Source organism: Bacteroides fragilis NCTC 9343 (assembly GCF_000025985.1).
Taxonomy (GTDB): Bacteria; Bacteroidota; Bacteroidia; order Bacteroidales; family Bacteroidaceae; genus Bacteroides; species Bacteroides fragilis.
This window is the reverse complement of sequence record NC_003228.3, coordinates 4728820-5190192: the sequence shown is the minus strand read 5'-3', so window position 1 is coordinate 5190192 and position 461373 is coordinate 4728820. Positions and strand designations below refer to the sequence as shown.

The 461373-nt window shown below is 43.7% G+C and carries 312 protein-coding genes, 8 tRNA genes, 3 rRNA genes and 15 pseudogenes; 175 read left to right on the top strand and 163 right to left on the bottom strand.

Translation table 11 applies throughout. The annotated features are described in order from the left end of the window. Window positions 1-144 precede the first annotated feature (144 nt). On the bottom strand, window positions 145-1530 hold the full coding sequence (locus BF9343_RS21255) for a DUF4932 domain-containing protein (RefSeq protein WP_008657805.1): 1386 nt from the start codon (window positions 1528-1530) through the stop codon (window positions 145-147). Between the two features lie 172 nt (window positions 1531-1702). On the opposite strand from BF9343_RS21255, the gene BF9343_RS21250 reads away from it, so the two are divergent. Both BF9343_RS21250 and cysK read left to right on the top strand, forming a co-directional pair. Continuing rightward, the gene (locus tag BF9343_RS21250) at window positions 1703-2515 is read left to right on the top strand and encodes an alpha/beta hydrolase (protein ID WP_005783535.1); all 813 of its coding nucleotides are present in this window, start codon (window positions 1703-1705) and stop codon (window positions 2513-2515) included. A gap of 147 nt (window positions 2516-2662) precedes the next feature. Beyond that, a complete protein-coding gene (gene cysK, locus BF9343_RS21245; protein ID WP_005783534.1) occupies window positions 2663-3610 on the top strand; it encodes a cysteine synthase A in 948 nt (315 codons plus the stop codon). A gap of 97 nt (window positions 3611-3707) precedes the next feature. On the opposite strand, the gene BF9343_RS21240 is transcribed toward cysK, so the two are convergent. The 4 genes from BF9343_RS21240 to rnr form a co-directional block, all read right to left on the bottom strand. Beyond that, complete coding sequence (locus BF9343_RS21240) at window positions 3708-4181, bottom strand: pyridoxamine 5'-phosphate oxidase family protein (protein WP_005802053.1); 474 nt, start codon at window positions 4179-4181, stop codon at window positions 3708-3710. Window positions 4182-4349: 168 nt separating this feature from the next. After that, complete coding sequence (locus tag BF9343_RS21235) at window positions 4350-4958, bottom strand: hypothetical protein (RefSeq protein WP_010993823.1); 609 nt, start codon at window positions 4956-4958, stop codon at window positions 4350-4352. A gap of 5 nt (window positions 4959-4963) precedes the next feature. Continuing rightward, a complete protein-coding gene (locus tag BF9343_RS21230) occupies window positions 4964-5449 on the bottom strand; it encodes an RNA polymerase sigma factor (protein ID WP_005783529.1) in 486 nt (161 codons plus the stop codon). Window positions 5450-6149: 700 nt separating this feature from the next. Beyond that, window positions 6150-8294: a ribonuclease R gene (rnr, locus tag BF9343_RS21220; protein WP_005783524.1), complete on the bottom strand. Its 2145-nt coding sequence runs from the start codon at window positions 8292-8294 to the stop codon at window positions 6150-6152. A 103-nt stretch (window positions 8295-8397) separates the two neighbouring features. Here rnr and BF9343_RS21215 point away from each other — a divergent pair, with 103 nt between their 5' ends. The 3 genes from BF9343_RS21215 to BF9343_RS21205 are packed head-to-tail and all read left to right on the top strand — an operon-like array spanning window position 8398 to window position 11282. Further along, complete coding sequence (locus BF9343_RS21215; protein ID WP_005783522.1) at window positions 8398-9297, top strand: cation diffusion facilitator family transporter; 900 nt, start codon at window positions 8398-8400, stop codon at window positions 9295-9297. 21 nt (window positions 9298-9318) lie between these two features. Then, window positions 9319-10326 carry an NAD-dependent epimerase/dehydratase family protein gene (locus BF9343_RS21210; RefSeq protein WP_005783520.1) on the top strand — a complete coding sequence of 336 codons (1008 nt, stop codon included), beginning with the start codon at window positions 9319-9321 and terminating at the stop codon, window positions 10324-10326. Continuing rightward, window positions 10317-11282: a phosphatase PAP2 family protein gene (locus BF9343_RS21205; RefSeq protein WP_005783517.1), complete on the top strand. Its 966-nt coding sequence runs from the start codon at window positions 10317-10319 to the stop codon at window positions 11280-11282. Before BF9343_RS21210 ends, BF9343_RS21205 begins: the two co-directional genes overlap by 10 nt. 150 nt (window positions 11283-11432) lie before the next feature. Here BF9343_RS21205 and dusB read toward each other — a convergent pair whose 3' ends face one another. Continuing rightward, complete coding sequence (gene dusB, locus BF9343_RS21200; protein WP_005797153.1) at window positions 11433-12407, bottom strand: tRNA dihydrouridine synthase DusB; 975 nt, start codon at window positions 12405-12407, stop codon at window positions 11433-11435. A 94-nt stretch (window positions 12408-12501) separates the two neighbouring features. Between dusB and BF9343_RS21195 the strand changes: the two genes are divergently transcribed. The 11 genes from BF9343_RS21195 to BF9343_RS21145 all read left to right on the top strand — a co-directional run bounded on the left by BF9343_RS21195 (window position 12502) and on the right by BF9343_RS21145 (window position 25381). Continuing rightward, window positions 12502-12960, top strand: a complete 459-nt coding sequence (locus BF9343_RS21195) for a DUF2059 domain-containing protein (protein WP_005783513.1) — start codon at window positions 12502-12504, stop codon at window positions 12958-12960. 61 nt (window positions 12961-13021) lie between these two features. Beyond that, a complete protein-coding gene (locus BF9343_RS21190; protein ID WP_005797156.1) occupies window positions 13022-14263 on the top strand; it encodes a peptidase U32 family protein in 1242 nt (413 codons plus the stop codon). A 1-nt stretch (window position 14264) separates the two neighbouring features. Beyond that, window positions 14265-14669, top strand: a complete 405-nt coding sequence (locus BF9343_RS21185; protein WP_005783508.1) for an acyl-CoA thioesterase — start codon at window positions 14265-14267, stop codon at window positions 14667-14669. After that, window positions 14666-15787, top strand: coding sequence for a DNA-processing protein DprA (gene dprA / locus BF9343_RS21180; RefSeq protein WP_009291284.1), 1122 nt, complete (start codon window positions 14666-14668; stop codon window positions 15785-15787). The genes BF9343_RS21185 and dprA overlap by 4 nt, the downstream gene beginning before the upstream one ends. Before the next feature lie 551 nt (window positions 15788-16338). Then, window positions 16339-17358 (top strand): DUF3575 domain-containing protein, encoded by a 1020-nt coding sequence (locus BF9343_RS21175; protein ID WP_005783505.1) that lies wholly within the window; start codon window positions 16339-16341, stop codon window positions 17356-17358. 6 nt (window positions 17359-17364) lie between these two features. Beyond that, entirely contained in the window at window positions 17365-18330 is a 966-nt protein-coding gene (locus BF9343_RS21170; protein ID WP_010993820.1) for a DUF5119 domain-containing protein, read from the top strand. Between the two features lie 55 nt (window positions 18331-18385). Further along, window positions 18386-19396: a fimbrillin family protein gene (locus BF9343_RS21165; RefSeq protein WP_010993819.1), complete on the top strand. Its 1011-nt coding sequence runs from the start codon at window positions 18386-18388 to the stop codon at window positions 19394-19396. A 222-nt stretch (window positions 19397-19618) separates the two neighbouring features. After that, the gene (locus tag BF9343_RS21160) at window positions 19619-20464 is read left to right on the top strand and encodes a helix-turn-helix domain-containing protein (RefSeq protein ID WP_005797165.1); all 846 of its coding nucleotides are present in this window, start codon (window positions 19619-19621) and stop codon (window positions 20462-20464) included. 132 nt (window positions 20465-20596) lie between these two features. Then, window positions 20597-23014 (top strand): TonB-dependent receptor, encoded by a 2418-nt coding sequence (locus BF9343_RS21155; protein ID WP_010993818.1) that lies wholly within the window; start codon window positions 20597-20599, stop codon window positions 23012-23014. Between the two features lie 9 nt (window positions 23015-23023). Continuing rightward, window positions 23024-24244 carry a DUF4374 domain-containing protein gene (locus tag BF9343_RS21150; protein ID WP_010993817.1) on the top strand — a complete coding sequence of 407 codons (1221 nt, stop codon included), beginning with the start codon at window positions 23024-23026 and terminating at the stop codon, window positions 24242-24244. A 6-nt stretch (window positions 24245-24250) separates the two neighbouring features. Next, entirely contained in the window at window positions 24251-25381 is a 1131-nt protein-coding gene (locus BF9343_RS21145; protein WP_005783493.1) for a PepSY-associated TM helix domain-containing protein, read from the top strand. A gap of 80 nt (window positions 25382-25461) precedes the next feature. Here BF9343_RS21145 and BF9343_RS21140 read toward each other — a convergent pair whose 3' ends face one another. From BF9343_RS21140 to BF9343_RS21125, 4 genes are all read right to left on the bottom strand, one after another. Continuing rightward, window positions 25462-26217, bottom strand: a complete 756-nt coding sequence (locus BF9343_RS21140; protein WP_005783491.1) for a succinate dehydrogenase/fumarate reductase iron-sulfur subunit — start codon at window positions 26215-26217, stop codon at window positions 25462-25464. Between the two features lie 29 nt (window positions 26218-26246). After that, entirely contained in the window at window positions 26247-28190 is a 1944-nt protein-coding gene (locus tag BF9343_RS21135; protein ID WP_005783490.1) for a fumarate reductase/succinate dehydrogenase flavoprotein subunit, read from the bottom strand. Window positions 28191-28227: 37 nt separating this feature from the next. Beyond that, window positions 28228-28920 carry a succinate dehydrogenase/fumarate reductase cytochrome b subunit gene (locus BF9343_RS21130; RefSeq protein WP_005783488.1) on the bottom strand — a complete coding sequence of 231 codons (693 nt, stop codon included), beginning with the start codon at window positions 28918-28920 and terminating at the stop codon, window positions 28228-28230. 686 nt (window positions 28921-29606) lie between these two features. Then, window positions 29607-30482 (bottom strand): helix-turn-helix transcriptional regulator, encoded by an 876-nt coding sequence (locus BF9343_RS21125; protein WP_005783483.1) that lies wholly within the window; start codon window positions 30480-30482, stop codon window positions 29607-29609. Window positions 30483-30597: 115 nt separating this feature from the next. Here BF9343_RS21125 and BF9343_RS21120 point away from each other — a divergent pair, with 115 nt between their 5' ends. Next, complete coding sequence (locus BF9343_RS21120) at window positions 30598-31221, top strand: phosphatase PAP2 family protein (protein ID WP_005783481.1); 624 nt, start codon at window positions 30598-30600, stop codon at window positions 31219-31221. An 83-nt stretch (window positions 31222-31304) separates the two neighbouring features. Here BF9343_RS21120 and BF9343_RS21115 read toward each other — a convergent pair whose 3' ends face one another. From BF9343_RS21115 to BF9343_RS21095, 5 genes are all read right to left on the bottom strand, one after another. Next, on the bottom strand, window positions 31305-32927 hold the full coding sequence (locus BF9343_RS21115) for a S41 family peptidase (protein ID WP_005797168.1): 1623 nt from the start codon (window positions 32925-32927) through the stop codon (window positions 31305-31307). A 15-nt stretch (window positions 32928-32942) separates the two neighbouring features. Beyond that, window positions 32943-33395, bottom strand: a complete 453-nt coding sequence (gene coaD / locus BF9343_RS21110) for a pantetheine-phosphate adenylyltransferase (protein WP_005783477.1) — start codon at window positions 33393-33395, stop codon at window positions 32943-32945. Between the two features lie 2 nt (window positions 33396-33397). Continuing rightward, on the bottom strand, window positions 33398-35269 hold the full coding sequence (locus BF9343_RS21105) for a DNA topoisomerase IV subunit B (RefSeq protein WP_005783474.1): 1872 nt from the start codon (window positions 35267-35269) through the stop codon (window positions 33398-33400). Between the two features lie 5 nt (window positions 35270-35274). Then, window positions 35275-36411 (bottom strand): hypothetical protein, encoded by a 1137-nt coding sequence (locus BF9343_RS21100; RefSeq protein ID WP_005783472.1) that lies wholly within the window; start codon window positions 36409-36411, stop codon window positions 35275-35277. Window positions 36412-36499: 88 nt separating this feature from the next. After that, window positions 36500-37456: a calcium/sodium antiporter gene (locus BF9343_RS21095; protein WP_005783471.1), complete on the bottom strand. Its 957-nt coding sequence runs from the start codon at window positions 37454-37456 to the stop codon at window positions 36500-36502. 126 nt (window positions 37457-37582) lie between these two features. Here BF9343_RS21095 and BF9343_RS21090 point away from each other — a divergent pair, with 126 nt between their 5' ends. Continuing rightward, window positions 37583-39391, top strand: coding sequence for a mechanosensitive ion channel family protein (locus tag BF9343_RS21090; RefSeq protein WP_011203738.1), 1809 nt, complete (start codon window positions 37583-37585; stop codon window positions 39389-39391). Window positions 39392-39462: 71 nt separating this feature from the next. On the opposite strand, the gene BF9343_RS21085 is transcribed toward BF9343_RS21090, so the two are convergent. Beyond that, a complete protein-coding gene (locus BF9343_RS21085; RefSeq protein ID WP_005797170.1) occupies window positions 39463-40395 on the bottom strand; it encodes a metallophosphoesterase in 933 nt (310 codons plus the stop codon). 144 nt (window positions 40396-40539) lie between these two features. Beyond that, entirely contained in the window at window positions 40540-43302 is a 2763-nt protein-coding gene (locus BF9343_RS21080) for a TonB-dependent receptor (RefSeq protein ID WP_010993814.1), read from the bottom strand. Window positions 43303-43531: 229 nt separating this feature from the next. Here BF9343_RS21080 and BF9343_RS21075 point away from each other — a divergent pair, with 229 nt between their 5' ends. The 7 genes from BF9343_RS21075 to BF9343_RS21045 all read left to right on the top strand — a co-directional run bounded on the left by BF9343_RS21075 (window position 43532) and on the right by BF9343_RS21045 (window position 56838). Beyond that, window positions 43532-45178 carry a glycoside hydrolase family 32 protein gene (locus BF9343_RS21075; protein WP_010993813.1) on the top strand — a complete coding sequence of 549 codons (1647 nt, stop codon included), beginning with the start codon at window positions 43532-43534 and terminating at the stop codon, window positions 45176-45178. 163 nt (window positions 45179-45341) lie between these two features. Then, window positions 45342-48095 (top strand): hybrid sensor histidine kinase/response regulator transcription factor, encoded by a 2754-nt coding sequence (locus tag BF9343_RS21070; protein WP_010993812.1) that lies wholly within the window; start codon window positions 45342-45344, stop codon window positions 48093-48095. A gap of 269 nt (window positions 48096-48364) precedes the next feature. Further along, window positions 48365-49738 carry a sugar porter family MFS transporter gene (locus BF9343_RS21065; RefSeq protein ID WP_005783452.1) on the top strand — a complete coding sequence of 458 codons (1374 nt, stop codon included), beginning with the start codon at window positions 48365-48367 and terminating at the stop codon, window positions 49736-49738. A gap of 23 nt (window positions 49739-49761) precedes the next feature. Beyond that, complete coding sequence (locus BF9343_RS21060) at window positions 49762-51414, top strand: glycoside hydrolase family 172 protein (RefSeq protein ID WP_041926289.1); 1653 nt, start codon at window positions 49762-49764, stop codon at window positions 51412-51414. A gap of 51 nt (window positions 51415-51465) precedes the next feature. Further along, on the top strand, window positions 51466-54657 hold the full coding sequence (locus BF9343_RS21055) for a SusC/RagA family TonB-linked outer membrane protein (RefSeq protein ID WP_041926288.1): 3192 nt from the start codon (window positions 51466-51468) through the stop codon (window positions 54655-54657). A gap of 11 nt (window positions 54658-54668) precedes the next feature. Next, window positions 54669-56414 carry a RagB/SusD family nutrient uptake outer membrane protein gene (locus BF9343_RS21050; RefSeq protein WP_010993809.1) on the top strand — a complete coding sequence of 582 codons (1746 nt, stop codon included), beginning with the start codon at window positions 54669-54671 and terminating at the stop codon, window positions 56412-56414. 16 nt (window positions 56415-56430) lie between these two features. Then, entirely contained in the window at window positions 56431-56838 is a 408-nt protein-coding gene (locus tag BF9343_RS21045; protein WP_005783445.1) for a DUF4945 domain-containing protein, read from the top strand. Window positions 56839-56883: 45 nt separating this feature from the next. Here the strand turns inward: BF9343_RS21045 and BF9343_RS21040 are convergent, their stop codons facing one another. After that, the gene (locus tag BF9343_RS21040; protein ID WP_010993808.1) at window positions 56884-58083 is read right to left on the bottom strand and encodes a THUMP-like domain-containing protein; all 1200 of its coding nucleotides are present in this window, start codon (window positions 58081-58083) and stop codon (window positions 56884-56886) included. An 8-nt stretch (window positions 58084-58091) separates the two neighbouring features. Further along, entirely contained in the window at window positions 58092-58883 is a 792-nt protein-coding gene (locus BF9343_RS21035; protein ID WP_005814072.1) for a M15 family metallopeptidase, read from the bottom strand. Window positions 58884-60241: 1358 nt separating this feature from the next. On the opposite strand from BF9343_RS21035, the gene BF9343_RS21020 reads away from it, so the two are divergent. The 10 genes from BF9343_RS21020 to BF9343_RS20975 all read left to right on the top strand — a co-directional run bounded on the left by BF9343_RS21020 (window position 60242) and on the right by BF9343_RS20975 (window position 72750). Next, window positions 60242-61770: ribosomal RNA gene (locus BF9343_RS21020) — 16S ribosomal RNA — on the top strand. Between the two features lie 154 nt (window positions 61771-61924). Then, window positions 61925-62001, top strand: a tRNA-Ile gene (locus BF9343_RS21015). Window positions 62002-62029: 28 nt separating this feature from the next. Next, window positions 62030-62103, top strand: a tRNA-Ala gene (locus BF9343_RS21010). 150 nt (window positions 62104-62253) lie between these two features. Next, window positions 62254-65140 (top strand): 23S ribosomal RNA (locus BF9343_RS21005). Window positions 65141-65230: 90 nt separating this feature from the next. After that, window positions 65231-65341 (top strand): 5S ribosomal RNA (rrf, locus tag BF9343_RS21000). The 16S, 23S and 5S rRNA genes sit together here with 2 tRNA genes alongside, the layout of an rRNA operon. 210 nt (window positions 65342-65551) lie before the next feature. Further along, a complete protein-coding gene (locus BF9343_RS20995) occupies window positions 65552-66595 on the top strand; it encodes an efflux RND transporter periplasmic adaptor subunit (RefSeq protein WP_005797182.1) in 1044 nt (347 codons plus the stop codon). After that, complete coding sequence (locus BF9343_RS20990; protein ID WP_010993804.1) at window positions 66592-69624, top strand: efflux RND transporter permease subunit; 3033 nt, start codon at window positions 66592-66594, stop codon at window positions 69622-69624. Before BF9343_RS20995 ends, BF9343_RS20990 begins: the two co-directional genes overlap by 4 nt. Before the next feature lie 2 nt (window positions 69625-69626). Then, entirely contained in the window at window positions 69627-70916 is a 1290-nt protein-coding gene (locus BF9343_RS20985; RefSeq protein ID WP_041926346.1) for a TolC family protein, read from the top strand. 42 nt (window positions 70917-70958) lie between these two features. Continuing rightward, a complete protein-coding gene (locus BF9343_RS20980; RefSeq protein WP_005791903.1) occupies window positions 70959-71984 on the top strand; it encodes a sensor histidine kinase in 1026 nt (341 codons plus the stop codon). Then, window positions 71977-72750, top strand: a complete 774-nt coding sequence (locus BF9343_RS20975; protein WP_005797186.1) for a LytR/AlgR family response regulator transcription factor — start codon at window positions 71977-71979, stop codon at window positions 72748-72750. Before BF9343_RS20980 ends, BF9343_RS20975 begins: the two co-directional genes overlap by 8 nt. Before the next feature lie 67 nt (window positions 72751-72817). Here BF9343_RS20975 and BF9343_RS20970 read toward each other — a convergent pair. The 5 genes from BF9343_RS20970 to BF9343_RS20950 form a co-directional block, all read right to left on the bottom strand. Beyond that, window positions 72818-72891: transfer RNA gene (locus BF9343_RS20970), tRNA-Ile, on the bottom strand. Window positions 72892-72987: 96 nt separating this feature from the next. Further along, the gene (locus BF9343_RS20965; RefSeq protein ID WP_005791909.1) at window positions 72988-73299 is read right to left on the bottom strand and encodes a DUF4491 family protein; all 312 of its coding nucleotides are present in this window, start codon (window positions 73297-73299) and stop codon (window positions 72988-72990) included. 3 nt (window positions 73300-73302) lie between these two features. Beyond that, a complete protein-coding gene (locus BF9343_RS20960; protein WP_010993802.1) occupies window positions 73303-73767 on the bottom strand; it encodes an Lrp/AsnC family transcriptional regulator in 465 nt (154 codons plus the stop codon). A gap of 192 nt (window positions 73768-73959) precedes the next feature. Continuing rightward, entirely contained in the window at window positions 73960-74823 is an 864-nt protein-coding gene (locus tag BF9343_RS20955; protein ID WP_005791913.1) for an FKBP-type peptidyl-prolyl cis-trans isomerase, read from the bottom strand. Between the two features lie 20 nt (window positions 74824-74843). After that, window positions 74844-75428: an FKBP-type peptidyl-prolyl cis-trans isomerase gene (locus BF9343_RS20950; protein WP_005791914.1), complete on the bottom strand. Its 585-nt coding sequence runs from the start codon at window positions 75426-75428 to the stop codon at window positions 74844-74846. A gap of 466 nt (window positions 75429-75894) precedes the next feature. On the opposite strand from BF9343_RS20950, the gene BF9343_RS20945 reads away from it, so the two are divergent. Continuing rightward, window positions 75895-76605, top strand: coding sequence for an SIR2 family NAD-dependent protein deacylase (locus BF9343_RS20945; protein ID WP_005791915.1), 711 nt, complete (start codon window positions 75895-75897; stop codon window positions 76603-76605). Here BF9343_RS20945 and BF9343_RS20940 read toward each other — a convergent pair. Continuing rightward, entirely contained in the window at window positions 76539-77312 is a 774-nt protein-coding gene (locus BF9343_RS20940; RefSeq protein ID WP_010993801.1) for a glycosyltransferase family 2 protein, read from the bottom strand. The two genes, BF9343_RS20945 and BF9343_RS20940, sit on opposite strands and share 67 nt — an antisense overlap. After that, on the bottom strand, window positions 77305-78570 hold the full coding sequence (locus tag BF9343_RS20935; RefSeq protein ID WP_005797195.1) for a glycosyltransferase family 4 protein: 1266 nt from the start codon (window positions 78568-78570) through the stop codon (window positions 77305-77307). The genes BF9343_RS20940 and BF9343_RS20935 overlap by 8 nt, the downstream gene beginning before the upstream one ends. Before the next feature lie 104 nt (window positions 78571-78674). Between BF9343_RS20935 and wecC the strand changes: the two genes are divergently transcribed. Continuing rightward, entirely contained in the window at window positions 78675-79877 is a 1203-nt protein-coding gene (gene wecC / locus BF9343_RS20930) for a UDP-N-acetyl-D-mannosamine dehydrogenase (RefSeq protein ID WP_005791918.1), read from the top strand. A 54-nt stretch (window positions 79878-79931) separates the two neighbouring features. Further along, a complete protein-coding gene (gene wecB / locus BF9343_RS20925) occupies window positions 79932-81062 on the top strand; it encodes a non-hydrolyzing UDP-N-acetylglucosamine 2-epimerase (RefSeq protein ID WP_005797197.1) in 1131 nt (376 codons plus the stop codon). A 51-nt stretch (window positions 81063-81113) separates the two neighbouring features. On the opposite strand, the gene BF9343_RS20920 is transcribed toward wecB, so the two are convergent. The 8 genes from BF9343_RS20920 to BF9343_RS20885 form a co-directional block, all read right to left on the bottom strand. Then, window positions 81114-81761: a hypothetical protein gene (locus BF9343_RS20920; protein WP_005791920.1), complete on the bottom strand. Its 648-nt coding sequence runs from the start codon at window positions 81759-81761 to the stop codon at window positions 81114-81116. Between the two features lie 68 nt (window positions 81762-81829). Further along, window positions 81830-83029, bottom strand: a complete 1200-nt coding sequence (locus tag BF9343_RS20915; protein ID WP_010993800.1) for a glycosyltransferase family 4 protein — start codon at window positions 83027-83029, stop codon at window positions 81830-81832. After that, complete coding sequence (locus tag BF9343_RS20910) at window positions 83029-84039, bottom strand: glycosyltransferase (protein WP_009293109.1); 1011 nt, start codon at window positions 84037-84039, stop codon at window positions 83029-83031. The genes BF9343_RS20915 and BF9343_RS20910 overlap by 1 nt, the downstream gene beginning before the upstream one ends. Before the next feature lie 9 nt (window positions 84040-84048). Further along, a complete protein-coding gene (locus tag BF9343_RS20905) occupies window positions 84049-85236 on the bottom strand; it encodes a glycosyltransferase (RefSeq protein ID WP_008661647.1) in 1188 nt (395 codons plus the stop codon). A gap of 3 nt (window positions 85237-85239) precedes the next feature. Further along, entirely contained in the window at window positions 85240-86685 is a 1446-nt protein-coding gene (locus BF9343_RS20900; RefSeq protein WP_005814097.1) for a lipopolysaccharide biosynthesis protein, read from the bottom strand. A 90-nt stretch (window positions 86686-86775) separates the two neighbouring features. Beyond that, on the bottom strand, window positions 86776-88815 hold the full coding sequence (metG, locus tag BF9343_RS20895; RefSeq protein ID WP_010993799.1) for a methionine--tRNA ligase: 2040 nt from the start codon (window positions 88813-88815) through the stop codon (window positions 86776-86778). 163 nt (window positions 88816-88978) lie between these two features. Further along, complete coding sequence (locus tag BF9343_RS20890) at window positions 88979-90067, bottom strand: BF3164 family lipoprotein (protein ID WP_005791926.1); 1089 nt, start codon at window positions 90065-90067, stop codon at window positions 88979-88981. Between the two features lie 16 nt (window positions 90068-90083). Further along, on the bottom strand, window positions 90084-90437 hold the full coding sequence (locus BF9343_RS20885) for an NVEALA domain-containing protein (protein ID WP_005797207.1): 354 nt from the start codon (window positions 90435-90437) through the stop codon (window positions 90084-90086). 75 nt (window positions 90438-90512) lie between these two features. Here BF9343_RS20885 and BF9343_RS20880 point away from each other — a divergent pair, with 75 nt between their 5' ends. Next, a complete protein-coding gene (locus BF9343_RS20880) occupies window positions 90513-91448 on the top strand; it encodes a DUF1573 domain-containing protein (RefSeq protein ID WP_010993798.1) in 936 nt (311 codons plus the stop codon). Window positions 91449-91745: 297 nt separating this feature from the next. Here the strand turns inward: BF9343_RS20880 and BF9343_RS23475 are convergent, their stop codons facing one another. Further along, on the bottom strand, window positions 91746-91907 hold the full coding sequence (locus BF9343_RS23475; RefSeq protein ID WP_164088342.1) for a hypothetical protein: 162 nt from the start codon (window positions 91905-91907) through the stop codon (window positions 91746-91748). A 472-nt stretch (window positions 91908-92379) separates the two neighbouring features. Between BF9343_RS23475 and BF9343_RS20865 the strand changes: the two genes are divergently transcribed. The 6 genes from BF9343_RS20865 to BF9343_RS20840 all read left to right on the top strand — a co-directional run bounded on the left by BF9343_RS20865 (window position 92380) and on the right by BF9343_RS20840 (window position 103964). Next, entirely contained in the window at window positions 92380-93774 is a 1395-nt protein-coding gene (locus tag BF9343_RS20865; RefSeq protein WP_009293105.1) for a hypothetical protein, read from the top strand. 189 nt (window positions 93775-93963) lie between these two features. Next, window positions 93964-96024: an acetate--CoA ligase family protein gene (locus BF9343_RS20860; RefSeq protein WP_010993797.1), complete on the top strand. Its 2061-nt coding sequence runs from the start codon at window positions 93964-93966 to the stop codon at window positions 96022-96024. Between the two features lie 99 nt (window positions 96025-96123). After that, window positions 96124-96612, top strand: a complete 489-nt coding sequence (locus tag BF9343_RS20855) for a radical SAM-associated putative lipoprotein (protein ID WP_005797215.1) — start codon at window positions 96124-96126, stop codon at window positions 96610-96612. Beyond that, complete coding sequence (locus BF9343_RS20850) at window positions 96602-97687, top strand: TIGR04133 family radical SAM/SPASM protein (RefSeq protein WP_005803875.1); 1086 nt, start codon at window positions 96602-96604, stop codon at window positions 97685-97687. The genes BF9343_RS20855 and BF9343_RS20850 overlap by 11 nt, the downstream gene beginning before the upstream one ends. 101 nt (window positions 97688-97788) lie before the next feature. Further along, a complete protein-coding gene (locus BF9343_RS20845; RefSeq protein ID WP_010993796.1) occupies window positions 97789-101778 on the top strand; it encodes a hybrid sensor histidine kinase/response regulator transcription factor in 3990 nt (1329 codons plus the stop codon). 152 nt (window positions 101779-101930) lie between these two features. Continuing rightward, window positions 101931-103964 carry a hypothetical protein gene (locus BF9343_RS20840; RefSeq protein ID WP_005791934.1) on the top strand — a complete coding sequence of 678 codons (2034 nt, stop codon included), beginning with the start codon at window positions 101931-101933 and terminating at the stop codon, window positions 103962-103964. A 115-nt stretch (window positions 103965-104079) separates the two neighbouring features. Here the strand turns inward: BF9343_RS20840 and BF9343_RS20835 are convergent, their stop codons facing one another. The 6 genes from BF9343_RS20835 to xerD all read right to left on the bottom strand — a co-directional run bounded on the left by BF9343_RS20835 (window position 104080) and on the right by xerD (window position 112764). Next, the gene (locus tag BF9343_RS20835; protein WP_005791935.1) at window positions 104080-105279 is read right to left on the bottom strand and encodes a 6-bladed beta-propeller; all 1200 of its coding nucleotides are present in this window, start codon (window positions 105277-105279) and stop codon (window positions 104080-104082) included. Window positions 105280-105452: 173 nt separating this feature from the next. Beyond that, window positions 105453-107135: a hypothetical protein gene (locus BF9343_RS20830; protein ID WP_010993794.1), complete on the bottom strand. Its 1683-nt coding sequence runs from the start codon at window positions 107133-107135 to the stop codon at window positions 105453-105455. Window positions 107136-107154: 19 nt separating this feature from the next. Beyond that, window positions 107155-108693, bottom strand: a complete 1539-nt coding sequence (locus BF9343_RS20825; protein ID WP_010993793.1) for a YifB family Mg chelatase-like AAA ATPase — start codon at window positions 108691-108693, stop codon at window positions 107155-107157. A gap of 33 nt (window positions 108694-108726) precedes the next feature. Continuing rightward, complete coding sequence (locus BF9343_RS20820) at window positions 108727-109797, bottom strand: TlpA disulfide reductase family protein (RefSeq protein WP_010993792.1); 1071 nt, start codon at window positions 109795-109797, stop codon at window positions 108727-108729. A gap of 111 nt (window positions 109798-109908) precedes the next feature. Further along, complete coding sequence (locus tag BF9343_RS20815) at window positions 109909-111600, bottom strand: tetratricopeptide repeat protein (RefSeq protein WP_005791939.1); 1692 nt, start codon at window positions 111598-111600, stop codon at window positions 109909-109911. Between the two features lie 210 nt (window positions 111601-111810). Further along, the gene (xerD, locus tag BF9343_RS20810) at window positions 111811-112764 is read right to left on the bottom strand and encodes a site-specific tyrosine recombinase XerD (RefSeq protein ID WP_005791940.1); all 954 of its coding nucleotides are present in this window, start codon (window positions 112762-112764) and stop codon (window positions 111811-111813) included. Window positions 112765-112837: 73 nt separating this feature from the next. Here xerD and aroQ point away from each other — a divergent pair, with 73 nt between their 5' ends. The 5 genes from aroQ to BF9343_RS20785 all read left to right on the top strand — a co-directional run bounded on the left by aroQ (window position 112838) and on the right by BF9343_RS20785 (window position 117277). Continuing rightward, window positions 112838-113257 carry a type II 3-dehydroquinate dehydratase gene (aroQ, locus tag BF9343_RS20805; protein WP_008770069.1) on the top strand — a complete coding sequence of 140 codons (420 nt, stop codon included), beginning with the start codon at window positions 112838-112840 and terminating at the stop codon, window positions 113255-113257. Window positions 113258-113284: 27 nt separating this feature from the next. Continuing rightward, window positions 113285-114742, top strand: a complete 1458-nt coding sequence (pyk, locus tag BF9343_RS20800; RefSeq protein ID WP_005791942.1) for a pyruvate kinase — start codon at window positions 113285-113287, stop codon at window positions 114740-114742. An 8-nt stretch (window positions 114743-114750) separates the two neighbouring features. Beyond that, entirely contained in the window at window positions 114751-115389 is a 639-nt protein-coding gene (locus BF9343_RS20795) for an O-methyltransferase (protein ID WP_010993791.1), read from the top strand. Window positions 115390-115709: 320 nt separating this feature from the next. After that, window positions 115710-116042 carry a 30S ribosome-binding factor RbfA gene (rbfA, locus tag BF9343_RS20790; RefSeq protein WP_005791944.1) on the top strand — a complete coding sequence of 111 codons (333 nt, stop codon included), beginning with the start codon at window positions 115710-115712 and terminating at the stop codon, window positions 116040-116042. Next, the gene (locus tag BF9343_RS20785; protein WP_010993789.1) at window positions 116039-117277 is read left to right on the top strand and encodes an FtsX-like permease family protein; all 1239 of its coding nucleotides are present in this window, start codon (window positions 116039-116041) and stop codon (window positions 117275-117277) included. Before rbfA ends, BF9343_RS20785 begins: the two co-directional genes overlap by 4 nt. Window positions 117278-117520: 243 nt before the next feature. Here BF9343_RS20785 and BF9343_RS20780 read toward each other — a convergent pair whose 3' ends face one another. Then, window positions 117521-118072 (bottom strand): RNA polymerase sigma-70 factor, encoded by a 552-nt coding sequence (locus BF9343_RS20780; protein ID WP_005791946.1) that lies wholly within the window; start codon window positions 118070-118072, stop codon window positions 117521-117523. 129 nt (window positions 118073-118201) lie between these two features. Here BF9343_RS20780 and BF9343_RS20775 point away from each other — a divergent pair, with 129 nt between their 5' ends. The 4 genes and pseudogenes from BF9343_RS20775 to BF9343_RS20760 all read left to right on the top strand — a co-directional run bounded on the left by BF9343_RS20775 (window position 118202) and on the right by BF9343_RS20760 (window position 126412). Then, window positions 118202-119182 (top strand): FecR family protein, encoded by a 981-nt coding sequence (locus BF9343_RS20775; protein ID WP_005791947.1) that lies wholly within the window; start codon window positions 118202-118204, stop codon window positions 119180-119182. Between the two features lie 48 nt (window positions 119183-119230). Then, window positions 119231-122743, top strand: a pseudogene (locus BF9343_RS20770) (SusC/RagA family TonB-linked outer membrane protein). A gap of 21 nt (window positions 122744-122764) precedes the next feature. After that, window positions 122765-124714, top strand: coding sequence for a RagB/SusD family nutrient uptake outer membrane protein (locus BF9343_RS20765; protein WP_005791949.1), 1950 nt, complete (start codon window positions 122765-122767; stop codon window positions 124712-124714). Between the two features lie 156 nt (window positions 124715-124870). Continuing rightward, window positions 124871-126412, top strand: a complete 1542-nt coding sequence (locus tag BF9343_RS20760) for an arylsulfatase (RefSeq protein WP_010993787.1) — start codon at window positions 124871-124873, stop codon at window positions 126410-126412. 929 nt (window positions 126413-127341) lie between these two features. On the opposite strand, the gene BF9343_RS20750 is transcribed toward BF9343_RS20760, so the two are convergent. Both BF9343_RS20750 and ahcY read right to left on the bottom strand, forming a co-directional pair. Beyond that, window positions 127342-129840 carry a YfhO family protein gene (locus tag BF9343_RS20750; protein WP_005797373.1) on the bottom strand — a complete coding sequence of 833 codons (2499 nt, stop codon included), beginning with the start codon at window positions 129838-129840 and terminating at the stop codon, window positions 127342-127344. A gap of 121 nt (window positions 129841-129961) precedes the next feature. Then, window positions 129962-131380, bottom strand: a complete 1419-nt coding sequence (ahcY, locus tag BF9343_RS20745) for an adenosylhomocysteinase (protein WP_005781763.1) — start codon at window positions 131378-131380, stop codon at window positions 129962-129964. A gap of 186 nt (window positions 131381-131566) precedes the next feature. Between ahcY and BF9343_RS20740 the strand changes: the two genes are divergently transcribed. After that, the gene (locus BF9343_RS20740) at window positions 131567-133135 is read left to right on the top strand and encodes a sensor histidine kinase (RefSeq protein ID WP_005791952.1); all 1569 of its coding nucleotides are present in this window, start codon (window positions 131567-131569) and stop codon (window positions 133133-133135) included. A 55-nt stretch (window positions 133136-133190) separates the two neighbouring features. Here the strand turns inward: BF9343_RS20740 and BF9343_RS20735 are convergent, their stop codons facing one another. From BF9343_RS20735 to rpsO, 3 genes are all read right to left on the bottom strand, one after another. After that, a complete protein-coding gene (locus BF9343_RS20735) occupies window positions 133191-134840 on the bottom strand; it encodes an AMP-binding protein (protein ID WP_010993785.1) in 1650 nt (549 codons plus the stop codon). A 36-nt stretch (window positions 134841-134876) separates the two neighbouring features. Next, a complete protein-coding gene (locus BF9343_RS20730; protein WP_005781772.1) occupies window positions 134877-135452 on the bottom strand; it encodes a helix-turn-helix domain-containing protein in 576 nt (191 codons plus the stop codon). A 158-nt stretch (window positions 135453-135610) separates the two neighbouring features. Further along, the gene (gene rpsO / locus BF9343_RS20725; protein ID WP_005791955.1) at window positions 135611-135880 is read right to left on the bottom strand and encodes a 30S ribosomal protein S15; all 270 of its coding nucleotides are present in this window, start codon (window positions 135878-135880) and stop codon (window positions 135611-135613) included. A 155-nt stretch (window positions 135881-136035) separates the two neighbouring features. On the opposite strand from rpsO, the gene typA reads away from it, so the two are divergent. Continuing rightward, complete coding sequence (gene typA / locus BF9343_RS20720; protein ID WP_010993784.1) at window positions 136036-137835, top strand: translational GTPase TypA; 1800 nt, start codon at window positions 136036-136038, stop codon at window positions 137833-137835. Window positions 137836-138066: 231 nt separating this feature from the next. Here typA and BF9343_RS20715 read toward each other — a convergent pair whose 3' ends face one another. The 4 genes from BF9343_RS20715 to BF9343_RS20700 form a co-directional block, all read right to left on the bottom strand. Further along, window positions 138067-140094: a RagB/SusD family nutrient uptake outer membrane protein gene (locus BF9343_RS20715; protein WP_005797378.1), complete on the bottom strand. Its 2028-nt coding sequence runs from the start codon at window positions 140092-140094 to the stop codon at window positions 138067-138069. Window positions 140095-140108: 14 nt separating this feature from the next. Then, window positions 140109-143369, bottom strand: a complete 3261-nt coding sequence (locus tag BF9343_RS20710) for a SusC/RagA family TonB-linked outer membrane protein (RefSeq protein WP_005791958.1) — start codon at window positions 143367-143369, stop codon at window positions 140109-140111. A 1080-nt stretch (window positions 143370-144449) separates the two neighbouring features. Further along, window positions 144450-146939, bottom strand: a complete 2490-nt coding sequence (locus BF9343_RS20705) for a glycoside hydrolase family 95 protein (protein ID WP_005791960.1) — start codon at window positions 146937-146939, stop codon at window positions 144450-144452. A gap of 89 nt (window positions 146940-147028) precedes the next feature. Further along, window positions 147029-150076 (bottom strand): glycoside hydrolase domain-containing protein, encoded by a 3048-nt coding sequence (locus tag BF9343_RS20700; protein WP_010993783.1) that lies wholly within the window; start codon window positions 150074-150076, stop codon window positions 147029-147031. A 37-nt stretch (window positions 150077-150113) separates the two neighbouring features. On the opposite strand from BF9343_RS20700, the gene BF9343_RS20695 reads away from it, so the two are divergent. Next, window positions 150114-150419, top strand: coding sequence for a hypothetical protein (locus tag BF9343_RS20695; protein ID WP_010993782.1), 306 nt, complete (start codon window positions 150114-150116; stop codon window positions 150417-150419). 301 nt (window positions 150420-150720) lie between these two features. Here the strand turns inward: BF9343_RS20695 and BF9343_RS20690 are convergent, their stop codons facing one another. The 8 genes from BF9343_RS20690 to pckA form a co-directional block, all read right to left on the bottom strand. Continuing rightward, window positions 150721-151848 carry an acyltransferase family protein gene (locus tag BF9343_RS20690; protein WP_005797382.1) on the bottom strand — a complete coding sequence of 376 codons (1128 nt, stop codon included), beginning with the start codon at window positions 151846-151848 and terminating at the stop codon, window positions 150721-150723. 12 nt (window positions 151849-151860) lie between these two features. Further along, complete coding sequence (locus tag BF9343_RS20685; RefSeq protein ID WP_010993781.1) at window positions 151861-153678, bottom strand: right-handed parallel beta-helix repeat-containing protein; 1818 nt, start codon at window positions 153676-153678, stop codon at window positions 151861-151863. 228 nt (window positions 153679-153906) lie between these two features. Beyond that, the gene (locus tag BF9343_RS20680) at window positions 153907-154386 is read right to left on the bottom strand and encodes a DUF5018-related domain-containing protein (protein ID WP_005791963.1); all 480 of its coding nucleotides are present in this window, start codon (window positions 154384-154386) and stop codon (window positions 153907-153909) included. A gap of 42 nt (window positions 154387-154428) precedes the next feature. Then, on the bottom strand, window positions 154429-156282 hold the full coding sequence (locus BF9343_RS20675; RefSeq protein WP_041926286.1) for a RagB/SusD family nutrient uptake outer membrane protein: 1854 nt from the start codon (window positions 156280-156282) through the stop codon (window positions 154429-154431). 29 nt (window positions 156283-156311) lie between these two features. Next, window positions 156312-159467 carry a SusC/RagA family TonB-linked outer membrane protein gene (locus BF9343_RS20670; RefSeq protein ID WP_041926285.1) on the bottom strand — a complete coding sequence of 1052 codons (3156 nt, stop codon included), beginning with the start codon at window positions 159465-159467 and terminating at the stop codon, window positions 156312-156314. A 1057-nt stretch (window positions 159468-160524) separates the two neighbouring features. Next, the gene (locus BF9343_RS20665) at window positions 160525-162525 is read right to left on the bottom strand and encodes a RagB/SusD family nutrient uptake outer membrane protein (RefSeq protein WP_005797392.1); all 2001 of its coding nucleotides are present in this window, start codon (window positions 162523-162525) and stop codon (window positions 160525-160527) included. A 12-nt stretch (window positions 162526-162537) separates the two neighbouring features. Continuing rightward, the gene (locus BF9343_RS20660; RefSeq protein WP_041926284.1) at window positions 162538-165816 is read right to left on the bottom strand and encodes a SusC/RagA family TonB-linked outer membrane protein; all 3279 of its coding nucleotides are present in this window, start codon (window positions 165814-165816) and stop codon (window positions 162538-162540) included. A gap of 1218 nt (window positions 165817-167034) precedes the next feature. Further along, window positions 167035-168642, bottom strand: a complete 1608-nt coding sequence (gene pckA / locus BF9343_RS20655) for a phosphoenolpyruvate carboxykinase (ATP) (protein ID WP_005791971.1) — start codon at window positions 168640-168642, stop codon at window positions 167035-167037. A gap of 264 nt (window positions 168643-168906) precedes the next feature. Between pckA and upp the strand changes: the two genes are divergently transcribed. The 3 genes from upp (at window position 168907) to BF9343_RS20640 (ending at window position 172601) form a co-directional block, all read left to right on the top strand. After that, on the top strand, window positions 168907-169560 hold the full coding sequence (gene upp / locus BF9343_RS20650) for a uracil phosphoribosyltransferase (RefSeq protein WP_005791972.1): 654 nt from the start codon (window positions 168907-168909) through the stop codon (window positions 169558-169560). Between the two features lie 233 nt (window positions 169561-169793). Beyond that, window positions 169794-170555 carry a glycerophosphodiester phosphodiesterase family protein gene (locus BF9343_RS20645; RefSeq protein ID WP_005797396.1) on the top strand — a complete coding sequence of 254 codons (762 nt, stop codon included), beginning with the start codon at window positions 169794-169796 and terminating at the stop codon, window positions 170553-170555. A 465-nt stretch (window positions 170556-171020) separates the two neighbouring features. Beyond that, the gene (locus tag BF9343_RS20640; RefSeq protein WP_172579059.1) at window positions 171021-172601 is read left to right on the top strand and encodes a hypothetical protein; all 1581 of its coding nucleotides are present in this window, start codon (window positions 171021-171023) and stop codon (window positions 172599-172601) included. 238 nt (window positions 172602-172839) lie between these two features. Here BF9343_RS20640 and BF9343_RS20635 read toward each other — a convergent pair whose 3' ends face one another. Both BF9343_RS20635 and BF9343_RS20630 read right to left on the bottom strand, forming a co-directional pair. After that, window positions 172840-173850: a 2-oxoacid:ferredoxin oxidoreductase subunit beta gene (locus BF9343_RS20635; protein ID WP_005791975.1), complete on the bottom strand. Its 1011-nt coding sequence runs from the start codon at window positions 173848-173850 to the stop codon at window positions 172840-172842. A gap of 3 nt (window positions 173851-173853) precedes the next feature. Continuing rightward, window positions 173854-175704, bottom strand: coding sequence for a 2-oxoacid:acceptor oxidoreductase subunit alpha (locus BF9343_RS20630; protein ID WP_010993775.1), 1851 nt, complete (start codon window positions 175702-175704; stop codon window positions 173854-173856). Between the two features lie 506 nt (window positions 175705-176210). Between BF9343_RS20630 and BF9343_RS20625 the strand changes: the two genes are divergently transcribed. After that, window positions 176211-176282, top strand: a tRNA-Arg gene (locus BF9343_RS20625). Between the two features lie 385 nt (window positions 176283-176667). Continuing rightward, window positions 176668-177909: a site-specific integrase gene (locus BF9343_RS20620; protein ID WP_005791977.1), complete on the top strand. Its 1242-nt coding sequence runs from the start codon at window positions 176668-176670 to the stop codon at window positions 177907-177909. A gap of 246 nt (window positions 177910-178155) precedes the next feature. On the opposite strand, the gene BF9343_RS20615 is transcribed toward BF9343_RS20620, so the two are convergent. Next, window positions 178156-179043 (bottom strand): helix-turn-helix domain-containing protein, encoded by an 888-nt coding sequence (locus BF9343_RS20615; protein ID WP_010993774.1) that lies wholly within the window; start codon window positions 179041-179043, stop codon window positions 178156-178158. Between the two features lie 381 nt (window positions 179044-179424). Between BF9343_RS20615 and BF9343_RS20610 the strand changes: the two genes are divergently transcribed. The 7 genes from BF9343_RS20610 to BF9343_RS20580 all read left to right on the top strand — a co-directional run bounded on the left by BF9343_RS20610 (window position 179425) and on the right by BF9343_RS20580 (window position 192247). Beyond that, on the top strand, window positions 179425-179985 hold the full coding sequence (locus tag BF9343_RS20610) for a DUF3575 domain-containing protein (RefSeq protein WP_005791170.1): 561 nt from the start codon (window positions 179425-179427) through the stop codon (window positions 179983-179985). A gap of 33 nt (window positions 179986-180018) precedes the next feature. Then, window positions 180019-181734, top strand: a complete 1716-nt coding sequence (locus tag BF9343_RS20605) for a hypothetical protein (RefSeq protein ID WP_010993773.1) — start codon at window positions 180019-180021, stop codon at window positions 181732-181734. A gap of 79 nt (window positions 181735-181813) precedes the next feature. Next, window positions 181814-182887, top strand: a complete 1074-nt coding sequence (locus BF9343_RS20600; protein ID WP_010993772.1) for a hypothetical protein — start codon at window positions 181814-181816, stop codon at window positions 182885-182887. Window positions 182888-182969: 82 nt separating this feature from the next. Continuing rightward, entirely contained in the window at window positions 182970-183953 is a 984-nt protein-coding gene (locus BF9343_RS20595; protein ID WP_010993771.1) for a FimB/Mfa2 family fimbrial subunit, read from the top strand. Window positions 183954-184224: 271 nt separating this feature from the next. Further along, window positions 184225-187356, top strand: a complete 3132-nt coding sequence (locus tag BF9343_RS20590; protein WP_010993770.1) for a hypothetical protein — start codon at window positions 184225-184227, stop codon at window positions 187354-187356. 36 nt (window positions 187357-187392) lie between these two features. Further along, window positions 187393-191916: a hypothetical protein gene (locus BF9343_RS20585; protein ID WP_010993769.1), complete on the top strand. Its 4524-nt coding sequence runs from the start codon at window positions 187393-187395 to the stop codon at window positions 191914-191916. Window positions 191917-191956: 40 nt separating this feature from the next. Further along, window positions 191957-192247, top strand: coding sequence for an HU family DNA-binding protein (locus BF9343_RS20580; RefSeq protein ID WP_005791180.1), 291 nt, complete (start codon window positions 191957-191959; stop codon window positions 192245-192247). 300 nt (window positions 192248-192547) lie between these two features. Here the strand turns inward: BF9343_RS20580 and secDF are convergent, their stop codons facing one another. The 4 genes from secDF to BF9343_RS20555 all read right to left on the bottom strand — a co-directional run bounded on the left by secDF (window position 192548) and on the right by BF9343_RS20555 (window position 199038). Further along, window positions 192548-195571 carry a protein translocase subunit SecDF gene (gene secDF / locus BF9343_RS20575; protein ID WP_005791181.1) on the bottom strand — a complete coding sequence of 1008 codons (3024 nt, stop codon included), beginning with the start codon at window positions 195569-195571 and terminating at the stop codon, window positions 192548-192550. Between the two features lie 811 nt (window positions 195572-196382). Further along, the gene (locus BF9343_RS20565; RefSeq protein ID WP_005791183.1) at window positions 196383-197480 is read right to left on the bottom strand and encodes an endonuclease/exonuclease/phosphatase family protein; all 1098 of its coding nucleotides are present in this window, start codon (window positions 197478-197480) and stop codon (window positions 196383-196385) included. A gap of 3 nt (window positions 197481-197483) precedes the next feature. Continuing rightward, window positions 197484-198383 carry a rhomboid family protein gene (locus BF9343_RS20560; protein ID WP_005791185.1) on the bottom strand — a complete coding sequence of 300 codons (900 nt, stop codon included), beginning with the start codon at window positions 198381-198383 and terminating at the stop codon, window positions 197484-197486. Further along, the gene (locus BF9343_RS20555) at window positions 198364-199038 is read right to left on the bottom strand and encodes a rhomboid family intramembrane serine protease (RefSeq protein ID WP_005791187.1); all 675 of its coding nucleotides are present in this window, start codon (window positions 199036-199038) and stop codon (window positions 198364-198366) included. The genes BF9343_RS20560 and BF9343_RS20555 overlap by 20 nt, the downstream gene beginning before the upstream one ends. A 247-nt stretch (window positions 199039-199285) precedes the next feature. Between BF9343_RS20555 and BF9343_RS20550 the strand changes: the two genes are divergently transcribed. Together BF9343_RS20550 and argS are read left to right on the top strand one after the other, a co-directional pair. After that, complete coding sequence (locus BF9343_RS20550) at window positions 199286-199558, top strand: HU family DNA-binding protein (RefSeq protein WP_005791188.1); 273 nt, start codon at window positions 199286-199288, stop codon at window positions 199556-199558. A gap of 87 nt (window positions 199559-199645) precedes the next feature. Continuing rightward, window positions 199646-201439 carry an arginine--tRNA ligase gene (gene argS, locus BF9343_RS20545; protein WP_010993767.1) on the top strand — a complete coding sequence of 598 codons (1794 nt, stop codon included), beginning with the start codon at window positions 199646-199648 and terminating at the stop codon, window positions 201437-201439. A gap of 185 nt (window positions 201440-201624) precedes the next feature. Here the strand turns inward: argS and BF9343_RS20540 are convergent, their stop codons facing one another. The 6 genes from BF9343_RS20540 to BF9343_RS24130 all read right to left on the bottom strand — a co-directional run bounded on the left by BF9343_RS20540 (window position 201625) and on the right by BF9343_RS24130 (window position 210857). Continuing rightward, window positions 201625-202608, bottom strand: coding sequence for a DUF4842 domain-containing protein (locus BF9343_RS20540; protein ID WP_010993766.1), 984 nt, complete (start codon window positions 202606-202608; stop codon window positions 201625-201627). A gap of 171 nt (window positions 202609-202779) precedes the next feature. Next, a complete protein-coding gene (topA, locus tag BF9343_RS20535; RefSeq protein ID WP_010993765.1) occupies window positions 202780-205125 on the bottom strand; it encodes a type I DNA topoisomerase in 2346 nt (781 codons plus the stop codon). 278 nt (window positions 205126-205403) lie between these two features. Next, window positions 205404-207107: a TonB-dependent receptor gene (locus tag BF9343_RS20530; protein WP_010993764.1), complete on the bottom strand. Its 1704-nt coding sequence runs from the start codon at window positions 207105-207107 to the stop codon at window positions 205404-205406. Between the two features lie 6 nt (window positions 207108-207113). Continuing rightward, entirely contained in the window at window positions 207114-210122 is a 3009-nt protein-coding gene (locus BF9343_RS20525; protein ID WP_005791196.1) for a tetratricopeptide repeat protein, read from the bottom strand. Between the two features lie 39 nt (window positions 210123-210161). After that, complete coding sequence (locus BF9343_RS20520; protein ID WP_005791198.1) at window positions 210162-210683, bottom strand: NUDIX domain-containing protein; 522 nt, start codon at window positions 210681-210683, stop codon at window positions 210162-210164. Window positions 210684-210731: 48 nt separating this feature from the next. Next, entirely contained in the window at window positions 210732-210857 is a 126-nt protein-coding gene (locus BF9343_RS24130; RefSeq protein ID WP_005791201.1) for a hypothetical protein, read from the bottom strand. 25 nt (window positions 210858-210882) lie between these two features. On the opposite strand from BF9343_RS24130, the gene BF9343_RS20515 reads away from it, so the two are divergent. The 11 genes from BF9343_RS20515 to BF9343_RS20465 all read left to right on the top strand — a co-directional run bounded on the left by BF9343_RS20515 (window position 210883) and on the right by BF9343_RS20465 (window position 224559). Further along, on the top strand, window positions 210883-212541 hold the full coding sequence (locus BF9343_RS20515; protein ID WP_008661581.1) for a 6-bladed beta-propeller: 1659 nt from the start codon (window positions 210883-210885) through the stop codon (window positions 212539-212541). 884 nt (window positions 212542-213425) lie between these two features. Continuing rightward, window positions 213426-214568 (top strand): DUF4221 family protein, encoded by a 1143-nt coding sequence (locus BF9343_RS20510; protein WP_005803933.1) that lies wholly within the window; start codon window positions 213426-213428, stop codon window positions 214566-214568. Between the two features lie 167 nt (window positions 214569-214735). Further along, window positions 214736-215923 carry a DUF4934 domain-containing protein gene (locus tag BF9343_RS20505; protein ID WP_010993762.1) on the top strand — a complete coding sequence of 396 codons (1188 nt, stop codon included), beginning with the start codon at window positions 214736-214738 and terminating at the stop codon, window positions 215921-215923. A 356-nt stretch (window positions 215924-216279) separates the two neighbouring features. Next, window positions 216280-216639 (top strand): LytTR family DNA-binding domain-containing protein, encoded by a 360-nt coding sequence (locus BF9343_RS20500; protein WP_005791209.1) that lies wholly within the window; start codon window positions 216280-216282, stop codon window positions 216637-216639. 170 nt (window positions 216640-216809) lie between these two features. Then, complete coding sequence (locus BF9343_RS20495) at window positions 216810-218120, top strand: 6-bladed beta-propeller (RefSeq protein WP_041926283.1); 1311 nt, start codon at window positions 216810-216812, stop codon at window positions 218118-218120. A 53-nt stretch (window positions 218121-218173) separates the two neighbouring features. After that, window positions 218174-219475: a 6-bladed beta-propeller gene (locus BF9343_RS20490; RefSeq protein WP_010993760.1), complete on the top strand. Its 1302-nt coding sequence runs from the start codon at window positions 218174-218176 to the stop codon at window positions 219473-219475. Between the two features lie 66 nt (window positions 219476-219541). Further along, on the top strand, window positions 219542-220822 hold the full coding sequence (locus BF9343_RS20485) for a 6-bladed beta-propeller (protein WP_010993759.1): 1281 nt from the start codon (window positions 219542-219544) through the stop codon (window positions 220820-220822). Window positions 220823-220901: 79 nt separating this feature from the next. Beyond that, entirely contained in the window at window positions 220902-222152 is a 1251-nt protein-coding gene (locus tag BF9343_RS20480) for a 6-bladed beta-propeller (protein WP_032528278.1), read from the top strand. 57 nt (window positions 222153-222209) lie between these two features. Beyond that, window positions 222210-222581 carry a hypothetical protein gene (locus BF9343_RS24085; protein WP_010993757.1) on the top strand — a complete coding sequence of 124 codons (372 nt, stop codon included), beginning with the start codon at window positions 222210-222212 and terminating at the stop codon, window positions 222579-222581. After that, entirely contained in the window at window positions 222493-223422 is a 930-nt protein-coding gene (locus BF9343_RS20470; protein WP_224223195.1) for a hypothetical protein, read from the top strand. The genes BF9343_RS24085 and BF9343_RS20470 overlap by 89 nt, the downstream gene beginning before the upstream one ends. Window positions 223423-223443: 21 nt before the next feature. Next, window positions 223444-224559: a 6-bladed beta-propeller gene (locus BF9343_RS20465; protein ID WP_005791219.1), complete on the top strand. Its 1116-nt coding sequence runs from the start codon at window positions 223444-223446 to the stop codon at window positions 224557-224559. Window positions 224560-224619: 60 nt separating this feature from the next. Here BF9343_RS20465 and BF9343_RS20460 read toward each other — a convergent pair whose 3' ends face one another. Further along, the gene (locus BF9343_RS20460) at window positions 224620-225969 is read right to left on the bottom strand and encodes a glycosyltransferase family 8 protein (protein WP_010993755.1); all 1350 of its coding nucleotides are present in this window, start codon (window positions 225967-225969) and stop codon (window positions 224620-224622) included. 229 nt (window positions 225970-226198) lie between these two features. Here BF9343_RS20460 and BF9343_RS20455 point away from each other — a divergent pair, with 229 nt between their 5' ends. The 12 genes from BF9343_RS20455 to BF9343_RS20400 all read left to right on the top strand — a co-directional run bounded on the left by BF9343_RS20455 (window position 226199) and on the right by BF9343_RS20400 (window position 239761). Further along, window positions 226199-227431 carry a TIGR04157 family glycosyltransferase gene (locus BF9343_RS20455; protein ID WP_025814616.1) on the top strand — a complete coding sequence of 411 codons (1233 nt, stop codon included), beginning with the start codon at window positions 226199-226201 and terminating at the stop codon, window positions 227429-227431. 48 nt (window positions 227432-227479) lie between these two features. Next, window positions 227480-227716: a TIGR04149 family rSAM-modified RiPP gene (locus BF9343_RS20450; RefSeq protein WP_008770117.1), complete on the top strand. Its 237-nt coding sequence runs from the start codon at window positions 227480-227482 to the stop codon at window positions 227714-227716. Window positions 227717-227826: 110 nt separating this feature from the next. Next, a complete protein-coding gene (locus BF9343_RS20445) occupies window positions 227827-229107 on the top strand; it encodes a 6-bladed beta-propeller (RefSeq protein WP_008770119.1) in 1281 nt (426 codons plus the stop codon). A 6-nt stretch (window positions 229108-229113) separates the two neighbouring features. Further along, on the top strand, window positions 229114-230598 hold the full coding sequence (locus BF9343_RS20440) for a radical SAM peptide maturase (protein WP_008770120.1): 1485 nt from the start codon (window positions 229114-229116) through the stop codon (window positions 230596-230598). Next, entirely contained in the window at window positions 230598-231845 is a 1248-nt protein-coding gene (locus BF9343_RS20435) for a TIGR04150 pseudo-rSAM protein (RefSeq protein WP_008770121.1), read from the top strand. The genes BF9343_RS20440 and BF9343_RS20435 overlap by 1 nt, the downstream gene beginning before the upstream one ends. A gap of 113 nt (window positions 231846-231958) precedes the next feature. Further along, window positions 231959-233764: an aminotransferase class I/II-fold pyridoxal phosphate-dependent enzyme gene (locus BF9343_RS20430; RefSeq protein ID WP_010993752.1), complete on the top strand. Its 1806-nt coding sequence runs from the start codon at window positions 231959-231961 to the stop codon at window positions 233762-233764. After that, window positions 233761-234387 carry a LicD family protein gene (locus BF9343_RS20425; RefSeq protein ID WP_010993751.1) on the top strand — a complete coding sequence of 209 codons (627 nt, stop codon included), beginning with the start codon at window positions 233761-233763 and terminating at the stop codon, window positions 234385-234387. The genes BF9343_RS20430 and BF9343_RS20425 overlap by 4 nt, the downstream gene beginning before the upstream one ends. Before the next feature lie 31 nt (window positions 234388-234418). Then, window positions 234419-235021 (top strand): hypothetical protein, encoded by a 603-nt coding sequence (locus BF9343_RS20420; RefSeq protein ID WP_005822342.1) that lies wholly within the window; start codon window positions 234419-234421, stop codon window positions 235019-235021. Further along, complete coding sequence (locus BF9343_RS20415) at window positions 235012-235773, top strand: galactosyltransferase-related protein (RefSeq protein ID WP_010993750.1); 762 nt, start codon at window positions 235012-235014, stop codon at window positions 235771-235773. The genes BF9343_RS20420 and BF9343_RS20415 overlap by 10 nt, the downstream gene beginning before the upstream one ends. A 138-nt stretch (window positions 235774-235911) precedes the next feature. After that, window positions 235912-237102 carry a 6-bladed beta-propeller gene (locus BF9343_RS20410; protein ID WP_041926282.1) on the top strand — a complete coding sequence of 397 codons (1191 nt, stop codon included), beginning with the start codon at window positions 235912-235914 and terminating at the stop codon, window positions 237100-237102. A gap of 8 nt (window positions 237103-237110) precedes the next feature. Beyond that, a complete protein-coding gene (locus tag BF9343_RS20405) occupies window positions 237111-238244 on the top strand; it encodes a 6-bladed beta-propeller (protein WP_005797455.1) in 1134 nt (377 codons plus the stop codon). Window positions 238245-238270: 26 nt separating this feature from the next. After that, the gene (locus tag BF9343_RS20400; protein WP_008770125.1) at window positions 238271-239761 is read left to right on the top strand and encodes a putative Ig domain-containing protein; all 1491 of its coding nucleotides are present in this window, start codon (window positions 238271-238273) and stop codon (window positions 239759-239761) included. Between the two features lie 83 nt (window positions 239762-239844). Here the strand turns inward: BF9343_RS20400 and BF9343_RS20395 are convergent, their stop codons facing one another. Further along, a complete protein-coding gene (locus BF9343_RS20395; protein ID WP_005797459.1) occupies window positions 239845-240549 on the bottom strand; it encodes a hypothetical protein in 705 nt (234 codons plus the stop codon). A gap of 123 nt (window positions 240550-240672) precedes the next feature. On the opposite strand from BF9343_RS20395, the gene BF9343_RS20390 reads away from it, so the two are divergent. Then, on the top strand, window positions 240673-241479 hold the full coding sequence (locus BF9343_RS20390) for an inositol monophosphatase family protein (RefSeq protein ID WP_005791250.1): 807 nt from the start codon (window positions 240673-240675) through the stop codon (window positions 241477-241479). Between the two features lie 34 nt (window positions 241480-241513). Then, window positions 241514-242206: a ComF family protein gene (locus BF9343_RS20385; RefSeq protein WP_005803971.1), complete on the top strand. Its 693-nt coding sequence runs from the start codon at window positions 241514-241516 to the stop codon at window positions 242204-242206. A 46-nt stretch (window positions 242207-242252) separates the two neighbouring features. Here BF9343_RS20385 and BF9343_RS20380 read toward each other — a convergent pair whose 3' ends face one another. The 7 genes from BF9343_RS20380 to BF9343_RS20350 form a co-directional block, all read right to left on the bottom strand. Beyond that, on the bottom strand, window positions 242253-242534 hold the full coding sequence (locus BF9343_RS20380) for a putative quinol monooxygenase (protein ID WP_005791253.1): 282 nt from the start codon (window positions 242532-242534) through the stop codon (window positions 242253-242255). A gap of 107 nt (window positions 242535-242641) precedes the next feature. Further along, the gene (locus tag BF9343_RS20375) at window positions 242642-244717 is read right to left on the bottom strand and encodes a glycoside hydrolase family 127 protein (protein WP_010993747.1); all 2076 of its coding nucleotides are present in this window, start codon (window positions 244715-244717) and stop codon (window positions 242642-242644) included. Next, on the bottom strand, window positions 244714-245844 hold the full coding sequence (locus tag BF9343_RS20370) for an aldose epimerase family protein (RefSeq protein ID WP_010993746.1): 1131 nt from the start codon (window positions 245842-245844) through the stop codon (window positions 244714-244716). Before BF9343_RS20370 ends, BF9343_RS20375 begins: the two co-directional genes overlap by 4 nt. 35 nt (window positions 245845-245879) lie before the next feature. Beyond that, window positions 245880-247199 (bottom strand): sugar porter family MFS transporter, encoded by a 1320-nt coding sequence (locus BF9343_RS20365; RefSeq protein WP_005797467.1) that lies wholly within the window; start codon window positions 247197-247199, stop codon window positions 245880-245882. Window positions 247200-247211: 12 nt separating this feature from the next. Next, the gene (locus BF9343_RS20360) at window positions 247212-249281 is read right to left on the bottom strand and encodes a pyruvate formate lyase family protein (RefSeq protein ID WP_010993745.1); all 2070 of its coding nucleotides are present in this window, start codon (window positions 249279-249281) and stop codon (window positions 247212-247214) included. After that, a complete protein-coding gene (locus BF9343_RS20355; RefSeq protein WP_005797469.1) occupies window positions 249278-250063 on the bottom strand; it encodes a glycyl-radical enzyme activating protein in 786 nt (261 codons plus the stop codon). The genes BF9343_RS20360 and BF9343_RS20355 overlap by 4 nt, the downstream gene beginning before the upstream one ends. Before the next feature lie 198 nt (window positions 250064-250261). Beyond that, entirely contained in the window at window positions 250262-254290 is a 4029-nt protein-coding gene (locus tag BF9343_RS20350; RefSeq protein WP_010993744.1) for a two-component regulator propeller domain-containing protein, read from the bottom strand. 319 nt (window positions 254291-254609) lie between these two features. Here BF9343_RS20350 and BF9343_RS20345 point away from each other — a divergent pair, with 319 nt between their 5' ends. The 5 genes from BF9343_RS20345 to BF9343_RS20325 all read left to right on the top strand — a co-directional run bounded on the left by BF9343_RS20345 (window position 254610) and on the right by BF9343_RS20325 (window position 266461). Next, complete coding sequence (locus tag BF9343_RS20345; protein WP_010993743.1) at window positions 254610-257780, top strand: SusC/RagA family TonB-linked outer membrane protein; 3171 nt, start codon at window positions 254610-254612, stop codon at window positions 257778-257780. 12 nt (window positions 257781-257792) lie between these two features. Beyond that, window positions 257793-259772 (top strand): RagB/SusD family nutrient uptake outer membrane protein, encoded by a 1980-nt coding sequence (locus BF9343_RS20340; RefSeq protein ID WP_010993742.1) that lies wholly within the window; start codon window positions 257793-257795, stop codon window positions 259770-259772. 18 nt (window positions 259773-259790) lie between these two features. Continuing rightward, entirely contained in the window at window positions 259791-261098 is a 1308-nt protein-coding gene (locus BF9343_RS20335; RefSeq protein WP_005791272.1) for a DUF5017 domain-containing protein, read from the top strand. A gap of 151 nt (window positions 261099-261249) precedes the next feature. Next, window positions 261250-263997, top strand: a complete 2748-nt coding sequence (locus tag BF9343_RS20330; RefSeq protein WP_005797475.1) for a DUF5695 domain-containing protein — start codon at window positions 261250-261252, stop codon at window positions 263995-263997. 1 nt (window position 263998) lies between these two features. Beyond that, window positions 263999-266461, top strand: a complete 2463-nt coding sequence (locus BF9343_RS20325) for a glycoside hydrolase family 127 protein (RefSeq protein ID WP_005797477.1) — start codon at window positions 263999-264001, stop codon at window positions 266459-266461. 116 nt (window positions 266462-266577) lie between these two features. Here the strand turns inward: BF9343_RS20325 and BF9343_RS20320 are convergent. After that, window positions 266578-266651: transfer RNA gene (locus tag BF9343_RS20320), tRNA-Asn, on the bottom strand. 29 nt (window positions 266652-266680) lie between these two features. Then, window positions 266681-266754: transfer RNA gene (locus BF9343_RS20315), tRNA-Asn, on the bottom strand. 82 nt (window positions 266755-266836) lie between these two features. Here BF9343_RS20315 and BF9343_RS20310 point away from each other — a divergent pair. From BF9343_RS20310 to BF9343_RS20270, 9 genes are all read left to right on the top strand, one after another. Beyond that, a complete protein-coding gene (locus BF9343_RS20310; protein ID WP_005791279.1) occupies window positions 266837-267826 on the top strand; it encodes an adenosine kinase in 990 nt (329 codons plus the stop codon). A 44-nt stretch (window positions 267827-267870) separates the two neighbouring features. After that, entirely contained in the window at window positions 267871-269553 is a 1683-nt protein-coding gene (locus BF9343_RS20305; RefSeq protein ID WP_010993740.1) for a S41 family peptidase, read from the top strand. Between the two features lie 174 nt (window positions 269554-269727). Next, the gene (locus tag BF9343_RS20300; RefSeq protein ID WP_010993739.1) at window positions 269728-272571 is read left to right on the top strand and encodes a hypothetical protein; all 2844 of its coding nucleotides are present in this window, start codon (window positions 269728-269730) and stop codon (window positions 272569-272571) included. Between the two features lie 177 nt (window positions 272572-272748). Next, on the top strand, window positions 272749-275043 hold the full coding sequence (gene bglX, locus BF9343_RS20295) for a beta-glucosidase BglX (protein ID WP_010993738.1): 2295 nt from the start codon (window positions 272749-272751) through the stop codon (window positions 275041-275043). Between the two features lie 746 nt (window positions 275044-275789). Further along, window positions 275790-278786: a SusC/RagA family TonB-linked outer membrane protein gene (locus tag BF9343_RS20290; protein WP_010993737.1), complete on the top strand. Its 2997-nt coding sequence runs from the start codon at window positions 275790-275792 to the stop codon at window positions 278784-278786. 139 nt (window positions 278787-278925) lie between these two features. After that, the gene (locus BF9343_RS20285) at window positions 278926-280413 is read left to right on the top strand and encodes a RagB/SusD family nutrient uptake outer membrane protein (RefSeq protein WP_063936101.1); all 1488 of its coding nucleotides are present in this window, start codon (window positions 278926-278928) and stop codon (window positions 280411-280413) included. Window positions 280414-280646: 233 nt separating this feature from the next. Beyond that, window positions 280647-281939, top strand: a complete 1293-nt coding sequence (locus BF9343_RS20280) for a glucoamylase family protein (RefSeq protein ID WP_005791295.1) — start codon at window positions 280647-280649, stop codon at window positions 281937-281939. Between the two features lie 21 nt (window positions 281940-281960). After that, window positions 281961-283682, top strand: a complete 1722-nt coding sequence (locus BF9343_RS20275) for a family 43 glycosylhydrolase (RefSeq protein ID WP_010993735.1) — start codon at window positions 281961-281963, stop codon at window positions 283680-283682. Between the two features lie 12 nt (window positions 283683-283694). Further along, complete coding sequence (locus BF9343_RS20270) at window positions 283695-284468, top strand: carboxylesterase family protein (protein ID WP_010993734.1); 774 nt, start codon at window positions 283695-283697, stop codon at window positions 284466-284468. A gap of 192 nt (window positions 284469-284660) precedes the next feature. Here BF9343_RS20270 and BF9343_RS20265 read toward each other — a convergent pair whose 3' ends face one another. The 5 genes from BF9343_RS20265 to rpoN all read right to left on the bottom strand — a co-directional run bounded on the left by BF9343_RS20265 (window position 284661) and on the right by rpoN (window position 289837). Beyond that, window positions 284661-286541, bottom strand: a complete 1881-nt coding sequence (locus BF9343_RS20265) for a 4-hydroxy-3-methylbut-2-en-1-yl diphosphate synthase (RefSeq protein ID WP_010993733.1) — start codon at window positions 286539-286541, stop codon at window positions 284661-284663. 4 nt (window positions 286542-286545) lie between these two features. Next, complete coding sequence (gene purE, locus BF9343_RS20260) at window positions 286546-287052, bottom strand: 5-(carboxyamino)imidazole ribonucleotide mutase (protein WP_005797496.1); 507 nt, start codon at window positions 287050-287052, stop codon at window positions 286546-286548. Window positions 287053-287243: 191 nt separating this feature from the next. Then, window positions 287244-287624, bottom strand: a complete 381-nt coding sequence (gene gcvH / locus BF9343_RS20255) for a glycine cleavage system protein GcvH (protein WP_005791306.1) — start codon at window positions 287622-287624, stop codon at window positions 287244-287246. A 30-nt stretch (window positions 287625-287654) separates the two neighbouring features. After that, a complete protein-coding gene (locus BF9343_RS20250; protein ID WP_005791307.1) occupies window positions 287655-288335 on the bottom strand; it encodes a phosphatase PAP2 family protein in 681 nt (226 codons plus the stop codon). Between the two features lie 23 nt (window positions 288336-288358). Continuing rightward, entirely contained in the window at window positions 288359-289837 is a 1479-nt protein-coding gene (rpoN, locus tag BF9343_RS20245) for an RNA polymerase factor sigma-54 (protein WP_005791309.1), read from the bottom strand. A 264-nt stretch (window positions 289838-290101) separates the two neighbouring features. Here rpoN and BF9343_RS20235 point away from each other — a divergent pair, with 264 nt between their 5' ends. From BF9343_RS20235 to BF9343_RS20215, 5 genes are all read left to right on the top strand, one after another. Continuing rightward, window positions 290102-291475: an aminopeptidase P family protein gene (locus BF9343_RS20235; protein ID WP_010993732.1), complete on the top strand. Its 1374-nt coding sequence runs from the start codon at window positions 290102-290104 to the stop codon at window positions 291473-291475. A gap of 583 nt (window positions 291476-292058) precedes the next feature. Beyond that, a complete protein-coding gene (locus tag BF9343_RS20230; protein WP_005791311.1) occupies window positions 292059-292520 on the top strand; it encodes an HU family DNA-binding protein in 462 nt (153 codons plus the stop codon). A gap of 409 nt (window positions 292521-292929) precedes the next feature. Continuing rightward, window positions 292930-294867: a DUF3857 domain-containing protein gene (locus BF9343_RS20225; RefSeq protein ID WP_010993731.1), complete on the top strand. Its 1938-nt coding sequence runs from the start codon at window positions 292930-292932 to the stop codon at window positions 294865-294867. 17 nt (window positions 294868-294884) lie between these two features. Next, window positions 294885-296471 (top strand): DUF3857 domain-containing protein, encoded by a 1587-nt coding sequence (locus BF9343_RS20220; protein ID WP_010993730.1) that lies wholly within the window; start codon window positions 294885-294887, stop codon window positions 296469-296471. A 390-nt stretch (window positions 296472-296861) separates the two neighbouring features. Beyond that, window positions 296862-298688 (top strand): endonuclease/exonuclease/phosphatase family protein, encoded by a 1827-nt coding sequence (locus BF9343_RS20215; protein WP_010993729.1) that lies wholly within the window; start codon window positions 296862-296864, stop codon window positions 298686-298688. Window positions 298689-298914: 226 nt separating this feature from the next. On the opposite strand, the gene BF9343_RS20210 is transcribed toward BF9343_RS20215, so the two are convergent. Both BF9343_RS20210 and BF9343_RS20205 read right to left on the bottom strand, forming a co-directional pair. Next, entirely contained in the window at window positions 298915-300468 is a 1554-nt protein-coding gene (locus tag BF9343_RS20210) for a sensor histidine kinase (RefSeq protein WP_005814235.1), read from the bottom strand. Window positions 300469-300705: 237 nt separating this feature from the next. Next, a complete protein-coding gene (locus tag BF9343_RS20205) occupies window positions 300706-302379 on the bottom strand; it encodes a nucleoside kinase (RefSeq protein WP_005791317.1) in 1674 nt (557 codons plus the stop codon). 83 nt (window positions 302380-302462) lie between these two features. Between BF9343_RS20205 and BF9343_RS20200 the strand changes: the two genes are divergently transcribed. Further along, window positions 302463-304160 carry a Na/Pi cotransporter family protein gene (locus tag BF9343_RS20200; RefSeq protein ID WP_005791319.1) on the top strand — a complete coding sequence of 566 codons (1698 nt, stop codon included), beginning with the start codon at window positions 302463-302465 and terminating at the stop codon, window positions 304158-304160. 77 nt (window positions 304161-304237) lie between these two features. Here BF9343_RS20200 and rd read toward each other — a convergent pair whose 3' ends face one another. Then, on the bottom strand, window positions 304238-304399 hold the full coding sequence (gene rd, locus BF9343_RS20195; RefSeq protein ID WP_005804009.1) for a rubredoxin: 162 nt from the start codon (window positions 304397-304399) through the stop codon (window positions 304238-304240). Between the two features lie 134 nt (window positions 304400-304533). Here rd and BF9343_RS20190 point away from each other — a divergent pair, with 134 nt between their 5' ends. The 8 genes from BF9343_RS20190 (at window position 304534) to BF9343_RS20160 (ending at window position 313289) form a co-directional block, all read left to right on the top strand. Then, window positions 304534-306207 carry a hybrid sensor histidine kinase/response regulator gene (locus tag BF9343_RS20190; protein ID WP_010993727.1) on the top strand — a complete coding sequence of 558 codons (1674 nt, stop codon included), beginning with the start codon at window positions 304534-304536 and terminating at the stop codon, window positions 306205-306207. A 63-nt stretch (window positions 306208-306270) separates the two neighbouring features. Further along, complete coding sequence (locus tag BF9343_RS20185; RefSeq protein WP_005814238.1) at window positions 306271-308955, top strand: calcium-translocating P-type ATPase, PMCA-type; 2685 nt, start codon at window positions 306271-306273, stop codon at window positions 308953-308955. Window positions 308956-309072: 117 nt separating this feature from the next. Beyond that, window positions 309073-309696 (top strand): HAD family hydrolase, encoded by a 624-nt coding sequence (locus tag BF9343_RS20180; RefSeq protein WP_005791331.1) that lies wholly within the window; start codon window positions 309073-309075, stop codon window positions 309694-309696. A 19-nt stretch (window positions 309697-309715) separates the two neighbouring features. Further along, window positions 309716-310657, top strand: a complete 942-nt coding sequence (locus tag BF9343_RS20175; RefSeq protein ID WP_005791333.1) for a bifunctional riboflavin kinase/FAD synthetase — start codon at window positions 309716-309718, stop codon at window positions 310655-310657. Window positions 310658-311403: 746 nt separating this feature from the next. Then, a complete protein-coding gene (locus BF9343_RS24125; protein ID WP_256128196.1) occupies window positions 311404-311532 on the top strand; it encodes a hypothetical protein in 129 nt (42 codons plus the stop codon). Between the two features lie 38 nt (window positions 311533-311570). Beyond that, window positions 311571-312359 carry a CPBP family intramembrane glutamic endopeptidase gene (locus tag BF9343_RS20170; RefSeq protein ID WP_005797512.1) on the top strand — a complete coding sequence of 263 codons (789 nt, stop codon included), beginning with the start codon at window positions 311571-311573 and terminating at the stop codon, window positions 312357-312359. Window positions 312360-312394: 35 nt separating this feature from the next. Further along, complete coding sequence (locus tag BF9343_RS20165) at window positions 312395-313033, top strand: DUF2975 domain-containing protein (RefSeq protein WP_005791337.1); 639 nt, start codon at window positions 312395-312397, stop codon at window positions 313031-313033. A 28-nt stretch (window positions 313034-313061) separates the two neighbouring features. Then, window positions 313062-313289, top strand: a complete 228-nt coding sequence (locus tag BF9343_RS20160; RefSeq protein ID WP_005791339.1) for a helix-turn-helix domain-containing protein — start codon at window positions 313062-313064, stop codon at window positions 313287-313289. 127 nt (window positions 313290-313416) lie between these two features. On the opposite strand, the gene BF9343_RS20155 is transcribed toward BF9343_RS20160, so the two are convergent. The 4 genes from BF9343_RS20155 to BF9343_RS20140 all read right to left on the bottom strand — a co-directional run bounded on the left by BF9343_RS20155 (window position 313417) and on the right by BF9343_RS20140 (window position 316689). Continuing rightward, window positions 313417-313845 (bottom strand): SufE family protein, encoded by a 429-nt coding sequence (locus BF9343_RS20155; protein ID WP_005791341.1) that lies wholly within the window; start codon window positions 313843-313845, stop codon window positions 313417-313419. 9 nt (window positions 313846-313854) lie between these two features. Continuing rightward, window positions 313855-314859, bottom strand: coding sequence for a M20 family metallopeptidase (locus tag BF9343_RS20150; protein ID WP_005797516.1), 1005 nt, complete (start codon window positions 314857-314859; stop codon window positions 313855-313857). 56 nt (window positions 314860-314915) lie between these two features. Then, window positions 314916-315830 carry a S66 peptidase family protein gene (locus BF9343_RS20145; protein ID WP_005791345.1) on the bottom strand — a complete coding sequence of 305 codons (915 nt, stop codon included), beginning with the start codon at window positions 315828-315830 and terminating at the stop codon, window positions 314916-314918. 64 nt (window positions 315831-315894) lie between these two features. After that, window positions 315895-316689 (bottom strand): glycoside hydrolase family 16 protein, encoded by a 795-nt coding sequence (locus BF9343_RS20140; RefSeq protein ID WP_010993725.1) that lies wholly within the window; start codon window positions 316687-316689, stop codon window positions 315895-315897. Between the two features lie 182 nt (window positions 316690-316871). Between BF9343_RS20140 and BF9343_RS20135 the strand changes: the two genes are divergently transcribed. Both BF9343_RS20135 and buk read left to right on the top strand, forming a co-directional pair. Next, window positions 316872-317813 carry a phosphate acyltransferase gene (locus tag BF9343_RS20135; RefSeq protein WP_005791349.1) on the top strand — a complete coding sequence of 314 codons (942 nt, stop codon included), beginning with the start codon at window positions 316872-316874 and terminating at the stop codon, window positions 317811-317813. A gap of 22 nt (window positions 317814-317835) precedes the next feature. Further along, a complete protein-coding gene (buk, locus tag BF9343_RS20130) occupies window positions 317836-318951 on the top strand; it encodes a butyrate kinase (RefSeq protein ID WP_010993724.1) in 1116 nt (371 codons plus the stop codon). Between the two features lie 110 nt (window positions 318952-319061). Here the strand turns inward: buk and BF9343_RS20125 are convergent, their stop codons facing one another. From BF9343_RS20125 to pnp, 8 genes are all read right to left on the bottom strand, one after another. Next, window positions 319062-319820 (bottom strand): DNA-binding domain-containing protein, encoded by a 759-nt coding sequence (locus BF9343_RS20125; protein ID WP_005791353.1) that lies wholly within the window; start codon window positions 319818-319820, stop codon window positions 319062-319064. A gap of 25 nt (window positions 319821-319845) precedes the next feature. After that, window positions 319846-321450, bottom strand: a complete 1605-nt coding sequence (locus tag BF9343_RS20120) for a fimbrillin family protein (RefSeq protein WP_010993723.1) — start codon at window positions 321448-321450, stop codon at window positions 319846-319848. Window positions 321451-322168: 718 nt separating this feature from the next. Further along, window positions 322169-323788 (bottom strand): hypothetical protein, encoded by a 1620-nt coding sequence (locus tag BF9343_RS20115; RefSeq protein ID WP_010993722.1) that lies wholly within the window; start codon window positions 323786-323788, stop codon window positions 322169-322171. A 501-nt stretch (window positions 323789-324289) separates the two neighbouring features. Next, on the bottom strand, window positions 324290-325906 hold the full coding sequence (locus BF9343_RS20110) for a SusD/RagB family nutrient-binding outer membrane lipoprotein (protein ID WP_010993721.1): 1617 nt from the start codon (window positions 325904-325906) through the stop codon (window positions 324290-324292). 12 nt (window positions 325907-325918) lie between these two features. Next, a complete protein-coding gene (locus BF9343_RS20105) occupies window positions 325919-329239 on the bottom strand; it encodes a TonB-dependent receptor (RefSeq protein WP_077687820.1) in 3321 nt (1106 codons plus the stop codon). Window positions 329240-329498: 259 nt separating this feature from the next. Continuing rightward, the gene (locus BF9343_RS20100) at window positions 329499-330431 is read right to left on the bottom strand and encodes a FecR family protein (protein WP_005791368.1); all 933 of its coding nucleotides are present in this window, start codon (window positions 330429-330431) and stop codon (window positions 329499-329501) included. Window positions 330432-330531: 100 nt separating this feature from the next. After that, window positions 330532-331092, bottom strand: a complete 561-nt coding sequence (locus BF9343_RS20095; protein WP_005791370.1) for an RNA polymerase sigma-70 factor — start codon at window positions 331090-331092, stop codon at window positions 330532-330534. Window positions 331093-331255: 163 nt separating this feature from the next. Then, a complete protein-coding gene (gene pnp, locus BF9343_RS20090; protein ID WP_005791373.1) occupies window positions 331256-333382 on the bottom strand; it encodes a polyribonucleotide nucleotidyltransferase in 2127 nt (708 codons plus the stop codon). Window positions 333383-333578: 196 nt separating this feature from the next. Here pnp and BF9343_RS20085 point away from each other — a divergent pair, with 196 nt between their 5' ends. The 3 genes from BF9343_RS20085 (at window position 333579) to BF9343_RS20075 (ending at window position 335830) form a co-directional block, all read left to right on the top strand. Continuing rightward, a complete protein-coding gene (locus tag BF9343_RS20085; RefSeq protein WP_005791376.1) occupies window positions 333579-334730 on the top strand; it encodes a TlpA disulfide reductase family protein in 1152 nt (383 codons plus the stop codon). Between the two features lie 180 nt (window positions 334731-334910). Beyond that, window positions 334911-335375 carry a transcription elongation factor GreA gene (gene greA / locus BF9343_RS20080; RefSeq protein ID WP_005791379.1) on the top strand — a complete coding sequence of 155 codons (465 nt, stop codon included), beginning with the start codon at window positions 334911-334913 and terminating at the stop codon, window positions 335373-335375. Window positions 335376-335425: 50 nt separating this feature from the next. After that, window positions 335426-335830: an HIT family protein gene (locus BF9343_RS20075; RefSeq protein ID WP_005791382.1), complete on the top strand. Its 405-nt coding sequence runs from the start codon at window positions 335426-335428 to the stop codon at window positions 335828-335830. 169 nt (window positions 335831-335999) lie between these two features. Here the strand turns inward: BF9343_RS20075 and BF9343_RS20070 are convergent, their stop codons facing one another. Next, on the bottom strand, window positions 336000-337082 hold the full coding sequence (locus BF9343_RS20070) for a mannose-1-phosphate guanylyltransferase (protein WP_005791384.1): 1083 nt from the start codon (window positions 337080-337082) through the stop codon (window positions 336000-336002). Window positions 337083-337238: 156 nt separating this feature from the next. Between BF9343_RS20070 and BF9343_RS20065 the strand changes: the two genes are divergently transcribed. Then, window positions 337239-337322: transfer RNA gene (locus BF9343_RS20065), tRNA-Leu, on the top strand. Between the two features lie 731 nt (window positions 337323-338053). Here BF9343_RS20065 and BF9343_RS20060 read toward each other — a convergent pair. Continuing rightward, window positions 338054-338644, bottom strand: coding sequence for an ORF6N domain-containing protein (locus BF9343_RS20060; RefSeq protein WP_005791429.1), 591 nt, complete (start codon window positions 338642-338644; stop codon window positions 338054-338056). A 269-nt stretch (window positions 338645-338913) separates the two neighbouring features. Further along, window positions 338914-340142 (bottom strand): annotated as a pseudogene (locus tag BF9343_RS24080) (tyrosine-type recombinase/integrase). A gap of 412 nt (window positions 340143-340554) precedes the next feature. On the opposite strand from BF9343_RS24080, the pseudogene BF9343_RS23370 reads away from it, so the two are divergent. Further along, window positions 340555-341363: pseudogene (locus BF9343_RS23370) on the top strand (Fic family protein). A gap of 102 nt (window positions 341364-341465) precedes the next feature. Here BF9343_RS23370 and BF9343_RS20030 read toward each other — a convergent pair. The 5 genes and pseudogenes from BF9343_RS20030 to BF9343_RS23360 form a co-directional block, all read right to left on the bottom strand. Further along, complete coding sequence (locus tag BF9343_RS20030; RefSeq protein ID WP_010993718.1) at window positions 341466-341996, bottom strand: GNAT family N-acetyltransferase; 531 nt, start codon at window positions 341994-341996, stop codon at window positions 341466-341468. Between the two features lie 48 nt (window positions 341997-342044). Next, on the bottom strand, window positions 342045-342500 hold the full coding sequence (locus tag BF9343_RS20025; protein ID WP_041926278.1) for a hypothetical protein: 456 nt from the start codon (window positions 342498-342500) through the stop codon (window positions 342045-342047). Between the two features lie 4 nt (window positions 342501-342504). Further along, entirely contained in the window at window positions 342505-343719 is a 1215-nt protein-coding gene (locus BF9343_RS20020; protein WP_041926345.1) for a hypothetical protein, read from the bottom strand. 631 nt (window positions 343720-344350) lie between these two features. Beyond that, window positions 344351-344634 (bottom strand): annotated as a pseudogene (locus tag BF9343_RS24280) (DUF6043 family protein). A gap of 52 nt (window positions 344635-344686) precedes the next feature. Continuing rightward, window positions 344687-344890, bottom strand: a pseudogene (locus tag BF9343_RS23360) (recombinase); the annotation flags it as partial. Between the two features lie 140 nt (window positions 344891-345030). On the opposite strand from BF9343_RS23360, the gene BF9343_RS20005 reads away from it, so the two are divergent. Continuing rightward, entirely contained in the window at window positions 345031-345516 is a 486-nt protein-coding gene (locus BF9343_RS20005; RefSeq protein ID WP_010993713.1) for a flavodoxin, read from the top strand. A gap of 20 nt (window positions 345517-345536) precedes the next feature. Continuing rightward, window positions 345537-347297: a 1-deoxy-D-xylulose-5-phosphate synthase gene (locus BF9343_RS20000; protein ID WP_010993712.1), complete on the top strand. Its 1761-nt coding sequence runs from the start codon at window positions 345537-345539 to the stop codon at window positions 347295-347297. Window positions 347298-347469: 172 nt separating this feature from the next. Here the strand turns inward: BF9343_RS20000 and BF9343_RS19995 are convergent, their stop codons facing one another. Next, a complete protein-coding gene (locus BF9343_RS19995) occupies window positions 347470-348366 on the bottom strand; it encodes a helix-turn-helix domain-containing protein (protein ID WP_010993711.1) in 897 nt (298 codons plus the stop codon). A gap of 370 nt (window positions 348367-348736) precedes the next feature. Between BF9343_RS19995 and BF9343_RS19990 the strand changes: the two genes are divergently transcribed. Next, complete coding sequence (locus BF9343_RS19990; protein WP_010993710.1) at window positions 348737-349090, top strand: cupin domain-containing protein; 354 nt, start codon at window positions 348737-348739, stop codon at window positions 349088-349090. A gap of 343 nt (window positions 349091-349433) precedes the next feature. Beyond that, window positions 349434-349952, top strand: coding sequence for a methylated-DNA--[protein]-cysteine S-methyltransferase (locus BF9343_RS19985; RefSeq protein WP_010993709.1), 519 nt, complete (start codon window positions 349434-349436; stop codon window positions 349950-349952). 56 nt (window positions 349953-350008) lie between these two features. Here BF9343_RS19985 and BF9343_RS19980 read toward each other — a convergent pair whose 3' ends face one another. Next, window positions 350009-350845 carry a response regulator transcription factor gene (locus BF9343_RS19980; RefSeq protein ID WP_005814290.1) on the bottom strand — a complete coding sequence of 279 codons (837 nt, stop codon included), beginning with the start codon at window positions 350843-350845 and terminating at the stop codon, window positions 350009-350011. An 8-nt stretch (window positions 350846-350853) separates the two neighbouring features. On the opposite strand from BF9343_RS19980, the gene BF9343_RS19975 reads away from it, so the two are divergent. Together BF9343_RS19975 and BF9343_RS19970 are read left to right on the top strand one after the other, a co-directional pair. Continuing rightward, window positions 350854-351441 (top strand): sugar O-acetyltransferase, encoded by a 588-nt coding sequence (locus BF9343_RS19975; RefSeq protein ID WP_005791446.1) that lies wholly within the window; start codon window positions 350854-350856, stop codon window positions 351439-351441. Between the two features lie 24 nt (window positions 351442-351465). Further along, a complete protein-coding gene (locus tag BF9343_RS19970) occupies window positions 351466-352116 on the top strand; it encodes a DUF1349 domain-containing protein (RefSeq protein WP_010993708.1) in 651 nt (216 codons plus the stop codon). A gap of 91 nt (window positions 352117-352207) precedes the next feature. On the opposite strand, the gene BF9343_RS19965 is transcribed toward BF9343_RS19970, so the two are convergent. The 7 genes and pseudogenes from BF9343_RS19965 to BF9343_RS19935 form a co-directional block, all read right to left on the bottom strand. Then, window positions 352208-352720 carry an ECF transporter S component gene (locus BF9343_RS19965; protein WP_005782103.1) on the bottom strand — a complete coding sequence of 171 codons (513 nt, stop codon included), beginning with the start codon at window positions 352718-352720 and terminating at the stop codon, window positions 352208-352210. Window positions 352721-352736: 16 nt separating this feature from the next. Beyond that, window positions 352737-355037 carry a TonB-dependent receptor domain-containing protein gene (locus BF9343_RS19960; protein ID WP_041926277.1) on the bottom strand — a complete coding sequence of 767 codons (2301 nt, stop codon included), beginning with the start codon at window positions 355035-355037 and terminating at the stop codon, window positions 352737-352739. Further along, on the bottom strand, window positions 355034-356416 hold the full coding sequence (locus BF9343_RS19955) for an aldo/keto reductase (protein ID WP_009293026.1): 1383 nt from the start codon (window positions 356414-356416) through the stop codon (window positions 355034-355036). Before BF9343_RS19955 ends, BF9343_RS19960 begins: the two co-directional genes overlap by 4 nt. Window positions 356417-356438: 22 nt before the next feature. After that, a complete protein-coding gene (locus BF9343_RS19950; RefSeq protein WP_010993706.1) occupies window positions 356439-357944 on the bottom strand; it encodes a 4Fe-4S binding protein in 1506 nt (501 codons plus the stop codon). Between the two features lie 23 nt (window positions 357945-357967). Further along, window positions 357968-358723 carry a LytR/AlgR family response regulator transcription factor gene (locus tag BF9343_RS19945; RefSeq protein WP_005804068.1) on the bottom strand — a complete coding sequence of 252 codons (756 nt, stop codon included), beginning with the start codon at window positions 358721-358723 and terminating at the stop codon, window positions 357968-357970. 8 nt (window positions 358724-358731) lie between these two features. After that, window positions 358732-359755: pseudogene (locus BF9343_RS19940) on the bottom strand (sensor histidine kinase). Between the two features lie 271 nt (window positions 359756-360026). Further along, window positions 360027-360584, bottom strand: coding sequence for an NUDIX hydrolase (locus tag BF9343_RS19935; RefSeq protein ID WP_010993701.1), 558 nt, complete (start codon window positions 360582-360584; stop codon window positions 360027-360029). A gap of 676 nt (window positions 360585-361260) precedes the next feature. Here BF9343_RS19935 and BF9343_RS19930 point away from each other — a divergent pair. The 8 genes from BF9343_RS19930 to BF9343_RS19895 all read left to right on the top strand — a co-directional run bounded on the left by BF9343_RS19930 (window position 361261) and on the right by BF9343_RS19895 (window position 374188). After that, window positions 361261-362469 carry a hypothetical protein gene (locus BF9343_RS19930; RefSeq protein WP_010993700.1) on the top strand — a complete coding sequence of 403 codons (1209 nt, stop codon included), beginning with the start codon at window positions 361261-361263 and terminating at the stop codon, window positions 362467-362469. Window positions 362470-362485: 16 nt separating this feature from the next. Next, the gene (locus tag BF9343_RS19925) at window positions 362486-363499 is read left to right on the top strand and encodes a hypothetical protein (protein ID WP_005804070.1); all 1014 of its coding nucleotides are present in this window, start codon (window positions 362486-362488) and stop codon (window positions 363497-363499) included. A gap of 32 nt (window positions 363500-363531) precedes the next feature. Further along, on the top strand, window positions 363532-364512 hold the full coding sequence (locus BF9343_RS19920; protein WP_005804072.1) for a L,D-transpeptidase Cds6 family protein: 981 nt from the start codon (window positions 363532-363534) through the stop codon (window positions 364510-364512). A 36-nt stretch (window positions 364513-364548) separates the two neighbouring features. After that, a complete protein-coding gene (locus tag BF9343_RS19915; protein WP_041926276.1) occupies window positions 364549-367164 on the top strand; it encodes a fibronectin type III domain-containing protein in 2616 nt (871 codons plus the stop codon). A gap of 5 nt (window positions 367165-367169) precedes the next feature. Beyond that, complete coding sequence (locus BF9343_RS19910) at window positions 367170-369323, top strand: leucine-rich repeat domain-containing protein (protein ID WP_010993698.1); 2154 nt, start codon at window positions 367170-367172, stop codon at window positions 369321-369323. A 21-nt stretch (window positions 369324-369344) separates the two neighbouring features. Then, on the top strand, window positions 369345-370208 hold the full coding sequence (locus tag BF9343_RS19905; protein ID WP_224223196.1) for a hypothetical protein: 864 nt from the start codon (window positions 369345-369347) through the stop codon (window positions 370206-370208). Between the two features lie 24 nt (window positions 370209-370232). Continuing rightward, a complete protein-coding gene (locus BF9343_RS19900) occupies window positions 370233-371396 on the top strand; it encodes a transglutaminase domain-containing protein (protein ID WP_005804079.1) in 1164 nt (387 codons plus the stop codon). A 257-nt stretch (window positions 371397-371653) separates the two neighbouring features. Continuing rightward, on the top strand, window positions 371654-374188 hold the full coding sequence (locus tag BF9343_RS19895) for an alpha/beta fold hydrolase (RefSeq protein ID WP_010993696.1): 2535 nt from the start codon (window positions 371654-371656) through the stop codon (window positions 374186-374188). A gap of 38 nt (window positions 374189-374226) precedes the next feature. Here the strand turns inward: BF9343_RS19895 and BF9343_RS19890 are convergent, their stop codons facing one another. Next, window positions 374227-374442 carry a hypothetical protein gene (locus BF9343_RS19890; RefSeq protein WP_224223211.1) on the bottom strand — a complete coding sequence of 72 codons (216 nt, stop codon included), beginning with the start codon at window positions 374440-374442 and terminating at the stop codon, window positions 374227-374229. 242 nt (window positions 374443-374684) lie between these two features. On the opposite strand from BF9343_RS19890, the gene BF9343_RS19885 reads away from it, so the two are divergent. Next, window positions 374685-375356 (top strand): DUF3874 domain-containing protein, encoded by a 672-nt coding sequence (locus BF9343_RS19885; protein WP_010993695.1) that lies wholly within the window; start codon window positions 374685-374687, stop codon window positions 375354-375356. A 218-nt stretch (window positions 375357-375574) separates the two neighbouring features. Here BF9343_RS19885 and BF9343_RS19880 read toward each other — a convergent pair whose 3' ends face one another. Then, window positions 375575-377713 (bottom strand): glycoside hydrolase family 172 protein, encoded by a 2139-nt coding sequence (locus BF9343_RS19880; protein ID WP_010993694.1) that lies wholly within the window; start codon window positions 377711-377713, stop codon window positions 375575-375577. Between the two features lie 175 nt (window positions 377714-377888). Here BF9343_RS19880 and BF9343_RS19875 point away from each other — a divergent pair, with 175 nt between their 5' ends. The 4 genes from BF9343_RS19875 (at window position 377889) to BF9343_RS19860 (ending at window position 383355) form a co-directional block, all read left to right on the top strand. Next, window positions 377889-378821 (top strand): Tsr26 family tyrosine-type DNA invertase, encoded by a 933-nt coding sequence (locus BF9343_RS19875; RefSeq protein WP_005797599.1) that lies wholly within the window; start codon window positions 377889-377891, stop codon window positions 378819-378821. Window positions 378822-379266: 445 nt separating this feature from the next. After that, window positions 379267-381690, top strand: a complete 2424-nt coding sequence (locus BF9343_RS19870; protein WP_010993693.1) for a coiled-coil domain-containing protein — start codon at window positions 379267-379269, stop codon at window positions 381688-381690. Window positions 381691-381714: 24 nt separating this feature from the next. Next, window positions 381715-382689, top strand: coding sequence for a BT1926 family outer membrane beta-barrel protein (locus BF9343_RS19865; RefSeq protein WP_008661453.1), 975 nt, complete (start codon window positions 381715-381717; stop codon window positions 382687-382689). A 90-nt stretch (window positions 382690-382779) separates the two neighbouring features. Further along, on the top strand, window positions 382780-383355 hold the full coding sequence (locus BF9343_RS19860) for a DUF4369 domain-containing protein (protein ID WP_010993692.1): 576 nt from the start codon (window positions 382780-382782) through the stop codon (window positions 383353-383355). Between the two features lie 198 nt (window positions 383356-383553). Here the strand turns inward: BF9343_RS19860 and BF9343_RS19855 are convergent, their stop codons facing one another. Continuing rightward, window positions 383554-384513: a FimB/Mfa2 family fimbrial subunit gene (locus tag BF9343_RS19855; RefSeq protein WP_041926275.1), complete on the bottom strand. Its 960-nt coding sequence runs from the start codon at window positions 384511-384513 to the stop codon at window positions 383554-383556. A gap of 102 nt (window positions 384514-384615) precedes the next feature. Here BF9343_RS19855 and BF9343_RS19850 point away from each other — a divergent pair, with 102 nt between their 5' ends. The 13 genes and pseudogenes from BF9343_RS19850 (at window position 384616) to istB (BF9343_RS19790) (ending at window position 397340) form a co-directional block, all read left to right on the top strand. Next, window positions 384616-385245, top strand: coding sequence for a hypothetical protein (locus BF9343_RS19850; protein WP_008770196.1), 630 nt, complete (start codon window positions 384616-384618; stop codon window positions 385243-385245). A gap of 48 nt (window positions 385246-385293) precedes the next feature. Beyond that, window positions 385294-385857: a cob(I)yrinic acid a,c-diamide adenosyltransferase gene (locus BF9343_RS19845; RefSeq protein WP_005791480.1), complete on the top strand. Its 564-nt coding sequence runs from the start codon at window positions 385294-385296 to the stop codon at window positions 385855-385857. Window positions 385858-385927: 70 nt separating this feature from the next. Beyond that, window positions 385928-386149 (top strand): DUF2795 domain-containing protein, encoded by a 222-nt coding sequence (locus tag BF9343_RS19840; protein ID WP_002558131.1) that lies wholly within the window; start codon window positions 385928-385930, stop codon window positions 386147-386149. Between the two features lie 200 nt (window positions 386150-386349). After that, window positions 386350-387708, top strand: coding sequence for a tyrosine-type recombinase/integrase (locus tag BF9343_RS19835; protein ID WP_005822203.1), 1359 nt, complete (start codon window positions 386350-386352; stop codon window positions 387706-387708). A 61-nt stretch (window positions 387709-387769) separates the two neighbouring features. Further along, window positions 387770-388438 (top strand): hypothetical protein, encoded by a 669-nt coding sequence (locus tag BF9343_RS19830; RefSeq protein ID WP_005811504.1) that lies wholly within the window; start codon window positions 387770-387772, stop codon window positions 388436-388438. 232 nt (window positions 388439-388670) lie between these two features. Continuing rightward, window positions 388671-389003, top strand: coding sequence for a MerR family transcriptional regulator (locus tag BF9343_RS19825; RefSeq protein ID WP_010993690.1), 333 nt, complete (start codon window positions 388671-388673; stop codon window positions 389001-389003). Then, entirely contained in the window at window positions 388996-390495 is a 1500-nt protein-coding gene (locus BF9343_RS19820) for a DUF3987 domain-containing protein (protein WP_011203629.1), read from the top strand. The genes BF9343_RS19825 and BF9343_RS19820 overlap by 8 nt, the downstream gene beginning before the upstream one ends. Then, window positions 390488-391516: a DUF6371 domain-containing protein gene (locus BF9343_RS19815; RefSeq protein WP_005822199.1), complete on the top strand. Its 1029-nt coding sequence runs from the start codon at window positions 390488-390490 to the stop codon at window positions 391514-391516. Before BF9343_RS19820 ends, BF9343_RS19815 begins: the two co-directional genes overlap by 8 nt. A 150-nt stretch (window positions 391517-391666) precedes the next feature. Beyond that, entirely contained in the window at window positions 391667-393208 is a 1542-nt protein-coding gene (mobV, locus tag BF9343_RS19810; RefSeq protein WP_005822197.1) for a MobV family relaxase, read from the top strand. Between the two features lie 131 nt (window positions 393209-393339). Further along, the gene (locus BF9343_RS19805; protein ID WP_005811493.1) at window positions 393340-394614 is read left to right on the top strand and encodes an ATP-binding protein; all 1275 of its coding nucleotides are present in this window, start codon (window positions 393340-393342) and stop codon (window positions 394612-394614) included. Beyond that, window positions 394599-394877 (top strand): hypothetical protein, encoded by a 279-nt coding sequence (locus tag BF9343_RS19800; RefSeq protein ID WP_011203627.1) that lies wholly within the window; start codon window positions 394599-394601, stop codon window positions 394875-394877. Before BF9343_RS19805 ends, BF9343_RS19800 begins: the two co-directional genes overlap by 16 nt. Before the next feature lie 108 nt (window positions 394878-394985). Then, window positions 394986-396573 (top strand): annotated as a pseudogene (istA, locus tag BF9343_RS24235) (IS21 family transposase). Window positions 396574-396584: 11 nt separating this feature from the next. Further along, window positions 396585-397340, top strand: coding sequence for an IS21-like element helper ATPase IstB (gene istB / locus BF9343_RS19790; RefSeq protein WP_005811485.1), 756 nt, complete (start codon window positions 396585-396587; stop codon window positions 397338-397340). Window positions 397341-397435: 95 nt separating this feature from the next. Here istB (BF9343_RS19790) and BF9343_RS19785 read toward each other — a convergent pair whose 3' ends face one another. The 22 genes and pseudogenes from BF9343_RS19785 to BF9343_RS19685 all read right to left on the bottom strand — a co-directional run bounded on the left by BF9343_RS19785 (window position 397436) and on the right by BF9343_RS19685 (window position 428087). After that, a complete protein-coding gene (locus tag BF9343_RS19785; RefSeq protein ID WP_224223197.1) occupies window positions 397436-397633 on the bottom strand; it encodes a hypothetical protein in 198 nt (65 codons plus the stop codon). Window positions 397634-397670: 37 nt separating this feature from the next. After that, on the bottom strand, window positions 397671-398042 hold the full coding sequence (locus tag BF9343_RS19780; protein WP_005811481.1) for a DUF4373 domain-containing protein: 372 nt from the start codon (window positions 398040-398042) through the stop codon (window positions 397671-397673). 84 nt (window positions 398043-398126) lie between these two features. Next, window positions 398127-398501, bottom strand: a complete 375-nt coding sequence (locus BF9343_RS19775) for a hypothetical protein (protein WP_005811479.1) — start codon at window positions 398499-398501, stop codon at window positions 398127-398129. A gap of 355 nt (window positions 398502-398856) precedes the next feature. Next, a pseudogene (locus BF9343_RS19770) lies at window positions 398857-399220 on the bottom strand (helix-turn-helix domain-containing protein); the annotation flags it as partial. A gap of 120 nt (window positions 399221-399340) precedes the next feature. After that, window positions 399341-399538, bottom strand: a complete 198-nt coding sequence (locus BF9343_RS19765; protein ID WP_008775183.1) for a reverse transcriptase domain-containing protein — start codon at window positions 399536-399538, stop codon at window positions 399341-399343. Beyond that, on the bottom strand, window positions 399516-399866 hold the full coding sequence (locus BF9343_RS19760) for a reverse transcriptase N-terminal domain-containing protein (RefSeq protein WP_004308130.1): 351 nt from the start codon (window positions 399864-399866) through the stop codon (window positions 399516-399518). The genes BF9343_RS19765 and BF9343_RS19760 overlap by 23 nt, the downstream gene beginning before the upstream one ends. 849 nt (window positions 399867-400715) lie before the next feature. Further along, window positions 400716-401771, bottom strand: a complete 1056-nt coding sequence (locus BF9343_RS19755; RefSeq protein WP_005811475.1) for a YncE family protein — start codon at window positions 401769-401771, stop codon at window positions 400716-400718. Further along, a complete protein-coding gene (locus BF9343_RS19750) occupies window positions 401768-403081 on the bottom strand; it encodes a hypothetical protein (protein WP_005811473.1) in 1314 nt (437 codons plus the stop codon). Before BF9343_RS19750 ends, BF9343_RS19755 begins: the two co-directional genes overlap by 4 nt. An 837-nt stretch (window positions 403082-403918) precedes the next feature. Next, window positions 403919-405523 carry a RagB/SusD family nutrient uptake outer membrane protein gene (locus BF9343_RS19745; RefSeq protein ID WP_032602045.1) on the bottom strand — a complete coding sequence of 535 codons (1605 nt, stop codon included), beginning with the start codon at window positions 405521-405523 and terminating at the stop codon, window positions 403919-403921. A gap of 19 nt (window positions 405524-405542) precedes the next feature. Beyond that, window positions 405543-408539, bottom strand: a complete 2997-nt coding sequence (locus tag BF9343_RS19740; protein WP_010993683.1) for a SusC/RagA family TonB-linked outer membrane protein — start codon at window positions 408537-408539, stop codon at window positions 405543-405545. Between the two features lie 225 nt (window positions 408540-408764). Continuing rightward, window positions 408765-410639 carry a beta-galactosidase gene (locus BF9343_RS19735; protein ID WP_005811467.1) on the bottom strand — a complete coding sequence of 625 codons (1875 nt, stop codon included), beginning with the start codon at window positions 410637-410639 and terminating at the stop codon, window positions 408765-408767. A 516-nt stretch (window positions 410640-411155) separates the two neighbouring features. Next, window positions 411156-411695: pseudogene (locus tag BF9343_RS23315) on the bottom strand (beta-galactosidase); the annotation flags it as partial. Between the two features lie 87 nt (window positions 411696-411782). Continuing rightward, window positions 411783-412643: a glycoside hydrolase family 16 protein gene (locus BF9343_RS19730; RefSeq protein ID WP_005822185.1), complete on the bottom strand. Its 861-nt coding sequence runs from the start codon at window positions 412641-412643 to the stop codon at window positions 411783-411785. A gap of 30 nt (window positions 412644-412673) precedes the next feature. Continuing rightward, window positions 412674-415034, bottom strand: a complete 2361-nt coding sequence (locus BF9343_RS19725) for a family 20 glycosylhydrolase (RefSeq protein ID WP_005822184.1) — start codon at window positions 415032-415034, stop codon at window positions 412674-412676. A 256-nt stretch (window positions 415035-415290) separates the two neighbouring features. After that, complete coding sequence (locus BF9343_RS19720) at window positions 415291-416124, bottom strand: glycoside hydrolase family 16 protein (protein WP_010993681.1); 834 nt, start codon at window positions 416122-416124, stop codon at window positions 415291-415293. A gap of 87 nt (window positions 416125-416211) precedes the next feature. After that, window positions 416212-417828, bottom strand: coding sequence for a RagB/SusD family nutrient uptake outer membrane protein (locus tag BF9343_RS19715; RefSeq protein WP_010993680.1), 1617 nt, complete (start codon window positions 417826-417828; stop codon window positions 416212-416214). Between the two features lie 14 nt (window positions 417829-417842). Then, the gene (locus tag BF9343_RS19710) at window positions 417843-421088 is read right to left on the bottom strand and encodes a SusC/RagA family TonB-linked outer membrane protein (RefSeq protein WP_005822182.1); all 3246 of its coding nucleotides are present in this window, start codon (window positions 421086-421088) and stop codon (window positions 417843-417845) included. Window positions 421089-421355: 267 nt separating this feature from the next. Continuing rightward, window positions 421356-422495, bottom strand: a complete 1140-nt coding sequence (locus tag BF9343_RS19705) for a cyclically-permuted mutarotase family protein (protein ID WP_005811457.1) — start codon at window positions 422493-422495, stop codon at window positions 421356-421358. A 96-nt stretch (window positions 422496-422591) separates the two neighbouring features. Next, on the bottom strand, window positions 422592-423830 hold the full coding sequence (locus BF9343_RS19700) for an MFS transporter (RefSeq protein ID WP_005822181.1): 1239 nt from the start codon (window positions 423828-423830) through the stop codon (window positions 422592-422594). A gap of 9 nt (window positions 423831-423839) precedes the next feature. Continuing rightward, window positions 423840-424604, bottom strand: a pseudogene (locus tag BF9343_RS19695) (AGE family epimerase/isomerase); the annotation flags it as partial. Window positions 424605-424638: 34 nt separating this feature from the next. Then, on the bottom strand, window positions 424639-426270 hold the full coding sequence (locus tag BF9343_RS19690; protein ID WP_010993678.1) for an IS1182-like element ISBf5 family transposase: 1632 nt from the start codon (window positions 426268-426270) through the stop codon (window positions 424639-424641). Between the two features lie 182 nt (window positions 426271-426452). Next, window positions 426453-428087, bottom strand: a complete 1635-nt coding sequence (locus BF9343_RS19685; RefSeq protein ID WP_005822175.1) for a sialidase family protein — start codon at window positions 428085-428087, stop codon at window positions 426453-426455. A gap of 230 nt (window positions 428088-428317) precedes the next feature. Between BF9343_RS19685 and istA (BF9343_RS19680) the strand changes: the two genes are divergently transcribed. The 3 genes from istA (BF9343_RS19680) to BF9343_RS19670 all read left to right on the top strand — a co-directional run bounded on the left by istA (BF9343_RS19680) (window position 428318) and on the right by BF9343_RS19670 (window position 434763). Further along, window positions 428318-429877 (top strand): IS21-like element ISBf2 family transposase, encoded by a 1560-nt coding sequence (gene istA / locus BF9343_RS19680; RefSeq protein ID WP_011203618.1) that lies wholly within the window; start codon window positions 428318-428320, stop codon window positions 429875-429877. Next, window positions 429846-430637, top strand: a complete 792-nt coding sequence (gene istB, locus BF9343_RS19675) for an IS21-like element ISBf2 family helper ATPase IstB (protein WP_010993677.1) — start codon at window positions 429846-429848, stop codon at window positions 430635-430637. Before istA (BF9343_RS19680) ends, istB (BF9343_RS19675) begins: the two co-directional genes overlap by 32 nt. 202 nt (window positions 430638-430839) lie before the next feature. Beyond that, window positions 430840-434763, top strand: coding sequence for a two-component regulator propeller domain-containing protein (locus tag BF9343_RS19670; RefSeq protein ID WP_010993676.1), 3924 nt, complete (start codon window positions 430840-430842; stop codon window positions 434761-434763). A 6-nt stretch (window positions 434764-434769) separates the two neighbouring features. Here the strand turns inward: BF9343_RS19670 and BF9343_RS23310 are convergent. The 10 genes and pseudogenes from BF9343_RS23310 to BF9343_RS24275 all read right to left on the bottom strand — a co-directional run. Next, window positions 434770-435363: pseudogene (locus BF9343_RS23310) on the bottom strand (AAA family ATPase); the annotation flags it as partial. 6 nt (window positions 435364-435369) lie between these two features. After that, window positions 435370-435743, bottom strand: a pseudogene (locus BF9343_RS19660) (helix-turn-helix domain-containing protein). Between the two features lie 182 nt (window positions 435744-435925). After that, window positions 435926-436590: pseudogene (locus BF9343_RS24065) on the bottom strand (transposase). Between the two features lie 6 nt (window positions 436591-436596). Next, window positions 436597-436776 (bottom strand): membrane protein, encoded by a 180-nt coding sequence (locus BF9343_RS19650; RefSeq protein WP_005811434.1) that lies wholly within the window; start codon window positions 436774-436776, stop codon window positions 436597-436599. A 224-nt stretch (window positions 436777-437000) separates the two neighbouring features. Beyond that, window positions 437001-437111 (bottom strand): annotated as a pseudogene (locus tag BF9343_RS23305) (site-specific integrase); the annotation flags it as partial. Between the two features lie 83 nt (window positions 437112-437194). Further along, window positions 437195-438070 carry an HsdM family class I SAM-dependent methyltransferase gene (locus BF9343_RS19645; protein ID WP_224223199.1) on the bottom strand — a complete coding sequence of 292 codons (876 nt, stop codon included), beginning with the start codon at window positions 438068-438070 and terminating at the stop codon, window positions 437195-437197. 6 nt (window positions 438071-438076) lie between these two features. Beyond that, on the bottom strand, window positions 438077-438334 hold the full coding sequence (locus tag BF9343_RS19640; protein WP_005811423.1) for a restriction endonuclease subunit M: 258 nt from the start codon (window positions 438332-438334) through the stop codon (window positions 438077-438079). A gap of 4 nt (window positions 438335-438338) precedes the next feature. Beyond that, on the bottom strand, window positions 438339-438758 hold the full coding sequence (locus BF9343_RS24060) for a hypothetical protein (RefSeq protein ID WP_005811422.1): 420 nt from the start codon (window positions 438756-438758) through the stop codon (window positions 438339-438341). Beyond that, entirely contained in the window at window positions 438740-439102 is a 363-nt protein-coding gene (locus tag BF9343_RS24055; protein ID WP_005811421.1) for a hypothetical protein, read from the bottom strand. The genes BF9343_RS24060 and BF9343_RS24055 overlap by 19 nt, the downstream gene beginning before the upstream one ends. 7 nt (window positions 439103-439109) lie before the next feature. Then, entirely contained in the window at window positions 439110-439178 is a 69-nt protein-coding gene (locus BF9343_RS24275; protein ID WP_394363654.1) for a hypothetical protein, read from the bottom strand. A gap of 270 nt (window positions 439179-439448) precedes the next feature. Between BF9343_RS24275 and BF9343_RS19625 the strand changes: the two genes are divergently transcribed. Continuing rightward, on the top strand, window positions 439449-440447 hold the full coding sequence (locus tag BF9343_RS19625; protein WP_005822162.1) for an IS110 family RNA-guided transposase: 999 nt from the start codon (window positions 439449-439451) through the stop codon (window positions 440445-440447). 20 nt (window positions 440448-440467) lie between these two features. Here the strand turns inward: BF9343_RS19625 and BF9343_RS24050 are convergent. From BF9343_RS24050 to BF9343_RS19605, 4 genes and pseudogenes are all read right to left on the bottom strand, one after another. After that, a pseudogene (locus BF9343_RS24050) lies at window positions 440468-440569 on the bottom strand (XRE family transcriptional regulator); the annotation flags it as partial. Between the two features lie 393 nt (window positions 440570-440962). Further along, window positions 440963-442150, bottom strand: a complete 1188-nt coding sequence (locus tag BF9343_RS19615) for a porin (protein WP_005814336.1) — start codon at window positions 442148-442150, stop codon at window positions 440963-440965. A gap of 32 nt (window positions 442151-442182) precedes the next feature. Further along, a complete protein-coding gene (ansB, locus tag BF9343_RS19610; RefSeq protein WP_005791484.1) occupies window positions 442183-443241 on the bottom strand; it encodes an L-asparaginase 2 in 1059 nt (352 codons plus the stop codon). Window positions 443242-443286: 45 nt separating this feature from the next. Further along, complete coding sequence (locus BF9343_RS19605) at window positions 443287-444597, bottom strand: anaerobic C4-dicarboxylate transporter family protein (RefSeq protein ID WP_005791486.1); 1311 nt, start codon at window positions 444595-444597, stop codon at window positions 443287-443289. Between the two features lie 319 nt (window positions 444598-444916). Here BF9343_RS19605 and aspA point away from each other — a divergent pair, with 319 nt between their 5' ends. Then, on the top strand, window positions 444917-446350 hold the full coding sequence (gene aspA, locus BF9343_RS19600; protein WP_005791488.1) for an aspartate ammonia-lyase: 1434 nt from the start codon (window positions 444917-444919) through the stop codon (window positions 446348-446350). Window positions 446351-446496: 146 nt separating this feature from the next. Continuing rightward, window positions 446497-447657, top strand: coding sequence for a 6-bladed beta-propeller (locus BF9343_RS19595; protein WP_005797612.1), 1161 nt, complete (start codon window positions 446497-446499; stop codon window positions 447655-447657). A 184-nt stretch (window positions 447658-447841) separates the two neighbouring features. Here the strand turns inward: BF9343_RS19595 and BF9343_RS23820 are convergent. Continuing rightward, a tRNA-Ser gene (locus BF9343_RS23820) sits at window positions 447842-447929 on the bottom strand. A 385-nt stretch (window positions 447930-448314) separates the two neighbouring features. On the opposite strand from BF9343_RS23820, the gene BF9343_RS19590 reads away from it, so the two are divergent. From BF9343_RS19590 to BF9343_RS19575, 4 genes are all read left to right on the top strand, one after another. Continuing rightward, window positions 448315-448893 (top strand): porin family protein, encoded by a 579-nt coding sequence (locus BF9343_RS19590; RefSeq protein WP_005791491.1) that lies wholly within the window; start codon window positions 448315-448317, stop codon window positions 448891-448893. A gap of 74 nt (window positions 448894-448967) precedes the next feature. Beyond that, window positions 448968-451427 (top strand): replication restart helicase PriA, encoded by a 2460-nt coding sequence (gene priA / locus BF9343_RS19585; protein WP_008770202.1) that lies wholly within the window; start codon window positions 448968-448970, stop codon window positions 451425-451427. A 41-nt stretch (window positions 451428-451468) separates the two neighbouring features. After that, window positions 451469-453268 (top strand): DUF4091 domain-containing protein, encoded by a 1800-nt coding sequence (locus BF9343_RS19580; protein WP_010993672.1) that lies wholly within the window; start codon window positions 451469-451471, stop codon window positions 453266-453268. Between the two features lie 114 nt (window positions 453269-453382). After that, window positions 453383-453856, top strand: coding sequence for a low molecular weight protein-tyrosine-phosphatase (locus tag BF9343_RS19575; RefSeq protein WP_005791496.1), 474 nt, complete (start codon window positions 453383-453385; stop codon window positions 453854-453856). Here BF9343_RS19575 and BF9343_RS19570 read toward each other — a convergent pair. Next, window positions 453831-455888: an HD family phosphohydrolase gene (locus BF9343_RS19570; protein ID WP_005791499.1), complete on the bottom strand. Its 2058-nt coding sequence runs from the start codon at window positions 455886-455888 to the stop codon at window positions 453831-453833. The genes BF9343_RS19575 and BF9343_RS19570 overlap by 26 nt on opposite strands. A gap of 94 nt (window positions 455889-455982) precedes the next feature. Between BF9343_RS19570 and gltX the strand changes: the two genes are divergently transcribed. Then, the gene (gene gltX, locus BF9343_RS19565) at window positions 455983-457500 is read left to right on the top strand and encodes a glutamate--tRNA ligase (protein WP_005791502.1); all 1518 of its coding nucleotides are present in this window, start codon (window positions 455983-455985) and stop codon (window positions 457498-457500) included. A 12-nt stretch (window positions 457501-457512) separates the two neighbouring features. Then, complete coding sequence (locus tag BF9343_RS19560; RefSeq protein ID WP_008661421.1) at window positions 457513-458733, top strand: 3-deoxy-D-manno-octulosonic acid transferase; 1221 nt, start codon at window positions 457513-457515, stop codon at window positions 458731-458733. Window positions 458734-458921: 188 nt separating this feature from the next. Here the strand turns inward: BF9343_RS19560 and BF9343_RS19555 are convergent, their stop codons facing one another. Both BF9343_RS19555 and BF9343_RS19550 read right to left on the bottom strand, forming a co-directional pair. Then, window positions 458922-459434 carry a gamma carbonic anhydrase family protein gene (locus BF9343_RS19555; RefSeq protein ID WP_005791506.1) on the bottom strand — a complete coding sequence of 171 codons (513 nt, stop codon included), beginning with the start codon at window positions 459432-459434 and terminating at the stop codon, window positions 458922-458924. Window positions 459435-459528: 94 nt separating this feature from the next. Continuing rightward, window positions 459529-461307 (bottom strand): aminopeptidase P family protein, encoded by a 1779-nt coding sequence (locus tag BF9343_RS19550; protein ID WP_010993671.1) that lies wholly within the window; start codon window positions 461305-461307, stop codon window positions 459529-459531. Between the last annotated feature and the right edge of the window lie 66 nt (window positions 461308-461373).

Genomic DNA, 461373 nt, shown 5'->3' with positions numbered 1-461373 from the left:
AAAGAGCAATTACTCTGATAATATTCCGTTTTGGGGTGCAAAGATAATCAATTTTAGGCTAATGCAGTCATCTGCTTTCTCTTTTTGTCCAAAACGGGGTTGCCTTTTACTACCTGGATCACAGACAATGAGAGAGAATTTGTGTCACTCTGCCGTCTTGAAAGAAATTTCGTAGGGTTTTATGGCATCTCCTTCCGGAGTGCGGAAAGAGAGTCCTAAAAGAGTGATTCCATACTCTTTCCCGGGTAACAATTCTACTCCGATAATCACGGTACGGTTGTCATTGGCGTAGTTGACATTTATAATTTTAGGCATTGCTTCCATTCCGAGGTGACCATAATTGAAAGAGTGTCCGCGGCCCACCAAAGGACGGTCGAAGTGGACAGTAATAGTTTTGATGTCGCTCCGAACGGTTGTATCGCCGTTGGTAAATTCGTCGATCGAAACTACTTTGGGACGGATAGAATCATAGTTTGCGGTATATTGGGCAAAGCCTGTATAAGCTTCTGCCAGCCGCGGCATATAGCTGTTGAGGGTCGGGTATGTCGTGCGGTCAGAGGAATACTTCTCGAGTTCATCGACCAGCTTGCTTATCCAGACAAAGCCACGTGTTTTTTGTATGACGGTTTCTTTGGTGATTTCGACAGCCGGGAAGTTATGGTCTTTCATGTATTTTATGACTGCCGCGCGTACCATTGCTTCGGTAAGGACAATAGACCATTGTCCATAGGCTTGGCGCGCCATCTGTTCGCCAACCGCAGCATAAATCTGTTCTCCGCTTGTGCGGAACATTTCCGGGTCGAAGTTTATGAATGAATGGTTGAATTCGTGGATTAAGATCGGCAAGATTAATTCAGGCGGATAAACAACCATTCCTACGGAATCGGTAACCCATGCTCCCATGACTGAAAAGACATTGTGTACGTTTTCCTTGTCAGTGACACTCGGTCCGTAATTTCCCGGGCCATTGGACATTGAAAGTATAATGTGAAACCGGTCGTTGGACTTCTGCCCGTAGAAATCATTATACCATTGGGTATCTATGCTTTTGTAAATAGGCATAAAACGACTTACAGCCTCTTGATATAAGTTCTCGTTCGAGTGATAAAAGGCATCGAAACGACTGTCTTTGACAAACTTCTTTAGCAGTTTTATGAATGGGCCTACTTGATTCCGATTCCAGCGAGAGTCCAGTGAACCATAATCTGCGGGCAGATTGAACTGGTTATCGAGATTGATGGCCATACTCATCACTGCATCGTATGAAACACCGTCAGTCTTGACCAACGAGCGTGCGAATGATATAAGTTCGTGGTTTTTATAGGGAGAAAAATGCGATTCGATGCGGTCTGTGTAGAGTTTGAAATCGTTTCTGTTATACTCCGGATTACCCGTTAAACGGAAAATAATGCTAAGTAGTTCGACTCTTTTATCTACTGTCGGCCGGATGAGCATACTGTCAGTTTGTGCCTTTACTTGTTGCGCTGCACAGATTAGCAGCGTAAACATGATGAGGGTGATCTTTCTCATATTAAAATAAGTGTTTGGAGGTTATGATATTGACAAAGGTAATTAAATTGGGATTAATACAGTTATTTCTCTATACTTTTTTGATATTGAGTATATAAAGGAACGCATTATTTTTCAAACAATGTCGTTATTGTAGTATATTTGCCCAAGTAATTCACAAACACTTAATAGCATGAGAAAGTATTTATCATTCATTCTCCTGTTGATTGGCTTGACCTTACAGGCACAGGAGACGTACAAAACAGTAAAAGACATTTCGTATATTCCTGCGGGGGAAACGGACGGTTACCGTAAAGAGCGTTGCAAACTCGATGTTTACTATCCGGTCGGGAAGAAAGGCTTTCCGACGATCGTCTGGTTTCATGGCGGTGGATTGGAGGGAGGAGGAAAGCATGTTCCCGAGATGTTTATGAATCAGGGATTTGCAGTCGTCGCTGTCAATTACCGCCTGAGTCCTAAAGCTCAGAATCCGGCTTATACAGAGGATGCTGCCGCTGCCGTGGCCTGGGCTTATAAACATATAGAAGAGTATGGAGGCTCACCGAGACGTGTTTTCGTTACCGGTCATTCGGCAGGAGGCTATTTGACTTTAATGGTGGGACTGGATAAGTCTTATCTTCAGGAATACGGGGTAGATGCCGATAGCATAGCTGCTTATCTTCCTATCAGCGGACAGACTGTGACACACTTCACGATACGTAAGGAACGCTCGTTGCCCGAGGGTATTCCGGTGATCGACCAATATGCTCCTTGCAACAAGGCCCGTAAAGATACACCGCCTTTTGTACTGATTACCGGCGACCGGAATCTTGAGATGGCCGACCGCTATGAAGAGAATGCCTTATTGGCTTCGGTACTAAAGAATATCGGTAATAAGAAGGTATCGCTATACGAATTGCAGGGGTTCGATCATGGGCAGGTATACGTCCCCGGCTGTTGCCTGGTAGCGAATTATATTCGTAATTTTATTGCGGACGGAAGGTAACCTGACGGTCCGGTTGATGTTTTTAAGGGGGAGGCTTCTCCCTCATTCGTAGTATGAATTTACCATACTTATGGTATTGAGAATGAACTAAATCTGCACTACCTTTGTCATATTATTAATAAACAGATATATACTAAATAGACAGATATGGGAAAGATAGCAAAGAAACTGACAGATTTAGTGGGTAACACCCCGTTACTGGAACTGAGTAATTACAATGCAAGTAATGGGCTGAAGGCTCGTGTAGTGGCAAAACTGGAATATTTCAACCCGGCGGGGAGCGTGAAAGACCGTATCTCTCTGGCTATGGTTGAAGATGCCGAAGCGAAAGGGACGTTGAAGTCCGGCGCTACTATTATTGAGCCGACCAGTGGAAATACAGGTGTCGGCCTGGCATTTGTGGCAGCTGCCAAAGGTTACAAACTGATATTGACCATGCCCGATACGATGAGCATGGAACGCAGGAATCTGCTGAAAGCACTGGGAGCGGAGCTTGTGCTTACTCCGGGAGCGAACGGAATGAAAGGAGCCATCGCCAAGGCCGAGGAACTGAGGGCTGCCACTCCCGGATCTGTTATCCTGCAACAGTTCGAAAATCCGGCTAACCCTGCAGTCCATGTCCGTACTACGGGTCAGGAGATCTGGAGAGATACCGATGGAAAAGTGGATATCTTTGTAGCCGGAGTGGGAACGGGAGGTACTGTAAGTGGGGTAGGAGCTGCTTTAAAGGAGCATAATCCTGCCGTACGAATCGTTGCCGTAGAGCCTGTCGATTCGCCGGTGCTGTCCGGTGGAGCTCCCGGTCCGCACAAGATACAGGGGATTGGTGCCGGGTTTATTCCTAAAACTTATCATGCAGCCGTAGTAGACGAGATCAGGCAGGTGGGAAATGACGATGCCATCCGCACCAGTCGTGAGTTGGCTGCTAAAGAAGGACTTTTGGTCGGCATTTCTTCGGGAGCAGCAGTATATGCGGCTACAGAGCTGGCAAAACTGCCGGAAAATGAAGGAAAGCTGATCGTTGTATTGCTGCCGGATACGGGAGAACGCTATCTGTCGACTATCTTGTATGCGTTTGAAGAGTATCCGCTTTGATTATTCTCATTACAGATTACGCTGATTGACACAGACTGACCGATTGCTTATCTGTCGGCTGAAAATTCTGTGTAAATCGGTGTAATCTGTGGTGAATTCATTTTGTATGCGGCACTGCGTACTCCTTTGCCGTAACGCTGTCAATCGGAATCTCCCAGATTTTTACGTTCTTGACTGCCGGATCGGAATACACAAATTCCCGGCTACTGTAATGGCGCATCAGTATATTGAGTGCCTCGCGCTTCTCTTCCGGATCTTCAATGAAGTTCACACGTCCTCTGCAAATCACACTCTTGGCCCGCATCCGGTAACTGCATGCCACTTTGGGATGCTGAAATACCAATTCGTGGTCTACACTGAAGGTAATGCAAACACGGTTGTTTCTTGTCAGCATATCGATGCTGCTGCCCGTGGGACCGGAATGCAGATAGATCACCCCGTCCTGATAACCGAAGTTCATGGGAATTACGTACGGATTTCCTTCCAGGTCAGTGATACCTACAAAGCAAATGTCACAGCGGGAGATAATTTCTTCTACTTGCTCTTTGTTTTCAATGATTACTGTCTTCATAACTATATTCTCTTGATAGAACTACAAAGATGGAAATTTATTTTAGATATCCGTGCAGCAACAGGGCATTTACAGGCATTGTTTTTTTGTTTGTTCTGATTTTCGGGATGAATGCGAATCTCCCGGTGCCTGTTGTGATTGGTGACGACAGAATGGTAACCCCCCGTTTCATCTCCCTTCCTGATCTTCAATCTCAAATTGTCTGTACAGTTCTTTCAGCTCTTGCAGGGTTTTCCGGTAATTCCGTTTCAGAGAGCGTTTGATGATCAGAAGGTAAATGCACATGCCGAGCGGAATAACAATGACGTTCAGTATGCCGGGGACGACGTTCGTTGCCATCAGGTAAAACACGTAGAAGCCGATTGCCGAAAGGAAGGAACATGTGTATACAATCCAGTCATATTTGGTATTGAACCTGATGCTTTTCTCAATCTCTTTGATACGGTATTCCAACCATTCCTTTACGGGCATTCCATGGGTATACTTCCGCATCTTGTATGCGGAGCGTTCCCAGAGGAAATAAGAGACGGACAACACGGCCAAAGCGCCCATATCCAAATACATTCTTGTTGCGTTTTGCTCTTTTACGAACTGTGATACGATGAGGAAAACGGCCACGGCAATGATAACGAGCCGGAAAACAGTTCCGGGATACACTGTCTTGATTGATTTTCTGGCAGAGTTGACGACCATTTCATTCAGTCTCTCTTCCGGATACGGTTTGATGGTTCTTTCTATTCCCGCTTTCCAGGTTTCTTTAATGTCATTTGTTTCCATTACGTTTACTTTTTAAATTGTTTTTGTAGCTGACCTTTCAGTCTGTGAATCTTTACGCCGACGGCGGAACTGCTTATCCCCACTATTCCGGCTATCTCTTCGTAACTATAGTCTTCCATATAAAGCAGCATGATGGATTTGTCTATTTCATTCAGCTTTTGCAGGGCATTGACAAGTCTTTGCCAGTTTTCGTCCTGTTCCTGTTGTTCCCAGGGGTCAACAGGCTCTCCATCCGGCGGCGAGTCACGAAATTCGATGCGGCTGTCCTTTCTTACTTTCGAGATGGAGGTGTTGATTGCCACCGTATAAATCCACGAAGCAGGTTTCTCTTTATTCTGCAACGCCGGGAAAGACCGCCAGAGCTGGTAGACTGTTTCCTGAAAATTGTCCTCCCTGTCGGCTTCCGACCTGAAATATATCCGGTTTACTTTGTGGATAATTCCCTGGTAGGCCGTCAGTAGTTTTAGAAATTCATTCTTGTTCGACTTCATTTGGTTTAATCTTTACTTTATAGTCGGCTGAAAGATGCTTTTATTACAAGGACTATGAAAAAAGGAAGTGTTCTACAGAATTAAGGTATGTATCGGTAAAAGGTGTTTGACCGGGCAGAGCTGTTGCATCAGACTAATTGATGTATTTTGCCTTCATTTCATTTCAAAAAGGTGCTGAATGGCTGTTTCTGCTTACATGTACTTTCTTTTTTAGGGAGCAGATAGGAAGCCAAAGAGCCCGGAGGCGGACTTTTTGGATTCGATAAGCGCTCTTTTCGGATCGGAAAGCCGGGCTTTTCGGGTCGGAGTCCCTTGTTTCCGGCAAAAAGAAGGAGGTGTTTTCCGAAAACGCTTACTTCTTTCGGGTGAAATGCTTACTTCTTTTTCGAAAAGACAAGGAGCTTTGGTTTCATGTTCTTTCTTTATCCCGGTTCTGAAGTAGGATAAGGCTATATGCTCCTCCCGTTGCTCTTGAATGAAGAAGGCTTTCGGAAAGATAAAATACCTTCATATACTCTTTCTTCCTTCCATTTTGTTCTTGTTTTTCCTGTTTCTGCTTTCGGTTAGGTTGCTTCTTTTTCGATTGGGATAATAAAAAGAAAATCGCTAACCCGTAGGGAAAGCGATTTTTCTTTGTGCCCATACTCTTGGCCGTAAATAAGCCGATCTGAGCAAATACGATTATCATTTTGACAGAATGTTACTCTACCAGTGCGAAGTCCAGTTGTTTCTTTTCCAGGTTGGCGCGTGCCACTTTGACGGTGATTGCGTCTCCCAGGCTGTAGATACGGTTTTTACGACGACCGCGCAGGCAGTAGTTCTTTTCGTCGAATTCGTAGTAATCATCGTCCAGGTCACGGATAGGTATCATTCCCTCACACTTGTTTTCGTTCAGTTCCACGTACAGTCCCCATTCTGTTACGCCGGAGATTACTCCGTCGTAGGTCTGTCCCAGCCGTTCGCTCATGAACTCCACCTGTTTGTATTTGATGGAAGCGCGTTCGGCATTGGCTGCAATCTGCTCCATGTTCGAGCTGTGGTCGCACAGGTCTTCGTATTTCGTTTCCGACACGCTGCGTCCGCCATCCATATATCTGGTCACCAACCGGTGCACCATCATGTCCGGAAAACGCCGGATAGGAGAGGTGAAGTGGGTATAATAGTCGAAAGCCAGTCCGTAGTGTCCGATGTTGTGTGTAGAGTAGCGCGCTTTCTGCATGGCCCGGATAGATACGGTTTCAATCAGGTTCTCTTCCTTCTTTCCTTGTATGTCGTCCAGCAGATGATTGATCGATTTAGATACATCCGTCTTGGTTCCGCTTGTGCGGAGTCTGTAACCAAAGCGTGCGATGAACTGAGCCAGATTGTCCAGTTTCTCCGGATCCGGAAGATCGTGGATACGGTAAGGCAGCACTTTGGGCTTTTTACCTTTGGGAGCTTTTCCTATCTTTTCCGCTACGGTACGGTTGGCAAGCAACATAAACTCTTCTACCAGCTTATTGGCGTCTTTGGATTCCTTAAAGTAGACGCTGATGGGTTTCCCTTTTTCGTCGATCTCGAATTTCACTTCGTAGCGGTCGAAGTTGATGGCTCCTGCCGTAAAGCGCTTTTCACGCAGAGCCTTGGCTATGGTGTCAAGCATCAGTATTTCGTCTTTGAAGTCGCCTTCTTTGGTTTCGATGATTTGTTGCGCCTCTTCGTAAGTGAAGCGGCGGTCCGATTCGATGACCGTGTGTACAATGCGTGAGTCTCTCACTTCCCCTTTTTCCGTAATATCGAATATGGCAGAAAAAGCAAGTTTCTCTTCATTGGGGCGGAGCGAACAGATGAAGTTGCACAGGCGTTCGGGCAGCATCGGTATGGTGCGGTCTACCAGATAGACGGAAGTTGCACGCTTTTCGGCTTCCTTGTCGATGATGCTTCCCTCTTTCACATAGTGAGTCACATCGGCAATGTGTACGCCGACTTCCCAAAGCCCATCTTTCAGCGGGCGGATGGAAAGGGCATCGTCAAAGTCTTTGGCATCTTTCGGGTCGATGGTGAAAGTGGTTACTTTCCGGAAATCTTCGCGGCGGGCTATTTCTTCGGCGGAAATTTCCGCCGGAATCTTATCCGCGGCTTTCTCTACCGATTGCGGATAGACGTATGGCAATCCGAATTCGGCCAGGATGGCGTGCATCTCGGTAGTGTTATCTCCGGCTTTGCCGAGAATATCGAGCACCTGCCCGATCGGGTTTTTGGCTTTATCCGGCCATTCTGTTACTTTTACCACTGCTTTGTCACCGGTCTTTCCGCCCTTCAGCTTATCTTTGGGGATGAAGATGTCGTTGGCAAGCGTGCGGTTCTCCGTTACGAGGAAGGCATACGATTTCTCTACTTCCAGTGTGCCGACAAAGGTATCGTTGGCACGCTGCAATATTTCAATCACTTCCCCTTCGGCTTCGCACCCGCGGCGTTTGGCATAGAAGGCGATGCGCACTTTATCATTATTCATCGCATGGGCGGAGTTACGCTCTGCGACGAATATCGGATCTCCGCCTCCTTCGGGGATGAAGGAGTTCTTTCCATTGCTTTTGCGCTGGAAGGTTCCGGTCATCTCTATGCCGTGATTGTTAAGCTTATATTTGTTTTTATCTACTTCGGTTATGTAGTCATCAGCCAGGAGATCGGACAGGATATCCATGCAAAGCATTTTTAGCGGATGAGTGGTTAACTTCAGTTCCGAGAAAATATATTTCAGGCTGATCACCTCATCTTGTTTGGCATGGAAGAAATCGAGAACCGCCTTCGACAGTTCTTTCTTCTTCATTCTTTTGCCGGCTTTTTTTTCTTTCTTTTTAGCCATAATTGGTTCGTTTTATATCAATCAGTACAAAGTAAGCGATTAAATATTAATAATTCAAGATTTTCATGTACATTTGCCCCTCACATTATGAATAATCTAACAAATGGAAAGTGAAAAGTCTTCCAGGGAGAAGGGAATTTATAAAGTAACGATCGTGGGAAGTATCGTGAACTTCCTTTTGCTCGTTTTTAAATTCTTTGCCGGAATTGCCGGGCATAGTGCGGCTATGCTGGCCGATGCTGTCCACTCACTATCCGATTTCATCACCGATATTGTTGTCATTGTCTTTGTCCGCATTGCCGGGAAACCGGAGGATAAAGGTCACGATTACGGCCATGGCAAATACGAAACCTTGGCTACGGCCATCATCGGGTTGTTACTTCTGTGTGTCGGTTTCGGTATCTTTTGGAATGGGGCTTCGTCCATTTATACTTTTTTGCGGGGCGGACAGTTGGAGTCTCCCGGTGTAGTGGCATTGGTGGCGGCACTGGTGTCGATCGTTTCAAAGGAGATACTTTATCAGTATACAGTGATTCAGGGCAAGAAGTTGAACTCCCAGGCTGTGATAGCCAATGCCTGGCATCACCGGAGTGATGCATTGTCGTCTATCGGGACGGCCATCGGTATCGGCGGTGCCATCCTGTTGGGAGATCATTGGCGGGTGCTCGATCCGGTTGCTGCGGTGGTAGTCAGTTTCTTTATCATGAAGGTGTCTGTACGGTTGCTGATTCCGTGTGTGGACGAACTGCTTGAAAAGTCGTTGCCGGAAGATGTGGAGAAAGAGATTGAGCAGACTGTACTCTCTTTCCCGGGAGTGAGCCAGCCCCACCATTTGCGTACCCGCAGAATCGGCAATTATTATGCCATCGAATTGCATGTCCGTATGGATGGGAAGATAACTCTGGAAGAGGCACATAGTACGGCAACTGCCATTGAAAACAAGCTGAAAGAGATGTTTGGGAAAGGAACCCATGTAGGCATTCATGTGGAACCGACGAAATAATTATCATTTGACCAGAATTTTATGGAGAGTATTCTAATTACCGGAGCGAGCGGATTTATCGGCAGTTTCATTGTTCAGGAAGCATTGAAGCGCAGATTCGGCGTCTGGGCGGGGATTCGTGCATCCAGCAGTAAGAAATACCTGAAAGAACGTAAGATCCACTTTCTTGAATTGGACTTTGCACATCCCAATGAACTGCGGGCGCAACTGTCCGGGCATAAGGGGACATATAATAAGTTCGATTATATCGTCCATTGTGCCGGCGTGACCAAATGTGCGGACAAAAGCGACTTTGACCGTGTCAACTATTTGCAGACCAAATACTTTGTCGACACGTTGCGTGAGCTCAATATGATTCCCAAGCAGTTCATCTACATCAGTACCCTGAGCGTATTCGGTCCGATACGCGAAAAGGACTATTCACCCATTAGTGAAGAAGATACTCCGGCTCCGAATACGGCTTACGGATTAAGCAAGCTGAAAGCAGAGCTCTACATTCAGAGCATACCCGGTTTTCCGTATGTCATCTATCGTCCGACGGGGGTATACGGTCCCCGGGAAGCAGACTATTTCCTGATGGCAAAATCCATCCGGCAGCATACGGACTTCTCCGTAGGGTATAAGCGGCAAGATCTGACATTTGTATATGTGAAAGATATTGTACAGGCCATTTTCCTGGGAATCGAGAAGGAGGTTTCCCGCCGCGCTTACTTTCTGTCTGACGGGAAGGTATATAAAAGTCGGGCTTTCTCCGACCTGATTCAAAAAGAATTGGGTGATCCGTTTGTTATTCACATCAAATGTCCGTTAATTGTGCTAAAAGTCGTATCTTTGCTCGCCGAATTTATAGCGACCCGTTCGGGAAAGAGCAGCACGTTGAATTCGGACAAATATAAAATAATGAAACAAAGGAATTGGCAATGCGACATAACTCCGGCTGTGAAAGAACTGGGATATGCTCCTGAGTACGACTTGGAAAAAGGAGTGAAAGAAACAATTGCCTGGTATAAGAATGAAGGATGGCTTTAGATTTATTTAAACGTGTAGAAAGCCGTAAGGGCTTGTTTGCTGTTGAGAAGATAACATTGATATACAATCTGTTAACTTCTATCTTGATTTTATTCATGTTTCAACGAATGGATCATCCGCTCCACATGTTGTGGGATAGGGCGGTGATTGCGGCAATGACTTTTTTGCTGATGTATCTCTATCGGCTGGCTCCGTGTAAGTTTTCTGCTTTTGTACGTATCGCCATCCAGATGAGCCTTTTATCCTACTGGTATCCGGATACTTTCGAGTTCAACCGCGTCTTCCCCAATCTGGATCATTTGTTTGCTACGGCCGAGCAGTGGATGTTCGGCGGACAGCCTGCCGTATGGTTCTGTCATGCATTTCCGCAGATGTGGGTGAGCGAGCCGTTCAACATGGGCTATTTCGCTTATTATCCTATGATTCTGGTTGTGACGTTGTTCTATTTCATCTATCGGTTCGACCTGTTTGAGAAGATGTCTTTTGTACTGGTCACCTGCTTTTTCATCTACTACCTTATTTATATATTCGTTCCGGTTGCCGGCCCTCAGTTCTATTTCCCTGCCATCGGCATGGATTCGGTTTCGCAGGGCGTCTTTCCTTCCATTGGCGATTATTTCAATCACAATCAGGAGTTGCTTCCCGGACCCGGTTATCAGCATGGATTCTTTTACAGCCTGGTGGAGGGCTCACAGCAAGTAGGAGAACGTCCGACTGCCGCTTTTCCCAGTTCGCATGTGGGCGTGTCGACCATTCTGATGATTATGGCATGGCGTGCCAGCAAGAAACTGTTTGCCTGCCTGATGCCGTTCTATCTGTTGCTTTGTGGAGCTACTGTTTACATTCAGGCACACTATCTGATTGATGCGATCGCAGGATTTGTTTCTGCTTTCGTGTTGTATGTATTGGTGACGAAGATGTTCAAGAAGTGGTTCGCAGTGCCGATGTTCAAGTGATGGGGTGGACTTACCACAGAGTAACACAGAGTCTCACAGAGAATAAATAAACTTTATTAAAATAAAGTTCGTACACATATACTAAAATAAATCTACATTAACTCTCATATTAACTATCGATTTGTCCACTCTACTCTGTGGAACTCTGTGCTACTCTGTGGTGAGTCCGTCGAATATCCGGAAGAGTTCTTCTACCGATTCGGTGCGTAGCATGGCAATGCGTGTCTCACGGAAATTGGGGATTCCTTTAAATAGGGGAGTTGCTGCCAGATGACGGCGGATATGGATGATCCCTCTGCGTTCGTCCAGTCGGGCTACACTGTTCAGCACCTCTTCGCGCAACACATCGAGGTACCACTCGAATGATTCCCGCGGAAGTTCTTCTCCGGTTTCCAGATAATGCTTCACTTCGCGGAATATCCAGGGACGGCCGATACTGCCGCGTCCTATCATAATCGCATCTACACCATATCGCTCAAAGCACTCTTTGGCACCAGCGGCCGTAGTCACATCACCGTTTCCTATAATAGGTATGTGCATACGTGGGTTATTCTTGACTTCTCCTATCAGGGTCCAGTCTGCCTCGCCTGTATACATCTGCGCACGGGTACGTCCGTGAATGGCCAGTGCCGCAATGCCGCAATCCTGCAGTTGCTCTGCCAGGTCCACTATTATTTTATGATCGGCATCCCATCCCAGTCGGGTTTTCACGGTGACAGGTATTTTGACTGCATCTACCACGGCACGGGTTATTTCCAGCATCTTGGGGATATTCTGCAACATGCCGGCTCCGGCCCCTTTCCCTGCTACTTTCTTTACCGGGCAACCGAAGTTGATATCCAATATATCCGGTTGTGCTTCTTCTACAATCCGGGCGGCACCCACCATGGCTTCCGTGTCTTTACCGTATATTTGAATGGCGACGGGGCGTTCTTCATCGCAGATGGTCAGTTTTTGAGTGGTTTTATTGACGGAACGTATCAAAGCATCACTCGAGACGAACTCGGTGTATACCATATCGGCTCCAAACTTTTTGCACATCAGGCGAAAAGCGGGGTCAGTGACATCCTCCATCGGAGCCAGAAATACAGGGCGTTCGCCCAGGTCTATGTGGCCTATTTTCATCTTTTTACGATTTTCTATTCATTATTTGGCTGCAAAAGTACGGAAAAAACCCCTACCTTTGCACCTCATTCATTTATTTAACTGGATAGAAATTATGAAAAAAAGACTATTTTCCATTGCTCTGTGCCTGACTTTTATCTTGTCTGCCACTTCCGTCTCGGCCCAGGATGCTGCCTACAGAGAGGCATTAAGCAAAATGCTTGAGGCTTCGGGTGCCATGACTACAGTGAAGTCGATGGTTCCGCAAATGATCGGGATGATGAAACATACTTATTCGAATGTTCCGGATGAATTCTGGAAGAACTTCGAGGAGCAATTATCGGAGAAAGCAAACACCCAGTTTCTGGATATATACGTGTCTATCTATCACAGATACCTGACGATAAGCGACCTGAAGAAGATCACTGCATTTTATGAATCGCCGGTAGGCAAGAAGCTGGCCGAGTCCACTCCTGTGATGACTGCGGAAGCCATGGAAGCGGGCCAACAGATCGGTATGGGAATTGCCAAGGAGATAATGGCAAACCTCAAAGAAAAAGGATATGTTCAGTAAGTAGTTACGACTCCGTAACTTATAATTTGTGACTATGTATAAGATAAACGATTTTGAAATAATGGCTCCGGTTGGCTCACGCGAATCGCTCGCGGCAGCTATCCAGGCAGGAGCCGATTCTATTTATTTTGGTATTGAGAACCTGAACATGCGTGCACGTTCGGCCAATACATTTACCATCGAAGATTTACGCGAGATAGCCCGGACCTGTGATGAACATGGAATGAAGAGTTATCTGACAGTGAATACCATCATTTACGATAAGGATATCGAATTGATGCGTACCATTGTCGATGCGGCCAAGGAAGCGGGCATTTCGGCCGTGATTGCGGCTGACGTGGCAGTGATGAGCTATGCCAACAAGATTGGGCAAGAAGTACATCTGTCTACTCAATTGAATATTTCGAATGCGGAAGCCCTGAAGTTCTATGCGCAATTTGCCGATGTAGTGGTGTTGGCTCGTGAACTGAATCTGGAGCAGGTGGCGGAGATCTACCGGCAGATTCAGGAGGAGCATATCTGCGGTCCGAGTGGTGAGCTCATTCGTATCGAGATGTTCTGCCACGGTGCGCTTTGCATGGCTGTTTCGGGTAAATGCTATCTGTCATTGCACGAGATGAATCATTCGGCCAACCGGGGAGCTTGCATGCAAATCTGTCGTCGTGCTTACACCGTCCGTGACAAAGATACCGATGTAGAGCTTGAGGTTGACAATCAGTATATCATGTCGCCGAAAGACTTGAAGACCATTCACTTCATGAACAAAATGATAGATGCCGGGGTACGTGTGTTCAAGATTGAGGGCCGAGCCCGCGGTCCCGAATACGTACGTACTGTCGTCGAATGTTATAAGCAGGCCATCCGGGCATATCTGGATGATTCGTTTACCGACGAGAAGATTGCGGCATGGGATGAGCGCCTGAAGACTGTATTCAACCGGGGATTCTGGGATGGCTATTATTTGGGACAGCGTTTGGGCGAATGGACCAAGAACTACGGGTCGGCAGCCACTGAGCGTAAGATATATGTGGGTAAAGGCATCAAATACTTCTCTAACATTGGTGTGGCCGAATTCTTGGTTGAAGCGGCAGAGGTAAGTGTGGGTGATAAACTGTTGATTACCGGACCTACTACCGGAGCTGTGTTTGCTACGCTTGACGAAGCTCGTGTAGATCTGAAACCGGTGGAGACTGTGAAAAAGGGAGAACACTTCTCAATGAAACTGGACAAGATACGTCCGAGTGATAAGTTATATAAATTGGTTTCGACCGAAGAACTGAAAAAATTTAAAGGGCTTGAATAAAATGGAAAAGTATATCTATGAACTTACTTTAAAGGTACGCGACTATGAGTGCGACCTGCAAGGCATTGTGAATAATGCGAATTACCAACATTATCTGGAGCATACCCGTCACGAGTTTCTTTCATCGGTAGGCGTAAGCTTTGCAAAACTGCATGAAGAGGGAGTCGATCCGGTGGTAGCCCGCATCAATATGGCTTTCAAAACCCCGTTGAAGAGTGGCGATGAATTCGTTTCCAAATTGTATATGAAGAAAGAAGGCATCAAATATGTATTCTATCAGGATATCTTTCGGAAAAGCGATGATAAAGTAGTCGTTAAGTCGACCGTAGAGACCGTATGTGTCGTTAATGGACGCTTGAGCGACAGTGAGTTATTCGATCAGATCTTCGCACCCTATCTGCAATGAGTACGGACGAAGAGCGGATATACAGCATTGCTCTGACACAAATACCGGGTGTGGGGCATATAGGTGCCAAGCGCCTGGTAGACGGTATGGGAAGTGCTACCGATGTATTTCGCTACCGTACCGAGCTGCCCGACCGTTTGCCCGGAGTGAACCGGGCGGTAGTCGCGGCATTAGACTCCCCGCAGGCCTTGAAGCGTGCCGAGCAAGAATATGAGTTTGCCCGGAATAACCGCATCTCTTGTTTTACACTGGCAGATGAAGATTATCCTTCCCGCTTACGGGAGTGTGACGATGCTCCTGTCGTGCTGTTCTTTAAAGGGAAGGCCAATCTCAATGCCTTACACATTATTAATATGGTGGGGACCCGTAATGCGACAGACTACGGGAAGCACATTTGTGTCAGCTTCCTGCAAGAGTTGCAGATGCTGTGTCCGGATGTGCTTGTAGTCAGTGGATTGGCTTATGGAATCGATATCAATGCCCACCGCTCAGCACTGTCTGTCGAACTTCCTACTGTGGGGGTATTGGCTCACGGGCTGGATCGCATCTATCCGTCCCTTCACCGTAAGACAGCTATCGACATGCTTCGGCAAGGCGGATTGCTGACAGAATTTCTTTCCGGAACGAATCCGGACAAACACAACTTCATAAGTCGGAATCGCATTGTTGCCGGTATAAGTGATGCTACTATTGTGGTGGAGTCTGCCGCTAAAGGCGGTTCGCTGATTACAGCGGATATTGCCGGAAGCTATCATCGCGATTGTTTTGCTTTTCCCGGGCGGGTCACGGACGAATATTCAAAGGGATGCAACCAGTTGATACAAGATAACAAAGCGGTTTTGCTGGAGTCTGCATCGGACTTTGTGAAAACAATGGGCTGGGACAGCGATTTGAAAAGTGTCAAGCCGGAAACCGTACAGCGAAACCTCTTTCCGGATCTGTCTGCCGAGGAACTGAGAATTGTCGATATTCTCGGAAAGCTGGGCGATCTGCAAATAAACGCATTGATGGTTCAGGCCGATATTCCCATTAATAAGATCAGTGCTATTCTGTTTGAACTTGAAATGAAAGGCGTTATTCGGGTTCTGGCAGGAGGAGTTTACCAGTTACTCAGATAAAAAAGGCAAAAAAAAAGGAGTCACGCCTGACTCCAACCTTTTGTTAACCTTAAATCTAATACTATGAAAAAAATCACTGTACAAATGTAGGTTTCTCTTATCTATTATCCAAATATTCTTCTTAATATTGGCTCTCTTTGAGTTTCTTTTACTGTTTTTTACTGTTCTCTTTTACAAGTGGGCTAAACATCGGCAATAGCTCTTTTGCTTTTAACCTCCCTTCACTTTCCTCGAAAAGCTTTCTTCATTAGGTTCCCACTCTTCATAGTCTGACATGGGGATGTCGGGAGGTTTAACATGGGGGTGTCGGACGGTCTGACACCCCCATGTCGGACAACGTATGTCGTAGAGACAGATCTATTTTCTTGCCGGGATAAGTAAGTCAGGTGGTAAGTAAGAAGATTTAAGCAACGGCAGTACCCACTTTTAGAGGCCGGCATTGGCCGGAAAGCTACCCAAGTGCGGGGGTGCTTCACCGCCAAACTTGCAAATTCCTTTCAATCGTTTCACAGAAGCATTCAGAGCTTGTATTTAGCTTTGATTAAATTATTATGTATCGATTTGAACTTCTATATTTGTATTGCACAAACAGACAAATTATGGAAAACCGTATCTGCATACTGACCCTTTTTGTTTTTCTCTTTCTGCTTTCGGGAGAAAGCCGGGCCATGGTAGCAATGCCGGATGCCTGGACCAGAATGATGATTGGTGTAAACCAGAAGGATTGGTCGCTGTTACGTGAAAGAGTGCAGGCTGACCTCCACGTTCCGGATCGTGAGGATGTGCTGATGTTGATCGATTATCACCGCGATGACCGGATGAAATGTGAGAATTTATTACGCAGGTTGAACGGTGGAGAAGCATACCGCTATATTATGAATAAAATCTTACCGCTTTTATATGTATACAGAGAACATTCACCTGTACCCATACCGGATGATAAAGCTGCCGGTGTGTTTTTGAGTACGGTGAATGTATTGCCCCGAGTGAAATTCGTACATCCTCAGCCGGTGGTCCCGGAAGAGGGAAAAATAGAAACACCAGTAATAATAGAACAGAGAACAGTGCTTGCACTGAAAAACAACCTGCTATACGACCTGGCATTGGCACCGAATATAGAGGTGGAAATACCATTGAACAGACGCTGGTCGGTCAATGCCGAGTATAAATGTCCGTGGTGGCTCAATAGTAGCCGGGAGTTTTGCTATCAATTGCTTTCGGGAGGCGTTGAAGGTCGTTGCTGGTTGGGCAACCGGAAGCGGAGGAATCGCTTGGCGGGACATTTCATTGGAGCTTATGCCGAAGGGGGAATTTATGATTTCCAGTTTAAAGGAGACGGCTATCAAGGAAGATATTATGCAGCTTCAGGGCTGACTTATGGATATGCAAAGCAGATTGCACGGCATCTCTCGTTTGAATTCAGCCTGGGCATAGGTTATCTGACTACGGAGTACAAGAAGTACACTCCTTATGAGGGAGACTTGGTTTGGAAAAGTAGTGCACGCTATAACTTCATAGGCCCCACCAAGGCAAAAGTATCTTTGGTGTGGCTTATAACAGCAAGGAGATGATAATGAATGAAAGATATAACAAGGTTGCTTTGCATGGTTCTCCTCTCGTTTCTGGTGGTGACGGGATGCAGCCGGCGGGATATTCTGGACGATTATCCGGTGAGTGGTGTGGAAGTGCGGCTGGATTGGAGCGGAGTGACGGAGAAGTTGCCGGAAGGAGTTCGGATTATTTTCTATCCGAAAGACGAAAAAGGTAGAAAGATAGATACGTATTTGTCGGTAACAGGTGGGGAAGTAAAAGTTCCTTCGGGACACTACGCTGTTGTTATTTACAATTACGATACTGAAACGGTCTTAATTCGTGGAGAGGAATCTTATGAAACCATTCAGGCTTATACCAATTTTTGTAAGTTGGGTATTGCAGGTACAGAAAAGATGGTTTGGGGACCGGATCCGCTTTATGTGGTAAATATAGATGATTTGGATATACAGAATAGTGAAGAGACATTGATTCTGAAGCTGAAACCAAAATTGGTGATAAGAACTTACTCCTTTAGTATCAAAGTGCAGGGATTAAGTAATGTTTCAAACGTGATAGGGAGTATTGGTGGGATGGCAGATCATTATTTTTTAGGAAAAGCTTATGCTATGTGCGATGACTATCCGATTAATATTGACCTGAATGTGAAAGCCGGGAAGATAGAAGGGGTATTTACCACTTTTGGATTACCGGAAGCTATTATTACCCGTTTAGAAATAAAACTTCCGGTGATGATGAACCTGATGATTATTAAGGTGGACAATTCGGTACAGGAGGTTAAGATTAATATAACGGAAGCTGTACAAGAACCTACCGGCGGTGGTGAAGGAGGAGAAGGAGAGGAAACAAAACCGCCGGCATTGGTTGAAGTTGAAATAGAAGATGAAATAAAAGTAGATGATGTGGAAACTCCTCCAAGTGGAGGTGGTGGCATTGGTGGTGATGTAGGAGATTGGGACGACGAAACGAATGTAGAGTTGCCTGTTGGATAAGAAAAAAGAAATACATACAAATAAAAATATTAATAACTTAAAAAAACATACTATTATGAAGAAGATTTTATTCGCAGCAGTCGCTGCAATGGCAATTACGGGTTGCTCACAGAATGAAGAGATTGAAAAGGCTGTACAGCCGGTGGAAATTAGTTTCAATACGGCAGTAAGTAAGACAACAAGAGCTACGACTTTAGTGAACTCAGCTTTTACAAAGTTTACGGCGTATGCCTATTCTACTACTGGGGCATTTGCTGATGCTACAAAAGTTAATGCGCTGATATCTGGCGCTGAGTTTACTAAAGGAGAAAACTCCGCATGGGGCAGTGGTAACTCTGTATTCTATTGGCCGGCAACAGATCAAGTAAGTTTCTTTGCTTTTTCACCTAACACTACGAAACAGCTTTCTTGGGGAGCAGCTGTTGCTAACACAGCGCCTACACTGACCTATACTGTGGAAGGGACCGTGGAAAAGCAGGAAGATTTGGTGGTAGCAGAAGCGATGAATAAGCAAAAAGCTACGAGTGGTTCCACAGAAGCGGTTGCTTTAAATTTTAAACACGCGTTGACGAAGGTTGGTTTTAAAATAAAAGGAGAAGGAAGTGGTGTTACTTACACTTTAAATAAAATAGTTATTAATGCCAAGAACAAAGGTGTGTATACTTATGGAGCTACTTCTACTACTAATGAGACAACATTAGGTACATGGACTATTCCTAGCGATGCTACAGCAACAGCATATACTGTCGAACCTACTGAGGCACTTTCTATTACAGGAGCAGATAACGGTGGCACTGCGAACGAGACTTTGGTTGAAGCAGATTACACAGCCATGCTTATTCCTCAAAATTTAACTGGCGTTACATTCGAAATTTACTACAAAGCTGAGGCTGGTGGTGCGATATTGTGTGATAAAACAACTACTCCGGAAGAAATTACATTTACCGATGGAACTTGGACTGCCGGACAAAGTGTTGCTTACGTATTGACGTTAAAAGGCGTTGAGAAGATGTCTATTACCGGTTCAGTTGCTGATAGCTGGGATTTCACTGAGACTCCTAAGTAGTATTCGATACTGTCCATCATTTTGTGTAAATAGAAAACTTTAGGATTCAAGTATAAAACTTGAATCCTGTTTTCAAATATGGGACTATCCATAATATTATAATAAATGATGCATTTGATAGCCCTGCTCAAGTAGGGCTATTTTTTTATTCCTTCTTTTATTGTCTTTCTAAATAATTCTCTTACATTTGTCGTAAACATACAAACAAACACACCCGTATATATGCCCAGCTCCGTTTGTGGAGATCCCATGATGTGTCAGAACTGCAAAAAGTCAGTTCCTAATGCCATTTTCCATGTTTACCATAGACGTGGTTTCCATTATCCTGCACAAAAATGTGAGGAGAATTTCATTTTGTTTCTTATCAAGGGAGAAATGCTGGTGAATAGTCGGGAGTATGCCGGAACAATGCTTAAAGCCGGAGAATTTATGCTTCAGCCCATCAGTTCGAAAATAGAAATGCTGGCCATGACCGATGTGGAATGTATCTATTATCAGTTTAATCAACCTGAATTGTTTTGTGATATCCGGTATAATCGTATCATGAAGGAGACTGATCCTCCGTTAATTCCCTCACCCTTACCCATTATTCCCGAACTTCAACATTTTCTTGAGTCTGCACGTACTTATCTGAGCGAAAAGAAGATTTGTCGGGATCTCTTATCATTAAAGCGGAAAGAGCTTGCTTTCATACTCGGTTATTTTTATTCGGATTATGACCTGGCTTCCTTGGTACATCCTCTCTCAAAATATGCTTCTTCGTTTGAGTGCTTTGTATATCAGAACTATAAGAAGGTGAAGACTGTTGAAGAGTTTGCTAAACTTGGAGGATATAGCCAGACTACATTCAGGAGGATTTTCGATAATGTTTTTCATGAGCCGGTGTATGAGTGGATGCTTAGCCGCCGCAAAGAGGAGATCATTTACGAACTTCAGAATACAGAGGCTACCATCTCTGAAATCTGTTATAAATTCGGGTTCGAATCTTTACCGCATTTCTCAAACTTCTGTAAAAAGTCATTTGGTACCTCGCCACGCAGCATTCGATTGAAGCGTTCATCCGAATGAGACAGGCCTCTGGAAGAGAGATTGTTTTATCATTGTATTTAGGTATCGGAGTTTCGGTGAATACCTAAATATGGTGATTGTCGTCCGGTGTCGATATACGTACCTTTGCGGACTAATTAAACAGAGTGATTAATGAACCACAAAGTGTTGTACAGAGTAGCTTTATTCTGTCTTTTTTCTATGCTGTCAGCCGTTCTTATGCATGCCGGCGAACAGCAACAACAAAGTAAAGGTATAGTGACAGGTCGAATCGTCGACCAACAGAAGCAACCTTACTATCCGGTTGCAGTTGCCATTGAAGGTGTTTATATTGGCGGATATACCAACGAGAATGGAGTTTATCATATCAATGATGTGCCGGCGGGCAGTCAGACGATAGTTGTATCGGGCATAGGAGTGAAAACTAAAAAGGTGCCGATACATGTGACTGCCGGAAAAGTGAACCGGATTCCGGACATAGAGATCGATACCCAGGCGGAAGAGCTGGAAGAAGTACAGGTGATTGGAAAATCTGAAGCTCGCCGGCAGCAGGAGCAGGCGTATGCCATATCGGTACTCGACATCAAGAAAGCGTATAATAGCGCTGCACCTCTCAACAAATTATTGAACAATGTGTCGAGTGTCCGTATCCGTGAGGAAGGTGGTATGGGGTCTAACTATAATTTCAGCCTGAACGGATTTTCGGGCAATCAGGTGAAATTCTTTTTGGACGGAATACCGATGGATAATTTCGGATCGTCTTTTAACCTCGCTAATATCTCGGCTAACATGGCTGAGCGTGTAGAGGTATATAAAGGGGTATTACCTGTAAATCTGGGTGCCGATGCCTTGGGAGGAGCGGTGAATATCGTCAGCCGTAGAGATGCCAATTATCTGGATGCGACCTATTCTTTTGGCTCTTTCAATACTCATAAAGTCTCGGTGAATGGAGCCTATACCCATCTGAAAACAGGTTTCACGGTGCGTGCCAATGCTTTCTATAACTATTCCGACAATGATTATAAAGTGTTTGTGCCCATCATCGATCTGGCTACCAATAAGAAGATAAACGAGCGGTGGGTAAGGCGCTTTAATGATGCCTACCGGTCAGGAGGTATCCGCCTGGAGACGGGAATAACCAATAAGCCTTATGCCGACTATCTGCTTGCAGGCATTATTCTTTCGAAGAATGATAAAGATGTACAGACTGGTGCTACGATGGATGCCGTTTACGGTGGCGTAAAAATGAAGAGTGAATCTGTGATCCCTTCTATTCGTTATAAGAAAGACGATCTGTTTCTTGACGGACTTTCGCTGTCACTTTACGGAACGTATAATTCTGTAAATACTTTCAATGTGGATACCATCGCCCGCCGTTACAACTGGTTGGGAGAATCCGTTCCGTCTACTTCTGCAGGAGAAGGGTATTATACGGATTCCAAGATAAAGAACCGCGAATGGTTAGGAAACGGAAACATCAGTTACGTGATCGACGGTCACCAATCATTGATACTGAACCATGTGGTTTCTGCTATGCGGAGAACCATGAATGATAAAGTACGGCCGGATGATGAAAACAACAATGTACCTCAGCAACTGACTAAGAATATCACAGGCTTGGGATGGCAGATCCGCTATGATCGTTGGAATGCCAATGTATTCGGAAAGATGTATAAGTTGTACAGTTCTACCTATAAGCGGTTGGATGAATATACAGAGAATGCCCGTTGGGAAAAAGTGCGGGATCATAAAACCAATTTCGGATACGGTGCGGCGGCTACTTATTATATCTTACCCTCTTTGCAGGCTAAGTTCTCTTACGAGCATGCCTATCGTTTGCCGGAAAGTATCGAAATGTTTGGGGACGGGTTGATTCAGCAGCGGAATCCGGATTTAAAACCGGAAAGCAGCCGGAATTTGAATCTGGGGTTGAGCTTCATTCAAACTTTCGGGGCCCATCAACTTTCGGCTGATGGAAACTTCATTTATCGTTATACGACAGACTTTATCCTGAAAGGGGTCAGCCTGACCAGTAATCCGACCACCGGTTACGAGAATCTGGGTAAGGTGTTGACAAAGGGTGTTGAGGCTGCTGTCAGATATAACTATAAAGATCTGTTCCATACGGGAGCCGGTTTTACTTATCAGGACATTACCGACCGGCAGCGATATGAGAAGACGAAGGACAGCTTTGTCGGCGAAGGTATCACAGAGAATATTACCTATAAAGAGCGTTTGCCGAACATCCCTTATTTGTTTGCTAATGCCGATGCAGGGGTTCGTTTTCACGATTTGATTTGGAGAAACTCTGTGCTGACGTTTGACTATAATCTTAATTATATTCATTCGTATTATCTTTCGTTCCCGGGCTTGGGTGCAAAAAGCTCTAAAAAAGTAATCCCCGAACAGTTCTCACACGATCTGGCATTGGGGTATTCAATGGACAACGGAAAGTATAGTGTGGTTGTGGAGTGTACCAATCTGACCAATCAAAAGCTGTATGATAACTACCGCTTGCAGAAACCCGGGCGTGCCTTTAATGTGAAACTGAGATATTTCTTTAGTAAATAAAAAAGTCTGATGATTACAATGTATCGAATTTATATGTATCTCCTTGCTGCCTGCCTTTTATTGGGTGTCACGGCATGTGAAGAAGAAGGATTGGGAAATGAGGAAACTCCTTTTGCTCCCTATGTACTCAGCCTGGGTATCAATTCCAATGGGACTACCACTTATTATGTGGTTACTGCACCCGAATTGATGTCCGGAACAATCAACGCGGTGGCCAAAGGTATCGAGCAAAACGGATATCGTGATTATGAACAGGCCGGACAAACGGTGTTCAGTATTGGCGGACTGGGACTGACCAGTGCAACCGGAATTGTACGTGATGCAAACGGCTATCTGACGGAGCGTGGAGACTTTGTCTTTAACAGTTCGCTGAATGCGTTTACACAAATGGACGGGCAGAACATGATCGGCCTTGAACTTCCGGCTAATAAGGAGAGTGGGGATCAAATGACCTTATATACCGTAAATATCAGTGATGTTTCTATCACTTCTCAGGTCAAAGCTCCGGTATTTCCGCTGAATCAACTCGAATGGCCGAGTATCACGGGTATGTGTTATAGTGAAGGTAATGTGTACGTTACTTATTTTCCGATGAACCCTTCCACTTTTGAGACTTTATATACCGATACTACTTTTGTTGCGGTATACTCTTATCCGGATATGCAGTTTAAGACATTGATGAAAGATACGCGTACCGGTCCTGCCGGTTCGTGGAATGCATTTAACGGTATTTTTAAGGTAGAGTCCGGCGATATGTACATCATGTCTAATTCTGCCATTGCCAACGGATTCTCACAAAGTACCAAGAATGCTGCTTTCCTTCGTATCCCTAAAGGTGAGACGCATTTTGATGACTACTATTTTGACTTTGAGACGGTTTCGGGAGGATTGAAACCTGCCCATATCAAATATATCGGTAATGGTCTGGTATTTGCCGAGGTCAGCACCATCAGTCCGCAGACATCCGCCGACCGTTGGGGAGATAAGAGTTTGAAATGCTGCATTATCGATCTTAATAATAAAACGGTACGTGACATTAAAGAGATTCCGGTGCATAACGGAGATGGCGGACGGCGTTTTGCCGCTCTGGTAGACGGAGGTTATGTTTATCGTCCGGTCACTGCTTCAGAGGGTACTTACATTTATCAGGTAGATCCTCAGGCGGCTACTGCGGTCAGGGGAGCTAAAGTTTCAACCACGTTTGTCGGCGGTTTCTTCCGTCTGGATTGATAGGAGATGAATAAGACTTTTCGGAAGGCTTGTGCGAAACTTCATTTATGGCTTGGATTGCTTTCGGGTATTGTGGTATTCATAGTCTGCATCACCGGCTGCATGTATGCATTTAAAGACGAAATTACCGATGCCACACAACCTTGGCGCTTTGTAGCTCCATTGGAGAAAGAGTTTTTGCCGCCTTCCCGCTTACTTGCGATAGCGGATTCTGTCATGGGAGGAGCTTCGGCCACAGCCATCACTTACGGTGAAAGATCGGATGCGGCCTGGGTGGACTACTATCAGCCGGAAGCAGGGATGAGTACTGTTTTTATCAATCCGTATAGCGGACAGGTATTGAAGTCGGTAGTGAATCATAACGGTGATTTCGATTTCTTCCGGTTGGTGCTTAGCGGGCATCGCACTTTATGGCTCCCCAGGGAGATCGGGAGTCCGATTGTTGGTTACAGTGTATTGATTTTCCTCATCACCCTGATAACGGGAGTGATACTTTGGTGGCCCAGAAGCTGGACACGCAAGGCACTTGTGCAACGGTTGACTCTGAAACGCCCCTTTACCTTTTCAAGGCTTAACTTCGACCTGCATAATGTTGCGGGTTTTTATGCTGCATTGGTGCTGGCCGTATTATGTTTTACCGGATTGATATTTAGCCTGAATTGGTTTAGCAGAGGCGTGTACAGCATCACTTCGGGTGGTGAAGAGTTGAAGCCCTACGTTTTACCGGTATCCGATACATTGCAGGTTGTCAATCGTGTGACAAACCCTTTGGACAGACTTTATACTCAGCTACGCCTTGAAGAACCTGCTGCCAAGACCTTTTATTTTGCTTTACCCGGACAAGCCGATGGTGTTTACCGGGTCAGTGTTGTACATAAAAGAGGGTCTTACTACCGTACCGATAATTTGTTTTTTGACCGGTATACACTGGTTTCTTTGAAAGGAGCCGGTCCTTATGCCGGTAAATATACCGAGGCCTCTCCCGCCGATAAGTTCCGTCGTATGAATCTGGAGATTCATGACGGGCGCATCTGGGGGCTTCCCGGTAAAATTATAATGTTCCTTGCGAGCCTGACGGGTGCTTCACTTCCTGTGACCGGCTTTATCATCTGGTATCGTAAGCGCCGTAAGAGATAACACTGCTCTCCATATACAAAAATTCCCCACCGATACCGGTGGGGAATTTTCCTACTTATTAATCAAATGCTAAGTTGTGCTTAGTCTTTCAGTTTTGCGATGATGAAATCGCGGTTCAAACGAGCGATGTTGCTGATTGAAATGTTCTTCGGACACTCTGCTTCACAAGCACGTGTGTTTGTACAGTTACCGAATCCCAGTTCGTCCATCTTAGAAAGCATAGCTTTTGCACGGCGTGCTGCTTCTACCTTTCCTTGTGGAAGGAGGTTCAGCTGGCTGACCTTAGCTGATACGAACAACATGGCAGAACCATTCTTACAAGCAGCTACACAAGCACCGCAACCGATACATGCAGCGGCATCCATAGCCTCGTCGGCGATATCCTTAGAGATAAGGATAGCGTTGGCATCCTGAGGAGCACCTGTGTTTACGCTTACGTAACCACCGGCCTGCATGATCTTGTCATAAGCCGAACGGTCAACCATCAAGTCACGGATTACCGGGAAACCGGCAGAACGCCAAGGTTCAACTGTGATGGTGTCTCCATCTTTGAAGCGACGCATATACATCTGGCAGGTAGTAGCACCTGTCGCAGGTCCGTGCGGGTGTCCGTTGATGTAAAGAGAACACATACCGCAGATACCTTCGCGGCAGTCATGGTCGAATACGATAGGTTCGCCACCGTCATTAATAATCTGTTCGTTCAGGATATCCAGCATTTCGAGGAACGACGTATCGCCCGGGATATCTTTCATTTGATATGTTTCAAAAGCACCTTTTGCTTTCGGGCCTTTCTGGCGCCATACCTTCAGTGTGAATGATATATTTTTATCCATTTTTGTTTTCCTTTAATTGATTAGCCGAATTATGACTTGTAGTTACGAGTCTGAACTTTTACGAACTGGTAGTTCAAATCTTCTTTGATCAACTCCGGTTCTGAATTTTCACCGGTGTATTTCCAGCAAGCTACGTATGAGAAGTTCTTATCGTCACGTAACGCTTCACCTTCCGGGGTCTGGTATTCGGTACGGAAGTGTCCACCGCAAGATTCTTCACGGTTCAAACCGTCGCGAGCCATCAGCATACCTACTTCAATGAAGTCGATCAGACGAAGTGCTTTTTCCAGTTCTACGTTCAGTTCGTTTACATCACCCGGGATGCGAACGTTGGTCCAGAAATCTTTCTTCACCTCTTCAATGCCTGTCAGGGCTTTCTGCAGAGATTCTTTTGTACGGGCCATACCTACGAAGTCCCACATGATGTGACCCAGTTTCTTGTGGATAGAGTCAACAGAGTGTTTTCCGTTTACGGCTTTGATCTTCTGGATCTTATCTTTCACTTCCTTTTCGGCTGCAGCAAATTCCGGCAGGTCGGTAGAGAAGCGCGGAACCTGAATCTGATCGGCCAGGTAGTTCTGGATAGTGTAAGGCAATACGAAGTATCCGTCAGCCAGACCCTGCATCAATGCAGATGCACCCAAGCGGTTAGCACCGTGGTCGGAGAAGTTGGCTTCACCGATAGCGAACAGACCCGGGATAGAAGTCATCAATTCATAATCAACCCAGATACCACCCATGGTGTAGTGGATAGCGGGGAATATCATCATCGGAGTCTTGTACGGGTTCTCGTCAGTGATTTCTTCGTACATGTCGAAGAGGTTACCATAACGGGCACGAACCACGTCCTCACCCAGACGATCGATAGCATATTTGAAATCGAGGAAGACGGCCAAACCGGTATTGTTCACACCGAAACCGGCATCACAACGTTCTTTGGCTGCACGTGAAGCAACGTCACGCGGAACAAGGTTACCGAATGCCGGGTAACGGCGTTCCAGATAGAAGTCACGGTCTTCATCAGGAATTTCGGTCGGCTTTTTAGTGCCTGCCTGCAATGCTTTGGCATCTTCAATCTTCTTCGGAACCCAGATGCGACCGTCGTTACGAAGTGATTCAGACATCAATGTCAGCTTAGACTGCTTGTCACCGTGTACGGGGATACAAGTCGGGTGAATCTGAGCGAAACAAGGATTGGCAAAATAAGCACCTTTCTTATAGCACTGGATGGCAACTGAACCGTTGGAACCCATAGCGTTGGTAGAAAGGAAGAATGCGTTTCCGTAACCACCTGTACCGATAACTACAGCGTGAGCAGCGAAACGTTCGATTTCACCAGTTACGAGGTTACGGGCAATGATACCGCGCGCACGTCCTTCAATTACAACGAGGTCGAGCATTTCGTAACGAGTGTAAAGTTTAACAGTACCTTTTTGTACCTGACGGCTCAATGCTGAATAAGCGCCCAGCAACAGCTGCTGTCCGGTCTGGCCGCGGGCATAGAACGTACGGGATACCTGTGCACCACCGAATGAACGGTTGTCAAGTGTGCCACCGTAATCGCGTGCGAAAGGTACACCCTGTGCTACGCATTGGTCGATGATAGCGTTTGATACCTCAGCCAGACGGTAAACGTTGGCTTCGCGTGCACGGTAGTCACCGCCTTTGATTGTATCGTAGAAAAGACGGTAAACCGAGTCACCATCATTTTGATAGTTTTTAGCTGCGTTGATACCACCCTGTGCTGCAATAGAGTGAGCACGGCGGGGTGAATCCTGAATACAGAAATTGAATACTCTGAAACCCATTTCGCCCAGAGAAGCGGCAGCAGATGCTCCGGCAAGTCCGGTACCTACAACGATAATGTCAAGGCGACGTTTGTTGGCAGGGTTAACAAGTTTTTGATGAGCCTTATAGTTACTCCATTTTTCGGCGAGCTGGCCTTCAGGAATTTTTGAATCTATCTTAGTCATAATGCTATTTACAATTTAATCATTTACAATTTACAATTTAGCAAGCACCGCATGCCAACGATTTAACGAAGAATACGACTACTACCAGAGCAAAGCATACAACAACGATGGTTGAATAGATGTTGGAGATGCATTTCCAGCGGTTGATCCAAATCTTGTTGTTCCAGCCCAAAGATTGCATAGAGCTCCAGAAACCATGAGTCAGGTGGAACCAAAGGGCGCCCAGCCAAACGAGGTACAGCACTACATATACAGGGTTAGAGAAAGTGTTCATGATGTGATAAACACCATCAGCAGCATAAGTTGTGTCTGCTACTCCTCCCATGTTGTGCACCAATTCAGGTAACTGCATTTTAGCCCAGAAGTTAAAGAGGTGAAGGCCCAAACCTAAGATAACGATGATACCCAGCACCAGCATGTTTTGTGATGCCCATTCCACGGTTTTAGGTTTGTCAACTACGGCGTAACGTTCGCTACCACGTGCTGCGCGATTCTGTATTGTCAGCCAGAAAGCGTAGATAATGTGAATCACGAAGAGGGCAGCCAGGCCCAGCGTAGCTACCAACGCATACCAGTTTGCTCCCAGGAACTCACAAACCAAGTTGTAACCCTCAGCCGAGATGATCGCAACAAGGTTCATCGCCATGTGAAACGTTAGAAACAGGACAAGGGCGATACCGGTAACGCTCATCACCACTTTCCTTCCTACAGATGAATTACTTAACCACATAAATGATTGATTTTAAATTATTTAATTGTTAGAACTATAATTTCTGTTTTACGAGCCTTCTTTCTCATTGTGCAAAAGTACACGAAATACATTGATTAACCAAAGAATTAAAGAAATAATTCTTTAATCCTGAATGTCCGGAGAGGATGGGGTAAACGGGACGATCGGTTGGGGGTATAAAGGATTTGTCGTGAATCTGTTAGAATAGTAAAATCTTTGTCTTTAAGAAGTTAGCTTTTGGAGTCGTTATCATGCTTATATTTAATTGGTCGTTTTCCGAGGTTTCCTCTAATTCTCTTTTCTGTGCATGAATTAAGAAGAAAACAAGTCAAATGGACATCATTTATAATACTTTGTAAATAAGAGTATTACCGTACCTTCTGATATGTTTATGTGAGCCTTGCTATCTGGGCTCATGGGCACAGATATGCAGGAGGAGATAAAGAAAAGACCATTTTCACTAAAGATAGCAAGAAAAATAAAATACTCTAAGTGATATAAATAGATAGAGATATAGTTATATACATTTGGATATCAGCATGATGTGTTGTATCCCAGCTCTTGTTCGGAGGGTGGAAGATGGAAGATTGAAATCCATTTACGTGGGAGAAGTATCCGACTGATCCGAAGAATGAGAAGGGGATTCGGATGAAGCTTTGTCCGTTATCGGGTAAAAAGAGCGGTTTCTATTCTGTTTTTAAAGCAGTAATTTTTTCACCTCTGGCTGCACGTGTACGAAGGGCACGTGGAGAGTCTCCAAAGGAAGCTTTGCAGAAATGTGCAAAATGTGATAAAGAGTCGAATCCGTAACGATTACTGATCTCGGTGATCCGTTGTTTGGTATGCTGGAGGTCTTCCAGGATGCCTTCTCTTTTCTTGCTCAGAATCCATTCGTATACAGGTACGCCATACATGTTCTTGAATAAACGGCGAAAAGTGGTAGTGGTATAGCCTCCCAGGTGTGCAAACTCCTCTACGTTTTTCACCTTTTCGTAATTCTGCATGACGAAATATTGGAAACTTTCCGTATAGCTGCTGATGGGATAGAAAAACTTGCTCAACTGGGGTATCGGGTAATAACAGATGATCAGATACATCAGTTCCTGACATTTCAGATCGATGAATGCGCCGCAAGGCATCTGTTCATCGAGGTAATCACAAATATCTTTCATGAAGTTGGTTATGCGTTGTGTCATAACCAATGGTGTATAAGTTAGCGGAGCTTCTGATTGTTGCAGGATCTCATGATAGCGCTGTTCACAGATCAGGGGTGGTTCGTTGAACCAGTACACTACATAATTTACGTCTGTCAGTGCCAGTAATTCTAATTTGGAGCCGATGGACTGGAGAATAAATTGTCCTTCACGTAATGTGGTGCCGGGATACTCTTCACTGTTGACCAGTAATTCTCCTTGTAGTATAAACAGGATACAATTTTGTGTGCATTTGTCGGGCGGAAAATGTTGTCCTTTGGGAAACTTCCGGTGAACAAGTATGCCTTCTGTAGCTTTGGGACATTGCGCACAATCTGTCTGTCTATTACATTGAGTTTCTCTGGCCATGAATTAAAGTTAGGTGTCAGGGTAAATAATACTTAGGGAACAAAGATAGGTTTTTTTTGCGAAAACTCTGTCTTTTTAATCTATCTTTGCTGCAAAATAGTAAATTAGTAGAAAAATGAAGAAATTTGTGCTTATTTGTTTTTGTGTGCTTTCTTCGGTAGGGGGATATGCTCAGAACTGGGATATCAATACGTTACATAAAATAAACAGTCTTGATAGTAAGTTTGCGAGGAATTATAGCAAAGCCTTTTCTAAATCGGCACCTTATATTGCGGTAGGTGTACCGGTGGCGATGGCTGTATATGCAGGTATCGATAAAGATAAAGAGTTGCTGAAAGATGCCATTTACATCGGTACGAGTGTGGCCGAGGCAGTCGTGATTACGTATGGTATGAAATATGCTTTTGACCGTGAGCGTCCCTACGACCGTTATCCGGATCGGGTAGATGCACGTAGTCATGAATCGAGTCCTTCGTTTCCTTCCGGTCATACGGCAGCAGCCTTTTCACTGGCTACTTCTTTGAGTATCCGCTATCCTAAATGGTATGTGATAGCTCCATCTGCTTTCTGGGCATGTTCTGTGGGATTCTCAAGAATGAATGAAGGAGTACATTACCCGTCGGATGTAGCAGCAGGAGCTGTGATAGGGGCCGGTTGTGCGGTAGCCAATATTTATGTGAATCGCTGGCTTAACAAGTGGTTGTTCGGTGAGAAGAAGAAGGTTACAATAAGTTATTGACGACATACGGTGAATGACGAACAGGCTGCAGGAAGCATGGTCTGTTCGTCATTCACCGTATATCGTTTTCCGTTATAGAAACGTTATTTCAATATCTTTTCGTACTCTTTGTCATTTAAGATTTCCAGTGCCCGCTCCACACTCTTATTGGTGGCATTCATTACTTGGAAATATTCATTCATATCCCATAAGTCACGGGCTATCAAAGCTTTCAGCTGCGCTTTAATCAGTGGCAGGGCTTTGTTGTACTGCTCTTCGTTGAATTCAATCTTTTCTTTATCGGCAGCTTCTCTCAGGTAGTTCAATAGCTGGTCGTCGATTTCAAACTTTTCATTGAATTTCTCGAATGTCTTATATTTATCCAATAAAGCCTTTCGGTTCTTTTCAATGAAGTTCATTGTGGTTTTAATGACTACCCCTTTGGCTACCAGGTTACGGTGATAGTCGGTATATAGCGTTGTGTCTACCGGAACGAAGTAGTCCGGCATGATACCTCCTCCACCATAAACCGTACGTCCCAGTTTTTTAGTCTGGCATTTCAGTGAATCCGGGAAGTGGATGCTGTCTGCACTGACCATTTCGCCATGATTATACCGGTCGATCAGATCCTGGTTGTATTTTTCGATGCTGCTTTCACTGCTTTTTCCTTTTCCCGGTTTTTCGTTGATGCTGCTGTCATAAGGCTTTTGTATGCAACGTCCTGCAGGTGTATAGTAGCGGGCAATGGTCAGGCGGATCATAGAACCGTCCGGAAGGTCGATCGGGCGTTGAACCAGTCCTTTACCGAAAGAACGGCGTCCTACCACCACTCCTCTGTCCCAATCCTGAATGGCACCTGTCACAATCTCACTTGCCGAAGCCGAATATTCGTCTACCAATACCACCAGACGTCCGTTACGGAAGTTTCCGTTACCTTTGGCAAAAAACTCACTGCGTTGTGCAGAACGTCCTTCTGTGTAGACAATCAGTTCTTTTTGTCCCAGGAACTCGTTTGCCAGATCGATGGCGGCATTCAGATAACCACCTCCGTTGCCTTGCAGGTCCAGAATCAGGTCTTTCATCCCTTTTTTCTGTAACTCTTTCAGGGCTTTTAGAAACTCTTCGGCGGTAGTTGCTCCAAAACGGTTGATACGGATGTATCCTATTTTAGGCTGAATCATATAAGCGGCATCCAGGCTGAGGATTGGAATTTTATCTCGTTTTACATTAAATAAAAGCGGTTCTTTCACACCTCTGCGGATAATGGTCAGGTTTACTTTCGAATCTTTGGGGCCCCGCAGGCGTCCCATGATTTCTTCTGTTCCCATTTTTACGCCTGCTATGGCTGTGTCATTCACCGCGATGATACGGTCTCCTGCCAGGATACCTACCTTTTCGGACGGGCCATTACTCACCGGTTGTACGATGAGCAGCGTATCTTCGATCATCTGAAACTGTACACCTATCCCTTCGAAATTGCCTTGGAGCGGTTCATTCATTTTCTTCACCTCTTCGGCATCCGAATAGGTGGAATGAGGGTCGAGCTGTGCCAGCATTTCTATGATGGCCGATTCAACCAGTTTGTTTTCATTGACCGTATCTACATATAAATTAGAGATGGCGAACTCTGCCAGTTGTAATTTTCGCATGGCGGGTGAGCCAAAGTTCTGTGCCTGTAGTCCCAAAACGGAACACAAACCGATAAGCAGGTATATTATTCTTTTCATGATCACATGGGTTTATTACATTTCCATCCCTTTGGGAATGAACATACTGATATCCTTATTATAGCCAAGCAGTTCGCGGACGATGGTAGAGCTGACACAGGTCAATTCCGGTTCGGTAAATAACAGAATGGTTTCAATGCCGGCCAGTTTCCGGTTGATATCGGCAATTGTTTCTTCGTATTCGAAGTCTTTCACGGTACGGATACCGCGAACGATGAATTGGGCATCTACCTGACGGGCAAAGTCGATCGTCAGGCAATCGTAAGATTCGACCTTGATCCGGGGTTCGTCTTTATAGAACTTACGAATCATTTCCACACGTTTCTCGATCGGAAAGTATGTATTCTTGTTTTCGTTGATACCGATACCGATGACCACTTCGTCCATGAATGTCAGGGTGCGTTGAACTACGGAGTAGTGTCCGATGGTAAACGGGTCGAACGTTCCCGGAAAGATAGCTCTTCTCATGTTTATGCGATGTCTTCTTCTATAACCAGATTATCAATAATAAAGTTTTGCCGTTCCATTGTATTCTTACCCATATAAAATTCGAGTAGTTCTTTTACCGTGTCTGTTTTGCGCAGCGATACTTGTTCGAGACGCATATCTTTGCCGATAAAGTGTCTGAATTCGTCGGGCGAGATTTCCCCCAAACCTTTAAAACGGGTGATTTCCGGATTCGGGCTAAGCTCTTTAATAGCATTTACACGCTCTTCTTCGGTATAACAATAAAGCGTTTTCTTTTTATTGCGTACGCGGAAGAGAGGAGTTTGGAGTATATATACATGTCCTTTCTTTATCAGATCGGGGAAGAACTGAAGGAAGAAAGTAATCAGCAACAAGCGGATGTGCATACCATCCACATCGGCATCGGTAGCCACGATCACTTTGTTGTAGCGTAAGCCTTCGATACCGTCTTCTATATTCAATGCAGCTTGCAGCAGATTGAATTCTTCGTTCTCGTAAACTACTTTTTTGGTCAGGCCGAAAGAGTTGAGAGGCTTACCGCGGAGGCTGAATACGGCTTGTGTGTTCACATCCCGGCTTTTGGTGATAGAGCCGCTTGCCGAGTCACCTTCGGTGATGAAGATGCACGATTCCTCTTCCAGCCCTTTGCCTTTCACATCGTTCAGGTGGACGCGGCAATCACGCAGCTTCCGGTTGTGCAGGTTGGCTTTCTTGGCGCGTTCACGTGCCAGTTTGGTCACTCCGGCAATAGCTTTGCGTTCTTTTTCCGAATCCTGTATCTTTTGCAACATGATTTCGGCTACATCGGCATGCTTGTGGAGGAAATTGTCTACCTCCTGTTTTATGAAGTCACCCACGAACTTATTTACTGTGATGCCTCCCGGCGACATATTGGTAGAGCCGAGTTTGATTTTGGTCTGGCTTTCAAACATAGGTTCTTCCACGTTGACAGCAATGGCGGCTACCAGTCCGTTACGGATGTCAGTATAGTCTTGATTCTTGTTATAGAACTCTTTGATGGTGCGGGCGATGTGTTCTTTGAAAGCACTTTGATGGGTACCTCCTTGAGTGGTATGCTGACCGTTTACAAATGAGTAGTACTCCTCTCCGTACTGTCCGGTATGGGTAAAGGCTATCTCGATATCTTCGCCCTTCAGATGTACGATGGGGTAGAGGCCGGTAGCTGTCATGTTATCATTCAGCAAATCTACCAGGCCATTGCGCGAAAGGATCCGTTGCCCATTATAGATAATTGCCAGCCCGGTGTTCAGGTATGTGTAATTGCGCAGCATCGTCTCGATAAATTCGGGACGGAAACTATAATTCAGGAATAAAGTTTCATCCGGTTCGAAGAAGATGTAAGTACCGTTTTCTTCTTCCGTATCTTCTGTGTGGTCTGTCACCAACTCTCCTTTGGTAAAGGTGGCGCAACGCACTTTACCATCCCGGTAACTACGTACTTCAAAGTTTGAGCTCAAAGCATTGACAGCTTTCACGCCGACACCGTTCAGTCCGACACTTTTCTTGAAAGCCTTGCTGTCATACTTACCACCGGTGTTCAGCACACTGACTGCCTCTATTAGTTTTCCCTGTGGGATACCGCGGCCGTAGTCGCGTACACTGACACGAAGATTCTCTTCCACTCTGATTTCGATCTTCTTGCCGGATTGCATTTTGAACTCGTCGATACTGTTGTCAATAACTTCTTTCAGAAGGACATATATTCCGTCTTCGGGATGCGAACCGTCGCCCAGCTTACCGATGTACATACCCGGACGGGTGCGCACATGTTCCATGTCGCTCAGGTGGCGAATGTTGTCGTCTGTATATTCTACAGGGTTGTTGTCTACAGGTATCAGTTCGTTCTCTTCCATTGTTTTTAGTCTATCTTCTTAGTAAACGCACGACGACGTTTATGTTGTTCGGTTTTAAAGTATTCCCATTGTGCCTGAACCTTTCCGTTCATTTCCAGTTCGGGGTTGCTTTCTGCAAAGATAAAACCTAATTTTTGATAAACCGGAATTAAATCGGAAAATAACAAAGCGTTAACACCTTTGTTTTGGTACTCCGGTTTCACGGCTACAAGCAGCAGGTCAAGCATTTTGGCGCGTCGTTTCATGAACAATGCCTTTAGCAGATAATACCATCCGAGGGGCAAAAGGCGTCCATGCGATTTCTGTAACGCTTCCGAAAGTGAAGGCATTGAAATGCCTACGGCAATTAACTTGTCTTCCGCATCTGTGATCAGGGTTACCATTCGCAAGTCGACAATCGGAAGGTACATTTTAACATATTGGTCAATTTGCCGTTGCGAAAGCGGAGAGTATCCGTACAGCGGACTATAAGCTTCGTTCATCAACTCAAAGATGGCTTGTCCGTAATCGGCTGCAATCTTTCTGGATGAGGTATATTTCTTTATCTTGAGGTTATATTTACGCTGAATAAGATCGGATATGCGCTGGTGCTTCTCAGGGATGGCGTCAGGAATATAAATTTTGTATTCCACCCAGTCAGCATCTTTCTCAAATCCCAGTTTCTCCATGTGTTGCGGATAGTAGGGATGATTGTAGATGGTTGCCATGGTGCTGAGTTGGTCGAATCCTTCGATCAGCATACCTTCTGCGTCGAAGTCGGTAAATCCAAGAGGGCCCTGAATGTTCTCCATCCCTTTGGATTTACCCCATTCTTCTACGGTTTGCAGAAGTCTGGAAGATACTTCAAGGTCGTCGATGAAGTCGATCCAACCGAAACGGACATCTTTTTTGTTCCAGGTGGCGTTGGCACGGTGATTGATAATACCTGCGATGCGCCCTACGATTTTTCCGTCTTTATAAGCCAGAAAGTACTCGGCCTCACAGAACTCGAATGCCGCATTTTTCTTCTTATTGAATGTATTCAGCATGTCGTCGTAGAGGTCAGGTACGGAATAAGGATTCTCTTTGTATAATTCGTAATTAAAACGAATGAATTTTTTAAGTTCTCTTTTTGTCGATACCTTTTTAATTGTAATGGCCATAGCTTGTATTTATGATGAGGGGGCAAAGATACGTGATAATCTTTAAATTACCACGTACGAAAACTAAAAACTATGTGTCTCGATGTTATCAAATCTGATAGATCAGATAGGTGGTGTAGGCTATATAGCATAACACCAGAATACTTCCTTCGATCCGTGTGATGGTGCGTTTGGCAAAAAATAATCCGAAAAACCAGAGCAAAATGCCCGAACCGACCAAGGTGAAAAGGTCGAAGTTATTGATGCCTGTCAGCCGCAAGGGAGTGATGGAAGCACTGCATCCCAATACAAAGAAGATGTTGAACAGATTACTGCCGATCACATTACCGATGGCTATTTCCGGATTCTTTTTCAAGGCAGCCACTATCGATGTAGCAAGTTCCGGTAGGGAGGTACCTCCGGCTACCAGTGTGAGTCCGATAACAGATTCGCTGACGCCAAGGTGCCGTGCGATGTTGCTTGCTCCCTCTACAAACCATTGTCCCCCGAAAATAAGTCCGGCCAATCCGCCCAGAATGAAAAGTACGGATTTCCACATCGGGAGGCTTTTGATTTCCTCTTCCGGTTGAGTATTGTTTGTGGGTGAGGCTATGGCAAATGTGTAGCCCAGGAAGATGGTGAAGAAACAGAGCAGAATCAGTCCGTCCGAGATGCTTAGTATGTTGCTGGAAGCTTTATTCAGAAAAACGTCATTGGCGCATATCAGCAGGACGATGGAGGAGAGAATGCATAGCGGAATCTCTTTCCGCAAAGTATTCCGGGTAATTACGATAGGAGCAAATAGAGCGGTGCACCCGACGATCATCAATGTATTGAAGATATTACTTCCCACTACGTTACCTACGGCGATGTCCGCGCTACCTTTCAGGGCGGACGATACGCTAACGGTCAGTTCCGGGGCGGAAGTTCCGAAAGCTACGATAGTCAGGCCGATTACGATGGAAGGAATACGGAATCGCTTGGCTACGGACGCAGCACCATCTGTCAGGCAGTTGGCACCTATCAAAATGAGGAGTAATCCTCCAATAAGCAGTAATATATCCATGTCTATACCTTTAAATTACGGATTCGGGTGCAAATATAATGATTTCGATCTATGCTATGTCAAAAACAATCTGTATGTTTGGCACGTTTATCCATTCCGGTGACAATTACTTTATGAGTTTTTGATATGAAAAAGAACAGATTATTCGGCCTTTTGTTGTTTCTGTTGGTGACCAACAATATGTGCGCACAGTTGGGAAAGGCGGTTCGTGAGATATTGACGGGTGATAGTGTGGCTACCCGGACCGCAGTCCGGAACGATTCGGATTCCGTACGGATGGCAGATATGAAGAAAGAGCTGGAGGAGGCGCGTCTGAGCGAAGCCAATATGCGTATGGAAATGGAGCAGATGAGGCTGAAAGCTTTTGCTGCCGACTCTGTGAAATTAGCTCAGCAAAGGGCACGTATCGACTCACTTCGCCAGTTTACGCCGGGAGTACCGGTAGTGGTCGAAGGCGATACATTGTTTTATTTGTATACCAAGCGTGGGGGATATACCCCTTTGCAGCGGGCCGAAATGATCGATGCGGCCATCATGCAGTTGGGTAAACGGTTTACCCTGCATCCCGATTCTGTCTATATCGAGAGCAGCGATATCGTAACCGATCTGATGTACGGCAATAAAGTCATTGCTTCGTTTACCGACCAGGACGGACTATGGGAAGGACGTTCGCGCGAGCAGTTGGCAACGGATAAGCGGAAGATTGTAGTACAGAAACTGAAAGAGTTGAAGGAGGAGCATAGCTTGTGGCAACTGGGTAAGCGTATTCTGTATTTTGTCCTGGTATTGGCAGGGCAGTATCTGTTGTTTTGGCTTACAGGCTGGCTGTTCCGTAAACTGAAAGTACGTATCCAAAAGCTGAAGGATACCAGGCTGAAGCCGATCTCCATTCAGAATTACGAGTTATTGGATACGCAGCGGCAGGTCAACCTGTTGATCTTCCTTTCCAATTTGCTGCGCTACGTAATCATGCTTCTCCAATTGTTGATTACCGTTCCCCTTTTGTTCGCTATCTTCCCACAGACCAAGGGGCTGGCCTATCAGATATTTTCGTATATCTGGAACCCGATCAAGAACATACTGGTAGGTATAGTCGATTATATTCCCAATTTGTTTGCCATTCTTATCATCTGTTTTGCCGTTAAGTATCTGGTGCGCTTGGTTCACTACTTGTCCCGTGAGGTAGAGGCGGGGCGGCTCAAGTTCGGTGGCTTCTATCCCGACTGGGCAATGCCTACTTATCATATCATCCGTTTTCTGCTTTATGCTTTTATGATTGCGATGATCTATCCTTATTTGCCGGGGGCTAAGAATGGAGTATTCCAGGGGATATCTGTTTTTGTCGGTCTGATCATTTCTTTAGGATCCAGCACGGTAATCGGTAATGTGATTGCGGGGCTGGTCATTACTTATATGCGTCCTTTTAAACTGGGCGACCGGATCCAGCTGAATGATACTACCGGGAATGTAATCGAGAAAACGCCTTTGGTGACCCGGATCAAGACACCGAAGAATGAGGTGGTAACCATTCCGAACTCGTTTATCATGTCATCCCATACAGTGAACTATAGCGCTTCGGCCCGCGAATACGGTCTGATTATTCACTCGGAAGTGACCATCGGATATGATGTTCCCTGGCGTCAGGTTCATCAGCTATTGATAGAGGCTGCCTTGAATACTCCCGGGGTGATTGACGATCCGCGTCCTTTTGTGCTTGAAACTTCGTTGAGTGACTGGTATCCGGTTTATCAAATCAATGCTTATATCCGTGAGGCGGATAAATTGGCTCAGATATATTCGGACCTGCATCAGAATATTCAGGATCGCTTTAATGAAGCGGGCATCGAAATCATGTCGCCTCACTATATGGCTATGCGTGACGGCAATGAGTCTACGATTCCCAAAGATGATTTGAGGCCCAAGACTGATAAATAATAAACAGAGCCGGCTCTTTCGTCACGAAGAAGCCGGCTCTTTCAAAATTGTGCATTTTTCAAGAGAGTGATTTATTTTTTCCGGGTTACCGTATAAAGTATATTCCCTTTTTTATCGATCATCCGCAGGTTCAGTTCCTGTTTATCAATGGAGCAGACTGAGAAGCCAGGTTCGGGGCTGCAGAACTGAGTTCCCTCAATCGGTTTCACCTTGCGTGCCAGTGATCCGGCAGAGTTTACGATATAGTCGATGTCGCTTCCCGGTACGCGGATGTGTTGGAAGTTGTGGATATGTCCGCAAATGTACATATCTACTTTATGCTTTCTCAGAATAGGATCGAGGCGGCTCTGTAAGTCGCTGCGTTCGCTCTGGTCTTTCGGGGTTTCGGCATAGATCGGATGATGCCCGGCAACGATCACCCAGTCTTCTTTGGCAACAGTCAGCACCGAGTCCAGCCAGGCCAACTGTCCGTTCATATCCTGATGACATGCATCGGGATAGGTTGCGCTTTCGTTACGGTATTTATCGATCAAAGGAGCAGTATCTATCCAGACGATGCGGACGGTGGCTCCTTTTTCTTCGAATGTCTTGGTGTAGTAACGGGCAGGCATGGTCCAGCGGCGGCTCACTCCGCTGTAGTCCAGTACAGCTTGTGTGTTGCCCCGGTATTCGTGGTTTCCCAGTACGGGATACCAGTCGATCATGAGTTCCGGGTGACTGTAAATCAGTTCAAAGTTGGTCATCCAGAGCGGGTCGTTCACGCTGCGTACTCCTTCGAAATGATGGACATCTCCGGCAGCCAGCACAAATTCCGGTCCTATTTCCTCACCCATAGTTCCCATTAATTCGGCAATCGGCTTTTGATCGTAGTAGCCGTTACGTCCCAGGTCGTTAGCAATGTAGAAGTTAAACTTCTTGTCAAACATAGAGTAATCCTTGAGCTGGGCCGAAGCGGTTGCGACAATGGAGATAAACAGTAGTATCAGTAAGTTTTTTAATTTCATAAATATGAATTTTTATATTGATTATTGATGAATTGAATACGTTTTTTCGTCAGTGATGCGAGAAGACGGTTTTGATCTCAGACCCACGGTGCAGCGTTTTCTGATCGGCGGTGCACCGTGGGTTCAACCTCCTCTGATAGCCGGTTAAAAGTTGATCTTAAATCCGGCATTAATCTTTACACCGTAGTATTCAGCCTGCATGGTGCGGTCCTGAGTCCCCTGATAATAGCGGAGGGGTTGGTTCAGCAGGTTGTTTGCTTCGGCATAGAGGGTGTAGTGTTTCGCAAAAGTGTAACTGGCGTTTACGTCCAGATAGTTCACGCGGTCGTAATAGCGGTCGTGAAAGGTGTCTTCACCCATTTCATCGATGAAGGCCGATGCAAAGTTGTAGCTCAGGCGGAGGTTCAGTCCATTTTTCTCAAAATAGAGCGATGCATTGGCTGTATGCTTCGGAGAACCCGGCAGGCTCAGATCCTTTTCATTTTCGCGTCCTTCGAAGTTGAAGTCTTCCACACGGGAGTGAGTGAAGGTGTAAGTGCCATAAAAACCGATACATTTCAGGGCAGGAGCGATAAATCCGAAATCACGCTGGTAAGAGAGTTCCATACCTATCAGATTGGCATTACCCGCATTCTTGGGCTGGATAAAGCGGTTGTATAGGTTGCCGTTGTATTCGTAGTTTGTAGACACTTGGTTGACAATGAAATCGTCTATTTTCTTATAGAATACTCCTGCGCTGACCAGACCGATACTTTTGAAATAATAATCCGCACTCAGGTCGAAGTTATAAGAAAGAGTAGGTTTCAGGCCGGGATTACCCACTGTCACTTCGTTATCCGAACGTTTGATGTTGACACTGGGTACCAGGGCAGAATACTTCGGACGTGACAATGTCTGAGTAAACGAACCGCGTACTTTGAAATCCTCGTTTACATTCCATTTCATGAGGAGTGACGGGAGGAAGTTGATGTAACTGTTCGTTTCTCGGGCAGTCTTCGAGGTTTGGTCTGTTTCGTCGTCATACGTGCGTCCGGTATAGCTGAGGCTGGTGTTTTCGATGCGGAGCCCGGTCATCAGTTCTACGTTGTCCGTGAGCTTCTGGTCGAAACGGATGTAGCCCGAACTTACGGTTTCACGTGCTTCGAAGTTACCGGCTAACTCTTCCTGCACCTGTTCTTTGTCAAAGAGGGAGGGATTGTTCAGGTCCAGTGAACCTACATATTGTTTGTCGGCGTAAATGCCTGCCTGATATTTATGGTCCGGCATGAAGTTTTTGTTGGTTTGATCTACCGTGTTCTGCAGGCTGTTGGTCATGAATGCCTCTTCATCTTTCGGAGTGTATTCATAAAAGTCTACCTCTTTATCTTTGGTTTTGCGTACCACCTTGGCACCGAATTTCAGTTTGTTTCCGTTCCGGAAGGGGAGTTTGAAGTTCATGGAGAATTTCAGGTCTTTTTCCTTGATGTCTTCCTGTTGTTCGGTGAGTTCCTTCAGGCCGAAATCTTTGTTCAGTGTCATTGTAGAACCGGACTTTGGTGTAGCCAGCGGTTCGCGTTCGTTGCTCAGATCCATGTCGAATTGCTGTTTCTTCAGTTGGAAATCAATGTAACGTTCGTTCGGACGCTCCTCTGTTGCTTTGGCGTAACTGGCATTCCAATCCATAGACACCGGTCCGAACAGATGCTCGCCTCCCAATGTGAAGTCCATCGTGCGTTGGCGTTCCAGGCGGGCGTTGCGATTGTCCGGCGTACCGGCTTTAGTCTGTACGCGTACAGTTGCTTTTCCCTCTTCATCCATATCTTTCAGAGTAGTGCGGTATCGGTTCTCCCAGTCGTTCCGGTTATTGAAAATTCCTTTAAACATCAATTTGTGGTTTTCGCTGATATCCCAGTCCAAGGCTGCCGAATAGCTTTGGCGTTCACGGGTTACATAGTACCGGCGTATTTGGTAGTCGTTGATATATACGTTTCCTTTGTCGTCTTTCTCCCAAAGAAACTCGGTATCGTAGGAACCCGATGGGGCATTCTGATAGGAAGCCGATAACATGACCCCCAGTTTGTCGTTAAAGAAACGGTCGCCATAAGTCAGTCCCAGATTCAACTGTGCTTTCTCGCTGATCCAGTTGTAGCCCGAACCGGCAGTAGCTGTCAGCGTCCGTTTATAGGGTGAATTCTTGGTGACCAGATTGATAGATCCGCCGATGGCATCGGCATCCATATCCGAAGTTACCACTTTACTGACTTCGATGGTCTGAATCATATCGGCCGGAATCAGGTCAAGTTGTACGTTGCGTGTATCCCCTTCGGCCGAAGGAATGCGGTTGCCGTTGATGGTGACCGAACTGAGGTCCGCCGATGTACCGCGTACCTGTCCGAAACGGGCTTCACCCTGATCATACTGTACATTGATACCCGAAATACGTTTCAGTGCATCTCCGATGTTTGAATCCGGAAACTTGCCTACCTGGTCGGCAGAAACTACATTTTTGATGCCCAGACTGCTCTTTTGTGAGTTGATGGCACGGCGCTGTCCCTGAAAGGCACCGCCTATTACAATTTCCTGCAATTCGACTCCTTCGTTCAGTATGACATCTCTTTCGAGTGTCTTGCCTTCGGGAATGGTTATTTTCATTTCTACGGGGGCATATCCCACATAAGTTACTTTTACCGTATAAGTCCCCGGGTTGAGGTTGGCGAAGGTATAGAAACCGTTTACGTCACTGATAACTCCTGTCTTCAGGTTCTCGATGTAGATCGAGGCACCCGGTAGTGTTTGTTTGGAAGTGTCGATGATACGTCCCCGGATCGTACCTTGTTTTACTACGTTTGCTTTTTCGTCGGCGTAGAGATGACCGCCCATGACTGATAATAAAAGAATGGATGATACTAGCTTCAGAACTCGTTTCATGTTTTTTAGTATGCGTTAATAATTTGATGCAAAAGTAGAGGAGTAAGATTTCGTGCCCTTTACGATCGTTTGAACGCTGAGTGACAAACTCGTTACATCCATGTTACCGTAAAGTCCCCCCTTGAAGTAACTTGCGTGATACGTTTTGTACGCTGAGTGATAGCATATCCCTGAAAAAATCCGTAAACTTGCACTCAGGTTTTCCATTATTAACTAACAAAATAAAACTATGCATTTGACTACAAAATTATTTTTTACCGCAACGCTGCTTGCCGGTAACCTGTTTGCTTCATTTGCCGGCGACGTTACGCTGAAGATAACGAAGAAGTATATCAACCTTCCTGTTTCCCACCAAGTGGACCGGAAGAAAATGACATTCGAGGTAAAAGGTACTCCGGAACGTAACTTCGTAATCCGTCTGGCTGACGAGAAACCCGACTACTGGGTATTCTGCGATGTCTCTTCCTGGAAAGGAAAGACACTTCGCATCAGCTATGAAGGGGAGTCTGCCGGATTGGAGAAAATCTATCAGGACGATGTGATTGCGGGGCAAGATAGCTTGTATGCAGAAAAAAACCGTCCGCAATTTCATTTCACCACTCGCCGGGGATGGATCAACGACCCTAACGGACTGGTTTTTTACGAAGGTGAATACCATCTTTTCTATCAGCACAACCCTTATGAACGGGAATGGGAAAATATGCATTGGGGACATGCCGTGAGCCGTGATCTGGTACATTGGGAGGAACTGCCGGATGCTCTGCATCCCGATGAGCTGGGAACTATTTTTTCCGGTTCGGCCGTGATCGATTATGATAATACCGCCGGATTCAATAAGAAAAACGAACCGGCATTGGTAGCTGCCTATACAGTGGATAATCCGGAGAAACAGCGGCAGTGTATCGCTTACAGTCTCGATAAAGGACGTACGTTTACCAAGTATGAAGGTAACCCGGTGATAGACTCGAAAGCGAAATGGAACAGTAAGGATACACGCGACCCGAAGGTCTTCTGGTATGCTCCCGGCAAACATTGGGTGATGGTACTTAATGAACGGGACGGACACTCGATTTATAATTCTGCCGACCTGAAGAATTGGGAATATAAGAGTCATGTAACCGGATTCTGGGAATGCCCGGAATTGTTTGAATTACCGGTAGATGGCGATAAGAATCACACTAAATGGGTGATGTACGGAGCTTCCGGTACCTATATGCTGGGCTCATTCGATGGACAGACGTTTACCCCGGAAGCCGGCAAATACTATTATTATACCGGAAGCATGTATGCTGCCCAGACTTATAGTAACATACCTGCCGGTGACGGACGTCGCATACAAATAGGATGGGGACGAATCTCACATGACGGTATGCCGTTCAATGGAATGATGTTGCTGCCCAACGAACTGACACTCCGCACTACCTCAAAGGGAGTTCGTCTGTTTAGTGTGCCTGTCAGAGAGACCGAGCAACTGTTCCAGCCTGTAGGAAACTGGACTTCACTTAGCTCTGATGCGGCCAATCAACGCTTACAGGCGTTCTCCGGTAAGGATTGTTTGCGGATCAGAACAACTATCAAACTGTCACATGCTACCAGTGCCGGACTGAATCTTTACGGTCAGCCTCTGGTGGACTATGACATGAACTCCAACCTGATCAATGGAGTGTTCTACTCACCTGACGACCGCACCAGCATGGAATTGACAGCCGACATCTACATTGATCGCACTTCCATCGAAGTCTTTATTGACGGGGGAGCCTATTCGTATTCGATGAAGCGCAGTCCGCGTGAGGGCAATCGTGAAGGGCTCCATTTCTGGGGTAACAACATAGAAGTTAAGAACCTGGAAGTGTTCTCGGTAAAGTCTATCTGGTAAAGTCGACGGATAGAAAGGGGAAGATGTAGGCAGAGGCGTGTCATCGTTCACCACAGAGTGGCACAGAGTCCCGATACACCTTGTCGTTCATTTTTTCCGGAAAAGGCGTCCTGTTTCTTTGCTTCAGGACGTCTTATATATGTATTATTAAGGAAAATGCAACATGAAAAACACAAATCTATTCCGACTGGCCTTTCTGCTTTTTGCAGGTTTATCTATATTCTTGTCCTCTTGCCAACCCAAAGAGGAAGGAGACAAAAAGTACGTCATTGGTTTTTCTCAGTGTACCTCCGATTCCTGGCGCGAAGCCGTATTGCTCGAAATGCAGATTGAGGCCTCCAATTACCGCAACGTAGAGTTGGTGGTATATAATGCTATGGACAACAGCAGCAGACAGGTATCTCAGATTCGGAAATTGATTTCCCAGAACGTGGATGTACTCATCATTTCGCCTAACGAGGCTGTTCCCATTACCGATGTGGCTGTAGAAGCTTATCGGAAAGGTATTCCTACCATTATTCACGACCGTAAGATACAATCGGATGAATATACGGTCTCTATCGGTGCCAATAATTACAACATTGGTTCTGCCATTGGTGAATACATTAACGGACAATTGCCCCCCAACTCCAAAATACTCGAGATATGGGGACTGGAAGGTTCGTCGCCTGCTATGGAGCGTCATGATGGATTTATCGATCATCTTCGTAGTGATAAGAATTTTCAGGTGACTCAGGTTTTTGGAAAATGGCATTATAACAGTGCTTATGACGCTGTCAACAGGTTAGCTACTTTTGCCGACATCGATCTGGTCTATGCCCACAACGACGTGATGGCGCTTGCTGCCCGGGACGTCATCATGAAGCGTGATTCCGTGTCCGGCAAACGTATCCGGTTTATAGGTATCGACGGGGTATATGGTGACGGTGCCGGATTGCAAGCCGTAGCCGATGAGAAGTTGGAAGCCTCGTTCCAGTACCCTACCGGAGGTGCTATTTCCATTCAGGTGGCCATGCAGATTATTAATGGAGAAAAGGTGAAGAAAAACTATGTATTGAACACTGCCATTATCAATCGGGGGAATGCGAAGACCATTTTGGCACAGTCCGAACAACTCAACCACTACCAGAAAAGAATCAACCGGCAGAAGCAGGAAGAAGATAATTTATTGTCTCGTTTCAAGTTCCTGCGCAACTCTACTATCCTGATTTTGGCATTGATGTTGCTCATTATCCCTTTGCTGGGATATGTAATGTACATGAACCTCCGGGTTAAAAATAAGAATAAAGAACTGCATGATAAAAATCAGCTTGTAGAAGCTCAAAAAGAAGAACTGGCTGTCAAGAATAGCCAGATTGAGAATATCTCCAACCAGAAACTACAATTTTTTACCAATATCTCCCATGAAATCCGTACTCCTCTTACACTGATACTTGGACCGGTCAATAAATTGATAAAGAACTCCAAGCTCGATCCTTCTATTCAAGAAGACGTGGCTTTGATGAAACGGAATGTAGACCGGCTCTACAGGATTGTCAACCAGATACTCGATTTCCGAAGAATCGACAACGATAAGATGAAATTGATTTTGCGTCAGGTAGATTTGATCGGGATGGTAAGGGAAGTTTTCGACTACTTTACCGGTATTGCCGAAGAGAAGCAGATTCATTACCGGTTCTCTACCAATATTGACGAACTGAACATTTACATAGATGTCAATAAGATAGAGCAGGTGTTGGTAAATATCATTTCGAATGCCTTTAAATATTCGGATAGTGGGGGAGATATTTCTGTCCGGATTACCGGTGAAGCGGAAACTGTCCTGCTGGAAGTGGAGGATCACGGGCGGGGAATTTCAAAAGAGAGTATGGAACACCTGTTTGAACGCTTCTATACCGGTAATAAGACTTTCGGTACAGTAGGCTTTGGCATTGGACTCAATCTTTCAAAAGAGTATGTCGACCTGCATGACGGTGAAATCCGTGCAGAGAGTCAACCGGGAGAGTATACTTTATTCAGCGTCCGGCTTTATAAAGATATCGCTCACTATACACACGAGTATATACTGGAAGAGACCGATCGCTTCAATCTCAGTTATCACGATATGGAGGTGGATACGACGGTGGTCAACGAAATGCTTTCTAAAACCTATGATTACCATGTCCTGGTCGTGGAAGACGATCCCGATGTACGATATAGCTTACGGAAAGAGCTGTCCGCCAATTTTCAGGTAGAAGTGGCAGGTAATGGTAATGAAGCATTGGACTTGTTGGGACAGGGTGATGCTTTTCACTTGATTCTGAGCGATGTATTAATGCCCGGTATGAATGGGTTCCAGTTGGTTAACCGGGTGAAGAACGATCTTGCTTTCAGCCATATCCCCATCATACTGCTGACAGCCTTGTCCGAAGACAGCCAGCGCATCTACGGCATTGCCGAAGGAGCGGATGAATACATTCCGAAGCCATTTAATATTGATTTCCTGAAAATACGTATCATCAACATTATAGCGGAACGGCAGAAGATGAAGGAAATTTATATGAAGAACCTTCAGGCCGGTACGATGGACAATGTGGAGGTATGCAAACTGATGAAGGTGGACGAGTTGTTCAGGGATAAGCTGCTGAGTATTGTCGATACACAATACGAAAACTCCGATTTCAGTATTGAGGACTTGAGCGAGCATCTGGGATTGTCGAGGGTACACCTTTATAGGAAGATGAAAACACTGTTCGGTGTTTCTCCTACCGACTATTTGCGGAATTACCGACTTAACAAAGCAATGCTTTTACTCAAAAGCCGGAAATACAATATCAGTGAGGTGGCCTATATGACCGGTTTCACCTCGCCTGCTTATTTCACTAAATGTTTCCGTACGCTTTATAAAGTTACTCCATCGGAGGCGATGACAACCTGAAATACAGTAACTGGTCCGTGTTATTAATAATGTCTTGGGTTAATCTGTGTCATTTGCGATGAAAAGATTCTAGTGAAGAACTCTTTATCACAACGGTTACCTTTCTCGTTACATCTTCAGGTAACCGTATTGATAGCTTTTCACTATTTCTGCCAGATGTTACTATCTTTATATCGTTTGTTTCCTGTGTTATACCTCTTCCGGACTATTCTGGCTAACATTGCATCAACAATCACACATCGTATAACTACTATAAATTTAGATTCGAAATGAACAGAGAGAACAAACCTTTATTCCTATATACTTTTATCACCGTTTTTGGTGGATTGATTGTAGGGTTAAATATGGCAGGTATTTCCGGAGCCGTTCCTTTTTTACAGGAACAATTTATGTTGGATGATATGGCTTTGGGATTGGTGGTAAGTATTCTGACCGTAGGTTGCCTTTGCGGTGCTTTGCTGGGAGGAGGTTTTAGCGACCGTTATGGCAGACAGAAAGTCATGTTCTCGTCAGCTGTCTTTTTTATTGTTTCTTCTTTGGGCTGCGCATTATCCGGTAATTTGGTTTCACTGCTGGTTTTTCGCCTGATATGCGGGCTGGGTATCGGAGTGATCTCTGCCGTAGCACCTATTTATATATCTGAAATATCTCCTGCCCGGCTGAGGGGAACACTGGTTTCCTACAATCAGTTGGCTATTGTGATAGGAATTCTAATTGCTTACATTGTAGATTATATATTGCTGGACTATGAGCGGAACTGGCGCCTGATGTTGGGATTCCCGTTCTTCTTTAGTGTGGCCTATCTGTTGTTATTGGGTATATTGCCTGAGAGCCCACGTTGGCTTTCGGCTCGTGGAAAAGCAGGTAGAGCCAGGCAGGTGGCCAGTAAACTGAACCTGGAAGCCGGTGAGATGACCGTGTCCGACACAAACACACAAGAAGGTAGAGATAGGATAAAGGTAACTGAATTGTTTAAGGGTAACTTGGCTAAAGTGGTTTTCATAGGTTCTATACTGGCCGCCTTACAGCAAATCACGGGTATTAACGTCATCATCAATTATGCACCTTCCATCTTCGAGATGACAGGTGTTGCCGGGGATATTGCCCTTGTGCAATCTATCCTGGTGGGAGTGGTGAATCTGCTGTTTACCCTGATTGCTGTGTGGCTGGTCGATAAAGTAGGGCGTAAGATTCTGCTTCTTTGCGGAAGTCTGGGGATGGGCATCTCATTGCTGTACCTGGTTTACACTTTCGTAGTTCCGGCAGCCAATGGTATCGGTGCCTTAATAGCCGTGTTATGCTATATCGGATTCTTTGCCGCTTCACTGGCACCTTTGATGTGGGTGGTGACTTCCGAGATTTACCCTTCTCGTATTCGTGGAACAGCTATGTCACTCTCCACCGGAATCAGCTGGTTATGTACTTTTCTCACCGTTCAGTTTTTCCCCTGGATACTGAATAACTTGGGCGGATCGGTTGCTTTCGGAATCTTTGCCATTTTCAGCATTGCTGCATTCGCATTCATTTTGTTTTGTGTGCCCGAGACCAAGGGCAAGTCACTGGAGGCAATAGAAAAAGAGCTGGGAGTGGATAAAGAGGCTGAGGAGAATGTGAAAGAAGAACATGCTTTCTCGAAAATATAATAAACACAAAATTGGATATAAGTATGAAACAAAGTAAAAGAAATCTATGGTGGTCCGTCTGTGCAGGACTCTTGTTCTGCTCGTGGGGATGTAGTTCCCAGGTGTCGGATAAGCCGGTAACGCTGGAAACGTTGTTGGACGAAATGGTATCGGTGGAGGAACAGGCGCTGTATCCGGTTCCCTCTTATACCTGTCGTCAGGAAAGTAGCTACGACCGTGCATCAGTATCACCCGATTCTGCCGGTTGGTTTGCCAATAGTGACGGGTTTGGAATCAAACGGGTAGATACGGTGGCAGGCCGCATTGAGAAAGTGATGTTCGACGAAGTCGGACCTGGAGCGATCACTCGTATCTGGATTACTACCATTGACAAGCGGGGTACATGGCGGTTTTATTTTGATGGTTCTGATCAACCGGGCTGGATCATTCCGGCTTATGACCTGATGCGGATCAATGTACCCGGATTGGGAAAGGGAATGTTACAGGCACACACCAGCTATACGCCCGAAGGTAAAGGAGGAAATACCTTGTTCCTGCCTATCCCTTATGCCCGTGGGTGTAAAGTGACATTCGAAGACGAGCCGGGAGTGAATCCGACTCCCAAGTATTATCACATCAACTTCCGTAAATATCCCGAAGGCACACAGGTAGAGACTTTTTCTAAGGAGGTAGTGGAGAGAGCGGCACAGAAGATTGCCGAAGTAGACAACCGTCTTCTTCAGCCGGTAGCCGGCCGTAAAGGTGAGATCCTCCGGGAGGAGAAGAGTATTCTTCCTTCCGATTCATTGGTCATCCCTCTGCCTGCAGGCGAAAATGCGGTATACGAAGTGAAGTTCAATATTCGTATCGATAATCCTGAACAATATGCCCAGTTGATGCGGGAATTGGTGTTCAGTGCCGGGTTTGACGGAAAGCAGACCGTATGGGTACCGTTGAGTGACTTCTCCGGAGGTGGTATGGGTGCCCCCAAGGTAGATAGCTGGTATCTGACATCCGATGGAAAAGGAAATATCTCCAGTCGTTGGTTGATGCCTTATCAAAAAGATGGTGTGCTGAAAGTGCTTAACCTCTCTTCCCGGTCGGTTGCTGCTACAATGGAGGTGAATGTAGCTCCATTAAAGTGGAATAAAGATCGTTCGTTGTATTTCTATGCTTCATGGAGACAGGAAAATGGTATCTATATCCACGATAAACCTGAAGAGGCCGACCAATGTGTAGAATGGAACTTTGCTACCCTGAAAGGTAGAGGTGTCTACAAAGGCGATTTACTTTCACTTTATAATCATGCCCCGTTGTGGTATGGTGAAGGTGATGAAAAGATTTGGGTGGACGACGATACTTTCCCATCACATTTCGGTACAGGCACAGAAGATTACTACAATAGTTCATGGGCACCGGTAGTGCCTTTCTATACTCCATTTGGAGGAGCCCCGAGAGCCGATTTGGAAAGCTCTCACGGTTATAATGCTTTCTATCGCACCCGCCATCTGGATGGTATTCCTTTCAATAAGAGCTTTAAGTTCGATATTGAAATGCTGGGATGGAAACGAGGTGAGGCCGATTATGCCACTACTATTTATTGGTATGGCGATCCGGAGGCACAGGTATTTGGAACTTCAGGTATTGAAGAAGCCCGCCGGCAGTTGCTGCCTGCTGTTGAGGCTTCGGCAGACTGAAAAACATATGATAGTATTATTTAAATTTTTAATTAAATCTAATTGGTGAATATGAAACATGAAAGACCTTGCCTTGTGGCCTCCGGAAGTGACTGGCTGCAAGAAGTGTTGAGAAGGCTTTTGGTCTGGGTGGTTGTCTTGTCCTCGGGGACATTGATGGCATACGCGGGCAATCTGGATATCAGCCAGACGAAAGTCATTACGGGTACGGTGACCGAAAAGGAAACAGGTGATCCGTTAATTGGAGTAAACGTTTCGGTAAAAGGTACTTCGAAGGGTACGATTACAAATTTGAATGGCCAGTATTCGGTCGATGTGAATTCCGATAAAGATATTCTGGTATTCTCGTTTATCGGAAAGGCTACACAGGAGAAAGCAGTGAAAGGATTGAGTCAGATTGATGTGGTGATGGCCGATGATGCCACGATGTTGGGCGAAGTAGTGATCCAGACCGGTTATATGACACAGCGTAAAGCTGATCTTACCGGTTCGGTTGCTATGGCCAACACTTCGGATTTGGCTCAGAATCCTTCGACTAATGCATTGAAGTCTTTACAGGGAAAATTGCCGGGTGTATTTATTACTACAGATGGTAGCCCTGGGGGAAATGCTTCGATACAGATTCGCGGACTTACGTCACTGAATGCGCAGCCTAACCCGCTGATCGTACTTGACGGATTGGCAGGAGACTATAACCTGCGTGATATCAACCCAGCGAATATTGAATCGATTCAGGTGCTGAAAGATGCGGCTTCGGCCAGTATTTATGGTTCGAGAGCTGCCGGTGGTGTGATTATCATCGAAACAAAGAAGGGTAAAAAGGGTGAATCGAAGATTAGTTACGAAGGTCGTGTACAGTTCTCTAAATGGGTTAATAAACCCGACCTGTTGAATACCGATGAGTATGGACGTGCCATCTGGCAAGCGTATGCAAACGACGATAAACTTGGTGAAATCAAGCAAAGTGTCCGTTTCTTCGATTATGACTGGAGTTATGACAGCAACGGTTATCCGGTACTTAATTCCGTGAAACCGGTGGAATGGCTGAATACAGCTCAGACTATGCGCTCAGCCGATACTAACTGGATCGATGAAATATCTCGTACCGGAGTATCGCAGAACCATCAGATTTCAGTATCGAGTGGTACTGATAAATCACGTACTTTCTTCAACCTGGGTTATGAAAACACAGAAGGTATTCAGATTGAAACTTTCTGGAAAAAATATTCGGCTCGTTTGAACTCGGAGTATGACTTATTGAATGGTCGTTTGAAAGTAGGTGAAAACCTGGAGTTGAACTATATGAATTATCGTGAAGCCAACCATACACAGCTTGCTGCAAATGAACCCCCTATCATTCCTGTATATACCGAAACCGGTGGTTGGGGTGGTGCTTCTCTCGATGTGGGTATGGATGACTATCGTAATCCGGTGAAGGACCTTATTCTGGGGAAAGACAATGTCAATAAGTTCCTGAAGGTAATTGGTAATACGTATGCCGATTTGATGATTATCAAAGGTTTGAACCTGAGAACATCATTCGGTGTAGATTATCGTGGTTCATATTATCGTGCAGTCGATAAAAAATGGAGTGAAGCAGACGGTTCGGGCCGTGATGAAAAGTTCAACTATGTCCGCAACGATCAGACTCATTTCCTGGAATACCAGTGGACCAACCAGATCAACTATAACGGGCAATTCGGAAAACACTCGATAGGAGCTGTAGTCGGAATGGAATTTACGAAAGCTGAAAGTGAAGCATTCTATGCACGTAAAGACGGTTTGACTCTGGAAGACAGAGACTATGCTTTTTTAAGTTCGGCTACTGGTGACAAGATTACAGAGGCTACCGGTTCGGGTGATGCTTATGCTCTGTTGTCATACTTCGGTAAGTTCAACTATTCGTATGCTTCCAAATATCTGGCATCGGCAACATTACGTTATGATGGTTCTTCCAAGTTCGGTGCTGATAACCGTTGGGCAGTCTTCCCGGCATTTTCTTTGGGATGGAGAATTAAGAATGAACCGTTCCTTGAGAATGTAGATTTTCTTTCGGACCTGAAGCTGAGATTCAGTTGGGGACGTAATGGTAACTCGGCCATTCATAGCGGATACCTGCAAAGTAGTTATGTAGCCGATTATAACGGAACTTCTTATGCTATGAACGGACAGGAAAGCGGTTCTCTACAGTCTGGTTTCCGTAAATATCTCACCGGTAATTCGACATTGAAATGGGAAACTGTAACACAGACCAACTACGGTATCGATTTTGGTTTCTTCAACCAGAGCCTGGTCGGAACAATCGATTACTTTTATAAGAAGACAACCGATATGCTTTATTTGCCCCCTTATATCGGTGCATTCGGTGAAGGTGGAGATACTTATGTGAATGGTCCGAGTATGGAAAACCGTGGAGTTGAAATCTTGCTGACATACCGGAACAGTCTTCCATCGGGATTTAATTATAGCATTACGGGAAACATCGCGACTTTCAAGAATAAGATTACTGAATTGCCGGACAATGTGAGAAGTGTATATGGTGGAAACGGTATGTTGGATGATATCATCGGACGCCCCCGTAACTCTATATACGGATACGTGGCAGACGGAATCTTCAAGACACAGGAAGAGGTGGACAATTCACCGCAGCAGGCAGGAAAAGGTTTGGGACGCATTCGCTATAAAGACCTTGACGGAGACGGACGTATCACTCAGGACTACGACCGTACATGGATTGGTGTCAGTGACCCGGACTTTACTTATGGTTTGAATCTTCAGGCTTCGTATAAGAATGTAGACTTAGCTCTCTTCTTCCAGGGTGTGCATGGCGGAGATGTTTGGGATTCATGGATTGAATACAGTGACTTCTGGAACATTCAGGATGTGAATAATACCAACCACTTGAAAGGTGTATTTAATGCTTGGTCTCCTCAGAATCCGGACTCTAACATTCCGGCTCTGTCTACTCGTAACACCAATGATGAAAAGCGTACGTCTACGTATTTCCTCAAAGACGGTTCGTACTTGAAGTTGAGAACGATAGAGCTGGGATACACTTTCCCGGAAAGTATGGTGAAGAAAGCAATGATCAGCCGCTTGCGTGCCTATGTTTCGGCTAACAATGTATTCACTATCAAGAAATGGTGGGATAGCAATCGTTTCTCAGGTCCCGATCCTGAAATCCGCGACTTTGGCTATGTCATTCCATTTACCGCTACAGTCGGAGTTAATATAACCTTTTAAATAGAAATAGTATGAAAACCTTTTATAGTTTATTTCTGTCATCAGCCCTTTTGCTTTCCTTATTGGTGACGAGCTGTGCCGACCAATTGAATATTAACCCTAAAGGGGTGCTGGCTGATGATTTATTATTAGGAAAGCCCGAACATATTGATGATTTTGTGACTCCGTGCTATTCGCTGATTCCTTATCTGCCCTGGTCGGAAGCTCATGCATGGTGGATGCATGGTTCTATCCGATCGGATGATGCTTACAAAGGCGGATCGGGTGTAAGTGACCAGTCGGCCTGGCACGATATGGAAGTTTTCTCTTCTGTAACTGCCAATGTAGGGAACAATGACGGACCTTGGTTCAAAGGATATGTAGCGATATCCAGATACAACCTAGCACTCTATGCCTTGTCTAAAGTTACTGATGAAAACTATCCGTTGAAAGGTGTACGTACCGGTGAGGTGAAATTCTTGCGCGGAGCTACCTATTTCTTTATGAAGACTCTGTGGAGATACATTCCTTGGGTGGATGAAGAGAACGGAAGAACGGTGGAAGATGTGACTAATATTTCGAACCGCCCCAATGGTACTGATGATACATATTTGTGGGAACACATTGTTGCCGATTTGGAAGAGGCTGTCAGACTGTTGCCTGAAAAACAAGAGGAGATAGGTCGTATCAACAAGAATGCCGCACGTGCAATGGCTGCCAAAGCTTTATTGTTCATGGCGTACAAGCAGGATGCAAGACATCAGGTAGTCGAAGTGGATAAGAAGATTCTGGAACGTGCCTTGGTTTATATCAACGAGATCACTGATCAAGAAGGTGGAAACGTAGGCTTGTGTGAAGATTTTGCCGAAAATTTCTTGCCGGAATATGATAATGCTACCAAAGAAGCAATTTGGGAAATCCAGTATTCTATCAACGACGGAACATCAAGCGGAGGAAATACAAACAATGGTGCAGAATTGAATGCTCCTTCCTGGGAACCTTATTTCCCATGTTGTGACTTCCATAAGATGAGCTTTAATATGGCAAATGCCTTCAGAACCGGTACAGACGGATTGCCTTTGTTCGATACGTTTAACGATGCGGAAATGAAAGGAAGATACAAAGAGTATTTCGATGAAAATAGCTTTGACCCTCGTTTGAGTCATACGGCGGCTATCCCGGGATATCCTTATAAATATAATCCGGATTTGCTGTACGAGGAAAAGGCTTCCAGAAGCCCTGGTGATTATGGTTATTTGAAATCTGTTAAAGAGTTGGTTCCTGCCGGTTGCGATTGTATCATTGTAAACCGTAATTCGATGAATGTGAAGCAAATTCGTTATGCTGAAGTCTTGTTGTGGAAAGCTGAGATCCTGATTCAGTTGGATCGTCACAAAGAAGCTCGTCCTATCATTAATAAGCTGCGCGAACGTGCTAATAACAGTAGAATTCGCTTGTTGATGGCAGATGGTACTCCTTACATGAATTATAAGGTCAGCTTGTATACCGATGAGGCTGCTTGGACCAAAGACTATGCATGGAAAGCATTGATGTTTGAGAATCGTCTTGAAACAGCATGTGAGGGAAGACGCTTCTTCGATCTGCAAAGATGGGGAATCCTGGAGCCTACGATGAATGCTTACTTCCAAAAAGAGAAAACCCGTTTCTCTTGGATGAATAATGCTGTCTTTGTTGCGGGAAGAGATGAATATAAACCTATTCCTCAGCAACAGATGAACTGGGCGAAAGGAAATTATATACAGAATCCGGGTTACTAATAAAAAACAGACGATTATGAAAAGAATATTATACTTTTTTTCTGTGATGCTTTGTATACTTGCCGTCACAGGTTGCCAGGATCGCGATATCATTGATTTTAAAGATGGAGTTTCCTTACCTCCGGTGACCGATTTGAAATCGTCACTGACACCTGATAATGATGCGGTGTTGGAGTGGAAACTACCTTCAGCGATTCCGGAAGAGATACAACGTCCTTTATCCGTTTATGTTCAGGTTTACAAAGGGGCGGTGCTGGAGCATCAGATTTCTTTGGAAGGTGAACCTACTTCGTGGGAATATACACTGAAAGAACCTGAATCCAAATATAGGATTGTGGTTAAGGTCCAGGGGATGTTGAAAGAAAAGCCCTATGGACAATCAGATGAAATATATTCGTTGGGACAAACAGTTTCTATAAATTGATTGAGAGAAAGAGGCAGCGTCGGGACGACGTTGCCTCTCCTCATTTTATGCTTTCTCACACCGGATGATGATTTTTCTTTCATCGTTCAAAGTAGTAGCAAACAGATAGATATCACCTCCGTCGGTTAGTTTCAGTCGTTTCCGTAATTCGGCTACGGATTGTGGAAAATTGCGGGTGGTGATATTCGCTTTATCTAATCCGTTTAAAATATTTTTTAATTCTTTCTTGTTGAGGCTCGAGTAACCGGTTATCCGGAAGATGCGTCCCGGAAACTTTTCTATTCGTTCGTTTGAGGTGTAGAGATGGCTGTTGGCGTGAAGTTTACTCAGATGAAACGAAGAAGCGATGCTGCGGAAAGCACCGGCTTTGAGAATAGAGGCATTGGGTTCATACAGGTAAGTTCCTATTTCGTGGGTGTATGAACACTCGGTGGCTTGTTCTGATTCGCGGGTGAAAACAAAACGTTGTATTTCCTGGTTTGCAAAATTGATGCAGACGATGGGCTGAGACATTGCAGATGGAATCTCCGGAGAATCATCACCGGGCCGGAGTAGTAACAGAAGCTCCTTGCACTCGTTGTTGACTGAGACGATATGGGCTTCGGATACGTGCTGCATATCTCGTATAGCCAAGGAAAGATCGAGCATGGGTGAAAGTTTAATCATTACCTGCTTACCCTTTTCGAGTAGTAACTTTTCCAATGTGGCTACGTTGGGTTCACAGTCGGATATGGCTACTATTTTTCCACCATGTTCATTGCGGCGTGCCGGGTCCAGGAAAATACAGTCTACAGCCGGCATCTGTTGTAGATATTCCACTCCGTCGCCATTTTGTACCCGAATATGTTTCAGCCCCAGTAATGGGAAATTGTGCATGGCAAGTTCACAAAGTTCCTCCTGGCGTTCTATGTAGGTGACTGTTTTGAACTGAGTAGCGAGAAAGGCACAATCAATGCCGAATCCGCCGGTCAGATCGACTAACCCTTCTCCATGTACCAGTGAAGCTTTGTAGAGTGCGGTAACTTCCGATGAACATTGCTCTAATGATAGATGGCGCGGATATAAAAGTCCTTCTGTTGCATGCCAACTTGGTATTTTAGAAACGGTAGCTTGCCATCCGGCTATCTGAACGATAGCCAGAGACATGTCCACTTGAGGATATCTCTTTGCTTGTAATGCCAGGGAGTGTACATCGTCATTGCGATGCTCCCGGATAAACAAGATGGTTTCCGGAGAAAGATACATATCTTACTTTAGTTTATGAGTTTGTACTTCTGTTTGGCTTCGTCTCGGCTGCATAGGTTAAAGTGCCACCATTCACTGGGAAGTGCACGAAATCCTGCACTTTTCATAACTTGTCTTAGTAGAATTCGGTTTTCTCGTTCTTGTTGCGTTATTTTTCCTTCTCTTACTAATTTTGCTTCATTTGTTATGTGTGATGCTGCATCCATATAGTCCACTTCTGTCCCCATGGGTAACGGATGTCCTAGTGAATCGGCTATGCTGATATCTACTGCCAATCCATAATTATGCAGACCTCCTCCTCGTGAGGGGTTAGATACATACATATACTTGGAGGTCCCTTTTACCACATCCCACATTTTTTTCTGTACGGACATCGGGCGTGCTGCATCATAAATTATCAGGCGGTAGCTGGGATATTGGGCTTTAAGTAACAGATGTGCTTCTAAAAGAGCTTTAGCTGCGTCCGGGTGAAGATATGCTTCTTTCAAATCAGTATAAAGAAGTTGACCGGTAAAATTGTCCGGAGTGGCGTACATGAGCCGGATAATGAATGTAGAATCAAGTTCGGCGATATTCATCAGACCGATGGAATCCAGATAAAAGGCGGTTTGGCTTTTACTTGTAATTGGTTGCGGTTCCACTGGAGTTACGAGGACAATGGAATCTTTAAATGCAGGGTGGGGCTGTGCTTCCTTATATTGACAGGAAGTAGTAAAAGACAGGAGTAGGATGAAAGCGGTTAAAAGTCCGAGTCGCATATAATTTCTTTTCTGAATATGAATGCAAAAGTATAAAAACATAAGCGCATATTTTATAAGTTATGAGAGATTTTCATTTTGAAGCTTCTGTTAAGGAGGTGTCCAAGCCACTTTAGAATGGTGTGTAGCTTGAATATGACTTTGGGTGGAACTGAATATTGGTGGCTTTCAAAAAGGGATCGGGACTCTCCATCTAGCTACACAAAATGGTGGACAGTGCCTCCTAAGGTTAGTTTTTAAGCAATGTCCTTTGGTCTTTAACAGTAAACTCCTCTTGCTTTCACTCCCAACCTTGCTTTTAAAAATCTCCTGCCCCCATGCTTGTCCTAATCGCAACTATCCCTTTCCATCCGCCACTTATCCCTTTTCCCAGAAAATACCCCCTTTTTCTCTATTTCCTTCATTCTCAATCCTTTTTCTCCTTTTGTTTTTCCTCTTCCTATAACTTGATTTAACCCTCTGTTAAATCAAGCCTTTTGTTTCCAAATAACAAGTCTTTTCGATGCAAAAGTTTTGTTCTTTCCGCCCCTGAAATAAATATCTTCCCAACCGCATTAACAATGTTAACGCGGTCTTCCGTTCAATTTTTGTTTGATTCCTGTCTGATTCCCGTTCAATTCCCGCCAAGGTCCCACCGAGTTTTTTGCTTAAACCCCGTCGTATTTTCTGTTTACCTCCCGTTAAATTCGCTATTTTCTCCTCAATTTCCTCCCGCAAACACTTCTCCTTCTCCCTTTCGCATCCAATCTTCTTTTCCCTCTCCCCTATAAATTTCCCCTATATAATATAATAATGTGTCCCTTTTCTTCCCCGGCCTTTCCCTTTTCCATAATCAATTATCAGAACCTTCCTCTCCCTCAGCCCTTTACGTTTTTATTCAATTTTTTTTCAAAAAAATCCCCTTTTATATTTGTCTCTTATCTCCTAATGCCTTACTTTTGCATCCGCTTTCCAAGAGACGGACAGCATTTAATTTTGACATGTTGCAACGGCGTAGGACGTGCCTTACAGAATAACAAAAATAATTTTCTTTTTATTTGGATCATTATTATAAAAGTCGTTATCTTTGCAGTCCGATTCGCAGAGCGAGGGCCTTTGGCTGTCTTTTCTTTCCCTTTCGCACAGAGAGGCTTGGAAATAAAAGGCGGGCATTGAAAAAAAACTTCCCAAAACATTTGGCAGTTTAAAATAAACCCCTTACCTTTGCACCCGCTTTTGAAACGAAGCAGAATTTAAAAAGAAGAGTTCTTTGAAACATTGATAAACAATACAAGTAGTACAAGTCAAATTTAGAACCGTCAATACTTATTATATAGGTATATAAAAATGACCGTCAATAAATTTTCGACATCCTGAACAGAGCTAATATCATCCCTTATGGGATATATAACAATACTTTTACAATGAAGAGTTTGATCCTGGCTCAGGATGAACGCTAGCTACAGGCTTAACACATGCAAGTCGAGGGGCATCAGGAAGAAAGCTTGCTTTCTTTGCTGGCGACCGGCGCACGGGTGAGTAACACGTATCCAACCTGCCCTTTACTCGGGGATAGCCTTTCGAAAGAAAGATTAATACCCGATAGCATAATGATTCCGCATGGTTTCATTATTAAAGGATTCCGGTAAAGGATGGGGATGCGTTCCATTAGGTTGTTGGTGAGGTAACGGCTCACCAAGCCTTCGATGGATAGGGGTTCTGAGAGGAAGGTCCCCCACATTGGAACTGAGACACGGTCCAAACTCCTACGGGAGGCAGCAGTGAGGAATATTGGTCAATGGGCGCTAGCCTGAACCAGCCAAGTAGCGTGAAGGATGAAGGCTCTATGGGTCGTAAACTTCTTTTATATAAGAATAAAGTGCAGTATGTATACTGTTTTGTATGTATTATATGAATAAGGATCGGCTAACTCCGTGCCAGCAGCCGCGGTAATACGGAGGATCCGAGCGTTATCCGGATTTATTGGGTTTAAAGGGAGCGTAGGTGGACTGGTAAGTCAGTTGTGAAAGTTTGCGGCTCAACCGTAAAATTGCAGTTGATACTGTCAGTCTTGAGTACAGTAGAGGTGGGCGGAATTCGTGGTGTAGCGGTGAAATGCTTAGATATCACGAAGAACTCCGATTGCGAAGGCAGCTCACTGGACTGCAACTGACACTGATGCTCGAAAGTGTGGGTATCAAACAGGATTAGATACCCTGGTAGTCCACACAGTAAACGATGAATACTCGCTGTTTGCGATATACAGTAAGCGGCCAAGCGAAAGCATTAAGTATTCCACCTGGGGAGTACGCCGGCAACGGTGAAACTCAAAGGAATTGACGGGGGCCCGCACAAGCGGAGGAACATGTGGTTTAATTCGATGATACGCGAGGAACCTTACCCGGGCTTAAATTGCAGTGGAATGATGTGGAAACATGTCAGTGAGCAATCACCGCTGTGAAGGTGCTGCATGGTTGTCGTCAGCTCGTGCCGTGAGGTGTCGGCTTAAGTGCCATAACGAGCGCAACCCTTATCTTTAGTTACTAACAGGTTATGCTGAGGACTCTAGAGAGACTGCCGTCGTAAGATGTGAGGAAGGTGGGGATGACGTCAAATCAGCACGGCCCTTACGTCCGGGGCTACACACGTGTTACAATGGGGGGTACAGAAGGCAGCTAGCGGGTGACCGTATGCTAATCCCAAAATCCTCTCTCAGTTCGGATCGAAGTCTGCAACCCGACTTCGTGAAGCTGGATTCGCTAGTAATCGCGCATCAGCCACGGCGCGGTGAATACGTTCCCGGGCCTTGTACACACCGCCCGTCAAGCCATGGGAGCCGGGGGTACCTGAAGTACGTAACCGCAAGGATCGTCCTAGGGTAAAACTGGTGACTGGGGCTAAGTCGTAACAAGGTAGCCGTACCGGAAGGTGCGGCTGGAACACCTCCTTTCTGGAGCGATGTTGAAAACGACGTTCATTGGTTCTAAATTGTACTACTGGTACTTGTTTATTTATAGAATATAGATCAACCATCTATAGCAATATAGATAGAGATAAACAAGAGAAAAACAGAAGCCGAGTCTAAAACAGGACACGGTTGAACTAGTCCTATAGCTCAGTTGGTTAGAGCGCTACACTGATAATGTAGAGGTCGGCAGTTCAACTCTGCCTGGGACTACCAACAGATAGATATTTTATCTTGTATGATTGGGGGATTAGCTCAGCTGGCTAGAGCATCTGCCTTGCACGCAGAGGGTCAACGGTTCGAATCCGTTATTCTCCACTCCGATACCGCGACCTAACAGGCTTGCGTGTAATCAAACGATCTTTGACATGATGTACAGAAAAAAGTAAATTTAGTAAGAGCTAAAAGTATATATCGAACCATTTGGTTCAGATCCTTTTTAAGAAAAGGAGATGAATCTGGCGATAAAAGAAAGTAAATAAGGGCGCATGGCGGATGCCTTGGCTCTCGGAGGCGATGAAGGACGTGATAAGCTGCGATAAGCTTCGGGTAGGTGCAAATGACCTTTGATCCGAAGATTTCCGAATGGGACAACCCGGCATTCTGAAGGAATGTCATCCAACTTGGTTGGAGGCTAACGCAGGGAACTGAAACATCTTAGTACCTGCAGGAAAAGAAAATAAATAATGATTCCCCTAGTAGTGGCGAGCGAACGGGGATTAGCCCAAACCACCCATGTTACGGCATGTGTGGGGTTGTAGGACCACGCTCTCGCAAGACAGTTATTGAGAAGAAACGACTGGAAAGTCGTGCCATAGACGGTGATAGCCCGGTATTCTAAGGTAACCGAAGCGTAGTGGTATCCTGAGTAGCGCGGAGCACGAGGAATTCTGCGTGAACCAGCCGGGACCATCCGGTAAGGCTAAATACTCCCGAGAGACCGATAGCGAACCAGTACTGTGAAGGAAAGGTGAAAAGCACTTCGAATAGAAGAGTGAAATAGTCCCTGAAACCATGCGCCTACAAGCGGTCGGAGCAGCTTAAGCTGTGACGGCGTGCCTTTTGCATAATGAACCTACGAGTTACTTTTTCCGGCAAGGTTAAGCATCTTGAGATGTGGATCCGAAGCGAAAGCGAGTCTGAACAGGGCGGATAGTCGGAAGGAGTAGACGCGAAACCAAGTGATCTACCCTTGGGCAGGTTGAAGGTTAGGTAACACTAACTGGAGGACCGAACCGATAAGCGTTGAAAAGCTTCCGGATGACCTGAGGGTGGGGGTGAAAGGCTAATCAAACTTGGAGATAGCTCGTACTCCCCGAAATGCATTTAGGTGCAGCCTTGAGAGTTACTAATGTGAGGTAGAGCGACTGATAAGATGCGAGGGCTTCACCGCCTATCAAGTCTTGATAAACTCCGAATGCGCATTAGTTCTATCTCAGGAGTGAGGGCATGGGTGCTAAGGTCCATGTCCTAAAGGAGAAGAATCCAGACCATCAGCTAAGGTCCCCAAATAAACACTAAGTTGAACTAACGAAGTCAGATTGCTAAGACAGCTAGGATGTTGGCTTGGAAGCAGCCATTCATTTAAAGAGTGCGTAACAGCTCACTAGTCGAGGAGTTTGGCGTGGATAATAATCGGGCATAAGTGTTTTACCGAAGCTATGGGATACGTAAGTATCGGTAGGGGAGCATTCCACTCAGCGTTGAAGGCGAAGCGTGAGCTTTACTGGAGCGTGTGGAAAAGCAAATGTAGGTATAAGTAACGATAAAGGGGGTGAGAAACCCCCTCGCCGCAAGACTAAGGTTTCCTGATCAACGCTAATCGGATCAGGGTTAGTCGGGTCCTAAGGCTCAGCCGAACGGTGAGGCCGATGGCAGAACAGGTTAATATTCCTGTACTACCTATAAGAGTGATGTGGAGACGGAGGAGTGACAACGCCGCGGACTGACGGAATAGTCCGTTAAAGGGTGTAGATGTTGATTATCCCAGGCAAATCCGGGATAAGAGTCGAACCTGACAGTATACCAATTTCCCCGGAAAACGGTAATAGTGCGTGTAAACATACTCCCAAGAAAATCCGCTAAACTTAATCTTATAGGTACCCGTACCGTAAACGGACACACGTAGTCGGGTTGAATATACTCAGGCGCTTGAGTGAATCACGGTTAAGGAACTAGGCAAATTGACCCTGTAACTTCGGGATAAAGGGTCCCTACCCGGTGACGGGAGGGCGCAGAGAATAGGTCCAGGCAACTGTTTAACAAAAACACAGGGCTGTGCAAAATTGAAAGATCACGTATACAGCCTGACACCTGCCCGGTGCTGGAAGGTTAAGAGGAGATGTCATCGCAAGAGAAGCATTGAATTGAAGCCCCAGTAAACGGCGGCCGTAACTATAACGGTCCTAAGGTAGCGAAATTCCTTGTCGGGTAAGTTCCGACCTGCACGAATGGTGTAATGATCTGGACACTGTCTCAACCGTGAGCTCAGTGAAATTGTAGTATCGGTGAAGATGCCGATTACCCGCGATGGGACGAAAAGACCCCGTGAACCTTTACTATAGCTTAACATTGAATTTGGGTAATTGATGTGTAGGATAGGCCGGAGACTTTGAAGCAGGCACGCCAGTGTTTGTGGAGTCGCTGTTGAAATACGGCCCTTTGGTTATTTGAGTTCTAACTCGCTGATGCGAGGACACTGTTTGGTGGGTAGTTTGACTGGGGTGGTCGCCTCCAAAAGCGTAACGGAGGCTTCTAAAGGTGCCCTCACGCCGATTGGTAACCGGCGGTAGAGTGTAATGGCATAAGGGCGCTTGACTGGGAGACTTACAAGTCGATCAGGTAGGAAACTAGAGCATAGTGATCCGGTGTTTCCGTATGGAAGGGACATCGCTCAAAGGATAAAAGGTACTCCGGGGATAACAGGCTGATCCCTCCCAAGAGCTCATATCGACGGAGGGGTTTGGCACCTCGATGTCGGCTCGTCACATCCTGGGGCTGGAGAAGGTCCCAAGGGTTGGGCTGTTCGCCCATTAAAGTGGCACGCGAGCTGGGTTCAGAACGTCGTGAGACAGTTCGGTCTCTATCTATCGTGGGCGTATGAAATTTGCGTGGCTCTGACACTAGTACGAGAGGACCGTGTTGGACTGACCTCTGGTTTACCGGTTGTGCCGCCAGGTGCATTGCCGGGTATCTAAGTCGGGATTGGATAAGTGCTGAAAGCATCTAAGTACGAAGCCAGCCACAAGATTAGATTTCTTTCAGGGTCGTTGTAGACTACAACGTTGATAGGACGCAGGTGTACAGGTGGTAACATCACAGCCGAGCGTTACTAATTGCCCGATGACTTTCTTTTATCCGCCTTCAATGGTTTATATATCCGTTTAGCTTCACTATTTATATAATAGACCGCTGAATTTACTTTTGTACATTATGTCTACCTTATTCAGGTGACTATAGCATCAGGGTTCCACCTCTTCCCATTCCGAACAGAGAAGTTAAGCCTGATCACGCCGATGGTACTGCGTAACAGTGGGAGAGTAGGTAGTCGCCGTTTTTTTCAGATGGTTCATCCCCTTCGGTCGAAAGATCGGAGGGGATGACTTGTTTTATACCATACCCTGTTTAACAAGGATTCCTGACCACCTCTTTCTTGGTTCATCCGGTATATTCCAGATTCAACCTTCAGTTTTCCGGCTTCAGTATCTTTACTCCCCTATTGAATTATCCGATTATCTATTTTTGTCGAAAATTTAAAAGATAAGATATGAAGATAAGTGTATTATTAGCTGCTCTCCTGTTGCTATTTTCTTGCACGGATAAAGACAGTAAGCAGAGTCAGGACTTAATTGTCAAGACAGCACAAGCAGTTTCGGCCTCTGGGATCAAGACAACGGAGTTCCCGTTTATCGCACAACCTTTTCGTACCTCTGAGCTATCGTTTCGTGTCGGAGGCCCTATTGATCGTTTGGATGTATATGCCGGTAACCATTACAAACAAGGCAGTATTATTGCTGAAATAGACCCGCGTGATTTCCATATTCGCAAAGAACGGGCTGAAGCCATCTATCACCAAGCTAAAGCTGAATTTGAACGGATAGAGAAGCTGTATGAGAAGAATAATGTTTCGGCGAGTACATATGAAAAGACTAAGGCGGATTATACTACTGCCAAAACTGCTTTCGATACGGCTTCCAATGAACTGGGAGACACTCGTCTGACAGCTCCTTTTGATGGTTATGTGGGAGAAGTTTATATAGAAAAATACCAGGATGTGAAGCCGGCTCAGCCTGTTATATCCTTTATTGACATAAATCGGTTGAAGATAGAGATTTATGTTACTCAGAATATTGCGTTTGCCTCACACCCCACAGATAGTGTCCGGATCTATTTTGATGCCCAGCCCGATAAGTATTATAAGGCACAGATTGTGGAAGTATCGAAGGGGACAACCCGCAATAATCTTTCTTATTTACTAACGGCTGTTTTACCTAATAAAGAAGGGAAATTATTGGCGGGTATGTCGGGAAAAGCAATCTTTGATGCTCCCGGAACAACGGATCTGACAGGTGTTTCCATTCCCCAAACGGCATTATGTTATCGTCCCTCGGAAGGTGAATATGTGTGGGTTATTGATACGAATACCCGACAAGTGAATCGACGGACAGTGAAAAAAGGAAATCTGCTTCCCGGTGGCTATGTTACCATAACCGAAGGATTGAGGGCCAGTGAAACGGTAGCTACGAGCGGACTTCGTTTTTTATCGGATGGTATGAAAGTGGAAATCTCTACTAAGACAAACTCATTATGAAGCTGGTGAAGTATTTTTTGCAGAAAAGAGCCGTCACTATTTTATTATTGGTGTTGGTGCTGGCAGGAGGTCTGTTTTCTTATTTTAAAATGGGAAAGCTGGAGGATGCTCCCTTTACTATCAAACAAGCATTGGTACTGACTTCCTACCCGGGGGCTTCTCCCGCAGAGGTGCAGTCGCAAGTAACTGATATCTTAGAGGAAGCCATACAGTCGCTAGGAGAACTTTATTATCTGAAAACCGAGAATCGTGCCGGACTTTCTAAGATCACGGTTTATGTGAAAAAAGAGATTCGTGCTGAAGAGATGCAGCAATTATGGGATAAATTACGTCGGAAAGTAAATGATGTACAAGATAAATTGCCTGCCGGGGCCGGAACTTCTATCGTAAATGATGACTTTGGAGATGTACTCGGTGTATTTTACGGACTGACCGGTGATGGGCATACATATAGGGAACTGGAAGACCAGGCTAAATTTATAAAGAATGAATTACTAAAAGTTAAGGATGTAGCGAAAATTGAGATTTATGGTGTACAAACACCGACAATCGATGTCTTGATCAGTCCTTCTGTTATGGCACAAAGTGGAGTTACGACTGCGGATATTATGCGAGCTTTCGAAGCCCAGAATAAAATGGTCGATGCCGGTGGTATTGATGCCGGCACCAATCGCATCCGTATAGAATCTACCGGCAATTTCTATTCGCTGGATGATATTCGTGATCTGACCATTGTTTCGCGTACCGGAGAGCATTTCCGTCTGGCCGATATTGCACAGATAGAGGAAGGATATCAGACTCCTCCGGCTAATCAAATGCGCATAAATGGTAGTCCGGCAGTTGGGATCGCCATTTCTACCGTACCTACAGGAAATGTAGTGGATATGGCTGAAAATGTTAAAATGCGTATCGGTGAATTGTCACAATCGATGCCTGATGGCTACGAACTGATTTCTATCTACGATCAGGGCTATGAATCGGCGGTAGCAAATCAGGGATTTATCCTGAACCTGATCATATCAGTTATTACTGTTGTTGCGATTCTGCTGTTCTTTATCGGATTCAAAAATGGGCTCTTGATAGGTAGCGGGCTGGTGTTCTCCATTTTTGCTACTCTAATTGTTATGATGGCATGTGATATTGCCCTTCAACGGATGTCGCTTGCTGCAATTATCATTGCTATGGGAATGTTGGTTGACAACGCCATTGTCGTGTCCGATTCTGCTCTGATTAACATGGAACGGGGAATGCGTAAACGGGTTGCTATCATGCGTGCATGTTCGTCTACTGCTTTACCTTTATTGGCGGCAACGGTTATTGCTATTCTCACGTTCCTTCCGATTTACTATTCACCCCATATCACAGGTGAGCTGTTGTCCTCACTGGTGGTAGTGATCGGTGTTTCGTTAATGTTCAGTTGGGTATTTGCGTTAACGCAGACTCCGTTCTTCATTCAGGAGTTTGTAAGACGTCCCCGTCCTGAAGAGCTGAAAGCATCTCTGTTTGATGGAAAATATTATCATCTTTTCAGGAAATCATTGCGTTGGGTACTTCGGCATCGCACGATGACTATAGCTTCGTTGGTTGTTCTGTTGTTGCTTTCGGCATGGAGTTTCAAATTTATTCCGAAGGTTTTTGTGCCCGCTCTGGATAAGCAATACTTTACTGTCGATATGTGGCTGCCTGAGGGAACAACAATCGGGGAGACGGACCGGATAGCCGGTGAAATATCCGATTATATCCGTACTCATGAAGAGACCGAAATGGTTTCGTCTTATATCGGCCGTACTCCGCCTCGCTATTATCTTTCAAATATATCTTTCGGTCCTCAATCCAACTATGCCCAGTTGCTAGTGAAATGTAAAAGTTCCAAAGAGTCGCGGGCACTGAATGCTCTGTTGCAGGATTCCATTCGTTTGAAATATCCGGAACCGCTGATTAAGGTGAATAAGTTCGAATTAAGCCCGCTGACGGAAGCCATGATAGAAGCCCGCTTTCTGGGGCCCGATCCGGCTGTTCTAGACTCTTTGGCAGGTGAGGCGATCGAGATTATGCGTCGTAACCCAAAAGTCGCAGATGCACGCAATGAATGGGGAAATATGTCGATGGTGATGCGCCCGGTTTATGATCCCGTGAAGGCAGGTGCTCTCGGTATAACCAAATCACAGATGATGGAGTCTGTGAAATCGATCAGCGACGGAACCAGGGTAGGTGTTTATCGCGATGATGAGAAAAAGGTTCCTGTACTATTGAAGTCGGAAGGAGCTGACATTACGGATGCTCGTTCTTTAGGTAATTTCTCTGTATGGAACGGTGAGCATTCGGCACCTTTGTCGCAAGTGACCGAACGAATCGAGACGACATGGGAGTGGCCTCAGATGCGTACTTATAACCGTCAACTGTCTATGGCTGCCATGTGTGGAGTAAAATCCGGGTATACCATGGCAGAAGTGCATGGGGAAATTCGTAAAGAGATTGAAGCGATGAAGGTGCCCGAAGGTTATACTTTCTTTTGGGACTCACAATACAAAGATCAGAGAGAGGCGATGGAGGCAATCGGTAAATTCTTTCCTCTGGCTTTTCTGGTACTGGTCGTTATTCTGGTTGCCTTGTTTGGTAACTTTCGCGATCCGGTCATTATTCTATGTGTTCTTCCGCTGTCCATTATCGGAGTGGCTGTCGGTATGCTCTTGACGGGATTTGATTTCGGATTCTTCCCGATTGCCGGTTGGTTGGGATTATTGGGTATGGTTATTAAGAATGTGATTGTACTGTTGGACGAAATAGATGTGCAACGCCGGGAAGGAGTCGTTCCTTATACGGCCGTGATCGAATCTACGGTTTCAAGAACCCGTCCGGTACTGATGGCAGCCACAACCACCATACTGGGGATGGTCCCCTTACTGTTTGACATAGCATTTGGCGGGATGGCGGCTACTATCATTTTCGGGTTGACATTCGCTACCTTGCTGACTTTGTTTGTTACTCCGGCATTATATGCAATATTTTATAAGATAAAAGAGAAATGATGATGAAGAAAATAAATAGATGGCTTATCTTTTTGCTGTGTGTGCCGACAGTTGCTTTTGCTCAGCAAAATAGTTTGCTGCAAAAGTACAGGTCGATGGCTTTAGATTATAACCATGACTTGAAAGCTGCGGACAAAAATATAGCTGCAAGTATCGAATTGGAGAAAGCGGCACAGAAGGATCTACGTCCTAAACTGTCGGGAGAGGCGAATTTTCAGTATACCGGTAATCCTCTTCAATTGAATATCGACTTGCTTTCGATGCAGACTCCGTTGGCTTTTGAAGGAAGAAATATGAAATACGGTGCTTCCCTTTCTTTGTTACAACCGGTTTATACAGGTGGGCGGTTATTGGAAAGTATCCGGATGGCTAAACATCAGCAAAGTCTGGCAATACATCAGGCAGATTATTTCCGTTCCGCAGTATCCTATCAGACGGATATGCAATATTGGAACACCGTTGCGCGTGCAGAAATAGTCCGTGTAACTACGGAATATCGCAATTCGGTTGCCAGCTTCTCCCAAACCATACGGGAGCGTGTGGAAGCAGGATTGGTTGATCCGCAGGACTTGCTGATGGCGGAGGTAAAACTGAATGAAGCGGAATACCAACTGTTGCAAGCAAAAAGAAATCTGGAAACAGGACGTATGGCACTAAATTCTCTGATTGGCGTGGAACTTCATGCTCCGACTGAAATAGAAGATACGATTTCTGCCGTTAGGGCGGATAAAGATCTGTGGGGTGAGGGTGAAATAGATCGTCCGGAACTTAAGATGGCCTATGCCCGGATTAAAATAGCAGAAAGTTCGAAAAAATTAACGGATGCTAAGTATAAGCCACAGTTTTATATAGGTGTAGATGGAAGCTATTCTGCTCCCGGTTATGATTTCCGTTCCGATTTGGATCCCAATTATGCCATTTATGCCAAAGTATCCGTTCCCTTGTTTGAGTGGGGAAAAAGACGTGATGAAAAGCGAGCCTCTTCTTTCAAAGTAGGAATGGCTACTGATTATTTGAATCAGGTCACCGACCAGGTGAAACTGGAAGTGGAGACAGCCCGTGTTTCATTGTCGCAGACTATGGAACAGGTGCGCCTCACCGAAGGCTCACTGAGTAAAGCCTTCGAAAATGAGCGTATGGCATTGGAGCGGTATACTGAAGGGAAGGCCTCTGTAATAGAGGTGATTGAGGCCCAAACGTACCGGCAAGCTTCCCAACTGAACCATGTACAGGCAAAAGTCTCGGCACAAGGGGCTTATTCGGAATTGATCAGAGCTTTGAATAAATATTAAATAGTTTATGATAATTACCCGAAATATGATAGCTTTGTTCGCATGAAATGGAATGTCCTGTTATATGGTCTGTTATTCTCGGGATTAGGTATCTTTTCCTATCTCCTGCTTGTCAACTATACGGAGCTGACTCCTAAAGTAGCGGATGTTCTCTATTCAAAGGGAGCATTCGTCTTCTTTATTACCGCTTTCAATGTGCTTGGTTATTCTACGCTTCGGATCAGTTCGTGGATAAACACTCAGTATGCACTCAATATCCGCCATCGTTGGAAGATAATAGTTATTTATGTTGCCGTTATCTTGTTATTCCTGTTGTTGAACTATAGCCTGCTGATTGCTGCTAAGCTATTGGCAGGCATTGACAACCTATTTACTTTCTCCAATGGAGGCTGGCGTATCCTGATCGTGGTATGGCTCGTAGAGCTTGTCATTGTGGGCTTATTATTGGCAAATCGTTCTATTCAGAATAACCTGAAACTGCAACAGGAGGCCGCAAAACTACAAACAGAGAACGACACTGCACGTTATGCGGCTTTACAAAGTCAACTGAATCCCCATTTTCTGTTTAATAGTCTCAATACACTGATTGCTGAAATAGAATATAACCCGGGTAATGCTGTTCATTTCACCAAGCATTTGTCCAGTGTATACCGTTATGTTTTGCAATGTCAGGATAAAACATTGGTAACGTTGACGGAAGAACTGGAATTCCTGCAATCTTATCTCTTTCTGCATAAAGTTCGTTTGGGAGATTGCATTAGTTGTAACTGTTGTATAGCTTCCGGCTATACTAGTTGTATGCTGCCTCCGCTGACTTTGCAGTTACTGGCAGAGAATGTCATCAATCATAATTCTATTACTCTCAGCAAGCCTATGAAGATAGATATTCGGTTAGAGGAAGGATATCTTGTGGTGAGTAACCCCATACAGCCTAAAAAAAGTCATGAATCGCCGGGTGTAGGGCTGAAGAACCTGTCCAATCGTTGCCAGTTGATGCTCGGCAAAGAGATAATTGTCCACAACGATGAAAAAGTATTTATCGTAAAAGTACCTTTACTGTATGAATAAAATAAATGTAGCCATTATAGAAGATGAAATTCCGGCAGCCCGTTTGCTACATTCCATGGTATCCGGACTTCGCCCTCAATGGGAGCTTACTCTGATACCGGGGAGTGTAGACGAAGCCGTTGCCTGGTTTGACGAGCATCCGCATCCCGATCTGATCTTTCTCGATATACATCTGGCAGATGGCAATGCTTTTGACTTCCTCTCTGCCGCACACCCTTCTTCCGTCATAATTTTCACTACGGCGTATGATCAGTACGCCATTCGTGCATTTACGGTCAATAGTATCGATTACATACTTAAGCCGATAGACGAAAAACGCCTGTCGGATGCAATCACTAAATATGAGAGCTTGCTGACCAATGCTGTTCCCAGACCGGAAGATTACTTAGGCACTCTGCTTGAGGCACTTCAATACAAAGAGAAACGTTACCGTACCCGTTTTCTTATTTCCGGAGTAGATCGTTTCTGGTCGTTACAAGTGGCAGATATTGCCTATTTTTATTCCGAGAACAAAGTAACGTTTGCTGTTACCCGCAAAGGTCAGGAACACATTCTAGATTTGTCTTTAAACAAACTGATGGAACAACTCGATCCGGAGCGTTTCTTTCGCGCCAACCGCCAGGTTCTTGTCTGCATTGATGCCATTGACCATGCCGAGCCTTTCTTTAACGGAAAGATAGTGGTAACTGTGCGCCCTCCTTATAAACAGAAAATTACGATAAGCGAGGAGAAACTTTCAGCTTTTAAACTATGGCTGAATCATTGAAAAAAATGTTTGGAGTATATATAAAACGAAATCGACTATAAATCATTTGATCTATAGTCGATTTCAGTGGGCCAACTAGGGCTTGAACCTAGGACCTCCAGATTATGAGTCTGTTGCTCTAACCAACTGAGCTATAAGCCCGATGTATCCTTTCTATCGGATGCGGGGACAAAATTAATGCTTTCTGATGAATTATGCAAGCATTTTAGTCAAAAAACTGACTCTTTCCCGTATGTCTCAGAACTTGTATGTTCGTTTAGGATTCTTAGGAAACCAACCTTTTTTCACCCTCTCTTCTTGCTCAAAGACTTCTTTGATGGTCCAGAAAGAAGAGAAAGCGAATACGCCCAATAAAGACGAAACGAGTATATTGTCTGTGCTCAACGAAGCAGCTACTCCCGCGATACCTAATATCAGGAAAATCCACCAGCATTTTGTTCCCCAGTAATATTCAGCTTTTACCACAACGGGGTGGAATAAGCCGATAATCAGGAACGTGCAAATACCAATGAGCAACCCTGACAGGTGATATTCATTCAACCACTCCATCGGCTACTTATCTGCGTGAATAGGAATTTCTTTCTTGATGCTTTGCTCCAGAGAAATCAGGGTTTCGGTGGCGGTTACTCCCGGTATCTCTTGCATTTTGTTGTTCAGTAGGTCCATCAAGTGTTCGTTGTCGCGTGCATATACTTTGGTCAGCATGGTGTAAGGGCCGGTTGTGAAGTGGCACTCTACGATCTCGGGAATTTTCTGTAATTCGGCCACTACAGCTTTATACATAGATCCTTTTTCCAGTTTGATACCGACATAAGTACAGGTACGATATCCCAGAGATTTCGGGTTTACGTGATAACCAGAGCCTACAATGACTCCCAGATCGATCAGTCTCTGCACGCGTTGATGGATGGCCGCACGTGAAACGCCGCATTCTGCTGCCACGTCTTTAAAAGGGATACGGGCGTTCTGAGAAATAATCTCCAGAATCTGCCTGTCAAGGTTGTCTATTTTTTCCATAATAATAAATGTAAATTCCAATTGTTATCAAATAGTAAGCAAATATAGAGATTTATTTTAATTTCTCTATATAAAAGTCAGAAAAAACAGAAAAATCGTATACTTTCTATTTTTATTATCCGGATAAAAAAGATGCCGGACGATTACGTCCGGCATCTCTCCTGTTCTTTTTAAATAAGGCCTGTTAATTTCTTATTTCTCAATATCCAGCAATTCTATTTCGAATATCAATGTAGAGAACGGTTTGATCTGTCCCATGTCTCTTGAGCCATAAGCCAGTTCCTGCGGGATATAAAGTTCCCATTTTGAACCGACAGGCATCATTTTCAGGGCTTCAGTCCAACCTTTGATAACTCCGCCGACGTTAGTCACGAACGGTTCCTTACGTTCGTAAGTGCTTTCGAATTCTGTTCCGTCGATCAGTTTACCTCTGTAGTTTACTTTCACTTTGCAAGTATCGTTAGGAATTTCACCTTTACCTTCAGTGATCACCTTGTACTGTAATCCGCTTGCAGTGGTTTTTACTCCTTCTTTAGTTTTATTCTCAGCAAGGAACTTCTCACCGGCAGCTTTGTTATCAGCATATTTCTTTTCGGCAGCTTTTCCTTTGATGCTTTCCATCATTTTCTGAATCAATACCTGAGCTTCTTCGGGACGCATCTTCATATCTTTATTGAGTACGCCTGCAAATACGCCTGCAAGAATATCGCCCTTGTTAACAGTCATAGTTGAATCATCAGCAAATAACTGGTGGTTCATGCCTTTGATAGCCTGAGGACCTGCCATTTGTGATCCGATCTGGAGACCGAGTACATAAGCTTCGTCTTTTTTGCTTGTTTTATTGGCAGCGTCGTTTACGCCTTTCAAAAATTCGGCAATATATGCTGTATCCATGCGTTGTGCCAAGAAATCTTTCAGCCCCTGAGTCTGGCTGATGCCAATAGCGTATGACAATGAATCTACATCTGTTTTCAGAGTGGCTTTAGGAGCCTGAGCTGTGCATGAAGCCAAGCCTGTTGCCATGGCTACAGCAGCCAAAATACTTACTTTTTTCATTTTGCTTTACGATTTTATTTTTATAATACTTCGATTAATTCTACTTCGAACACGAGTGTGCTGTGAGGAGGGATCATTTCACCGGCTCCCTGTGCGCCGTAAGCCAGTTCAGAAGGGATAAAAAGTTTCCATTTTGAACCTTCCGGCATCAGTTGCAAAGCCTCTACCCATCCCGGGATTACTTGGTTTACACCGAATACGGCAGGCTGTCCACGTTTGATAGAACTGTCGAACAGGGTTCCGTCAATCAGGGTACCTTCGTAGTGGCATTTTACCTGGTCGGTAGCCTGTGCTTTCTTGCCTGTACCTTCAGTGATTACTTCGTATTGTAGTCCACTTGGCAGGGTAACAACGTTCGGTCTTTTTTTGTTTTCTTCGAGGAATGCTTTTCCTTGTTCGATGTTGGCTGCATTCATTTTGGTTTCCAGCTCTTCGAAATACTTGTTTACGATTTCTCGAGCCTCCTGATGGCTGATGGCTGTCTGATTTCCTTCGAGCACATCTTTTATAGCTTGAGCAAAGTCATCTACTGCGATGCCTTTAGCACCCATTCCTAACAAATTCTGGCCGATTCCGAGACCAATTGCATAACTAAATTTATCCATATATTTTTTTGTTGGAGACTGAATGTTCTATTTCACTTTCAGTCAGTTGCAAATTAACAAGCGGCAAAAGTAAGTGTTTTATTTGAATGATTTTACTTTTTGGTTTTAAAAATTCTTATTATCGACTAACTTCGTTACTGTGATAGATAAGGTTCCTTAAAAGCATCGTTTGTATTTCTTTCTGTCTTTTTTCGCTTTTTCCGTGAAGAGAGAACGATTGACATCCCCTGTTTGGACGTTAAATCTCTCCGTGTCAGTATGTCATACCGCCTCATTGTGTGTTAACGTATGATATCTGGCTGTAGAGCCAAGGACGGAAAGTGATGAAAGGTAGGTTAAGGGATGATGGAATGTTGGACGATATATTCGTTTATTCAAGGATTTTGGTTAAATTTGTAAGGCCTTCTTTCACGTTTCTTTTGAGAGGTGGGGAGTGAGGCCGGTTTACTTAAAAATAAAAGCTAGTATGAAAAATCTGGTTGTATTGTCAGGCGCCGGAATGAGCGCTGAGAGTGGCATCAGTACCTTTCGTGATGCAGGAGGATTGTGGGATCGTTATCCGGTAGAACAAGTAGCCACTCCCGAAGGTTATGCACGCGACCCCGAACTGGTGACCCATTTCTATAATGAACGCCGCAAGCAGTTGCTGGAAGTGGAACCGAATCGCGGGCATGAACTGCTGGCCGAACTGGAGAAAGATTTCCAGGTAACGATTGTGACCCAAAACATTGACAACTTGCACGAACGGGCCGGTAGCAGTCATATTATTCATTTGCATGGAGAGCTGACAAAGGTCTGCTCAAGCCGCGACCCAAACAATCCGCATTACATTAAAGAACTGAAACCCGAAGAATTTGAAGTGAAGATAGGTGACCTTGCCGGAGATGGTTCGCAACTCCGCCCGTTTATTGTCTGGTTCGGTGAGTCCGTACCGGAGATAGAGACGGCTATCGATTGGGTGGAGAAAGCTGATGTTTTTGTTATCATCGGTACGTCTATGAATGTGTATCCGGCGGCGGGGCTGCTTAACTACGTTCCCCGAAACGCGGAAATCTATCTGATTGATCCGAAGCCGGTGGATGTACATAGCTCCCGTCCGATACATGTCATTCAGAAGGGTGCATCGGAAGGAGTAGCTGAGTTGCGGGAGAAACTTCTTACCACAAACCATGCGTGATGTGCGAGGGTACTTAGCAGGCCATAGTGGCGGGTCATGATGCGGAATCGTTCCAAAAGCGATGCCTTATGATTTTGTGTCGTCATGCCTTCTGCCAGATAATCAATCAGGATAAGGTGAGTATTGTGAAAAGTACGTGCTTTTTTCATGATGTGGATACACCAATCGAAATCCGCCGAGAAACGATATTGCAGATCATAAGGCTCGATAAGTGTATGGCGGGGGAAAAAAGCCTGATGGCACACAAGCATTCCCTGCTTGAAACTTTTCCAGTTCAGTGTCTCCGGTGCCGATAACCGACGCATACGGAGGAAATGCCTCTCGGCATCCACTAAGGCTGTTTCGCCATACAGTATGTCGGGCAACTCATTTCCATTGATGGAGTGAACCATCTTTTGCAAAGTGTCGTCTTCGTGGAAACTGTCTCCGGCATTCAGAAAGCAGAGATAGTCGCCCGTTGCCAGGGCGATTCCTTTGTTCATTGCGTCATAAAGTCCTTTGTCCGGTTCGCTCACCAATTGGTTGATGCGGTTGCGGTATCGGTTGACAATCTCTAAAGTCCCGTCTTTCGATGCACCGTCGATGATGATATACTCTACATGATGATAGGTCTGCGAAATTACGCTTTGCACAGTATCTTCCAATACCTTTTCGGCATTGTAGGTCACTGTGATCACGGAGAATTTGGGACTGGGATGGCTATGCATATCTTCCTGTTATTTTATTGTAGACATCAATGTATCTTTTGGCAATAATGCCTTCCGAGTAGTTGGCGATTACTTTTCGGTTGGCCTGTTCCGAGAGAGACGGATAATCCGGGTCGGTCAGTGCCCAATAGATGCCGTTGGCAAAATCTTCGGATGATTTGTATTGTGCCACATACCCGTTGTGCAGATGGTCTATCATTTCCGGGATGCCGCCGACATTGAAGCCGATACAAGGCACTCCGCATGCCATAGCTTCCATGATGGTATTGGGCAGGTTCTCTTCCAGTGAGGGAGTAACGAAAAGGTCGACCGCATTGTAAACATCTACCAGTTCATGCTCGTTACTCACGTAGTTGAGTGGATATACTTTAAAAGGAAGCAACGGCTTGAGTTGTTCCGATTGCTTGCCAAAAACGACTACACTTAGAGAATCTTTCAGTTCAGGATGCTTCTCAGCCAGTAATTTACACGATTCAATCAGATAATCGATGCCTTTCCGTTTATCCGTGATTTTGGCCGAACCGAAAAGAATCAGTTTTCCGTTTTGGGGTAAATGGCATTTGCTACGTGCCTCTTTCTTGTTTCTGGGTTTAAATAGATTGGTGTTAATGGGGTTAGGTATACTGATTACCGTTTCTCCTGTCAGCAAAGCACTCTTTTCAGCTTGTCCCTTCAGCCATTGGCTACAAGTGACGAAGGTAATGGGTGCTTCTTTGTAGAGTTGTTGTTTTTTACGGAAGATACGGTTGGACAGATCTTTCTTACTTCCCCCTCCATACAGGTATGGACAGTGGTTACACTCCTGATGGTAGTTGGTACACTCACGGGCGTGATGGCAGATGCCTGTACAGGGCCACATATCGTGCATGGTCCACACTACCGGTTTACCGGATTTCAGAATCTTCCGGATATCGTTCAGTGACAACATTCCTTGATTCACCCAATGCAGGTGGATGACATCTGCCTGCTGAAACTCCGGCAGGCTTGTAATGTCTGTGCCTGTATTGGCTATATCGACTGCGAAAAGATTGTTCTTCTTAAAGCGGTTGGCTTTCCAGATGACAATGCGTTCCCACACAAACCTCCATACTTGCCACCAGTTACGTTGCAGACCTACTACGCTGATCTGGTCGGTTTGCTTGTCGCGCACCAACATTTTGGCTTTGATACCGTTGTTTTTCAACGATTCCATCAAGCGGCTTGCTGCGACGGCCGCTCCGCCCAAACGTTCGGAAGTATTGATTATTAAAACTCTCATTCGATCGAAATGTTTTGGCAAAAGTAGTGGTTTTCGGTGAGAAACCGTACAAAGTCACATATTATTTGTACTTTTGCGGCACTTATAGATAAGGAGATATACGTATGAAAAAGGTTGTTTTTTTAGGATTAGGCTATATCGGACTTCCTACTGCTGCCGTGGCCGCCGGACATGGTTATGAAGTTGTAGGTGTGGATGTTAATCCTTCGGTAGTAGAAACCATCAATCAGGGTAAAATACATATTGTGGAGCCGGAACTGGATCAGATTGTAAAAGAGGTGGTGCGAACAGGTAATCTCCGTGCCGTTTCGAAACCTGAGCAGGCAGATGCTTTTTTTGTGGTAGTACCTACCCCTTTCAAACAAAACCACCGTGCAGATATCACCTATGTGGAATCGGCTACCCGCTCCGTAATTCCTTATCTGAGAGAAGGAAACCTGTTTGTTATCGAGTCCACTTCACCGGTATTTACGACCGAACGTATGGCTGAAGTCATTTATAAAGAGCGCCCGGAACTGAAAGACAAAATATACATAGCCTATTGTCCCGAACGTGTATTGCCGGGTAATACGCTTTATGAACTAGTTCATAACGATCGGGTGATCGGTGGCGTCAATCCCGAGTCGACCGCTAAAGCCATAGAGTTTTATTCTGCCTTTGTACAGGGTAAACTCCACCCGACGAATGCTCGTACGGCAGAAATGTGTAAGTTGACCGAGAACTCTTCGCGCGACTCTCAGATTGCGTTTGCCAACGAATTGTCCATGATTTGTGACAAAGCGGGTATCAACGTCTGGGAACTGATAGAATTGGCTAACAAACATCCGCGTGTGAACATCCTGCAACCCGGCTGCGGAGTGGGAGGACACTGTATAGCCGTAGATCCCTGGTTTATTGTTTCGGACTATCCCGAACAGGCACAAATCATCAAACGTGCCCGTGAGACGAACGATTATAAAGCTGATTGGTGTGCCAACAAAGTAATGGAAGCTTGTCAGCAATTTGTCGAGAAGAACGATCGTGAACCGGTAGTGGCTTGCATGGGACTTGCCTTTAAACCCAATATTGATGATTTGCGTGAATCTCCTGCTAAATATATTGCTTCCCGCATTGTATCTGAGTCGCGTGCAGAGGTGCTGATTGTAGAACCCAATGTCGCTTCACATGCCAGTTTCCATCTGACTGACTATCGGGAGGCTTATCAGAAAGCGGATATCGTGGTATGGCTGGTACGTCACACTCCGTTTGTGGAGTTGCCCCGTGAAGAAAGTAAATTGGAGTTGGACTTCTGCGGAGTAAGAAAGTAGAAAGAGAACTGGCATATCGTCTTAATGAACCATCGTAAATAGTCTGATCGTATAATGAAAAAGATATTACTTGTTTTCGGTACCCGTCCTGAGGCCATTAAGATGGCCCCGTTGGTGAAAGCCTTGCAAAGAGATACTGAACACTTTGAAACGAAAGTGTGTGTGACGGCACAACATCGTCAGATGTTGGACCAGGTACTTGAAGTGTTCGACATCATTCCTGACTACGATCTGAATATTATGGCACCCAACCAGGACTTGTACGACATCACCACTAAAGTTCTTCTGGGCCTGCGCGATGTGCTGAAAGATTTCTGTCCGGATACGGTGCTGGTACACGGAGATACCACTACGTCGATGGCCGCTTCACTGGCTGCATTCTATCGGCAGGTTGCCGTGGGACATGTTGAGGCCGGTTTGCGTACCTATGATATGCTGTCTCCCTGGCCGGAAGAGATGAATCGTCAGGTGACCGACCGTATTTGTACCTACTATTTTGCTCCTACCGGGAAATCGAAACAGAATCTGTTACAGGAAAACATCGATGCAAAGAAGATATTTGTTACCGGTAATACGGTTATCGATGCTTTGTTGATGGCTGTTGACATTATTTCGAAGAAGCCGGGAATCAAAGAAAAGTTGCATCAGGAACTTCGTGACAAAGGTTACGAAGTGGGACAACGTGAATATATTCTGGTTACCGGGCATCGTCGTGAGAACTTTGGGGAAGGATTTTTACATATTTGTAAAGCGATTAGAGAATTAGCCGCGTTGCATCCCGAGATGGATATTGTATATCCGGTACATCTGAACCCGAATGTACAGAAACCCGTATACGAACTTCTGTCAGGAGTAGACAATGTATATCTTATTTCGCCGTTGGATTATCTGCCGTTTATTTACGCTATGCAGCACTCCACTTTGCTGCTGACCGATAGCGGTGGAGTACAAGAGGAGGCTCCTTCACTTGGCAAGCCGGTGTTGGTGATGCGAAATACCACGGAACGTCCGGAAGCAGTAGAGGCGGGAACTGTAAAACTGGTGGGGACGGATGCTGAGGCGATTGTCAGTAATGTGACTGAGCTGCTCCGTAATAAGGAGTTATACCGTCGTATGTCCGAAACACATAATCCTTATGGTGACGGGCATGCTTGTGAACGCATCCTGTCGGTATTAACCCGTTAAAGCTCACATGATTCGTTTATAGGCTGTACGGGCAAGAGGAAGAGGGGAAGTTTATTCCCCTTTCAGTTCCGTGCTGTTGTCCTTGTAGGCAGCAAATCCTTTGATTCTTACTCGTTCTTTCTTTTCCATATCCGGCATTCCGTTACCCAATTGTTTCAGGTTTTCTTTAATAGTATTGTGGGTAGTGAAAAAACTGTCCAGCAGGTCGGTGAAACTTTTTTCCGGCTCCTCTTCTTCGGGAGCGAAGAGCATATGGCATTTACTGTGGATACCAAATGTTTTTTCATCCTCGTCCAGCGCATAGACAGTGGTCACTAATGAGTTCATATTGACTGCATTGATAATTTCTTTCAGATAGGGTAATGCCTGATTGTCGATACTGATGGACGCCCACCAAGGATTCCATACAATGATTAACCGGAGACCGTCTTCGGCTGCGACAAGGAAATCGTCTCCCTGATACTTGAAGCTGATATGATTTTCTTCATTCACTTCCGGTTGGCAACCGAGCTGTTGAAGGATGCTCATGATCAGTGCGGAGGTAGTCATTTCCTCTGTCACTTCTTCCGTTTCGGCAGAGGCAGTGTCACCCGATGGCTTCGCACGTTTGTTCCGCTCGTGCAGGATACGTGATATCAGGAATACAATTGGCCATAACGCCAATGCGATGACTGCGATGAGAATGGTAAGATCGGTCATAGTAGTAGAGCTATTAAATGATTAATGTCTGCCTAAAGATAATCATTCTTTTTGGTCGTACTCCATTTTTACTGCATAAAAGTTCGGAAAGCTTGCAAATAACGTTTGCTGACCGTTTCAATGTTGATTTTCTCGCGGATGATTCGTTCTGACTCACGTCCCATAGAGGCACAACGTTCGGGAGAGGCAAACAGTTTGTTGAGCTTGTCGCTCAAGCTGTCGGCATTGCCTTCTTTGAAGAAAAGTCCGTTCACTCCGTCCGTTACCAGGTCACGTTCGGTGCTGTCGCATACCGAACAAACCACGGGCAGTCCGTAGGTCATGGCATCATTGATGGATAATCCTCCCATGCCCGCGAGTACATAGACAGTCGATTCATTCATATAGGCTCCCAGTTCTTTGGGACTGTATACTGCACCGATGAATCGAACCTGTTCTGTCAGATTCAGGTCGGCTGCCTGTTTTTTCAGGTTATCCAGCTCCGGTCCATCGCCTACCACTACCAGTTCCGCGTCCGGATGACTGGCAATAACCTTTGTAAATGCATCGATCAGCAGATCCACCCTTTTCCATTTCACTAATCGGCCGATGTGTAGCGCTCTTTTGGAGGAAGGAGGAAGAAGCGGGGGCGAGGTGAGTACGGCTTCTTTCTCCTTCAGTAAGGCATCTGTGTCCGTAGAGTTGTAAGTGACATGTATTTGCTCCTGCTTCACTCCATAGGAAGGAAGAATATCGTATGCAGCGGTCGAGTAATTCAGCGTTCCGGTAATGCGTGCGTAGCAGTATTTACGTATTTTCGCTGTCAGCCATTGTTTAAGATAAAAGCCGGTTCCGGTACTGACCAGCCGCATGTTTTCATCATACATCGGGTTTTCATGGAAATATTCTTTTATTTTCCCGTAGGGAGGGGTCTGGAAGGGAATTTCACGGATAACCAACCGTGTCCGGCACTCTTTCATAGCCTTTCTCAATCGGGGTTGAAAGAACACTTGCAGGAAATAGGGCCATCCCATTATCAGAATATCCGGTTTCTCTTCACGTACTATTTCCGGTAGGGAGGGATAGGCGCTTTTTCCGTAGAATGCTTTCTTCTCAATGGCGGTGAGGTGCCTGTATGTTCCTCCCTTTACCATTTTTACACCTTTACCGATAGTGGCATTTCCTTTTTGAGGAGTGATAACGGTGATTTCCACTCCTTTGTTATGAAGTTTGTTGAGCATGGCATTCAGATAATGGGGCATGCCGCCGAATGTATAGAGTACTTTCATTACTGTATTATTTTCTGAAGTAAATTTTGAAACTTTTTGCCGAATTCGTTCCAGCTATGTACATTGAGGAACCGGTTGTAACCGGCTATATCTGTTGCTTCGTTTGCCTTGTCAACGAGTTCCTGTATATCATCGAACGTATGGAAAGTATATACATTAAGCAAGGGTTCGGCGGCGTAGTCCCTGAAAGAGCCTACAGCCGGTCCGATGACTTTGGCTCCGAATGAGAGAGAGTCCATCAGTATGCCGGAACTTAAGATAGACTCGGCAGCATAAGGTACCAGTACGAAACGTGATCTGCGGATCTCTTGTTTTAGCTCTTCGAAAGGAATACTACGGTCCTCTATGCTGATCATCTCATTACTTTCTTTGCGTAGTTCTTCCAGGAGTTCCTGCGAACTGCATTTCCCGATGATTTTAGTCTTCAGTTTTAATGAATGCTGAGTAGCAAAACGTACGAATTCCGGTACCCCTTTGTATCGGGAGATATTTCCCCAGATCAGCAGGTCGGTTTCCGGTGGTTGGGGGATGTATTCTTCTATCCGGTTTTTAGTAGGGTGATGCAAGAATACCGTTTTGGCTACAGCCTTCGGATATTGATCCTGAACCACTTTGATACCTTCTGTAGCATGTGTCACTATCAAATCGGCTTTGCGGAGGAGCAGATGTATCAATAACTTTTTCGACCATCGGTGTTTCATCACATGGGGCTGCTTATTGTGCAAGAACCAGATGATCTTCTTATGGTGGCATTTAATTTTGAAAAGAAGCCAGATAGCAGCAAGAGTCTGCAACATTCCATATTTGTAGTCGGGTACATTCTCCGGCCAATGAAAGATATAAGCATCGCTATCTGCTTTTCTTGGGATGAGGCTGAATAACGGATTCTTGTGCGGGGGATTGGCAATTGTGATTCCGTTCTGTTGCAGTGCATGGATGAAGTCGCTGATATACGGATTAACGCGTATATCACCTTTGTTGATAGAGTATGGATATATCGTGACCTTCATTGTGTTCTCCTATTTAATTAATCCATGTTTACGGAAAGTTTCCATCCACAGTGGTCCTACCTGTTCTATGTCATATCTGTTTTTCCGCTTTTGAGCTTTGTAGGCTATCCGGCAGCGGAGTGTGTCATTTTGTGCCAACCGTAGAATGGTTTCTGCATATTGTTCATAATTGTTGTCGGGAATAATGAATCCGTCTATGCCGTCATCTATCATGTCATAGATCGCATTGAAAGAATCGAATCCGATAGGAATCACCCCCAGTGACATTGCTTCTGTAAATACGGTGGGTAGTCCTTCTATGACGGAAGTCAGACAAAGAATCCGGGCACGGTCTATATAGGGGATCGACATCTGATGGCCGGTCAGGCAGACCCGCTTCAATTTTTTCTCGGCAATAATTTGCCGGCACGTGCCGAATTGGGGACCATCTCCTACAAGGGTGAGTTTCCAGTCCGGCAGTTTATCCTGAACCATACCCCATATCTTTAGTAATTTGGGTAATGCCTTTTCGGTTGCCATTCTGCCAACAAAGATGATTTCTTTGTCCTTCTCCTCAATCGGGATGTTACTATGCACAGGTTTTATGGCATTAGGGATGGCAGATAACTTCCATGCGTCTTTTTTGCCTATAAGTTTCTTGAATTCGGGTATATAAGCGGGTGACAGCAGTACCACTTCGTCGAGCGTGTCGTATGCCGAACGGTTTTGATGGCTGACCACTTTTTTTAATAAGCTGATGTAGAGTTGTGGTAGCATCCACTGAAAAAGTTTCTTGGGTCCATGCACGTCTTTGAACCGGAGTGTAGATAACTCGTATTGTTTTAACTGTGTCGTATGGCTGGGACAGTTGTGGATCATCGTGCATATTTTGATTCCGGGATTTCTTTTTTTGATTTCGAGGTAATATTTGCGTGTATCTCCGGTGATGACATGGGAGTAATCGAGAATCACGTCTATCTGTTTGTCGATAATGAAGCGACAGATTGCTTCGATGTTGCGGGGTGTATAGAATTGAGAATAATGATCGGGCAACAGGAGGCCGTTCTCAAATTCGCTGTCAGCCAGTTCCAGGTACGAAAAGTAAAGCTTACTGTCCACTCCGTGTGCAGTCAGCCATTCGGTCAGTTGCGCATAGAACCAATAAAAGCTATTGGCACGATGAGGAAATGCTTTGGTTTGTTGGATCAGGATGTTCATGACTTATTTCAAGAGTTTTTTCCGGATAAATTGTACACTTTCAAAAAAGATCACCGATTTGCCGATCCACATGATGAACACATAAAGGCTTACGGCTATTCCTATTTTAAGAATCAGCAATACATATAGGTTATGGAAGCCGATCGTGAGGAAATAGCTGGTTCCTATGACTCCTCCGGAGATCAGTAGGTACGGAGTGATATCTTTCATGACTTCCCATAGGGTGATGTGAATCTGCTTGTTTACGAAATAATGCCATATCAGCAGCCAACCGATGTTGATAACCGTATAAATCACGGCCATGACGAGTATGCCTTGTGAGATAGTACAAAGAAGCATTGTGAGTTGAACCAGGCTCTGTGCAATGGTATTCCACATAAAAAGATTCGACTTTCCTTTACTGATCAGGAGATTGGAGTACATATAAGTAATGGGGACAAATGCTCCCCAGATGCAAAGAATCTGCATGATGGGTACACATGCCTGCCATTTGGCGGTGACGGCAATTACGATGAACTCGTTGGCTATCAATGCCAGTCCGAACATGGCCGGGAAAGAGATAAAGGCGGTGAAGCGCAACATCTTCCGAAATATATTTTTCTGTCGCATGGCGTCGGAAGAGGTTTCGACCAGGACAGGCTGAGATACTCCGTTGATCATGTTACTGATCAGTGAGAAGCCCATATTGGTCCATTTATTGGCCTGAGTATAGTAACCTACATCCTGACTGGTATAAAAGCGCCCCAGCAGAACAGAAAATATGTTATCATTGATGTAATGAAATACATTGGTGATAAGCAGTTTACTGCTGAACGGAAGCATCTCCCTGATAGGTTTGAAATTGAACGAAAAAGTAGGACGCCACGGAGAAAAGTACCATAACAGCGCATTAGCGATGAAAATATAGGTGATTTGCTGTACGGCCAGCCCCCAGAAAGCCATTCCATTGTATGCCATGACAATTCCTATGGTGCCTGAACACAATAGTGCGGTAATGGTTGCTTTCGCTTTTTCTTTCACCATTAGTTTTTTAAATAATACCGCATTATGGGCAGTTCCGCAACTTGAAATCAGAAAACCCAGGAAAAGGAAGCGGGATAGAGGAATAAGCTGTGGAGTCTTATAGAATGCTGCGATAAACGGGGCACAAAAAAAGAGCAGCAGGTAAAGCGATGCACCCATTAGAAAACTGAACCAGAACACCGCATTGTAGTCTTCATGACGGAACGTCTGTTTATTGGCCAGAGCGGCCGTAAATCCGCTCTCTTGTATAGAGTTGGCTACGGCGGTAAATATAGCCAGCATACCAATCATACCGTAGTCTGTCGAATCCAGCATACGGGTGATGATAATTCCGAACAGCAGGTTCAGTAATTGCTGGATGCCATTGCTGAATCCACCCCAGAATAATCCTTTGGCTGTTTTTTCTTTTAGCGACTGTTCTGCCATATTATATTTCCGCTCCCGACCGTTAGTAAAAATAAAGGGTGTATCCGGTCTCCTTTCATAGAGTCCTGAATACACCCTTACTTTAGTTATTTATTTCACTTCACTTCCCGGCTTCACTTCCCGTCCGGGCATAACAACGGCCAGGCTGCCGTCATTATTTTCGGCACTCAGGATCATACCTTCGCTGACGATACCTTTCAGCTTTCGTGGAGCCAGATTGGCGATGAAGCAAACTTGCTTGCCTACTAGCTCTTCCGGTTTGTAATGTTGTGCAATGCCGCTGACGATGGTGCGTGTTTCCAGTCCGTCGTCTATTTTAAACTGCAATAATTTGTCGGCCTTAGGCACTTTCTGACATTCGAGAACAGTACCTACGCGAATATCGAGTTTCATGAAGTCGTCAAATTCGATATTGGCGCGGATCGGTTTGGCTTTGTAATTAGCCTCTTCGTTTGCTTTCTTTGTATCGAGCAACTTTTGTACTTGTGCTTCAATTGTGGCATCTTCTATCTTTTCGAACAATAATTCCGGCTTATTCAGTTGATGTCCGGCAGGAAGCAGGTCGTTCCGTCCCAGTTCTGCCCAGTCGAAGCTATCCATGTTCAGCATCTGGCGTAAGCGTTCCGAACTGAACGGAAGAAATGGTTCGAAAGCGATAGCCAGGTTGGCTACCAGTTGCAGAGATATATTCAGGATAGTACCTACACGTTCCATATCCGTCTTTGCCAGTTTCCAGGGTTCTGTATCGGCCAGGTATTTGTTTCCGATACGAGCCAGATTCATGGCTTCTTTCTGTGCATCACGGAACTTGAATACATTGAGCAGCTTTTCTACTTCGGCTTTAACATCGGAGAATTCTTTCAGTGTCTCTTTGTCATAATCTATAAGTTCGCCCGCAGCGGGTACTTTACCTTCGAAGTACTTCTGTGTCAATACCATCGCACGGTTCACAAAGTTACCGTAGACCGCTACCAATTCGTTGTTATTGCGTGCCTGGAAGTCTTTCCAGGTAAAGTCGTTGTCCTTGGTTTCGGGTGCATTGGCTGTCAATACATAACGCAATACGTCCTGTTTCCCGGGGAAGTCTTCCAGATACTCGTGTAACCACACTGCCCAGTTGCGTGAAGTGGATATTTTGTCTCCTTCCAGATTCAGAAATTCGTTGCTCGGTACATTATCCGGCAAGATATAGCTGCCTTCAGCTTTCAGCATAGCCGGAAATACGATGCAGTGAAATACGATATTATCTTTTCCGATAAAGTGAACCAAACGGGTTTCGGGATCTTTCCACCAGGTTTCCCATGAATCGGGAAGCAGTTCTTTTGTATTGGATATGTAACCGATTGGTGCATCGAACCATACGTAGAGAACTTTACCTTCAGCACCCTCTACCGGAACAGGAATCCCCCAGTCGAGGTCACGGCTGACCGCACGCGGCTGCAAACCCATATCGAGCCAGCTTTTGCACTGTCCGTACACGTTCGGACGCCATTCTTTGTGTTCTTCCAATATCCACTGGCGCAGCCATGTTTCATGTTTGTCAAGTGGCAGATACCAATGTTTGGTTTCTTTCATGACCGGTTTGCTTCCGCTGATGGCACTTTTCGGATTAATCAGGTCAGTGGGCGACAGTGAAGTTCCGCACTTTTCGCATTGGTCACCATAGGCACCTTCCGAATGACAGTGAGGACATTCACCGGTGATGTAGCGGTCGGCCAGAAACTGGTGTGCTTCTTCATCATAATATTGTTCCGAAGTTTTTTCGATAAACTCTCCTTTTTCGTATAGCTTCTTGAAGAAGTCTGAAGCCAGTTCGTGGTGTGTTTTGGACGATGTACGGCTGTATACGTCAAACGAGATACCGAATTCTTCGAATGATTTCTTAATCAGGAAGTGATAGCGGTCTACTACATCCTGCGGAGTGATACCTTCCTTTTTGGCACGGATGGTGATGGGTACCCCATGTTCGTCGGAGCCTCCGATGAAAAGTACATCTTCTTTTTTCAGTCGCAGATAGCGGACATAGATGTCTGCCGGTACATATACACCGGCCAAATGGCCGATATGGACGGGGCCGTTCGCATACGGCAGTGCCGATGTGACGGTAGTTCTTTTAAAGTTCTTTTCCATTGATATATTGCGTGTATTTATTGTTATCTACTTGGGAACGTGCAAAGATAACGACTTTCTGAGGAATTCTTTATAAATAAGATGGATGATTTGAATAATAACCCCATACTCTTCGTTGAATTCAATGCAGAGTATGGGGCTGTTATATGAAGAAGAAAAGCCGTTAGGGAAGCTGGTCCAGTAGTTCTTTGATGTTGTATCGAACAAGCATGTCATCTGCAGTTACAGCATACATGGTTTGGTTTCTTTCGTCTATGCTGAAAGAGGAAACCCATTTGTCCAGATGGGCTTTACATAGATAATTGCCTTTCCAGTCAAAGATATCCAGGCGAGAGCGGAATGTTGAAGGGTCTTCCCCCTCTATTGCCATGGCCCAGATATATGCATTATTGCAGTGTACTTTGGTATAATAAGGTTTGGGAGTGCCTTCTATTACCTGTTCCCAATTTAATTTATTTCCATCAGTGAATAGGTTATTAATTTCCTCCTTTTCAATATTTACTATACTTATCATATTGAGGAATCTGTATGCAATGACCATCTTCTTGCAATCATTGCTGATTGCAATATCTTTTTGGAAAGCTTGATCTCTTCCGTGATGTTCTAGCAACTCCTTGGGGAAATTGGAGGCGTAGAAACTGCGCAGGATGCTGTCGTTTTTGTAATCGTAAACTTCAAAAAAATCATTTTGATTGTCTTGTGGACGCATTATGATACTCCTGTTTATGAGAAATATGGAATCTCCTAAAAGATATGAAACGCTGGACTGTTGAAAACTATTCTTTCCTTTGGGAGCATTATAGGTATATTTGTTATCATAAATAGCCTTATTTTCTATCAAAGACTTGGATATATTTAATAAACCTGTGAATTTTTGATAGGATCTCATTACAAGTTGTATCTGCCCGTCCTTGTTAAACCATTGTGTAAAAGCACTAGGGAGTATAACTTCATCCGGTCCGTTTCCTATTTTCTGAAAACTTCCAAGAAATTGCAGATGGGGAAGGTTGTATACATGCAGCATATTCTCCTCTTTATTTAGAGCTAATATTAGAAATGTATCGGTGACAATAATATCGCCTATGCCGATTGGGTCAATGGATAAAGGTTCGTGATTAAAAGATAATGTCTGTTGTGCATCCGTTGCAATTGTTTCTATTGTTCTAGCTTTTTCTGGTTTGGATGATTGGCTACAGGAGGTGATGTACAGACACAATGTAAAGGAAATAACGGTTAGAAGTGCTTTTCTCATAATGTTTGTTTTAAGGTTAATGTTCTATGCATATTAGACAAGTGCCTTTTACATAGCCAAATGTTGGCTTTTTATTATTTATTACGCCGCAAGATGTCATTCCTGCTTGTCCACTCGAACCATTGCACTCATAATGTGGTTCATTATCATGTTCCTCTGAGAAACTATAGTAACACGTTTGTTCTATCCATCTAATACATGCCCCTTCTTCACCGGCGGCTATTGCTTCCAGATTTTGTAACTGTACATTGGTTAAAACCGGTTGCTTATGATTCCAGGCGTACAATGCTGTGCATGCTATAATTATAGTTACTACAGCTTTGGATAAAGTTTGTTTCATACTATTTTTATTAAAGGTTATTATTTGCAAATATAGTTTATATTTACTTCTTATTTTAAAAAAAAACAGTGTTAATATACGTGTTTATTAAAAATTTTATCTGTTTTGGGCTTGTGTGGCTATTTTTTTGTATATTTAGCCTCGGGTTTCGTGGTTTGTGTAAAATGCTTGTTGCTTATGAGGGCTATATTTATTTTTGTATGTATCCTGCTTTTTGTATCTTGTCAAAACTCTGATAAATCTCGGATTGCTCATATGATTGATGAGTGGGATGGAAAGGAAATTATTTATCCTGATGATCTGGTATTTACTACTATGGGAGAAGATACGGTAAAATGGTTTCTTAAAGATAGCCGATATACAATAGTGACTTATGCCGATTCCATTGGTTGTATGGGGTGTAAACTTAAGTTGCCCGTTTGGAAAGACTTTATTTCTTACCTTGATTCTGTATCGGATCATACGGTAAAAGTTATATTTATTCTTCATCCTCGAGATAAAAAAGAGATGGTTCATCTTTTGGAATATAATGATTTTTCGTATCCTGTGTGTCTTGATATAAAAGGCTCTTTCGATAAAATAAATAAAATCCCATCCAATTTGGCTTTTCAAACTTTTCTACTTGATAATAGAAATAAAGTGATTGCTATCGGAAACCCGATTCATAATCCTAATGTGAGGACTCTGTATTTAAACTTGATTTTATCTGATAGTATATGTAAAAGTCGAGATTTGATTCAGACGAAAATAAGCTTACCCGAAACGATTGATATGGGAGTCTTCGATTGGAGTGAAGAAAAAGAAGCAATGTTGATTATAAAAAATCTTGGAGTGGTTTCCTTGACGGTTGAAAATATAGTTACTTCTTGTGGCTGTACTTCGGTAGAATATAGTCGGAGGCCTGTCTCCCTGAAAGATAGCTTGGTGATTAAAATAAAGTATAAAGCTGAATCTCCGGGATATTTTAATAAAGATATTGCTATTTATTGTAATGTCCCGTCATCTCCTGTTTATGTGAAATTATCAGGGAAAGCTCAATAACTCTAAAGGAACATCCTGGTTATGTAATATCTTTGGTATAAGAATATTAGGTGATATTATATGTTCTTTACCTCGTCCCGCATACCTGGGCTCATCAGCCTGCATATACGGGACGAGATACAGAACAGACCGTTTCCGCTAAAGATAGTAAGGAAGATGAAATGCTTTCAAGGACATAAATGGATAAGAAAGCAATCCTATCTTGCTGCTTTTCAGATTTCTATTCCCGATTTACCTTCTAAAACAGAGGGTGGAAGGTCGAAATGCGTTTTTGGGGTTCTTCTTCAAATTTGGTGATCAATTCTTTATTTCTTTATTTTCAAGTTGATAATTGTCCTTTTTGCTTGCTTTAATAAGAAAAAAACAGACATCGGATGAATAAGATAACTCAAGTTTCGGAAGTGAGTTTACACCGTCTGAACCGGTATCTTCATCCTTATACCTTTCTTCAATTAACATTGTTAATGTCCTTTGCAGGTTGTCAGGTTCTTGTGCGCAGATAACAAGTCTTTTGCATTTAAAGAACTTTTTATTCACATCCAAAGAACAAGTTTTAACTCTGTGTTAAAGCAAAGCTTTTAAGGACAGAAGTCTTGTTTTTTTAAGATCTTGATTTTCAAATGGTTTAGTCTAAGATTCGCTTCTTTACCTCACGGATGGACTCTTCGGGCGAAAGCCGGGATACTTGCTTTTTTGTCAACTATAAAAGAGGGCTTACATTTCCGAAAACTGAATTAGATTCCATGAGTAAAAGAAAACTTACCACCAAATTTGAAGAAGAACCGTTTTTTGTATGGAAGCACAAAAACGATGATGCCAATTTTTCTGCCAGGATAAAAAAGGCTGTATTTTCTCCGGATAATTGCAAAAAACGATATATCTTTGGAAGAGATCATTTTATTAACCTTAAAAGACTAAAGACTGATTCCTGATGAAGCATTTTACCGGCATATTATTTTTACTTCTTCTCTGTTTCTCTTGCACCCCGGTACATGATGCGCCATTGGAGCAGGCTCTCACATTGGCGGGAGACAATCGGAAGGAACTTCAACAAGTATTAGGGCATTACGAAGGCGATTCGTTGAAACATAAAGCTGCCTGCTTTTTGATTGAAAATATGATTGGTAAAGGAACTATCCGTTATTTGCTTCGGGAGAGTGATAGTTGTTATATACAACAAGAACCCGAGCCGGACTTAACGTGTATAACAGCCGACTATTTGATAGAAAACATAGATCTGGCTTTTGAAGTCTGGCAAAAGTATCCTTGGTGCAAACAATTATCTTTTAGAGAGTTTTGTCGGAATATATTGCCTTATCGGTTAAAACAGGAGCCTTTGGACCGATGGCGTTCTTACTATTATACACGTTATAAAATGACGGTCGACTCGTTGGCACGAGCAGGGGCTACCATGAGAGAGATTGTTTTCTTCTTTAACTCACAGCATGGAAAGAAATATCTTCATGATGCTGCCAAAATACCGGGGGACTTCTCTATCGAGTTGATAGAAAAGCTGGGAGGGGGCACCTGTGATCATCTGGCGTTGAATGCTGTACAGTTGATGCGTGCTGTCGGTATCCCCCTGAATCTTGATATTCTTCCATACCATGGCAAAGTGAATGGAGGACATGCTTATAACAGCTTTACCGATGAAAATGGAAAATTTTTCTATTTTTCTCCTTATGAGCGCGAACCGGAACGGAATCAATGGATTGCTCCTTTGGTACAGCGTGTCTGCTATGAACGTCAGCCAGAGCCGAAAATAGGGCGTAACCGTTGGAATACACAATTGGTCAATCGTTTACTGAAAGAGGTAACTGACGAATATTATTTGTCCGATAGTGTCCGGTTACCTGTACATACATCGGATACGGTGGCTTATATAGCTACTTTTAACCGTGGAGCTTTCAAAGTAGTGTCGCAGGGAAGAGTAGAAAGCAACAGTGTGCTGCACCGTGTGTTACCTTACGGATTACTTTATTTTCAGATGGCGGATAAGAAAGGAAAGTTGGTTCCGACAGGGAATCCGTTTGTGATGACTCCGGATAGCATTCACTTCATTACTCCGATCCGGCAGACCACTGTGCTGAATGGTATTCTTACGTATGATGTAAAGCGGGTTTTAGAGTTGGGTTATGAAGCATATACTTTGTATTATTGGAAAGACGGCTGGCAACCGGTTAAAGAAGTGACTTCTAAAGATTCTCGTACGCTCGACTTTGGAGAGGTACCTGTCCGGTCTTTGTTTCTTGTATGTGGAAATACTTATATGGGCCGTATGCAGCGTCCTTTCTTGTTGGAGGATGGAAAGCCGGTGTATTATTGACAGATGAGGCTTTTGCTAATATCTGTTTTTTATGAGATATATAAGGATAGTAGTGGAAAAAACAGTCATTTCCTGATAATATTGCCAGTTCGGAGATCTTCTTGCTTTGTATCTTTTAGGTGAGATTTGTTTGTCGGTTGTTTCTAAAACAATATATTTGTGAATGAATAATCGTATAATATGCAATCTATGATTACAACTCAGTTACTCTGTCCCCAGAGTATTGTCGTAGTGGGGGCTTCGAACAATACACATAAGCCGGGCGGCGCTATTCTGAAGAATCTGATTAACGGTGGTTATCAGGGAGAACTTCGGGCTGTCAATCCCAAAGAAACAGAAGTGCAGGGAGTGCCTTCCTTTGCCGATGCAAAGGAGTTACCCGATACAGATCTTGCTATTCTTGCTATTCCTGCAGTTCTTTGTCCGGAGGTGGTGGAAACACTGGCCGCAGAGAAGCAGACGCGGGCTTTCATAATTCTTTCGGCCGGATTTGGAGAAGAAACGCAGGAAGGCGCTTTATTGGAAGAGCGCATTCTTGAAACTGTTAATAAATATGGAGCGTCATTAATTGGCCCGAATTGCATCGGATTAATGAATACCTGGCATCACAGTGTGTTTACGCAACCCATTCCCAATCTGAATCCACATGGAGTAGATCTAATTTCCAGTTCCGGCGCTACTGCGGTGTTTATTCTTGAATCGGCAGTGACAAAAGGACTTCAGTTTAATTCTGTGTGGTCGGTGGGTAATGCTAAGCAAATAGGTGTAGAAGATGTATTGCAATATATGGACGAAAATTTTGATGTCCGGAAAGACTCCAAGATCAAGTTGATTTATATAGAAAGCATCAAGAATCCGGATCGTCTGCTGTTCCATGCCTCTTCATTGATTCGTAAGGGTTGTAAAATCGCGGCTATTAAAGCAGGGAGTTCGGAGAGCGGAAGTCGCGCTGCATCATCTCATACGGGAGCTATAGCCAGTTCTGATTCAGCTGTGGAAGCTTTGTTTCGTAAAGCCGGTATAGTGCGATGCTATTCGCGGGGTGAATTGACAACCGTCGGTTGTATTTTTACTTTGCCTGAGTTAAAAGGAAAGAATTTCGCTATTGTCACTCATGCTGGTGGACCGGGGGTGATGCTGACTGATGCTCTTTCGAAAGGTGGACTCAATGTACCTAAACTGGAGGGTCCGGTCGCTGAAGAGTTGAAGAGCAAGCTTTTTCCCGGGGCTTCCGTAGGCAATCCGATTGATATTTTGGCAACCGGAACCCCCGAGCACTTAAGTATTGCCATTGATTATTGTGAAGAAAAGTTCGAAAACATAGATGCGATTCTCGCCATATTCGGCACACCGGGATTAGTGACTATGTTTGAGACTTATGAGGTATTGCATCAAAAGATGCTGACTTGTAAAAAGCCACTTTTCCCGGTTCTTCCTTCTGTGCGTACGGCCGGTGAAGAGGTTGCCTTTTTTTTAGAGAAAGGTCATGTCAACTTTGCTGATGAAGTGATGTTGGGAACTGCTTTGTCACGTATCATAAATGCTCCAAAACCTGCTGTTCCGGAAATTGAACTTTTTGGTGTAGATGTACCCCGCATTCGTAGGATTATTGATTCTATTCCGCAGAACGGCTATATCGAACCCCATTATGTTCAGGCGTTGCTTCATTCTGCCGGTATTCCGGTAGTCGAAGAATTTGTATCGGGTAATAAAGACGAAGTACTTGCTTTCGCGCGACGCTGTGGATTTCCGGTGGTGGCCAAGGTTGTGGGGCCGGTTCATAAATCGGATGTAGGAGGAGTGGTACTCAATATTAAAGGTGAACAGCATTTGGCGTTTGAGTTTGACCGCATGATGCAGATACCTGAGGCACGTGCTATCATGGTGCAGCCTATGCTGAAGGGAACGGAGTTGTTTATCGGGGCTAAATATGAAGAAAAGTTCGGGCACGTGGTGCTCTGTGGACTGGGTGGCATCTTTGTGGAAGTTTTGAAAGATGTTTCGTCCGGTTTGGCTCCTTTATCTTATGAAGAGGCTTATTCGATGATTCATTCCCTCAGGGCCTATAAAATAATACAGGGAACTCGTGGGCAAAAAGGAGTAAACGAGGATAAATTTGCAGAAATTATTGTACGCTTATCCACACTGCTTCGTTTTGCGACAGAAATCAAAGAAATGGATATAAATCCGTTGCTGGCAACAGAAAAGGAGGTTGTTGCCGTTGATGCCCGTATTCGCATAGAAAAATAAACATTACTTTCGGAATAAAAAAGAAGGATATCAGATGCAGTATTACACTTACTTCTGCGTTTATTAAAATGAGATGGACTTTAAACGCGAATTCTATATATGAAAAAGAAAAACGAACAATGGCTACGATACAGTAATCGGGCGCTTTCAGGATTACTTATGTTGTTTGGATTTGTGTCTTGTGACAATGGAGGTGGAGATATACCTGTAGAATATGGGATGCCTTCTGCTAAATATCGGGTGAAGGGCAAAGTGATTGATGCGGATACGCAGGAACCTGTACCGGGTATAGAAGTGGTCACCGGAGCTGTGCATACGGGCGATGGCAAAGAATGGCTCAGTTATCCGGATACGTTGATCACTGATAAAGATGGAGCTTTTGCTACTGAAAGGACGGAGTTTCCATCTAAAAAATATCGTTTTATCGTTCGCGATGTGGATGGTGATGCCAATGGTACTTATTCTAAGGATAGTGTCGAGGTAGAAGCCGGTGGATTTACAGGTGGCAGCCATTGGTACCGTGGAGAAACAAGTATTGATAAAACAATTGAAATCAAGAAGGAGACAGCAAAAGACAATGAAAAATAATTCTGGACGATTGTCACTTCGCAAACGCCTGGGGTTGGAAATAGCCTTAAAGATAAGAAATAACCTCAGGGAATTGCATCCGTTGCGTCAACTTTTCTGGGAATGTACATTACAGTGTAACTTGGCTTGTAAGCATTGTGGCAGTGATTGTCGAAAAATGTCGGAGCAGAAGGATATGCCTGCAGCGGATTTTCTTCAAGTCGTAGATTCGATTACGCCGCACGTCAATCCTAATGAGGTTAATATCATCATAACCGGAGGTGAACCGCTGATGCGGGATGATCTTGAAGAGGTGGGGATGGCTCTTTATCGCAAAGGTTATCCATGGGGGATTGTGTCCAATGGGTTGTATTTGACCCGCGAACGGCTCGATAGTCTGATGGCTGCCGGCCTGCATGCTGTTACGATCAGTCTGGATGGATTTGCGGAGGAACATAACTGGTTGCGCGGCAATCCGGATAGTTATGAAAAAGCGTTGGAAGCTATCAAGATGTTAGTGCATGAACCGGAACTGACATGGGATGTCGTGACTTGTGTCAATCGGAAAAACTACTCTTATCTGGAAGAGCTGAAAGCCTATCTGTACACTATAGGAGTACGTAATTGGCGTATTTTTACTATTTTTCCGGTAGGGCGTGCAGCCAATCATCCGGAATTCCAGCTAACAGACGAGGAGTTTACCGGAGTCCTGGAATTCATTAAGAAGGTACGGAAAGAGGGGCGTGTCCACTTGAGTTATGGTTGTGAAGGTTTTCTCGGTAAATATGAAAGTGAAGTACGTGATCATTTTTATTCCTGTAATGCAGGTATCAGTGTAGCTTCTGTTTTGGCAGATGGTTCGATCTCGTCGTGTCCCAGCATTCGCAGTAATTTCCATCAGGGCAATATTTATGAAGATGATTTTATGGAAGTGTGGGAAAAACGTTTTCAGGTATTTCGTAATCGTGAGTGGGCCCGTAAGGGAGAGTGTGCTGATTGTAGCTTTTTCCGTTATTGTGAGGGCAATGGTATGCATTTGCACAATGACAATGGAGACCTCTTGTTTTGTCATCAGAAAAGGATTGTAGAACTTTAAGAGACTATTTAGGACTATTTTTTCATAGATTGGGATAATTATTCTATTTTTCGGACTCCATTTGGCCTATATTTGTAGAGTTGTAATCCTTTCACTCCATCATGAAGAATACATTCTGCGTTTTAGCCTGTTTTTTCATTACAATCTTTTGCCAGGCGCAATCGGTTGAAGAACATTATTATTTTAAGAACCTGAGTATCCGAAACGGTTTGTCACAGAATACGGTTAATGCGATTCTGCAGGATCGGAAGAGGTTCATGTGGCTTGGTACCAAAGATGGCTTGAACAGGTATGATGGATTGTCTTTTCGTAAGTTTAAGCATGATGCTGCTAATCCACGTAGCATTGGAAACAGTTTTATCACTTCGCTTTACGAAGATTTCAATGGTAACATTTGGGTCGGTACTGATGCAGGAGTATATATTTACTATCCTGAGAAGGAGGCTTTTGAGGAATTCGATTGCCAGAGCTTGGAGAAGACAAGGATAGAACGTTCTGTTTCAATGATTGCAGGGGATAAGCAAGGCAGGGTTTGGATAGCTGTGGAGGCTCAGGGAATGTTCTGTTACGATACTCGTCAAAAACTACTTCGCAATTATCCGTTAAGTGAGATTTCTTCCAATATCAAATGTTTTACTTTCGATAGCGGTGGAACTCTTTGGCTCGGATTTTATGGTGATGGTCTTTATTACTCCAAAGATAATCTGGCAACTGTGCATCCTTATGGATCGCCAGAAGATGGTAAAAGAGAATTTGAAGGAGGAGTAATCACCAAAATAGTTCAAGGAAACTATAATTGTTTGTATATTGGTTCTGTGAAGGAAGGTGTGAGTGAGTTGAATCTGACTTCGGGGCAAGTGCGTAACCTGTTGGCTATCGATGAGAGTGGTGAATCTATTTTTTGTCGTGATCTGCTGCCATATTCTGATAATGAATTGTGGATAGGGACTGAGTCCGGGATTTATATTTATAATTTGCGTACAGCGCAATTCATTCATTTACGTGCTTCTCTTTATGACTCTTATTCTTTGTCAGACAATGCTATCTATGCTTTATATAAAGATCGTGAAGAAGGGCTCTGGATCGGTTCTTATTTCGGAGGAGTGGATTATTATCCCAGACAATATACCTATTTTGCAAAATATTATCCTAAGAATATAGCAAATAGTCTGCATGGTAAGCGGGTACGTGAATTCTGTCGGGCGGATGACGGTACTTTGTGGATAGGAACGGAAGACGGCGGATTAAATCACTTTAATCCGAAAACGAAAGAATTCCACTTTTTTGAGCCAAGTGCCGGATTTACTAATATCCATGGTTTGTGCATGGATGGCAGTCATTTGTGGGTGGGAACATTCTCTAAAGGACTTCGGGTGATTGATACACGGACGGGAGTGGTTCTGAGGACGTATACGGAAGGTCATACTCCACATTCGTTGAACGATAATAGCATTTTCTCTATTTGTCGGACTTCTGCCGGAGAAATTTATCTGGGTACACTGTTTGGTTTACTGCGTTACAACCGTACTCAGGATAGTTTTGACTGCATTCCGGAGTTGAATGGTAAGTTTGTTTATGATATTAAAGAAGATTCTTATGGAAATCTTTGGTTGGCAACTTATGCCAATGGAGCTTATTGTTATGACGTAAGTGCACGAAGATGGAAAAACTATGTATTTGATGCCGAGGATGAAAGGAGTCTGCCATATGATAAAGTGCTGAGTGTTTTTGAGGACTCGTATCGCCAGATATGGCTAACTACACAAGGTGGGGGATTTTGTCTATTTCATCCTGATACGGAAACATTTACACGCTATGGGCTGAAAGATGGACTTCCCAATGATGTGGTTTACCAGATTGTGGAAGATGATGATCGTTTTTTGTGGCTTACTACAAATAATGGGTTGGTCCGTTTTGATCCCAAAACCATGGAAATGAAAGTATTCTCTACTGCTAATGGCTTACCGACCAACCAGTTTAATTACCGTTCGGGATTTAAAGATGAGGCTGGTAACATTTATTTGGGTAGTATTAACGGATTTGTAGCATTTGATCCCCGAACTTTCGCTGAAAACAGGCAGGTGCCGGCAGTAGCTATTACTGATTTCTTGCTGTTTAATAAAGAGGTGCCGGTTGGAGAAACCGATTCACCCTTGAAGAGCAGTATTACGTTTTCTGACAAAGTGGTACTCACTGCCGATCAAAATTCTTTTTCTTTTCGTATCGCTGCTCTAAGTTATCAGGCTCCAAGGATGAATAAACTGATGTATAAGCTTGAGGGCTTTGACGAAGGCTGGTTGACAATAGGAGAAAGCCCTTTGGTGACTTATTCCAATTTAGGCTATGGCGATTATGTGTTTAAAGTAAAGGCCTCTAATAGTGACGGAGTGTGGAATGAACAGGAGACTTCACTTCATCTTTCTATTCTTCCTCCATTCTACTTGTCCGGATGGGCATATTGTTTCTATGTATTATTTTTCATGGGGTGTCTGGTCTGTGTCATCTTCTACTTTAAAAGACGGAATTATCGGAAGCAACATCGCCAAATGGAAATGCTTGAACAAGAGAAAGAACGGGAAGTCTATCATGCTAAGATTGATTTCTTTACCAACGTTGCTCACGAAATACGAACTCCGCTGACCCTGATTAAAGGTCCTTTGGAAAATATTATCCTGAAAAAGGAAGTGGATTCGGAAACGAAAGAGGATTTGTATATCATGAAGCAGAATACGGAGCGTTTGTTGAATCTTACCAATCAGTTGTTGGATTTTCGAAAGACAGAAACACGGGGATTCCGGTTGAACTTTACTGAATGTGACGTTGTTGCAGTGCTTCGTGAAACCTATCTCCGTTTTACTTCTTTGGCCAAGCAAAAAGGATTGGATTTTATATTAGAACTTCCACAGGAGTGCTTTATGGCGGATGTCAATCAGGAAGCTTTGACAAAAATAATCAGTAACTTGCTGAATAATGGAGTGAAATATGCCTCTACTTATCTCCGGATTTCTTTGGAAACAGACGAAAAAGTATTTCACATACGAACTTTTAATGATGGGGAGATGATTCCTGATACAATGAAAGAGGAGATTTTTAAACCTTTCGTACGGTTGGATAAAGAAGATGAAGTAACTACCGGAACAGGTATCGGGTTGGCCCTATCACGTTCTTTGGCAGAATTACATCAAGGTAGTCTGATGATGGAAAAGGGTGAAGAGGTGAATTGCTTTTGCTTGACCTTGCCGGTGAATCAAGATTCTACAATTACTCTCTCGGCTGAAAACGTATCACAGGTTGAGGAGAACTCTTGTGGATGGGAACAGGAAGAAACCGATACGAAAGAAAAGAAACCGATGATTCTAGTGGTAGAAGATAATCCGGATATGTTAGCTTTTATCAGGAAGCAACTTACAACGGAGTATTCGGTTCTAACTGCTATGAATGGAATTGAAGCACTTGCTGTTTTAGATAATCATTATGTTAATCTGGTGGTGAGTGATGTAATGATGCCTCAGATGGATGGTTTTGAACTGTGTAAAACTATTAAGTCAGATTTGAGTTATAGTCATATTCCCGTTGTACTGCTAACTGCCAAGACTAATATTCAATCGAAAATCGAAGGATTGGAACTGGGGGCTGATGCTTATATTGAAAAGCCTTTCTCTGTGGAATATCTGCTCGCAAATATTTCCAGCCTGATTCATAATCGTGAAAAGTTACGTCAGACTTTTGCGAAGTCACCCTTTGTGGCAGCCAATACGATGGCTTTGACCAAAGCCGATGAAGAGTTTATATGGAAGTTGAATGATATTATTCAGGCTAATCTGCATAATCCGGAGTTCAGCATGGAAGATATGGCAGATGCATTGAAGATGAGTCGATCCAGCTTCTATCGAAAAATTAAAGGTGTATTGGACTTAAGCCCGAATGAGTACCTCCGTTTGGAACGCTTAAAGCAAGCGGCACAATTGCTGAAAGAGGGCAAGAGTCGCGTCAATGAAATTTGTTATACAGTGGGATTTAATTCGCCTTCTTATTTCTCTAAATGTTTCTTGAAACAATTCGGGGTACTTCCAAAGGACTTTATAGGGTAATGCTAAAAAAAGGTCGGATATTGTTATGAATCTATGTGTTTAGGACATTTTTGTCATTAATTGGGTTATTTGTTTTATAAAAGAACTGCCGGTTAGGGTAACTTTGTCATCATCATTCGACAAATAGAAATTACTAAAATGAAAAGACCCTTATGAAAATGATTTTAAAGACAATGGTGTGTCTGGCAGTAGCTTTTTCCGGAACTGCAGGGGCAGCTAATTATTCTCCGGAAAAGTCACAAGCTTCTTTGGCACTTAAAGTCCCGGGGAATCCGGCTGTGGAATATCCGCTTACTCTCAGTAAACTATCGGATAGTTATTTCGATTATGAGTGGAAAGCAAAAGAGAAAATACCGGTAACTATCTTTCAGCAGATATCAACTGTGGATGATAAACAGCAGGTAACGGTGGTTCTGACGGCTATGGAAGATGTGTACTTCAATTTTGAAGAGCGAATCAGAACGGATTTTCGTCATGATGATTGCCAGTTTTATTTGCCAGGTTTCTGGTATCGTCGTAATTTACGTTCACCTAAAGAGGCTCCATCGTTTCATACTTCCGATAGCTGGGTAGTGCGTGAAGATAGATTGAGCACGCCTTTGACCGGTATTTTTGATGAAAAACAAAAGAAATACATGACTGTGGTCCGCCGGGCAGAATATATTCAGGACGCTTTGAGTACTCATAAGGAAGGTGAGGTGATTCTTTCGGGAACTACTTCACTCGGTTTCACCGGATTTGAAAATCTGGATGGAACGGCTGCTTTGGCATTTGGTTTTCCGTATAAAGAGGCTCCAAAAACCTATATTCGTAAACTTACACTTGCACCTTCAGTCACTGCTTTCCAACTATTAAAGAAAGGAGAGAGTATTTCACTAACCTGGGAAATTCATGAAGGAAAAGGGGAGGATTTTGCCGAGTTTGTAAGTCATACTTGGGAATATTGCTATGATACTTTTCAACCGAAACCTGTGGAAACGGATTATACTCCTGATTATACTAAAGAGATTCTTAGCCATTTTTTTATTGAGAGTTTTGTAGGTGATCGTCCTCTGAACTATAATTCAGGGGTACATATGCGTACTGATGATTGCCAAAATACAGGTTCGGCAGAGGTTGGTTTTGTGGGACGAGTTTTGCTGAACGCATTTAATGCCTGGGAATATGGCTGGAAGAATAATCGGGCTGATTTAAAAGAGAATGCAGCGAAAGTCTTTGATACTTATTTGGTGAATGGGTTTTCTCCTGCAGGTTTTTTCAAAGAGTTCGTTGACTACCGTACCGGTTATGAGGAGACGGTATTTAGCATTCGGCGTCAGTCCGAAGGTATTTATGCTATATTTCATTATCTGGATTTTGAGAAAAGAAACGGACGTAAACATCCTGAGTGGGAAGCGAAGGTACGTAAAATGCTTGATGTATTCCTGCAGTTGCAAAATCCGGAAGGAAGTTTTCCCCGTAAATTTAAGGATGATCTTTCTATTGTAGATAAGAGTGGCGGAAGTACACCATCGGCTACTCTGCCTTTAGTGATGGGGTATAAATATTTCAAGGATAAACGTTATCTGGAAAGTGCTAAACGGACCGCCGAATATCTGGAGAAAGAATTAATCTCTAAATCGGATTATTTTTCGTCTACTCTTGATGCAAACTGTGAGGATAAAGAGGCCTCTTTATATGCGGCTACAGCTACTTATTATTTAGCTTTGGTAAGTCAGGGCAAAGAACGTGAACACTATACGGGATTGACAAAAAAAGCAGCTTATTTTGCTTTGTCATGGTATTATTTGTGGGATGTACCTTTTGCGCCCGGACAGATGTTGGGAGATATTGGGCTCAAGACGCGCGGATGGGGCAATGTATCTGTGGAAAACAATCACATCGATGTGTTTATCTTTGAATTTGCTTCTATACTAAATTGGCTTTCCAAAGAGTATAGCGAACCTCGTTTCTCACAGTTTGCCGAAGTAATCAGTACTTCAATGCGTCAGTTACTCCCTTATGAAGGGCATCTGTGTGGAGTGGCTAAGTGCGGATATTATCCTGAGGTAGTGCAACATACCAATTGGGATTATGGCAAAAACGGGAAAGGATATTATAATGATATATTTGCTCCGGGTTGGACAGTAGCTTCTTTATGGGAACTATTTTCACCGGGACGTGCAGAACAGTTTTTTCGGAAATAAAGAGTAATAAGTGAAACAATCAGAGGCCGGTAACGTTCTATTAGGAATATTACCGGTCTTCTGTATCTAAAAATAAAAATTCTTCTATAGGGAGATTTTTCTATAAACCATCTTGTTATTGTTTCAGTTTGGCGAACATTACAATATTATTGTCATTGTCATTTAACGTCTTGATCAAGTTCTGTACCTTTTTCTTTTTATCTGCGGTCAGTCCTTTTTTGTTTACTTCTTTCTCTAGTATCTCTTTCAATGCCATAGGCTCCATATTAGTGACATAATATCCATTGTTGAACGAAGGATAGATCGTCTGACTCGGGGTACTGATAAAATCGTTGTAAAGCCGCACATAATTGCCATGCAATGTTTTTTTGTCAACCATGTAATAAGCCGGTTTAGAGCCGGAGAATGTACTTTCGTCTATTTGTATTGGGAAAGAGACATCACCGATGAAATATTTAGGGATTTCATAATATGCATGCCAGGGGATTTTATCATTTGAAGGATACTTGACGGTGAAACGTCCTTCCAGTTTGTTGCTGGCGGCATTATAATGGTAGAGGGTATCTACACTTGGTTGTGGCATGATTTTCATTAACATCACATCGTAGGCAGCTGTGTTATTCCCCATTGACACTTCGTTACTGAAGTCTTGTGGCATGGCAAGGCTTCCCGGTGCTACAAAGTTTTTACGTTTACCCTTTAAATCTTGTGTCCAGACTACTGCCGGCCATTTAGGGAATGGCAGGACTGTGACTGTGACTTCTGACTTAGCTGTGTTTACCCGGAATTTTCCTTTAGGAACTCTCAGGCACAGGGGGATAGGATCCAATGCATTACCTTTCAAGTCGAATACCAATATCTTGCTGCTTTGCCAGGGTAGGATATAGATGCGATTATTGGCTTCGTCCAGTTGTTCGGCATAAGTGTTTAGATATTCATTCGGGCCTTGTCCATAAGATCCGATATTGGTGATAAATTTACCTGTCCGGTCGAATAGTTTATAAGGAGTTTGTTTGTTATTGCTCACTAAAATATATTTTTCTCCGACGGTTGTTCGTATCCAGCCGCCAATAAGTGCTTCGTCCCGATTGTCTAATTTTACAATCTGTAATTCTTCTGTTAACTGGCTCAATGGGAAGTTTACAGTATCTTTTAGTGCCTTCAGATCGCAACTGATTAGCGGACCGTTAGGGGTATTTGTTAGTTTGGCAACAGTAGGCGATTTGATAAATGGGTCGTTTTCACCGGTTGTAAAAGCAAAAGCAGGCAATAGACAACAGATTGCCAAACTGTGATAGATCATTCTTGTTTTCATAAGCATAAATAATTAGATGAATAATCAAACGCGTTTTGTAACAGCAAAATTAGATATTAAGGTAAGAGAAGGCAAAAAAACAGGCGGACAAGAATGATTGTATGAATATAGTTTAAATTGTTGTTTTATAAATGGTTATGTAAATATAGCCTCTTCGGATAGGCGGACAAATACTATCCGAAGTTTTGAAGAATGGCATCCAGGCTGAGAGTTTCGTCAGAAATATGCATCTTTTCTGTTTTAATTCGGTATTTGCGTTTGGTTATGGCCGCTTTGCTGACGCAATAGATATCCGATAGATCTTGTATGTTCACGTTAATCTTTACCAGGCAACAAAAGCAGATATCTTTTTCATTGAGTTGCGGATAATCTTCTTGCAGACGATCAACAAAATTATTAAATGCGTCATTTACCGCTTGCTTCACTTCACACCATTCTGCATCGCTTACAGTAATTTTCTTCCTATTCGGATTGTCATCTGTAGAGTTCTCGATGTGGAGAGAAGGAAGTTTCTGAAAGAAAGAAATATGACGGAACAAAGCTTCACGCATCTCGCTTTCTTTGTTGCGCATGATGATCTCTTTTTCGCGCAGTGCACTTAATTCGGCTTCTTTATGTAATAGTTCATTTTCATGTTGTAGCCGACGAGCTTCCTCTCCGGCCTGTTCTGCTTGTAGCCTTCGTTCCGATACTAGTCTTTTTTTCTTTTCCTGATGATAGAAAAAGAGTATTAGTAGAGCTATAAGTAATAAAATAACTGCTATTCCCATCATCCACAGCTCTTTTTCTTGTTGGGTAAGGCGTAGTTGATAGAGTTCGTTCTGGAGCTTTACTTCATTATATTTTCTGGTGGTTTCTTTTGCTTTGAGGTTTGATGTGAGGTCTTTATATAGTATATCTTCTGTTTTAGCCAGATAATATGCCTGTTCCGGTTGCTGGGTCGCATTTGTCAGCTGGTATAAACGTGAGGTAGCCTCAATGGCGATATAGGGTGAAGTTGAGGTAGCTGCCTGTTTATAATAATATCCGGCCGAGTCCAATTGATGCAGGGACTGGAATATTTGGCCTCGGATCAATTGGTAGTAAGGTATATCATAGCGATTGCGACGATACAGGCGGAGGTTTTGCACAGATTCCAGTGCCTTGTCGAAGTCTTGCTGTCCTAGATAATAGTTTACGATGTCTTCGGCTATGGTGTAAGTTAGATAATGATATTCTTTGGAAGGAGCAAACCATTCCAACATTTTGTAATACCCTTCTATGACTTCATCGGTCTTTCCCATTTTTCTTAATATTTCCAATTGGGTCCGATGATCATAAAATAAAGAAAGAGTGTCATTAGAAGGGTTATTCAGGGCCAACACCTTATTAGCCAATTTTAGTGCTTCTGGATACTTTTTTTGATTGAAATAGGTGAATTTTTGTATGTTATAGTAATATCTTTGTTGGGTGGGAGTCATATACTTTGTTTTGTCCCGAAGCTCCCGGGCAGAATGTAAAATAGAATCCGGCTGATCTTTATAGAAGAAACTATTGGCCTGTTCCAGTTGGGCTTGCAACCATTGGGCAGTATCTCCAACATGTAGGAAAAGTGGGATACAGACTTTTAATAGTGAATCTTTGGGCTTTTGGGTTTTCCACAATGTGGCTTTATACAATTGAAAGCAGTATTCTGCCCGTTGTTTGTCACTCAGGTGATTGGGGGACTGTATTTGTTGAAGATAAAATAGCATACTGTCTGTAGAAATACCTTCCATTTCTACAGACTTCTTGAGTAAAGTCTGAGTTGAATCTTTACATCCGGTCACACAAGATAGTAAAGCTAAACAGAGTATAATAAGAAAGCTCTTTTTCATAATGCTTTTATTCTTGACGTTACCCGGCCCAATTTTCCCGATCTAAATTCCGATAACTGATTGCCTCTGCCAAATGGCTGGGTTGTATTTGTTCGCTTTCTTCCAAATCAGCTATTGTGCGGGATACTTTTAAGATACGATCATAGGCACGGGCTGAAAGATTCAGGCGTTCCATGGCATTCTTTAGCAGTAATAGCCCTTTCGTGTCAGGTTGTGCAAAAGAAGAAAGTTGCTTGCTGGTCATCTGGGCATTACAATAAGTTCCCGGATAGCCGGAAAATCTTTCTTCCTGTTTCTGGCGGGCTTTGATTACCCTTTGGCGAATGGTAGCGCTGGATTCTCCTTGTTGCCGGTCTGAAATCTTTTCAAATGGTACGGGAACTATTTCAATTTGGATATCTATTCGGTCCAGCAGGGGGCCGGATATTTTATTCAGGTATTTTTGTACTTGTCCCGGATTGCAGACACATGGTTTTGTCGGGTGATTGTAGTAGCCACAAGGGCACGGATTCATGGAGGCTACCAACATGAAGCTGGCCGGATAGTCAATAGTGTTTTTCACTCGTGAAATGGTTATACGCCGGTCTTCAAGGGGTTGACGCAATACTTCAAGCACGCTACGATTAAATTCCGGGAGTTCATCCAGGAAGAGTACCCCGTTATGTGCCAGGCTGATCTCTCCCGGTTGTGGGAAACTGCCTCCTCCTACCATCGCTACTTGTGAGATGGTGTGATGCGGGTCCCTGAAAGGCCGCTGAGATATCAGAGAGGAATTGCGTCCTAATTTACCAGCGACCGAATGTATTTTGGTTGTTTCAAGGCTTTCTCCTAAGGATAAGGGGGGAAGTATGGAAGGTAATCTTTTGGCCATCATTGATTTACCACTTCCGGGGGCTCCTACCATAATTAAATTGTGTCCTCCTGCCGCCGCTACCTCAAGTGCCCGTTTAACGTTCTCTTGGCCTTTTACATCTGCAAAATCGTATTCAAAATCACTCTGACACGCATAAAATTCTTCACGGGTATTGACTATGGTTGGTGTCAGTTCACGTTTACCATTGATGAACTCAATTACTTCCTGTATATTATTTACTCCATATACTGACAGATTATTGACTACCGCCGCTTCCCGTGCATTTTGTGAAGGTACGATTAATCCGTCAAATCCCTCTTCGCGTGCTTTGATGGCTATAGGTAAGGCTCCTTTGATGGGTTGGATAGTTCCGTCAAGACTTAATTCACCCATCATCATGTAACGTGATAGCTTCTGGCATGAGATTGTTTCGCCAGCTGCAAGCATGCCAATGGCCAAGGGGAGATCATAGGATGAACCCTCTTTGCGAATATCTGCCGGAGCCATATTAATGACTATATTGCTGGTTGGCATTTTGTAGCCGGTCACTTGTAAGGCAGACAGAATACGCTGATGGCTTTCTTTAACGGCTGAATCAGGAAGACCTACCATGTAGAACATGCATCCTCGTGAACTGTTGACTTCTATTGTAATGAGGGTTGCTTCAATGCCTTGTACAGCCGCTCCGAATACTTTTATTAGCACGTGTTTTCAATGATTTTAGGTTAGTAACTCGGTTTAGCGGATAGATTTCCCTGTTTTTTTCTCTTCCGTTTTTAGTAATTCTTTCAGCTTACCGGTAAGCGCTTCTCCCTGGATATCTCTTGCTAGAATTTTGCCGGTGGGAGAGAGCAGTATATTAGTAGGAAGCGTCAGTATGGCATATTGTTTGGCTGTTTCCGAACTAAGTCCTGTAAAATCACATACTTGATCCCAGCTCAAAGTATCCTTCTTAATGGCTGTTTCCCATGCTTCTCTATCTATGTCGAGTGATATTCCCAACATTGCGAAATTTTTGTTTTTCTTATATTCCTTATTCAGTCTTTTTAATTCTGCATTGGCTTCAGGTTGCGGATCACACCATGAAGCCCAGAAATTAAGCAGGAGATATCTATTTCTGAATCTCTCGGCAGAACGTGATAATTTCTCGCCTTTTTCATTGGGTAAACTAAAGTAAGGAGCAGATTTCCCGACAGTCACTTTTTCCAATTGATCGATGTAGTCGCTGATATTCTCGATATACGGGCGGTCGAGGAGTGCACCTGTCATAGCCTCAGTTATTTCTTTAATTTTGATATAGTCCGGTTGCGGAGTCTGTACAAAGTATTTATCCAGCAGATAAACACTTGCCAATGAAGAGTTGTGTTGGCGGATAAATGTTTCGGCCTTCTCCTGCATCATTTTGTCTGATGCACTGCCTAAGCCTCTTTGTTCTTTCATAAAAAGGCTCAAACTCGTATTTGGTTCATTGCCATTTATGTCCAGATAGCTGAGATCATCAATATTTCCTTTGATCGTAATTTGATTTCCTTTATCCAAAAAAACAGGATACTCTACATGACCGTTTATCAGGAGTACGGCTGTAGTCAGTGTGTCAATTACTGTAGAATCGATATTGAGGTTGTAGCTGAACTTGCCTTTCTCTGCATAAATCGTATCTATACGATCGTACAAAGCATCTGTCCCATACAGGTAGAGTGTGTCATTAGTCAATCCCTTGATCTCGCCTTCCAGACTGATCCTGGAACTGTTGTTTTTGCATGCAAGTAAGCAAAATATGGTAATAAATAGAAGCCCTATCTTTCTCATTCTTCATTCTTTTTTGCGAAAGTAAGGGTTTTGTGGATAAAAAAAAAGAATTGTCCGTCATTTGTGTGACGGACAACTCTCTTTTTTATGTTTTGCTCAATGAAGTCTCGCTTATTTTACGATGCTCATGAAATCTGCATTCGTATAATATTTAGCGAACTCAAGATCTGTAGCAGCTTTCTTAGCCAGAGCCGGGTTTTTAGCTACAGCACTCTTCAAGCTGCTTGTCAGCATAGAAGTGTTGTTAGTTCTTGCACCCAGAACAGCCATCAGGTAGTCTGTGTAAGCATCCGGAGTTGCGATACCGGCCAATGTGTTTTTAGCTTTGTTGTAGTCCTTAGCAAGGATCTGTGCCAAAGCAGCACTGTTTGTTTTAGTATCACCAAATGCGTTAACTGCTCTTTCGTATTGTCCCTGAGCTACGTACAGGTTACCCAGTGTTTCGTTCAGTTCTTTTGCACCGGCAGCCTTGCCTAAGTAAGATTCAGCAGCAGCTTTGTCACCTTTAGCAAGAGCGATCAGACCTAAGTTCATGTTTACTTCAGGTGCAGATTTAATGCTTTCTGCTTTCTTCACGTATGATTGAGCTTTGTCCAGATCACCTGCCTGATAAGCCAGTTTACCCAAGTTGTTGAATGCACGATAGTCATTCGGGAACTGCTGAGAAGCTTTAGTATAGATGTCAGCTTTCTTAGCCGGGTCGTTAGTCAGTGTAGCAGCGTACAGAATTTCCTCTACGTTCAACTGTTTCGGATCTGTTGCAGCCAGATTAGCGATTTCTTCGTCAGACTTACCGATGATTTCATAGTTCAAAGTCAAACGAGAACGACGCAACTGCGGCAAGATTTCGTCAGCCAAAGTTTTGTAAACAGAAGAGATGTTCTTAATTTCAGTTTCTCTTTGTTCAGGATCCTGATACATAGACAAAACGCGAAGGATCAATTCTTTATCCTGAATGTTTGATTTAGAAACCAGTTCTTGGAAACCTTCCCAGTCCTGTGCAGTATATTTAGCATCAACCGGAACTTCAATTTTAGCTTTCTTCAGGTCTTTGTTGATCAGTTTGGTTGTGTTACCTTCACGGTTTTCAGCCAACCCTGTATTCAACTTCACACCACCATCGGGAGAAGCGTAAGCAGAAATTTCGATATTGCTGATCTTCTTGTTTTCAGCATCGTTTACATTAGCAACTTCTTTGTTGAATTCCTTAGCAGTCTTCAATTCGCTTGAGCGGATGTTAGCCTGTTGGATAAGGAACATAATGTTAGCGTTGTGTGCTTCTTTGATGATACGTTGGAAAGCGTCGTCACCCAAAGCCGGATTAGCACTGCTCAAAGTGTTGTTAATCAATTCAGAAGTAGAGATCACACCGTCTGCGATTTTTACAGCAGGGATAGCGATTGTTTTCTTTCCGACTTTTGCGTTGAACTCAAGGTAAAGTTCAGATTTTGCCATTTCAGGAACGTAGTCGAATGTAGTTTTCATCGTGTAATTACCACCCATCTTGTAAGAGATAGTCTGGTCGTTACCTTCTACCTTTTCACCCTGGAATACGGCAGGCTGTCCTTTAACTTGTCCACCCTCCCATTTCAGAACCGGAGTTACTTCAACAACTGCGTTCTTTTTGAAATACTTTTCAGGGAACTTTCCGTTGATAGTCACAGGAACTTTACCACCTACAGCTTCCAGTACCTGAGGAGTCGTAGTGAAGTAATCAGATGACAGTGCACCCATTTTGTTGCTACATGATGACAATGCAACAACCAATGCCATAAGTAAAGGCAAATACAACTTCTTGATCATTTTAGGTATAAATTAAATGTTTGTAATTGAAATTTTGTCTATTCAATATGCATCTGTGGATTGCCCATAAATGCCACGCAAAGATATTAATTCTTATACATTTAGGCAAATACACTCTTAATTTTATTATAATTTAATGAAAACTATCGTGTTTACGGGTTGTTTAGCACTATTTTCCTTCTTAAACAACACCAAATCAGCCTCTATTGTTTACCGAAACGGCTTTTTTTCTTGTCGGTATTTGATGTTGCGTGGATGATGTTCTATGATTTCACTTCGCAACATATTGCGGTCGATGTGGGTGTAGATTTCGGTAGTCGAAATAGACTCATGCCCCAACATGCATTGGATAGCCCGCAGATTGGCGCCTCCTTCAAGTAAGTGTGTCGCAAAGGAGTGGCGGAATGTGTGCGGACTGATATTTTTGGTAATTCCCGCCATATCGGCCAGCTCTTTGATGAGATGAAAGATCATGATTCGTGATAAATGGGTACCTCGCCTGCTTAAAAACAGATAATCTTCATGATCTTTTTTTATATTGATCCGATTTCGATCCAAGAAATAAAGCTTTATTTCCTGGATCGCTTTGGGAGAGATAGGGACTAATCGTTGCTTGCTGCCCTTTCCTTCTACTTTAATGAAACCTTCGTCAAAGTACAAGTCTGATAGTTTTAGTCCGGTTAACTCGGAAACCCGTAATCCACAGCTGTAAAGCGTTTCCAGGATTGCCCGATTTCGTTGCCCTTCGTTCTTACTCAGGTCTATTGTCGAAATAATCCGGTCTATTTCTTCTACAGTCAGTACTTCCGGAAGTTTAAATCCGATTTTGGGACCTTCCAGCAATTCGCTGGGATCGGCTTCTATATAATCAGCTATAATCAAAAAGTGGAAAAAGGATTTAATACCTGAAATGATACGTGCCTGTGAACGGGCGTGGATACCAATATCATGTAATCCGGCAGCAAAGCGTTGAAGATCTGTCAGGCTGACTTCAAGTATCTCCACGCCTTCGGCTGATAGAAAACTTAGTAACTTCTCCAGGTCTGTCAAGTAAGCCTCCAGTGTGTTTTTGGATAAGGACTTTTCCAGTTTCAGATACTGTTGGTACTTTTTGATAATCAGCCCTTGCTCATCCTTCTTTTTTGTTTTTTCCTCTAATTTCATTTCTTTTTTCTACCTTTGCACCTTGAAATATTGTTCTCGAAGACAAAGGTATTAAAAATAGCAGGATTGTGTTATGAGGATACAAATTATTAATGGTCCCAATATTAATCTTTTGGGCAAGCGTGAACCTTCTATATATGGAAGCGTTACATTTGAAGAGTATTTGGCTGAACTTCGTAAAAAATATCCCGATGTGGAATTGGGCTATTTCCAGTCGAATGTTGAAGGGGAAATCATAGATATTATTCAGCAAACCGGATTCGATGTGGATGGGATCATATTGAACGCAGGAGCTTATACACACACTTCCATTGCTTTGCAGGACGCTATCCGCTCCGTAACCTCTCCTGTAGTTGAAGTTCATATATCCAATGTTCATGCCCGTGAGCAGTTCCGCCATGTATCTATGATTGCTTGTGCTTGTAAAGGTGTTATTTGTGGATTTGGATTGAACTCATATCGTCTGGCACTCGAAGCTTTATTAGATAAATAGGTATAAATATAAATAGGTAGATAGATTATGTTGCTGAAACAGACTAAAATCGTAGCTTCCATCTCAGACAGACGTTGCGATGTAGATTTTATAAAAGAGTTGTTTGATGCAGGGATGAATGTGGTTCGTATGAACACAGCCCACGCCAGTCGTGAAGGTTTTGAGGCGTTGATTGCCAATGTGCGTGCCGTATCCAATCGCATTGCCATCCTTATGGATACCAAGGGACCGGAAGTGCGTACCACTGCCAATGCGGACCCCATACTTTATCAGATCGGTGAGAAAGTTAAAATCGTAGGAGATCCCGATCGTGAGACTACCCGTGAATGCATTGCCGTTTCATATCCGAATTTTGTGCATGACCTGAATGTAGGGGGGACTATTTTGATAGATGATGGTGACCTTGAATTGCGAGTTATTGATAAAACAACCGAATACTTACTTTGTGAAGTCCAGAACGAGGCAACTTTGGGGAGCCGTAAGAGTGTAAACGTTCCGGGTGTTCGTATCAATCTCCCCTCTTTAACCGAGAAAGATCGTAATAACATCCTTTATGCCATAGAGAAAGATATCGATTTCATTGCTCATTCTTTTGTGCGTAACCGCCAGGATGTGCTTGATATCCGTGGAATACTGGACGCTCACAATAGTGATATCCGCATTATTGCCAAGATCGAAAATCAGGAAGGTGTCGATAACATTGATGAGATCCTGGAAGTTGCCGATGGAGTAATGGTAGCTCGTGGTGACTTGGGTATTGAAGTACCGCAGGAACGTATTCCGGGAATTCAGCGTATGTTGATACGCAAATGTATCCTTGCCAAAAAACCGGTAATCGTGGCAACACAAATGTTGCATACGATGATTAATAATCCACGTCCGACTCGTGCGGAAGTAACCGATATTGCCAATGCAATCTATTATCGTACAGACGCTTTGATGTTGAGTGGTGAGACTGCCTATGGCAAATATCCTGTAGAGGCCGTGAAAACGATGACTAAGATTGCTGCACAGGCTGAGAAGGACAAGTTGGAGGAGAATGACATTCGCATTCCTTTGGACGAAAACAGTAATGATGTCACAGCTTTCCTTGCTAAACAAGCTGTAAAAGCAACTACTAAGCTAAAGATACGTGCCATCATTACGGATAGCTATCAGGGGCGTACTGCACGCAATTTAGCAGCTTTCCGTGGTAAATATCCGGTACTTGCAATTTGTTATAAGGAGAAGACTATGCGTCACCTTGCACTTTCTTATGGTGTGGAAGCGATTTATATGCCTGAACTTGCCAACGGGCAGGAGTACTATTTTGCAGCTCTGCGCCGTTTGTTGAAAGAAGGACGTTTGCATCCAACTGATATGGTGGGTTATCTGAGTAGCGGTAAAGCCGGAACGCAGACTTCTTTCCTCGAAATCAATGTCGTGGAAGATGCTTTGAAGCATGCCGGTGATAGTGTGTTGCCTAATAGCAACCGTTATTTATAAGAGACGAGATGAAAGAGACCGATCTTTTAGACGAATATATCTTGCAGCATATCGATGAGGAAGGTGAATACCTGAAATCTCTTTATCGGGATACGCATGTTAAACTCCTGCGTCCTCGTATGGCTTCCGGTCATCTGCAGGGACGTATGTTGAAGATGTTTGTTCGTATGATACGGCCTCGCCAAATATTGGAAATAGGGACTTATAGTGGCTATTCCGCTCTTTGTCTGGCCGAGGGGCTTGAGGAGGGCGGAATGCTTCACACATTCGAGATTAATGATGAACAAGAAGACTTTACCCGTCCCTGGCTCGAAAACTCAGCTTATGCTGATAAAATTAAATTTTATATTGGGGATGCTCTCCGGTTAATACCTGCATTGGGCATTACGTTTGATCTTGCTTTTGTGGATGGTGACAAACGTAAGTATATTGATTATTATGAAATGACTCTTGCACATCTTTCTGTAGGAGGTTATATCATAGCTGATAACACTTTGTGGGATGGTCATGTGCTTGAAGAACCACATAGCAATGATCACCAGACGATCGGAATCAAGGCTTTCAATGAGTTGGTGGCACATGATGAACGGGTAGAAAAAGTAATTCTGCCTTTACGTGACGGGTTGACTATAATTCGTAAAAAGTAGAATGATTTTTCGTTGTTTGGGCTGTGATAAGTGATTGTAATAGCTGGCTGTCCATCTTCTTGTATTCGTTGATAATTGCTTTAAATCTTTTCTGTAGAGTCGGTTTATTTCAGACCGACATTTTATTTCAAAAGTGTATGTTTTCTTGTAACGTCTGCTTATGTGCTTTCCGTGAAGATCGTTTTTTGAATAATAATTCAATAATGAAAATTAAAAATAACATATTATTGGCCTATCAAACGATATATTTCTATAACTTTGTGTTCTATTGTAACAAGTACTAATTGCTTGTTTGATAAAATAATTACGTAGAAAAATTTATGGAAACAACGAGACAAAACAAGATATCACGTCTGTTACAGAAAGAACTCAGTGAGATTTTCCTGTTGCAGACTAAAGCTATGCCCGGTGTACTGGTATCAGTAAGTGCTGTACGTATCAGTCCCGACATGAGTATAGCTCGTGTATATCTTAGTATCTTCCCTTCTGAAAAGAGTGAAGAAATGGTAAAGAATATCAATAATAATATGAAGTCCATTCGTTTCGAACTCGGTACTCGTGTTCGTCATCAGTTACGTATCATTCCTGAATTGAAGTTTTTCGTGGATGATTCGTTGGACTACATTGAAAAGATAGATGCTTTGTTGAAGTGAACCTCCCCTTCTACATAGCCCGGCGATATCTTTTCTCAAAGAAAAAGCACAATGCCATCAATATCATTTCTGCTATTTCTGTGTGTGGAGTGGCATTGGCTACGATGGCGATGGTGTGTACACTTTCCGTATTCAACGGTTTTCAGGATACAGTGGCCGATCTGTTTACTGTATTTGATCCGGAACTGAAAGTGACGATTGCCGAAGGGAAAGTTTTTGATGCACAGGCCCCTCGTATTCAAGCTATCCGGCAGATGCCGGAAGTAGATGTGCTGACTGAAACACTTGAAGAGAATGCGATGGTACAATATAAGGACCGCCAGACGATGGCCGTCATAAAGGGAGTACAAAACAATTTTGAGCAGTTGACTGCGATAGATAGTATCCTTTATGGTGCAGGTGAGTTTTTGCTGAATGATTCTATTGTTGATTACGGGGTGATGGGAATAGAGCTTGTCTCTACATTGGGGACTGGAATCAGATTTGTTGATCCGTTGCAGATATATATTCCTAAAAGGAGCGGAAAGGTTAATATGGCGAATCCGGCTGCTTCCTTTAATATGGATTATTTGTATTCGCCCGGTGTTGTGTTTGTGGTCAATCAGCAGAAATATGACGGACAGTATATTCTTACTTCGTTGGATTTTGCCCGACGTTTGCTTGACTATACTACCGAAGTGTCTGCAATAGAACTAAAGTTAAAACCCGGCTCTGATCTTTCCTTCGTCAAAGCAAAGATTAAGAAAGAACTGGGAGATGATTTTGTTATTCGTAACCGCTACGAACAACAGGAAGATGTATTTCGTATCATGGAGATAGAGAAACTGGTTTCATATTTGTTTCTCACTTTTATCTTAGTGATTGCCTGTTTTAATGTGATAGGTTCGTTGTCGATGCTTATTCTGGATAAAAAGGAAGATGTGGATACGCTTCGCAAGCTTGGAGCTAATGATCGGTTGGTTTCGCGTATTTTCCTTTTTGAAGGATGTATGATTTCCTTTTATGGAGCCATAATCGGAATTGTACTCGGATTGCTGTTGTGCTGGGTTCAGATGACGTACGGGATTATTTCATTGGGTGGAGGTAGTGCTGCAGGAAATTTTGTAGTTGATGCTTATCCGGTCAGTGTACATTTGTGGGATGTCATCGTGATATTTATTACCGTTTTTGCTGTCGGATTCTTGTCCGTCTGGTATCCGGTAAGGTATCTAAGTAAACGTTTACTAAAAATGTAGAGAACATTTTTATCGGCATAATTGTTCTATTAGTCGATTTCCATTTCTTATTTTTATAGAAATGTTTATTTTTGATTTATTAATGAAAATCATCATGTTTATATATAGTGTTAATAGTATCTCTGTGAAGAGAGAATTGTTATGTAAGTGTAATACCTCTCTATGAAAGAAAGTTTCGTTTTTCATAAAAAACTGATGATCGGCGCTGTTCTGTCCCAACGGGGAAGAGCAGCGCTACTTCATTTATAATGAAAGGAACAGTAAATAGAGTTTGATGTTTTTTCGTAGAAACTTTAGGGCATCGGAGATGTGGTGTTCCACTGTTCTTTCTGATATTTGTAGTCTTTCTGCAATTTCGCGATAAGAAAGTTCCTCATCCCTGCTTAAACGAAACACTTCCTGCTGCCGGGGAGGCAGCATTGAGATCAGTGCTGAGATATGTGTGCGCAGATTGGCTGCGTCCAATTCTTCTTCTATATCGTATGATTCTTCGACAGCTTCTATCACTGATAGTTGGTAGAAGGGTTCATTCAGATTCTTACGGGAACGGTTGAAAACAAGGTTGCGCATCGTGATAAATAAGTATCCGGCAAAATTTTGTTCTTCATCCAAAGCTTCCCGATTCTCCCAAATTTTAATAAAAACTTCTTGAACGATTTCTTCCACATCGACCGCAGAGGTGATGTAAAGTCGCGTAAAATTGTAAACCTTAGCCCAATAAGAGCGATAGAGGAATGCAAAGGCGGCTTTATCATTGCAGGTCTTTAGTTTAATAATTGCTTCTTTTTCGTTCATTAAGCGTTACGTTTGAATTACAAATATAGCATACTCAATTTATAAAACAGAAAAAAAGCCGAAAACATATAGGGGGGAATTTTATAAATAGTGTATTTATGGATAGATTTATAAATATAGCTTGGATTTTTGGAAAGAAATATAAAGAATATGAAGATTTCTAATAAATATGATAGGCTTGTCCGCAAATTGATTGCAGGTGAGTCTTCTTCGGAAGAAATGGAAGAGCTGGCACATTGGAATGTTGTGGAGACGAAAATGAAAAAACAATTCGATGCGGCAAAAAATATAGTGGAAAATGGTGCTATTGAAAGAAGGATCTGGGATAAGATTGACTCCAGATGCCAGGCTCCTGTTGAGCGTAGTCAGAAACTTCAACTCAGATATTGGAGGGTTGCACTAGCCGCATGTATTACGGCTTTATTGATTATCGGAGGTGGTATTTTCTTTTTTGATAAAGGGCATACAGCTTCACAGCGTATAATTGAGTATACTGAAGTTGTTTCTTCAAATAGCCGGTTGTATGTACTTCCCGACAGTTCAAAAGTCTGGATGCAGGCTGGGAGCCGTCTTCGTTTTTCACAGGATTTTATGAGTAACCGGGAAGTATGGCTGGAGGGAGTGTCTACTTTTGAAGTAACTAAGCGTAAAGGACATAATTTTAAAGTATATATCGATCAGGCATTTGTCGAAGTCAAAGGAACGGTCTTTCGTGTGCAGTCTACCTGTCAGGATGGTGCGGAGGTGACTCTTTTTAGTGGAAAGGTTGACTTCAATGTGAAGGCTTCACAGAGAAAAGTTGAAATGAAACCTTTGCAGCAGATTGTTTTTCATCCCGAGAAAGATGAAGTGATATTAAAGAACATAGGTAATATCAGTTGGGATGAAGGGCGTTATAAGTTTGTCGACATGCGTATGGATGATTTAATAGAAGCTATTCATGATATTTACCACATTCCGGTAGAACTCGATAGGAAAGTAGCTCGCAATGACTTGTTCACGGGTTATATGCGCTATGATGACCCTGCCTCTAAAGTCATCGAAAAGATTTGTATTAATATGAATTTGAAATTTAAAAAAGAAACACAGAAAATCATTATTTATAAATAATCGCTTTTATCAATCACTAATTAATCGTATAATCAAAAAATGAAAGACATGAGACTATGTTTTAGCGTCTGTAACAGGCGTTTTCTGACAGGCGTAATTATGTTTATGCTCCTGTATCCTATGTCCGTTTTTGCCGTGCAAGGACAGATAACCGTGCAGGGAAAAGCAATGAGCATTAAACAGGCTATTCAAGTTATTGAGAAGAACAGTAAATATACGTTCTTCTACAAGGCGGCCGATTTGAGCAATGCAAAGATCCGTGACATCCATTGTGAAGGTTCCATAGAGGAAGTGCTGAATGTTTTGTTTAAAGATAGCGGTATCAGCTATGTTATCAAAGACAATGAGGTTATTCTGAAGAGTACCCCGGTAGTGGTTGCAACGCCACAACAGAGTAATAAGATCGTTGTGAAAGGCAATATCAGGGATACTTTGGGTGAATCGGTCATTGGAGCTACCATTATGGAGAAAAATAATGCTCAAAATGGTTCTATCAGTGATATAAATGGAGATTTCTCCTTGTCGGTAAGTCCGGGTGCTGTTATTGTTATCTCTTACATTGGTTATGTAACGCAAGAATTGAAAGCCATAGCGGGGGCCCCTCTGAAAGTAGTACTGAAGGATGATTCCCGTACTTTGGATGAAGTGGTGGTAGTTGGTTTCGGTTCACAAAAGAAAGCGAACCTGACGGGGGCCGTTTCATCTATTAAAATGGACGAAATTATTGGCGATCGTCCCATAATGACGGCTTCTGATGCATTGCAAGGTACAGTTCCGGGACTGCTGGTTTCTAATAGTGGAAATGCTCCGGGTAGCGGAAAGTCATTCCAGTTGCGTGGTGCCTATTCGGTGGGTATCAAGAATAGCGACGGATCTTATGGTGCCAATGTCGCTCCCCTTATCTTGATTGATAACGTAGAGGGGAGTCTCGATATGTTGAATCCGGAAGATATTGAGACCGTAACTGTATTGAAAGATGCCGCTTCGGCAGCTATTTATGGTGCACGTGCAGCCGGCGGTGTTGTCTTAGTGACTACCAAGCGTCCGAAAGAAGCTACGGCCTTTCGTCTGAATTATAACAATAATTTTGGTTTTGCTACTGCAACCAATCTGCCTAAACAGGCATCTTTGATGGATTATCTGTAGGCTTATCAGGACGGGGGATATTCTGATGCTTATTGGTCGTATGGTTCACCCAGCGTTTCAAAGTGGAAAGAATACCTCACACAGTATAGGCAGGATCCTTCATCTATCAAAACTGTAGGTGACGGTATTTTCGCAGATACGGATGGAGCTTTGTATTATTTGAATGAGCATGATCCCTATAAGAATTTTATGGAGACCAGCTTCCAGATGAACCACAATCTTTCTGTATCCGGTGGTACGGATAAATTGCGTTATCGTATGTCGGCGGGATATGTATCGACGGACGGTGTGCTGATCACCGATAAAGACACCTATGAGCGCTTGAACATCAATTCCTATATTTCTGCTGATATAACCAAATGGTTTACCCAGGAGTTGACTATGAGTTATGCACGTACCAATCAGTCGCAACCTAATTCCGGTTTGGGAAGTATGTTTGGCAGTAATCAGGTTTCTTATCAGCCGGAAGGTAATATGCCTTCGGATGTTTGTTCTACAATTTCTCAGGATTTGCCTTTCAACACACCGCGCAACCAGGTATTGTTAGCAAATAAATGGAAAAAGTCGTATGATAATCCGCGTGTTTTCGTGAAATCTATTCTGAAACCGTTCAAAGGTTTTGAGGCAGTATTCGAGTATACATTTGACAAGAACATGTATGATTATAATTTCTATACCGGAAAAACTCAGTATACAGATATTCAGGGAGGTAATAACATCTGGAATGCAGCAAAAGATTATTTGCAGAAAGAGAAGCAATTTACCGACTACAATGCTTTCAATATTTACGGAACATACAAATTCGATCTCAACAAAGATCATCATTTCAGTGTAATGGCCGGTTTCAACCAGGAGTCCAAGTATACAGAAGGTGTAAATGTATTGTCTTATAATCAGGCTGTTGTTGAAGTACCGGCATTGGGTTCGGGTACAGGTGACCTAAAAGCGACAGACAGTTATAATGAATACTCTGTTCGAGGAGGATTTTTCCGGGTCAATTACAACTATATGGATAAGTATTTGCTGGAAGTGAACGGTCGTTACGATGGTTCATCCAAGTTCCCGAAAGATTCCCGTTTTGGTTTCTTCCCATCTGTATCTTTGGGTTGGAACGTAGCTCAGGAAAAGTTTATGGAAGTTACGCGCAATTATATTGATGGTCTGAAGATTCGTGCATCTTACGGTGTGATCGGTAACCAAAATGTAGTGAACTATGCATACTTCCCAACTATGAGCGTTAGCAATAAATACAACGGTTGGCTGTCTGGAGGTGATTATGTAACTGCTATCAACTCTTTACCGAATCTGGTAAGTACAAGCTTTACTTGGGAAAAAGTGGCCACTACGGATATCGGACTCGACTTGAATATGTTCGGTAATCGTATGAATGTTGTGTTCGACTGGTATCAGCGTGATACAAAAGGAATGTTGGCTCCGGGTATGCAGCTTCCTGCTGTGGTAGGTGCAAGTTCTCCTTTCCAGAATACAGCCGATATGCGTACTCGTGGTTGGGAACTGGCAGTGAACTGGAGAGACCGTATCGGTAAGTTCAACTATCGTGTCGGATTCAATCTTTCTGATAGCTATTCTGAAATTACTAAGTACGACGACAATGCTGCTTCTAAGCTGCTGAGTAATTTTTATCCGGGACAGAGACTGGGAGAAATCTGGGGATATGAAGTGGACGGATTCTATACGGTAGATGATTTTGTAGATACTAATAGTTGGAAACTTAAAGATGGAGTGGCCTCTATTAAAGGTGTCAGTCCACGTCCCGGTGACTTGAAGTTCAAAAATCTCCGTGATGATGACAAAAGTACAAATCAGATTGATAGCGGAGACGGTACATTAGATAATCCCGGCGACCAGAAAGTAATAGGCAATAGCTTGCCTAAATATCTGTATGGTATTACTCTCGGTGCTAATTATAAGGGTTTCGACTTGAATATTATGATGCAGGGAACCGGCCAGCGTGATGCATGGATTGCCAATAACCTGGTATTCCCGATGTATATTTATTCAGTAAACGATATCAAATACCAACCGCTGTTTGATGGTTTGACTGACTATTGGAGGCCGGTAGATGCAGCCAATGGAGATTACACTGCCGTAAATCCGAATGCCAAATATCCGCGTATGTATGGACAAAATCCTACAGTCGGCTCCAATTACGGACGTAAGACAGATAAATATTTATCTAATGCCGCTTACTTCCGCATCAAGAACGTTACTTTGTCGTATACCGTTCCTAAAACATGGATATCCCGAATCGGCTTAAATCAGTTAAAGGGTTTTGTCAGTGTAGAAAATCTGGCAACTTTCTCTTCATTACCTTCAGGTATCGATCCCGAAACTCTGAGCTGGAACTATCCGGCATTCCGTACCGTTTCGTTTGGTATCAACTTTACATTATAAACGCATAATCAAGAATTAAAAATGAAAAAGATATATCTATCATTGGCTATTTTAGCCGGAATCGGACTGGCCGGATGTAATGACAGCTTTCTGGAGCATGCGCCTGTCACCAGTCTGACAGAAAATAATGCTTTTAGATCTTATGATAACTTTAAGTCGTTTGCATGGCCTTGTTATGAGATATTCAAGGATAATAATATAGCCAATACCATTAACGGAACCGGACAAGGTTCCTGCTATGCAGGTGATATGAATGCCGGATACTTGGAAAGCCGTGCCAATGAGTCGGGCAATGACTATGCTTTCGGAAGAGTTCAGAGTGTAGCTTCGGGCAATGGTTGGGGCTTTTCCGGCACATTCCGTCGTGCCAATATTTTGCTTGCTAACATCGATAAGTCGGAAATGACCGATGCCGAAAAGGACCATTGGCGTGCAGTAGGGTATTTTTTCCATTCATACTGGTACATGGAGCTTATCAATCGTTTTGGGGCGGTGCCTTGGGTTAATACGGCCCTTAACGAAAATTCTCCTGAGGCTTACGGTCCCCGTGTTGACCGCGAAATTGTGGCCGATTCCGTATTGAACCGTTTGAAATGGGCTGAAGCGAATATTGGAGATTTTGAGAAGCAAGATGGTGCAAATACCATTAATCGCGATTGTATTCGTGCGGCTATCTCACGATTTGCGTTGCGTGAAGCCACTTGGCGCAAATATCACGGAATAGACGGAGCTCAGAAGTTCTTTGACGAATGTATTCGGGTGTCCCGTCTGTTGATGAATGATTACCCTACTCTTTATTACGGAACAGACGGTCAGCCCGCAGCCGGATATGGAGAGATGTGGACAACAGAAGATTTGGGCAAAGTGCCGGGTGTCATCTTGTATATGGAGTTTGTTCAAGACATCAAGATGGCCAATTTTAGTGCATTGGAACATATGGATAGCCACAATGTAGAGATGAATCAGCATACTGTTGACCTTTATCTGTGTAAAGATGGCAAGCCGATTGCTACTTCTGCAAATTATCATGGAGATAAAACTCCCTATGCTACTTTCCGTGACCGTGATCCGCGTTTATATCACGTAGTAATGCCACCGTATAAAGTGAAAGCAAAGGTGAAGACGAAAGAAGATCCCAGAACATGGGATTATACCGATGATCCGGCAGATCGTGAATATATCGATATTATGGGTCCTAACGAATCCTGTGATAATCCCGGTATTGGTATGAAACGCCTTCCCGGACAGAACTGGAGTGCTTCATTGGTACCTTCTTCACCAAACTTTATGGGGGGTATCGGAGCTACAGGTTTTGTGAGAAGCCGCTCGGGATATTATTTCTGGAAGAATTGGAGCAACTGGGAAACGAACCGTAACGGAGGTGTCACTCTGAACACATCGGATAAGCCTATCTTTAAGATCGAAGAGGTTTTATTGAATTATGCCGAAGCCATGTGTGAGACCGGACAGTTCACTCAGGCAGTGGCCGACGAATCTATTAATAAGTTGCGTAGACGCGCCGGTGTGGCCGATATGAAGGTTGCCGATATTGATGATAGTTTTGATCCGAACCGTGGACGCTATTATCCGAAAGGAAATGAACAAGGTGTTCTGGTAGATCCTGTTTTATGGGAAGTGCGCCGTGAACGTATTGTCGAGCTAATGGGTGAAGGCTTCGGATTCTACGATATCCGCCGTTGGAGAATGGCGCCCTGGTTCCTTAACCGCCAGTTTAAAGGAATGTGGATGACGAAAGATAAGTTCAGACATGGTGCCCAGTTCTTATTGAATGAAACGACCGGTGGACCGGACCCTGCCGACGGAGCCATGACAGAAGGATATATTTATTTACAACCGGACCCTATCAAAGCAGGTGAAGGCTGGCAGGAGAGATATTATCTTTATGAGGTTCCTACTCAAGAAATTATCTTGAATCCGGCACTTGCACCTAACAATCCGGGGTGGGAATAATTGAAACGGAATAGCAATGAACCTGTTTCACCACAGATAACACAGATTTTCACAGAACTTCTAATCTTGTTATCAATAAAATAAATTATTAATCTGTGAAAATCTGTGTTATCTGTGGTGAAGTTAAAACCAAATGAACTCGAAACAAACCCAAGAATGAATCAAAAAATTATTTATAGTAGTGCATTACTTGTCGGATTAGGCAGTCCGCAAGCATTTGCCCATAAAGAAAAGGCCCATACCCCTCAAAAACCGAATATCATCTTTATTATGTGTGATGATATGGGGTATGGAGATCTGGGTTGCTATGGACAGCCATACATCAGCACCCCTAATATTGACAACATGGCCCGTGAAGGCATGCGCTTTACGCAAGCCTATGCCGGAAGTCCGGTGAGTGCACCTTCGCGCGCATCGTTGATGACCGGACAACATACCGGACATTGCGAAGTGCGTGGTAATAAAGAGTATTGGACTCAGGCGTCTACAGTGATGTATGGCGATAATAAAGAATTTTCAGTTGTCGGACAACATCCCTATGATCCGGAACATGTCATTCTGCCCGAAATAATGAAAGATAACGGATATACAACCGGTATGTTTGGTAAATGGGCGGGGGGATACGAAGGCTCGGCGTCCACTCCGGATAAAAGAGGAATCGATGAATATTACGGATATATCTGTCAATTTCAGGCACATCTCTATTATCCCAATTTTCTGAATCGTTATAGTCCGTCGTTGGGTGATACAGGTGTTGTACGTGTTGTGATGGAAGAGAATATCAAATATCCGATGTACGGTCCAGATTATCATAAACGTACTCAATACTCAGCTGATCTGATTCATCAGAAAGCGATGGAATGGATCGAGAAACAGGATGGTGAACAACCTTTCTTCGGAATCTTTACCTATACCTTGCCGCATGCAGAGTTAGTGCAACCGGAAGACTCTATTTTGAATCATTATAAGACACAGTTTGCTGATGACAAAGCTTTTGGTGGTCAAAAAGGATCCAGATATAACGCCATTACCCATGTGCATGCACAGTTTGCGGGTATGATCACCCGTTTGGACTATTATGTGGGCGAAGTTCTGAAGAAGTTGGAAGAGAAAGGATTTGATGAGAATACGATTGTCATCTTTACCAGTGATAATGGGCCCCATGAGGAAGGCGGAGCCGATCCTACTTTCTTCGGGCGTGACGGAAAGTTACGTGGCTTGAAGCGCCAGTGTTACGAGGGAGGTATCCGTGTTCCGTTTATTGTCCGTTGGCCCGGTCAGGTTGCTGCCGGAACAGTGAATGATCATCAATGTGCTTTCTACGATGTCATGCCTACCTTGTGTGATTTGACAGGCGTGAAGAACTTCACGAAAAAATATGTGAATAAGAAAAAGGAAGCGGATTATTTTGATGGTATCTCTTTTGCTCCGACCATACTGGGTAAAAAGAACCAGAAAAAACATGATTTTCTCTATTGGGAGTTTAATGAAACGAACCAGATCGGTGTACGTATGGGAGACTGGAAAATGGTTGTCAAGAAAGGTACTCCTTTCCTTTATAATCTGGCGACAGATATCCATGAAGATCATAATGTAGCTGCCGAAAATCCTGATATTGTGAAGAAAATGGTTGGGATTATTCATCAGCAACATACGGAAAATCCAAATTTCAAGGTAACATTACCTGCTACTATGTAAGAAGATTCTTAGTGATAGATCAAGCGCTGTCTTTTACCCTCTATTCAGAGGAAGGATAGCGCTTTTTATTTGATAGCTTAGAGCGCTGTTCGGTATCAAAATGTTTGCTGTTTTATTTTTCTGCTGGCATCTGCTTTGGCGAAATGTTGCGAAATAGAAGAGGAATCATCAGATATTTCTTTTCAGATCACTTGTTACCGGGAAATTATGTGAGAGGTATCGGAAGGAAGTTAACTTCCTGTCGGCAAATAACTAACTTCCTGCCGACAGAGAATTAATTTCCTGAGAGTAGGAAGTTAACTTCTTATGAATAAGAAGTCTGTATTCTGATGAAAGCATCGGTTTTCCTTCTCGAAACATCCCTTAATTTAGGGAAAAAGAACTGCTTTTTCTTCTAGAACAGAGTTTGGAGGACTCTTTTTAAAAGTGTTATTCCGAATGTTTATGAGATTTCCAGGTTTCTTCCTAAGAGTAAATGCCCTTGGTATCTTGTCTTTATGGTAGCATTTCACTGTATTTTCCGACTCTCTGACTTCCTGGAAAAGGGTATTCCTGCGTTTTTTACTCTCTTCTTGTTTCCAGGGCACAAAGAATTGATTCTGAGGAATCTCAAAATACATTTTGACAGAATGCTAAAAGAAGATTTCCTGTGTAATGTTGGTTTTGATGTATAACCTCCATCCGGAACATCCAATTATCATATACTTTTGCTTGAAGATTATTGTGAACTTCCTTTGTCTATTATAATCCTTGTCGTTATTATATTAAAACAATAAAGAGGGATGTGTCAAAACTCGTATTCACCATAGATTACACTGATTTACACAGATAAATATCATTGGTTATCAGTGTATTAAAAACGTTTTTGTGTAAATCCGTGTAATCTGTGGTGAGTTATGAAACACCCTCTTTCATCATTTAATTAATGATTATTTGCTGTTTTCACTATATTTTTTTCGATAGATCCATATCAGGATTATTACTCCTACCAGCAATAACGCCATCGCTCCGTATGCAATACCTTCTGTAATATGCAGGCTTTGCGGATCAAAACGCATTTCGATGGTGTGTTTACCTGCCGGGACATTCATAGCACGTAAAATGTAGTCTGCACGGGCAATATCGGCGGGCTTGCCATCAATGGTTGCCGTCCACCCCGGATAATATATTTCGGAGAAAACCACTATACCGTCTTGGGGTGAGGAAGTCTCGTATACTAATTGGTTAGGTTCATAACTGGTCAAACGAATCGTAGACAGTGAGTCTTTGTACCCCTCGTTCACTCCTTTCAGTGCCTCTTTAAACTTAGAGTCTACTATAGCGGTTTGTTGCAGGTCGACTTGCCCGATGGCATCGATTTCTTCGTTTGCATTGTTCACGTATTGTATTTTATCTATGAACCATGCATTTCCGAAAGTATATGGGTTCTCAATGGGGACTGTTTGACCTTGCTGTCCGGCAGGGAATATAAAGTATTTCGTATTCAGCATATTCAATACAGGAAACTTAGCAGCGTTTACGCTATCCATTTGTCCACCGGCTGTAGCTACTTCCTGATAGGCTGCCTGCATTTCTTTAGCGATGTGATGGTCTATCATTTCCTGATAACGGCGAAGCTTTGCAGCATGATAACCGCCTACGCTCTTGTGCCAATAAGAGGTATTGTTTTCTTCAAATGTATTGCCCGCAAAGTTCAGTACACGATAATCCAGTGATGGGTCTTGCAGGATTAGTTCATCTGTCTGTGTTTTCCGGAATGTAGCAGTCTGCTCTGATTTCGGGATAAACTGTTCGTCGTACAGATAACGTTTATTTACGCTCCACATGTCTCCCAGGCATAATAGAGCAATAGCGGCAACAGTCCAGGTTGCTTTCAGCTTTTTGGCGTTATAGGCCAGTAAAAGCAGGGTGCCGATGGTGACGATAAAGAAACTTCGCCAAGCATCAGAGGTGAAAAGGTGTACACGCATTTCCTCAAGATTGGCAATAATGGGCGATAGTTGGTCGGCAGGCAGGGCATTTTGCAGAGCTGCCATTTCGTTACCTGGAATATAGGTAGGAAAGAACAGACGGGGAGCAATGGCAAAGAGCAGTGCCAATCCCCCGGTTAATCCGAAACTGATATAGATGTATTTCAGTTTCTCTTTCAATAATTCCGGCTTGGTGAGTATTTCCTTCAGGGTAAGGATGGCGAGCAAAGGAATAGTAAACTCGGCAATTACCAAAATAGAGGATACAGCCCGGAACTTATTGTACATTGGGATATAATCGATGAAAAAGTCTGTCAGTCCCATGAAGTTTTTACCCCATGAAAGTAGGATAGAGAAGATGGTAGCTCCCAGTAGTGCCCATTTCATAGGACCTTTTACAATGAAACATCCCAAAATGAAAAGCATTAGTACGAATGCGCCTACATAGACCGGACCACTTGTCATCGGCTGATCGCCAAAATATTGAGTTAGCTGTGAGTAGAGGCTGCTATACATCGGATTAGCCTTTTCCATTGCTTTCTCACTTCGTGACAGCGGTACGGAAGCACCTCCTTTGACATTGGGGACCAGCAGGGAGAATGTTTCACCGATACCATAACTCCATTGAGTGATGTAATCGCGGTTGAGGCCGCTGCTAGTCTGTTTGGCGGCAGCTCCTTCATATTTCAGTTCACTTTTACCACGCATCGTTTCTTTACTATATTCGTAAGTGTGGTATAGGTTTGAGAGGTTGATGGATACTCCAATCAGTCCTGCAACAATCAGCACGCCGGTAGCTTTGAAGAATTGGGGGAGTTCTTTTTTTCGCCAGGCGTCTTCGAAGAATGCGCCTACCATGAAAAGAATAACAAACAAGAAATAATAAGTCATCTGCACATGGTTGGACAATATCTGCATAGCCATGAATAAAGCGGTGATAATACCTCCTAACAGATATTTCTTTCGGTAAGCAAGTACTATACCTGCTATCGTAGGTGGAATATAGGCTAAAGTAATAAATTTCCAGATATGTCCGGCAGCTATCAGAATGAAGAAATAGGACGAAAATCCCCAAATGATTCCTCCTAACCCTGCGAGCCATGCCGGTATGCCGAATGCCCTTAGCAGGATATAGAACCCGAGCATCATGATAAATGTGAGCCATACGTAGTTCGGAAGAAAAAGGTGATATACTTTCTGTACAAATGTCAGCGGCTCGGTAGAGTCGTAACTCGGGGACATCTGGTAGGTAGGCATACCTCCGAAGAGTGCATTGGTCCAGCGGGTACGTTCACCTGTTCTCTCATAATATTCTTTGGCTTCTTGTCCGGCTCCGGCTCCGGCCACGGTGTCGTGCTGGAAGAGAATCCGGTCTTCGGTGATAGCAGGGAAGAAATAGATGAAAGAGATAACTATAAATGCCAGAATGGCAATCAGGTCAGGAAGAAATTTTTTCATTTACGATTAGACGATTTACAATTTACAATTGAAGTTTGACTTAGGATTAGACGATTTACTATCCTGAAGTGAGAAAAAGTAATTTCAGTCGTTATTCGTAAATCGTCCAATCGTAACTTTTTTAATATCTGTAATGATCCGCTTTGTAAGGACCGTCAACAGACACACCGATGTAGGCAGCCTGCTCCGGAGTCAACTTGGTCAGCTTCACACCAATTTTTTCAAGGTGTAGGCGGGCTACTTCTTCATCCAGATGTTTAGGTAAACGATATACATTGATATCGTATTTCTTGTTGAACAACTCGATTTGGGCCAATGTCTGATTGGTAAATGAATTACTCATTACGAATGACGGGTGGCCTGTGGCACATCCCAGGTTTACCAACCGACCGTCTGCCAACAGAATGATACTGTGACCGTCAGGGAAATAATAGCGGTCTACCTGTGGCTTGATATTGACACGTTTGATACCCGGATAATGTTTCAGTGCATCTACCTGGATTTCATTGTCAAAATGGCCGATGTTGCAAACGATAGCCTGATCTTTCATTTGTTCCATGTGATCGATACGGATGATATCGATATTACCGGTAGTAGTAACAAAGATGTTACCTTCTTTGCAGGCGTCTTCCATTGTTACTACTTCAAAACCTTCCATGGCAGCCTGCAGTGCACAGATAGGATCGACCTCTGTAACCAGCACCCGGGCTCCGTAGGAACGCATAGAGTGTGAACAGCCTTTACCTACATCGCCATAACCGCATACCACAACTACTTTGCCGGCAATCATTACGTCTGTGGCACGTTTGATGCCGTCTGCCAATGATTCGCGGCAACCATACAGGTTGTCGAATTTGGATTTGGTAACCGAGTCGTTTACGTTGAAGGCAGGGAACAACAACTTGCCTTCTTCCTGCATCTGGTATAGGCGATGCACGCCGGTCGTTGTCTCTTCCGAAACTCCGCGCACTTCAGCCGCTACCCGGTGCCAGCGTTCTTTGTCTTCTGCCAGCACTTTTTTCAGTATAGCATTCAATTCTATTTCGTCTTCGGCATGTACTTCTTTGTCCAATACAGCAGCATTGTTTTCTGCTTCGTAACCTACATGGATCATCATAGTGGCATCCCCGCCATCGTCGACAATCACTGTCGGTCCTTTGCCTCCCTCAAAGTTCAGGGCCTGCAAGGTACACCACCAATAGTCTGCCAATGTTTCTCCTTTCCAGGCAAATACGGCAACACCTGAAGCTGCGATAGCTGCTGCAGCATGATCTTGAGTTGAATATATATTGCAAGAGCACCAACGCACTTCAGCTCCCAGGGCTACCAGTGTTTCGATCAGGACGGCAGTCTGGATAGTCATGTGCAGTGATCCCATGATACGGGCACCTTTCAATGGTTTGGATTCTCCATATTTTTCGCGAAGAGCCATAAGGCCGGGCATCTCTTTTTCTGCCAAGTCGATTTCCTTGCGACCGAAGTCGGCAAGCGTGATGTCTGCCACTTTGTAGGGCAGGGTAGAGAATAATTCTGTGGACATAAATGTAAATTGTTTAAAATATAAAGTGGTGCAAAGATAGAACATTCTGAGTAGTAGGGCAAAAGCTATCGACTTTTTTAATCAATAATAACTTCGATTTGTAGGATATTTTTTGGATATATGTATTATATTTGCAAGTAATGTGATGCTATATACAACAAAACAGATTTAAATAGACTCAAATCCATGGGACATTACGAGCATAAAACGAAAGAGGAACTACTGGAAATTGTATGTAAATTGGAAAAGAAGGTGGAAGGCCTCTCTTCCGAACTCGACTCTCTGAAAAAAGGGCGATTCCGTGAACGGTACAGTACTCGGATTTTAGATGCATTGCCTGATATGCTGACTGTTTTTGACCATAATGCGAACATTGTGGAGTTGGCTTCATCTCCTACAACAAATCATGTGGAAGGTACCACCTCCGATAGTATTATTAATTCAAATGTAAAAGATATTGTTCCCGAAGAAGCGTATGAAAGTGTTCGTCACAACATGGATAAAGTCATCCATACCGGTAAGAGTTCGACAGCTGAACATTCATTAATGCTGGACGGGGTACTCCATCATTATGAAAATCGTATTTTTCCGCTGGATGATCAGTATTTGTTATGTATGTGTCGCGATGTCTCGCAGGAGACTGAGATGGCTAAGATCAATGAGACCCAGCGAAGTGAGATTGTACGTCTCAATTCGTTGATGAATGACATTTTGAACAATATTCCCGTCTATTTATTTGTGAAGGATACCGGAAATGATTTTCGTTATCTTTATTGGAATAAAGCTTTTGCCGAGCATTCCGGAATCTCTGTCCAGAGGGCTGTCGGTAGTACGGATGCAGATATATTCCCGGACAAGAAAGATGCCGAACATTTCCGGGAAGACGATTTGAAGGTGATGAAGTTGGGACGTATTGAATATCTGGAGAATTATACAACTATGAGCGGTGAGGTCCGTACGGTCACTACAATGAAAACAGTTGTCCCTTCGGGAGGTCAGCATCCTTATATTATCGGAGTATCGTGGGATGTAACCGAAATCAAGAAGACGGAAAAGGAGCTTATAGCTGCCCGGATTAAGGCAGAAGAGGCCGACCGGATGAAATCTTCGTTTTTGGCTAATATGAGCCACGAAATCCGTACTCCTCTGAATGCGATTGTAGGTTTTTCCAAACTGATTATTGAAGCGGACAATGAGTGTGAAAAGCGACAGTATGCCGATATTGTGGAACACAACTCGACTGTTCTGTTGAATCTCTTTAATGATATTCTTGATCTTTCGGCACTTGAAGCCGGTTCCTTGGAGCTTTCTTATCACCCGGTGAGGCTGAAAGATATCTGTTTACAGTTATATGAATTGCATGTGAAATCGGTTAAGCCGGAAGTTCGGCTTGTGCTGGACGAGGTAGATTCGCAACTTTGCATACAAGGAGACTGGGAACGTATTTCTCAGGTTTTGGTTAATCTGATTACCAATGCCATTAAATTTACTTCTGTCGGAGAAATTCATTTTGGATTTCAGAAGAAGGCGGATATGGTACAGTTTTACATGTCTGATACGGGGAAAGGTATTCCGGCAGAAAGGGTGGCCACCATCTTTCAGCGTTTCGGAAAAATAGATGATTTTGTGCAAGGGACAGGATTGGGACTGACTATCTGCCGGATGCTTGTCGAAAAGATGGGCGGGCGTATCTGGGTACGTTCCAAACAGGGAGAAGGAACTGTTTTCTATTTTACTCTGCCTATGGCAAAATAGTGACAGTGATAAGTGATTAGCGTCAGACGCTAATCACTTATCATGCATATCTGCTTTATATAATCTGGATACCTTGCTCCTCACAGAGCTTCAGTCCTAAATCCTTCAGTTTGAATTTTTGTATCTTACCGCTCCCGGTCATGGGAAATTCGTCAATGAAGAAAATGTATTTAGGGATTTTGTAGCGGGAGATTTTATTCCGGCAGAAGTCTTGTACGTCCGAAGCCTGCATGGTTACTCCTTCGTGCAAAATGATGAAAGCCCCTACTGCCTCTCCATATTTTTTAGATGGGATGCCCGATACCTGTACGTCCTTCACTCCGTCGAGCTTATAGAGGAATTCCTCTATCTCACGGGGATAGATATTCTCTCCACCACGGATGATCATATCTTTGATACGTCCTGTGATACGATAATTCCCATCTTCGTCCTTGATTCCCAAGTCTCCTGAGTGTAGGAAATTGTTTTTGTCTATCACTTCAGCCGTAGCTTGTGGATTCTTGTAATATCCTTTCATGGTGTTATATCCCCGGTTGCACATTTCCCCCTGTACGCCGACCGGGCATTCTTCACCAGTTTCAGGATCGAGCACTTTTACCTCCGTAAATTCAAAGTCACGCCCTACGGTGTTACAACGTACGTCAAACGGATCGTCAATGCGTGTAGCAGTCATTCCGGGGGCTGCTTCTGTCAGTCCGTATACACTGGTAACCTTCATATACATTTTCTCTTCCACTTGCTTCATCAATTCTACCGGGCAGAGTGAGCCGGCCATGATACCGGTGCGGAGGCTCGACATATCGAACATATCGAACATCGGATGGTTCAGTTCGGCAATAAACATAGTGGGTACTCCATAAAGTGCTGTACATCTCTCTTTATGGATAGAGGCTAATACGATCAGCGGGTCAAAACGTTCCACCATCACTTGAGTACAACCATGAGTCAGACAGTTCATGGTGGCCAGCACTACACCGAAGCAGTGGAACAATGGAACACAACAGCAGAGTTTATCATTGCCCGTGAATTTCATGTGTTCTCCGGTCAGGAAACCATTATTGCTGATATTGTAATGTGTCAGCATAACCCCTTTGGGAAATCCGGTTGTTCCTGATGTATATTGCATGTTTACCACATCGTGGCAATCGACCTGCGACTTGAGTTCGTTGAGCTCGGTGTCTTCTATGTTATCGCCTAGCAACAGGATCTCCTGTGTGTTGTACATTCCGCGATGTTTCTCCTGTCCTACGTAGATTACGTTCTTCATATAAGGAAAACGCTCGCTTTTCAGATGTCCTCGTTCGCAGGTTTTCAGTTCCGGAAGCATGGTGTAGGTCATCTGTACAAAGTCGCTGTCTTTTTCGCCGTTGACAATGCAGAGCGTATGCATATCCGAGTTCTCGCACAAGTATTCCAGTTCGGCTTGTTTATAGTTGGTGTTTACCGTTACGTAGACTGCACCTATCTTTGCGCAGGCATATAATAAGGTAAGCCAGTCCGGTACGTTTGCTGCCCAGATTCCGACGTGGGTACCTCTTTCCACTCCGATGGCAATCAATCCTTTCGCCATATCGTCTACCCGCTTGTTGAATTGCTTCCAGGTGAAGCGCAAGTTGCGGTCGGAGTATACAATATATTCTTTGTCCGGTGTTGTTTCGGCCCAATGTTCAAGCCATTGTCCGAGTGTTCTTTCGTATAGTTGCATGTTTTTAGTAATGTGTAGAGCGATCATTGCTGATCATTAAATAGGTGTATAGATTACTGCCAGGATTTTAGCGGCTTGTCCTTCATAAGCATGAACGTGATGGGGGACGATGGAATCATAGTAGATACTGTCACCTTCTTCGAGCAGGTAAGTGCTTTTTCCGTAACTGATTTCCATGACACCTTCCATGACCATGATGAATTCTTCTCCTTCGTGAGAAGAAAGTACAAAATCACTGTCTTGTGTAGGGGCTACATCGATGATGAACGGCTCCATATGGCGGTCGGCTTTTGACTTGGACAGTGAATGATACTGCATGTGTTTGCGCGAATGGATGGCGTTGTTTGAGAAGCTGATCGTGTCTGTAGCTTCCATCTTGCGTGAGACTACCGGACCTGTTTCGTCCTGGTCGTCGAGGAAAGTGCCCAGACGTACGCCCAATACGCGGGCTATTTTGATAAGTGGAGCCAATGAAGGCAAGTCAATATTGTTTTCGATACGTTCTATTTGTTCAATGGCCAATCCTGAGCGTTCGGCAAGTTCTTCTATTGAGATTCCTTTGTTCTCACGGAGTGATTTAATTTTTTCTCCTACGATTTTGCTTGTATCCATAATGTTGAATGTATTTTCCCGGTAAAAGGTTATAATTTAATTCGTTTTGCTGCAAAATTAATGAAATTTTATATCCAAGCAAGGGAGAAAGATAAAAAATAAAAGCCGTTTCCTCCATAGAGAGGAAACGGCTTTTAAATTTTGTTCGCAGTAAGTGATTACTTACGCAAGCCGAGCTCTTTGATGATATCACGATATCTGGTGATATCTTTTGCTTTCAGGTAGTCGAGCAAAGCACGACGTTTACCTACCAACATAGTCAAAGCTCTTTCTGTACTATAATCTTTTCTGTTGAGCTTCATGTGCTCAGTCAGGTGAGTAATACGGTATGAAAACAAAGCTATCTGGGCCTCAGCTGAGCCAGTATCAGTGTTAGACTTTCCGTACTTACTGAAGATTTCTTGCTTTTTAGCAGCGTCTAAATACATAATTAATAAAATTATTGATCTATAAAATGTTTCTTTGAGCGTGCAAAGATAGGCATTATCTTTTATCCCACAATGAATTGCAGGAAATATTTTCTATAGTATCCCTTTTTTCTAATCCAATTTTTGTACCTTTGTCGCCAAATAATAGGTATTATATGCAAAATATTCGAAACATTGCAATTATTGCCCATGTTGACCATGGGAAAACGACTCTCGTCGATAAAATGCTTTTAGCCGGAAACTTGTTTCGCGGCAACCAAACAAGCGGAGAATTAATTCTGGATAACAACGACTTGGAGCGTGAACGAGGGATAACGATCCTCTCTAAAAACGTTTCTATCAATTACAACGGAACTAAGATTAATATTATTGATACTCCGGGACACAGCGACTTCGGTGGCGAAGTAGAGCGTGTGCTCAACATGGCCGACGGATGCATTCTGTTGGTTGATGCTTTTGAAGGCCCGATGCCGCAAACGCGCTTTGTGCTGCAGAAAGCTTTGGAAATCGGATTGAAACCGATTGTTGTTATTAATAAGGTAGACAAACCGAACTGTCGTCCGGACGAAGTACACGAGATGGTCTTCGACCTGATGTTCAGCCTGGATGCTACCGAAGAGCAACTTGATTTTCCGACAATCTATGGTTCGGCCAAGAATAACTGGATGAGTACGGACTGGAAAGAGCAGACGGACAGTATTGTGCCTTTGCTGGATTGTATTGTAGAGAACATTCCTGCTCCGGAGCAATTGGAGGGTACTCCTCAGATGCTGATCACTTCACTTGACTATTCTTCATATACAGGCCGTATTGCTGTAGGGCGTGTTCATCGTGGTACACTGAAAGAAGGCATGAACGTGTCTTTGGCTAAGCGTGACGGCAGCATTGTGAAATCTAAGATTAAAGAGGTTCATGTATTCGAAGGGCTGGGTCGTGTGAAGACGACTGAGGTCTCTTCGGGAGATATTTGCGCTTTGGTAGGTATTGACGGATTCGAGATCGGAGATACGATCTGTGATTATGAAACTCCGGAAGCATTGCCACCTATTGCTATCGATGAACCGACTATGAGTATGCTGTTTGCCATCAACGACTCTCCGTTCTATGGTAAAGATGGTAAATTTGTAACTTCACGTCATATCCATGATCGCCTGACCAAGGAATTGGATAAGAATCTGGCTTTGCGCGTACGTAAGAGCGAAGAAGACGGTAAATGGGTTGTATCAGGCCGTGGTGTGCTTCACCTTTCTGTCTTGATCGAAACCATGCGTCGCGAAGGTTACGAGTTACAGGTCGGACAGCCGCAAGTAATCTATAAAGAAATAGATGGAGTAAAATGTGAACCGATTGAGGAGCTTACGATTAACGTACCTGAAGAATATTCAAGTAAGATCATCGATATGGTAACCCGCCGTAAAGGTGAGATGACTATGATGGAGAATACCGGTGAACGCATCAACCTTGAATTTGATATGCCTTCGCGTGGTATCATCGGTCTTCGTACGAATGTTCTGACGGCTTCGGCAGGTGAGGCTATCATGGCACACCGCTTTAAGGAATATCAGCCGTTCAAAGGAGACATAGAACGTCGTACCAATGGTTCGATTATCGCTATGGAGAGTGGTACTGCATTTGCTTATGCTATCGACAAATTGCAGGATCGTGGTAAATTCTTTATTTTCCCTCAGGAAGAGGTGTATGCAGGTCAGGTAGTGGGTGAGCATGCTCACGAAAAAGATTTGGTTGTAAATGTGACTAAGTCGAAGAAGTTGACTAATATGCGTGCTTCCGGTTCTGACGAGAAAGCCCGTTTGATTCCTCCTGTACAGTTCTCTCTTGAAGAGGCCTTGGAATACATTAAGGAAGACGAATATGTAGAAGTTACTCCGAAAGCAATGCGTATGCGTAAGGTTATTCTGGATGAAACTGAACGTAAACGCGCCAATAAGAGCTAATATTTGCGGATATCTATCTAACGAAAGGCTGTGTAATTTGGCACAGCCTTTTCTGTTTATATATGCTTTTTTTTCCTATATAATAATATAAAAAAGGACATCCTCACGGATGCCCTTTTCCCAATTTTCCTTTTTCAAATTTGTGTAGCTGCTATAAATCTCTTACCACAACAACTTTATTATATACTAAAAATCAATACTTTTTATATTTTAGTTCCTATTGGAAAACTATTATTCGATAGCAGGTTCGCTTGTTTTGCTTGGCCAGTATGGATTCTGGTAAAGCACAGAATTGTTGACTGAACGGTCCGGAGACAAAAGCTCCATTTGCCGTATCGGCACCGGATACAAGTAGTATGCCTTAGCGAATGTATAACCGTCAAATACAGCGTTGTTTGCTTTGACGATTGAGTACGGACGTACATATTTACCCAATTCTTTGGCTGACATATTGGCCGTTGAGCTACCGTCTGATACAATTTTGTATTTGGGCTCGCCTTTGTCATTCTTCATTGCCACATAGTCATCATAAGCTTCATCCCAGAAGTTGAATCCTTCCGGAATATATTTGGTTGTGAGCAACTGATCCATAGCTCTCCAACGCATCAGGTCGTCCCAACGCATACCCTCGCCGATGAATTCGCAACGACGTTCGCGGCGGATATTGAATAAAGTTGCGTCTACCAATGTAGAACCGGAGTATTTTGCCCAGTCTACTTCCTTGCTCATATCCGTATTGCGGATGGTCTTTTCGTAGTCTGTGTCCACTCCGCCACGTTTGCGGATAGCGGTCCAGTATTGGGCTGCTTTTCCGTCGACCTTACCGTTTCTCAGGTAATATGCCTCCAGATAGTTAAGGTAAGCTTCCACACCACGATAGATGATGCATCCTGTGGTCGACTGGTCGGAACCGGAGATGATCTGGTCTTTCTTATAAGTCAGGCATTTGCGGATGCGATATCCCGTCAAGTCTCTGACTTCCTGCAATTCAAAGAGAGCAGGTTCGCCGAACTCGGGCATAGTGCCGTCACCATCGGCTCTCGGAGCCTGTTTGTCTTTCTCACCGAATAAGAAAAGTTGCAGGCGCTGGTCACGTCCTTCCTTTTCTTCCTGAATTCTGCTGTCACCTTTAAATCCGCTGTTGCTGGCATACCAGGGCAATCCGTTCTCCATCAGGAAAGTCTGTACATAGCTTCTCAACATTCCATTGTTTCCACCTGAATAAATATAGTTGGGAGCACCGTGGCTGATGTTGATACTTCCCGAACGAAGATAATCTTTCCAGAAAAGAACTTCGGAATAACCACTCATGTCTTCGGCAGAGAACATTTCAAAGTAAGGATTCCAACCGGAATATTCGCTGTCGCTGAGCGGATTGAATACCCCTGTGTTTTCAGTCAGTGTGATAGCGTCCGCTACTTGTGAGGCTGCATCCATACACTGGTCGAGGAAGAAGTTGATTTCGGCTGTTACATCAAGTGAGAAATTCGGATGTACGCTCTTTCCCGGCCATGTTTCGTCACCCGGCACGCGGCCTGTTCCCTGATGATATTTCTCAAATGTAGCTTCGTATAATGCCACACGTGATTTGATCAGCAATGCACATTGCTTGTTCAGGCGATTGTTGTTCATGAAGCCTTGGTTTTTCATTAACCCGATGGCTTTGTCGAGATCTTCGAGAATGAAGCGGGCCACTTTATTGCGTGGCTGACGTACACTCTTTTCAATCAGTATCGCTTCATCATCCGGAAGTACCTCAGTGATGATAGGATAATCTCCGTATTTACGTAGCTGGTTGTAATATATCAAGGCACGCATGAAATACATTTCACCGATGTAGTGTTTGAGATCATCTTCTGCCCCCGAAATTTTTCCGGCTTCATATTTAGGCAGCACCTGTTCGAAAAAGTAGTTGCAATAACGGGCCAGTGACAATCCGTTGGACCAGTTGTCATTGTTTGAAGGTACTTTCCAGATTCCTTTTTCATAGTAGGTAGAGTTATAACCACCCACTACCATGTTGTCTGTACCGCCATCATTGTTTACCGTACCGGCATTCCATCCGCTATGTGTTGAGAACATAGAGTTGTATTTTGAAATGGTATATGCTGCCAGGTGGTCTGCAGTCTGGAAATACTCTTGCGGGGTGACCTGATCCAGCGGCTCTCTGTCCAGAAAGTCGTTGCACGAAGTCAGAGCTATGGATGCTCCCGCTACGAGGCAAGCCTGCGCCACGATATATTTCATTTTAATTTTCATAATCTTGGTGTTTTTTAGAAGTTAACATTTAAACCGACTGAAATGACTCTCTGCAACGGATACAGTTTACCGTTGTTCGCATCATATGTACTTCCGATTGCTTCCGGGTCGAAGATGCCTGTGATATCAGAGAAAGTAAGCAGGTTGTCTCCGGATACATAGACACGTACAGACGACATACCTGCTTTTTCTGTCCATGTTTTAGGCAAAGTATAGCCTATCTGGATATTTTTCAGACGGCAATAAGCTGCATTCTGCAAATAACGGCTCTGTACATTCGTATTCTTACCGCCGTTTCTTGCTACACGTGGGTAGTAAGCATTGGTGTTTGCTCCCAGAGGGTCACCTTCCGGACGCCAGAAGTCCCAATGTTCCTTGAAGCCGGCAGCCTGCCATTGTCCAAGACCGGTTGATCCCCAGAAGTACGGGCCCTGCAGCCAATAGTCACGTTTACCGATGCCCTGGAAGAATGCGCGGAAGTCGATTCCTTTCCAGCTTGCATCGATAGTCAGACCGTAGTTAAAGCGCGGTGTACTGTTACCCAAGATAACGCGGTCACCTGTATCTCCCAGCTTATTGCTTCCTGTGCTGATCTTGCCATCACCGTCGAGGTCGGCATACATGATGTCGCCTGCTCCCCATTTACTACCCAAGGCCGATTGGTCTACTTTTGCCAGATGGGCGTCCATTTCTTCCTGGCTTTGTGCGATACCGATTGTCTTGTATCCCCAGATATTATTGAGTTTCTGGCCTTTGTAATAAGTACCGATGTTGTAGTCTTCATTCGGATATTTCAGGATTTTCTGCTGAGAATCAGACAGAACGAATTTCACGCCATAAGAGAAATCCCGGATACGGTCTCTCCAACCCAGTTCAAGTTCAAAACCGTAGGACTTCATATCCGCATTATTGATCTTTGGCACTCCTGTACCCAGAGATGCTGCTAATTCGGGAGCCGGACCGATCATATCGTAAGTATAACGAACGAAGTAGTCGAACGAACCGGTCAAGCGGTTGTTAAACAATCCCCAGTCCAAACCGACATCCCATGTTTCGATGGTTTCCCATGTTTTCTTCATGCTGACAATGCCCGGATTGTTGGCATAGTTGGGTAATGCTCCGTTCAGCAACCAACCATAGTTGGAGCCTGTCGGCATAGTCTGATAGAAAGGATACCATGCGTCTTTGGTATCTGTATTACCTAATTGTCCCCAAGAAGCGCGGAGTTTCAATGTACCGATACTGCATTTTTCGGCGATTCTTTCAAAGAATGGTTCTTGTGCAACGTTCCATCCGGCAGAGAATGAAGGGAAGAATCCCCAGCGTTTGTCACCTATAAAACGTGACGAACCGTCGTAACGTCCGTTAGCTTCCACCATGTATCGGTCTTTATAATTGTAGTTGATACGTCCGAAGAAACCGGCTACGGCATTGTGGGCATATCCTCCCCATGCTTTCGGGTCTTCGGTGGCTGTGTTGATGGTAGGCACCGAACTTGAAATCAGTGTGCTCTTTTGAGCCTGGACATAACGGGTTTTATAAAGCTCACTGTTGAAACCGGCCATAACTTTGAAGTAGTGTCCGCTGTCAAACTGTTTAAAGTAGTCCGAGTAGATGTTGGTCGTGTAGTAGTTTTCTTTATATGAATACTCGTTTACCTGAGAGAGGCCGAGTGCGCCGCCGTTCCATGAAATCAGGTACGGTTCGTTATCTGCGTTGTATGCATATACCGGCAATACATCCCAATGTTCGTTCGTGTTCGTTGTGCGTAAACTACCTTCCACATTGATTCTCCAGTTTTTGATGGGTTCGAAAATGAACTGTAGCTGTTGCGTGTTCAGGTCTTTCTGATTGATCTGTTTTCCACCGTTTTCCAACTGTTCGATTTCCATGCCGTCTACCGGATGTCCGTTCGGGTCGTAAGCCGGGTTGGTCGGCCAGCGACGGGCGATGTTATGGAAGAAGAGACCTGTCAGATAGGACGGACGGTCAAAGTCTTCGCGTGTCCATTTGGTTGAGTAAGTGACAGTGAACCAGTCAGCAATCTGGCTTGTGATTTTACCGTTCATCGTATAGCGTTGGAAATTATCGCTACCATGGCGAAGCAGACCGTTCTGATCGAGGAAGCTTCCGCTGATGGTATACTGCGTTTTCTCCGAACCTCCACTGATGCTCAGGCTGTGCTCTTGTGACGGAACCCAGTCATTATAGAATTCTTTGAACCAGTCGGTGTTGGCATTAGCACCGCCATAAGCCTGCCATTTACGGGTTTGTTCGTTCATGGTCATTGTCTCTTTCAGGGTTCCGGCTTGGTAGGCAAGAATACGGTCGAGCGCTTCTTGGCTGAATGGGCCTGAGTCACCGGCATTTTCGGCTGCACGGTTAAAGTAGAGTGCGAATTGATAAGAGTCCATCATTTCCGGAACACAAAGCGCATCGGAGAAACGTACGTTACCGTTATAGCTGACTTTTGCTTTGCCGCTCTTACCACTCTTGGTTGTAACGAGGATTACACCGAATGCGGCACGGGCACCATAGATAGAAGCAGAGGCTGCATCCTTCAGTACGGATACATTTTCGATGTCGTTCGGGTTAACCGAGTTCAGGTCACCTTCGATGCCATCGATCAAAATAAGGGGAGAAGATCCGGAGCCGTCGCCAATGGTACCGGCACCACGGATATTGATACTCATTGAGCTATCCAGTGCACCGCCGGAGTTACCTACCGAGAGGTTCAGACCCGGTACTACACCCTGCAATGCCTGTGATACATTTTGTACCGGACGGGCTTCGAGTACTTCGGAGTTTACCATACCGACAGCACCGGTTACGTTCACCTTCTTTTGTGAACCATAACCCACGATAACAACTTCATCCAGTACCTCGGCGTCTTCTTTCATCGTAATGTGGAGAGCTGTACCTTCTGCTTTGACTGTAACGGTTTTATAGCCAATGTAGGAGATCTCGAGTGTAGCACCTTTGGGTGCATCGATAGAGAATTTTCCCTCCAGGTCAGTGATGGTACCCATAGTGGCATTGTCTTTCACTTTGACGGATACGCCGATCATGGCTTCTCCGTTCTGGTCCAGTACCGTACCTGTTGTTTTCACTTTCTGCTGCTGTACGGAGGCGATTTCGTGTTTTTCGTAAGTATCGGCTGCCGCTTGCTGAGGTGTAGCACACCATAGCATGATAGAAGCAGCGATTGCCATTTTCAGGCGATTTGTTTCTCGAAACCGGATTAGGTTCGGAAACAGGTTAGTTTTTTCTGTCATACACTAAATTGTTCGGTTAAACATTAATTTGATAGTTTGTTTTAGGATTCCGGATTTTATTTTGTTTCCGGAATAAGGTTTGTAAAGGATTCGTTTTTTCTACTTCATAAGCATAATTATTAGAGGTTACTGTATGTATGTCATTCTTTTCTTGCTCCTTTCTGAACCATGCTGATTTGTTTATTAAATTTGTTTGTCCAAAGGTGATTAAGTTCTCACGGAACTTGGAAAAAAGTGATAAATCGGCTTTTATATAACTTCGAACCTTCTGATTCGTCCTTTTTCTTTATTATTTCACCTGTACGGGTAGTCGTATTGGTCCGGGAAGCTGATTATGTTAAATGATACAGGAACTACTAAGTCCCGCTGATTAACCTTTTGCAAATAGAGAGAGGCTTATTTTTCTACCACCTTCCTCTGAGGCGGCACGTTTTATTCATTATCTGCTGCTTTTTAATAAAATAGTGGTGCAAAGAGCAGTGATAAAGAAAATTATTATTATAAATTCTTGCATATTATTAAAAGTTATCGCATCTTTGCCGAGAGATATTGTGATTTTATAAACACAAGTTAGCCTAAGTTAACAAAAAAGTATTAATACAAGAACAGGCCAAAGGTTAAGACACATTTGCAGAAACACTTGAATAACGATAAGTTCCGTGAGAACTATACCCCACTTTTATTCCACTCATAATATATAGGTGAGCATTATTTAATATTAATAATGAGCACCTCTTTCCTGAGAAGAATTTTTTGTCTTTTTGTTTTGAGGCTTTACATTAAGGTTTTGTCTTTTCGTTCCGGTTTTCTATCCGGTTCTGTTTAATAGTGTTTATATTTAGGAATGTTGGAGTTGAGAAATACCAAAATGTTAAATAGGATACTTTTTGGATTTTACAATAAAGATAGTAGAACGTTAGTAGTAAGATCCGGATGGCAGTAACATTAGGTTTGGATATCTCTGTATGATGAATATACTTCTCCAGATGGAGTGAACTCTGTGTAATAAAGCAAAAATATCCCCGGAAAAAATACTTTTCTTCCGGGGATATTTTTATTTGATAGAATTATAATAAAGTATTATTTGATAACCAGTCGGTCTGCATCTAAAGCCAATTTATAAACTTTTCCTTTACTTGTTTTGAAAGAGAGAGTTTTATCTCCGTATCTCACCGTACAAGGTTCGCCTGCTTTTGAGAAGATGGTTGCTTCTGCAAGCTGTCCGTTTTTCCATGACAAGTCTACCTCAAAGTTCCCTTTGGCGCAGATTCCACTGATGCTTCCGTCTTTCCAGGCATCCGGAAGTGCGGGCAATAGTTGGATGAAGCCCATGTGACTTTGCAGCAGCATCTCTGTGATACCGGCGGTACCTCCAAAGTTTCCGTCGATCTGGAAAGGCGGGTGAGTATCCCACAGATTGTCCAGTGTACCGTTTTTCAGCAGATTACCGAAAAGTTTGTAGGCGTGGTTACCGTCTTGCAGACGTGCCCATTGGTTAAGTTTCCATCCCATACTCCATCCGGTTGCTCCGTCGCCGCGATGCTCAAGTACCACTCTGGCAGCTTTGGCAAGGTCGGGTGTGGTGATGGGTGAGAGCGTATGTCCCGGGTGCAGTCCGAAGAGGTGGTTGACGTGGCGGTGCTCGTCTTTCGGGTCATCGATGTCTTTCGACCATTCCATCAGCTGACCGTAGCGGCCCACTTTGTAGGGAGCCAGATGTGTCAGCACTTCTTGCCATTGTTTACGTTCCTTGCTGTCCACTCCGAGTACTTTGCTTGCTTCAATGGCATCCTGCAGAATTTCGCGGATTACGGCGTGAACGAAAGTGGTTCCTTCGTCAATCGGTCCGTGTTCGGGTGAGGTAGACGGAGCTGCGGTGTAAGTTCCATCCGGTTTGCGCCATAAAAAGTCTGTGGCAAACTGGGCGCTGCTTTTGATCAGGTCGTATCCGGTCTCTTTCAGGAATTTCTTGTCGCGGGTGTAATCATAATACTCCCAGACATGCGTTGCCAACCAGGGGCCTGCCATTGGATTGAAGTTCCAGGCCATTTCTTCACTTTCAAGCGGCGTGGTGAATCCAAAGATATTGGCTGAGATCGATGCTGTCCATCCTCTTGTTCCGAAGTAAGCCTGCGCTGTTTTCTGTCCCGGTTTTACCAGCGTACGGATAAAGTCGATCAGCGGCAATGTACATTCGTAGAGGTTGGTCGAGCAAGCCGGCCAGTAGTTCATCTGTATGTTGATGTTGTTATGGTAGTCCACTCTCCACGGACCGTCTACGTTGTTGTGCCAGATGCCTTGCAGGTTGGCAGGCATGTTACCCGGTCTTGAGCTGGCTATGAGCAGATAACGTCCGAACTGATAATAGAGTTCTTCCAGATAAAAGTCCGGTTGTCCTTTCCGGTAGTTTTGCAAGCGTTTGCCGGTGGGCAGGTTGGCGCTTTGTGCGTCCGGGTTCAGTTGTAGTTTTACCCGGTTGAACAGAGCGGCGTAGTCGTCGTAATGCTGTTTGAAGAGTACATCATATCCCATGGCTACGGCATTGTCCATCCATTGACGGGTGGTTTCGGCAGGATTTACTCCCACATATGCTTTAGGGTCTTTGAAGTCCGGGTCGAAATTGATCTTATAATCGGTATCCGCAGTGACAAGGAATACTACTTCGTCAGCGTCTTTTACGGTGATTTTTCCATTTGCGTTCGATAGTGTTCCGCCTTTGGCAATGGCATGAATGCGCACTACATATTGCATGCCGTTATTGTCGAGGTGGGCAGTGTATGCGAGGCCGTTGGCACCGTCTGCCGACATGCTTCCTGTCGATACCGGATTGGGGGAGTAACTGAAAGTAAGGTTCTGCTTGCCCGGCCGGTCGGCTTTGAAGCGGATTGCCATCACGTTGGCAGGATAGGAAATGAAGTAATCGCGTTCGTAGGCTACATCATCTTTCTTGAATTGTACAACGGCCAATGCCGAATCCAAAGAGAGAATACGTTTATAGTCACTCATGTTCACTGTACTGAGTCCGGTTTCTATATAAAACTCTCCCATTGTGGTGAAGTTACCAAAACGGAAAGGTTTTTCTCGGTTCGACTCATAAGGTACTTCGCTGTTAAAGTTCTTGCGTGTCAGCATTTCGGCCTTTTTCTGGTCTCCGTCGGTAAAGGCCTGGCGTATTTCTTTCAGTACATGTGCCGACTGTTTGTTTACATTCCAGTAGGCATCGGCTCCTCTCGAAGTATTAGGTCCTCCTCTCCAGAGAGTTTTCTCGTTAAAGGTGATGCGTTCCGCTTCTATCGAGCCCATGATGTTGGCTCCGATGCTTCCGTTTCCAATGGGCAATGATTGCGACTCCCAGTTGGCATCGGGGTTCCGGGCAGTGTCTCCTGCACTCTCCGGTTTGCTTTCTCCTTTCCAGAGATCGGGGCGGCTGCCATACCAGATGGCTCTGCCTTGTAGTGTATTCGGTGTGTCGAACCAGATGGAGAGCCCTTGCGTGTAGTCGGTGGCATGGACATGCGCCGCCGGCAAGGCAAACAGGGCGGTGAGGAGAAGTGAATAAAGTTTCTTCATGTTTGGGTGTTATTAGAGTTAGTATTGGTTTGTCATAGTCTGCACAAAGATAAAGAAAAACCTTGAATCTTGTGCAGACTACGTGACGTTTACTCGGAGGTAAGATAAATTATCCAACCTTTCCGGGGGGCTGTCACTATCGGTGTGTCTACATTCCATTCATGCGCCTGTTGCATGTCCGGTATTTCGGGTGCTGTCAGCTTTGCCTTTTGTGGGTTCAGGCCGATCTGTTTCCAGTCTATATTCAGTTTTACGGTTTTCACTTCATCCGAATAATTACCTAAAGACAGCAGTACTTTCTCCGGTTTGCGATAGACAGTGACTTTGACAGCTTCGTCCGATGTGCTTACAGCCGGATGTTCTTCCCAGAACCCGAGCATGGTGGCTTCCGCAATGCCGAATGAATCCCATATCTTCCATACCTGGCGCGGATCGCAGTTGACTCCTTCGGTGTACCATGGATAACGGACGGTCATTCCATATTGCATCCCCAACCATGCGTTCCCACCTCTGTACAGCATGTCGCCACTCAGTCCGAAAGGAATGCCCGATGACTCGACCAGCCAGTTGGCCGGTGTCATTTTATCATAAAGGAAGCTTTCGCCGAACCACAGCTTATCTACATACGGGAAAAACTCCGTATATTGATTGGCGGGTCCCCTTGAGAATCCCGTATTCGAGTGTAAATCGATGAGGCATCCCGGCTTAACGCTTTCCATAGCCCGGCGCATTCGTTTCAGGATACGGCGGTCGAAGGAAACGTCGTCCAGATAGATACCGTCGATGTCCATGTTCTGCACCATCCAGCGCAATCCTTCTATATAATAGTTGTACCATCGGGAGTCTCCTTCGGCTGTCAGGATAGATGCATCGGCAGTGATACCCTGCTTGTCAGCATTGTCAAAGTGTTCGTACCATTGCGGTGTGTAGTTCGTCACGAAGTGCTCGCGGCACCATGGGAATCCCCCGCCGTTTCCGCCTCTCAGGATTTCGTTTCCCAGGCTGCGGATGGCCCATATCTCGGCGGTGGCATTACTCAGTTCGCGCAGCGTATAGTATATCTTTATTTTACATCCCCGGGCATGCCACTCTTTGGTGAACTCTTTCATTTTGTCTACCGTCAGGAAGGGGTAGTTGATAAACGGATTGTAGTCATTGCCTTGATGGACATTGATGATGCGTACTCCTGCTTCGATGTCGGCTTGTGAAGGTGTGGGTTTGGGGCCATTGTGGTAATAGCGGTCTGTAAACTGGCTTTTCATATCCAGCATTTTCACCGGAGTGATGATCATGGCAAAATCAAATGTAATGGAACTGCCCGCTTCGAGCATGCGCTCTCCGCTGTATGCCACAGCTTTCACTCCGTCTGCCTCTTTCCGTATGGCGAATCCGCCTTTACCCCCGTTGAACCAGCTTTCCGGATAGGCCGGACGGTACAGATTCAATAGCGGACCGCTGTAGGTGCTTCCCCTGAATTCGCAGTGGATACCTGCATGCTCGTTCCCGATCCAGAAACTGTCGAACGGCCACAGCCATTGTTGCTCTTTGGAGGTGGGGATGGACACTCCGAAGTTGTTCACCGTTTTCTCGGGGGCATCCCATTTACCGTCATACTGTTGAGGAGTAGGTTGCCCCGGAAGCCCCATGCCCAGAAAATAAGTTCCTATTTCATTCCTGACCGGCAATACCAGACGGACGTCTTTCACCTGTATCTGCTTTTTTGGGGTGATGGTATATATGTAGTTTATCCATCCGTCGAACTCCATGATTGCTTTGCAGCTGACTGTCATATCTTCGTCTTCGGCTTTCCAGTTGCCTGCTACATGGCCTTCTGTCCGCTCCGTCAGTTCGGGGACAGCTTTCAGGCTTTTCACTCCACCGGCGGTTTGGATGACAAACTCTATGGGACTGCTCAGCACGTCGTTGTTCCATGAACGGATTTGTGCGGGCAGTCCTGTGCCTTCGTCTATCGTTATGCTACGCCCGAGACAACCGATACGGTTCTCGTTCACAGTCATGGCTGTGTAGGGTGCGGTAGGTGTATCGGCTATGCCCAATGTCGAGTTAAGCCATCTCAGGCGGCTGCATCTCCATAATTCACTGTCACCTCTGTCGGGCAATGCCTTTCCCGCAATCCGTATACTCAAGGGGATCGAGCTTTGTGCTCCGTCGGCATCGCTGAGGGTGATGGTGCCTGTATAGATACCTTCCTTCTGCCCGTCGGGTATATCTATTCCGAACCAGAGAGCCTGTACCTCTCCTTTGGGGACGTTTACTTCTTTTTTGAACGCTTTTCCGTAAGGATCGGTACCTTCGACATTAAAACAGGTAATGGCTGTTGCCGGTATTATTTCCCGGCCGCACTTCAGGGAAGAAGCCCGGTAAGCAATCTTGTCTGCTTGGTTCACGGCTGCCCAAAGCCCGATCTGGAAAGTATAGTATTCATTGGGGGCTGCTTCTCCCCGAAACAGTTTTCCCTGTTTGTCTGCCAGCCATTTGGTGGGGAGGTTGCTGCGCATCCGGATGGGGAACCTGCGATCTTCGGCAAAGAGGTAGAGGGAGGCTTTGTGCCGGTTGATGTAGTTCTCTTTCTCCCGGGCCGTTGCGGCAACTTCCATCGGGTAAAAACTGTCGAAAGCCTGCCGCGACTCTACTCTGACCACTTTGGCCCGAGTGCTTTTCAGGGTTGACACGCCTTGAGCCTGCCAAGCTGCATCCGGTTCGTTTTCTTTCGGAAGGTATCCGCCACTGTAGAATCCGTATCCCTTTTGCACTTGGTAGGGGAGGTAGTAGAAGTAGTAAGTGCCTTTTTGTTCCACTGGACCGAACTGCAAACGGCAGTGTTCGTCGTTCACCTCTATCCGGCGGATATTCCGGATGGTATCTCCCGTTGCAGCGTGGATGATAAGAAATCGTCTGTGTCCTGCATCTTTGTCCGGACGCCGCCATTGGAAGTCGAGGTTCGCGATTTGTGCCGGCTTTTCTATTTGCAGTACCGCCCGATGATTTCCGAAAGATTCCTCCCAGGGTTCGGAAGGAACACCGTACGGATAGTTTTGTGGCTTTTGGGCTGCGACCGACCCTGTGCCTCCTACTGTAAGCAGCAGGCATGTGAGTGATAGTACATGTAGTCTCATACTTATAAAAAATATCTGTTAAACGTTCTATTTTATTATGCGTGTTCCCCTTCCCGGGATCTCCCGTGAGCAAAGTGTCACTTTGATTATCGGACCTCCTCAGAATCGTTTCTTTCGGACCGACTGGCAGTCCGGGCGAAAAAAACGCGCCCTGCGTGTAAAGTCCGATATCACATTTCCCATCTTTGAGCTTGTTTGCTTTTACTTTGAAGGTGGAATGACGGTTCTGCCGGTAAATGGCTCCTTTCCCGGTCTCCTTCCTGCTTTTCTGTCAGTGTACAACGCTTTGTCTGCAATGGTCAACGGGAGGAAAAATTCTTCCGCCAAGACCCGTTTCGGATAGCAATAGGAGATATTCCGGACAACAATAGGAGATATTTCCGGAACATAAGGACATTTTAGGAAAATGCTTACTTCTTTCCGGGTAAATGCTTACTCCTTTCGGAGTAAATACTTACTTCTTTTTCCGAAAAGCAAGGCTCTTTTACCCCCGGAGCCCGACTTTTCACTGCCGAAAGCTGCCGTTCGGCTCTTTTTTCTCCTGAAGCATCCGAAATGAATAGGAGCTCTGTTAGCGAAAAGTGCTATTCGGTTTCTTTTTGCGCTATGATTCTGCAGATGGCTGACACTTCCAATCTTTCCACTCAGATCTTCAGGAATATCTTCTGCCTGTACATGATCCGTAAGATAAGGAATACAATCAGATAGTTGGCAAAGCTTAACCACACCTGATAATAACCACCTAGGTATTGCTCCAGTCCGTAACTGACGGATGCTGCTATGCAACGGAAGTTAATGACCTCTCCCAAGATATAAGCCGTAATGGAGTTCATGCCGTATATTTTCAACCAGTTCAGCCCGCGGCTGTGTCCTTTGTAGTCTATCCGGTAGTAGAATGCACCCATCAGCAGGAAGCAAAGTCCGCCGGAAAAAAGCGTCATGCTGCTTGTCCACAACCGTTTGATGATGGGCATTTGCAGGCTCCATATCAGCGAGAAGGCTATCAGGGATATGCCGATTATCAGCAAGGTCTGTACCACTTTCCGGCGATTATCCTTGCCTGCTTTCATTATCTTTCCGGCAAAAGCTCCCAGCATCACGGTAGCCCCGAAAGTGAGGCTGCTCCAGATCCAGGTGTAGTTGTAGTGAGCAGAGAAGCTCCAACTGCCGTCTTCATTCCAGAACACTCCGTCGCGGAAATGCCCCAGTACCAGCCTGTCCACCTTCTCGGCAAAGTTTCCTTCCGGAGTGAAGTCGCCCAGGAAGGTCATCGGTATCCAGTAGATCAGTAATAGCAGGGCTGTGACGATCAGCTGCCAGCGGAAGTTGCAATGCAACTGTATGATGGCGGCAATCAGATAGCCTGTGGCAATGGCTTGAAGGGTGTTGGAGTATAAATACAGATGTTTCGGGTCGAGGCCCAGCAGATTGCCCTGTACAATCATTCCGAAGATGAACAGAAGGATGAAGCGTTTGATGATTTTGCGGTAAACGGGTCCTTTGTCCGGATTGTCTTTAAACTTGGAGAACGAGAACGGCATGGAGGCTCCTGTCATGAAGAGGAAAAGAGGCATTACCAGATCCCAGAAACGGAACCCCTCCCATACTTCATGATCGAACTGGAAAAGAATACTGTTCAGCCATGGGAGGTTGAGCTGATGTGCCAATGTCCACAATACCGGCTGGAAGAAGACCAACAGGAAAAGGTCGAAACCGCGCAGGATGTCCAGTGAGGCCAGGCGGGGAGCAGGGGTTGATGAAGGCTTTTTCATAAGCGTAAGGGATTATTTGATCGTTGTTTTCAGGTCTTTTCTTTTCATATTCTCTGTTTTTATACTCTGCCGGGGAGTCTCTCCTTCGAATACGGTGCCTTCTATCACTGCCTTCTTGCAGCCGTTCAGATAGAAAACGTACGGATTGCCGGATACGGCAGGAAAAGTTTCCGTGCGGACGATGGTGTTGTTCCTGAACAAGAGTCCTGCCGTACTCTTGGCGTAGAGCACCGGGTAGTCGAATGTTCTGAACGTGTTATCCTCTATGCGGATGTTCTGGTGTACCGGGCGTTCGGCATCGATGATTTTGTTGGAAGGATGTATGGCGATCACAGCATGGCCGGGGCCTCCATTATAGGCACAGTCTATAAAGGTATTGCCTTTGATCAATACATCTTTGACCGGTCCCGATTCGTACCAGCCTTCGGCGTCGGCCTCAATCAGTATGGCGCTCATGCCCGTCTTGTAATACGTATTGTTCTCTATCACCACCTTTCTTGGAGTGGTGACCAGAGTTCCTCTTGTACTGGTTCGTGTGAAGTAGCAGTTACGTATTTCCACTTCGGGGGTACAGGTCATGTTCTCTACGCAATCGTGATTGAGCTCCAGGCTTGTCGGAATGTCCCGGTCGAAACGTACTTCCACTATTCTGTCCGATATTCGCCTTACGTCCCTGACCGTTGCCGAGGCAAAGCGTTCCATGGTGGCTGCCCGGACAAAGGCGACGGTATCTCCCTTGAAGTAAGCGTTGAATCCATAGCTCTGTCCGTGCATGAAGCGTAACTTCAGGGTTTGCGCATCTATTTTCTCAAGGGCGCGCAGGTTGGTTCCGTGCACATTGACCGGATCGTCTTGTGCTCCGGCAAAATAACAACTGTCTATGATTACTTTTCCTTTACATCCCGAAAAGTGCATCATATCCGCTGAGGCTGCCAATAACCTGCCGCTATCGGGGCGGGGAGCACACTTGACTCTGTCCATCGTTATGTTTTCGGTATACTGGCTGACGATGCCCAACCCGTGCATGTAGTGCATCTGTAGCCTGCTCAGCGTGATGTTTTTGCTTTCAAGAATGAAAAGCCCCACCTGGTCGCGGATAATATCGCGGACGGTCAGTGTGTTTCCTGCTTTGGGCATAAATTCCGCCGGGGTATTGAAGCGGACGATGCCCGGAGCAATCTCTCTGGCATCGGATGCCGACAGTGTATTCCACCCCTGGCTGTAGGTGAAAGATTCCGTATCCGGGTCGTACTCGATGCAGTGATTCCTGTTGGAACGCCATCCCTCGCCATACAGCCGGATCTTTCCGTTCACAATCTCATAACGCGTATCGCGGTGCAGGGTTACTTCAGTTTCTCCTCCGGTCACTTTCCGGTATTGAATCTCAGATCCTGCAGGACGTTCAAAGTCGATGTGCAGGTTGTTTATTCTCACCCCGTTGCAATGTTCCAGGGCGATGGTCGTCATTTTCCCATGATACATCAGGGTGGCTCCGTTTCCTTCGATGGTCAGGTCATCGATTTCATGGAGCATCAGTCCCACGGTCTTTACTTTTGAGGGACATTCCTGTTCGGTGGATGTATTCGATATGTAGTATTCTTTGCGGATGGCTCCTTCGGGCCAGATGTCATAGCGGCCTTCGGGCAGCGATAGCACTTTGGCTCCCGTGCGTTTACATTCGTCGATGGCAGCCTGTATTTGTGTAACACAGTTCTCGTACGAGTAGGGGACTGCTCCGAAGTCGGTGACGTAGACAGTATCTTTCTGCTGTGCATGGGCGGCAGCGTAAAATAAAAAGCAGGCGGGTAGGATGTGCAGATACTTTTTCATGGTATGTAGTCTCTTGCTTTAAATGTATTATTGAATAAGATGAATTGGGTATCCAAAGGTATATGATTTTTTTGTATTAGTGGATCACTTGAGGCTAAATAGAAGCCGCCGGGTTACTATTTATTTCCATAAATATGTTTACCCGACGGCTTCAGAGAACATCTGATAATTAAGCAATACTTACCTATTGAATCTGTGACTTCTACGAGTCATAATCGAGTGGGGGACTTATTTATTCAGAGTAACTTTCACTGTCCAGATTTTCTTTGTACCGTCGGCAGCCATTACGCTGTATTTATGCTCCCGGGTCCAATCGGCAGGAACACCGAATTTGGGTGAACCGTCCAATGGGGTGACGCGGGCGGCGGTAGATACATTGACGTAAACCACGAGGTTACTCAATGACACTTTAGCGCGTTCGGCCTCTGTGAATTTGCCCCCTGCGGCAGGAATTGTAAATACGGCAGTGGCTACACCGTGCTCCGAGTCGATATTGTTTGTACGGTCCAGCTCTTTTTCGGCTACAATGTTTTCTCCCGTGATGGCATCCTTATCACCGGAGTAGAAGCGGTGATAAGCACCTACTTTGGTTATTTCCGCCTCTTCGTAGGCGGGCAGATCTTCTTTACTGCAAGAACTGATGATGGGAACACACATCAGCAGCAGTAACATAAACCATTTAGTATCTGATAATTTGATTCTCTTCATATTATTTTCTTCTTAATTTATTTAATGAATGAACTGTTAGGTTTACCATCCCGGGTTCTGGTCGCTGTCATTGATGGCGGAGTTGGCATTGATGATGCTTTGTGTGATCGGGAACAGGTAGCGTTTCTTGGAGAATGTACGGTCGGCATTGGTATATCCTACAGTACCTACAAACATGCGATGTCTGTCTTGGCTGATCTCAACAAAGGTGGCCGGTGAACTCAATTCCGGAATGATGTCTCCTGCGGGTTTCCCGTGATTGGCTTCGCCGCCGTACATGCCCCAGCGTAACAGACTCCAGTAGTAATCGCCTTCCAGAGCCAGATCTACGTGACGTTCAATCTTATAATCGTGCCATGCGTCGGCCAGTGAAGTGGCGATGGAAGGAGGCAGATTGCCGTGAGTGGTACGTGTCCGGTTGAATGTGGCTACCGCACTGCTCACTTTGGAGGCATCGTATTGGGCAAGTCCGAGTAAGGCTTCGGCCTTATTCAACAATGCACGTCCATAGCGGAAGATGACATAATGGTAGTCGGTCGGATTGTTCCAGAAGATGCGTTCGGCATTGACATAGATATATTTGCGCCAGATGTAGTTCGTTATGGGGATGTATCCGTTGCCCGGTGTCTTACCGTCTACGGCTGTCCTATGCAGGTTTCCGCCCTTATGAAGAGTGATCAGCTCATTGTAGAACATGCACGAATCATACTGGATGGAGTGATAGAAGCGTTGGTCACGGTTCTTGTACATAAAGTCATTGATCTGCACGTCCGGAGCGTTGCTGTTTGTCTGATATGCCAGGCTGTTGTCATCCAGCTCCTTGGCATCTACAGCCATGTCGGCTACGTCGGCATTGGATAATGGTGTCGTGTTGTTCACGAACTGGGTCGACTCATTCCATTTCACTCCTTGGTTGGTAATCTGGTCTATTACTAAATAATCGTCCACCAGATTCTGGGAAGGTGAGTGTTGCAGCCAGCATTCAAACACCAGGTCCTGATTGAAGAACGGACGTCCTCCGTAGTCTTCCAGGCGTTTGTTGCTCTGGTTGGGAAGCATCTCCTGCATAAGTGTACCTGCACCGTTGGTGTTATCCTTGCTGTAATATTGTGCCAGAATGATTTCGGGAGATGTCCTGGCACCATCCTGGTTGAACATACTGCCGTAATTGCTGTCCAGTGTGTATCCTTGTATACCGTCTACTGCAGCTACGGCCTGTTCGAAGAGTGACTTCTTGCGGGTGTCGTCTGTGCTGTAGGCAGCAGCTGTCAGGCATACTTCTGATTTCAGCGCACGGGCTGCATTGGCATTGATACGCCCTTGCAGGGAGGTTTCGGGCAGTCCTGCGATGGCATCATCTATATCTTTCAGGATCAGGTCGTACGTTTTGTCGATAGATTCTGTGAGCGGTAAGTTGAATTCATCCGTTTCAGCCAATACATGGTCTACCCAGATCACACGTCCGCAATGCTTGGCAATATAATAATAGGTCATTGCACGCAGCATCTTTCCTTCGGCTACCAATGCTTTTTTATCTGCATCGGACAAACCTGTAGATGCTTGCGATTTTTCGATGATCAGGTTACATCGGCGGATGGTGCCGAACTGGTTGAATCCCCATGACCAGTCACGGTTCATAAGATCTCTGGCTTCATTCGGGCAGTTCTGGCGCATGACCGAATTCAAGGTCCATTGCTCCTCCGTGCGGATATCGTGATAGAAGGGGAGGACATTGTTGTAGGTTTGCAATACAAAAGCGTCCGCTGTCGATTTTAGGCTCCAGACGAGGTCTTCCGAATAAGATTCCATAGGCTTCGTATCCAGGAAGTGTTCACAGCTCTGGAGTGTCAGTGCTGCGCAAAAGAGCGCAGGAGTGATGTATTTTATGAATTTCATATATTGTCTTCTTTTTAAGTTCATACTATTTAGAATCCTACGTTGACACTGATGGAGTATACTCTTGAAACCGGATAGGTGTAGAGGTTGCCGTCGCCGATTTCCGGGTCGATGTCGAACTTATTCGCTTTGCTGAAAGTCAGTAAGTTATAACCATTCAGAGAAACGTTGCATTTATTCATCCATGCCACTCTTTTGAGTAGTTTATGTTTGAAGTCGTAGCCGATGGATAATGTCTTCAGGCGAAGATAGCCTGTGTTGATCAGCCAGAAGTCTGAGCTGCCGTAGTTGTTACTGCCGTTGTAGCTTGCCGTACTTCTCAAACGTGGATAGCGGGCTCCCGTATTATTCGGAGTCCATACGTCGGTCTGGAAGTCATAGATAACAGGAGGATAACCGCTGCCGCTTTGGCTTCCCTGAATCATACCGCCCATATAAAGGTCGGCCGGAGTAGCTCCCTGCCACAGCATGTTCATGAACCAGCCTTTGTAGTTCAAGTCGGCACTGAAGCCGTATTGGCCGCGGGGCATACTGTTTTTGCCGATGCGGTGCTGGTCGGAACCGTCAATGATACCGTCGCCGTTGAAGTCATTGTATTTCAGGTCGCCTGCACCTAAGTTGACGGAACTCTGACGTTTGGGTGAGTTCATGATGTCTTCCTGATTCTGATAATAACCCAGGCAGTCGTATCCGATACCCCAATATCCTTTGGCTTGTGTAGTACGTTTGTATGGGTTCTTGGTATCGGTTTCCGCTTCGTTCGGATTGATGTTCCAGTATTGGTCGAAGTAGGTGAAATTGCCCGAAAGTGTGTATTCAAAATCACCTCTTTTCTCTTTCCATTGCAGGATGAACTCGGCACCTTGGCGGATGAACTCGCCATTTGACTTTACTTGGGGTAATGCGATGCCCAACGGGTCGGTATAAGCTACTGCCGACGGAGAGGTCAGATAACCTTTGGTGCTCTTGCGGAAATAGTCTACAGAACCCGAAAGACGGTTGTTGAGCGATCCGAAATCGAATCCGATGTTAAAGTCGCAGGTAGTATACCAGGTAATGTCTTTGCTGACCAAGGCACCTTCGGAAAATCCCGGATACCAACTTCCGTTAAGCAGGTAGCCACGGTCGTTCAGTCCGTATGATTGCAGGTAAGCATAGCGTCTGATGGCGTCTGAACCGATCTCGCCATAAGAAGCTCTTACCTTGAATTGGTCGAAAATATGACGGTCTTTTAATGTCTGCCAGAAACTTTCTTCCGAAATGACCCATGCAAGAGAGCCGGCATAGAATGTTCCCCAGCGTTTACCTCGCGGGAAATTGTCGCTACCGTCGTAACGGAGGCTGGCTTCGGCCACATATTTGCTGGCATAGTCATATCTCAGTCGGGCTACTACACCGGCACGCGCTTCTTCACCTTCCGAAGAACTGTTTTTGGCTGTAGATACAGGACCTGCACCGATCTGGTCTACGTCCAGCAAATATTCTTCGCGGGATAACGAGGCATCGTCTTTAAAGAGTTTATAGGCTTCGATACCGGCTGTGGCGCTGATTGTGTGTACCTGATTGAAAGTACGGTCATAATTGGCAAAGCCTTGTACGGTGTATGATGACCAGTTTGAATAAGACTTGCTCAGTGAAGGTTTACCGGGATCGTTGGGGTTGCCATCCCAATCGTATGCTAAAGGTGATTTTTTCCAACTTTTTGACTTGTCGTTGTTGATACGGTAGTTACCCAGTGCTTTCAATCGTAGGCCCGGTACATAAGGTACGCTCCACTCCAGTGCGAGGTTTGCTATGGCACTGAGGTTTTCGTTTTTAGTGTATCCGGCGTCGGGGGAGATCTCCATCAATGGGTTATCCGGTGTGTTGAATATTTGTCCGTTCGGATTGTATGCTATTTCCCAGGGGGCTTTATTCTGGATGTGTCCCCAGGTGTGATAATAGCTGTCTCCCGATTTGGCATTAGGCGATCTTAAGTCCGTTTTGTAAGCTTCGATGCTGGAAGTTACTTTCAAACCTATTTCTTTGAAATCTGCTACGATATTTGTGCGGAAGTTGTAGCGTTTGAAACTGTTTACATCGAACTTATAGAGTGACTTCTGATCGTAGAACCCCAAAGAGGTATATGCTTTTATCTTTTCGCTACCACCGGTGACAGTCAGGGTATGTTGCATTTCCGGTGCGAAGTTCTTCAAACAGAGTTTTTGCCAGTCCGTATTAGGATATCTGCGTGGATCTGATCCGTTGCGGAACAGTTCCAGTTCATCGTCCGTATAGGCCGGTGCCAATCCGTCATTGGTCATACTCATGTTCTTGTAGAAGGCTGCATCGTGGGCATCCAGCTTATTGGGCATATTGGCAGGTTGGCTCCAGTTATAGTTAAAGTTATAATTGACGCTCATTTTCCCTGCTTTGCCTTGCTTGGTTACTATCATTACGATACCGTTGGCAGCACGTGCTCCGTAAACGGCGGTAGAAGCGGCGTCCTTCAGGATTGTGATCTGATCGATGTCTTCAGCATTCAGATTGCGGAAATCCCGCTCTTCGGAAATCACATCGTCTATTACATAAAGCGGAGTGCCCCCTCCACGGATAGAGACACTGGAAAAGTTATTCAGACCGCCTCCGCTGGTTGTGACCAACAGACCGGGAGCACGTCCTGCCAGGCTTTGGGTGATGTTTGCCGTCGGTGCTTTGATAATGTCTTCTGTATTGACACTGGCAATGGCGGCGGTTGTTTTACGTTTAGAAGTCGTACCGTAACCTACTACGATGACTTCATCCAGCGTTTTAGTGTCTTCTTCCATCGTGATGCGTAAATCTTTGGATTTTCCGACAGCGACTTCTAAGGGCTTGTATCCGATGTAGCTGATTTCGAGTACGGCCTTGTTGGGGACATTCGGTATCATAAACTCTCCTTCCATATTGGTGATGGTACCGATAGTGCTTCCTTGTACTTTTACCGAGGCACCGATGATGGCCTCTCCGCTCTCATCGACTATTTTACCTGTTATTTTCTCTGTTTTACTCTGCTGTGTGGCTGTGACAGCATTTTTTTCATAACTGTCTGCTACGGCAATTTGTGATGTCGTGCAGAATAGCAGGAGACTGATACCTGCTATCTTCAAAAAGTTGATTTCTCGAAGGCATGTGTGCTTCGGAAATTGGCAAGTTCTTTTTGTCATACATTAAATTATTCGGTTAAACATAAAATGTGATTTGGAGGATATAGATCAGACTGTCTAATCTACATCGGTTTGAGGGGATTTTTTCAGGTTCTCATAGGCATTAGCTTTTGGTTTATAATATTAAGTCTGTTCAATAACCTTGCTGAACTATGCTGATTGCTATCTGGAAAAAATAGAGCTACATGAGATAGGTTCTTTCAGTACTTTTACCATCTGTATTAGATTGATTATTAATGGTGTACTAAACGGAGTGTAAAACGGTGAAGATGCTTGGTCGAATATTTTAATGCTTCTGAGTGGGAGGTATAATACCTATTTTCTACCTTTTACTTATATATGCATCTGAAATATAGTTGATTATTGTTTATGGGAAGAGTTGTGAACGCTATCCGCATGTTTCTTCTGCCATCTCAGTGCTAACCGGATAAATAAAAATCTTAATTCTATTAAATCTTTATTATATAAATTATGTTGGTATAAAAAAATATAGTAAAAAGTTGCGGGGATATTAACTTCTTATTATCTTTGACCCCATAATAAATACTAATAATTGCAAATGCAATGGTTAACTGGTCCTAAGAGCTATCTGTTGTCTTTTCGTATAATTCCTAAGTACTGAAAGAACTTGGAAAAAATCACAAGCTATTTTGCTAATAATTTGAAAAGGCACGGAAACACAATCGGATTCCCCCATACCCTCTCCAAGGAAGAAATATAAAAATAGAAATATTAGATTGATGGAGTCACCGGTCATGCACTTGAATGTAACTGAAAGTGGAGATGGACGGTGTGACTTTATAGTGTTTCCGATACACCATATTTTACCATCCCATTCTTGTCTCTGATAAAAGCTATAATAAGGAATAACCCAAATGGCACTTAATACCATTTAAAAACAACTTACCCAAGAATACGCTGAACTGCGTAAACTTGGGTAAGATTTTTTAGCTTAGTGAGACCTTAGGATTCGATTTCCTTTTACAGGCCTCACGTAGTAGCGATAAATCGCTTATTGAAAATAACCTATTGAAAAATGTTAGGTTTTTCTTTATCCTTAATTCGGTAATTCCAATGCTGAAGCACCATCCTCAATAGGCCATCCCGGATTCTGATAAATAGGTGAGTTGTTCACATCACCATCAGGAGATGAAAGCATGAAATCACTGAATACGATTGGATACAAGTAGCAAGCCGGTGTCCATGTATATCCATTATACATTGTATTGTTTTTTTCTGTCATTCTGTAAGGGCACAAGTTATTGCCGCTTGCAGCCTGACTTGAAACATTTGCTTGATCACCGGTTGTAATCAACCGACTTTCACCTTTATCGTCTTTATAAAGTTCAGCAGCACCGCCTCCCCACAGGTTGAATCCTTCGATAACATAATTCTTCACTTGGTCGAGCGCACGCCAACGTTTCAAATCCCACATTCGCATGCCATCTGCAATGAACTCACATCTACGTTCACGACGGATATTATACAATGTTTTATCTACCGGCTGACCAGCTGAATAAATAGCCCAGTCATCTTCTTTAGTATAATCAGTAGCAGCAATTGTTTTGTTGAAATCCGGATCTACACCTGCACGTGTACGAATTGCTTTCCAGTAACTTTCTGCGGTAGCATCCAGGTTGCTGTTCTTTTCGTAACAAGCTTCCATGTAATTCAACATAGCTTCTACACCACGGAATACAACACAGCCGTAATCAGACAAGAAGTGAGTATCACCACCGCTTCCCTGAGCTATTTCGTATGACATGGCTTTACGGATGTGGTAACCGGTTACGTTTCTTCCTTCCGGTAATTCCAGGATCTTAGGTACGTTCCATGTCGTCGGATCACTCTCTACCGGCTCTTGTTTCATTTGCAGTCTATCCAACTCCGAAGCCGAGAACAGTCTCAAACGGTAGTCTCTGTTCTGAAACTCTTTATAGATATGGTCATCTCCTTGATATTGGCTGTTCGAAGCATACCATGGCAAACCGTTCTCCATCAGGAACGTCTTGACATATCCCTTTGTAAAACCATAATTACCACCTCCACGAGAAGTGTAATAAGTAGCATTGTGGTTTACACTGAGTGCTTTATCATAAGCTTTCCAGAATACAACTTCTGACAGATCTTCCAGATTTTTAGAATTATACATTTCAAAGAACGGATTCCATCCCGAAGCTGAAGAGGTAGGATTCACCTCTTTACTGTTCACAGTCAATGTGATCTGATCTCCTACTTCTTTGGCAGCAGCCATGGCTTCTGTTAAGAAGAAGTCAATTTCTTGATTGACGTTAATGGTAAAGTCCTTCAAGTAATCTTTTTGTTTTCCCGGCCACGTATCGTCACCCGGCACACGTCCGGTACCTCTATGATATTTCAACCAGGTAGCTTCAGATAAAGCAACTCTTGACTTCACCAGTAATGCTGCGTTACGTGTCAGGCGATTTTTTCCACCTACGGGGCTGTTAGTCATCAGTTCGGCAGCCTTATCCAGGTCGCTAAGGATGAAACGTGCCACTTCGTTGCGTGGGCGACGCTTACTTGCTTCGATAAGATCTTCTTTCTTATCAGATAATACCTTAGTGAGGATAGGGAAGTCTCCAAGATTCTGTAGCTTGCTGAAATACTCCCATGCTCTGAGGAAATATATCTCGCCGATATATTGTTTAATGTTCTTTTCAACACCTTCGATTTCTCCTGCTTCCCAACGCGGGATCACGATTTCCAGGAAATAGTTCAGGTTACGGATAGTGCCGAATCCCCATGCGTCATAAGTACCTACACGCCACTGTCCCGGTTCCCAATAAGTCGTATTGGGTGATGCAGTAGCTTGATTGTCAGTGCCATTGTCTGATACGATCGGACCTCCATTATATCCACTATGAATATTGAAACTGTATGCATTGATAGCATAGGCAGCCAATTGACTTTCATTCTTAAGATATGTATCCGGAGTAACCGAATCCAACGGCTCTCTGTCCAGAAAATCTTCGCAAGAGGTCAGTAAAGACGCTCCGGCCAACAGAGATAGAGTTATATATTTGAATGTTATTTTCATAAAAAGTATCAATTAAAAGTTTACGTTAAGACCAACAGACCACACTCTTGCCAAAGGATATGCTTTTCCTGCATCACCGGTGCTACCCAGTACTTCAGGGTCGAATACCCTCATCTTTGTACCTGTCCATAAGTTATCTCCCGAAACATATACACGAAGTGAATTTACAGCAAATTTCTTTGTGATAGTGCTTGGTAAAGTATAACCCAGTTGTAAGTTCTTCAAACGAATATAAGCACCGTTCTGTACGTAACGTGACTGTGTCAGAGTATTCTTTCCACCTTCACTGCTGCCACCGCCAAAGATGACTCTCGGATAATAGGCATCTACATTCGGTCCAAATACACTTTCTGTATCTTCCGGACGGAAATAATCCATGTGGTCTTTGAAAGCAGCAGCCTGCCACATTCCTTGTCCGTTAGCTCCCCAGAAATACGGTCCTCCGACAACAACATCACGCTTGCCTACTCCTTGGAAGAAAGCACTGAAATCGAAACCTTTCCAGGATGCATCTAGTGTCAAACCATATTTAAATCGTAATTGAGTATTGGCTACCACCTTTAAGTCGCCGAGATCATTCAAAGTACCGTCTCCCGAAGAAATTTTACCATCTCCGTTCAGGTCTTTGTACATGATGTCACCGGCAGCCCACTTACTACCTAGCTGGCTTTGTCCTCCATTGGGTAATGAAGCCAGGTGTGCTTCCATTTCCGCATCTGTCTTGGCAATACCTACTGTCTCATATCCCCAAACCAGACCATCCATTCTTCCTGCATACCACTGGTTTCTATTCAGTTCTTCGTTCGGATAGCGTGTTACCTTTCTCTGGTCATCGGAAAGAACGAATTTCACTCCATAATTAAAATCTTTAATACGGTCTCTCCAAGAAACTTCCACTTCAAAACCCCATGCTTTCATATCCGCATTGTTTACCTTAGGAACCGTAGCACCCAGTGTTGCCGGTAATTGTGGAGCCGGACCAATCATATCAAGTGTATTACGAACGAAATAGTCAAATGAACCCGTCAAACGATTGTTGAGTAAACCGAAGTCAAAACCGATATTCCATGAACGAACGGTTTCCCATGTCATTTCAGCACTCACAATGCCCGGTGCAGAAGCTGTATTCGGTTTCTTTCCATTGATCAGCCAACCGCTGTTTTCAACACCTGTAGGCATTGTCTGATAGAAAGGATAGAAAGCAGTTGTGTTACAGTTACCCAATTCACCCCATGAACCTCTGATCTTGAAATTATTCACAATGTGTTCCAGATCTCTCCAGAAGGGTTCGCGAGAAACATTCCAACCGGCAGAGAATGATGGGAAGAAGCCCCAACGTTTGTCTCCGATGAAACGGGAAGATCCGTCATAGCGACCATTGATTTCCAACAAATAACGTTCTTTATAGTTATAGTTGATACGACCGAAGAAACCGGCATTTGCCCAGTGGGAGTAACCACCATTTGCTTTCTGTTCAGTAGTACCGGTATTCAATGTCGGAACATCCGGAGTGATCAACTCATCACGCTGTCCTGATAAGTTTGTCCGTTTATACAATTCGGCATTAAAACCTCCCATCACTTTAAAGTAATGATCACCGATCTGCTTGAAATAATCAGTATACAGGTTTAGAGAATAATTGTTGTCTTTCCAATAACTTTGGTTGACACGTGACATTCCCGGAGTATATCCGTCGAACCATGCCATGGCAACAGGGCTTCCCTCGCCATCGTGATAATATACAGGCAATACTTCCCACTGATTCTGATTATTGACAATCTTCATGTTACCCTCAGCATGGATCAACCAGTCTTTCAAAGGCTCAACAACCAACTGAATCTGTTGATAGAATTGATCTTTTTGAGTCACATCACGTCCACCTTCTTCCATCTGAATAATTTCACTATGATCCAGATAATATCCATTGGCGTCTTTTACCGGATTGGTCGGCCAGCGGCGAGCGATATTGTGGTAGAAATTACTCGTCAGGTAAGAGGGACGGTCATAATCCTCACGAATAAATTTGGTGTTATACATTAACTTCACATATTTAGAAAGTGTTGCGTTGATTTTACCTGAAAGGTTATAATGAGTCAGGCGGTCATCTCCATGGCGAGTCAGTCCCTTATCGCCCATGTAACCGGCTGAAACCATATAAGTCACTTTATCTGTACCTCCATTCACTGATATGTTGTGCTCATTGGATACGATGCTGTGATACTGTTCTTTAAACCAGTCTGTATTGGCCCATGCACCGGCATATTTCTTCCACTCACCGTCTTGCCAGGAAATTCCGGCAGCATCCGGTCCTGTTAAGGTTCCCTGCTGGAATGCCAGAATCTTATCCATTACATCCTGAGTGAACTTGATATTACCGTTCTGGTTGATACCGGCCTCGTTCCAATAGTTGGCAAAACTCCATGAGTCCATCATTTCCGGCATCGACATAGGAGATTTGAAACGGACATTAGTGCTATAATTAACGCTTGTGCGGCCTGCTTTACCACTCTTGGTAGTGATCAGGATAACACCAAACGGGGCACGTGAACCATAGATAGAAGATGCGGCAGCATCTTTCAATACAGAAATATTTTCGATATCGTTAGGATTAATACTGTTCATATCTCCTTCCATACCATCGATAAGGATTAAAGGAGAAGAACTGGATCCGTCACCGATCGTACCCGCACCACGGATACTGATATTCATTCCTGCATCCAATGCGCCACCGGCAGTAGGAACTGTCAAGTTCAAACCCGGAACCACACCTTGCAAAGCCTGTGATACGTTAGAGACCGGACGTGACTCAATTACCTTAGAGTCTACCATACTTACAGCGCCGGTTACGTTCACTTTTTTCTGTGAACCATAGCCCACGATAACAACTTCATCCAATACTTCGGCATCCTCTTGCATCGTAATGTTGAGAGCTGTACCTTCTGCTTTGACTGTAACGGTTTTATAACCAATGTAGGAGATTTCGAGTGTAGCGCCTTTAGGGGTGTCGATAGAGAACTTTCCTTCCAGGTCAGTAATGGCACCCATGGTAGCATTGTCTTTTACTTTGACGGATACACCGATCATGGCTTCTCCGTTCTGGTCCACTACCGTACCTGTCGTTTTCACTTTCTGCTGTTGTACGGAGGCGATTTCGTGTTTTTCGTAAGTATCGGCTGCCGCTTGCTGAGGTGTAGCACACCATAGCATAATAGAAGCAGCGATTGCCATTTTCAGGCGATTTGTTTCTCGAAACCGGATTAGGCTCGGAAACAGGTTAGTTTTTTCTGTCATACACTAAATTGTTCGGTTAAACATTCGTTTGTTAATTCTTTCAAGATTTGATTGTACAGATGGAAATGTGTTCCTCCGTATCATTTAGTTTTTTGTGTCTTTACTTTGTCATAGGCATTTCTTAAAAATTATATTTTAGTTATTTAAAGGGGGCATTTGGATTATTTTGTCATGTTTTATAATAGTGTATATATATTTCGTTTATTTGCAATATAGGTATAAATGCTATCTCAGTTCTAACTGAACTTGGATAGAAGGAATATATATGGTTGATTATCACACGAAATGTGATATGAAAAGATAGATATGCGTAAATATGCAATAGACAAATGGTTAGTTTTACGGAAAATATTACAGAAAAAAGTAATAATATAAGCGAATAATCAATTCAAAGTTTCTACCCAAAAAGATTTATTCTTTCATTTTTTTACAAGGGACACTCTATATATCAAAAATAAAATAGTAAATGTGAACCTATATTTTTTAATATTTTATTAATATCTCTTGCTTCTTATTAAAATTCGTTTTATTTTTGTCCCATATAAGGATTTAGAGGCGAATCTGTATTCCATCGGTAGTAGATGGAATTTTGAGAAAACTGATTTAGAACAAACAATATATAGGACAAAGAATAAGTCCAGTTAGAACTTAGCCGACTTTTCCGTTGAAATGTTTATCACTACTTTTATTATATCGTTTATCAGGTTGTTGATTTTGCCAATGGGCTGATTGTATTCTGGGAAATTAAATAATTCCATTCTTTACGCAAATTTCATTCTTTGTATGATTTATTTCGTCTCCGTACCGGGGAATTATATCGTTCGGTTGATATTTTCTTTTGATCTCGAAGCGAGAGGTACTTATCAGAATGATAATTATGTCTTTGAAGAGCAAATGGATGATATCTTTCAGGAATAGGGCTCTTTTCTATCTGTCATATTGAAAATCAGCAAGATGAAGAATGTACATTGGGTTGTTGAAATACTTGTTTTAACATGGTCTTAAAATAAGTGTTTTGATGACAGATAACAAATCTTTTAGGCGCAAAAGACTTGTTGTTTGCATATAGGAAGAAAGTGATATGCAAGCGGCATTAACAATGTTAATTGAGAAGAGATTTTTTAGTCGGTAGGTTCTTGTGCGGTACAGGACAAAAAAAGAAAGGCGACCCTTTGCAGAGTCGCCTTTCGATTATTTAAAGTTGTTAACTTTGTCTGATTAGAGTTTCGGACCAGCAGCAACCAACTTCTTACCAGCTTCGTTTCCAGTGAACTTAGCGAAGTTCTTGATAAAGCGACCGGCAAGGTCTTTTGCTTTTTCATTCCACTGTGCAGGATCAGCGTAAGTATCACGAGGATCAAGGATCTTCGGATCAACACCCGGAAGTTCTGTAGGAACAACAAAGTCGAAGAAAGGAATAACCTTAGTAGGAGCTTTGTCGATAGAACCGTCAAGGATAGCGTCGATGATACCACGAGTATCTTTGATAGAAATACGTTTACCGCTTCCGTTCCATCCAGTGTTAACCAAGTATGCTTTAGCACCGGTCATTTCCATCTTCTTAACCAATTCTTCTGCATATTTAGTTGGGTGCAATGATAAGAATGCAGCACCGAAGCAAGCAGAGAATGTCGGAGTCGGTTCAGTGATACCACGTTCTGTACCAGCCAATTTAGCTGTAAATCCAGACAGGAAGTAGTACTGAGCTTGTTCCGGGTTCAAGATAGATACCGGAGGCAATACACCGAAGGCATCAGCTGACAAGAAGATAACTTGTTTAGCGTGAGGACCTTTAGACACCGGTTTAACGATGTTTTCGATGTGGTAGATAGGATAAGAAACACGAGTGTTTTCTGTTACTGATTTGTCAGCGAAATTGATTTTGCCATCAGCAGCTACTGTTACGTTCTCCAACAGAGCGTCACGTTTGATAGCGTTGAAGATATCCGGTTCGCTTTCTTTATCCAGGTTGATAACCTTAGCGTAGCAACCACCTTCGTAGTTGAATACACCTTCGTTGTCCCATCCGTGTTCGTCGTCACCGATCAATTTACGTTTCGGGTCAGTAGACAAAGTAGTCTTACCTGTACCAGACAAACCGAAGAAGATAGCAGAGCTAGTTCCTTCCATATCTGTGTTAGCAGAGCAGTGCATAGAAGCGATACCACGAAGCGGGTTCATGTAGTTCATGATTGAGAACATACCTTTCTTCATTTCACCACCGTACCAAGTATTCAGGATAACTTGTTCTTTAGTCTTCAGGTTGAAAACTGTAGCAGTTTCTGAGTTCAGACCCAGTTCTTTGTAGTTATCAACTTTTGCTTTAGAAGCGTTGAAGCATACGAAATCAGGTTCTCCGTAGTTAGCAAGTTCTTCAGCTGTCGGGCGGATGAACATGTTAGTTACGAAGTGTGCCTGCCAAGCTACTTCCATGATGAAACGTACTTTCATGCGAGTACCTTCGTTAGCACCACAGAAAGTATCAACAACGAACAGGCGTTTGTTAGAAAGTTCTTTAACGGCTTTAGCTTTCAGGTCAGCCCAAGCTTCTTCTGAACAAGGTTTGTTGTCGTTCTTGTATTCTTCAGAAGTCCACCATACTGAATTTTCAGAAGCTTCATTCTTAACGAAGAATTTATCTTTAGGAGAACGGCCTGTGTAAACGCCAGTCATTACGTTTACAGCACCCAATTCTGTTACTTGACCTTTTTCAAAGCCTTCCAGACCTGGTTTTGTTTCTTCAGCGAACAAAACATCGTAAGACGGGTTGTGCAGGATTTCAGTTACACCTGTAATACCGTACTTGCTTAAATCTAAATTTGCCATTTTCTTTTGAATTAATTAAAATTGGTATATTGTTTATTATCTCTTTCTGGCGTTCCGAATGGAATGTTTTTAAACATCCCCTTGTAAATCGACTACAAAAGTAATGCTTTCTTTGGAAACAAAGAATATATTAGAGAAATTTTTCTTTAATAGAAACCGTTTTATGTTTACGTAACAATATCTGCAAACTGAACGTTGCAAATTGAAAGATTATCACTTACTTTGCACCGTATAAAACCTGAATATTAAAACGCAGTTGAAAAGATGAAGATTATTAATTTAAGTGAGACAGACTCAATATTGAATCAGTATGTATCAGAGATAAGGAACGTTGAGGTTCAGAACGACCGTTTGCGTTTTCGTCGCAACATTGAACGTATCGGCGAGGTAATGGCTTATGAAATGAGCAAGACGTTTGCTTATTCGGTGAAGGAGATACAAACTCCATTGGGGATAGCACCTGTCAGAACACCGGACAATCCATTGGTTATTAGTACGATTCTTCGTGCCGGGTTACCTTTCCACCAAGGATTCCTGAGCTATTTCGATTATGCCGAGAACGCTTTTGTTTCTGCTTATCGTAAGTACAAGGATACGTTGAAATTCGACATACATATTGAATACATCGCTTCACCGCGTATCGACGGGAAAACTCTTATCATTACAGATCCGATGCTTGCCACCGGCGGAAGTATGGAACTGAGTTATCAGGCCATGTTGACGAAGGGACATCCGTCTGAAATTCATGTTGCTTCGATTATTGCCAGCCAAAGGGCTGTCGATCATATAGCCAGTATTCTGCCGGAGGATAAAACTACAATCTGGTGTGCAGCTATCGATCCTGAGATAAATGAACACTCTTATATTGTTCCCGGATTGGGTGATGCGGGTGATCTTGCTTTTGGCGAGAAAGAATAAACCGGTCAGATAACTGATTGTAAGACAACCTGTCTTTTTGCTCCCGGAATGTGGATTGGGGAGAAAAAAGGCAGGTTGTTTTTTATAAAATGCTTTCTGAAGGTAAACAAGCAAGGAGAGATTTGTGTATCTTTGCCGCTACTATTATAAAACATTGATAGAGTATAGTCAGAGTGGAAAAAAGATTTTCTAAGATATTTTCAATAGTCGTTTATGCATTCTTAGCTTTATGGATGGGAGCATGTAAGAGTGAACCTATCCGCTTGCCGGAACTGAGCGGACACCGGGGAGCGGACTGTATTGCTCCGGAGAATACGCTGGCTTCGGCGGATTCATGTATAAAGTATAAGATTGACTTCATGGAATGTGATATTTGTATCAGTAAGGACAGCGTATTCTATTTATTGCATGATTCTACCTTGGATCGTACGACGAATGGAACCGGGCTGATTAGAGAGTGGCTTTCGGCAGACATCGATACATTGGATGCAGGTTCATGGTTTGGCGAAAAGTTCAGCGGACAGTGTGTTCCCCGGTTGGACGTTTTATTGCGGAAGGCTAAACAGAACGGTCTGAAGCTGACGCTCGATTATCGTACGGGAGACTTTGGACAGTTGCTGGATCTGGTTCGCAGGGAAGGAATGTTAGAGAATTGTACATTTACTTTCTGGTCGGACAAGGAGGCAAAAGCTTTTCGCCAAGTGGCTCCTGAAATTCGGACATTACAGGCGTATGTAGGAGGTGGTGCCGAACTTGATAAGGTTATAGCTGAAATAAATCCCAATATTGCGGTTATTCGGATCGATTCACTGGATAAGCTCCTGGTGGAACGGTGCCATAAGAAAGGATTGAAGGTGCTTGCATTGGCACTGGGTACTGACGATGTAGAAGAGTCTGACCGGAAAGCTATTGAACTCGGGGTGGATGTGCTGGCCACGGACAGACCGGAGCTGTTTGTAAAGAAATACAGACCAGAGCATACATGGACAAAATGATCCGGGTATTCCGGCATATACAGAATAGAAACAATGCGCTTCCCTTCTCTGATAATTGAAAAGGCGTCTTACTCTTTTGCGCATATCATTGGGGGACTTGTCGTATTCATAAAGACCGAATGTGGAGTTATCTTGGATTTTGACCGTACTCCTTTTTTACAGGATGCTATCATGCGGAATCGGATTTTTCCGCCTCGATAAAGTGAGGCGTTTACTACAAAGCAGATCGGGCACCACCTTATATATCAACAACTTTATCCTAAGGCGGATAAGAATCATATCAAAGTTTGAAGAGAATCCGGATACTTTCTAAAATATAGATTAGCAGAAATATATTTCCCTGTTTATTTGTGTATCTTTGCTTCACTAACTTGTTACCTCAGTGAGACACTTTCTTTTTTGTTAATATGGTATGGGCGTTATATTTAAAGACAGAAAAATATCATGAATAATAAAAGAAAAAATATGAGTATATATATAACAGTCCTGTTATGGGTTTTGATTCCATTATTGATAATTAACGGGCTTATTTTCTTAACTAGTGATATGCTCAGTGTTTTTGTCGGGGGGATGTTATCCTTAAAGTTGCTATGTTATAGCCTTTTCTTTTCATATAGTTTCTTGCTTGGATATAAGGCACAAACAGGAGGTGGTATTATTATTCTTGTACTTTTGCTGATTTTAGGGTTTTTTTTATGGCAATCATTTATTAGTTGGGTTGAACCCGGGACGTTGTGGCGGGAAGCAGTGGGTGCCATTATATTCTTGGGAGTAATTCTTTCTGTCGGGATTTTATGCCGCTATGGCATTAAAGCCGGTGGACTTCTTCGTTTAAGTTCGATTTTGGCATTTGCCATCGTAGCGTTTGTTTATATTACAGTCTGTTTGTCGACAGTATGTGGCGCTTATTCTCCTATACCTGAAGAACTCTTCTGGAAAGATGCGTATCCGGAGAAGGGGAAAAATGGTACTGTCTTTTTTCATCATTCGAAACTGCATATAAATCCCTTCGATTCGAGAGTAATAGGTGTTTTTCGTTTCAATGATAAAAAAGAGTATGTCGGTTATAGTGCCAGCATGTATGAGAGTCATGAAATAGTCAATTCGGGATTTAAAGTGGATGACACGATAAAAGCTTCAACATGTGACTTTATACATAGTAGTTATGAGCCATTATTGAGTAACTTTATGTCCGATTGCCAAGATGCACTCTATATGAAAGAAGGAGATTATTGCGTGTTTCTATATACTGAAAAAGGAGCGCTGTACAGAAAAGAGTTTGATTATCATCGAAATGGGATTGTGAAACAAGCACGTACTTATACGTATGACCGGAAAACCGGATTTCATATTGAAAGAGAGAAAACAATAGAATTTGACGAATTAGGTTTCTGCGATAAATCAGGCAGGGTAAGATGGAATATAAAAGATTTCCATCAAACAGATACAGTGATAGATATGGAATCTCGTTATGGGCAGGCATACGATCCGGCGGCAAGAAATAGAAAATACGCTTTACCCCAACAACTCATAATAGACTCTTTTGTTACTGTTGAAAGTAAGACTGCTTCTCCCGATTCATTGAGAAAATATAGTAGCCTGGATTTTCCGCTGGATGAATACTATAAATTAGGCGGTGTGAATGGGCATGCAATATCGGTATATGTAAATACGGACGAATATAAATGGCGTAAGATATATTTGTCTGATTTTACTCAGTTAGGGAACGTGGAGCAAATGTATTCTTTTATAGATGCTTTGGAATTGAGTTGTTTGGATACCGGGATGTGGGTGAGAATTGGCGAGCAATCAATGGTTGTGGGTGAAGACGATGAATGTTGCAGCTTTGTACTGAAAGAAATTGTCAAAGGTGACAAGGCTCTGGCATTGTATTTCTTTGATGACTATGCGGTTACGGCAGATTCGAGATTCTGCTTTTATTTTAATCCCTCTATTCATAAAGACATGGAGATACAGAAAAGAGCCGGGGCGGCTTGGAATGAAATGAAAAAGATCTTTATGGAATATAAAGAAAAAGAGAATTAACTCTCTATTCTTCAATTGTAATCGCTTTTTCTGTCAATGTTGTAATGTGTTCATTTTCCTAATCCCAACGTAGCAAGATCATTCAGACAGGGGGCATCTGAGAAAATTTTTTGTCGAAGTTATTGTTAATTGCCGGTCATTTTCCGCGATACGGATTAGAGCCGAATTAAAAAAGAAAGGAGTGTCACAAACGTTATATGACACTCCTTCTTACTTTATAGGGATTAACAGGGGGATTTTATTTTACTTCCCATGTTTCATTGGTCATCAGCAATTCCTGGAAGTTATGATACTTCTTTTTGGCTTTCACTTCATCAATCTGCTCGGCGACTGCATCGTTATAGGTAGGAGCTTCCACATCACGGATCACACCGAGTGCGATTGGGAAATCCGGTCCTTCCATTAATGCCAGTTTCAGTTGCAACGTATTATCCATGCTGTGAGCATTGTGGATAAGAATGTCTTTTTCTGTCACGCCGTTCTCACCTAATTTTACCACTTTTAAACCGAAACCTTCCTGCATCAGGCCGAACTCTTTGTTTTCGCCGAATAACATCGGTTTGCCGTGTTCCAGATAGATTGCGTTTTTAGAACGTCCTTCTTTCGTTGCGACCGATTCGTGTGTGCCGTCATTAAAGATGACGCAGTTTTGCAGAACTTCCACAACCGATGCTCCTTTATGGTTGGCTGCAGCTTTCAATACTTCGACAGAAGCCGGTCCGTCTACCGCAACACAACGTGCGAAGAAACGGCCACGCGCGCCGAAACAGAGTTCTGCCGGGTGGAATGGATCTTCTACAGTGCCGTAAGGAGATGATTTGCTGACGAATCCGCGGTCGGAAGTCGGGGAATACTGACCTTTGGTCAACCCGTAGATGCGGTTGTTCAATAAGATCATATTCAAGTCGATGTTACGGCGTACCGCATGGATGAAATGATTACCGCCAATGGCCAGACCATCACCGTCACCGGAGATTTGCCAGATGGTTAAATCCGGATTAGCTACCTTGGCACCTGTCGCAACAGCGGCGGCACGCCCGTGGATGGTGTGGAAGCCGTATGTGTTGACATAATAAGGTAGGCGGGAAGAACAGCCGATACCGGAGATCACGGCAATGTTGTGCGGAGCTACTCCCAGTTCGGCCATAGCCTTGTGCAAGGAGTTCAGGAAAGCATGGTCACCGCATCCCGGACACCAGCGAGGCTGACCTGATTTATAATCTTTTGCTGTATATACTGTTTCGCTCATCTCTTATTCCTCCAATAATTTAGTGAATGCTTCTACAAGTTCTCTCGTAACGAACGGCTGGCCTTTTACCTGGTTGAACTGGCTGATATTCAGTCCGGGTACTTTCATGCGCAGATATCCTGCGAATTGTCCCAAGTTCTGTTCGGCTACTACAATCTTTTTATACTTTTTCAGTATTTCGGCTGTGTTCTTAGGCAGCGGGTTGATGTACTGGAAGTGAGCGAGTGCCACTTTCTTTCCATTTTTGCGCATATGCTCTACAGCCGAATAAAGATGGCCGTAAGTACCACCCCAGCCTACTACCAGCAGGTCGGCATCAGCATCGCCTTGTACTTCCTGTTCAGGAATACTGTCAGCTATCTTGTCGACTTTGGCCTGACGCAGAAGTGTCATTTTCTGGTGATTTTCCGGTTCTGTGGAAATAACGCCTGTTTCACTGCTCTTCTCGAGCCCACCGATGCGATGCATGAATCCTTCGGTCCCGGGAACGGCCCAATAGCGTACGCCGGTCTTTTCGTTACGTTGGAACGGGGTCCATGTGCCAATCATATCCGGTGTTACATACGGCGGATTTATAGCCGGGTACTCATCCATGTTGGGTAGTTTCCATGCGGCAGAACCGTTTGCGATAAAGGCATCGGTCAGCAGTACTACCGGAGTCATGTGTTCAAGAGCTATTTTAGCAGCCATATAAGCAGCATCAAAACAGTTGGTGGGTGAAGTAGCTGCAATGACAGGCATCGGACTTTCACCGTTACGTCCATAAAGGGCTTGCAACAGGTCTGTTTGTTCCGACTTGGTCGGCATACCGGTAGAAGGGCCTCCACGCTGTACGTTGACCACAACCAGTGGTAATTCGGCAATGACAGCCAGGTTCATGGCTTCACTTTTCAGGCAGACACCCGGTCCTGAAGTAGTCGTTACAGCCAGATCGCCTGCAAATGCTGCACCTACAGCCGAAGCGCATCCGGCGATTTCATCTTCACATTGAACGGTTTTCACGCCCAGCGATTTATGTTTGGCGAGCTCGTGCAGGATATCGGTAGCCGGAGTGATGGGGTAAGATCCCAGATAAAGTTCCAATCCCGCTTTTTCGGCAGCGGCGATCAAACCGTATGAAGTGGCTTTGTTACCATTAATATCGGTATAGAGTCCTGCGGCTTTCGGCGTTTTACTTTCAATCTTGTAAGTGGAAGTAGAGGCATGTGTGTTGGCTCCATAGTTGTAGCCGTCATTTAGCACTTTGATGTTGGCAGCGGCAATTTCCGGTTTTTTTGCGAATTTCTCGTTCAGCATTTTTTCGGCAGCAGACAGGTTGCGGTTGAATAACCAGCATACTAAACCGAGAGCGAACATGTTTTTGCAACGCAACATGGCTTTGTTGTCCAGCCCTGAATTTTTGAGGCTTTCTTTACACATCGACGAGATGGGGACTTCAAGCACTTGCTGTGTGATTCCCATTTCTTCGAAAGGATTGCCTGTCTTGAACTGTGCTTTTTCCAAGTCTTTTTCTCCGAAAGAGTCGGAATCTGTGATGACCAGCCCCTGCGGTTTGCAGAATTTAATTTGTGTTTTCAGTGCGGCGGGATTCATAGCTACCAATACGTGGCAATGATCACCCGGAGTGAATATCTTACTTGCACCGACGTGTACCTGAAAACCTGATACGCCCGTCAGTGACCCTTGCGGAGCACGGATATCTGCCGGATAATCGGGAAATGTACAGATGTCATTTCCAACCGTAGCCGACACGTTCGAGAAGATGTTGCCGGCCAACTGCATACCGTCGCCGGAATCGCCGGAGAAGCGGACAACCACTTCTTCCAATTCTTTAACCATCATTTCGTCTGCCATAATTCTATTTATATATTTAAATTTAGGATTAACATGAACCGGTGTTAGTGTGTTCTTTGAATATTAACCACCAGCGTGTCTTTTTTGTTTGTCACTTTCCTGTATATGTGGCAGGCAAAGTTCGCAAAGTTAAGTGACTTAACAAAATCTTTTCTGATTTATCTGTGGGGCTTTGTTAAAAGAGAACTGTTTTATTGCAATTTTGTTCTCTGGAGTAAGCAAATTGTCTACATTTTGTTCAGATATGGGCTCTGACTACAACAGTTTGATATCTCTGTTTAGATCGTTTTTTGACTTATTGCTTTCTAATTCGTTTAATAGATAGATATCTGTCTGTATTTTATTTGAATTTTCTTTCACTTTTGGCGTCTCTTGCCCTATTCTACTATCTCTCTTCTATCTTATGGATTAAATGAATGTGTTTGCTTCTTCTTCTTTTATAAATCTGTTCTTTCGGGTTTGCCAAATCAGGAGAATACGCTATCTTTGCAGCCGATATCTATCATGGCCCTGTAGTTCAACGGATAGAATAGATGTTTCCTAAACATTAGATAGGGGTTCGATTCTCCTCGGGGCTACAATGATAGAAACGCAGTTAATCAATAGCGATTAACTGCGTTTTTTGTTTGGATCCACTTTCCTTTTTGTGATGACGGACTGGATGTGATTTATACCTTATTATATATATAGCCGATTTATATTGATGTGTGTCGTGTTCTACAATACAAGGGTATTCTCAGTTTGGAGATTTCTCAACTTTTCAAATGATAATAAGGATGATACATATCATTCCTTAGATTCGATACCCGATTATGATATGCTATTTATTCATTTTATGTTAATTCAGTTCTTATCTATAATTCTAATTCATCTATTTTCTTTTTTATTTGTTATAGGGACGTTGAGAATTTCTATTTTTGCATTTTATATTTAATATAATGAATCTATAAATAATAATTTATTTTGGAGAAGAAAATTGGAAAGTTAAGTATCAGGGTGTTGTTGAATACCCATCGTAGAAATGATTGTGAGATTTATCCTCTGATTATCCGTGTGGTTTATCACAGGCGTAAAAGTGAGTATTCTCTTGGGTGGAAGATTCATACTTCTAATTTCTCTGCAGATCGTGAGCGTGTTGTCTATTCATCAACCGGTAATCTTAAGCGCAAGGATCTGGGACTTATCAATGATGCCATTTCTCAGGAGCGTGAACGATTGCTGAAGATTTTTGCTTTTCTTCAACAGAATATGCCGGGGTTCAGCTTATCTCAGTTGATGGATAAGTATCGTATGGAGCGCAATTTGCGTTATGTCGATGCTTTTATTGTGCGTGAGATAGAGAGGCTTCGGCAGGAGGGGCGTTCTGGTACTGCCGGCCTGTACCTTAGCGGATTGTACTCTTTACGACGTTTTTTGCGTGGTCAGAAGATTACGTTTCGCGAGTTGACTTATTGTTTTCTTACGGATTATATTCATTTTCTACGTATGCGCGGTATCTCTGAAAATACTGTGAATATGTATATTCGCAATCTCCGCGCTGTCTATAACAAAGCCCAAAAGCAGGGGATAAATATGGGTTGTGAGTCTCCCTTCCGGGAGCTTAAGCTTCAAACTCAGGAGACTGCGAAGCGTGCGTTGTGTAAGCATGATATTGCCCGTATAGTATCTGTTGATCTTTCCTCCGAACCTTTATTGGATCGTGCCCGGGATCTTTTTATGTTTAGTTTCTATGCCCGTGGTATGCCTTTTGTCGATATTGTCTTTCTTAAACATGACTCGATAATCAATGGAATCATTTATTATGAGCGTAATAAAACGGGGCAACGCATGCAAGTCCGTGTGATTCCTCCTCTCGCAGCTCTGATTGAGAAGTATCGGAGTTCTTATCCGTATGTATTGCCGTATATAACGTCTTTTTCGGACCGTACGTCTTATATGCAGTATCGTTATGCATTGGGTAATGTTAACCGCCTACTCAAACGGTTGGGCAGGCGATTGCACCTGCCTCTTGTACTGACTACCTATGTTGCCCGCCATAGCTGGGCGACTATTGCCAAAGAGGAGGGATTTTCTATCGCATCTATCAGCGAAGGGCTTGGGCATACTTCTGAGGCAACGACCCAGATTTATCTTCAGTCTTTTAATAGTGAGGTCATTGATAAGATTAACGAGCAGGTCGTAGCCTCCATAGGAAGGCATATCTGATTGCTTTTTGAAAAGGTATATCGTGTGTAAGCAGGTATTTTAAATGATTTGTCCCGTTTGGGACCTCTGCTGTTCCATCTATCTCAATAGGATAGATAACGAGGGTAAAACCCTGACAAAACATGCTTTCTGCTCTTTCAACTACAAAACTCTACTTTAGTGATTCTTGTTTGACAGGGCAAAGATAATGCACCTGCAAAAAGAATCACTTATCCAAAGCAACCATTTACTTCACCTTTTCCGAGATTATATTTTAAGATTCTGATTATCAATATGCTTGTCTTTGAGCTGCCTGACCAACTCTCTTGGGGAATTACCGAAATTCTTTTTGCAGTATTTATTGAAACTGGCCGCTGAAGAGAAGCCGAATTCATACACAATCTCTTTTACACTGGCTCCGGGTTGCGCCAACCGATAAATAATTTTCTTGTTTTTTTGTTTCAGCAACCATGAATATACTGATTCGCCAAATTCTACCTTGAACTTTCTGGCAAGATCGGTAATACTCATTCCCATTGCCTGTGCTAATTCCTCACGATTGTTCACGCGATCAACATGCAGTAAAACAGCAGCTTTGAAGCTCATATTCGTTCCTATGATTTCATGAAATAAATTTACTATTTCCTGTTTGCTATAGCTTGTTCTCAAAATAATAAAGAGTTCTTTCTCCTTAATGGAGTGCAAATGCTTACAGTTGACTCCGGCTCTCAGGTAGGCATCTATTAATTCCAGAAATAAGTTCAGCGGGTGGCGTACCGATAGTATTCCGACCTCTTCAGATGCTTCTCTCACTTCTTTTAGATAGCTCTCTAACATGTGTTTCTCACATAGTTTAATGTCATTGTATAGGAAGCTCATATAAATGTAGCGTCCGGGGACTCGTACCTGTATCTCGTAAGTGGATAATGCCGAGATGAAAAAGAATTCCTGGGCTATTACCCTTTTTATTTTGCCTTCTTTGGGAATAATCTCCACTTCACCTTCAAGAATGAAGATCAGGAAATTAGTTTTAACAGATAAGGTCTGACTATTGAAGTTACTGCCGCTTGTAAGCGTTCCAATCCCGAATCCCTCATACGATTCACTTTTATAATTGGTGCATGAGATGTGCTCTTTTTTGTAATGTAGTTTCATTTTTAGTTTTGTAAATTATAGCTTGATATATTTATGTTTTTATTAAAATGTTTCATAATATGTTTCGCCGGATTTTGATATAATATATTATTATACAGCGATCTATTTAAAATCGACATGTGCCTATCGCATAGAAAAACATTTGCTGAAACAATATTATGTATATAACGCTGATAATCAGGAGTACTTTCTATCACTATCTATCCTATTGAGATAGATGAACTTGATCTGTGTAAGAAGATTAAAATAGATGTTCTATGGTTTTTGTAACCGTAACAATTGAATCTTGATGTGGTTCGGTAGAGGAGTATAAGATATTGCGGATTTTATGTATCCGATAAGTTTAATGTTTTTTTAAGCAAAACAAGTTGAATAATAGTTATGGCGTTTAAGCGATCTGTGTTTCTCTTTCTGTTGGTTGTTTCTTCTACGTTTTTAGGGGTCGAAATAGCTCGTGGGCAGGTTTATTCTTTGCAAACTAATGTTTTGGGTTGGGGTACTACCAATATGAATCTTGAGTTCGGGCTGAAGTTTTCCCATCGTTGGACCTTCCACTTTCCTCTTCAATATAATCCCTTCTCTTTTGGAGATGCGAGGCTTCGCAATTTGTCTGCTTCTCCCGGAGTGCGTTATTGGATCCGTGAATCTTATGGGCGTTCTTATTTTCTTGGAATTCACGGAGTGAGCACCATGTATAATGTCGGTGGAGTTTTTGGCGATAAATATCGTTACGAAGGCTACGGTTTTGGAGGCGGACTTTCTTTGGGGTACAATCGTCCTCTTTCTCCTCATTGGAATTTAGAGTTTGAGGCAGGTCTTGGGGTCTTGTGGACCCATTATGATAAATATGTTTGTAAGGCATGCGGGCAGAAAGTGGCTACTTTTAAGGGAGCACGTCTGATTCCGACCAAGTTGGCAGTGAATATAGTCTATTTATTCTAATTCTATTAATCTCATTTCTTATTCTGTTGTAAGATGATACATCAAAAAAAGTTCGTCACTATATCGATAGGGTATCGTATCTATAAAATGTTAGGGGTGCTCTGTCTCTGTGTGCTGGTATATTCATGCGGTTCAAAATCTCCTTTGACTATGCGTTTGTTTATGCAGGCTGGCGGAGCTACTGTCGAGCTGCCGAATACTTCTTCTGCGGATAGCGTTTTTACAGTCTCCGAAACTGTCGGTTTCCGGGATAGTGTGGTTGTTGACAATCCCGTTTCTTCGGTTGATTCTCTTGAAGAAGATATCTGGAAATCAATTGATATGGATCGCATTGATATTGTTGCTCAGCGTAAAAGTATAGAGCGAATCTTGGAACGTAATGGCGAGGTCACCCTGATGTTTTATGTAAAAGCTCCTAAAGTCCTATTGGACAGTTGCTGGAAGTTGACAATGTACCCGGAACTGATAGAAAAAGACTCTTCTGTTTTGCTGTCTCCTGTTATTCTGCGGGGAAAAGAATTTATCCGTACACAGGAAAGCCAGTATAAAGCATACGATGATTTCCTAAAGGGTATTATACCGGAGAGTAAATATGACAGTGCTTTTGTGGATCGTGAAGGTATCCGCAAAGATATTTTTGCACGGCAGAGGCTTTTCTGGAAGGTCTATGAAGCAGAGCGACGTAGACGTCTGGCTTATCTGAGGTGGAAGGCACTTATGGATAAGCGTCATGGATGGATCAGTACGAAAGCAGAGGGAAACCGTAATACTTTGAAGCAACGTATGCAGCGTAATGTCTTGGAACGCAGCGTGGAAAAATTCATCGCCGGTTATGATACGGTTGGTATACGTGCTTCGTACCAGAAAAAATACGATCGCCGTACGGATTTTTGGCCGGCTTACCGTTTGCCTCGTGCAATGACAGTTAAAGATGTTCCTTCCCGCTTTCAGGAACTTTATCTGTCCGGTGGGCGTCTTGAGGATATTCGTAACTACAGTTTCACTCGCCGGGATTCTATTGAGATCGCTTCCCATCGCTACTTCCGAAAAGCGATTGCAGAGAATGAATATAACCGGGATCATCAGGATTTGATTCGTGACCGTATTATCCGCTTCCCTTATGCTGACAGTGCAATGGTCAATCAAACAGCTGATCCTTCGGAAGACTTCTCCTATCTGTATATGTATCGCATCCCGGTACGTGAGGGAATGAAGAAATTACATATAACTCTTCGGGGAAACGTGCTCGCTACGGACCATAGCGTATGGAGTCTTCCTCCGGCGGATACATTGACATTCGTAATTGCGTCTGTTGCCGACTTGGCTGATGCTACTCTGGCGCGTCGTTTTGATATAGCGGGTGACAGTGTGAACCATCTTACTCCTGAGCGTGAGGAGTATGCCCAAGGACTTGAGGCCCTGTCCAATCGTGAATATCAGAGAGCTTTGGGTATCCTGGAGAAATATCCGGACTACAATACAGCTGTTGCCTTGACTTGTTTGGGCTATCATGCAAAGTCGGAAGATTTGTTAAAGCAACTGCCTCAAACAGCTGCGGTTGAATATCTCCGAGCGATTGTGAATGTGCGCTTGGAAGACTACCAAGCGGCAGCAGAACTTCTGTTGGAGGCATGCCGTAAAGATACTAAATATGTATACCGTACAGAAATGGACTCTGATATTGCAGCACTTCTTCCCAGATTTATGGGCCTGAAGGAGGAGCTGGAGCGAATAGCTTCTGAAGAGTAAAGTACACTATACTTATACCTTAATACTATAAGAAGTTTAATGATTCTTTATTTATTGTTGAATTTAAATTTTTATTAAAATGAGAATTACAAAATCGATTCTGGCCTTAATGGCTGCAACCATGACGTTCGCTGCATGTAGCAACGATGAGAAAATTACGGAGAGTACTCCTAAGACGGTAGCTTTAACTGTGAAGCTGCCAGAGTTCGGCGGAGCTTCGAGTAGAGCTATTGATCCTGAGACTACTACGGGGAATAAAGTGACTATTAATGGACCTGTAAAAATTATCGCACGTGTTTCACAAGGTGGTGCAATTACCAATACAATTAGTGAAAACATTACAGCTGGTTCAATGTCCACTATTACAGTTTCTGGTGCGGCACAGTGGATTGAGGTAGAGGCTAATGGTGATAATAGTACTGAAACTGATAATGTAAACACTCGTCAAGGATCAGCTACATCAAGTAAAGTGCGTTTGTTTGGAGGAGCAACGATAAATCCAGGAAGTGGTGGAAATGCAACTTGCACTCCGACAATAAGCCCTGATATGGCGCGTGTGGAAGTAAAGGGTAGTCTGGGTACTTCTTGGACACACCTTACAGATTTGAAGGTAAAAGGTATTTATATTAATAATATCAAGCTTACTAGAGGTGTTTCTTCATTGACTAGAATTGCATCGGCTGCTTGGAATACAGAATACGCTCCATCTGGTAAGTTTGAGAAAATGTTCAATGATAATTTAGGAGGAGTGGGGGCAGGAGCCGGAGTAGCTCAAATTACCCCTGGACAGGCTGATGGATATAACTTCTTCCCTCAAAAGGATAACACTTTGCCTCTCCCTACTACTAAAGAAGATGTTATGAAGAACTCAATTCATATCATTATGGAAGTTGAGTTTACTAGAGCAGATGGTGTTCCAGTTGTAGGTCCACAGTGGCTTAATGTGGTCGCTTTAAAGGATAATACAGCTACTAACTATATTACAGATTTTGAAGCTGGCAACGTCTATTCTATTGACCTTGCCGATATCAAGGATATTATGGATGTTCCGGTTCCTCCTGTAACTCCGAACCCCGATCCGGAAACTGTTTCTGTAGATCTTACTGTAAGCATAGGTCAGTGGACTGTAGTTCAGGTTAAGCCTGAAGTTTAACTTTACTCTGTCTTTTTCCGGTGCGGGAAATACCCCGCACCGGATACAATTTGAATGTTTCTTATTTTATATTAGTTGATATATGATATTTGTCGGGAAGAAAAACAGCACTTCGTTTTTTCTACTTATTTCACTCATTTTAGGACTGGCTCTCTATACAGCCTTATTTAGCAGTTGTGTTTACGAGGACTTGAGTAAATGTTCACGGATGTTTATGTTACAGCCACGTTATCTTTTGCATACGGGTGAAGGCGATCGTTTTGGAGAAGCTGTCCACCATATAGATGTGTATGCGTTCGACTCCCTCGGCATTTATCGCAAAATGTTTCGGGACAAAGGAGCACATTTGAAGAATGGCTACCGGATGCCTATTGACCTTCCTGAGGGGAAATGGACCTTTTTATGCTTGGGAGGTAAGGTTGGTGATTACGAGATTGGCATTTTTAAGACAGGTATTCCTCAACAGTTTAGCCCGGCTGTCTCTCCGGGGATTACCACTCTTTCGGATTTTCGTGTAAAAGCGTATTTTGAGCAGAAAGAAAATTTGGAATACTCACTTGGTGAGTTGTTCTTTGGGCGCCTGGACTCCGTGGAGATCACAGCTGATAACGGTGGGACAGGTGTAGTAGACTTAATGAAAAACACGAATAAGATAGAAGTCCGTGTGAAGGGAATCGCTGATGGTTCATCAGCCCGTATCACCTCTGATAACGGACGCTTTAACTCAGAAAATGTTACGCCGGCCGATGCCGGTACGATTATATATGTTCCTTATTATAGCGCATCTCAAGCGGATGATACCCGTGTTTTCCAGTTTGATGTATTGCGCCTGTATACTGACGGGCATCTGTTCCTTAAATTGCTGAATCCCGATGGAACAGATGTTATTCCGGGATTTACAAAAGATTTGATCAATGCTATTATGTCCTCTCCCGCATACCATACTCAGGAGGATTTGGATAGAGAGGATACCTATCTGATTGAATTGGTGCTTTCTAAAGACGGAGTCATTATCTCTTTGCGGGTAAATGGCTGGGAAACTGTCAGTACTACTCCGGAGGTCTGACAAGGAAAGTGAGAATTCAAACGGAGTGGCTACGGATGTTTTTATGGGTAAATAGAATTTGTTTTTTAGAGTGAATTCGTGCCTCTCTCGTGTTGGAAGGTTGTTTTGTCGTCGGGATGAAGCTACTTTGTCAGGACAAGGTAGGCGTAGGCCGGCACAAAACACCTTCTTTTGAGAGTGTATAAAGTTTTAAAAGTAGAGGGCGGAGTATACTATTAATGAACTGAATCTAAATTGATTGCATAAAATGAGCTTATTAAAGAAAAAGTATATGAGATGTGTAAAAGGAATATATATATTCTTTTTGCTACTGTCTTTTATCTCTTGTGAACTGGAAGATAAAATAGGAAGATATACTTCGGGAGACAATCCGGTAGAAGTAGAACTTATGACTCGTAATGTCACTTTAGGAGGAAGTGAATCCGGAGTGACTCTGAAGCGCTTGCGTGTAATTGCTGTGGCGAAAAACAGTGGAAAGGTGGAAATGAATCGCCGTGCCGATTTAAGTGATCCTTCATCATCCGGTTTAGAGCATACAGGGGGAGTGTTTAAACTCTATCTTCGTCCGGGTGATTACGATTTGTTTGTGATCGGTAATGAAACGACGGGCATGAATTCCGCATTAACCGGAGAGCCATCTTTATCAGAAATTAAAAGTGTACCGGTTACTCTACCTGTAGATACGGCAGAGTTTGTGGTATGCAAGCATCTGGATATCCGGATAAGAAATGCAGCCTCTTCAACTCCGGTCACAGGGGAAGTCAGTGTGGATGAAGGATTAACCTGGAATTCAGCGTTCTCGGTTGAGTTGGAGCGCATTGCTTCAAAGGCGAGTCTGGAGATACGAAAAAATACGGATGAAGATATAAAGATCAGGCAGGTCACTGTTAAACAGTTACCTTCGTTCTCTTTTCTTTCCCCCTCTGCTTATCCGCTTTCCGGCGGGCTTACGGTTACTGATACGCGTTCGTTTTCTACACCTGTTTCTATCGCCGGAGAGAAAGATGTTCCCTCAGGATATCCGTATACATCTGTTGTACAGGGAAAGAATAGCTTTATCTTGCCGGAGTACATTTGGGATAATACGGCAGGGAAGGGGCGTGCTTCTTTTATGGAAATAGAGGCTGAACGTAATGGAGCGTCAGAAACATGGCAAATATTATTGGGAAAGAGTACGGATATTCCGGCTGACTACTCACTTGGGCGTAACACTTACTATCGATATATGCTGACCGTGAATCCGCTGAATGTCGATGTAAATGTAAGTGTAGAACCATGGCAGAATACGGCTGCTTATGATACGATTCCCGGAGCAAAGATCGTTTTCTCACGGGTCAATGTCGGTTATTCGTATGCTTCTGAGAGTGTTGTTACGTTTACAACCAAAAACTTGCCTCCTGTATCTGTCAGCCTATCTCCTGTACTATATACTTATAATTCTACAGGTGATCCTGTGAGTTCTAAATTTGATATGACACGGACTAAGATCAATTACAGCTATGACCAGGATACAGGAACAGGCATGGGAACTCTTACCATAAAACGGAACAAAGTTTCTCTTGCGGACACTTTGCTATTGATGGCAGGAGGATTTGCGCATACAATCGCTGTGGAAGGAGTGGAGTTTGCTGGTTCTAATATCTATTTTGATAGGGTTCTCGAGAGGTTTACCTTTGATGATACTCCTGCACCGGGATGCAGAGCGGAACATGAGAAATTTCAGGGGGCGTTTTTTTATTGGGGGTCTTTACAAGGGTACCGAAGAGGGTATGATTTTCTGGCCCCACGTAGGAGCGATAGGGAATGGGGCAATATCTCTTCTCCTGTTTACATCTCTTCATTTTCTGTTGTTGGGGGAGATGATGAGAATTTGATTCTTCAGGAAGGATTACATGATCCTAAGAATCTGAAAGGCGATATTTGCAGCTTTATAACCCAAAGAGGATGGGGGCCGGGGAATAAGAAGTGGCGGATGCCTACTTTAGATGAACTGAAGCTTTTGGGCGATGGGATTCGGGAAACTATTTCTTCTACTCCGAATTGGAACTCTATTTCTATCAGTTCGGATGATGGTAGTTTTGTTATTAGCAATGGAATTCGTACGAATAACCGCTATTATCTTCCTGCTAATAGATATGGGGATAGCGGGGAGTATTGGTCTGCTTCTGCCGCGATTAGTGGTTCAGCCCGAGGACTTTGCTTTAGATATTCAAGTACTTCCATAAAAGATTGGACCACTGCGTTGGTGTCTGGAGCCATTCGTTGCGTTGTTGATTCTGAGAATAATTATTCAAAAGTTTATCGTGTTGTTTATTCGAATACCGATCCTCTGAATCAAGAAAATAATTTGTATAGCGTTCCGCCACCGGCATTGTTGAACGAAGGAGAAACGATAACATTGCCAGCGCTGTCTACAAAATTCAATGATTACGAAGTACGTGAAGGGAGTAAAGTGGTAACAAAGTATTTTCATTCCGGATGGCTTGTAAATGGACGGCATTTTGATTTTGGTGATTCATATGTGGTCGGTGCTGATGGGATAGGAAACACTGAAGTGGAGATTAGGCCTGAATGGACTAAACTTTGTAAAATAGAGTATGTTGCTACTCCTCCATATCCCGGAGCTATTTTTTATTGGCGTTTTCCCAGCACTACTATCTTCGTAAAGATAGGAGAGAAACATTCCTTATTTTATGTTGAATCAGCAGTAAACTCTTCGCCTGTCAAGATGTGTACCGGACTGCTGGTTAATGGTATTCGTTATAGCTTTGGAGATGAAATAGTTGCTAGCACTGATGTCAAGATAGAACCTTATTGGGCAAATACACCGGAGACCCCGTTTGCATCAACTAATTTGGAACTTTCTAATCCGGGTTCTACTGATGCAACCTTTATTTTTGCACCTACTGGCAGTAAGGGTAGTAAGTGCTCCCATCAGGTTGCTAATTCTAACTTTCCCATAAATGGTGTAACTATTCCGTCACTACTGCCGACTGATTATGATAACGCTAGGAGGTTGATACATAGTGTAGAGGGGCTAAAACGAGGAGTTGGTGATGTATGTCGTTTAGTAGGTATCCCTCTAAATGAAATAAATGCGAAATTGGCTGCCGGAGAGTTGCCGGACAACAAAACATGGCGATTACCTGCCGTGTACGAAATGGCTGCTCTACTTCATCCATATCAAGATAGTTCGGAAGGAAGGTTTTATCCTATCTTAAATACTTATTTTCCGTATCATACAGTATATATAGGAATCCCAGGTATTGCGGCTTCTTATATAACCGCTGGTAGTAGAAATAATAACCGTGTGGTTACTGTAACGATTTCGCAAGGAGACGGCGGTATTACTGGTGGCATGTTCAGTGCTACTTCTGATTATGCTCGTTGCATCCGCCAATAGTAATGGAAAATCTGTCACTTAAAATAGTAAGATACAATGTGTTTGAATAAAAATATTAAATCCTTTCTTGGGATACTTATGTGTGGGATATTGGCTTTTCTGCCGGTATCCTGTTCAGATGATTCTCCGGTAACAGGTTCACCCTTGCTTCCGGAGGCTCCTGAAGGTAAAGTGAACGTATTTCTTTCTCTTCATAAAGGGAGTGATTATGAATCTCCTGCCACACGTTCGGGGACAGCGGCCGATGAAACTATTATGGGACCTCCCTGGGTGTTGGTTTTTCTGGGGAATGATAAAGATGCGACTTTCTTGGAAGCCGTACAAGCCAATATGACCTCGGCCGGAGAGCTTTATGCACAATTAAGTGCCTGCAATTCTTCAGTGGTTTTGCTGTTGATTTCAAATGCCGATGAATTGATACAGGCGAAGTTGGGAAGTCTTACGACTACGACAACTTTATCCGATGCAGTTACCAATCTTCTTCTGTATGGCAATCCGTCGGATTCTCCTGTGGCGGGTAATTCTGCATTAGCAATTCCGCAAGCGACAGTTCCTTTTACAGGGAAGAAGATCCCGATGTCGGCCTATTGTCCATTGCCACAGATTATTACAGGTACTACTGTAGGAACTGTCGGTACCCCTCTTCGCCTAAAACGGATCGTATCTAAATTATACGTAGATGCTTCCGGTGCACATGCTTCCGATGGTTTTATTTTGACTGGAGTATCTGTTATTAACGTACCGGTACAAGGAGCACTTGCTTTTGAATATGGAAATGCGAATGAAACTTTACCTATTACGGCTCAATTTACCGATTATGGTCATAAATCGGGTAGTGCTTCCCGGTTGGACAATCCGATTATAGCCTCTTCAACAGGATTCGCCGGGCATACAACCGCAGGTATGGGAAGTGAAGACTATCCTGTTTATGTATATGAAACGGCAGGTGGCCCGGCTGACCGTTCGGATGTTATTCTTGCCGGTAAGTTTGATAACGGACCGATTCACTATTATCGCGCAAGCCTGAAAAACAGTAAAGGAGAAAAGCTGGCATTTAAAAGAAACTATCTTTATACGCTAAATCTGGTACGTGTGGAAGGAGGAGGCTATTCTACGATGGATGAGGCGATTGCTGCTCCTTCGGGTAGTAGCGGAATTCTTTGCAATGTTACGGTGGTAGACGATTCGCATGAAATAACAGGTAATGGTGTTTATTATTTGGGGCTGACGAATTCTTCTTATGTGCTTTATACGGATGAAGAACAGAAGGATGTTACGGTATGTGTGATAGGGACCAATGCGTACAGCCGTCCGGGAAGTACGGTTACTCCGGGAGTGGTAAGCATGTCGTCCGGGATAGCCGGTGTGACTCTTAAAACTACTTCGATCTCCGCAGACTCGACTGCCATTAAGTTGGATTTTGCCAAGGGGGCGCAGGGAGAAACGACCCTTGATGTTCAGGTTGGAGGATTGCGTAGGGAAATAAAGCTGAAAGCTGCCGGTATGGGTGTTTCCGGTAATTATGCTTCAGGTTCTCAAGGACTCTTGTTGGGAGATTTCAACCAGATCCGTATTCTTGAAAGTACGTCTAAGTCTGGACTGGCAATATCTCCCGCATCTCCGGACCGGGATAGCGAGGTCATCTCTTCCGTTACTTCTCCTTCTGTCCCTGTTTACTTCTTTGTCGAGGAGGCTGCGGGCCCACAAAGTGCTAAATTGTCGGGCCTTGCGGGAGAATCCGTCGTTGTTATAGAGAATCGGGTGTATAACGATCTCCCTGCCGCATCTAATATTTATTGGGACGCGGCACAAGGCAGATTGACGTTCGATGATGTTCCGTCGTATGTTCCTGCTGCCCGAAACCAAAAACAGGGAGTATATTTTCTGTATGGTTCCTTAATTGCACTGCAAGGAGGAAGCAGCGCAACTGATGTGCGTCAGCTCGATGCAGCAGAAGTGAATCCTGTATGGAAAACCAATCAGTCTCCGAACATTCCTAAGTTTAATCCCGCCTCTTTAGCTCCCGGAGCAGATCTGGAGAATGTATTGATACATATTCATAATCCGGGTAATCGTATTGGTGATATCTGCCGTTATCTTACGCAGCGCGGATGGGCTCCTCCGGGAAAGAAATGGAAGATGCCTGTGAAAGAACGTTTAGAAGCTGTCTTGAACAGTATATATAGAACTGAAGGATCTTGGTTACCGATAGGGGGACTTGCGACAGACGGTACTGGTGAAGTTGTTCACGGGAGATTGATAAAGGATCGATTTTACTTTCCGGCATCGGGTTCACGCAAAGAAGATGGAACCTTTATCGAGCAACCGGGTGTCTCCGGACACTACTGGAGTTCTTCTGTCATTTCCGGCAGTATCGGATGGCAACCTGCTTCGCTGTGGTTTCAGGGAGGGGATGCTGCAATACAAGCAACTGCTTTGGACGTGGCTCTTCCGGTTCGTTGTGTCGTAGATAATACGTCTACCGATTGGCCGGAATTAGCTACTGTCACTTATTATGCTTATCCGCCGGGAGGAGCAACATTAACCTCGGAACTGCCGGCCAATCATTTTGTGGAGCAACGCAAACCTTTTGCGCTGCCCTCTACCCCTTTGACTCTCAGTGATCCGTCTGTGGCTCATACCGGCTGGGGCAATAATCTTGGATTGGGAGAAAATACTACTATAAACACTAGTGTTGGCAGTTTTTATGCGACTTTTAGCCAAGGTGCTTCTCTAGAGTATGACTCTAATCTTCCTGCAGGTACGGCTTTAGTGTCCGGAACGGTTCCGGGAGTCTATGTTGCTGCCGGAGGTACGAGTATCAAACTTTCGACGAACCAGTTGGTATGTAGTAATCCAGGTTATGTGCATACCGGATGGAGCATCGATGGAGTTTATCATGGATTGGGTGCAAACTATGTGATGCATGCATCCGGTTCCAGGAAGGCTTTTGCCGTATGGTCACGTGACTGCTGGGTTGAGTATCTGGCAAAGGCGCCTGCGGGTGCCCCTGCCGGTGTTACTGTCACCGGTACTTTGCCGTCTCCTGTGAAAGTAGCCCAGAATTCATCGGTTACTTTAGCAACGGAAGCCCAAGGTTTACAGGTTTGCAGTGATCCGAGGTGGAAACACACTGCATGGACGGCAGGCGCTTTTGGCGGAAATACGATCGTGACAAATGACCTTAAAATATATCCCGAATGGACGCGGTATTATCAAGTAACTTACTCACCGCAGCCACCGTCCGGAACAGTACCCGGCTATCCGCGTTCTGAAATTGTGGCGCCGGGAAGTAGCGTGATGTTGCCGGTTCAACTGCATAGCAGTGATCCTTTGCAGGTACATCAGGCGTGGCTGGTAGGTGGACAAGAGAAGGCACCGGGAACATCGGTCATTGTCAATGGGGATATGACCATAACTGCTAAGTGGCTGCTTTATGAAGTAAGCTATCTGGCAAATGCTCCGGTAGGGACCACTTCGGTAACTCCTTTACCCGCTTTACAGAAGATAGCTCCGGGCAAGATGGTGACTTTATCCGCTACCCGTTTGGTATGCAGTGATCCGGCGTGGATACATACCGGCTGGAGCGTCGGAGGTGTGCATTACATTTTTGGGGCCAATATACCCGTTCTAAGTAACATGCAGGTATCTGCCGAATGGACAAAAAGATTTAAGATCAAGTATCATCTGAACTTGCCTTCAGGAACCGGTCATGCTGGTGATATGCTACCTGAGGATGAATATGTGATGCCTGGACAGAACGTGACTCTGGCAGTTCCCAGGCTCAAATGCAGCAATGAGGATTTCTTCTTTACCGGTTGGATGATTAATGGGCAGTTCTATGGTTTAGGTTCAAGTTACACACCGCTACCCGGTCAGGATACAGATGTCTATGCAGTATGGAAATATGCTCAAGCTATGGAATTCAATGTAACCGTATCTAATTCAGGTCGTGGAACCGATAATGCCACATTGGTATTTACGGACAGTAAAGAAGAGACCGGAGCGTTCTTTCAAAGTCGCGGAGTCGTTGCATGGAGCAATACGGGAAGTCCCGTTACCTGGTTTGATCCGGTAAGCACCGGGCGTACATGGTCTTCCAATTGGATGGCTTTCGCGTCGGAAGAGTTGCATACTTATGCTAACCTCAGAAATGGCGGCGGGGACCCGTGCCGCTTGATTGGGTATTCACAGAAGTATGTAAGTACGCAGATCTCCAAAGGGGAACTACCTGATAATAGAACGTGGAGACTGCCTAAAGGACGGGAGTATATGCAGTATGGATTTACACCGGAAAATAAAGTTGGCAGTTGGGCTAATGGCTGGAACTTTAACAATGGTAAATTTCTTCCGGCTTCAGGAATGCGTAGTGTTGCTGACGGTCAACTCCGTGAATCAGGCGTCGGATATTATTGGTTGAGTGATTACTTTACGATTATCGATGATTTTGGTAAGCAGTATATGGGTAGAGGAAGTAAAGTTTCATCGGAGAAGGTGATAGAAGAAGGTGTTGTATATCATTCTGCAGCCGGCTTCCAGATTCGATGTGTGAGACAGTAGTTTTTGAAACGTTTATTTAATAATTGATAAAAAGCTAAACATGAAGAAGATTGATTTAATTAGAAGTATTGCTGTTAAAAGCAATTTAAAGAAAGAGCAGATTGCCATTGTGGTGGAAGGTGTGATGGAGGCTATTGCCGAGGCGCTACATCAGGGAGAATCCGTCACATTGGTAGGTTTCGGAACCTTTGAAGTAAAAGAGCGCAAAGCCCGTAAAGGTTATAATCTGTCTACGGGAGAGATAATGACTATTCCGGGGAAAAAGACGGTGAGATTCAAACCGGGTGCAAAGATGAATCTTGAGAAGAAGCATCAGGATACCTCCCGGTGAGATTGTGAAAGTTCTAATTAAGGCCAATGCCCATCTGTGACAGATCGGCTTATTGTTTGTTTTGTTTGTGTGCAAGTGCATTCTTCCCGGCGGGGCAAGAATGCACTTACTTTTTGTATGCGATGTGGTCACCTTGGTCAAATGACCATGAGGAAGATTGAGTAAACTGCACTTGTATTCACGCCCCTTTATTTCTTTTTCATTCGATCGTGTCTCTGTGAAGGGAAGGTCTGTCAGAAAATAAAAAGCCTCTTCCACAATTACGCGGAGGAGGCTTTTTTATACCTTATATATTAGGCTTTATTCTTCTGTAGTAGTTGCAGGTGCCGAACCTTTTTTGTTTTTCAGCATCATATATGCAATCGGAGAAGCTACGAACAGAGATGACAGTGTACCGATGACAACACCCAGGATCATTGCGAAGGCGAAGCTGCGGATAGAGTCACCACCCAGGATGAAGATACACAGCAACACGATCAATGTACTCAAAGAGGTGTTGATGGTACGTGCCAGAGTTGTGTTCAGAGAGTCATCAAACAACTGTTTTACGTTGCGTTTCGGATACAGGCCGAAGAATTCACGCACACGGTCGAAGATTACCACCTTATCGTTGATTGAGTAACCGATAGCAGTCAGGATAGCGCCGATGAAAGTCTGGTCGATCTCCAGAGAGAACGGCATCCAGCCCCAGCACAGTGAGTAAGCACCTAAGATCATCAGTGTATCACTGGTCAGTGCTGCTACAGAACCCGCACTGTAAGCGATGTTACGGAAGCGGATCAGGATATAAAGACCGATAGCAACCAGAGCGAATACAACCGACCAGATGGCTGAAGTCTTGATATCGTCAGCGATACTCGGACCTACTTTCTGTGAACTGATGATACTGCCGCCCGTATGGTTATCGCGGTCGATGAATGTAGCCAGTGTGATGTTCTGAGTCAGCATCGGTTTCAATGCTTCGTACAGGTAAGATTCGATTTCAGAGTCTACATTGTTACCTTCGTCCTGAATACGGTAGTTGGTACTGATACGTACAGTCTTCTTATCGGTACCGATAGAGATAACGCTTACGTTGGCATCACCGAACTTGTTAGAGATCAGCTCACGTACCTGTTCCGGTTCGATCGGATTTTCGAACTGAACCTTGAAGTTACGTCCACCGGTGAAGTCGATACTCTGGCTCAAACCGCGGGTTACCAGCGAACCGATACAGATCAGCAAGATCACGCCTGTGATAGTCAGCCATTTCTTGTTGCCACCCATAAAGTCGAAGTGTGTATTTACCAGCATCTTCTTAGAGATAGGTGAAGTAAATGTCAGATTCAGCAGTTTGTCTTTGCTCATGAAGTGTTCGTAAACCAGACGGGTCATGAACACGGCTGTAAAGAATGAACAGAGGATACCGATGATCAGAGTCGTGGCGAAACCACGGATCGGACCTGTACCGAAATAGAACAGGATGATACCGGTGATGATAGAAGTCAAGTTGGAGTCGAAGATAGCAGAGAAGGCATTTGAGTAACCGTCCGCCAATGCTTTCTTCACGCCTTTGCCGCTACGAAGCTCTTCTTTGGTACGTTCGTAGATCAACACGTTCGCATCCACCGCCATACCGAGTGACAACACCATACCGGCAATACCTGACATGGTCAGCGCAGCCTGGAAAGATGAAAGGATACCCAGTGTGAAGAAGAAGTTCAGTACCAAAGCACCGTTGGCAATCATACCCGGGATGAATCCGTACATAGAGCACATGTAGATCATCAACAGGATCAGAGCGACAACGAATGAGAAGATACCTGCGTTGATAGATTCCTGACCCAGTGACGGACCGACGATGTCTTCCTGAACGATGTGTGCAGGAGCCGGCATCTTACCGGACTTCAATACGTTAGCCAAGTCCTTTGCCTGTTCCGGAGTAAAGTGGCCGGTGATCTGTGAGTTACCACCTGTAATCTCGTTACTTACGTTCGGAGCGGAATATACATAATTATCCAATACGATGGCGATGGACTTATTGATGTTCTGCTTGGTCAGCAATGCCCAGCGACGTGCGCCGTCAGAGTTCATCGACATGCTTACAGACGGTTTGCCGTATTGGTCATAGTCGTCTTTAGCATCGGTTACAACGTCACCTTCGAGCGGTGCTTTACCGTTACGCTCGGTTGATTTGATGGCATACAATTCAAAAGTCTGTCCTTTCGGATCGTATTCGAACGGAGAAACACCCCATTTCAGGCGAAGATCTTTCGGCAACTCGGCAGCCACTTCTTTCATAGCGAGGTATGAATTGACAGTCGCTGTATCTTTATAGTTTGCATAACCTACCACAGGGCCTCCGTTCGGATTTACACTCAGGATAGCCAGTAGCGGATGCTCTTTCTTCAGTTGTTCCAGATCGGCAGAAGAAGCCTGCTGTTTCTTTTCTCCGCCTTTCAGTGCGGCAGCAAGGCTGTCGGCAGCGCTGACTGCTTTATCGGGAGTAGCTTCTGCTGCAGCCAAGGCGGTTGAATCTACTGCGGCAACTGTATCGTTGACGGTAGCTTCGTGTGCCAGGACTGCGCGGAGTTTAGAGTCGGCAGCCTGCAAGTAAGGAGCTACTTCCTTGGCGTTGTATGTTTCCCAGAATTCGAGGTTAGCCGATCCCTGAAGCAGCTTTCTTACACGTTCGGGTTCTTTGATACCCGGAAGTTCCACCATGATACGTCCCATTTTGTCTTCGAGGCTCTGGATGTTGGGCTGAACCACACCAAAGCGGTCGATACGTGTACGAAGCACGTTGTATGAGTTCGTTACGGCAGCTTTTACTTCTTCTCTCAGCACCTTTTCAACTTCGGCGTCTGATGATTTCTGGTTTACTTTGTCTTTGAGCTGTTGTGTCGCGAAGAGTTCAGAGAGTTTGGCACCCGGTGCAACTTTGTGATACTCTTTAATAAACAGTGTGATCACGTCGTCCTGGCTGGTGGTTGCCTGTTTGGCAGCTTCGGCCAGTGCTTTGTTGAAAGCTTCGTCGGGCTTGTTGTCAGCCAATGCTTTGATAACATCGGGTACAGACACTTCGAGGATAACGTTCATACCTCCCTTAAGGTCCAGACCTAAACTGATTTCCATTTCACGACACTGTTTCAGCGTATAGTTACCCAACCATACTTTCTCGTTGGAGAGAGAGTCGAGGTAATCCTGCTCTACCTTCACGTCGCCTTTCGCAAACTCTTTTGCCTTATTGGTATAATGGCGAGTCACGAAGGAGAAAGAGAGGTAGAACACGCATACCAGCGTGAGTAATACCGCAAAAACCTTTACAAATCCTTTGTTTTGCATTTTACTTTTAATTTATTATGATTACATTTTAATTGATTTCTGTCGCATACAAGGCTGCAAATATAGTTTTTTTTTCACATTCAGAAGTAATTAGGAGGCAAATATTTGAATGTGAAGGGGATTTTTGGGACGCTTCGACAGATATTGGCGGAAGTATCGTTTGTCTTTTTGGCAATATGTCAAATGAAACCTCCCAGTTTTCTTTTTTTCGACTCTCGGGACAGGAGGGGCCGGAAAAACGTCTCTATTTCGTTTCCCGGTTTATCGTTTTGCTTTGTCCGGTTTTTATTTTCCGTCAGAAAGAAAGCGATCTGGAAGTAAATATTCCCGGTGCTCTTCAGGGAGGGGAATTTTAGGCTTTTTGATACTCCGGTAGGTGGTTCGGAGAGCAACCGGTTAGAGCATGAAGAGCCGGAATAAGTCGTGTTTTCCGGAGCAGTAAACGTAGTTTTCAAAACGTATGGAGATGTCAGTGCAAAGAAGTAAGCGTTTTTAGAAAATGTAACCGTCTTTTGAAGGAAATGCTTACTTCTTTTTCGGAAAACGAAGAGGCTTTTAGTATCGAATCCGGACTTATTCTTACTTAATCCCCGGCTTTGACCCTTCAATGACCCGGTTTTCTTCCTGTTCGGCCTCCGGTTGGGCATTCTTTTTGTAAAGACGAGTTAGCGGATCGGTCTTTTTCCTGTCTTTTTGCTTGCAAGGCTGATGAATCATGAACAAAAGAACAATTCTTCCTTTGCGTGCTTTGGGGAAGAGCCGTAACGGGCGAAGCTATTCAGATTCTTCTGAAAGGGATTGTCGTTTGCGATTAATCGGGGAGCGTAATATAGCACCAGATGGGATAATGGTCTGAGTCTTTGATGGAATTGTCCACCGTGCATCCGGACGCTTTCAGGTTTTTACTGACCAAAATATTGTCAATCCGGAAATAGAATTTATTCTGGTTGTATGAGATGCCCAGCCCGCATCCCGATTCAGTAAAAGCATCGTCCATATCTTGCGAGATGACCCGGTGGGCATACGAAATCGGGGAGTCGTTAAAGTCGCCGCAAACGATGACCGACGGATAAGGTGAATGGGCTATTTCCTGAGCGATGGTGCGCGCCTGTGCCGAGCGGATGGCCGAAGCTTCTGCCAGTTTATTGACGAGTTGCCGTACACCGCTTTTCACTTTTCCCGCCTTCGGATCTTTCAGCATGTCTTCATACACCACTTTGTCTTCTCGGGTAAGTTTATTCGACTCAAGGTGATTGTTTATCAGCAGCACGGTGTCTTTTCCTATCTTGATCTCGTAAACCATGCTGCCGTTGTAGTTGCTCCGGTAGTCGAGCATGCGTGCCGATAGAATCGGAAACTTCGAGTAACAGGCCAGTTGACTGCCTGCTCCGGTTTTTCCCACTTGCTTGATGTTGTGATACGGATAATCCTTTAATGCCTGCCTGATCTCTTTATTGCTGAGATGTATCTTGGCGGTTTCGGAGCCGGCATACTCCTGCATGCAGACGATGTCGGCGTTGCTGTTTTTTATATAATTCAGGATGGGGTTTTGTCCGTTCTCTTTCTTCATGTTCCCAAAGGACATGATGTTGTACGAAAGGAGTTTGATGCTGTTTTCCGGTTGTCCGGCCGTTCCCGGGTTGACAGGCATATAGGTGCGCAACTGCGGATAGCAAAGGAGGAAACCCAGTAGGGGTACCAGTGCGAAACGGTAACGCACGATGAGCCAAAAGATCAGAAAGCAGAAGTTGATGACGAGAAAAATGGGAAAAGTCAGTCCCAGGCATGACTGCACCGGATGCACTTCGGGATTGATATACGGGCTGTAAGCTGTCAACAGTAACATTCCGATGAAGAATGCGTTGACAGCCAGACATAAGAATAGGGCTAATCTGCCTATATGCTTCATGTGCTATCTTTTGCTTGCGTCAAACAAGCTCTTTTTTTCTTCTGTTGTCAGACTCTCGTATCCCGACTTCTTCAGCTTGTCGAGAATCCGGTCTATCTCGTCCGATTGTGCCTTCTTGCGGGCGTTGTAATCGTAGTCGTTCTGACGGGTATTGTTTCCGTAATGCACCTTCATCTTGGGTTTCCGCTTCCAGGTTTTGGCGCTGAACAGGGCGGCGATGGCATCGAGCGCCTTGTTGACCCATGAAGTGATGTCTTTCCCTTTGTTCAGGCTTGCTGCAAACCAGAGTCCTGCCAGTGCTCCACCCAGGTGGGCGATGTGCCCGCCCGCATTGCTCGATGTGATGAACAGCAGATCGGTCAGCACCACGATCAGGGCCAGATATTTCAACCGTACATTGCCGAAGAAGAGAAGGCGTACGGGATAGTTCGGCTCCCGGTAGGCTGTTGCCACGACGATAGCCAGCACCGAAGCCGATGCGCCTACCATGGTGGAGTAGGCGGTCATGGGACGGAAATACGGGAAAACATTATAAGAAATCATATAAAGCAGTCCGCCGCAGATTCCTCCTACTATATAAAGGCCTCTCAGGTGCTTGCCCGAGAAGAAATACAGAAACAGCGCCCCGAACCAATAGAGCCATAGCATGTTGAACAGGATGTGCAGAAATCCCGCATGCATGAACATGTAGGTGAAGATAGACCATGGCTGCCATGCAAATCGGGTAAAAGAAGCCGGCAAAGCCAGCAGCTCGAAGATACCGGCGGCACTCCGGTTGAACAACTGCAGTAAGATACCGATCAGCGTTGTAATGACAAATACCCCAACGTTGATGAATATCAGTTGAATATAGACGTTCCCTCTACGAAACGCTTCTTTCAGGTCAGTTATAATATGTCCCATTGTTTCTGTTCTTTTTTCTCCAGTACATGATCAGGATGAATCCGAATATCATTCCTCCGAGATGCGCGAAGTGCGCCACGTTGTCGCCCGGATTATTGGCAAAACCTGCATACAGTTCTATCAGGGCATATCCGATAACGAAGAATTTTGCCTTGATAGGGAAAGGCAGCGGGAAGATGAACAACTGCTGGTTGGGGAACAGCATTCCGAAAGCCAGCAAGATGGCGTACACGGCTCCCGAAGCTCCCACTGTAGTCATCATGTTCAGGTATTCACTCATAGGGATGATACCCGTACCGATGTTTACACTGGTATATTGCGACAGTTCGGTCACGTATTGTATGTATTGTACTCCTTCCTGAAGTAAGCCTGCGCCCACGCCGCAGAGGATATAATAAAATAAAAAACGTTTCGGGCCCCATACTTGTTCGAGAATCCGTCCGAACATCCATACCGCAAACATATTAAAGAAGATGTGGGTGAATCCCCCGTGCATAAACATGTAAGTGAATAGCTGTGCCGGATTAAAATTGTCGGCAAGGAAAAAGTGCAGACCCAGATAGTCGGATAAGTTGATCCCATAGCTTTGTGCTACAAATTGTGCGAGGAACAGGAGAACATTGATAATTATCAGGTTTTTTGTTACAGTAGGCATCCTTCTTATTTGTTAATGTAATTAATGTGATAATGTGCGTATTAGCTTCTTCGCACATCATAATGAACGCAAAAATACGAATAAATTCTGTTCTACAACAGAAAAATAATCTACTATTAGTTCTTTTTCAACAATTTGATGTGTTTTTTTGATGTTTTTATTTGATATATTGTTTTGTTACTTTATATTTGTGAGGATTTTAAGGATATCTTTTGTGTAACATATATTAATTAATCATTTACGTATTATGAATAAGGCTGAACTTATTAATGCAATGGCAGCGGAATCCGGCTTGAGTAAAGTGGATTCTAAGAAAGCGCTTGAAGCTTTCTTTTCTTCGGTTACAAAAGCTTTGTCGGCTGGTGACAAAATTTCCTTGGTTGGATTTGGTACATTCTCTGTAGCTGAAAGATCAGCAAGAATGGGAATCAATCCTTCTACCAAGAAGGCAATTGAGATTCCTGCAAAGAAAGTTGCTAAATTTAAACCGGGTGCTGAGCTGACAGATGCTATAAAATAAGCATTTATAGTTGAAAAGAAATTAAGAGAGGAGGCGCTTTAGCGTCTCCTTTTTTTGTATCTTTGCGCGCAGAATAATAACTTGGATATGAAGATAGAAGATAAACTTGTGACGTCCGTAATCAGCGGACTCAAAGCACTTTACGGACAGGATGTACCTGCCGCGCAGGTGCAGCTGCAAAAGACGAAAAAAGAGTTTGAAGGACACCTCACCCTTGTGGTATTCCCCTTCCTGAAAATGTCGAAGAAGGGCCCGGAGCAAACCGCACAGGAAATCGGTGAGTATCTGAAAGCCAATGAACCGGCTGTGGCAGCTTTTAATGTGATCAAAGGTTTCCTGAATCTGACCGTTGCGTCGGCTACGTGGATCGAACTGCTTAATGAAATTCATACCGATGCGCAATATGGCATTGTATCGGCAGATGAAAATGCCCCGCTGGTGATGATTGAGTACTCTTCTCCCAACACCAATAAACCCCTTCACCTGGGCCACGTTCGTAATAACCTGTTGGGTAATGCGTTGGCCAATATCGTCATGGCGAACGGCAATAAGGTGGTTAAAACCAATATTGTCAACGATCGCGGTATCCATATCTGTAAGTCGATGCTGGCATGGCAAAAGTATGGCAAGGGTGAAACTCCCGAATCATCAGGCAAAAAAGGCGATCATCTGGTAGGTGATTATTATGTCGCTTTCGATAAGCATTACAAAGCTGAAGTAGCTGAACTGATGGAGAAAGGCATGTCGAAGGAAGAGGCGGAAGCTGCCTCCCCGTTGATGAATGAAGCGCGTGAGATGTTGGTGAAATGGGAAGCCGGTGATCCGGAAGTGCGTGCGCTTTGGCAGATGATGAATAACTGGGTATACGCCGGTTTTGATGAAACGTACCGTAAGATGGGAGTCGGTTTCGATAAAATCTATTATGAATCCAATACATACCTGGAAGGTAAAGAGAAAGTGATGGAAGGCCTTGAGAAAGGTTTCTTCTTCAAGAAGGAAGACGGTTCTGTCTGGGCTGACCTGACAGCCGAAGGATTGGATCACAAACTGTTGCTTCGCGGCGATGGAACTTCGGTATACATGACTCAGGACATCGGTACGGCTAAGCTGCGTTTTGCCGATTATCCCATCGATAAAATGATCTACGTGGTAGGTAACGAGCAAAACTATCACTTCCAGGTATTGTCTATCTTGCTGGATAAACTCGGATTTGAGTGGGGCAAGAGCCTGGTGCATTTCTCTTATGGTATGGTCGAACTGCCTGAAGGCAAGATGAAGTCACGTGAAGGTACGGTGGTGGATGCTGATGACCTGATGGCCGAAATGATTGCGACAGCCAAAGAAACCTCTCAGGAATTGGGCAAACTGGACGGTTTGACACAAGAAGAGGCGGACGATATTGCACGTATCGTTGGATTGGGTGCACTGAAATACTTTATCCTGAAAGTGGATGCCCGTAAAAATATGACTTTCAATCCGAAAGAGTCTATCGACTTTAACGGTAATACAGGACCTTTTATCCAGTATACGTATGCACGTATCCGGTCTGTGTTGCGCAAAGCCGCCGAAGCGGGTATCGTGATTCCGGAAGTACTTCCGGCCAATATCGAACTCAGCGAGAAGGAAGAGGGATTGATTCAGATGGTTGCCGATTTTGCTGCGGTAGTGCGCCAGGCAGGTGAAGATTATAGCCCGTCGGGTATCGCCAACTACGTTTACGACCTGGTGAAAGAGTACAATCAGTTCTATCATGATTTCAGTATCTTGCGTGAAGAAAATGAAGACGTGAAGTTATTCCGTATTGCTCTGTCTGCCAATATTGCCAAGGTTGTCCGTTTAGGTATGGGATTGCTGGGCATTGAGGTGCCGGATAGAATGTAAGAAGTTCTTTGAACAAAAATAGAAACTACGGGGTTTCTTTAGCCGGGACACAACTGCTAAAGAGATCCCGTATGTTGTATTACGGGGGAGTCTTGCCATAAGGTAGGGGATAAAACAGACAGTGGCGATCCAAGCACTTTTTATGCCATGGATCGCCACTGCCAATAATGACCGGTTATTTCAGGTTAGTTTAAATCCAGATAATCCCAGATCTTATGTGATTTACCGTCTTCGCCGATAATGCCGCCGGAGCAATATTTGTAGACAAGTTCTTTTTGGAAACTGCCGATGGAGCTTACTTTACCGTTGATCCAATCGCTAAAGCCCGGATACGTCTCAAAAAGACTGTTCTTTTCCTGTGGATAGCTGAACGTGCCATTACCATTCGAAACGGCCAGGCCATAAGGCATATTTTCCTTATTTACCATATCGTAGGATTTGTAATCGATGTCTGAGCTGGCAGCGTACATCCGTTTTCCGTCTACCTCAATGAACCAGGCTACCCACGCTGCTGAGGTTTTTTCTTTCTTGGGCATGGCATAGTTTTTTATATTGGTTGAAGCCAGTTTGTAACGTATCGGGTCATTGTCATTGACTGTATTGATGAATCCCTGTCTTCCGCCGAATAAATCAGTTCTGACGTCATCGCTGATCATGTGCGTTGAGCCATCGGATAGGATACACCCTAGTTTGATCGTCTTGGTGCTTCCCAATGCGATGGGCTGGATCTCTATCGTTTGCCAAGTCTCGGTGGGATGCTGGTAGGCGTGATTACTGGCGGTATTCTTTACATGGATAATCAAATCGTTGTAATCGTAATCACCATTCTGCGTATCTTCGAACATGATGGCCTGCCACACCTTTGCGTAAGTTGTTTCCGATCCTTCGTCCAGAATCGTATAACTGATGTTGATACCGTCTCCTTCGGCACGAGTCGATATTGTGGCGTTTTTGGGGATACGGATGGTGATAGGTTCATTAGCCATTGCCAGGGTATCTTCTCCGGAGGTGACAAAGGTGGTATATCCCTCTTTGACAGGTACGCTGAAATCTTTGGATGTTTCGCAATTTGCTACACGTGTTTCGATAATCTGAGAATAATCTTTCTCATCCTCGATACAAGAAGTCCACAATGCAATGGAGGCGACTGCTAAAATGACTTTCTTCATAGACTGTTCGTTTTGTTTGTTCTACAAAGATAAACAATTAAAATGATAACTTGCTGAATAATAGTTTGAAAAACAAAAAAAGTACAAATAATACAGACCTTATCTACTTTTTAGAGAAAGTAAGTATAATCTGTATTATTTGTACTTTTCAGTCGGGATGCCCGAATGTGGCTATTTTTTCTTAGCGTAGCGTCCGCGTTTCGGAGCGTTTTCTGCTTTTTCGCTTTGCAGTTTTATGATTTCCAGGCAGGTCTGGTAATTCAGATCGACCGGTACCACGTCTTTGGGTATTTTGTAGTTATTTCCTTTGTAAGCGATGTATGGTCCGTATCTGCCGTTGAGGATTTCCATTTCTGCATCTTCATCAAACTTCTTGATGTGCTTTTTCGCTTCCGCTTCACGTTTAGCCAGGATTAGCTCGATAGCTTCGTCCAGTGTGACCTCCAGCGGGTCATAAGTTTTGGGCAAAGACACATATTTAGAATTATGATATACATAAGGTCCGAAGCGTCCGGTACCGATTGTTACGGTTTTATCTTCAAATTCTCCGACTTTGCGCGGCAGTTTGAATAAGTCCAGTGCCTCTTCCAGAGTGATGGTCTCCATAGACTGTCCTTTCTTCATCTGTGCAAAGCGTGGCTTGTCTGTGTCATCGGCCGTACCGATCTGTACTACCGGGCCGAAACGTCCGATCTTCACCGATACGGGCTTTCCGGTTTTAGGTTCCTCTCCCAGAATCCGTTCACCTACTTTGTGTTCGGTTTTGGTAGCCAGTGTCGTTTCTACTGAAGGATGGAAGTCCTTATAGAAATCCTTCATGATGCTTGTCCATTTCTTATCGCCTTCAGCTATCTCGTCGAATTGTTTTTCAACGTTTGCCGTAAAGTTATAATCCAGGATATTGGGGAAGTATTCGGTCAGGAAGTCATTGACTACAGTGCCGATATCCGTTGGCAATAGTTTTGATTTCTCTGCTCCGACAATTTCCGTATGTTTGATATCCGTAATCTGATTATCTTTCAAGGTCAGTATATCGAACGAGCGCTCTTCTCCCGGTTTATCCCCCTTCTCCACATATTCGCGTTGCTGGATGGTAGAGATGGTCGGTGCGTAGGTTGACGGACGTCCGATTCCCAGTTCCTCCAGCTTGCGCACCAGGCTGGCTTCGGTATAGCGTGACGGACGTTGTGTGAAACGTTCGGTAGCTACGATTCCCTGATGTTCCAGCATTTGTCCTTTCTTCAAAGGGGGCAGCAGGTGGCTTTCGTCTTCTTGTTCATTGTCGTCATCATACGATTCTTTGTATACACGCAGAAAACCATCGAACTTGATCACCTCTCCGGTAGCGGTAAATTTATCGTTACCGTTGCTGATACCGATGGTTGCCGTTGTCTTTTCCAGTTCGGCGTCTGCCATTTGTGAGGCTATGGTACGTTTCCAAACCAGGTCGTATAGTTTTCTTTCCTGAGCCGATCCTTCGATGGTCTGGTTTTCCATGTAAGTCGGGCGGATAGCTTCGTGCGCTTCCTGAGCTCCTTTGGTCTTCGTAGCGAAATGGCGTGGATGCACATATTGGTCGCCCATCATCTGTGCGATGGCAACTTTGCTTCCCTCTGTGGCGTATTCGGACAGATTTACCGAGTCGGTACGCATATAGGTGATTAATCCCGATTCGTAAAGCTTCTGTGCAACCATCATGGTTTGCGCTACAGTGAAGCCGAGTTTGCGGGCAGCTTCCTGTTGTAGGGTTGAGGTGGTAAATGGGGCTGCCGGGCTTTTCTTTACCGGGCGGGTTACGATATCTTCGATAGAGAATGTGGCTGCCTTGCATGATTCGAGGAATTTTTGGGCTTCCTTCTTTGTCTTCAGGCGGCGTGCCAGTTCTGCTTTCATTTCTACCAGCTTGCCATCAGCATCCGGTACGAGGAAAACAGCTGTGACACGATAAGAAGCTTCGCTCTTGAAAGCCTGTATCTCACGTTCGCGTTCTACGATCAGACGTACGGCAACCGATTGTACCCGACCAGCAGAAAGTGCAGGTTTTACCTTTTTCCACAAAACAGGTGAAAGTTCGAAACCCACGATACGGTCTAAGATACGGCGTGCCTGCTGAGCATTCACCAGGTTGATGTCAATGTCGCGTGGCTGTTCGATAGCCTTCAGTATAGCTGTTTTGGTGATTTCGTGAAAAACGATACGTTTCGTATTTTCAGGTTTTAATTTCAGGACTTCGTAAAGGTGCCATGAAATGGCTTCTCCCTCCCGGTCCTCATCGGATGCGAGCCATACGGTTTCTGCTTTGCTTGCTTCTTCTTTCAGTTTATTAACCAGCTCTTGTTTCTCTGCGGGTATTTCGTATTTGGGTTTGAAATTCTTTTCTATATCGATAGAAAATTCTTTTTTCTTCAGGTCGCGAATATGTCCGTAACTTGAGAGGACTTTAAAATCTTTCCCAAGAAACTTTTCAATCGTTTTTGCTTTTGCTGGAGATTCGACAATGACAAGGTTTTTCTGCATATCTGTGATATTAAAACATATAAATTGCCCGCAAAAGTAGAAAAAAACGTTTTCTTTACCTTATAATATAGAGAGAATCTGATTTTTTTTGCAAAAAAAGACCTTTTTTATAAGAATCTTTTAAATTTTTTGTACTCAGGAGTTAGAGGAGTGAAAGCCTTTAATCGGAAGTAAATTCCCGGTAATAATTCACTTCGGCCTTTTTACCTCCGGTCAGACCGATGACTTCTTTAACTCCTGAGTTTTACTAAATAACCGGATCTGGTTTTGAGGATCTTTTAAAACCGGAAGCTCAGTCCCCCCACAAAATTGATTCCTTCAACCGGATAGTATAAGTAGTACTGATATTTCTTATTCAGCAGATTGTCAGCCTTTACATATGCCGAAATTCCTTTAAAGATTCTGTATGTGGCTCCCAAGCTCAGGTTGCTGACGGCAGGAATACTTTTCGCGTAAAGTCCGGTATAACGTTCGGCCCTGCGGGTATATTGGTAGCCTGCGTTTAGCCAAAGCGCGGCTATCGGATGAATTTCCGTGTGAATTCCGAGGTCAAACTCCGGTTTCATCAGTAACGCTTCATTATAATCGGAGGATTTTGAACCGGTTGTTTGAGCGTCCGCATTCCAATGATAATAAGTTCCGCCTGCTGAAATAGCAAATAAGTCTTTGTACTCATAGCTGGCTTTGATACCTGCGTAAAAGTTATCTGTATGGGTCTGTCCCAAACCAATGTAGTTTGCTCCGTCTCCACCCTCCCAGGCGTCTGCCGATTGGTATAAATCATCTTTCAGATTTTGGTATCCGCCGAAGATGTCGAACCAAAGTCCGGGTGTCGGACTGGCTTTGAATCCCAGTCCGGCATTCAGTTGTTCATAAGTGTCTTTTACCTCCTGTCCCGGATCGAGGTACGGATTATAAGTTTCCAGCCGGCGGAAGTCGTTTAATTGTCTGCCTCCTGTTGCTTTGGCATATAGTACGTAACTGTCCGAGAATACATATTGAGCTTTCACGTCCGGAGACACGCGGACAGCTTTCCCGTTTTCGAAAGAGAGGTCTACGTTGGCGCCTACATGTACTCTCCAACTGTCATTATTCAATTCGTAGTAAGGATTCAGATCAAGTGTTGTACGGTTTTTGAAAATATCCTTTATCCGGTCTTTATTTTCTTTCAGTTCGTTCCCGTAGATCAGGTTGTTCATGGCAAATCCGATAGCTACTGTCTGCTCGTCACTGACTGAACCGCTTACGGTTGCCAGAGTACGTACCATTGTTTCGTTTACCCCTCCGAAGAGTTGGCATTGCTGCCGTCCGTATAGCATCAGATTGGTTTCCGCCCGGTATTGCAAGGGCAGGGTTTCGTCTGTTGATTTTACTCCGAAGTGTACGTCACCGGAGGTGAATTTCTGCTTTTTGAATCCGTAAGGTTCATAATTGAAATTGCTCAGGCCGAAATTACCGGCTACATTCAAATCCAGTTTTGCAAACTGGTGTACATAGTCTACATTGGCCCGTGTACGGTAATAGAAAGCGTTCCATTTTCGGGTATCACCGAAGGGCATATCCAGCGTACCGTCCATTCCGTCCATTTTGAAGTTCACGTTCAGTTTGTCCCTGTCCGAGAGACGGAACAGATAATTGGCTAAAACGTCCAGGTTACCGTAATTGCCATATCCCAGGCGAACATAACCCGGGATGAATCCCGGTTGTATCTCTTTGCCGGTGTAAGCGCCTATAGTCCCTGCCGGAATCGAAGTGGCGGGAGTTGTGAATGTAGCGTACTCCACCTCCTTTTTGCTTACGGAGGGCTCTTCAACTTTGGGGAGGACATTTACCTTGGCAGCATCCATTATGTCCGGATTATATTGCTGCTCCACTATTACGGTGCGGTTTACAGTCGTATCTTTGGGCTGCGTCTGAGCCTGTATCGAAACGGGCAGTGCAGTAAAAGCAATTCCTAAAAGGATATAATTATTATATTTCATACTCTGTTACTTATTAAGGTTGTTCAGTCTGCTTTCAATCATACTCTCAATGTCATCGTCAGCATGGTAGTTTTGTTGCAGGCTCAGCAGATACTGGCGGGCATCCAACTTTTTATCCATAGCCACATATACATCGGACAGGAGGATGAAGCCACGCGCCAGCCAGTAGGCATGCGGTGTGCTTTGATCGATGAAGTTCAGCAACTCTTTCTCGGCAGCGGCATAGTTCTGTGAGTTATACAGTTCCTGGGCTACCAGGAATTTTGCTTCTGCACCGTATAGGTTACGTGTATCCTTGGCCAGTTCTTTCAAGTCGCCCATGGCGGCTTTGTCTGCTTTCTGATTCAGATAAGCTTTGGCACGGTAATACAGGGCTTCGTTCTTAAGTTCCGGGCTTAGTTTGGCTTCCGATAATAAGGCAGTTGCCGCATGAATGGTTTCCGTATCGTCTTTTAGCAGATAAGCCGCACGGAGCATACCGGTTTCGGCCAGCAGTCTGCGTTCGGCGGTAGTTGCTTTTTCTTTCAGCATTTTGTAGCTTGCCAGTGCATCGGCAAACTGTACTTTATTGAATTGTACTTCCGCACGCATAATCAATGCCTCTTCCGAGAAAGGATTGTCCGGATACTCAAGCAACTTGCCCGAATGTTCCAGAATCATGTCGTAGTTCTTTTGTTCTTTGCCTATCAGGCAGAGATAATAGTGTGCGTTCAGTCCGAATGCTCCATCCGGGAAAGTTTGCAGGTACTTTCCGAAGCTCTCTTTGGCCTGCTCCACTCGTCCCCGGATGTAAATCTTCTCAGCTGCCATATAAGTCAGTGAGTCCTGCTCGCTCGCATCGAAGCGGATGTTGCCCGGCATAGCCGAAGCCAGCGCCGCAAATTCATCGATACGGTTCATATCCACATAGATCGACTTCAGGTCACGCATGGCCAGACGCGCTTCGTCGCTTCCCGGATATTTTTGGACGACTTGCTTGTAAGCGTTAATAGCCTGGTCGTAGTCCTCGTTTTGGTAATAGAGCAATCCGATCTCTGCCGCTGCTTTGCGGCTGACAGGACTTTCGGGATATTTAGCCAATAGTTCCTTGAACGAAGCGATGGCCTGTTGATTGTTGTCCATCAATACATAAGAACGGCCTTTTTCGTACAGGGCGCTGATGGCATAGGGGGAAGCGGGATATTTACCTGCCAGGCGATTCAACAAAGTGATTTTGCCTGAATAATCTTTTTGCAGGCCCGATACAAGTGCGAGTTGATAGAATGAATAGTCTCCCGAAGGAGTATTCATCGCTTCTGCCTGTGAGTAATAATGTTTGGCTTCGTCAAAGTTGCGCACATCCAGATAACAGTCTCCGATGCGGTTATAAGCATCGGCCAGTGCCGTTTTGTTTTCCCCTTTTTCCAGGCTGATATATTTCCGGAACCAGTTTTGTGCCTGTGTATAGTCTTTCTGGTGAAATGCGATATAGCCTAAGTTATAATGTGCCAGGGCATACATCTCGTTATGGGTCTGCTGGGTCAATTGCAGATAATCGGTGAAGTTCCGTTTAGCTTCCTCCATACGGTTCAAGCGGTAATAAGCTTCGCCTCTCCAGTAGAGGGCGTCGGCTTTGGTCTGGCGGTTGTATTGTCCGAGTCCGAGCGAGCGGTCGAAATAACCGATGGCTTGTTCGAATTGTGTATTGGCGAATGCTTGTGTGCCCAGTTGGAATAAGATACGTTGCTTTGCTTCCAGAATGCGTTTACCGGGATGTGCGATGCGGTCGATTGACTTCAGGGCCGCCTCATAGCTCCGTGTGTTCATATACACTTCTACCAGATAGCTACTTACCATCTCCGCATATTCTGAGTTCGGGAATTCATTGAGGAATTTTTCAAAAACAGTTACCGACTCGCCGAAAGCCGAATAAGATGTTTCGTGGATGCACAATGCATAGTTGTAGGCGGCCTGTTCTTTAATTTTCAGGTTTGCGTTCGAGGCGGCAGCCTGCTCGAATGCCATGCGGGCTTTGTTTTTTTCAGCCAGATGCAGATAGGCGAGTCCCATGTGCAGGTATGCGTTTTGAGTGAGTGCATCGCTCTCGGTAGTGACCTCTCCGAGTGTTTCGGCAGCTTTGGAAAATACGCCGGTCTGAAAGTAAGACAGTCCCAGCATATAAAGTGCGTCTCTTCGTGGAGTATTTTCCTTTTCCAGATAATTCCGGAAAGAGGCGACCGCCTTGTGATAATCTCCAAAATGATAATAGGCATCTCCCAGAATCCGATACATTTCCGCGGCGTGTTCGTTTTGCGGATAGGCAGACAGATAATTTTGTGCTACGATCTGTGCCTTGTCATAATTCTTTTTGACGGCGTAAATCTCAGCGATATAATAGGGCACCAATGCCTTGTATTTTGCGTCATCCTGCAGGGGGAGAAAGCCTTTCAGTGCTTCGTCATACCGTTTTTGCGTATAACGTATGTATGAGATATAGTAAGAACAGTCATTCGCATATTTGGGACTGCTTGCTTTCAGGGTTTCGAACCAGATGGCGGCCTCTTTGACATTGCCGACTTTCAGGTAGCAGGTAGCCAATTGATAGGTCATGTCATCCCGTTCCTCGTTGCCCAGCAAATCAAGGCGGGAAGAGTTGAACAAGGCGAGAGCTTCATCATAGTTGCCCTGATAAAAATAAGCAGAGGCAATCAGTGCATAAATACGGTTTGCGTGAGGAGTATCCGGATAGGTGTCCAGATAGTTGCGTAGTTGCGCGATGGCATTACGGTCTTTCAATTCATACGCCGAACATACCAACATGTATTCAGCCTCTTCTTTCAGGTTCACGTCCGCTTTCTGGCGGACAAATGTGCGCAGGGGAGGCATTGCGGCTGCATAGTTCTTTTGCAGGAACAGCTCTTTCCCTTCTTTATACAGATTTACGGGAGACGTTATTTTCTCGCTGGTTTGTGCCTGCAAGGCGACAGGCACACAACATGCCACGGCACATATCAATCGTGATATCTTTTTTTTCATAATTCAGAGTTTTGACAAAAGTACTTGTTTTTATGTATTTTACCTCTCTTTCAGGAATCTTTTTAACCCTTTTTTGATAGAGCCCAACCCGAACTCTTCGGGATTAATTTGGCACAATGGGACGAAAAACGAGTCCGCCACATCATCCATTGCTTCAAAGTGACTTGTATCTTCCACTTGGCAAAGGAAAAACATGTCGAGCGTATGTACAGGAAACCCGGAATAGATATAAATGTTCGGAAGGGAAAACAGGTAGGTTGCCTTTTTCACTTTTAGTCCGGTCTCCTCTTCTACTTCCCGGCTTACTCCTTCTTCACCCGTTTCGTTCATGTCGATGAAGCCACCCGGAAGGTCCAGCGTCCCTTTCGCCGGCTCTTTGGCACGGCGGCATACCAGTAACTCGTCTTTTTCGTTTAAGATCAGTGCCACTGTAGCCGATGACGGGTTGAAATAATAAACGAACCCGCAATCGGTACATTGTTTAGACTTCTCGTTGTGAATCTCAAAAGCGGCAGAACCGCATTTCGGACAGTATTTAAATTGATTAAGTGGATGTTCCATCATTCTATTTGTTTTTGTGCAGGCAAAAATAACGAAAAAGAAGCAGTTTCAGGTGATATGTCCGCCAGTATTGTATGTTTGATAATATAAAGTGTTGATAAAGAATGGGAAATGACTACTGTAATGTCCGCTTCCTTTTTCTTCTTTTCCTTTTTCTTTCTCTACCTTTGCCATTGATTTATTTATTAATACACAAACTATGAAATCACTTCATTCTCTTTTATTTTGCGGAGTACTTCTTTTGCATGCTTCTTGTTCGGGAATAAAAACATCAGATGAGAAATCTTTGGATGATTGTCCTTTGGTAGCGACCTGGAAACAGGCCGGTACTGACAGTATAGTGGTATTGGACGTCGGGTTGATAAAAGATACCATGCAGATACGGCTCAGCCAGTTGGTAGACGACCTGGAGATTATCAAGCTTGAAACCCGGGATACGGCATTAGTCAAGTCCGGATATATGGCGGTCTCTGACCGGTACATGCTTTTGGGAAGTTATTTAATGCCTTGTAAGCTATTTGATAAGAATGGGACTTTCCTGCGTCAAATTGGCGGGCTTGGGCAAGGTCCCGGTGAGTATACCAATATTTATGATGCTCAGATCGATGAAGTGAATAATCGGATTTATATGCTTCCGTGGACTTCAAATCAACTATTGGTTTTTGACTTGGATGGAAATATACTTCCTCCGATACCTTTGCCGGCCCGAGTTCCTAAAGGAGTGTTCCGGGTAGATACGAAAAAGAATCTATTGACTATGGGCATCTTGCCTTTCCAGGATTTAGAAAATAAATTTGTGCTTTGGCAACAAGATCTCAAAGGAAATGTATTGCAATCCATCAGTTCGACTCCTTATTATACTTATGATGATTACAGCAATGAAGTGAGCAGTAACCGGAATGCCGGTTCTTTTGACTTCTTCATCTTTAATTGGTCTGCCGTACAAGATTCCTTGTATCACTATGATGCGAAAGAGAATCGTTTGGTTCCTGTTTTTACCGCCAATTTCGGGACTCAGGATATTCCCAAGCATACGTATACGGAGTTTCCCGGACATTATTGGGTCAACATCATAACAGAGGTTGTTAATGGGCAGGGTATGCCTCCAATGAATGTTTTGATAGATAAGCATAGCCTGAAAGGGACCTATTGTACATTGGTGATTGATGAACTTGGGGGCATTCCGGTCGAGTATCCGTACGACTGTTTTCAGGACGGACGTTTTCTGATGAATCTCGATCCGGGAGATTTGATTGATGAATTGGAAAAAGTCCTTGCTAGACCCGAACGTTTTTCTAAAGAAGAATCAGATCGACTTACAAAATTAAAGAATTCGATTTCCGTTGACGATAATAACTATATTCTGGTCGGTAAGTTTAAGTCAAAAGGAGAAAGTCTGATACTTTCTGCTAATCCGGTTCAGAAAATAACGGAGCAGGAACAACAACCGGCAAAAGAGGAACCGGTAAAGACTGCCGTTCAGTCCGAAGTAGCATCGGAGGCGGATACAGTGTGGAGTGTATCTCCATATTCAGCTATACTTCCTGATGCCATTGATTATTTCCGTACTCATAATAAATATAAAGATTGGGATCCGAAAAAGGGCAAGCGCGTCCTTGTGCGTGGCATAGCAGAAAAAGACGGAACAATTACAGGTGTAGGCATCAGTTATGGATGGGATCTCGATCCTCAGAGCGGGGCTATGAAGAATAAGAGCGAGGGAACTTGTGGGCTGAAAGAGTTGGATGAAGAAGCCTTAAGGCTGATCCGGCAGGCTAAACTTTTACCCGGAATGACAGATAAAAAAATACCAGTCAGAAGTAAATTCGTTATTGTAGTCGATTTCCCTCCTAAATGACGAGTTAATTTCATTTTGTCAAATTTACAATTTGTCCGGTAAGCTCTGTCTGTAACCGGATAAATTCGGATGAAGATTCATGCAGCGCAAAAAATGCGCTGCATTTGGCTTCTGTGTTTGTCTATATTGTAGCTGTTTTGCTGATTGGCGGATGTTTGGATATGATATTCCTTGATCCGTCTGTCTACTTGTCTCCTGTGCTTGCTGTTTGCTTTCTTTCTTCTATCGGTGCTTTTTCTTTTTCAGTATGCAACCAGCCTCTTTCTTCCCCAATTGGGTCACTGATTTATCCTCCGTTTTTAGTAAGTTAACATCCTGTTGGCAAAGAATTAGTTTTCTACCGACAGGAAGTTAACTTACTCCTTTCATGAAGTTAACTTACCATATTCTGTTTATTCATATCCTGCTTGCATGATTATGCCATTTCTCTGGATTTATTCGCTTTTGTTGTATATCATTGCTTTTTTTATTCATTTTTATTTCTATTTCTTGCCGCTTCTACCAATGTTCGGTTAGCTGGGAACGGTATATTGCAACTATTTGTCATAGAAACACTCTGTTTCCTTACGTTTCTCTATTTCTTTGGTCGAGCTTTGTCTATTGAGTGTGTGGTCGTCTCTATGATTTGTTTAATACCCGCCTGATTATCAACACTAAATTACGATATATTCGTATTTTATTGATTCGCAAATAAATATATGTATTGTTTCTCGCTGAAAAGTTTGCTTTTATTAAATGCAATCCTTATTTTTGGAGAAATAATTTTAAGCCTTATTTATTGATAAACAGGCAGAAGAATGAAGCGGAATATATGTTTTTACTTGATGCCTTAGGGGATTGATACGTTGCTCATGAACCCAAAGCTTTGTTGCAAAACGACTAATATGAAACAGAACACCTTTTTTGTTAATGTATGGACCTTGATGCTGATTCTGGGTCTTATTGCTTGTGGAGAGAAAAAAACGCAGGTGAAAACAGAACTTCAGAGAATAGAAGCTTTTGCATTTGATGTTAATGATGATTATTTACAAAGCTATGCCGGTACTTTTTGCTATTCTACTTCAGCCCGGATCGATGGTAAAGAGTGTCTGATTGTTTATAATGGAAAACTTCATTCCATTGACATCCTGAATCTGGCTGATCGCCGGCCATTAAAGCAAATAGCTCTGGCTAAGGATGGTCCGGATCAGATACTTGCTCCCAAAGGGATCGGCTATTATAAAGATTCGTTTATCATACTGAATACCGGTGGTTTGTATCGGGTTGGTCAGGATGGAAAAGTGGTGTCTAAGAAACTTCTCAATGATTTTCCGCAGATTAAGGAAGAAGGGTATGGAATAGCCGTTCCCGATCTTACTGTTTACTTTAGCGTGTATAGCTTCTTCGGATTTGATGCTGCGAATGGAAGAGTGGCTTTACCCCTCTACTTTTATGAGAAAGATACTACGGGAGAATATCCGAAGAAAGTGCTGATTGTTTCGTGTGACGATTGGAATATACGGGATGAAGTGGAGATACATTGTCCTGATGTGATAAGGAAAGAGGGAGATATGCAATTACTGGGTTGTGTCAACGTGCTTCCCTACGGTGACCGGTTGATTTATAATTTCCCTGCGTCTTCCAAAGTTTATGTTTACGATCTGTCTGCAAAAAAGAGTAAAGAATATGATTTTCCTTCTACCTTTACAGATCCTTTTTTCCATTTACCGGATATAAATGGGTCGGAGCCCGGTTTCGGATGCCTCAAAACCGGTTATTATTTCCCATTGTGTTACGATGCCTATCATAATGTGTTCTGGCGTATTCAACAGGGGCCTTTAGATGGTCATGGAGTGGGAGGAAAGCCCTTTTCCGTCATGTGTATATCACCTGATTTTTTGAATAGTGCAGAGTATGTGATTCCTGCCGGTGCATCTATCTATCCCGATTTGGCTTTTACAGATTCTTTGATCTTGTTGCCGTATACGGGAGGTGATAAAATCGGTGAAAACAATATGTGCTTTTATGGACTGCAATATAGAGAATAGTAGTTGTGGAAAGGACTGCTTGGAGGCGCTCCCGTTAATTAATTTAATTTCATAGGGTATGAAACTGTTTATTTCGTCATTGTACTTTATGTGGTCTGCTGAATTTGATCTGTATAATACAGATCAAAGGTTGTGATATAATAATGACATCTTAAAATGAATTCTGTATGAAAGTTTTGTATGTAATTTTTATATGTGTTTTGTATTCATGTATGCAAAATGTTGAGCCGGATAATAAGATAAATGTGGGTGCAGCAATGAATGCTTTAGGAAAGATAACGGCACAGACAATATCTTCTAATGTGAGATATGTAGCATTGGAAACAAATGATAGTAGCCTTGTGGGAGAAATGCCGGATATGCGGGTGTTAGAGCATGCCATACTTGTATCTTCCGTAAATCAATGCCTGAAACTTTTTGATCGATCTACCGGTAAATTTATTCGGGATATAGGTCATGTCGGAACAGACCCGCAGGGATATGCTAAAGATGCTTGGGGAAAAGTGAACTATTGGGTTGATTATGACCAAAACATAATATATGTTTTAGGTTGGGGTAATGATTTAATATTGTATGATTTAGCTGGTAATTATAAAGATAGAATTTGTATAGATGATAATGTACGCTATAATTTGCAGCAAAGCTATCTATATGTTACTTATGGTAAACTATGGGGACATAATAAACTTGATATTTCCAAGTCACCCTTGTTTTGTATAGACGAAAACTCTAATCACATTACAGATATAGTAGGTTTACCGATAGATTTACTTCCTATGGATGATTTACAATCTATATCGGAACTTTTAGGGGATTATGCATCTTATGGCGGTGATTTGACAATGGCTTCATTTGCCAATGGTGGAAAGTTTTACACAGCCATTAATAGTCCTTCCTTATGGCGGTTTGAGAATGATATTAGATTAAAACAAACATTCAACGATACGATCTATACGCTGTCGGATAGTAAAATTAAACCTTATTTAATTTTCGAGCTAGGGGATTGGGCTTGGCAATATCAAGATCGGTTGGAAGAAGGTGGATGTGAAAAGAAAATCATGATTGATTATGCTTTGGAAAATGAGAGATGTATTTATTTTCATTTTCATACAGGGTTCTATACTAAAAATAGGCAGGCTTTTTGTGGACTATATTATAAAGCTGATCATAGAGTTGTGTTGATGTGCGGAGATAGACTGTTGGATACAGTTAATAGACAATCTCTCAGAGTTAGGGGAGTAAGTTCTGATGGCTGTTTTATAGCTCTGCTGCAACCTGATGAGTTGTGTGATGAAGTGAAAAAGAAAACGGGTAGTAAAGAAGAAGACAATCCTATAGTGGTAATATTGGAGTAAAAGAACGAATGTTTTTTTATAAAATTCAAAAGAAGGTATAGACTAAATATTGTCTTTTATAGGAGTGGACCATAAGAAGGTTTTTGGAAGAACCGTTGGCATTATATTGGTGGATATAGAGGGCTAAAGTAGGTATAATGGTAAAATTGACTTGTATTACAAGCTTGTAACTGTCCGGGTATTTAGGGTTAAAATCGTGCGCTTCATGTCTATTGTACTTATATACAGTGGTTTATATCGCATTATTTTTCATGAATTTGTCCGGGTAGATAATTTGCGAATTGGTTCAACATGATTTAACTTTGAACCAAGGAGGGAGGTCCCTTTTTGAGTGATGTAATTCAAATCTGTTAGCCATGGATAAAATAGAGTTTAGAGAAGATAAGATAACGTTTTCATATAAGAAATCTTATGGAGAATGTTTGTATCAGGATTTAATTGCTGTGGAATATAGCAAGCCTTACTGTATATTACAAATAGGAGGTAGGAACAGTATTCTGTTTTTAATAAGCCTACGTGTGATTCTGGAAAAATTGCCTGCCGATTTTCTGCTGATAAATAGAGGAATTATAGTAAATAAAGAGCGTATTGTAGATTGTGTACTTCAGGACGGGGCATATCATATAAAGATGGATAATAATAAAATTTATAGGATTAGCACTCGTAAGCTGGCTACAGTTAAGAAATATTTTATGGTACAAAATGATACTATTTAGGTTTAGGTTATAAAAGATGTATGGGAGAAAAAAAACTGCAAAAAAAGATTATATACTACGAAAATGTAGTATATTGTAGCCGTGAAAACATTTGCAGGGAGATTCTCGTCTCTAATATTGGATAGTGGGGACCTTATGCACAAACAATAAATCTTAATTCAATTGTGGCTATGAAACACATGTCCTTATTGCTAATCGGCGTATTTGTATTATTGGGGTGCAGTTCCAATAAGAAGCAAGAGCCTATATCCAAGTCAGGAGTACCTGTCATTAATCTTTCTGAGGATGTATCGACTGTACCTTCACTTCTTTTGAGTGAGGCGGCGGAGAAATTGGAAATTGTTCCTTTGGAAATGACAGATGAATCTGTATTGAGTGATATTACGGAAATGCAAGTAACTGATCATAATATATGGATAGATCATGGACGCGAATTCTATATTTATCGTTTTTCCCGTACGGGAAAATTTCTTAATAAAATAGGTAGCATCGGCCAGGGTCCGGGTGAATATACCACTTATTCAACTTTTCTTGTCGATGAAGATAAAAAAGAGGTGTATATTATAGCCAATACTAACGGTGTTTTAGCATACGATTTTGAAGGAAACTTTAAAAGAAAAATTATTGACATTCAAATGATTTTGCAGTTGTTTTCATCTCCGTATGATCAATATATCTTGAATAATCAAAAATTCTTTGCTACTCAAAATTTCGGATTGTATAGGCCGATAGATAAAGATTCATTGTGGTCATTCGTTTCTTTGGGCGACGACTTTCAAAAAAAGAAATATTTTAAAAATCCGGCGCATGTAGGTAGAGAAGAACAGATTATAGCCAACCGTGCCAATATGGACCGAATGGTTAATTATTGGAGGGAATATCTAACCAGTATGGATACTTATAATGCCCAATTGACCCTTAAATATCCGGATACCGATACTATTTATTGTTATGATGATGCGACAAACCAACTTTCGCCTCAATATGCAATCTTTACAGATGAAGAAAAAGGGGATTATGAAGCTACTCATTTATGGTTTAAAGACAGAAAGGCTTTCGATTATTTTTCCATTTTTTCTTATTATCCGACTAAAGATTTCATTTATTTGGTAGGTAGTAAAGGCGAGGAGGTATATACCTATTGCTATAATAAAAAAGATGGAAGTGTTAGATTGCAGAAACGACAAAGCACAATAACCGAGCGTGATGTGCCCTGGTTCAGCTTTCCTTTGCGCCAAATGAAACGTGATTTTGTGTTAGATAATGATTTAGGTGGAGGTGATTTTACTGTTGACAGCCGTTCTTCCGGTAAATACTGGATAGATATATTAGAACCTGGCGGTGATGAAAACTGGATTGATATAGACCAAATAAAATCATCTACTGTAATAGATGAATCCAAGAAAAAGGAGCTAATCCGAGTTTTGGAAAGTGCGACTGAGGATAGCAATCCGATTTTGATGATTGCAACTTTAAAATAATAGAGTAGGTTCCTATGATGGAAAAATATGTTGTTTCTAATAAATAAATTGTGATGAAGTCTATATTATTACTAATAATTACGCTATTGGGATGCAGTTCCAATATGAAGCAAGAGCCTATATCCAAGTCAGGAATACCTGTCATTAATCTTTCTGAGGATGTATCGACTGTACCTTCACTTTTGCTGAGTGAATCTGCTGAAAAACTAGAAATTGTTCCTTTGGAAATGACAGATCAATCTATGTTAGGTGAAATAAGACGAATACAAGTGACAGAACATGATATATGGATTCATGATTTTAATAAATTTTATATTTATCGTTTTTCCCGAACGGGGAAATTTTTGAATAGAATTGGCAGTATAGGGCAAGCTCCAGGAGAATATGTCAATTTTTCAACCTTTCTCGTTGATGAATATAAAAAGGAGGTCTATATTATTTCTAATAACAATGGTATTTTGGTATATAATTTCAAGGGAGAGTTTAAAAAGAAAATAGTTGATCAGCAGACAATCAATAATCTATTCTCATCTGTATATAGTCAATATATCTTATATAATGGAAATTTCTTTGCTGCTCAGAATATAGCTTTATATAAATTAATAGATAAAGATTCATTGTGGTCTTTTGCTTTTTTGGACACGGCTTTTCAAGAAAAAAAATTATTTAAGAATCCAGCACATATGGGTAGAGAAGAGCAAATTATAGCTAACTGTGTCGATAAAGGTAGAATGATTAATCTTTGGATGGAATATCAAACCAGTATAGACACTTACAATAATCAACTGACCCTTAAATATCCAGATACTGATACAATTTATTGCTATGACGATGCGACGAATGACCTCTTGTCTCAATATGTAATTTGTACAAGAGAAGAGAAAGGAGACTATGAGGTTACTCACTTATGGTTTAAAGATAGAAAGGCTTTCGATTATTTTTCGATCAAGTCCTACTATCCGACTAAAGCTTTCATTTATTTGGTGGGTAGTAAAGGCGAGGAGGTATATACCTATTGCTATAATAAAAAAGATGGAAGTGTTAGACTGCAGAAGCGACAAAGTGCAATAACCGAGCGTGATGTCCCCTGGTTTAGCTTTCCTTTGCGTCAAATGAAACGTGATTTTGTGTTAGATAATGATTTAGGTGGAGGTGATTTTACTGTTGACAGCCGTTCTTCCGGTAAATACTGGGTAGATATATTAGAACCCGGCGGTGATGAGAACTGGATTGATATCGACCAAATAAAATCATCTACCGTAATAGATGAGTCCAAGAAAAAGGAGCTAATCCGAGTTTTGGAAAGTGCGACTGAGGATAGCAATCCGATTTTGATGATTGCAACTTTAAAATAGAAGAATTATTATTGAGAAGTTGGAATACTCGTATTCACCTTCTTATTCATTAAATAGGTAGTGTAAATGAAGCAGATCTTTTTATTTTTATTCATTTTCCTGTTTACCTCCTGTATTTCAGGGGGTGCCAAGCAAGAGCAAGTTAAGGTTGTGGATCGTACCATTCGCATTGGCGATGCAATGGAGCATCCTGTTCCAATGAAACTTTCAGCTTTTGTTGATAGTATTACTTATGTTCCTTTAGAAACAACAAAAAGTTATGTAAAAGATAAGATGCTTATTTCTTATGTAAAACCCTATTGGGGCGTTTATCCGGGAAGCTTATTTGATAAAGAAGGACGATTTGTAGCAAATATTGGTGCACTGGGGCAAGGGCCAGGTGAGGAAAGTGGTTTTGGATATAGTATTTTCTATGATCGTGATCGCAACATCTTTTATACACAAGGAGACAAGATTATCCAGTTTGATGCAAAAGGAAAATTTACAGGAAAGGAAATTAGGATTGCATATCGTGATAAAGGTATTGAGGGAAAAATAGCTTCTGGATTAAAAAATGTATATGCTATGGTAAAGTCTGGAAAGGACTATTTGATCGTAAATTATCCTGATTCTATCTTTTGGATGGATGCCGAATTAAACGTTCGACATGGCGATAGAATAATTTCGGATAGCCTATTTCTCACCCCTTCGGGAGTTGGTGGAGGAATGCCTTATACTTTTTCTGATTATAAAGATACGACAATTTTCTATAACTGTTTTACAGATGCTATTTATACAGTAACGGATACAGGGCTCCAAAAGCGGTGGACTCTTGAGTTTAAAGGTTCAAAGGCGGATAATCGGTGCTTTTTGAATGATTATAAGAAATTGTATTTAGATGAGTATGTTAAAATAGTCTCTTCGTCAAAAGGAAATGTAGAAACAATGAAAGAGAAAGCACAGAATAGTGAATTAGCTCAATTAATTGATAATAAAAAGTGGGTATATCATGTCAGTGAGGGAGAACGGTATTTGTTTTTATGGTGGTTGAATCTAAAGGCTTTTTCTTCGGCCTGGAGAGGATATAATGAATCACATATAGCTCTTTATGACAAGAGGACAGGGGAGGCTGTAGCCATAGCCGGAGATGGTCTGATAGATGATATTGATAATGGAATGACATTTTTTCCACGATATGGTATTTGTAATAATGCAATGGTTTCTTCTGTCTGGCCGTTTGAACTGAAAGAATATATTCAAGAGAAGAAAGCAAAAGGAGAAGCCGTGAGTGATCGTCTTATTGCACTTGCTGATTCACTGGATGATGAGCAAAACCCGATTCTTGTAATTGCTCATTTAAAGAAATAGCTAAATATAGAGTTTGTTATTTGGTCTTGTGTGAAAAATATTATGTATTTTTACTTCTAATTTAATGATGGACAAAGCTATGCGAATGATATTGATACTGGGTGTTATGGTATTGGGCTTCACGGCTTGTAGTAACAAAAAAACAGTGGATCCTAATCCTGTTGTTCGAGATAATATTATTCATTTGTCAACTGCGATAAAGAATGTTCGGGAGGAAATGATGCTTTCGGAGCTGGTGGATAGTGTCAGTTATATTCCTTTGGAAACGAATCCGAATTGTATGTTAGGTAATTATCAGCGTTTGACCTTTTCTCCCCAATACATATTTTACTCAAACTATTGTTTTGATTGGAATGGGCAGTTCTTGTTCCGTATTGGGAGCCAGGGTCAAGGGGCTTGTGAAGATATCTATGTGCATGTGGCTGATATAGTGTATTTGAATAATCATTTCTATGGGAATGCCTCTAAAATAATAGAATATGATGACCGGGGGAAGTGTACAGGGAAAGAGCTTAGCTGGTTTACCCAGAAAACAATGGACACTGCACCGGTTGGACATTTGGTCAATCAGGTTTGCTTTGCTCCGGCAGGAGAAAACCTGATGTTTTATAATTTTCCGGATACGGTTTATTTCATAAATACGGATTACGAGTTTGTAGCCAAACGCAGTATGATGCCGTGGGGCAGGAAAGGGGGCGCACCGTCCATGAGTGGCGGAGATCCTCGTTTTAAGTACACGAGTTACTATAAAGATACGACCTTATTTTATAATTTTTATACGGATACAGTTTTTACTGTTACCCCCACTTCCCTGATGCCTCGCTGGGTGGTGGAGTTAGATGAAGAATTACGGTTTCCTACCCGGTATCTATATGAAGATGGATTGTTGTCTGAAGCTTTTAAATGTTGGGAATCGGGTAATTTGGAAAACGCAAAAATGATTAAACTGCTGGATCACAAATATATGGTATCCGGTGTTTTTGAAACAGAGCGTTTTGTTTTTTTATCTGTCTATGAATGCATGCCATTCAGGGAGCTGCGCAAACTGCCTGAGACTCCTCCATTAACAGCTATTTACAATAAACGTACGGGTGAGACGTTTGCCGTGAAACAGGTTGTAGATGATCTGGGTGGAATGAAGGCTTTCTTTCCTTCTTGGGGGGCGTATAATGAAAAGCTTTTAGCTACCATCTGGCCTTATAAGTTGAAAGAATTTATAGAAGAGGAACAGTCTGCCGGACGGACTGTGGCTCCACAAATACTGAACTTGATGCAGCGCGTGCGAGAAGATGATAATCCGGTTCTTATAATAGCTCATTTGAAAAAATAGATTTGTCTGTTTATCGAAATCTAGAATGTTGGATTGTTGTTTTAAATATAAATTGGTATGAATAAAGTTCGATTGGCCTTGTATTTGGGTATATTGGTGCATCTGATCGGTTGCTCTTCTTTTCATTCAGAGAAGATTGATTTGTTAGCTCAGGTGCCATCTGATTGTCCGATTGTTGAGATGACCAGTGTTTTAGATAGAGAGGACTCCATCTCAGTGAAGGAATTGGTAGATAGCATTTCGTATGTCCAGTTGGATAATTTTGTGAAATTGCCGGTTCGTGCCAGTATACTCAGTATGGCGGTAACTAAAGATTATATTTTCGTATTGGCCGGTAGTGATGCGGGAGTTTTTAAATACGATAGGAAAGCTTATAAAGAAGATTATATCCAACGATTATTCGTCTTTAAAATTATGGATTGGAGCTGATGAATTCAAGGAATTGCTTTATCTGAATCAGGAAGGCGGTTCAGAGGGCACTACAGAAGTCTATGATTATGATGGTAACTATCAAGGAAATATTGCTGAATTGTATAATATGCCATATCATTCTCAATATGTACATCGACTGAATGAAAAATTCCTGGCTGCTTTTTCACCATGGTGTATGCCATTGACTGATAAGAATTATTTTGGCGGAGCCGTATTTTCAGAAAAGGGGGAAATGGTACATCAGTTGAACTATTTTGTTCCGTCTGACACTTTGGCTTTGTGTAAGGTTAGCTATTATAGTTTCACTTATCAATCAGATGGAAGCATGTTGGTTTGGAATAATGGGGGAAGTGGCAGCCCAATTGTTCAGCCTTATACCACTTTGTATAAGGTAACTGTTGATTCTATTTTTCCGGTGTATCGTTTGTTTAATGGTAATACACGCGATAAAATAGATCATGTTCAAGGAATTGGAGTCAGTGGGAACTCTTTGGCCATAGAAACAGACTCCAGTCTCTATTTATGTTGTTATCATCCAAAAGCTCCACATCCGTGTCCAACTTTATGCTTTATGCGATATGATATAAAAAATAAGGTTCTTCAGGGAGTCAATTATCCTCCTAATGGTATTTCCGGAGGATATATAAACCATTTGAATGGTGATATTCCAATCCGTTTCCAGTATTCGTTTCCTCTTCAAAAGATTTATGTATCGAGTATTAATTCTGGCGAAATAGAGCAATTGCGAAAGTCGGGGTATATCAATGCAAATAGTGATGAAACACTGAGAAGCAACAAACCTGGAGATAATCCCATTTTGATATATTATCATTATTAATCATTTAAAGTTACCGGTATTATGAAATCACTTTTATTTTTTTGTTTAAGTACATTTCTCTTTTACTCGTGTAGTAAGAAAGAAAATAGTCTTTATCCTGTAATAGACTTAGCCGATGCCATCGAGAATCCGGTGGAGAAATCTGTATATGATATTGCGGAAAGTGTAGAGGTCGTGCAATTAGAGACGAATGATTCGTTACTGATTCCATACGTGAGCCAGTTAATAATGACCGATCAGTATTTTATCATAGGATATGGTAAGAAGTGCTCTCTTTTTTCTCATTCCGGAAAATTTGTTTGTGATATAGCTCAGAAAGGAAGTGGTCCGGAGGAATATACAATGTTGATGAATTTGCTTTATATAAACAATCGTGTTTTGATTACAGACTTAAATAATAAAGTTAATGTTTACTCCTTAAATGGGAAGTTTATTGAATCCTATCAGGCACTTCCGGACATGTTTTCTGCCATTTATCCAATGTCGGACAAGAACTTTATAGGTTTTAAAGCTCAGAGTGGAGGAGATGAAAAAGAACGTCTTGTGTTCTATCGACGGGATGAAAAGAGGGGGGCTATTCCATATCAACAAAACTATCAGGCAAAAAAAGTTTGTTTCTTCCCTCATGAAGCCCAATTTTCATCTTTACATGATAAGTTGTACTTTAAGCAGTTGCTTAATGACACTATTTTCTCTGTGGATACGGTAAAGCACTCTCTTTCTCCTGAATATATAATCGACTGGGGAAAGCTGAGATCTAACGATAGATTGCGCTACTCTTTGGAAAATCCGGACGAAGAATTGTTTTTGCACATGCCATACGTTCCTTTGTTCAGTATGACTGCTAATGGATTAGTCTTAGGGGCTATTACAGTAGACATAGATCAGAAGAAGCAATATTACTTAACTGCATTCTATGATAAGGCAAATCATCAGGCGGATCTTTTCGAACTAAAATTATCAAAAAAAGAGATGGATTATTTTGGTGAACCTACAGGTAAGCTTCCTCCTTATCTGGAGGGTGATACTTTTTTCCCGGAGTATATTTCCCAAGATGGCAATTATTTGATTTCTGTCAGAACTCAACCTTTAAAAGAAGAATTGAATCCTGCGTTGATTGTAGTGAAGCTGAAATAATGAATATGGCCTGACACTGATAGATTTCTGATTTTTATATAAGTATTAGTAGCTGCGGAACTAATAGCCTGTTATTTGGGACAGGCTATTGCGCATTAATGTCTCTATTGGTGCTTGAGGGATGTTTAGTTCGTGTAACAGGCTAAGAACCAGATAAACTTCGCATAATACAGGCCGATTATTTGTATCCGGAAGCAACTCTGCTATCCAATTTATCAGGTGGAAGAGATATTCTTTTATTTTTAAGGCTGTGGGAGTGTTGAAGTTTTCTCTTGTACATAGACGTGAATAGAAATAGTAAGCTAAGCCCGAAACTCCTTTTCCTAATCCAAGGTCAGTCAAAGACTTTTGTTCAATGACTGAATATACAGCGGAGTCTATTTGATGTAGTATTTCATCACTATTGCCTTCGACCAGTTTCTTTTGCAGTAAATATTCAATTCCCGTTCCAATGCCACATAACCCATTCTCGTAAGTGATAGGAACAGCCAGAGAGCAGTGGTCTATTATCTTGTTCAGTAATTTATCTGCCTCCTCTTCTAATTCTGTATCGTTCGTTTTTTGGCTTAATTGAAAAAGCTCAATCGTTCGCTCCATCCACCTTGATAAAAGTCGATCTTTGATTTTGTCCATAGAGCTATTGTATTTGCAATATAGCTCTTTTAATACTTGCCAAGTGTACTCTTGATGCCATGGCTTTATACTTCCGGTATAATGAATGATGATGATGTCGGATAACATTTCAGGGGTATGCAAAGTTTCACTGGTAGTGAAATTATAGATATTGGGAATTAGCTTTATTTTGCCTTTACATATACAATTAATTGCATCTTGATCCTGATATCGATCCCGGTTTATATAAATTGATGTGTGTTGCAATAGCTTTTCCTGTATTTTATCTTTTCTAAGGTCTTTCAGATTCAACAGCAGTACGCCTGCATTGATGTATACATCCTTTTCCGCTAGTTCCAGTATCTTTCTATAATTGATTCGTCTTATAAAGATATCATCCACTCCTGCACAATAATAACCTTCCAAATCCAGTTCCCACAATGGCTCTATGCTGCCATTGATTACTAAATCTGCATCCAGATATAGGGCTTTATCCAGATTGGGAAAAAGATCTGCGATGGCATAACGATAAAGAGTGTGTTCGGTGATGTATCCTCCTTTTTTCTTGAGTTGCTTGAATGATTCTGAATCTATCATTTCCCATTGGATAGTTACACAGGTAAATACATTTTCTATTTCCTGAAGGAGCTCTTTGCTTTCTAACGAAATATAATCTGTCAGAATGTATATGCTTATATTCAAATATCTATTATTCTCAAGAATAGATACTATAGAGGTACAGCAATGGTCAATGTATTCTTCATTGATTGCAAAGAAGATTGGTATTATGTTTTTCATGCTTGTGTGGTTAAAAAGGATTATTTGTCAGAGGCAAATATATCTGTTTTTTAGATATATTTCTGTTTATAAGGATTATTTCTATAGGTATATGACGTTCGGTATAAAAAAAGGCTACGTTCGGTACATCTTTTCTGATAATATTTGGATATGAAGTAAGGTGGGCATACCTTGCAAATCTAATAGAATAATATTGTAGCCGGTTAATAAGAAGTTGAAAATCTATATTATGAAACACTTATATATAATTGATCAATGTAGTTCTGCATCCCTTTATGGTATAGGCACATATATTCAACAAATTATTAATATTTGGAGAATGGATGTTTGTAGTGCGTTGACAATTGTAAAGTTGGAATCTGGCACTAATGTAATAGAAGAAGGGTGGTCAGATGGAGTTCGATATTTATGGTTTCCTTCTGAAACAGAGGAAGAAGAGATGCGACATGAAAGTTACTGTTTGGATTTAGCAGAGTCGCTGAGATTTTGTATGAATGAAGAAGAAGATAATATATTTCTGGTAAATTATTTGAGTCATTCAGAACTCATTCTGAACCTAAAGAAGATTATTTCTAGTTGTCGTATTATAATTGTAATACATTACGTTGGATGGTACACCATGAAAAGGAGAAACGGAAGCTATTTGGAATGTCTTCTGGGTAAAGTATCCACTGACAGGGATGCTACAGAGAAAATTGTCTATAAAGAATTTGTTGCAAATAAGGACTTTTTTCTGAAAGCAGACAGAGTGGTCTGTTTATCGGAGCATACTTATAATTTGCTTCGAAATGTTTATGGGATTGTGGAACAAAAAATAAGATTATTATATAATGGTCTGGTGGACGAAGCACGGATTTTAGATATAGAACAGCGTAAAATTCAAAAAGGTAATTTGTCATTTAAAGTGGAAGATCAAATAATTCTTTACGTGGGACGACTAAATCAGATCAAAGGTGTGTACTATCTAATTAATGCATTTCGAAAGCTTTTAGATTGCTTGCCTAATGTTCATTTGTTAGTGGTAGGTGATGGGGATTATTCTGCTTATTTGTCTGAGTGTGAGGGTATTTGGAGCCATGTTACTTTTACTGGTCGAATCAGAAAGGAGAAATTATATCAGTTATATCAAATATCAGATATAGGTGTTCTTCCTTCTCTTCAAGAACAATGCAGTTATGTTGCTATAGAAATGATGATGCATGGAATACCTCTCATTGGCACAGCTTCTACAGGTTTAGAAGATATGATTCAGGAAGGGCTAAATGGATATGCTATATCTATAGAGGATGTGGATGCTTACCCGGAAGTATTTATTGAGAAATTGAAATCCAGTATGGTTCGAATTTTGTCTTTATCAATTGACGAAAAGAATGCTATGCGGCAGCAAAGTAGAAATGTCTATTTGAAACACTATACTTTGAATGTCATGCAAGAGGGAATGAAAGAGCTAGAGTGGATTTGAAAGGCCACTCTGCTGAATTTATAGTATTAACTTATAAAAATTATTATTATGAAAAAAATTTCAGTATTGAAACTTGGTAATCTAGACAAAAAATGTCTGGAGGAGAAAGAAATGGATCGATTGGTTGGAGGTAATTATTGTGCGGGTACTACTGCAAATCAGGTGGCCAATACTTACGCAGGTAAATGTTCTTGTATGTGTGAAGGAAGTGGGGTATACTCTTACTATAATACAATTAACTCGGAAGCTCATCTATATAAATCTAATGGAACAATAGTAAAATGATGAAAAATCTGTGCTTATTGTAAATAAGTAGTTTATGCTTAGAAAGAATGATAGGAAGGAGTGGGGGCGATTGCGTTTTCCACTTCTTGCTTATTTAAATATTATTGTAGATGGAAAAAATATATTTGTTTTTATTTGTTTCTCTATTCTTGTCCTGTTCTTCACATAGTGTAAAGCGGGAGGAGGTTAAGGTTATTGATTCTATTATTCGTATTGGAGATGCCATAGCTAACCCTCTGTCGATGAGTCTTTCTTCCTTTGTAGATAGTATTACTTACGTTCCTTTAGAAACAACTAAAAGTTATGTAAGAAATAAGGAGCTTATTTCTTATGTGAAGCCATATTGGATTGTTTTTCCAGGAGATGTATTTGACGAAAAAGGGCGATTTATATCACATATTGGTGCATTAGGTCAAGGTCGTGGTGAGGAAACCAATGGCTGGGGATATAGTATTTTCTATGATAACCATCGGATGTTTTTCTATACAATTGGAGATAAAATCATACAGTTTGATACCAATGGGAAGTTCACTGGAAAAGAAACTCGAATATCTTATCGTGAAGGAAATGCAATGCAAGTAGCTAGGGGATTGAAAAATGTTGTTGCTTTGTTGAAAGCAAATACAAAATATGTGGTGATAAATTACCCGGATTCTATCTTTTGGATGAATTCTGATTTAGAGATAATACAAGGTATTCGAATTATTCCAGATAGTTTATTCCTTGATCCTCCGGGAGATGCTAATGGAATGTCATATACTTTTTCGGAGTATAAAGATACAACTCTTTTTTATAATTGTTTCACGGATGCTGTTTATGTTGTAGCTGATGTTGGTCTACAAAAACGATGGGACTTGGATTTAAAAGGATTAAAACCAGACAATCGTTGTTTTTTAAATGATTATAATCGATTGTATCTGCGAGAAATGTCTAAAATTGTTCGTTCCTCAAATGGGAATGAAAATGTAATAAGATCGAAAGCTGAAAATTGTGAACTAGCTCGCTTGATTGATGATAAGAAATGGATAAGTCGTGTATATGAAAGTGAACGTTATGTACTGATATCTTGGGTCAATTTAAAAGCTTTTCCAGGTTGGAGAGAAATAAAAGAGGGGCCGCACTTAGCTTTTTATGACAAGCTGTCAGGAAAGACAGTAGCTGTTGCAGGAAATGGTTTAATAGATGATATTGATGGTGGAATGATATTCTATCCCTCACTTGGGGTGTCTGGTAATACGATGGTATATTCTGTTTGGCCGTACGAACTGAAAGATTATGTTCAGAGGAAAAAAGAGGAGGGAGGAACAGTAAGTGAACGCTTAGTAACTTTTGTAAATTCATTGGATGATGAACAAAATCCAATTCTTGTGATAGCTCATTTAAAAAAATAAGTATATATGGAATCTACTATCTATTTTGAAAGTAAAAGGGGGAATGGATATTTGTATGATATGCAAAATTCATCCATGGTAAATTGCCATCCCATAGTTGAAGAATTAATGAAATTGCCATCAGATAAAAATAGGAGTAATATATACGGTTTTCTTCAGGAGAAATTTCCTTCAGTGCCGATAGAGGAGATAAAGTTTTATTATAGAAAATATAATTATTTAAAAGAAAATGGTTTTTTTAAGTGTGTTGATTTGAAGAAATATTTGGCAGGGCGAATTTCTGATGCAATTGTAGTGCAACAGTTGGCTAATGTGAATAATGTAGTATTCCAAGTTACACATCAATGTAATTTAAATTGTGTCTATTGCTGTTACGGAGACTTATATGATCATGCAGGTATGAATACACGAAATAATTCTATGAGTTTTGAGCAAGCTAAGAAAGTGATTGATTATTTAGTTGATTGTTGGAATTCAGATCTAAATTTGTCACAAGGTGGAAATATCATGTTTGGTTTTTATGGTGGGGAGCCTTTGGTTAATTTTGAATTAATTGAGCAAATTGTAAAATATGCAAAAACGTTTCAATTAAAAAATCATTTGACTTTTTTATTTAGTATGACAACTAATGCCATATTGCTAGATCGCTATATGGATTTTTTGGTGAAAAATGAGATTTCTTTATTGATAAGTTTAGATGGAAACCGTGTGCATAATCAGTTGAGAATAGATAAAAGAGGAAAGCCCTCATTTGACAGGGTCTACGCTAATGTGAAATTATTGGCAAAATGTTATCCTGACTATTTTAAACGTAAGGTGCATTTTAATTCTGTTTTGAATCATTACTCTGATATAGAGGAAGTGCATCGGTTTATTTATGGAGAGTTTAATAAAGTTCCTGGGATAGAAACGATTACCTATTCTGGAATAAAGTTGGATAAATTGAAATTATTTCAGAGGATATATCGTCCTTTTATAGAGTCTACTGAGTTATTAAGGACTCGCGAAAAAAATTCAGTTCAAATAAAGGAGGCAGGTTATTTTTTCTATTATCATATAGGTAACTCGTACAGACATTACGTAGAGTTACTTTTGAATAAGAAGAAAAAAAAATCACGTATACCTGCGGGTACGTGTTTGCCTTTTGGAAGAAAGCTTTTTGTGACTCCGAGTGGTGATTTGTTGGCCTGCGAAAGAATTGGGTTTCAACATGTATTGGGGAAGATAGAGGAGGTCGTAAAAATTGATTGTGTAAAAATTGCGGAAAAGTACAATCGCTATTATGAGGCGATAAGTAAGCAATGTGAGCATTGCTATCAAGCGGATTTTTGCCCTCACTGTCTATTTCAATTCGATTTTAAAGGCGGTCTTCCTGTCTGTGAAGTTGCTATGGATGAGAACGAATATAAAGAATATTTAAGCGATAAGATTTCTATGTTGGAGATCGCTCCAGATTTATATAATAGTGTTAATACAATGATTTTTGCGTGATGAAGAGATTTTGGTTTTTTTTAGAATCGTATGTTTTCGTATGGACAAACCATGAAGCCGTATTGCTATACGATTCTCTGTCTGGGAAAGGAGTGACATGGAAACTTACAGATCCTGTCCGTACGATTGTTATGGAATTGATGAAAAAAGAGAATTTGTATTGTATGGAACTAACAGAGGATGATTTGAATGTTCCTGAAGTAACGGAATTTGTGTCCGAAATTCGGCGAAATTTTATCGGTGACTTATATTCGCAGGAAGAGTTTAGGCAGAAACCATTAGTTATTGTGCCTGAAGTTAGTGTGAATGAGAATTTGGAAAATGATGTCGAAACAATGAATAATTTGGAGCTTTTTGGACAAAAAATTGTAAATAATCTACGTGTTGTAACGATGCGTCTGACCGGTGAATGTTCCATAAATTGTCGTTATTGTCAAACTGTTGATAAACAAATTGTATGGTGCCGTAAACAAGATAATCGGCTTTCCTACAATGAGATATGTCGTTTGTTAGAACAGCTTAAACACACTCCAGTCACTTTAATTAATTTTGTAGGTGGAAATGTACTGTCATATCCTTTCTTAGATGAGTTGTTGAATGAACTTAAAAAACATTCTTTTGGAAAGTGTTTTTATCTTTATTATAAACAATCTGTTGATTATGAGCAGATTAGAGCTAAGCTATTGAATGACCCATCTGTGTCTATAAAATTTTTGATTGATTATCCTGTAAATGAATATGCAATAAGTGCCTGTGTTGCTTTACCTAATGAACGTGTAGAATACTGTTTTGCAGTGACTTCTGAAGAAGAATTTCAAGAAGTGAGCCGAATTATTGATGTTTATAAATTGAAAGCTAATATTTATCCATTTTATACAATTGATAACTTGGATTTCTTTGAAAAATATGTTTTCCAGACCCTTGAGGATGTGATGGCTTTGTGTCGAACGAAAAAAGATATTTTTGCTCACCAGTTAGTGAATACGCACTTTTTTGGTACATTATACATTGATTGTGACGGAAAGGTATACCCAAATTTTAATTCAAAGTCAATAGGAACAATTGATGGTTATGTAAAGGACTGGGTATTTCAAGAGATGAAACAAGGGAAGATGTGGCATTGGACTCGTGATTCATTGCCTGCTTGTAAAGAATGTTTATACAAATATCTTTGTCCTTCACCCTCTAATTACGAATTAGTAATTGGAAAACCTAATTTGTGTCATGTTAAACCGTGGAAATGCTAGCTTATCTTCATAATACTCGGTTGGATGTCGTGGCAGTACTTCCTGTTTGAGATAGGAAAAGAGGAATTGTATGAAGAGTCAGCCGGAGTTAGGAACTTAATAAGGGGGCAGATATGCAGGCTATTATATTGGCAGCAGGAATGGGTAGGCGTCTGGGAGAATTGACCCGGTACGACACTAAGTGTATGATTGAGGTGAACGGTATCCGGATCATAGATCGGTTACTGGCAAACCTGGCAGTCGCAAGACTATCGAGGATTGTGCTTGTGATTGGTTTTCAAGGTGACAAACTACGGGCGTATCTGGGAAATGAATATTGCGGAATTCCTATTTATTATCTGGAAAACCCTTACTATGCATATACTAATAATATTTATTCTCTGTTTCTGGCACGGCACCACTTAGCGTCTGATGATACTTTATTGTTAGAATCGGATATTGTTTTTGAGAAGAGAATACTTGAAAGAGTGCTCGAAGAACCGTATCCTGATGTAGCAGTAGTAGACCGTTATAAGAGTTGGATGGACGGGACTATGGTGACTGTGGATGAAAAGCAGTTTATTGTGGACTTTGTATCTAAACATACTTTTTCGTACGAAAAAACTTCTACTTATTTTAAGACGGTGAATATCTATCGTTTTAGTAAGGAGTTTTCTGTAGGTAAGTACGTACCTTTTCTGGAAGCCTATTGCAAATGTTTTGATAATAGTGCATATTACGAACAAATACTGGCCGTTTTGTCTTTGTTGGATAAAGCCGGGTTGAAGGCTTTGCCGCTTGAGGGTGAAAAGTGGTATGAGATAGATGACATGCAGGATTTAGATATTGCCGAAACGCTATTTGGTAAGAAAGAAGGGCTTTTGTCCGGTTACCAAAAACGTTATGGAGGGTATTGGCGTTTTCCTTTCTTGTTTGATTTTGCTTATCTGGTGAATCCACATTTCCCGACAGAAAGGATGCTGGAAGAACTGAAGGCTAATTTTGATAAACTGCTCAGGCAATACCCTTCGGGGAGTTATGTAAACAGGCGATTGGTGGCGAAGCACTGGAACATTCCTGCGGAGGCTGTCGCGGTGGGGAATGGCGCGGCAGAGTTGATAAGAAAGCTGATGGAGCTGCTTCCCGGTAGAATGGGGGTGATTCTTCCTACATTTGAAGAATATCTGGTGCGTGATGACCGGATAGAGACTTTCTTGCCGTTGGGGCCAGGTTATCGCTATACCGTAAGCGACCTGAAAACATTTTTTGAGGATAAGGGAGTGACTTCATTACTGTTGCTGAATCCGGATAACCCCTCCGGAAATAGTATTCCTTACGAGGATTTGATTTCATTAGCGGGATGGACTCAGGAGCGTTCGATACGGCTGATTGTGGATGAGTCTTTTATTGACTTTTCGGAGGGCGGAGAGGAAACTTCTCTGATTGATGACAAGATATTGAAGGAGTATAATCATCTGGTGGTGATAAAGAGCCTGTCTAAGTCACATGGAATTCCCGGATTACGATTGGGAATTGCTGTTTCCGGTGACCATAAATTAATGGATGAATTACAGCAGAAACTTCCGGTCTGGAATATAAACTCTTTGGCGGAGTACTATTTACAGATTCTGGACAAATACACCATCGCCTACCGGCAGGCATGTGCCCGCTTTAGAGAGGAAAGAGCGCTCTTTTTTGAAGAACTTCAGGAGGTAGGCTATTTAGCGGTATTTCCTTCACAAGCAAACTTCTTTTTATGTGAAGTGACCCATAAGTACAGCGCCCGAGAGCTTGCGGAAGTTTTGCTGAGAGAGCATGATATTCTGGTAAAAGACTGTAGCTTGAAGAGGGGAATGTATGGAAAGCAGTATATTCGTATTGCTATCAGGAGTAAAGAGGAAAACCGGTATTTGGCCGGAATATTAAAATATAAATTATGAATATAGATATAAAGGAGGCACATCGGAGGATGCTTTATTTATTGCAGTCTTTCGATACTGTCTGCAAGAAGCACGATATTGATTATTGGCTCGATTATGGTACACTGCTGGGAGCTATCCGGCATCAGGGGTTTATTCCTTGGGATACAGATACGGATGTGGGGATGTTAAGGAGTGATTATGCACTCTTTCTGGAGAAGGGTGTACCGGAACTGCCTCAGGATATTTTCTTTCAGACTCCGGAAACAGAACCGGCCATGGCTCCATGGAGCTGGTTGGTTGAGGCGCGGTTGAGAGATCGGCACAGCCGGTATGTTCCGGATAAAAAGACTCCGGTCGAGCCGATGCAGTTCGGTGGATTACAGTTGGATCTTTTCATTTATGATTGGGATGGTAAGTATGAGAATGCTTTGTCGAACAGTTTTGAGCGGAATTTGAGTGAGAGCCGTATTCATTTGCGGCTGGATGAGGTGGAATATCTGGATACTGCACGATTTGAAGGAGTGGAGTTTCCGGTTCCGTCAGGATACGATGCTTATCTGACCCGTTGTTATGGAGATTATAGAACGTTTCCCCCGGAAGAGGAAAGGCAAATTCCGGAAGTGGTTGCCTGGTCGGTGTAATAAAATGATTGATTACGTCAATAAAGAAAATATGGAAAGCGTAAGAGGGATAGAAAATCCGGGGATGATGGGAGAAATGGGAAAAATCATCGGATTCTATCGTCTTTATCGGCAGACGGCTGAAGAAGAGTGGGAAGAGAAAGCAGAAGTGTTGCTGGATGAGGTGATGGAGAATTGTTCTTTGGAACTTCCGGTGACTTATGGTGACGGTTTGTGCGGAGTAGGTGTCGGAATTGAGTATTTGTTGCAGGAGGGCTTTGTGGAAGGGGATGCCGACGAGATTCTATGGCAGATCGATTGCAGGGTATTTAACACGATTAATAGTAGGGCGATCGGAACTTTAGGCATCGGGAAAGGTATTTGTGGTCTCGCTTATTATCTGTATTACCGGTTGTCCCGGAGGAAAGGTGAGGAAGACATCAAGGTGCTACGAATGAAAGAGCATTTAATTTACCTGATTGACTGGATAGCAGACTCACTGCCCGGAGTCAGGGAAAGTTCACTTTTCGAAGAGGTGTTTTTTATTCTTTGCCTGTTGCATCGGTTGGATGTATTCAATGCAAAAGTCGAGAAACTGATGGAGTACTGTGAGAAGGGCATGATTACATCTGGAAGGGAGGCGGTATGGATCTGACAAGAGAGGTTAGCATTCTCATCCCCTTGCGGGTAGATAATCCGGAGAGGGCGGAGAATCTTCGGTTTATCCTTTCTTTGCTGCTACAGCAGACAGAGGTGTCTGTGGATATTCTTGAGGCGGATACGGAGCAACGTTTTTATTTGTCTGAGACGTGTGAGAGGTTACGCTATCGGTTTGTGAAAGATGATGATCCGGTGTTCTACCGGACACGTTATTTAAATATATTGTTGCGATCGGCTAAGTTCCCGATTGCAGGTATCTGGGATACGGATGTGATTATTCCGCCGGTTCAGTTGAGAGAAGCGGTCGGCAGGATTTGTTCGGGCTGTGTGATGTGTTTCCCGTATGACGGGCGTTTTATCTTTCTGAATGAAGCTATGAGTGACAGAATCCGCAAGGACGTATCAGTGTTGGAAAAGGTGGATGCTACTTCAATAGGGATGAGACCTTCGGTGGGAGGAGCTTTTCTTGTGAACAGGGTTGCCTATCTGCGGGCAGGCGGAGAGAATGAAGCGTTTTATGGTTGGGGTCCCGAAGATGCCGAAAGAGTGAAGCGTCTGGAGATATTAGAGTTGCCCATTGCACGTGTAAAAGGACCGTTATATCATCTTCATCATCCGAGGGGCATCAATTCGGGGTTTGATATGGGTGAACGGGATAAACGTAATTTAGAAGCATTGCTGGCTACTTGCAGAAGGAGTAAGGCGGAGATGCTAAGGTGGCTTGAACAACCAACCTTTCCGGACTGATCACACTAAATTTATATGGTATTTGATTGTCGGGTTTATAAATAGGGATAAAAATGATTGATTTTAAGTGATTTTTCAAATTGAAAATGTATCTTTGTATACATATCCCTGAAAAATAAATATTGAGAGACAGTCATTATGAAAAACACAATATTATTGTTAAACGGTTTATGGCTGCTCGGGCTGGTGGCCTGCCAGCCAAAATCTTCTTCTTTATCCGAATGCCCGATTGTCAATGTACGCTCTGCTTTGCAGAAAGAGACACCTATCTCCATGAAAGAAGATGTGGTGAGCATACAATATATTCCTTTGGAAACAACAGACTCATGCCTGATTAGCAATCTGCTGAATCTGCAGGTGACGACGGATTACATGTTTATGTATAACGGAAAGACTGAAGAAGTGTTGCAATTTGATCGAAAGGGTAAGTTCATACGTCGGGTCGGCCGCCAGGGAAATGGGCCGGGAGAGTATAGTATGATAAGTGAACTTGCGGTTGATGATAGCAATAAAGAATTATCTATATTCCAGTATGGAGGGGATGCATTGGTGTATTCGTATGACGGAAGTTTTCTACGGAATGATACAACGGTGAAGCAGGCCGGTGGAATGTATGTCTTTGCGGATGGGAAGAGAGCATTGAAAGGATTGGTCATGAAGCCTTTTGAACAAGCACCATGGGCAGGCGCATTGCAACAGGCTGATGGTTTGCTGTTAAAGTCTAAGTCTCTTTTTCCACAAGGACTCTCTCAGGATGTTTGTTTCATGAAAGAAATCTGCTTTTCTCCTTCTACAGAAGGGGTACTGCTGTTTACTGCATGCAATGATACGGTGGCCGGGATTTATGCTAATGGAATAGAGCCGGCTTATGTTCTGAAACGGGAAAACCCGACTGAATATTATGTGGATATTGCTAATATTAATAAATTCAGGGATAATACAGTTGAAACGGATCAGATTATTGGAGTCTATGATCTGTTCGAATCTCCTCACTATCTTTACTTGCGTCTGTACAAAGGAGATGCTATTTTTATACAAAGATTCGATAAGAAGACCGGTGAACTGAAATCGCAGCGTATTCCGGATGATTATTTGGAATGTAGTGCTGCCATTCCAGGCGGCAATGTAATTGGCATGGATAATGATATAGATGGAGGGATACCTTTCTGGCCGGAGTATGTAATGGCGGATGGGGGACGCGCACAAGTGGTGAATGCTGATATTCTTTTGGCTTTACGTGAAAAAGGATATCTAAAGCAGGCTCCTGATGTATTGAATATCGGGGATGAAGCCAATCCGGTAGTGATTCTTTATAAATTTAAAAGATAGGAGGTATTATGAAATCATTTACATTTTGCATTTTATTAGCCCATGTGTTGGCTTTTCCACTATTTGCTCAGAAGAATGCAGCTGCCGTCACGCTGAATTTGGCAAAGGCTGTTACACAAAGTCCTAAGACGGTATTAATGAGTGAACTGGCATCTGATGTACGTTATTTCCCTTTAGAGACTACTGATAATTGTCTGCTGGGGAATGAATGTAGTATTATTTATGCCGGAAACTCGATTATTGCGGGTGACGCACAGACCAGAAGTTTTTATCGGTTCGATAAAAATGGTAAGTTTATGAATAAGATAGGCCGGCAAGGACAGGGGCCTGAAGAATATGCGGTAGGATTATTGTTTTTTACTGACCCTGATAACCAAAAACTGTATGTTCAGGATTTCCAGGATATAATCTGTTATGGCTTCAATGGTAAATTTCTCCGTCGTATACCGGCTCCTCACCTGAATATGGGTACCGGAGCTGTAGACGGTCAGGGATCTATTCTCTATTGTGATAATAATTATTTTATGAGAAAGGATAATCCCCAACAACTGTTCCTTATCGATGAAAATGGGAAGAAACTAAAGATCTGGAAAGGATATATGGAACCTGGAAAGAAATATGGTGTTAACCTATCTACCCGCGATGTAATGTATTGTTATGGGGGCGATATTTACTTTAAACCTGCGTTGGAGAATCTGATTTATAAAATTGATGCCAACAGAAAAAAGACATTGGCATGGAAATTTGATTGTTCGGGGAAGGATGTGGATGTATCTGCCAATGAAATAGATCCCGGAAAACGTTTTCAATCAATTGCAGTACAACAGGTTTTTGAGTCAGACCGTTATTTCTTTGTGCTTTATGTCCTGAAGAATGAAAGCTTTGTGGGATTGTATGATAAACAGAAGAAGAGTTTTTCAAATGTGATTATAAAAGATGATTTGGCGGCAGGATTTGATTTTACTCCTCCCGGAACAGGGTTGGGAAATCAGTTGGCAAATGCCCGGATGGTAGGTTATCTGAGTAAAGGTAAACGCTATTCGAAAGCTTTACTGCCGGAAAGAAAAAAAGAACTGGATGAATTGATAAACCGATTGGATGAAGAGGATAATCCGGTAATGGTTGTTGTAACATTAAAATAAAATCTATATAAATTCTTTTTAAACGTATGAAAATTACAAGTTATGTTTCTTTTTTATATTGCTTATGTCTGATGCTGGCGAGTCCGACAGTACAGGCGAGCGAAGTGCGAACCGCTATTTTTGAGGGGAAACCGTGTATTAATCCCCCTCATGTGGTGGGAAACTATCCTGCTACCCCTTTTTTGTTTTATATTCCCACCTCCGGAGAACGACCGATAAAGTGGCATGCTGAAAATCTTCCCAAGGGATTGAAGCTGGATAAAGAAACGGGGATAATCAAGGGAAAAGTAGTAGAAAAGGGAACGTACAAAGTAATGCTGAAAGCTGAGAATGCCCTTGGAACCGATACACAGGAACTACTGATTAATATAGGAGATGAGTTGTTGCTGACTCCTCCGATGGGGTGGAACAGTTGGAATACATTCGGACGTCACCTGACAGAGGAGCTACTGTTGCAAACTGCAGATGCAATGGTAGAAAACGGAATGCGTGATTTGGGGTATGCTTATATTAATATCGATGACTTTTGGCAGTTGCCTGAAAGGGGAGCTGACGGTCATATCCAAATTGATAAAACAAAGTTCCCGAGAGGCATCAAATATGTGGCCGATTACTTGCATGAGCGAGGATTCAAACTTGGAATTTATTCGGATGCCGCTGATAAAACTTGTGGTGGGGTTTGTGGCAGTTATGGATATGAAGAAATTGATGCACGGGATTTCGCATCCTGGGGTGTTGATCTTTTGAAGTATGACTATTGCAATGCACCTGCCGGAAGAGTAGAAGCGATGGAAAGATATGAGAAGATGGGGAGGGCATTGAGAGCGACCGACCGTTCTATCGTCTTTTCAATTTGTGAGTGGGGACAGCGTGAACCTTGGAAATGGGCGAAGAAAGTCGGCGGACATTTATGGCGAGTATCCGGTGATATTGGCGACTTGTGGAATCGTTCGACAGACGAAAAGGGAGGTTTACGTGGCATTTTGAACATTCTTGAAATAAATGCACCGCTTAGTGAATATGCAAGACCCGGCGGATGGAATGATCCGGATATGCTTGTTGTGGGGATTGGCGGAAAAAGTAAGAGTATCGGTTATGAATCGGAAGGTTGTACGAATGAACAATATCAGTCCCACTTTGCTCTCTGGTGCATGATGGCTTCTCCATTACTCTGTGGCAATGATGTACGGCAGATGAATGATAGTACGTTACAAATACTTTTGAATAAGGATCTGATTGCTATCAATCAGGATCCGCTGGGCATTCAGGCAGAGCGTGCCATTCGTGCCGATCATTATGATGTCTGGGTGAAGCCGTTGAGTGACGGAAGCAAAGCAATAGCTTGTCTGAACCGGATATCCGGACCCGTAGACGTGGAGTTGAATGTAAAGACGGTAGAAGGATTGTCATTGGATCGGGTATATGATGTTATAGAAGGCAGCCTTGTGGCTGAGGCTTCTACCGGATGGGTCGTAAAGCTTGCTCCCGGTGAGTGTAAAGTGTTTATATGTAAATAAGATTGATTGTAAAATAGGGCTATCCGGTAAAATTGGCGGTACCGGATAGCCCTTTCTTCATAGTCAGGTTTATATTGGGTTGGTTATTTTAATCGTATGGTTGGGCCTATCTTATAAGTATTTTCCCATTGCCGGGTAGCAGCATTGTAACTTCTGTCGGTACCCAGATTTAGGTCGAGACCATATTCTTTTCTTTCCAGGAGGTTTATCCGGAATGAAGCGCCGTAATGGGATTGTGGAGATAACGGGAAACCTTGTACACCGGAGTTGGGATTACAGTCCAGCCGGTATTGTCCGTAAATATAAGCGGTCAGCCAATTATTCAGACGATAGGTAAGGTCTGCGTTAAGGGTAAAATCATTAAACATCCGTCCGTTAGAGCGGTATTGATAGGCATTGCCACCTATCCGGATAGCCAGTTGTCTGTTAAGACGATATACCAATCTGCCACCTGCCATATTCTGAGTACCTACTCCCCGGAGTGAATAACTGGAACCGTATAATTCGTATCCGAAATAGCGGGAATTGAACAATCGGTACTGTTGCTGATTAAAATAACCGGTGAAGACGGGATCCAGATAGGAGAATTTTTTTCTCAGTTCGTATTGTTTGACTAACGGCATACTGTTATTGAAAGCAGGGTTGGTTTCTGACAAAGTATTCTTTATTTCGGGTAGTTTGAAGATTTGAGGGGTTTTCATTTCTTTGTGCAGTGTAAAGGCAGGTATGGGCGTTTCGTTGAATGTTTGCGCATAAGCAAATCCGTTGCCGCAAATGATAAATAGCATTGTCAATCTGAATTTTTGCATAGTTAAGTCTTTTATGTCTTTTAGACGCAGAGATATGCCGAATGCTGCAATGTTTTTTCAAAAGAATCATTTATCTTTGCCGAAATACGTTAAAAATCGAATATGGAACTGGATCTTCAACAACTTACTACTGAGGTATGCCGGATAGCAACTGAAGCCGGGAATTTTTTGAGAAAAGAACGGAGGAGCTTTAGTCGGGAGCGTGTGGTGGAAAAGCATGCGCATGACTATGTGTCGTATGTTGATAAAGAATCTGAACGCTTGTTAGTGGCACAACTGTCTGCATTGCTGCCCGAAGCCGGGTTTATTGCGGAAGAAGGTTCTGCCGTTTATAAGAATGAGCCTTATTGCTGGGTTATTGATCCGTTGGACGGGACGACTAACTACATTCATGACAATGCTCCTTATTGTGTCAGTATCGCATTGAGGAGCTGTACAGAATTACTTTTAGGAGTGGTGTATGAAGTTTGCAGGGATGAATGTTTTTACGCCTGGAAAGGTGGGAAGGCTTGGATGAACGGAGATGAACTGCATGTCTCGAAAATAGAAAACATAGAAGAGGCGTTTGTAATCACTGAACTTCCTTATAACCATCGGCAATACAAACGGACTGCGGAATATTTACTGAAACAATTGTATGGAGTGGTAGGAGGAATTCGTATGAATGGCTCGGCTGCATCGGCTCTTTGTTATGTGGCGGCCGGACGTTTTGATGCCTGGGCGGAAGCTTTTATCGGGAAATGGGATTACTCGGCTGCGGCACTGATTGTGTTGGAAGCCGGCGGAAAAGTAACTGATTTCTTTGGAAGTGAATATTTTATTGAAGGACATCATATCATTGCGACGAATGGCCCTTTACATCCTGTCTTTCAACGGCTGCTGAAAGAGATGCCTCCACTGGAAATGTAACTTTCCGGGTATTGACTAAACTGAAAAACATCACATGAATACTTGGTTCGACTCTTTTTGGTCTCTTTTGTTCCCACGTTGTTGTGTGGTTTGTGGAGCTCCGCTGTCGAAAGAAGAGGAGTGCTTGTGTATTCGTTGTAATATGAACTTACCCCGTACCGGATTTCATCTGCGAAAGGATAATCCGGTTGAGTGTCTTTTCTGGGGACGTATTCCGGTTCTTGAAAGAGCTTCTTCCTTTCTCTTTTATCGTAAAGGTAGTGATTTCAGACGCATCTTGCATCTGCTGAAATATAGCGGATATAAAGAACTGGGCGAAGTGATGGGACGCTATATGGCGGCAGAATTAATTTCTTGTGGTTTCTTTGATCATGTGGATGTGATTGTTCCTGTACCTTTGCATAAGAAAAAACAGAAGCTGAGAGGATACAATCAGAGTGAATGGATTGCCCGTGGTATATCTTCTGTGACGGGGATTCCGCTGAATGCGAAGAGCGTGATACGGGAAAAGAATACAGAGACTCAAACCCGTAAATCGACTTTTGAACGCTCGGAAAATGTGGAAGGTATTTTCAAATTGTGTGATGTAGCTTGTTTCCAAGGGAAACATGTACTGATTATTGATGATGTGCTGACTACCGGATCTACAACTGTGGCCTGTGCATCTACGCTTTTTGAAGTTGAAGGAGTACGGATCAGTGTGTTGACATTGGCCGTGGCCGAATAAATGAAGTGATAAATATGAGGGTGCATTGAAGCACCCTCGTATCTATTTAAAAAGTTTCAATTATCAAATCGGATGCCAGCATTTCCTTGATCGCCTTTCCAAAAGCCTGGAAATGGGGGGATGCCGCATGTATATCCATGGCACGCTGGTCTTTGTACTCTTCGTAGAAAATGAAAGCTACGGGTTGTGATGGGTTTTGATATAAGTTATAACTAATATTCCCCTCTTCTGCCCTTGTACCTTTGATTAGAGCATCAGCCGCCTGTAGAAATGCTTGTTCTTTGCCGGGTAGCACTTCTACACGTGCTACGATTGTTTTCTTTTCCATAATGATAATCTATAATTAAGATGATTCTCGTTCCGCAAATTTACGTATAAATGGTGATACTTTCTTTTTCATCTTGAATAAATTTGTTTGTAGGAATCGTCTGGCTCTTATTTCTGAGGAATCCATACTTTATAGCTATGGCTCTCTTCCCTGTTGGCCACAGCATAATATGGGATGGCTTTTGCCGGAATATCACCCTGGCATTTGATGATATTGACTCCATTGAGCAGATTACTGTCATGGGAGAGTTCCAAAGGTGTTTGTGCCTGAAGTTTGAATGTCTGCAGTTCCGGATTATCGGCATCCTCAAAACAGTAAATGATAGGCCCTGACGCCAATGCGACTTGTCCCCGTAAGTTTTCGACTGCTTTATTTGCAGTGATCAGGCGAGGTTGCATGGGTAGTTCAAGCTCAATGTGATCGCCTTTTTTCCATTCCCGGTTGATTTCTGCATATCCGTCTACGATCCTCAAAAGTACATCCTCTTGATTAACTTTTAACTTGACCGGTGCTTTTAGATTCGATTGGTAAAGGTCGTATGGATTTTCTGTACCTTGTGCCCATCCGGGAATACGGACTTTTATAGAGAAGGTACTTGCCTTGTCGGGATTGACTTGAATGGAAACAGCGCCGTGCCAGGGATAAGAGGTTAATTGTTTCAATCGGACGCTGTTGCTTTTACCGACAGGGACACGTACTTCGCTTCCTATGAATAAATTGACATAGACATTATCTCCCTGATAGGCATAGATATAACCGGGCATGGCAGCCATGATTTTCAGGAACATCGGTGGGCAACATGGACATACATGCCATTCCCACCTGTCGGGCTTATCGGTATTCAGGGGATTTTGATAGGTGTATTTATCACCGGACAAAGAAACGCCAGTCAGTACATTGTTGTAAAGCACTCTTTCCACTTCGTCCATATAGCGGGCATTGCAAGTTAATTGGTTCATGCGTTGGCTGAAAAAACCGGCTCCGACAGCTGCGCAGGTTTCCAGATATGCATCGGTGGGCAGAAAGTAGTCCGGACCAAACTTTTCGTCTTCGTGAATAGCGCCGACTCCACCTGTGATGAACATCCGTTTGCCTGCCATATTCTCCCAAAGACGTTTAGCTGTTTCGATGTATTGGGGTGATTGGTTCTCAAGTGCGGCCGCGGTTAGACCGGTTGCCATCAAGGTAGCTCGCACAGCATGCCCTTCAATTGTTTTTTGTTCGAGTACAGGGATCGAATCTTGTGAATACTCTCCCCAACTGGGACGAGAGTGTGTGCCGAATTCAGCTTGGTGATAACAAGCGTCTTTAATCCATTTTTCCGATTTCCGGTATCCCCACGTTCCCCATAATGGAAAGCCACAGTGATGCCCTCTGTTTTCTATCCAAAAAGTGGCCAGATTATAATAATCTGATTCCCGGACCGGTATGGAAAGTTTATCTTTCAGTTCCGGTTCGTTTTTATACAACCAGTATAATGCCATTACGGCTTCCTCGGGGCCGGAATGTGCGGGAACGATATTCTTGCGTGGTTCCGGACCCATATAATCTGCCATGTAATTGGCAAAGCGGGTTGCAATTTCAAGCAAACGTGTTTTGCCGGTTGCCTGATAATAATGTACTCCGGCTTCGATCAGCATCCCGGCATTGTATACATCGTGTTGTCCACGAAGGAGTCCCCCATTGTCTCCCCATCTATGGTTGTTTTCCATAAGTTGGGTATGGGTGTTGATGTATCCGGTCGGCTCTGTTTGCTGAGCGGCATAGATGCGGTCTACATATCCGTCGATTCGTTTTTCCAGTTCTTTATTGGGGTGGCTTGCAAGAAAGTCGGCGATACCCCGGATACTTTCATAAACGAGTCCGTCATACCATTCGGGACCATCGTGCTGTTTGATATCTCTCTGCCCTTCAGCTACACGATCGAAATTCCGGAAAGCATTACGCGTGTCGGTCGATCCGGGAAAAGGAGTGTATTTCCCTTCGAATTTGTTTAATACATCATTAGTGGTTATTTTCCTCCAGATATCGAGTTTCGGACTCCAGAAAGCATCTTCTATCCGGACTTCGTTTAGCTCGGGCAAGTGGAGTGTTTGCCGGGTATTGTCTGTGTGAGACTGACACCCCATTTGCATCAGTACGGTTAGTACTGCTGCGACAGATAAATGTTTTGTGGTTTTCATTGTACATTGATTTTATAGATGCATATATGTTTGTAAGTATCTCCGGGTAAGAGGGTTGTTGACGGGAATGCCGGTTGGTTAGGACTATCCGGATAGTGCTGGGTTTCCAATGCGAGGGAAGCCCGGTAGTTGTATTTCTTTTCGTGCTTTCCGGTCATTGTACCATCAAAGAAGTTACCGCCATAGAATTGTAGTCCGGGTTCGGTGGTCCATACTTCAAGATATCTTCCTGAGGCGGGTTCATAAACGGTTGCTGCCAGTTCGGGGGTGTTGGAGGTTTTGCGATTCAATACCCAATTATGGTCGTAGCCGTGACCGAACTCTAGTTGCTCGAACGAATCATTTACTCGCTTTCCGATAGGTGTGGGGCGACGAAAATCCATCGGGGTCCCTTCTACATCCTGGAGAATACCGGTGGGGATTAGGGTCCGATCGACAGGAGTAAACTTATCCGCATTGATCATGAGTATATGGTCATTGATATCCTTATTGCCTGCACCGTGCAGGTTGAAGAAGGAATGATGGGTGAGGTTGATGACCGTTTCTTTGTCTGTTTGAGCCTGGTGAGTGATAATAAATTCGTTTTTATCCGTAAGCTTGTAATTCATGGATACTTGGAGATTTCCCGGATACCCCTCTTCACCATCTTTGGATAAATACGTGAGTTGTAAAGTCTGGCTGTCCGGCTGCTCAACATCCCATACTACCATATCAAATCCTTTAAAGCCACCATGTAGACTGTTGGGAGTATCATTGATGGGTAACTGGTAAGTTTGTCCGTTCAGGGTAAACTTTCCTTTGTTGATCCGGTTGCCATACCGTCCGATAGTGGCTCCCAAAAATCTTTCACCTTTATAATGGAGATATTTGTCCACATGATCGTGTCCGAGGACGATGTCTTCAAAATGCCCTTTTTTATCCGGAGTCCAGAATTCAACGACTCGTCCTCCGAAATTGGTGATGGCAATTTCAATGCCGTTTTTGTTTCTCAGAAAGTAGAGATCGGTTTGCTTTCCGTCAATTGTTTGTTGAAAATCGGCTCTTTTCAATTGTGAATGTTGGGCATTTACGGTGTTTGTGTGTATCATGGTTGTGAGTATTAATAAAATGATCAGTTTTGTTTTCATACGATTCATATTTTTAGTTCATTATTCGTAAGTTGTTAATTGGTCAATTCCTTTTGTATCTGCTCCAGAGACTTGTTCTTTGTTTCGGGTAGCCTGAGAGCAAAGAAGAAGCTTAGGAACATCATAATGGCAAAGAAACTGAAAATGAAGGTACCTCCTGTACGGATGAAAACGGGAAACATCCATGAAAGGAGGGCGGACCACACCCAATGTGTCATGCTGCCTAATACTTGCCCTTTGGAGCGCACATTGTTTGGGAAGACTTCGGAGATTAATACCCAAATGACGGCACCCAGTGAAATGGCAAAGAAAGCGATAAACCCCATCAGGCAGATAAGCATATAGTAACCTGAAAATGCGTCTTGGTAGAAACCTTTGGCTACTAAGGCCAAAGAGAGGGTCATACCGATGGAACCGATATAGAGGAGTTTTTTTCGTCCTACCTGATCTATCAGGATCATTCCGATCATAGTGAAAGTAAGGTTGGTCAGTCCGATAACAATAGACTGCATCATGGCTGAGTCGGTAAATACACCTGACATCTCAAAAATCCTCGGAGCATAATAGAGAATGGCATTGATACCTGATAACTGGTTGAAAGTAGCTATAAGGAAAGCATAGAGGATCGGTTTCCGGTATTTATGCTGAAACAGTTTTTCGCCACTGGCTCCTATTGTTACCAGGGATTCTTTGATTTCATGAATTTCCTGTTCAATATCTGCATTGCTGACCTTCTTTATGACGTGTCGGGCTTCGGCTTCCCGATCTTGCTTTACCAGCCAACGAGGACTTTCAGGTACGGTGTATAATAGAAGAGCGAATGCGATGGCAGGAATGGCTTCAACTCCTAACATCCATTGCCAATCATGCGCAATGCCATGAATCCAATAGTTGGAAAAGTAAGCCAGTACAATACCCAGTACAATATTAAACTGGAAGAATGCGACAAAACGGCCGCGCCAACGCGAGGGGGATATTTCGGCAATGTACATGGGACCGACTACGGATGAGGCTCCGACAGCTAAACCTCCGGCAAAACGGAAGAATAAAAAGGAATACCAATCGATGATGGCAGCACTGCCCACTGCAGAAACAAAGTAGAGAAAAGCAATAATTTTCAGTGCTTTCAGACGTCCGTGTTTTTCTACCGGTTTACTACAGACGAAAGCTCCGATGATTGTACCGATCAAAGCGATAGCAATGGTGAAGCCATGGCTGAAGTCGGATAGATCATATACCACCTGGATGGATTTCTCGGCTCCGGATATCACTGCGGTATCGAATCCAAAAAGTAATCCTCCCAATGATGCCACGAAGGCAACGTAAAACATGAAATTCTTTGCTGTATTTTTCATAATGCAGATGTATTATAGACCGAATTCGATCCGATTGATAACGTGATTTTGGTAACATTCGTCTAATTCCACAAAATATCCGCTCCATCCCCATACTCTGACAATTAAATTTTTGTGTTGTTCGGGATGTTTCCGGGCATGTAGCAGTGTCTCCCGGCTGACTGTGTTTAGTTGTAGTTGATGGCCGCCTAAAACGATGTAGGTTTTCACGAGCATACCCAGCTTTTCAATGGTTTCGTCATTGCTGAATACGGATTGATCGAACTCCAGGGTGAGGGGACCACCGTTGACAACACGGTCCAGATGTTGTTTGGTAAAAGATTTTATGACGGATATAGGACCTTTTTGTTTTAAAAACAGGCTGGGGGAGTAATTAGCAGGAATTATCTCGCCATCGTTACGTCCGTCGGGGGTGGCACGTAATTGATTGGAATGGAAAATGTAGTACATAGCGGTACCCGTACCTGCCCGGTAAACCCCTCCGCGTTCATTTCGTTTATCGGCCAATGACCGATCAAAAGAGTCGAGAAGATCTTTGGCTATCAAGTCGGCATAGTCATTATCCTGTCCCATTTTGGGCGCTTCTTCTCTTAATTTTTTTTGTAACTCTTCGTAGCCTTTGAAGTTGCTTCTTATGGCAGTAAGCAGGGTTGTATAATCCAGGCTTTGCTCTTCGAAATAGTATTTTTTCAGGGCAGCAAGGGTATCGGTAGCGGTTGCAATGCCTGTTCCGTGGATTCCGTAGTTGTTGTAGTAGGAACCTTCCGAAATATCTTTGGCTCTTTCGATGGTGCCGTCCATCAGTAAAGACATCATTGGAGAAGGGATGATGTAGAGATTGCGGTGTTTCTCGCAGATCGCATTGACCTCCTTTTGTATTTCCTGCTCCACCAATGTATAAAAGGATGAATAGTCCGAACAGGTATTTAGTTTTTCAAGGCACCGGTCTACACATCCGATTAAAGAAACGGCATCAATGTTAGGTATATCCATGGCTCGGTTAGGGATGATAAATTCCCAGCAGGCAGCCACTACGTAATTGTATGCGTCTTCTTTGGAATAGCCTTTCCGTATAAGTCCCGGAATGATGATATCATCATTGCTGTATTGGGGGAAACCCAGCCCTATTTTGGTCAGACGGGAACCTAAAGAGAATATTTCGTCAGGGGTCTTTGGGTCTACACGAATGTTGATTTTAGGATCAATTAGTTTTAATTCGTAACTTGCCTGCAGGCACATTCGGGACAGGTCGTTGAATAAGTATTTGCCCTCCGGATCGCGTCCTCCCAAAACCAGGCTCTGCCCATTGTCACCCTGTTGCATACCTGGATACAGGTCGCTGTCCTTATTGCATACAAGGAAAAATTCTTCAAGCAGATCGAATGCTTCTTCTTTGGTGAGTGTTCCATTTTCCAGGTCCCTCTGATAGAAAGGATACATATATTGATCGAAGCGGCCGAGGGTATTGTGATAGTTGCCTGCTTCCCAAATGGAGAAGTGGAGAATTCTCAAAAGCTGTAGAGCTTGTCTGAAGTTTTGAGCGCCTTCGGTCTTTATGGTATGTAAAGTGTGCGCAATTTCTGTCTCGTTATTGAGCAATGCATATTGTTCATACTTCTCAATTAGTTTCTGTATGGATATGATGCATTGGTACATGCTATTGAGGAATACTCTCTCTTTTTCATTTAAGGAGGGATTTTCCTGACGCTTTCGGATCTCCTGTTTTCTCGCTTCCAGTCCGTGTTGAATGGTATAAGCGTAATTGGGGGAGATATTACATACCGTACCTTTTTCGTGGATGTAATATTTGTTTTTTATTTCGTTCCATTCTTCAGGGGTGTATATATCCGGTACTTGCGTAAGGGTACGGGTAAAAACGATCTTTTCACCCGGAAGTATAACCGGGAGTTCAGCGTTCATCAAAGCTGCGAAACAGGCTGTAGCACGTTCTACAGGAGATAAACCTTGTTGGGCATAAATTGTGTTCAATTTGTCCAGCCCGATACTTGACGGTGTTCTCCTTTGTGAATGGTGTCGTTTATCTAAAATATACGTTTTTAGATAGTTAATTCTTTCGTTCATACAATTAGATTTTTGATATTATTTTCTTCAAATACATTATAGATTTGTGGCGCCTTTCCGGTATCGAACGGAGGATGATACGTTTCTCCGATCATTGCGTATTTGGCACCTGCTGTACGGTGATATCTAAGGATTTCGACACGTATCAGGTTCCTGGCATCTTTGATTTTTTCAAGAATGGCACTCATGTTTTCCCGGGTATCATTAACACCCGGGATTAAAGGTATCCGAATGATAAAATCTCGTCCGGAATTACAGAGTAAAGCAAGATTTTCCAGTATAATCGCATTATCCACTCCTGTATATTTCCGGTGCATTTCCGGGTCCGTATGTTTGATGTCGAATAAAATAAGATCAGCTAAAGAAGTAACCTCATTGAAAATGTGAGTGTTTGCGTATCCGCTTGTTTCGATAGCCGTATGTATGTCCGGAAGTTGTCGGAGCAGTTCGATAACAAAATCCGGTTGAAATAAGGGTTCTCCGCCGGTTAGTGTAACTCCTCCCCGGTTGAGCGTATAAATGGACCGGTTCTTTTCGATCATGGTAACCAATTCTTCCACAGTTATCTGATATCCACAAATACTTTTAACTCCTTTTTTAATCATGTATTGCGGCTGTGGCGATATACCTTCGGGATTATGGCACCATGCACAGCGTAGAGGACATCCCTTGAGAAATATCGTTGTTCGGATTCCCGGTCCGTCATGGATGGCAAATTCCTCGACACTGAATATTGTTCCTGTTTTCATTGTGTTTGGATTAACAATGGCAAATATATACATAATATTTTAAACAGGTACGAACTGGTATGTATGTTGTTGAGCATATATTCATATAATATTAAGAATATTAATAGCTCAAATTACCTTTATAGGTAATGTTTATGGGAGTAAAGACGATTATTCGACATTTACAAATAATGGATGTCTCAGATCACTGTTAAGGCGTAATGGACCGAATAAAGTGGCAAAACGGTCTGTCTATTGGCTTTTACCGTTTTTAAATTCATTAGGTGTCACTCCACAAAAACGCTTGAATGTCTTACTGAAATAGCTGGGATTATTGAATCCGAGTTGCCATGAGATTTCAGCAATAGTCAGATTAGTCTTTATAATCTTTACTTTAGCAACATCGATCTTGATTTTATTGATAAACTCGGTTGCACTCAGGTTTAATAGTTTTTTCAGTTTATTGTATAGTTGAGTTCGACTGATATTCATGTGAGTGGTCGGTTGGTCGACACTCAATTCCGGGTTCTCAATGTGTTCGATGACGAATTGTGTCAATGATTTGATAAATTCCTCGTCTTTGTTGTTGAGTTCTTCATTGAGTTGGAATATTTTCATGTCGTGATAATGTTCGCGGATATTATTTTTGGCTTTAAGCAAGTTGGTAATTCTAAGATTCAATTCATCGAAAGTGAATGGTTTTTCGATATAGGCGTCGGCTCCTGCAGATAAACCTTGCAATTCGTTTTCTTTCGAAGGCTGTGAAGTGATGAGAATGACCGGGATATGGGAGTACTCACGAGAAGTTTTAATATATTTACTCAATTCATATCCGTCCATATAAGGCATCATAATGTCACTGATGATAATGTCGATGATATGTGTTTTTAGCAACTCTACAGCTTCCTGTCCGTTATAAGCCGTTTTCACCTTATATAAACGGAGTAGCTTACTTTTTAAAATGTTATTGATATCCGGATTATCTTCCACCAAAAGTACAGTCATCTTTTTCTCGGCATTTGCAGCATTCATATCCTCTTTTAGTCCGGAGTTATTGAGCAGGTATACAGTATCTGCCACTACGTCGGGTGAGTTAACGATATCCAAAGTTTCGTCCGGTGCAATCATATCCTTAGAGTCTTCGACCAAAGGTAATTTTACTTTAAAGGTCGTACCGCTATTTTGATGACTTTCTATCTCAACTGTTCCTGAAAGCAGCTGAACTAGACCATTCACCAAAGCCAGTCCAATACCCGTATTGGAATACTTTTGATCGGATGAATCGGTTTTGTGAAAAGGCTGCATGACAGCTTCCCGCTGTTCCGGATGAATATATGAACTGCTGTTATGACAGGAGAGAATCAATTGTCCGGAAGCTTTGTCTACATCAATCCTGAAGTTTATTTCACTTTGAGGATCAGAATGTTTGAAAGCATTGCTGAGCAGATTACTGATGATTTTCTCTATCTTGTCTCTATCGAATACCGTATAATAAGAGTCGGCTGAAGTTGCATATTGAAAAACAATCTGCTTTTGTCTGAAGACGGGAATAAACAGTTCGAAGATGCTGCGTCCATAAGTCATAATATCTCCTTTGACATATTCGATGCGTGCATGGTCGGTTTCTACAGAACGAAATTCCAAAAGTTGATTGATCAGGAATTGAAGCCGTTGGATATTCCGATTGATGATTTTCATTTCTTCACCGGTAATTGTATTGTTTCGTCCGATTGATATATCTTCGAATACAGCCATAAGGATAGATAAAGGAGTCTTAAACTCATGGGTGATATAAGTGAAAAAATTCAGCTTGTGTTTATTCAGTTCGCGCAGGTTGTTTTTTTCCATTCTTTCGATGCGGATATCCATTTTGTCTCGCATACGCACTTGGTAGAAGCGGACAATTATAAAACTGATAAGAAGTCCGATAAGAGAATAAATAGTGATCATGAAACCACTCAGCAAAAAGTGAGGACGAATGTTAATGGTTATTTTCCGACGGTCGAATACAACTCCGTTTTTTCCTATGACCCGTACGTGAAATTGGTAGGTGCCCGGATCAAGGTTGGTATATGTGACTGATTGTGGGATTTGTTGTGTTGCATTCCATTCGGTCTCCATACCTTCCAGATAGTATTCACAGGAAAGTTGTGATTGGCAATTTTCATTATAGTTGATTACCAGAAAATCAAAAGTCAGGGTATTCATACCGTGAGGTAAGCGAATGACAGATGTGCTGTCGATATTATTCTGTAGAATGCCGTCCGGTGATGGTTGTACGTGTTTATTAAAAATCCTGAAATCCGAGAAAGTCAGATGAATATCGTTTGTAGGACTGTTATGGTTCAGTCCTTCCGGTCGGAAGAAGCATACCCCATTGATACTGCCAAAGAAAAGGGTACCGTCAGGATCTTTATAGCCCGGACAGGCATTGAACTGGTTGGAAACCAGATTATCGGATACTTTATAATGGGCAAAACTCCGACTTTCCGGATTGAAAGAGAAGATACCGTTATCCGTACTCATCCATAAATAGCCAAAGCTATCTTCCTGTATGGAATAAATATCTCTTTGCCGGAGTTCATTCTCCTTTCCGAATGCCTGTATACTGTCTGCACGTGCATTGTATTTCATCAATCCTCCGTTGCTGGTACCGAACCAGACCTCTCCTTTGGAGTCAACAAAACTACAATAAATATTATCGCTGGTCATTGTTTTACAGCCTGTCACTCCTTTTTGATATCGATGGATACTATGGGTCGGAATATGATACCGAAAAATACCGTTGAAATGTGTGGAAAACCAGATATTTCCTTTGAGATCACGTGTGATGTCGTCAATACGTATAAGCCGGAATACATCCGGAAGGAAGGGAGTGAATGAATCGGTCCGGAAATGATAGATATTGACACCTTGGCTGGTTCCTATAAACATAGTATCAGGATTATGAACATAAAGTTTATAGATTGAATTATTGGATAGTCCCGCGTGTCCCCCTGCTATGTTTTTATATGAACGAATATAGCCTTTTGCTAAATCGACTTTTTGCAACCCATCGATAAAGTTGCCAATCCAGATATTACCGGAGTGATCTTCGGCTAATGCATGGACATTATCTCCGTTTAATGACGGGTGTGTCGATTTGTTTAAATACCTGATGTGACCATCCGGGTAAAGAATAGAAATTCCATGATCTTCGGATGCAAACCACAAAGCTCCGTTTTTATCTTTAATGATGTTGCTGATTGCTTTTCCTTTCAGGTATTGTTTCCCATTATCTGCTATCAGGTAGTGGAAATTATTTTCGGTCAGGCTGGTGTAACTGACCCCTCCGAAGAAAGTGCCGATCCACATAATGTCACCCCGGCTTTTATAAATAGTATAGATCGCATTATCGGTCAGTCCGGATTGGACATCTTTTGCATGCTGCCGATATTGTATGTAGCTGTTATCTGTATAGTCATAGATGAAAAGTCCGTTTTCGGTTCCGATCCATAAATTTCCACGCATATCTTCTTGGATGCAGCGAATATAACGCATATCCTTTCTGTCTTGTGAAGCGAACTCCACGGATACGAATTGATTATAGTTTTTGTTGTATCGGTACAGTCCGTTTTCGGTCGTCCCCAGCCATAGAGTCCCCTGCGAATCTTTATAAATAGAAGTAAACTCGACAGGATAATCCGGAGAAACCTCAGTAGCTGTGATTTTTCTGGTCATTTGTCCGTTTGGGCGGAAACAATAAATCGTATTTGGACTCACTGCCCATACATTTCCATTCATATCCAGCGTTACTTTTACAATCAATCCCTTATGGAGTAGTGGCATACTTTGCTCTGTCTTACTATATGCATATAGCCCGGAATCGGACGCAATGAAAACTGAACGTCCGTCGTAGGCCATGTCCAATACATATAGTGGGGCCTTGGTTTGCGGAACAATAGTGGTGAACTTCTCTCTCATCATATCATACAAGCACAGTCCTTCATTGGTACCCATCAATAGAGTATCCTGACCGAGGAGTAGCAGTTTCTCGATGCAGTTTGAAGAGAGTCCGTCATCTGACTTATAATATTGTTTGATGTTGTATCCATCATACCTGTTCAGTCCTTTGAGGGTTGCAATCCAAATATATCCTTTTGAATCCTGCAGAATATCCCGTACGGCACTATAGGTAAGTCCGTGTTGACTACCCAGGGAGTGGAACATAAGTTCGTTCTGTTGTGCATATAGGATAACAGAAGAAAAAAATAAAATCAGGGTAAAAGTGCTCTTCTTCATTCGTCTCTTAATTACGTACAACACAAAAGTCTGAAATAAAAACGAATCAAAAAGATACTTATGGTCACAAACTGATATTTATATTCACTATAGAAATATTTAATGTAAATATGAATATGCGTATCAGTGAATAATCTATTGTTTTACGGTTCGGTTCTCTTTTCGCTTACTTTTGCTGAAACAACAAACAGTAAAATATGCATGAAACAACAACTCAGTATGGAACCACACAAAATGGACTCGTCCTGATCCGACTTCGGGACTTAACAAACAAACTAAAAATGTATGAATCCTTTTTAATGACTAAATTACTAATATTATGAATCTAAAAGATCTGAACAACCTTAGAGCAGATACGGAAGGCAGGATAAAAACCGTCTTCTTAATATGCATGTTTGTGCTGGTGTCTGCAGGTGGATTTGCTCAAAACACAAAGAGCATTTCGGGTACGGTGAGAGAGAAAGGCAGTAATGAAACTGTTATTGGTGCCACTGTACAAGTGAAAGGAACACACAATGGGGTGATTACTAATGAGAATGGGGAGTATACAATTAAAAATGTATCTCCGGGACAAGTACTTGTTTTCTCAATGATTGGTATGAATACGGTTGAAAAAACTGTAGGTAGCCAAAATCGGATAGATGTACTGATGGATGCGGGAGTATTGATTGACGAGGTGGTAGTGACCGGTTATCAGACTCAGCGTAAAGTGGACTTGACCGGATCTGTATCCAGTTTGAGTTCCGATCAGTTCATGCAAACCAACCCGTTAAGTCTGGAGCAGGCTTTGAAAGGAAAAATATCCGGTGTGCAGGTAATGAACAATGATGGTGCGCCGGGTGGTGGAATTACGATTAAGATTCGTGGAGCCAGTTCTATTACGGCAGGTAGTTCACCTCTGTATGTCATCGATGGTTTTCCTCTCCCTATTTCGGACGATCCTCTGGAAAGTCCTTTGGCTACTATCTCTCCTGATGCAATCGAGAGTATCTCTATCCTGAAAGACGTATCATCAACTGCCATTTATGGGGCACAGGGGGCTAATGGCGTTGTGTTGATTACTACGAAGAAAGGATCGGCCGGTATGAGTGAAATCTCTGTGAAGGCTACTTACGGTATCAGTAAACTGGCAAATTCTATTCTAATGCTGGGTGCGGAAGACTATATGCGTGCGTATATGCGTGATATGATTATGAGCGGACGCTGGCAAAATGCTGATTTCTATCAGGAATATAAAGATCAGATATGGAATACCAATCCTTCCCGTTTCCAATTCTATCCCGATCTTTGTTTGCAGAATGGTACTAAACAGAATTATGAAGTTTCTTACAGAGGGGGAACAGACCGCATACAGAACTCTACAATCTTTTCGTTGATGAATGAAGACGGTATTGCCATCAATACCGGATTTAAACGATTCTATTTCCAAACGAATAATAGCATTAAATTGCTTCCGCAATTGACTTTGAACACAAATCTTTCATATGAACACAATATTCGTAGCGGTGCTTTCTGGACAGAAGGTAATATTTTTAACGAAATACAGACTTTCTCTCCGCTTGTTCCTAAAGAATGGACTTTTCAGGAGATAGATGATAACCTTTACTATACAGGTAAGATGGATAACCCTTATAGAAAATTAAAAGATATTGATTACTCTAACAAGAATAATACTTTCTTCGGTCAGGCAGAGTTGGTTTACAATATCAATGATAACTGGTTTGTAAAAGGAGGTATTGGTGTGCGTATACCCAAAGGTGAAGTGAAAGAATTTATCCCGAAAACCATTCAGAGAGGCTACGATAATAACGGATTGGCCACATACGCTACGCAAAGTGGATTAAATATGCGTGGAGTAGTCCAGGCCGGATTTAATAAAGTGTTCAACAAAGTACATAGTCTCTCGGTAAATGCCGTATACGAGGCTAATACCAACAAGTATGAAACCTTTAATCAGGAATATTCTCAGTTTAATACCGATTTGGGATGGGAAGGTATTTATGATGCAAAAAGTGGTAATCATGTGAAATCTCCCGGTGTATCTTACGAGAAGATAGCAATGCTTTCGGGGGTATTGATGGCTAACTACTCTTATAAAGGGCGTTATTTATTGAAAGCATCTATGCGTGCTGACGGTTCTTCTAAATTCAGCCCTGATAATCGTTGGGGATTTTTCCCGTCCGGAGCATTGGGTTGGAGAGTTTCAGAAGAAGAATTTTTTAAGAATGTATCTTGGTTGGAGAAGAACGTTAATAACTTGAAACTACGTTTTAGCTATGGTCAGGTAGGTAACGATCAGATTGCTCCGTATGCTTATGCACAGACCTTATCTTCCAGCCAGAGACAAGCCATTTTTGGTGACGGAGCTATTCCGGCCTTGTACACCAGCCGTATGGCAAACCCCGAAATCAGTTGGGAAGTAACGGAAGAGTTTAACGGCGGTCTCGATTTAGATATGTTTAATAACCGGCTGAATATTTCATTGGATCTCTATACCAAGACAACTCGTGATATGCTGCTTGAACAGAATCTGCCACGTACTTCCGGTTTTGGAAAAGTAACCAGGAATATCGGTTCGGTACGTAACCGTGGATTTGAAATCAGTGTAGGCGGTGTGCTGATTGATAAGAAAGACTTTACGTGGAATGCAACAGTGAACTTTAGTTCCAATCAGTCCAAAGTACTGAGTCTAGGTGCTGAGACACAGATGTTGGAAGGGCGTCCGGTGGGTTCTGCTTCGGGTTCGGAAAATGTCCTGATAAAAAAGGGATATCCTCTCGGACTGTTCTATGGTTTGCAAATGGAAGGTATTCGCAGTAATTGGCATTCTGACTATAATGGTATAGGCAGTGCTGATTCTCCTTGGTGGTATGCCACTGAAAGAGAGATGCCATACGGATTCCCATCTTTTGCAGATACCAATGGAGACGGGAAAGTGGATATGAGTGACCGTGTCGTGATAGGAGATGTGAATCCGGTATTTATCGGTGGCTTGAACACCCGTTTGCGCTGGAAATTCATTGAACTGGCTATGGACTTCAGCTGGTCATACGGAAATGATATAATCAATGGTAATGTATACAATCTGATGAACAATGGCGATATTCGTAATAAGTCGGCCGTATACTATAAAGATGCTTGGTTTGCTAATAATCCTACCGGTACTTTTACAGGTCCTGGTGCAATTGATTGGTCCGGGTATATGTGGGCTGCTTCCAACTCTGAAATGGTGGAAGATGGTTCGTTCCTGAAGATGAATAACCTGGCTGTAACTTTCCGTATGCCGAAAAATATATTAAAGGCTTGGAAAATTAAGGACCTGGCTCTGACATATACGATTAACAATGTTTTCTGTTTAACGAACTATTCGGGATATGATCCTGAGGTACGTAGTGGCAGCTCTGTAAATAATCGTATTCTTCCGGGAGTCGATATCTCGGCTTATCCGTATGCCCGGTCTCATATATTCTCACTTAATTTTAAATACTAATAAGGTACTGCCATGAAAAAAATATTATTAGCCCTTTTAACCTCTTGCGCCTTAGTGTCGTGTGAGGGGTATTTCGACCAGTTACCGAAAACAGAACTTCCGTCTGAAACTTTCTATACTTCCTATGATGCTGCTTTACGTAATGTAGCTATATTGTATGCTAATGCAGGGCATGTCAATGATGGAATTATGACCAGTGACCGGTTTATGATGCCTTCATTGATGAATGAAGGTCCGTTCGACCTGACTTCGACATCGGGTAGTGTACTGAATTTGTGGTCAAAGCATTATGCGTATATTGCACAGGCAAATCTGATACTTGAGAGGCTGGAAACCAATAAAGAGGTGATTGATGAGAATGCAGGACATTCTGCATTGGATAAAGCTACGATCACCGGATCAGCTACTGAAATGCTGATGGGAGAAGTTCGTTTCCTCCGGGCTTATGCTTACTTTACATTGTATCGTTATTATGGCGGTGTACCTCTGATTATAGAGCCTACCGGACCGAAGCCGGATTATGTGCCGCGAGCAACCCGCCAGGAGATGTTCAAGTTCCTCTATGACGAGATGGCCTATGCATTGGACAAGTGTTTGGATAACCGTTCGGGCATTGCTTATGGTCGTGTTACCAAAGGTGCCGTAGCCGGTATGTTGGCAAAAATGAAAATATTCCACGCTTCTTATATCCGCCGTGCAGAAATGTATGGAAACAAGATTAATGAAACAACAGCTGATGGTGTAGATAAGACAACGTTATATGCTGATGCAGTGAAGTTGTGTGACGATATCATTGCCGGCGTGTACGGAACTTATAAGTTGGAAGAATATTTCCCTGCTGTATTTACCAAACGAAATAACGAGATTATGTTCAGTGTATTGGCAGAAGAAGGAGTCGGTACAGGAAACAAGATACCTATGGGGTTTGCCGGTGAAGGTAAATACGGAGCAACCGGTGGAAGCAATCTTACTTCGTGGCTGACGTTGCTGTATGATATACCGATGTGGGAACATAATTACAGCTTCAAGGACGTATGTATGGACTATGGCCAGGTAGATCGTTTCAATGCCGAAAGTCCGAAGCCCGGAACGACTCCTTATGACTTGCAGAATCTCTATGATCGTACCGGAAAGTACACCATAACCGGAGACATTACCCGTCGTATGTGGAGTTCGGTGAAAGGCTGGGTAACCGGTCCTAACAGTGGTGGAGCTCCTATCGGGTTGTGGGTGTTTGAACCTGCCGGACGTGAATTAGGCCCCGAGTTTTATATTGAGCCGGGTAAGGTGAACGATTACACCGAAGAACAGCTCAAAGTAATGGATGTAGCTCTTGAAAGTCATGAACGGGCGTGGTGGAAGAATGAAACGAATGGGCAGAACAAGCCTAACTTGTGGAACTGTAATTGGTGGCAATTAGGTAAATTCCGTAACCTGAACCCGAGTGAGTTGAGTTCAACCTTTGATATTAATTATGGTGGAGTGGACTATCCTGTTTTACGTTTGGCAGAGATTTACTTGCTGAAAGCGGAGGCACAAATCATGCAGGGCCATGTTTCGGAAGGAGTGAAAACGATGAATATTATCCGTGATCGTGCTTGCCATCAAGGATCTATTAAAGATATGTTTGTTTCTCAGGGAGATGCTCCTTATACTTATCAACCGGGTTCGGTTATGATGATTCCGACTAATATCAGTCCGGCTAATGCACTGAAAGAGTTGATGTATGAACGTTTACGCGAATTGGCAGCCGAGGATGATTGCGGATGGCTCGATGTAGCACGTTTCCCTGATGTTTCAATGGTTGATCTGGCTGATATCTGCCGTTATCGCGATCCTCTACAATTCTTTGATCCGTTTGGTGATCCGGCGCGTGGGGAATACCTTTGGCATCTTTTTAATGAAGAGAAAGTGTACCGTGTGCTGATGCCGATACCGTTTACCGAGTTATCGTTCTTCCCAGAAATGAAACAAAATCCGGGATATTTTTAATGTTAAAAACGAATGGATATGAAAACAAATAAACTGATTATAGGGCTGCTTGCTGTGGCAGCTACTTCACTGGTTTCTTGTGAGAAATTTGGTGCAGATGTAGAAACACCGTCTGTCAGTATCTCTGTGTCTCCCGAAAATCCGAAAGTCGGTGAAGAGGTGACGGTAACGATCAATACCGATGCTCAGTACCTGACACTTTTTACGGGTGATGAAGGAAAAAACTTTGAGCGTTCGCGTATTAAAGCTATTATGGAACATGATTGGGATAGCTTTTATGAAGAATGTTATCGGGTCTCTTATGCAAAGAATGGGGAGAAGACCTTGTTTTATAAATATTTTAAGGACTATCAGAGTATAGAAGACGTAAAAAAGGATTTTGAGTTTTTCGGAGCGATTGATAATATCCAGTTAGTGCCCTACAAAAAAGGAGACTTTCCGGAGGCACTGATGGAAATGAGCTATATAGGGACGAATCAATTGAAGTTTACGGTGACAGATCGGCGGATTCCTTCGGGTATCCGGATGAAGCCGAATATTCATATCTTTGGAGGACTTGCCAATCAACCGGGTAATACAATTATCGAGAGTCGCTTTGTAGCGTGTGATGCTGATCGTGCAATACGTAAATACTCTAATGATGCATGGGTAGCTGCTTATTTTGGTTTACATACCGAACAGTTGGAAGACTTTCAGGGATATAGTGCAGGATACAAATATTATACGTTCCAAGATGAGCGTTCGTATGGAGCGTTCCAGACTAACGATCCATTATCCCGCCGTCCTACGGAAGGATTTTATAAACTGGGTGATATGTACAACCGGGATACTTACTTGCAGCCTTTTTTGGATCATGGAGAAAAAATCATTCTTCGTCAAGTGGATATGTACGTGAATGGTCGTTCGACTTTTGTGGCAGCTGATGATTCGCCTTATAAATATGATTTGGACGGAGACGGAGTATTGGAATCGTATGAATGTGAACTCGATCCTGCTACCGGTCTTCCGGTACATGAAGCCGACTATACAAAGTACAAAGGTTTTCAGGGAGATGTTTATCTCTCTTTTATAGAGATGGGAACTGATGAATATGAACCGTGGAATACCGGTGTTTCATTAGGTTCTGTATATACTACCGGAGGAATTCAGAAAACTTATAAGTATATTTACACCGGAGCCGGTGACTTTACAATTACTGCTGTTGCTACCAATGTAGGTGATAAAGATTATAAAGGAATAGATTATAGCGAGGAAAGAAGTAATTCTTTGGATGACTATAGTCATAAGAGAGCACTTAGCAGTGTGAAGGTTTCGGTAAAACCGTAGTATCCTTCGGTAGAATGTAAATCAGTAGTTGAGTGTCTGCCCGGTCGCGGTATCCATTAATAAGGGGTTTTGCACAATCCTTTTAGGACCTGTGGAAGGCAGCAATACTCAACTACTGTAGATTACTTTATTAATATAAAGAATAGTGCCTATGAAACTTAAGTATTGTATTTTATCTCTACTCTTTTTTTATCTGAATATTTCTTCTATCCAGGCCGTAATACCACAGATGGAAGTCAGTCCGGATGAGAGAGGTGTGAGTTCGCTCGTTTTTCAAGGTGCGGGCAATGTTCGGAATTATGTAGACCACGGGAAATATCTGGGCGATTTGAGTCTGACTTATGAAGTAAGAGGGAAGAGTTATGCCGTTTCTTTGGCTGATATTACTCCTCTGGTCTTGTCGAATACTCCGGATAAGATACAGATATTCTGGCAGCTTCCTTCGGATGTGCGTCTTTACCAAACTTTTACTATTAAAGGAGAAGAAGTAGACTGGGAGATTGATTTTTTTAATCGCAGTCATCATCCGGTGAAGGTGACGGATATGTGGTTCGCTCTGCCTGTGGGCGCTTTGGATGAGTCTATTCAGGCACATCAGAACCTGAACCGTCATTTCTCTCTGAATGGAAATGCCTCTTTCTTTTATTGGACTCCGCTGACAGGGCAAGGTGATATTCTGCTGATGACTATGCATAAGGGAACTGCGATAGAATATGCTACACAAGATGGCAAGTACTATCTGCATTCAATGAATGCTGTAGATCGTACCAATGATAGCTGGAGATTACCGTCTACCTCAAAAAACGTACAGCCTTACGAGCATTACATGACAGGTTTCAACTTCACACTCACTGGAAATCATGAAGAGGTAAAAACGAAGATTTATGATAAACACGGAGTGGTTGTGAAAGTTGCTCCCGGTATGGTAGTCACTCCTGAGTTTGAGGTCTATTGTGCCTTGCAATCGAAACTGCCTGTTGCTGAATTAGTGGCAGAATATCCTGAGGAGATACAGATAACCAGTCTTGGACAAAAGGAAGGAGATAAATATATCTATAAGTTCCGTTTCTCCCGTTTGGGAGAAAACCTGATTACGGTTCATTATGGAGATGATTTGATATGCTTTCTCGATTTCTTTGTGACCGAGCCTTTGGAAACCCTGATAAAAAAACGGGCGCGTTTCATTGTGGACAAACAACAACATCGTGATTCCTCCAAATGGTATAATGGACTTTATAGTCTTTGGGATATGGAGAAATCCGAGTTACTTTCACCTGATCACTTGGGCGATTTGCGGGAGGAGTTTATGGTAGGCGGATCTGATGATCCGTCCAATAGTAAACCAGTCTATGTGAGTGAGAAGAATGTCATTTATCCTAATAAAGAAGAAATTGCTTCTTTGGAGTATTATGAAGAAAATTTTGTGTGGGGCAAGCTGCAACGTACGGATGAGGAATATCCCTATCCATATGGTATTTACGGCAGTGAAAACTGGTATCAGAACCGCAGCGGGAAATATGGCGGATATGAAGACGGGGGTTCCGGTAAGGGGCGTATGTGGCGAACTTTTGATTATACCACTCATTTTGCCATCTATTATAATCTCTACCGGATAGCAGAGGATAATCCTGAAATGGTATCTTATCTGGATGCTGATGGCTATCTGGAACGTGCTTATCGGACAGCGATGGCTTATTTTGAAGTACCCTATAATATTTTGATGGGTAAACAATGGGCTTTTCATGGTTGGACGGACTGGGCCTATAAACAAGGTAATTTTCATGAGCGATATCTGCTGGATATTATCAATGCCCTGCAACAGAAAGGTAGATTAAAAGATGCAGCCAAGTTGCGTCGTGAATGGGAGAAAAAGGTAACTTATATGGTTTACGAAGATCCCTGGCCTTTTGGATCCGAGATGTTTGTTGACCGTACAGCTTTTGAGTCCTCCTATTATGTGGCAGAGTATGCAAAGTTAAATCCCATAAAACCCGAAGAACAATTCTGGTATGATAAGAATCGGAAAAAATGGTACTCGTATACTTCGTTTGACACTTCGATGATTGATCGTTTCATGCAGAATCAGTTGGATGGAAACCTGGCGTTGAGAGGGTTGTTTGAACCAGGTTATGCTAATCTGGGTACAGCATGGAGTGGACAATATGTAAATCTGGATTATATGACCCAAATGGGCGGAGTGGCATTACTCGATTATGCTTACCGGTTTTCGGACCGGCCGGATAGGTATATTAATTATGGATATAATTCTTTGTTGGCTTCGTGGGCACTGATGAATACCGGGACTAAAAAGACAGATTTTGGCTATTGGTATCGGGGAGAACAAAATGACGGTGCTGTAGGCTGGGCTTTTTCACCCTATCAGAACTCACGTACCTATATGAATTATATCAAAGTGGGGCGTGCTCCCTGGCGGTTTGATGGTGAGATAGACCATGGGCTTACCGGAGGTATTCACGGTTCAGGAGTTTATCTGCTCGATGATCCTGATTTCGGATTAATCGGTTATGGAGGAAATGTCCGAATGGATAAAGATGGAACAGTGAGTATCATTCCTTTTGACGGAGTACGTCGTCAGGTCCGTATCATGACTCCTGTCCGTTTTTCGGTCGAGTTGATGCAAGACGGATTCCGGAAAGATTACCCGATCACTCTGAGAGGGACGGAAGAACTGAGTTTCTGCATAGAAAACCGTTCTGATAAACCTCATAACACAACTATCCGGGCTGAGGGAATGCCTGAAGGTAAATATACTGTCATGACCGATCACAAAATGATAACGACATTCAATATTGAGGCGGGTAATGCACATCATCCTTATTATATAGAGGTACCCGTTACGGACAAACATACCCAAGTGAAACTTTTAAAAACAAATTAGAATGAAAAATGTACTAACAGGGCTATTTCTGCTTATCCTTGCGACAGCTTGCTCGGAGGAGGAGCCGCAGACAATAACACCCGTTCCTTTTAATCAGGTAACTTTGACCGATGGGTTTTGGAAGAATAGGATGCAGACGGAAATCAATGTAACAGTACCGTTCTCTGTCGAACAAAGTGCCCCGGCAGTAGAGCGTTTCCGGCGTTGTGCCGCTTTCTTGGCAGGAGACTCTACCGCTCTTCCTGAAACTCATCGTTTTATAAGCTCTGATCTTTATAAGGTGATGGAAGGGGTGTCTTATTCATTGATGATTCAACCAAATAAGGAGTTGGAAGAGTTCATGGATCGAGTGGCAGACCTGATCACTGCTTCGCAGAAAGACGACGGATATTTATATATTTCACATATTTGTGGTAATCCCGATCCTCGTGAGATGGGTGAGAAGCCTTACTCATGGGTGGTTCATAGTCACGAGCTTTATAATGTGGGGCATCTGTACGAAGCCGCAGTAGCTTACTATCAAGCTACAGGTAAAGATAAACTACTGAACGTTGCTATCAAAAGTGCCAAGCATGTGAATAAAGTGTTCTTTGAAGGAGGTGATCCGAATTATAATGGGGGTAAACCTATTAACCAGGCTCCGGGACATGAAGAGATTGAACTGGCACTTTGTAAACTATACCGGGTGACTAATGATCCGCTATACCTCGATATGGCGAAGAAGTTTCTGGAGATCAGGGGAGTGACCTATCGTCCTGAGGGTGAAGGAGTGATGGCACCCACTTATGCACAGCAACACGCACCGGTGAAGGAGCAGACGGAAGCTGTGGGACATGCGGTCCGTGCGGCTTATTTGTACACGGCTATGGCGCAGGTGGATGCCTTGACCGGATTGAACGATTATACCAAGGCTCTCAATTCCATTTGGACAAATCTGGTGACGACCCGCATGCATATTACAGGTGGACTCGGGGCTGTAGAAGGAATGGAAGGTTTTGGAGCTCCCTACGAACTTCCTAACTTAACAGCCTATAATGAAACTTGTGCGGCAGTAGCAAATGTCTTCTTTAATTATGGCATGTATCTGGATAGTGGCGATGCTAAGTTTCTCGATATAGCGGAACTTTCACTTTTCAACAATTCGTTGGCAGGGATCAATCTGCATGGTGATCGTTTCTTCTATGTCAATCCTCTTGAAGCAGATGGAGTGAGACGTTTTAATCATGGGAATGGCGGACGTGCCAAATGGTTCGGGTGTGCCTGCTGTCCTCCTAATATTTCTCGTTTGATTCTGCAAGTGCCGGGTTATATGTATGCTTACAGTAAAGACAGAGTTTACCTGACCCTTTATGGTGGCAGTCAGACAACTATTCCTCTGGAAGGAACCCGTGTGAAACTGGAGCAAACTTCTGCTTATCCGTTTGATGGGAAAGTACGCTTGACGGTACAACCTGAAAAGGGAAGCAAATTCTCGGTTTGTATGCGTATTCCTACGTGGGCACGATCCGACGAATTTGTGCCGGGAGGACTTTATCCCTACAAGCAGCCCAAGCAGGCGGAAGTAGAATTGAGTGTCAACGGGCAGAAAACCGACTTCAAGATGGAGAAAGGATTTGCCGTTATCAAACGTGACTGGAAGCCCGGTGACGTAGTTGAACTTAACATACCGATGCCCGTACGTTTTGTTGATTGTATTCCCGAAGTCAGTGAAAATATAGGTAAAACTGCTGTAACTCGCGGACCACTGGTCTATTGTGCGGAAGAGGTAGATAATGCGGGACCTGTTCAGCGGCTCTATCTGGGGGATACGAACGAAGCACAGGCTAAGGTAGCAAACATCTCTTCCGGCGTGCTGCAAGGATTGGAGAGGATCACTTTGCCCGGAATGGAAAAGAAGGTCGGAGGAATCACTTCACGAGAGATTACGATGATTCCTTATTATGCTTGGTGTAATCGGGGAGATAACCGTACAATGCTGGTTTGGCTAAACGAAGAGGCTTCTACAGCCAGTATCGGTCAGCAGACCATGGCTTATCTGCGTAATGTAAAAGGAGTGAATGCTTCATCTGTTGCCGGAGGGAAGAATATCTCCGTGCGTGCACTTTGTGATGGAAAAGTATCTGAATCTTCTGCAGACAAGCTTACAGAACAGTGGGTGTCTGAGGGATCGGGTAAACAATGGGTGCAGGTAGACTTTAGAGAGCCATTCCTACTAAATTCACTTTCCGTGTATTGGCTGGATGATCAAGACAAAATAACTGTTCCGTCCGGTTGGTCGGTGGAATATAAGTCGGATGCCGGTTGGACTCCCCTTGAACTCTATGTGACGGACTCTTATCAGATGGGTACCGATCGGTTCAACGTAGTACATCCATCCGGTAGTCTTGAAGTGGAATCCGTTCGTATTCTTATAGAACCTCAGAAAGGAAAATCAATAGGTGTTTCAGAGATAAGGTTTGAGTAGGTTCTTTTTTATCAGCTGGAAAGAGAGTGTTGTGCAGCAGAGGCAACATTCTCTTTCTCTATTTTTCTAGGGTGTATAAACAAAAAAAGGTTCGTCTTGTTGACGAACCTTTTTTGCTCTTCCTCTTGGACTTGAACCAAGGACCCTCTGATTAACAGTCAGATGCTCTAACCGACTGAGCTAAGGAAGAATTTAAATAACTGAGAATGTGAATATCTGCTCTTCCTCTTGGACTTGAACCAAGGACCCTCTGATTAACAGTCAGATGCTCTAACCGACTGAGCTAAGGAAGAATGTTTTGTTTTTCTCAATTGCGATGCAAAAGTAATAGGATATTTTGAAATATGCAATATCTTTGCAAAAAAAATTAGTGAAATGGATAAAATAATTGGATTGGGCAACGCCCTGGTAGACGTACTTGCAACCCTGAAAGATGATACACTCCTTGATGAAATGGGATTACCCAAGGGAAGCATGCAACTTATTGATGATGCTAAGTTACAGCAGATTAACGAACGATTTAGCCGAATGAAAACCCACTTGGCAACCGGTGGAGCGGCTGCAAATACGATCCTCGGACTCGCTTGTTTGGGTGCCGGGACCGGTTTTATCGGAAAAATCGGAAATGACGCTTACGGAAACTTTTTTCGGGCAAATCTGCAAAGAAATGGCATCGAAGATAAATTATTAGTGTCTGATCTGCCATCGGGAGTTGCTTCTACTTTTATTTCTCCGGACGGAGAACGTACTTTCGGTACTTATCTCGGTGCTGCCTCTACGCTGAAAGCCGAAGATTTAACGCTGGATATGTTCAAAGGGTATGCATATCTGCTTATCGAGGGGTATCTGGTACAGGATCATGATATGATTCTTCATGCCATCGAGTTGGCAAAAGAGGCCGGATTGCAGGTTTGTCTGGATATGGCCAGTTATAATATCGTAGCGGGTGATCTTGAATTCTTCACCTTATTAATAAATAAATATGTAGATATTGTTTTTGCCAATGAAGAAGAAGCGAAAGCGTTTACGGGCAAAGAAGATCCGAAAGAAGCTCTTGAGTTGATCAGTAAGAAATGCAGTATTGCCATTGTAAAGGTAGGCGGCAATGGTTCTTATATTCGTAAGGGTACTGAAGAAATTAAGGTAGAAGCTATTCCGGTGAAAAAAGTGATTGATACAACAGGAGCAGGCGACTATTTCGCATCCGGATTTCTGTACGGACTGACTTGCGGATATTCTTTGGAGAAGTGTGCTAAGATTGGTTCAATTCTCTCCGGAAATGTTATACAGATAGTTGGAACCACGATTCCCGGTGAGCGTTGGGATGAAATAAAGTTAAATATTAACGAAGTTCTGTCAGAGTAAGCAGGCAATGAGTTACTTTTACGTCTCATTTTAACGAAAAGTGTATGAAAAAGTTTCTGAATAGACGAAATGGTGTCCTGTTGGCAGCAGTGTTGGTTGCTGTAGCATTCTTTAGTTTCAAGAGCGGTGACGACCGTAACTTCCAGATTGCTAAAAATCTGGATACCTTTAATTCTATCGTCAAAGAACTCGATATGTTTTACGTAGATACGCTTGATCCGAATAAGACGGTTCGTGAAGGGATCGACTATATGTTGTCTTCGCTCGATCCCTATACGGAATACTATCCGGAGGACGATCAGGCCGAACTGCAGCAAATGTTGAATGCCTCGTTCGGAGGTATCGGATCTTTGATCACGTACAATCAAAAGCTGAAACGTTCGATGATAGCCGAACCGTTTGAGGGAACTCCTGCAGCTAAGGTCGGATTGAAGGCCGGTGATATACTGATGGAGATTGACGGAAAAGATTTGGCGGGGAAAAATAACCAGGAAGTCAGCCAGATGCTCCGGGGAGCAGTAGGTACCAGTTTCAAGCTGAAAGTGGAGCGTCCGGACGAAAAAGGAGGGACACGACCATTGGAATTTGATATTGTGCGTCAAACCATCCAGACTCCGATGATTCCTTATGATACCATTTTTAATAATGTAGGTTACATCAATCTGAGTACTTTTTCCGGCACTCCTTCGAAAGATTTTAAGAAGACCTTTCTGAAACTGAAGAAAGAAGGTATCACTTCATTGGTGATTGACCTGCGTGGTAACGGTGGCGGACGCTTGGAAGAAGCGGTAGAGATTGCTAATTTTTTCTTGCCTCGTGGTAAAGTGATTGTAACGACGAAGGGAAAGACCAAACAGGCCAGCAATACCTATAAGACATTACGTGAACCGCTGGATCTCGATATCCCGATTACTGTACTGGTGAACGGTGCTACGGCTTCCGCTTCCGAAATCCTTTCCGGAGCTTTCCAGGATTTCGACCGTGCTGTGATTGTAGGTAGCCGTACGTTTGGAAAAGGACTGGTGCAGACCACCCGCCCATTGCCTTATGGAGGAGTAATGAAGCTTACTACTTCCAAGTATTACATTCCCAGCGGACGCTGTGTGCAGGCCATCGACTATAAACACCGCAATGAAGATGGCAGTGTAGGTACTATCCCCGATAGTCTGACTACCGTGTTCCATACGGCAGCCGGTCGTGAAGTTCGTGATGGGGGAGGAGTGATGCCGGACATCGAAGTCAAGCAGGAGAAATTGCCTAATATTCTTTTCTATCTGGTACGTGATAACCTGATTTTCGACTATGCGACGCAGTATTGCCTGAAGCATCCGAGTATTCCTTCTCCACAGGAGTTCAAGGTGACCGATGCCGACTATAACGACTTTAAAGCGATGGTGAAGAAAGCTGATTTCAAGTACGATCAGCAAAGTGAGAAGATTATGAAGACGCTAAAAGAGGCTGCCAAGTTCGAAGGTTATCTGGATGAGGCTTCGGAAGAGATTAAGGCATTGGAGAAGAAGCTGACTCATAACCTGGACCGTGACCTCGACTATTTCTCTAAAGATATCAGGTCGATGATCGCCGATGAAATCATTAAGCGTTACTACTACACACGTGGCGGCATCATCCAGCAATTAAAAGATGACGACGGGCTACAAGCTGCTCTTAAGATATTGGCCGATCCGGTGAAATATAAAGAGACCTTGAGTGCTCCGGTAAAGAAATAAATATCCGGCCGGCCGGATCAGAACACCACGGATAACTCCGATTTTCGTAGAAGTTCCTTTAGGAAGCATACATTCTGTGCATTCGGGTTATCTGTGGTGAAAACAAACTATCAACGTTCGATTGGGTAGCTCTGCTTTTTCCGCACAAAGAATTTTTCTAAAGACGACTGACTGATGAAGAATCTGTTATTGTTCCTAGTTTTTGCCTGTACCTTTTCTTTTTCTTGCCTGGGGAGTCCTGTCCCTTTCTCACCCATTGTCCGCAACTATTCTGTTCTTGACTATAATGCCGGAAATGAAAACTGGGCGGTTGCCCAAGATGAATGCGGGGTGATGTACTTTGGCAACAACAGTGGATTGCTCCGGTACGACGGAAGCCGATGGAAGCTGTTTCCACTGCCGACTTCGGGTATTGTGCGTGCGGTCTATGTGGCTTCCGACAGGCGGATCTATGTCGGATCGTTCGAAGAGTTCGGTTATTTTGAACAGAACGACCTGAACTTGCTGGAGTATCATTCTCTGAAAGAGCAGGTAAAAGGATTCGATTTCCATAATGACGAGATATGGACCATTGTAGAGCAGGGAGGAAATATAATCTTCCAGTCATTCGGATCCTATTTTATATATGACGGTAAGGGAACGAAGGGAGTCCGTTGCCCTGAACTTCCCCTGAACCTTTTCCGGATCGGGGACACGCTGTATTCCCAACTGATCAATGGAGGCGTCTGTACTTTTGCAGGCGATAAGTTTATTCCCCTGATTTCTCGTCAAGAGTTGGGTGATAGCGATGTTCTGGCAGGGTTGCCTTATCCCGGCGGAATGTTGTTGCTGACCCGCAATAGCGGAGGATATATCCATACTTCTTCCGGCATCCGCCCCTGGCACACTGATAGTGATGAAGAACTGAAGCGCCATACTGTTAATCGCGCGGTAATGACAAAAGACTCTTGTTACGTGATAGGCACTATCTCCAACGGGCTGTATGCTTTCAGCAAAGAGGGACACTTGCTTTGGAAGGAGAATGCTGATAACCAGTTGGAGAATAATACCGTTCTGGGCCTGTATTGTGATATGGACAATAATATCTGGACAGCCCTTGACAATGGTATTGCCTATGTCCGCAATAATTCGCTGATTTACCATTTCGAGCCGGTTCGCCGCAAAGTCGGGATGGTTTATGATGTGCTGGTACGCGATAAGGACGCTTACATCGCATCCAATCAAGGACTGTACCGGCTTGAAGATACCCGTCTGGAGTTGGTTCCGGGCCTTGAAGAGCAGGCATGGACCATTGGAGAGTGGGGCGGCCAGGTGCTTTGCGGTCATAATAAAGGTACTTTCCAGATTAAAGGCATGCAAGCCCGGCTTCTTTCCGATGTGCGGGGGGCTATGTGTATGCGGCAGGCGCAGATCAACGGCGAGCAACTTCTGATACAGGGCACCTATACCTTTTTGAATATTTACAAGAAGAGTGCTACCGGCGAATGGTACTTCGCTAACTCGGTGGGCAACTTCAGTCACATGGCGAAGAATATCGAAGTGGACGCTCATGGGAATATCTGGGTGCAACACATGCGAAAGGGGCTCTACCGGCTACGTCTCGATGAAGAGCTGAAGCAGGTGACGGACCTGAAACAGTATGATTCCTTGTCCGGCAATCAGGGTGGAAACTGCTATTTGTTCAAGGTGAACGGGCGTGTCGCTTTCTCGGATGGGCGAAACTTCTACACTTACGATGACATGGCAGATTCCATCATCCCCTACAAAGCGATGAACGAACAGTTGGCAACGCTCAGGGGCATTCATACCGTCGACGTCATGAAGGGAGATCTCTACTGGTTTCTCAGTGACCGCGAAGCCTATCTGGTGAGATGTACCGTAAGCGACTTTAAAGTTGAGAGGAGAATACCTTTCTCCATGTTCGGCAACCTTCCCATCGAAGGACTGGCACGGATGGTATACGACAGGCGGAACGACTGCTCCTACCTCTGCCTGAACAACTCTTTTGCCCGCATTGCTGCCGACAGCACCGGTTTGTACAAGTCACGTCAGAAGCCGTCTTTGTGGGTTTCGGGTTTTTTGGCATCCGACGAGCAGACGGGAGAGCGGATACAACTGCCCGTTTCCGGTACCGACGAGATAGCTTCAGCTTTCAATAATATCAGCATTTCCCTGGCCTATCCTGTCTACAACGATTTTGCGCTGAACGTGCGCTACCGGCTTGAAGGGCTGTCCGCCTCCGGTAAGTGGACCGAAGGGCTTCCGGACTTGCAGAAAGAATTTACCCGTCTTCCGTTCGGCTCTTATTGTTTCCGTGCCGAGGTATACGACGAGAACGGAGTGATTTCCTCTGTCGACCTTCCGTTCCGCATTTTGAGGCCCTGGTATCTTTCGTATCCGGCTGTCGCTGTCTATGCGCTTTCCGGGATGGCCTTGCTGCTGGGGCTGCTCTATGGAGTCTACGTATACACCAAGAAGAAAAAAGATGCCGTCATTGAGCGGCAACGTGCCCGTCACGAAGCGGAGATAGAGCAGCAGGAGAAGAAGATCATGGAACTGGAGAAAGAGCAACTCGAGGCCGACCTCCGTTTCAAAAGCAAAGAGCTTTCGGGGGTAGTGATGACCAATATTGCGCATCAGGAATTTCTGAATTCACTCAAAGAGGAGTTGCAACAGCAGAAACTCTCGGGGCAATATACGCGCAAGAACCTGGATAAGCTGCTTTCAATGATCAACCAGAATATGGTTTCGGATGAAGAGAACTGGAACATGTTCCAGTCCAATTTTGACCGCATCCACGAGAACTTCTTCCGAAACCTGAAAGAGAAGTTCCCTGACCTGACTTCCGGCGATTTGCGTTTGTGCGCATTGCTCCGGCTCAATCTGCCGACAAAGGAGATTGCGAAGCTGATGAACATCTCCGTGAGAGGTGTCGATGCTGCCCGCTATCGTCTGCGCAAGAAGCTGGGCCTTCCTCCGGAGAGTAGCCTGACGGATTTTATGATTGCGTTCAAATAGTTGGCAATGAACTGTTTGATATGGAAAGAAGTACCAATGCAGTACTTCTTTTTTTGTTTTTCCCGGTTTGCAGTATTCTTGCCGTATGGGTAAATGGAGTCTGTTTGCCGCAGATTTGTTTTATTTGCATCCGGAAAGTCAGAACATTCATAAATAGATACTAAAACTGTAAAGACCATGAAACATTTTGTACGAAGAATGCAGGCGCTTGCCGCTTCTTTGGTCGTAGTGGCCGCCGGGTTACAGGCACAGAAGGCTCCCCGGGATATGGACCGCTTTATCGACCAGTTAATGAAAAAGATGACGCTGGAGGAGAAGATCGGCCAGCTCAACCTGCCCGTGACCGGAGAGATCACTACCGGACAGGCGAAAAGCAGCGATGTAGCCAAACGAATCCGTAACGGAGAGGTGGGAGGACTGTTCAACCTGAAAGGAGTGGAACGCATCCGTGAAGTACAGCGGCAGGCGGTGGAGGAGAGCCGCCTCGGCATTCCCTTGTTGTTCGGTATGGACGTAATCCACGGATACGAAACCATTTTCCCTATTCCTCTCGGCCTGTCGTGTACCTGGGATATGAAAGCCATCGAAGAGTCCGCCCGTATAGCTGCCGTTGAAGCCAGTGCCGACGGTATCTCGTGGACATTCAGCCCGATGGTGGACGTCAGTCGTGATCCCCGTTGGGGGCGCGTGTCGGAGGGAAACGGTGAAGACCCGTTCCTCGGCGCAGCCATCGCCCGTGCCATGATACGCGGATACCAGGGAAAGGATATGAGCCGGAATGACGAGATAATGGCTTGTGTGAAGCATTTCGCCCTTTATGGAGCATCAGAGGCGGGGCGCGATTATAATACGGTGGATATGAGCCGCCAGCGTATGTTTAATGAATACATGCTGCCCTATCAGGCCGCAGTCGAGGCAGGTGTCGGCAGCGTAATGGCTTCGTTCAACGAAGTGGACGGTGTGCCTGCCACCGGAAGCAAGTGGCTGATGACCGATGTGCTACGCAAACAGTGGGGCTTCGACGGGTTTGTGGTAACGGACTATACCGGTATCAACGAGATGATAGACCACGGCATGGGTGACCAGCAGACTGTTGCTGCCCTCGCCCTGAATGCCGGGGTGGATATGGACATGGTGAGCGATGCCTTCAGCGGCACTCTGAAGAAGTCGGTGGAGGAAGGCAAAGTATCCGCAGCTGCCATCGACGCCGCCTGCCGCCGTATTCTGGAAGCGAAGTATAAGCTGGGACTGTTTGACGATCCTTATAAGTATTGCGACGTGAATCGTCCCAAGAAGCAGATCTTCACCAAGGAACACCGTGCCATTGCCCGTAAGACTGCTTCGGAGAGCTTTGTGCTGCTGAAGAATGAAGGTGTGTTGCCACTCAGCAAGAAAGGAACCATTGCCGTAGTCGGTCCGTTGGCGAACACCCGTTCCAACATGCCGGGCACCTGGAGCGTAGCTGCTGTGCTGGATAACGCTCCCTCGTTGGTCGAAGGACTCAGGGAAGTAGTCGGTGACCGGGCAAAAGTGGTAACCGCCAAGGGAAGTAATCTGATTGGCGATGCCGACTATGAGAAGCGTGCCACCATGTTCGGACGTGAACTGCACCGGGATAACCGTACGGATCGCGAACTTCTGGACGAAGCTCTGAAAGTAGCTGCCGGGGCCGATGTCATTGTCGCCGCACTGGGCGAGTCGTCCGAAATGAGTGGAGAAAGCAGTTCGCGTACCAACCTGGAGATGCCGGATGTACAGAGAGCGCTGTTGCAGGAATTACTCAAAACCGGAAAGTCCGTTGTGCTTGTGCTTTTTACCGGTCGCCCGCTGGTGCTCACCTGGGAAGAAGAACACGTGCCTGCCATCCTCAACGTATGGTTCGGAGGGAGTGAAGCCGCTTATGCCATCAGCGATGTGCTTTTCGGCGATGTCAATCCCAGTGGAAAGCTGACCGCTACTTTTCCGCAAAATGTAGGCCAGATTCCATTGTTCTACAATCATAAAAACACCGGGCGTCCGTTGCAAGAGGGACGTTGGTTTGAGAAGTTCCGCAGCAATTACCTCGACGTGAGCAACGAGCCGCTCTACCCGTTCGGCTACGGATTGTCTTATACGACTTTTGCCTACAGTGATATTCACCTGAGCAGCACGGAGATGAGTGCTGATGGCGAACTGACGGCGACTGTTACCGTCACCAATACCGGCAGCCGTGACGGAGCGGAGGTGGTTCAGCTTTACATCCGCGACCTGGTGGGCAGCGTCACCCGTCCGGTGAAAGAACTGAAAGGTTTTGAGAAGATTTTCCTCAAGGCCGGAGAGTCTCGTAAAGTAAGCTTCAGCATCACGCCGGAATTGTTGAAGTTCTATAATTACGATTTGCAGTTTGTCTGCGAACCGGGTGATTTCGATGTAATGATTGGCGGAAACAGCCGGGATGTAAAAAAGGCACGATTTCTTCTGAAGGGAGAATAATAAAGAAAATAAGATTGTATTTTTGATTTATTGTCCTATCTTTGTAGAACCATAGAATCAATCCGAATGTACTCCCTGTTACGATAAAACATGATCGGAAAAGAGAATCTGATACTAAATCATAAATAATTATATATTATACGGAAAACCGCTACAAGTAGCGGTTTTCTTTTTATACAAAATTCAAAAAAATGAAAATTGTCGCTCAGATACCGATATGCTGTCATCGAGACGACAGAAAGACATCGTCTCGATGATGAAAAATCATCGTCGAGATCTCAATTTTTAATGGATGAAATGCTCTTATATAGCTTTTAGTAATTAGTTCGAACATTAAATAAGGTATAATCCTATTTCTTTATTTGTACAAAACTACCTTATGTCCTTAGCGTTTTTTCTTCTCCTTTTTCCTTTTGGAAAAAGTCCTGTTCATGCACCAACCGGTTCTGATATTTTCATCCCGGAGTGCAGAATCTAAAAAGTCTTTTTCCCTCTCCGGAGTCTTTAAAGCAAATATTTCATCGACGGAAAGGAGTAGAACAGATGAAGTAGTCATATTCCGGTCTCCTTTCAGAATCTATTTTTTATTTTATTGAATATTAATTAATTATATTCCTTTGCAGTAGGGATGAAGTAGTGTGGAAATCTTGTTTTTTTCTGCATGGTACTCTTGTAGTACCCCTTTTTTTGACTTACATCAATTTACCGTCTAAGTTTGCAGCAGAATTTTAAATCAGTACCAAACGATGAAAAAAAATCTGTTTACCCTATGTATGATGTTGCTGCTCTCCATGCTTTCTTTTGCGCAGGGCAGTCTGACCATCTCGGGTGTTGTTACCGAGAAAAAGACAGGGGAGCCTATCATTGGCGCCAGTATCCTGCTGAAAGGTCAATCGTCCGGAACCATTACGGACTTTAACGGCAACTATTCTATTCCGAATGTTCCTTCGGGCGCCACTCTTGTTTTCAGTTATATCGGCATGAAAACGCAGGAGGTCAAGGTGACTGCCTCCTCGAAGCTGGATATCTCTCTTGAAGAAGATAACCAATTGATAGACGAAGTTGTCGTGATCGGTTATGGTATACAACGTAAGTCCGACCTGACCGGTTCGGTAGGTGCGGTGAAGAGCAAAGACCTCACGAAAGTTGCCACTCCCAACGTGGCGAATGCCCTTCAGGGACGTGTCTCCGGTGTGTATATCTCGGCTAACGGTGCTCCCGGAAGCTCGCCCGAAGTACGTATCCGTGGTATCGGCACAACGAATAACAGCAATCCCCTTTATGTGGTGGACGGAATGTTTATGGACGACATCTCTTTCCTGAGCACACACGACATCGAGTCGATGGAGGTGCTGAAAGATGCATCGGCGACCGCCATGTACGGTTCGCGCGGTGCCAACGGTGTGATTATCGTCACTACCAAGCAGGGAACGGAAGGAAAAGCGGTGGTGAACTTCACCGCCAGCGAAGGATTCCAGTTCAACAACAGCAGCTTCGAGATGGCCAATGCCACCGAATACGCGACACTGCTGAACGAAGCACTGGTCAACACAGGTGGAAAACCCAAGTTTGACGACCCTGCTTCACTGGGCAAAGGAACCAACTGGTTCGACGAAATCTTCCGTGTGGCTTCCGTACGCGACTATCAGCTCAGCGTCAGCGGCGGATCGGAGAAGGTGCGCTACAACCTCAGCGCTGGATATTACCAGCAGGACGGCATCATCACCGGAAACACCTACAACCGCTTCACCCTGCGTGCCAACAATAGCTACAAGATCAGCAAACGGCTGACCCTCGGGCACAATCTGTCGGCCTCTTTCAGCCATAAGAAGAACGAAAACAGCGCGGTGGTGAAAGCTGCCTATACCATCAGTCCCGTGAAGCGTCCCTACAATGAAGACGGGAGTTTTATGGATTCCGAAAGCGCCTCTTCTGCCAATCCCGTCGCCACACTCCATTATACAAACAATGACGACTGGAAAGAACGTATCGTGGGCAGCGCCTTCCTGAACTGGAATATCCTGAACGGGCTTGACTTTAAAACCAGCCTCGGCATCGACTACATCAACGGACGCCGCCGCAACTTCGTGCCGAAATACTACGTTTCGGAAACACAGAAGAACGAAACCAACAGCCTCTCCAAAACCTGGGACCGCGACTTCACCTGGTTATGGGAAAACCTGCTGACTTATGACTGGAAGATCAATGATAAGAACCGGCTCAACCTCTTGGGAGGTATCACGGCGCAGAAGCGTGTTTACGAATTGCTGGAAGGCACCGGACGCGATTTCTTCTCCGATAACGAAAACTACTGGTATCTCGACCAGGCTTCGGCCGGCTCCAAGTCGGTGGCCAACAACGGATACCACGAAACAATGATGTCTTACCTCTTCCGTGCCAACTATGCGTTGATGGACCGCTATCTGCTGACTGTCTCGGTCCGTGCCGACGGTTCATCCAAGTTCGGTCCTGACAACCGTTGGGGCTACTTCCCCTCAGTAGCTGCCGGATGGAGAGTCTCCGAAGAAGCGTTCCTGAAAGACCGCGTGCAGTGGCTGAGCAACCTGAAGCTCAGAGGAAGCTGGGGACAGATCGGTAATGATAAGATAGGTAACGACAAATACCGGGCGCTCGCCAATATCTCTCCGTCCTATGATGCTGTGTTTGGCGGCGTGTTCTATCCCGGCGGAACCATCACGTCACTCTCCAACCGGAGCGTCCATTGGGAACGTTCGGAGCAGATGGACCTCGGCTTCGACCTTGGACTGCTGAACAACCGCTTTTCACTTGAACTGGACTATTATCGCAGGGACACGAAAGACATGCTGGTGACGGTGGATGTACCGGCTTCCGTAGGCCTCACCCCGGTAGAAACAAACGTGGGGGCGGTGCGCAATAGTGGTGTGGACTTTACCGTGAAATGGGAAGATTCGCTGAAAGACTTCCGGTACGGTATCCGTCTGACAGGAACGACCATCAAAAACGAAGTCATCAGCCTGGGCGGCAAACGCATCGCCAGCGGTGACATCGGCGCCGGAAAATCCGTACAGATGACCGAAGAGGGAAAGCCGATTAAATATTTCTATGGCTACAACGTGATCGGCATCTTCCAGAACGAGGCACAGATCAAAGACTACAACGAGCGTGCCGCCGCTGCCACCGGAAATGCCGGACAACAGTATCAGAACAACGTAGGTCCCGGCGACCTGATATACGAAGATGTAGACGGTGACGGATACATCACGGCCAACGACCGCAAGGATCTGGGCAGTCCCACTCCCAAGTTCATCGGCGGTCTGGGCATCAGTGCTTTCTGGAAAGGATTCGACCTCTCTATCGACTTCCAAGGCAACTTCGGAAACAAGATATTCAATGCCAAGCAGGTGGAACGTTTCTCCGGTTCGGACAACTGGGACCGCTCCTTCCTCGACCGCTGGACACCCGAAAATCCAAATACCATGACACCGCGAATGACTCTGGAAGGCAATAACTATCAGGTGTCGAGCCGCTACGTAGAGAGCGGTTCGTACGTGAAACTGCAAACGGTGGAACTGGGATATACTTTCCCGAAATCATGGATGCAGAAGGTATCCGTGCAGAATCTGAGAGTCTACTTCTCCGGCAACAACCTGGCCTATTTCACCGGCTATAACGGTTTCACACCCGAAGTGCTGGGCGGCATCGACCGTCAGATCTATCCGGTGACAGCTACCTGCCGCTTCGGCCTGAACGTAACTTTCTAATATTAAATGATATAGACATGAATACGATTTACCACAGAGTAACACAGAGTCTCACAGAGATGATTTCCTTTTAAACATTCTATGAGATTAAACTCTGTGAGACCCTGTGTTACTCTGTGGTGAACCCAAAACCATTACAATGAAAAAGATATATTCAATATTACTGGCTTCGGCACTGACCCTTTCTTCCTGTGCCGATTTCCTCGATGTAGATTCGCAGGGAAAGCTGACCGAAGATGTCTTCTTCGGCGAAGAAGAAGGCGCGTTGATGAGTATTAACGCCATCTATACCCAACTCCGGGCGTGGGACATCATCGGATTCTCATGGTTTGCCATCACCGAGCTACCCGGTGATAACTCCGATACAGGCAGCGAACTGGCGGACGGTAGTGTGGCACGTCTGAACCAGTTCAACGACTTTACTTACGACGCCTCTACCTCCGAGATCAACGGCTGGTGGGAAGGCAATTATAAAGCTATCGCTTCATGCAATGTGGCTCTGGACAATCTGGGTGCGGTGAAGAACGAAGAACTCCGGGTGAAGTGCATCGCCCAGGCCCGTTTTTTCCGGGGATTCTTCTACTTCAATCTCGTACGCGCCTTCGGCGGGGTGCCTCTGGTGACCAAGGTGTTGCAGCCCGGCGAATACAATCAGCCCCGTGCAACCGAAGAGGCTGTCTATCAACAGATCATCGAAGACCTGACCTATGCAGCCGAGCATCTGCCTACCCGTCAGGAGTGGGGTGCGAAAGAGTCGGGACGCGCCACCAAGGGAACAGCCGAAGGATTGCTGGCCAAGGTATATCTCTTCCGCCAGGACTATGCCAACGTGAAGAAATACACCGGTCAGGTGATTGCCCGCGGCGAGTATAGCCTGCATCGGGATTATCGCGACCTGTTCAATCCGAACTCTTACTATTCGGACGAAGTGATGCTTGCCGACCAATACCTCTGGGGCGAATCGACCGAACGCAACCTCGAGTCGGAGTATGTGAAATGGCAGGGCATTCGCGGTGAGATGGGCTGGGGGATGTTCTCTCCTTCCGAAGCTCTCGACCAAGCCTATGAAGCGGGAGATCCCCGACGCACGGCAACCATTTTCTACGATGGAGAGACATTGGAGGGAAAGGGCGAGATTCATTTCAAGAAAGAAGTGCCGCCCCGTGCCAACAAAAAGACCATCTGGCCTACCGGTTACTGGAACGAGAACTCGTTTGCCAAACAGAATTGTCACCTGATCTTCCTGCGTTATGCCGATGTACTGCTGATGTATGCCGAGGCCTGCAATGAACTGGGCGAAAGCCGGGAAGCACTCGACAAGCTGGAAATGGTGCGCGCCCGTGCCCGCAGAACGGTGCATCCGGCGGATATGACAGTGGGATTGCCCGAGATTACGGAAACCGGTAAAGAGAAGCTCCGCGAGATCATCTGGAACGAACGCCGCATCGAACTGGCTTTGGAGGGACACCGCTTCTTCGACCTGATCCGTGCGGACAAGGTGGTGCCGGGCTATGCGGAGAAGATGATGAAGGCACACGGGAAGACAAACTTCTCGATAGCAAAACATGCAACGTTCTTCATCCCGCAGAAGCAGGTGGATATCTCGCAGGGAGTCCTCAAAAACTGATATGAAACATGTATAACCAGTTCATTAAAATAGAATCATTCCAATAATATCAATTCCATGATTACACACAGCGTCTTTCCGATTGCCCTTTGCGGCAACGGAAGCCGCTATCCCCACTGCACGATGGAATCTCCGTGTCTCTGACGTGCAGCCACCTGAGGGCGTGTCATTATTCACCAAAATGAGTCTCGACACGCCCTCTCGGGGGATAAAATCTTGAATTAACAACAACAATGAAACATACCCTTTTATTTCTTCTTATGATCTGTGCTTGTACGTTGCAAGCCACCGCTACAGGCAAACAGCCGAGACTGACCGATGATGAGTTGATGACTCTTGTCCAGAAACAAACTTTCCGTTACTTTTGGGATTTTGCCCATCCCGAGTCCGGTCTGGCCCGTGAGCGCAGCAATGACCGTCTCGAGATAGCAACCATCGGTGGTTCGGGCTTTGGGGTAATGGCAATTATAGTCGGTGTGGAACGTGGGTTCATCACCCGTGAGCAAGGCGCTGAGCGGCTGCTCAAAATAGTGGAGTTCCTCAATAAAGCCGATAGCTATCATGGCATCTGGGCACATTGGATGGACGGGGCTACCGGAAAGACCATTCCTTTCAGCAGGAAAGACGATGGAGCCGATTTGGTAGAATCTGCCTTTATGTTCGAAGGACTGCTGGCGGCACACCAGTATTTCACTCACGATAATCCGACAGAGAATCGGATACGAGGGCTGATCAATACCCTGTGGCATCAGGCAGAGTGGGACTGGTTCACCCGTGGAGGTGAAGATGTGCTTTATTGGCATTGGTCACCCAATAACGGATGGGCGATGAACCATCAGCTGAAAGGGCAGAACGAGTGCCATATCACTTATATTCTGGCGGCTTCTTCGCCTACTTATCCGATTCGTGAATCGGTGTATCATAAGGGGTGGGCCAACTCTATTACATTCAAGAACGGAAAAGAATATTACGGCATCCGCTTGCCCCTGGGCACCGACTTTGGCGGCCCTCTCTTCTTTACACATTATTCCTATCTCGGCCTCGATCCGCGCGGACTCAAAGACAGTTATGCCGACTACGGTGAGCAGATGAAAGCACATACCCTGATCAACCGTGCTTATTGCATCGATAATCCGAAGAAGTATAAAGGATACGGCCGCAAATGCTGGGGACTGACAGCGAGCGACAATCATCAGGGTTACTCAGCACATTGCCCGCAGAACGACTTGGGAGTGATTACCCCGACCGCAGCCATCTCTTCCATTCCTTATACTCCGGAACATTCTCTGGAGGCTATGCGTTATTTCTACGAAGAATTGGGCGACCGCCTGTGGGGAGAATATGGCTTTAAGGATGCCTTCAACCTGACAGAAAACTGGTTTGCTTCCTCTTATCTCGCCATCGATCAGGGACCGATTATTGTGATGATTGAAAACTATCGCTCAGGCTTGATATGGAAACTCTTCATGAGTCATCCCGATGTACAGAGAGGATTGAAGAGACTGGGGTTCGGCTCAGAAGAATAAGATATACCATAGATTACAACCATGAAACAACTATTCCTTCTTTTACTCGCTTTGGGGTCTCCCACCCTTGCCCTTGCGCAAGACATGCGGCAAGATACTTATTGCAACCCGCTGAACATAGATTATACCTATATGATCTATAACTCCGACAAGGACATTTCCTACCGCTCGGGTGCCGATCCGGCAGTGGTCAGGTTCCGTGGAGAGTATTATATGTTCGTCACCCGTTCCAATGGATACTGGCACTCTAAAGATCTGCTGGACTGGGATTTTATCGTCCCCAAAGACTGGTATCCGCAGGGGAGCAACGCTCCGGCCGCTCATAACTATAAAGACTCAGTGCTTTATGTCACCGGTGATCCTTCGGGTTCTATGAGTATTCTCTATTCCGACAATCCGAAGAGCGGCGAATGGAAAGCTACACCCGCCATCCTTCATAACCTGCAGGACCCCGATCTTTTTATCGACGACGATGGCAAAGCCTATATGTTCTGGGGTTCGTCCAATGTTTATCCCATCCGGGGTATGGAACTGGATAAGAATCACCGGTTCCTTCCGAAAGGAGAAGTGAAGGAGCTTTTCAATCTCGACATGCAGCGCCACGGCTGGGAACGTTTCGGTGAGAATCATAGCGATACCGTTTTAGGAGGATATATCGAAGGCCCGTGGCTGACCAAGTACAATGGGAAGTATTATATGCAGTATGGTGCTCCCGGTACAGAATTCAATGTCTATGCCGACGGTGTTTATGTAGCCGATCATCCGATGGGGCCTTACACCTATCAGAAGCACAATCCCGTGTCATACAAACCGGGGGGATATATGAACGGAGCCGGACACGGCAGTACGGTTCAGGGACCCGGCGGAGAGTATTGGCATTTTGCTTCGATGGCTCTTTCCATCAACGTCAACTGGGAACGCCGGCTCTGCATGTTTCCTGCCGGATTCGATAAAGACGGTATTATGTACGTGGACACCCGCTTCGGTGATTATCCCCGCTATGCTCCGGCCGTACCCGGCAAGAAGGGGCAGTTTCGTGGATGGATGCTCCTTTCTTATCGCAAACCGGTGACGGCATCTACTGCGAAAGGTGAGTTCGGACCGGATGCATTGACGGATGAAAGAACCAAGTCTTTCTGGCTGGCGGAAGCAAATGATGAACGTCAGTGGGTACTGATCGACCTGGAGAAACCTGCCCGTGTCTGTGCCGTACAAGTGAATTATCACGACTATCGGAGTAATCTATACGGTCGGATTCCCGGATTGCGTCACCGCTATGTGATTGAGGGCTCTTCCGACGGGGAGACCTGGAATATACTGGTCGATCGCCGGAGCAGCTATAAGGATACGCCGAATGACTATGTAGAACTTGAAGTCCCGACTACCGCACGCTATATCCGCTATAAGAATATAGACGTACCTACTCCGAATCTGGCTATTTCTGAACTGCGTGTATTCGGACTCGGGTTCGGCAAGGCTCCCCGGTCACCTCAAAAGCTGGCTCTGGATCGGCACACCGACCGTCGTGATGTTACTGTTCGCTGGGAGCCGGTGAAAGGGGCTCAGGGATACAACGTCCTGTGGGGGATCGCCCCTGATAAGTTATACAGTTCGTGGATGGTGTACGGTGGCAATGAGTTGGAGATGAAATCGCTGACTATCGATCAGGATTATTATTTTGCTGTGGAAGCCTTTAACGAAAATGGTGTATCTTTACCTTCCGAAACTAAATATGTAGAATAATACCGAATAACCATGAAACAGTTTGTCCTTTTCTTTATCAGTCTCTTTCTTTTGGGCGTGGGTGCCCGTTCGCAAGAGATGTATCAAAAGAAAGTTTTTATCTCTTCCCGGGGTGATTCTCTCAATTACCGTCTACTTCGTCCGGAGGTGGAAAAGACGGGACTGCAATATCCTTTGGTACTCTTTCTGCACGGTGCCGGTGAGCGGGGGAGTGATAACGAGAAGCAGTTGACACATGGTGGTCAGATGTTTCTCAATCCGGTGAACCGGGAGAAGTATCCGGCATTTGTCCTTGTACCTCAATGTCCCGAAAAAGACTATTGGGCGTATACCTCCCGTCCCTCTTCCTTTATTCCTTCGGAGATGCCGGTAGGACAAGAGATCACTCCTGTACTGCGTGCAGTAAAAGAGTTGTTGGATACCTATCTTGATTTGCCTCAGGTGGATCGTAACCGTATCTATGTGGTCGGTCTTTCTATGGGAGGCATGGCGACGTACGATCTTGCTGTCCGTTTTCCCGATACGTTTGCTGCTGCCGTTCCCATCTGCGGGACCGTGAATCCGGTGCGTCTGGCCGATGCAGCAAATGTTCGTTTCCGTATTTTTCACGGTGATGCCGACAATGTAGTGCCTGTAGAAGGCTCGCGTGAGGCTTATAAAGCGTTGAAGAACTTGGGAGCGGAAGTGGAATATATTGAGTTTCCCGGTTGCAATCATGGAAGCTGGAATCCGGCTTTCAACTATCCCGGATTCATGGAGTGGCTCTTTGCTCAGCGTAAGAGATAAAGAACTTTATAGTTAAGTATACTATTTAAAGAGGAAGTCAAAATTCGTATTCACCACAGATTACACAGATTTGCACAGATAAATATTATTGATTGTCAGTAGATTAAAAATCGTTTTGTGTAAATCTGTGCGATCTGTGGTGAACTATGATACACTCTCTTTGAGGTAACGGTTATCCATCGTCCGCAAGAACTATTTGTCTTCCTTTTCTTTGGGAGAGGACAGGGAAGAAGTCTTCTCTTCATAGTCCCCGTTTGCTTTAATCAGTTCTATCAGCTTTTCTACGGCTTCTTCTTCCGGAATATTCTTTTCAATGCATTCCTTCTGTTTATAGAGACTGATTTTGCCACGTCCGGCTCCTACATAACCGTAGTCGGCGTCTGCCATTTCGCCCGGTCCGTTGACGATGCATCCCATGATGCCTATCTTGAGCCCCTTCAAGTGCGAGGTGGCTTCTTTGACGCGGGCAATCGTACTTTGCAGGTTGAACAGTGTTCGTCCGCATCCCGGGCAAGAAATATATTCAGTCTTGCTGGTACGGATACGTCCTGCCTGCAGAATTCCGAAAGCAGTGGCATCAATCACTGCATGGCTCAGTTTGCCTTGGTTGAAGAGATAAATTCCGTCACACAATCCGTCAAAGATCAAGGCTCCCATATCCGCGCCGGCTTTGATCTGCAAGTCTTCGGCTGTATCTTCGGCATAGTGTTGGAAGAAGATAACCGGATTCTGTAATCCTTCCACCGTCAGTTGATGTGCCAGGGCACGATGTTCGCCTACACGGTTCGGGTGGTTGCTTTGTGAGACAACGACTGCTTCGGGGTGTTGCTTCAGGCATGCGACAACTTCCCGGGTAAGCGCCATGTAAGGGGTAAAGAGGAATTTCAGTTCGGCTGCGCATGTTTCCATTAACTCCAATTGTGCATAATTGAAGGCAGGCCACGTATCAGGTTCTCCTTTCCATACGTCGGCATCGAGGATGTATTGAACTCCGGGTTCTGTCTGTTCGGGCAAAGCACGTCCGGCATAAATGTAATCCGGTGTAAATTGCGGATGGGTCTCCATACGTCCGTCCATGCGGTCGGCAAGTACCACGGGCAGATGGTCTCCGCCGATATTGCGTACCGGCCGTGTTTTACGGCGTACCGGAGAAAGGTAGTTGAAATCCGGAGCTTCCATGCCGGGAATGTACGGATGGTTCCGGCGACTTGTAATATAGTCCACCAACTTGCGTGCCACGGGAATCTCGGCTTCCGGTTCTTCACTCAGCGAGACACGGATCGTGTCGCCCAGCCCGTCAGCCAACAATGCGCCGATGCCCAAAGCCGATTTGATACGTCCGTCTTCTCCGTCGCCGGCTTCCGTAACACCCAAGTGGAGAGGGAATGACATGCCTTCCTGTTCCATCACTGATACCAACAGGCGTACGGTCTTTACCATTACCACCGTGTTGGATGCTTTGATTGAGATGACGACATCCGTAAACTTCTCGTCTACGCAGATGCGCAGGAATTCCATGCACGACTCTACCATACCTTCCGGCGTGTCACCGTAGCGTGACATGATGCGATCGGACAGTGAGCCGTGGTTCACCCCGATACGGACGGCTGTATGATTCTCTTTACAGATATTCAGGAAGGGGACGAAGCGGTCACGTATCTTTTGCAGTTCGGCGGCATATTCCTCGTCGGTATATTCCAGTTGTTTGAAAGTGCGTCCGGGATCTACGTAGTTTCCGGGATTGATACGCACTTTCTCGGCATATTGTGCCGCTACATCGGCTACTTTCGGGTTGAAGTGTACATCGGCCACAAGCGGAACCATATAGCCGGTACTGCGCAGGCCGATATTGATGTTCATCAGGTTTTCGGCCTCTTTCACCCCCTGTGTAGTGAGACGGACATATTCTCCGCCGGCATCTACAATGCGCTTTGCCTGGGCCACACAAGCCTCGGTGTCTTGTGTGGGGGTATTTGTCATCGACTGGATACGGATAGGATTGGGGCCGCCCAACGGAACGGCCCCAATATTCACTTCCGAAGTTTCCCGTCGGGAGTAGTTGAATAAATCCATCTTTTTAGTTTGTTTTAAACTCGTACTTAATTTCTTTCAGTTCTTCGTTAGCCTTTACGATTTTCTTTTTCAGTCCTTCTTTATAGGCTATGAATTTTGTTTCGAGTTCTTTATCTTCCAATGAAAGCATTTGTACGGCAAGGATGGCGGCGTTCAGTGCGCCATTGATACCCACAGTCGCTACAGGAATCCCCGGAGGCATCTGTACGATCGCCAGAAGGGCGTCCATTCCGTCAAGAGACGATTTGATGGGTACACCGATGACCGGAAGCGGGGTCGATGCGGCAATCACGCCCGGCAGATGGGCAGCCATACCGGCAGCAGCAATAATTACTTTAATGCCGCGTGAGCGGGCATTCTTGGCAAACTCTTCCACAGCTTCGGGAGTGCGGTGAGCCGAGAGGGCGTTCATTTCGAACGGTACATGGAGATCGTTGAGCAACTGTGCGGCCTTTTCCATGACAGGAAGGTCGGAAGTGCTACCCATGATAATGCTTACGATTGGAGTCATATTTATTCTACTTTTGAGATTGATTGATAACGAGATGGAATGAATCAACTTCACCACAGATTACACAGATTCTCATAGATTAATGATTTACTTTATCGATAATAAGATTAAAAGTTCTGTGAGAATCTGTGTAATCTGTGGTGAGACCATTCAAGACTAAGCAAGTGGTAATGAATGAATCGGGAAAGCCTTTATGCATTTACCACTGCTTTGTATCCTTCGGCATCCAGCAAGTTGTCAAGGTCTGCTGCATTGGCAGGTTTCATTTTGATGAGCCAGCCTTCGCCATACGGATCTTTATTCACTAATTCCGGATTCTCTTCCAGTGCCGGGTTTTGTTCTACCACTTCACCGGCTACGGGCAGGAAGAGGTCAGAGATTGTTTTAACTACTTCGATCGTACCGAACACTTCTCCCGCTTCCAGTGTTTCGCCTTCAGTAGGAATATCGACAAATACGATGTCGCCCAGTTGCTCCTGAGCGTAGTCGGTGATACCTACATAAGCTACATCGCCTTCGAGGCGGATCCATTCGTGTTCGTTAGTGTACTTTACATTCTGTGGGAAGTTCATAATGATTAGTTTTTAGGATTGATACTATGTTTAAAATAAAAATATACGGAACAAAACATTGCTGAGCGGATGGAGCACCAGCAGTGAGCAGACGAAACCGACGGTAAAGCCGGCAAGTACTTCGCCTAGGGTGTGATGTTGCAGGATGATGCGTGCCGAACCCAATATCCCCGCCACGAGGATGAAGAGGCATAGCCACCACACCGGATTATAACTGAACAGCGCGCTGAACGAAACCAGTCCGCCCACGATGCCGCCCATACCTGCCATGTGTTCGCTCAGTTTCCACTTCAGATTGACAATGATGCAGATGACCAGCACCACCAGTGAAGCCAGTATAATGCCCGTCATGTACCAGGGAATGTTCAGCTTGTGCATCATCATCAGGCAGAATACGTACGAGATGATGGTAAGCAGGATCGGTACATAGCGTTTCTTACGGTCGCTCAGGTCCTGGCGGGCAAAGCCATTCACTTTGCGGAACAGGAAGATGGTCATGGTAGGCATCAGGATGGTGAAGCAGTAGACAATTCCCAATACGATGAGTTTGTACTGCAACGGCATGATGCGTAGGTAAGAGAACAGGAACAATACCAGAAAAGCCAGGAAGGGGATAGAGAATGGAGTCAGTATTCCCGAAATGATTCTGGCCGTACGGATCAGTGTCCTGTCAGCTATGATATGTTGCTCTATCTTCTCTTCTTCAGCCATTTTGTTTCTTTTATTATGCTTTTTTATTTTCTCAGTCTCGCTACCGGAATGTTGAGTTGCTGGCGGTACTTGGCCACCGTGCGGCGTGCGATGGGATATCCTTTCTCTTTCAGTATTTCGGCCAGTTCGTCATCGGTCAGCGGTTTCTTTTTGTCCTCGCTGTCGATGCATTCTTTCAGGATCTTCCGTATCTCGCGTACCGACATCTCTTCACCGTCTTCGGTGGTGTATCCGTCGCTGAAGAAGAACTTCAGGGGATAAATGCCGTAATTCGTTTGCACGTATTTGCTGTTGCTGACGCGTGAGATGGTCGAGATGTCCAGCCCGGTGCGTTCCGCCACGTCCTTCAGAATCATCGGGCGGAGCAATGACTCGTCGCCTTCGAGGAAGAAGGGGCGTTGCAGGTCGATGATGGCCTGCATGGTGGTCATCAATGTATTCTGGCGTTGCTTCACGGCGTCGATGAAGCCTTGTGCGGCGTCCATCTTCTGCTTGAGGAACATCATGGCCTCTTTCGATTCTTTCGATTGGTTGGCCTTGTTCTTCGTATGTTCCTCGACCATCTCCGTGAAGTCGCGGCTCATGCGCAGCTCCGGCAGATTGCGGTTGTTGAGGCTGATGTTGATGGTTCCGTCATCGTAGGTGTCTACTATGAAATCGGGGACGATCTGTTGCAGGTTCCGTCCGATGGCTTCACCCAGCGATGCGCCCGGACGGGGGTTGAGCTTGGTGATCTCTTCAAGTGCCTTATAGAAGTGTTCTTCGTCCAGTCCCAGCTTTTTGATGATCTTTTCCCAATGCTTGCGGGTGAACTCTTCGTAACATTCACTGATGATTTCTTCTTCCGTCTCCAGCAGAGGGTCTGTGCAGTGGGACTGTTTTTTGCGGCGGATCTGTATCAGCAGGCATTCCTGCAGGCTGCGTGCGCCCAGTCCGGGAGGGTCGAAATCTTGTACGATTCTCAGGGCTTCCTCCAGTTCCTCTTCCGTAGCGTTGATACCGGCGTAGATGGCCAGTTCGTCACCGATGCTTTCGAGGGATTTGCGGAGCAGGCCGTCGTCGTCCAGCGAACCGATCAGGTATTCCGCCAGTTCGCGCTGATGTTCGGTCAGGTTGCGTTCGCCGAGCTGTTCTCTCAGGATTTCGTAGAATGACGTCGCGTCCGAAAACGGAATCTCTTCTGCCTGCTCGCCTTTGGAGCGGTTGTTTTCCTGAAGTTTATAGTCGGGGATGTCGTCTTCGGTCAGATAGTCGCTCAGCGAGTCATAGTCCGTATCGCCTTCCGTCTCTCCTTCGGAGGTTTCGGCAGGGGTGGTCTCGTCGGAGGTGCTTTCTTCTTTGCCTTCTTCAAGGGCGGGATTCTCCAGCAGTTCGGCATGTACACGGTCTTCCAGTTCCACAGCCGGTAGCTCCAGTAGTTTCACTACCAGAATCTGCTGCGGTGAGAGCGTTTGTATCTGCTGCTGCGCCTGCGATTGTATCTGACGGGAACCTTGTGCCATACGTTTAATGCTTTACAGTTTTTGTTTCTCGCTACAAAAGTAATGAATTGTTCGATATAGCGAAATGATTTATCCGATAAAAGGAGTTAAAGGAAAAACCGGAGGGAGCGGGGAAGACATGGAGGGGGTGTTCCGGAAAGATATTCCCGGCCTCTTCCATGGCGGGACGGTTATTGCTCTGCTGCGAATCTTATTTGCTTTATCTCCTTTGTCAATTCATCCTTTGTTCCTATCTTTGCCATCATAACTTTAATATATACCATTATGTTCAGCAAAGAGACATATACGCAGCGCAGAGCCCTGCTGAAAAAAACATTAGGCTCCGGAGTACTGTTGTTTCTGGGAAACGACGAGTGTGGATTGAACTACGAGGACAATACGTTCCGCTATCGTCAGGATTCTACCTTTCTCTACTACTTCGGCCTTTCGTTTGCCGGGCTTTCGGCTATAATCGACATTGATGAAGATAAGGAAATTATATTCGGTGATGAACTGACCATCGATCATATCGTATGGATGGGGACTCAGCCCACACTGAAGGAAAAGAGTGAGCGGGTGGGAGTGGACATCACCATGCCTTCGGCCGACATTGTGAGCTATCTGCACAAGGCGGTACAGAAGGGACAGGCCATCCATTACCTGCCGCCCTACCGTGCAGAGCATAAACTGAAGTTGATGGACTGGCTGGGAGTGCCTTCCGCGCGTCAGGAGGGTTCGGTGCCATTTATCCGTGCGGTGATCGCGCAGCGTAACTACAAGTCGGCCGAGGAGATTGTCGAAATCGAGAAGGCCTGCGACATTACGGCGGATATGCACATTACGGCCATGAAGATCCTGCGTCCCGGGATGCGCGAGTGGGAAGTATCGGCAGCCATGGAAGCCGTGGCGCATGCCGCAGGGGGTGACCTTTCGTTTGCTACCATCGCTACGGTGAACGGACAGACGCTCCACAACCATTATCATGGCAATATCGTCAAGCCGGGCGATCTGTTCCTGATCGATGCCGGCGCAGAAACGGAGATGGGTTATGCAGGCGATATGTCGTCTACCGTTCCTGCCGATAAAAAGTTTACCCGGCGCCAGCGCGAGGTTTACGAGATACAGAACGCCATGCACCTGGAGTCGGTGAAAGCACTTCGTCCGGGTATTCCTTATATGGATGTATACGACTTGTCGGCACGTGTGATGGTCGAAGGTTTGAAAGGACTCGGGCTGATGAAGGGAAATGCCGAAGACGCCGTGCGCGAGGGTGCACATGCTTTGTTCTATCCTCACGGGCTGGGACACATGATGGGGCTCGACGTGCATGACATGGAGAATCTGGGTGAACTCTGGGTGGGCTATAACGGACAGCCCAAGAGCACGCAGTTCGGCCGTAAGTCGCAGCGTCTGGCCATTCCGTTGGAGCCGGGTTTTGTACATACCGTGGAGCCGGGCATCTACTTTATTCCCGAACTGATAGATCTCTGGAAGGGCCAGAAGAAGTTCACCGACTTTATCAATTACGATAAAGTGGAGACTTACAAAGACTTCGGAGGCATCCGCAATGAGGAGGATTATCTGATAACCGAGACAGGTGCCCGCCGCTTAGGAAAGAAGATTCCGCTGACACCGGACGAGGTGGAAGCGTTAAGATAGTTTTTTTTTTTTCATTAGTTGAAGTATTACTAAGATGTGAATCCAGGTAATACATATTAAGTTTTTATTATGTCCGGATAGTGATCCGGTCGATTTATTTTAAATTTTGTTAATATGGGATTGCCCGGATGTGAATCCGGGCAATCTTTTTTTTATCGATTTTTTTAAATAAAATCAGGAAAGGATTGTTTTTCTGATTTTAATAAGATACTTTTGTTGAAAATCTGAATCGTTTACTGTCTTAGGCGGAATTTAGTCATTGAAACGGATATTTGCCGTTTACGAAATAAGAATGTTACTGATTCTGATAAGACATTATACGGAGATAACTTAACTTTTTTTTTTCATAGCATTATGATGTCACTTAGATGTGAATCGGGGTGGCAGATCTCTTTTATAATAAGATAATATTAATGAATTTTTCTAATTGACAAAGATTGTTTGGATGTGAATCCGGGCAATCTTTTTTTTGTTGTTTTTTGAAAAAAAAGAGAAGAAAGAGTTGTTTTTAAAATTTTAAGGGCATACCTTTGGGAGAATTAAATAATTTTCTAATACTAACCTTTACTAATCCTATAAAAACATGAGTGGATTGTATTATAACTTGGCGTTGCGAAACAGTGATCTGAGAGATAAAGATTCTGAAAAGCTGTATTATTGTGTTTTAAAAAACAGAGGAATGGTGGATCAGGATACGTTTGTCAATTATCTGAGCCAGATCACCGGAATAAAAGAGGCTATATGCCTGGGAGTACTCTCGAAATTGGGAGCGGCTGTCATCAATTATCTGAAAGACGGGCAAAGTGTTGATATTCCGCATTTGGGTACTTTTAATCTGACTGCGAGCAGCACCGGCGTGAAAACGCTTGATGAGGCGAAAGCGTCACAAATAAAGGCTATCAATCTACGCTTTTCTGCTAAGGAAGAGACTGACTTAGTGCTGAGTCGTTGTGCGTTAACCCGAAGTGTCTCATTAACAAATACAAATGATGTGATTAAAGAGAAGGATCCAAGCGGTGAAATCGTGGATGATCCTACTGCATAGTCAGTATAAAATATTTATTTATAACTTTAGATAAGCCGCTGGGAACAGCGGCTTTTTTTATTACAAATAGGCTTTCTCTGAAAAATCTCTCAAAAAGGCCTCCATCTCGAGACTTAAGTCTTGGCGGGGGAAGATTTAAATCTTGAAAAATCATCGCTTAAGCGATGATTTAAAAGGGACTAAACGCTTGCTTTGGCGGATTGGTAATATATCTTTATTCTTTCTGTTTGGCTGTCTTGGTGCTATATTTATACAATATATGAGCTTCGTTTTTTTGCCGGATATTTTCTCTTTCTTTCTCTCTCTACTTCTTCTGATAATTCTTGTTTTTTATGCATCGATACACTACTTTTGTCCGTTACAGACAGAAAAACGATAAAACCATTCACAAATATTCAATTCATAAACTATGCGTAAATTAAAAAATGTCCTCCGGGCATCTTCATGCTGTGCTTTTTCAATCTTAATGTGTCTCCCGGCCGCCGGGCAGAATGCATGGAGCGAAGCTGACTGCGTGACCCTGCTGGACAGTACCTCGGTAACCGTGCAGCCAAACGGCTCCGGAAGTTTTGCCGTGTACAAATCGTTTAAAGTACAGACTCCCAAAGGGGCAGTGAATAACCATGTGATCAAGTATGATTATGATCCGCTGACGGCCTTTGCCCGTTTCAAGCAAGTCACCGTGCAGCGTGCCAACGGCGAAACCATACAGGTGGACGTGACCAAGACCTGCGATTATGCCGCTCCGGCAAGGGCTATTTATTGGGGAGCCCGTCAGATCATGCTCGAACTCGGACGCCTGGAGCCGGGAGATGTCGTTTCCTACGAAATCAGTAAGAAAGGCTTTACTTATGCTCTGCTGGCAGGAGCTGAAGATGATGACGCGCGTTTCATTCCGCCCATGCGCGGGCAGTTCTACGACATTGTTCCTTTTTGGGTGAATGAACCCACCCGCCGCAAGGTATACCTTGTCAGTATGCCGATGGAAAAAGAGCTTCAGTTCCAGTTCTATAACGGTGCCTGTACCTCGTCAATGCGTTATGAGGACGGGCGAAAGGTATATACGTTTGCCGTGGACGAAGTGCTTCCTTTCCGGAAAGAGCCCAATATGATGGATCTTTTTGACGAAGCCCCGAAGCTGATGATGTCGTCTACCCCGAAATGGGAGGATAAGTCGCTCTGGTTTCACGACTTGAACGAGGCATACGGCAGTTTTGCCGCACTGCCCGAGGCTCAGAAGAAAGTGGACGAACTGATAAAGGGAAAAAAGACCGAAATGGAGAGAATCGCCGTATTGACCCATTGGGTAGCCGATAATATCCGTTATGCAGGCATCACCATGGGCGAAGGCGAGGGCTTTACGCTCCATAATACGAAGATGAACTACACCGACCGCTGCGGAGTATGCAAGGACATTGCCGGCACGCTGATCTCTTTCCTGCGTATGGCGGGATTTGAGGCCTATCCGGCCATGACGATGGCGGGAAGCCGCATCGAAAGCATCCCTGCCGATCACTTTAACCACTGTGTGGCAGTGGTGAAGCTGGCGAATGGGACGTATATGCCCCTCGATCCTACCTGGGTTCCTTTCTGCCGCGAGTTGTGGAGCAGTGCCGAGCAGCAGCAGAACTATCTGCCCGGCATTCCGGGAGGTTCCGACTTGTGCCTGACTCCGGTTTCGGCTCCCGAGAATCATTATGTCCGCATCACTGCCGATAACAAAATCGATGCAAAGGGCACGCTGAAAGGTTCGTTTACCATCACCGCCGAAGGTCAGTCGGACAGCAGCATCCGCCGCATCTTTACGCAGGGCTGGCAGACCGAATGGCAAAGCACGATGGAAAGCCAGTTGCTCAACGTATCTCCCAAAGCCCGTATGCTCGGAGTGGACTACGGAAAGGCGCCGAAGGATTATCAGACAGGCCCCATTCGCATCACGTTCCGTTACGAGATACCGGACTATGCGCTGGTCGGTGACCGGGAATTATTGTTGAAACCGATGGTGATGAACAACCTCTATGCGAGCGTTCTCTCGTTCCTGCGCATCGATACCGGCTTGGAAACCCGCCAATACGGCTTCCGTGATGCTTGCTCTCGTCTGGTCGAATTGGACGAAACGATTGCCCTGCCGCGGGGATATCGCCTGGCGGGAGAGCCGCGCAGCGAACAAAAGGCCGCTCCGGCAGCCGACTTCGAAGGCTCGTTGCAGCAGGTTGGCAACAAACTGGTGCTGAAACAGAAACTCGCCTTGAAGAAGCGCATCTATCGGGCAGCCGACTGGGAAGGATTCCGTGCTGCGGTGAATGCCTACAAAAGCTTTGCGGATTATTTGATTGTTAAACTCTAAAAAGATGATCGTCACACATGACTAAAATATATACCCTTCTGCTCCTCTGCCTGTTTGCGCTGACTCTTCCGGTCACCGCCCGGGAAGCGGAATTTAAGAAAATCAAAGAAAGCTGGACCCTGCAGGCTGATGGTACGCAGGTTTATCGTCAGTCGAAAGTCCTGACGCTGTACACTCACACGGCCATGAACCGCACGTATGGGGAGTCGTTCATTACGTACGATCCCCGTTATCAGACTTTGCAGATTCACGAGTCGTATACCCGCCAGAAAGACGGAAATATCGTCAAGACCCCCGCCAATGCTCTGGTCGAAGTGCTCCCCTCGGCAGCAGCCAATGCGCCGGCATTCAATGCTTTGCGCGAGATGGTAGTCGTACACACCGGGCTGGAACTCGGAGCTACCATCTATCTGGACTATTCCATTACAACCAAACCGGGATATTTGCCGGGGATTCAGATCTGCCGGTTGCTGGAGCACTCTTCGCCGGTGAAGGAGTACGAGATCAGCATCACCGTTCCCCGGGGGCAACATTTGGAATATGCCCTTAACAACCACAAGGAGAAAGCTTCCGTAACCGAATCCGAAGGGATGAAGCAAGTCAGCTGGACCCTGAAAAATCTGCCCGCCCTCAGCCGTGAGCCGCAGGTGTCGGTGATCGGCGGTGATTTGCCTCTGCTGACTGCCACGACTGAGGAGAAACCCCTGTCGTTTCTGACGTCACAATGGCAACCGGAAGGAGATGCAGGGATTCGTGCGCTGGCCGGAAAACTGACTGCCGGAGCGAAGGACGATAAAGAAAAAGTAACCGCGATACGTGACTATGTGATTGATAATCTTTACTATTCGTCCCTCCCGTTGGCGGAAAGCGGTTATCGCATCCGTCCCGCCGCAGAGGTGATCCGTTCGGCATACGGCACGGAGGCCGAGAAGGCGAATCTGATGGCCGCATTGCTGAAAGCGGCCGGACTGAAAGCCGGGATAGGGGCGGTCTGCGCTCCGTCCGAGAATACGGCATCACTGGGAGTAGGCAGCATCCGCGAACTGTTTGTGTGGACCGACGCCGGAGGCAGCCAACAGGCTCTGTCACTGAAAGGCAAAACTCCCTCAGCCGTTTCCTGGCAGAAAGATTATGCCTATGTAGCTTCATTGACGCAGCCGTTTGAACTGAATCTTCCACCGGTTACCCTGAGAAAAGACTATGCATTGCAGCCCGACGCGGCAAATGCCAAAGATGGCTATCTGGTCTTCACCCTCCCCGTAGAGCGTGGCAGCCTGGCCGGTTCCCAGTACGTCCGGTTCAATAGCAAGCGCACTTCGAACCTTTTGTTGCCCGGACTGGCGGATGAATCTTTCACCTATACCGTAGATACTCCTGCAGGTATGGAACCTGTCACTCGGCCGATGGAGAAGAAGATGGACAATGCCGTAGGTACATTAACCATTTCCATCCGTCCCGAAGGAGCGAAAACGCGAGTGATCCGGAGCCTGAAGTTGAAGAAACAGATGATTCGCCCGGCGGATTATGCCGCTTTCCGTCAACTGATGACAGAGTACGGGGCGGTGGACGGGCTGACGCTGGTGTACAGAAAACCTCTTCCCTGATCCCTCTTTTCGACAGGAAGAGACAGTATATGTGCTATTATTCAGATTTAATAACTCAAAATATAACAATGAAGATGTAGCGGGAGCTGCCCGCAAAGGACATAGGCCGGTATCCGGCGGAACGGTCTCCAAACGATAAGCGGTGATTCGTGGAATGAGGATATGTCGAAACTCGCATTCACCACAGATTACACGAATGTATACAGTTGGATACTGTTATCTATCAATAGATTAAGTTCGTCCTGTGAAGTTCTGTATCACTCTGTGGTGAGTTATGGCATACCCCCGTTCTGCAGGTCACGCTCCGTAGAGCTCCTCTCCTGTGCCTCTCTGCCTATGCAGCTCTGTGGCGAAACAGGCTTCCGCAACATCTTTTAGGGAGGAACCCTTATGAGAAAACTATTATTGCTCTTATTTTCAGCACTTTTTGTGCTGTCAGCCCAGGCTGAAGATGTGCTGCGCCTGATGACCTACAACGTCCGTAACGCCAATGGCATGGACGGTATATGCAATTATCAGCGTGTAGCCAATGTGATCAACAACGCCCGTCCGGACATCGTTGCCATCCAGGAACTGGACAGCATGACTGCCCGGAGCAACCGGACCGATGTTCTCAAGGAACTGGCGGAACGCACTCAATTGCATCCCTGCTTTGCGCCTGCCATCGATTATGACGGAGGAAAGTATGGCATCGGTATACTTTCGAAAGAGACTCCGCTCCGTGTGCAAACCTTCGCCCTTCCGGGACGTGAAGAGGCACGCACGCTGCTTGTAGCCGAGTTCCCGGAGTATGTCTTTGCGTGTACGCACCTTTCTCTGACCGAAGAGGATCGGATGAAGTCTCTCGAAATCCTGAAGTCCGTTACAGCCAATACCCGGAAACCTTTCTTCCTTGCCGGTGACTTCAACTCGGATGCCGACTCCGGCTTTATCAAAGATTTGAAGAGTACATTCCAGATACTTTCCAACCCGAAGCAGCCCACTTATCCGGCTTCCGAACCGAAGGAGACGCTCGACTACCTGATTGCTCTGAAACAGGAAACGCCTACTTTTGTTGTCAACTCGGCCCGGGTGATCGATGAGCCTCTGGCGTCCGATCATCGTCCTTTGTTGGTAGAAGTACGGATGGCGGTACCCGAGAATCGGATTTGCCGTACCAAACCCTATCTTCAGAATCCCGTAGGAGGTGGAATCACGGTGATGTGGCAGACCAACGTGCCGGCCTATTGCTGGGTGGAGTACGGCACGGACCCTTCCAACCTGAAGCGCGCACGTACCCTTCTGGATGGTCAAGTTGTTTGTGGCAATACTCTTCACAAGATTCGCCTCGATAGTTTGCAGCCCGGACAGAAATATTATTATCGTACCTGTTCGCAGGAGATCCTGCTTTACCAGGCCTACAAAAAGATGTTTGGCAATACAGCCCGTACAGAACTCAGGGAGTTCACGTTGCCCGCAGCCGGTGATGACAGTTTTACGGCCGTGGTGTTCAACGACCTGCATAAACAATCGAAGACGTTTCAGGCATTGTGCGAACAGATAAAGGGGATTGACTATGATTTTGTAGTGTTCAACGGCGATTGTGTAGACGACCCCGCCAATCACGATCAGGCAACAGCCTTTATCAGCGAACTGACCGAAGGCGTGGAGGGTGACCGCGTACCTGTCTTCTTTATGCGCGGCAATCACGAGATCCGGAATGCCTATTCGGTAGGCCTGCACAGCCTGTTCGATTATGTAGGCGATAAGACTTACGGCTCCTTCAACTGGGGAGATACCCGTATCGTAATGCTCGATTGCGGTGAAGATAAGCCGGATGATCATTGGGTATACTACGGACTCAACGACTTTACGAAGCTGCGTAATGACCAGGTAGGATTTTTGAAGCGTGAGCTCGCTTCCAAAGAATTTAAGAAAGCCGCTAAGCGGATTCTGATTCATCACATTCCGCTTTACGGAAACGACTACGAGAATCTGTGTTCCGGGCTTTGGGGTAAACTTCTGGAGAAAGCACCTTTCAATATCAGCCTTAACGCGCACACACATGAATATGCCTATCATCCCAAAGGCAGCCTTGGCAATAACTTCCCGGTGATTATCGGTGGCGGTTATAGCATGAAAAGTGCAACGGTAATGGTGATTGAGAAGAAGAAGGACGTACTTAAGGTGAAAGTACTCAATACCAAAGGAGAAGTGTTGTTGGAACTTACCGTCTGATAACGTCTCCCTTCCGAAAAAAATAGCGGGAGAGGATGTGTTTAAATCCTGATTTAGAAAGGGAGAGCTTCTCATTTGAAATTTGTCTGCCCTTATGAACAATGAAAAGAGCCATGTCAAACTCTATTTTTGAGTAATGATATGGCTCTTTTATGTTTATGGATTACAGTCTGTAACTTTTTAGAGTGCTCACTTTAGTTGCGGCACATTCACTTCTTTTATTTAATTATGTATGTAATTCGAGTACAAACCTGCTCCCCTTGGTGTAACTGGTATCCAGTGTCAGGCTGCCGTTCATTTTGGTTGCTATCAGGGCGCAGATGGGTAGTCCTAAACCGTCTCCTTCTGTCAGGTCTTTGATTTCAGTGAAGGGCTTGAACAGGTTCTCTTGTTTCTCAACGGGAATACCCGTACCGGTATCCGATATAATGAATTGGTGCGTATGTGCGCCTCTCTTTTTGAAATCAAGGAATATCTTTCCGCTTTCGGTATATTCCGCAGCGTTCTTCAGCAAGTGAATCAAGATCCGTTCCAGTTGTTCAGGATTGGTCTTGATCTGGAGTTTGGCAGCATTGACTACGGTCGAAACTTCGGGTTGTACAAACTCTTTCACCTTATCCATGGTAGCTTCACAGAAAGTATTTACGTTGATCTCCTTCATTTCATAAGGTTCAGTCAGAGAGTTTTCCAATGTGGAAAGTTCCTGTATATCATTGCTGAACTTCTTCAGGGCTGCTACTTGTCCTTGCATCTGCTGTGCCTGTTGAGGTGCTTTGTCCGACAGCTCGGCGGCAGAAGAGGCGAGTGTATCCAGCGTAGGTTCCATCTGTGCTGAAATATTCTGGATAAACTGTGTCTTCAGTTCATTGTGTTCATTGGCTATCTGTACGCTCTTTTTCAGTTTCCGGTTACCGGCAATGAAACGAAGCAGTACGATGGCCACAAATATCAGACCGGCAATCAGGATTACTACCAGTGTGCACAGCCCGACGATCATATACTGTTTGCCCGAAAGTGTGTCTTCTTTCTCCTGAATGATCTGCTGGCTTTCGTCATACTTGCGTTTCAGTACGTTCAGTTCGTCTTGTGCCGTCATTGCTTTTACTGAATCGGTCCAGACGATGAAGTTCTCGTAAGTGCGGGCCACCAGTGAGGCATTGTTAGATTTACGTCCGATGGCAATCAGTTTTTTATAGCATTCGTTGACCTTATCGTAATTCTTTTGGGCTTTATATTGGTTGATTAATTTCTGAAAACACGCGTCTCCCTGAGTGTTTTGCCCGAATGTGTAGTAATAACTTGCCTGTGTGTATAGTAGGTTCTCGCTTAATGAATCGTTCTTGGCCAGGCCTGCGGTTTCTGCCAGCTTATCCAATTGAATTTTAGCCTGCGCCGCATTCTTTAGTCCGATGTACATCTGCAGTCTCTCTTTGGTGATTTGGAAACGTAGCGGGTAAAATTGTTTCTGCTGTTTTTGTTCACCGGCCCAGACTAGCTGATCCATTCCTCTACAGAGGTCGAATGCCTCTTTGTAATAATTTTCACGATGGTACAGAGCTGCTCCCTGAATTCCGCATTCCACGGCTTTCGGATAATTCTCCTGCGTTGCGAAAGCGCCATAGGCCTGGATGAAAAGATAACGCGCCTTAGTGTATTCTTTTTGTTCCAGACTACTCTGCGCTTGTTTCATCAGTTCATTTGCTCTGTTTTGTGTGCCTTGTGCATCGACGATTGTGCTAAAACAAACGAGGATGGTCAGGATTAAAGTCGATATTTTCATGCGATTTGGTTTTAAACAGTGACAAAGTTAAAAAATCTTTGTAGAAACCTCTCATTTCCCCCTCTTATTTTTCATTTCTTCTTTGATTCTTCTTCAAAGAGGAATGGCGGGCATTACCGGTTGGTTGAAAGGTGGATAAAATTTGATAATTCAGGCATAGATTCTACAAATAAGGCTCTCTCCGGAGCCGGTATTTGTAAAGTCTATGTCTGATAATGATTTGGAATATGGCTCTATCTAATATTTAAAACTGCTTCCTCCCAGGAATTCTCTCAAAAGTGAGGTTGGAGGAATCTCCTTATCCTGTACAGGAGTGAAATATTTGATAAACTTCAGCAACCGATATGCTTCAGCATATTCCGGACAGTTACGTGGCACGCTGGTAAGAATGGGCTCGGCATGACAGCGGAGCACGGCAAATTCAAATAAAAGGGCGGAGTTGAACATCACATCGGCATTCTCCTGATAAGGGAAAATCCATTTATCTTCTCCGGCGCGTACGCTGGGCCAGCGTGAGATAGTCTCTTGGGCAGAATAGCCGCGATAGTTGAAGTCCCGGATAATACGGCGCAAAAGTCGGTTGTCCGTCGTTGGGATCCAGTTATGATCGTCCAGCGAGATGGTTGTCAAGGCAGAGACGTATATTTTGAACTTATTTGCTGCCGGGATTTGCGGAGTCAGTTCCGGATTAAGGGCGTGTATTCCCTCAAGAATCAATACCGTATGTTCGTCGATCCGCAATTTATCACCTTTATATTCTTTTTTTCCCAACATAAAGTTATAGCGGGGCAGTTCTACTTCCTCGCCACGCAACAAAGCCTGTAGTTGTGTATTGAATAACTCCAGGTCGAGGGCATAAAGGGATTCATAGTCATAATTGCCGTTTTCATCCAATGGAGTGTCTTCACGGTCTACAAAATAATTGTCCAGTGAGATGGGATATGGTTTCAGGCCGTTGGTCATTAACTGGATGGAGAGTCGCTTACTAAAAGTTGTTTTCCCGGATGATGACGGTCCGGAAATCAACACCAGTTTTACACGAGTCCCGTTTTCTCCGCGGTGGAAAATGCTATCGGCTATTTGTGCTATTTTCTTCTCTTGCAGAGCTTCTGCCACATTGATCAGGTCCGTGGCATGTCCCTCTTCACAAGCAATATTGAAATCTCCTACATTGTTCAATCCCATGATGTAGTTCCATCGCAGGTGCTCTTTGAAAACATCGAGCATTTTCTCCTGTTTTACCACATCTTCCAGTACAGATGGGTTTTCTTTGTTAGGAATACGCAGCAACAGTCCGTCGTAGTATTTAACGAGGTCGAATAAGTGGATAAATCCTGTACTTGGGAGCAGATTACCGTAATAATAGTCGGCAGTACCTCCCAAAGTATAATAATAGGTATAGATAGAACCGGAAGATTCGAGTAATTTTACCTTGTCATTCATGCCCCGTTCACTGAATACACGTACGGCTTCAGTTGTATGACACTCAATGCGGTGATAGGTAATGTCTTCCGCTATAATTTCCTGCATACGTTTCTTTATTTGTGACACGTCTTCAAGTGTGACGGGGCGCCCGATCCGCAAATTGCAGAAGTATCCTTTGGATACCGGGTGCTCCACAAAAAGTTTGCCATTCGGAAAGAGTTCGCTGACAGCTTTGTAGAGCACAAAGCAGAGAGAACGCACATACGTACGCATTCCCGAAGAATCTCTTACATCCAGAAACTCTACATCTTTATTGTTATATACACGAAAATTGAGTCCTTCAGAGCGATTATTTACTTTAGCACTGACTACCTGATAAGGAAAATTAAGATTAAAGCCGTAATAAATATCCAAAAGTGAGCTCCCAATAGGGAATTCTTTAGAAATATTATTATTTTTGCAATATATTTGTAACATCTGTTTCATTTCACGTCATTTTGGGGTGAATAGTACGGATAAATATATCACATAATTGCTAAGAAGACAAACAACCACTAAAATAATTATAGATGGAATATTCTTTTTATGATTTTTTAAAGCTCATTGGCTCGTTAGGACTTTTTCTTTATGGAATGAAGATCATGAGCGAGGGCTTACAGAAAGTCGCAGGTGACAGATTGCGAGGAATTCTGACAGCAATGACTACAAACCGGGTAACGGGAGTTTTAACAGGTGTGTTGATCACCGCCCTTATCCAATCTTCTTCGGCAACGACGGTGATGGTGGTCAGTTTTGTAAATGCCGGTCTGCTGACATTGGCCGAATCCATTAGTGTGATAATGGGTGCTAATATCGGTACGACAGTCACCGCATGGATCATTTCTATTTTTGGGTTTAAAGTCGACATGGCTGCTTTTGCCCTTCCTCTTTTAGCCATTGCCCTTCCTCTTATTTTTTCGGGTAAAAGTAACCGTAAGTCTATCGGTGAATTTATCTTTGGTTTTTCTTTCCTCTTTATGGGGCTTTCGTACCTCAAAGCAAATGCCCCCGACCTGAATGCCAACCCGGAAATGCTGGCTTTTGTACAGAACTATACAGATATGGGATTTTTCTCGGTTCTGCTCTTTTTATTTATCGGTACTATTCTCACTATGATCGTACAGGCTTCCGCCGCGACGATGGCTATTACTTTAATTATGTGTGCCAACGGATGGATCAGCCTGGAACTGGGTGCCGCATTGGTCTTGGGTGAGAATATCGGAACTACTATTACAGCCAATCTGGCTGCCCTGACTGCTAATTCACAAGCAAAACGTGCTGCTTTGGCTCACTTTGTTTTCAATGTTTTTGGTGTGATCTGGGTGCTGATTATTTTCCATCCTTTTATGGTATTCGTCAATTGGGTGGTCGATACCTTCTTCCATCCGGGAAGTGCAGAGGTGGCTATTTCTTATAAGTTGTCCGCTTTCCACTCTATTTTTAATATATGTAACGTCTGTCTGCTGATTTGGGGAGTGAAACTGATTGAGCGTACCGTGTGTGCCATTATTCGTCCCAAGGAAGAAGATGAAGAGCCACGCTTGCGCTTTATTACCGGAGGTATGCTTTCTACGGCCGAATTATCCATACTTCAGGCCCGTAAGGAGATTCATCTGTTTTCCGAGCGTATTCATCGTATGTTTGGTATGGTACAAGATCTGTTGCATACTGAAAAGGATGATGACTTCAATAAACTTTTCAGCCGGATTGAGAAATACGAGAATATCAGTGATAATATGGAATTGGAGATTGCCAATTACTTGAATCAGGTATCTGAAGGGCGTTTGAGCTCGGAAAGTAAGCTTCAGATACGTGCCATGCTTCGTGAGGTAACCGAGATTGAAAGTATTGGTGACAGTTGCTATAACTTGGCACGTACCATCAGCCGGAAGCGTCAGACCAATCAGGATTTCACAGAGAAGCAATATGAGCACATTCATTTCATGATGAAACTGACCAATGATGCTCTGTCGCAAATGATTGTCGTGGTCGAGAAACCCGAACATCAGAGTATCGATGTTAATAAGTCATTCAATATTGAGAATGAAATTAATAACTATCGTAACCAACTGAAGAATCAGAATATCCTGGATGTGAATAATAAAGAATATGATTATCAGATGGGCGTTTATTACATGGATATTATCGCCGAATGTGAAAAACTCGGTGACTATGTAGTAAATGTAGTAGAAGCGAGCAGTGACGTAAAAGAAAAGAAAGCGTCTTGAGAAAAGTGATGAACGATGAACGATAAAGCGTGTAATTGAGAGTGCTCATCGCTTATCGTTCATCGTTAATGAATCGTTTAGCCATTATACGGTTCGAAATCTTCTTTTCCAACTCCACACAGAGGGCATACCCAATCATCAGGAATATCTTCAAACTGTGTTCCGGGTTCGATTCCGCCTTCCGGATCACCTATCTCCGGATCGTAAATGAAATCACAAACGGTGCAAATGTACTTCATGTCGTCTCTTTTTTTAAGTTTATGCAAATATAACAAAAGTATCGGACGTATTGTTCATTTATTTTTTCTTTTTTCATTAATAAAGCACTACCTTTGTCTGTAGCAACAAAACATTAATCAAGGAATTATAAACTATGATGTGGCAGATTGTATTATCACTGGTATGTGTGGCTTTTTTAGGAGCTATTCTGTGGGAAAAGAGACAAGGTAAGTTAATGCAATCTGCATCGGACCGGAAACTGGAGAATGTAAATTGTCTGTTTGATGCGATTCTGACGCATATTCATGCGTATGTTTTGGTAATCGATTCTGATTTCAAAGTCCTGAAAACTAATTATTATGATTTGACTCATCTCAGTCCGGACGGTAAAGAGAAGCGTGTAGGTGATCTGTTGCAATGCCGGAATGCCTTGTCTGCCAAAGGGGGATGCGGAACCCATGCTTTTTGCCAGGAATGTCCGGTGAGGGGAGCAATAGGAAACGCTTTCCGCCAGAAGAAAGAATTTACTGATTTGCAATCATCACTGAATATTGCCATAGACGAGCATGAATTTGTAAAGTGCGACGTAATGATCTCGGGAGTATTTATGACTCTGGATAGTGAAGAGCGCATGGTGCTGACGGTGCATGACATTACTTCGATTAAACAAACGGAAGAGGCGTTGGCCGAAGCGAAGGAAAAAGCGGAAAATGCAGATCGTTCCAAGTCCGCTTTTCTAGCCAATATGAGTCATGAAATCCGTACGCCACTGAATGCCATCGTCGGCTTTTCCGAACTGCTGGCAGCGGCCAATACAGAAGAAGAAAAGCAAAAATACCTGGAGATACTCCATACGAACAGCGAATTGCTATTACAGCTGGTTAATGATATTCTTGATTTGTCGAAGATTGAGGCCGGTACATTGGAGTTTGTTTATTCTGATGTCGATATCAACTTGTTACTGAATGATTTGGAACAATTGTTCCGTATGAAGATAGGCTCTAACTCGCCTGTACAGATTATAACAGAGTCCGGGTTGCCCTCGTGTATGGTTCATACGGATCGTAACCGAATTGCTCAGGTTGTGTCCAATTTTGTATCTAATGCAATCAAATTTACTACAGAGGGTAGTATCCGTATCGGATATCAGTCTTCCGAGAATGGACTTCGGTTTTATGTTAGCGATACCGGTTCGGGTATTTCGGCGGATAAATTGGAGGGTGTCTTCGATCGTTTTGTGCGTTTGCAAAGTGATAAAAACGGTAACGGACTCGGACTCTCTATCTGTAAGACGATTGTAAATAAGCTGGGTGGGGAAATCGGAGCCGAATCTGAGGTAGGCAAAGGAAGTACCTTTTGGTTTACATTGCCCGAACATTCCGATATTAAACCCAAAGTCATCATTGAGAAAGAGCAGGAAGAATTGCCTTCTGCAGTACGGGTTCCGGTTATCGATGCGGGAAGTGATAAAAAACTGAGCATACTGGTGGCCGAAGATATGGAAGACAATTATCGTCTTTGCGAAGCTATCCTCGCTTCACGTTACGAATTACATTGGGCTCACAATGGTGAAGAGGCCATTTCTCTTTTCCTGAAATTCCAACCGGACATTATCTTGATGGATATCCGTATGCCTGAGGTGAATGGCTACGAGGCTACGGAGGCTATCCGACAGATGTCGGCTACAGTGCCTATCATTGCTCTTACTGCTTTTGCGTATGAAGAAGACCGCCAGAAAATCATGCATAGCGGCTTTACCGATTTCCTGACGAAGCCCATTTCGTCAAAAGTACTGTTGGGAAAACTGGAATCCTTAAAAAAGATTTAAGAAACATCTTATACCGGATTTATGTTGTACTTTTGCAACTTCTAATTTAATGTATGTATCTGCATGACTGCAAAGAACGACGATTATTTTCATTTGGGCCTGACTGATCAAGAAGTTCTCCAAAGCCGGGAGAAATATGGTGCCAACCTACTGACGCCTCCTAAGCGTCCTTCGCTCCTGAAGCTTTATTTGGAAAAATTTGAAGATCCTGTTGTACGTGTGCTGCTTATTGCAGCTGTATTCTCTCTTATCATTTCCGTTATCGAGAATGAGTATGCCGAAACGATCGGTATTATAGCCGCTATCCTGTTGGCAACCGGTATCGGTTTCTATTTCGAATACGATGCCAATAAGAAATTCGATTTACTGAATGCCGTTACTGAAGAGACTTTAGTAAAGGTGATTCGTAACGGGCGTATTCAGGAGATTCCGCGTAAAGATGTGGTAGTAGGTGACATTGTGGTATTGGAGACCGGTGAAGAGATTCCCGCAGATGGCGAACTGATAGAAGCTATTTCTTTGCAGGTGAACGAATCGAACCTGACCGGGGAACCGGTGATTAATAAAACAATAATCGAAGCCGATTTTGATGAAGAAGCTACGTATGCTTCCAATCTGGTGATGCGTGGTACAACTGTGGTCGATGGCCATGGATCGATGAAGGTACTTCGTGTGGGAGATGCTACGGAGATTGGGAAAGTGGCACGTCAGAGTACGGAACAAACTACGGAGCCTACACCATTGAATATCCAGCTGACCAAATTGGCCAACCTGATCGGTAAGATCGGTTTTACCGTAGCCGGACTTGCTTTCCTTATTTTCTTTATAAAAGACGTTGTACTGTATTTCGATTTTGGGGCTCTGAACGGTTGGCATGACTGGTTGCCGGTGTTGGAGCGTACATTGAAATATTTCATGATGGCGGTTACCCTGATCGTGGTTGCCGTTCCCGAGGGATTGCCTATGAGTGTGACCCTCAGCCTGGCACTGAATATGCGCCGTATGCTTGCCACTAACAATTTGGTGCGTAAGATGCACGCTTGCGAAACAATGGGGGCGATTACCGTGATTTGTACAGACAAGACCGGTACGTTGACACAAAATCTGATGCAGGTGCACGAGCCCAATTTCTATGGTTTGAAAGATGGTGGGAAACTGGCAGATGACGATATCAGCAGACTGATTGCGGAAGGGATTAGTGCTAACTCCACTGCTTTTCTTGAAGAAACGGGAGAGGGTGAGAAGCCGAAAGGAGTGGGTAATCCTACGGAAGTTGCCTTGTTGCTGTGGCTGAATAGCCAGAAACGTAACTATCTTGAACTCAGAGAAGGAGCACGGGTGCTCGACCAATTGACGTTCTCGACTGAACGTAAGTTTATGGCTACTTTGGTGAAGTCGCCGTTGATAGGCAAAAAGGTATTATATATAAAAGGTGCGCCCGAAATCGTGCTTGGCAAATGTAAGGAGGTGATTCTCGATGGCCGTCGTGTGGATAGTGTGGAATATCGTTCGACTGTCGAAGCACAATTACTGGGTTATCAGAATATGGCTATGCGTACACTTGGTTTTGCATTCCGTTTGGTGGAAGATAACGAACCGGATGACTGTGTGGCACTTGTTTCAGAAAATAATCTTAATTTCCTTGGAGTCGTTGCCATTTCCGATCCTATACGTCCCGATGTGCCTGCGGCAGTAGCTAAATGCCAGTCGGCAGGTATCGGTATCAAGATTGTGACCGGGGATACTCCGGGCACCGCAACTGAGATTGCGCGTCAGATCGGGCTGTGGAAACCGGAAGATACGGAACGCAATCGCATTACCGGAGTTGCTTTTGCCGAATTGAGTGATGAAGAAGCATTGGATAGAGTGATGGACTTGAAAATTATGTCGCGTGCCCGTCCTACCGACAAACAACGTCTGGTACAATTGCTGCAGCAGAAAGGAGCCGTTGTGGCTGTGACCGGAGACGGAACGAACGATGCGCCGGCGCTCAATCATGCACAGGTAGGACTTTCGATGGGTACCGGAACTTCAGTTGCCAAAGAGGCCAGTGACATCACTTTGCTGGACGACTCTTTCAACAGTATCGGGACTGCTGTGATGTGGGGGCGGTCACTTTATAAGAATATCCAGCGTTTCATCGTATTTCAGCTGACCATTAACTTTGTGGCACTTCTCATCGTATTGCTCGGTTCTATTGTGGGAACAGAACTACCGTTGACTGTGACCCAAATGTTATGGGTAAATCTCATCATGGATACATTTGCCGCTTTAGCTTTGGCTTCTATTCCGCCAAGTGAGAGTGTTATGAACGATAAACCGCGTCGCAGTACTGATTTTATTATTAGTAAAGCGATGCAACATAATATATTCGGTGTCGGTACACTCTTTCTGGTAGTACTGATGGCGATGATATACTACTTTACAAATGCCGACGGTGGAATGACGGTACAGCGGTTGACCATTTTTTTCACCTTCTTTGTAATGCTTCAGTTTTGGAATCTGTTCAACGCCCGTGTGTTTGGCACTACCGATTCAGCATTCAAGGGTCTTACGAAGTCGTACGGAATGGAATTGATTGTACTGGCCATCCTGGGTGGGCAGTTTCTTATAGTGCAGTTCGGTGGAGCTGTATTCCGTACAGAACCGCTCGACTGGCAAACATGGCTTATCATCATCGGTTCTTCTTCTCTCGTCTTGTGGATTGGAGAATTGATTCGCTTGGTCAAACGTTTAACTCAGAAATGAAAATGAAAGCTATTTATCACAGTGGACGCAAAGAAAGTGTCTTTTATGAACAGGATATAAAAACTCCGTTTCCTTTGCGTGCTCTGTCGTGTATAAGCTTTCAAAAACAGAATAGAGATGAAAAGAAAAGGAATTAAAAACCTTATTTTTGATTTTGGTGGTGTATTGATTAATCTCGACCGTCAGCGTTGTATAGAAAACTTCCGGAAGTTGGGATTAGAGAAGGTGGACGAATTGTTAGGCATGTATTCTCAGCAGGGAATCTTTATGCAACATGAGAAAGGGTTGATCTCGTCAGCCCAGTTTCGTGATAGTATCCGCGGGCAGATAACTCAGGAGGTGACGGATGAGCAAATTGATGCTGCTTGGAATAGTTTCTTGGTGGATATTCCACGTTTTAAGCTTGATATGTTATTGAAACTCCGCGAGAAATATGTGGTCTATCTGCTGAGCAATACCAACGAGATACATTGGAAGTGGGCATGTGAGCATGCGTTTCCGTATCGGGGTTTCCGTGTAGAAGACTATTTTGAAAAGATGTACCTCTCGTATGAAATGAAAATGGTAAAGCCCGCTGAAGAGATTTTCCGGGGAGTGCTTGATGATGCAAACCTCGATCCGCGCGAAACTTTTTTCATAGATGACTCCGAAGCCAACTGCCAGGGCGCCCAGGCATTGGGCATCTCTACCTATACAGTGAAACCCGGTGAAGACTGGAGGCCGCTTTTTGCCGAGAATTAAAATAAATAGGAGAAACAGCATGCAGATAATCCGTAATATACCGGGAGTTCTACCCGAACCATGTGTTGCCACCATCGGTTTCTTCGATGGAGTACATATGGGGCATCGCTTTCTGATAGAACAAGTCAGAGAGTTGGCTGCGGCTCGTGGATTGCGTTCTGCACTGATTACTTTTCCCATTCATCCTCGTAAGGTGATGAATGCAGACTATCGTCCGGAGTTATTGACCACTTCGGAAGAGAAACTGGCGCTGCTTGAAGAAACGGGCGTGGATTATTGCTTTATGCTTGATTTTACACGTGAAGTATCACATCTGACTGCCCATGAATTTATGTCCGATATCCTGAGAGACCGTTATCGGGTGCAGACACTTGTCATCGGATATGACCACCGCTTCGGACACAATCGTAGTGAAGGCTTTGAGGATTATTGCCGTTATGGCTCTGAAATGGGAATAGAGGTGATTCGTGCTCGTGCCTGTGTGTGTGATGATCTCCATATAAGCTCTTCTGTCATTCGTAAGATGTTGCATCAGGGCGAAGTAGATCGGGCTGCACGTTGTCTGGGTTACGACTATTTTCTGGATGGTACGGTGGTGAGCGGTTATCAGGTAGGAAGGAAAATCGGATTCCCTACGGCCAATCTCAGTGTAGACGATCCTGATAAGTTGGTTCCTGCCGATGGTGTCTATGCAGTTCATGTCACGTTCGACGGGCATACTTATAATGGTATGCTCAATATCGGTACTCGTCCCACGATAGGGAATGGTCCCGAACGTTCGATAGAAGTGAATATCCTCCATTTTCATTCCGATATTTACGATAAATTTATCCGGCTCTCTTTTGTAAAATATCTCCGTCCGGAGCTGAAGTTCGATGGGATTGAAGGATTGATAGCGCAGCTTCATCAGGATGCAGCCGATGTGGAAGCGCTTTTGGGGAAAATACAAAATGTCAATTGACATTTTGTATTTTTTGTTTGCCACTGAGTGAGTTATATTCGGCCCGTTATCTTCCGGCTCTTAAATAGGAGCTTATTTTGTGAATTCGGCTTTTCAGATAGTCATCCTGATTGCGGATAATACATGTCTCTTGTTCTGTTTTGAGCCTGTTCTGTGTTCTTTAATTTGCAGAATATTCTGTTTTAAGGTGCAAATCGTTATTCTCTCCCTGATCATTCTATGCGTGCTGAAAAATGATTGCAGGCATGTAAATGTCCTCTTTTGTCTCTCTTCCGGCTTCATGCAGGTGAAGTTTTGAACTAATGAAGCTTTTGTTTTAACCCAATGATGTCTTTCTTTTAATGGTATGTGACCTCTCTTCTAAAGATATCATGCATATTTATTGGAAATCTTCGGTCGATGTTGCATCTTATTGCATGTTATATGCGTCTTGTATGCATTTTCTTCTTCCTGTTTGATGATTTGTGTTTTAGTGCGTGTCAGTAGATTAGGATGAATAGTGTCAGAGTGACGTCTAAAGGTGTAATACGCTATCAAATGGATATACTCTCCCTGACGCTGGTTCTTTGAGGCTTCTTTATATCAGTGTTTATCCTCTACAAATATCGAAAAACATTCTATATTTATTGTTTATCGATAAATAATTATCGAATTACTTGTTTAGGTGAAAATTAATATGAATCTTTGCATATCGAAAAACGATAAATTATTATTGAATAACATAACGAATCTTCAAAGTAAGTTTTATGAGAAAGTCATTGATGAGCATTACGATGTTGGTAGTATCCATCTCCATGTTAGCTTTGTTTGTATGTAGTTCAGTTTTGCATGGTCACCATACAAATAGCTCTTCTACCGAAGCGGTAGTCAATTAAAACCGTTATCTTTGTACATATTTAAAACAAAAGACTGAATGAAAACGGCGATCAAATTAATTCTGATTTATCTGGGAATCCAGCTTATTTGCGGTGGGCTGATCGGTATTCCTTTTACTATCATTGCCCGTATGAATGGTGGGAGCGTAGATGCCACCCGGGTTTCGGAGTTGACATTGGCTCCTTCGATGCTGCTTTCCATGGCAGTGATGTTTTTTTATTTATGGAAAGCACACTATATACCCAAAGACAAGACAAGTTGGTCATTCATTTCATTTCCATTTCTGATCATAACGTTTCTAATAGGCTTGTCGATGACTGTCCTGATGGATCTGTTGACTGCCGTCTTATCTTGGGTACCTGATATTCTGGAACAGCAGTTCGACGCTCTCCAGTCCGGTTGGTTAGGCATTGTGGCCATTACTTTGTTGGGGCCGATTCTTGAGGAACTTCTGTTCCGTGGTGGTGCCACTAAGGCATTGCTTGAACGCTATTCTCCCCGGAAAGCCATCTTCCTTTCGGCACTGCTTTTCGGAGTATTTCATTTGAATCCGGCTCAGATAGTTGCAGCCTTCTTTGGAGGCCTTTTGCTGGCATGGGTTTATTATCGGACACGAAGTCTGATTCCTTGTATCCTGATACACATTGTGAACAACAGTATTTCTGTCATGCTGAGTCTGACCTATCCCGATGCAGATACAATCAGGGATGTGACGGGTACGACTCCCTATTATCTATTGATAGCAGTGGCGGCTATGGTGTTCGTAGGCTGTTTTCTTCGGATAAAGCAGGTTACGGTTCCGGGAACGTGGCGGAAAGATGAATGAAAATAAACGATAAAGATTGAATAATAAGTCATAATATGAAAAGAAGATTGAACATACTATGTTTACTGGTTTTTCTGGTATTCTGTTATTCGGTGTTTAATATGGGGCGTGATTTCGGTCATGGCTTTTCCGAAGGGATGAAGATAAGTCATTCCGGTAATCAAAGTGTAGAGCAGGCTATCAACTTTCGGATTGCCACACTGATGCCCAAGGATTTTTCGTCCTTTAAAGATTCTGTTTATAATGAAAAGACCGGCTCTTATGTCCCCGTTGCCTATACACAGATGGTTACGAATGTAAAAGTCGACAGGAGTACCTGGATGATGGTTGCCCAGGTGATTTCCGGGCTTCTGGCTGTTTTTGCCATCATTGCGTCAACAGTGCTTTTTATTCAGCTGATTGTAGCTATCAATAAATCGGATATTTTTAATTGGAAGAATGTCCGTCGGTTGCGATGGTTGGGAGTCGCCTTGTTGCTGAACTTTATTAGTGAGGCAGTGCCGGCCCTGATGAATGATTATGAGTTGTCTTCAGTCTTCTCGTTGTCCGGATATTCTATGGAGACAAGCATAGATTCTGTGATGCTGGTCATTCTGGGACTGGTTTCACTAATTGTAGGCGAGGTATTCGCCATCGGGTTGAAGATGAAAGAAGAACAAGATCTTACTATCTGAATCCGAATATTGAAAAATTAATAGAATTATGGCTATAATAGTAAACCTTGACATAATGATGGCCCGAAGAAAAATATCTTTGGGGGAGTTGGCAGAGAAGATTGACATTACGCCTGCCAACCTTTCTATCCTGAAAACGGGAAAGGCCAAAGCGATTCGTTTCTCTACCCTTGAGGCGATCTGTAGAGTGCTAGATTGCCAGCCGGGGGATATTCTGGAGTATCAGGTGGATGAAGAAGATGGAGGTACGTCATAATTCACCACAGATTACGCAGATATTAACACAGGATGATTTTAATCTGCTGATAACCAGTGATATCTATCTGTGTAAATCGGTGTGATCTGTGGTGAATACGAGTCCTGACACATCCTTATTTGGAGATTTAGCCTTTGGCCTCTTTGGCTTTGAATGCGAGTGCATACATCCGCATTTGTTTCACCATCGACAACAATCCGTTGCTACGAGTGGGGGATAGGTGGTCCTTCAGACCGATTTTGTCGATAAAGTAGAGTTCCGAATTAAGAATCTCGTCGGGTGTATGTCCCGATACGACTTTAATCAACAGTGCTATGATGCCCTTCACGATCAGTGCATCGCTTTCTGCTTTAAAGATAATTTTCCCGTCTACTTCGTCTGCCTGAAGCCATACACGGCTTTGGCAACCTTCAATCAGATTCTGTTCCGTTTTATATTTCTCGTCGAGCGGTTCCTGCTCGTTTCCTAAGTCGATAAGTAACTGGTAGCGATCCATCCAGTCATCAAAGTCGCTGAATTCAGCAACGACTTCGTCTTGTAATTCGTTGATTGACATGATAAATAATTATTTCTCGTTATAAATAACTTCCAGTACCGTTTGTCCCACAGCTTTGAGTGTAGAGCGGTCGATGGCATCCATATTGTCATTCACGGTGTGCCAGGTCGGTCCGAAGCTGGACAGTTCACAATTTTCGTCGTTTGGAATGATGTCGATAGTCGGGATACCTGCCAGGCGATTGATAAACAGATGATCGTCAGTGATCTGACCGCCTACTTCGTTAATAAAGTAACGTCCGTATCCGGCGTCGTTAGCCTTTTTCCATACCTTCTTGTTGATACCTTTGGCATATTTCTCGGAATATACTTCTTTAAAGAAAGTAGCATCTTTGCCGCCCACCATATCGAGTAAAATTCCGAAGCGGGCATTATAGCCATCTACGTGCGGGGTTCGTGCCCAATATTGTGCGCCGAGACACCACTGGTCTTCCCGATGTTCGCCTGTATAAAACTGAGGTGCTCCGTAATCTTCCGCATCCAGAAAGATGATGTCGATTCCCAGTTCCGGTTGCTGTTGATTGATCTGGCGGGCAATTTCGAGTAATACACCCACTCCGCTTGCTCCATCATTGGCGCCCAGTATCGGTGTGTGATGATTCTTTTCATTCGGATCATTGTCGGCCCATGGACGGGTATCCCAATGCGCAAAGAGTGCGATGCGTTTTTTGCTTTCGGGCTTAAAAGATCCTATGATGTTGCGTGCTTTCAGCAGTGTACCGTCGTATGCGGGTAATTCAGCGTTTTGGCTGATCACTTTGGCTCCATGTTCGGCCAGTTTGGCGGCCAGGTAGTCTCCACAGGCAACATGACCTTTAGAATTTGGTGTGCGCGGTCCGAAGTCGACTTGCGCCTGTATGTACTTGTAAGCACTGTCTGCGTCAAATTGGGGCACTTGGACAATTACCTTTTTCTCGGTGATGTCGGTCGAAGTGGTCTTGCTGCCGTTTGTTCCGCAGGAGAAAGCAGAAAACAGGATGAAAGCTGACAGTATGAACATAGAGTTTCTTTTCATAATTATGCTTTTGGAGTTTAAAGCCTCAAAATTAATGATTTTCACTGTAGGGTGAGTCAGATAGGAGGGTTTATTAACAATTCCACTCCTTTCTTTCCGGATACGAACTCCACTTCCGCACCGTTGATTAGTGGTAGGTTCTCTGTCACATGTCCCACCGGAAAGTCATAACATATGGGGAAGTCATACTCCTTCACCAAGGCATCCAGTGTGCTGTAAAGGTCCTTTTTCAGTGAATAGTCTTCTTTGTATTCGGTAAATTGTCCGATGATAAGTCCGGATAACTTTTCAAGTACGCCTCCCAATTTCAGGTTATACATCATGCGTTCGATGGCATAAGGACGTTCGCCCACATCCTCGATGAAGAGGATCGTACCTTCGGGAGGAATATCGTATGGTGTTCCGCGGAGACCGTGGAACACAGCCATGTTGCCGCCTCGCAGGATGCCTTTGGCCTGTCCCAGATGATTCAACTTATGGCGGTGGCATTTATATCCGGGCAGTTTACCGAAAAGAATGTCGCGGAGATATAATGAACATGGATCCTCCTCTCCTGTTACAGCGAGATGGCGTGCCATGGGAGCATGGAGTGAGGCAAAACCATTGTATTGAAATAAGTTGTGGAGCGCAGTGATGTCACTGAACCCGATCAGCCATTTCGGGTGGTTACGAAAGCGTGTGAAGTCCAGCTTATCCAGCAAGTGAACCGCTCCGTAACCACCACGGCTGCACAAGATGGCCTTAATTTCTTCATCGTCCATGGCTGCCTGAAAATCTTTGAGGCGCTGATGGGTGGCACCAGCATACGAGCCCCATGAACTTCGGACATGATCTCCCATGACAGGAGTAAGTCCCCAGGAGCTGAGACGCGTCTTGGCACCTTTCAGGAATATACTGTCTATTTTGCTTGAAGGCGATACGATGGCTACCTTATCGCCTTCGTGCAGAAATGGGGGAAATTGTAAGTTCATTTAATAAAGTGATTTAATAAGCTGATATCTGATTTGTCTTTAACGCTTGTAGGGTAAAAAGGTTCTATTTCTCTTTCTGATAGAATCTTACCCAATCTACATACATCTCCACCGGAAGTTCTTTCGGGTCTACAGCCCCTACCCACGAGCCACCCAACTGCATGTCGATCAGTAGATAGAAAGGCTGGTCGAAAGGAAACTGCCCTTCTTTGTCTGTTTCGATGCGGGGATAGGTGAAAGTATGTGTGTCATTGATATAGAATGCAATGCTGTCCGGATACATTTCTACTGAATATACATTGTAGTCGTCGGGATTGATCGCACCTACGGAGTGTGATAACGGATTGTCTTTGATACCCAGATTGTACGTATAATTGGTATGTATAGTCTGATAAGCGATTGTATCGTGATTCAGACGTTCCATGATATCGATTTCTCCACCCATCGGCCAGGGAGCATCTATCGGGAGCATCCAGATGGCTGGCCACTCACCACGTGCACCGTTCAGTTTGGCGCGTATTTCGAGGCGTCCGTTGCTGAATGCTTTTTTTCCTTTGGTGTAGATTCCTCCGGTCAGATAGGGTGCTGTATCATTGGGCTGGCTGTGATTGATGATGCCTCGCAGCACCATATTGCCGTCACGCATGTCGAAACAGGAATCGAAGTCGGTCATATAGTTATTCCAGTCTGATTTGCCACGTGGTATTTTACTCCAGACCTGTGGATCAAAACCTGTTTTCTGGTCGAAATTATCTTCCCAAACCAATTTCCACTGGTCGGATGAATGACGTTGGCACGATGAAAAGCCTGAACTGATACACAACAGGCAGAAAAGAGCGAGAAATGTTTTTGTTTTCATGGTTCTGTTTGATTATAGGAGTTTAACAGGACACAAATTTACATTAAAAAACGAAATTACCTGCATCCGTAGAAATGAAAGCGTTGTATTATATCAAAATGTTACTCGGTTTGTCTATTTTTTCAGTATTCCATGATGTACTTCTCGATCCTTTTTCTGATATTTGCTAAAAATCTAACGTTATGGAACCTATTAGAAACTTTGACCAACTGACAGCCCATCTCAAAACCTTAAACCGGCGGAAACGGATTGCCGTTGTCTGTGCCAACGATCCGAATACAGAATATGCCATTGCCCGTGCACTCGACGAAGAGATTGCGGAATTCCTGATGATTGGTGACTCGGCCATCCTGCAAAAGTATCCCAGTCTGCAGAAGTACCCGGAATATGTGAAGACCCTCCACATTGAAGATCCCGATGAGGCAGCGCGTGAAGCTGTTCGTATTGTTCGGGAAGGGGGAGCCGATATTCTGATGAAAGGTATTATCAATACTGACAATTTGCTTCATGCCATTCTCGACAAGGAGAAAGGCTTGCTGCCTAAGGGGAAGATTCTGACTCATTTGGCCGTAATGCAGATTCCGACGTATGATAAATTATTGTTCTTCTCAGATGCTGCTGTTATTCCTCGTCCCACTTTGCAACAACGCATTGAGATGATATGGTATGCCATCTGTACTTGCCGGCGGTTTGGGATAGAACAACCCCGTATCTCTTTGATCCATTGTACGGAGAAGGTAAGTGCCAAGTTTCCCCATTCGCTCGATTATGTTAATATTGTGGAGTTGGCCGAAGCCGGAGAGTTTGGTAATGTGATTATCGATGGTCCGTTGGATGTACGCACCTCTTGCGAGCAGGCCAGCGGGGATATTAAAGGAATTGTATCGCCCATCAACGGACAGGCCGATGTATTGATATTCCCCAATATCGAGTCGGGCAATGCTTTCTATAAATCTGTTTCGTTGTTTGCCAAAGCCGATATGGCAGGGTTGCTGCAAGGCCCCATTTGCCCGGTGGTGTTACCGTCACGCAGTGATTCCGGACTTTCCAAGTATTATAGTATTGCGATGGCGTGTCTGACAGCTTCTACCCGGTCGGCAGAGAGAGGAAGATGCTCCGAATGATGATCATAATTAAACTAAGAATATGGATAAACTGAATATAAACTCTACTCCGTCCTCTGTGAAGAATGGACGGGGGGAAAGGCTCCTTGTTATCAATCCCGGTTCCACTTCAACAAAGATCGCTGTTTATGAAAATGAAACTCCTTTGTTGGTACGCAACATTCGCCATACGGTGGAAGAGTTGTCTGCCTTCCCCCGGGTGATCGATCAGTTCGAATTTCGTAAATCGCTTGTTCTCCGAGAGTTGGAGGTAAACGATATTCCTTTCCGGTTCGATGCTGTCATTGGACGCGGAGGCTTGGTGAAGCCTATTCCCGGTGGAGTTTATGAGGTTAACGAAGCCATGAAGCGGGATACCCTTCACGCTATGCGTACACATGCCTGCAATCTGGGAGGTTTGATAGCCGATGAATTGGCCGCAGCTTTACCCGGATGCCGGGCGTTTATTGCAGATCCGGGTGTGGTGGATGAACTGGAAGAGGTTGCCCGTATTACCGGTTCGCCTTTGATGCCGCGTATCACTATCTGGCATGCACTGAATCAGAAAGCTATTGCCCGTCGTTATGCTGCCGAACGTGGCACTCGTTATGAAGATCTTGATTTGATCGTCTGCCATTTGGGAGGAGGCATTTCCGTTGCAGTCCATCGTCATGGGCGTGCAGTCGATGCCAATAATGCATTGGATGGCGAAGGGCCTTTCTCACCCGAAAGAGCCGGAACTCTTCCTGCCGGACAACTGATAGACCTTTGTTTCAGCGGGAAATTCACCAAAGATGAATTGAAGAAACGAATTTCGGGTCGTGCCGGGCTTACCGCCCATTTGGGAACTACTGATATTCCTGCCATTATTCAGTTCATTGAGGCAGGTGATGACCATGCCCGGTTGGTGCTCGATGCCATGATCTACAATGTGGCCAAAAGTATCGGTGCTGCCTCTACTGTTTTATGTGGAAAGGTAGACGCCATTCTGCTGACCGGAGGCATTGCCTATTCCGATTATGTAATTTCCCGTTTAAGGGAACGTATCTCTTTCCTTGCTCCCGTTTTCGTGTATCCGGGAGAAGATGAGATGGAGGCTTTGGCATTGAATGCTTTGGGGGCTTTAAGGGGAGAACTTCCGGTACAGGTCTATCAGTGATTTTAGAGCTTGGTTGCATTGCCGCATTGTGCAGGGGTGCACCGGCACCTTGTGCAGAACTGCACAAGATATCGATGCACCCCTGCATAAGGGAAGCGATGCGGTATGATTTATGCTGTCGGGTCGTCCACAATATCTCCGTCGCCCTCGGTTGTATTGCCTATTACGATGGTTTGGCTGATGACATGTGGTGTCTTCAGTTGCCGGTTGCCACTGGTATATTGCGTAGTCAGTCGCAGTTTGTATATTCCGTCTGTCAGGTCTGCCGGTAGGAGTACCAGTACTTCCGAAGGGTTGTTTACTGCTATCATATCCATCGGTAGCTTCGTTTCCGTGCCTTTTTCATCAATCAAGACGATACCTACGGCAGGATCTGTACCTGCTACTTTGATGTTCTTGCCTTGTAAGCGATAGTTACGTCCTGCAGTCGCACTACCGTCCGTAGCACGGGTGGCGGCGTCTTCACCACCGATGAAATAGGCCGAATCGCCTTTGGCTCCTAGGATTTTTACGCCGGTTCGTGCGATAGCTTCACGTAAATCCTTATCCTGATTGAAGGAAACATAGATCGAATTTCTCTCAGGATTCCATACTCCACCGTCTATTACCCCGCGAAACTGGGGAACAGCACGGAATAACCCCGTATTGACAGAGTATCCGTTCAGTACCAATTCCGATACTGTACGCTGAAAAAGATCGACGGCATGCTTTAAAGTCTCTGCCCGCAAGCCGGTATCTTCTTTCTTCATTTCATCCAGTACATCGGATAGTGTCAGGTTTCCGGCGCTCTCCAATACCAGGATTTTGTCTTCTTTGTTGTCGGTGGTTACGGTATTGTCCGCAAGCCAGCCTTTGAGTTCGGTTTTCATGATTTGTTAAGTTTAAAAGTGAATATTATTGTTTGGTACCTTTTACGCAACGGATAAGTAAACCATTAGTTTGGAGACCAAACCAAGAAGATGTATTATTTACATGTGCCTCTGTGTTCCAAAATTCCATATTATAAGCATTTTTACTAGTCCCTATTGTCGAGGTCCAGTAACACCCATGATCTGTATATGTCGCTCCATTTGTGCCTGATCCACTTTCCTGTCGCACTCCTCCAGCTTTTAAAAATACCCCCAGGCTTTTATTCATAAACCACATACCATTATTCGTAAACACTTTATCTGTACATCGTGACAGTTTTTCCAGTTCATTTTTAGAAGGTGTCCGCCAGCCTGTACCGTAATATGCAGTATTCAATTTAGAACACGGATCTCCGGTGCTTCCATTATAAAGTTTATTGAAAGCGTAGTAATACCCAATTTCTGTCTGCGAAGGTGCCCATATATAATTCGTGCTTCCCGTACTCTTCAAATTTCCCGTGGCCCATCTCAGCTTTGCCAAATCATTCTTATCATTCGTTGTGCATCCGTTTTGTGTCAGGTTAATGTTACTTGCCGCCAATTGTATCCCCAATTCAAACTTCAGCGTAATGGTATAACTCTTTCCCGGTAGCAACTGGACATTTTGACTCGAGATGATATTCCGGTTATTTGCATTGAAGTAATTACTGAGAGTCAGCGTACCGATATGCACCGTGATCGTCCGGGAACCCGAAAAAGGAACTAACCGCACAGTGGCAGTAGAATTATTGGCTATATTGAATGTAGGTGTATTTCCGGTATTGGCACTTACATTATTTGTAGAGGGGCCTATCGTCCAGGAGGACGCATTGCCCCCTTGAGAAACATATACGCCCGTACAGTTGGTAAACGTGTTGCTCCCAAACTGCGACAAGGAGAGTTTAACCGTCAGCTTGCAGAGTTTTTGCGTGAAACTAACCGACAGGTTGTGGCTGATTGTGCTCACATTCGCTATGTCCCCCGAGTCATAGACCATAAAGTCACTGTTCATATTCGGGATAGTGACGGAAGTACTGTTATAAGTATAGGATGAAGGGATCGTTCCCATCCCTGCCGTACTATTGAACGAGTATCCGATCACACGGACAGTTCCTGCTCTGGTGAGCAGATTTCCTTGCCTGAGTGTGGGAGCGGAAGCCCCGTTTGTCGTAAAATCCGCAGCCGACTGGAATACGTAATTGCTGCCTACTTTACGGAAAGCGATCAACCGGAAATAAATGCCGTTGCCCAATGTAGCGGCACGGGTAGTGACCTGTGGCTCTTCGCGGAGCGTCATCCGTACCGCTGGAGGCCCCTCGTAAGGCACGGCAGCGGGTATGACCCTGCTGGCGGGTGGCTCTTTCACCGGCACCCATTCGTCTACAAGCGTTCTTCCCCCGGTTGTGTCGGGAGTATCAACATGGCTTTCCATATAATTGCCATCCTCAACCCGGCTGACCGTAACAGGAATCATATCCTCCCCGTCCGGTTCCGGGCTGTCGGGGTTCACAACATTGTCGCCACACGATGTTATCATTAAAAAAGCCGCGTACAGACAGCATGTGTTTAACGCACGAAAGCCTACATACAGAAGTTTTGTCTTCGTATTCATAACTCAAATGTTTAAAAATGAATAAAATAGATCATACTCAGCAAGGCCTTCCCATTAAGAATGGGCAGGCCGGCTATGGCAGGCTGTGAATACAGCTTTTATTTTGCAGTAAGTTTGTGTAAATTAGACAGATAGAACGCCTGTTGTGTTTCAAAAGACGTACGTTTTTTGAAACACTATTTTTACCCTCCGCACTGGATGCAAGGGGAGCCGATAAACTTCTGATAATTAAAGCAATGCAAAAAGATTTGCACAGATAAAAAAAGCGTCTTATCTTTGTTACATCAGACGTACGTCCTTTGAAACATGATTCTTATAACATAAGATATTTATTATTAGAGAAGTGAACATTTCTTTTGTTTGAGCTTTATACTTGCTTTTTGGACGGTTACTATCAGAGTATGTAGGGTTGCTAATATCGAAATACTTGGTGTATCCAGGGTATGGCAATGCTTGCAAAGCTGGTTCATAATAGATTCCTGACGAATTGTGCTGACTATCTAATAGTAGGTGATTTGTCTTAGACTTTTCCTTCGATTGAGGCGTTCTGAATTTTTGGGAGGAATGATTAAAATATAAATAAGGCAACTGATTCGAAATGAATTAGTTGCCTTGTGTTTTGTAATTTACGGAATATCTCCAAAAAAATTAGACAGTGGATTATCAGCACTGTTTCTGTCTTTGTTTTTTTACTCTTCTTTATATTTAAGGGGAAATATTATAGTTTAGGTCCTTTGACACAACGAGTTTGGTATGCCATTTTCTTTGGTGTGCTATTGACATCGGTTTTACCTTCTCCGGGAGATATATCCAATCTATAACAATCATTAGTATTAATTGATTCATCTGTAAAATATTGACCATACGTTCCAGGCCAGTCTTCTGCCGTTGTTCCCGAGTTATTATTACGCCAGCCACCTAACGGTAAAAAAATACCGGTTGTGGCATTTAGGAACCACACACCATTCACTCCATTAGAGACCTTTTTTACATTATTGCATCTTCCCAATCTTTCTAATTCATTGCGTGTAGGCAGCCGCCAACCACTACCATAAGTTGTGGGATTTAGTCTGGCACATGGATCGATGTTGTTTCCATTATAGTCTTTTTTCCATTGGTAATAGTAGCCATATTCTTTGTTGGTTGCCCATACATAATTGTTGCTTGCACCGGTACTTTTTAAATTGCCGTCGGCAAATACCAATTTTGATAACTTTTGCTTATCATCATTGGTACATGCTTTTTTCGGATTGCTCAGATTGATGCTACCTGCCGGAACATTTATTCCGGGGCTTCTCTTAAACTGGATTTTCATTGTATAGCTCATTCCCTCTTTCAATTGGACACTCTGAGTTGAAGCAATATCGATATTATCCGCATTATTAGCAATTAGATTTCCTACTGTCAGCTTGTTGAAGTGTACTGTTATTGTCCGGGAACTTGCGAAAGGAACCATGTGTATCGTAGTAGTCTGGTTAGTGTTTGGGTTGAATGAAGCTGTGTTGCTGGTATTAGCAGCCACTGCCGAACTGCCAATTACCCACGAGGTTGAATTACCTCCCTGCTTTACGTATACCCCTGTACACCCGCTGATGGTATTACTTGTGAAGCCGGTTACACTAATGCTTATTGTCAGTTTACACAGTTTCTGTTTGAATGTTACCGGAAGATTGTAATTAAGACTGTTCACATTGGCTATGTCTCCTGAATCATAAGTCATAAAGTCATTATTCATGTTGGGGATATCTATCTTGGTGGTATTATATGTATATGATGCGGGGATATCCCCCAATGCCGCAGTTGTATTGAATGAGTATCCGATGACCCGGATCGTTCCTGAGCGTGTGAGTAATTTTCCTTTCTTCAGTACAGGTGAAGAAGCACCATTTGAGGTATAGTCTGCAGCCGATTGGAACACATAGTTATTCCCTGACTTTCGGAACACGATCAGACGAAAGTAAACACCTGTAGACAGAGTGTTTGCACGGGTAGTTAGGGTGGAAGGAGTATTTTCTGTCAGTTCCATAGATGCGATTCTGGGGCCATTATATTCCGGAGATTCTTTTGTACGGGTACGGCTTAGAGTTTGTACTCCTGCCCATTCGGCAATCAGAGGAGCATTGTAACGAGGAGCCATGTCGTTTTCCGGAGTATAGGAATCGTACTCTCCATTTTCAGCCATACTGATTTTAATAGGGATTACAGTACCGGAATCATAACCTTTTTCCGGAAAAAATGGATACTTTTCTTCTTGCGTGCATTCGCTCAACCAAAGGCTGGATGCCGTCATTACTCCGATCCATAGGAGGTGTGTCCGCATAATCAAAAGTTTGTTCATTCTAAATTTATTTAATGAATAATCAGATCAAAATCTCTTGCCCGACTTATACATAAGGGTATAAGTCGGTAAAGACTGTTTGATACAACTTTTATTATGCGTAAGTTTGTGTATTCCAATCAGATATAACTGTCTTGAATACACAGGTGGTGTTTCAAAAGACGTTCGTCTTTTGAAACAGGATTCTTGCTCTCTGTACAAAATGCAAAGGGAATAGATAAATGACTGATAATTAAAACGATGCGAAAAGATTTGCACAAGTAAAAAAAGCATCTTATCTTTGTTGCATCAGACGAACGTCTTTTGAAACATCTTGTGACGAGTAATGTGCTTATTGTTAATCTGTTATAGATCATGATCTGGATTCTTCATTCTTTGTTATTTTGATTCTGTTTTTAATAAAAAAGGGGACAAAGTCCCCCTCGACTTTGCCCCTTCCCAATCTTTTCCCCGCAACTAATACGAAGAAAACCCACTAATTAAAATTTATACCTTTGTGTGTCAGAAATTTCTTCCGGTGTCCCACCACAGGCGAGTGCCGCAGTTGTCGATTCCGCCCAATGCATTTACCAATTGGGTATATTGCTCGGGATTGGTCGTTTTGATACCTACGAAGAAGTTCAGTCGACGTGGTCCGAGGTTGGTATCTACCGTACCTTCACTTTGGTTGACCAATACAGGGAATAGTCTCGGATAGCCTGTACGACGTTGTTCTGCCCAAGCTTCTCCTCCTTCAGGGAACATGGCAAGCCATTTCTGTGTAATGATGCGTCCCAGCTTGTCTTCATTGCCGGCGGCATCGTCCCATTTGGGGGTCAGTGTGTTGACTGCTTTCACATTATTGGCTGCTTTGAAAGCGTCTACATAGTCGGATGGCTTTCTGTCACTCTCCAGATATGCTTCGGCACCGGCAGCACCCCATTGTGCAAATGATGCTTTTACACCTTTTTCATAGCAATCCTTCACCGATTCGCTGCTCCAGCCTCGCAGAGCTGCTTCGGCACGCAGGAACCATACCTCGGCAGGAGTCATCAGTACGGCGTCTGTCTGTTGGGTAATGGTACTTTTTGAATGTCCGTTGTAGTTTTTATGACTAAAGCCTGTTCCTTGGCGGATACCTTTGTAAGTACCTTTATAGTCGATAAGGCTTGTTGCATCAGAGCCGGTTGCTTTATCAAAATACTTTTCCATGCGGGGATCTTCGTAACCCACTAATAGAGACTCCATGTTGGCGTTCATAAACACTTCGCCCCATGCTTTATTGATTTCTCCGAAAGGATTAGTATAACCTGATGAGGTAGAAACGGCTACGACTTCATCATTGCCTTCCAGCAATCCTTCTTCATCCGTAAGTGCTTTTTGGGCTTCTGCCACAGCCAGCTTAGAGTCCGCCATGGCAATACGGACAGCCAGGCGCAGACGGAGAGAATTTGCGAACCGTATCCATTCGCTGAATGTGCGTTTTCCCTGCGGCATCAGGATATCGAATTTTGCAAAACTCTCAATGTCCGGATTGGCTTTCTGATATTCACGTATCTTGGCAATACCTGTATCCAGGTCATTGAAGAAAGCTTTGTATGCTTCTTGTTGCGTATCGGGTGTAGAACCCGTTTTTGATCCGAACTGAGTATAGACGATCGGTCCATACAGGTCGGATAAGCGGTGCATTAATTCCACTTTCAGTATCTTGGTAATACCGAAGAACCCTATATTGTCTTTTTCATTAATAGTCTCTGATTTCTGTACTTCCGGCATAATGTATCCATAGGTATTATCCCATGTAGAACCGTTCCAGCCGTCCATCATGTAGTAAGTGCTGTTGTTCTTTCCTTCGTTGAAGGGATTGAAGTCATGCACATATCCCGAGAATAGATCTGCCCCCAGGTTTTGCATGGTCTGAAAAGGCCAGTTCTTGCCGCTTCCCCAGTCGTAGTTGAAGTAGATTCCTTGCTGAATGATTCCCAAAGGGATGCCATAATAATTGAAATCCTGTTTTTTACTATCATTATCGAATCCTGCTTCGTTGGTGTTGAACGACTCAAAAGAATCAGTACAAGCTGAAAATCCGATCAATCCTCCTAAGAGTATGCCTGCTATATATTTGATATTGTTTTTCATGATGAATCTCTTTTAGAATGTGAACTTAATATTGAAACCTAAGCTACGGGTAGTCGGCATGCCGAATACGTCAATACCCTGATTATCGTTACCTGTCGAAAGAACGGCATCCGGATCGAACGGAGCTTTCTTTGAGATGAAGAACAGGTTGCGGGCTACAAATGACAACTGGACATCTTTAAATGCACCGCCGGCTTTAGCCAACCAGCTTTGGGGGAGTGAGTAGCCCAAAGAGAGTTCGCGGAGGCGAATATTGGTAGCGTCGTACATATAGTACTCCGTACATCCGTCACGTCCACTGACTGCGGTGTAGAATTTTCTCGGCTTCACTTGTGTTCCGTCAATATTGATATATCCTGCATCTCGGGCTTTACCGCTGTTCAGGCTGACACCTCTTTGGTCGAGTTCGGCCTGAGTCTGTGAGAGTACATCGCCACCAAAACGTCCATCGATCAAGAAGTAGAGTGAGAAACCTTTGTAAGTGAATGTATTGCTCCATCCTAACATAAAGTCCGGATTACAGTTGCCTACTTTTTCTGTATTGCCGCCACCGATAACGTTCGGGATCTTGTCTCCGTCTTTATCTGTAGTAAATGCCACTTTGCCATTTTCGTCACGTTCGAATGCTTTACCGTAAATGTCGCCGAATGAACCTCCTTCTACCAAACGCATGGAGTAAGAAGAAGAGAAGCTTTCGTCACCATAAACGAATGTCTTGAGATCCGGATGAAGCTTGATAATCTTGTTTTTGTTGGTGGAGAAGTTAAATTGGGTTTTCCAACGGAAAGCATCGTTCATTACCGGAGTAGCTCCAAGAGTGATTTCAACACCTTCGTTTTGTATATTACCGGCATTTACCATATAGTATTTATAGTCGGCACCTGCCGATGAAGGCAATGTGAATAACTGATTTTTGGTATTGGTGCGGTAATAAGTAATATCGAAATCGAGCCGGTAATTGAAGAATCTCCATTCGGTACCTATTTCATAAGAAGTACTCATTTCCGGTTTCAGATCGTTGAAGGGGGCTTTGGAGTAAGTCACGATGGCACCACCTGCTCCGATGATATCATTGCTGCCAGGGATCGTGTTGCTGATGAACAATGGAAGGTCATTGCCAACTTTAGACCAAGAACCTCTGATCTTACCGAAAGAAATCCATTCGGGAAGTTTCACTGTATTGTTCAGTACCCATGACAGACCTACCGAGGGATAGAAGAAACTGCTGTGCTTGGTATAGGCCAGTGTCGACGACCAATCGTTACGTGCGGTAACATCCAGGTACAGACTTTCTTTCCAACCCAACTGAGCGGTTCCGAACAAAGACTGCAACACTCGCTTCTGATTCATTTGTTCGTCGATGTAGGCAGCCTGTGTCATTTTAATGTTGGCTACCGTAAATACATTCGGATAGTACAGGGAAGCTGTTTTAGAATCCAGTCTCAGGGAGTTTACATTTGTACTGTTGATACTGCCGCCGATGGCTCCGTTCAATGAAAAGTCATTCCATTTTTTGTTTACCATAGCCATGACGTCGCCGTAATACAATGTTTCAGTATGATTCAGGTCGATGTAACGTCCGTTTTGCCCCGCTAAGGCAGGAGCGGTAGAGGCATACATGCGCTGTTGATACTGGTCGTGTGTGTAGTCGGCTGTACCGCGTGCCTGGATATTCAGCCAGTCGGTAATTTTTACGTTGGCTGTTAGTGAAGCGATCGCACGTGTGCGTTTATCATTACTGTTGATGCGGTTGGTGATCCAGTAGGGATTTTGTTCCATGTCCTGATAAGAAGTATACCAATTCTGTACGTTCATGTTACGGGCAGGATCGAAGACTTCGAAATTATTCTTGTATTCGGATAAATCTTCACCTCTCGGGAAACCGTAGAGACCTACCAACGGATTCATATAATAGCCACCGGAGGTGGGACGGTTTTTGATAGTTTGTGTCATCAGGTTCACGTTGGCATCCAGCTTCAGGTAATCATTAAAGAAGTTAGCCGTTTCGCGGAAGTTGAGGTTGTGTTTTTGCATCTTATTTTTCTCAACGATACCTTTGGCTGTAGTATTGGCATAAGAGAAATAAGTTTGCATCTTTTCGCTGCCGTTCATAAAAGATACGGAGTTGATGGCTGTTACACCATTCTGAAAGAAATTATCGGCGTTATTATAATCTTTCAGTGTTTGATTCTTTCCCCAACTGTTTTTGGCTTCAGGGTCCATGGCGTAATTGTTCTGGAATTCGGGCAAACAAATGGCGTGGTCTACAGTCAGATTAGAAGAGAAAGTGATTTTTTGGATACCGGCTTTGCCTTTCTTTGTGGTAATTAAGATCACACCGTTGGCAGCCTGTGAGCCATAGAGAGCTGCTGCAGAGGCTCCTTTCAGGATACTCATACTTTCAATATCGTCCGGGTTTAAGTTTGAGATACCGTCACCGCCATCACGGTTACCTGCATCGGCTGTACCACCAATAGCTGTGGAAGCTTGTTCATTGCTATTGTTCAGCATCGGTACACCGTCGATAACATACAGAGGCTGGTTGTTTCCACTGATCGAACGGCTACCGCGAATGGAAACTTTGGCCGAACCACCCAGTCCGGATGAACTTTTAGTGATTTGTACACCTGCTGTTTTACCGGCAAGGGCATTAATCATATTCGGATCTTTGGCACGGGTCAATTCGTCACCGCCCACTTGTTGGGTTGAGTAAGTCAAGGAAGCTTCTTTCTTCTTGATACCCATAGCGGTTACCACTACCTGTTCCAGCGCCATGGCTTCCTCTTGCAGTTTAACGTTGAAACTCTGCCGTCCGTTCACCTGGATATTTTGTGGCTGATAACCGATATAGGTGATTGTAAGAGTGGCGTTACTGGGTACATTGAGGGTGAAATTACCCTCCATATCGGTGATGCAGCCATTGGTAGTACCTTTCTCGAGTACATTGGCACCTATGATGGGGTCACCATTCTGATCAGTAACAACTCCTTTTACGGTTACTCTGTCCTGTTGTGCAGTTATGGCATTATCATTGTTTCTGGTCAGAACAATGTTGTTACCTTCCATCACATATTTAATGTTGGTACCTTTGAATGCTTGGTCGAGAACTTCGGATACAGTTTTGTTATCGGCTTGCACGTTCACCCAGCGTCTGGTGTCTACGTTTTTTTTATTGTAGACGAACAGGTACTCTGTCTGAGATTCGATTTTTGATAGTAATTCGCTTACTTTCAGACTAGAACGCGGTATGCTTATTTTAGTGCTTTGAGAGTATCCATTCTCACTGTAAGCTTGGAATGCTACGAAAAAGAGAAGGAATAAAGTGATCTTCATGGCTAACAATATTTGTTTTGAAACAAAATTTTTTGGGCATAAATGCCTCGGCAAAGAAATTTTTCTCATATCTTTGTAACGTGTTAAGTTAATAAATTGATTAAGGTCGATTTTTGACTGTTTCGAATCGGAAAGTATGGGGGTACTTTCCGATTCTCTTTTTTGAGAATAATGGACTTTCTTTTCTATTTTTTCATGCGTATCTGGTTTTTAATGGTTCGTACTAATTTAAGGTTTATATTGAGCTCTTTCCTTATTTCTATTCAATGATGATGCTGTCTTTCTCTTCGTTGATACTATAGGTGAACTTATGATCTTTCTGAATAACTTTCAGGATATGTTCTATGCCATCCTGTTCTTTAAACTTACCGGTACAACGGTAGTTGAGTATGTTCAGGTTTCTCACGCTGATGTTCACATTATAATATTTTTCCAGTTTGTTGAGCAGGCTGTTAAAGGGTGCATCATCAAAACAGTATAATCCCTCTTTCCATCTCAGATATTCGTACGAAGGCAAAGTGGTCTTTTTATATTTTCCATTGTACGATCCGAAAAATTCGTCTTTTGTCAACCGGGTAATTACCTGATCACTCCCTATCGGATAGATGTCGACAATTCCCTCAATTAAAGTCGTTTCAAATTCGTTGCTGCCTTTGTAGGCGCAGACATTGAAATGGGTTCCTACCACTTTCACCCGATTAATCTCCGTATTGACGAAGAATGGTATTTTTTTATTCTTGGCTACTTCAAAATAGGCTTCTCCATCCAGCTCTACATTTCTTTCTTTACGACCGAAGTTGGATGCATAGGTTAAGGTCGATTTGGAGTTCAACCATACTTTGGTTCCATCCGCCAGTGTGATTTGTGCACGTTGTCCGGCAGGTACTGTTATGGTTTGTTGGCAGGCTGATTTTTCATACTGATAGTTCTTAAACAAGAATCCGAAACTGATGGCTACAATGACTACGGCGGCAATACGTGCACTCCACCTCAGCATAGGGATGATCCGGGCTTTTCTATCTTTCCGGTTCATCTGTTTTTCGTCTGTGAATAAGGCTATGTCATATAGCATGCGTTCTTTTTGAAATGCTTTCCGATTCTCGGGGGAGGCATCCACCCAATCCAGAATCAGCCTTTCTTCTTCTTCAGAAGTGGTTCCTTTAAAATACTTGTATAGCAGTTCCTGTTCCATAAAATGTTTTTAGTTTATGTATTGTCAGAGGCTTTATTTCCTCCTTCTGTATATATAACAGGATACCCTGGGACAACCCTAAAAGAAAATGAAGTTTTTTTTAAAAAAGTAGGGATATAAGATAATCTTTGAGTTCGAGACGCAACAGTTTCAATGTTTTGGTGATATGAAATTCTACACTTTTGATAGAAATGCCGAGTTGTTCGGCTATCTTCTTATTGGGAGTATTGTGATAACGGCTTAATATGAAAATGTGGCGGCTTTGTTCCGGTAGCTGTTCAAGTGTTTTATATACGATGCGTTGTATCTCAGTATCGAAAATAGTCGCAGGTTCGCATGCTTCCAAGGTGGAGATACGGAGATCGAGTTCACGTTGCTTATGTGTATTGATCGCCTCTTCAGCTTTCATACGCACTTGTTCGTGTTCAAGATAATTGAGTGATTTGTTTTTGATGATAGTAAGCAGCAATGCATGCAGGTTGGAATCTTTTTCCCATTTTTCGCGATTCTCCCACAGGCTGACCATTGCTTCCATCAGAATATCTTCGGCTGCGGCTTTATTTCGGGTGTATGAATAAGCAAACGACAGAAACTTCTTCTGGTTTTCTTGAAAGAACTGGCTGAATAAGTCCATGGTGTGAAGGCTGTTGTTGCTTGGCATGAATAGATTTTAAAGGTTAATTGGATTTTCTTATGACAAAGCAACATAAACTTTTCGTAATATCAAAATGAAAGAATGACTTTTATACTGATTGTCCATAAAAAAATAACCTGACTATTAATAATAGCCAGGTTATCACTCTGTCAGTAAAGAGTATTGTTATTTATTTCTTTTCCGGACGTGGCAATAAAACTTTTCTTGAAAGTTTGAATTTACCTGTCTTCGGGTCAATATCGATCAATTTCACTTCGATCTCGTCACCCTCTTTAATGCCGGCTTCTTCTACAGTCTCAAGACGTTTCCAGTCAATTTCAGAGATATGGAGTAAACCGTCTTTTCCCGGAAGGAATTCAACAAATGCACCGTAAGGCATGATAGAGCGAACTTTACCTTTGTATACCTCACCTACTTCGGGAACAGCAACGATACCTTTAATCAAGCGGATTGCGTCATCAATCGATTTCTTGTTAGTTCCTGAGATCTCGATGCGACCTACGTTGTCGATTTCTTCGATAGTGATTGTTGCACCTGTTTCTTCCTGCATTCCCTGAATGATTTTTCCGCCCGGGCCGATTACAGCACCGATGAATTCTTTCGGAATAGTCATTGTTTCGATACGAGGAGCGTGATCTTTCAGCTCAGTACGTGGTTCGGAAATTGTTTCTTCTATTTTACCGAGTATGTGCATACGTCCTTCTTTTGCCTGATTTAAGGCGCGTTCCAGGATTTCGTAAGACAGACCGTCTACCTTAATATCCATCTGGGTAGCTGTGATACCGTCTTTAGTACCTGTCACTTTGAAGTCCATATCGCCCAAGTGGTCTTCGTCTCCAAGGATGTCAGACAACACTGCATATTTTTCTTCACCTGCGTTTTTAATCAATCCCATAGCGATACCCGATACAGGTTTTTTAATTTTCACACCGGCATCCATCAGGGCCAAAGTTCCGGCACATACGGTAGCCATCGATGAAGAACCGTTTGATTCAAGGATATCTGAAACGACACGTACTACATAAGGATAGTCTTCCGGAATCATTCTTTTCAATGCTCTGTGAGCCAGATTTCCATGTCCGATTTCACGACGTCCTACACCACGTTGAGCCTTAGCCTCTCCTGTAGAGAAAGGAGGAAAGTTATAGTGTAATAGGAAGCGTTCTTTTCCGTGAGCGAGAACATCGTCGATGATTTTCTCATCCAGTTTAGTACCCAGAGTCACTGAAGTCAATGATTGAGTTTCACCACGAGTAAAGATAGCCGATCCGTGAGGTCCGGGCAGGTAGCCTACTTCGCACCAAATCGGGCGGATTTCAGTTGTTTTACGTCCGTCCAGACGCTTTCCTTCATCAAGAATACAACGGCGCATCGCTTCTTTCTCTACGTCATGATAATAACGATCGATCAGAGCACCTTTTTCTTCCAGTTCTTCTTCCGAGAACTGTGCTTTGAATTCGTCGCGGATTGCATCGAAAGCATCCTGGCGTTCATGTTTGTTTCTGTTGCCGGAAGCTGCGATAGCATATGATTTATCATAGCAGGCATCATGAACGGCTTTACGGAGTTCTTCGTCGTTTTCTTCGTGACAATATTCGCGTTTAACAGTCTTACCAACCATTTCAGTCAGTTCCATCTGTGCTTTGCAATGTACTTTGATGGCTTCGTGAGCTACTTTCATTGCTTCCAGTAGTTCGGCTTCCGACACTTCGCTCATTTCACCTTCTACCATCATGATGTTTTCATAAGTAGCGGCAACCATGATATCCATATCAGCTTGTTCAAGCTGATCGAAAGTCGGGTTGATAACGAATTTACCATCGATACGCGCAACACGTACTTCTGAAATTGGTCCGTTGAAAGGAATATCTGAAACAGCCAGTGCTGCGGAAGCAGCCAATCCGGCCAATGCATCAGGCATATCTACACCGTCTGCTGAGAAAAGGATGATGTTTACGTAAACTTCTGCGTGATAGTTATCGGGGAATAAAGGACGGAGAGCACGGTCTACTAAACGGCAAGTAAGGATCTCATAATCAGATGCTCTTCCTTCTCTTTTTGTAAAACCACCAGGAAAGCGGCCGAATGCTGCGAATTTTTCTTTATACTCTACCTGAAGCGGCATGAAATCTGTTCCGGGAACTGCATCTTTAGCGGCACAAACAGTAGCTAACAACATGGTGTTTCCCATGCGAAGCATCACAGAACCATCTGCCTGTTTTGCCAGCTTTCCCGTTTCGAGTGTGATGGTTCTGCCATCTCCCAACTCGATCGTCTTAACAATTGGGTTAATCATAAAAATTGTTTTATCTAATATCTTTCTTTCAAAATTCCCGCAAAGATATACATTTATTGCACTAATATCGTGAAAATGAGATAAAAAGTTAGCAGGAATTTGATTTTTTTCAATTTTGGAACGAAGAACGCGGCAAAATGCTTTGACTAATCTTGAAAAGAAGTATATTTGCAGCTTGAAAAATAACACGCATATTATGAAAAAAGTAACGTTAGTAGCTCTTGTGGCTCTTGCTTTAAGTTCTTGTAATTCTGACCCTAAATTTAATGTAAAGGGAGATGTTTCGGGAGCAGATGGAAAAATGCTTTATCTGGAAGCTTCCGGACTTGAAGGAATTGTGCCTTTGGATTCTATAAAATTGAAAGGAGACGGTTCATTCAGTTTTAAACAATTGCGTCCCGAATCTCCTGAGTTTTATCGTTTACGGGTTGAAGATAAAGTAATTAATTTCTCGGTTGACTCAACAGAAACTGTTAGCATTCAAGCACCTTATACAGATTTCTCTACTGCTTATACAGTGGAAGGATCGGAGAACTCTGCAAAAATTAAAGAGCTGACTCTGAAACAGGTTCGTCTGCAAAAAGATGTAGATGCGTTGGTAAAGGCTGCACAGGCTCATCAATTGGGTAACGATGTTTTTGAAGACAGCTTGGCCGTACTACTGAAAAATTATAAAGATGATGTGAAAATCAATTATATCTTTGCGGCACCCAATACTGCTTCTGCTTATTTTGCACTATTTCAGAAATTAAACAATTATATGATCTTTGATCCGTTGAATAATAAGGATGATATTAAATGTTTTGGTGCAGTGGCTACCAGTCTGAACAATACTTATCCGCACGCGGTGCGTTCAAAGAATCTATATAATATAGTGATAAAAGGTATGAAGAATACCCGTACTCCACAACAGAAGACCATTGAGATACCGGAAGAAAAAATTGCAGAAACCGGTGTGATTGATATTGCTTTGAGAGATATGAAAGGTAATATCCGTAAGCTGACTGACTTGAAAGGTAAAGTGGTTCTGCTTGATTTTACTGTTTATCAAAGTGCGGTGGCAGCTCCTCATAACTTGATGCTGCGTGATTTATACAATAAGTATGCAAGTCAGGGTTTGGAGATTTATCAGGTTTCATTGGATGCAGACGAGCATTTTTGGAAAACATCAGCTGATAATCTGCCTTGGGTATGCGTGCGCGATGAGAATGGAATTTACTCAACCAATGCAGCTTTGTATGGCGTACAGAACCTGCCGGCTTTCTTCCTGATCAACCGAAACAATGAACTGAGGGCCCGTGGGGAGACGGTGAAAGATCTGGAAGGTACTATCAAGTCTATGCTTTAAGTTGTTATAAATTAGAAGATTTCGTTTAAATATGTTACATAGCATTGCTTTTTGCTTGACACATGTCATTTAAAAGGTTATCTTTGCGAAGAAATAATTGAAAAGAGGGTTCCAGCATGACTCATGTTGGAATTCTTTTTTGTTTTATATGACCGTTAAAAATAAAAGGAGGAAAACATCATGGCTTATATGTCAGAAGAAGGTTACAAGAAATTGATGGCGGAACTTAAAGAACTGGAAACAGTGGAACGCCCCAAAATTTCTGCGGCTATAGCTGAGGCGCGCGATAAAGGTGATTTATCGGAGAACGCCGAATACGATGCTGCGAAGGAAGCTCAGGGTATGCTTGAAATGAAAATCAACAAACTCAAAGCTGTTATAGCAGATGCTAAGATTATTGATGAATCGAAACTGAAAACAGATTCAGTACAGATTCTGAATAAAGTAGAATTGAAGAATACCAAGAATGGTATGAAAATGACTTATACCATCGTTTCAGAAAGCGAGGCAAATCTGAAAGAAGGAAAGATTTCCGTTAGCACACCGATTGCTCAGGGATTACTTGGCAAAAAGGTAGGTGATGTTGCTGAGATCCAAGTTCCACAGGGTAAAATCAGTCTTGAAGTAGTAAACATTTCGTTTTAACATGAGGGCAGGTCCATATTCGGGCTTGCCCTATTTTATATATTAGGATTATGGCAACAATATTCAGTAGAATCATAGCGGGTGAAATTCCATGCTATAAGGTAGCTGAAAACGAAAAGTTTTTTGCTTTCCTTGATATCAATCCGTTGGTGAAGGGACATACTTTGGTTGTTCCTAAACAGGAAGTTGATTATATCTTTGATTTGAGTGATGAAGATCTGGCTGCAATGCACGTTTTTGCCAAAAAAATAGCCCGTGCTATTGAAAAAGCTTTTCCTTGTAAAAAAGTGGGTGAAGCAGTGATCGGACTTGAGGTTCCACATGCTCATATTCATTTGATTCCTATTCAAAAAGAATCGGATATGCTTTTCTCTAATCCAAAATTGAAACTGGCAGACGACGAGTTTGTTTCTATTGCCAAAGCTATTAGTTCTGCTTACGAAACAGCCAAATAAAATTTTTCCTTCATTAAATAATAGTAAAGGGGCTGAACGGCAACGTTCAGCCCCTTTACTATTATTAACTTCGTGGCACTTATAAAGTTAACTTCGTAATTATAGGAAGTTAACTTCTTAGCTGTAATAAGTTAACTTCGTATACTTAGGAAATTAACTTCGTACAGTACTAAATATAATCTTCTCCTAATTTCATTTGTGCATCATTCACATACTTGCGTATGGCATGTTCTTCGTCCTTTTTGCAGATCAGTAATACATTATCTGATTCGGCAACCAAAAAACCTTCCAGACCTTCTATCACTGCAAGTTTACCTTTGGGTAATACAACGATATTGTCATTGCTGTTGTAAATCAATGAGTCGCATTTTAGAGTTACATTTCTTTGTTCGTCTTTAGGTGATAAATCATATAATGATCCCCAGGTTCCAAGGTCTGACCATCCGAAGTCTCCTAAAGAGACATATACATTATCAGCCTTTTCCATAATCCCGAAGTCTATCGAAACGTTAGGGCATGCCGGGAAGTTTTCTTCGATAAAGTCTTTTTCTTCAGGTGTACCATAAATCTCTCTTCCGGGAGCCAGCTTAGATGCTAATTCCGGTAGAAGAGTTTCTCCTGCTTTAATGATTGTATTGACATTCCACATGAAAAGGCCTGAATTCCAATAGAACTCTCCACTTTCAACAAAAACCTTAGCAAGTTCCAGTTCCGGTTTTTCAGTAAATGTCTTTACTTTGTAGAAGTTGTCTCCTTCCTGCTCTGCTATTTGGATATATCCGTATCCGGTTTCCGGACGATTGGGCTTTATACCTAAAGTGAGAAGTTTATCAGATTTTGATACAAAGTCCAGTCCTTTCTCTATAGCGGCTAAAAATTCTCCCTCTTTTAAGATCAGATGATCGGAAGGGGCAACTACGATGTTGGCATTTGGATTTAAAGCACGTATATGATATGATGCCCATGCAATGCACGGAGCCGTATTTCTTCTTGCCGGTTCCAGCAAGATTTGTTTTGGATCTAATTCCGGAAGTTGTTCTTTTACCAAGTCTGCGTATATCGCATTGGTTACGATAAGTATGTTCTCCGTAGGAATAATTTTGTTGAATCGGTCGAAAGTCTGTTGCAACAGTGAACGACCTGTTCCAAAGAAATCCAGAAACTGTTTAGGCATTGTCTTGCGGCTAAACGGCCAGAAACGACTGCCGATACCTCCGCCCATAATGACACAATAATTATCTTTGCTTGTCATGATATTGACTGTTTTAAATGTTTCTGCTAAAATACGGTTTATTCTCTGAAAATAGAAGTGTTTATGCGATCTTTTATTCTTTTTTTCTCCTTTTTTTTATAAAACTCTTGCAAGTTCAAAAAAAAGCCGTATCTTTGCACCGCATTTGAAACCAATGCCCAGATGGCGGAATCGGTAGACGCGCTGGTCTCAAACACCAGTGGATTCACTTCCATCCCGGTTCGACCCCGGGTCTGGGTACTGAGGCGGAGAAAGTTGAAAAACTCTCTCCGCTTTTCTTTTCTACTCCCCGTAACTCGTTGGTTTGCTGATAGATTAATGTGTACTTTGGTCGTTTGCAGGTCTTTATATTTAGAATTAATCAACTTGTTCTCTTGATTTTTCTTCTCTTGGACATTTTATTATAGGTGTATATTTAAGTATTTTGCTAATTTGTATTGTTATTGGAGTTGGTTTGTAATTGAACTTCACGTTCTGACTGGGCAAGATATTGTTGGGGATAGATTGTTAACTGTAACTTGCTTTGATAATTCAATGAAATAATGAAGTCTTCTATATCCCAGCATCTTCCTTCCCATTTTCCTAGAATATAGTGACTTTGGCTGTGATTTTGGATACTCTACATATAATAGTGGATGGAGTTGTTTTGTAATTAGTGAATACGGAAAACAATACATAGCTGAAAAGGACAAATGTATGAATGGTCCTTTCAATTTGTTTAAAGTATTAGAATTACCACAACATTAATTTTAAGCGTAATACAAATACCCTTTTTGCTAGAAGGATGGATTTCGTATTTGCTAAATTTAGTAGTGAAGTTTTTATCCAACATAATATTTGAAAGAATTTCTATTTTCTTCTCGAAAAAACAAGGTTGTGCTTAAGATAAGCTAAACTTATTTGTATCGATATCGCAAAATAAAAGTTGGCGAAAGAGAAAGAAGACTTTTCGCCAACTTTTATTTGAGTACCTATTTTTTGTTGTTTTCTTTATAGTGAGCAAATCCAATAGGTCTACGTTCTGTTTGTTTATTAACATGCTTTTGTTTCTCTGCTAACTGTGACAATGCTAAGTAAATATCGTCAAGCTCTTTTCGGGTATCTTCGCTAAGGTCATTGACTGCTGCTATTGTGTCTTCGTTGCCTTCTTCCAACATTTTCATGCGTTGTTTTAGTTCTTCGATTTCCTTAGTTGTGCTATTTAAGGAAGACAAGTATTGACGTACTGTAACGAAAGCACGCATGATAGATATGTTTATTTCGATGGCAGATTCGCTGTTTAGTACAGATGAAAGCATAGCAACGCCTTGCTCAGTAAAAGCGAAAGGCATATATCGTGTACCACCTCTTTTGTTTGAGGACGCAATTTGCGACCTCAAACTTTCAAACTCTTCTTTTGTTAATTCGAACATGAAATCGCTGGGGAAGCGTTTGAGGTTTCTTCTTACTGCTTCTTTCAGTCGTTTGGTTTCACTCCCATAAAGTTCAGCTAAATCAAAGTCAAGCATTACCTTTTGACCTCTGACTTCGTATATTTTATTCTGAATAACCTGTAATTCCATAATTTATAAGCTGTTTATATAAGGAACTATTCAATCTTTAGTATAAGAGAACGCCTATTTTTAAGCATTATGAATTTGGCACACAGCGTGTGCCGAATCTTGCTTTTCTAATTCGGCGGATGGTATCCGCCAATTTGGGTGTAGTAAATTTGGCGGTTGCCGACCGCCAAATCTCTAAGCCAAGCATATCATAGTCTAATATTGGCATGATTAACCAACGATTCAAAGTTCATATTTTTACTATTTGTGCAAAGTTACTATTTTTATTCTCAAAGCTTTAACTCGGGCAAACTATTAATTGCCTCTTCCTTCAACTTATCCACTGCACGGGTGTATTTCTTCGTATGCTTCAACCCGCTATGTCCGAGTAAACCGGCTACTGTTTTAATATTAGCACCATTGTTAAGGATATTCACTGCAAATGAGTGACGGGCACAATGCCAGCTAATGTGCTTATCAATTCCTGCCCTCTTTACCTAACGTCTTAATGATTTGGAGCAACTTTCATAAGTCGGCAGGTCAAAAATAAGAACATCTTTGTTCCCATTCGCAGGAGCTTCACCGATGATAGAGAGTAAACCATCATTCAAAGGAATGACTACGCCACTGGCAGAAGAATGCCCTTTGGTCTTATTCTGTTCAAACTTCAATAGCTTGTTTGAGTAGTCTACATTCTTATAAGTAAGGTCTTTCACATCACAGAAGCGTAAACCGCAATACAGGCAGAAGATAAAGGCACGTCTTACCATCGGGTTCTCATTCTCATAGTGGCAGTTGATAAGAGACTGAATTTCTTCCAGTGAAAGCACATCTTTCCGTAACATTGGGTCGTCTACCTTGCAAATTACTTCTTTGCACGGGTCTTTTAGTATCACATCGTGTTCGATGGCATAGCGTATCACTTTCTTGAAACGCTGATAGATACTTTTCGCTCCTTCGCCAACACTACGGGATTGCAGGTAGTCCACAAACTGTACTATCATATCCTTTGTGATAAATTTAGGTTTGATGTTACATTCATAAAGAGGATATTGCTCTTTCAGGAAGTCTTTGAAACGGCTAAGTGCAATTTGCACCATGCGCAATCTTTCTTTGTATAGCTATCTATGTAGGCTTGGAAGTAATCAAGAAAGTTGATGGTACAATCTTTCTTTAGGCGGTATCCCAACATACTTTCTTTAAACTCTTGTTCACGTTCGGCACGTATCTTTGTGGCAAGCTCCAGTGTTTCCTTATTTTGTTGACGTTCGGCAGGAGTACGGGGCTTATCCATAAGATATAGATTCAGGTTCTCTTTTCGCCTGTTGTGCTTCACCGAAAACTTGGGTTTGCCTTGCATTTTGCCATCTTCATAATATACCTGATTGCCATTCGCATCTAAAACGGGCTTCTCTTCTCTACCTAAATAATACTCTAAGTACAGGCTGATTCTACCATCCGAGAGCTTATTTTGCTCTAACTTGGGGTTTTCTTTCGTTTTATTCTCTATCTTTGCCATACGCTACTGGTTTTATTCCGATTTGGGTACATAATCGGTAAAAAGTGCTAAGTGATTGATTTTCTTTTGTTTTCCGATGTTGCAAAGGTGCGAAAGAAAATGAGAATTCAAAGTGTACTAAGTAACAAAATAAGGGTGTAAAATGGCAAAAATGGAAAATATAAATCGTCTGATAATCAGTTGGCTATTTTCTCTTATTTTCCTATGATTTCTATAGTTTGTACCGGGTCTAGGTACGAAGAAAAAAGCTAAGTATTGAATAGTCAATTACTTAGCTTTTTCTTTTATCTGAATTTTCCTCATATTTTCCCCATACGTGCAAAAAATACGATATTAAATGAATGTTTTTCTTTGGCTGAACATAGTAAATACACTACCTTTAAAAAGAATAAAGCCTATTAAATAAAAAGCAATGGAACAAGGCGTTTGGCAAGAGATAGAACAGTTATGCCAAAAGTTTCAGAAACTTGGTATCAATGAAGCGGTGGACTATGATAGTACTACCTGTATTCTCTTATTGCTCATTCCACAGCCATTGAAGGCTCAACGCTTACGGAACTTGATACGCAGCTTCTTTTTGACGAGGGAGTAACAGCGAAAGGGAAACCGCTTGTGCATCATCTGATGAATGAGGATTTGAAGCAAGCGTATGAACTTGCCAAAACCGAATCCAGTAGCCTTGTACAGATAACTCCTGCCTTGCTACAAAGGTTGAATGCAACACTGATGCGCACTACAGGCAGTGTACGCAGTGTAATGGGCGGTTCTTTCGATTCTTCGAAAGGGGATTTTCCTCTATGTGGTGTTACGGCTGGTGTCGGTGGACATGCTTATATGAACTATCTGAAAGTTCCTGCTAAGGTAGATGAACTTTGTGCTATACTGCAAGCGAAGTAGAAGACAGTGGGGACATTTCGGGAACAATATGAACTGAGTTTCAATGCCTACCTGAATTTAGTAACCATACATCCGTGGGTGGATGGTAATGGCAGAATGGCTCGGTTGCTGATGAACTACATCCAATTTTGCTATCACCTTTTCCCGACGAAGATATTTAAAGAGGATAGAGAAGAATATATCCTTTCCCTACGCCAATGTCAGGATGAAGAAACCAATCAGGTTTTCTTGGACTTTATGGCAAGGCAATTAAAGAAATCCCTCTCTTTGGAGATTGAACGTTTCAATGCTTCACAAAAGAGACGGTTCAGTTTTATGTTTTAGAGGTCTGAGAGCCTATCTTTCCGCAATAAACGTTGAAAATTAGTAATTGGCAAATAAACACCCAGTTTTATACCCAATAATGTAAAGCCGGGTGTTTTTGTACTATTTAACCAAATTCCTAAATTCCTCTTTTAGCAATTCAAAATAATGGCAATCTGTAAATACTCTATTCTTGAAACAGGCATTACGATGTATGCCACATTTACGAAAACCTATTTTCTCTAATACTCTCATCGATGCTATGTTGCCAGCATAAACATTTGCACAAATGCGCATCACATCTGTATGATGAAAATAGCAGCTAATAGCCAATGCTAACATTTGGGTCATAATCCCTTTACCCCAATATGGTTCAGCAAGCCAATAACCTAATTCTGCATTGTAGCGCTCTACATCTATACCACGAGCAAAACTTATATTACCAGCTGCTTCCTGATTTACTTCGATACAATAATTATTTTGTTCGTTTTGACTTGAAACGGACAGGATGAATTGTTGCGCATCGTTTTCAGAATAAGGATATGGTAGGCTATCACGGCAATTATCCCATATCTTTTTATTATTAAGATATTTAGCTAAAGTGGAAAAATCGTCTTTAGACCAACTTCTTATTTTGTATTTATCCACATCCATTTATTTATTCAATTCATTTACCATTATAAATTCGCTGTATGAAATAAATTACTTAGGAAATGTTTCTGTTATTTGTTTAGCAACACGTTTTATAGCACCTCTAATGTCTGCTGATACGCTGAATCCTAAGGTTGTATATGCGCCACGGCATGAAGCTATCGGGCGACCAGTGAGATAATCTATGAAATTTACAGTTACGACAGATTCTTCTTCTAAAATATCTACTCCATATTTTACCATAAGCAACTTTGATTGTTGATTCGGAGAAAGTTCGCCAATACGTCTATCATTGACAAGTTTAAGACGGGAACTCTCTATGGCATCAAATAGTTGTATTTCATATTCCATCAGTTGAGCCGGAATATGATAAGTGTCGTTGTTGATAATTGAGGCATATTCATACCTCGACAAGTCCGCCTTTTGTGATATTACACTTTTAGAGGTTGTACAAGATGATGCTACTATACCAATTAAAAGGAGGAATGTGACTATTACTTTATTCATTGTTTTATTGTTTAGGTTCAACGTGTAGATAATACTTCTCTTGTGTCAGGTCATCGGGGGCAGTGGAGAGTTGATGCAACATCAGTATACGGGTAGTCTTGTTTTCCCAATACAATTCAGCTTTCACACCCTCTTCGGGCAGGCATTTGAACAGGTTCTCTTTTCCACCAGCATTTTGCCCTTCACCAATGTTATTCTCCATCAGTGTTTTGATGGCTTTTTGCGCTGCTGCCGGGAAGTCTGAATCCGAGAGTTGCTTATGGTTCACTGGGATTATTTTAGAAAAGGGGTTATAATCCTTTGCCACGATGTCATACACCTGATACTCATAATCTGTGTCCAGCAGGCAATAGGTTGTAAGGTTCTGTGGGCTCTGCAACACGATTGTCCCCCATTCAATCCCCAAGAAATCACGTTCGTACAGTCTCACAGCGAGTGAGGTCTCATATTCAACCTTTCCTTTGCGATAGCCTTTCAGGTAATTTTTGATGGTACCGCTTTTGAAGAAGTGCGAACTCCATTCCGTAGCAAGATGTGTTTCCATCCCTCCCTCCGTTGTATTGCTTTCATAGACTCTGAACGTATGAGGGAAACCCTCGGCACTCCAAACAATAGAGTCGTAATATTGTGTAAACTCAGGAAAGCCCAGCGGGGTGTAATTGTCGTTTATATCCGTGATTCTGAACGTCACCAGATCGAGCGGTGCCGGGAATTGGGTGTCAAGGTGCATAAACGGAGTGAAGTATGCCTTTTTCATCTTGAACTTGGCTTCTTCGGGCAGAGGTTCCGGCTCTGGATCGGGTTGCCCTTCGTCCTTAAAGGTTCTAGACAAACAGATAATTGTACTTGCTGTTCTCTTTCCATCATTTGTCGAGATTGTAATCTCCTCGTATGCATCCGGGGCTTCCGAAACCTGACGGGGAAAATGAATCTTCAACTGATTGGCTTCTACCTTGAGCGTTGCCCATCCACAATCGTATGTGTAAGAACCGCCCGAAATAGGATTGAGCATATCGAAATTCTTGCAAGTCATCACGATATATCCCTCATTACCGTTTGCCTTGAAACATTCTTTAGGTATCCAACCTACGGTACCACCTTCATACTCTACACTTTCCGGTGTCAGAATCTCATACGTCCAGAGCATCGGTCCACCGGGTAAAATATCATCCTTGTTGCAAGCCGTAAAAAGCAAGCAAACAAGCGTCATAAATGGCATAAGCAATTTATTCATATTCGTAATAATCCCTATGGCTCTATTGGGTTATTAAATTTATAATGAAAGAACGTGAGCCACCTATGCCACGTCTAAGTGAAGTTCATAGGAAACCTTTGATGCAGATGTAACAAGAACGGTCCACGCTATATGCGTGAGAACCACTATGCTATCTCTTACATCAGTCTGAAAATTTCCTACGTTTTCACCTACAAGATAAACATAACGTTTCTTCTTTTCTCTAATGTCTTGGAAAGAGTTGCCTTTATCCGAATACAAAATTAGCTATTTAATTGATCTTTTGTATTATATAGAACGGAATTATAACTTGAATCCTCTACTTTTTCTGGGTTCTTCCGCAGACTGTCGTAAGCCAAAGTCTGCATTGCTGCCATATCCCTCGTCATTGATTTACAGCTTGATGTTGCCGTTTCCGTTTTGGATAATTGCCAATAAGTCTGTCATAGCCTTCTTAAAACTATCGGTTGTAAGGCTCCTCGTTCTGGCAGTATTATAAACGAAAAGCCACTACCCCGATTAGGATAGTGGCGCAAATATATAATGAAAATAAATCGTAAAACAATGATATTCAGTTAGATAAATTTGTAAAATCCAAAAGCGAATTAAACGAGTTTTAATCGGATAGATAGGTTTTCAATTCTTCGATGGCATCATGGTCTTCGCCAACGTCTTTTATCAACTTTTTGCCGTTTCCAAGTGGCGAAATGAGATTTTTGTATGCTTTCTGAATATCTCTTTCATGAACGATTTCTTGTTTATTAAACTGGTTGTACAGGCATTTCTGAAAGTCTTGATGGGACACTGCCGCATGAAACGGTATTCCACTAATGCGATCAACAATCGTACTATATCTGTTTCTGTGGCATGGGTTTTCAATTGTGTGCCAATTTTTTCAATTAGAATGTCATGCCTTTCTATCAGAAGTTCGGGTAACGTGCGTGGGTCGGCTCTGCGTCATGCGGTATAGGTCGCTCACTCGACAGCCTATCAGTGTTTGGAATATAAATATATCCCTCTGTTTTGCCAGTTGCGGAGTGGCTGATAGGTCGGCATTGATAATTCTGTCCTTTTCTTCAAGTGTTATGTAATGAGGTGTACCGTATGTACATTCTTCTATCGGGAATTTGTCGAAAGGTCTGTTGTTCAAGTTCCGTCCGGATATCTTGCAAAATCCGTAATCGTGTTACACTTATCCGTAATTTGTATACGGTAGATTTTGTTGTAACGGCATACTTTTGCATAGTGAATGTAGAGTACTAAATATTATTAGAATTAGATCAAGGAGAAAGAGTTATGAATGACAGAAAGATTTTAGTAGCGTACTTCTCATGTAGCGGCGTAACTAAAGCTGTGGCAGAGAAATTGGCTGCAATTACTGGAGCAGATCTGTATGAAATTAAGCCGGAGGTTCCTTATACGGAGGCTGACCTGGACTGGAATGATAAGAAAAGCCGTAGTTCGGTGGAGATGAGAGATGCTCTCTCGCGTCCTGCCATTTCCGGTACGTTGTTTCATCCGGAAAAGTACGAAGTTCTGTTTGTAGGCTTTCCGGTCTGGTGGTATATTGCCCCTACTATAATTAATACATTTTTGGAAAGTTATGACTTTGCCGGTAAAATAGTTGTTCCGTTCGCTACATCGGGAGGCAGCGGCATAGGAAATTGTGAAAAGAATCTTCATAAAGCATATCCGGATATCGTGTGGAAAGATGGAAAACTTTTAAATGGACAGATAACGCGGGATCTGGTTACGGAATGGTTTGAAAAAATTAGGTTGTAAATTAAATGGAGGTATGAAAAATGTATATAGAAAATATTAATTCACCGAAAGATATAAAAGAATTGTCAGTTGAACAACTAAGTGTGCTGGCTGAGGAAGTAAGAACTGCGTTAATCAGGAAATTAAGTGAACACGGTGGGCATATCGGCCCGAATCTTGGTATGGTGGAAACTACAATTGCACTGCATTATGTTTTTAACTCTCCCATTGATAAAATAGTTTTTGACGTATCCCATCAGAGCTATGTTCATAAAATGCTTACCGGAAGAATGGCTGCATTTCTTGATCCGGCTAAATATGATGATGTTACCGGATATACTAATCCGGATGAAAGCGAGCATGATTTCTTTACGATAGGACACACCTCAACATCTGTTTCACTGGCAATGGGACTTGCAAAAGGACGTGATCTCACAGGTGGCAAAGAAAACATCATCGCTGTAATCGGTGACGGTTCGTTGAGTGGGGGAGAGGCTTTGGAAGGACTCAACAATGCGGCAATGCTTGGCTCTAACATGATTATTATAGTCAATGACAATGATCAATCCATTGCTGAAAATCATGGAGGACTTTATAAAGGATTGAAAGAGCTTAGAGACACGAATGGGGAGAGTCCTGATAATATTTTTAAGGCTATGGGGCTGGAGTATTATTACCTTGGAGATGGGCATGATGTGTCAGCACTCATAAAATTATTTACGTCAGTCAAAGATATAGACCGTGCAGTAGTATTGCATATCCATACGATCAAAGGTAAGGGATTGAAATATGCAGAAGAAAATAAAGAATACTGGCATGCAGGAGGTCCTTTTCACATCGAAGACGGTTCTCCCAAAGGACCCGGATGGCCGGTGAATGAAACTGTCAGGGAGTCTGTTTTAGACTTGATTGAAAAGAGGTCGGATGTAGTTGCAATTACTGCGGGAACACCGTCTGTAATAGGATTTACGGAAGACTATCGGAAGCGTGCCGGCAAACAGTTTGTTGATGTAGGTATTGCGGAAGAACATGCTGTTGCAATGGCAAGTGGTATTGCCAGGAATGGAGGAACACCGATTTTTGGAGTTTTCAGTCCGTTCTTGCAGAGAACGTATGACCAACTTTCGTCAGACTTGTGTTTAAATAATAATCCGGCTGTAATCATGGTGTTTATGGCTTCAGTATATGGGATGAACAGTAATACTCATTTGGGGATCTATGATATTCCGATGATTTCACATATACCCAATCTGGTATATCTTGCTCCGACGAGCAAGGAGGAGTATCTTGCCATGTTTAAGTATGCCACTACACAGAAAGCGCATCCCATTGCTATCAGAATTCCAATGATGATGCCTGAGACGGGAATTGAGGATACCACGGATTACTCTTTACTAAATAAATATCAGGTCGTACGAAAAGGTTCAGGTGTTGCGATTATTGCACTTGGAGATTTCTTTGAACTGGGCGTACAAATTGCCGATAAATATAAAATCCTGACGGGTAATGATGTAACACTGATAAATCCTAAATTCATCACAGGTATTGATGAAGAGCTGCTGGAGTGCTTAAAAACGGACCATGAACTTGTGCTTACTCTTGAAGACGGCATAGTGGAAGGAGGATTCGGGCAAACAATTGCAAGTTTTTATGGTTTATCGGATATGAAGGTTAAAAATTATGGAATAAAGAAATCATTCCCCACAGATTTTCGGCCTGAAGAACTGATGAGAGAGAATGGATTATCCGTAGAGCAAATAATAGAGGATATAAAATCCGTATGCAGAGAGCACGTTATGTGAGAACACTCACAATCTGTGGAATAAGTAAAAAGGATGAAAATTCAGAATAAAAGAGATATTATGAAAAAGAATTTGGGTGCGACGCTGGCTTTATATCCAGCATAGGCTGTTGTCGTAGAAACAATGGAGGAGTTACGTGATGTAGTTCCTCCATTATTATCAGAAAAAGTTTCTAATTCTGTGAGAGTCTGTAATTATTCGGAGCCACTCCGGTAATTCTTTTAAATAAACGGCTAAAGTATCGTATATTGGGGTATCCCAGTTTTTCCGTAACTACACTTACCGTATTATTAGAGTCGAGCAGCATGCTTTTAGCCATTTCCAAACGTTTTGACTCGAAATATTCATCGATATTTTTTCCACTTTCAAATTTTAGCAGGTCATTGAAATAATGAGATGACAGTTGAAGTATTTTTGCACAGTATCCCAATGAAGGCGATGTATTGTATTTTAATTTTCCGGATAGAATATAATCTTTCAACAATACATCTGTTTTCTTCATAATCTTTTTGTTAGCTTCGCAACGTGTGATAAACTGACGTTCGTAGAAACGGTTGCAATGATCTAATAACAATTCTATGTACCGTGAAATCAGGATTTGGCTGTGGCAGTCTATCGCATGACGAAGTTCCTCTTCGATGTTGCATATGCATTCTGCAGCCTTGGCCTTCTCCCGTTGAGATAGGTGGAGTGCCTCCTCCGGATTGTAAAAAAAGAAGGAGTAATCTTTTATATGTTCTCCCAAAGAGGTTTGAGAAATCAAGTCCGGATGAAATGCCAGCAGCCACCCTTTTGAGGGAAGTGCTTTGCTTTTGTTTATTTTGATAGATTCTCCCGGCGTGAGGAATACCAATGATGCATTGGAATAATCATAGTACTTGCGCCCATATAAAACATCATCGATCTCCCCTTCCATCATCAGGATGGTATAAAAATCAAATTTAATAATTTGCTGTTCCAGATTGCTCTTTGACAGGTCGATTACACTTACCAGCGGATGGAGTGTTTTGCAGCCCAGGCAGCAGTTGCATTGATGGACGGTCTCTATATTTAATATTCTTTCTTTCATAGGAGTCACTTATTTCCTGCGAAGATAGGATGTTCCGGCCAATATTGTTCTTCCTTGTCACTGATATCCGTAATCAAGGTTATGAAATCTGTAATTTGTGTAAGAAGAGGTATGTCTTGCCATAATTTGTTATCATTGGGATAAAAGTGGAATGCTACGATAGATAGCTTTTGGAGTCTTTTCTGTTAATGAGGGTTAAATCTGCTTTTCTGAACAACTTAATAAACAATATTAGTAACACAGAGGTAAGTGACTGACATAGAAGTACCTTATTGCTAGATGATTATAAACTACTTACCTTTGTATCATCTCTCAAACACAGAAAAGGAGATCTTTTTAATACTATTATTGATTAATAAATAAAGGAGTTATGAAGAATTATCAAAAAATGAGCGTAGCACAAGATGCACGTGTAGAGTTGCATGACAGTCTTGCCCTGACGGGTGCCGAAGTATCTATCAATCATCTTCCGGCCGGTGCCGGAGTCCCTTTTGTTCATTCACATAAACAGAATGAAGAAATTTACGGCATCCTTTCGGGGAAGGGCTTTATCACTATTGATGGCGAAAAGATAGAATTGCAGGCTGGGGATTGGCTCCGTATTGCTCCGGATGGAAAACGTCAGATTTCTGCTGCCTCTGACAGTCCTATCGGTTTTCTTTGTATTCAGGTGAAAGCAGGCTCCTTGGAAGGTTATACTATGACTGATGGAGTCGTACAATAAAAAATAGTTGATAAAACCGGTAAAATGAAGGGCTGTGTTCATGATGAAGAGTCATGATGACGCAGCCTTTTTAGATATTTTTACGGAGTATGGCTCCGAAGCGTGAGCAACTGTAGGGATTGGATATAATGGAAGTCTATGGCAGTAGAGAAAATTCGGATATTAATATTTTTAGCTGTGGTAAGATCTTTAGGTAAAAACAAAAAATAGAAAGTAATTTTAGTAACTCTCCGGCTGGTTTCATCCGGAAATTCTGTACATTTGCTGTGTAGGGCATAGATTGCGGGTATGTGGTATGTAAGGTGATCATTAATTTCTTATTAAACAGAAAGGAAAAAAAAATATGGAAAATGTTATTCAGATACAATATTATCAATCGCCATGTGGGGAACTGATATTGGGGGCATATCGGGAAAAACTTTGCTTATGTGATTGGAAGATAGAAGAACGCAGGATCATCATCGACAGAAGAATACAAAAAGAGTTGCAAGCTTCTTATAAGGAGGGCATATCTGAAGTAATCGCACGAACGATCGGTCAACTGGATGAATATTTTGCCGGACGAAGAACTACATTCGATATTCCTTTGCTTCTTGTAGGTACTGATTTTCAGAAAACTGTTTGGAACGAACTGTTGAACATTCCTTATGGAAAAACAATCTCTTATGCAGGGTTGTCTCAAAAGTTGGGGAATCCTAAAGCTATCCGTGCCATAGCTTCCGCCAACGGAGCGAACCCTATCTCGATACTTGTTCCTTGTCATCGTGTGATCGGCAGTGACCGTAAATTAGTAGGGTATGGCGGTGGGCTGCCTGCTAAGAAGATCTTGCTTGACCTGGAGTCTTCCGATAGGTTATTCTAACTGTTCAGGCTTATGAACGACTGACCGCATTATTAATGAAAGGCAGTCTAAACTGATTAGAAGAGTAACTTAAGTTCTTTGGCAATTCTGCAAGCTTCAATGGAGTTCTTTACCTGAAGCTTTTCCAATATATTTTGTCGGTGTCGGCTGACGGTATTTTTGCTTATAAACAGTTCCCGGGCGATCTCATGACTTGTTTTCCCCATATCGATCAACTGTAATATTGTTTTCTCCCTATCGGATAGCAATCTGCTGCAATCTTGCTTTTCCAGTTCTATGACCTGTCCGTTTGTCGAGTTGATCACTCTACAACTCATAGTAGGGTCGACCGACAAATTGTAAAGACACAGAGCCAGCCACATACTGTCGTTTGAGTGGGTAGCTACATAGAACATCCTGTGTAGGATAGGGATATATTTCCCGGAAGGATCACGCATACGGAGTTTACTCATAAGAAAGTAATCTGCACGTTTTTTGTGTGGAATCTGTTTCAGAAAATGGTAGAAACGAAGTTCCTGTACATACTTTTCCACCAAGTCATCCGGATGGATATATTTAAAGACTTCTTTTTCCCAGATTGATTCAAGATTTTGATTGTCTCCTTTTCGGGCTATGCCCAATGTCTCAGCTGTTCCTCCATAATAGATATAGCTGATATTGGTATGCATATCACTTAGAACGGCGATTGAATTTTCTATTCGTGCATAGTTGTATGCGATTCGTTTATATTCATTCAGTTCTTCCGGCAGCTGTTCGTTTTTGCAGAAGGGTTGAGTCAGGAACTCTTTGTTCAGTTTGTCAACAATGTCCATATCGGGAAAAGAAATGGTTATTAATAAGCATTGTGTACTTAGATACAAGCTTTTACCTTTGCAAAGGTAATCATAAAACATAGTTATTTATGGAAAGTGAAAAAGAAAAAATGGGTACAGGCAGGCTTTACGATGCTAATTATGATACAGAATTGATAGCCGAACGTCAGGCTTGCAAAGAGTTGTGTTATACCTTAAATCATTTGCCTCCCTCGCAGATAGCTGAACGGGAGGCCATTATCCGTCGGTTGTTTTGCAAGACGAAAGAACGTTTTCTGTTGGAACAGCCTTTTTATTGTGACTATGGCTATAACATTGAGATTGGTGAAAATTTTTATGCCAATATGAACTGTGTCATTCTGGATGAGGCTAAAGTAACGTTCGGTGATAATGTCTTTATCGCTCCATCCTGTGGCTTCTATACCGCGGGGCATCCTTTGGATGTGGAACAGAGAAATCGAGGGTTGGAATATGCCCGTCCCATTCGTGTCGGAAATAATGTGTGGATTGGGGCACAAGTGTGCGTATTACCGGGCGTGACGATTGGTGACAACACAGTGATAGGTGCGGGAAGTGTAGTAAATAGAGATATTCCTGCCAATGTGATTGCTGCGGGTAATCCTTGTCGCGTGATTCGGGAAATTACGGAAGAAGATAAAACAAAATATTTATTATAGAATAAACATAATCAAAAAGTAGAAATGAAAAAAGTATGTTTAAGCCTGCTTATGGGACTGATGGTACAAATGACCTTTGGGCAGACACTGGAAAAAATGCAATGGTTCAACGAACCGGAACAATGGGAGATAAAAAATAATGTATTGTCCATGTCCGTTACTCCGCAAAGTGATTACTGGCGTATTTCTCACTACGGTTTTACAGTAGATGACGCACCTTTCTATTATGCCACTTATGGCGGTGAATTTGAAGCGAAAGTCAAGGTTGTCGGAGAGTATAAAGAACGTTTCGATCAGGCCGGTCTGATGCTCCGTATCGATCATGAAAATTACATTAAAGCGGGTATTGAGTTTGTCGATGGGAAATTTAATTTAAGTACCGTTGTTACTCATAAAACGAGTGACTGGAGTGTGATAACGTTAGATAAAACGGTACCTTATATCTGGATAAAGGCTGTCAGGCGGCTGGATGCAGTAGAGGTTTTCTATTCATTTGATGATAAAACTTACACGCTGATGCGTAATGCCTGGTTGCAGGATCATATTCCTGTGAAAGTTGGACTGATGGCGGCTTGTCCCGATGGTAGTGGATTCAATGCTAAGTTTGAATACTTCCAGGTGAAGCATCTGCCGGACCAGCGCAGAGTGGAATGGCTGAAGAAGAATGCAGAATAAATAAGCAGAATGGAAGATAGACGGTTCGGAAAGTCATATCTTCCATTTTTTTGTGGTTGGGCTATATCAAGCAGATTGTCTGTTATCGCATTTATTTATAAATCAAACGACTTATAAACAGATAGCCTCCGAATATTTGCAGAGCCATTCCCGGCAGACCGATACGGAAATCCTGTACGGCACTGAAAAAATCGTTGACAAGGATCCATTCGCCTAAAGTGCCGACCACCTGATAGGATAACACGACCAGGAGGAGGATAGGGATGGAAATGCGTTTGTAGCGGTGGGCTGCATAACCGGCAGCTATCGCTAGAAGTGTCGATTTTAAGAGTATGGCGGGTAAGATCACCGGTTGAGGCATGCCGAACAATAATGAGTTTAAAACAGGCGATAGAAGTGCTGTCAGTAACCCTACTTTCCATCCGTATTTATAAGCTCCGATCAGAGTAAAAAAATAGATGGGTAACCAAGTGATACCACCTTGCGGAATGAGATGGAAAAGTTGGGGGAGTGCCATATTGCCCACTACGAATAGCAGTGTTGCCAGATACGTTTTCGTATCATTGTAATTCAATGAATAAAGCTTGATAGATGTTGTTTCCATAATTATGATGTAATAATTAAAAGTTAATATTAATTCCTCCCATACATGTAGCTTTCGGCATGGGGTAACCTGCGTTTATTTCATAACGTTGTGCCAGCAGATTCTCCCCTTTTACAAACAGGTCGGCAATAGAGCAAATGCGATAACTGCCGCGAAGATTCCACAGGAGGAAGTTTTCTTTCTTTTCCTGAGGGACGACTGCCGTATAGAGTCCTGTCACATATTGTATTCCGGTGGAGAAACTCCATTTCTTCTGTGTGAAATCGATGCCTGTATATAGTTTATGTTCGGGTGCGGCTATCAGGGGATGCTCCATATGAAGCCAACTGTAGTTAGCTGTCAGTCTCCACATGGGGTGAATGTGATATGCTATGTCGGCTTCTGCTCCCCAATTCTCGACTTTGCCTGTGTTTACGTTCAGTGGGCGTCCGTCTGTGCGAATGGTCTGAATCATATTGTCCCCGTTGATGTAAAAAAGGTTGACTCCGTAATAAAAAGTACCTTTGAGTAAGCGTTGTGAATAAGATAGTTCGTAATTCCACAGCCGTTCCGGCAACAAGTCGGGATTGGCCGGTCGGAACATATACAGTTCACGAATCGTTGGGTTACGGAATCCTTTACTGGCCATTGCTTTCAGGCTTGCGTCTTGTGGCAATTGTACCGACAAACCGACTTGTGGTATCCATTCCGTTCCGGTGACGGTGTGGTGATCTATACGGAGCCCTGCATCCATTGTCAGGTAACTGCCGATTGCCTGGCGGAAATCGAGATATCCGGCAATCTCATTTTCCGATTTATCCGAGATACCTTCTTTATGTTTGTCCGCAATGAAACGGTTCCAGGCTTCACCGCCGAATTGCATATAATCTATTCCTGCAGTCAGTCGGTTGCCGGAAAATAAAGAGGCACTCTGATACCAGGAGATTCCCATCATCCGGTCCTTGGAATTGAAGCGGTAGTCTAGCGGTTCTTCTCCCGTACCATATCCGTCATTAATGTGATGTTTGCCCCAATTATAGAAAAACTTGAGTGCCCCCGATGTACGTTCGTATCTGTTTTCCAGAGCAAAAGAAGTCATGCCGCGTGTAATGCGCGAGTCATTATCAAAAACCGGTGTACTGACAGTTCCCGGATTGGAAGCATTGAAATGTGTCAGGTTCAGATCGGCCGATACGTTCCAGCTGTGATCCAGTTCATAACCCAACCTCGTATATCCCCCATATTGCTCAAATTCCATATTGGGGCGATGACCGTTTGTCCGGTTATAAGATCCGGTGATAATGCTGTTGAAACGTCCTTTTTTTACTTGGTTGGTAGCTTCGGTCATCCATGTGTCATACGAACCATATCCCAGTCGGACTCCGGTTCTCACTCCGTCTTCCCGTTGCCGGCGGGTTACGATGTTGATTACTCCACCCATGGCATTCGAGCCATAAAGTACGGATGCGGGGCCGCGCACAACTTCCACTTTCTCGGCCAGCATCGATTGGTAAGCATCAGCAATGGGATGTCCCATCAATCCCATGTATTGGGGATGCCCGTCAATCAATACCAATAATCCTGTAGTGGGGCTGCCACCTATACCACGCAGGCTGATACCGCCTGCCGCACCGTTTGACACTCCATATCCCATCACGCCACGACTGGTGGTGAACAATCCGGGAACCTGTTCTGTCAATGTGGGGAGCAGGGAAGGTTCGGAGCGTTGCCTGATGGTTTCACGGTTCACCACGGAGATTGTCATTGGCAGGTGACGGATATCGGTTTCATTCCTCGTGCCGGTCACTACCACGCCGTCTATTTCATAATTATGCCCTGCTTGTGTCGTATCTTTCCGGACTTGTGCTTGTAAAGATGAACTGAGAAAAGCGCATACCAATAGAATGCCGAGCAGGTTTTTCTTCATCCTGATCTTGGAAAGGAAGTTTTCGATGATCCGGAATATTTCCTGTATGGATTCTATTCCATAGCAAGCTGTTTCCAACGGACACCATCCGCTTTTATCCCGGTTTTCGATGAAAGGCACCAGCCGTACATAACTTACCTCTATATTGGCATTGTGCAGGAGTGCAAGTGCAGGTTGGCTGATAACATCCGCGTATACCTGTCGGATTCCTCCCAATACCATTAGACCTGCTGCTGCTTTTCCAATTACCTTGTCGGCGATGCAGGCTCCTTTCATAAAGGAGGGGTCTTGCCGAAATAAGTCATATAAATCGGCAACGCCCCGTTGGGTGAAGGTTCGTATCTCTGTTCCGTTTCCGATGACACAGGAATATCCTCCGGAGTGTAGAAGATCAATTATCTTTTCCATCATAGTGTCCCCTGCTTGAGCTGTTCTACAAAACGATCGATGCGATGCAGTTCTTCCGGTATGTGGATGGATTGCGGACAATGCGGGGTACATTGGTTGCATCCGATGCAATGACTGGCTTGTCGCAATTTAGGTACACTGCGGTCGTAGCCTACAAGGAAAGCGCGTCGTGCTTCTTTGTAGTTTTCACTTGTCTGGCTTTGCGGAATATTCCCTTCGTTGACACACTTGTTGTAATGTACGAGAATGGCAGGAATATCGATGCCGTATGGACAGGGCATGCAATATTTACAGTCATTACAGGGGATGGTAGGGTATTGCATCATCAGTTGCGCGGTTTCTTCCAGATACTCTTTGTCGTCATCGGTCAGCGGAACCAGTGGTGAATAAGTGCGGATGTTATCCTGTAAGTGCTCCATATAAGTCATACCGCTCAATACGGTCAGTACCAATTCCGGTGAACCGGCGAAGCGGAATGCCCACGATGCCACACTGTCTTCGGGACGTCGTTGTTTTAGCCGTCCCACGATGTGCTCCGGTACATTCGATAACCGTCCGCCCAATAGCGGTTCCATGATCACAGCGGCAATATTCCGTTTGGCCAGTTCGCCGTACAGGTATTCCGCATTTACATTGTTTCCGGTTGCGTGGCGCCAGTCCACATAGTTGAGCTGAATCTGTACAAAATCCCATTTCACCGTATCGTGCATGGCAAGTACCTGGTCGAAAACCTCAACGTCACCATGGAATGACCAGCCGAGATGACGTATGCGTCCGGCCTCTCGTTCCTTGAGAAGAAAGTCCAGCATACCGTTATCGATATAACGCTCATTGAATACCTTCATCCCGCCTCCGCCAATGGCGTGCAGCAGATAGTAATCAAAATACTCCACTTGCATATCCTTGAATGATTGATGATACATCGCAAGTGAGTTTTCGCGTGAGAAGTTAGAGAAATTCGATAGCTTGGTGGCTATATAAAGTTTCTCGCGCGGATGCCTCTTGAGAGCGATACCGGTTGCTTTTTCCGACCAGCCCTGTACGTATACAGGTGATGTATCGAAATAATTCACTCCATGAGCAATGGCATAGTCTACCAATTCGTTGACAGCTTCCTGATTGATAAGGTCTCCTTTTCCTTCCGGTGAAGGAACGGTAGGCCAACGCATACAGCCATATCCCAGGAGGGATACTTTATCTTTGATTCCGCCTACTGAGCGGTAAGTCATCTGGTCTGTCGGAACAGGAGAGGAGGCATTCCGTCCCTGGCTGCTTTTAGTTCCGGAGCCGCAGCCATAAAGAGCTGCTGTCGTTGTAGCGGCACTGATGCCCACAATTTTCAGGAATCCTCTTCGGTCTATATGATTATTCTGTTTTTCCATATGTCTTTATTTTTGAGATGTGTTATATGATACGATGCCTTTCGTGCCCCTCGACGTAGATGGCACTGAACGGACGTGCCGGACAAAGATTCTCGCATGCTCCACAGCCGATGCAACGCTCGGTGTTGATCGCCGGAATTTGGGGAGAAGTCTCTTTTTCCGGTTCGGCGACAATCATCTGAATAGCTCCTGTCGGACAATGACGGGCACAGTTGTCACATTTCACTCCATCGGTCAGCGACACGCAGTTTGCTTTGATCCAGACAGCATGTCCGATTTGAGTGGAAGATTTGTCGGCTGTTGTAATGGGGTGTATGGCTCCTGTCGGACATACCTGTGAACAGTCATTACATTCCGGACGGCAGTATCCGCGTTCATATGATATTTCAGGTTGCATCAGATTCATCAGGTTAGTGGAAGGACGCAATACTTGGTTGGAACAAGCTGATACGCACAATTGGCAAGCTGTGCAATGTGCTGCCATGTTTCGTGCACTCAACGAACCGGGAGGTGTAATGGGAGTCTGGCGGTTCGGGATCTTTTTATCTTCTATGGCCGCCAGTCCTCCGTCTACTTTTTTCTCTTGTGCTTTTAGGGCTGATGCCGTAGCGGCCATTGCCGTTACGGTAAGGAAATTGCGACGTGCTTCATTGACTTCCTTGGATGAGGCTGCATGAGCATTTTCTTCTGCTTTTGCTGGCCGGGCCTTGGTTGTCCGCAATTGGTAACTGAGCGCTTTCTGCTTGCATTTACCAAGACAATCCATGCAAACCACGCATCGGCTGTAATCGATCGTATGTTCTTTAGCATTGATGCAGGTCGCTTTACAATGGCGTGCACAAAGTCCGCATTTATTGCATTTTTCCGTATCTATTGTGATGCGGAACAAGGAGTAACGTGAAAGAAATCCCAGTACCGTCCCTACCGGGCAGATTGTATTGCAGTAAGTGCGTCCGTTCCGCCATGCCAATAATATCAGGATGACAAAAGTAGCTGCGGCTACAATGAAAGTAGGCAGACTTTTTATCCAGATGTCTACTTCATAAAATGCATAGCTGCCGGCCCGTTCGGCTAAATGGGCGAACAGGTTGTTTCCCCACAGCCAAATGGGTTGGAACAGGTTGTTTGCGATACGCCCGTAAGCACTGTAGGGAGCAAATAGAGTTGCGATGAAACTTACTCCTGCCACCAGGGTGATGATGAATATTGCCAATGCCCCGTAGCGTAGGAGGGAGAGAGCGGGAGAATAGGAGTAGGGTAACTTTTTCCGCTTTTTGCCAATCCAGGCTGCTACATCTTGAAATACCCCCAACGGACAAATCACCGAGCAATAGATTCGGCCGAATACTCCTGTCAGGATGATTAAAAGGACTACTACCCCTACGTTCAATGCCAGTACTGCAGGGAGGAACTGGATCTTTGCCAGCCAGCCGAACCAACCGTGAAGGGTTCCGGTAAAGTCAAGGAATAGCAAGGTGATCAGTGTCAGGCAGATGATGCCACATGTTAATCTGATTTTTCGTAACATTGCGTTTGTTTTTATTGAGTTTGTTATTTATCGTTTACAAGCCATGTTTTAAATTCCGATGCTTTGTTTTTGCTGACATAAATACGTTCCGGTACTTCTGTATCGAGCGTGATAAGTAGACGGTTGTCGAACCAGATGGTTATATCCGTTACGCTATCCCTCGCTACGATAAACTGCTTATTGGCCCGGATGAAGTCTTCCGGGTTCAGTGAGGAAGCAATTTGTTCCAAAGTCTTGGAGTATGGATAACGATTGCCGTCTTTTAAGCATACATACGTATTTTTGCCGGTTGCGTAAAAATAAGAAATATTTTTTATATTTACCGGTAACAGCTTGTCTTTGTGTGCAATCAGTAACTTGTCTTTGTATCTGGGTGCAGGTTTCAATAGAGTCAGTTGTGACAAATATTGTAATAAGTCCTGCCGGGTCAGCTTACTGTATTTCTCCAATGCGTGTTCTACATCTTCCACTTTGACCGGCTTTAATAAATAATCTATGCTGTTCACCTTAAAAGCTTCGATGGCATATCGGTCATAAGCGGTTGTGAATATGATGGGAGTCTCCAGTTCTATTCTGTCGAAAATAGCAAAAGCCGATCCGTCCGATAAATGAATATCCATGAATATCAGATCCGGAGCCGGATTAGATTGTAACCACCCGACGGTTTGTGTGACACTTTCCGTATTTGCCATGATCCGGATGTCGGGAGTTATCTCTGTGAGAATATCCGTTAAATTTTCATAGGCAGCAGTTTCGTCTTCTACAATCAATACTTTCATAACAGCCACTATATTAGAGGTAAATATACCCGGAACACTTTTTCATCAGTTTCTATCCGGATTTGTTTATTCATTAATAAGTTGAAGCGGTTTTCAAGGTTGCTTAATCCCGTTCCGTTGGTGTCGGGAGGTGACAGTTTGGGGTAAATGGGATTGGATACCACCAGTTCGTATTGTTCGTTCAGCCGGATGGAGATATCCATTTTGTGTTCACTGTCTATCCTGTTGTGTACCGTGACGTTGTCTACCAATGGCAGGAGTGAGAGTACAGGCAGTGTCAGTACATCTTTCTGTGCTTCATCCACGTCGATAGTAAAACTCAGTTTATTGGCAAAGCGTACCTCCATTACGTATCGGAAGGACTGGATGAACTCCAGTTCTTCTCTCAGTGTAACCACTCCTTTGCGGTCGCTCTGCAAGATATACCGGAAAATATCGGATAGTTGGTTGACATACGTCAGCGTGTTTTCATCGTTCTTCTTTCGGATCAGTGAAGATATTCCGTTCAGTGAGTTGAAGAAGAAGTGCGGGTTTACCTGGTTGGCCAGTGCATCACAACGGCTTTGCAAGTTTTCAAAACGGAGACGTTCTATTTCCTGTTCTTTTTTCTCTTTGCCGGGTATAAAGCATGGAGATGTATCCTACCAAAGTGCATAAAAAGCAGAGCGTGAAGAACTGGGAGATTAAAGTGCTTCCCAGAAAATCCGTATGGAAACCATGCGAAGAGATGGTGTACGAAACGGATGCGAAGAACAGATAACCGGTCAGTGCAAACAGGAAGTTGTGAGTCAGGCGTTTCCTGAACAGCGCTGTCGGGATCTGCCGCAGATTGTAGTTTATCAGGAAACCGATCATCCCCCAAAAGAAGAGGAAACGGTATATGAAGTAAGAAAAGAAACCAAGGTATTCCGATGGTTCCAAAGAGTTTAGCTCCCACGGGGTGCAGGCTATATTGGGATATATGATGAAAACCGCACTGATCAGGCTGACCAGCGGAAGGTTCCGGGATATATATTTATCAAAGGAATCCATGATGCTCTTCTTTCTCACTGCAAAGAAAAGCAAAATAATGATTCCTTATTTTGTAATGTCATGTCAAAACGAAAAAAGAAGCATAAAAGCGAAACTTTTTCATTTTTTCAGCATAAATACGATATAGTCTCTACATAAAATAAGAATGCAGAATGACAAGACGAGAGAAGCGATCAGCATAAATTCTTTCATAATGTTTGTTGGTTTTATAGGTTCTTTCCTATAAAGACAACATCCGATGAGAAACTCCCTACGCTCCAAGGCTTTTTATTTAGATCTGTTTATGTTCTGCCATGTATTTCCAAAGTGGGGCTGCATGCAGTGACTGCATGATCTGTCCGTTTTCCAGTAGTTCTTTTACCTCTTCAAGGCTGAGCAGATGTACTGTAAGCGCCTCCGTGTCTTCCAGGTGTTGTGTGTCGATTTGCTCCACATCAGTAGCCAGAAAGCAGTGTGTCAGATTGGTATGAGTACTCGGATTGGCCGAAATTACCATATACTCTTTCCAGTTGCCTTTGCCGTATCCGGTCTCTTCAAGTAGCTCCCGTTGCGCCGAAACAAGTGGTGAAGCGTCTTCTTTCTCACATACGCCGGCACAGAGTTCGTATAGCTGTTTACCTATTCCCGGACGGAATTGGCGGACGAATACAAACTTTCCTTCTTTGGTGATGGCGATGGTGTTCACCCAGTCGGGATACTCAAGGATGTAATACTCCGGAATATGATTGCCGTTGGGCAAAAGCATGTCGTCACAACGTACGGTTAGCCATGGGCGCCGAAATAGATATTTACTGCTGACTACCTGCCAGATTTCGTCTTTTTTTTCCATTATTGGGATATTAGATAATGATTTAAAGTAGGGCAAATATAGTGCTAATTCTTTGACGGGTGCAGAATCATTAATAAAATATCGAAGAAAAATGACGATGTGATAAGTTCACAACTTAAAATATTGCTAAATAATCTCTATTTTTTTACTATATCCCCTTTTTATTACCATTTATTCTTCTTTTCCTTTTTTATATCTTTGTTGCTTGTTTAATTATTGTATATTTGTGATAATGTTTGTGGGTAATAGATATATAATATAATTAAAAGTTCTTGTCTCTCCGAATCGCCAAATATTAAAGACTGTACAGGGACGTTTTTAGCAGCATTGCATCTCGTCACATGTTTTTACGTGGGCGAGATGCGTGCTGTTTTTATTTTGAGGGAATTTTTTGCAACTTGCTTTTTTTTATCTATTTTTGCGAATATTGCTAAGTTAAGTGAAACTTAGTTGTGTTAGTTAACGAGCGTGAGCTGATTCTTGTCTCTGAAATCGCCAAATTTTGAGACTGCACAAGAAAAATGCTTCAACGATTGTTTACCTTATATTACCGTATCTGTGTTTGTGTTTTGCTTTGGAAGTAAAATGCAAATCTGTTTTATAGTAAAATAGGCGCAAGCAAAGTTGGTCATTGAGTGCAGAGGTGTTTGGCGATACCTGAGAGACAAAATGACTGATGAAGCTTGCGCTTTTTGTGTTAAATTTGAATTGGAAAACACACATGTATGGTAGTATCGATAAGAAACAAATGACTTGTAGAATTTCTTGGGTCATTTTATTTTGTTTTTGTGATATAACATTTTTGCTTTCGCAAGAACAGGGAAAATTTGTATCTAAAAAACTTGAAAATATAGCCTTCCAGCTTTCTTCACAATATCAGGCTGATTGTTCGGTAAAACAACGTATCTTATTAAAGCCTTTATGCCCGGATAAACAAATTATTGTTACTACTGACTTGTATCGTACGGTTAATCATATCGGGTTCGAACTATTCGATCGTACGGTTATGGAACAGAATCCTTCCCCTGTATATACATTTGTTGAACGTTATTTATTGGAGTTATTGTTAACAGATAATGATGAAGGGATGCGGCATCTCTTAGAAGAAAGTAAAGTGATGGTTCGTTTGGGACAAAATAATCGTTTGCTCACTCATGCCAGATTATTGTCAGTGTTAAGGGAAATGAATTCAGCCCATTCTTTTATTATTACTACTGATAATAGTCGTTATACTATGGTATGGTATCATGATAAAGAAATGCTTTTTTCTTTGCGTTTCCCTATTCAATATGAATTAATTTGGGGAATGAATAAAGTTGAAGCAGAAAATCTGTTTTACATGAATTTGGAAAATTATCGTCTTGGTCGGAGGCCCTCTCCGGCATGCATACCCCAATCATTGAAAGCTTTAAACGACTCTTGCTATGTGACGGGGGAAGACTTTTATGGCATTGAAGCTATTTCTTCCAGTCAATATTATAAAAAAGGAACTGACGGTAAATTTACTCCGATTTTAGATATTCATTCACCTGTAGAATCTATCTCTAATTTATTTACGATTAGTGCGGATGAAAGATGTAAAGTACAGGTGACCCAATGTATGTACGGTAATCGGAAAAACAGCTTTGAATTACCGTTGTGTGAGCTGGTTGATTATTGTAAAAATAGTGGTTGCGATGTATACGTAGGTATGGAACGTTCTGTTGGAAATCATTTTTGGGGAATAGCTTTTATGGTAAATCGCTCTTTGGGGTATAATCATTTGCTCTATTTTGATACGGATATTCGTATTTTGCTGTATCCCGATAGATATAAAATGAATATGCAATTGTACGGATTTGTTCCTATACACAATTTGCGTAATTTATTTGGTGGACAAAATTAATAAATATAAGATAATTATGGTCAGAGGTATTACACTATTTTTAGCTATGGGCCTAGTGCCACTCCTTGTGTATTCACAGGGAATTACTGTTTCTCAGGATTCTCTTCGCGAAAAAGTGAGAGATATCAAGTTAAGCGAGAAGTATGTATATGCAGAAGCTACTACTCCAGTAGGGATGTCAGAGGCTCAGCAATATTCGTTGGACTTACTTCATGTACATGTGATTGGGATTTTTTCTCAACGGTTTAAGATGGACCCAAAAGATGTAGAGGAGATTTGGGATGTGATTGAGGACAAATGTCAGAATGTAGTGATTAAGAATGGGGATTTATTTAGAGTATGTACTTATATTCTGAAAGATGCTTTTGCTTTTCATAAAAATCCGGGCAAGGCACTGGAGAAATGGAAGAGAGCGGAGGCTGAACGAGTGCAACAAGACTCTTTAAAGCAGGATAATGCGGAATCGGAACTTAAGTTGACGGCTGATGATACACGTAAAGTAGGTGGTATAGTCAGTCTGCTGAATCAAGTAGGAGTTGAGACGGAAGATGGCTCGGTAGTAAATAAGCCGGAGCAGGTGGTGGCTGATACGGTTCCTACCCTATATTCATCTGCTCCAACTACAGTTGTTATGACTACGCCCGAAGCGCCTTCCAAAGTGATAACTCCGGCAACTACTACTGGCAAGACCTCAAGTGTGGAGTCACCGATTGAAATAGAAGAGCTTCCATCTGCAGTAGAATCTTTGCCTGACACAGACCGGCTTCTTGTTACGAACTTATTGGCTCTGAACTCTTTCGATGAAGTGCTTTCATTCTTGGAGAAAGGGCAAAGAGAAGGTAAATTAATATACGGTAATGTGAAAACCATAAAGAATCCTCAAGCCTCTTATCTGGTTATCATTAAAGATAAGCGGTTGATAACAGTTTTGAATAAAGGGGCTAAAGAGCGTACGAATCTTAAAACAAATACGGCTGATGCTTTGAAAAATTATAAAGGGCATGGAGTCATTTGGTTTCAAGTTTTTTAAATGAATGGATCATAAATAAAAAGAATATAGTCATGAAAACGATACAAATCAAATTTATCTTATTAATTGCTTTTCTTCAATTATCTGTCTTTGCTAAAGCACAATATGCTACTGATTTTCATTTGACAGATATGGATAATGCAAATTTAAAAGAAGCTGTACAAGTTAATATCACCAATTTATTAACGGAAATAAATAGTGCTTACGTTGAAAAGCGTTTGCCTGATTTTTCAAAGATCAGCATGGCGATGGAGGTGCAGAATAGCATTCGCATGCTATGGGAAAATACTCCTTTTCGTTGTGCCGAAACAGAAGTGATAGAACGTTGTCTGAATATGAACGGAACTTATCAGGTACGTAATATTCCTCTTTTCTTATCGCAGCCTGACGGTTCGAAAGACGAATATCAAGAGGGAGTGATTGGTTTTGACTCTCAAGCTAAGATTACTGATTTTCATTTGGCTATTAGCACTAATCTGTATACTAAAGTTCTAGTGGCAGGGAAAGAGGTGGCGGATTTTCGTTACCGTCAGTTGATTCTGGATTACGTCGAACAGTTCCGTACAGCTTACAATACGAAAGATCTTATTTTCTTGAATCAGATATTCAGTGATGATGCTCTGATCATTACCGGTAAGGTGATTCGTTCTGTACCTTCTGAGATGAATCATTTTGTAGCCTCTGAGAAGGTGGTCTATAACAAACAGTCAAAGAAAGAATACCTCTCGCGGTTGAAAACGATTTTTGGAGCTAATAAACGGATTCATGTGATATTTGATGAAATAAATGTAGTGAAACATCCCGCCAAAGAGGGCTTTTATGGAGTGACTTTGAAGCAGGGATACACATCAGACAGCTATCACGACGAAGGCTATCTGTTTTTGTTGTGGGATTTTACAAACGAGGATGCACCTAAAATTCATGTTCGTACCTGGCAACCCGAAATGCTGAATGCTACAACGAAGCTGCCCGAAGAGGAGATATTTACGTGTGATGATTTTGAAGTGGAGTAATGGGCTAAATGTGAAATATAATAATTGAATATAAATATGAAAAAAATATGGAATTGGTTGAATGTGATTGTCTTTGTTGTACTGGGAGCGTGCAGCAGTGATGATCGAGATAATTCGGTGTTTAAGCCCGAGTTTGACAACGGGGAGATAGAGCATAACAATGTAGGGCGTTCGGAGGTCGTTTTAAGGGGGCGTATCGTCATTCCCGATGGATTGGGTTCTTTTGAATGCGGATTTATGTATTCCACTGCTTCCACAGTGCCTACAAAAGATGCGATACGAGTTTCTGCCACTCCTGATACGGGTGGGCTTTGCGAAGTAGCTTTGACCAATCTGGAACCCGATACTAAATATTATTATTGTATGTATGCCAGTAATGGTTCCGCTATTATTCGAAGCGCACCGATTAAGGAGTTCAGAACCTTGTCTAATTCGGCCCCAGAACTGGAAGAGCCTTTGGCTATCGGGATTGGGGAAAATAGCTTGACGATCGAGTGTAAGATAAAGGATTCGGGTAGCTCTAAGCTTCAGCAATTCGGAATTGCTTATAAGGTGAAAGGGGAGGTCGGAGAGCCCACTCGAAAAGCAACCTCTAAATTCAAGGATGGAACCAATGATACTTTTGAGATTACGATTGAAGGTCTGTCGGCTGAAACAACGTATGAGATTTATGCTTATGCCATCAACACTAAGGACGAGGGAAAGAGCAGTGTGATCTACCAAGCGACCAGCTCTCAGGAAGCTGCTCGGCTCACTACACAGGAGATAAGTGAGGTAGGGGCCAATTGGGTAACCTTGATGGCGGTTATCGAAGATCCGGGTAAAGGAGAAATGATTGAAAAAGGGTTCTATCTGAGTGAGAAGAACAGTCCGGATAAAGAGACGACTTATAAAGTCGAAGAGAAATCGGACGACAATATATATAGTTATAAAGTGTCGGGTTTGGTTCCTAATACGACCTACTCGGTGAGGGCTTATGCGAAGAACAGGGTTGGAAGCGAGGTAACCAAACTGGCTTTTGGCGGGCGGAAAGAATTTACAACTCAGTCATTGAAGGCACCGGTTGTGAGTGAGCCGACCTATGATATGGACGTTGATAAGATGACTCTGACTGTTTCCGCCCGCATCATGGATACAGGAAACGGGACGATCAGTCGGGCAGGATTTTATTATAGTACCACCCACCAGACTCCGGATCAGGAGGATACTCATTTGGAGGGAAAGGTAGAAGGAGATGTGTTCACTGCAGTGATAAAAGAGTTAGCGAAGAATCAAGTGTATTATATCCGTCCTTTTGCGGTGAATGATGCTGAGCAAATAGGGTTTGGAGAGGTTTTGAAAGTAACTTCTGTTCCTGTCAGTGTACCTGCTTTGGGTGAGATAACTTCTTCAACCCAAGGAAAAGAGATGAAACTGAGCTCTAAGGTAACTGATGCAGGAGGAGGAACGGTGAGCGAAAGGGGATTTTATTGGAGCACGGCTTCGGTCTCAGGATATCCGGAAACGGACATCCCTAAAATGAATAAAGTAGTGGCGGAAGGTACTGATGCGACTTTCAGCGCCTTGGTAAAAGACATTAAGGCAAACACGGTGTATTACGTGTACGCATATGCGGTTAATGAAGGCGGAAAAGGGTATAGTTATTATTACTCGTTTGAACCGACCAAGGCGGTTGTTCCTGTGGCTGGAAAACTTTCTTACACATGGGACAAAGCTACTCCGGACGTACTCACACTCTCGTCATCCGTAGTTAGTGCCGGCAATGTAGAAATCAGCGAGAAAGGTTTCTATTGGGGAACCGGCTGGAATGATGATATTAACTCTATGACCAAAGTGCCCGGAACAGATACCGAGAATGGCTTCACCGCCAGTATCACCATTAAGCCGAACACGGTCTATCATCTACGTGCTTATGTGGTAAACTCGGGGAATATGACCGGATATAGCGATACGGAGACATTCGGTGGTGATCAGTGGGTGATCAATGATCCGGTCCTTTCGCAAGTGACCACCAGTGTGGTAAATGGGATTATGACGCTGAAAGCGAAGGTGACCAATACTGGGTACGGATCTTTGGCTCGCAAAGGTTTTTATTACAGTACCACCGGCGAGCCTTCCGCAAGTAGTGTTTTCTTAGAGGGAACCGGTGGCGATGACGGGTTTACAGCAACCATCCAATTGGAAGTGGGAGTAACGTATCGTGTGAGAGCATTCGCTCAAAGTCAGTTCATGGACAATGGTTGCTTTGGAAGTGTGACGGAATTAACTCCATGGATGAAACCTACTTTACGGAATGATATTAATTTTAGCAGCACCGGCAGCTCAATTACCGCCAGTACCTATATAAATAATAATGGAACCAATGCGGTGGGAGAGTCCGGCAAAGGAACCATCTCCGATCAGGGATTCTGTTATAGCACTTCCAGCCAAGAGCCTGTGGTAACGACTGAGTCGAACGCGGAAGGAGGTTCTGTTACGGCAGCGGCAGGAAATGAGATAAAAACTACCATTTCGGGGTTGAAGTTAGGTACCACCTATTATATCCGGGCCTATGCAAAGAATGAACATGGGCTAAGTTATGGTCCTGTGAAACAATACTCAACGAAAAGAGCGCCGGAGCCGGGTGACATTGACAATCCAAGTAAAAATTAGAAAAGATGAAACGAAATAATTTATCATTACTTATTTTGCTGTTAGCAACAGCTATAGGAAGCTTCTCCGCATGCCAGGGTGATGTGGAGGAATGGGTCAATCCTGATCAGAGTACATCTCAACCGGTGACGAAGGCAGCTTTGGTGGAGAAAACCGTGGCGATGACGGAAGCCGGTAAGTTTGCATCGTTTTTTCAGGAGGGAGAGCTGGAAACGATCCAAAAATTGAGGGTATCCGGCCCTTTGGATGCGAGTGATATCGATGCGATTCGTTATCAAATGCCTAGACTGGAGGTGTTGGATATGAAAGAGGTAGAGTTGATAGAAAGTGATAAAACGTATGGCGCGGAGGATCATCGGGAGCATTATAAACTAAAGAAAGGAGTTATAACCCCCAAAATGCTGCAATGTTTTTCTTTGTTAGTGACTTTGGTATTGCCTAAAGATATAACCGAGATAGAAGATTATGGCATTTACGGTAATAAAAACCTTGTTTCGATTGAAATTCCGGTGACTGTGAAGAAGGTGGGAGCACATGTATTTAAATCTTGTAGCAGTTTGCAAAAAGTAGACCTTCCGAATGTCGAAACTTTAGGTGAAAGAGTTTTTGAAAGTTGTGGCAAACTGACTAAGGTAACCTTGTCTCCTGACTTACAGGTTATTCCTGACTATGCTTTTCAGTATTGTGGTAGTCTTGCTGATGTACCATTACCTTCGTCCTTAGTTAGTATTGGAGTTTCTGCTTTTAGGGATTGTAGTAGTCTTGTTGATGTACCATTACCTTCGTCTTTAGTCAGTATTGGAACTGGCGCCTTTGCTAATTGTAAGAGCTTGACTTCTGTTGATATGCCCAATACGGTTACAACGCTTGAAAACGGTACTTATCAGAACTGTACTAACTTAAAAGACGTAAAGTTGTCCGATAATCTAAAGAGAATAGGAGCAGAAAATGATCATTATAGCGGCAGTTCTTTTGAGGGTTGTCAAAATTTGGCTTCTATTGATATTCCCGCATCTGTATCGTGGATTAACTCTTTTTCGTTTAAGAACTGTGTCAATCTTAAGACCGTAACTTTCCATGAGGGATTGCAAGTCATAGGAGGGAAAAGCTTCCAAGGCTGTTCTAGTCTTGTGTCCGTTTCGATTCCTAAAAGTGTCACGTCCATAGGTGATGAGTCTTTTGAATATTGTTCCAGTCTGAATGAAATGAATCTTTCTCAAGAAGGAACCCCTGAGATTAATAGTTCAGCTTTTGCTTATTCAGGATTAAGTTCTATCACAATCCCCGAAACGGTCACTTCCGTGGGAGGAGGTATTCTGAACGGATGCTCCCGCTTAACTTCTATCTTTTGGGAATGTAATAGAGATGTTCCCAATATTATTGATTTGAATTCCACAAGTTGTTTGCTGTATCTTTCTCACGATGTGAAATGTCCCAGTACCTGGAAGAATGTAATAGAGCCGGGTGGGGTCGCTCAGACTATTGTATTGAAAAACGAGAAGCGCTATCTGTGTCCAAAAGCCTTTACGGCTAACAAAATATCCTATACTCGTGAGTTTACGATGAAAACCATTCCCGGAAAAGCTGCCGGATGGCAGACGATCATTCTTCCTTTCTCTGTACAGACCATTACTGATAAGGACGGAAATCGGCTGGCTCCTTTCATGGCAGAGGGAGATGGTATCTGGAAGCGCTTTTGGCTTCGTGAATTGCAGGCGGACGGAACCTATAAAGATGTCACTGCGATTGAGGCCAACAAACCATATCTGATCGCTATGCCCAATGCGGAAGAGTATGCCAGTGAGTATTGCATCTCGGGTAATGTCACTTTCGAGGCTGACAATGTGTCTCTTGGCGAAACCCCGGAAATAGTTCCCACGGATGGCGGTGCATATTCCATGTATGGCACTTATGACTGGGTAACAGGTACCCGAAAGGTGTATGCTTTGAATCTGGATAATTGGTCGGATGGTAGCGTTTACTACGAAAAAGGCAGTGTGTTTGTCCCATCATTGCGTGATGTCGCTCCTTTTGAATGTTATCTGCAGAATAATAACCCATCGGCATCGACGCGCGGCTTTATCGGCATTGTCGGTTCGCATGCTTCTACCCGTGCCGGTCATCCGCTAGGCTCAAAACCTTCTGTTACGGATATGTAATTTTGATAAAGAATGATGATTATGAAGAAATTTTGTTTGTTTACGATGCTCTTTTCGGTACTGATGTTTGCTGACGTGGCAGCTCAGGAGATACAAGTGAAGAGCTTTCAGAAGTTGGAACGTGATTTAACGGCCCGTACCAGACCGAGACTGGATTTGAATGATAATCCGTGCGCGCTTATTAAAATAGAGACTACAGGTAGGGACTTTGAATTTGAAGGAAATGTGATAGGTGCTCCTCTTTACCGAAAAGGTGAAGTGCAGGTATATGTCACTCAAGGCTGTCGCCGACTGACGTTGAAGCACGAAAAGTATGGTGTGTTACGGTACGAGTTTCCGGAAAAAATAGAGAAGCAAGTGGTATATGAACTGTCTATCAAGTTGGTTGAAGATAAAAACAACAAAATCAGAACCTTGGTGATGCCGGTGTTTAGTTACGGTTCGTTTGAGCAGACTTCTTACGGACTGATGGTGGGCGTAGTGAAAAAGACTGGAGGATATTTGAAAGTAAAGACTGACTTTGGCAGTGTCTCTTCTGATTTAGATCCGGTGGACAAGGCCTCCGGATGGTATACCGGTGGAGAACAACAAAGTCGTTTTGCCATTACTGCGGGTGTTCTTCAACGGGTTTTTCAACGTGACTGGAAGACGCTTTATCTCTATGCGGGTGTCGGATATGGATCCCGCAATTATGCGAAAGAGGTAGACGGGGAAGTCGATGGGATACAAAATCCATATGTTAAGATTAACAGTGACTGTTACAAAGGTGTTGAGGCGGAACTGGGCGCTGTCGCTCGTTTTGGCGGAGTGGCTGTTTCGCTTGGGGTACAGACCAACCAATTTAAGCAAGTCGAAGCTAATATAGGTATAGGCATCATGTTTTGATCATTTCTTTATTGAAAGATAGATATGAAGTTAAAACGGTTTTGGTTTCTGTCACTTATGGCAATTTGCATGCCTTTTTATGGAGAGGCTCAGCCTTCCTCTAACAGATATGCACGGGTAGATGCCGCTATTTTAAGTATTCCGGATGAATATACGAAGAAGGTAGATACTTTTGCGGAGTATATTAACCGGAAATTTAAGGGAGATGAAGCGAAAATGCGTGCTATTTATGTGTGGATGACCCACCGTATGGCCTATAATGTTTTCACTACTTTTACCTCCCGGAACGAGGTTTATAGCGAGGAAAAGGAGGTGCAGGAGACACTTTCGACCCGAAAAGGAGTATGCCGGCAGTTCGCCCTGCTTTTTAAAACTTTAGCCGGTAAAGTCGGGATAAAAGCATATCTGATTGACGGTTACGGGAAGAGTGGCAATGTGGTGCTTCCAGAAGTGCACGAGTGGTGCGTTGCGCAGGTGAATGGAGAATGGTATTTCTTTGATCCCACTTATGATACGGGATATATTGAGGACTATCGGTTTGTATCGGCGCCGGATGATGTATACTTTAAACAGTTGCCGGAACGCTTCATTCAGACTCATATGCCTTTTGACCCCTTGTGGCAATTCCTGAAACGTCCTTATTCGTATAGTGAATTTGAAAAGGGAGTTTTGGAATCCGGACGGAATGTGCCGTTTTTCTGTTGGCAAGACTCCCTGAAAGTGTACGATCGGCAGAGTTGGGTGGAACAACTGGAGGCGGCTCGGAGTAGAATCCTGGCGAATGGAAAAGGTAATGATTTAGTTGATTATTTTTTGCAGCTAAATCAGGCTAATACACAGGTAGGGAAAGATTCGGAAGCCATTGATGTTTATGCGGCCGCTACCGATCTGCAAAATCGGGCGGTTGATTCTATCAATGTTTTTATTCGTTACCGGAAAGCGGGTTTTCGTCCCCGAAAAGCGGAGGCTCAAGTACGTCGGATGATTGAAGTTTCAGAGGAGTTGACTTTGCGGGCTGATAGCCTGATTAACTCTGTGCATACTATTTCACCCCAATACAAACAGGCTTTACTCAATTTGCGCGAATCGATTATGGATCTGGCAATGCAAATCTATAAACATAAGTTATTTTTGGAGAGGTATTATGCAACAAAACCTTCGTTACGAGGGAATTTATTGAGGAGATAGCCAGGTGGCTATCACGGATTAAACACTATTCTAAGAGAGGGAGTACATGTAGAGATATCGGCATGGACTCCCTTTCTGTATAATGATGGAATAAGTCTTCACATAACTGTATGATTGTTTTATTTCATTTTATAAAGTGGTATCTGTAAAATGTATGGTCGGATTGGGCTCTTCTATCAAGGTGATATTTGAGGAGGATTGCGTCCGTTTATTGAAAATCGTTGTGTATCTTTGGGGGCGAATAAACAAATAGAAAAATGAAAAACGCAATTATTTCCTTACTCCTGCTTTTGATGGTCACCCAGTATGTGACGGCACAGAAAAAAGTGATTAAGATAGCCTGTATCGGCAATAGTATAACGTATGGTGTAGGTACGCGCAATCCTGCGAAAGACAGTTATCCCGCTGTGCTGGGGCAGATGCTGGGCGACGGTTATGAAGTCCGGAACTTTGGAGTCAGTGCCCGTACCATGTTGATGAAGGGTGACCATCCTTATATGAAGGAGGAACGCTATCGGCAGGCATTGGCTTATAATCCCGATATTGTGACCATCAAACTTGGAACCAATGATACGAAACCGCAGAACTGGCGGTACAAATCGGATTTTAAGAAGGATATGGAAACGATGATACGGACGATTCGCGCTTTACCCTCAAAACCTGAAATCTACCTGTGTTACCCTATTCCCGCCTATGCTGTACAGTGGGGGATTAATGACAGTACGATTGTACACGGCGTGATGCCGGTTATCGATCAGCTGGCTGCTAAATATCGATTGAAAGTAATCGATCTGCATACTCCGCTGACAGGTATGAAAGAGTGCTTTGCCGATCATGTGCATCCCAATGAAAAAGCTGCAGCCCGCATTGCCCGGGTCATTTATCGGCAACTGACGGGTAAAGAAGCACCTGAACACGTCTCCCAGCCTTTCCCCGGTCATAAAAGCAAGTGGCAGGGATTCGATCAATATACTTTTACCTATCAGGATCGTCAGGCGATTGTTGTTTGCCCCGAACGGGCGGCGGCAGGTAATCCCTGGATTTGGCGTCCTGCTTTTTTCGGTGCTTTTGCTTCGGTAGATGAGGCTTTGCTGAAGCGGGGTTTTCATGTGGCTTATTATGACTTGACCCACCTTTACGGAAGTCCGCGTGCCCGGAAGTCAGGTACCGATTTCTATTGGAATATGGTACAGATGTACGGTCTCTCTCCCCGTGTGACACTCGAAGGCTTTAGTCGGGGAGGATTGTTTGCTTATAATTGGGCAGCCGATCATCCGGATAAAGTGGCTTGTATCTATGTCGATGCTCCGGTTTGCGATGTGTTCAGCTGGCCGGGACGTTCGTCCGGAAATGCCGGATTATGGAAAGGAATGTTGGACGAATGGGGATTGACAGAAGTCCGGATGAATACATTTCCCGGTAATCCGATCGACCGGTTGAAACCTCTGGCGGATGCTCGTATTCCGGTGATTTGTGTATGTGGCGATAGTGACAGGGTAGTGCCGTTTTCCGAAAACTCGGCAGTGGTTCGTCAACGTTATACAGCAATGGGGGCTCCGTTCGAACTTATTCTGAAACCCGGGGTGGATCATCATCCCCACAGTCTGGAGAATCCCACTCCGGTAGTCGATTTTATTGTTCGCCATCAGGCAGGCTATGAAGCCGGACAATGTTATACGCTGAGAGGCAATTATCAGAATTCATATCGGAAGTTTGAGAAAGAACGGGTGGGTACGGTTGCTTTCCTGGGAGGCTCCATCACCGAAATGAAGGGATGGCGGGATATGATTTGCGAAGACTTGAAACAGCGTTTTCCTTATACAAAGTTCACTTTTGTTGCAGCCGGAATTCCTTCGACCGGCAGTACTCCCGGGGCATTCCGCCTGACGGATGATGTGTTGTCCAAAGGCAAAGTCGATCTGCTTTTTGTAGAGGCTGCGGTGAACGATGACACCAATGGATTTAGTGCCATTGAGCAGGTAAGAGGCATGGAAGGCATTGTCCGGCATGCCTTGGTCTCCAATCCGTCAATGGATATCATGATGTTACATTTCATTTACGATCCTTTTATTCCGAAGTTGGATAAAGGGCAGATGCCTGATGTAATTCTGAACCATGAGCGGGTGGCCAATCATTACCTGCTTCCTTCTGTTAATCTTGCTTCTGAGATTGCTGCGCGGATGCGGAGTGGTGAATTCACATGGGAACAGTTTGGCGGCACACATCCCAACCCTTTGGGACATGCCTATTATGCAGCTACCATAAACAAGGTACTCGATGAAATGTATGCCCCTTGCGCTACTGCCAAAGATGCTGCCAAGCCTCATGCTCTTCCTGCCGTGCCACTGGATGCATATAGTTATACAAATGGCAGATTGGTCGATATCCGGCAAGCCCATATAGGTAAAGGTTGGCAGTTGGTTGCTCCATGGACTCCCCGGCTTGCTGCCGAAACGCGTCCGGGCTTTGTCGACGTACCTATGCTTGAGACCAATCGTCCCGGAGCGAAGTTAACACTTGACTTTGAAGGGACTGCTGTCGGTATCTTTTGTGTGAGTGGTCCGGCTGCCGGGATACTGGAATATAGTGTCGATGGTGCCCCATTCAAAAAGTTAGATACGTTTACAGCCTGGAGTGGCGGACTGTATATCCCTTGGGTGTATATGTTCGATACGGAGTTACCGATGGGAAAACATCGCCTGACTCTTCGGATGTCGAAAGACCATCATCCGCAGAGTAAGGGTACGTCCTGCCAGATCAGGCAGTTTGTGGTAAATGATTCTTGTGAATAGAGGACTTCATGTCTCGTTTAAAAGATTTTGTTTCTTCTTCAAATTTGGTGGTAAATTCTTTCTTTCTTTATTTTCAAGTTGATAATTGTCCTTTTTGCTTGCTTTAATAAGAAAAAACAGACACCGGCTGAATAAGATAGCTCAAGTTTCGGAAGTGAGTTTACGCCGCCTGAACCGGTGTCTTCATCCTTATACCTTTCTTCAATTAACATTGTTAACGTCTTTTGCAGGTTGTCAGGTTCTTGTGCGCAAATAACAAGTCATTTGCATTTAAAGAACTTCTTATTCACATCCAAAGAACAAGCTTTAACTCTGTGTTAAAACAAAGCTTTTGAGGACAGAAATCTTACTTTTTAAAGACATTGATTTTCAGATGGTTTAGTCTAAGATTAGCTTCTTCACTTCACGGATGGACTCTTCGGGCGAAAGCCGGGATACTTGCTTTTTTGTCAACTATAAAAGAGGGCTTACACTTCCGAAAACTGAATTAGATTCCATGAGTAAAAGAAAACTTACCACCAAATTTGAAGAAGAACCCTTGAACTTTGGGACCGGGATGTGGAACGTTGGATTAACTCCGAACGTGTGCCGGTGTACTCTCCTATTACCGACTTCTTGTATGACTTGCCTCGTTGGGACGGGAAGGACTGCATCCGGGCGCTGGCCCGCTACGTACGTACCTTTCGACGAATCGGCTATAAGCGAACTGAAGCGTTATGCTTCGTTCATAGCGATCAGCAATCACAGTGATTTACTCTCCGATCCTTCGGGAAGCCGCCGCTTCATTTGTATCAATATCACCGGCAGGATCCGTAATGGTGTTGCCATCAACTATCTGCAACCCTATGCGCAGGCAGTGCAGGAACTCCGTGAGGGTGAGTGCTTTTATTTCTCTCCCGAAGAAGAGGCCGTTTTGATGGAGAACAACCAGGAATTTGAGCTGCAAACCCCGGTTGGACACCTCTTTCAACAGTATTTTCGCTCTGCCGATGAGGGGGAAAAGTGCGAAACGCTGCTCGCTGTCGATATTTTGGGGCGCATACAAAAGAAAAGTGGTTTTAAACTGTCGGCTACGAAAATTGTGCATTTGGGCAGGATACTTCGTAAATTGGGAGTGCCTTGCAAGAAAATGAAAAATGGGAATTTCTATTGTGTGGTGGAGTTGTAGGTTTCAGTCCTGTTCATTGCGTTGCGTATTTGGTTACATACCGTTTTAAATTTATTTTTCTTGCGGCGTGCTTTTTCGGGATATACCGAAAGGCACGCCGCAAATCCTCCCACATTCAGCTCCCGCATAGTGGGAAATATGGTATACTGATTTACTCGTCCGGTCGTTGTTTTTAGTTATCGGCTGAACGTATTTGTGCATTATAACTGCATTGATATTTATTCAATCCGTATACAATCCAGTCCGAATAAAGTGCCCGTCGATAATGCATTCTGTCCGGTCAATTCTATCCTTAGGATAAACTTACCATCTATGGGTTTGTGCATTCCGAGGTTTATGGCACCTGTGGCCTCGACTTCCTGGCTGTAACAGTCCAGCTGTTTACCGTTTTCCTGACGATTTACGTAAAACTTTATATTACCGTAGTCGGCTGCTTTGGTACAGAATAGATTCAAACTGTATTCACGGTCCTCAAAACCGGAGAATTCGAATTCGATGTAGTCACCTTTTTTACCGCCATGACACACCAGATGGTCTTTTAAATTCCACTTGCCCGGATGTCCGCTGAGCCTTTGTCTGTCATAACGCAGCCTTTCAGATTTGGAGGTTGGTTGGATTTGGCAGAAGTCGATAGCATTGGCTATGCTACAGACGGGGGACTGGGTGGGGGTGGGTAGCAAACCTGCTTCTATTTCTTCTATACCGGAAGAACCCGCTGCCTGAGAGTTTAAGTCTCCATACCAGAATACAGTCGAGGAATAGTCTACTGTGCCATTTTCCCAACCTAGTAATTCAAAATCGAATTTTAGTTGCTGGTTGAAAGGTATGCCGTCCAAACATCTGACTCTGAAGAAACTGTTATAACCATAAAAGTCCTTCATATCTTGTCGGGGCTGTCCGGCAAATGGAGTCTGGCTTTTAAAGTATCCGTCGAAGCTGTAATAGTCTTCGGTACCTGTCCCGAAATGGGAGGGAAACGCTTCGTGATCTACTGTTATTTTTTCATCGCCTTCTCCATACCACTCTGTCGTATGATTGAAAAGAGACAGCAGGTCTCCTCGATAGACTCCTCTGCCGGAGATAGTGGTGAAATTCCAGTCCATGCATTTTTCATGTTCCATCCAAGTGACAACGGGCAGTCCGCGTTCTTGTTTCCAGGCTGTATGGAAATAGAGGGAACGGTTGTCCCACTTGTAAGGTTGTGATACAATATCGATATGTACATCGGTTTTGTAGGGTGAGAGGTTTAAAACAGAGATCTCACAATTCTGTCGATAGGGCATCAGCCATTTACTGCAAACGATTCCTTTACCATCAGAATAGAAGAAAAAACTCCGGGATGCAAATGCTCCCATACCGGAGCCTGCAAAATCGGATAATGGTGCCCATACGGTTTGCTGTCCGTCGAAGCTTATGGATATGATCAGACTGCGCATCAACCGGGCGAAATCATCTGTTCCGGGTTTCAGATCCGGATCCGTTTTCACGTTGAATTGGAGAAGGCTGATCGCTCTTTTCCCTTTGTGGAGGTTTAGTTGCTGCTTTTCTCCTTTGTTTAATGACAGATTTTGCCGGTGGATCAGTGCACCTTTTCCATAGCGGGCCTGTGGATCAACCCCCTTATCTATATTTCTATACAATGTAGCCGATGTCTTTTCGACCGATTGAGGGATACGTTCTGCAACTTTCCGGGAGAAGGTTTCGACCGGAGTGCCTGTAGGATATTTGCGGTAGTTGAATAGAAAATGTCTGTTTGTCCGTTCGGGAGTGAGTTCCTCCATGGTTACTTTGCAACCGTCGGCATAAGTGACAGGTAGATAAATCAGGCTGCCCCTGATCCATTTATCGTCCGGTTCGATTAATCCTTTCTTGAGTCCTCGTACACCGAACTTCTGGAGATCATAAGAGGGTACCACCCAGCCTGGTTCGTCTTTTCCGTCAAAGTAGAAACGCAAGATTGTATGTATGCTGCCAAAGGTCGTGAGCCATATACGGGTAATGGCGCCGGGACCTTCGTCTTCGAAAAGAACTTTTTCTTTCCGTCCGTCGTGTTCTTCAAGGCGGATAAATCCTTCGCCATCGTCATTGGCAAACCAGCCGGGCCGATCGGGAGAAACGGATCTGCGATCGTAACTGCTCTGCTGCATGCTGCGGTAGGGCAGGGCGGGATAGCGGGTCATTTTGTCGTATGAAGTCATCTCTTCCAAGAGGGTTTCTACGGTGATCGGTGACTTCTTCTGTCCAAATGAACCAATGCATAGAGTGGAAAAGAGCAAGGTGATGCTCAACCTTATCATTCCTGTTGTAAACTTGGGTTTCGGGAACGATAGTAAGGGGCGTTTTGATTTTGTGTTCATGCCATAATTCGATTAATGATTCGTGATGGCAATATTAGGAAAGTATATCGAATGAGACTATAATAAAACGTACTCAATCGTAGTACTGTGGTTACATACAAACCCTGCGGATAATTTTTCTTTGTGTACGAAAATCAATATCTTGATCGGATAAACTAGGTAAAACAAAAATAAGATGAAAGAAAAAGATTTAATCCGTTTTATGGATCGCATGATTGAAGAGCGAAAAGCGGAATATGCATTAGGTACGGCTCACATTTATCAAGCGAGCAGAAATGCCCTTTCTGCTTTTCTGAAAGCACACGACATTCCGTTCAAAAGAGTAAGGCCTGAGTTATTGAAGCAATTCGAACGGTTTCTCAGACGGCGGGGAAACAGCTGGAACACGGTGTCTACTTATATGCGGGTGCTCAGGGCTGTCTATAACCGGGCGGTCGACCGGCGTCTGGCACCTCACGTGCCACATCTGTTCAAAGCTGTATATACCGGTACTCAGGCCGATATCAAACGAGCTTTGAAAGCCGAAGAAATGGGGCAGTTGCTCGACACGAAGTGCACCCGGAAGCAATCGGAACTATTGCAGAAAACTCATCACCTGTTCGTGCTGATGTTTCTTTTAAGGGGGCTTCCTTTTGTCGACTTGGCTTATATACAGAAGAAGGACCTGAATGGGAATATCCTGACCTATCATCGTAGGAAAACCGGACGTCAGATCACCATTACAGTTACTAAAGATGCCATGAATATCATTCGGGAATATATGGATACTACTACAGAGTCTCCCTATTTATTCCCTATTCTGAGTGCAGAGGGAGGAGAGGATACCATCTATCGGGAGTATCAGCAGGCATTGCGCATTTTCAATTATCAACTGACAAAATTGGGAGAACTGTTGGGACTGACTACCGAATTGACTTCATATACAGCCCGCCATACCTGGGCCACTTTAGCCTATTATTTGGAAGTGCACCCGGGTATTATCCGGGAGGCGATGGGGCACTCGTCTATCAAAGTAACAGAGACTTATTTGAAACCATTCAATATAAAGAAACTGGATGAAACAAATTTAAGTATTATCGGTTATGCCAAACGATCTTTTGAGGGTTAAATCGCTGATTTATGTGGAGTTACTTTGTAGGTAACTTTATTGTAAGTGTCCGACAAACATAAACCATTTTTCACAAAAAAGCAAATTAAAAAACATCTTTTTCAAAGACAGAGAGAAAATAATTCATTCATAGACAGATAATAGCTTCTACAGACTTCGGTTTGTTGGGAAGTTATCCAGAGAATTGCATACTTCTCCCTTCCTTGCTTCACACAGAAACAAAGAACTATTCTTTTTTATACCTTATTATAAATAAGGATTCCCTTTTACTGCTATTCCTTTTGGCAAAACGCCATTTGCATCCTTCAATAGTCTGTTTGGGGTTACCTACAAAGTAACTGTAGATAGAGGTATTACATAAGATAGAGGCAAGGCCGTCATCGGCAAGAGAAAACATTGATTTACTTACATAACATTTTTTTTATTAACACTTAAAAACAGAGGTATGAGAAAATGGACTTATCTCGTAGCTGCGCTCTTAGTGGGAGGAGCAACTACAACATTCACCGGATGTATCGATAACGATGAACCGGCGGGAATCGAACAACTTCGCGGAGCGAAAGCGGAATTCATTAAGGCAAAGGCTGCCTTTGAAGACGCACTGACCCAAATCCAATTAGTCAAGGTAGAAAGAGAACAAGTAGCATTGGAGGCTGACAAAGTGGCTTTGGATCTACAAAAGCTAAACTTAGAAAAAGAACAGGCTTCTACCGCTTGGTTGAAAGACTCTCTTCAGGCACGTCAGGACACCTTGGCTGCTTCACTAAAAGAACAACTGCTAGCTATCCAGAAGAAAGAAGCTGATACTAACGCAGATCTTCAAGCGTCATTGGCTGCATTAGAAGTGGCAATGGTTACTGCAAAAGACGAAGCGTTCGGTGAAGCTATCAAGGACGTAAAAGAAGCTTTAGCAGGTATTACAGAAGGAGAATCGCACACTTATGGAGCATTAGATTACCTCAAAAATTCTAATGCCCGCTTGCTAAAAGCCAAAAGTGATTTGTTGGACTTCCTTTCAGATAACAAATACCTGGAAGACAAACTGAATGCAGGTATTGACGAAGCCAAAGCAGCCCTTGCTACTCAAGAAAAGGTATTGGAAGATATGAAGACCTTCGCCGCTACTCCGACCTCAGAATGGAACACGAAACTGGCGGAAATCTCTAAGCAGATTGCCGCAGTCAATGCTGATGTGGTAGCGAAGAGTGAGGCTATCGCTAAGCAAACAGCGGAGATTCAGCCGGTACTTGCCGATATCGAAAGAGAGAACGCCAAGTTGGATACGAAAGATAAAAGCTTCACCATACCGGTGGTAGACGCAGCTTTGCAGAATGATCTGGCCGGATTTGTTCAAGAAAGCAACGTTTTAACATCTGATGAGTTCAACAAAGTGTTCAAACAAGATGGTGCAACGGGCGAATATACGATGATCGCTGATTTAAATCTGTCCGGATTGTCATTAAATAATTATTACGAGGCAACGAGTGTGGTAAGCTATATTCGATATACTTATTCCAGTTCCAGCAGTCAGAATGTTGGTTATATTCAATTATTTAACAATGCTTATAACTCTGTATTCAGCATATACAGAAACAACACTCAGCCTACCGATGCCGAAATAGCTAAAGCCAAAGGTGAGCTGGCCAGAATGGCTATCGATAAAGCAGACAAATATGCGATTTTCCAGAAAGACTCTACAGCATGGATGGATTCTTACCTGGCTTATATGACAGCGTTGACTAATTACAAGAACTATCAGCAGACTACTACTTGGGATGCTATTGCTGCCAAAGTGAATACATATAAAGCATTAGCCCCTGCCGAGCAAACTAAAGACAAAGCCAACGCATTGCTCGCCGACTTGAAAGCCTACGGACAGTTGAGAGACGCTGTGGACGGAGCAACGGGAAAAATATACAACGTAGATAATAAAGAAATCAGACTTTATAATGTCACAATCGTTGACGATAGCGAAACTCCGACAGGCAATCAAGTGACACTTAGTAACTTTAATTCAACTATTCAGAGTAATGCTGCTTGGATATTAGGTAGCCAGCAGTTAGCAACTTCTTTCTATAACAGTACTCTCTCAGATTTTGATGGAGCTATCCAACGTTTGATTCTTGCTTCCAATACCTTATTTGGAAAAGGTGGTCAGTTAACCGATATTATTGAACCGAAGAAAGTAGGTGACAAATACTACCTTCCGGAAGACGTAGAAGCCGGAAACCATACTTGCAGCTATTATCTATATACAACAGCTATGAAGGATGTGGCCATCTTTACCAATATCGAGAAATGGATTGCTTTAGACAACAGCCTGACAGCTGATCTGGAGAAATTCGATGATGCCAAGAAAACGATAGCAGACAATGTAGCCACACTGCAAGCCGGTATCGCCGACAAGCAAGATGCTATTTGGAAAGCTGAATTGGAACGGCAATTGCTTGATTGCAATCAGAGTCTGAGCTCTGGCAATCCTTATTCTGTCAGCAATCCTTCTGCTTGCCAAATTCAGGCATTAAACAGTTTAATGACAACAATCAAGAATGCGATCACTAATGGTGGACAGGTTACTTATGTAACTTACGATCCGGTGAATCATAAATTTGAAAGAGTCGAAGGTACTATTGAGAAATTGATTTCCGACCAGGAAAGCAAGATCGCGACAGCTAAAGATGCCGTTGCTACCGCTGAAGGAAAACTTGAAGCTTACCAGACTTTGGGTAAAGACGATAAGAGCAGATTCGAGTCTGATTTACAAGTTGCTATTACGAATGCAGAACAGGAAGTTGCTTTCATACAGGCTGAGGTTGATCGCCTGAACGCTACACTGAAGAAACTTTTGGATGCTTATGCAGCTGAATAATAAAAAACTCTAAAGAAAAATAGTATGATAAAGAAACTATGCATAATCCTTCTGTCTGTATGTACTGTTGCGCCACTCTCGGCGCAGCAATACAGCAGCAGCGATGATGCGTCGTTTGCTCCTAAAAAAGGTCAGTGGCAGGTTTCCATGGTATTCGGTAGTTCGCAGATGTTCAACAACAGTACGGAAGACTATCTGCTGCCCAGATACTGGGATGGGAAGAGTGCCTTGGCACCGAACATAGGAATAGGAAACGGAAGCGGACACCAGTCGGCAGATCCGGCCTACTACCTCACTTTAGGAGATTTGAATAATAACAGTTTGGTTAATATCATAGGTGTTCAGGGAAAGTATTTTCTGACTGACCGTTGGGACATCAACCTGATGTTCAGCATGAATATTGGTGTTACGCCCAAGAAAGATTATATTGAGGGAGACAGAACCGTTCAAGATATGCAAATTCCGGCAAAACAATATCTGGAAGGAAAAATCAAGAACAATTGGTCGATCAATATTGGATCAAACTATTATTTCAATACAAAGAACGAACGTATCAATCTGTACGTAGGTGGGCTTTTAGGTTGGCAAATGGGACGAATCCAGACAACAACTCCTTATACGGGAATTATGGTCGAGGATCCGGACATGAGTACAGACGATGCTGACGCGCCCGGAGGAACTGACTTGAACCCGAGTGAAAACCCGAACTCGCAGGACAATGCGGCGGTAGTCGATGGCAGCGATGTCAACGGCACTCCGTTAGAAGTCTATATCCCTAACACCCGGACCGGGCAGATATTCGGACTGCGCGCAGCCTCTGTAGCGGGTATCGAATACAGCCTTGGTAAGGGACTGATTTTGGGATTTGAAGTTCAGCCGGTAGCTTACCGCTACGATATGATTCAGATATGCCCCAAAGGCATGTCGGCCTACAAGGTGGGGCATCACAACATCAACTTGTTTGCGTTGCCCAACCTGAAACTCGGATTTAGATTTTAAATAAGTCCAGAATATTGCGAAAAGATCACCCCGTTCTGCCCTCGGGTACGTATGGGGTGATTTTTTATAACTTATAGGATGATAAAGAAGATGAAAAGGAATTTGACAGGGGTCTTACTGATGGGCCTCATCATGGGAGCCTGTAATCATACGCCTAAAGAGGGGGCCTACCACCTCAGAGGGGTGGTGACTAACGAGAAATTGGAAGGCAGGACGATTTATTTGCGGGACGCTATAGAAGGTGTGGTGAGATATGACAGCACTACAGTCAGTGAAGGACGCTTTGTGTTCAATGGAAAAGTGACTGCCCCGCAAGTGAGGGAGCTCTTTATTCAGGAGACTGACAGTGACCGCTTTCCCGTTACTCTGCCCGTGGTTTTGGAACCGGGAGAGATCAACGCAAAAATAGGAGATATCGTACTGGTGGAAGGAACCGGACTGAACGAGGAGATGATGCAAACCTTGATGGCTCTCGACGAATTCAGAGGGCGGGACTTTACCGGGAAAGAGATAAATGAAATTAAAGAGGCTTTCGGCGGATTCGTGCTGGAACAGATTGTGAAACATGCCGGCAGTCCCGTAGGAAACTATCTGTACGAAGCCTATCAGAACAAACTAAGCGAAAATCAACAGACCGAGGCACGGAAAACGCTCGGCATCGGTTAGAAAAACATACCGGAACACATGCAGGCGGGAGTTTTACCTAGTGCTTCTGCCTGCCCGGTACTTTTAGTGTTACGCCGGAAGGCTCCGTGAGGAGGTTTCCGGTTTTTTGGTATTTCCGGCATGAATGTACGCTAAAAGAGCGATCAGTCTGATCTCCAATCGGGTGGAGTCCGGATGCCGGTGAAGCCAGTCTGATGGTTATTCCAGTGTCGGTATATCTATTGTTTCGTTCTCTTCTTGCCAGTTATCGATGGTGAATCCCCCGGAAGTTTCTTCCGAGAAGATATCACCCAAGGTTAATGTCAGAGTCAACTTGTTATTAGCTTTTAACGGAGCATTGAGTGGTTGCTGGTAGACTTTGGTATTTCCGTTTTTAAGCTTGATGATCAGCTTGAACATTGGTTTGGCGGATGATGGAAAAAGCATGACCGTGGCATTGCTCATCTGTGTACCGTCTGCCGACAGTACAAGCGGGAAAGATACTGTTTTGGTTTGGTTGACCGGAGCGGCTGTATACATGTTCAGCTTCTCGGCAATGCCTCCTACATGTACTTCCATGCCGGCAATACTGGAACTTAGGATACCGTTGTTTTTGTTTTTGACGATTACTTTCAGACCGGCAACAACACGCTGCATGGCTGCACTCAGTTCTTCCGTGCCGATATGTGCCGGTTTCACTGTATACACTAAGTCGAATACCGGATAATAGGTCGTATCCGCCGAAACTTTCCGGAGCCCGAAATACTGTTGTGAAAGGTCTCCTCCGATAGTGATTTGGGGGTCGACGACGACCGGGTTGCTGTAAATCGGCTCTTCATATTTCGGGGTACCCCAGTATATCATGTTGTAAGTGCCCACCGGGAGAGATATTTCCCTGTTCTTATCTCCATAGATCTCTCCGTTCTGGAGGTAATACATTCCCGGAAAGGAGGTCAGTTTGCCTTCGATATAATTGCCGTAATAAATGGCACCTCCTGCCTGGCAAGGGTAGGCTTCCAATACACCCGTCATCGGACTCTGTGTATCGGATAGGGTAACGCTCAAATCGGGGGTGACCAAACTTCCATTATCCTCCTTACAGGTTGTGCATGAATCATCATCCGAGCAACTGTAAAATATAAAGGTACTCAAAAGGGTCAGTAACATTAACTTCTTCATAAATCTCCAGGTTTAGGTTTTTAATTACTTGCATATAACACTTTACTTCTCAAATGGTTTTATATATCTTTGTGCGTTGAACGCGATATATTTCAATTTATTATGAACGGATTTTTTCTTTTGAAACGTCCTTTTATCTGGTTGGCCCGCTTTCGCCACCGTTGTGGATATGGGGTTCATTCACCATTTGCTTTCGACTTGATAACCAACGTCATTTATGAGCGTACCCCTTACTATGCCTACAGTTCGTTGGAAGCCGAACAGAAAAAAATGTCGGCAAACTCCGGTAGGAAATGGAAGCATGAATCGAAGAAGGTGAACCGGTTGCTGTTTCGGCTGGTTAACTATATTCAGCCCGATACGATTGTGGATGCCGGAACATTATCGGCATCGTCTTTGTATTTGCAGGCCGGACATGCTAAAGCCGATTATGTGGGTGCTTCCGATTTGTCGGAGCTCTTTCTGGAGAAAGATACGCCTGTCGATTTTTTGTATTTGCACCATTATCGGAATGAGGAGTTTGTGGAGCAGGTGTTTGACCTTTGTGCATCGAGAACCACCGGACGAGGACTCTTTGTTATTGAGGGCATCCGCTATACGAAGAAGATGAAAGCACTCTGGAAAAAGATACAGCAGGACGACCGGACAGGCATTACATTCGATTTGTATGATTTGGGAATTGTCTTTTTCGACCGTACCAAGATAAAACAGCACTATCTCGTCAACTTCTGAATCCTTTGATGTGTTAACCTTTACAGAAATAATAAACATACTATCATTATGAAAAAGAGTCTTGTATATACAAAAACGGGTGATAAGGGAACGACCGGCCTGATAGGCGGGACACGTGTTCCGAAAACCCATATCCGTCTGGAAGCGTATGGAACGGTCGATGAACTGAATTCGAATCTGGGCTTGCTGGCAACTTATTTGATGGACGAGCATGATTTGAATTTTGTGCAGTCCGTGCAGGATAAATTGTTTGCCATCGGGTCGCATCTGGCCACTGATCAGGAGAAGGTGCAATTGAATGATGTCAGTATTATTACTCCCGCTGAGGTGGAAGCCATTGAGCGCGAAATCGATGCCGCCGACGAAATTCTTCCACCTTTACATTCTTTTATTATTCCGGGAGGGAGTCGTGGCTCTGCGGTTTGCCACGTTTGCCGTACCGTTTGCCGGAGGGCCGAACGCCGGATTCTTGCATTATCCGAAAGCTGTACAATCTCAGCCGATTTACTGGCCTATATCAACCGTTTATCGGATTATTTATTTGTCTTGTCCCGTAAAATGAATTTTAATGAAGGAAAAGACGAAATATTTTGGAATAATAGTTGCAAGTGAAATATTTTATTATACTTTTGCCGAAAAATAGAGAGTAGGATTAATATTCACATTTTAAATACGAAAGCTTATGTATTGGACATTGGAATTAGCATCTAAACTGGAAGATGCTCCTTGGCCGGCAACTAAGGATGAACTGATTGATTATGCCATGCGGTCGGGTGCTCCTCTTGAAGTGATTGAAAACCTTCAGGAAATGGAAGATGAAGGCGAAATCTATGAAAGCATAGAAGATATTTGGCCGGATTACCCCAGTAAAGAGGACTTCTTCTTTAACGAGGAAGAGTATTAATAGTCTTCGAATAGTCTAAACAATTAAATATCAGCGCGACAGATAAAGGTAATTTGTTTGTCGCGCTGGTGTTTAAGGGTGCTTGGTGGTGTAGTTTGTTTGTCTAAATTGCGGTTTTTCTTCTCAAAAATGTAGTTTGTTTGTCTAAAATTCCATACCTTTGTTTCTCCTCAGGAATATTGCTAAAAGGAGGATGATATATGGGAAGACCGAAAAGACTATATCCGTTGGGCAAATATCGACTTCGCACACCAAAGGAGGTTGATAAAGATAAAGCCTATCCTGTCGAGTTGGAATATACTTGGAACAGGCAGATAATCCGTAAGACTACAAATGTCTTTGTCAAGGTTGCAGACTGGAATCAGAACGGCAATCAGGGACGGGGTGAAATCCGTGCAAGCTATGGTGGGGAGTTCAAACGGCTGAACCAACTTCTGCTTGCACGTGTTGAACGTATAGATTCGCAACTTGCCGAGTATCACGAAAAGCATCCGAACCAAATTACAGCGGATGTCGTTTCCGGTCTTCTTGCAGACAAGCCTTTGGCACGTCGTGATCAGGGAAAAGATTTTGTGGATTTCACATTGGAACGCCTTTCTTCGGATTATTCGAGAAACAGAATCGGTAGAAGCCGATACGAGAACGGAAAGAGTTGCATGAATATTTTCCAGACTTTTTTACGGGCGACCAAACAAGGCACATATCGGTCGGACGCAATATATGTTGGCGATATGATTCCGGAACTATTGGACAGTTATATCGTTTGGCGCAAGGAAATCAAACAGAATAGCGATGCGACAATCAATCATGCCTTGACACCGATATTGAAGGCGTGTGCATACGCAAGTGAAATGAGCATGATAGATCCTGCTGTGAATGCAAGGATTCAGGATATGCGTATCGTTACAAAAGTTTCACTTTCAGAGGAAGAAGTTGAGTTTGACGGAAAGAGCCTGGCCAAAGAACAGGTCTCTGCTCTTTTAGAATATTACAAGACCTGTCAGGAACCACGTAGAAAGGAATTTTTGGAAATGTTTTTCTTTGCGTTTCATGCTTGCGGACTTCGTGTGGTGGATGTGATGACCCTGCAATGGAAGCATATCGATTTTGCCCGGAAAGAGTTACGGAAGATTATGATAAAGACAAACAAACGTCATGTGATCCCTCTGACTGAACCTGCATTGCGCATATTGCAACAATGGCAGGAAAAACGTGCAGGATGCCGGTATGTATTTGACCTTGTGAAGGAAACTTTGGATCTGGATGATGCGGAGGCACTTTATAAGGCACGTAATAATGCGACTAAATGTATCAATCAGTCATTGGCGGTCGTGGGAGAGCAGATTGGGCTACCTTTCAGTCTTTCAATGCATGCGGCCAGACATTCGTTTGCGGTTTTTGCCCTAAATAAGGGATTGTCCATGTCTGTAGTCAGCCGATTGCTCGGTCATGGAAGTACGGATGTAACAGAGAAAGTCTATGCTCGTTTCTTGCCGGAAACCTTGTCTGCAGAAGTAGCCCGACTGAAAGACGAGTTAACTCCGCTTGAAATAATCTGATTTTAGAATGGTATTGAGATAATTAGTTTTTGTTTCTATTTTCTATGTAATTGAAATATTTATGCTACAAATAATATTCTTGGTTATAGGTCTTTTTATTATCGTTCTTGCATTGTCCTTTGCTTTCAAAAGATATGCAAGGCTGATTCTGTGGTCAAGTGCAATCACCTTGTTTGCTGGTACACTATTGCTTGTCGGAATCGGTGTGATAAATCCGATTGATGGAGACAATACTGGCTCTACAACGTTTTGGGGTACTATCATAACATTGATTTCAGGTGCAGCTCTCGCCTTTTGTGCTGAAATGCTGAAAGAGGGAAATAAGGGAAAAACAAAGGTGCAAAATGGCAATTCCTCTGTTTCAGGGAAGCAGACGGCAGATAACGAGGAAACTGTTGTTTTGATTGGGATGTTGCATACTGAACTGGCTATAAAAGTTTTCGCCAAAGCGATAGAGGCTGGTTATATAGGCGAAAAAGGTTCCCATTATAAGTGGAATGATTCCAAAGTTCTGTTGGCATATATGTGTGGGCGGATATATTGTGGAGACAAGCCTGAATATTCCGAAATGGATGAGAAATCATACTGGAAATTTGGCAGAATGGGAGTCTTCCCCGATACAGAACTGAGCAACTTGTTTGAAATGCCTGATTTGGGGCAATCTCGGTCGAATAGGAAAGACCTTGCCGTTCCTGCAAAATCCAAGGAAATCGATAAGTTTTTTGAGTAGCTGTCTGGCTACTCTTTTTGTTTATAATCAATGCTTTAATCTCCAACTCTAATATTATCTAATACAATCCTAACTTCAGTCTAATTCATTAGCCTAATTTACACTAACTTCTTAAGTATTAAGAACTTTTTACCTTCGCTGCCGTTATGGCCGATGTGCACAGTCGTGCCATAACATAAACCCGGCTTACAGTCCGAGTGTGCATTAGGAAGGAAGCCATAATACGAAAACTATGGCTAAAAAATTAGATGGAGATAAAAATCTATGTGAACGGGAACTCCTTGAGAAGATTCTCGGCATAGTGGAGAAACAGTTGCAATTACCACTTCCAAGTGAGGCAGGTGGGTACTGTCTCTATGACAACAAGTCTTTGATGGAGAAATTGCACATCAAAGAGAAGTATCTGAAAAAGTTGCGTGACAACGGTTATCTCGGTTATTCGCGCGAAGGTGACAAATACTGGTATACACAGGAAGACGTAGACCGTTTTCTGCGCCGATTCCATTATGACGCTTTTGCTATTGGTGATGAACTGCCTAAACAGGAAGGAGGTGGCTATGTTTGATAATCTGCATTTGACCAATATGCTTCGCTCGGAAGTTGAAAGCGTTCCGGAGACAGGTCTTCCGTTGGATGCATTTCCAGACAAGATACAAGAGATTATACTAAATCTTGCCAGATACGAGAATTTCAATGTGGAATATACAGTTTCGATTATCCTTTCTGCCGTTGCTACTGCGGTAGGTAATTCTTGTCATATCCGCATAAAAGGAGAATGGAAGACCTGTCCGTCCATTTATATGATGTTGGTTGGTCGTCCTGGTCTTGGAAAGACACCTCCTCTTGGTTTTATATATAAACCGATTAATGAGTATGATGACCGGCTGCATGAAAAATATGAATTGGAATGTGACGAATATGAAAGAGCCATGTCTGTCGGCAAGCACGGGAATGACGGGGAAGGGCAGTTGCTCAAAAAACCGAATTTTGTAACGACGGTTATTTATGACTCCACTCCGGAGGCGATGATGAATATTCATCAGCATAATCAACGTGGGATAACATTGGTAGTCGATGAAATTCTGGCTTTATTCAATTCGGTCAAAAGGTACAATAGTAAGAATAATCTCATTGAAGATTTGCTGACAGCGTATAGCGGACAGCCGTTAAAGGTTATCCGCAAGTCCGAATCACGTCCTGTTCTAATCAAGAATCCGTGTGTAAATGTCATCGGTTCAGTACAGACGAATATGCTGCAGGAAGTCTTCCGCGCAGAATTTCTTGCCAACGGATTGCTTGACCGTTTTCTGTTTGTCTATCCCAAAAACAGGAAGATATCCGGATGGAGACGGGAAGAAAGGAATACAGTCCGCCCTGACGTCATGAATCAATGGAGGACAATAATCAATAGAATTTTAAGCATCCCTTGTATCCTTGATGACAAGGGCACAACGGTAAATCCCCGTATCCTTACAATGTCTGACGATGCGGAAGAATACTTTTATGAATGGTACAATGGAATTATCGATGCTGTAAATGCCATTGAGGATGATGCGAATGTTGAAAGCCGGAAGATGAAACTCAACGGCCATGTAGCACGTCTTGCCCTGTTGTTTCAGGTAATGAAATGGGCTACTGATAGTGGAGATATGCAATATATTGAGTGGGATTCCGTAGAATCGGCAATCCGTATGATTGATTATTATGAGGAAACATACAGGAGGATCCAGGAAACCATTGTCATAAACAGTATCGGCGAAACGAAGGAAGTCTGGCTTTCCCTATTGGGAGATAGGTTTACTTCCGGGGATGCTGTTATTGCTGGTAGAAAAGTCGATATGTCCAGACGTACCGTCTATTATGCGCTTGACCAATTGTGTCGACTTCAGCACCCTCTAATAGAAAAACTTCAGCATGGAGTCTATCGCAAACTTATGACAGAAAACACTGATGCACCTTGCACTATTGCACTTTCGTCTTACCAAGATACCAAGCAAATTTCTCAAAGTGCAAAAGTGCAGAGTGCAACCACACTAAAATCAGAGGACCATGAGTGAATACAGATTCCATTTACAGAAATACCGACCTGGAAGCAAGACTACTTGTCCGAGCTGTGGTAAAAGCCGGTGTTTTGTCAGGTATATTGATGAACAGGGCAACATTTGCTTTCCCGAAAATGTCGGTAAGTGTGATCGTGAAAACAGTTGTGGCTACCACTATACACCTAAAGAATACTTCAAGGATAATCCTGATGTGTTGGAAATGGATGAGGGAAACGGCAAGTCGCTCCTTTCTGCCCCTTATAAGCAGGCAGATAAAACTCCGTCTTGTATTGTTCCTTCGTATATTCCATCATCTTATGTGTTAAGGAGTCTGTCGCATTATTCAATCAACCCTTTATATCAGTATTTCTGTCATGTATTTGGTGAAGATGAGACAACCAGATTGTTTGAAATGTATCGCATAGGGACATCTTCAAAATGGGGAGGCGCAGCGGTTTTCTGGCAGATAGATATAAATGGGCAGGTAAGAACCGGAAAGGTAATGTGCTATAATGCAGAGACAGGGCATCGGGTTAAAGGGCCTCAGGCTTTTGTCAGCTGGGCGCATTCTGAGTTGAAGTTGCATGATTTCCGTTTGAAGCAGTGTCTGTTTGGAGAACATCTTCTGAAAAATTCATCGTCTCCGGTAATGCTGGTGGAAAGTGAAAAGACCGCTGTTGTAATGAGCCATTTTATCCCCGATTATATATGGCTGGCAACAGGTGGAAAGAACGGTTGTTTCAACAGTGAAGCTATGCAGGTTCTCAAAGGCAGGGAGGTTACTCTCATCCCTGATTTAGGAGCAACCGAACAATGGAACGCGAAGTCCGCTTTATTATCTGGCATTTGTAAAAAGGTTACTGTCTCTGACATTCTAGAACGTACAGCGACTGAAGAACAACGCAGTCAAGGGTTGGACATTGCAGATTTCTTTCTCTTTTCACCGTCCAAACGTCAAATACTTCAACTGATGATACAGCGTAACCCTGCTTTGCAGTTGCTCATTGACGGACTGGATCTGGCATTGGTGGAGTAATCCGAAGTCTTACTTCGGGAATTTATAAGAAAGTCCATAACATAATAAGGACTTTTTGCCTGACAGCAATAAAGTTCCTCCGGCATCCGGCAGAATCCGGTTCGGAGTGAGCAAGCTCAAACATAAATCATTTATAAAAAGAATACCTATATGAATACAGATATAAAACAAGCTATGCACGTCGGAGCCGGCAAATCATTCGGCACGGCAGAGGCCAATGAAAATGAAAGACGTTGGAACGATGACAAGATTGACAGAAAGAATCAGGATCCGACCAACCACTACGACAGGACCAGAATGAAATTGAATTTCGAGATCGGTCCTGACGGAAAGATACATCCGTTGGGTTATCAGGAGAAATCGCTTGAAGTCCGTCTGCAAGAACGGCTGGACGAATTGGGTTGGAAGCCGTTCAAGGCGGACAGCAAAATCCAACCGAACTGTTGCGCTAAGTTTGTCTTCGGAGGAAACCATGACCGGACGCTTGAAATGGCTTTCGGGAATCAGTCCGTCAATCTGGAGAAAGGTGCGGACAACAGCCACCTGCACCGTTGCGAGGAAATCGAGAATTGGGCGAAAGATGTCTATGACTGGTGTGTCCAAATATACGGGCAGGAGAACATTGTCGGGTTTCAGGTACATCTTGATGAGAGCAGTCCGCATATTCATGCCTTGGTTGTTCCTGTTGGTATTCGCCCCAAAAGCGGACGGAAGTGTGTGATGTGGTCGGCAAAGTTCGGGAAAGACCGCTATGAATATGGTCAGATATTGAAAGAAATGCACACATTCTTGTATGAAGATGTCGGTAGCAAATACGGTCTCGAACGAGGTGACAGTATTGAGGGGCGTAACGTGCATCATCTGCACAAACGCGATTATATCCGCAAACTGACCAAGGAGGCAAAACAGGCGGAGAAAGCCGTCAAGGGACTTCAATCCATGATGCGGAATCTGGAATCAAAGATTTTCAGTTATAGGCTGCAACTTGAAGAGACGGAAAAGGAACTGGCTTCCGGCAAGATCACACTCGACAGATATGAAGCGCAGAAAGCGGATATACAGAAACTCATTGCCGAGTATCAGACCAAACTCGAAGACAAGACCGACAAGCTCCACGCAAAGGAGCAGGAACTGGAGCGGCTGACCGCAGATGCGACAAAAGCACGTTCAGTTGTTCAGCCGTTCCGCAACCACAAAGTTGATTTCATGCCACCTCAAATTACCGAGAAAGTACCCTTGTTCGGTACTGACAAATGGGTCGAGCGGCAGAACCAACGTATTGCCAAGCAGTTTACCGAAATTGTCCGCAAGATAGAATCACTGTACAGGAATGATGCTGCACGGCAGGTTGAAGCCGCCCAGCGTAATGTATTGGCGGATTATGGGGAGCTTTATCAACTGAGACGGGAGAACAAATCTCTTTCTGACACAAACGAAAGTTTGGAGTCAGAGTTGAATACACTGCTTGACCAGCTGGCTATACCATCGGCGCGCAATCTGATTTTTGCCGTTGCCGATGCACTTATCGGTGGACAACCCGTACCGGTTTCCTCCGGAGGTGGTGGCTCGACCTCTGACCTGCCTTGGGATGGCCGGAGATCTGACGAAGAGGAAGAAGCTTATCGGAGGAGGTGTTTGATGTTTGCGATAGTAACGGTATGTAAGCAGCAAACGAAAAGTCGAAGGAAATAATTATAATTCGCCAAATTGCCAAACAAAAATACGCCAAATTTCCAAATGTATTTTATCCAAATTTCCAAATTTGTGTTGCAATTTATATGATTCATAAACTATTTCCCTATCTTTGCAAAAACTATGTATCCATGGAATATAAAAATCGAATAGCAGATAAATTATTGCGTGATAAGTTAGAGGCAATGGGGGCTGTTTTAATTGAAGGTCCAAAGGCTTGTGGTAAGACGACTACGGCTGAACAACAAGCTAAAAGCATCATTTATATGGACGACCCAGTAAAGCAAGAACAGTATAAACAGATGGCGCAAACTAATATCCGTTTTTTGCTTGAAGGAGAAACGCCACGTTTGATTGATGAATGGCAACATGTTCCTCAGTTTTGGGATGCCATTCGGTTTGAAGTTGATCATAGAGATGACGATGGTCAGTTTATGCTTACAGGATCTGCAGTTCCAGCTGATATGAAAGAAATTCATCATACTGGAACTGGAAGATACGGATGGCTTACTATGCGTCCTATGAGTCTTTGGGAGTCAGGAGAATCTACAGGAGAGGTTAGTTTGTCGGATTTGTTTCTTACTCCTGATAGAATAGGAGCATTAAACAAACTGACATTGCCAATGCTTGCATTTGCCGCTTGTCGTGGCGGTTGGCCTAAGTCTCTGCAAAAGAAAACGGAAAAGGCAGCATTATCGCAAGTGACGGAGTATTATAAAGCCATTACAAATAGTGATATATCGCGAGTAGATAACGTGAAAAGAGACGAGGAGCGAGCAAAAAGAATTATGCGTTCATATGCTAGACATCAGGGCTCTCAAGCAAGCATAGCAACAATTCTTGCTGATATATCAACAAATGATACTGGAAACATCAGCGATGAGACAGTAGGAGCATACCTTACTGCTTTACGAAAAATATTTGTGATAGAAGATATGCCGGCATGGAATCCAAATCTGAGAAGCAAAACAGCAGTGCGCACATCTGACACAAGATATTATGTAGATCCTTCATTGGGAGTTGCTGCTTTGGGGCTTGGGCCTAATGACCTGGTTAATGATTTGAATACATTTGGATTGTTTTTTGAGACGATGTGTATCCGTGATCTTCGCGTTTATGCAGATGCTTTGGATGGTTCAGTCTACCATTATAGGGATAAAAATGGTTTGGAATGTGATGCTGTGGTGCATTTGCGTAATGGTGCATATGGTTTAATTGAGATAAAATTAGGCGGAGAAAAACTTATTGAGGATGGAGCTAAGACATTAACTGCACTTACCAATATTATTGATACTTCCCGAATGAAGGCACCTGCTTTTTGTATGGTACTAACTGGTGTCGGAGATTTTGCCTATAGACGGACAGATGGTGTTTATGTTGTTCCTATTGGATGTTTGAAAGATTAATTGTGGGTAAAAGCGGTTATAGGAATAATAATTTTGTCAATAAGCCGAACGACTCCATCATCCCTAAAGCAATATCTCACACCATAGAGAAACTGATAGATATTACGCAAGATGGTTCACATAAAAGGGTTGATTTAAATTTACAAATTTCAGAATATGTAAAAGAAACCCAGTCTCCTTTTATCTTTAGGTCTTGCCTTTATCAAGTAATGGATGTTGTAAGATGGTACAGTGACTTAATAACAAAATTGGCTGAAGGTTAAATTAATGGTGTAGATACTAATTGAAAAGTGCGCCAATATTCCAGTTGAAAAGTGCGCCACCATAGGATAAGTATAATGACCTTTGTATAATCCAAATGCAAAGGTAAAATGAAGACTATGGTAGAAAGACAATCAATAATACACATGTATAGAGTATGCGGTTATAGCAAACGGCGTATCTTTCGTGAACTTCATGTCAGCCGTCATACCGTTGACAATATTCTTTCAGAGTACGAATCAGCCATCCGCACGGACAATCCAGAAGAGGCTTTGAGTGATTTGCTTACCATCCAGCCCAGGTATGACAGTTCCAGACGCCGTCCTCGCCGGCTCACACAAGAGATTAAGGATAAGATAGGATTTTGCCTGAAGAAGAATGCCGTTAAGATAGCTACCGGACTTCGCAAACAGCGCATGTTGAAAAAGGATATCCACCAGTTTCTGTTATCTCAAGGATACACCATCAGTTACGCCACAGTATGCAGTTATATAAAAAATATAGAGTCATACAAAGAGAAGAAAAAGAGCGAAGCCTTTATCCGGTTGTTCTATGAGCCTGGATGCATTGCCGAGTTTGATTGGGGTGAAGTTCTTCTTTTTATTGACGGTGTCAAAACCAAGTTTTATCTGGCCGTATTCACTTTCGGGCATAGCAATGGCAGATACGCCTATCTTTTCAGGCATCAGAATACGCTTGCCTTCATGGAGTCCCACCGTAACTTTTTCAGGGATATACATGGTGTCCCCGCTATGATGGTCTATGACAATATGCGTGTAGCCGTCAAGAGCTTTGTCGGTGGTGATAAGAAACCTACAGAAGCTTTGATGAAGATGTCCGGTTTCTATTGTTTTGAGTACCGTTTCTGTAATGTACGGGAAAGGACATGTGGAGCGCAGCGTGGAATATGTCAGAAGGAAAGCTTTTTGCCTGACAGACCATTTTGGTGATATACATTCTGCCCAGGAGCATTTAAACCGGGTATGTATGCAGGTCAACAACGAGCAAGGCAGTCTTTCAACAGCGGAGAAAACATCACGTTTGGAAGCTGACCTGTCATCGCTGAAGTCTTTTCCCGGTAATCTGGGCTGTTTTGAGGTCTATGAGTACATTGTGGATAAATGGTCAACTATCAGCATGAAAAATGTTCATTATTCCGTACCTGATTCTCTTGTGGGAGAAAAAGTACATGTCAAGGTTTATAGTGAAAAAATCGTCATCCTGTACGGGAAGGAGAAAGTGGCCTCTCATCAACGCAGTTATTGCGGTGGAGACTGGTGCATCAAGCTGGAGCACTATTTGCGTACACTTTCCCGTAAACCGGGGGCATTGCCCCACTCTGTGGTCTGGCAAAGAGCACCGGAAGAACTGAGAAGGCTGTATGACATCCATTTTAAGGAGGACAACAGGACGTTTGTTCTGTTGCTGGACTATGCCCGAAAAAATGGATTTTCCGGAACGGACATTGTCACGGCATGCAAGGAGCTGACCGGACGTGGTGTCAGAAAGATATCTCCGGACCAGGTAAAGGCCATGCTGCATGGTAGCGTACAGGGAGAAACAGAAGAAACCATGGAACCGCCTGTTCTCCCGGCACAACAGGAGAATATAGAAAGAGAAGCTGTGGATATGCTTGAAGGCATCACGGCGCTCATGACAGGATACAATGAAGTGCATGATATAATACCAACCATTTAAGTTTATAATATATGAAATCAGAAAAAGAAACCATTTATGACTATGCTGCAGAACTGAAGCTGCTGTCCTTTAAAGAGGAACTGGAATGCACCCTTTCATTGGCAGCTGAAGAAAACTGGAACCATCTGCAGTTCTTGACGGAATTGCTTGGAAAGGAAAGCGCCAGGAGAAGGGAGTGTAGAAGAAGATCAAGGATAAGATCTGCGGGATTCCCACAAATGAAGTATCTGCATGAGCTTGTTATGGAAGACATGCCCAAAGAGGCACAGGTAATATTACCTGAATTGGAGACACTGGACTTCATCAGACAGGGAAGAAACCTGGTCCTGTATGGAAATCCGGGAACGGGAAAGACGCATATTGCTACGGCTTTAGGAATAAAGGCCTGCCAACAGGACTTTACCGTATTGTTTACTTCAGTGCCGGTCCTGCTTACCCAGATAAGGGAGGCTAAATCAGCAAAGACACTGAGGACGCTACAATTAAGGTTTGAAAAATACGATCTGGTCATCTGTGATGAGTTCGGATATGTCAGTTGTGACAAGGAAGGAGGAGAACTGCTTTTTAACCACCTGTCGTTAAGAGCCGGGAAAAAGGCTACAATCATTACTACTAATTTGGCTTTTAACAGATGGAATGAAATCATAAAGGACAAGGTGCTTGTGGCGGCAATGGTTGACAGGCTTACACATAAAGCTTATCTGGTTAATATGACCGGACTGTCTTATAGGCTTAAGGAAACACAAAAAATGAGACAAGATAAATGAATATTTTAAACTTATAGTAATTTTGTAACCAGTTATGGATGGAGCTCTTTTCAATTAGAATACGGCGCACTTTTCAATTAGTATCTACATATATATTATTTAAGTTCGAAGATTCTGTTGATGGTGTCAGCTAATTTATCATTGATGATTTTCGAGTTCCAACTGTCAAATTCAAGAATAATACCAACTTGTCTGGAACCGCCGTCTGTATAAGACCTGCCCATTGTGATATTTACAGGCAGGTTCTCCTCTTTGGCTACCTCTATAAAAGCGTTTGCCAGTTTTTTTAACATTTCACATCTTATCAACATAGTATTTTCGGATTAGTGATTATGAATTGGCAGCCATGAAGAAACCGGCATTATTATACTGTTGCCTGATTTCTGCGGATGTAAGAATATGATACTTGGTATACAACTCAGCATTGAACAAGTCAACCTGAATACAATACTCCACGATTTTCTCCACTTCTTCCGGAGAGAGTGCCCAATAGTCCGCTACTCTGCAAAGCATATTCTTACACCAATACAATGAATGGTTTCCTGTACGGAATATCTCATTTTCTATATAATCATAAACCGCATATCCATTACATCCATATACAGTTTTCAGATCACTGACTTTGGTTTCATGCAACTGTGATGTCCTTTTATAACAAGGCAGGAATGGAATAATCTTATTGTCTGAAATAACGGATTTCATAATGTCTTTTATTTAAATTTCGGTAATAAGGATGCAGTTCAGATTCTTATTGAATTCTGAACAAAAGATTGTTGCTGCAAAAAATTATACTCTTGCAGGTATATCGTATCTTTTACGTATTTTTTTTACGTAATTGAAAACAGTCTTTTCACAGACTTTTGGAAAAGAGGGATTATTCTCCTTTAGATATTCATGAATCTGGGTGGAAGAATAATAAGGACAGGTTATCAGCAAATGCTTAACTGACTCCTCATAAGGATCGAGACGGCAGGAATAAGAAGGGCGCGGACGATTGCCATGTTGAAGAAGCTCATCAACATTTAATCGGGAAAGCCGCATGACTCTGCCAGGAGGAAGTTGCAGCTTCTTTGCTATTTGAGAACGGCTCAAGCCAAGAAGTCGAAGTTCGGCAATGTTATGCCAGTCTTGATAGTCTTCTGTAATCTTTTTTGCATCCATTTTCTACATAAATATAGTTTTCGTAAAGTGAAATATTTAATGTTACGAAAAAGTGATGCGGCAAAGTTACGAGTTACAAAAGGTAGGCTTCACTGTCTACCACCTTGTCTTGTTGTGCGGACAGCGGGAATACCGCCAGGGCAAGCAGCAATGTGAACGCGATTCGTTTGAGTTGATCCATAATATTGTTTGACTTTTCGGGGTTAGACATAACGACCGATGGCGACACGCGGGCACGAGTCGCGCGTCACGTATCGCCGTCAGGCATGTTTTTCCTGCCGCCATGAACAACGGCGGGGGTATATGGTTATCCGGATGTTGCCGATGGAAAAAATCGGCTGGAAGAAGAAATAAATTTCTCGCAACGTTTCACAACAGCTTTGACCTGATGCTTTTCAACACACGCCACACCGTCATGCCTGAGAGCTTTATTCTCTTCCTAAGCAGATAGTTGGCAATCCGTTGCGTTCCCCATCTTCTTGTCTCACGCACAGATTAAGGATAATGGTTTCAATTTCAGGTGTTATCTTCATATTGGCAAGTCTTGATGGACGTTTAGACTTATCGGACAATTCCGACTTGCCTTGTTCTTTCTCGCAATTTATCCAACGGTATAACGTGGAACGGGTAATCCCGCACCGAAAGGCAGTTTTTGTCACAGAACCCGTTTCGACGTATAGCTCAAGCCATTTTTGGCGCATCCGTATATCTTCTTTCATGCTACGAAGATACGGATTAAGATTTGCCAACGAAAAGAAAAAGTGTAGCGTATCTATTGATACTTGGAAATTAAATACTACTCCGCTTTTCAGCCATCTCCTTAATACCAGCCTGTCAATCTACACATTGTTGAGAAGCCATTCATGATTAATATGATCAAAACAACCCTTAATGTCACCTTCCAGTATCCATTGTGGTAAACAGTCTCTACTCAACCATCTATGAAGTGCGTCTATTGCATCTGCAGTACTTCTAAACTTTCTGAACCCATATGAGTTCGCATCCGCTTCACTTTCAGTTATAAGTTCTAAAGCCATAAGATATATCCTGCACGGCTCTGTCCTTCATGGTTGGTATTCCCAAAGATCTTGTCTTGCCATTTGCTTTGGCTATGTTGACCTTCCTCAGCGGGAAGGCCTTATATCCTCTCCTTTTCAATAAACATATAGCTTCTATTTTCTTGGCATCAGTGTCCCACTTCATATGGTCAACCCCTGCCGTACGTTTACCTTTATTGGAAGTTACTTTCCTTATCGCCAATGCCTTGGCTTCGTAGGAAGTGGCAAGTAGGTACCGTAAGGCCTTTACCTTGTTGTACCTCTTTTCTTTGTGGGCCTTTGCTATTCGGACCTGCAGTTTTCTCACCTTACGCTCATATTTGGAAGAATCGATATCTTTTCATGTCGTGTTTCGTACGGTTAAAGATGCACACTCGGCTTTTGCCTTGCTCATTTGCAGTTTCTTCATTTTATTAAAGTTCTACAATCGTTTCACAAAGAATTACCCTGCGGAAGTCTGCCTGATTTCGCATGGGGTGATGTTTAAACCTCTATCCTCCGCATTACACAGAATCATTCACTTTCTCCGCAATCCTTTACCCGCACCACATTCGGCTTTTCTTGCAATTGGCTTACCTGCCTGACATAGACAGGAGAAATACGGGTTTACCAAGTTCCGTACAAGTAACTGACGCCCGACTTAGAGCCCGCCCCTCCACCGCCAGTATGATGTCCGTGTAGCCTTACATTCCAAAAAGACTATCCTGACTACCCACCTTTTGGTTATAGCTTATAAATATCCGTAAGCTATTTCTTTATTACGATGGTATAGCGATTCACATATGTTACTCATATCAGTCAGCCTAACAACCTATACATTGGATATTTTTGTAAAGGACTGCATTGTCAAGAGGACTTCGCACTAAACCATTACTGGTAAAGTACGCCTCTTTAGACTACTATTGACGGAACAATAGGTTCAGGCACAGTGCTGAACAATTACTTGTACGACTTCTTGTCACACGGAATACCTAAAGATACCAAAAGGCCAACTAATTCGCAATAATCTGGCTATAAATTAGTTGTCTAATTTTATGGTATTTACTGGATTTCTCTAATTAAGCCTATTCCACAAAAGGCAAAGTTATACTTAAATAGTTGACCTTTCATTTTGATATTTGAAGTAATTTAGATAAAAAATAACTCATTGTATATATCACCTCGTCGGCAATATCACAAACGAAGGATTATTCCGTATTTCCCAGCATTCCAGCTTATCTCCGTTGGGCAGTATTATTCTCTCTTCTAGGTAAGTAACTATAGGCTGTGGGGAGAGCCTCACCCGGCTGTCCGAAACGAACAGCCGGAGAGGGCGGTCAAAATTCCGGCTCTGAAAGTCCGATAAGGCTATTTCCGCAAGTTGTGTTTTCCCGTCCTTTACCATTGCTACAAACAATAAGCTGTCGTTCCTTCCTTTCGCTACCGAACAGATCTTTACGCCGCTTGACCAGGTTACAGAAGTAGGCGTATCATTCTTCTTGTCTGCTATCTCATGTATATTCCATGCGTAGATTGTTCCCGAGCGAGGAATGAAGGCATACAGTGAGTCACCGATGACCTCCATGTCATAGGATTCACCATGCGGTTCTGTACTGCTACCAATAAAGTCGCTGCCAGTACCTAGCTTGGCAAACACGGTGTTGTTGTTCACTGCCGTCAACAGAACCGCCTTACGGTCGAACACCCGTACGTTAGTCTCCTTCGAGTCACGTACGAAGACGAAGTTCTTCGTGGCAGCCACACAGCCCGCCCACGACACGTTACTTACCGGCCATATGCCTGTACCCAGACGAGTTAAGTACGTCCCAGAATGTTTATCGAACACCTGCACCTCCCGACTGTCACCAGCAGCTACAAACAGGTGCCCATCCTCCACATAAATATCACGGACAAAAGTGCGCTCTCCGTTGGAGATGCTCCGTTTATAAGTCAAGCGCTTTACGTCAAAAACGTCCACGCATCTCTCGGCAAAGTTTGCCACGTATAGCTCGTCCCCATCAAGGAAGAGGTTCACTGCCTGCAACGTGCGTCCCTCACCTATATCCTCTGCCCCACGTGATATATAGCCGTCTAGATAATAATTGTCCGTTATCTTCACTGTATCCATTGGCTGTGGCAGGTAACGGTCTTCTGTGATTTCCCTTACCTCAGTCTGCTCGCAGGCCGTCAACGCTAACGCAACCCCTACGCCTATCATCATTCGGCTTCTCATCTCATTTCCTCCTTCTCTTTAGGTATAGTGACTGTATCTATCGGGTGCTCGGTGAAGTATTTCACTAGCCGGCTCTGCCTGCAGAATCTCTCAATATTCTGCTTCAGCACTGTATCGTCCTGAAAGATAGCACTGATATCACAGTCCCTATACGAGGCATTCTCTGGCTTATGGAAACCCAACAGATTGCGGTTGGGATAGGGCAGGTCACCCTTGTAGCTCAGCCACAGGTGCAGTTGCCAGATAAACTCTGTCCAGCCCACGTTCACCCCTTCACCGTTATTGGCAGCATAAGTCATGTTACTGTTGTGAGAGTAGCCCATGCAGTGCATAAACTCGTGTGCAATGGATTCCCAGCCGCTGAACGAGGCGTAGTGCCCGTAGAAATTCCAGTCTGTCACTGCCCAAATGTATCCACCTCCCAGTCCGCCATAGGCTGGACTGCTCTGTCCCAAGCGGAATGTCTTTTCTGATTTGAAGCGTTCCTTCTCCGTCTGGTATTTTTCAGCATTGAACAGATTTCTGTCGTTATCGCACAGATCGCCGCCCATCACCTCTCTGAAGTGGGACATCACATAATTATATTCGAGTGTAGTCATCATATAGGCGTAGTTAGTCACAATCACCACCCACTCGCGGGCGTAGATGGGACGCAGTTCTCGGTAGGGACAGTTATCTCCAGCGGTAGGTGTCCAGCTGTAGTTAGAAAAACTGCATGTCCATTTAGCATCTATCTTTGACAGCTTCTCGAGATGTTCGTCGTCGCTCACTAGGCGCACCTTCATCCGTTCCATGTCAAGGTGAGGACATTCTAAACTCACGAAGCCCCCATCCATCGTACGACACACGCTCCTCTTACCCACGAACGAGGGCTTGAATTCGAAACTGGAGAACGCAGGAATAGAGTCGAGGTAAGCCACAGGCAAATATTCCTCGGCCTCAGGTATATACATCTCCAGACTCACTTTATGAATAGTCTTTGCCGACCAGCTGGTGATGCGGAGCAAGTCGTCCTCTTCCGCCCCTGTTACGGTAACAAGTTGGTCTGTACGGAAAGTGCAGTCTGCCTTGTTCACGATTTTTGATGAAGGATCGCTCAGGTTCAGGAGGATTCGGGTATGTTCTGCTCGCAGCTTGTCGTAAGTCACAGTGTCCGTAGGGAAATCATTCTTGAAAGGAATTTCGATGTTATTGTATACCATCTTTTCCTCATAGACAGTGGAGCAGCCTGCAAGTAGTATTGCCGTGATGCAAATTGCCGCTGTCACGCCTTTCAGAATCATACTTTTTGTCATTTTCTTGTCATTCATACGATTATTCTTTTGTAGGTTGTTTATAATAGTATTTAGGATGAGAATATTCATTGCCTTTCACTTTAGTTGTTTATCTCGGTCATGCGAGATATCGGGTTGCTGCTCAGCTCCAGCCTATCTCCCTGCTTTGCCTTATAATACTTACGGTCACATTCCAATTTGCAAATATAGCTGTTTAGATAATGTGTTCAGGCTAGGGTGCGATGGCAATAAGGACAAATATCGAGTTGGCAGACCACTCCCTTCCACTCGCAGTCCTTACGGAATTCCACCGTGCCCCTTGCGTAGTATACTTTCCAGATCGTTTCCAAAAAAGATGTATATTAATACCCTATTTTTTACAGTAGTACAGTAGGATTCATTATTAAAGGGTAGAAATCAAAAAGCATACTGTCGGCCTCCTGCCACTTCAGAATGTTCGTGATCTCAATCCGTTATTACTAGGAATCGAATGTGTACTTGTTATACCTTTGTCAATAATTCCCAGCACTGCCATGCCGGAAACAGGTCACAAATGACTATTCAAAAAAAGGACATTAATCGGAACACGAATGATACCTCCTGAGTTTCCAAAAGGGAGAAAAACATAAGAATGAACAATAATGTCACGGGAACGATCTCCACACCCCATTTCTCTATCAGTTCAAAAGTCACGTGCAGGTCACATACCCTTCTTTCCGAAAACATATGACCGGAAAGGCAGGAGCAGAGAACACGGAAAAAACAATTCAAAATTTAGTGCATGATATTAAAAAAATATACATTGAAAATCAGAGGAGCTACCCGCCAATCAACAGGTGATTGGCGGGTAGCCCTCTGGCTTAAAATAAAAAATCACCTTACCAGATTCGGGTTTTTCTGGGAATCCATATCAGGATATGGAAGATACATCAGATTGTCACTCCATGTCCTGTTCGTATATTCTACAGACTCCTTTACCTGAATCCCGTCGGCGACTTCAACAGCCGTGTTCTCCGCTCTTTCCTTAAAGGTGTCTTTCAGTCTGTTCATACGGAACTGGTCCGCACGGCGTGTGACAAGGGCCACCCAGTAGCCTGCCACCTCCCAACCATGCTCCTTATAAGCCGCTTCGGCAAGGTCATCTGCAGAAAGTCCGGTGAGCGGTTCCAGTCCGGCACGCTTGCGGACATCATTCAGACACTTGAATGCCAACTCGTCCGTCTGCCCCGTCCTGGCCTTGGCCTCCGCATACCACAACAAAACCTCCGAATAACGAATGATTCTATGCCGATGGTCATTACACATGTTCTGACTGGCCGGTTTTGTATAATCATACGGGGCACTGATATTCACTTTTGACGCAGGATCCCAGTTGACGGAGAATATACTGAACATGGGGTGATGTTCCGGAACGACAGGGGTACCGTCCTCCTTCAACTCCCACCAGTCAACCAACGTTCCGTCTTTCAGACGAATCTTGGGATCATAAGTCGCATCTTTTCTCGGACCGTCAGGAAACTCCTTCCAGAAACGAATTTCACCCCAGGCGTCTCCCCAACCGCCCAGCGATTCAAACTGGTTACATGAAGTAAGCTCCGAATCCTGGGCCCAATCCACGAACGGTGAATAGTTTATGCCGAGCACCGTCTCATTATTATAGTTATTGCTCATAGCATACACATCTTTGTAATCCTTATCGAGCTTATACTCGTATTCACCTCTGTTCACACCCTCAATGACCTCCTTCGCCTTTTCAGCAGCCTTTGCGTAATATTCCGTTTTGTTCATCGGCCAGCCGGCCATAGCCATATACACTGCTGCCAAAGTAGATTTGGCTGCCTGCCGGGTTACATACACATTCACTCCGTTCAGAAAGCGGGGGCTGCCACTGTAACCCGTAGGCAATACGGCCTCAGCTTCGGTCAGGTCCTGCACAATATGACCATACACTTCTTCCACGGGGGATAGAGGTTTGGTATAATCATCGTTGACATTGTCCAGATTCATCGGCAGCGGTCCCCAAAGTCGCACCAGGGTAAAATAAGCGTATGCCCTCCAGAATTTAGCCTGCCCGAGGGCGATATTTATCTCATCTTGAGTGGTAGGTGTTTTAGAGGCCCCCTGTATGATCAAATTGGCAGCCTTTACAATGGCATAATGCATGTTCCACGCATCTTTGACACCCTTGTTGTTGTTTGCTACGGCAAACTTGTCCATTTCTGCGGCAGGCTGTTTGTTGCTCCCCGGATTGGTCGTTATATCATCCCCCTGCCACTGGGGCAGCTGCATGTTCGTATATACCTGTGAAAGATTGACTTTCTGGTAAAGGGCATATATGCTCATGTTCAATTCATCCTGGGTAGAGAAGAAGTTTTCCGGAGTGAGTTTTCCCCTGGGATCTTCCGTTAAGAAATCACTGCACGACATCAGTGAAAATGACAGGGCAACCATAGTGCCTGCTATTATTTTTATTTTCATAAGTTCTTCTATTTTAGATTTAAAAATTCATCCGGAGACCGAATGTGAATGTTCTTGGGGAAGGATAGGCTCCCATGTCAATACCCGCGTCAACGTCAACGCTGCTGTTCGAGAAGGTAGTACCGGCCGGATCCATCCCCTTGTACCCGGTTATTGTAAAAAGGTTCTGACAGCTGAAAGTAAGCCGCAAATCAGCGAATCCCGTTGTCTTTTTGGGGAAAGTGTATGAAAGACTGATATTCTCCAAACGAAGGAAGTCCGCGTTCTCCAGCCATTTGGTTGAAACCGGCTGCAGATTATTTCCACCTTCGGTCAGGCTCGGGTATGTTGCCGAAGAGCCAATCTTGTCGAATCCCTTCAGATAGGCGTCTGCCAGAGTTACAAAGCGGGAATTCCCTTCGGCCGAAGCCATAGTATATCTTACAAGATTCAAACGCTTGGCTCCGAAAGATCCGTTGAAGAACAGGTTCAGATCCCAGTTTTTATAAGACAGGGAGTTATTCCATCCCAGGGTGAAATCGGGATTGGCCTTGCCGATGACCTTGCGGTCGCCACCGTCTATCATCTGATTTCCATCTACATCCGTGTAAGTGTCATGTCCCTTTTCATCCAAGCCGGTCCATTCATATCCCCAAAAAGTACCGATGGCCTCACCCGGCTTGATAATGGTGGCATAATCAACCATACCGGCAGCCGGACTGGAGCCGTTGATGAAATCATTCTCACCACCGGAAAGGCGTTCCACGCGGTTCTTCAAATAAGTACCGTTCAAGGTGGAGGTCCATTGGAACCGGTCATTCTGCATAATCCGGGCGGTCACGCTCAAATCAATACCACGATTACTGATTTCGCCGTCATTCACCCAAAAAGAGTTACCGCCGACATATCCGGGGATACTTCTTTTAAGCAACGCATCTGTAGTACGCTTATAGAAATAGTCCACACTGAAATTCAGCCGCCTGTCGAACAGGGAGAACTCCAGGCCCAGGTCGAACTGCTTGGTCTTCTCCCACGTAAGCTCGGGAGTTGCTATGTCATTTGCCCAATAACCGGTAAAATTACTGTTGGTTCCAAAATTGTATGCAGTAGCACTCATAAGGCCCATGGTTGCGTAAGGACTGATGGCCTGGCTACCCACAATACCATAACTGGCGCGAAGTTTAATGTCCTGAACCGAGGAAACATCCTTCATGAAATCCTCATTGCTCAACGTCCAAGCTGCGGCAATAGAAGGAAAGTACCCCCATTTCTTTTTGGCAAAGCGAGAAGAACCGTCGGCACGAAATGTTCCGGTAAGCATATAACGATCCTTAAAATTGTACATGACACGGGCCACTCCCGACATCAGCGCCCATTGCTCGTAACCATTGTTTGCATCACGAGAGGAAGCCATACCCACATTCCACCAGCCCACACCCTCGGTCAGCAGGTTGTTACCGGTTATACCCATTGTCCTGGTTTCGGAGGAGGTCACCTCATATACGGCCGTGGCTGTCAGATGATGGTCGTTCCAAGAACCCGTATATGTCAGGTTGTTGGAACTCTGCAGCATCAGGCGGTAAGTGTCATTGTTGCCCATACCACTCTTGGTCCCCACTCGTTTGGAGCTGAAACTATAACTTTTCTCGTCATAATAGTCCACGCCATTGGTTGTGGTGAATGTCAGCCCCTTCATTATATCAAGGCGCAAATCAACACGTCCGTTGAAAACATTGGTCATTGTCTCTCCCGACTGCAACTTTAGGATACCGACCGGGTTGGAAGCTATGGAATTATAAGTATCGGTGTTATAGTTCCCGTTTTCGGCCATCATCGTCATGGTAGGCGAATAGTTCAAAGCAATCCAGATCGGATTATCCTTACCGGAGGCAAAAGATCCCCCGCGACGCACACCGTGGGAAGCATTGATGTCAGCCGTGATATGCAGCCAGTCGGTAAGCTGTGAGGAAAGATTCGCCTTCGCCTGATAACGCTCGTTCTTCGATTCAATGACCACACCTTCCTGGCTCATGTAGTTGGCGGAAATGTAATATTGGGTCTTCTCGCTACCATTGGAAAGAGCCAACTTGTAATTCTGGGTGATCCCCGTACGGAAAATCTCATCCTGCCAGTCGATGCCCGCCGTTCCGTTCTGATAGGATTGCATCTCTTCGTTTGAGAAATCAATACCTTTGACCTCCTTGAGCGCCAGAGCGTAATCGTATGCTCCAAGGATATCGTATCTCTTATATACATTGGAAACTCCCACTGATGCGTCGAACATAATTTCACGCACACCGGCCTTACCACTCTTGGTAGTGATCAGAACGACCCCGTTCGAACCCCTGGAACCGTATATGGCAGTGGACGATGCATCTTTGAGAACCTGCATCGAACGGATGTCCTCAGGATTGATACCGTCCAAACCGCTTTCGCGGACGATTCCGTCAACCACATACAAAGGGTCGTTGCTTTTGCTGATGGAGTTAGCACCGCGGATGCGGATTTTCACGCTTCCCCCGGGGACGCCGCTGTTCTCAACATGAACGCCACTGACACGCCCCTGAAGAGCGTCTGCAACCTGGGTTATAGGCTGGTCCTTGAAATTTTTGTTGTCCAGCACGGCTACGGAACCGGCCATATCCGCTTTTCTTACAGCACCATAGCCAATAACAACCACCTCGTCAAGGACTTCGGCATCTTCCTTCAAAACGATGTTTAACGGTTCACCTGTCCAGGCTATTTCCTGGCTCTGATAGCCGACATAAGAAACAACAATTATATCCCCTTTTTTTACGTTCCTAAGGGAAAAATCACCGTCAAGTCCCGTAATGCTGCCGTTTGTCGTCCCTTTGACAAGTACGGATGCGCCGATAATGCTTTCGCCATTGGCATCTTTGACAACTCCTTGACAGATATCACTCTGTTCGATAATTTGTCCCCTCAGGGAAGGGTAGTCAGGGAACGCATAAACCTGCATCCCACACAATAGCGAGAGCGACAGAATTGCTCCCGCTTGTTTTAAAATGTTATTCATAGATTGTTTATTAAAAGATAAAAAACTATTTCAGCGTTATACTTTATCAAAAAACTAAAATCCCCCCCTATTCGTATTTCTTTGATTGAACACACTAAAAACATCAAAATAAATTAATACAATTGGAAGAAACCACCAGCAGATTTTTCCGATCATCCATTTTCAACCTAGACACAAACAGCACAAATATCAGTGCTTATAAATACAACCATTATATCGATAATACTATTTTAAATTCATTAACACGGGTTTTCGGACCGTATTGACGTTCTGTTGGGAAACCTCATTCAACTGTTCAAAAATTACAATCTTATTTTCACCTTTTCTTAACCATACACCCGGAATGTAAAGAGTCTGTTGTGGTCCCACTTTCCAATAACGGCCGATGTGTTTACCATTTATAAAAATAACCCCTTTTCCCCATGCACGCATATCGATAAAGGTATCTCCCGGTTGATCCAATGTGAATTCTCCCTCATAAATAACCGGGCGATCCTTGAATTGAACAGCCTGCAAAGGTGTGTTCCTGCAGACATTATCGCCAAATTCAGTCAATACAGGACATTTATCCATTGGTAACCGATACATATTCCAGCCACCCGTAATTTCTTTACCGGCAACAGTGACAGGACTGATAATCCCCTTTGTGTTATATACAATCTCACTTCCATAGTTGATACGTCCCATATTCTCCACCAAAATCTGTAAAGTGGCATTGAACGGGATATCTATCTCCATAGAATATGTTCTGGTATTGCGATTTAAAACACCTATTTTCTCACCATCTACATAAACCACGGCATAATCACGTAATCCTGGGATTTCAAGGATTCCACTGATAGGTTGATTGAAATGACGGGTGTACAAAACGTAACCATATCCCTGATTAAGTTGCTCGAACGTCAGAGGAGTAGAGGCGTTCACTGGTTGTATACTTTGTGCAAGAAGCAGGGCATCAACTACCCTCTCCAGTTTTATCGAAGAGATTTCTATAACCGGTATAGGGGCAGGAGGAGTAGGTATGGGATATTTCACATATTTCTGGATGACGGAACGTATAGAATCATATTTTGGAGTGATCCAACCGGCCTCGCTGATAGGAGCATCATAGTCATAACTGGTCAAATCAGGCTGTATATCCCTTTTCTTGTCATAATTGGCACCGCTGGTAAAACCAAAGTTCGTTCCTCCATGCACCATATAAAAATTAAATGAAACATCATTTTGCAGATAAGCCTCAGTCTGGCGGGCGATTTCCGAGGCAGAGACCTGAGGAAACGGTTCTCCCCAATGCGACAGCCAGCCCGGATAAAACTCTGCAACCATATACGGTCCTTTGCCACCATGATACTGGTTCACCACCTTTTTAAGATTAGCGATATCACTCTCCCCATTGGCCGTAGGCAGGGCACCTGCCACACACCCGCCCTCAAACAACCAACTTCCATCGGAGGTGAACAACGGAACGGTAAATCCGGCATCAGCCAGCTGCCCTTTGATCTTTGCATTATAGGAACGGTGCTCTTCAAACGATATATCTTTACGCTGGGAAACGTATGAGCCAAACTCATTTTCACACTGCACCATAATGATAGGACCACCTTTGGTACATTGCAGGGGGCCCACTTCCTGATACAGACGATCAATATATTTTTTCGTATATTTCAGAAACTCCGTATTATCCCTCCTTATTTCCATACCTGGTATATTCTGCAGCCACCAAGGATACCCGCCGAATTCCCACTCGGCACAAACATAAGGTCCGGGACGAAGGATGACCATCATCCCTTCTTCCCCGGCAATCCTTATATATTCTGCCAAATTCTTATCTCCGGAAAAATCCCATTTTCCAGGTTCAACCTCATGAAGATTCCAAAAAACATACGTTGCCACGGTATTAAGTCCCATTCCTTTCATCATCTGCAAGCGGTGGCGCCAATATTGGTGTGGTATACGGGCATAATGCATCTCTCCAGAAAGAATAGGGGTTGTCTCCCCATACCGATAAAAATGTCCATCCCTGATCTCAAAAGGAATTTTTTCCTGAGACATGGAATTCATTGAGCAAAGTAACAATAGTAGAAGGCAAAAAATCTTCATATGAAATCTTATAGAATTAAATTATACACATATTGTTTATACTTTTACTTTTCAGTCCTACGTAACAAATGATATTTATTTATCGCCCGTATCAGACTCATTCCCATTTTTTCACTTTTACATTTTCGTACTCCTTCACATCCTTGGAATATTATGGCTAGACATTAGCGTACCTATAAAGTTCCCCCCCCCCTTATCTGTTATGACGAAAAACTCATCATAACTGCCTGCCAGTAAAACACTATCCGATTTGCAGTGGTCAAACGCATTAAAAATAGCATATTTCCTTAGCGCACTATCCCACACGAACCAAGATGATATCTTAAGAAACAAAAATATAAGATATATATATCATTTATTTTTTGCAAAATTAAATTGGAACACACAAAGAAAGATCAAAAATCATGTAAAATAACTCATGTATTGTCCAATGTTACTATCTTTTTTACTAATAGACATATGTTTAGCAACATTTATACACATATATTGTTTATTGATAAAAATATCCCTACGCTAGGAAACGTATGAGCCAAACTCATTTTCACACTGTACCATAATGATAGGGCCACCCTTGATATATTACAAGAGAGTAGTTCCCGAAACAGACAATCAATATATTTTTTCGTATATTTCAGAAACTCCGTATTATCCCTCTTTATTTTCCATACCTGGTATATTCTGCAGCCACCAAGGATACCCGCCGAATTCCCACTCGGCACAAACATAAGGTCCGGGACGAAGGATGACCATCATCACTTCCTCCCCGACAATCCTTATATATTCCGCCAGATTCTCATCTTCGGAAAAATTGGTTCAACCTCGTGGAGATTCCCAAAAACATACGTTGCCACGGTATTAAGCCCATTACTTTCATCATTTGCAAGCGGTGGCGCCAATATTGGTGTGGTATACGGACATAATGCATCTCTCTAGAAAGAATAGGGGTTTCTCCCCATACCGATAAAAATGTCCATCCCTGATCTCGAAAGGAATTTTTTCCTGAGACATGGAATTCATTGAGCAAAGCAACAATAGTAGAAGGCAAAAAATCTTCATATGAAATCTTATAAAATTAAATTATACACATATATTGTTTACACTTATTACCTTTCAGTTTTAAAACAGCCTTGTAACAAATGATATTTATTTATCGCCCGTATCGGACTGATTTTCATTATTTAACGACACAACACGCACCCAGTCAACCCACATCTCTCCCGGCAAATCTTCATCACAGATTTCTCCCGACCATGTCATCCTGCCATTCAATTCGCCTCCCAACGAGAAGTTCAGAATTATATTGAAGGGATATTCACAAAACGGATACTGTAATTTCCCCTCATCCAAGTATTGATTCCCATATCTCCAGGTCTCTTTGCCGTCGACATAGAATATAACTTCCTTTTCAGTACGCTCCACTGCATATACATGATCCTTAGTCACATCAAAGTTTTTATCAGGATTCTTGTTAGTTACGCCCGCAGAACCGTTTGCTCCGTTTATATAATAAGTATGTACTGTCTGATAGATCTGCAAGGGAGTTCCTTGAACCCATTCCATAAGATCTATTTCTCCCCCTCTGGGCCATTCCGGTGCTCCTATGGGCATTTGCCAGATAGCGGGAAAACCTCCACGAACCAATTTGGTTAATCTGGCTTTAACTTCCAAACGTGTACCACAGGGAAAACCGATTTTGGAGAATACCCCGCCATTTTTATAAGTCCCGTTATCCTTACAGGCCCTCAACTTCAAATAACCATCCTCCACTTTTACGTTTTCATAACCATTCACATCCCTAAACCACTGTGACCAGGCATTGTTAGCATACGTACAAAGTTTCCAGACTGCTGTATCGGGCACGACGGAGCTACCGTCAAAACTGTCAACAAATAAAACACTATCCGGTTTAATCCGATCCTCTGTCCCTACTCTTTCTTCTCTGGCAGATGCATGGATAATACCCCCGCCTGCAATAAACAGAAAACAATATAAAATTCGTCTCATATGATTATATTTTTAAAAAGATTATAAGCTCTACTTTTTTCTCCAAAGCATGTCACTTGTTATTTTTCGGAATTTTTTCTCATCAGACTTTCGCAGCATGACAACTCCGTTATTCCAGTTCGAAGGCCATCCTCCGATGATGTGCCCCAAGAAAACGAGTTTCAACTCATGCATCCCCTTCTCCAAAGCAATGGAGCGGTCATTTCGGGAATGACGTTTCACCTCTCCACCATTGTTTACAAGTAATTTTCCGCCGACCCAAACCTCTTCCAGATCAGAGGAGAAAAAGTAAACACCATTTTCAGGAATATCAATAAATCCAGTGGCCACAGCAGCATATTGTCTTACGTCTCGCATAGAATTCGTAGAAGGCACGAATGACGTTAATTCCCCCGTTTCTCTGATATCCGTACTGACATCCACACTCTTGCCCGTTTTCATAAACTCCTGCATATTAAGAAACATACCGTATGTCACTTCCATATTTAACCCATGAAAACTCCCTTCTACATCCACAGCAGGCAAAAGTACCTGCTTCTCTATCTGGATTGTACGCACTTTGCTCAGTTTTCCAGAGGATAGCAACGAAGCGATCTTAAGGATACCGTTCTGATAAAAAGAAAGAGGAGAAGTATAAATTTCCGAGGATACTCCAGGTTCAGTACCGTCAAGCGTATAAACTAAGCTAATAGGACGGCTCGTGGTAAATTCCAGAGACACACTGTCTGTAAAAGCGATATGGTCACAAGAACCGCCCGGCTGCTCCGGCAATGGAATGTGGTAATTGACGCCATGTCCGTCCAGACGGACATACGCGTTGTTGATACGCCGTTCAAAATCCACGTAATTCTTGCGTTTGGCATCAGTCCAGGCGACTTCCGCCAAAGCCAAGGAACGGGGATACATGTGATACTCACGGATATCATTATTATAAAAATATTCACTCCAATTATTAGCCTGAACCCCTATTATATGATGGTCCTTCCCAATAAGCACCAATGTGTCGGGTACGGGATTGTAATTATACACTTTTTCCAAAGTCGAACAACCGCCGATAGCTATAGGCTCAATCTTGCTGTCCCCCTGATAATAATCCAGATAGAGCCCGTTCGGACCGGGAGACATTATCGCATCATGTCCCGATAAAGCGGCCGATATACCGCCGGCATCACCCCGCCATGACATAATGGTCGCCGTGGAGTCAGGCTTGCCTTCCAGAATCTCATCCCAACCGATTATTTTTTTATCATATCGGGCTAAATATTTCCCTATGCGCTCCACAACGTAAGTATGCAGCAACTGCTCTGAAGTATGCTTGCCATCAGGCTTTATTCCCTCCTCCAGAATACGCTTCTGACAAAGGGGACAGGACTTCCAACTCTCTTTGGGGCATTCATCACCGCCAATATGGAAATAGGTGCCCGGAAAAAGGGCAACCATCTCATCAATGACATTTTCCAGGAATGTAAAAACACTCTCCTTACCCGGACACATTACGATATCCTCCACTCCCCAAATATTCCGAGGGGTAACGGGGTCTCCCTTACAGGACAGCCCGGGATAGGCGGATATAGCCGCAAGTTCATGTCCCGGAATTTCTAATTCCGGAATAATGGTGATAAAACGCTCGGCCGCATACGAGACAATGTCCTTGATCTCTTCCTGAGTATAATAAAAGGGGCCGTATTCCACGCCTTCCCCTTCAATACGCCTGCCGCCGATCTCCGCCAATCCTGGATATTGTTTTATTTCAATACGCCATCCCTGGTCGTCCGTCAGATGCCAGTGAATCGTATTTATTTTGAACATGGATAAAACATCTATCTGCTTCTTCACTTCTTCAACCGTCATAAAATGGCGGCAAGGATCCATATGTATTCCGCGGTATGCAAAACGTGGCGAGTCGATAATATTGGCGGCAGGAGCCTCCCAGTCAACATCCCGCACGATCCCGGCACTTTCTATTTCTGCCGGAAGCAACTGCAGAAAACTCTGCATCCCGTAAAATAATCCCCGGGGAGAACACGCTGTTACCTGCACACGGGATGATTCCACATCCAATGCATAGCCTTCCGGAGAGAACGTTGCACAAGAATCCAGTACTAGAGTAATTTCTCCTTTATCCTCCACCTTGACATCGTACCCGGTTGCCAGACTGATTTTAGCGGCAAAATACGTTGCAATCTTTTTTGCCTCAGGGGTAATGGCTCCTATAGAAACACCATCGGACAATTTGAAACTTCCCTCACGCTTTTCTAAAGAGCGGGGCGTGGGAATGATATTAATGCCGGCATTATATGATTTCGCAACATGTCCGCCCTCTCTACACGAGAGTGACGAAATCAAGAATATGCCTGCGCATAAAAACAAGATACTTTTTTTAATATTCATCAAGATACAATTATTGCATTAAACTTTTTCTCTTTGAAGGACAAGAACACATTATGGGAGAGTGGAGAAATATTATTATCCGTCTTTCCCAAGAATACCGAAGAGGACTTGTCGACACAACAATGCCGACAAATCCTTTCAATAGAGATCACCCCTAAAACAAACTTTTACGTCAAAAAATGAAAAATATAAATTACCTATCATATCACATCATAGAATATATCTTGTCAACCTCTACCAGCGTGCTTTACAAAATCTATTTCCACTGATATACCCGCACATAATCAACTTGCATGGTAAAAGGTAAATGTTTCTCATTTATAGGACCAGCCATCCCCTTTCCACCTGCAACATTCAATATCAAGAAGAAAGGAATATCAAAGGGCCATTGTACAGCGCCCAAACCCTTGTTATAATAGGTTGCGCAAACTTCTCCATTTACCATAAAATCAATTTTCTTATCGTTCCATTCTATTCCCCATATATTCCATTCACCCCGCTTGAATTTAGACCCTGAATGACCAAAAGGATATGTCTTTTGCTCCGTACCAGTAGTATGTACCGTTTGTACAGCAACATCTAAATCTTTTATATGCTCCATTATATCTATTTCACCACTTGCAGGCCATCCCCCATATTTTGAGCTGGCGGGCATCATCCATATAGCCGGCCATGAACCGTCCCCTGATGAAAACTTGGCCTTGACCTCTACCTTACCATAAGTAAAATCAAATTTCCCCCCATCAGTGCGTATACTTCCGGATTTATATCCGCGGGGATCTGTTTCATCCTTCATAAACTTGAGATTCAACATGCCATCTTCACACCAAACAACGGATGTATCATTCGGCTTATAATAATAGGCATGAGCAACATCTCCCCTGGGAGTATAATTCCACTTCTTGGAGTCAACGGCCCCATCGATATTAAATTCATCTGCAAAAATTAAAACCCACGAATTATCATCCTCATTATCAATGGTATCCCTAGCCTGTTGGTTTTGATTGTTAACAAAAGAGATAGAGGTTTCATCTGAACATCCGACAAATAAACTACAAAAAAACAATAAAGTAAAATATTTCATTTTCATACAATCTCTATTTATATAATTAAATACACGGAAAAGTACATCCGGTTGGAATAAGACATACCTTCCCCTCCAACCGGATACCCTCATTTATTCTTCTTGCTTTTCGTAACCGGGGGTCTGTTCCAAGGCCGAATCATTATTAAGTATCTCATTATCCAACGGCCACAAAACTTTATATGCCTCAGTTTCTTGATTAAGCACCGCTCGTTTACCTTCAATATCCCCTTCTTTGCAGAACACTAATGGAATTCCGTCCTTTGCATTTTTCATGCGGCACAAATCCCACCAACGCTGTCCTTCCTGTACAAACTCCTTATCCTTTTCATGTAAAATAGCTAATTCATTAGTTAGAAAATCAGATGCCTTATATATATGCGAACCTGTCTCAGACTTATACGCCCTATTTCTGACTAAATTTATATATCTCTCAACATTTACATTATCACTCTCCATATTAGCAATCTCGGCTAATGCCAGATATACCCAGGATAAACGATAAAGAATAAAATCACCATCATAAACTCTGTTCCCCTGAGCATTGAGAGAACCCAAATTCTTACATACATGGGTACCATATATGTATAATTCTCCACTTTCCTTTTTCCGATATGAAGGCATAAATGTAGCTTCACGACGAGAATCACTATCCTCAAACTTCTCATAAAGGGCGAACTTATACTCATACTGCTGCTGCCCGTTATTCTGTATATCAAGCGCATCATTCCAAACACTTCCATCCGCCCTGTAACTATCTTTATTGGTCGTCCCGGAAACAAGGGAATAAGTATATGCGCGAGGAAGTGAATTTTCAGCTTCACCCTCCATATAGGAAACGGCCAATATCACTTCACTATTACCTTCGTTATCGGTGCTGAATATACGCTTAAAATCCTGTTGCAACTGGAGTCCATAATTACCCTCTACATTTTTTAAGAAATGCTTGGCCTTTGACAAATCTGATATATCGGCCTTGTTATCACCAATGGTCACTTTAGAATTCCATAAATAGACCTCGCCGGCCAGACATTCCGTAGCGGCCTTTGACCAGTATACCTTATTGCCGTGTCCATATGGGTCGAAACCTGATTGTTCTCCAAAATACTGAAGTGAAGTGTCCAGATCCTTTTTAATCTGTGCCATGACTTCACTGGGTTTAGCCCTCCCCAAAGAAAGTTTGAGCGGGTCAAGCTCTCCTTCGACAACTTCCACACCCAAACGAATGGGCACCCCACCATAGACCCTATAAAGATCAAAATAGTAAAAGGCGCGAAGACCATATGCCTGTCCCAAATAATAATTCTTTTTATTCTCCGGCATAAAAGCGGCATCTGTTACATGGGCAATAAAAAGATTGATATTAGTTATACAACCATAAATATCTCCAAATTTACTAACTCCAGGAGTCTCTCTGGATAAATTCTGTAAAATAATTGCACCGTTGGAAATAGTCAGTCCATCTGCACTTACACCATCCTTGTAATGCCCCCCCCTCAATTCTCCAAAAGTGATGACGTGCTGCCCGGCCTTAGCTCTTAAGGCATCATGAAGCCCATCCACATATGCACTGACCTGGGCCTCCGTCTTCCAGAAATTGCCGCTTCCATAATTGTCTATCGGGGCGAGATCGAGCAGGTCCCCGCATGAAGTTGTAACAATAGCAGCTACACACAACACCATATGATTTATAAATTTTATCTTTCTCATCTTATTCCAATTTTTTAAAATGTAACATTAACGCCAAGAATGACGGTCCGTGGCAAGGGGTATCCCGAGGAGATTTCCGGACTCACTGTCCTGGCAGATGTCAAATAACCCAAATTTTGTCCTGTAATTGAGAATTGTAACTTCTGCATATACAGTTTTTTAGACAATTCTTGAGGAAGAGTATATGACAGAGACAACTCCCTGACACCTAAATAGTTGCCCTTGGATGCAAACAAGGTAGAGGTGCGGTTGTAGTTGGCGGTTCCTAGCTGATCACCATATACATAACGGGGATATTTTGCATTTGGATTGCTTTCATTCCAGGTGTTGAAGACATCCTTTGTCGTATTGTAAGTCCCCTGCATACATCCTAAGAGCCATGGGGTTTGATTATCGTAAACCCAATAATCAAGCGCGAAATCAAAACGGGCATACAAGCTAAGTCCCTTCCAAGACATTGTGGTATTAAAACCACCAAACCAGCGAGGAGTGGTATTTCCTATTACCACCTGATCATACTGGTCAATCATGCCATCTCCATTCACATCCTTCCATTTCATATCTCCCGGCTTAATCTCTACACCTTTTGCCTGCTCGGCAGCAGAAAGTCTCTTCCAGGCATCAGGACCATACTGATATTTACCTTGAGCATTACCAGACTTTACAACCAAATCTCCGGGAATGTCATCCATACTTTGGTAAATACCTTCTGCCTGATAACCGACAAGCACGCCATATTCCATTCCTTCCTGAAAACCTCCGACCCACACCTTCTCATCTTCGAATACACCTGTTTCCGGATTTGCTATCTTCCGTCCTGTGTACACCTGCTGTCCTTCCTGTCTGTTGCGCGGCTCTTTGTTATAGGGCAGGGCTATGATCTTATTTTTGTTATAAGTTATATTAAGGGAAGCGTCCCAAGTAAAATCCCTGGTTTCCATAATTTTACCGGAAAGCTGTAGCTCAATTCCACGATTACGCAGTTTCCCATTATTGTTCCTTATAGAAGAGAATCCCGTGGTTGAGGGAAGTGTGAGGTCCGCATATTTGTCAGAGGTCAGACGGTTGTAATAATCGATATCCAGATTCAACCGTCCATCCAAAAGTCCTACATTCAAGCCTATGTCAAAGCTGGCCGTCTTTTCCCAACGAAGGGAAGGATTGGGTAAGGCTCCTATCAGGAAACCGTTATTACCATGATATTTGTTTGAATTATATGAACCTTGAAGGGTATATGGACCGATTCCGCTGGCATTACCGTTCAAACCGTAACTAGCCCTCAGCTTTCCATAATAAAGGAAAGGAAGTGACTCCTTCACAAAATCCTCTTTCGTGAAAACCCAGCCACCGGAAACTCCCGGAAAAAAACCCCACCGGTTCTTACCCAACAAAGAAGAATAACCGTCATAACGGAATACTCCAGAGAATAAATATTTACCCTCATAGTCATAGTTCAAACGACCAAAATAAGACAGGATACGGTAACGGCTATGACTCGAATCTATAGAACGTTTTCCCTCACCCGCATCGGTCAAGCCTAATTTTTTAAAATCATCGGTAGAGGCACCAAAACCGGATGCTGAGAAACCGTTATTATACTGATCATAAAACTCACTACCAAGCATAACATTCAAATTATGTGAAGTGGCAAATGTTGTTGTATAGTCCAAAACGGCATTATAAGTCTGAGAGAACTGGCGGGAATAGCTCGCACTGGTTGAACGGGTTCGATCCCATTGTCCCGGAACCGTCTCATAATCCTTGCGCATATTTTCTTCTACAGTATGAAAATAATACCAGCTGGCAGAGGCCCTCAAAACCAACCCTTTGAATAAATTTGCTTCCACGGACTGCATAAGGGTCAATTTGGTCCGTTCATTGTCCTGGTCATAACTTCTTGCAACATAGGTCTGGTTACCGTCGCCCGGAGATGGACCCAACGTCGAATTACCGTCTTCGTCTTCAAAACGGACGGTGGGGGGGGAGCTCATCACGCGACCAAAATAATCCGCCTCCGTCCCCCAATCGTTGTTTAACCATACATAATTAGCACGGCTGAAAGTTGCATTGGAAGTCGTTTTCAACCAATCCGCAATTTTGTATGAACCATTAAATGTGAAATTATAACGTGTATACTCGGTAGTGATAGGAGCTCCTGGGGAATCATTATAGCCCAAACTAGCATAATAAGTACCCCTATCATTACCACCGGACATACTGACTGTATAATCCTGCGTAACTACCGGGTTACGAAGATTATACTCCTCCGGCTTTGTCTCTTTGTATATGATTGTTTTGGAAGGATCCAAGGGGTCCGGCATTTCACGCCATCCCTTATCCAAAAGGTAGGCGTTTGCATCTGTTTTTCCCATAATGTTCCATACCATTTTCGGTCCAATCTGATTTCCCGTACCCAAGGCAGTGGAACCTGTCAAACTCGCCTGAGGTGCCCACGGGGTATTTTTATAGGCGGTACGAAGGGCTATAATATAGTCTTCCGCGCCCAGAAAATCATAGGGATTATTAACGTAACCAAGCCCCACATTGGCCCTAAAGTTTATTTCCCGATGTCCTGCCTTGCCTGACTTTGTCGTAATCAAAATGACACCATTACTTGCACGGGCGCCGTAGATGGCTGTAGCCCCGGCATCCTTCAGCACATCCATAGATGCAATATCCTGAGGATTGATATCATCAAAATTATCACGAAGCTGCCCGTCCACTACCACCAAGGGCCCCCCGGAACCATCGAAATTTGTACCACCACGTAATATAATTTTAGGAGACGAGGTTGGATTCCCCGAGGTGAGAGAGACCTTCAAACCGGGAACAGAGCCTGACAAGGCCTGAGAGGGATTGGTGTATATACCCTTGTCCAACATCTGGGGATTGACTGTCGAAATGGAATTCGTAAGTTTGGATCGTGATACCTTACCGCCATAACCCGTAACAACAACTTCCTGCAAAAGTTCACTGTCCTCTTTCAATACAATCTTAAAATTTGTTTTTCCCTTCACACTCAAGGTTTGGGAAGAGAAGCCGATGAATGATACCTGAATACTGGCATTCTCAGAAACAGAAAGTGTAAAATTGCCATCAACGTCAGAGACCGTACCATTCGTTGTCCCGACTTCCACAATACTGGCACCAATAACGGCCTCTCCCGCAGTATCCGTTATTATGCCCGTAATACTCTTCTTCTGTGCTACAGCTACAATGGAGCACAAAAGGAAAATAAATAAAATAAAATTCTTTTTCATGCAATTTGATGTTTTTCATTAAAAATTAATTTTGTAATAAAGGGGGATTCAGATCCCCAAAAGTCACAGTTCATGAAGATACAAATAAACACATATCAATTAAATTTGTAGGTTAATTTATGGATGCAAAGAAAATCTGCATAAAATAAAAAAGAGTCAGAAATCATTTAAAAAAACTCATCTAACATCCAGAACATGAAAATTCCATCAAAAAAAGAACCACAAAACAGAATGAAAGGGCCCAAGCTTACATCTTCAATTCCGCTGTTATTTTTGAAGAGATATACGGCAGATACCAGGAGTTCTCACGCCGGGCTTAAGCTCTCCCCCAATATAGAACAAAATATCTCCAAATACAACCAATGAGGAACCGGCCCGAGCCAGCATCGGAGAAGGGACACCAATCCGTATCCACTCACCCGACCGTACGTTATACGCCAGCAGCTGATCATTAAAACGATACCATTCTATAGGCTGTAGGAGATACTCTGATTCACGAACCATCTGATAACGGGCACTGATGGCATCCTCAAAAATATCCCGATTAACCCCGCCTGCACATATAAGCAGAACATCCCCATAGGAGACCGAGGCACCGCCCGTCAATGTGAGAGGTTCACCTTTTGTGGTGAGAGGTGCCTTAACCACCTGCCATTGTCCAGATTCAGGATGGTAACATAATCCATCTGTTGAAACAGACGCATCCCCTCCGGAGGTAAATCCACCGAAAACATACAATTTGCCAAGCAGAGAGGAACACACAGGCTGCACACGTGGCCTCCCGGGAAAAGGAACCTCTGTCCATCCTGCAGAATAATTGTCCAAGCAAAGAGAGAACATGGAACTGGAAGGAATCCCGTTCCTATTCCCACCCAGGACATACAATGTATCGCCCAATAGGGTTGCCGACATATTATCAACCGCATGAGGAAGCGGAGGCAAAGTCTCACATATCAAGCCTGAATCCTTCATGCAATCAAAAGAAAAGGAAAGTACGGAAGAAAACCGGTCGGAAGAGTTGCTTCCTCCAATAAAAATAAGCCTATCCGGCAAGGATACCGTAGCTCCATAGGCCGCCTCCATAGGAAGTTCTCCAGCCTTCACCCAACGCAAGGAAGAAGAGTCATCCACCCGGGCTATATAAATGCCCTTATAATAATGCTTGATCCCCCCTTCCGAAACCGGTTTATCCGGGAAATTGCATCCGCCGGCCATTAACAAGAAATCTCCTAACTTTCCGGCATAGCAACCGGATACTCCCAAAGCATATCCGGATTCTCCATCGGGAAAACCGTTCATGACATCAATTGTTGCAGCCCCGGGAATACTAACATCTGACGGGGTACAAGTTGACAAACCTAAACCTGCAATCATACAAACAAGTATATTTTTCTGATAATTCCACATAAACACTTTATTAAACGGAGCGACAAAGATCTTTCCTGGCCAATTCGTAAAATCATGATATATTTCCGAGCAGAGACAGACTCCGCAAAACTCATACTACTCCATGTTATCCGTTTGGGGCCTTAGGAAATAAAGCTGCAGGACAAGGGCACATAAAACACCGACACCAAGTATGGCGAACCCAAATCCCAGATTCCCCTGGTCAGTCCACCGCCCCAACACATGGGTCACGGCCGCTCCGGCGAAGACGCCTGTCATATTCATGATTCCATAGGCTGTAGCACGGTATCCGGAAGGAACAAACTGGCAAAGAATAGGCATATTGTTTGCATCAAAGATGCCGAACCCCAGACCGAACAGCAGACCTGCCCCGACCACACCGAAAACACTATGAGCGAACCCCAACAATAGCAAGGCAGGGATCGTTAACCCCAATCCAATAGCCCCTGTATACACACGACCACGAATATTTTTTAGGACCCAACGGTCAGACAGTATCCCTCCGGCAATTACTCCGAGAAAAGAGGAGAGCGCTATTGTGATCGTGGACAACGGACCGGCTTCGGACATAGGCATATCCAAACTGTCAGAGAACAGGGTCGGAAGCCAATTTTTAGTAGCCCAGCTAGGCAGGGAGGGCACCGCAAAATAGAACAGAATCACCCAAAAGGCGATATTGCAGAATAACAGCGACATTCCTTTGAAGATAGACGGGGAAGGTGCTTTCACCCCTTCGCGACACACCTGCTCTGCCGTGCCTGTCCCCTTGTTCTCACGAAGAAAAAGGATCAGAACGACTGCGTATATGATCCCAATAATTCCGAAGCCATGAAAAGTGGCATGCCAGGAATAGACGGCAGACACGGTGGCCCCGAATCCCCCGATAGCCTGACCGGTATAAAGGCCCGTCATATGAATACCCACGGCTAGCGAACGTGACTTTCCCTGGTGCCAATCCGCTATTAGGGAAAGGCCGGCCGGTATATACAAAGCCTCACTGATCCCCATTACAGCACGCAACCAATAAAGCTGTGTGAACGTTTCAGCGTATCCCATTCCATAAGTAACCGCTGACCAGACAAACAAACTGCCTACAATCAACCATTTGCGATTAAGACGATCAGCGATCATGCCCGCAACAGGACTCATGAATCCGTAAATCCAAAGAAAGACCGCCATCAGACGACCAAAGTTCTCCGCAGACTCAAGCGCCGAGATATCCACTTGCATGGCTTCTTTCATGGTGGAAAGCATCTGGCGGTCCATATAATTGAGAAGGGCCACTCCCCAAAGCAAACCAACCAATATCCAGGGATATATTCTGTTGTTTTTCATTATGTCCAATTACAATTTTATATTTTCCGTACCGGACAGACCGGATAAGATCTCGTTACACAGAACATGGCCCTTAATCATCATTCTGGGAATATGAAAAGGCCCTTTGAAGATATTCCCCTTGGCGGGCTGGGCCACACTGCCGTCGCGATGCAGATACCCGTACCATTCTCCGTATTCCCGGTCCGGGAAATGTGCATATGTCCAATCACTAACCTGATTGTGCATTTTCAAGTATTTTTCATCTCCTGTAGCTTCATAGGCATACAAAGTGGCAATGATTGCTTCCGTCTGCGGCCACCAGAATTTCATATCCTGTGAATAATCCTGTACGGGGAGATTCCTACAATCACGAAAATTGATGATACCGCCGAAATCCTTATCCCAGCCCCACTCCCAAGACCAGTCCAGAATGGTCAGGGCTGTTTCAAGCATCTCCTTGTCCCAGCCACGGTATCTGGATTCTTCAAGTATGAACCATGCCGTTTCAATACAATGCCCGGGATTGATGATACGTCCGTTAATGGTATCTATAAACTCACCGTTTTCCCCCACAGTCTCAAGCAGGGCATGAAACTCAGGATGCATAAAAAAAGTCTTCAAATCGGAAAGCGAATCATCGATTCTGGCTGTTAATACGGGATTGTCAATAGCCTCACGTATACGGGAAGCTGTATTGATCAGAATCATCGTAATGGAATGCCCCCGCAAGGAAAGGGTATCACAATATTTCGGAGACAATATTCCTGGGGTCGTAATGAAACGAAGCACCCGGAAGGTGTCTGAAAAGGATGCCTTCTTTTTTTTGTTATGCCGCTCTTCTATTATCCATTTTTATTTTAAAACCATCTTTGTTTTTCTCAATTATCTTTTTCCGAGAAGTTATCCTACAGAAATAAGTAAAAAAGAAAAGAGCACTGACTTTTTTAGCCAGTTTCCTTAGATTATGTGCAATAGCAGCCAGGGTAAACTCTGTTTTTACCTTCTCCAACCCTCTTAATCTAAACCGGTTCCATGCCGAGTTATGCTTTATCTGCGCAAAGACAGCTTCCGGTTCTATACATCGTCTGCCCCGATGATAAATACCTTCCTCACTCATGAGTTTTTCCCGTGTTTTTTGTTTATGCCTGTTAAGGTTATAGTTAACTTCTATGATCCGGTTAGTTTTTGATTTATGACATTGAGATTTCAGCGGGCAACCCTCACAGTTCTGTGCCTGATAACGCTTCAGTACGGATACATATCCCAAATCGGACTTGCTTTTCCTTTGACCTGTATGTTCCAGATGTTGTCCCATCGGGCATACGTAGTAATCCTGTTCCTGATTATAGTAAAGGTTCTGTATGGCAAAAGCATCCTTCTTCCATGCACGCTTCTGCTCTTTGTGGAAATAATTGTACTTGACAAAAGCCTCTATACTCGCATTCTCCATAAACTCGTAGTTTTGTTCGCTTCCATAACCGGTATCGGCCACTACTATAGAGGATTGCCTATGATAAGTCTCTCGAAAATCTTTCAAAAAAGAAATTAGAGTTCCCGTATCTCCGGCGCGCCTGTAAATCCCTAGGTTTGTAATAAACTGATTCTCTGTAGCAATCTGTATGTTATAGGCGGGTTTCAATTGCCCGTTTTTCATATGATCCTCCTTCATGCGCATGAAGGTGGCATCCTCATCGGTCTTACTGAAAGAATTACGGTCCCCTAATTTCTCTAATTGCGATTCATATTTGGCAAGGCGGGGCAGATATTCTTCCTGTAGCTTTCTGACTTGCTTCTGCTCAGCCTTGTTCATCCCGGAGAGCCGTTTGTTTAAAGCGCTCACTTTTTCCCTCAAGCCACAGGAATCCATATCCGGTAAGGCATCCGGGGTCCTTTCCTGTTTGTCCTGTTCGATATGTCTGTCAACCTCACTAAGGATTGCCTGTATTTTCGATTCCAGTTTTGCCTTGTTCTTTTCCACGCTGCCACGCCAGACAAAAGTGTAGCGGTTGGATGCCGATTCCACTTTGGTGCCATCGATATACTGTACATCCAAACTGACATAGCCGGATTCCTGTAGTAGTAGAACAATGGCTGAAAACAACGATTTTATGTGTTCTTTTAAACGTTTGCCACGGAAATCATTGATTGTACGGAAATCGGGAGTACTATTACCGGACAACCACATGAAGTGAATATTCTCCTGCAAGGCCTTTTCTATTTTGCGGCAGGAATAGATATTGTTCAGGTAGGCATAAAACAGGACCTTGAGCATCATACGCGGATGATAGCTGCTGGTGCCTCCGCCTTTATATGCCCAAAGCAGACAACTAATATCCAATGCGTCTACAACACTGTTTACAACACGAACGGGATGATTGGGAGCGATCTTTTCCGATAAACTGACAGGAAAAAGTACATTTTGGTTGGAAGTTAACTCTTTAAATACTATCTTAGCCATTGCTATAATGTTTATTTGTTTCAACGGTAAGATACTGATTTTTACCGAAATAAACAATAGAAAAAGGGGCTATCCGACTTTTTGGACAGCCCCTTTTACCACTGAAATTGTGCATAAGTTAATTATAATATATATAAATAATATGAGTCTGTTTTTCATGATTACAGGTCGTATGATAATTCCTATTGTATTATATCTCTCAGTCGGATTGCCTGAAAAGTCATATGAGCGACACTGCTTTCATATAATATGCCGACTGTCTCTTTATCAATCATTGTCAAACAAGAATATCCCCAACCGTCACCTTCATCCAGCATCACTTGATGTTCGGGTAGCCAGGTGATACCTCCATCCAGACTGGCCTTGATCGTGATATGATGACGACCTTTTACCGTATTCGGATTGGAGAATAAAAGAATATCCTTATTTAATGTGTTGTCTGCCGCTTTCACGCTGATTAAACTTGCCATACACACCGGTTCCTGTAAAGCTTTACGGGAAGAAGGATGTTCTGTCCAAGTCTTACCGAGATCCTTGGTAGTAGCGACAGCACGACTACCTCCACGGTTATCTCTCATATTTAACATCAGTACGCCAGGCTCCACTTCCGCTACTTGAGCTTCTGTTGTATTGGTGCGCGCATAGTTATGGATTTTCCATGTTTCGCCACGGTCTTTGCTATACATAATTCCCGCATTCGGAACACGGGTAGAATCGATAAACTGAATCGGGAATACCAATGTGCCGTCTTGCATGGTGATACCTCGTCCCGGTCCTTGCAAAAGGAAATACCAGGATGGCTCTTTCACCTGATCTGTTATATTAATAGGCTCCGACCACGTTTTACCATCGTCCGTACTCTTTGACAATACCAACTGGGCCGTATGATTCATATCCATTCCCGGATAAGAACTCCACCAAGCACGCTGATTACCCATTCCATGTGTCCAAGCCGCCACCACCCATGTTGTGTTGGTCTTGGTATCCACTAAGATCGAAGGGTCGCCAACGCCGTTCTGAGCAGCAGGCAAACCGCCAGTTTCACCAAAAGCTAAAGGTAAACGCATCTTCTCCCATGTTTTACCACCGTCTACACTACGGCTCAAACCGACGTCCATGTGTTCCTGCAAATCAACACTGCTATTATAACGTACATCATAAACTCCCAGCAATGTTCCTTTATTAGTAGTTGCCAATCCCGGAATACGGAAAGCAGCCGAACCATCATCACCGGCATGGCGTACCCCTACTCCTACCCTATGAGTTATATTCTCCGGTGAAACCGTATATATAAGTGCTTCTTTATTATCAACCTTAACAGTAACAATCTTAGCTGACACTTTATCCAGCAAAGAGGCGCCCGGTTTCATTTGCAGACTGATCCAAAAATAATTGATTCCGGGAAAAAGTTTCTGATTAGCATTCAGTATCACTTTCCGCCCGGGATTATTTACCTGTGATTTATTAATCGAATAAGAAGGATTCGCAGCCAATGTCTTCCCTGACACATCACGAGAAATGTAGGTAACAGGAAGATAAAGCTCCTTACCATAGTTCTGACGTGCTTCCGTACCTCCATAATACAACTTGATAGATTGGATGTTTGACAAGTTCACATTTTGACCCAATCGTAAAACCACTTCATTTAATTTTGTATCACTTCTAGCAGTAGTCAAACGCATTAAAAATAACATGTTATCTTGGCGTTCTATCAAAATTGGAACTTGTGTTTCATAAACAAAAATAGTATCTGTAGCTCGTGCAGAAAAGGAACACAGATTTAAGGAGATAAAAATAAAAAGCAAATAAAATTTCATATTCTAAAAACAGTTAATTATTTGTAGTAAAAGTATGTAGCAGCGTAAAAAAAAAGATCAAAAATCATGCAAAAAAAGTCATGTATAATCCAATAATGTAGGCTGTAACTTTATCTTTCAAAAAGTGGAAAAAGCAAAGGTACCACTTTTATAGAGACGAATACAGTGTTTTTTGCATGTCGGGGAATGTCTATCTTTGCCGCTCAAACAAAGCATAGACAGATACTGCAATGGAAATAAGGAAACAATATTTTAAGGAGAAACAATATATGTGGCATAAAGTAAGGGAGCTTCAGTTGAAAGGACTGAACAAAACACAAATTGGAATATATCTGGGTGTGAACCGTAAGACTGTACGACGGTATCTGAATATGACTATGGAGGAGTTTGTTAAAAAACAAAGTTCTCACCGCAAGTACAGGCTGAAACTGGAAAACTACGAGCAATATGTACGTGCAAACCTGGAAGAATACCCGTATATATCGGCCGCCAGGATACATGACTGGCTGAAGGAATGCTATCCGGACTTCCCCCGTGTATGTAACAGAACCATATCCGGTTTCGTGGAAAGGGTACGCAAAAAATACGGCATCGGGAAAAAGGTTGAAACGCATAAGCGAAACTACGAGAAGCAGCCTGATACTCCCTACGGGGAATACGCACAGGCGGATTTTGGGGAGAAATGTATGCGCACTGAAAACGGGAAGTCCATCAAAGTGTACTTCTTTGCTATTGTCTTGTCCCGTTCACGATATAAATTTATCTATTTTAGCCGGAGGCCCTTTGACACCGGGCTTGCGGTTTATGCCCATGAACTTGCCTTCGAATACTTCGGAGGCAGGCCGCAAAAGATCATTTACGACCAGGATAAAGTACTTATAGCACGGGCGAACATGGGGGATTTGATACTGACCGGCAAATTTCAGGCATTTGTAAAAGAGCAGCATTTCCATCCCGTGTTCTGTCACAAGGCCGATCCGGAGTCAAAGGGGAGGGTAGAGAATGTTGTGAAATATGTGAAGACGAATTTCCTCACGGCACGTATTTTTCAGAATGTAGACAGACTTAATGAAGAAGCACGTCTCTGGCTTGAAAGAACGGGAAACGGGAAGGAATATGGTACCACACACCGGATTCCCCTTGAGGAATTTGCACAGGAAAGAGAATACCTTGTACCCTATCACGGTACTCCGCACTCACCCGGTGGAGAAATGAAGGAATATCATGTACGTAAAGACAATACCGTACAGTACAGGGGAAACTACTATAGCCTGCCATGCGGAACCTATCGGGGAGGAGAAACGACAGTATGGCTCCATGAAACAGACGGATGCCTGGAACTTTATAATAAGGAGACGGGAAAGCTTGTCTGCCGGCATGATCTGTGCGAACTCAAGGGAAAGACTATCTATGGTGAAGGACACAGAAGGCAAAGAAATATCGGAGCACAAAAGCTGGCTGAACGCATTCTTATCTATGTATCGTACAATAGAGAGGTCGCCTTATGGCTTGAGAACCTGCAGAGAAGGAAGGAACGTTATTACAGGGAGAATCTGGAGGTAATTCTACGCATAATTCCCGGATATGACAAAGCCATCCTGACAGAAGCGGTTAGTGTATGTCTGGACAAGGGAATCTATAATGGTGAGTCCGTTAAAAGCCTGTGCGGACATATATGGAAGAAGAAAATGAGAGAATCGGATGTAGGAAAAAATCCTGCCTCCCGGACACAGTCAACCGGATTGGTAAAAACATATAATGAAATCTTTAGAAACAATGGCAAGGTATAAGAAAGAACTGACCGAATGTGCCCGCAACCTGAAGCTGCCATTCCTGGCAGAACACCTGGATGAAATACTACATGAAGCACAGGAAAAGCAACAGACTTACTCCGAGTTTCTGTCAACTTGTCTGATGCGGGAACTTCGGGACAAGGAAAGGAGAAGTTATCTGACCAGGTTGAAATTTGCAGGATTGCCTGCAAGGTATGATCTGGATCTATATGATTTCTCACGTACCGAAGGGATTGACCAAAGGCAGATGCGCGAATTGCGTGAACTGGTATGGATAAGAAGGACATATAATCTTCTGCTGGTAGGAGATTCCGGAACCGGAAAGACATTCATTGCTTCAGGACTTATCCATGAAGCAGTGAAAGCGGGTTATAAGGCATACCTGCTGACCTTGGAAGAACTGTTTGTCTGTTTGAAGACTAAGGAGATATCACGACCCGCGATGAAAACATACAAACGAATAATGAAAGCGCAGCTGCTGGCAATCGATGATGTTACGCTGTTTCCCCTGAAAGGAGAAGATGTACTGCTACTGTTTAAACTGGTGAATTGCGTTCAAGGTAAGACATCACTTATCATTACCGCAAGCCGGGATCTTACCGGATGGCTGGAGATGGCAGGAGACGAAGTTTGTGCGGCAGCTCTACTGGACAGACTACTCTATTGTTGTGAGATAATCAGGCTATCAGGAAAAAGCTACCGCATGGAAAACAGGAAAACAATTTTTAGCAATCAACAGATAGGGACTGCATCTTAAAAAAAAAAAGTTAATGAAAGTAAAGAAGAGAACTAAGGAAAGTGGATACTGTTAAATTGCACAAAAAAGGGACCTGTAAATTTGCTCGGTACATCCAATAATTATTTTTTTTGTCTTAAAAACATGGATTTAACAAACATTTTATGTAACAATATCGTTTATTAATAAAATACAAACTTGAAATAACACTATAAAGATAAAAATGCATAGAAACACAGCCCTACTTATTATAGTAATATTACTTTGTGCATCCTCTGCCCTGGGCCGCGGCGTAAACTATCAGTTTACGTCCATTTCCATTGAGGAAGGGCTTTCACAATCAACTGTCCAATCCATTCTCTTGGATAAAAAGGGAAAGTTATGGATAGGAACGAGGAATGGACTAAATTCTTATACGGGACAAGATTTAAAAATATTCAAGAGTAACCCGGAAGACAGATATTCTTTACCCGACAATGAGATTCTACATCTAACTCAAGATTCTCTAAACAATATATGGATATCCACCCGGGAGGGGATGGTAACATATGATGAGAAACATGGGAATTTTACTCTTGTTAATCGAGATATAATATACTCCTCTTTATGCATAACCGATGGAATACTTTTCGGAAGCGAAAACCGAATATACAAATATGACTATAAAAAACGCTCTTTTAAATCCATTAATATTAAAAAGCAAGAGGATAAAGGTAGTGATGTTACAAAGTACAGGGTACAAAAAATTATAGCATTTTCTGAAAGAGAGGCACTAGTCGCCACCAGAAGAGATGGGGTATACGTATTGGACTATCAGACCATGCGACTGAAAAGGCTTTTCTCTGGTTCAAACAATATTCTGCAAGGGGCGTATCTATCGTCAAACGGATATATATATTTATCCTTTTGGGGACAAGGTTTGTTTTGTTATGAAAAAACAGGTAAGTTTATAAAACGGTATACAAAAGAAAACTCCGACCTAACAAACAATTATGTATTGGATATCGTAGAGAAGGAAGGGTTTCTATGGCTGGCGACTGACGGAGGAGGAATCAACCGTCTGGAACTGTCTAATGAGAATTTCTCCAATCTCTACCATATTGCTGGAGATAAAAATTCGTTACCCGTAAATTCTGTTACTATATTATATAAGGATGAAAATGAAGGCCTATGGGCCGGAAGTGTCAGAGGAGGGGTTTTCAATATTAAAGAAAGCTACATACGCACATATAAAGACTGCCCATTAGGATATATTAACGGACTGAGCGAGAAATCGGTAACAAGTTTATTCGAAGAGCCTAATGGAAGGCTATGGATCGGTACAGACGGTGGCGGAATAAACCTGTATGAGCCTCAAACGGGAGATTTCAAGCATTTTTACTCCACCTATGGAGATAAAGTGGTTTCCATAGCTCCTATATCAGAAAAAGAGCTGATAGTATCTGTTTATACCAAAGGACTCTTTTTATTCGACACACACACGGGAGCTTACCGACCATTTTTAATAATAAATGATAGTATCAATTTCAGGCAATGCTTTTACGGATATATTCCACGCGCCCATCGGGTGACAAAGAACAAAATATATATACTAAGCAAAGATATATGGATATATGATATAAATAATAGAAAATTCTCTCCGATCAAAACAGACAAGAATTACCAATTACCAACTTCAGTAATGGGGTATTCTGATGAAAAGATGTCTCTAACGATGAGTGGCAATAAAGTATTCCAAATCATTAATAAAAATGATAGCATCCAACCTCTTTTTCAAATAGACGAAAAAGAGACCATCACTGCAATCGATTGTGACGGACAAGATAGGATATGGGTGGGAACAACAGCCGGGATAGGATATTACAATCTAAAAGAAAAAAGATACTCAAAAATAGACTCACAATTGTTCAGTGACATTAGTGCACTCCGCTATGACCCTTCCTCTGAAAGGGTATGGATTTGCGCGCAAAACCAGCTGTACTCGTATTGTATAAAAGACGACAAGTTTATCCAATGGAACAGAAGCGACGGATTTCATCCCAATGAAATAATATTCACTTATCAACAACGGACTATGAAAAAACACCGATATCTTTATTTCGGTGGTATAGAAGGGCTGGTGCAAATTAACACGGATATTCCAGAGCCTAATGAGCCATATCCTGAGATAGATCTTTGTGGAGTAGAGCTTAACGGACAACTACAAACATCAGATATAAATATACGCAACATAAAGATTCCATGGAAATATAATACACTCATACTACAGGTACATATCAAAAACAAAGATATTTTCCAGCGGGTTCCATTTCGATATATTATAAAAGGAGACGTTGATAAAAGCATTGACTCATATCATCCGATGCTGGAACTTTCCAATCTCTCCCCAGGCAAATACCACATTGAAGTATCATGCATGACAAAAGACGGGAATTATACCATGCCCATCCACCTAACTGACATTCATGTCACCCCACCATGGTATAAAACGGACTGGTTTATAATCCTATGTTGCATTTTTCTTACAGGAGGAATCATTGTAGGAATGTCTATTTTTAATATAAGAAAAGAAGTCAAAATACAAAAGAGACTAAAAGAATATAGACAATATTTTAATGAAAAGAAGATAGATTTTCTCATTCACATAAATCATGAATTACGGACCCCTTTGACATTGATTTATGCTCCACTAAAATGTTTGATAGATAAAAACGAGACACAAGGGTTACCTTCATATCTGATGCCACAATTGCAATTAATATTCAATCAGGCACAATATATGAGGGAAATAGTGGACATGGTACTAGACTGGAACAGTATGGAAGCAGGCTATAGTAAATTGAAAATACAAAAATGCAAATTAGACGAATGGATAACTAATATTGTAAAAGATTTTACAGAAGAAGCTAGGCAGAAAGGGATATGCATAAAATTACAAATGACCACCGATATAGAAGAGGTATGGTTTGATAAGCAAAAATGTCATACCGTACTGTCAAACCTGCTGATGAATGCACTGAAATTCAGCATGCCCGAAAGTTGTATAACAATAAACACACGGAAGCTTGAAAACAAAGTCAGAATATCAGTTGTAGATGAAGGAATCGGTATACAAGATTCGGATATAACAAACCTTTTCACACGGTTTTATAAAGGTAATCATAAGGAAAAAGGAAGCGGGTTCGGATTATATTATGCCAAAACAATCATGGAAATGCATGGAGGGGATATTGGGACCTATAATAATACCGACAAAGGGGCGACATTTTATTTAGAGTTGCCGCTTCTTGATATCAATGAAAAGGCAGAAGCCACAAAGTTACTACAAAAAGAAGCCCCCATTGTGAACACAACTCAAGATTTACATTTCGATTGTACGGGGAAGACCATACTTATCGTAGAGGATGAAAAGGAGTTAAGAGAATACCTAATAGAGTCCTTTACAGAAACTTTTAAAAAAGTTTATGCAGCAGACAATGCAATCTCGGCACTGGAAACATGCAGAAAGAAACAACCGTCTATCATTGTGAGCGATGTAATGATGCCCCAAATGGATGGTTTTGAATTATGCCGTCAAATAAAAAACGACATCCGGATAAGCCATATACCAGTAATATTGCTGACAGCACGTTATGACCAAACAGGAATAACAACCGGATATAAATCCGGAGCCGATTCTTATATCCCTAAACCTTTTGATTTGGCCTTTTTAAAGGTCGTCGTCGGCAATATTTTAAAAAACAGAGAAAAAATACACAGTCAATATGTAACGGTTACTGGTTCACTCTCCTTATTAGATTTGACAAACAGTAAGGCCGATGAGGATTTCATGAAAAAGATAAATGCTGTCATACATGAAAATCTATCTGACGAAGAGTTCTCCGTCCAGCAATTGGCGGATGCAATGATAGTCAGCCGATCTTCATTATACAGCAAAATAAAAATTATAACAGGTATGGGAGTAAATGACTATATAAACAGATTACGCATAGAGCAAGCGATGTCACTACTTGTTAACACAAATTTAAATATAAATGAAATAAGTTGCGAAGTGGGTTTTACTTATCCCCGATATTTCAGTTCTACGTTTAAAAGCATGACAGGAATGACTCCAAAACAATTTAGAAATGAAAAATGTAATAAATGATACATGGGTATGCGCCAGAACAAGGATGGACAGCCCGTATCTCTTTTTGAGGTTGTTGAGTTGTATCATCAGCCGTCCCGCCGCATCGCCTTTCTCCATGGCGCAGCACAGGTAGGTAAGATTGTCCACAATGAAGATTTTACAGCCGGTTTGCAGTGCCATTTGCTCCATGCCGCCGATGATGGCTTCCTCGAAATTGTCTTCCAGCAACGAATTAGAGTCAAGCGATACCCTGTACAGCCTGTCGGGAAAGGTATAGAGCTTTCCGTGCTCGCCCGTGTAGCGGAGCTGGAACTGCTTTTCGGATAGTTCGAGGTCCAGATACAGCACATTGTCAGTCCGAGCGATACGGTCGGCTATCTGCACGGCAAGGATAGACTTGCCCACATTGGAATCCGCAAAGACGCAGGACAGCTCCCCCTCATACCCAAAACTGTTCCACAACGCACGGGGCGTGGGTAGCAGCGACGCTTCGAGTATCGTCCAGTTGGCGGTCTTGATACTCATCACGCCGATGCTGTCCGGCATACCGTTCTGTATTTGGGTTGCCCTCGTCAGGTCGCCATGTATCAGATTGATATAATCCTTATCCTCTTCCATGGGTTCTTACCAGTTACGGGGATTAGGCTTGTGGCGGTGGGAAGAGGATATGGATTCGCTGAGTTCCTCATTGGACAAGGGTACGGGATTCTTCCGGGAGGATTCCAGCATCTGTCCAGCTCGTCCCGGTAAAGGCAATAGCGTTTGCCGGGCTTGGTGGCAGGAATGCTTCCCTCTGACAGCTTCATGTAGAGCGTGCCTTTGGGAATGCCCAGATACTCCGCCGCCTCTTTCACCGACATGGGAACATGGGTGTCCACCGCTTTTGCATTGTTCACACTGCGCTGCTCTCTAAGCAGGCTTTTCAAGCCCATCACCTCGTCCCGAAGCTGGGTGACAACCTCCGGGAGGTCGTTGAATGTAATCACTGTTTTTTCCATTTGCGTACTCGCCTCTTTTGTAAGGCTTGGCGCAAAGGACTGGAATGATACAGCCGTGAACACCTCCACGAAAGGTCATTGCAAAATAATTCCCGAATAACGATGCCCAACCGTGACTGACGGACAAAGCTGTTCGGGAAACGGTGTGATATAGACAGTTATCTGTTGTTGAATACTTGCGGTTATTGGTTGTGGAAAGGCTGGCTATACTCTTCCCGTACATAATCCGCAGGATACTGGAAATCCGGCTTGCCGTTTTCCGGCTCGTCTATGGGAATTTGTGTCTTTAACGGCTCTACCTTGAAGTTTTTGATGGTCGCCAAGTCCGTATCGGCGAACTCCCGTGGGAAAAGGGTGCTGATGAAACGGGCACGGTGTCCCCCGTGTAGTATTTCTTGTACATGAAACGCTCGGAGATATTCCACACGAAATGGAGGAGCGGAATGTTTGAAACATCCTTGGTTAGCCGTCCCTTTATCGGCTTGGGCTTGTAACTGTGAAGGCGTATCCAGTTGTTGACCTCGCCACAGATATGGTTCACGGTCCCTTGGTCTGCAATGCGGGGCATGACGAAATGGATGTATTCCATGACCATGCGGATACGCTCCTCCTCTTCCTGCTTCTGCTTGTCCTCATAGCTGGCACGGTTCTTCTCGTGAAGCTCCGAGGCAATGGCAATCTCTACCGGTTTTATTTTCGGGGTCGCTTCTCCACCTGTCGGCATTGATGACGGTGTTATAGGCTCATGCGCTTCTTGGGACGGCTCTTCCTGAACTGTTATGATCTCGGTGGCAGGCGTCTTTTTCTTGCCGAACTTGATTTTGTAGATTTCGTATGCGTCGAAGATGACTGTCTAGAAGGAGAAGTAGAGCAGCCAGCCTAAAAGGTTGCTGCATACAAAGACAATCAGCCTTACAAAAGTATCCTGATTGAATTTGTTGGCAACAATCAGCGTTGCGATAAATGGGATCAAGAGAATGGCAAAGCCGATGAATCCTAAAATGATATATTTGTCCTTTACGGACGGTTCCATATTGTCTTATCTGGTTGTTACTTGTTACTGTTTTCGCAAATTTAATAGTCTTCTTTCAATTGTTACTCATTATCCTTGTTAGCGGTTTCTTTTTCAATGTTTTTCACCAAATATCCGAAATCATACTCAATTATCATACTTTAAGGACTTATTGGTTACCACCCAAAATAAAAGGAGTGGTTAAAGCTCCAAGCAATAACCTCTCTCTGAATATTCAAATCGCCTTATGCCTCTCTGCGTTTCAAGGTTATCTTGTCCACGACCTCACACATCTGCTGCGCTGCCATCTTGGAGTAAATCTGCGTGGTGGTAATGTTCTTGTGTTCCAGATTCGCAAATCGATGAACAGAATCTCACCCGTACGATTGCGAAGTTGTCTGCCATGCCATGGACCGCCTTTCTTGTTATTGTTCAAAATTCAAAGGGTGACAGATGATATATCGGTAGAATAGAACATATTTCGCGGCGAAACGATAATCGCTTCTACTTTGTCGCTTTCGATTAGCTGTTTGCGTATTCCCTGCGTATCACTATCACCCAAAGCACCATTGGCAAGCAGGAATCCTGCAATTCCGCAACTGACATTCAGTTTATTTAGGATATGAAGAATCCACGCATAGTTGGCATTACTTGTCGGAGGGACTCCATAGCCTTGCCATCGAGGATCAGTCTCAAAACCTCCATATTCGGCATATTTCTTTAATGGGTTAGCCATGGTGTTATCAAACTTGAGTTCCTTATGCTGGTCATCAGAGAAAGTGGACACGGCTCTATCCCCCAAATGGTAAGAGATGCCTCGGATAGCTAAATTCATCTTTGCAAGGCGATAGGTGGCCGGTTCGGATTCCTGCCCATACACATTGACAGCTTTAGTATTTCCGCCGTGAGCCTCTATGAATATTGCAGCTTGAACGAACATACCGCCGGAACCACAGCAAGGGTCATAGACCGTCCCATCAAAAGGTTCTATAAGGGACGCGATAAGCTCTACGATAGAATGCGGAGTGTAAAATTCCCCTTCCTCTTTGTCTGCGTTGATTGAGAAAGCCTGTAAAAAAGACTCATATACACGTCCTATGAGGTCATGGTCATTAAATTTCTGAGGATCTATCTTGTTTATTTCATCCACAACGCTTTTCAAAACGCCCGGTTCAAGAGCTGTTTTTGTGAAAATCTGCTGCGGAAGGGCATTTTTCAGCTTAGGCTCGTTGTCGTCCAACGATTTTATGGCCATACCAGTAGGCAAGGTAAGAATCAACTTGTCCCAAAATGTTTCATCCGTTAGGAAAAACACTCCGTCCTACATATATTGGTTGGGGCGCGAAAGTTGCAACTCAATGAAATCCTTATCATCAATGCCCTGCACTTCCACTATTTCATACCTGATCTTCTCCTTTTGCTGTTTGAACCGTTCTCCTATGAATTTCAGGAATACAAGAGTCAACAGCAAGTCGCGTTTATCTGTCATGGCTGCACGCCCACGCAGACTGTTACGACAGTTGAAAAGTATCGTTTCAAGGGTCTCTTCCTTTACCGGTTTATTCTGTTTCTTAGCCATTCTATTATTTTATCAGTTCTGTATTTAATTTAAAAGCATTTGCATCAATCCCCATTTGGTAAATCTTAATGTCTGAATTCAGTTTCTGGACAACACTTATTATTTTTGATCTCTCATCTGCATTCATATTGATTCCCAAATAAACGGACTCGAAACACTCTCCTCCGATTTTAGGAAAAGCTCGTACTTCCTTCCAAGCAATCGGACCTTTATCATCATTCTGACCAGGTAATAATGCCATATATGTAGGACTAGGGTCTAAAATAAATAGCCTGACCTCTTGTTCATGCTCCCAAGCCTTTGCCTTTGTGGATAATTGATAATGGAAGAAATCTTTTGCATCCCTGAAATAATCAGGCTTCTCTACAATATCTTTATATTGGACTTCCACTTCGGAACAACCAATCATAATTCCGCCATACATGCAAAAAAGGTATTTTCGAACTTTCTCCATGTCCAAACCGATGCAGACACCTTTATGCTTACGTAATAGCTCCACATCAAGATTGAATCATGTATCTTGGAAAGGCTACATATCCACACCTCTTCTCTGGTTCTACGAAATGGATCTCTTCTTAATTCTTCAATTATTTCCGGAGTCCATCCTCCACATGCTTCTTTCGGAACATTGGAGAAATCAATTAACGATGGGTGGCAGTCAAACGGGTCGTTCAACTGCGTAGCATTGGTAAATTGAAGATTACTATAATGCAACATCATCACTCCATCATTGAAATCAAGATACTTATATAATTTCTCTGTTTCCATCAACTTATTATTCCGTCCTCAATAATTCATCCACAGTGACACCCAATACTTTGGATATTTGAATTAGCGTCTCCACATTAGGCTGAGTTGTGTTTGTAACCCATTTGAATATTACCTTAGATTTGCATCTGAAGATTACAGATAAAATAGAAAGGATAAATTTGTGATACAAAGAAAGAATGCAGAAAGTGAACCAGTTAGAATTAAGAAGTTTGCGAGCTTCATTGCCATAAGCGGACTTCCTGCTTGTTTGAATCCAGACCCAGATAGTAGGTTAGCATCCATTGTTAAGGTAATTGGGTTAAGTTCAAGCCCTTTCTTTCTTAAATCAGTAAAAGACAAAAGAATGGAAAATTTTTATTTTATCGGTGTGGACGTGTTGAAAAAGAAGCTGAACTTCTGCGTAATGTTTGAGGGAAAGGTTGTACATGAAGAAGAAACAAGCAACCATCAAGGCGCGATCATGTCGTTGCTGCATCATTTGGAAGAGGATTATGGGATAGCAAGCGGTCAAATGCTTGTCTGTGCGGAGCATACGGGGCAGTACACGTTCCCTTTGGCTTGTGCCTGCAAAGCAGTAGAATGTAGGCTATGGCTTGAAAATGCAGCGGAAATCAAATACTCTTCCGGTGTACAACGGGGAAAGAGTGACAAGGTGGATGCCAAGCGTATCGCCATTTATGCCAGCCGTTTTCAAGACAAAGTGCGCTATTACGAACGTCCCACGGAGGATATTGAAAGATTGAAACAGCTTGAATCCGAACGCACCTTGTATGTGACGGATTTTGCCAAATATAAAGGACAGATGAAAGACCAAAAGGAGTATATGCCCAAATCCCTGTATGAACGCAAGATGAAGCGTTTGCAGGCATTGATGGACGACTTGGAGGAAGCCATACAGTCCATTACTGACGAAATGGATGAAGTGATAGCTTCTTGTCCGGTACTATTCAGGCAGAGGGAACTGTTGATGTCCATAGATGGCGTGGGGCGTGTGGTGGCAACCAACATGATAATCGCAACGGAAGCCTTTACACGTTTTGATGATCCGAGGAAGTTCAACTGTTATGCCGGAGTAGCACCTTTCTCTTATTCTTCCGGAAGTTCCCAACACTCGAAAGCAAGGGTATCACACCGGGCAGACAAGGTGATGAAAAGATTGCTGCATTTGGCTGCCGTGGCTGTAACGCACCGGATTGGAGGTGAGTTGAAGAAGTATTACGAAAGAAAAGTTGCCGAAGGCAAAAACAAGATGTCCGTAATCAATGCCCTACGAGCAAAAATCGTGGCGAGGATGTTTGCGGTCATCAAAAGAAATGAGAGATATAAACCTATTTTATCATAAATAATTTGCAAAAATCATAGTAGTATGGCAGGATCTTTATCCAATTGTTCGGAGAGCCATTTATTGCTCTTATCTTTCTCCGCGAGGACGACTTTGATTCGATTCAGTAATTTATGCTCTATATCCAATGAATTTTTTCAAATATAGAGGCAAAGATACTAATAATTCAGAGAATATACTTGATAGAACAGGCGATATATAGCCTTGGCTCGCTAAAATATGATAAAAACGTCAATTATATTCCTATTTAATGCTTATCATGGAATAGGACTCTAAATGCTGTAGTGTTATACCAACTAATAATTTGTTTGTCCGCCCATTCTTTCTATCGCCTCAGACCGTCTCTAATGGCGCAGTTTATTTGGCTAAACGACGATGTAATTTATACAATAAATTGAAAATCAATGCTAATTGATTTCTTTAACGAGGAGGAGTATTGATACGAACGAATTGATTGAAAATAATAAAATAGTCCCGATAAACCATCCGGTTTATCGGGACTATTTTATTTCAGGTCAGAACATCGGCAGTTGGTAGATGAAGCCTAAAGACAATCGGTTAGTACTGTAATTCTCCTGTCCCAGTACTTTGGCACGATGTGTGAAGTCGTATGAACGCCCTACGTAGGTCAGGAAGAAGTGCAAATTAGTCTTCATTGGATAAAACTCTACCCCCGCCAGGTAGCCCCAGGAAGTACGGTAGTTACCTTTTTCAATGCCGTCGGCTGCTTTGGTGACGGAGGCCGTTTCGTACATGCCTTTCACGAAAGCATTCCACTTGGGGAGGAAACGGTAATTGAGCTTGGTCACTACCGACAAGTAGCCGGCGTTGAAAGCATTGTGTCCGCCGGCATTGCCCACAATCCCGGTGATGGTACCGTTACGGTCGATGCCTTCCTGCGAATACATGAAATCGACGAACATATTGAACTTATCCAGATTCAGTTCGTTGCCCACTGCATAATAATAGAGGTTCTTGCCTTTGGCTTCACTCATGACGGAAGCCGACCAGCGGGTCTTGAACACCTCATTAAAGTTACCATTCCAGTTCAGGGTATAGACCAAAGGCATCTTGCCCGACTTGAGGTCCGGAAGTTTGCCTTCCGAGTCTTCGGTGATTCCATACGTCTTGTCGAACGAACTGTTGCGACTGTTCAGGATCTGCAAGTTGAGCTGCTGGGTAGGTGTAATGTTATAACCGATGTTCAATCCGGTCATAAAATTGCTCATATTCTCGATCATGTCGCTGTATTGGTAGATGTCAATCGGATTCAGGTCGAACTCGAAACCGCCGTAAGCGGTGCATTGTTTACCGGCAAAGAAAGAGAACTGGTCGTTCAGCTTTACACCGATACCGGCATAGTCAATCGAAGTCGGTATGTTGTCGATCATTCCTCCTCCCTCGTTCGAACGGTTCAGACGCTGGCGATAACGATAGGAGAGCCAGCTGTTGAGGTTGCCCTTGGCTTCGATACGAAGTTGGCGCATCTTGAATACTCCTTCGTCGAAACCGTCGCGGAAGTTGGCGTCGAAACTACCTTGCATATTGAGATACAGATTGAACTTATCCGTCTTCTTCTGCACGTTGGTCAGCTCTTCATACAACGATTTATTTTCAAGAAACATCTCTTTCTTTTCCGTCTTTTGGGCATAGACTCCTTGTATGCTGCCCGCAAGGAGCAACATGGCCATTAATTTTTTCATAAGTGTTCAGGTTTTATCGGTCCGATGTCCGGTTAATACTCATTAAAATATTGCTGAATCTGTTTCCAGTCATTGGTTTTGGTCAGTCCGAGAATCAGCAATACACGTGACTTCTGCGGATTCAGTTCCTGAGAAGCAATAAACTGATATTGAGTATCGTCTACTTCGGCATCCATTGTGGTAGGACCGGTAGGTACGCGGGAGGAGCGAACCACGAGGATTCCTTTCTTGCGTGCTTCCAGCAGTACCGGTAAAATGTTTTTGTGGAAGTTGCCGTTTCCTACTCCCGCATGGATGATACCTTTGTAGTCATGATGTAACAGTGGGGTCACCATATCGGGGTCGATGTTCGAGTAGCTGTAGACAATGCCTACTTTGGGAAGAGAGTTCAGGTTGGTTACGTCGAAAACAGATTGGGTCGTATGTTTCTTGAGCGGAGCCTGGTTATAGAATACTTTTCCGTTAAAGATATAGCCCAATGCACCGGAGTTGGGTGCCTGGAAAGTTTGTACGTCGATCGTATTCATCTTTATTGCGCTTTCAGCTCCGAGAATCAGTCCGTTCATGGCTATCAGCACACCTTTGCCGATAGATTCTTTGGCTCCGGCAGTGACTACGGCATTGTAGAGGTTCAGCGGGCCATCGGCACTCAGCGCGGTAGAAGGGCGCATGGCTCCTACAAGTACCACGGGTTTGTTACTTTTTACGGTCAGGTTCAGGAAATAGGCAGTCTCTTCCATCGTATCTGTTCCGTGAGTGATAACGATACCGTCGATGTCCGGGCGTTTCAGGAGTTGGTTGATCTTCTTGGCGAGTATCAGCCACACTTCATCGCTCATGTCCTGCGATGCGATACGTACAATTTGCTCACCGGTCACGTTGGCAATATCCTTGAGTTCGGGTACTGCATCGAGCAGCGTACTGATTGCTACCTGGCCGGCCGTATAGTTGGTGGAAGTGGCAGAACCGCCTGTACCGGCAATTGTGCCACCCGTAGCAAGGATGTGAATATTAGGCTTTTGCGCGAAAGCCATCATCGTGGAAAGTAGTAGTGTGACCACTACAAAGCTTAGTCTTTTTAATTCTTTCATGACTCAACTGTTATTTAGGTTAAAAAAATAGATAGTTCCGTTCTTTTAGAATATCTGGATAAAGAGCAATCCGAGCGCGATGGCTACAACGGTCGATACCAGTCCGGGCATCATAAACGAATGATTCAATACGTATTTACCGATTTTCGTTGTACCGGTCCGGTCGAAATTGATGGCGGCCACTACTGTCGGATAGTTCGGAATGAAGAAATATCCGTTTACAGCCGGGAACATGGCGATCAGCATATACGGTGAAATGCCGAGAGCAATACCCAACGGCATCAGTGCACGTACCGTAGCAGCCTGGCTGTAGAGCAGGATGGACATTATGAACAGGGCAATGCCGAACAACCACGGCATCTGGCGGACAAGTCCTTCGATCGATTCGGTCAGTTGCCCCATGTTGCCTTGCAGAAACGTATCGCCCATCCAGGCTATACCAAAAATAGCGATTACCGCCTGCATCCCTGCCGGAAAAACAGAACCTTGCGTCGCTTTGATACCATCTGTCTTCGTGATCAGCAGGATAAGCGCAGCTGCCGAAAGCATGACGATTTCGATAATGGCAGACATGCCCAGGGTGACTGTTTCGCCATCGATCAGAAATGTGGGGCGCATGCCGTCGAAAGAGCCGAAAAATACAATAAAGGCGGTAGCTAAGATGAAAATCAACACCGATATCATTGCATTGCGCCTATTGTGTACATCTTTAATCTCTATTTTCTTTGAGTTGAAGTATCCTTCAGCCAATCGTTTCTGGTATTCCGGGTCGTCTACCAGCTCTTTACCTACTTTCATAGAAAAAAGTGCACCTACCAGTACGCCGATAATGGTTGCGGGAATCGTTATTTTGAGAATATCGAACAGGGTAATGTCGAAACCGGCCAACAGTCCGAGTAAGGCGACCGTGGCTGCCGAGATGGGACTTGCCGTGATGGCTTGTTGCGAAGCGATGACGGCTATGCCGAGGGGACGTTCCGGACGAATCTTTGTTTCGGTGGCTACCTCTGCAATCACAGGCAATACGGAGTAAGCGACATGCCCTGTTCCCGCAACAAAAGTAAACAGGTAGGTCACAATGGGACTTAATATGGTGACATGTGACGGGTTCTTACGCAATAACTTTTCTGCCAGCTTCACCATATAATCCAGCCCGCCGGCTGCTTGCATGCAGGAGGCGGCCGAGATGACTGCGGCAATCATCAACATCACGTCGATTGGAGGAGCTGTGGGTTGCAATCCGAAGGCAAAAGTAAGTATTCCTAAACCTACGCCGCCCATTACTCCGAGTCCGATACCTCCCAGACGGGCACCGATAATGATAGCTGTCAGTACAAAAGCCAATTGTAGAATCATATCTTTCTTTTTTATTTTTGGCAAAGATAATTGAATAAATTGTCTCTGAATCGGTAAATGATATGCTAATCAACAAAAAAGAAGTTAATAGGTTTTTGCCTATTAGTATATTTTTTCATTATGAAGGATATTTTGTTAAAATCCCTATTGGGAGGGGAGGTTTACAATATGATACATCTATTTGTCTTCATGTATAAAAACTGTTCCTTGTTTAAAGTATGTTAACTAAATTGCGAATATGTATGCTTTCAAAACAATATTGCTTAAGTTTGGTTATTGTAAACACAGTTAAGAATGTAATTGTTAATAAAGATATATTATGAAAGAAGAATTATCGAAAGCAACTCGTACAGAGAGTGATTTAATAGGTGAACGTGAAGTACCCGAAACCGCCTTATATGGCGTACAAACCCTTCGGGGAATAGAGAACTTCCGCATTAGCAAATATCATCTTTGTGAGTATCCCTTATTTATCAATGCACTGGCCATTACCAAGATGGGAGCCGCTATGGCTAACTTTGAACTTGGACTGCTGACCGAAGAGCAGGCAAATGCCATTCTTCGTGCATGTAAAGAAATTCTGGAAGGGAAGCATCATGACCAGTTCCCGGTAGACATGATCCAGGGTGGAGCCGGAACCACCACCAACATGAATGCCAACGAGGTGATAGCCAACCGCGCACTCGAGTTGATGGGACATAAACGTGGGGAATATCAATATTGTTCGCCCAATGATCATGTTAACCGTTCGCAGTCTACCAATGACGCTTATCCGACCGCTATTCATATCGGTATGTATTATACGCACCTCAAACTGGTGAAACATTTTAAGGAGGTGATCGATGCTTTCAGAAGAAAGGGCGAAGAGTTTGCACATGTGATCAAGATGGGGCGCACCCAGCTGGAAGATGCGGTGCCGATGACGCTCGGACAGACGTTCAATGGTTTTGCCAGTATCCTTCAGGATGAAGTCAAGAACCTGGACTTTGCTGCTCAGGACTTCCTGACCGTCAATATGGGAGCTACTGCCATCGGAACCGGAATCACCGCCGAGCCGGAATATGCAAGCAAATGCATAGCGGCTCTCCGGAAGATTACCGGACTGGATATCCGTTTGGCCGATGATCTGATAGGAGCTACTTCCGACACTTCTTGTCTGGTAGGTTACTCTTCTGCTATGCGCCGTATAGCTGTAAAAATGAATAAGATATGCAATGACTTGCGCCTTTTGGCATCCGGCCCGCGTTGCGGGTTGGGCGAAATCAATCTGCCGGCCATGCAGCCCGGTTCGTCCATTATGCCGGGTAAGGTCAATCCGGTTATTCCCGAAGTGATGAATCAGATTGACTATAAAGTAATAGGTAACGACCTTTGTGTAGCTATGAGTGGTGAAGCGGCCCAGATGGAACTGAATGCGATGGAACCGGTCATGGCCCAGTGCTGTTTCGAATCTGCCGATTTGCTGATGAATGGTTTCGATACGCTGCGTACCTTGTGTATAGACGGCATCACGGCCAATGAGGAAAAATGCCGGAAAGATGTTCACAACAGTATCGGTGTGGTGACTGCACTGAATCCTGTTATCGGATATAAAAACTCTACCAAGATTGCCAAAGAAGCACAGGAGACCGGTAAGGGAGTCTATGAACTGGTGTTGGAACATGACATTCTTTCAAAAGAAGACCTCGATACGATCCTTAAACCGGAAAATATGATTCATCCGGTGAAACTCGATATTAAGCCCAATCATTGATATCAGGAATATGAAGTATAATTTTCAGTAAGTAGGAGGAAGGAGATGACCGTTCGGGTATCTCCTTCTTTTTTATTTTTAGGGTATAGTAGTACATCGGTTTCAGTAATAATATGTATCTTTCCCGTCGGTTAATAATTTGTACTATGAAAAGACTCCCGTTTTATTTTTGGGTATCCCTTGCATTGGCTTCGTGTCAGGGTGGCAAGGAAGCAGTGAATCAGGCTCTGCCTGTGATTGATATGAATGAAGATTATCCCGAAAAGGAGATCGTGTTGCAGGATATTGCTGACATAAGCTATATTCCTTTGGAGACTAACGACGAATTTCTGTTCGACGGTTCGGTAGAAGTGGTCACCGATCAATATGTGATAACCAAAGGACATCGGGGAAACGACGTTTGCTTCTTCAGCCGGCAGGGGAAAGTACTCAACCGCATCCACAGGGTCGGTAACGGCCCGGGTGAATACAAGGATATCGGTTCGATAGATGTAAACCCGGCGAACGGCGAACTTTACCTGAAGGAGATGAACCGTCAGCAGATTCACGTCTATTCTCTGGACGGAAAGTTCAAGCACTCTTTTACTTTCCCTGAAGGGAAACGGATGAGTCGCATGTGCCTGTTCTCTCCCGACTATTTGATAGCGGAACAGGAGTCAAAGGTGCCGGACGATCAGGATGCCAACTTCTATCCTTATCTTTTGGTCTCCACCCGGGACGGGCATCTGGATTCACTGGACTATGTGCAGAAAAGAAATATTCTCGTCAAGCTTATTGTCAATGCGGAAAACCATTCATACGCTTATCTTCTGGAACCCTCTTTGATTCGTAATGGCTCCCGCTTTTATATCGGCAATCCCGACTCGGATACCTTGTTTGCAATGAATCCGGACCGCACCTTAGAGCCATTGCTCGTCCGTACTCCTTCACATTCGGAGGAGGGAAACAAGTATGGTTTGTTTTTACGGGGAGCGGCGGGGGCTTATTTCTTTCTGACTAAGCAACCTATGGAAGTGCCGATGAACAGTATCGAGTCATTGGATCTGAAAAGTGAAGAGTGGCTGTACGACTGTCGCACGCAGGAAGTCTGCCGTTACTTGTTGAAGAATAAAGACGATGCTTCGAAACGTGTGGAAGGTATCATGTTCTTTTGCTATCCCGAAGATTGCGGCTTGGCTGTTCTGAAGTCCGAAGACCTGATGGATGCTTACGAAGCCGGTCAGCTGAGCGGTGAATTGAAAGAGATAGCAGCCGGCCTGAAAGCCGATGACAACCCGGTATTGATGTTGATTCACTTCAAAAAGTAAGGAAGCCTTCCTCGCCGAGGACGCAAGAAGAAAGTCGCGTCGTATGCTCTCGTCCGGCATAGAAAGCTTCCGCTTGCATTTGACATAAAAAAAGAGATGTGCCGTAGATTCTTATTTCTCGGTGCATCTCTTCTTTTTTGGTGACTCCACTTGTGGGGGAGACGGACAAACAACAAAATTATTGCGGAAAGAGTGGGATTCAAACCCACGGAACGGACAAGCCGTTCACCGGATTTCGAGTCCGGCCCATTCGATCACTCTGGCATCTTTCCTTGAAGTACCACAAAGGTACATGGATTTTCGGTCCGTTGTTCCGGGAAAGGTATTTTTTTCTTCTTGCCTGCATCTGAATGTTTCCATCCTGAGACGGTAAGGGTATCTTTTAAGGAAAGGAACTACCGGATGGGCAACCCGGACGATACCAGTTGTGCAACTGGTGTATGACGAGTTGTATAACTGGTATATGCTGCCTTAGGAAGATGCTCACACGGGCTTTCCGATAGATTGCATGTGCCTTTATATGAACGTTATCAAAAAACAAAATAGGGTAGCGTAATGTTATAGAATAGAAAGCTTTGCTGAAAATATGCAAACAGATTTAATGTTTTTTTAATTTAAAACTATATCTTTGTCCCGAATTTTAAACACAACTTAGTTATGAAAAAGATTATTAGTGCTTTAATGATAGCTGTATGTATCGGTATGGCTATGCCTGCTCAGGCACAACTTATCAAGTTTGGTGTGAAAGGTGGTGTAAACCTGGCAAAAGCTGATTTTAATAAGTCTGATTTAAAAACAGACAACTTCACCGGATTCTTTATCGGTCCGATGGCTGAGGTTACTATTCCATTGGTAGGTCTGGGTGTTGACGGTGCCCTTTTATTTGCTCAGAGAGGTGTAAAAGTCGGTGATGAGTCTATCAGACAGAATGGGCTTGATATTCCAATCAACTTAAAGTATACTATCGGTTTGGGTAGCGCATTGGGTATCTATGTAGCAGCCGGTCCGGATTTCTATTTCAACTTCTCCGGTGATAAAAACTATGGAGAGCTTGGACGGTTGAATAAAAAAAATGCTCAGGTAGGAATCAATGTAGGTGCTGGTGTGAAGCTGTTGAGACACTTACAAGTAGGTGCCAATTATAACATTCCGTTGAATAAAACGGCAGAATGGAAAGAGGCTGATTTCTCTTATAAGACTAAAATGTGGCAGATTTCCGCAGCTTACATTTTCTAAGAAGACAGAATCATTTTATGATAAACGAATCCCCGGCGCTTGCGTCGGGGATTTTTTGTATCTTTGTCCTCACAATGAAAAAGTATGTAGATGTCATATTACCTTTGCCTCTGCCCCGTTGCTTTACCTATTCCCTTCCGGACGAAGGGGCTGAAGAGGTGCAAATAGGTTGCCGGGTAGTTGTACCTTTCGGGCGGAAGAAGTACTATACAGCCATTGTTCGCAATGTGCATCACTATGCACCGACCGAATATGAAGTCAAAGAGATCTCTACTGTACTTGACACCTCTCCGATACTGCTGCCCGGTCAGTTCCGGTTCTGGGAATGGCTGGCCGATTATTATCTTTGTACGCAGGGTGATGTTTACAAAGCCGCATTGCCTTCCGGCCTGAAGTTGGAGAGCGAGACGATTGTGGAGTATAATCCCGACTTCGAGGCGGATGCTCCTCTTTCTGAACGCGAGCAACTGGTGCTCGACCTGCTTGCCAAAGAACCCGAGCAATGTGTCACCAAACTTGAGAAAGAGAGCGGATTGAAAAACATTCTCACCGTTATCAAGTCGCTGCTCGACAAGGAAGCTCTGTTTGTAAAAGAAGAGCTCCGCCGCACCTATAAACCCAAAACGGAAGCCCGGGTCCGGCTGGTGGCAGACGCTTCCGGTGAAGAGAATCTCCGGCGTATCTTTGACGAGCTGGAGCGCGCTCCGAAACAGTTGGCGTTGTTGATGAAGTATGTGGAGCTTTCCGGCGTGTTGGGGGACGGTGCATCCAAAGAAGTGTCCAAGAAAGAACTTCTGCAACGTGCCTCTGCTTCTCCCGCTATTTTCAACGGATTGGTAGAAAAACAGATATTCGAGGTCTATTATCAGGAAATCGGGCGGTTGAACCGTTTGGTCGGAAAGACGGTAGAACTGAACGTGCTGAACGAGCACCAGCAACGGGCTTATCATGAAATCATGCAGAGCTTTCAGGAGAAGAATGTCTGTCTGCTCCACGGAGTGACTTCCAGTGGAAAGACCGAAGTATACATCCACCTGATAGAAGAGACGTTGAGGCAAGGCAGGCAGGTGCTTTATCTGTTGCCCGAAATAGCATTGACTACCCAGATCACCGAACGGCTGAAACGGGTGTTCGGCTCCCGGTTGGGAATCTATCACTCCAAGTTCCCCGACGCCGAGAGAGTAGAGATCTGGCAAAAGCAGTTGACGGAGGAGGGTTACGATATTATTCTGGGGGTACGCTCTTCGGTGTTCCTCCCGTTTCGGAATCTCGGACTGGTCATTGTGGACGAGGAACACGAAAATACGTATAAGCAACAAGATCCCGCACCGCGCTATCATGCCCGGAATGCTGCCATCGTGCTGGCTTCGATGTATGGGGCAAAGACGTTGCTGGGTACTGCCACTCCTTCGGTGGAGACTTGGCAGAATGCCACTACCGGCAAATTCGGGTGGGTGGAACTGAAAGAACGCTATAAGGAAATTCAATTGCCGGAGATTATTCCGGTAGATATAAAGGAGTTGCACCGCAAGAAGCGGATGACGGGGCAGTTCTCTCCGTTGCTGCTGCAATATGTCCGCGAGGCACTCGATAATAAACAGCAGGTGATTCTGTTTCAGAATCGCCGGGGATTTGCTCCGATGATAGAGTGCCGCACGTGCGGATGGGTGCCAAAGTGCAAGAACTGTGATGTCAGCCTGACCTATCATAAAGGTATCAATCAGCTGACTTGCCACTATTGCGGGTATACTTACCAGTTGCCCCGTTCGTGTCCGGCTTGCGAAGGGGTCGAGTTGATGCACAGAGGATTTGGTACGGAAAAGATAGAAGATGATGTGAAGTTGATTTTTCCGGAAGCTTCCGTAGCACGTATGGATCTCGATACTACACGTACGCGGTCGGCATACGAAAAAATTATTGCAGACTTTGAACAGGGAAAGACCGATATACTGATCGGTACCCAGATGGTATCCAAAGGACTCGACTTTGACCACGTCAGCGTGGTGGGGATACTCAATGCGGACACGATGCTGAATTATCCCGATTTCCGTTCGTACGAACGTGCCTTCCAGTTGATGGCGCAGGTTGCCGGACGTGCCGGACGAAAAAATAAACGGGGCAGGGTAGTGTTGCAAACCAAAAGTATAGACCATCCCATCATCCGTCAGGTGATGACGAACGATTATGAAGATATGGTGGCGGGACAACTGGCTGAGCGGCAGATGTTTCATTATCCTCCGTATTACCGGATGGTGTATGTCTATCTGAAAAACCGGAACGAGACGTTGCTTGATGTGATGGCACACACCATGGCCGAGAAACTGCGCGCATTGTTCGGAAACCGGATACTGGGACCGGATAAACCGCCCGTTGCCCGTATTCAAACTTTGTTCATACGAAAAATAGTTGTTAAAATAGAACAAAATGCGCCGATGAGTCGTGCCCGTGAATTACTTTTGCGGGTACAACGTGAAATGATAGAAGACGAACGGTTTAAATCGCTGATTGTTTACTATGATGTAGATCCTATGTAATGAAAACCAATCTTAATATATTACCCTTAAAAAATGAAACCATGAAGCGAATCACGACACTTTTGCTTTCTTGCCTGGTTAGTACAGGCCCGCTTCTTGCCCAGCAAGGAGTGACACAATGTGGAACACCGACCGGACAGGCCCCGTTCCCCATCCAGTCTTATAAAGAATTGCCCGATCCGGTTGCTCCTTCCGAAAAAGAATGGGCGGCAGTCAAAGCCCCTCAGGTACAATGGGGAAATACCGATACCCGGTATGCGAAACATGCCGTACCTGTGATCCAGTCGCAGAAAAGCATTACGCTGGAGGGATGGCGCGGTGAGAAACTCCATGCGCAGGCTGTTGTCTGGACCGGTACCGACCTGAAAGGATTGAACTATTCTCTCTCCGAATTTAAAAACTCCAAGGGAGATGTACTTCCGGCCGATGCATTCAGCGGAGGTTTTGTCCGCTATGTGATGACCGACGAATTGAATAAAGACGGACGTGGCGGCTGTGGTTATCGTCCCGATCACTCCATTTACGACTCTCTGTTGGTTGCCGATCCGATTGACCACTTGCTGACTTCGATGCCTATGGAAGCTAAAAGCACTCAGGCCATCTGGATCAATTGCCAGGTTCCCCAGACTGTGTCACCGGGAGTCTATCGTGGTACGGTCGAGGTGAAAGACGGAGATAACCGTCTGTCTACCTTGAAGATGGATATCAAAGTCTCTTCACGCGTGTTGCCTGCCCCGTCTCAGTGGGCTTTCCACCTCGATTTGTGGCAGAGTCCGTTTGCCGTGGCACGTTATTATCAGGTTCCGCTCTGGAGTCAGGCACACATAGATGCCATGCGTCCTGTGATGAAGATGCTGGCGGATGCCGGACAGAAGATTATTACGGCTTCCATCATGCATAAACCTTGGAACGGACAGACTTATGACTACTTTGAATCGATGGTCACCTGGACAAAGAAAGTGAACGGCACTTGGGCTTTCGATTATGATGTGTTCGACAAGTGGGTAGAGATGATGATGAGCGTGGGCATCGACAAGCAGATCAATTGCTACTCGATGGTTCCGTGGAAGTTGTCTTTCCAATATTTCGATCAGGCTACAAACAGTATGCAGTATGTGAAAACCGCTCCGGGCGAAAAAGCTTACGAAGAGATGTGGGTGGCTATGTTGAAGTCATTCTCTAAACATTTACGTGAGAAAGGTTGGTTCGATATTTGTACCATTGCCATGGACGAACGCCCGATGGAGGTTATGCAGAAAACATTGCAGGTGATCCGCAAAGCCGATCCTGAGTTTAAAGTATCGCTGGCGGGTAACTTCCACAAAGAACTGGAAGCGGATATCTACGACTATTGTATTCCTATCGGAGCTTCTTATCCGGCGGAGGTATTGGCACGTCGTGCACAAAACAATCTTCCTACTACCTATTATACGTGCTGTACGGAAGCTTTCCCGAATACCTTTACCTTCTCCGATCCTGCCGAGGCTGCCTGGATGAGTTATTATTCTGCCAAAGATCATCTTGACGGCTATCTGCGTTGGGCTTATAATAGTTGGCCGAAAGAGCCGCTGCTCGATTCACGTTTTGAGGCCTGGGCCGGTGGAGACACTTATCTGGTTTATCCGGGAGCACGCTCTTCCATTCGTTTCGAAAAATTGATCGAGGGTGTTCAGGCTCACGAAAAGATAACGATCCTTCGCAAGGAATTTACGGATAAGAAAAACAAGACCGGATTTAAGAAGCTGGAAAAAATGCTCTCCACATTTAACTTGAGAGACTTCCCTGAAGTTCCGGCTGCCGAAACAGTGAATAAGGCGAACAAAATACTGAATTCGTTGTAGAATTATTGACTGTACTTATATGATACCGCATGCAGAAACGCGTAGCTGGGAGATCCATGCGGCACGTTGTTGCATGCGGATTTTTATATCTTTATATTTCAAAAGTAAGAAAGCATGAAAAAGAAAATACTTTTTGTTTGCCTCGGCAACATTTGCCGCTCTTCTACGGCAGAAGGCGTGATGCTTCATCTGATTAAAGAAGCCGGCCTGGAAAAAGAGTTTGTGATTGATTCAGCCGGTATATTGGCTTATCACCAGGGGGAACTGCCCGATAGCCGTATGCGTGCCCATGCCGCCCGCAGAGGATATGAACTGGTACATCGTTCGCGTCCTGTCCGTACGGAAGATTTTTACAACTTCGATCTTATAATCGGTATGGATGATCGGAACATGGACGATCTGAAGGAGAAAGCACCCTCTCCGGCAGAGTGGAAAAAGATCCACCGGATGACGGAATACTGCACCCGCATCCCCGCCGATCACGTGCCCGACCCTTATTATGGAGGTGCGGAGGGCTTTGAATACGTGCTCGACATACTTGAGGATGCTTGTGCCGGACTCCTTACTTCTTTAACTCAGGATAGCTGATGCGTGTGTGATAAATCGTTTTCAGTTTTTCTTTGAATACAGCTTTTATCGTCGCGATGTCTTTGAATGTGATCGGGCATTCTTTGAAATACCCCTCTTGTACTTGCGAATCGATAATCTTATCTACCAGATTACTGATGCTCTCTTCGGTATACTCCGGCAAGCTGCGTGAGGCGGCTTCTACGGAGTCTGCCATCATCAGTATGGCTGTCTCTTTCGAGAACGGATTGGGACCCGGATACGTGAAAACTTCTTCGTTCGGTTCTTCGCCCGGATGTTCGTTTTTCCAGGATATGTAGAAGAACTTGGTCTTTCCGCGCCCGTGGTGAGTACTGATAAAGTCCTTGATCACTTTAGGCAGATTATGCTTGTCGGCCAGTTTTAATCCGTCCGTCACATGGCTGATAACCACTTGGGCACTCTGTTCATAACTTAAATTCTTATGGGGGTTCACTCCGGACTGGTTTTCGGTAAAGAAAGCCGGATTTTCCATTTTGCCGATGTCATGATACAATGCTCCGGTACGTACCAACTGGCTTTTGGCTCCGATACGTATCGCAGCTTCAGCAGCCAGATTGGCCACTTGCATGGAGTGTTGGAAGGTACCCGGAACAGTTTCGGACATTCTTCTCAACAGATCATTATTGATGTTCGATAATTCTACAAGCGTAACATTCGACGTGAAGCCAAAAGTCTTCTCAAGCAGGAATAGCAGAGGATAAGCGAAAAGCAATAGTACACCGTTAATAATGAAGTAGATATACATACTTACGTTCAGCTTCGAAAGATCGTTTTCACTGATCAGCTCAAAAGCGAAATAGATAGCTGCATACGTCAGTATGACCAGAAGGGCCGTGCGGAACAACTGCGAACGTTGTGACAGTTCTCTCAAGCTGAAGATAGCTACCAGGCCGGCGGCTATTTGTGTCAGGATAAATTCGTGGGGATACCTCAGGGTGATGGAGCAGATCAGTATGGTGATGACATGTGTCAGGAATGCCGTACGCGAATCGAGGAAGACCCGGATAATAATCGGGAGCATGGCATAGGGTAGGATGTACACATTGAATATATTGTTTGTCACCATAAGCGCCGTGATGACACAATAGAACACGATCAGGGCGAAGAGCAACGATAAGCTGCCTTTGCGTTCATAATAATCTTTGCGGAACAGTTCCAGGTAAAGCATAAAGCAGAGTATCAATATGCCGACAAACAAGATTTGTCCGCCCAAGATCAGTCGCTTCTGTCCGATGGATTCGCTTCGCTTGATAGATTCCTTGCGCAAAGATTCCAGGATGTTATAGGTTTGTTTGTTGACTATCTCTCCACGGTCAATGATTTTCTGGCCGCTTTGTACTACTCCGTTTGCCCAGGAGTAGTTGTCGAGCAATTCTTTCCGGGCTGTCTCCGTACGCACAGAATCGTAAATGAGATTGGGGGTAATGTAGTCGTTGAGTGCACATTGCCGCAGGATGTCTCTGTTATAATGGGCGGTATCACCCGATATAAGATTCTCGTAGGCTCTCTTTACGGTATAGATGCCGTCGGTCGTCCGTTGGTTGGCCAACTTATCTTCAATCACCATGACAGAAGAGATGCTGTCGTGGAGGAGGGTCCGCATCTCTTCTGTCGATACGACTCCCGATTGATAGATGGCTTTCAGGCCTCTCTCGATGTATCGGATGTAGTCCGTCGAAGGCAATATGCCTTTCAGATGGGCATGATAATTCTCTTTCAGTTTGGCAAGGGCACTCTTCTCCACTTCTTTGTCCAGTTCAAAATAAGGCTGGAAAGAAGCCAGAAGACTGTCTTGTTCCCGTTTTACTACCGCTTCGTCTTTGTAGATCGGAAAATCGAAAGTTGCCATTAACTGGCCATACTTCCATGGTTTGTTAATGTCAAACTGATAGTTAAACTTCCCGTCACGGGGCAGGAAGTAAACAATGAACGCCACAGTACCGACGAAAATCAGCGCTTTATATAACAAATCTTTGTATGAGAAACTATTTTTCTTCTTCCAGTGTTCCATAACCCTTGAATTTTTTGCGAAAAGTACAAAAAAAAACAATAGTGTGGAAAAAAAGGTTTAATTTTGCCACGATTTACCTATACTAACGCAAATTATGGCAGAAAGAAAAGTAAGAGTTCGTTTTGCTCCGAGCCCAACAGGAGCATTGCATATAGGTGGTGTGCGTACCGCTTTGTATAATTATCTGTTTGCCCGCCAGCATGGGGGAGATTTGATTTTCCGTATCGAGGATACGGATTCCAACCGTTTCGTTCCGGGTGCGGAAGAATATATTCTGGAGTCTTTCAAATGGTTAGGAATACAGTTTGATGAAGGTGTAAGCTTCGGAGGAGAATACGGACCGTACCGCCAGTCGGAACGTCGTGAAATATACAAGAAGTATGTACAAGTGTTACTTGATAACGGAAAGGCCTACATCGCTTTCGATACTCCGGAAGAACTGGATGCCAAGCGTGCTGAAATAGCTAATTTCCAGTATGATGCATCTACCCGTGTGGGAATGCGCAATTCGTTGACGCTCCCGAAAGAAGAAGTGGAAGCGCTGATCGCTGACGGAAAACAATATGTGGTACGTTTCAAAATAGAACCGAACGAGGATATCCATGTGAACGACTTGATTCGTGGCGAAGTGGTTATCAATTCGTCTATCCTTGATGATAAAGTTTTATATAAATCGGCCGACGAACTGCCTACTTATCACCTGGCCAATATCGTAGATGACCATTTAATGGAGGTGTCACACGTGATTCGTGGTGAAGAGTGGCTGCCTTCCGCTCCGCTGCACGTGCTGCTGTATCGTGCATTCGGCTGGGAAGATACTATGCCGGCTTTTGCCCACTTGCCTTTGCTGCTGAAACCGGAAGGCAATGGAAAACTGAGTAAACGTGACGGTGATCGTTTGGGATTCCCTGTATTCCCTCTTGAGTGGCATGACCCGAAGAGCGGTGAGATTTCTTCCGGTTATCGTGAATCAGGTTATCTGCCCGAGGCTGTTATCAATTTCCTTGCTCTGCTGGGATGGAATCCGGGTAACGACCAGGAAGTGATGTCTATGGACGAGCTGATCCGTCTGTTCGACCTGCATCGTTGCAGCAAGTCGGGTGCAAAATTTGATTATAAAAAAGGTATCTGGTTCAATCATACTTACATTCAGCAGAAATCTGACAAAGAGATAGCCGAGCTGTTTGTACCGGTGCTGAAAGAGCATGGAGTAGAAGCTCCTTTCGAAAAAGTGGTGACGGTGGTTGGTATGATGAAAGACCGTGTCAGCTTTGTTAAAGAACTATGGGAGGTATGCAGTTTCTTCTTTGTGGCTCCGACGGAATATGACGAAAAGACGGTTAAGAAACGCTGGAAAGAGGATTCGGCTAAATGTATGACCGAACTGGCGGAGGTATTGGCCGGAATTGAAGATTTCAGCATTGAAGGTCAAGAAAAAATAGTAATGGACTGGATTGCCGAGAAGGGGTATCATACAGGTAATATTATGAATGCTTTCCGCCTGACACTGGTAGGTGAGGGCAAAGGTCCTCATATGTTCGATATTTCCTGGGTGTTGGGAAAAGAAGAAACATTGGCTCGCATGAAACGTGCCGTAGAGGTTTTGAAATAAGGATCCGGAGGTATGTTTTACGATCTGGCAATAGGAATTTACGACCTTCTGGTGCATTTGGCTGCACCATTCAGTCGCAAACCCCGGAAGATGATGAAGGGGCACTGGGTGGTGTACGATCTTCTTCGCCAACAGGTAGAGAAAGACGAGCGTTACATTTGGTTTCACGCCGCTTCTCTGGGGGAGTTTGAGCAGGGACGTCCTTTAATTGAGAGTATACGGGAGCGATATCCCGATTATAAAATACTGCAAACGTTCTTTTCTCCTTCGGGATATGAAGTCCGGAAGAACTATAGAGGAGCAGATATTGTTTGCTATTTGCCGTTTGATAAACCTCGTAATGTGAAGAAGTTTCTGGATATCGTGAATCCTTGTATGGCTTTCTTCATTAAATATGAATTCTGGAAGAACTATCTGGACGAATTGCACAAACGTCGTATTCCCGTTTACAGTGTTTCGTCTATTTTCCGCAAAGATCAGATTTTTTTCAAATGGTACGGAGGGACTTATCGAAATGTACTGAAAGATTTTGATCATCTGTTTGTGCAGAATGAGGCTTCAAAGCGTTTTCTTGCCAAGATCGGTATCACAAGGGTAACGGTAGTGGGAGATACCCGCTTCGACCGCGTCCTGCAGATTCGGGAGCAGGCAAAAGAGTTGCCGTTGGTGGAGCAGTTTAAAAACGGTGCATTTACTTTTGTGGCAGGAAGTTCATGGGGGCCGGACGAAGATCTTTTCATCGAATATTTTAATAGTCACCCTGAGATGAAGTTGATTATAGCTCCTCACGTAATCGATGAAAATCATCTGGTAGAGATTATAGGTAAATTGAAACGTCCTTCTGTACGCTATACCCGTGCAGATGAAAAGAATGTCCGGAAGGCGGACTGCTTGATAATCGATTGTTTCGGTTTGCTCTCTTCGATCTATCGTTATGGGGAAATTGCTTATATCGGTGGTGGTTTTGGAGTCGGGATTCACAATACGCTTGAAGCGGCTGTATATGGCATTCCGGTAATTTTCGGACCCAAATACCAGAAATTTATGGAAGCTATGCAACTGATCGAAGCCGGGGGAGCCTATTCCATTAAGGATTACAATGAACTGAAAATATTGCTCGACAGACTTTTAACCGATGAAGCATTCCTGAAGAAGACCGGCACGAATGCCGGTAATTATGTCATTGGTAATTCCGGAGCAACGGAGAAAGTACTGCATATGATAAACTTTTAAGTTTCCTGTTCGAAAGGAGATAAATAAAATAGAGGGTGTTTCATAACTCACTACAGATTACACAGATTTACACAAAACGATTTTTAATCTGCTGATAACCGATAATATTTATCTGTGTAAATCCGTGCAGCCTGTGGTGAATACGAGTTTTGAACACCCTCTATTTTGTATATTATGTAGAGGTGGAATTATTTATACCAGTCAGAATACATCAGGTAGTTGTGAGCTATTTTCTGGTTCAGTTCTTTAGCTTGTTCCGGATCTACCTTCTTTATGAACTTGGCCGGTACACCTCCCCAAATACTTCCCGGTTCGATGATGGTATTGCTCAGTACAAGTGAGCCTGCGGCAACGATTGCGCCTTCGCCAATGACTGCATGATCGAGCAAGGTCGATCCCATGCCGATCAAAGCATAGTCCTTTACTGTTGCACCATGGATTGTCACATTGTGCCCTACCGATACATAGTTACCTATTTCGATGGTTGATTTTTCGTAAAGAGTGTGTAAGACACTTCCGTCCTGTATGTTCACTCCATCACCCATGCGGATCGAGTTTACATCTCCTCTCAACACGGTGCTGAACCAAATGCTACAATTCTGTCCCATTTTTACATCGCCGATGATGGTGGCGTTATCGGCCAGAAAACAGTTTTCTCCAAATTCGGGAGTAAAACCTCTTACTGATTTTATTAAAGCCATAGATTGTTGTTTTATACTTATTTCAAATTCAGCCGCTGACTTGCATAAATAACTATTTTGCAGCCAGTAAGGACTGAGCTATTTTTCCGATTTGTCAGATTGCTGCTGTAGCTTCTTTCAGCCATGCCTTTTCTTCTTCGTTCAGCTTGGGAGACAGCTTTTCGTATACCTGCTGGTGGTAATTATTCAACCAGTCGACCTCATCGGCAGTTAATAACTCTTTGATGATTCCCTTCTTGCAGATAGGGCAGAGCGTAATTGTTTCGAACTTCAGGTATTCACCGAACAGGCCTTCACCGGCGCTGCATACCAGTGTCAGGTTTTCCGTACGGATTCCATGACTACCGCCTTTGTACACTCCCGGTTCATTTGAGGTGACCATTCCGGGTTGCAATACAATGGGGTTTTCGTTCATGCGAATGCTTTGCGGTCCTTCGTGTACACTTAAGAAATGACCTACACCATGACCTGTACCATGTAGGAAGTTCATTTTATGACTCCATAACGGCATGCGTGCGAGGACATCCAGCTGTGCCCCTCTGGTACCTGAAGGGAATACGGCCATCGCCAGTGCGATATGTCCTTTCAGAACCAATGTATAATCTGTTTTTTCTTCTGTAGTCAGTTCACCTAACGCAATGGTACGTGTAATGTCCGTAGTACCATCCAGGTATTGAGCTCCTGAGTCGAGGAGAAGAAAACCTTTCGGGTGCAATGTTGCGTTGCTTTCCTCGGTTGCCGAATAGTGTACAATAGCTCCATGTTCTTTGTAGCCTGCGATGGTATCGAAGCTTTCGCCTGCATATAAATCTTGTGTCGCACGAAATGCGTGCAATTTACGGTCAATGCTTAATTCTGTTTCTGTTCCGGAGGGAACAGCCGACTCCAGCCATCTCAGAAACTTGACTAATGCTACGCCATCACGTTGCATGGCTGCATGAATGCCTTTGATTTCTTGGTCGTTACGTATGGCTTTCAATAGAGCTACCGGCGCTTCTCCCCGTATAATCCGGCATCGGGGATTTACCGAAGAGAAAACAGAATAGTTGGTTTTTGCAGGATTCATTAAGATACTTGAACTATTGAGATCAGATAAGTAAATCTCTGTATCTGAATAGTTTTGTATCTCTATCTGTTGCTCTTCTAAATAGTTCCGTACCCCTTCTGTCACTTTCTCCGGTGCAATGAATAATACTGCTTTTTTTTCTGTTATAAGCAGATAGCTCACTACTACCGGATTGCAATGTACATCATTGCCACGCAGATTCAAAGTCCAGGCTATTTCGTCTAAAGCTGACAGCATCACGCTTTCTGCGCTTTTCTTTTTCAACTCTGTACGAATGGCTGCAATCTTTTCAGAGCAACTTTTGCCGGCGTATTTGATATCGTATACAAAAGCGGGAGACTCCGGCATGGGCGGTCGGTTTTCCCAAAGCTCGTCCATGGGGTCGGGACAGAACACAATCTGAATGTTCTTTGCTGAAAGTTCCGCTTGCATACTTTCTACTTGTTCAACAGAGAACATTTTTCCATCGATACCTACGGATTCGCCCGGCTGTAGCTCGTCGGAAAGGAATTTTGTGATACTTGGAGTTTCCGGTAACATCTCTTTGTATAGATCGATACCGCTTCCCTGCAATTGCTCTGCTGCCTGTAGAAAATATCTTGAGTCAGTCCAAAGTCCGGCTTTTTTTTCAGTAATCACTACCGTACCTGCCGAGCCGGTAAATCCTGATATCCACTCTCTTGATTTCCAGTGTGGTGCTACGTATTCGCTGAGGTGAGGATCTGTGCTGGGAATGATGAATGCTTGAATGTTGGGTTTAAACCACATGCGTAATGCATGTATCCGTTCACTGATTGACTGTTTCATACATTATATATATTATATCGTTATACTCTCCAAAGATAACTACTTTCTGTACCTTTTGCATTGATT

What these genes read in the sequence shown, in the direction of transcription:
- BF9343_RS21175 (WP_005783505.1), top strand. Translation starts at nt 16,339, where the DNA reads ATGTATCGATTTGAACTTCTATATTTGTATTGCACAAACAGACAAATT.
- BF9343_RS20610 (WP_005791170.1), top strand. Translation starts at nt 179,425, where the DNA reads ATGGCGTTTAAGCGATCTGTGTTTCTCTTTCTGTTGGTTGTTTCTTCT.
- BF9343_RS19835 (WP_005822203.1), top strand. Translation starts at nt 386,350, where the DNA reads ATGGGAAGACCGAAAAGACTATATCCGTTGGGCAAATATCGACTTCGC.
- BF9343_RS20500 (WP_005791209.1), top strand. Translation starts at nt 216,280, where the DNA reads ATGGATAAAATAGAGTTTAGAGAAGATAAGATAACGTTTTCATATAAG.
- BF9343_RS20335 (WP_005791272.1), top strand. Translation starts at nt 259,791, where the DNA reads ATGAAAACAAATAAACTGATTATAGGGCTGCTTGCTGTGGCAGCTACT.
- rbfA (WP_005791944.1), top strand. Translation starts at nt 115,710, where the DNA reads ATGGAAACAACGAGACAAAACAAGATATCACGTCTGTTACAGAAAGAA.
- BF9343_RS20715 (WP_005797378.1), bottom strand. Translation starts at nt 140,094, where the DNA reads ATGAAAATTAAAATGAAATATATCGTGGCGCAGGCTTGCCTCGTAGCG.
- BF9343_RS20135 (WP_005791349.1), top strand. Translation starts at nt 316,872, where the DNA reads ATGGAACCTATTAGAAACTTTGACCAACTGACAGCCCATCTCAAAACC.
- BF9343_RS20710 (WP_005791958.1), bottom strand. Translation starts at nt 143,369, where the DNA reads ATGACAGAAAAAACTAACCTGTTTCCGAACCTAATCCGGTTTCGAGAA.
- BF9343_RS20965 (WP_005791909.1), bottom strand. Translation starts at nt 73,299, where the DNA reads ATGGAGTGGTTGAATGAATATCACCTGTCAGGGTTGCTCATTGGTATT.
- BF9343_RS19625 (WP_005822162.1), top strand. Translation starts at nt 439,449, where the DNA reads ATGGAAAATTTTTATTTTATCGGTGTGGACGTGTTGAAAAAGAAGCTG.
- BF9343_RS21115 (WP_005797168.1), bottom strand. Translation starts at nt 32,927, where the DNA reads ATGAAAAGAATAATATACCTGCTTATCGGTTTGTGTTCCGTTTTGGGA.
- BF9343_RS21135 (WP_005783490.1), bottom strand. Translation starts at nt 28,190, where the DNA reads ATGACTAAGATAGATTCAAAAATTCCTGAAGGCCAGCTCGCCGAAAAA.
- BF9343_RS20120 (WP_010993723.1), bottom strand. Translation starts at nt 321,450, where the DNA reads ATGAATACGAAGACAAAACTTCTGTATGTAGGCTTTCGTGCGTTAAAC.
- BF9343_RS19725 (WP_005822184.1), bottom strand. Translation starts at nt 415,034, where the DNA reads ATGAATATTAAAAAAAGTATCTTGTTTTTATGCGCAGGCATATTCTTG.
- BF9343_RS21100 (WP_005783472.1), bottom strand. Translation starts at nt 36,411, where the DNA reads ATGGCCATTACAATTAAAAAGGTATCGACAAAAAGAGAACTTAAAAAA.
- BF9343_RS20630 (WP_010993775.1), bottom strand. Translation starts at nt 175,704, where the DNA reads ATGGCAGACGAAATGATGGTTAAAGAATTGGAAGAAGTGGTTGTCCGC.
- BF9343_RS20380 (WP_005791253.1), bottom strand. Translation starts at nt 242,534, where the DNA reads ATGGAAAAGAAAACAATCGTAGCACGTGTAGAAGTGCTACCCGGCAAA.
- BF9343_RS20525 (WP_005791196.1), bottom strand. Translation starts at nt 210,122, where the DNA reads ATGAAAAAAAAGATATCACGATTGATATGTGCCGTGGCATGTTGTGTG.
- greA (WP_005791379.1), top strand. Translation starts at nt 334,911, where the DNA reads ATGGCTTATATGTCAGAAGAAGGTTACAAGAAATTGATGGCGGAACTT.
- BF9343_RS19740 (WP_010993683.1), bottom strand. Translation starts at nt 408,539, where the DNA reads ATGAATAACATTTTAAAACAAGCGGGAGCAATTCTGTCGCTCTCGCTA.
- BF9343_RS20025 (WP_041926278.1), bottom strand. Translation starts at nt 342,500, where the DNA reads ATGAATAAAGTAATAGTCACATTCCTCCTTTTAATTGGTATAGTAGCA.
- BF9343_RS24055 (WP_005811421.1), bottom strand. Translation starts at nt 439,102, where the DNA reads ATGGAAACAGAGAAATTATATAAGTATCTTGATTTCAATGATGGAGTG.
- BF9343_RS20840 (WP_005791934.1), top strand. Translation starts at nt 101,931, where the DNA reads ATGAAAATGATTTTAAAGACAATGGTGTGTCTGGCAGTAGCTTTTTCC.
- BF9343_RS24085 (WP_010993757.1), top strand. Translation starts at nt 222,210, where the DNA reads ATGAATAAAGTTCGATTGGCCTTGTATTTGGGTATATTGGTGCATCTG.
- BF9343_RS20975 (WP_005797186.1), top strand. Translation starts at nt 71,977, where the DNA reads ATGAATAAAATAAATGTAGCCATTATAGAAGATGAAATTCCGGCAGCC.
- BF9343_RS20700 (WP_010993783.1), bottom strand. Translation starts at nt 150,076, where the DNA reads ATGAGACTACATGTACTATCACTCACATGCCTGCTGCTTACAGTAGGA.
- BF9343_RS19920 (WP_005804072.1), top strand. Translation starts at nt 363,532, where the DNA reads ATGAAAACGATACAAATCAAATTTATCTTATTAATTGCTTTTCTTCAA.
- BF9343_RS20250 (WP_005791307.1), bottom strand. Translation starts at nt 288,335, where the DNA reads ATGGCTGAAGAAGAGAAGATAGAGCAACATATCATAGCTGACAGGACA.
- BF9343_RS20205 (WP_005791317.1), bottom strand. Translation starts at nt 302,379, where the DNA reads ATGAAACAGATGTTACAAATATATTGCAAAAATAATAATATTTCTAAA.
- BF9343_RS20400 (WP_008770125.1), top strand. Translation starts at nt 238,271, where the DNA reads ATGAAAATTACAAGTTATGTTTCTTTTTTATATTGCTTATGTCTGATG.
- BF9343_RS19595 (WP_005797612.1), top strand. Translation starts at nt 446,497, where the DNA reads ATGAAAAGACTCCCGTTTTATTTTTGGGTATCCCTTGCATTGGCTTCG.
- metG (WP_010993799.1), bottom strand. Translation starts at nt 88,815, where the DNA reads ATGGAAAAGAACTTTAAAAGAACTACCGTCACATCGGCACTGCCGTAT.
- BF9343_RS20680 (WP_005791963.1), bottom strand. Translation starts at nt 154,386, where the DNA reads ATGAAGAGAATCAAATTATCAGATACTAAATGGTTTATGTTACTGCTG.
- BF9343_RS20350 (WP_010993744.1), bottom strand. Translation starts at nt 254,290, where the DNA reads ATGAAGAAGAGCACTTTTACCCTGATTTTATTTTTTTCTTCTGTTATC.
- BF9343_RS20075 (WP_005791382.1), top strand. Translation starts at nt 335,426, where the DNA reads ATGGCAACAATATTCAGTAGAATCATAGCGGGTGAAATTCCATGCTAT.
- BF9343_RS19745 (WP_032602045.1), bottom strand. Translation starts at nt 405,523, where the DNA reads ATGAAAATAAAAATAATAGCAGGCACTATGGTTGCCCTGTCATTTTCA.
- BF9343_RS19985 (WP_010993709.1), top strand. Translation starts at nt 349,434, where the DNA reads ATGGAAAATGTTATTCAGATACAATATTATCAATCGCCATGTGGGGAA.
- BF9343_RS20460 (WP_010993755.1), bottom strand. Translation starts at nt 225,969, where the DNA reads ATGAAAAACATAATACCAATCTTCTTTGCAATCAATGAAGAATACATT.
- BF9343_RS20920 (WP_005791920.1), bottom strand. Translation starts at nt 81,761, where the DNA reads ATGACCGATCTTACCATTCTCATCGCAGTCATCGCATTGGCGTTATGG.
- BF9343_RS24125 (WP_256128196.1), top strand. Translation starts at nt 311,404, where the DNA reads ATGAGAAAGTCATTGATGAGCATTACGATGTTGGTAGTATCCATCTCC.
- BF9343_RS20690 (WP_005797382.1), bottom strand. Translation starts at nt 151,848, where the DNA reads ATGAAAAAGCCTTCATCAACCCCTGCTCCCCGCCTGGCCTCACTGGAC.
- BF9343_RS20890 (WP_005791926.1), bottom strand. Translation starts at nt 90,067, where the DNA reads ATGAGAAAAGCACTTCTAACCGTTATTTCCTTTACATTGTGTCTGTAC.
- BF9343_RS20495 (WP_041926283.1), top strand. Translation starts at nt 216,810, where the DNA reads ATGAAACACATGTCCTTATTGCTAATCGGCGTATTTGTATTATTGGGG.
- BF9343_RS20760 (WP_010993787.1), top strand. Translation starts at nt 124,871, where the DNA reads ATGAATCAAAAAATTATTTATAGTAGTGCATTACTTGTCGGATTAGGC.
- BF9343_RS20190 (WP_010993727.1), top strand. Translation starts at nt 304,534, where the DNA reads ATGATGTGGCAGATTGTATTATCACTGGTATGTGTGGCTTTTTTAGGA.
- BF9343_RS20850 (WP_005803875.1), top strand. Translation starts at nt 96,602, where the DNA reads ATGAAAAATAATTCTGGACGATTGTCACTTCGCAAACGCCTGGGGTTG.
- BF9343_RS21070 (WP_010993812.1), top strand. Translation starts at nt 45,342, where the DNA reads ATGAAAAACACAAATCTATTCCGACTGGCCTTTCTGCTTTTTGCAGGT.
- BF9343_RS21250 (WP_005783535.1), top strand. Translation starts at nt 1,703, where the DNA reads ATGAGAAAGTATTTATCATTCATTCTCCTGTTGATTGGCTTGACCTTA.
- BF9343_RS20450 (WP_008770117.1), top strand. Translation starts at nt 227,480, where the DNA reads ATGAAAAAAATTTCAGTATTGAAACTTGGTAATCTAGACAAAAAATGT.
- BF9343_RS19965 (WP_005782103.1), bottom strand. Translation starts at nt 352,720, where the DNA reads ATGGAAACAACATCTATCAAGCTTTATTCATTGAATTACAATGATACG.
- BF9343_RS20605 (WP_010993773.1), top strand. Translation starts at nt 180,019, where the DNA reads ATGATACATCAAAAAAAGTTCGTCACTATATCGATAGGGTATCGTATC.
- rd (WP_005804009.1), bottom strand. Translation starts at nt 304,399, where the DNA reads ATGAAGTACATTTGCACCGTTTGTGATTTCATTTACGATCCGGAGATA.
- BF9343_RS21210 (WP_005783520.1), top strand. Translation starts at nt 9,319, where the DNA reads ATGGAGAGTATTCTAATTACCGGAGCGAGCGGATTTATCGGCAGTTTC.
- BF9343_RS21205 (WP_005783517.1), top strand. Translation starts at nt 10,317, where the DNA reads ATGGCTTTAGATTTATTTAAACGTGTAGAAAGCCGTAAGGGCTTGTTT.
- BF9343_RS19970 (WP_010993708.1), top strand. Translation starts at nt 351,466, where the DNA reads ATGAAAAAAGTATGTTTAAGCCTGCTTATGGGACTGATGGTACAAATG.
- BF9343_RS20210 (WP_005814235.1), bottom strand. Translation starts at nt 300,468, where the DNA reads ATGAAAATATCGACTTTAATCCTGACCATCCTCGTTTGTTTTAGCACA.
- BF9343_RS21130 (WP_005783488.1), bottom strand. Translation starts at nt 28,920, where the DNA reads ATGTGGTTAAGTAATTCATCTGTAGGAAGGAAAGTGGTGATGAGCGTT.
- BF9343_RS20675 (WP_041926286.1), bottom strand. Translation starts at nt 156,282, where the DNA reads ATGAAATTCATAAAATACATCACTCCTGCGCTCTTTTGCGCAGCACTG.
- BF9343_RS20485 (WP_010993759.1), top strand. Translation starts at nt 219,542, where the DNA reads ATGAAGCAGATCTTTTTATTTTTATTCATTTTCCTGTTTACCTCCTGT.
- BF9343_RS20695 (WP_010993782.1), top strand. Translation starts at nt 150,114, where the DNA reads ATGCGTGTTCCCCTTCCCGGGATCTCCCGTGAGCAAAGTGTCACTTTG.
- BF9343_RS20355 (WP_005797469.1), bottom strand. Translation starts at nt 250,063, where the DNA reads ATGTATATATTTGCCATTGTTAATCCAAACACAATGAAAACAGGAACA.
- BF9343_RS20955 (WP_005791913.1), bottom strand. Translation starts at nt 74,823, where the DNA reads ATGAAAAAAGTAAGTATTTTGGCTGCTGTAGCCATGGCAACAGGCTTG.
- BF9343_RS21170 (WP_010993820.1), top strand. Translation starts at nt 17,365, where the DNA reads ATGAAAGATATAACAAGGTTGCTTTGCATGGTTCTCCTCTCGTTTCTG.
- BF9343_RS20185 (WP_005814238.1), top strand. Translation starts at nt 306,271, where the DNA reads ATGACTGCAAAGAACGACGATTATTTTCATTTGGGCCTGACTGATCAA.
- BF9343_RS20455 (WP_025814616.1), top strand. Translation starts at nt 226,199, where the DNA reads ATGAAACACTTATATATAATTGATCAATGTAGTTCTGCATCCCTTTAT.
- BF9343_RS20425 (WP_010993751.1), top strand. Translation starts at nt 233,761, where the DNA reads ATGAATATAGATATAAAGGAGGCACATCGGAGGATGCTTTATTTATTG.
- BF9343_RS21095 (WP_005783471.1), bottom strand. Translation starts at nt 37,456, where the DNA reads ATGGATATATTACTGCTTATTGGAGGATTACTCCTCATTTTGATAGGT.
- BF9343_RS21255 (WP_008657805.1), bottom strand. Translation starts at nt 1,530, where the DNA reads ATGAGAAAGATCACCCTCATCATGTTTACGCTGCTAATCTGTGCAGCG.
- BF9343_RS19850 (WP_008770196.1), top strand. Translation starts at nt 384,616, where the DNA reads ATGAACGGATTTTTTCTTTTGAAACGTCCTTTTATCTGGTTGGCCCGC.
- BF9343_RS21065 (WP_005783452.1), top strand. Translation starts at nt 48,365, where the DNA reads ATGAACAGAGAGAACAAACCTTTATTCCTATATACTTTTATCACCGTT.
- BF9343_RS21120 (WP_005783481.1), top strand. Translation starts at nt 30,598, where the DNA reads ATGAAGAAATTTGTGCTTATTTGTTTTTGTGTGCTTTCTTCGGTAGGG.
- BF9343_RS19785 (WP_224223197.1), bottom strand. Translation starts at nt 397,633, where the DNA reads ATGTTAAAAAAACTGGCAAACGCTTTTATAGAGGTAGCCAAAGAGGAG.
- BF9343_RS21050 (WP_010993809.1), top strand. Translation starts at nt 54,669, where the DNA reads ATGAAAACCTTTTATAGTTTATTTCTGTCATCAGCCCTTTTGCTTTCC.
- BF9343_RS20365 (WP_005797467.1), bottom strand. Translation starts at nt 247,199, where the DNA reads ATGAAAAATACAGCAAAGAATTTCATGTTTTACGTTGCCTTCGTGGCA.
- BF9343_RS20410 (WP_041926282.1), top strand. Translation starts at nt 235,912, where the DNA reads ATGAAAAACACAATATTATTGTTAAACGGTTTATGGCTGCTCGGGCTG.
- BF9343_RS21105 (WP_005783474.1), bottom strand. Translation starts at nt 35,269, where the DNA reads ATGGAAGAGAACGAACTGATACCTGTAGACAACAACCCTGTAGAATAT.
- BF9343_RS20170 (WP_005797512.1), top strand. Translation starts at nt 311,571, where the DNA reads ATGAAAACGGCGATCAAATTAATTCTGATTTATCTGGGAATCCAGCTT.
- BF9343_RS21165 (WP_010993819.1), top strand. Translation starts at nt 18,386, where the DNA reads ATGAAGAAGATTTTATTCGCAGCAGTCGCTGCAATGGCAATTACGGGT.
- BF9343_RS20100 (WP_005791368.1), bottom strand. Translation starts at nt 330,431, where the DNA reads ATGGAACAGGAACTGCTATACAAGTATTTTAAAGGAACCACTTCTGAA.
- BF9343_RS20125 (WP_005791353.1), bottom strand. Translation starts at nt 319,820, where the DNA reads ATGAAAACCGAACTCAAAGGCTGGCTTGCGGACAATACCGTAACCACC.
- BF9343_RS19700 (WP_005822181.1), bottom strand. Translation starts at nt 423,830, where the DNA reads ATGAAAAACAACAGAATATATCCCTGGATATTGGTTGGTTTGCTTTGG.
- BF9343_RS21230 (WP_005783529.1), bottom strand. Translation starts at nt 5,449, where the DNA reads ATGAAGTCGAACAAGAATGAATTTCTAAAACTACTGACGGCCTACCAG.
- BF9343_RS19830 (WP_005811504.1), top strand. Translation starts at nt 387,770, where the DNA reads ATGCTACAAATAATATTCTTGGTTATAGGTCTTTTTATTATCGTTCTT.
- BF9343_RS21160 (WP_005797165.1), top strand. Translation starts at nt 19,619, where the DNA reads ATGCCCAGCTCCGTTTGTGGAGATCCCATGATGTGTCAGAACTGCAAA.
- istA (WP_011203618.1), top strand. Translation starts at nt 428,318, where the DNA reads ATGGAAATAAGGAAACAATATTTTAAGGAGAAACAATATATGTGGCAT.
- upp (WP_005791972.1), top strand. Translation starts at nt 168,907, where the DNA reads ATGAAGATTATTAATTTAAGTGAGACAGACTCAATATTGAATCAGTAT.
- BF9343_RS19900 (WP_005804079.1), top strand. Translation starts at nt 370,233, where the DNA reads ATGAAGTTAAAACGGTTTTGGTTTCTGTCACTTATGGCAATTTGCATG.
- wecC (WP_005791918.1), top strand. Translation starts at nt 78,675, where the DNA reads ATGAAAAAGGTTGTTTTTTTAGGATTAGGCTATATCGGACTTCCTACT.
- BF9343_RS19995 (WP_010993711.1), bottom strand. Translation starts at nt 348,366, where the DNA reads ATGAAAGAAAGAATATTAAATATAGAGACCGTCCATCAATGCAACTGC.
- BF9343_RS20645 (WP_005797396.1), top strand. Translation starts at nt 169,794, where the DNA reads ATGGGAGCATGTAAGAGTGAACCTATCCGCTTGCCGGAACTGAGCGGA.
- BF9343_RS21145 (WP_005783493.1), top strand. Translation starts at nt 24,251, where the DNA reads ATGAATAAGACTTTTCGGAAGGCTTGTGCGAAACTTCATTTATGGCTT.
- BF9343_RS19755 (WP_005811475.1), bottom strand. Translation starts at nt 401,771, where the DNA reads ATGAGAAGCCGAATGATGATAGGCGTAGGGGTTGCGTTAGCGTTGACG.
- BF9343_RS20845 (WP_010993796.1), top strand. Translation starts at nt 97,789, where the DNA reads ATGAAGAATACATTCTGCGTTTTAGCCTGTTTTTTCATTACAATCTTT.
- BF9343_RS20345 (WP_010993743.1), top strand. Translation starts at nt 254,610, where the DNA reads ATGAATCTAAAAGATCTGAACAACCTTAGAGCAGATACGGAAGGCAGG.
- BF9343_RS20200 (WP_005791319.1), top strand. Translation starts at nt 302,463, where the DNA reads ATGGAATATTCTTTTTATGATTTTTTAAAGCTCATTGGCTCGTTAGGA.
- BF9343_RS20780 (WP_005791946.1), bottom strand. Translation starts at nt 118,072, where the DNA reads ATGAACGAAAAAGAAGCAATTATTAAACTAAAGACCTGCAATGATAAA.
- BF9343_RS20865 (WP_009293105.1), top strand. Translation starts at nt 92,380, where the DNA reads ATGAAGCATTTTACCGGCATATTATTTTTACTTCTTCTCTGTTTCTCT.
- BF9343_RS20215 (WP_010993729.1), top strand. Translation starts at nt 296,862, where the DNA reads ATGAGAAAACTATTATTGCTCTTATTTTCAGCACTTTTTGTGCTGTCA.
- BF9343_RS19980 (WP_005814290.1), bottom strand. Translation starts at nt 350,845, where the DNA reads ATGTTTTATGATTACCTTTGCAAAGGTAAAAGCTTGTATCTAAGTACA.
- BF9343_RS20110 (WP_010993721.1), bottom strand. Translation starts at nt 325,906, where the DNA reads ATGAAAAACAATATCAAATATATAGCAGGCATACTCTTAGGAGGATTG.
- BF9343_RS20600 (WP_010993772.1), top strand. Translation starts at nt 181,814, where the DNA reads ATGAGAATTACAAAATCGATTCTGGCCTTAATGGCTGCAACCATGACG.
- BF9343_RS19640 (WP_005811423.1), bottom strand. Translation starts at nt 438,334, where the DNA reads ATGGCTAAGAAACAGAATAAACCGGTAAAGGAAGAGACCCTTGAAACG.
- BF9343_RS20145 (WP_005791345.1), bottom strand. Translation starts at nt 315,830, where the DNA reads ATGAACTTACAATTTCCCCCATTTCTGCACGAAGGCGATAAGGTAGCC.
- buk (WP_010993724.1), top strand. Translation starts at nt 317,836, where the DNA reads ATGGATAAACTGAATATAAACTCTACTCCGTCCTCTGTGAAGAATGGA.
- mobV (WP_005822197.1), top strand. Translation starts at nt 391,667, where the DNA reads ATGAATACAGATATAAAACAAGCTATGCACGTCGGAGCCGGCAAATCA.
- BF9343_RS19705 (WP_005811457.1), bottom strand. Translation starts at nt 422,495, where the DNA reads ATGTGGAATTATCAGAAAAATATACTTGTTTGTATGATTGCAGGTTTA.
- BF9343_RS19990 (WP_010993710.1), top strand. Translation starts at nt 348,737, where the DNA reads ATGAAGAATTATCAAAAAATGAGCGTAGCACAAGATGCACGTGTAGAG.
- BF9343_RS20105 (WP_077687820.1), bottom strand. Translation starts at nt 329,239, where the DNA reads ATGAAGATCACTTTATTCCTTCTCTTTTTCGTAGCATTCCAAGCTTAC.
- BF9343_RS20950 (WP_005791914.1), bottom strand. Translation starts at nt 75,428, where the DNA reads ATGGATAAATTTAGTTATGCAATTGGTCTCGGAATCGGCCAGAATTTG.
- BF9343_RS20960 (WP_010993802.1), bottom strand. Translation starts at nt 73,767, where the DNA reads ATGGAAAAAATAGACAACCTTGACAGGCAGATTCTGGAGATTATTTCT.
- BF9343_RS19880 (WP_010993694.1), bottom strand. Translation starts at nt 377,713, where the DNA reads ATGAACACAAAATCAAAACGCCCCTTACTATCGTTCCCGAAACCCAAG.
- BF9343_RS20265 (WP_010993733.1), bottom strand. Translation starts at nt 286,541, where the DNA reads ATGGATTTATTCAACTACTCCCGACGGGAAACTTCGGAAGTGAATATT.
- BF9343_RS20150 (WP_005797516.1), bottom strand. Translation starts at nt 314,859, where the DNA reads ATGAAAAGAAACTCTATGTTCATACTGTCAGCTTTCATCCTGTTTTCT.
- BF9343_RS20855 (WP_005797215.1), top strand. Translation starts at nt 96,124, where the DNA reads ATGAAAAAGAAAAACGAACAATGGCTACGATACAGTAATCGGGCGCTT.
- BF9343_RS20685 (WP_010993781.1), bottom strand. Translation starts at nt 153,678, where the DNA reads ATGAAAAAGTATCTGCACATCCTACCCGCCTGCTTTTTATTTTACGCT.
- BF9343_RS20615 (WP_010993774.1), bottom strand. Translation starts at nt 179,043, where the DNA reads ATGAAACTACATTACAAAAAAGAGCACATCTCATGCACCAATTATAAA.
- BF9343_RS20585 (WP_010993769.1), top strand. Translation starts at nt 187,393, where the DNA reads ATGTGTTTGAATAAAAATATTAAATCCTTTCTTGGGATACTTATGTGT.
- BF9343_RS19910 (WP_010993698.1), top strand. Translation starts at nt 367,170, where the DNA reads ATGAAACGAAATAATTTATCATTACTTATTTTGCTGTTAGCAACAGCT.
- BF9343_RS19875 (WP_005797599.1), top strand. Translation starts at nt 377,889, where the DNA reads ATGAAAGAAAAAGATTTAATCCGTTTTATGGATCGCATGATTGAAGAG.
- gcvH (WP_005791306.1), bottom strand. Translation starts at nt 287,624, where the DNA reads ATGAACTTCCCACAGAATGTAAAGTACACTAACGAACACGAATGGATC.
- BF9343_RS20830 (WP_010993794.1), bottom strand. Translation starts at nt 107,135, where the DNA reads ATGAAAAAGAGCTTTCTTATTATACTCTGTTTAGCTTTACTATCTTGT.
- BF9343_RS20330 (WP_005797475.1), top strand. Translation starts at nt 261,250, where the DNA reads ATGAAACTTAAGTATTGTATTTTATCTCTACTCTTTTTTTATCTGAAT.
- BF9343_RS19800 (WP_011203627.1), top strand. Translation starts at nt 394,599, where the DNA reads ATGTTTGAAAGATTAATTGTGGGTAAAAGCGGTTATAGGAATAATAAT.
- BF9343_RS21190 (WP_005797156.1), top strand. Translation starts at nt 13,022, where the DNA reads ATGGCTCCGGTTGGCTCACGCGAATCGCTCGCGGCAGCTATCCAGGCA.
- BF9343_RS20740 (WP_005791952.1), top strand. Translation starts at nt 131,567, where the DNA reads ATGGGACATTACGAGCATAAAACGAAAGAGGAACTACTGGAAATTGTA.
- BF9343_RS20540 (WP_010993766.1), bottom strand. Translation starts at nt 202,608, where the DNA reads ATGAAGAAAGTCATTTTAGCAGTCGCCTCCATTGCATTGTGGACTTCT.
- BF9343_RS19895 (WP_010993696.1), top strand. Translation starts at nt 371,654, where the DNA reads ATGAAAAACGCAATTATTTCCTTACTCCTGCTTTTGATGGTCACCCAG.
- BF9343_RS19555 (WP_005791506.1), bottom strand. Translation starts at nt 459,434, where the DNA reads ATGGCTTTAATAAAATCAGTAAGAGGTTTTACTCCCGAATTTGGAGAA.
- ahcY (WP_005781763.1), bottom strand. Translation starts at nt 131,380, where the DNA reads ATGTCCACAGAATTATTCTCTACCCTGCCCTACAAAGTGGCAGACATC.
- istB (WP_005811485.1), top strand. Translation starts at nt 396,585, where the DNA reads ATGAAATCAGAAAAAGAAACCATTTATGACTATGCTGCAGAACTGAAG.
- argS (WP_010993767.1), top strand. Translation starts at nt 199,646, where the DNA reads ATGAAGATAGAAGATAAACTTGTGACGTCCGTAATCAGCGGACTCAAA.
- BF9343_RS19915 (WP_041926276.1), top strand. Translation starts at nt 364,549, where the DNA reads ATGAAAAAAATATGGAATTGGTTGAATGTGATTGTCTTTGTTGTACTG.
- gltX (WP_005791502.1), top strand. Translation starts at nt 455,983, where the DNA reads ATGGCAGAAAGAAAAGTAAGAGTTCGTTTTGCTCCGAGCCCAACAGGA.
- BF9343_RS19720 (WP_010993681.1), bottom strand. Translation starts at nt 416,124, where the DNA reads ATGAAAATGAAATATTTTACTTTATTGTTTTTTTGTAGTTTATTTGTC.
- BF9343_RS21240 (WP_005802053.1), bottom strand. Translation starts at nt 4,181, where the DNA reads ATGAAGACAGTAATCATTGAAAACAAAGAGCAAGTAGAAGAAATTATC.
- BF9343_RS19825 (WP_010993690.1), top strand. Translation starts at nt 388,671, where the DNA reads ATGGCTAAAAAATTAGATGGAGATAAAAATCTATGTGAACGGGAACTC.
- BF9343_RS19975 (WP_005791446.1), top strand. Translation starts at nt 350,854, where the DNA reads ATGGAAAGTGAAAAAGAAAAAATGGGTACAGGCAGGCTTTACGATGCT.
- secDF (WP_005791181.1), bottom strand. Translation starts at nt 195,571, where the DNA reads ATGCAAAACAAAGGATTTGTAAAGGTTTTTGCGGTATTACTCACGCTG.
- BF9343_RS20505 (WP_010993762.1), top strand. Translation starts at nt 214,736, where the DNA reads ATGAAAGTTTTGTATGTAATTTTTATATGTGTTTTGTATTCATGTATG.
- BF9343_RS20470 (WP_224223195.1), top strand. Translation starts at nt 222,493, where the DNA reads ATGCGGGAGTTTTTAAATACGATAGGAAAGCTTATAAAGAAGATTATA.
- BF9343_RS20385 (WP_005803971.1), top strand. Translation starts at nt 241,514, where the DNA reads ATGAATACTTGGTTCGACTCTTTTTGGTCTCTTTTGTTCCCACGTTGT.
- BF9343_RS20635 (WP_005791975.1), bottom strand. Translation starts at nt 173,850, where the DNA reads ATGAGCGAAACAGTATATACAGCAAAAGATTATAAATCAGGTCAGCCT.
- BF9343_RS21080 (WP_010993814.1), bottom strand. Translation starts at nt 43,302, where the DNA reads ATGAAACGAGTTCTGAAGCTAGTATCATCCATTCTTTTATTATCAGTC.
- BF9343_RS20375 (WP_010993747.1), bottom strand. Translation starts at nt 244,717, where the DNA reads ATGAAAACCACAAAACATTTATCTGTCGCAGCAGTACTAACCGTACTG.
- BF9343_RS20815 (WP_005791939.1), bottom strand. Translation starts at nt 111,600, where the DNA reads ATGATCAAGAAGTTGTATTTGCCTTTACTTATGGCATTGGTTGTTGCA.
- BF9343_RS19845 (WP_005791480.1), top strand. Translation starts at nt 385,294, where the DNA reads ATGAAAAAGAGTCTTGTATATACAAAAACGGGTGATAAGGGAACGACC.
- BF9343_RS20305 (WP_010993740.1), top strand. Translation starts at nt 267,871, where the DNA reads ATGAAAAAGTTTCTGAATAGACGAAATGGTGTCCTGTTGGCAGCAGTG.
- BF9343_RS21215 (WP_005783522.1), top strand. Translation starts at nt 8,398, where the DNA reads ATGGAAAGTGAAAAGTCTTCCAGGGAGAAGGGAATTTATAAAGTAACG.
- BF9343_RS23475 (WP_164088342.1), bottom strand. Translation starts at nt 91,907, where the DNA reads ATGTTAATTGAAGAAAGGTATAAGGATGAAGATACCGGTTCAGACGGT.
- BF9343_RS19765 (WP_008775183.1), bottom strand. Translation starts at nt 399,538, where the DNA reads ATGGCTTTAGAACTTATAACTGAAAGTGAAGCGGATGCGAACTCATAT.
- BF9343_RS20835 (WP_005791935.1), bottom strand. Translation starts at nt 105,279, where the DNA reads ATGAAAACAAGAATGATCTATCACAGTTTGGCAATCTGTTGTCTATTG.
- BF9343_RS20900 (WP_005814097.1), bottom strand. Translation starts at nt 86,685, where the DNA reads ATGGCAGAACAGTCGCTAAAAGAAAAAACAGCCAAAGGATTATTCTGG.
- BF9343_RS21045 (WP_005783445.1), top strand. Translation starts at nt 56,431, where the DNA reads ATGAAAAGAATATTATACTTTTTTTCTGTGATGCTTTGTATACTTGCC.
- BF9343_RS20275 (WP_010993735.1), top strand. Translation starts at nt 281,961, where the DNA reads ATGAAACAACTATTCCTTCTTTTACTCGCTTTGGGGTCTCCCACCCTT.
- BF9343_RS19550 (WP_010993671.1), bottom strand. Translation starts at nt 461,307, where the DNA reads ATGAAACAGTCAATCAGTGAACGGATACATGCATTACGCATGTGGTTT.
- BF9343_RS20420 (WP_005822342.1), top strand. Translation starts at nt 234,419, where the DNA reads ATGGAAAGCGTAAGAGGGATAGAAAATCCGGGGATGATGGGAGAAATG.
- rnr (WP_005783524.1), bottom strand. Translation starts at nt 8,294, where the DNA reads ATGGCTAAAAAGAAAGAAAAAAAAGCCGGCAAAAGAATGAAGAAGAAA.
- BF9343_RS21185 (WP_005783508.1), top strand. Translation starts at nt 14,265, where the DNA reads ATGGAAAAGTATATCTATGAACTTACTTTAAAGGTACGCGACTATGAG.
- BF9343_RS20510 (WP_005803933.1), top strand. Translation starts at nt 213,426, where the DNA reads ATGAAACAGAACACCTTTTTTGTTAATGTATGGACCTTGATGCTGATT.
- BF9343_RS19955 (WP_009293026.1), bottom strand. Translation starts at nt 356,416, where the DNA reads ATGGAAAAACAGAATAATCATATAGACCGAAGAGGATTCCTGAAAATT.
- BF9343_RS20030 (WP_010993718.1), bottom strand. Translation starts at nt 341,996, where the DNA reads ATGGATGTGGATAAATACAAAATAAGAAGTTGGTCTAAAGACGATTTT.
- BF9343_RS20300 (WP_010993739.1), top strand. Translation starts at nt 269,728, where the DNA reads ATGAAGAATCTGTTATTGTTCCTAGTTTTTGCCTGTACCTTTTCTTTT.
- BF9343_RS20490 (WP_010993760.1), top strand. Translation starts at nt 218,174, where the DNA reads ATGAAGTCTATATTATTACTAATAATTACGCTATTGGGATGCAGTTCC.
- BF9343_RS20000 (WP_010993712.1), top strand. Translation starts at nt 345,537, where the DNA reads ATGTATATAGAAAATATTAATTCACCGAAAGATATAAAAGAATTGTCA.
- BF9343_RS20325 (WP_005797477.1), top strand. Translation starts at nt 263,999, where the DNA reads ATGAAAAATGTACTAACAGGGCTATTTCTGCTTATCCTTGCGACAGCT.
- BF9343_RS19935 (WP_010993701.1), bottom strand. Translation starts at nt 360,584, where the DNA reads ATGGAAAAAAAAGACGAAATCTGGCAGGTAGTCAGCAGTAAATATCTA.
- BF9343_RS19870 (WP_010993693.1), top strand. Translation starts at nt 379,267, where the DNA reads ATGAGAAAATGGACTTATCTCGTAGCTGCGCTCTTAGTGGGAGGAGCA.
- BF9343_RS20705 (WP_005791960.1), bottom strand. Translation starts at nt 146,939, where the DNA reads ATGAAGAAACTTTATTCACTTCTCCTCACCGCCCTGTTTGCCTTGCCG.
- BF9343_RS19780 (WP_005811481.1), bottom strand. Translation starts at nt 398,042, where the DNA reads ATGAAATCCGTTATTTCAGACAATAAGATTATTCCATTCCTGCCTTGT.
- BF9343_RS21035 (WP_005814072.1), bottom strand. Translation starts at nt 58,883, where the DNA reads ATGTTTTTATACTTTTGCATTCATATTCAGAAAAGAAATTATATGCGA.
- BF9343_RS21155 (WP_010993818.1), top strand. Translation starts at nt 20,597, where the DNA reads ATGAACCACAAAGTGTTGTACAGAGTAGCTTTATTCTGTCTTTTTTCT.
- BF9343_RS20480 (WP_032528278.1), top strand. Translation starts at nt 220,902, where the DNA reads ATGCGAATGATATTGATACTGGGTGTTATGGTATTGGGCTTCACGGCT.
- BF9343_RS19560 (WP_008661421.1), top strand. Translation starts at nt 457,513, where the DNA reads ATGTTTTACGATCTGGCAATAGGAATTTACGACCTTCTGGTGCATTTG.
- BF9343_RS20285 (WP_063936101.1), top strand. Translation starts at nt 278,926, where the DNA reads ATGAAAAAGATATATTCAATATTACTGGCTTCGGCACTGACCCTTTCT.
- BF9343_RS20415 (WP_010993750.1), top strand. Translation starts at nt 235,012, where the DNA reads ATGGATCTGACAAGAGAGGTTAGCATTCTCATCCCCTTGCGGGTAGAT.
- BF9343_RS19930 (WP_010993700.1), top strand. Translation starts at nt 361,261, where the DNA reads ATGAAGCTTGCGCTTTTTGTGTTAAATTTGAATTGGAAAACACACATG.
- BF9343_RS19690 (WP_010993678.1), bottom strand. Translation starts at nt 426,270, where the DNA reads ATGGCTAAGATAGTATTTAAAGAGTTAACTTCCAACCAAAATGTACTT.
- BF9343_RS19730 (WP_005822185.1), bottom strand. Translation starts at nt 412,643, where the DNA reads ATGAGACGAATTTTATATTGTTTTCTGTTTATTGCAGGCGGGGGTATT.
- cysK (WP_005783534.1), top strand. Translation starts at nt 2,663, where the DNA reads ATGGGAAAGATAGCAAAGAAACTGACAGATTTAGTGGGTAACACCCCG.
- BF9343_RS20555 (WP_005791187.1), bottom strand. Translation starts at nt 199,038, where the DNA reads ATGCCTACTGTAACAAAAAACCTGATAATTATCAATGTTCTCCTGTTC.
- BF9343_RS21090 (WP_011203738.1), top strand. Translation starts at nt 37,583, where the DNA reads ATGAAAAAGAACAGATTATTCGGCCTTTTGTTGTTTCTGTTGGTGACC.
- BF9343_RS19580 (WP_010993672.1), top strand. Translation starts at nt 451,469, where the DNA reads ATGAAGCGAATCACGACACTTTTGCTTTCTTGCCTGGTTAGTACAGGC.
- BF9343_RS19860 (WP_010993692.1), top strand. Translation starts at nt 382,780, where the DNA reads ATGAAAAGGAATTTGACAGGGGTCTTACTGATGGGCCTCATCATGGGA.
- BF9343_RS21150 (WP_010993817.1), top strand. Translation starts at nt 23,024, where the DNA reads ATGATTACAATGTATCGAATTTATATGTATCTCCTTGCTGCCTGCCTT.
- BF9343_RS20465 (WP_005791219.1), top strand. Translation starts at nt 223,444, where the DNA reads ATGAAATCACTTTTATTTTTTTGTTTAAGTACATTTCTCTTTTACTCG.
- dusB (WP_005797153.1), bottom strand. Translation starts at nt 12,407, where the DNA reads ATGAAAATAGGCCACATAGACCTGGGCGAACGCCCTGTATTTCTGGCT.
- BF9343_RS19805 (WP_005811493.1), top strand. Translation starts at nt 393,340, where the DNA reads ATGGAATATAAAAATCGAATAGCAGATAAATTATTGCGTGATAAGTTA.
- BF9343_RS20445 (WP_008770119.1), top strand. Translation starts at nt 227,827, where the DNA reads ATGGAAAAAATATATTTGTTTTTATTTGTTTCTCTATTCTTGTCCTGT.
- BF9343_RS19925 (WP_005804070.1), top strand. Translation starts at nt 362,486, where the DNA reads ATGGTCAGAGGTATTACACTATTTTTAGCTATGGGCCTAGTGCCACTC.
- BF9343_RS20560 (WP_005791185.1), bottom strand. Translation starts at nt 198,383, where the DNA reads ATGGGACATATTATAACTGACCTGAAAGAAGCGTTTCGTAGAGGGAAC.
- BF9343_RS19685 (WP_005822175.1), bottom strand. Translation starts at nt 428,087, where the DNA reads ATGAAATTTTATTTGCTTTTTATTTTTATCTCCTTAAATCTGTGTTCC.
- BF9343_RS21075 (WP_010993813.1), top strand. Translation starts at nt 43,532, where the DNA reads ATGCATTTGACTACAAAATTATTTTTTACCGCAACGCTGCTTGCCGGT.
- BF9343_RS20290 (WP_010993737.1), top strand. Translation starts at nt 275,790, where the DNA reads ATGAAAAAAAATCTGTTTACCCTATGTATGATGTTGCTGCTCTCCATG.
- xerD (WP_005791940.1), bottom strand. Translation starts at nt 112,764, where the DNA reads ATGAAATTAGAGGAAAAAACAAAAAAGAAGGATGAGCAAGGGCTGATT.
- BF9343_RS19950 (WP_010993706.1), bottom strand. Translation starts at nt 357,944, where the DNA reads ATGTTACGAAAAATCAGATTAACATGTGGCATCATCTGCCTGACACTG.
- BF9343_RS20070 (WP_005791384.1), bottom strand. Translation starts at nt 337,082, where the DNA reads ATGACAAGCAAAGATAATTATTGTGTCATTATGGGCGGAGGTATCGGC.
- BF9343_RS20995 (WP_005797182.1), top strand. Translation starts at nt 65,552, where the DNA reads ATGAAGATAAGTGTATTATTAGCTGCTCTCCTGTTGCTATTTTCTTGC.
- BF9343_RS19590 (WP_005791491.1), top strand. Translation starts at nt 448,315, where the DNA reads ATGAAAAAGATTATTAGTGCTTTAATGATAGCTGTATGTATCGGTATG.
- BF9343_RS20550 (WP_005791188.1), top strand. Translation starts at nt 199,286, where the DNA reads ATGAATAAGGCTGAACTTATTAATGCAATGGCAGCGGAATCCGGCTTG.
- BF9343_RS19750 (WP_005811473.1), bottom strand. Translation starts at nt 403,081, where the DNA reads ATGAATGACAAGAAAATGACAAAAAGTATGATTCTGAAAGGCGTGACA.
- BF9343_RS20640 (WP_172579059.1), top strand. Translation starts at nt 171,021, where the DNA reads ATGAGTATATATATAACAGTCCTGTTATGGGTTTTGATTCCATTATTG.
- BF9343_RS19570 (WP_005791499.1), bottom strand. Translation starts at nt 455,888, where the DNA reads ATGGAACACTGGAAGAAGAAAAATAGTTTCTCATACAAAGATTTGTTA.
- ansB (WP_005791484.1), bottom strand. Translation starts at nt 443,241, where the DNA reads ATGAAAGAATTAAAAAGACTAAGCTTTGTAGTGGTCACACTACTACTT.
- BF9343_RS20085 (WP_005791376.1), top strand. Translation starts at nt 333,579, where the DNA reads ATGAAAAAAGTAACGTTAGTAGCTCTTGTGGCTCTTGCTTTAAGTTCT.
- BF9343_RS20115 (WP_010993722.1), bottom strand. Translation starts at nt 323,788, where the DNA reads ATGAACAAACTTTTGATTATGCGGACACACCTCCTATGGATCGGAGTA.
- coaD (WP_005783477.1), bottom strand. Translation starts at nt 33,395, where the DNA reads ATGAGAAGAGCTATCTTTCCGGGAACGTTCGACCCGTTTACCATCGGA.
- BF9343_RS19905 (WP_224223196.1), top strand. Translation starts at nt 369,345, where the DNA reads ATGAAGAAATTTTGTTTGTTTACGATGCTCTTTTCGGTACTGATGTTT.
- BF9343_RS20270 (WP_010993734.1), top strand. Translation starts at nt 283,695, where the DNA reads ATGAAACAGTTTGTCCTTTTCTTTATCAGTCTCTTTCTTTTGGGCGTG.
- BF9343_RS19670 (WP_010993676.1), top strand. Translation starts at nt 430,840, where the DNA reads ATGCATAGAAACACAGCCCTACTTATTATAGTAATATTACTTTGTGCA.
- BF9343_RS20595 (WP_010993771.1), top strand. Translation starts at nt 182,970, where the DNA reads ATGATATTTGTCGGGAAGAAAAACAGCACTTCGTTTTTTCTACTTATT.
- BF9343_RS20180 (WP_005791331.1), top strand. Translation starts at nt 309,073, where the DNA reads ATGAAAAGAAAAGGAATTAAAAACCTTATTTTTGATTTTGGTGGTGTA.
- BF9343_RS20160 (WP_005791339.1), top strand. Translation starts at nt 313,062, where the DNA reads ATGGCTATAATAGTAAACCTTGACATAATGATGGCCCGAAGAAAAATA.
- BF9343_RS20155 (WP_005791341.1), bottom strand. Translation starts at nt 313,845, where the DNA reads ATGTCAATCAACGAATTACAAGACGAAGTCGTTGCTGAATTCAGCGAC.
- BF9343_RS20735 (WP_010993785.1), bottom strand. Translation starts at nt 134,840, where the DNA reads ATGCAACTATACGAAAGAACACTCGGACAATGGCTTGAACATTGGGCC.
- BF9343_RS20580 (WP_005791180.1), top strand. Translation starts at nt 191,957, where the DNA reads ATGAAGAAGATTGATTTAATTAGAAGTATTGCTGTTAAAAGCAATTTA.
- BF9343_RS20225 (WP_010993731.1), top strand. Translation starts at nt 292,930, where the DNA reads ATGCGTAAATTAAAAAATGTCCTCCGGGCATCTTCATGCTGTGCTTTT.
- BF9343_RS20990 (WP_010993804.1), top strand. Translation starts at nt 66,592, where the DNA reads ATGAAGCTGGTGAAGTATTTTTTGCAGAAAAGAGCCGTCACTATTTTA.
- BF9343_RS20405 (WP_005797455.1), top strand. Translation starts at nt 237,111, where the DNA reads ATGAAATCATTTACATTTTGCATTTTATTAGCCCATGTGTTGGCTTTT.
- BF9343_RS19840 (WP_002558131.1), top strand. Translation starts at nt 385,928, where the DNA reads ATGTATTGGACATTGGAATTAGCATCTAAACTGGAAGATGCTCCTTGG.
- pckA (WP_005791971.1), bottom strand. Translation starts at nt 168,642, where the DNA reads ATGGCAAATTTAGATTTAAGCAAGTACGGTATTACAGGTGTAACTGAA.
- dprA (WP_009291284.1), top strand. Translation starts at nt 14,666, where the DNA reads ATGAGTACGGACGAAGAGCGGATATACAGCATTGCTCTGACACAAATA.
- BF9343_RS19960 (WP_041926277.1), bottom strand. Translation starts at nt 355,037, where the DNA reads ATGATGGAAAAGATAATTGATCTTCTACACTCCGGAGGATATTCCTGT.
- bglX (WP_010993738.1), top strand. Translation starts at nt 272,749, where the DNA reads ATGAAACATTTTGTACGAAGAATGCAGGCGCTTGCCGCTTCTTTGGTC.
- BF9343_RS20910 (WP_009293109.1), bottom strand. Translation starts at nt 84,039, where the DNA reads ATGAAGGTCACGATATATCCATACTCTATCAACAAAGGTGATATACGC.
- rpsO (WP_005791955.1), bottom strand. Translation starts at nt 135,880, where the DNA reads ATGTATTTAGACGCTGCTAAAAAGCAAGAAATCTTCAGTAAGTACGGA.
- priA (WP_008770202.1), top strand. Translation starts at nt 448,968, where the DNA reads ATGAAAAAGTATGTAGATGTCATATTACCTTTGCCTCTGCCCCGTTGC.
- BF9343_RS20860 (WP_010993797.1), top strand. Translation starts at nt 93,964, where the DNA reads ATGATTACAACTCAGTTACTCTGTCCCCAGAGTATTGTCGTAGTGGGG.
- BF9343_RS20590 (WP_010993770.1), top strand. Translation starts at nt 184,225, where the DNA reads ATGAGATGTGTAAAAGGAATATATATATTCTTTTTGCTACTGTCTTTT.
- BF9343_RS20020 (WP_041926345.1), bottom strand. Translation starts at nt 343,719, where the DNA reads ATGCCATTTATGACGCTTGTTTGCTTGCTTTTTACGGCTTGCAACAAG.
- BF9343_RS20230 (WP_005791311.1), top strand. Translation starts at nt 292,059, where the DNA reads ATGAGTGGATTGTATTATAACTTGGCGTTGCGAAACAGTGATCTGAGA.
- typA (WP_010993784.1), top strand. Translation starts at nt 136,036, where the DNA reads ATGCAAAATATTCGAAACATTGCAATTATTGCCCATGTTGACCATGGG.
- BF9343_RS19885 (WP_010993695.1), top strand. Translation starts at nt 374,685, where the DNA reads ATGAGTAAAAGAAAACTTACCACCAAATTTGAAGAAGAACCCTTGAAC.
- BF9343_RS21060 (WP_041926289.1), top strand. Translation starts at nt 49,762, where the DNA reads ATGAAACAAAGTAAAAGAAATCTATGGTGGTCCGTCTGTGCAGGACTC.
- BF9343_RS20280 (WP_005791295.1), top strand. Translation starts at nt 280,647, where the DNA reads ATGAAACATACCCTTTTATTTCTTCTTATGATCTGTGCTTGTACGTTG.
- BF9343_RS19575 (WP_005791496.1), top strand. Translation starts at nt 453,383, where the DNA reads ATGAAAAAGAAAATACTTTTTGTTTGCCTCGGCAACATTTGCCGCTCT.
- BF9343_RS20005 (WP_010993713.1), top strand. Translation starts at nt 345,031, where the DNA reads ATGAATGACAGAAAGATTTTAGTAGCGTACTTCTCATGTAGCGGCGTA.
- BF9343_RS20220 (WP_010993730.1), top strand. Translation starts at nt 294,885, where the DNA reads ATGACTAAAATATATACCCTTCTGCTCCTCTGCCTGTTTGCGCTGACT.
- purE (WP_005797496.1), bottom strand. Translation starts at nt 287,052, where the DNA reads ATGACTCCAATCGTAAGCATTATCATGGGTAGCACTTCCGACCTTCCT.
- BF9343_RS24130 (WP_005791201.1), bottom strand. Translation starts at nt 210,857, where the DNA reads ATGGCAAAGGTAGAGAAAGAAAAAGGAAAAGAAGAAAAAGGAAGCGGA.
- BF9343_RS20140 (WP_010993725.1), bottom strand. Translation starts at nt 316,689, where the DNA reads ATGAAAACAAAAACATTTCTCGCTCTTTTCTGCCTGTTGTGTATCAGT.
- BF9343_RS20565 (WP_005791183.1), bottom strand. Translation starts at nt 197,480, where the DNA reads ATGAAGCATATAGGCAGATTAGCCCTATTCTTATGTCTGGCTGTCAAC.
- BF9343_RS20935 (WP_005797195.1), bottom strand. Translation starts at nt 78,570, where the DNA reads ATGAGAGTTTTAATAATCAATACTTCCGAACGTTTGGGCGGAGCGGCC.
- BF9343_RS20670 (WP_041926285.1), bottom strand. Translation starts at nt 159,467, where the DNA reads ATGACAAAAAGAACTTGCCAATTTCCGAAGCACACATGCCTTCGAGAA.
- BF9343_RS20945 (WP_005791915.1), top strand. Translation starts at nt 75,895, where the DNA reads ATGAAAAATCTGGTTGTATTGTCAGGCGCCGGAATGAGCGCTGAGAGT.
- BF9343_RS20530 (WP_010993764.1), bottom strand. Translation starts at nt 207,107, where the DNA reads ATGAAATATAATAATTATATCCTTTTAGGAATTGCTTTTACTGCACTG.
- rpoN (WP_005791309.1), bottom strand. Translation starts at nt 289,837, where the DNA reads ATGGCACAAGGTTCCCGTCAGATACAATCGCAGGCGCAGCAGCAGATA.
- BF9343_RS20905 (WP_008661647.1), bottom strand. Translation starts at nt 85,236, where the DNA reads ATGAACATCCTGATCCAACAAACCAAAGCATTTCCTCATCGTGCCAAT.
- BF9343_RS21055 (WP_041926288.1), top strand. Translation starts at nt 51,466, where the DNA reads ATGAAACATGAAAGACCTTGCCTTGTGGCCTCCGGAAGTGACTGGCTG.
- BF9343_RS20795 (WP_010993791.1), top strand. Translation starts at nt 114,751, where the DNA reads ATGAAAGAGACCGATCTTTTAGACGAATATATCTTGCAGCATATCGAT.
- BF9343_RS20095 (WP_005791370.1), bottom strand. Translation starts at nt 331,092, where the DNA reads ATGCCAAGCAACAACAGCCTTCACACCATGGACTTATTCAGCCAGTTC.
- BF9343_RS24060 (WP_005811422.1), bottom strand. Translation starts at nt 438,758, where the DNA reads ATGTATGGCGGAATTATGATTGGTTGTTCCGAAGTGGAAGTCCAATAT.
- BF9343_RS19735 (WP_005811467.1), bottom strand. Translation starts at nt 410,639, where the DNA reads ATGAAGATTTTTTGCCTTCTACTATTGTTACTTTGCTCAATGAATTCC.
- pyk (WP_005791942.1), top strand. Translation starts at nt 113,285, where the DNA reads ATGTTGCTGAAACAGACTAAAATCGTAGCTTCCATCTCAGACAGACGT.
- BF9343_RS20985 (WP_041926346.1), top strand. Translation starts at nt 69,627, where the DNA reads ATGAAGAAAATAAATAGATGGCTTATCTTTTTGCTGTGTGTGCCGACA.
- BF9343_RS21235 (WP_010993823.1), bottom strand. Translation starts at nt 4,958, where the DNA reads ATGGAAACAAATGACATTAAAGAAACCTGGAAAGCGGGAATAGAAAGA.
- BF9343_RS19615 (WP_005814336.1), bottom strand. Translation starts at nt 442,150, where the DNA reads ATGAAAAAATTAATGGCCATGTTGCTCCTTGCGGGCAGCATACAAGGA.
- BF9343_RS20440 (WP_008770120.1), top strand. Translation starts at nt 229,114, where the DNA reads ATGGAATCTACTATCTATTTTGAAAGTAAAAGGGGGAATGGATATTTG.
- BF9343_RS20395 (WP_005797459.1), bottom strand. Translation starts at nt 240,549, where the DNA reads ATGCTATTTATCATTTGCGGCAACGGATTTGCTTATGCGCAAACATTC.
- BF9343_RS20940 (WP_010993801.1), bottom strand. Translation starts at nt 77,312, where the DNA reads ATGCATAGCCATCCCAGTCCCAAATTCTCCGTGATCACAGTGACCTAC.
- BF9343_RS20435 (WP_008770121.1), top strand. Translation starts at nt 230,598, where the DNA reads ATGAAGAGATTTTGGTTTTTTTTAGAATCGTATGTTTTCGTATGGACA.
- BF9343_RS20360 (WP_010993745.1), bottom strand. Translation starts at nt 249,281, where the DNA reads ATGAACGAAAGAATTAACTATCTAAAAACGTATATTTTAGATAAACGA.
- BF9343_RS21140 (WP_005783491.1), bottom strand. Translation starts at nt 26,217, where the DNA reads ATGGATAAAAATATATCATTCACACTGAAGGTATGGCGCCAGAAAGGC.
- BF9343_RS20730 (WP_005781772.1), bottom strand. Translation starts at nt 135,452, where the DNA reads ATGGATACAAGCAAAATCGTAGGAGAAAAAATTAAATCACTCCGTGAG.
- BF9343_RS21040 (WP_010993808.1), bottom strand. Translation starts at nt 58,083, where the DNA reads ATGTATCTTTCTCCGGAAACCATCTTGTTTATCCGGGAGCATCGCAAT.
- BF9343_RS20370 (WP_010993746.1), bottom strand. Translation starts at nt 245,844, where the DNA reads ATGAAAACAAAACTGATCATTTTATTAATACTCACAACCATGATACAC.
- BF9343_RS19820 (WP_011203629.1), top strand. Translation starts at nt 388,996, where the DNA reads ATGTTTGATAATCTGCATTTGACCAATATGCTTCGCTCGGAAGTTGAA.
- istB (WP_010993677.1), top strand. Translation starts at nt 429,846, where the DNA reads ATGAAATCTTTAGAAACAATGGCAAGGTATAAGAAAGAACTGACCGAA.
- BF9343_RS20430 (WP_010993752.1), top strand. Translation starts at nt 231,959, where the DNA reads ATGCAGGCTATTATATTGGCAGCAGGAATGGGTAGGCGTCTGGGAGAA.
- BF9343_RS19710 (WP_005822182.1), bottom strand. Translation starts at nt 421,088, where the DNA reads ATGAAAAAGAATTTTATTTTATTTATTTTCCTTTTGTGCTCCATTGTA.
- BF9343_RS20750 (WP_005797373.1), bottom strand. Translation starts at nt 129,840, where the DNA reads ATGAAAAAATTTCTTCCTGACCTGATTGCCATTCTGGCATTTATAGTT.
- BF9343_RS21195 (WP_005783513.1), top strand. Translation starts at nt 12,502, where the DNA reads ATGAAAAAAAGACTATTTTCCATTGCTCTGTGCCTGACTTTTATCTTG.
- BF9343_RS19865 (WP_008661453.1), top strand. Translation starts at nt 381,715, where the DNA reads ATGATAAAGAAACTATGCATAATCCTTCTGTCTGTATGTACTGTTGCG.
- BF9343_RS20390 (WP_005791250.1), top strand. Translation starts at nt 240,673, where the DNA reads ATGGAACTGGATCTTCAACAACTTACTACTGAGGTATGCCGGATAGCA.
- aspA (WP_005791488.1), top strand. Translation starts at nt 444,917, where the DNA reads ATGAAAGAAGAATTATCGAAAGCAACTCGTACAGAGAGTGATTTAATA.
- BF9343_RS20520 (WP_005791198.1), bottom strand. Translation starts at nt 210,683, where the DNA reads ATGGAACATCCACTTAATCAATTTAAATACTGTCCGAAATGCGGTTCT.
- BF9343_RS19815 (WP_005822199.1), top strand. Translation starts at nt 390,488, where the DNA reads ATGAGTGAATACAGATTCCATTTACAGAAATACCGACCTGGAAGCAAG.
- BF9343_RS20060 (WP_005791429.1), bottom strand. Translation starts at nt 338,644, where the DNA reads ATGGAATTACAGGTTATTCAGAATAAAATATACGAAGTCAGAGGTCAA.
- BF9343_RS20765 (WP_005791949.1), top strand. Translation starts at nt 122,765, where the DNA reads ATGAAAAAGATATATCTATCATTGGCTATTTTAGCCGGAATCGGACTG.
- BF9343_RS19715 (WP_010993680.1), bottom strand. Translation starts at nt 417,828, where the DNA reads ATGAGAAAGATAAAATTTATAAATCATATGGTGTTGTGTGTAGCTGCT.
- BF9343_RS20310 (WP_005791279.1), top strand. Translation starts at nt 266,837, where the DNA reads ATGGATAAAATAATTGGATTGGGCAACGCCCTGGTAGACGTACTTGCA.
- BF9343_RS19605 (WP_005791486.1), bottom strand. Translation starts at nt 444,597, where the DNA reads ATGATTCTACAATTGGCTTTTGTACTGACAGCTATCATTATCGGTGCC.
- BF9343_RS19650 (WP_005811434.1), bottom strand. Translation starts at nt 436,776, where the DNA reads ATGGAACCGTCCGTAAAGGACAAATATATCATTTTAGGATTCATCGGC.
- BF9343_RS19775 (WP_005811479.1), bottom strand. Translation starts at nt 398,501, where the DNA reads ATGGATGCAAAAAAGATTACAGAAGACTATCAAGACTGGCATAACATT.
- BF9343_RS20515 (WP_008661581.1), top strand. Translation starts at nt 210,883, where the DNA reads ATGAAATCACTTCATTCTCTTTTATTTTGCGGAGTACTTCTTTTGCAT.
- BF9343_RS19945 (WP_005804068.1), bottom strand. Translation starts at nt 358,723, where the DNA reads ATGAAAGTATTGATTGTAGAAGACGAAACTGCTGCCTATGAAAATTTA.
- aroQ (WP_008770069.1), top strand. Translation starts at nt 112,838, where the DNA reads ATGAGGATACAAATTATTAATGGTCCCAATATTAATCTTTTGGGCAAG.
- BF9343_RS20340 (WP_010993742.1), top strand. Translation starts at nt 257,793, where the DNA reads ATGAAAAAAATATTATTAGCCCTTTTAACCTCTTGCGCCTTAGTGTCG.
- BF9343_RS21125 (WP_005783483.1), bottom strand. Translation starts at nt 30,482, where the DNA reads ATGGCCAGAGAAACTCAATGTAATAGACAGACAGATTGTGCGCAATGT.
- BF9343_RS19855 (WP_041926275.1), bottom strand. Translation starts at nt 384,513, where the DNA reads ATGAAGAAGTTAATGTTACTGACCCTTTTGAGTACCTTTATATTTTAC.
- BF9343_RS20235 (WP_010993732.1), top strand. Translation starts at nt 290,102, where the DNA reads ATGTTCAGCAAAGAGACATATACGCAGCGCAGAGCCCTGCTGAAAAAA.
- BF9343_RS21085 (WP_005797170.1), bottom strand. Translation starts at nt 40,395, where the DNA reads ATGAAATTAAAAAACTTACTGATACTACTGTTTATCTCCATTGTCGCA.
- BF9343_RS20165 (WP_005791337.1), top strand. Translation starts at nt 312,395, where the DNA reads ATGAAAAGAAGATTGAACATACTATGTTTACTGGTTTTTCTGGTATTC.
- BF9343_RS20980 (WP_005791903.1), top strand. Translation starts at nt 70,959, where the DNA reads ATGAAATGGAATGTCCTGTTATATGGTCTGTTATTCTCGGGATTAGGT.
- BF9343_RS20915 (WP_010993800.1), bottom strand. Translation starts at nt 83,029, where the DNA reads ATGAAAGTACTCTATACATTCGGCGGCATGCCCCATTATCTGAATGCC.
- BF9343_RS20660 (WP_041926284.1), bottom strand. Translation starts at nt 165,816, where the DNA reads ATGACAGAAAAAACTAACCTGTTTCCGAGCCTAATCCGGTTTCGAGAA.
- BF9343_RS20820 (WP_010993792.1), bottom strand. Translation starts at nt 109,797, where the DNA reads ATGAGAAAGATAGGGCTTCTATTTATTACCATATTTTGCTTACTTGCA.
- BF9343_RS20175 (WP_005791333.1), top strand. Translation starts at nt 309,716, where the DNA reads ATGCAGATAATCCGTAATATACCGGGAGTTCTACCCGAACCATGTGTT.
- BF9343_RS20665 (WP_005797392.1), bottom strand. Translation starts at nt 162,525, where the DNA reads ATGAAAATAACATTCAAATATATAACTCTATCTCTGTTGGCCGGAGCG.
- pnp (WP_005791373.1), bottom strand. Translation starts at nt 333,382, where the DNA reads ATGATTAACCCAATTGTTAAGACGATCGAGTTGGGAGATGGCAGAACC.
- topA (WP_010993765.1), bottom strand. Translation starts at nt 205,125, where the DNA reads ATGCAGAAAAACCTTGTCATTGTCGAATCTCCAGCAAAAGCAAAAACG.
- wecB (WP_005797197.1), top strand. Translation starts at nt 79,932, where the DNA reads ATGAAAAAGATATTACTTGTTTTCGGTACCCGTCCTGAGGCCATTAAG.